This is a genomic window from Streptomyces sp. JLYT201 (assembly GCF_059448825.1).
On sequence record NZ_CM182551.1, the window covers coordinates 2620765 to 3082137 of the forward strand.

At 72.5% G+C, this 461373-nt stretch carries 358 protein-coding genes, 1 tRNA gene, 3 rRNA genes, 2 pseudogenes and 1 riboswitch (2 of these 365 cut by a window edge); of the genes and pseudogenes, 164 read left to right on the forward strand and 200 right to left on the reverse strand.

Features of this window, described 5'->3' with window-relative positions:
• The 4 genes from AC5WAM_RS10285 to AC5WAM_RS10300 form a co-directional block, all read left to right on the forward strand.
• On the forward strand, positions 1-416 hold the 3' portion of the coding sequence (locus tag AC5WAM_RS10285) for a DUF456 domain-containing protein (protein ID WP_366795164.1). The gene continues 70 nt to the left of window position 1, outside the view; the window shows 416 of its 486 coding nt (coding positions 71-486); its start codon lies beyond the left edge, outside the window; the stop codon is at positions 414-416.
• 128 nt (positions 417-544) lie between these two features.
• Positions 545-922: a PPOX class F420-dependent oxidoreductase gene (locus AC5WAM_RS10290; RefSeq protein ID WP_366795163.1), complete on the forward strand. Its 378-nt coding sequence runs from the start codon at positions 545-547 to the stop codon at positions 920-922.
• A gap of 183 nt (positions 923-1105) precedes the next feature.
• Entirely contained in the window at positions 1106-1639 is a 534-nt protein-coding gene (locus AC5WAM_RS10295; RefSeq protein ID WP_495522399.1) for a hypothetical protein, read from the forward strand.
• Positions 1640-1656: 17 nt separating this feature from the next.
• The gene (locus AC5WAM_RS10300; RefSeq protein WP_495522400.1) at positions 1657-3318 is read left to right on the forward strand and encodes a hypothetical protein; all 1662 of its coding nucleotides are present in this window, start codon (positions 1657-1659) and stop codon (positions 3316-3318) included.
• Here AC5WAM_RS10300 and AC5WAM_RS10305 read toward each other — a convergent pair.
• Both AC5WAM_RS10305 and rsgA read right to left on the reverse strand, forming a co-directional pair.
• Complete coding sequence (locus AC5WAM_RS10305; RefSeq protein WP_495522401.1) at positions 3308-4753, reverse strand: bifunctional transcriptional activator/DNA repair enzyme AdaA; 1446 nt, start codon at positions 4751-4753, stop codon at positions 3308-3310. The genes AC5WAM_RS10300 and AC5WAM_RS10305 overlap by 11 nt on opposite strands.
• Positions 4754-4944: 191 nt before the next feature.
• Positions 4945-6078 carry a ribosome small subunit-dependent GTPase A gene (gene rsgA / locus AC5WAM_RS10310; protein ID WP_495522402.1) on the reverse strand — a complete coding sequence of 378 codons (1134 nt, stop codon included), beginning with the start codon at positions 6076-6078 and terminating at the stop codon, positions 4945-4947.
• 473 nt (positions 6079-6551) lie between these two features.
• On the opposite strand from rsgA, the gene AC5WAM_RS10315 reads away from it, so the two are divergent.
• Complete coding sequence (locus AC5WAM_RS10315) at positions 6552-9440, forward strand: glycoside hydrolase family 2 TIM barrel-domain containing protein (RefSeq protein WP_495522403.1); 2889 nt, start codon at positions 6552-6554, stop codon at positions 9438-9440.
• A 131-nt stretch (positions 9441-9571) separates the two neighbouring features.
• Positions 9572-9985, forward strand: coding sequence for a VOC family protein (locus AC5WAM_RS10320; protein WP_495522404.1), 414 nt, complete (start codon positions 9572-9574; stop codon positions 9983-9985).
• Positions 9986-10037: 52 nt separating this feature from the next.
• Here AC5WAM_RS10320 and AC5WAM_RS10325 read toward each other — a convergent pair whose 3' ends face one another.
• A complete protein-coding gene (locus AC5WAM_RS10325) occupies positions 10038-10796 on the reverse strand; it encodes a helix-turn-helix domain-containing protein (protein WP_495522405.1) in 759 nt (252 codons plus the stop codon).
• Positions 10797-10806: 10 nt separating this feature from the next.
• Positions 10807-11781: an AraC family transcriptional regulator gene (locus tag AC5WAM_RS10330; RefSeq protein WP_366795155.1), complete on the reverse strand. Its 975-nt coding sequence runs from the start codon at positions 11779-11781 to the stop codon at positions 10807-10809.
• 80 nt (positions 11782-11861) lie between these two features.
• Here AC5WAM_RS10330 and AC5WAM_RS10335 point away from each other — a divergent pair, with 80 nt between their 5' ends.
• A complete protein-coding gene (locus AC5WAM_RS10335; protein ID WP_495522406.1) occupies positions 11862-12734 on the forward strand; it encodes an NmrA family NAD(P)-binding protein in 873 nt (290 codons plus the stop codon).
• A gap of 20 nt (positions 12735-12754) precedes the next feature.
• Here AC5WAM_RS10335 and AC5WAM_RS10340 read toward each other — a convergent pair whose 3' ends face one another.
• A complete protein-coding gene (locus tag AC5WAM_RS10340) occupies positions 12755-13885 on the reverse strand; it encodes a YihY/virulence factor BrkB family protein (RefSeq protein ID WP_495522407.1) in 1131 nt (376 codons plus the stop codon).
• Between the two features lie 17 nt (positions 13886-13902).
• Here AC5WAM_RS10340 and AC5WAM_RS10345 point away from each other — a divergent pair, with 17 nt between their 5' ends.
• From AC5WAM_RS10345 to AC5WAM_RS10410, 14 genes are all read left to right on the forward strand, one after another.
• Positions 13903-15537 (forward strand): acyl-CoA dehydrogenase family protein, encoded by a 1635-nt coding sequence (locus AC5WAM_RS10345; protein ID WP_495522408.1) that lies wholly within the window; start codon positions 13903-13905, stop codon positions 15535-15537.
• A 277-nt stretch (positions 15538-15814) separates the two neighbouring features.
• The gene (locus AC5WAM_RS10350) at positions 15815-17116 is read left to right on the forward strand and encodes a GAF domain-containing protein (RefSeq protein ID WP_366795150.1); all 1302 of its coding nucleotides are present in this window, start codon (positions 15815-15817) and stop codon (positions 17114-17116) included.
• Positions 17117-17236: 120 nt separating this feature from the next.
• Entirely contained in the window at positions 17237-17803 is a 567-nt protein-coding gene (locus AC5WAM_RS10355; RefSeq protein ID WP_366795149.1) for a GNAT family N-acetyltransferase, read from the forward strand.
• Between the two features lie 259 nt (positions 17804-18062).
• Entirely contained in the window at positions 18063-18146 is an 84-nt protein-coding gene (locus AC5WAM_RS10360; RefSeq protein ID WP_318783855.1) for a putative leader peptide, read from the forward strand.
• 112 nt (positions 18147-18258) lie between these two features.
• Positions 18259-19956 (forward strand): nitrite/sulfite reductase, encoded by a 1698-nt coding sequence (locus AC5WAM_RS10365; RefSeq protein ID WP_495522409.1) that lies wholly within the window; start codon positions 18259-18261, stop codon positions 19954-19956.
• A 28-nt stretch (positions 19957-19984) separates the two neighbouring features.
• Positions 19985-20164 (forward strand): hypothetical protein, encoded by a 180-nt coding sequence (locus AC5WAM_RS10370; protein ID WP_366795147.1) that lies wholly within the window; start codon positions 19985-19987, stop codon positions 20162-20164.
• Positions 20161-20880 carry a phosphoadenylyl-sulfate reductase gene (locus AC5WAM_RS10375; protein WP_366795146.1) on the forward strand — a complete coding sequence of 240 codons (720 nt, stop codon included), beginning with the start codon at positions 20161-20163 and terminating at the stop codon, positions 20878-20880. Before AC5WAM_RS10370 ends, AC5WAM_RS10375 begins: the two co-directional genes overlap by 4 nt.
• Positions 20877-21443: an adenylyl-sulfate kinase gene (gene cysC, locus AC5WAM_RS10380; protein WP_495522410.1), complete on the forward strand. Its 567-nt coding sequence runs from the start codon at positions 20877-20879 to the stop codon at positions 21441-21443. The genes AC5WAM_RS10375 and cysC overlap by 4 nt, the downstream gene beginning before the upstream one ends.
• Before the next feature lie 88 nt (positions 21444-21531).
• Positions 21532-22503 carry a sulfate adenylyltransferase subunit CysD gene (gene cysD / locus AC5WAM_RS10385; protein WP_495522411.1) on the forward strand — a complete coding sequence of 324 codons (972 nt, stop codon included), beginning with the start codon at positions 21532-21534 and terminating at the stop codon, positions 22501-22503.
• Between the two features lie 2 nt (positions 22504-22505).
• Complete coding sequence (locus tag AC5WAM_RS10390; RefSeq protein WP_495522412.1) at positions 22506-23852, forward strand: sulfate adenylyltransferase subunit 1; 1347 nt, start codon at positions 22506-22508, stop codon at positions 23850-23852.
• A 234-nt stretch (positions 23853-24086) separates the two neighbouring features.
• Positions 24087-25247: an aliphatic sulfonate ABC transporter substrate-binding protein gene (locus AC5WAM_RS10395; protein WP_366795141.1), complete on the forward strand. Its 1161-nt coding sequence runs from the start codon at positions 24087-24089 to the stop codon at positions 25245-25247.
• Positions 25248-25289: 42 nt separating this feature from the next.
• Entirely contained in the window at positions 25290-26099 is an 810-nt protein-coding gene (locus AC5WAM_RS10400; protein ID WP_495522413.1) for an ABC transporter ATP-binding protein, read from the forward strand.
• Positions 26086-26994 (forward strand): ABC transporter permease, encoded by a 909-nt coding sequence (locus AC5WAM_RS10405; RefSeq protein WP_495522414.1) that lies wholly within the window; start codon positions 26086-26088, stop codon positions 26992-26994. Before AC5WAM_RS10400 ends, AC5WAM_RS10405 begins: the two co-directional genes overlap by 14 nt.
• Before the next feature lie 5 nt (positions 26995-26999).
• Positions 27000-27803: a sirohydrochlorin chelatase gene (locus tag AC5WAM_RS10410; RefSeq protein ID WP_495522415.1), complete on the forward strand. Its 804-nt coding sequence runs from the start codon at positions 27000-27002 to the stop codon at positions 27801-27803.
• Between the two features lie 27 nt (positions 27804-27830).
• Here AC5WAM_RS10410 and AC5WAM_RS10415 read toward each other — a convergent pair whose 3' ends face one another.
• Positions 27831-28481 (reverse strand): mycothiol-dependent nitroreductase Rv2466c family protein, encoded by a 651-nt coding sequence (locus AC5WAM_RS10415; RefSeq protein WP_366795137.1) that lies wholly within the window; start codon positions 28479-28481, stop codon positions 27831-27833.
• A 260-nt stretch (positions 28482-28741) separates the two neighbouring features.
• On the opposite strand from AC5WAM_RS10415, the gene AC5WAM_RS10420 reads away from it, so the two are divergent.
• The gene (locus AC5WAM_RS10420) at positions 28742-29647 is read left to right on the forward strand and encodes a transglutaminase-like domain-containing protein (RefSeq protein WP_495522416.1); all 906 of its coding nucleotides are present in this window, start codon (positions 28742-28744) and stop codon (positions 29645-29647) included.
• A 12-nt stretch (positions 29648-29659) separates the two neighbouring features.
• Here AC5WAM_RS10420 and AC5WAM_RS10425 read toward each other — a convergent pair whose 3' ends face one another.
• The 6 genes from AC5WAM_RS10425 to AC5WAM_RS10450 form a co-directional block, all read right to left on the reverse strand.
• Entirely contained in the window at positions 29660-30046 is a 387-nt protein-coding gene (locus AC5WAM_RS10425; protein ID WP_366795135.1) for a nuclear transport factor 2 family protein, read from the reverse strand.
• Complete coding sequence (locus tag AC5WAM_RS10430; protein ID WP_495522417.1) at positions 30043-30609, reverse strand: DUF1697 domain-containing protein; 567 nt, start codon at positions 30607-30609, stop codon at positions 30043-30045. Before AC5WAM_RS10430 ends, AC5WAM_RS10425 begins: the two co-directional genes overlap by 4 nt.
• A gap of 109 nt (positions 30610-30718) precedes the next feature.
• The gene (locus AC5WAM_RS10435) at positions 30719-31927 is read right to left on the reverse strand and encodes a S8 family peptidase (RefSeq protein ID WP_495522418.1); all 1209 of its coding nucleotides are present in this window, start codon (positions 31925-31927) and stop codon (positions 30719-30721) included.
• 296 nt (positions 31928-32223) lie between these two features.
• Positions 32224-33282, reverse strand: coding sequence for a CDP-alcohol phosphatidyltransferase family protein (locus tag AC5WAM_RS10440; protein WP_495522419.1), 1059 nt, complete (start codon positions 33280-33282; stop codon positions 32224-32226).
• Between the two features lie 277 nt (positions 33283-33559).
• Positions 33560-34801, reverse strand: a complete 1242-nt coding sequence (gene mgt / locus AC5WAM_RS10445) for a macrolide-inactivating glycosyltransferase (RefSeq protein WP_495522420.1) — start codon at positions 34799-34801, stop codon at positions 33560-33562.
• A gap of 89 nt (positions 34802-34890) precedes the next feature.
• The gene (locus AC5WAM_RS10450) at positions 34891-35352 is read right to left on the reverse strand and encodes a MarR family winged helix-turn-helix transcriptional regulator (protein ID WP_366795130.1); all 462 of its coding nucleotides are present in this window, start codon (positions 35350-35352) and stop codon (positions 34891-34893) included.
• A gap of 154 nt (positions 35353-35506) precedes the next feature.
• Here AC5WAM_RS10450 and AC5WAM_RS10455 point away from each other — a divergent pair, with 154 nt between their 5' ends.
• Positions 35507-36547 (forward strand): hypothetical protein, encoded by a 1041-nt coding sequence (locus tag AC5WAM_RS10455; RefSeq protein WP_366795129.1) that lies wholly within the window; start codon positions 35507-35509, stop codon positions 36545-36547.
• Positions 36548-36619: 72 nt separating this feature from the next.
• Here AC5WAM_RS10455 and AC5WAM_RS10460 read toward each other — a convergent pair whose 3' ends face one another.
• From AC5WAM_RS10460 to AC5WAM_RS10470, 3 genes are read right to left on the reverse strand one after another with little or no spacing between them, the layout of a single operon-like run.
• Positions 36620-37909: an ABC transporter substrate-binding protein gene (locus AC5WAM_RS10460; RefSeq protein WP_495522421.1), complete on the reverse strand. Its 1290-nt coding sequence runs from the start codon at positions 37907-37909 to the stop codon at positions 36620-36622.
• Positions 37909-38748 carry a carbohydrate ABC transporter permease gene (locus tag AC5WAM_RS10465; protein ID WP_366795127.1) on the reverse strand — a complete coding sequence of 280 codons (840 nt, stop codon included), beginning with the start codon at positions 38746-38748 and terminating at the stop codon, positions 37909-37911. The genes AC5WAM_RS10460 and AC5WAM_RS10465 overlap by 1 nt, the downstream gene beginning before the upstream one ends.
• Positions 38745-39677 carry a carbohydrate ABC transporter permease gene (locus AC5WAM_RS10470; protein WP_495522422.1) on the reverse strand — a complete coding sequence of 311 codons (933 nt, stop codon included), beginning with the start codon at positions 39675-39677 and terminating at the stop codon, positions 38745-38747. Before AC5WAM_RS10470 ends, AC5WAM_RS10465 begins: the two co-directional genes overlap by 4 nt.
• Before the next feature lie 202 nt (positions 39678-39879).
• Between AC5WAM_RS10470 and AC5WAM_RS10475 the strand changes: the two genes are divergently transcribed.
• Entirely contained in the window at positions 39880-40746 is an 867-nt protein-coding gene (locus AC5WAM_RS10475; protein ID WP_495522423.1) for a phosphotransferase enzyme family protein, read from the forward strand.
• A gap of 222 nt (positions 40747-40968) precedes the next feature.
• Here the strand turns inward: AC5WAM_RS10475 and AC5WAM_RS10480 are convergent, their stop codons facing one another.
• From AC5WAM_RS10480 to AC5WAM_RS10495, 4 genes are all read right to left on the reverse strand, one after another.
• Positions 40969-41688 (reverse strand): 3'-5' exonuclease, encoded by a 720-nt coding sequence (locus AC5WAM_RS10480; RefSeq protein WP_495522424.1) that lies wholly within the window; start codon positions 41686-41688, stop codon positions 40969-40971.
• Between the two features lie 103 nt (positions 41689-41791).
• Entirely contained in the window at positions 41792-43033 is a 1242-nt protein-coding gene (locus AC5WAM_RS10485) for a DUF5919 domain-containing protein (protein ID WP_138962372.1), read from the reverse strand.
• 109 nt (positions 43034-43142) lie between these two features.
• Positions 43143-44459, reverse strand: a complete 1317-nt coding sequence (locus AC5WAM_RS10490; protein WP_366795389.1) for a copper amine oxidase — start codon at positions 44457-44459, stop codon at positions 43143-43145.
• Between the two features lie 59 nt (positions 44460-44518).
• Positions 44519-45256, reverse strand: a complete 738-nt coding sequence (locus AC5WAM_RS10495; RefSeq protein WP_366795391.1) for a Tat pathway signal sequence domain protein — start codon at positions 45254-45256, stop codon at positions 44519-44521.
• A 217-nt stretch (positions 45257-45473) separates the two neighbouring features.
• Here AC5WAM_RS10495 and glgX point away from each other — a divergent pair, with 217 nt between their 5' ends.
• Positions 45474-47582: a glycogen debranching protein GlgX gene (glgX, locus tag AC5WAM_RS10500; RefSeq protein WP_495522425.1), complete on the forward strand. Its 2109-nt coding sequence runs from the start codon at positions 45474-45476 to the stop codon at positions 47580-47582.
• On the opposite strand, the gene AC5WAM_RS10505 is transcribed toward glgX, so the two are convergent.
• The gene (locus tag AC5WAM_RS10505) at positions 47557-48870 is read right to left on the reverse strand and encodes an MFS transporter (RefSeq protein WP_495522426.1); all 1314 of its coding nucleotides are present in this window, start codon (positions 48868-48870) and stop codon (positions 47557-47559) included. The two genes, glgX and AC5WAM_RS10505, sit on opposite strands and share 26 nt — an antisense overlap.
• Positions 48871-48951: 81 nt before the next feature.
• Between AC5WAM_RS10505 and treY the strand changes: the two genes are divergently transcribed.
• Both treY and AC5WAM_RS10515 read left to right on the forward strand, forming a co-directional pair.
• Entirely contained in the window at positions 48952-51366 is a 2415-nt protein-coding gene (gene treY, locus AC5WAM_RS10510) for a malto-oligosyltrehalose synthase (RefSeq protein WP_495522427.1), read from the forward strand.
• Positions 51367-51545: 179 nt separating this feature from the next.
• Positions 51546-52796 carry a M14 family zinc carboxypeptidase gene (locus AC5WAM_RS10515; protein ID WP_495522428.1) on the forward strand — a complete coding sequence of 417 codons (1251 nt, stop codon included), beginning with the start codon at positions 51546-51548 and terminating at the stop codon, positions 52794-52796.
• A gap of 121 nt (positions 52797-52917) precedes the next feature.
• Here AC5WAM_RS10515 and AC5WAM_RS10520 read toward each other — a convergent pair whose 3' ends face one another.
• On the reverse strand, positions 52918-53478 hold the full coding sequence (locus AC5WAM_RS10520) for an FHA domain-containing protein (protein ID WP_495522429.1): 561 nt from the start codon (positions 53476-53478) through the stop codon (positions 52918-52920).
• Positions 53479-53598: 120 nt separating this feature from the next.
• Between AC5WAM_RS10520 and treZ the strand changes: the two genes are divergently transcribed.
• Both treZ and AC5WAM_RS10530 read left to right on the forward strand, forming a co-directional pair.
• On the forward strand, positions 53599-55356 hold the full coding sequence (treZ, locus tag AC5WAM_RS10525; protein WP_495522430.1) for a malto-oligosyltrehalose trehalohydrolase: 1758 nt from the start codon (positions 53599-53601) through the stop codon (positions 55354-55356).
• Between the two features lie 57 nt (positions 55357-55413).
• Positions 55414-56394, forward strand: coding sequence for an aldo/keto reductase (locus tag AC5WAM_RS10530; RefSeq protein WP_495522431.1), 981 nt, complete (start codon positions 55414-55416; stop codon positions 56392-56394).
• A 54-nt stretch (positions 56395-56448) separates the two neighbouring features.
• Here the strand turns inward: AC5WAM_RS10530 and AC5WAM_RS10535 are convergent, their stop codons facing one another.
• Complete coding sequence (locus tag AC5WAM_RS10535) at positions 56449-57576, reverse strand: M24 family metallopeptidase (RefSeq protein WP_366795398.1); 1128 nt, start codon at positions 57574-57576, stop codon at positions 56449-56451.
• Positions 57577-57860: 284 nt separating this feature from the next.
• On the opposite strand from AC5WAM_RS10535, the gene AC5WAM_RS10540 reads away from it, so the two are divergent.
• Entirely contained in the window at positions 57861-58616 is a 756-nt protein-coding gene (locus tag AC5WAM_RS10540) for a metallophosphoesterase (protein WP_366795399.1), read from the forward strand.
• A gap of 18 nt (positions 58617-58634) precedes the next feature.
• Here AC5WAM_RS10540 and AC5WAM_RS10545 read toward each other — a convergent pair whose 3' ends face one another.
• Together AC5WAM_RS10545 and AC5WAM_RS10550 are read right to left on the reverse strand one after the other, a co-directional pair.
• Complete coding sequence (locus AC5WAM_RS10545) at positions 58635-59318, reverse strand: PDZ domain-containing protein (protein ID WP_495522432.1); 684 nt, start codon at positions 59316-59318, stop codon at positions 58635-58637.
• A gap of 48 nt (positions 59319-59366) precedes the next feature.
• A complete protein-coding gene (locus tag AC5WAM_RS10550) occupies positions 59367-60251 on the reverse strand; it encodes a LysR family transcriptional regulator (protein WP_495522433.1) in 885 nt (294 codons plus the stop codon).
• Between the two features lie 183 nt (positions 60252-60434).
• Between AC5WAM_RS10550 and AC5WAM_RS10555 the strand changes: the two genes are divergently transcribed.
• Positions 60435-61241 carry a CTP synthase C-terminal region-related (seleno)protein gene (locus tag AC5WAM_RS10555; protein WP_366795402.1) on the forward strand — a complete coding sequence of 269 codons (807 nt, stop codon included), beginning with the start codon at positions 60435-60437 and terminating at the stop codon, positions 61239-61241.
• A 28-nt stretch (positions 61242-61269) separates the two neighbouring features.
• Here the strand turns inward: AC5WAM_RS10555 and phsA are convergent, their stop codons facing one another.
• Positions 61270-63069 (reverse strand): O-aminophenol oxidase PhsA, encoded by a 1800-nt coding sequence (gene phsA, locus AC5WAM_RS10560; protein WP_495523553.1) that lies wholly within the window; start codon positions 63067-63069, stop codon positions 61270-61272.
• Positions 63070-63500: 431 nt separating this feature from the next.
• On the opposite strand from phsA, the gene AC5WAM_RS10565 reads away from it, so the two are divergent.
• The 10 genes from AC5WAM_RS10565 to AC5WAM_RS10610 all read left to right on the forward strand — a co-directional run bounded on the left by AC5WAM_RS10565 (position 63501) and on the right by AC5WAM_RS10610 (position 81282).
• Entirely contained in the window at positions 63501-64016 is a 516-nt protein-coding gene (locus tag AC5WAM_RS10565) for a hypothetical protein (RefSeq protein ID WP_495522434.1), read from the forward strand.
• A 35-nt stretch (positions 64017-64051) separates the two neighbouring features.
• The gene (locus AC5WAM_RS10570) at positions 64052-66316 is read left to right on the forward strand and encodes a hypothetical protein (protein ID WP_495522435.1); all 2265 of its coding nucleotides are present in this window, start codon (positions 64052-64054) and stop codon (positions 66314-66316) included.
• Positions 66317-66325: 9 nt separating this feature from the next.
• On the forward strand, positions 66326-72073 hold the full coding sequence (locus tag AC5WAM_RS10575) for a CHAT domain-containing protein (RefSeq protein WP_495522436.1): 5748 nt from the start codon (positions 66326-66328) through the stop codon (positions 72071-72073).
• The gene (locus AC5WAM_RS10580) at positions 72070-72417 is read left to right on the forward strand and encodes a hypothetical protein (RefSeq protein ID WP_366795407.1); all 348 of its coding nucleotides are present in this window, start codon (positions 72070-72072) and stop codon (positions 72415-72417) included. The genes AC5WAM_RS10575 and AC5WAM_RS10580 overlap by 4 nt, the downstream gene beginning before the upstream one ends.
• An 87-nt stretch (positions 72418-72504) precedes the next feature.
• Positions 72505-72969 (forward strand): nucleotide exchange factor GrpE, encoded by a 465-nt coding sequence (locus AC5WAM_RS10585; RefSeq protein WP_495522437.1) that lies wholly within the window; start codon positions 72505-72507, stop codon positions 72967-72969.
• Positions 72966-75107 carry an Hsp70 family protein gene (locus AC5WAM_RS10590; protein ID WP_366795409.1) on the forward strand — a complete coding sequence of 714 codons (2142 nt, stop codon included), beginning with the start codon at positions 72966-72968 and terminating at the stop codon, positions 75105-75107. The genes AC5WAM_RS10585 and AC5WAM_RS10590 overlap by 4 nt, the downstream gene beginning before the upstream one ends.
• Positions 75104-76981 carry an Hsp70 family protein gene (locus AC5WAM_RS10595; RefSeq protein ID WP_495522438.1) on the forward strand — a complete coding sequence of 626 codons (1878 nt, stop codon included), beginning with the start codon at positions 75104-75106 and terminating at the stop codon, positions 76979-76981. The genes AC5WAM_RS10590 and AC5WAM_RS10595 overlap by 4 nt, the downstream gene beginning before the upstream one ends.
• Before the next feature lie 63 nt (positions 76982-77044).
• Positions 77045-78733: a hypothetical protein gene (locus tag AC5WAM_RS10600; protein WP_495522439.1), complete on the forward strand. Its 1689-nt coding sequence runs from the start codon at positions 77045-77047 to the stop codon at positions 78731-78733.
• Positions 78730-79218: a hypothetical protein gene (locus tag AC5WAM_RS10605; protein ID WP_495522440.1), complete on the forward strand. Its 489-nt coding sequence runs from the start codon at positions 78730-78732 to the stop codon at positions 79216-79218. Before AC5WAM_RS10600 ends, AC5WAM_RS10605 begins: the two co-directional genes overlap by 4 nt.
• A 3-nt stretch (positions 79219-79221) precedes the next feature.
• Entirely contained in the window at positions 79222-81282 is a 2061-nt protein-coding gene (locus tag AC5WAM_RS10610; RefSeq protein ID WP_495522441.1) for a hypothetical protein, read from the forward strand.
• A gap of 25 nt (positions 81283-81307) precedes the next feature.
• Here the strand turns inward: AC5WAM_RS10610 and AC5WAM_RS10615 are convergent, their stop codons facing one another.
• From AC5WAM_RS10615 to AC5WAM_RS10630, 4 genes are all read right to left on the reverse strand, one after another.
• Complete coding sequence (locus AC5WAM_RS10615) at positions 81308-82660, reverse strand: protein kinase domain-containing protein (RefSeq protein ID WP_366795414.1); 1353 nt, start codon at positions 82658-82660, stop codon at positions 81308-81310.
• An 18-nt stretch (positions 82661-82678) separates the two neighbouring features.
• Positions 82679-83587, reverse strand: a complete 909-nt coding sequence (locus tag AC5WAM_RS10620) for a protein phosphatase 2C domain-containing protein (protein WP_495522442.1) — start codon at positions 83585-83587, stop codon at positions 82679-82681.
• Positions 83584-84243: a vWA domain-containing protein gene (locus AC5WAM_RS10625; protein WP_138967199.1), complete on the reverse strand. Its 660-nt coding sequence runs from the start codon at positions 84241-84243 to the stop codon at positions 83584-83586. The genes AC5WAM_RS10620 and AC5WAM_RS10625 overlap by 4 nt, the downstream gene beginning before the upstream one ends.
• A 146-nt stretch (positions 84244-84389) precedes the next feature.
• A complete protein-coding gene (locus tag AC5WAM_RS10630; protein ID WP_366795416.1) occupies positions 84390-86768 on the reverse strand; it encodes a GTPase-associated protein 1-related protein in 2379 nt (792 codons plus the stop codon).
• A 203-nt stretch (positions 86769-86971) separates the two neighbouring features.
• Here AC5WAM_RS10630 and AC5WAM_RS10635 point away from each other — a divergent pair, with 203 nt between their 5' ends.
• Positions 86972-87811, forward strand: coding sequence for an alpha/beta fold hydrolase (locus AC5WAM_RS10635; protein WP_495522443.1), 840 nt, complete (start codon positions 86972-86974; stop codon positions 87809-87811).
• 68 nt (positions 87812-87879) lie between these two features.
• Entirely contained in the window at positions 87880-89187 is a 1308-nt protein-coding gene (locus AC5WAM_RS10640) for a cytochrome P450 (RefSeq protein ID WP_495523554.1), read from the forward strand.
• Between the two features lie 27 nt (positions 89188-89214).
• Here AC5WAM_RS10640 and msrB read toward each other — a convergent pair whose 3' ends face one another.
• The 4 genes from msrB to AC5WAM_RS10660 all read right to left on the reverse strand — a co-directional run bounded on the left by msrB (position 89215) and on the right by AC5WAM_RS10660 (position 92533).
• Positions 89215-89622: a peptide-methionine (R)-S-oxide reductase MsrB gene (msrB, locus tag AC5WAM_RS10645; RefSeq protein ID WP_366795865.1), complete on the reverse strand. Its 408-nt coding sequence runs from the start codon at positions 89620-89622 to the stop codon at positions 89215-89217.
• A gap of 35 nt (positions 89623-89657) precedes the next feature.
• On the reverse strand, positions 89658-91055 hold the full coding sequence (gene murC / locus AC5WAM_RS10650; protein ID WP_495522444.1) for a UDP-N-acetylmuramate--L-alanine ligase: 1398 nt from the start codon (positions 91053-91055) through the stop codon (positions 89658-89660).
• An 85-nt stretch (positions 91056-91140) separates the two neighbouring features.
• Positions 91141-91614, reverse strand: a complete 474-nt coding sequence (locus AC5WAM_RS10655) for an indole-3-glycerol phosphate synthase (protein WP_138962344.1) — start codon at positions 91612-91614, stop codon at positions 91141-91143.
• Positions 91615-91747: 133 nt separating this feature from the next.
• On the reverse strand, positions 91748-92533 hold the full coding sequence (locus AC5WAM_RS10660) for a pyrimidine reductase family protein (RefSeq protein WP_495522445.1): 786 nt from the start codon (positions 92531-92533) through the stop codon (positions 91748-91750).
• Between the two features lie 47 nt (positions 92534-92580).
• Between AC5WAM_RS10660 and zapE the strand changes: the two genes are divergently transcribed.
• The 3 genes from zapE (at position 92581) to AC5WAM_RS10675 (ending at position 96100) form a co-directional block, all read left to right on the forward strand.
• Positions 92581-93675, forward strand: coding sequence for a cell division protein ZapE (gene zapE, locus AC5WAM_RS10665; protein ID WP_495522446.1), 1095 nt, complete (start codon positions 92581-92583; stop codon positions 93673-93675).
• 55 nt (positions 93676-93730) lie between these two features.
• Positions 93731-95113 (forward strand): alkaline phosphatase PhoX, encoded by a 1383-nt coding sequence (locus AC5WAM_RS10670; protein ID WP_366795848.1) that lies wholly within the window; start codon positions 93731-93733, stop codon positions 95111-95113.
• 72 nt (positions 95114-95185) lie between these two features.
• Positions 95186-96100, forward strand: coding sequence for a polyphosphate kinase 2 family protein (locus tag AC5WAM_RS10675; RefSeq protein WP_495522447.1), 915 nt, complete (start codon positions 95186-95188; stop codon positions 96098-96100).
• A 13-nt stretch (positions 96101-96113) separates the two neighbouring features.
• Here the strand turns inward: AC5WAM_RS10675 and AC5WAM_RS10680 are convergent, their stop codons facing one another.
• The gene (locus AC5WAM_RS10680; protein WP_495522448.1) at positions 96114-97268 is read right to left on the reverse strand and encodes a methyltransferase; all 1155 of its coding nucleotides are present in this window, start codon (positions 97266-97268) and stop codon (positions 96114-96116) included.
• 147 nt (positions 97269-97415) lie between these two features.
• Between AC5WAM_RS10680 and AC5WAM_RS10685 the strand changes: the two genes are divergently transcribed.
• Positions 97416-98279, forward strand: coding sequence for a polysaccharide deacetylase family protein (locus AC5WAM_RS10685; protein WP_495522449.1), 864 nt, complete (start codon positions 97416-97418; stop codon positions 98277-98279).
• Positions 98280-98289: 10 nt separating this feature from the next.
• Here AC5WAM_RS10685 and AC5WAM_RS10690 read toward each other — a convergent pair whose 3' ends face one another.
• Positions 98290-98961 carry an ABC transporter gene (locus AC5WAM_RS10690; RefSeq protein ID WP_495522450.1) on the reverse strand — a complete coding sequence of 224 codons (672 nt, stop codon included), beginning with the start codon at positions 98959-98961 and terminating at the stop codon, positions 98290-98292.
• Complete coding sequence (locus AC5WAM_RS10695) at positions 98958-99848, reverse strand: ABC transporter ATP-binding protein (RefSeq protein WP_495522451.1); 891 nt, start codon at positions 99846-99848, stop codon at positions 98958-98960. Before AC5WAM_RS10695 ends, AC5WAM_RS10690 begins: the two co-directional genes overlap by 4 nt.
• A gap of 60 nt (positions 99849-99908) precedes the next feature.
• On the opposite strand from AC5WAM_RS10695, the gene AC5WAM_RS10700 reads away from it, so the two are divergent.
• Positions 99909-100628 (forward strand): peptidyl-tRNA hydrolase, encoded by a 720-nt coding sequence (locus tag AC5WAM_RS10700; protein ID WP_366795853.1) that lies wholly within the window; start codon positions 99909-99911, stop codon positions 100626-100628.
• 54 nt (positions 100629-100682) lie between these two features.
• Here the strand turns inward: AC5WAM_RS10700 and AC5WAM_RS10705 are convergent, their stop codons facing one another.
• Positions 100683-101153, reverse strand: coding sequence for a hypothetical protein (locus tag AC5WAM_RS10705; RefSeq protein WP_495522452.1), 471 nt, complete (start codon positions 101151-101153; stop codon positions 100683-100685).
• Positions 101154-101408: 255 nt separating this feature from the next.
• On the opposite strand from AC5WAM_RS10705, the gene AC5WAM_RS10710 reads away from it, so the two are divergent.
• From AC5WAM_RS10710 to AC5WAM_RS10735, 6 genes are all read left to right on the forward strand, one after another.
• Positions 101409-102173 carry a DUF4142 domain-containing protein gene (locus AC5WAM_RS10710; RefSeq protein ID WP_495523555.1) on the forward strand — a complete coding sequence of 255 codons (765 nt, stop codon included), beginning with the start codon at positions 101409-101411 and terminating at the stop codon, positions 102171-102173.
• Between the two features lie 115 nt (positions 102174-102288).
• Positions 102289-103626 carry an MbnB/TglH/ChrH family RiPP precursor modification enzyme gene (locus AC5WAM_RS10715; RefSeq protein WP_495522453.1) on the forward strand — a complete coding sequence of 446 codons (1338 nt, stop codon included), beginning with the start codon at positions 102289-102291 and terminating at the stop codon, positions 103624-103626.
• Positions 103627-103665: 39 nt separating this feature from the next.
• On the forward strand, positions 103666-104733 hold the full coding sequence (locus AC5WAM_RS10720; protein ID WP_495522454.1) for a TIGR04222 domain-containing membrane protein: 1068 nt from the start codon (positions 103666-103668) through the stop codon (positions 104731-104733).
• Between the two features lie 193 nt (positions 104734-104926).
• A complete protein-coding gene (locus tag AC5WAM_RS10725) occupies positions 104927-105823 on the forward strand; it encodes a DUF4142 domain-containing protein (RefSeq protein ID WP_495522455.1) in 897 nt (298 codons plus the stop codon).
• 105 nt (positions 105824-105928) lie between these two features.
• Positions 105929-106723, forward strand: a complete 795-nt coding sequence (locus AC5WAM_RS10730; RefSeq protein WP_495522456.1) for a TIGR04222 domain-containing membrane protein — start codon at positions 105929-105931, stop codon at positions 106721-106723.
• Between the two features lie 102 nt (positions 106724-106825).
• The gene (locus AC5WAM_RS10735; RefSeq protein WP_495522457.1) at positions 106826-108436 is read left to right on the forward strand and encodes an alpha/beta hydrolase; all 1611 of its coding nucleotides are present in this window, start codon (positions 106826-106828) and stop codon (positions 108434-108436) included.
• A 9-nt stretch (positions 108437-108445) separates the two neighbouring features.
• Here AC5WAM_RS10735 and hemQ read toward each other — a convergent pair whose 3' ends face one another.
• Both hemQ and hemG read right to left on the reverse strand, forming a co-directional pair.
• Positions 108446-109165, reverse strand: a complete 720-nt coding sequence (hemQ, locus tag AC5WAM_RS10740; RefSeq protein ID WP_495522458.1) for a hydrogen peroxide-dependent heme synthase — start codon at positions 109163-109165, stop codon at positions 108446-108448.
• 4 nt (positions 109166-109169) lie between these two features.
• Positions 109170-110660: a protoporphyrinogen oxidase gene (gene hemG, locus AC5WAM_RS10745; protein WP_495522459.1), complete on the reverse strand. Its 1491-nt coding sequence runs from the start codon at positions 110658-110660 to the stop codon at positions 109170-109172.
• A gap of 164 nt (positions 110661-110824) precedes the next feature.
• Between hemG and AC5WAM_RS10750 the strand changes: the two genes are divergently transcribed.
• The 9 genes from AC5WAM_RS10750 to AC5WAM_RS10790 all read left to right on the forward strand — a co-directional run bounded on the left by AC5WAM_RS10750 (position 110825) and on the right by AC5WAM_RS10790 (position 123008).
• Positions 110825-111817, forward strand: coding sequence for a DUF4349 domain-containing protein (locus AC5WAM_RS10750; protein ID WP_495522460.1), 993 nt, complete (start codon positions 110825-110827; stop codon positions 111815-111817).
• 96 nt (positions 111818-111913) lie between these two features.
• Positions 111914-113299 carry an FAD-dependent oxidoreductase gene (locus tag AC5WAM_RS10755; protein WP_495522461.1) on the forward strand — a complete coding sequence of 462 codons (1386 nt, stop codon included), beginning with the start codon at positions 111914-111916 and terminating at the stop codon, positions 113297-113299.
• A gap of 770 nt (positions 113300-114069) precedes the next feature.
• Positions 114070-116229, forward strand: coding sequence for a hypothetical protein (locus AC5WAM_RS10760; protein WP_495522462.1), 2160 nt, complete (start codon positions 114070-114072; stop codon positions 116227-116229).
• A 265-nt stretch (positions 116230-116494) separates the two neighbouring features.
• Positions 116495-118072 carry a GT4 family glycosyltransferase PelF gene (gene pelF / locus AC5WAM_RS10765; RefSeq protein WP_495522463.1) on the forward strand — a complete coding sequence of 526 codons (1578 nt, stop codon included), beginning with the start codon at positions 116495-116497 and terminating at the stop codon, positions 118070-118072.
• Positions 118069-119583: a hypothetical protein gene (locus AC5WAM_RS10770; RefSeq protein WP_495522464.1), complete on the forward strand. Its 1515-nt coding sequence runs from the start codon at positions 118069-118071 to the stop codon at positions 119581-119583. Before pelF ends, AC5WAM_RS10770 begins: the two co-directional genes overlap by 4 nt.
• Positions 119584-119632: 49 nt before the next feature.
• Positions 119633-120634 (forward strand): SDR family NAD(P)-dependent oxidoreductase, encoded by a 1002-nt coding sequence (locus AC5WAM_RS10775; RefSeq protein WP_495522465.1) that lies wholly within the window; start codon positions 119633-119635, stop codon positions 120632-120634.
• Between the two features lie 38 nt (positions 120635-120672).
• Positions 120673-121386: a nucleotidyltransferase family protein gene (locus tag AC5WAM_RS10780; RefSeq protein ID WP_138962324.1), complete on the forward strand. Its 714-nt coding sequence runs from the start codon at positions 120673-120675 to the stop codon at positions 121384-121386.
• A 3-nt stretch (positions 121387-121389) separates the two neighbouring features.
• Positions 121390-122319, forward strand: coding sequence for an NAD-dependent epimerase/dehydratase family protein (locus tag AC5WAM_RS10785; protein WP_366796021.1), 930 nt, complete (start codon positions 121390-121392; stop codon positions 122317-122319).
• Positions 122316-123008, forward strand: a complete 693-nt coding sequence (locus AC5WAM_RS10790) for a spherulation-specific family 4 protein (RefSeq protein ID WP_495522466.1) — start codon at positions 122316-122318, stop codon at positions 123006-123008. Before AC5WAM_RS10785 ends, AC5WAM_RS10790 begins: the two co-directional genes overlap by 4 nt.
• A 3-nt stretch (positions 123009-123011) precedes the next feature.
• Here AC5WAM_RS10790 and hemE read toward each other — a convergent pair whose 3' ends face one another.
• Entirely contained in the window at positions 123012-124079 is a 1068-nt protein-coding gene (hemE, locus tag AC5WAM_RS10795; RefSeq protein ID WP_366796023.1) for a uroporphyrinogen decarboxylase, read from the reverse strand.
• 155 nt (positions 124080-124234) lie between these two features.
• Between hemE and AC5WAM_RS10800 the strand changes: the two genes are divergently transcribed.
• The 5 genes from AC5WAM_RS10800 (at position 124235) to AC5WAM_RS10820 (ending at position 131666) form a co-directional block, all read left to right on the forward strand.
• Positions 124235-124894, forward strand: a complete 660-nt coding sequence (locus tag AC5WAM_RS10800) for a DUF3000 domain-containing protein (RefSeq protein WP_366796024.1) — start codon at positions 124235-124237, stop codon at positions 124892-124894.
• Between the two features lie 288 nt (positions 124895-125182).
• Entirely contained in the window at positions 125183-125845 is a 663-nt protein-coding gene (locus AC5WAM_RS10805) for a response regulator transcription factor (RefSeq protein ID WP_030687574.1), read from the forward strand.
• 78 nt (positions 125846-125923) lie between these two features.
• Positions 125924-127207, forward strand: coding sequence for an HRDC domain-containing protein (locus tag AC5WAM_RS10810; RefSeq protein ID WP_366796025.1), 1284 nt, complete (start codon positions 125924-125926; stop codon positions 127205-127207).
• 1118 nt (positions 127208-128325) lie between these two features.
• Positions 128326-129540, forward strand: coding sequence for a thiolase family protein (locus AC5WAM_RS10815; RefSeq protein ID WP_138962318.1), 1215 nt, complete (start codon positions 128326-128328; stop codon positions 129538-129540).
• Positions 129537-131666 (forward strand): 3-hydroxyacyl-CoA dehydrogenase NAD-binding domain-containing protein, encoded by a 2130-nt coding sequence (locus AC5WAM_RS10820; protein WP_366796026.1) that lies wholly within the window; start codon positions 129537-129539, stop codon positions 131664-131666. Before AC5WAM_RS10815 ends, AC5WAM_RS10820 begins: the two co-directional genes overlap by 4 nt.
• A gap of 61 nt (positions 131667-131727) precedes the next feature.
• Here AC5WAM_RS10820 and AC5WAM_RS10825 read toward each other — a convergent pair whose 3' ends face one another.
• Complete coding sequence (locus tag AC5WAM_RS10825) at positions 131728-132762, reverse strand: PLL family lectin (RefSeq protein ID WP_366796033.1); 1035 nt, start codon at positions 132760-132762, stop codon at positions 131728-131730.
• A gap of 117 nt (positions 132763-132879) precedes the next feature.
• Here AC5WAM_RS10825 and AC5WAM_RS10830 point away from each other — a divergent pair, with 117 nt between their 5' ends.
• On the forward strand, positions 132880-133254 hold the full coding sequence (locus tag AC5WAM_RS10830; protein ID WP_495522467.1) for an NTP pyrophosphohydrolase: 375 nt from the start codon (positions 132880-132882) through the stop codon (positions 133252-133254).
• 286 nt (positions 133255-133540) lie between these two features.
• Here AC5WAM_RS10830 and AC5WAM_RS10835 read toward each other — a convergent pair whose 3' ends face one another.
• The 5 genes from AC5WAM_RS10835 to AC5WAM_RS10855 form a co-directional block, all read right to left on the reverse strand.
• Positions 133541-134614: a C40 family peptidase gene (locus tag AC5WAM_RS10835; protein ID WP_495522468.1), complete on the reverse strand. Its 1074-nt coding sequence runs from the start codon at positions 134612-134614 to the stop codon at positions 133541-133543.
• A gap of 26 nt (positions 134615-134640) precedes the next feature.
• Complete coding sequence (locus AC5WAM_RS10840; protein WP_030682587.1) at positions 134641-135123, reverse strand: poly-gamma-glutamate biosynthesis protein PgsC/CapC; 483 nt, start codon at positions 135121-135123, stop codon at positions 134641-134643.
• Positions 135120-136973: a poly-gamma-glutamate synthase PgsB gene (gene pgsB / locus AC5WAM_RS10845; RefSeq protein ID WP_495522469.1), complete on the reverse strand. Its 1854-nt coding sequence runs from the start codon at positions 136971-136973 to the stop codon at positions 135120-135122. Before pgsB ends, AC5WAM_RS10840 begins: the two co-directional genes overlap by 4 nt.
• Positions 136974-136979: 6 nt before the next feature.
• On the reverse strand, positions 136980-139217 hold the full coding sequence (locus AC5WAM_RS10850; protein ID WP_495522470.1) for a HAMP domain-containing protein: 2238 nt from the start codon (positions 139215-139217) through the stop codon (positions 136980-136982).
• A 288-nt stretch (positions 139218-139505) separates the two neighbouring features.
• Entirely contained in the window at positions 139506-140705 is a 1200-nt protein-coding gene (locus AC5WAM_RS10855; protein WP_366796031.1) for a CapA family protein, read from the reverse strand.
• A gap of 95 nt (positions 140706-140800) precedes the next feature.
• Here AC5WAM_RS10855 and AC5WAM_RS10860 point away from each other — a divergent pair, with 95 nt between their 5' ends.
• On the forward strand, positions 140801-141787 hold the full coding sequence (locus AC5WAM_RS10860; protein WP_366796032.1) for a hypothetical protein: 987 nt from the start codon (positions 140801-140803) through the stop codon (positions 141785-141787).
• Positions 141788-141909: 122 nt separating this feature from the next.
• On the opposite strand, the gene AC5WAM_RS10865 is transcribed toward AC5WAM_RS10860, so the two are convergent.
• The 11 genes from AC5WAM_RS10865 to AC5WAM_RS10915 all read right to left on the reverse strand — a co-directional run bounded on the left by AC5WAM_RS10865 (position 141910) and on the right by AC5WAM_RS10915 (position 156446).
• Entirely contained in the window at positions 141910-143433 is a 1524-nt protein-coding gene (locus AC5WAM_RS10865) for an amino acid permease (RefSeq protein ID WP_366793750.1), read from the reverse strand.
• A 157-nt stretch (positions 143434-143590) separates the two neighbouring features.
• Positions 143591-145519, reverse strand: coding sequence for a 1-deoxy-D-xylulose-5-phosphate synthase (gene dxs, locus AC5WAM_RS10870; protein WP_495523556.1), 1929 nt, complete (start codon positions 145517-145519; stop codon positions 143591-143593).
• Between the two features lie 236 nt (positions 145520-145755).
• The gene (locus tag AC5WAM_RS10875; RefSeq protein ID WP_172386991.1) at positions 145756-147057 is read right to left on the reverse strand and encodes a sugar ABC transporter permease; all 1302 of its coding nucleotides are present in this window, start codon (positions 147055-147057) and stop codon (positions 145756-145758) included.
• A complete protein-coding gene (locus AC5WAM_RS10880) occupies positions 147054-147848 on the reverse strand; it encodes an ATP-binding cassette domain-containing protein (protein WP_144321456.1) in 795 nt (264 codons plus the stop codon). Before AC5WAM_RS10880 ends, AC5WAM_RS10875 begins: the two co-directional genes overlap by 4 nt.
• Before the next feature lie 165 nt (positions 147849-148013).
• Entirely contained in the window at positions 148014-149111 is a 1098-nt protein-coding gene (locus AC5WAM_RS10885; RefSeq protein WP_366793749.1) for a substrate-binding domain-containing protein, read from the reverse strand.
• 122 nt (positions 149112-149233) lie between these two features.
• A complete protein-coding gene (locus tag AC5WAM_RS10890; protein ID WP_495522471.1) occupies positions 149234-150433 on the reverse strand; it encodes an ROK family transcriptional regulator in 1200 nt (399 codons plus the stop codon).
• A gap of 246 nt (positions 150434-150679) precedes the next feature.
• Positions 150680-151612: a carbohydrate ABC transporter permease gene (locus tag AC5WAM_RS10895; RefSeq protein WP_366793748.1), complete on the reverse strand. Its 933-nt coding sequence runs from the start codon at positions 151610-151612 to the stop codon at positions 150680-150682.
• 15 nt (positions 151613-151627) lie between these two features.
• The gene (locus AC5WAM_RS10900; RefSeq protein WP_495522472.1) at positions 151628-152557 is read right to left on the reverse strand and encodes a carbohydrate ABC transporter permease; all 930 of its coding nucleotides are present in this window, start codon (positions 152555-152557) and stop codon (positions 151628-151630) included.
• A 34-nt stretch (positions 152558-152591) separates the two neighbouring features.
• Complete coding sequence (ngcE, locus tag AC5WAM_RS10905; RefSeq protein WP_366793746.1) at positions 152592-154034, reverse strand: N-acetylglucosamine/diacetylchitobiose ABC transporter substrate-binding protein; 1443 nt, start codon at positions 154032-154034, stop codon at positions 152592-152594.
• 427 nt (positions 154035-154461) lie between these two features.
• A complete protein-coding gene (locus tag AC5WAM_RS10910; RefSeq protein ID WP_495522473.1) occupies positions 154462-155202 on the reverse strand; it encodes a response regulator transcription factor in 741 nt (246 codons plus the stop codon).
• A 59-nt stretch (positions 155203-155261) separates the two neighbouring features.
• Positions 155262-156446: a sensor histidine kinase gene (locus tag AC5WAM_RS10915; protein ID WP_495522474.1), complete on the reverse strand. Its 1185-nt coding sequence runs from the start codon at positions 156444-156446 to the stop codon at positions 155262-155264.
• Positions 156447-156633: 187 nt separating this feature from the next.
• Here AC5WAM_RS10915 and AC5WAM_RS10920 point away from each other — a divergent pair, with 187 nt between their 5' ends.
• From AC5WAM_RS10920 to AC5WAM_RS10935, 4 genes are all read left to right on the forward strand, one after another.
• A complete protein-coding gene (locus AC5WAM_RS10920) occupies positions 156634-157059 on the forward strand; it encodes a DUF4190 domain-containing protein (RefSeq protein ID WP_495522475.1) in 426 nt (141 codons plus the stop codon).
• Between the two features lie 15 nt (positions 157060-157074).
• A complete protein-coding gene (locus AC5WAM_RS10925) occupies positions 157075-158685 on the forward strand; it encodes an alpha/beta hydrolase (protein ID WP_495522476.1) in 1611 nt (536 codons plus the stop codon).
• A gap of 54 nt (positions 158686-158739) precedes the next feature.
• A complete protein-coding gene (locus AC5WAM_RS10930; RefSeq protein ID WP_495522477.1) occupies positions 158740-159924 on the forward strand; it encodes a serine hydrolase domain-containing protein in 1185 nt (394 codons plus the stop codon).
• A 145-nt stretch (positions 159925-160069) separates the two neighbouring features.
• Entirely contained in the window at positions 160070-163927 is a 3858-nt protein-coding gene (locus tag AC5WAM_RS10935) for a GH92 family glycosyl hydrolase (RefSeq protein WP_495522478.1), read from the forward strand.
• Here the strand turns inward: AC5WAM_RS10935 and AC5WAM_RS10940 are convergent.
• Entirely contained in the window at positions 163881-164327 is a 447-nt protein-coding gene (locus AC5WAM_RS10940; protein WP_495522479.1) for an ATP-binding protein, read from the reverse strand. The two genes, AC5WAM_RS10935 and AC5WAM_RS10940, sit on opposite strands and share 47 nt — an antisense overlap.
• A gap of 154 nt (positions 164328-164481) precedes the next feature.
• Here AC5WAM_RS10940 and AC5WAM_RS10945 point away from each other — a divergent pair, with 154 nt between their 5' ends.
• From AC5WAM_RS10945 to AC5WAM_RS10960, 4 genes are read left to right on the forward strand one after another with little or no spacing between them, the layout of a single operon-like run.
• The gene (locus tag AC5WAM_RS10945; protein WP_495522480.1) at positions 164482-165264 is read left to right on the forward strand and encodes a helix-turn-helix domain-containing protein; all 783 of its coding nucleotides are present in this window, start codon (positions 164482-164484) and stop codon (positions 165262-165264) included.
• Positions 165264-165452 carry a DUF397 domain-containing protein gene (locus tag AC5WAM_RS10950; RefSeq protein WP_495522481.1) on the forward strand — a complete coding sequence of 63 codons (189 nt, stop codon included), beginning with the start codon at positions 165264-165266 and terminating at the stop codon, positions 165450-165452. The genes AC5WAM_RS10945 and AC5WAM_RS10950 overlap by 1 nt, the downstream gene beginning before the upstream one ends.
• Positions 165453-165459: 7 nt before the next feature.
• Positions 165460-166137: a DUF7019 family protein gene (locus AC5WAM_RS10955; protein ID WP_366793737.1), complete on the forward strand. Its 678-nt coding sequence runs from the start codon at positions 165460-165462 to the stop codon at positions 166135-166137.
• Positions 166138-168147, forward strand: coding sequence for a HEAT repeat domain-containing protein (locus AC5WAM_RS10960; RefSeq protein ID WP_495522482.1), 2010 nt, complete (start codon positions 166138-166140; stop codon positions 168145-168147).
• On the opposite strand, the gene AC5WAM_RS10965 is transcribed toward AC5WAM_RS10960, so the two are convergent.
• Positions 168144-168602, reverse strand: coding sequence for an Lrp/AsnC family transcriptional regulator (locus AC5WAM_RS10965; RefSeq protein ID WP_366793735.1), 459 nt, complete (start codon positions 168600-168602; stop codon positions 168144-168146). The genes AC5WAM_RS10960 and AC5WAM_RS10965 overlap by 4 nt on opposite strands.
• Positions 168603-168691: 89 nt before the next feature.
• Here AC5WAM_RS10965 and AC5WAM_RS10970 point away from each other — a divergent pair, with 89 nt between their 5' ends.
• Positions 168692-169657 carry an SMP-30/gluconolactonase/LRE family protein gene (locus tag AC5WAM_RS10970; RefSeq protein ID WP_495522483.1) on the forward strand — a complete coding sequence of 322 codons (966 nt, stop codon included), beginning with the start codon at positions 168692-168694 and terminating at the stop codon, positions 169655-169657.
• Between the two features lie 106 nt (positions 169658-169763).
• The gene (locus tag AC5WAM_RS10975; protein ID WP_495522484.1) at positions 169764-170156 is read left to right on the forward strand and encodes a VOC family protein; all 393 of its coding nucleotides are present in this window, start codon (positions 169764-169766) and stop codon (positions 170154-170156) included.
• Between the two features lie 85 nt (positions 170157-170241).
• On the opposite strand, the gene AC5WAM_RS10980 is transcribed toward AC5WAM_RS10975, so the two are convergent.
• The gene (locus AC5WAM_RS10980; RefSeq protein ID WP_495522485.1) at positions 170242-170421 is read right to left on the reverse strand and encodes a hypothetical protein; all 180 of its coding nucleotides are present in this window, start codon (positions 170419-170421) and stop codon (positions 170242-170244) included.
• Positions 170422-170674: 253 nt separating this feature from the next.
• On the opposite strand from AC5WAM_RS10980, the gene AC5WAM_RS10985 reads away from it, so the two are divergent.
• On the forward strand, positions 170675-170818 hold the full coding sequence (locus tag AC5WAM_RS10985) for a hypothetical protein (protein WP_495522486.1): 144 nt from the start codon (positions 170675-170677) through the stop codon (positions 170816-170818).
• Here AC5WAM_RS10985 and AC5WAM_RS10990 read toward each other — a convergent pair whose 3' ends face one another.
• Entirely contained in the window at positions 170819-171325 is a 507-nt protein-coding gene (locus AC5WAM_RS10990; RefSeq protein WP_495522487.1) for a MerR family transcriptional regulator, read from the reverse strand. It lies immediately after the preceding gene.
• A 55-nt stretch (positions 171326-171380) separates the two neighbouring features.
• Here AC5WAM_RS10990 and AC5WAM_RS10995 point away from each other — a divergent pair, with 55 nt between their 5' ends.
• Positions 171381-172718: a flavin-containing monooxygenase gene (locus tag AC5WAM_RS10995; protein WP_366793729.1), complete on the forward strand. Its 1338-nt coding sequence runs from the start codon at positions 171381-171383 to the stop codon at positions 172716-172718.
• A 67-nt stretch (positions 172719-172785) separates the two neighbouring features.
• Here the strand turns inward: AC5WAM_RS10995 and acnA are convergent, their stop codons facing one another.
• Positions 172786-175500 (reverse strand): aconitate hydratase AcnA, encoded by a 2715-nt coding sequence (acnA, locus tag AC5WAM_RS11000; RefSeq protein WP_495522488.1) that lies wholly within the window; start codon positions 175498-175500, stop codon positions 172786-172788.
• 491 nt (positions 175501-175991) lie between these two features.
• On the opposite strand from acnA, the gene AC5WAM_RS11005 reads away from it, so the two are divergent.
• Positions 175992-177521 (forward strand): helix-turn-helix domain-containing protein, encoded by a 1530-nt coding sequence (locus tag AC5WAM_RS11005; protein WP_138962291.1) that lies wholly within the window; start codon positions 175992-175994, stop codon positions 177519-177521.
• Between the two features lie 69 nt (positions 177522-177590).
• The gene (locus tag AC5WAM_RS11010) at positions 177591-179027 is read left to right on the forward strand and encodes a hypothetical protein (RefSeq protein WP_495522489.1); all 1437 of its coding nucleotides are present in this window, start codon (positions 177591-177593) and stop codon (positions 179025-179027) included.
• A 303-nt stretch (positions 179028-179330) separates the two neighbouring features.
• Here the strand turns inward: AC5WAM_RS11010 and AC5WAM_RS11015 are convergent, their stop codons facing one another.
• The 9 genes from AC5WAM_RS11015 to AC5WAM_RS11055 all read right to left on the reverse strand — a co-directional run bounded on the left by AC5WAM_RS11015 (position 179331) and on the right by AC5WAM_RS11055 (position 189905).
• Complete coding sequence (locus AC5WAM_RS11015) at positions 179331-179678, reverse strand: hypothetical protein (RefSeq protein WP_384791408.1); 348 nt, start codon at positions 179676-179678, stop codon at positions 179331-179333.
• Between the two features lie 26 nt (positions 179679-179704).
• Entirely contained in the window at positions 179705-180613 is a 909-nt protein-coding gene (locus AC5WAM_RS11020) for a radical SAM/SPASM domain-containing protein (RefSeq protein WP_495522490.1), read from the reverse strand.
• 419 nt (positions 180614-181032) lie between these two features.
• Positions 181033-181224 (reverse strand): hypothetical protein, encoded by a 192-nt coding sequence (locus AC5WAM_RS11025; protein ID WP_495522491.1) that lies wholly within the window; start codon positions 181222-181224, stop codon positions 181033-181035.
• A 325-nt stretch (positions 181225-181549) separates the two neighbouring features.
• The gene (locus AC5WAM_RS11030; RefSeq protein WP_495522492.1) at positions 181550-182728 is read right to left on the reverse strand and encodes a helix-turn-helix domain-containing protein; all 1179 of its coding nucleotides are present in this window, start codon (positions 182726-182728) and stop codon (positions 181550-181552) included.
• 131 nt (positions 182729-182859) lie between these two features.
• Entirely contained in the window at positions 182860-183795 is a 936-nt protein-coding gene (locus AC5WAM_RS11035; RefSeq protein ID WP_495522493.1) for a major capsid protein, read from the reverse strand.
• A gap of 1462 nt (positions 183796-185257) precedes the next feature.
• Positions 185258-185608, reverse strand: a complete 351-nt coding sequence (locus AC5WAM_RS11040) for an HNH endonuclease (RefSeq protein WP_495522494.1) — start codon at positions 185606-185608, stop codon at positions 185258-185260.
• 862 nt (positions 185609-186470) lie between these two features.
• Complete coding sequence (locus AC5WAM_RS11045; protein ID WP_495522495.1) at positions 186471-188258, reverse strand: recombinase family protein; 1788 nt, start codon at positions 188256-188258, stop codon at positions 186471-186473.
• Positions 188259-188331: 73 nt separating this feature from the next.
• Entirely contained in the window at positions 188332-188730 is a 399-nt protein-coding gene (locus AC5WAM_RS11050; RefSeq protein WP_366793726.1) for a RidA family protein, read from the reverse strand.
• Entirely contained in the window at positions 188727-189905 is a 1179-nt protein-coding gene (locus AC5WAM_RS11055; RefSeq protein WP_495522496.1) for an acyl-CoA dehydrogenase family protein, read from the reverse strand. The genes AC5WAM_RS11050 and AC5WAM_RS11055 overlap by 4 nt, the downstream gene beginning before the upstream one ends.
• A 171-nt stretch (positions 189906-190076) precedes the next feature.
• On the opposite strand from AC5WAM_RS11055, the gene AC5WAM_RS11060 reads away from it, so the two are divergent.
• Both AC5WAM_RS11060 and AC5WAM_RS11065 read left to right on the forward strand, forming a co-directional pair.
• On the forward strand, positions 190077-191786 hold the full coding sequence (locus AC5WAM_RS11060; RefSeq protein ID WP_495522497.1) for an AMP-binding protein: 1710 nt from the start codon (positions 190077-190079) through the stop codon (positions 191784-191786).
• Positions 191787-191795: 9 nt separating this feature from the next.
• On the forward strand, positions 191796-192605 hold the full coding sequence (locus AC5WAM_RS11065; RefSeq protein ID WP_366793724.1) for a PaaX family transcriptional regulator: 810 nt from the start codon (positions 191796-191798) through the stop codon (positions 192603-192605).
• On the opposite strand, the gene AC5WAM_RS11070 is transcribed toward AC5WAM_RS11065, so the two are convergent.
• Together AC5WAM_RS11070 and AC5WAM_RS11075 are read right to left on the reverse strand one after the other, a co-directional pair.
• A complete protein-coding gene (locus AC5WAM_RS11070) occupies positions 192595-194898 on the reverse strand; it encodes a bifunctional salicylyl-CoA 5-hydroxylase/oxidoreductase (protein ID WP_495523557.1) in 2304 nt (767 codons plus the stop codon). The two genes, AC5WAM_RS11065 and AC5WAM_RS11070, sit on opposite strands and share 11 nt — an antisense overlap.
• 2 nt (positions 194899-194900) lie before the next feature.
• Positions 194901-195728 (reverse strand): enoyl-CoA hydratase family protein, encoded by an 828-nt coding sequence (locus tag AC5WAM_RS11075; RefSeq protein WP_030682496.1) that lies wholly within the window; start codon positions 195726-195728, stop codon positions 194901-194903.
• A 230-nt stretch (positions 195729-195958) separates the two neighbouring features.
• Between AC5WAM_RS11075 and AC5WAM_RS11080 the strand changes: the two genes are divergently transcribed.
• The gene (locus AC5WAM_RS11080; RefSeq protein ID WP_366793722.1) at positions 195959-196378 is read left to right on the forward strand and encodes an ATP-binding protein; all 420 of its coding nucleotides are present in this window, start codon (positions 195959-195961) and stop codon (positions 196376-196378) included.
• A gap of 7 nt (positions 196379-196385) precedes the next feature.
• Here AC5WAM_RS11080 and argF read toward each other — a convergent pair whose 3' ends face one another.
• The 7 genes from argF to AC5WAM_RS11115 all read right to left on the reverse strand — a co-directional run bounded on the left by argF (position 196386) and on the right by AC5WAM_RS11115 (position 205657).
• Complete coding sequence (gene argF / locus AC5WAM_RS11085; RefSeq protein WP_366793721.1) at positions 196386-197399, reverse strand: ornithine carbamoyltransferase; 1014 nt, start codon at positions 197397-197399, stop codon at positions 196386-196388.
• Positions 197400-197519: 120 nt separating this feature from the next.
• Complete coding sequence (locus AC5WAM_RS11090) at positions 197520-198749, reverse strand: arginine deiminase (RefSeq protein ID WP_366793720.1); 1230 nt, start codon at positions 198747-198749, stop codon at positions 197520-197522.
• A gap of 169 nt (positions 198750-198918) precedes the next feature.
• Complete coding sequence (locus AC5WAM_RS11095; RefSeq protein WP_495522498.1) at positions 198919-201444, reverse strand: polynucleotide kinase-phosphatase; 2526 nt, start codon at positions 201442-201444, stop codon at positions 198919-198921.
• Positions 201441-202931, reverse strand: coding sequence for a 3' terminal RNA ribose 2'-O-methyltransferase Hen1 (locus AC5WAM_RS11100; RefSeq protein ID WP_366793718.1), 1491 nt, complete (start codon positions 202929-202931; stop codon positions 201441-201443). Before AC5WAM_RS11100 ends, AC5WAM_RS11095 begins: the two co-directional genes overlap by 4 nt.
• 226 nt (positions 202932-203157) lie before the next feature.
• Positions 203158-204081: an RNA polymerase sigma-70 factor gene (locus tag AC5WAM_RS11105; protein ID WP_366793717.1), complete on the reverse strand. Its 924-nt coding sequence runs from the start codon at positions 204079-204081 to the stop codon at positions 203158-203160.
• Between the two features lie 62 nt (positions 204082-204143).
• A complete protein-coding gene (locus AC5WAM_RS11110) occupies positions 204144-204617 on the reverse strand; it encodes a carboxymuconolactone decarboxylase family protein (protein ID WP_495522499.1) in 474 nt (157 codons plus the stop codon).
• A gap of 116 nt (positions 204618-204733) precedes the next feature.
• Entirely contained in the window at positions 204734-205657 is a 924-nt protein-coding gene (locus tag AC5WAM_RS11115; protein WP_366793715.1) for an LLM class F420-dependent oxidoreductase, read from the reverse strand.
• Between the two features lie 265 nt (positions 205658-205922).
• Here AC5WAM_RS11115 and AC5WAM_RS11120 point away from each other — a divergent pair, with 265 nt between their 5' ends.
• Positions 205923-206141 (forward strand): hypothetical protein, encoded by a 219-nt coding sequence (locus AC5WAM_RS11120; protein ID WP_138962276.1) that lies wholly within the window; start codon positions 205923-205925, stop codon positions 206139-206141.
• A 104-nt stretch (positions 206142-206245) separates the two neighbouring features.
• Here the strand turns inward: AC5WAM_RS11120 and AC5WAM_RS11125 are convergent, their stop codons facing one another.
• From AC5WAM_RS11125 to AC5WAM_RS11140, 4 genes are all read right to left on the reverse strand, one after another.
• Positions 206246-206746 carry a DUF6099 family protein gene (locus AC5WAM_RS11125; RefSeq protein ID WP_495522500.1) on the reverse strand — a complete coding sequence of 167 codons (501 nt, stop codon included), beginning with the start codon at positions 206744-206746 and terminating at the stop codon, positions 206246-206248.
• A gap of 339 nt (positions 206747-207085) precedes the next feature.
• Positions 207086-207409: a nucleotide pyrophosphohydrolase gene (locus AC5WAM_RS11130; RefSeq protein WP_366793713.1), complete on the reverse strand. Its 324-nt coding sequence runs from the start codon at positions 207407-207409 to the stop codon at positions 207086-207088.
• A 13-nt stretch (positions 207410-207422) separates the two neighbouring features.
• Positions 207423-208622, reverse strand: coding sequence for an AAA family ATPase (locus tag AC5WAM_RS11135; RefSeq protein WP_366793712.1), 1200 nt, complete (start codon positions 208620-208622; stop codon positions 207423-207425).
• A 143-nt stretch (positions 208623-208765) separates the two neighbouring features.
• Positions 208766-209146 (reverse strand): cell division protein SepF, encoded by a 381-nt coding sequence (locus tag AC5WAM_RS11140; RefSeq protein ID WP_030682464.1) that lies wholly within the window; start codon positions 209144-209146, stop codon positions 208766-208768.
• Positions 209147-209333: 187 nt separating this feature from the next.
• On the opposite strand from AC5WAM_RS11140, the gene AC5WAM_RS11145 reads away from it, so the two are divergent.
• From AC5WAM_RS11145 to AC5WAM_RS11170, 6 genes and pseudogenes are all read left to right on the forward strand, one after another.
• A complete protein-coding gene (locus tag AC5WAM_RS11145; RefSeq protein WP_138962272.1) occupies positions 209334-209555 on the forward strand; it encodes a hypothetical protein in 222 nt (73 codons plus the stop codon).
• Positions 209555-211837, forward strand: a complete 2283-nt coding sequence (locus AC5WAM_RS11150; protein ID WP_495522501.1) for a heavy metal translocating P-type ATPase — start codon at positions 209555-209557, stop codon at positions 211835-211837. Before AC5WAM_RS11145 ends, AC5WAM_RS11150 begins: the two co-directional genes overlap by 1 nt.
• The gene (locus tag AC5WAM_RS11155; protein ID WP_495522502.1) at positions 211834-212328 is read left to right on the forward strand and encodes a copper chaperone PCu(A)C; all 495 of its coding nucleotides are present in this window, start codon (positions 211834-211836) and stop codon (positions 212326-212328) included. Before AC5WAM_RS11150 ends, AC5WAM_RS11155 begins: the two co-directional genes overlap by 4 nt.
• Positions 212329-212445: 117 nt before the next feature.
• Positions 212446-213075, forward strand: a pseudogene (locus tag AC5WAM_RS11160) (ATP-binding cassette domain-containing protein); the annotation flags it as partial.
• Between the two features lie 122 nt (positions 213076-213197).
• Positions 213198-214085 carry a metal ABC transporter permease gene (locus AC5WAM_RS11165; RefSeq protein WP_495522503.1) on the forward strand — a complete coding sequence of 296 codons (888 nt, stop codon included), beginning with the start codon at positions 213198-213200 and terminating at the stop codon, positions 214083-214085.
• Positions 214022-214843: a metal ABC transporter solute-binding protein, Zn/Mn family gene (locus AC5WAM_RS11170; protein WP_366793708.1), complete on the forward strand. Its 822-nt coding sequence runs from the start codon at positions 214022-214024 to the stop codon at positions 214841-214843. The genes AC5WAM_RS11165 and AC5WAM_RS11170 overlap by 64 nt, the downstream gene beginning before the upstream one ends.
• A 53-nt stretch (positions 214844-214896) precedes the next feature.
• On the opposite strand, the gene AC5WAM_RS11175 is transcribed toward AC5WAM_RS11170, so the two are convergent.
• Positions 214897-216552 carry a class I adenylate-forming enzyme family protein gene (locus tag AC5WAM_RS11175; RefSeq protein WP_495522504.1) on the reverse strand — a complete coding sequence of 552 codons (1656 nt, stop codon included), beginning with the start codon at positions 216550-216552 and terminating at the stop codon, positions 214897-214899.
• 264 nt (positions 216553-216816) lie between these two features.
• Positions 216817-218703, reverse strand: a complete 1887-nt coding sequence (locus AC5WAM_RS11180; protein ID WP_495522505.1) for a CoA transferase — start codon at positions 218701-218703, stop codon at positions 216817-216819.
• A gap of 253 nt (positions 218704-218956) precedes the next feature.
• On the opposite strand from AC5WAM_RS11180, the gene AC5WAM_RS11185 reads away from it, so the two are divergent.
• A complete protein-coding gene (locus AC5WAM_RS11185) occupies positions 218957-220108 on the forward strand; it encodes an acyl-CoA dehydrogenase family protein (protein WP_495523558.1) in 1152 nt (383 codons plus the stop codon).
• A gap of 70 nt (positions 220109-220178) precedes the next feature.
• Here AC5WAM_RS11185 and AC5WAM_RS11190 read toward each other — a convergent pair whose 3' ends face one another.
• Both AC5WAM_RS11190 and AC5WAM_RS11195 read right to left on the reverse strand, forming a co-directional pair.
• Entirely contained in the window at positions 220179-221633 is a 1455-nt protein-coding gene (locus AC5WAM_RS11190; RefSeq protein WP_495522506.1) for a sugar ABC transporter permease, read from the reverse strand.
• A gap of 1 nt (position 221634) precedes the next feature.
• Positions 221635-222831: an MFS transporter gene (locus AC5WAM_RS11195; protein ID WP_495523559.1), complete on the reverse strand. Its 1197-nt coding sequence runs from the start codon at positions 222829-222831 to the stop codon at positions 221635-221637.
• 565 nt (positions 222832-223396) lie between these two features.
• Between AC5WAM_RS11195 and AC5WAM_RS11200 the strand changes: the two genes are divergently transcribed.
• The 5 genes from AC5WAM_RS11200 to AC5WAM_RS11220 all read left to right on the forward strand — a co-directional run bounded on the left by AC5WAM_RS11200 (position 223397) and on the right by AC5WAM_RS11220 (position 228772).
• The gene (locus AC5WAM_RS11200; RefSeq protein WP_366793702.1) at positions 223397-224266 is read left to right on the forward strand and encodes a hypothetical protein; all 870 of its coding nucleotides are present in this window, start codon (positions 223397-223399) and stop codon (positions 224264-224266) included.
• Between the two features lie 227 nt (positions 224267-224493).
• Complete coding sequence (locus AC5WAM_RS11205) at positions 224494-225114, forward strand: sigma-70 family RNA polymerase sigma factor (protein ID WP_495522507.1); 621 nt, start codon at positions 224494-224496, stop codon at positions 225112-225114.
• Between the two features lie 224 nt (positions 225115-225338).
• Positions 225339-226658 carry a glycosyltransferase 87 family protein gene (locus tag AC5WAM_RS11210; RefSeq protein WP_495522508.1) on the forward strand — a complete coding sequence of 440 codons (1320 nt, stop codon included), beginning with the start codon at positions 225339-225341 and terminating at the stop codon, positions 226656-226658.
• A 204-nt stretch (positions 226659-226862) separates the two neighbouring features.
• Positions 226863-228119 (forward strand): sensor histidine kinase, encoded by a 1257-nt coding sequence (locus AC5WAM_RS11215; protein WP_495523560.1) that lies wholly within the window; start codon positions 226863-226865, stop codon positions 228117-228119.
• Positions 228107-228772: a response regulator transcription factor gene (locus tag AC5WAM_RS11220; RefSeq protein WP_495522509.1), complete on the forward strand. Its 666-nt coding sequence runs from the start codon at positions 228107-228109 to the stop codon at positions 228770-228772. The genes AC5WAM_RS11215 and AC5WAM_RS11220 overlap by 13 nt, the downstream gene beginning before the upstream one ends.
• 47 nt (positions 228773-228819) lie before the next feature.
• Here the strand turns inward: AC5WAM_RS11220 and AC5WAM_RS11225 are convergent, their stop codons facing one another.
• Positions 228820-229578, reverse strand: coding sequence for a hypothetical protein (locus tag AC5WAM_RS11225; RefSeq protein WP_495522510.1), 759 nt, complete (start codon positions 229576-229578; stop codon positions 228820-228822).
• A gap of 813 nt (positions 229579-230391) precedes the next feature.
• Here AC5WAM_RS11225 and AC5WAM_RS11230 point away from each other — a divergent pair.
• The 3 genes from AC5WAM_RS11230 (at position 230392) to AC5WAM_RS11240 (ending at position 239298) form a co-directional block, all read left to right on the forward strand.
• Positions 230392-231444 (forward strand): ParA family protein, encoded by a 1053-nt coding sequence (locus AC5WAM_RS11230; RefSeq protein WP_495522511.1) that lies wholly within the window; start codon positions 230392-230394, stop codon positions 231442-231444.
• A gap of 358 nt (positions 231445-231802) precedes the next feature.
• The gene (locus AC5WAM_RS11235; protein WP_495522512.1) at positions 231803-237658 is read left to right on the forward strand and encodes a hypothetical protein; all 5856 of its coding nucleotides are present in this window, start codon (positions 231803-231805) and stop codon (positions 237656-237658) included.
• A 149-nt stretch (positions 237659-237807) separates the two neighbouring features.
• Positions 237808-239298 carry a hypothetical protein gene (locus AC5WAM_RS11240; RefSeq protein WP_495522513.1) on the forward strand — a complete coding sequence of 497 codons (1491 nt, stop codon included), beginning with the start codon at positions 237808-237810 and terminating at the stop codon, positions 239296-239298.
• A gap of 720 nt (positions 239299-240018) precedes the next feature.
• Here the strand turns inward: AC5WAM_RS11240 and AC5WAM_RS11245 are convergent.
• The 4 genes from AC5WAM_RS11245 to AC5WAM_RS11260 are packed head-to-tail and all read right to left on the reverse strand — an operon-like array spanning position 240019 to position 248729.
• Entirely contained in the window at positions 240019-242787 is a 2769-nt protein-coding gene (locus AC5WAM_RS11245; RefSeq protein WP_495522514.1) for a pPIWI_RE module domain-containing protein, read from the reverse strand.
• A gap of 32 nt (positions 242788-242819) precedes the next feature.
• Positions 242820-246329, reverse strand: a complete 3510-nt coding sequence (locus AC5WAM_RS11250) for a pPIWI_RE_Z domain-containing protein (protein ID WP_495522515.1) — start codon at positions 246327-246329, stop codon at positions 242820-242822.
• Positions 246322-247467, reverse strand: coding sequence for a pPIWI_RE_Y domain-containing protein (locus AC5WAM_RS11255; RefSeq protein WP_495522516.1), 1146 nt, complete (start codon positions 247465-247467; stop codon positions 246322-246324). The genes AC5WAM_RS11250 and AC5WAM_RS11255 overlap by 8 nt, the downstream gene beginning before the upstream one ends.
• Positions 247464-248729: a PD-(D/E)XK nuclease family protein gene (locus AC5WAM_RS11260; RefSeq protein WP_495523561.1), complete on the reverse strand. Its 1266-nt coding sequence runs from the start codon at positions 248727-248729 to the stop codon at positions 247464-247466. The genes AC5WAM_RS11255 and AC5WAM_RS11260 overlap by 4 nt, the downstream gene beginning before the upstream one ends.
• 336 nt (positions 248730-249065) lie before the next feature.
• Between AC5WAM_RS11260 and AC5WAM_RS11265 the strand changes: the two genes are divergently transcribed.
• A complete protein-coding gene (locus AC5WAM_RS11265) occupies positions 249066-249968 on the forward strand; it encodes a serine/threonine protein kinase (RefSeq protein ID WP_495522517.1) in 903 nt (300 codons plus the stop codon).
• Positions 249969-249998: 30 nt separating this feature from the next.
• Here AC5WAM_RS11265 and AC5WAM_RS11270 read toward each other — a convergent pair whose 3' ends face one another.
• Entirely contained in the window at positions 249999-252761 is a 2763-nt protein-coding gene (locus AC5WAM_RS11270; protein WP_495522518.1) for an AfsR/SARP family transcriptional regulator, read from the reverse strand.
• A 243-nt stretch (positions 252762-253004) separates the two neighbouring features.
• Between AC5WAM_RS11270 and AC5WAM_RS11275 the strand changes: the two genes are divergently transcribed.
• The 3 genes from AC5WAM_RS11275 (at position 253005) to AC5WAM_RS11285 (ending at position 254507) form a co-directional block, all read left to right on the forward strand.
• On the forward strand, positions 253005-253163 hold the full coding sequence (locus AC5WAM_RS11275; protein ID WP_495522519.1) for a hypothetical protein: 159 nt from the start codon (positions 253005-253007) through the stop codon (positions 253161-253163).
• Positions 253164-253467: 304 nt separating this feature from the next.
• Positions 253468-254235, forward strand: coding sequence for a hypothetical protein (locus AC5WAM_RS11280; RefSeq protein WP_495522520.1), 768 nt, complete (start codon positions 253468-253470; stop codon positions 254233-254235).
• Positions 254232-254507 (forward strand): helix-turn-helix domain-containing protein, encoded by a 276-nt coding sequence (locus tag AC5WAM_RS11285; protein WP_495522521.1) that lies wholly within the window; start codon positions 254232-254234, stop codon positions 254505-254507. The genes AC5WAM_RS11280 and AC5WAM_RS11285 overlap by 4 nt, the downstream gene beginning before the upstream one ends.
• A 1343-nt stretch (positions 254508-255850) precedes the next feature.
• On the opposite strand, the gene AC5WAM_RS11290 is transcribed toward AC5WAM_RS11285, so the two are convergent.
• From AC5WAM_RS11290 to AC5WAM_RS11310, 5 genes are all read right to left on the reverse strand, one after another.
• Positions 255851-256243 (reverse strand): type II toxin-antitoxin system death-on-curing family toxin, encoded by a 393-nt coding sequence (locus AC5WAM_RS11290; protein WP_495522522.1) that lies wholly within the window; start codon positions 256241-256243, stop codon positions 255851-255853.
• Positions 256240-256434, reverse strand: a complete 195-nt coding sequence (locus tag AC5WAM_RS11295) for a ribbon-helix-helix protein, CopG family (protein WP_471561509.1) — start codon at positions 256432-256434, stop codon at positions 256240-256242. Before AC5WAM_RS11295 ends, AC5WAM_RS11290 begins: the two co-directional genes overlap by 4 nt.
• A gap of 428 nt (positions 256435-256862) precedes the next feature.
• The gene (locus AC5WAM_RS11300; RefSeq protein ID WP_495522523.1) at positions 256863-258194 is read right to left on the reverse strand and encodes a class I SAM-dependent RNA methyltransferase; all 1332 of its coding nucleotides are present in this window, start codon (positions 258192-258194) and stop codon (positions 256863-256865) included.
• Positions 258195-258485: 291 nt separating this feature from the next.
• The gene (locus AC5WAM_RS11305) at positions 258486-260534 is read right to left on the reverse strand and encodes an APC family permease (RefSeq protein ID WP_495522524.1); all 2049 of its coding nucleotides are present in this window, start codon (positions 260532-260534) and stop codon (positions 258486-258488) included.
• 166 nt (positions 260535-260700) lie between these two features.
• Positions 260701-262968 (reverse strand): MMPL family transporter, encoded by a 2268-nt coding sequence (locus AC5WAM_RS11310; RefSeq protein WP_495522525.1) that lies wholly within the window; start codon positions 262966-262968, stop codon positions 260701-260703.
• 203 nt (positions 262969-263171) lie between these two features.
• Between AC5WAM_RS11310 and AC5WAM_RS11315 the strand changes: the two genes are divergently transcribed.
• From AC5WAM_RS11315 to AC5WAM_RS11330, 4 genes are all read left to right on the forward strand, one after another.
• Positions 263172-263507 carry an ArsR/SmtB family transcription factor gene (locus AC5WAM_RS11315; protein ID WP_495522526.1) on the forward strand — a complete coding sequence of 112 codons (336 nt, stop codon included), beginning with the start codon at positions 263172-263174 and terminating at the stop codon, positions 263505-263507.
• Complete coding sequence (locus AC5WAM_RS11320; RefSeq protein ID WP_495522527.1) at positions 263504-263743, forward strand: hypothetical protein; 240 nt, start codon at positions 263504-263506, stop codon at positions 263741-263743. The genes AC5WAM_RS11315 and AC5WAM_RS11320 overlap by 4 nt, the downstream gene beginning before the upstream one ends.
• Before the next feature lie 222 nt (positions 263744-263965).
• Positions 263966-264634 (forward strand): potassium channel family protein, encoded by a 669-nt coding sequence (locus AC5WAM_RS11325; protein WP_366793693.1) that lies wholly within the window; start codon positions 263966-263968, stop codon positions 264632-264634.
• A complete protein-coding gene (locus tag AC5WAM_RS11330; protein WP_138962254.1) occupies positions 264634-265296 on the forward strand; it encodes a potassium channel family protein in 663 nt (220 codons plus the stop codon). Before AC5WAM_RS11325 ends, AC5WAM_RS11330 begins: the two co-directional genes overlap by 1 nt.
• Before the next feature lie 108 nt (positions 265297-265404).
• On the opposite strand, the gene AC5WAM_RS11335 is transcribed toward AC5WAM_RS11330, so the two are convergent.
• The 11 genes from AC5WAM_RS11335 to AC5WAM_RS11385 form a co-directional block, all read right to left on the reverse strand.
• The gene (locus AC5WAM_RS11335) at positions 265405-266154 is read right to left on the reverse strand and encodes a DUF3159 domain-containing protein (protein WP_366793692.1); all 750 of its coding nucleotides are present in this window, start codon (positions 266152-266154) and stop codon (positions 265405-265407) included.
• A gap of 3 nt (positions 266155-266157) precedes the next feature.
• Positions 266158-266556 carry an OB-fold nucleic acid binding domain-containing protein gene (locus AC5WAM_RS11340; protein ID WP_242724775.1) on the reverse strand — a complete coding sequence of 133 codons (399 nt, stop codon included), beginning with the start codon at positions 266554-266556 and terminating at the stop codon, positions 266158-266160.
• A gap of 61 nt (positions 266557-266617) precedes the next feature.
• Positions 266618-267301: a response regulator gene (locus tag AC5WAM_RS11345; protein ID WP_138962251.1), complete on the reverse strand. Its 684-nt coding sequence runs from the start codon at positions 267299-267301 to the stop codon at positions 266618-266620.
• A gap of 74 nt (positions 267302-267375) precedes the next feature.
• Complete coding sequence (locus AC5WAM_RS11350) at positions 267376-269922, reverse strand: DUF4118 domain-containing protein (RefSeq protein ID WP_366793691.1); 2547 nt, start codon at positions 269920-269922, stop codon at positions 267376-267378.
• A 290-nt stretch (positions 269923-270212) separates the two neighbouring features.
• Positions 270213-270935: a potassium-transporting ATPase subunit C gene (locus AC5WAM_RS11355; RefSeq protein ID WP_495522528.1), complete on the reverse strand. Its 723-nt coding sequence runs from the start codon at positions 270933-270935 to the stop codon at positions 270213-270215.
• A 6-nt stretch (positions 270936-270941) separates the two neighbouring features.
• Complete coding sequence (kdpB, locus tag AC5WAM_RS11360; protein ID WP_495522529.1) at positions 270942-273086, reverse strand: potassium-transporting ATPase subunit KdpB; 2145 nt, start codon at positions 273084-273086, stop codon at positions 270942-270944.
• On the reverse strand, positions 273083-274747 hold the full coding sequence (gene kdpA, locus AC5WAM_RS11365) for a potassium-transporting ATPase subunit KdpA (RefSeq protein ID WP_138962247.1): 1665 nt from the start codon (positions 274745-274747) through the stop codon (positions 273083-273085). The genes kdpB and kdpA overlap by 4 nt, the downstream gene beginning before the upstream one ends.
• An 8-nt stretch (positions 274748-274755) precedes the next feature.
• Complete coding sequence (gene kdpF / locus AC5WAM_RS11370; RefSeq protein WP_033264828.1) at positions 274756-274845, reverse strand: K(+)-transporting ATPase subunit F; 90 nt, start codon at positions 274843-274845, stop codon at positions 274756-274758.
• A gap of 351 nt (positions 274846-275196) precedes the next feature.
• Positions 275197-275961: a DUF3710 domain-containing protein gene (locus AC5WAM_RS11375; RefSeq protein WP_366793688.1), complete on the reverse strand. Its 765-nt coding sequence runs from the start codon at positions 275959-275961 to the stop codon at positions 275197-275199.
• 1 nt (position 275962) lies between these two features.
• The gene (gene dut, locus AC5WAM_RS11380) at positions 275963-276493 is read right to left on the reverse strand and encodes a dUTP diphosphatase (RefSeq protein WP_495522530.1); all 531 of its coding nucleotides are present in this window, start codon (positions 276491-276493) and stop codon (positions 275963-275965) included.
• Positions 276490-277074, reverse strand: coding sequence for a PaaI family thioesterase (locus tag AC5WAM_RS11385; RefSeq protein ID WP_138962245.1), 585 nt, complete (start codon positions 277072-277074; stop codon positions 276490-276492). The genes dut and AC5WAM_RS11385 overlap by 4 nt, the downstream gene beginning before the upstream one ends.
• Before the next feature lie 58 nt (positions 277075-277132).
• Here AC5WAM_RS11385 and AC5WAM_RS11390 point away from each other — a divergent pair, with 58 nt between their 5' ends.
• Positions 277133-277579 carry a DUF3093 domain-containing protein gene (locus AC5WAM_RS11390; protein WP_366793687.1) on the forward strand — a complete coding sequence of 149 codons (447 nt, stop codon included), beginning with the start codon at positions 277133-277135 and terminating at the stop codon, positions 277577-277579.
• 30 nt (positions 277580-277609) lie between these two features.
• Here AC5WAM_RS11390 and AC5WAM_RS11395 read toward each other — a convergent pair whose 3' ends face one another.
• The 4 genes from AC5WAM_RS11395 to AC5WAM_RS11410 form a co-directional block, all read right to left on the reverse strand.
• Positions 277610-278608, reverse strand: coding sequence for a hypothetical protein (locus AC5WAM_RS11395; protein ID WP_366793686.1), 999 nt, complete (start codon positions 278606-278608; stop codon positions 277610-277612).
• Positions 278609-278621: 13 nt separating this feature from the next.
• Complete coding sequence (locus tag AC5WAM_RS11400) at positions 278622-278918, reverse strand: DUF4193 domain-containing protein (RefSeq protein WP_030680288.1); 297 nt, start codon at positions 278916-278918, stop codon at positions 278622-278624.
• A gap of 394 nt (positions 278919-279312) precedes the next feature.
• The gene (locus tag AC5WAM_RS11405; RefSeq protein WP_366793685.1) at positions 279313-280545 is read right to left on the reverse strand and encodes a sensor histidine kinase; all 1233 of its coding nucleotides are present in this window, start codon (positions 280543-280545) and stop codon (positions 279313-279315) included.
• 6 nt (positions 280546-280551) lie between these two features.
• Entirely contained in the window at positions 280552-281205 is a 654-nt protein-coding gene (locus AC5WAM_RS11410; protein WP_138962241.1) for a response regulator transcription factor, read from the reverse strand.
• Positions 281206-281536: 331 nt separating this feature from the next.
• Here AC5WAM_RS11410 and AC5WAM_RS11415 point away from each other — a divergent pair, with 331 nt between their 5' ends.
• Positions 281537-281710, forward strand: coding sequence for a hypothetical protein (locus tag AC5WAM_RS11415; protein ID WP_242724743.1), 174 nt, complete (start codon positions 281537-281539; stop codon positions 281708-281710).
• Between the two features lie 137 nt (positions 281711-281847).
• Here the strand turns inward: AC5WAM_RS11415 and AC5WAM_RS11420 are convergent, their stop codons facing one another.
• Together AC5WAM_RS11420 and AC5WAM_RS11425 are read right to left on the reverse strand one after the other, a co-directional pair.
• Positions 281848-282666, reverse strand: coding sequence for an inositol monophosphatase family protein (locus AC5WAM_RS11420; protein WP_495522531.1), 819 nt, complete (start codon positions 282664-282666; stop codon positions 281848-281850).
• A 9-nt stretch (positions 282667-282675) separates the two neighbouring features.
• Entirely contained in the window at positions 282676-283815 is a 1140-nt protein-coding gene (locus tag AC5WAM_RS11425) for a ferrochelatase (protein ID WP_495522532.1), read from the reverse strand.
• A gap of 325 nt (positions 283816-284140) precedes the next feature.
• Between AC5WAM_RS11425 and AC5WAM_RS11430 the strand changes: the two genes are divergently transcribed.
• Together AC5WAM_RS11430 and AC5WAM_RS11435 are read left to right on the forward strand one after the other, a co-directional pair.
• A complete protein-coding gene (locus AC5WAM_RS11430) occupies positions 284141-285403 on the forward strand; it encodes an MFS transporter (protein ID WP_495522533.1) in 1263 nt (420 codons plus the stop codon).
• Positions 285339-286682 (forward strand): D-arabinono-1,4-lactone oxidase, encoded by a 1344-nt coding sequence (locus AC5WAM_RS11435; RefSeq protein ID WP_495522534.1) that lies wholly within the window; start codon positions 285339-285341, stop codon positions 286680-286682. Before AC5WAM_RS11430 ends, AC5WAM_RS11435 begins: the two co-directional genes overlap by 65 nt.
• 27 nt (positions 286683-286709) lie before the next feature.
• Here AC5WAM_RS11435 and AC5WAM_RS11440 read toward each other — a convergent pair whose 3' ends face one another.
• A complete protein-coding gene (locus tag AC5WAM_RS11440; RefSeq protein ID WP_495522535.1) occupies positions 286710-288020 on the reverse strand; it encodes a hypothetical protein in 1311 nt (436 codons plus the stop codon).
• A 498-nt stretch (positions 288021-288518) separates the two neighbouring features.
• Here AC5WAM_RS11440 and sepH point away from each other — a divergent pair, with 498 nt between their 5' ends.
• Positions 288519-289577: a septation protein SepH gene (gene sepH / locus AC5WAM_RS11445; RefSeq protein WP_366794914.1), complete on the forward strand. Its 1059-nt coding sequence runs from the start codon at positions 288519-288521 to the stop codon at positions 289575-289577.
• 190 nt (positions 289578-289767) lie between these two features.
• On the opposite strand, the gene AC5WAM_RS11450 is transcribed toward sepH, so the two are convergent.
• Complete coding sequence (locus AC5WAM_RS11450; protein ID WP_366794913.1) at positions 289768-290598, reverse strand: sulfurtransferase; 831 nt, start codon at positions 290596-290598, stop codon at positions 289768-289770.
• Positions 290599-291050: 452 nt separating this feature from the next.
• On the opposite strand from AC5WAM_RS11450, the gene AC5WAM_RS11455 reads away from it, so the two are divergent.
• Positions 291051-291878 carry a VOC family protein gene (locus AC5WAM_RS11455; protein ID WP_495522536.1) on the forward strand — a complete coding sequence of 276 codons (828 nt, stop codon included), beginning with the start codon at positions 291051-291053 and terminating at the stop codon, positions 291876-291878.
• 91 nt (positions 291879-291969) lie between these two features.
• Here AC5WAM_RS11455 and AC5WAM_RS11460 read toward each other — a convergent pair whose 3' ends face one another.
• The 4 genes from AC5WAM_RS11460 to AC5WAM_RS11475 all read right to left on the reverse strand — a co-directional run bounded on the left by AC5WAM_RS11460 (position 291970) and on the right by AC5WAM_RS11475 (position 297539).
• Positions 291970-292647, reverse strand: a complete 678-nt coding sequence (locus AC5WAM_RS11460; RefSeq protein ID WP_138962234.1) for a thymidine kinase — start codon at positions 292645-292647, stop codon at positions 291970-291972.
• 64 nt (positions 292648-292711) lie between these two features.
• On the reverse strand, positions 292712-293911 hold the full coding sequence (locus tag AC5WAM_RS11465) for an alkaline phosphatase family protein (RefSeq protein ID WP_495522537.1): 1200 nt from the start codon (positions 293909-293911) through the stop codon (positions 292712-292714).
• Positions 293911-294516, reverse strand: coding sequence for a DUF5998 family protein (locus AC5WAM_RS11470; protein ID WP_366794910.1), 606 nt, complete (start codon positions 294514-294516; stop codon positions 293911-293913). Before AC5WAM_RS11470 ends, AC5WAM_RS11465 begins: the two co-directional genes overlap by 1 nt.
• A gap of 71 nt (positions 294517-294587) precedes the next feature.
• The gene (locus AC5WAM_RS11475; RefSeq protein ID WP_495522538.1) at positions 294588-297539 is read right to left on the reverse strand and encodes a bifunctional acetate--CoA ligase family protein/GNAT family N-acetyltransferase; all 2952 of its coding nucleotides are present in this window, start codon (positions 297537-297539) and stop codon (positions 294588-294590) included.
• Positions 297540-297717: 178 nt separating this feature from the next.
• Here AC5WAM_RS11475 and AC5WAM_RS11480 point away from each other — a divergent pair, with 178 nt between their 5' ends.
• On the forward strand, positions 297718-297999 hold the full coding sequence (locus tag AC5WAM_RS11480; RefSeq protein WP_138962230.1) for an HPr family phosphocarrier protein: 282 nt from the start codon (positions 297718-297720) through the stop codon (positions 297997-297999).
• A gap of 393 nt (positions 298000-298392) precedes the next feature.
• Here AC5WAM_RS11480 and AC5WAM_RS11485 read toward each other — a convergent pair whose 3' ends face one another.
• The 4 genes from AC5WAM_RS11485 to AC5WAM_RS11500 all read right to left on the reverse strand — a co-directional run bounded on the left by AC5WAM_RS11485 (position 298393) and on the right by AC5WAM_RS11500 (position 303422).
• Positions 298393-299064 (reverse strand): GntR family transcriptional regulator, encoded by a 672-nt coding sequence (locus tag AC5WAM_RS11485; protein WP_366794908.1) that lies wholly within the window; start codon positions 299062-299064, stop codon positions 298393-298395.
• Positions 299065-299352: 288 nt separating this feature from the next.
• Positions 299353-300186, reverse strand: coding sequence for a M23 family metallopeptidase (locus AC5WAM_RS11490; RefSeq protein WP_366794906.1), 834 nt, complete (start codon positions 300184-300186; stop codon positions 299353-299355).
• A 13-nt stretch (positions 300187-300199) separates the two neighbouring features.
• A riboswitch (cyclic di-AMP (ydaO/yuaA leader) is annotated at positions 300200-300360 on the reverse strand.
• A gap of 261 nt (positions 300361-300621) precedes the next feature.
• Positions 300622-302004, reverse strand: a complete 1383-nt coding sequence (locus AC5WAM_RS11495) for a M16 family metallopeptidase (RefSeq protein WP_366794922.1) — start codon at positions 302002-302004, stop codon at positions 300622-300624.
• A gap of 23 nt (positions 302005-302027) precedes the next feature.
• On the reverse strand, positions 302028-303422 hold the full coding sequence (locus AC5WAM_RS11500) for a M16 family metallopeptidase (protein ID WP_495522539.1): 1395 nt from the start codon (positions 303420-303422) through the stop codon (positions 302028-302030).
• Between the two features lie 478 nt (positions 303423-303900).
• On the opposite strand from AC5WAM_RS11500, the gene AC5WAM_RS11505 reads away from it, so the two are divergent.
• Positions 303901-306354, forward strand: coding sequence for a DNA gyrase/topoisomerase IV subunit A (locus tag AC5WAM_RS11505; RefSeq protein WP_366794905.1), 2454 nt, complete (start codon positions 303901-303903; stop codon positions 306352-306354).
• Between the two features lie 435 nt (positions 306355-306789).
• Here AC5WAM_RS11505 and AC5WAM_RS11510 read toward each other — a convergent pair.
• Positions 306790-307917 (reverse strand): annotated as a pseudogene (locus AC5WAM_RS11510) (CobW family GTP-binding protein); the annotation flags it as partial.
• A gap of 352 nt (positions 307918-308269) precedes the next feature.
• Between AC5WAM_RS11510 and AC5WAM_RS11515 the strand changes: the two are divergent.
• The 4 genes from AC5WAM_RS11515 (at position 308270) to AC5WAM_RS11530 (ending at position 310323) form a co-directional block, all read left to right on the forward strand.
• Positions 308270-308791: a DUF6082 family protein gene (locus AC5WAM_RS11515; RefSeq protein ID WP_495522540.1), complete on the forward strand. Its 522-nt coding sequence runs from the start codon at positions 308270-308272 to the stop codon at positions 308789-308791.
• A gap of 121 nt (positions 308792-308912) precedes the next feature.
• Complete coding sequence (locus tag AC5WAM_RS11520; protein ID WP_366794902.1) at positions 308913-309149, forward strand: hypothetical protein; 237 nt, start codon at positions 308913-308915, stop codon at positions 309147-309149.
• 145 nt (positions 309150-309294) lie between these two features.
• A complete protein-coding gene (locus AC5WAM_RS11525) occupies positions 309295-309534 on the forward strand; it encodes a hypothetical protein (RefSeq protein ID WP_366794901.1) in 240 nt (79 codons plus the stop codon).
• Between the two features lie 90 nt (positions 309535-309624).
• The gene (locus AC5WAM_RS11530) at positions 309625-310323 is read left to right on the forward strand and encodes a DUF6082 family protein (protein ID WP_495522541.1); all 699 of its coding nucleotides are present in this window, start codon (positions 309625-309627) and stop codon (positions 310321-310323) included.
• Positions 310324-310425: 102 nt separating this feature from the next.
• On the opposite strand, the gene AC5WAM_RS11535 is transcribed toward AC5WAM_RS11530, so the two are convergent.
• Entirely contained in the window at positions 310426-311601 is a 1176-nt protein-coding gene (locus tag AC5WAM_RS11535; protein WP_495522542.1) for a citrate synthase/methylcitrate synthase, read from the reverse strand.
• 120 nt (positions 311602-311721) lie between these two features.
• Here AC5WAM_RS11535 and AC5WAM_RS11540 point away from each other — a divergent pair, with 120 nt between their 5' ends.
• The 4 genes from AC5WAM_RS11540 (at position 311722) to AC5WAM_RS11555 (ending at position 316573) form a co-directional block, all read left to right on the forward strand.
• Positions 311722-312990 (forward strand): citrate synthase, encoded by a 1269-nt coding sequence (locus tag AC5WAM_RS11540; RefSeq protein WP_495522543.1) that lies wholly within the window; start codon positions 311722-311724, stop codon positions 312988-312990.
• A 33-nt stretch (positions 312991-313023) separates the two neighbouring features.
• The gene (locus AC5WAM_RS11545; protein WP_495522544.1) at positions 313024-314046 is read left to right on the forward strand and encodes a ferredoxin family protein; all 1023 of its coding nucleotides are present in this window, start codon (positions 313024-313026) and stop codon (positions 314044-314046) included.
• 149 nt (positions 314047-314195) lie between these two features.
• Entirely contained in the window at positions 314196-315899 is a 1704-nt protein-coding gene (locus tag AC5WAM_RS11550) for a sensor histidine kinase (RefSeq protein WP_495522545.1), read from the forward strand.
• Positions 315896-316573 carry a response regulator gene (locus AC5WAM_RS11555; RefSeq protein ID WP_495522546.1) on the forward strand — a complete coding sequence of 226 codons (678 nt, stop codon included), beginning with the start codon at positions 315896-315898 and terminating at the stop codon, positions 316571-316573. The genes AC5WAM_RS11550 and AC5WAM_RS11555 overlap by 4 nt, the downstream gene beginning before the upstream one ends.
• A gap of 30 nt (positions 316574-316603) precedes the next feature.
• On the opposite strand, the gene AC5WAM_RS11560 is transcribed toward AC5WAM_RS11555, so the two are convergent.
• From AC5WAM_RS11560 to AC5WAM_RS11585, 6 genes are all read right to left on the reverse strand, one after another.
• Complete coding sequence (locus AC5WAM_RS11560; protein WP_366794894.1) at positions 316604-318193, reverse strand: monocarboxylic acid transporter; 1590 nt, start codon at positions 318191-318193, stop codon at positions 316604-316606.
• Entirely contained in the window at positions 318190-318711 is a 522-nt protein-coding gene (locus tag AC5WAM_RS11565) for a DUF485 domain-containing protein (RefSeq protein ID WP_495522547.1), read from the reverse strand. Before AC5WAM_RS11565 ends, AC5WAM_RS11560 begins: the two co-directional genes overlap by 4 nt.
• Before the next feature lie 88 nt (positions 318712-318799).
• Positions 318800-319456: a response regulator transcription factor gene (locus AC5WAM_RS11570; RefSeq protein WP_366794892.1), complete on the reverse strand. Its 657-nt coding sequence runs from the start codon at positions 319454-319456 to the stop codon at positions 318800-318802.
• Positions 319457-319629: 173 nt separating this feature from the next.
• Positions 319630-320778: a sensor histidine kinase gene (locus AC5WAM_RS11575; RefSeq protein ID WP_366794890.1), complete on the reverse strand. Its 1149-nt coding sequence runs from the start codon at positions 320776-320778 to the stop codon at positions 319630-319632.
• A 32-nt stretch (positions 320779-320810) separates the two neighbouring features.
• Positions 320811-321299 (reverse strand): DUF1453 domain-containing protein, encoded by a 489-nt coding sequence (locus tag AC5WAM_RS11580; protein WP_495522548.1) that lies wholly within the window; start codon positions 321297-321299, stop codon positions 320811-320813.
• Positions 321300-321617: 318 nt separating this feature from the next.
• Complete coding sequence (locus AC5WAM_RS11585) at positions 321618-323732, reverse strand: DNA gyrase/topoisomerase IV subunit B (RefSeq protein WP_366794888.1); 2115 nt, start codon at positions 323730-323732, stop codon at positions 321618-321620.
• 453 nt (positions 323733-324185) lie between these two features.
• Between AC5WAM_RS11585 and AC5WAM_RS11590 the strand changes: the two genes are divergently transcribed.
• Positions 324186-324416 (forward strand): DUF7455 domain-containing protein, encoded by a 231-nt coding sequence (locus tag AC5WAM_RS11590; protein WP_138962214.1) that lies wholly within the window; start codon positions 324186-324188, stop codon positions 324414-324416.
• Between the two features lie 325 nt (positions 324417-324741).
• Here AC5WAM_RS11590 and AC5WAM_RS11595 read toward each other — a convergent pair whose 3' ends face one another.
• The 7 genes from AC5WAM_RS11595 to AC5WAM_RS11625 form a co-directional block, all read right to left on the reverse strand.
• Complete coding sequence (locus AC5WAM_RS11595; protein WP_366794887.1) at positions 324742-325572, reverse strand: S1 family peptidase; 831 nt, start codon at positions 325570-325572, stop codon at positions 324742-324744.
• A gap of 181 nt (positions 325573-325753) precedes the next feature.
• A complete protein-coding gene (locus tag AC5WAM_RS11600; RefSeq protein WP_172386539.1) occupies positions 325754-327301 on the reverse strand; it encodes an RNA polymerase sigma factor in 1548 nt (515 codons plus the stop codon).
• A gap of 547 nt (positions 327302-327848) precedes the next feature.
• Entirely contained in the window at positions 327849-328736 is an 888-nt protein-coding gene (locus AC5WAM_RS11605; RefSeq protein WP_138962211.1) for a FadR/GntR family transcriptional regulator, read from the reverse strand.
• 242 nt (positions 328737-328978) lie between these two features.
• Positions 328979-330970, reverse strand: coding sequence for an ABC transporter ATP-binding protein (locus tag AC5WAM_RS11610; RefSeq protein WP_495522549.1), 1992 nt, complete (start codon positions 330968-330970; stop codon positions 328979-328981).
• A 208-nt stretch (positions 330971-331178) separates the two neighbouring features.
• Positions 331179-331940 carry an NUDIX hydrolase gene (locus AC5WAM_RS11615; RefSeq protein ID WP_138962209.1) on the reverse strand — a complete coding sequence of 254 codons (762 nt, stop codon included), beginning with the start codon at positions 331938-331940 and terminating at the stop codon, positions 331179-331181.
• A 119-nt stretch (positions 331941-332059) separates the two neighbouring features.
• Entirely contained in the window at positions 332060-334012 is a 1953-nt protein-coding gene (locus tag AC5WAM_RS11620) for a glycogen debranching N-terminal domain-containing protein (RefSeq protein ID WP_495523562.1), read from the reverse strand.
• Between the two features lie 414 nt (positions 334013-334426).
• The gene (locus AC5WAM_RS11625; protein WP_495522550.1) at positions 334427-336022 is read right to left on the reverse strand and encodes a DUF4192 domain-containing protein; all 1596 of its coding nucleotides are present in this window, start codon (positions 336020-336022) and stop codon (positions 334427-334429) included.
• 133 nt (positions 336023-336155) lie between these two features.
• Between AC5WAM_RS11625 and AC5WAM_RS11630 the strand changes: the two genes are divergently transcribed.
• Both AC5WAM_RS11630 and AC5WAM_RS11635 read left to right on the forward strand, forming a co-directional pair.
• Positions 336156-338345 carry a RecQ family ATP-dependent DNA helicase gene (locus AC5WAM_RS11630; protein ID WP_495522551.1) on the forward strand — a complete coding sequence of 730 codons (2190 nt, stop codon included), beginning with the start codon at positions 336156-336158 and terminating at the stop codon, positions 338343-338345.
• Positions 338346-338564: 219 nt separating this feature from the next.
• Positions 338565-339233: a hypothetical protein gene (locus AC5WAM_RS11635; protein ID WP_495522552.1), complete on the forward strand. Its 669-nt coding sequence runs from the start codon at positions 338565-338567 to the stop codon at positions 339231-339233.
• Positions 339234-339472: 239 nt separating this feature from the next.
• Here AC5WAM_RS11635 and AC5WAM_RS11640 read toward each other — a convergent pair whose 3' ends face one another.
• The 3 genes from AC5WAM_RS11640 to AC5WAM_RS11650 all read right to left on the reverse strand — a co-directional run bounded on the left by AC5WAM_RS11640 (position 339473) and on the right by AC5WAM_RS11650 (position 341754).
• Positions 339473-340138, reverse strand: coding sequence for a hypothetical protein (locus AC5WAM_RS11640; protein ID WP_366794882.1), 666 nt, complete (start codon positions 340136-340138; stop codon positions 339473-339475).
• A 77-nt stretch (positions 340139-340215) separates the two neighbouring features.
• A complete protein-coding gene (gene rnhB / locus AC5WAM_RS11645) occupies positions 340216-340917 on the reverse strand; it encodes a ribonuclease HII (RefSeq protein WP_138962204.1) in 702 nt (233 codons plus the stop codon).
• Between the two features lie 222 nt (positions 340918-341139).
• Complete coding sequence (locus AC5WAM_RS11650; protein WP_495522553.1) at positions 341140-341754, reverse strand: TetR/AcrR family transcriptional regulator; 615 nt, start codon at positions 341752-341754, stop codon at positions 341140-341142.
• 127 nt (positions 341755-341881) lie between these two features.
• Between AC5WAM_RS11650 and AC5WAM_RS11655 the strand changes: the two genes are divergently transcribed.
• Positions 341882-343438 (forward strand): MFS transporter, encoded by a 1557-nt coding sequence (locus tag AC5WAM_RS11655; protein WP_366794880.1) that lies wholly within the window; start codon positions 341882-341884, stop codon positions 343436-343438.
• 250 nt (positions 343439-343688) lie between these two features.
• On the opposite strand, the gene AC5WAM_RS11660 is transcribed toward AC5WAM_RS11655, so the two are convergent.
• Genes AC5WAM_RS11660 through abc-f form a run of 3 tightly spaced genes read right to left on the reverse strand, consistent with a single transcriptional unit; the run spans position 343689 to position 346911 of the window.
• Positions 343689-344594, reverse strand: coding sequence for an ADP-ribosylglycohydrolase family protein (locus tag AC5WAM_RS11660; RefSeq protein WP_495522554.1), 906 nt, complete (start codon positions 344592-344594; stop codon positions 343689-343691).
• 12 nt (positions 344595-344606) lie between these two features.
• The gene (locus tag AC5WAM_RS11665) at positions 344607-345266 is read right to left on the reverse strand and encodes a histidine phosphatase family protein (RefSeq protein WP_495522555.1); all 660 of its coding nucleotides are present in this window, start codon (positions 345264-345266) and stop codon (positions 344607-344609) included.
• Between the two features lie 34 nt (positions 345267-345300).
• Positions 345301-346911 carry a ribosomal protection-like ABC-F family protein gene (abc-f, locus tag AC5WAM_RS11670; RefSeq protein ID WP_495522556.1) on the reverse strand — a complete coding sequence of 537 codons (1611 nt, stop codon included), beginning with the start codon at positions 346909-346911 and terminating at the stop codon, positions 345301-345303.
• 150 nt (positions 346912-347061) lie between these two features.
• Between abc-f and AC5WAM_RS11675 the strand changes: the two genes are divergently transcribed.
• Positions 347062-347961 carry a TetR/AcrR family transcriptional regulator gene (locus tag AC5WAM_RS11675; RefSeq protein ID WP_495522557.1) on the forward strand — a complete coding sequence of 300 codons (900 nt, stop codon included), beginning with the start codon at positions 347062-347064 and terminating at the stop codon, positions 347959-347961.
• A gap of 151 nt (positions 347962-348112) precedes the next feature.
• Here AC5WAM_RS11675 and AC5WAM_RS11680 read toward each other — a convergent pair whose 3' ends face one another.
• The gene (locus AC5WAM_RS11680) at positions 348113-348718 is read right to left on the reverse strand and encodes a YdbC family protein (RefSeq protein WP_242724601.1); all 606 of its coding nucleotides are present in this window, start codon (positions 348716-348718) and stop codon (positions 348113-348115) included.
• A gap of 33 nt (positions 348719-348751) precedes the next feature.
• Positions 348752-349573, reverse strand: a complete 822-nt coding sequence (locus AC5WAM_RS11685) for an arylamine N-acetyltransferase family protein (protein WP_495522558.1) — start codon at positions 349571-349573, stop codon at positions 348752-348754.
• A gap of 119 nt (positions 349574-349692) precedes the next feature.
• Between AC5WAM_RS11685 and AC5WAM_RS11690 the strand changes: the two genes are divergently transcribed.
• Entirely contained in the window at positions 349693-350223 is a 531-nt protein-coding gene (locus tag AC5WAM_RS11690) for a TerD family protein (RefSeq protein WP_495522559.1), read from the forward strand.
• Between the two features lie 89 nt (positions 350224-350312).
• On the opposite strand, the gene AC5WAM_RS11695 is transcribed toward AC5WAM_RS11690, so the two are convergent.
• Complete coding sequence (locus AC5WAM_RS11695; protein ID WP_366794149.1) at positions 350313-353204, reverse strand: vitamin B12-dependent ribonucleotide reductase; 2892 nt, start codon at positions 353202-353204, stop codon at positions 350313-350315.
• Positions 353205-353341: 137 nt separating this feature from the next.
• Complete coding sequence (gene nrdR, locus AC5WAM_RS11700; protein ID WP_138962194.1) at positions 353342-353896, reverse strand: transcriptional regulator NrdR; 555 nt, start codon at positions 353894-353896, stop codon at positions 353342-353344.
• A gap of 516 nt (positions 353897-354412) precedes the next feature.
• On the opposite strand from nrdR, the gene lexA reads away from it, so the two are divergent.
• Complete coding sequence (gene lexA / locus AC5WAM_RS11705; protein WP_138962193.1) at positions 354413-355198, forward strand: transcriptional repressor LexA; 786 nt, start codon at positions 354413-354415, stop codon at positions 355196-355198.
• Between the two features lie 367 nt (positions 355199-355565).
• On the opposite strand, the gene AC5WAM_RS11710 is transcribed toward lexA, so the two are convergent.
• The 5 genes from AC5WAM_RS11710 to AC5WAM_RS11730 form a co-directional block, all read right to left on the reverse strand.
• Positions 355566-357557 (reverse strand): ATP-dependent DNA helicase, encoded by a 1992-nt coding sequence (locus tag AC5WAM_RS11710; protein WP_495522560.1) that lies wholly within the window; start codon positions 357555-357557, stop codon positions 355566-355568.
• Positions 357558-357597: 40 nt separating this feature from the next.
• Positions 357598-359445, reverse strand: a complete 1848-nt coding sequence (locus tag AC5WAM_RS11715) for an IucA/IucC family protein (protein WP_495522561.1) — start codon at positions 359443-359445, stop codon at positions 357598-357600.
• A gap of 118 nt (positions 359446-359563) precedes the next feature.
• Positions 359564-360340, reverse strand: coding sequence for a GNAT family N-acetyltransferase (locus AC5WAM_RS11720; protein WP_495522562.1), 777 nt, complete (start codon positions 360338-360340; stop codon positions 359564-359566).
• A gap of 104 nt (positions 360341-360444) precedes the next feature.
• Positions 360445-362721: an IucA/IucC family protein gene (locus tag AC5WAM_RS11725; RefSeq protein ID WP_495522563.1), complete on the reverse strand. Its 2277-nt coding sequence runs from the start codon at positions 362719-362721 to the stop codon at positions 360445-360447.
• A gap of 154 nt (positions 362722-362875) precedes the next feature.
• Positions 362876-364486 (reverse strand): diaminobutyrate--2-oxoglutarate transaminase family protein, encoded by a 1611-nt coding sequence (locus tag AC5WAM_RS11730; RefSeq protein WP_495523563.1) that lies wholly within the window; start codon positions 364484-364486, stop codon positions 362876-362878.
• 402 nt (positions 364487-364888) lie between these two features.
• On the opposite strand from AC5WAM_RS11730, the gene AC5WAM_RS11735 reads away from it, so the two are divergent.
• A complete protein-coding gene (locus tag AC5WAM_RS11735) occupies positions 364889-366115 on the forward strand; it encodes a trypsin-like serine peptidase (protein WP_495522564.1) in 1227 nt (408 codons plus the stop codon).
• 402 nt (positions 366116-366517) lie between these two features.
• Positions 366518-367720, forward strand: coding sequence for a trypsin-like serine peptidase (locus tag AC5WAM_RS11740; protein ID WP_495522565.1), 1203 nt, complete (start codon positions 366518-366520; stop codon positions 367718-367720).
• 144 nt (positions 367721-367864) lie between these two features.
• Here the strand turns inward: AC5WAM_RS11740 and hflX are convergent, their stop codons facing one another.
• The 6 genes from hflX to miaA all read right to left on the reverse strand — a co-directional run bounded on the left by hflX (position 367865) and on the right by miaA (position 376604).
• Positions 367865-369355, reverse strand: coding sequence for a GTPase HflX (hflX, locus tag AC5WAM_RS11745; RefSeq protein WP_366794156.1), 1491 nt, complete (start codon positions 369353-369355; stop codon positions 367865-367867).
• 311 nt (positions 369356-369666) lie between these two features.
• Positions 369667-371217: a M1 family metallopeptidase gene (locus tag AC5WAM_RS11750; RefSeq protein WP_495522566.1), complete on the reverse strand. Its 1551-nt coding sequence runs from the start codon at positions 371215-371217 to the stop codon at positions 369667-369669.
• Between the two features lie 249 nt (positions 371218-371466).
• A complete protein-coding gene (locus AC5WAM_RS11755) occupies positions 371467-373635 on the reverse strand; it encodes a RelA/SpoT family protein (RefSeq protein ID WP_495522567.1) in 2169 nt (722 codons plus the stop codon).
• 472 nt (positions 373636-374107) lie between these two features.
• Positions 374108-375004 carry a diaminopimelate epimerase gene (dapF, locus tag AC5WAM_RS11760; protein WP_366794159.1) on the reverse strand — a complete coding sequence of 299 codons (897 nt, stop codon included), beginning with the start codon at positions 375002-375004 and terminating at the stop codon, positions 374108-374110.
• Between the two features lie 62 nt (positions 375005-375066).
• Complete coding sequence (locus AC5WAM_RS11765) at positions 375067-375558, reverse strand: hypothetical protein (protein WP_495523564.1); 492 nt, start codon at positions 375556-375558, stop codon at positions 375067-375069.
• Positions 375559-375665: 107 nt separating this feature from the next.
• A complete protein-coding gene (gene miaA, locus AC5WAM_RS11770; RefSeq protein WP_366794160.1) occupies positions 375666-376604 on the reverse strand; it encodes a tRNA (adenosine(37)-N6)-dimethylallyltransferase MiaA in 939 nt (312 codons plus the stop codon).
• Between the two features lie 181 nt (positions 376605-376785).
• Between miaA and AC5WAM_RS11775 the strand changes: the two genes are divergently transcribed.
• On the forward strand, positions 376786-377097 hold the full coding sequence (locus AC5WAM_RS11775) for a hypothetical protein (protein ID WP_366794161.1): 312 nt from the start codon (positions 376786-376788) through the stop codon (positions 377095-377097).
• A gap of 24 nt (positions 377098-377121) precedes the next feature.
• Complete coding sequence (locus AC5WAM_RS11780) at positions 377122-377397, forward strand: antitoxin (protein WP_366794162.1); 276 nt, start codon at positions 377122-377124, stop codon at positions 377395-377397.
• Between the two features lie 288 nt (positions 377398-377685).
• On the opposite strand, the gene AC5WAM_RS11785 is transcribed toward AC5WAM_RS11780, so the two are convergent.
• Together AC5WAM_RS11785 and miaB are read right to left on the reverse strand one after the other, a co-directional pair.
• Positions 377686-378411 carry a class III extradiol dioxygenase subunit B-like domain-containing protein gene (locus tag AC5WAM_RS11785; RefSeq protein ID WP_495522568.1) on the reverse strand — a complete coding sequence of 242 codons (726 nt, stop codon included), beginning with the start codon at positions 378409-378411 and terminating at the stop codon, positions 377686-377688.
• Positions 378412-378616: 205 nt separating this feature from the next.
• Positions 378617-380125, reverse strand: a complete 1509-nt coding sequence (gene miaB / locus AC5WAM_RS11790; protein WP_495523565.1) for a tRNA (N6-isopentenyl adenosine(37)-C2)-methylthiotransferase MiaB — start codon at positions 380123-380125, stop codon at positions 378617-378619.
• Between the two features lie 304 nt (positions 380126-380429).
• On the opposite strand from miaB, the gene AC5WAM_RS11795 reads away from it, so the two are divergent.
• Positions 380430-381215 carry an SAM-dependent methyltransferase gene (locus AC5WAM_RS11795; protein WP_495523566.1) on the forward strand — a complete coding sequence of 262 codons (786 nt, stop codon included), beginning with the start codon at positions 380430-380432 and terminating at the stop codon, positions 381213-381215.
• 32 nt (positions 381216-381247) lie between these two features.
• Here the strand turns inward: AC5WAM_RS11795 and AC5WAM_RS11800 are convergent, their stop codons facing one another.
• Positions 381248-382186, reverse strand: a complete 939-nt coding sequence (locus AC5WAM_RS11800) for an MBL fold metallo-hydrolase (RefSeq protein ID WP_495522569.1) — start codon at positions 382184-382186, stop codon at positions 381248-381250.
• A gap of 128 nt (positions 382187-382314) precedes the next feature.
• Between AC5WAM_RS11800 and AC5WAM_RS11805 the strand changes: the two genes are divergently transcribed.
• On the forward strand, positions 382315-382851 hold the full coding sequence (locus AC5WAM_RS11805) for a MarR family winged helix-turn-helix transcriptional regulator (RefSeq protein WP_495522570.1): 537 nt from the start codon (positions 382315-382317) through the stop codon (positions 382849-382851).
• A gap of 105 nt (positions 382852-382956) precedes the next feature.
• Positions 382957-383952, forward strand: coding sequence for a TAXI family TRAP transporter solute-binding subunit (locus tag AC5WAM_RS11810; protein WP_495522571.1), 996 nt, complete (start codon positions 382957-382959; stop codon positions 383950-383952).
• Here AC5WAM_RS11810 and AC5WAM_RS11815 read toward each other — a convergent pair.
• Together AC5WAM_RS11815 and AC5WAM_RS11820 are read right to left on the reverse strand one after the other, a co-directional pair.
• Positions 383942-385372 carry a sensor histidine kinase gene (locus tag AC5WAM_RS11815; RefSeq protein WP_495522572.1) on the reverse strand — a complete coding sequence of 477 codons (1431 nt, stop codon included), beginning with the start codon at positions 385370-385372 and terminating at the stop codon, positions 383942-383944. The genes AC5WAM_RS11810 and AC5WAM_RS11815 overlap by 11 nt on opposite strands.
• Positions 385373-385381: 9 nt before the next feature.
• Positions 385382-386074: a response regulator transcription factor gene (locus AC5WAM_RS11820; RefSeq protein ID WP_242724509.1), complete on the reverse strand. Its 693-nt coding sequence runs from the start codon at positions 386072-386074 to the stop codon at positions 385382-385384.
• A gap of 382 nt (positions 386075-386456) precedes the next feature.
• Here AC5WAM_RS11820 and AC5WAM_RS11825 point away from each other — a divergent pair, with 382 nt between their 5' ends.
• The 8 genes from AC5WAM_RS11825 to AC5WAM_RS11860 all read left to right on the forward strand — a co-directional run bounded on the left by AC5WAM_RS11825 (position 386457) and on the right by AC5WAM_RS11860 (position 393142).
• Positions 386457-387233 carry an amino acid ABC transporter ATP-binding protein gene (locus AC5WAM_RS11825; RefSeq protein ID WP_030680539.1) on the forward strand — a complete coding sequence of 259 codons (777 nt, stop codon included), beginning with the start codon at positions 386457-386459 and terminating at the stop codon, positions 387231-387233.
• Between the two features lie 96 nt (positions 387234-387329).
• Positions 387330-388169 carry a glutamate ABC transporter substrate-binding protein gene (locus AC5WAM_RS11830; RefSeq protein ID WP_495522573.1) on the forward strand — a complete coding sequence of 280 codons (840 nt, stop codon included), beginning with the start codon at positions 387330-387332 and terminating at the stop codon, positions 388167-388169.
• Between the two features lie 92 nt (positions 388170-388261).
• Positions 388262-388927: an amino acid ABC transporter permease gene (locus AC5WAM_RS11835; protein ID WP_399625600.1), complete on the forward strand. Its 666-nt coding sequence runs from the start codon at positions 388262-388264 to the stop codon at positions 388925-388927.
• Positions 388924-389862, forward strand: a complete 939-nt coding sequence (locus AC5WAM_RS11840; protein ID WP_495522574.1) for an amino acid ABC transporter permease — start codon at positions 388924-388926, stop codon at positions 389860-389862. Before AC5WAM_RS11835 ends, AC5WAM_RS11840 begins: the two co-directional genes overlap by 4 nt.
• A gap of 193 nt (positions 389863-390055) precedes the next feature.
• On the forward strand, positions 390056-391843 hold the full coding sequence (locus AC5WAM_RS11845) for an FAD-dependent monooxygenase (RefSeq protein ID WP_495522575.1): 1788 nt from the start codon (positions 390056-390058) through the stop codon (positions 391841-391843).
• 141 nt (positions 391844-391984) lie between these two features.
• Positions 391985-392071 (forward strand): putative leader peptide, encoded by an 87-nt coding sequence (locus AC5WAM_RS11850; RefSeq protein ID WP_361832679.1) that lies wholly within the window; start codon positions 391985-391987, stop codon positions 392069-392071.
• A 70-nt stretch (positions 392072-392141) separates the two neighbouring features.
• Positions 392142-392693, forward strand: coding sequence for a cupin domain-containing protein (locus tag AC5WAM_RS11855; RefSeq protein WP_495522576.1), 552 nt, complete (start codon positions 392142-392144; stop codon positions 392691-392693).
• A 14-nt stretch (positions 392694-392707) separates the two neighbouring features.
• Complete coding sequence (locus AC5WAM_RS11860) at positions 392708-393142, forward strand: rhodanese-like domain-containing protein (protein WP_495523567.1); 435 nt, start codon at positions 392708-392710, stop codon at positions 393140-393142.
• Between the two features lie 145 nt (positions 393143-393287).
• Here AC5WAM_RS11860 and AC5WAM_RS11865 read toward each other — a convergent pair whose 3' ends face one another.
• The 6 genes from AC5WAM_RS11865 to AC5WAM_RS11890 all read right to left on the reverse strand — a co-directional run bounded on the left by AC5WAM_RS11865 (position 393288) and on the right by AC5WAM_RS11890 (position 400596).
• A complete protein-coding gene (locus AC5WAM_RS11865; protein WP_495522577.1) occupies positions 393288-395834 on the reverse strand; it encodes an FtsX-like permease family protein in 2547 nt (848 codons plus the stop codon).
• Entirely contained in the window at positions 395831-396622 is a 792-nt protein-coding gene (locus AC5WAM_RS11870) for a helix-turn-helix domain-containing protein (RefSeq protein WP_495522578.1), read from the reverse strand. The genes AC5WAM_RS11865 and AC5WAM_RS11870 overlap by 4 nt, the downstream gene beginning before the upstream one ends.
• 217 nt (positions 396623-396839) lie before the next feature.
• A complete protein-coding gene (gene recX, locus AC5WAM_RS11875; RefSeq protein ID WP_172386131.1) occupies positions 396840-397562 on the reverse strand; it encodes a recombination regulator RecX in 723 nt (240 codons plus the stop codon).
• 3 nt (positions 397563-397565) lie between these two features.
• A complete protein-coding gene (gene recA, locus AC5WAM_RS11880) occupies positions 397566-398690 on the reverse strand; it encodes a recombinase RecA (RefSeq protein ID WP_138962166.1) in 1125 nt (374 codons plus the stop codon).
• Positions 398691-398996: 306 nt separating this feature from the next.
• Entirely contained in the window at positions 398997-400229 is a 1233-nt protein-coding gene (locus AC5WAM_RS11885) for an AI-2E family transporter (protein WP_366794176.1), read from the reverse strand.
• A 172-nt stretch (positions 400230-400401) separates the two neighbouring features.
• On the reverse strand, positions 400402-400596 hold the full coding sequence (locus AC5WAM_RS11890; RefSeq protein WP_138962164.1) for a DUF3046 domain-containing protein: 195 nt from the start codon (positions 400594-400596) through the stop codon (positions 400402-400404).
• A gap of 79 nt (positions 400597-400675) precedes the next feature.
• Between AC5WAM_RS11890 and AC5WAM_RS11895 the strand changes: the two genes are divergently transcribed.
• Positions 400676-401632, forward strand: coding sequence for a hypothetical protein (locus AC5WAM_RS11895; RefSeq protein ID WP_366794177.1), 957 nt, complete (start codon positions 400676-400678; stop codon positions 401630-401632).
• A 28-nt stretch (positions 401633-401660) separates the two neighbouring features.
• Here AC5WAM_RS11895 and AC5WAM_RS11900 read toward each other — a convergent pair whose 3' ends face one another.
• The 3 genes from AC5WAM_RS11900 to AC5WAM_RS11910 are packed head-to-tail and all read right to left on the reverse strand — an operon-like array spanning position 401661 to position 403641.
• Positions 401661-401969 carry an AzlD domain-containing protein gene (locus AC5WAM_RS11900; protein WP_366794178.1) on the reverse strand — a complete coding sequence of 103 codons (309 nt, stop codon included), beginning with the start codon at positions 401967-401969 and terminating at the stop codon, positions 401661-401663.
• Positions 401966-402778 (reverse strand): AzlC family ABC transporter permease, encoded by an 813-nt coding sequence (locus AC5WAM_RS11905; RefSeq protein ID WP_495522579.1) that lies wholly within the window; start codon positions 402776-402778, stop codon positions 401966-401968. The genes AC5WAM_RS11900 and AC5WAM_RS11905 overlap by 4 nt, the downstream gene beginning before the upstream one ends.
• Positions 402733-403641: a helix-turn-helix domain-containing protein gene (locus AC5WAM_RS11910; protein WP_495522580.1), complete on the reverse strand. Its 909-nt coding sequence runs from the start codon at positions 403639-403641 to the stop codon at positions 402733-402735. The genes AC5WAM_RS11905 and AC5WAM_RS11910 overlap by 46 nt, the downstream gene beginning before the upstream one ends.
• Positions 403642-403858: 217 nt before the next feature.
• On the opposite strand from AC5WAM_RS11910, the gene AC5WAM_RS11915 reads away from it, so the two are divergent.
• The 3 genes from AC5WAM_RS11915 (at position 403859) to AC5WAM_RS11925 (ending at position 410578) form a co-directional block, all read left to right on the forward strand.
• Positions 403859-408526: an ATP-dependent helicase gene (locus AC5WAM_RS11915; RefSeq protein WP_495522581.1), complete on the forward strand. Its 4668-nt coding sequence runs from the start codon at positions 403859-403861 to the stop codon at positions 408524-408526.
• Positions 408527-408939: 413 nt separating this feature from the next.
• Complete coding sequence (locus tag AC5WAM_RS11920; protein WP_495522582.1) at positions 408940-409770, forward strand: DNA-formamidopyrimidine glycosylase family protein; 831 nt, start codon at positions 408940-408942, stop codon at positions 409768-409770.
• Between the two features lie 31 nt (positions 409771-409801).
• A complete protein-coding gene (locus tag AC5WAM_RS11925) occupies positions 409802-410578 on the forward strand; it encodes an SDR family NAD(P)-dependent oxidoreductase (protein WP_495522583.1) in 777 nt (258 codons plus the stop codon).
• Positions 410579-411020: 442 nt separating this feature from the next.
• Here the strand turns inward: AC5WAM_RS11925 and AC5WAM_RS11930 are convergent, their stop codons facing one another.
• From AC5WAM_RS11930 to AC5WAM_RS11970, 9 genes are all read right to left on the reverse strand, one after another.
• Positions 411021-411491: a Dps family protein gene (locus AC5WAM_RS11930; RefSeq protein WP_366794183.1), complete on the reverse strand. Its 471-nt coding sequence runs from the start codon at positions 411489-411491 to the stop codon at positions 411021-411023.
• 242 nt (positions 411492-411733) lie between these two features.
• Positions 411734-412108 carry a helix-turn-helix domain-containing protein gene (locus tag AC5WAM_RS11935; RefSeq protein WP_030688912.1) on the reverse strand — a complete coding sequence of 125 codons (375 nt, stop codon included), beginning with the start codon at positions 412106-412108 and terminating at the stop codon, positions 411734-411736.
• Between the two features lie 109 nt (positions 412109-412217).
• Entirely contained in the window at positions 412218-412826 is a 609-nt protein-coding gene (locus tag AC5WAM_RS11940; protein ID WP_495523568.1) for a CinA family protein, read from the reverse strand.
• Positions 412827-412861: 35 nt separating this feature from the next.
• A complete protein-coding gene (gene pgsA, locus AC5WAM_RS11945; RefSeq protein WP_495522584.1) occupies positions 412862-413683 on the reverse strand; it encodes a CDP-diacylglycerol--glycerol-3-phosphate 3-phosphatidyltransferase in 822 nt (273 codons plus the stop codon).
• Positions 413680-415179, reverse strand: coding sequence for a 30S ribosomal protein S12 methylthiotransferase RimO (rimO, locus tag AC5WAM_RS11950; RefSeq protein WP_495522585.1), 1500 nt, complete (start codon positions 415177-415179; stop codon positions 413680-413682). The genes pgsA and rimO overlap by 4 nt, the downstream gene beginning before the upstream one ends.
• 94 nt (positions 415180-415273) lie before the next feature.
• Positions 415274-416170: a helix-turn-helix domain-containing protein gene (locus AC5WAM_RS11955; protein WP_495522586.1), complete on the reverse strand. Its 897-nt coding sequence runs from the start codon at positions 416168-416170 to the stop codon at positions 415274-415276.
• Positions 416171-416462: 292 nt separating this feature from the next.
• Entirely contained in the window at positions 416463-419264 is a 2802-nt protein-coding gene (locus AC5WAM_RS11960) for a DNA translocase FtsK (RefSeq protein ID WP_495522587.1), read from the reverse strand.
• A gap of 244 nt (positions 419265-419508) precedes the next feature.
• Entirely contained in the window at positions 419509-420192 is a 684-nt protein-coding gene (locus tag AC5WAM_RS11965; protein ID WP_138962150.1) for a response regulator, read from the reverse strand.
• A 301-nt stretch (positions 420193-420493) separates the two neighbouring features.
• The gene (locus AC5WAM_RS11970; protein WP_366794190.1) at positions 420494-426007 is read right to left on the reverse strand and encodes a HAMP domain-containing protein; all 5514 of its coding nucleotides are present in this window, start codon (positions 426005-426007) and stop codon (positions 420494-420496) included.
• Between the two features lie 256 nt (positions 426008-426263).
• On the opposite strand from AC5WAM_RS11970, the gene AC5WAM_RS11975 reads away from it, so the two are divergent.
• Positions 426264-428924: a SpoIIE family protein phosphatase gene (locus AC5WAM_RS11975; RefSeq protein ID WP_495522588.1), complete on the forward strand. Its 2661-nt coding sequence runs from the start codon at positions 426264-426266 to the stop codon at positions 428922-428924.
• A 92-nt stretch (positions 428925-429016) separates the two neighbouring features.
• Here AC5WAM_RS11975 and AC5WAM_RS11980 read toward each other — a convergent pair.
• From AC5WAM_RS11980 to dapA, 7 genes are all read right to left on the reverse strand, one after another.
• A tRNA-Thr gene (locus tag AC5WAM_RS11980) sits at positions 429017-429092 on the reverse strand.
• Between the two features lie 87 nt (positions 429093-429179).
• Positions 429180-429842 carry a DegT/DnrJ/EryC1/StrS family aminotransferase gene (locus AC5WAM_RS11985; protein ID WP_495523569.1) on the reverse strand — a complete coding sequence of 221 codons (663 nt, stop codon included), beginning with the start codon at positions 429840-429842 and terminating at the stop codon, positions 429180-429182.
• 115 nt (positions 429843-429957) lie between these two features.
• Positions 429958-430074, reverse strand: a 5S ribosomal RNA gene (rrf, locus tag AC5WAM_RS11990).
• Positions 430075-430162: 88 nt separating this feature from the next.
• Positions 430163-433285: ribosomal RNA gene (locus AC5WAM_RS11995) — 23S ribosomal RNA — on the reverse strand.
• 312 nt (positions 433286-433597) lie between these two features.
• Positions 433598-435123 (reverse strand): 16S ribosomal RNA (locus AC5WAM_RS12000).
• The 16S, 23S and 5S rRNA genes sit together here, the layout of an rRNA operon.
• A 635-nt stretch (positions 435124-435758) precedes the next feature.
• Complete coding sequence (locus tag AC5WAM_RS12005) at positions 435759-437444, reverse strand: ribonuclease J (protein WP_138962147.1); 1686 nt, start codon at positions 437442-437444, stop codon at positions 435759-435761.
• Between the two features lie 129 nt (positions 437445-437573).
• Positions 437574-438473, reverse strand: coding sequence for a 4-hydroxy-tetrahydrodipicolinate synthase (dapA, locus tag AC5WAM_RS12010; protein ID WP_495522589.1), 900 nt, complete (start codon positions 438471-438473; stop codon positions 437574-437576).
• Between the two features lie 427 nt (positions 438474-438900).
• Here dapA and AC5WAM_RS12015 point away from each other — a divergent pair, with 427 nt between their 5' ends.
• Complete coding sequence (locus AC5WAM_RS12015) at positions 438901-439140, forward strand: hypothetical protein (RefSeq protein WP_242724450.1); 240 nt, start codon at positions 438901-438903, stop codon at positions 439138-439140.
• Positions 439141-439284: 144 nt separating this feature from the next.
• The gene (locus tag AC5WAM_RS12020) at positions 439285-439845 is read left to right on the forward strand and encodes an SCO5741 family PH domain-containing membrane protein (RefSeq protein ID WP_366795297.1); all 561 of its coding nucleotides are present in this window, start codon (positions 439285-439287) and stop codon (positions 439843-439845) included.
• Between the two features lie 54 nt (positions 439846-439899).
• Here the strand turns inward: AC5WAM_RS12020 and AC5WAM_RS12025 are convergent, their stop codons facing one another.
• From AC5WAM_RS12025 to AC5WAM_RS12050, 6 genes are all read right to left on the reverse strand, one after another.
• Complete coding sequence (locus AC5WAM_RS12025) at positions 439900-440352, reverse strand: tetratricopeptide repeat protein (RefSeq protein WP_138962143.1); 453 nt, start codon at positions 440350-440352, stop codon at positions 439900-439902.
• Between the two features lie 14 nt (positions 440353-440366).
• Positions 440367-441119 carry a 4-hydroxy-tetrahydrodipicolinate reductase gene (gene dapB / locus AC5WAM_RS12030; protein ID WP_366795296.1) on the reverse strand — a complete coding sequence of 251 codons (753 nt, stop codon included), beginning with the start codon at positions 441117-441119 and terminating at the stop codon, positions 440367-440369.
• 60 nt (positions 441120-441179) lie between these two features.
• Positions 441180-442559, reverse strand: coding sequence for a M16 family metallopeptidase (locus AC5WAM_RS12035; RefSeq protein ID WP_366795295.1), 1380 nt, complete (start codon positions 442557-442559; stop codon positions 441180-441182).
• A complete protein-coding gene (locus AC5WAM_RS12040; protein WP_366795294.1) occupies positions 442556-444784 on the reverse strand; it encodes a polyribonucleotide nucleotidyltransferase in 2229 nt (742 codons plus the stop codon). The genes AC5WAM_RS12035 and AC5WAM_RS12040 overlap by 4 nt, the downstream gene beginning before the upstream one ends.
• Before the next feature lie 383 nt (positions 444785-445167).
• The gene (rpsO, locus tag AC5WAM_RS12045; RefSeq protein ID WP_030363216.1) at positions 445168-445455 is read right to left on the reverse strand and encodes a 30S ribosomal protein S15; all 288 of its coding nucleotides are present in this window, start codon (positions 445453-445455) and stop codon (positions 445168-445170) included.
• A 291-nt stretch (positions 445456-445746) separates the two neighbouring features.
• A complete protein-coding gene (locus AC5WAM_RS12050; RefSeq protein WP_495522590.1) occupies positions 445747-447381 on the reverse strand; it encodes an outer membrane protein assembly factor BamB family protein in 1635 nt (544 codons plus the stop codon).
• A 208-nt stretch (positions 447382-447589) separates the two neighbouring features.
• Between AC5WAM_RS12050 and AC5WAM_RS12055 the strand changes: the two genes are divergently transcribed.
• From AC5WAM_RS12055 to AC5WAM_RS12090, 8 genes are all read left to right on the forward strand, one after another.
• Positions 447590-448432 (forward strand): hypothetical protein, encoded by an 843-nt coding sequence (locus AC5WAM_RS12055; protein WP_495522591.1) that lies wholly within the window; start codon positions 447590-447592, stop codon positions 448430-448432.
• Positions 448433-448543: 111 nt separating this feature from the next.
• Positions 448544-448852, forward strand: coding sequence for a DUF397 domain-containing protein (locus tag AC5WAM_RS12060; protein ID WP_366795289.1), 309 nt, complete (start codon positions 448544-448546; stop codon positions 448850-448852).
• 371 nt (positions 448853-449223) lie between these two features.
• Positions 449224-452493: an SCO5717 family growth-regulating ATPase gene (locus AC5WAM_RS12065; protein ID WP_495522592.1), complete on the forward strand. Its 3270-nt coding sequence runs from the start codon at positions 449224-449226 to the stop codon at positions 452491-452493.
• A 419-nt stretch (positions 452494-452912) separates the two neighbouring features.
• On the forward strand, positions 452913-454772 hold the full coding sequence (locus AC5WAM_RS12070) for an ABC transporter substrate-binding protein (RefSeq protein WP_495522593.1): 1860 nt from the start codon (positions 452913-452915) through the stop codon (positions 454770-454772).
• A gap of 41 nt (positions 454773-454813) precedes the next feature.
• Entirely contained in the window at positions 454814-455908 is a 1095-nt protein-coding gene (locus AC5WAM_RS12075; protein ID WP_366795285.1) for an ABC transporter permease, read from the forward strand.
• Positions 455905-456831 carry an ABC transporter permease gene (locus AC5WAM_RS12080; protein ID WP_495522594.1) on the forward strand — a complete coding sequence of 309 codons (927 nt, stop codon included), beginning with the start codon at positions 455905-455907 and terminating at the stop codon, positions 456829-456831. The genes AC5WAM_RS12075 and AC5WAM_RS12080 overlap by 4 nt, the downstream gene beginning before the upstream one ends.
• Positions 456832-456851: 20 nt before the next feature.
• Positions 456852-457904, forward strand: coding sequence for an ABC transporter ATP-binding protein (locus AC5WAM_RS12085; RefSeq protein ID WP_495522595.1), 1053 nt, complete (start codon positions 456852-456854; stop codon positions 457902-457904).
• Positions 457905-457959: 55 nt separating this feature from the next.
• On the forward strand, positions 457960-459000 hold the full coding sequence (locus tag AC5WAM_RS12090; RefSeq protein ID WP_495522596.1) for an ABC transporter ATP-binding protein: 1041 nt from the start codon (positions 457960-457962) through the stop codon (positions 458998-459000).
• A 25-nt stretch (positions 459001-459025) separates the two neighbouring features.
• Here AC5WAM_RS12090 and AC5WAM_RS12095 read toward each other — a convergent pair whose 3' ends face one another.
• Positions 459026-459985 (reverse strand): bifunctional riboflavin kinase/FAD synthetase, encoded by a 960-nt coding sequence (locus tag AC5WAM_RS12095; protein ID WP_172382092.1) that lies wholly within the window; start codon positions 459983-459985, stop codon positions 459026-459028.
• Positions 459986-460126: 141 nt separating this feature from the next.
• On the reverse strand, positions 460127-461373 hold the end of the coding sequence (locus tag AC5WAM_RS12100; protein ID WP_495522597.1) for a trypsin-like peptidase domain-containing protein. The gene runs 2284 nt beyond the window's last position; only the last 1247 of its 3531 coding nucleotides appear in the window; its start codon lies off the right edge, out of view; the stop codon is at positions 460127-460129.

Here is a 461373-nt window from a genome sequence, read left to right on the forward strand (position 1 = left end):
GCGTGCCCGGCTCGTGGCTGGTGTGGGCCGGGGTGCTGTGGTGGGCGCTCCAGGACCCGCACGGCCTGGCCTGGGGCGTCCTGGTGGGCGCGACCCTGGTGCTCCTGCTGTCCCGGGCGGTCCGCTGGCAGCTGCCGCCCCGGCGCCTGCGCGAGTCCGGGGCGGGCCACCGCACGGCCGCGTACGCGGGGGCCGGGGCGCTGCTCGGGTTCTGCCTGCTGCCCGTGCTCGGCGCCGCGCCCGGGTTCGTGGGCGGGATGTATCTGGCGGAGCGGCTGCGGCTCGGCGGACACGGCGAGGCCGTGACGGCGGTGCGCACGGCCCTGCGGGCGGGTGGCTGGAACGTGTTCGTGGAACTGTACGCGTGTCTGCTGATCGTGGGGGCGTGGGTGGGCGCGGTGCTGGCCAGGGGATGACGGGGCGGCGCCGCCGAGCGCCGCGGGTTCCGTGCGCGGGGCCCCGGGGGCAGCCCCCGGGGCCCCGCGCCCGTGACGTGGGCCGACGCACCGGTGCGCGCACCGGATCCGCGTGCCAGCCTCACCCCATGACCGAATTCAGCGCGGCCGAGCGCGCGTACCTGAAGTCCCAGCGTCTGGGCAGGCTCGCCACCGTCGACCCGAACGGGCAGCCGCAGGCCAACCCCGTCGGCTTCTTCCCACAGGACGACGGCACGATCCTCATCGGCGGCTACGCGATGGGCACCACGAAGAAGTGGCGCAACCTCCAGGCCAATCCGAAGGTGGCGCTGGTCGTGGACGACATCGTGAGCGAACACCCGTGGCGGGTCCGCGGCGTGGACGTGCGCGGCGAGGCGGAGCTGCTCACCGGCCCGCACGAGCTGGGGCCGGGGCTGAGCGAGGAGCTGATCCGCATCCGCCCGCAGCGCATCCACAGCTGGGGCCTGGAGGAGGAGGCGGGGTGACGGCGGGCCAGGAGGCGGGCGGCGCGGAGGGGACGGGCGGCGCGGCGCGGAGGGCACAGGCGGCGCGGCGGTGGAGGCGGGCGGTGACGGCGTTGACACCGAAGGACAGGGGAGCTTAGGTATGCCTTACCTAACTAGCGAGCCCTTCGGGGCTTCGCTCGGCCCAGAAGGGTGCCCGCACCCATGCGTACGCGTACCCGTGCCCTCCTGCCCGTCGCCCCGCTCATGGCCGCCGCGCTCACCGTCGGCCTCGCGGGCTCGGCGTCCGCCGCCGACGTCATCGCGAAAAGAACCGTCACCGACGGCGGCAAGACCTACCGCCTCGCCCTGACGGGGCCGAACACCGCGGCGGCCGGGGGCGTCAACGTCACCGTGTCCGGCACCGGTTACAACACCGCGCAGGGCGTCTACGTCGGCCTGTGCGCCGTCGAGGGCGCGCCCGGCGCCAACAAGCCGACCCCCTGTCTCGGCGGCCAGGACCAGTCCGGCACCACCGGCGCCTCGCACTGGGTGTCCAACGCGGGCGGCGGCACCGTGCCCAACAGCTCCCGCTTCGGCGCGAACGGCGGCTTCTCGGTGAAGGTCCACGTGAAGGCCGACCTCGGCGGCGGCAAGGTCTGCGGCGAGACCGTGGAGTGCGCGATCGTGACCCGCGCCGACCACACCGACTCCGGCGACCGCAAGTACGACGTACACATCCCCATCACCTTCCAGTAGCCGGGGCCGCTGCCGCCATGAGACGCCACCTTTCCCTGACCGCGGCGGCGGCGACCCTCGCCGCGCTCACCGCGGGGTTCGCACCGGCCGACGACGGCGCGAACCCCCCGGCGGGCGGGCCCGGTTACCACCGCGCAGCCGACTTCACCACGGCGGGCAAACCCCTCGACATCGCGCTCCACCCCGACTCCGGCAAGCTCTACGTCGGCTCCGACGACGACACCGGCACGGCGGACGTCAACGAGACGGGCCTGTGCGTCCTGGACCGCGCCGACGGCACCGTACGCGGCCGCACCGCCGAGGCGCCCGGCGCCACGGGCGCCCTCGGCGCGGTGGCCGTGCGCCGCATCGCGGGGCCGCTGCCCGGCGACGGCGTCGTCTTCCACTACCCGCTCAAGGGCCTCGGCACGGCCAGGGGCGGCGACCCGCGGGCACGCGGCGTCTGGCTGCCCGGCGCCAAGGTGACGGACGTCGGGCCCGGCGTCGCCGCCGGTACGACGCTGGTCGCGCAGGGCACGGCCCTCACCGAGGTCGACACCGCCACCGGCGCGGTCCGGCGGACGGTGACCCTCGCGGGCGGCGGGAGGTTCGCCGTCGACGCGCGCCGCGAGGCGGTGTGGTCGGCGGACCTGGCGAACAACCGCCTCTACCGCGTCGACACCGGCTCCTTCACGGTGACCAGGACCGTCGAACTCCCCGTCACCGAGGGGGTGGAGGGCTTCACCGCCGTCGACCCTGGCACGGGCGCGGTGTGGGTGGGACGCCAGGACAAGATCATGGTGTTCGGCGCGGACGGCACCCCGCGCACCACCCTCACCGGCACCGACCTCGCCACGGACGTCGCCTTCGACGGCGGCCGCGCGTACGTCGCCCGGCAGGACGTCGGCGACCCGGACGCGCCCGACTACGACGGCCGGGGCTCCCTGACGGTCCTCGACACCCGCACCCTGAAGCCCTCGGCGAAGCCGGTGCCGCTGCAGGGCAACGTCGCCCAACTGGGCGCCGCCGCCGTCGCGGTGGCGCCGGGCGGCGCGGAGGTCTTCGTCACCAGCCCCGCCCAGGGCCGCGTCACCCGGATCGTCCCCTCGACTCCGCCGCGCGTCACGCGGTCACCGCAGGACGTCACGGCGGAGGACGGCGCCGAGGTGACGCTCACGGCCCGCGCCGAAGGCTCCCCCGCGCCGGTCGCGCGCTGGCAGCGCAGCACCGACGGCGGCCGCTCCTGGCGCGCCGCCGCGGACGCCGCCGGTCCCCCGAAGGCCTCGTACACCTTCACGGCCCGCGCGGCCCAGGACGGCCACCGCTTCCGCGCGGAGTTCACCAGCGACGCGGGCACCGCGCACACGGAGCCCGCGACCCTGACGGTCGAGGGCGCGCGACCGGGCGACGGCCCAGGTGACGAACCGAGTGACGAAGCGAGTGACGAACCGGACGGCGGCGGCCCGGACTCCGGGACCACCGGCGGATCCGGAAACGGTGCCGGGCCCGGTTCCGGAAGCGGGACGGGCGGCGGATCCGGCAGCGGCTCGGTCGGCGGCTCCGGCACCGCCTCCCCCACCGGCGGCAGCCTCGCCTCCACCGGCGTGGCGGTGACGTCGGCCGCGGCCCTGGCGGCGGCCCTCGTCGCGACGGGCTGGTACGCGCGGCGCCGCGCCGGACGGACCCGGCTCAGCCGGTGACCGACGGCTCGGTCGGTCCCGACGGCCCGGACAGCGCGGACGACCCGGACGACCCGGGCGACCCTGACGACTCCGCACGCGCCTGCGCCCGCAGGTGCCGTACCGCGTACGACCGCCAGGGCCGCCACGCGTCGTCCACCCGCTCGCCGGGCAGGGCCACGTCCGGGTCGCCGAGGGCCCGCATGCGGATGACGGCCGCCGCCGTCGCGTCCACGCCGTCCACGGCGCGCAGCCGCCGCTCGGCGTCGTCGCGGTCGGTGCCCGCGTCCAGGCGTACGACGCCCTCGGCGAGCGCGGCCGCCAGCGGCAGCCGGTCGGCCAGGGCCGCGGGCTCGGGGAAGACGTGCGTGAGGCCGCCGCAGGGGGACGGCAGCGGCGTGCCGTACTCCGTCACGAGCCGCGCGGCGGCCTCCCGGCCCACGGCCGCGCGGATCGCGAACTCCTCGGGGTCCGCGGCACCGGGCGAGCGCAGCCCGGGCCGGGCGCGCACGAGCGGCGCCAGGCGGGGGTGCGTGCCGAGGCGGTCGTCGACGGCGTACGGATCGGCGTCCAGGTCGAACAGGCCGCGCAGCCGCTGGACGGCCGTGGTCAGGTCCCGCAGGTCCGTGAGGTGCAGCCGGGCCTCCAGCCAGCCGCTCCGCCCGGCGTCGCCGCGCCTGCGCGGGTCGCGCTCCTCGACGGCCACGATGCCCGAGGCGTGCGGGAGGCGCAGCGTGCGCCGGTAGGTGCGGGTGCCGCGCTCGCCCTGTACGTCCTCCACGCCGGGCAGCGCCTCGTCGGCGAGCAGGTCGAAGGCGGCGACGGCCTGGTAGGGCCCGCGGTAGGCGAGGCGCAGCGGGATGCCCGCGGCGGGCGTGGCCCGGCCGCCGCCCCGCTTGGGCGCGGCGGCGCGCAGCGCGGTGGGCGTCAGCTCGTACACGGCGCGGATGGTGTCGTTGAACTGCCGCACGCTGGCGAAGCCCGCCGCGAACGCGATCTCCGTGACCGGCAGGTCGGTGGTCTGCAGGAGCACGCGCGCGGTGTGCGCGCGCTGCGCCCGGGCGAGCGCGACGGGGCCCGCGCCCACCTCGGCGGTGAGCTGGCGCTGCACCTGCCGGGCGCTGTACCCGAGTCGCACCGCGAGCCCGCCGACGCCCTCGCGGTCCACGACGCCGTCGCCGATCATCCGCATGGCGCGGCCCACGACGTCCGCGCGCACGTTCCACTCCGCGGACCCCGGCACGGCGTCCGGGCGGCACCGCCGGCAGGCCCGGAAGCCCTGGCTCTGCGCGGCGGCCGCCGTCGGATAGAACTTCACGTTCTGCCGCTTGGGCGTCACGGCGGGACAGCTCGGCCTGCAGTAGATCCCCGTCGTGGACACGGCGAAGAAGAACTCCCCGTCGAACCGGGCATCGCGGCTGCGGACGGCTTCGTACCTGGTGTCGAGATCGTTCACCCCTCCAGTGTGGGTGGCCCCAGGCGCCACAGCTAGCGGAAATCGGACACGGAGCCCCCGTGCCCACGGCCCGTGGGCACGCCCCGTGGGCACGGCCCCGGGTGCCGAAGCCCCGGCTGCCGGGCGACCGGACGACCTGGGCCGCTCCGAGGCACCCCCGAGGGGCACCCCGGAGCAGGCCCGGGCGGCCGCTAGCGCAACCGCCCCCGCTTGGCCTCCATCGCGGCCTTGCCCTCGGCCCCGCGCCGCCGCCACTCCCGCCGCATCTCCGCCCGGACCCGCGCGTCCGTCTTCGCGACGATCCGCTGGTTCTCGCGCAGCAGCTTCCGGTAGCTGTCGAGCCGCCGCTGGTGCAGCGAGCCGTCCTCCAGGGCGGCGAGCACCGCGCAGCCGGGCTCCGCGACGTGCGCGCAGTCCTGGAAGCGGCAGTCCTCGGCCAGCTCCTCGATCTCGGCGAAGACCTGCCCGACGCCGCTGCCCGCCTCCCACAGGCCGACGCCGCGCAGCCCCGGCGTGTCGATGAGCACGCCGCCGCCGGGCAGCGGGATGAGGTTGCGGGTGGTGGTGGTGTGCCGCCCCTTGCCGTCGACGTCGCGGACGGCCTGTACGTCCATGACGTCCGCGCCCACGAGGGCGTTGGCGAGGGTCGACTTGCCCGCGCCGGACTGCCCGAGCAGGACGGAGGTGCCGCCGGAGACGACGGCGGCGAGCACGTCGACGCCGTCCCCGTGCGCCGCGCTGACGGCGAGGACCGGCACGCCGGGCGCGGCGGTCTCCACGTCCTGCACGAGGTGGGCGAGCGATGCCGCGTCGGGGACGAGGTCGGCCTTGGTGAGCACGACGACGGGCTGCGCGCCGGACTCCCAGCCGAGCGCGAGGAACCGCTCGACGCGCCCGAGGTCAAGCTCAGCGGCCAGGGACACGGCGATGACCGCGTGGTCGACGTTGGCGGCGAGGATCTGCCCCTCGGACCGCTTGGACGAGGTGGACCGCACGAACGAGGTGCGCCGCGGCAGATAGTCGCGCACGTACCGCGGGTCGCCGCCGGGCGCGTCCACGGCCGCCCAGTCACCGGTGCAGATGACCCGCAGCGGGTCGTGCGGCGTGACGTACGTGGTGTCGGCCCGGACGACCCCCTCCTCGGTGACGACCAGGTCGCAGCTGCCCCGGTCGACCCGGATCACCCGGCCGGGCAGCAGCCCGCGCTCCGCGTACGGGGCGAAGGCGGCCTCCCAGTCCTCGTCCCAGCCGTACGCGGCCAGCGCGTGGGCACCGGCGGCCGGGAAGGAGGAGGCGGAGGAGAAGGAAGAAGAAGACGAAGACAAGGGGAGAACCCTTCACAAGGGCGGCCCCGGCCCGCGCACGACGGCGCGAAGAAAGACGCAGAGAGATCGGTCAGCCGGAGACCACGGAGGTGGATGTGATGACGAACGTCCGAACGCGGGCAGCACCCATCGCAACGACAGCCATTGGTCACACCTCCACTCACGACTCGACCGACGGCGGCGACACACGCCGCCGGGGAACGCTCAGGACTCTAGCCCCGCCCACCAAAACCACGCCACCCCTTTTCCCGCCCGCCCCGGGCCGTCCCAGGGCTCGCACGCGCACTCGTCCCCGGGCCCGCACCCGGGCTTCGCCCCCGCACCCGTCGTCGGCCCGTCCGTCACCCACCCGCCCCCACCCCGCCACCCACCCGTCACCACCCCCCGCCCCGTCCAAGCGTCCCGGCAGAAATCCAACAACGCCCGGGGCGAAATGATTGAGTGGGCCCGGTCCGGCGCGTTCTGATGGGGGGATGGAGCTCCCTTACCACGAGGACGTGTCCCCCGGTACCGGCGGTCTGCCGCCCCGTGCGTGGTACGCGGGGTCGGACGCCGCCGTGCTCTCGCTGAACGGAAGCTGGCGGTTCCGCCTCTCGCCCGGGGCCGCGGACGAGGACGAGTCGTTCGCCGCCGACGGGTTCGACGCGGCGGCCTGGGACGAGGTCGTGGTGCCCGGCCACTGGGTGCTGCAGGGCCACGGCTCGCCGATCTACACCAATCAGATGTATCCGTTTCCCGTGGACCCGCCGCGGGTGCCGACCGAGAATCCGACGGGTGACCACCTGCGCGGCTTCGACCTGCCCGAGGACTGGCCCGCGGACGGCGAGGTGACGCTGCGCTTCGACGGGGTCGACTCCTGTGCGCGGGTGTGGCTCAACGGCTCGCTCCTCGGCGACTTCAAGGGGTCGCGCCTGCCGCACGAGTTCGCGGTGGGGGCCCTGCTGCGGCCCCGCGACAACGTGCTCGCCGTGCGGGTGCACCAGTGGTCGTCGGGGTCGTACCTGGAGGACCAGGACCAGTGGTGGCTGCCGGGCGTCTTCCGGGACGTGACGCTGCTGCACCGGCCCGAGGGCGCCGTGCGCGACCACTTCACGCACGCGTCGTACGACCACCGCGACAGGACGGGCACGCTCCGCGTGGAGTCCGACGTGCCGGGGCGCGTGACCGTGCCGGAGCTCGGCGTCGACGTCGCCACCGGCGAGAGCGTGACCGTGGCCGTGGAGCCGTGGTCGGCGGAGCGGCCGCGCCTGTACGACGGGGTCCTCACCACGCCGGGCGAGCGGGTGCCGCTGCGCATCGGGTTCCGCACGGTCGCCCTCCGGGACGGGCTGATCACCGTCAACGGCCGGCCGGTGCTGTTCCGCGGCGTGAACCGGCACGAGTTCCACCCGGAGACCGGCCGCGCCGTCGACCTCGACACGATGCGCGCCGACGTCCGGCTGATGAAGCAGCACAACATCAACGCCGTCCGCACCGCCCACTACCCGCCGCACCCCGCCTTCCTCGACCTGTGCGACGAGCTCGGCCTGTGGGTCATCGACGAGTGCGACCTGGAGACGCACGGCTTCACGATGCGGCAGTGGCGCGGCAATCCCGTCGACGACGAGCGCTGGACCCCGGCGCTCCTGGACCGCGCGGCCCGCACCGTCGAGCGCGACAAGAACCACCCGTCGGTCGTCATCTGGTCGCTCGGCAACGAGTGCGGCACCGGGCGCGGCCTGACCGCCATGGCCGAGTGGATCCGCGGCCGCGACCCGGGGCGCCTGCTGCACTACGAGGGCGACCCGTCGTGCGCGGACACCGACATGTACTCGCGCATGTACGCCGACCACGCCGAGGTCGAGCGGATCGGCCGCCGTGAGGACGGCGGCCCGGGGGCGCGCCGCGAACTGCCCTTCATCCTGTGCGAGTACGCGCACGCGATGGGCAACGGCCCCGGCGGACTGAGCGACTACCAGCGCCTCTTCGAGACGTACGAGCGGCTGCAGGGCGGGTTCGTGTGGGAGTGGGCCGACCACGGCCTGAAGCACCCCGCGTTCGGCTACGCCTACGGCGGTGACTTCGGCGAGGAGCTGCACGACGGGAACTTCGTCTGCGACGGCCTGTGCTTCCCCGACCGCAGGCCCTCGCCGGGCCTCATCGAGTACAAGCGGGTGATCCAGCCGGTGCGGTTCGCGTACGACGCGGACACCGGCACGGTCCGGGTGACCAACCTGTACGACTTCGCGGACCTGGCCGAGCTGTCCTTCGAGTGGACGTACCACTGCGACCGCGCGGACGACGAGGTCCGGTCGGTCTCCGGGCCGCTGGACGTGCCGCCGGACCTCGGGCCCGGCGAGAGCGTCGAGCTGAAGCTGCCCGATCCGCCCGCCGCCGCGCGGGACGCCGAGACCTGGCTGCACCTGTCGGCCCTCGTCTGCGAGGAGACCAACTGGACGGCCCTGGACCACGCGGTGGCGTTCGCCGACTTCCCCGTCACCGCGCGCCCGCCCGTGCCGGTCGCCACCGGGGAGCGGCCCCGCCGCCGCGGCTACGACCTCACCCTCGGGCCCGGCCGCTTCGACGTCCGCACCGGCGAGCTGCGCGGCATCGGCGACGTCACGCTGACGTCCCCGCCCCGCCTGGACGTGTGGCGGGCGCCCACCGACAACGACGACGGCGCGCCGTGGCAGCCCGACACCCGCTACGGCCCGCTCTGGCGCACGCTCGGCCTGCACCGCGTGCAGCACCGGCTCGACGACCTCGACGTGACGCGGGACGCGCTGACCGTGCGCACCCGCGTGGCGCCCGCCGCCCGCGACCTCGCGCTGCGCACCGTCTACCGCTGGACCTCCGACGGCACCGCCCTGCGCCTGACGGTCTCGGTGACGCCGGAGGGCGACTGGGAGGTGCCGCTGCCCCGGCTCGGCGTACGGCTCGGGCTTCCCTCCGGGTACGGCAGCGCCCGCTGGTTCGGCGGCGACGGCGAGGCGTACCCGGACACCCGGGCGGCCTCCCGCCTCGGCTGGTGGGTCTCGTCGGTGGAGCGGATGCAGACGCCGTATCTGCGGCCGCAGGAGAACGGGGCCCGCGCGGACGTGCGCTGGGCGGAGCTGCGCACGGGCTTCGACGGGCCGGGGGTGCGGATCGTGGGCGACCCGGCGTTCTGGTTCACGGCGCGCCCGTGGTCCACCGAGGAGCTGGACGCCGCCGCGCACCGCACCGACCTCGTGCCCAGCGACACGGTGTGGGTCCATCTGGACCACGGCCAGCGCGGCATCGGCAGCCAGTCGTGCGGGCCCGGCGTGCTGCCGCAGTACGAACTGCGCCCGGCCTTCGCGGAGTTCGCCCTCACCTTCTCGGCGGCCAAACCGGTCCGGTGAGAGGCGCCCTTCCCGACGGCGTCCGCTCCCCTCAGGGTGTGTCCGCCTCCTTCGAGGTGGTGTCCGCCTCCTTGAAGGAGGTGTCCGTTTCCTTCAAGACCGGGCGCGGGCGCCCCTCCTACGCTCCCGATATGAACAGCGACAGCAGCAGCACACCCCGCGTCACGCCCCGGCTCGACCTGATCGGCATCGTCACCTCCGACATGGCGGCCTCGCTCGCCTTCTACCGCCGCCTCGGCCTCGTCTTCGCCCCCGGCTCCGAGGAGTCGCCGCACGTGGAGACCACCCTGCCGAACGGTCTGCGGGTGGCCTTCGACACGGAGGCCACCATCCGGTCGTTCCTGCCCGACTGGCGGCCCCCGGCCGGGTCCGGGCGGCTCGGGCTCGCCTTCCACTGCGGCACGGCCGAGGGCGTGGACGCGGTGCACGAAGAGCTGGTGGCCGCCGGGTACCGCTCGGAGGCCAAGCCGTTCGACGCCCCGTGGGGGCAGCGGTACGCGGTGGTGCTCGACCCGGACGGGAACGGGGTCGATCTGTTCGCGTGATCGCGGGCGGGCGCTCCCCCACCGCCCCGCTCCCCACCGCCCGACTCCCCCGCTACCCGTCGGCGCGCAGCAGCAGGCCGAGCGGCACCCCCGTCAACTCCTTGACGTCGCGCGCCAGATGGGCCTGGTCGGCGAAGCCCGCGACGGCGGCGGTCTCGGCCCGGCCGAGGCCGCCGCGGGCCAGCGCGAGCGCCCGCTGGAGGCGCAGCACGCGGGCCAGCGTCTTGGGGCCGTAGCCGAAGGCGGGCAGCGCGCGGCGGTGCAGCTGCCGGGCGCCGAGCCCCACGGCGGCGGCCGTCTCGGCGACGCCGCGGCCCGCGTTCAGCTGCGCCACCACGCGGGCGAGCAGCGGGTCGGGCGCCGGGGCGCGGCCTCGGCGCTCGTGCGCGAGGAGCTCCAGGGCGGCCGCCGGGTCGGCGGCGTCGTCCACGCGGGCGGTCAGCCGCCGGGCCTCGGCCCCGCCCCACAGGTCGGCGAGGTCCACGCGCCGGTCCCGCAGTTCGTGCGCGGGGACGCCGAGGAGCGCGGGGGCCGTGCCGGGGGCGAAGCGGACGCCCACGTACCGGCCGGGGGCCGGGGCGCCGGGGGCCGCACCGCCGGGCGCGTGGGCGCGGGTGTCGGGGCCCGCGACGAACAGCCTGCCCTCGGTCCACAGCAGGTCCATGCACCCGTCGGGCAGGACGGCGGAGCCGCCGCCCGAGGGGTCCGCGGCCTTGGTCCACACGACAGCCCCCGGCAGCACCGGGGACGGCCGCTCGGCGTACCCGGCGGCGTACCCGGAGGCGTCCTCGCCCCGCTCCCCCGCGGCCATGGTTCCCAGGCTACGCCGCGCCCGTGCGGTGCTCCTGCGGGCTGACGCCGTACACCCGCTTGAAGGCGCTGGACAGCGCGAACGCGCTGCCGTAGCCGACCTTGCGGGCGATCGCGGCGATCGTCTGCTCGCTGTCGCGCAGCAGGTCGGCGGCGAGCGCGAGCCGCCAGCCGGTCAGATACGTCATCGGGGGCTCGCCCACAAGGTCGGTGAACCGGCGGGCCAGCGCGGCCCGTGACACGCCCGCCGCCGCGGCGAGCGAGGCCACCGTCCAGGCGTGCGCGGGGTCGTCCTGGAGCAGCCGCAGGACGGGGCCGACCACCGGGTCGCCGAGCGCCCGGTACCAGGCCGGGGCCGCCGCCTCCGGGCGGGAGAACCACGCGCGCAGCGCCGCGATGAGCAGCAGGTCGAGCAGGCGGTCGAGGACCACCTCCTGGCCGGGTTCGTCCTTGCCGATCTCCTCGGCGAGGAACGGCGTGAGCGGGCAGTCCCACACCTCCGTGGGCAGCACGAGCAGCGGCGGCAGCGCGTCCAGGAGCCGCGCGGTGATCTCGCCCTGCATCTGGTACGTCCCGATCAGCATCTGGACGGGGCCGCCGCGCTGGCCCCACTCGCGCAGGCCGAAGCTCGCGTAGTGGCCGTCCGGCGCGCCGCCCAGGGGGGCGCAGGCCTGGCCGGGCCGGATCTCCGCGAAGGGCGCGGTGTCCCGCTCGCCCGCGACGCGGTAGTGGTCGGGGCCGCGCGCGATGGCCACGTCGCCGGGGCGGATCAGCTGGGGCGCGGCCGGGGCGCCGCACCGTCCCGCCCCGCCCGTCTCCCCCGCCGGGTCCTCGGGGACGATCCAGGCGTCGCCCTTGACCATGATCATGACCGAGACCGGTGCCTCGTCCGCGATGCGCACGGCCCACGGCGGCTCGAAGCACGCCCTGATCATGAAGGCCCCCCGTGCGCGCGGGCCCTCCAGCAAGCCTGCGAGTACGTCCATGGGGGCAGCGTAGACGCACGCACATGCGGGTGAGTTCCTGACGGATGGCCGCGGGGCGCGGGCCGCAGTTGACTGCGGGCATGACGACGAACTCGCAGCACACGACGGACGAACCGACCACCGCCACCGCCCTGACGGTCCTCGTGACCGGGGCCACCGGACGCACCGGAAGCCGCGTCGCGCAGGCCGCCCGCGCGGCGGGACACACCGTGCGCGCCGCGTCCCGCTCCGGAGAGGTCCGCTTCGACTGGAACGAACGCTCTACTTGGGACGACGCACTGCGCGGCGCCGACGCGGCCTATCTCGCCTATCTCCCGGACGTCGGCGCGCCCGGGGCCGCGGACGCCGTGGGCGCGCTCGCCCGGCGGGCCGCGGAGCTGGGCGTGCGCCACCTCGTCCTGCTCTCCGCGCGCGGCGAGGACCAGGCGCACGCCACGGAGCGGTCCCTCACGGAGTCGGGGGTCGCCCGCTGGACGGTCGTACGCGCCAGTTGGTTCGCGCAGAACTTCAGCGAGGGCCCGCTCGTCGACGGCCTGCGGGCCGGGGAGCTCGTCTTCCCGGCCGGGGAGGTCCTCGAACCGTTCGTCGACGTACGGGACATCGCGGACGTGGTGGTCGCGGCGCTCGCCGCCGGTCAGCGGTACGCCGGGCGGATCGTCGAGGTGAGCGGGGCGCGGCTGCTCTCCTTCCGGGACGCGGTGGCGGAGATATCCGCGGCGATCGGAAGGCCGCTCGTCTATGTTCCTGTGGGCGCGCGCGAATATGGTGCCGCGCTCACGGACTTCGGTGTTCCGGAAGAAGAAGTGGAATTTCTGATCGAGCTTTTCGAGACGAATCTGGACGGGCGCAACGCCCACGTTTCCGACGGGGTGCGGGAGGTGCTCGGGCGGGCGCCGAGGGAATTCACCGCGTTCGTGGGCGAGGCGGCGGACGCGGGGGCCTGGAAGGCGTGACCCCGCCCCCGCGGCGGCCGCTAGGACTCGGGTGGGTCGTCCCGTTTGCCGTGGTGGGCGCGGAGGCGGCCCGAGACGTCGTCCGGGGGCAGGAAGCGGGACCAGCGCTCGGGGAACTCCGCGGGCATGTCGGGGTCCTCGGGGTCCTCCTCGGCCCGCGCGGCGGCGGCCCGGGCGATGAGCTCGGCCGCCCTGGCCTCCTTGACCCGGTCCTGCGCGGCGCGCGCCGCGGCCGTCTGGAGCGACGGCCAGACCCGGTCGATCGCCGCGTTGACGGCGGCGCCGACGAGGACGGCGAAGGCGGACACGCCGATCCACAGCAGGACGGCGACGGGCGCCGCCAGGGAGCCGTAGATGGTGGGCCCCTCCACCGTGCTCGTCAGATAGATGCGCAGGAGGAAGCTGCCGAGCACCCACATGCCGAGGGCGATGAGCGCGCCCGGCATGTCCTCCACCCAGGGCGAGCGCACCGGGACGGACACGTGGTAGAGCGTGGTCAGGAAGACGACGGAGAGCAGGATCACCACGGGCCAGTACAGGATCTGCACGACCGTCGCGGAGCCCGGGACCAGCTTCACCACCGCGTCCGGGCCGGCCACCATCAGCGGCAGCGCCACCGAGCCGATGACGAGCGCCACGAGGAAGAGCCCGAAGGCCAGCAGCCGGGTCTTGACGATGCCGCGGGCGCCGTCGAGCCCGTACATGACGGTGATGGTGTCGATGAAGACGTTGACGGCGCGGGATCCCGACCACAGGGCGAAGAGAAACCCTATCGAGACGACGTCCGGGCGGCCTACCTTCATGACGTCCTCGAGGATCGGCTGGGCGATCTCGCGCACGCCCTTCTCGGACAGGATCGTGCGGGACGCCTCCAGGATGTTGTTCTCGACGCTCTCGATGGTGTGGGCGCCGGTCCACCGGTCCACGTACGCGAGCAGCCCGATGAGGCTGAGCAGCAGCGGCGGCACGGACAGCAGGGTGAAGAACGCCGCCTCCGCCGCGAGCCCCAGGACGCGGTACTCGATGCAGGAGTTGACGGTGTCCTTCAGGAGCAGCCAGGCGGTCCTGCGCTTGGAGACGTTGCGATAAAGAGCGCGGGCCCGGTTCCAGCGGCCCGGTGGGCGCCCGGGTGTTTCTTTTGCCTGGTGCACCTCCTTACCGTAGCGGCATGGCAGCCACCACCCACACAGTGACCAACCAGGCTCCGCCCCTGGTGGGATATGACGTCTTCACGTGCGACCGGGCGCTGGCCGAGGGGGTCGAACGTCATCTCGACCCGGCGCTCCTCGACGGCGCCCGCGCGGAGCTCTCGTTGCTCGGGCGCACCGCGGGATCCGCGCAGGCGCAGGAGTGGGGGACGCTCGCCAACGAGAACCCGCCCGTTCTGCACACGCACGACCGTTATGGGAACCGTGTCGACGAAGTCGCCTTTCACCCGGCGTGGCACCGCCTGCTCGGCAAGGCCGTCGCGGCGGGCCTCACCTCCGCCTGGAACAGGCCGGGCGGGCACGTGCGGCGCGCGGCCGGGTTCCTGGTGTGGACGCAGGCCGAGGCCGGGCACGGGTGCCCGGTGTCGATGACGCACGCGGCGGTCCCGGCCCTGCGCACCGACCCGGCGCTTGCCGCCGAGTGGGAGCCGCTCCTGACGTCCACCGTGTACGACGAGGGGCTGCGGCCCGCCGCGCAGAAGGCGGGCGCGCTCTTCGGCATGGGAATGACGGAGAAGCAGGGCGGAAGCGACGTCCGCGCGAATACGACGCGCGCGACGGCGCTTTCCGAGGACGGCACGTACGCACTCGTCGGACACAAGTGGTTCTGTTCCGCCCCCATGTCCGACGGATTCCTGGTGCTCGCTCAAGCGGAATCCGGCCTTACCTGTTTCCTCGTTCCCCGCGTTCTCGCCGACGGTTCACGGAACGCGTTCGCCATTCAGCGCCTGAAGAACAAACTCGGAAACCGCTCCAACGCCTCCAGCGAGGTCGAGTTCGACGGGACCTGGGCGCGGCGGGTCGGGGACGAGGGGCGCGGGGTGCGCACCATCATCGAGATGGTGGCGGCGACCCGGCTCGACTGTGTGATCGGCTCGGCGGCCCTGATGCGCCAGGCCGTGGCGCAGGCCGTGCACCACGCCACGTACCGGGAGGCGTTCGGCGGCAGGCTCCTCGACAAGCCGCTGATGCGCAACGTGCTCGCGGACCTGGCCCTGGAGTCGGAGGCGGCGACGACGCTCGCGCTGCGCCTCGCGGCCGCGTACGACGACGGGAGCGAGCGCGAGCAGGCCTTCCTGCGGCTCGCGGTGCCCGCCGCCAAGTACTGGGTGACCAAGCGGTGCACGCCCCTCGTCGCCGAGGCCCTGGAGTGCCTGGGCGGCAACGGCTACGTGGAGGACTCGGGCCTGCCGAGGCTGCTGCGCGAGTCGCCGCTGAACTCGATCTGGGAGGGCTCGGGCAACGTCCAGGCCCTGGACGTGCTGCGCGCGCTCCAGCGGGAGCCGCTGGCCCTGAACGCGTTCCTGGAGGAGGTGGGCGCGGCCCGCGGCGCCGATCACCGCCTGGACGCGGCGATCAAGAACCTGCTGACCGAGCTCGCCGACCTGGAGGGCATCGAGGGGCGGGCGCGGCGGCTCGTCGAGCGGATGGCGCTCGTGCTCCAGGGCTCGCTGCTCGTGCGGCACGCGCCGCCCGCCGTGGCGGACGCGTTCTGCGCCTCGCGGCTCGGCGGGGACTGGGGCGCGGCGTTCGGCACGCTGCCGCACAGCCTGGATCTGGGGGCGGTCGTGGAGCGGGCGGCCGTGCGCCTCTGAGGTGCCGCCGCGGGCCGCCGGGCGGCCCTGTCACGGGGGTGGTGCTGCGCCGACACGGCACCACCCCCGGTCTTCAGGTCCCCGTCGGGACGGGCGCCGCGCGAGGCGGCGTACTGCCAAGTTTTGGACACCGCACGACTGTTCGCCAGAGTTGCAGGGGGTTGCAACTCCGGCCTTCGACAACACGGCCGAGGCATGTCCTTCGGCCTGTCCCAACGGGCACGATGAGTACGTGTCCCCTCTGTGGGCCTGCTCAAAGAGCGGGAGGAAACCGGTGATGAACACGCACGCCACCTTCGACCTGGAGCGGCTCGCCGCCGCGAACGCCGCCCAGGCCACGCGGGCGATCCTGGAGATGCGGGACGCCCGGATCACGGGGCAGCGCGCCAGGTTCGGGCCCCGGCCCGTCATCGGCGCGTCGTGGGACCGGATGCTGGCGACCGGCGTAGACCCCGAGCGGGACTTCCGCTCGGGCGTCCTGAGCACGGACGAGGTGGAGCGGCGGCGGCAGGCCTCGCCCCTCAGATCCGTCCTGCCGGTGCTGCGCGAGGGGCTCCTCTCCGTCGCGGACGTGGCGCAGCACATCATGGTGATCGCGGACGCCGACGGGCGGCTGCTGTGGCGCGAGGGCAACAGGTCCGTGCTCAGGATGGCCGACGGGCACGGCTTCGACGTCGGCGCCGACTGGCGCGAGACCGTGGTCGGCACCAACGGCGTGGGCACCTCGATCGTCACCCGGCGCCCCGTCCAGGTCTTCGCCGCCGAGCACTTCGTGCGCTCGCACCACCCGTGGACGTGCACGGGCGCGCCCATCACCGACCCGCGCGACGGGCGGCTGCTCGGCGTCGTCGACATCAGCGGCCCGCTCGACACCATGCACCCGGCGACGCTCGCCCTGGTCTGCTCGGTCGCCAAGCTGGCCGAGGCGCGGCTGCGCGAGGGGCATCTGACGGCCCTGGACCGGCTGCGCTCGGTGGCGGCGCCGCTCCTCGCCCGCCTCGACGGGCGCGCGGTGGCGGTGGACCCGCACGGCTGGACCGCGGCGGTCACCGGGATGCCGCCGGTGGACCGGATCACCCTGCCCAAGTCCCTCACGGACGGCCGGGCGTGGCTGCCCTCGCTCGGCCGCTGCGCGGTGGCGCCGCTGCCCGGCGGCTGGCTCCTGCGCGTGGAGGACGACGAGGCCGCCGTGGCCGCCACCTCGGCCACGACCCGGGTGGTGGTGGACGTCAGCGGGGCGCACCGCTGGTCGGTCACCGTCACCGGAAGCGCGGGCTGCTGGACCCACGAACTGTCGCCGCGCCACGCCGAGTTGCTCTATCTGCTCGCCACGCAGCGGGCGGGGCGCAGCGCGGCGGGCCTCGCCGCCGACCTGTTCGGCGACCCCGGCCGCACGGTGACCGTGCGCGCCGAGCTGTCCCGCGTCCGGCGCTATCTGGGCGGCCTCGTGGCGCACCGCCCGTACCGCTTCCACGAGGAGGCGGAGGTCGATCTGGTGCTGCCCGAGGACGTGACGCGGCTCCTTCCGCACTCCATGGCCCCGGCGGTGATCCGGGCCCGGGCGGGCGCGGTGCCCTGAGGGCGGGGGCGTGCCCGCCGTCGCACCGCCACCGAGATGACACGAGTCATCTCCGTGCCCCGACCCCGTGCCCCGGCCCCTCGTGGCGGCCCCGGCAGGACCCGTGATTCCCTGGCCGCCATGAGCATCACTGTCACCACCTGGTCCCTGGAGCAGACCGCTCCCACCGATCTGCTGCCCGCCGCCGTGCCGGACGGCGACGTACGGATCGTGCGGGCCGAGGTGCCCTCGCCCGAGTTCAGCCGGTTCCTGTACTGCGCCGTCGGCGGCGACATCCAGTGGGTCGACCGCCTCTCGCTCAGCTACGAGCAGTGGCGGGAGCATCTGACGCGGCCGGGCGTGGAGACGTGGGTGGCGTACGAGAAGGGCACGCCGGCGGGGTACGTCGAGCTCGACCCACAGGACGACGGGGCCGTGGAGATCCTCTACTTCGGCCTCGCCCCGGCCTTCCGGGGGCGGCGCATCGGCGGTCACCTCCTGGCGTACGGCGCGGCGCGGGCCTGGGACCTGGCCGAGCGGTGGCCGGAGCGGGTGCCCACGAAGCGGGTGTGGCTGCACACGTGCAGCCTCGACGGCGAGCACGCCATGGACAACTACGTGCGGCGCGGCTTCAAGCTCTTCCGCACGGAGACGGCCGAGCAGCCGGAGCAGCCGACGCCGGGCCCGTGGCCGGGGGCGTACGCGTAGCCGCGGCCTGTTCGGCGCTTCGCGCCTCGTCCTCACACGCCGGACGGGCTGGATGGTGCCGCTTGCGGCTGCGTTTCAGCCTCTCCGGCGTGTGAGGAGCGGGGGTCCGGGGGCGGAGCCCCAGGGAATCGGGAAGGGGCGGGTCCGGGGCGTCCCACGCGGGGCTTGACAGCCCTTCACAGTCCACCATCCGAGACAACTTCGTCCATAATGCAGACGGTGGTGGACGGTCCGGAAAGACGCGTGCCACGCTTTCGCCATGTCTCGAGCTGGAATCGCCTTGGTGAGTCGACGTCACGTCGACCTCGTCCGCGTGTCCAGCGCCATGTGTCCGGCGAGCTGAGAGACCCAGCACCGCCGCTTTCCCTGTACTGACCCCCTCCCCGCGCACCACCGTGCCTTCGCGCGAGTGCGCAGGTCAGAGCCGCTCTCAGTCTGCTGTGAAGGACGTACCCATGGCCACCGACCCGGACCGACCCACGCCTGCCGCACCCCGTCGCAAGGCGGGCCGCCACCGCGGCGAGGGCCAGTGGGCCGCCGGTCACTTCACGCCGCTGAACGGCAACGAGCAGTTCAAGAAGGACGACGACGGTCTCAATGTGCGGACACGCATTGAGACGATCTACTCCAAGCGCGGTTTCCACTCGATCGACCCCAACGACCTGCGCGGCCGGATGCGCTGGTGGGGCCTCTACACCCAGCGCAAGCCCGGGATCGACGGCGGCAAGACCGCGATCCTGGAGCCCGAGGAGCTGGACGACGAGCACTTCATGCTGCGGGTGCGGATCGACGGCGGACGGCTCACCACCGAGCAGCTGCGCGTCATCGGCGAGATCTCGCAGGAGTTCGCGCGCGGTACCGCCGACATCACCGACCGGCAGAACATCCAGTACCACTGGATCCGCATCGAGGACATGCCGGAGATCTGGCGCCGCCTGGAGGGCGTGGGCCTGTCCACGACGGAGGCCTGCGGCGACACCCCGCGCGTCATCCTGGGCTCGCCCGTCGCGGGCATCGCCGAGGACGAGATCATCGACGGCACGCCCGCGATCGACGAGATCCACCGCCGCATCGTGGGCAACCCGGCCTTCTCGAACCTGCCGCGCAAGTTCAAGTCGGCGATCTCCGGCTCACCGCTGCTCGACGTGGCGCACGAGATCAACGACATCGCGTTCGTGGGCGTGCGCCACCCCGAGCGCGGGCCCGGCTTCGACCTGTGGGTCGGCGGCGGCCTGTCCACCAACCCCAAGATCGGCCAGCGGCTCGGCGCCTGGGTGCCCCTCGACGAGGTGGCGGACGTCTACGAGGGCGTCATCTCGATCTTCCGTGACTACGGCTACCGCAGGCTGCGCACCCGCGCCCGGCTCAAGTTCCTCCTCGCCGACTGGGGCGTCGAGAAGTTCCGCCGGGTCCTGGAGGACGAGTACCTGCTGCGCAAGCTCGTCGACGGGCCCGCGCCCGAGCAGCCCCTGGAGCGCTGGCGCGACCACGTGGGCGTGCACCGGCAGCGGGACGGCAACTACTACGTGGGCTTCGCCCCGCGCGTCGGCCGCGTCGACGGCACCACCCTGACGAAGATCGCCGACCTCGCCGCCGGGCACGGCTCGGGCCGCCTCCGCACCACCGCCGAGCAGAAGATGATCGTCCTCGACGTGGCCGAGGACCAGGTCGCGTCCCTGGTGGCGGGCCTGGAGTCGCTCGACCTCACGGTGCGCCCCTCCCCCTTCCGGCGCGGCACCATGGCCTGCACGGGCATCGAGTTCTGCAAGCTCGCCATCGTCGAGACGAAGGCGCGCGGCGCCTCGCTCATCGACGAACTGGAGCGCCGCGTCCCGGACTTCGACGAGCCGATCACCATCAACATCAACGGCTGCCCGAACGCCTGCGCCCGCATCCAGGTCGCCGACATCGGCCTCAAGGGCCAGCTCGTCCTGGACGAGAACGGCGACCAGGTCGAGGGCTTCCAGGTGCACCTGGGCGGCGCCCTCGGTCTGGAGGCCGGGTTCGGCCGCAAGGTGCGCGGCCTGAAGGTGACCTCCGCCGCGCTGCCGGACTACGTGGAGCGGGTGCTCAAGCGCTTCCAGGCGGAGCGCGCGGACGGCGAGCGGTTCGCCGCCTGGGCCGCGCGGGCCGACGAGGACGCCCTTTCGTGAGCGCCGCGAGCGAGACGAGGACCACACCATGAGCGAGCGGGCCGCCCCCTTCTACTGCCCCTACTGCGGCGACGAGGACCTGCGTCCAAGTGAGCAGGGCCATGGCGCATGGGAATGCGCGGCGTGCAACCGTGCCTTCCAGCTGAAGTTCCTCGGGCTGCTCGCCCGTGGGCTTCGGCGCGACGACGGCGGAGAGGCAGCGATATGACGACCATTCAGCAGGTGCCGGCCGACACCCCGGCCGACGCGTTGAAGGCGCTCGCCGAGCAGGCCGGGCGCGACCTGGAGGACGCCTCCGCCCTGGAGGTCCTCACCTGGGCGGCCGGCACCTTCGGCGCCCGCTTCTGCGTGACCTCGTCGATGGAGGACGCGGTGGTCGCCCACCTCGCCTCCCGCGCGCGCCCCGGCGTGGACGTGGTGTTCCTCGACACCGGCTACCACTTCCCGGAGACCATCGGCACCCGCGACGCCGTCGAGGCCGTGATGGACGTCAACGTCCTCACCCTGACGCCGGTCCAGACCGTGGCCGAGCAGGACGCCGAGTACGGCCCGCGGCTGCACGACCGCGACCCCGACCTGTGCTGCGCGCTGCGCAAGGTCAAGCCCCTGGAGGACGGTCTGACGCCCTATCTGGCGTGGGCCACGGGGCTGCGCCGCGACGAGTCGCCGAGCCGCGCGCACACGCCCGTCGTCGGCTGGGACGACCGGCGCCGCAAGGTGAAGGTCTCCCCCATCGCCCGCTGGACGCAGGACGACGTGGACGCCTACGTCGCCGAGCACGGCGTGCTGACCAACCCGCTGCTCATGGACGGCTACGGCTCCGTGGGCTGCGCCCCGTGCACCCGGCGCCTCCTCGACGGCGAGGACGCGCGCGCGGGCCGCTGGGCCGGGCGGGCCAAGACCGAATGCGGGCTGCACGGATGACCGCCCCCCGACCCGTCCAGGAGACCGACGTGACCGGAGCCACCGTCTGGCTCACCGGCCTGCCGAGCGCGGGCAAGACCACCATCGCCTACGAGCTGGCGCGCACCCTGCGCGAGCGGGGCCGCGCGGTGGAGGTGCTCGACGGCGACGAGATCCGCGAGTTCCTCTCGGCGGGCCTCGGCTTCAGCCGCGCGGACCGCGACACCAACGTGCAGCGCATCGGGTTCGTCGCCGAGCTGCTCGCCCGCAACGGCGTGCTCGCGCTCGTCCCCGTGATCGCCCCGTTCGCGGACAGCCGCGAGGCGGTGCGCAAGCGCCACCAGGCGGGCGGCACCGCCTACTTGGAGGTGCACGTCGCCACGCCCGTGGAGGTGTGTTCCGTCCGCGACGTGAAGGGCCTGTACGCCAAGCAGGCCGCGGGCGAGCTGTCCGGGCTCACCGGCGTCGACGACCCGTACGAGGAGCCCGAGTCGCCCGACCTCCGCGTGGAGTCCCAGGACCAGACGGTCCAGCAGTCCGCGGCGGCCGTCCTGGAGCTCCTGACGGAGCGGGGTGTCGTATGAGCGCGCCGACGACGGCCGCCCGGCCGCTGCCGACGACGCCCGCACCCGTGCGCCGCGCGGGCGCAGAAGCCGACGAGAGGGTCACCGCATGACGACCGCCGCCGCCGCGACCGAGGACGCGTCGCAGCCCGAGCGGGCCCCGGCCGCCCAGGAGGCCGAGGGGCCCTACGCGCTCAGCCACCTGGACGCCCTGGAGTCCGAGGCCGTCCACATCTTCCGTGAGGTGGCGGGCGAGTTCGAGCGGCCGGTGATCCTGTTCTCCGGCGGCAAGGACTCCATCGTCATGCTGCATCTGGCGCTGAAGGCCTTCGCCCCGGCCGCGGTGCCCTTCTCGCTGCTCCACGTGGACACCGGGCACAACTTCCCCGAGGTCATCGAGTACCGCGACCGCGTGGTCGCCGCGCACCGGCTCCGGTTGCACGTGGCGTCCGTGCAGGACTACCTCGACCGCGGCGTGCTCAAGGAGCGCCCCGACGGCACCCGCAACCCGCTCCAGACGCTGCCGCTGACGGAGAAGATCGCCGCCGAGCGCTTCGACGCGGTCTTCGGCGGCGGCCGCCGCGACGAGGAGAAGGCCCGCGCCAAGGAGCGGGTGTTCTCGCTGCGGGACGAGTTCTCGCAGTGGGACCCGCGCCGCCAGCGGCCCGAGCTGTGGCAGCTCTACAACGGCCGGCACGCCCCGGGCGAGCACGTGCGCGTCTTCCCGCTGTCCAACTGGACCGAGCTGGACGTGTGGCAGTACATCGCCCGCGAGGGGATCGAGCTGCCCGAGATCTACTTCGCCCACGAGCGCCCGGTGTTCCTGCGCGGCGGCATGTGGCTGACCGCCGGGGACTGGGGCGGCCCCAAGGACGGCGAGGCCGTGGAGACCCGCCGGGTCCGGTACCGCACCGTCGGCGACATGTCCTGCACCGGGGCCGTCGACTCCGACGCGAGCACCCTGGAGGCCGTCATCGCCGAGATCGCGGCGTCCCGGCTCACCGAGCGCGGCGCGACCCGGGCCGACGACAAGCTCTCCGAGGCCGCGATGGAAGACCGCAAGCGCGAAGGGTACTTCTAACCATGACCAGCACCGCCGCGGAACAGCCCGCCGGGCTCTTCGCCACCACCCTGCTGCGCTTCGCCACCGCGGGCTCCGTCGACGACGGCAAGTCCACGCTGGTCGGCCGCCTCCTGCACGACTCCAAGTCGGTCCTCGCCGACCAGCTGGAGGCCGTCGAGCACGCCTCGCGCAGCCGCGGCGCCGAGGGGCCCGACCTGGCGCTGCTCACCGACGGCCTGCGGGCCGAGCGCGAGCAGGGCATCACCATCGACGTGGCGTACCGCTACTTCGCGACCCCGCGCCGCCGGTTCATCCTGGCCGACACGCCGGGCCACGTGCAGTACACCCGCAACATGGTCACCGGCGCCTCCACCGCCGACCTCGCCGTGGTCCTGGTCGACGCGCGCAACGGCGTGATCGAGCAGACCCGCCGCCACGCCGCGGTGGCCGCGCTCCTGCGCGTGCCGCACGTGGTGCTCGCGGTGAACAAGATGGACCTCGTCGCGTACGCGGAGCCCGTCTTCGCGAAGATCGCCGAGGAGTTCACCGCGTACGCCACGGAGCTGGGCGTCCCGGAGGTCACCGCGATCCCGATCTCGGCGCTCGCCGGGGACAACGTGGTGGAGCCGTCCGCGGCCATGGACTGGTACGACGGCCCGACCGTCCTGGAGCACCTGGAGACCGTGCCGGTCAGCCACGACCTGACGGGCTGCCACGCGCGCCTGCCGGTGCAGTACGTGATCCGGCCGCAGACCGCCGAGCACCCCGACTACCGCGGCTACGCGGGGCAGATCGCCGCGGGCACGTTCCGCGTCGGCGACGAGGTGACGGTGCTGCCGTCGGGGCACACCACGAAGGTCGCGGGCATCGATCTGCTGGGCAGGCCGGTGGACGTGGCGTGGACGCCGCAGTCCGTGACCGTGCTCCTGGAGGACGACCTCGACATCTCACGTGGTGACATGATCGTCCCGAGTACTGATACGCCGACGCCCACCCAGGACATCGCCGCCACCGTCTGCCACGTCGCCGACGCGCCCCTGCGCGTGGGCCAGCGGGTGCTGCTCAAGCACACCACCCGCACGGTCAAGGCGATCGTGAAGCAGATCCCGTCCCGGCTCACCCTGGACGACCTGTCGCAGCACCCGAACCCGGGGCTCCTCGCCGCCAACGACATCGGCCGCGTCCTGGTGCGCACCGCCGAGCCGCTCGCACTCGACGCGTACGCCGACTCGCGCCGCACCGGCTCCTTCCTCCTGATCGACCCGGCGGACGGCACGACGCTCGCCGCCGGGATGGCGGGCGAGGCCTTCGCCAAGGCCGAGGCGCCCGCGTCGGCCACGGACGACGAAGAAGGGTGGGATTTCTGACCGTGTCCTCTCCCGATGTCTTCTCGACCTTCGCGAAGGAGGGCGGCCGCGTGGGCAGCGGCGCCCTCGGCGCGGGGTCCGGCGGCGTCACGCGATGTGTGCGATGACGTACGCGCACCGCTCGCGCGCCCTCACCCCCCGCCGTCCCTTCGCACGCAGACGAAGATCCGCCGACATCCACCCGGCCGCACCCTGAACCGTGCTTCCGCCGGGCCAACGAGAGGAACCCCTCCCGTGCCAGCCATCCGCACCTCCGGTCCCCTTTCTCCCCGCGCCCCCCGCCCGGCCCGCGCGCGCCGCTCCGGCCGTCTGGCCGCCGTCGCCGCCCTCCCCCTGCTCGCGCTCACGCTCTCCGCCTGCGGATACGGCTCGGACTCCGACAAGGACGACGACGGCAAGGCGAAGATCGCCGCCGACGCGAAGAAGATCGAGGGGCTGGCCGAGGTGAAGATCGGCTACTTCCCGAACCTCACCCACGGCACGGCGCTCGTCGGCGACCACGAGGGCCTGTTCCAGAAGGAGCTGGGCGCCACCAAGGCGTCGTACTCCCAGTTCAACGCGGGTCCCTCGGAGATCGAGGCGCTCAACTCCAAGTCCATCGACATCGGCTGGATCGGCCCGTCGCCCGCCATCAACGGCTACACCAAGTCCAACGGCGAGAACCTGCGCATCATCGGCGGTTCGGCGTCCGGCGGCGTGAAGCTCGTGGTGAACCCCAAGAAGATCAAGTCCCTGGACGACGTCAAGGGCAAGAAGATCGCCACCCCGCAGCTCGGCAACACCCAGGACGTGGCCTTCCTCAACTGGGTCAAGGAGAAGGGCTGGAAGGTCGACGCCCAGAGCGGCAAGGGCGACGTCTCCGTGGTCCGCACCGACAACAAGATCACCCCGGACGCCTACAAGTCCGGCTCCGTCGACGGCGCCTGGGTGCCGGAGCCGACCGCGTCCAAGCTGGTGGCCGAGGGCGCGAAGGTGCTGCTCGACGAGGCCGACCTGTGGCCCGACAAGAAGTTCGTGATCACGAACGTCATCGTGCGCCAGCAGTTCCTCAAGGACCACCCGAAGGTCGTCGAGGCCGTGCTGCGGGGCGCGGTGAAGGCGAACCAGTTCATCAAGGACAACCCGGCCAAGGCCAAGGCCGCCGCCAACGCCAAGCTGAAGCAGCACTCCGGCAAGGAACTGCCCGCGGAGGTCCTCGACCCGGCCTGGAAGTCGATCCAGTTCACCAACGACCCGCTGGCGGCGACGCTCGACACCGAGGCCGAGCACGCCGTGAAGGCGGGCCTCCTGGAACAGCCCGACCTCAAGGGCATCTACGACCTGGGCCCGCTCAACAAGGTCCTGAAGGCGGCGGGCGAACCCGCGGTCGACGACGCCGGCCTCGGCGTCAAGTAACCCGACATCGCCCACAGTTCAGGTTCTCAGGAGGTGACGACCATGGGCACGACGCTGGCCAAGGCACCGCGGGGCGCCGCACGGGCCTCGCACACCACGGACGCGGGCGGGGTCGCCGCGCGCATCGAGCACGTCTCGAAGTCCTTCGCCACACCGGCGGGGCAGCAGCTCGTCCTGGACGACATCACGCTGGACGTCGGCCAGGGCGAGTTCGTCACCCTCCTGGGGGCCTCGGGCTGCGGGAAGTCGACGCTGCTCAACCTCGTGGCCGGGCTCGACCGGCCGAGCGCGGGCAGCATCGGCACCGACGGCCGCCCGGCCCTGATGTTCCAGGAGCACGCCCTGTTCCCGTGGCTGACCGCGGGCAAGAACATCGAGCTGGCCCTGAAGCTGAGCGGCCTCGCCAAGGCCGAACGCCGGTCCAGGGCGGAGGAGTTGCTGGCGCTCGTCCGGCTCCAGGGCGCGTACGGCAAGCGCGTGCACGAGCTGTCCGGCGGCATGCGCCAGCGGGTCGCCCTTGCCCGCGCGCTCGCCCAGGACAGCAAGCTGCTCCTCATGGACGAGCCGTTCGCGGCGCTCGACGCCATCACCCGGGACGTGCTGCACGACGAGCTGACCCGGATCTGGCGCGAGACCGGCGTCTCGGTCCTGTTCGTCACCCACAACGTCCGCGAGGCGGTGCGGCTCGCCCAGCGCGTGGTCCTGCTGTCCTCGCGGCCGGGCCGGGTGGCGCGCGAGTGGACCGTCGGCATCGAGCAGCCGCGCCGCATCGACGACACGGCCGTGGCCGAGCTGTCCGTCGAGATCACCGAAGAACTGCGTGGGGAGATCCGCCGCCATGGGCAGCACTGACACGACGACCCCCGCGCCACCCCAGGGCGACGGGCGGGACACCCACGACCTGGCGGGCCTGGAGGCGGGCCTCGACGCCCTGGACACCGTCCAGACGCGGCGCGCCCCGCTGCGCGAGACGCTGGTGCAGAAGGTCCTGCCGCCGGTCACGGCGGTCCTGCTCGTCCTCGTGGTCTGGCAGCTCCTCGTCTGGGCGGAGGTGACCGACAGCTACAAGCTGCCCTCGCCGGACGCGGTGTGGCATGAGGTCGAGCTCGCCTGGCAGCAGGGCACCCTGCTCGACTACATCTGGACGTCCGTCTCGCGCGGCATGTTCGGCTTCCTCATGGCGCTGGTCATCGGCACGCCGCTCGGTCTGCTCGTGGCACGTGTCCGCTTCGTCCGGGCGGCCATCGGGCCCGTCCTGTCCGGGCTCCAGTCGCTGCCGTCCGTGGCGTGGGTGCCCCCGGCGGTGATCTGGCTCGGCCTCAACGACAAGATGATGTACGCGGTGATCCTGCTCGGCGCCGTGCCGTCGATCGCCAACGGCCTGGTCGCGGGCGTGGACCAGGTGCCGCCGCTGTTCCTGCGGGCGGGCCGCACGCTCGGCGCCACCGGGCTCCGCGGGACCTGGCACATCGTCATGCCCGCCGCGCTGCCCGGGTATCTGGCGGGCCTGAAGCAGGGCTGGGCGTTCTCCTGGCGGTCGCTGATGGCCGCCGAGATCATCGCGCAGTCGCCGGACCTCGGGATGGGGCTCGGCCAGCTCCTGGAGGCGGGCCGCACCAACAGCAGCATGTCGCAGGTCTTCCTCGCCATCCTGCTGATCCTGATCGTCGGCATCGCCATCGACCTGCTGATCTTCAGCCCGCTGGAGCGGTGGGTCCTGCGCAGCCGCGGCCTGTTGGTGAAGTGATCACGATGCACACCGCCGCCTCCCCCGCACTCCTGGTCATCGCCCACGGCAGCCGCGACCCACGGCACGCCGCGACGGTGCGCGCGCTGGTGCGCCGCGTGCGGGCGCTGCGCCCGGAGCTGCGGGTGGAGGTCGGCTTCCTCGACTTCGACGCCCCCGCCGTGCCGGACGTCCTCGCGGCCCTGGCCGCCGCCGGCGTGCGCGACGTCGTCGCCCAGCCGCTCCTGCTGACCCGCGCCTTCCACGCGAAGGCCGACATCCCCGCCGTGCTCCGCGCGGCCCCGGCCGGGATGCGGGTGCGGCAGGCGGGGGTGCTCGGCCCCTCGCCGCTGCTGCTCGCCGCGCTCGAACAGCGGCTGTACGAGGCGGGGCTCGACCCCGCCGACAAGGCCACGACCGGGGTGGTCCTCGCCTCGGCGGGCTCCACGGACCCGGAGGCGATCGCAGTGATCGCTGACATCGCGCGGGAGTGGCGGCGTACCGGTTGGTGCGCCGTGCGGCCTGCGTTCGCCTCCGCGGCGCTGCCCCCCACCGGGCAGGCCGTGCACCTCCTGCGGGGCGTGCCCGGGGTGCGGCGGGTGGCCGTCGCTCCCTATGTACTGGCTCCCGGGTTCCTGCCCGACCGGATCGCTCGCGGGGCCGCCGAGGCCGATGTTCTCGGCGGGGTTCTGGGGGATTCGCCGTTCGTCGCCCGGGTGCTGCTCGAACGGTTCGACGCGTGCCGTCGCTTCGCGACGGATCTCGCCCACCCGTCCGCCCGGGCGGACCACGTCGCAGCAGGGCTGCTGGACCTGCCCGCCGTCGGCTAGGGGCCTCTCCGATCGGCCGGCGGCCCCTCAGCCGAAGTCGAGCCCGCCCGTCCGCGTCCGCTTCAGTTCGAACAGGTCCGGGTGGCCCGCCAGGACGCGGAAGCTGTCGAAGAGGCGGGCCGCCTCCTCGCCGCGCGGTATCGCGCGCAGCACCGGGCCGAACCAGACCGTGCCGTCGACGTGGACCGTGGGCGTGCCGACGTAGGCGCCGGACTCCGGCTCCTTGCCCGCGTCGTGGCTGCGCCGCAGGGCCTCGTCGTACTCCGTGCGGGACGCGGCCCCGCCGAGCTCCGCCGGGAGGCCGACCTCGGCGAGGGCCTCGCGCACGACCGCGCGGAAGTCCTCGTTCCGCCGCTCGTGGATACGGGTGCCGAGGGCCGTGTACAGGTCACGCAGCACCTCCTCGCCGTGCCCCTCGGCGGCGGCCGCCACGACGCGGACGACGCCGAGCGACTTGTCGACGAGCTCCCGGTACCAGCCGGGCAGGTCGTTGCCCACGTTGTGCAGGTACAGGCTCATCACGTGGAAGCGCAGGTCCAGGTCGCGGTGGCGCTCGACCTCCAGGAGCCAGCGGGAGGTGATCCACGCGAAGGGGCAGGCCGGGTCGAAGTAGAAGTCGATGCGGGTCGCCGTGGCGGCGTCGGCGGTGGGTGTCGGGCGGGGCGCTGTGGTGGTCATGGCCGAAACACTAGCCAGGGGTGGCGCAGCGGAATGGTCCACTTTCCGTGGCTTTTCCTGGGCCAATCACGACCGGGCACAGCGGCCCGGCGGCCCGCCAAGCGCTTCGCTGGAATTGCCGCGATGGGCCGTTGATCGCCTGCGGGACCGTCGTGGCTGGTCGCGCCCGCGCGGCGGAGCCGCATATCGGCACAGCCCCGCGCCCCTTCGGGGCGCGCTCTCTGGACCTTGCCCCAAGGGCAGACCTCAGCCTGTCCGGCATGGACAGCGACTATCTGAACCACAGCCCGTACAGCACCCCCGGCCCCCACCTCGAAGCCCTGCTCGGCCCGGCCCCGCTGCCCCGCTCCCCCGAGGCCCTCGCCGCCCTGGTGCGGGGCGTCATGATGCACCGCGAGGAGCGGGAGACCTGCGGCTGGACGGTGCCCGACGAGCGGCTGCACGCGGACGCCGAGTCCCGGTACGTCACGGAGGTCCTGCGCATCCTGCGCGAGCGCGCCGACACCCCGCTCACCGAGGAGCGCGGGCCCGCGACGCGGTTCGTCGCCACCTGCCGGGACTTCGCGCTGCTGCTGTGCGCGCTGCTGCGCGAGACCGGCACCCCGGCACGGCTCAGGGGCGGCTACGGCACGTACTTCCAGGCGGGGTTCCACGACAACCACTGGGTGACGGAGTACTGGTGCGAGGGGCGCGGCTGGGTCCTCGCCGACCCGCAGGTGTACGGCGACCTGCACGCCACCCCGTTCGACCCGCTGGACGTGCCGCGCGACGCGTTCCTGGTCGCCGGGGACGCCTGGCGGGCGTGCCGGCAGGGGCGCGCGGACCCGGAGACCTTCGGCGTGTTCACCGTGCCGGAGATCAAGGGCCTCGGGCTCGTGCGCGCCGACGTGGTGGCCGACCTCGCCGCACTCGGCGGCGTGGAGCCGCTGCCGTGGGACGGCTGGGGGCTGATGGAGAAGGAGGAGGCGGAGGTCACGGCGGCGGACCTCGCGCTGCTCGACGCCGTCGCCGCCGTCACCTCGGCGGCCGGGCACGCCCCGGACCCGGGGCGGCCCGAGGCCGTGCGGCGGCTGCTCGCCGATCCGCGGCTCGCGGTGCCCGCCGAGGTCGTCTCGCACACGACCTACCTCGGCGTCCGCACCGTCACGCTGCCGCGCGCGGCGTGAGCGCCCGCCCCGTCAGCCCTGGCCGCCCGCCTCGGAGCGCGTGAACGGCGTGCCCTGGTGGAACCAGAGCAGCCAGCCGTCGCCCGTGCGCCGCCACAGCGAACTGCGGTGCGCCAGGCGGCCGTTGCTTTCGGTGTCGAAGGTCAGGTGCACCAGGTCGTCGGCGAGCTGCACGCCCCGCATGCGGGAGGTCGTGACGGGCCGGGCGCCGGGCTCGGGGCTCGCGGTGAGGACCCGGACGATCGACGCCCGGTCCCAGCGCGCGCCCGAGGCGCCGATCTCGGTGAACTCGGGGTGCAGCAGATCGCCGAACAGCTCGGGCGAGGCCCGCACCTCGGGGTCGAGCAGGCGCAGCTCGTTCTCGATGGCCGCCTCCACGGCGGGCGAGCGGTCGGTCATCGGCCGGCCCCCGGGGCCTCGGTCAGCTCCGCGAGCTTGGTGACGGTGTTCCAGTTGCGGGTGGTGGCCACGAGGCCCTTCGTGAGGGCGGGGCGCCCCAGGGCCTCGCCGAGCCGGGACCGGCCGAGTCCTTCGGGCACGTAGAGGTACAGGGCGCGCTCGCCGAGGCGGAACTCCTCCGGCAGGAAGCCCGCTTGGTCGAGCGCGGCGAAGCGGGCGGCGTCCACGGGCCCGGAGAAGTACGTGACGTGCAGCTGCTTGCCTTCGAGGTCGGCGGCGGGGAAGGGGCAGGCGTCGACCACCGCCCGCAGATACGCGTGGTCGCGCACCAGCAGGTCCACGTCGAAGCCGAACTCCTGCTCCAGGGCCGCCGCGAGCTCGGCCGCGAGGACGTCCTCGTCGCCGTGGTCCGCCGCGAACACCGCGTTCCCGCTCTGCAGGTACGTCCGTACGCCGGTGAGCCCGAGCCCTTCGAGGAGCGCGCGCAGCCGGGCCATCGGCACTTTCCTGCTGCCGCCCACGTTCACGCCGCGAAGGAGCGCCGCGTAGATCTTCGTCGCCATGCGCACACGATAAGGCGGCCGTCGCGCCCCGTGGGGGTGGGCACGACGGCCGCCGGTCCGAAGAGGGCCGCCGCCCCGCCGTGCGGCGGCGCGGCGGCCCGGACGGGACCTACTCGACGACCTTCAGGAGCTTGTTGGGCGTGCCCTCGCTCGGGTTGGAGATCTTGTCAGGCGTGGCACCGTCGGTCAGCGCCTTGGCGACGTCCGCGGGCTTGGCGTCGGGGTGCGCGGCCAGGTACAGGGCGGCGGCGCCGACGACGTGCGGGGTCGCCATGGACGTACCGGAGATCGTCTTGGTGGCGTCGTCACCGGTGTTCCAGTCGGAGGTGATGTCCGAGCCGGGGGCGTAGATGTCCACGGCGGAGCCGAAGTTGGAGAAGTCCGACTGCTGGTCGTCCTTCGTGGAGGAGGCGACGGTGATGGCCTCCTTGACGCGCGCCGGGGAGCCCTGGCTCGCGTCGCTCGACTCGTTGCCCGCGGCCACCGCGAAGGTGACGCCGGAGGCGATGGACTTGCGGACGGCCTCGTCCAGGGCCTCGTCGGCGCCGCCGCCGAGGCTCATGTTGGCGACGGAGGGGCCCTTGTGGTTCTTGGTGACCCAGTCGATGCCCGCGACGACCTGCTCGGTGGTGCCGGAGCCCCGGTCGTCCAGGACGCGCACCGCGACGATCTTCGCCTTCTTGGCGAGGCCGTGCGCCGAGCCCGCGATGGTGCCCGCGACGTGGGTGCCGTGGCCGTTGCCGTCGTCCGCGTTGTCGTCGTTGTCGACCGCGTCGAACCCGGAGACCGCGCGGCCGCCGAAGTCCTTGTGGCTGACGCGCACGCCGGTGTCGATGACGTACGCGGTCGCGCCCTCACCGGCCTGGTCCGGGTACGTGTACTTCTTGTCGCCCGCCGTGTCGGCCTGGTCGACCCGGTCCAGGCCCCACGACGGGGGGTTGTCCTGGGTGGCCTCGATGGAGAACTTCTTGTTCTGGACGACCTTGCCGACGGCCGGGTCGGCGGCCAGGCGCTTGGCCTCGGTCTCGCTCAGACCCGTGGCCGAGAAGCCGTTGACGGCCGAGGAGTAGGTGCGGCCGAGGTCGCCGCCGTACTGCTCGGCGAGGTCGGCCTTGGCGGCGTTGTCGGCCTTCTCGTCGAGCAGGACGATGTAGCTGCCGGCCACGGCGCCCTTGGCGTCGGTTCCGTACACCTTGCCCTCGGCGGGGGTCGAGGCACCGGCGAACGAGCCGGCGAAGACGGTCACGCCCACCGCGGTGGCGGCGGTGACTATCCCTGCGGTGAGCTTCATCGTGCGAGCGCGCTGGTGAACTGCCATGAAGAGGGGTCTCCTCGTGGGGTGTTGTGGGGGGATGTGGGGTTATCAAGCCTTCACTGCGACGCCCGGTTCGCTCCGAAAGAACTGAAGATCTCCGGGCGTTGGGACGAAACCCTGTCTGAATGACGCGCGCAGATCAATAGGTTCATGCGGCTGTGACTTGTTCAACAAGGTTCTGTAATAACAAATCGACCCACCCATGACACTTCGGGCACCCCGCCCCCTGTGCGCCCCCCCCTCTGCGCCCTGCCCCTCCCCCGAGCGGGCAGGACGCAGAAGTCCCTCGGCGGCGACGGCTAGGCCGCCGCGGACACCGGCTGCTCGAAGGAGTCGATCGTCCGGGTGAAGTCCCGGGTCGACAGGAGCAGCTTGTAGATGATGGCGAGTTCGAAGACGAGCAGCAGCGCGCCCGAGACGATGGTCGCCGGGATCACCGCGTCGAAGAGCGGCCCGAGGATGAAGACGCCCATCTGGAACTCGACCCCGCTCACCAGGTGCGTACGGATGCGGTGCCGCAACAGGAAGGACCGCGCCCGGAGATAGGCGGGGAACCGGTGCCGGAACTCCTGGTGGAGGTCGATGACTTGCTTGGCGGGGCGGACGGGCGCGGGCGCGTCGGCCTCGGCGGAGAGGCCCGCCCCCGCCGGTACGGCCGCCCGGCCCGCGAGCGCCTCCGGCTCCCCGGGGGCGCCCGCCCCGACGGCCTGGTCCCGCTCCACGTCCGCCTCGGGGTTCTCCCGCAGCAGGTCCTCCATGAACGCGAGCTCGGCCTGGTTCTCCGCCCGCCGCGCGGCCCGCACCCGTGCCTTGATCTGCTTGCGCATGGTGTAGCGGACCTTGAAGATCTCAAGGGAGTTGATGTACCGCAGGGTGTCGAGCCCGACCACGGCGAGGGCGAGCCAGACGTAGGTCACGTCCCCGGTGCGCTCGTACTGCCCGGCCATCAGGGCGACCCCGCACACCATCACGCGGATCCGGTCGAAGACGAAGTCGAGCCACGCCCCGAAGACCGAGCCCTGGCCGGTGAGCCGCGCGACCTTGCCGTCCATGCAGTCCAGGACGAAGCTCAGGTGGTAGATCACGGCGCCGAGGCACAGCCACGGCCAGTCACCGAAGGCGAAGCACGCCGCGGACCCGAGACCGAGCAGGAACGCGCCCCAGGTGATCTGGTTCGGCGTGATCCGGGTGCGCAGCGCGGTCTGGCGGACGAGCGGCGTGGCGACGGGGTCGACGAGCAGCACGGTCCACCAGGCGTCACGCTTCTTCTCGGTGATGCGGCGCACCTCGGCGAGGGGCGGTATCTCCCGTGGCTCCCGTCGCTCGGCCGTGGCGCGTCGCAGGGACTGTTGTGACATGGGTCAACTTCCTGGCGTTCGAATGAAGTTCACCTCACGCTAGGAAGCCGTTGCCCCAAGGAACAAGAAGTGGCTCATGCAACCTTTGCCGGGGGATAAGGGTCGAACCAGTGGGTCGGGTCCATGCATGTGCCAGGACGCGCGCGCGTTATCCGAGCGTTACCGAATGACCCAGCCGTTACCGAATGGCCTGACGGAGCGTTATGTCATGCCGTGTCAGGCCATGCCGAATCAAGCGCCGATCCCGGCCAACCAGGCCTGAAGCGCCACCAAACGGTCACGCCTCGACACCTCCCCTCTTCACGCTGTCGTCACGCCGCCCGCGCACGATCTCCTCCTCGATGAGATCGGCCGCCCGTCGCGTGCCGCCCTCCCCCGCCATCCCGGCGCGCACCTCGCTCAGCCTGCGCGCCACCTCCGGGTCGTCGACGAGCGCGAGCACCGCCTCGCGCAGCGTCCGCGCGTCGGCCTCCTCCCTCGGCACATGGCGGGCGACGCCGAGGCCCTGGAGCATGTCGGCGTTGCCGAACTGGTCGACGGCCTGCGGCACGGCGACCATCGGCGTCCCCGTCGCGAGGCCCTCCTGGCTGCCGCCCGCGCCCGCGTGCGTGATGAACGCGTCCGCCTTCCGCAGGACCGCGAGCTGCGGAACCCAGCGGCACACCTCGATGTTGGCCGGCACGTCGCCGAGTTCGCCCACGTCGACGTGCCTGCCTATCTGGAGCACCACATGCCACCCCGGCAGGTCGCCGAAGGCCTTGACGCACTCGCGGTAGAAGCCCGGCTGCTTGGTGAAGGACGAGCCGAGGGAGACCAGGAGCACCTTGTCCGCGTGCGCCGGGCGCTCCCAGTCGCCCTGCGCCGCACGGTCGCCCTGGCAGGCGCCGACGAAGGTGTGCACGCTCTCGTCGACGCGGTCGGCGTGCGGCTGGAGCGCCTTGGGGATCAGGACGAGCGAGCGGGGCGGGCGGCCGACGAAGGGGTCGGGGTGCTGGGTGACGCCGTTCTCCGCCAGCCAGTTCTCGAAGCGCTCGTAGTACGCCCGGCCGCGCTCGGTCCGCCGGGGCTCCGCCCACAGGGGCTCGGCAACCTCCTCCTCGTACCCCTCCCAGGCCACCAGGTTCGGCGAGAGCGAGACCTCGGGCACGCCCCAGCGGCGGGCGAGGACCCGGGCCGGATAGGAGGTGATGTCGTACAGGACGAGGTCCGGCTCGTCGCCCTCGTACGCCGCCGCCAGCTGCGGCAGGGCCTGGACGGCGTCGGCCAGGAACGGCTCCACGTTGTCGAGCAGGGTGTCGCCCCAGGCCTGGGGGTCGTCGTCCGCGCCGGGCAGGGTGGTGCGGTAGAGCACGGGCTCGGCGCCGGTCTCGGCGACCTTCTCCGCGAAGGCGTGCGGGATCGCGTACGTGACGCGGTGGCCGCGGGCCGCGAGCTCCCGGATCACTTCCAGGCTCGGGTTCACGTGCCCGTGGGCGGCGATGGAGAACATGGCGATGTGGGCACGCTTGCGTGGGGTCATGAGCCGACCATAAGCGAGACGATACGTCTCGTGCAATGCCTTTCGGGTGCTCTTCGCGAGCGCCCGCCCCAGACCCTCCGGACCGGGCGCTACTCGGCGAGCCCCTCGGCCCCCGCCCCCGGGCCGTCCTCCGCGCCCGCGTTGTACCGCAGCAGATACTCCGCGAACCGCTCCAGGTCCGGCCCGCTCCAGCCCGCGAGCCGCTCGCGGAAGGCGATCCGGCGGCTGTCCGTGACCTGAGCGAGCACCCCCTCCCCGCGTTCGGTCAGATGCAGCACGTGCACGCGGTGGTCGGCCGGGTCCTGGCGGCGCTCCACCAGGCCCGCCTTCTCCAGGGCCGCCACCTGCCTGCTGATGGTCGACTTGTCGAGGGTGTAGTGCGCGGCCAGGTCCGTGGCGCGACAGCCCTGCTGGTACTCGAGATGGCTCAGGAGGGTGAAGGAGACGAGCGAGAGCTCGGGGTGCATCCGCGCGGCGGTGGCGCGCGCACGCCGCGCGAACGCCGTCATCTCCCGCTGGATCGTCTCGATCGCGTCGTCCCGGTCGGCCACGGCCCCTCCGCCTCCTCGCGTCCACCTCGCCGGACCCCGGCCGCACCCGCGTCACGTGCCGCGTTTCCGCCCCGGCGCCAATGGTTGTACAGTACAACATGACGTAAGAGTTGTATATGCCAACTATCTCTGCCGACCCTCTGGAGCGATCCGCATGCAGGCGCCTGCCCGTGGCCCCCTGCGCCACGTCCTCGTCCATCTCCTGACCCCGCTGCTGATGTGTCTGGGCATGGGTCTGGCCTATATGAGCGCGTTCGTCACGCCCGAGCCGCACGACATGCCCGTCGCCGTCGTCGGCACGGACGCCCGCGCCCAGGCCTTCGCCCGGTCCGTCCAGGACAAGGCGGGCGACGCCCTCGACGTGCGGACGCTGGCCTCGCGCGCCCAGGCCGTCGACGCGCTCAGGTCCCTCGACATATCCGGCGCCTACGTCCCGGACGCCAGGACGCCCGAGCTGCTGGTGGCCTCCGCCGGATCCGACATGAGCGCGCTGGCCGCCGAGAAGGTCTTCACCCCCCTCGCCGCCGCCCAGGGCGCTCCCCTGAAGGTCACCAACGTGGCCCCGCCGGTCCCCGACGACCCCACGGGCCAGGGCCTGTTCTTCCTGCTCGTCGCGGTGAGCATCGGCTCGTACGCGTCCGTCGCCGCGCTCGGCGCCGCCGGCGGCGCCCTGCGGATGCGGGCGCGCGCGGGCCTCGCCGTCGGCGTCGCCCTCGCCGTGAGCCTGATCGGCACGGCCCTCGCCGGGCCGGTGTTCCACCTCGCGCACCACGGCCTGTGGGGCGTGTGGGCCATGTCCTGGCTCTACTCGGCGGGCATCCTGCTGATCGGCGTGGGCCTGCACACGTTCCTCAAGCGCTGGACGACGCTCGCGATGATGGTCCTCTTCGTGATGCTCAACTTCACCAGCTCCGGCGGGCTCTTCCGGCCCGAGCTGCAGAACGGCTTCTACGGCTCCCTGCACGCCTTCTGGAACGGTGCGGGCTTCGTCGAAGGCGTCCGCTCCCAGCTGTACTTCGGCGGCCACGGCCTCGGCGGACACGTGGGCACGCTGGTGGCCTGGCTCGCCGTGGGCGCGCTGCTCACGGCGGTGGCGGGGCTGGTCGAGCGCCGGCGGGCCGCGGTGACCGCCGCCCCGGCCCCCGCGACGGCCGCCGACCAGGAGGAGGAGATGGAGGAGTCGGTCGGCGTGTGAGGGCGCGGCGGGACTCCGGGGGCCGGTGGTCCTGCGGGGGGCCTGCCCGGAGGGACCGGTGGCCCCGCGGGCTCAGCGCTGATAGCGGCGCAGCACCAGGTTCCCGTCCTCGACCAGGCGTTTCCTCAGCTCGTCCAGGCCGATCGCGCCGCTGTAGTACTCCTGGAGCGCGGGCGTGGCGACCTTGTCCGACCACTCGGGGTAGCCGCGCACCGACTGCGCGGGGGCGGGGCGCAGATGCCGGGCCAGGGCCGTGCCCGTCGCCCAGTCGTTCTTCTCCGTGCGCAGGGCCGGGTCCTTGAGGGCCTCCTTGCCGGTGGGCAGCATCCAGTCGCCGCGCGCGAGCCGCACCATGTTGGCGGGGCGCAGGAAGAAGTCGATGAACGCGGCCGCCTCCTCCTTGTGCGGGCTGTCCTCGGCGACCGACAGGGTCTGCGGGCTCACGCCCTGCGCGAGCCCGTCCGCCCCCGCGGGCGCGGGCAGGACCTGCCAGTCGAAGCCCTTCGGCGCCTGCTGGACGATCTGCTGGCGGTACGAGAAGCCGAGCGGCACCATCGCGTACCTGCCGCCGAAGAAGCCGGGCAGCGTGTCCGAGCCGCCCATGCCGAGGGTGGCGCCGGACGCGCTGCCGTCCACGTTGACCTGGTCGTGGACCGTGCGCGGCACCACCGCGTCGGCGTCCTCGAAGCGGATCTCGGCCTTGCCGTCGGGGCGCCGGTGGAACAGCTTCCCGCCCGCCGAGAGCGACAGGTTGAGCGTGGCCGACACCGGCTCCTTCAGGGGCCAGGCCACGCCGTACTTTCCCTTCCCCGCGCCGAGCTCCCGCGTGACCGAGCGGAACTCCGGCCAGCTCCACGGCTTGTCGGGGGTCGGGATCCGGACCCCGGACTCCTTCAGCCACGTCGCGTTGGCGATGAGCACGCGCGGCTCCTGGAGGAACGGCACGCCGTACACCTTGCCGCCGAAGGTCGTCGTGTCCCAGCTCGCCCGGGGGACGTCGGCCCGCAGGCGGCGCGGCAGCAGCTTCCCGAGGTCGGCGAGGTAGCCGCCGTACGCGAAGTCCGCGAGGTCGTCGGAGGCGTCGTGGATGACGTCGGGGGCCTCGCCGCCCTCGAAGGAGGTGAGGAGCTGGTCGTGGACGCTCGTCCAGCTGCCCTGGACGTACTCGACCCTGACGTCGGGGTGGCGCGCGTTCCACTCCGCCACCAGTTCCTTGTTCGCCGCCACGGACTCCTGCTGCCAGGCGAGCGACTGGAAGCGCAGGGTGATCCGGCCGCCGGAGTCCTCGCCGTCGCCGGAGCACCCGGCGAGCAGCAGCACGAGCGCGGCGGCCGCGGCGGCGAGGACGCGTGCGCGCCGCATCAGCTCTTCACCGCCCCGGCGAGCATGCCGCCCGTGATCCGCTTCTGGATGAGCGCGAAGACGACGAGCGAGGGCAGCGTCGCGAGGAACGCGGCGGCGGCGAGCGGGCCGAGGTCGGCCACGCCCTCCGCGCCGATGAAGTGCGTGAGGACGACCGGCAACGTCTGTTTCTCCGGGGTCTTGAGCAGTACGAGCGCGAAGAAGAACTCGTTCCACGCCGTGATGAAGGCGAACAGGGCCGTCGCCCCGATGCCCGGCGCCAGCAGCGGCGCGGTCACCGACACGAGCGTGCGCAGGCGCCCCGCCCCGTCGACCGCCGCGGCCTCCTCCAGCTCCACCGGCACGGCCCGGACGTACCCGACGAGCATCCACAGCGCGAACGGCAGGGCCCACACCACATAGACCATGATCAGGCCCGGCAGCGAGTTGATCAGGTGCAGGTTCTTCAGGACGAGGAACAGCGGGATGATCACCAGGACGAACGGGAAGGCCTGGCTGACCACGACCCAGCCGGTCGCCGCCCGGGCGAGCAGCGTGCGGTGGCGCGCCATCACGTACGCCATCGGAGTGGCGATGACGACGGCGATCGCGGCGGCGCCGAGGGCGGCGATCAGCGAGTTGCCCGCGGCCTCCAGCAGCGGCTGCTCGTCGAAGGCCTGGCGGTAGTTGGCGAGGGTCGGGTCCTCGGGGATCCAGGTGGGGTGCAGACCGGCCAGCTCGCGGGCCGGTTTGAAGGACGTGGAGAGCAGCCAGAGGAACGGGAACACGAGGAAGACGAGGTAGGCGAGGAGCGCGAGGTACTGTCCGGCCCGCGCGGCCCCCTTCGGACGGGAGGTCATCGCTCGTCGGCTCCCCTCAGCCGGCCCACCAGATACACGGCGAGCAGCACCGAGATCACCGCGACCATGACACAGCCCATCGCCGCCGCGTAGCCGAACTGGCCGTAGCGGAACGCCTCCTCGTACGCGAACAGCATCGGGAGCCGGGTGCGTCCGCCGGGGCCGCCGTTGGTGAGCACGTAGACCAGGGCGAAGGAGTTGAAGTTCCAGATGAAGTTGAGCGCGGTGATGGAGAGCGCGATCGGCTTGAGGGCGGGCCAGGTGACGGTGGTGAAGCGGCGCCAGGCGCCCGCTCCGTCCATCGCGGCCGCCTCGTGCAGCTCGCGGGGCACGTTCTGGAGCCCGGCGAGCAGCGCCACCGTGGTCTGCGGCATGCCCGCCCAGACGCCGACGACGATGACGGCGGGCAACGCGGTGCCGAGGCCGGTCAGCCAGTCCCGTCCGTCGCCGAGGCCGAGGTCGCGCAGCGTCTCGTTGAGGATGCCCGCGTCCGGGTGGTAGACGAGCCGCCACATGATGCCGACGACGACCTCGGGCATCGCCCACGGGACGATCGCGAGCGAGCGGGCCAGCCAGCGGAAGCGCAGGTTCTGGTTGAGGAGCAGCGCGAGGCCGAGCGCGAGCAGGAACTGCGGCACCGTCACCCCGACCGCCCAGACCAGGCCGATGCGGAAGGAGTCCCAGAACAGCGTGTCGTGCCACAGGTCCTGGAAGTTGAGGAGCCCGATCCACTCGGTGGGCTCGGTGCGGCCCGACTGGGAGTCGGTGAAGGCGAGCGCGATGCCGTAGAGCAGCGGGCCGACGCTCAGCACCAGGATCGGGAGCAGCGCGGGCAGGACCAGGAACCAGGCCCCGTGGTCCACGGCCCTGCCGGGGCGAGGACCTCTGGAGCCTTTGCCGGACCGCGCCCGCGCGGTCGCCAACGTCACGGAATCGGCTCCTTCGGGCGGATGATGACGGTTTGGCCGACCCGGCGGCCTCCGTCATCGTGCTGACGCGGCCGGGCCACGTCAAGCGACCGCGCACGCCAGAAGTCGGGCTGGCCTGTACGAATGCGACACTTGCGCGGCGGCGGGCCCGGTGGCGGCGCGCCGCGGAGCACGGTGAGGCACAGGCTGCGGGAGGCAACGGATGGACGAGGCACGGGCACGGAAGGTCCTGGACGCCGCGGGGCTCACGGCGGGCTCCGACACGGGCGCCGAGCTCCTGGCCCTCGGCGAGAACGCGGTGTTCGCCGTGGGCGACCTGGTGGTCAAGGTCGGCCGGGCCGCGCCGGAACTCCTCGACCGGGCGCGGCGCGAACTCGCCGTCGGCGGGTGGCTGCGGGACGCCGGGGTGCCCGCGGTGCGGCCCGCCGAGGACGGGCCGCGGCTCGTCGAGGGACACCCCGTGACGGTCTGGCACCGGCTGCCCGCGGCCGTGCGGCCCGCCCGCCCCGGCGACCTGGCCGCGCTCCTGCGGCTCGTGCACGCCCTGCCCGCGCCGCCGTTCGAGCTGCCGCGCCGTGAGCTGCTCGGGGGTGTGGAGCGGTGGCTGCGCCTCGCCGGGGACGCGATCGACCCCGCCGACGCGGACTACCTCCGGGAGCGCCGGGACGGGTTCGCGGCGGCCGCCGCCGCGCTCGTGCCCCGGCTCGCGCCCGGGCCCGTGCACGGGGACGCGCTGCCGCGCAACGTCCTGGTGGGGCCCGAGGGGCCCGTCCTGGTGGACCTGGAGACGTTCTCCTCGGACCTGCGTGAGCACGACCTGGTCGTCATGGCGCTGTCCCGTGACCGGTACGGGCTCGGGGACGACGCGTACGACGAGTTCACCCGGGTGTACGGGTGGGACGTGCGGGAGTGGGAGGGGTGCGGGGTGCTGCGCGGGGCGCGGGAGACCGCGAGCTGTGCCTGGGTGGCCCAGCACGCGCCCGCCAACGCCGGGGCGTTGGCCGAATTCCGCCGCCGCGTGGCCTCGCTGCGCGAGGGCGACACGACGGTCCGCTGGCATCCGTTCTAACCCCTCGCGGCACGCCCCTGACCCGCCCCTTCCCGCTCCGGGGGCTGCCGCCCCCGTACCCCCCGCCTTTTCGGCGCTCCGCGCCTCGTCCTCAAACGCCGGACGGGCTGGAACTGTCGCCGGTTGCGGCAGGATTTTCAGCCCCTCCGGCGTTTGAGGAGCGGGGGTCTGGGGGCGGAGCCCCCCAGGAAGCGGGAAGGGGCGGGATGGGGGAACCCCCCGTTAGGGCACCCGCGCCGGCTCCCGCAGGGGCCACGTGCCGTCTATCTCCGCCGTGGGGTCGCCCTTGCGGCGGAGGAAGGACTGGAAGTCCGCGGCCCACTGCGCGGACCACTCCACCTGGCGCCGGTGCAGCTCCGCCGGGCCGAGGTCGGCGACCTTGGCGTGGCGGTCGGCTATCGCGCGGGCGAGCCGCGCCGCGGCGAGGGCGTCGGACGCGGCGTCGTGGGCGGACTCCAGGACCACGCCGTACTCCCGGCAGACCGCTTCGAGGTTGCGCTTGCCGCGGCGGTAGCGGTCCACCGAGCGATCGATGGTGTACGGGTCGATCACGGGCGCGGGGTCGGCCCCGCCGAGCCGGTCGCGCAGCGGCGCGAGCCCGTGCCGGCGCAGCTCGGCGGCCAGGAGGGTCAGATCGAACGCCGCGTTGTACGCGACGACCGGGACGCCCGACTGCCAGGCGGACGCGAGGACGTCGGCGATCGCGTCGGCGACCTCCGCGCCGGGCCGCCCCTCGGCGGCGGCCCGCTCGTCGGTGATGCCGTGCACGGCCACCGCGTCCGGCGGGATCGGCACGCCCGGATCGGCGAGCCACTCGCGGCGGCCCAGCTCCTGTCCGGCCCTGACCTCGACCACCGCCCCCGTGACGATCCGCGCCTCGGACGGATCCGTGCCCGTCGTCTCCAGGTCGAAGCCGATCAGCAGCTCTCGGTGCCAGCCCATGGCCGCCCCCTTCGTCGTGGTGCGTTCCCCCAGTGGCCTCCACGATCCCATGCGCCACTGACAATGAGATGGCCGGATTCCGCTACCCGTCCCGGACGCCGTCCTACGACACCGGGCGCGAGTCCGCCCAGGCCGTCTCGAACTCCTCCCGGTACGTCGCGAAGAGGCCGTGCTCGCCGAGGTCGTCCGCCTTGACCACGCGGCCGCCGCCGCGCAGCACCAGGACCGGCGCCTCCATGCCGCGGGTGCGCCGCAGATAGGACTGGACGACCGCGATGCCGTCCGAGCCGTCGCCGTCGACCAGATAGGCCGTGAAGCGCGGGGTCTCGTCGAAGACCTGGATCTCGAAGGCGCCGGGGTCGCGCAGGCGTGACCGCACGCGCCGCATGTGGAGGATGTTCGACTCGACGGCGCGGCTCAGCTCGCCCCGCTTGAGGCCCAGTTCGCGCTCCCGGCGCTTGACCGCGCTGCTCGCGGGGTTCAGGAAGAGCAGCCTCACCCGGCAGCCGGACTCGGCGAGCCGGACGAGGCGGCGGCCGGAGAAGTTCTGCACCAGCAGGTTCAGGCCTATGCCGATCGCGTCGACGCGGCGGGCGCCCCCGAAGAGGTCCTCCGCGGGGAACTGCCGCAGGAGCCGCACCCGGTCCGCGTGCACGCCCACGACGTCCGCGTACCGGTCGCCGACGAGCTGCTCCACGGCGTCGACCGGCAGGCGCCGCGCGGAGGGCGCGTCCGAGCCCGCGCCGAGGATCTCCAGGAGGCGTGCGGAGGCGCGCTCGGCCTGGGCGAGGACCGTCGGGGACAGGGCACGGTTGCGCGAGACCACGTTGCGCGTGACCTCCAGCTCGTCCAGGGCCAGCTCGACCTCGCGCCGGTCGTCGAGGTAGGGCTCGAAGCACGGCCAGTGCTGGACGACCAGCTCGCGCAGCTGCGGCAGCGTCAAGAAGCTGAGGACGTTGTCGTCGGCCGGGTCGAGGAGGTAGCCCTTGCGGCGGCTCACCTCGCGCACGGCGACGGCCCGCTGCACCCACTCCTGCCCGGCGGGGCCCGCGGCGGCGACCACCCAGTCGTCCGCGTGGACGGGTTCGTAGACGGGACGCAGAACAGCGGCCACGACCGCGCGCAGCCGCTGTTCCACCAGGTTCAGCCAGATGTAGGCCCGCCCGGCCCGCTGGGCGCGCGTGCGCACCTCGCGCCAGGCATCGGCGTCCCAGTCCAGTTCGGGTCCGATCTGGGACACCGGTTCCATCGGCCGTGCCAAGGACACCGCCGAGGACGGGACGTCCGCGGAGCTCCCCTCGTGACCCTCGTCACCAGGGGGCAGCTCGCGCCCCTCCGAGCTCACCCGTGCACCGCCTTCCGCTCCCCCGCGCTCTCCCCCGGTCAACGATCAAGGAAGAGTACTCCGGGACCGGCGCGCGGTGCAGCCGGATGGGCAGGGTCGTGCCGCAACTTCAGGTTCGCGGCCGTCCGTTCACGCCCGAGAGGTCCTGCGGAGTGAGCGGGTTCATGGCCGTGACGTCGCGCGGGGCCAGCGAGAAGCCCTGCCAGTGGACCGGCATGGGCTGCTGGTCCTCGTCGCGCGCGATGTGGTGGAAGCCGATGTTGACCCAGCTGATGGGGTGCTTCAGGGTCTCGCCGTTCGCCCACTTGTCGACGCTGGCCGGGTAGCCGTTCGGGCACCCGATGTTGTTGCTGGCGTACTGCTCGCACTTCTTGTAGTCCGTGAAGAACACGTCGTGCCGCGTGAACGGCCGGCCCGCGTGCTTCTGGCTGGCCCCGGGCACGAACTCGTAGCTGCGGGGGTGGCCGTCCTTGTTCTTGCCCGCCGTGCTGACCACGCGCCACCAGCGCATGTCCTGGCGGTCGCCCGCGAGTTCCTTGGTGATGGGCGTGCGGGTCGTCTTCGTGGTGGGGCTGCCCTGGCCGCTGGGCGGGGTGACCTTGGAGTCGTACTGCTCGACCTTGGACTTGGGCGAGCCGTCCAGACCGAAGTTGAGCCGCCAGAAGACGTTGTGCGAGTGGCTCTCGGCCTTGGCCTGGTCGCCCTTGCCGATGGGCCAGCCGCGGTCGTCGCCGCCGTCGAAGTCGTACGGCGACAGGCTGCCGGTGGCGCCCACGTTGGAGTGGATGGTGCCGTCCGACGAGAAGCGCCACTCGGTGATGTACTCGTACCAGGAGGCCTTGTTGACGGTGTAGACGAGCAGGTCCTTGCCCTGGGCGGCGTAGACCTTGCCGCTGCCGCCGGTGCTCGCGTCGTTGTTGAGACGGTAGGCGTGCCCCCGCGCGCGGGTGGTGGTGCACAGGCCCGGGACGTTCCCCCCGTCCGGGACCTTCACCGTCTTGATGGTGCCGCCGGGGCATTCGCTCGTCTTGAGCTTCTGCAGCTTCCGGCCGAAGTCGGTGCCCGTGACGTCGTCGAACTCGGCCTCGCCGTCGTCGTAGGGCACGTGGATCTGGGCGAGGCGGGCGCTGGTCAGCACCGGGATGGGCTTGGGCTCGCTCTTGGGCTGGTAGCTGATGTTGTCGAGGATGAGCCCGGAGTACGTGTTGTAGTGCCAGCACATGCGCCAGGTCGTGCCGCCGTCGAGGGTCTGCTCGATGCGGTAGTCGGCGCTGCATCCGGCCGCGGGCGCCCGCGGTGCGGCTCCGGGGGCCGCGGTGGCCGGGCCCGCGGTGGTTATCGCGGCTCCCAGGAGCGCGGACACCGCAAGGGCCGTACCGGCCGCCTTACGGGCGCGCGGGAGTCTGTTGCCGTGCGAGACGTGCATGCGAAGGAGGCTCCTTCGGTCAGGAGGGCAGAGGTGTGCGGATGCCCTTGTGCGGGCGGTCAGCGGACGCGGCCGACGTGGCGGTCGCTGAGGTCGACGATGAAGGCCCGGGTGTCGATCCACGGCCCGTTCTTGACCTTGGCCACGACCTGGATGCAGCGGTGCTTGCCGCAGTCCTGGAGGTCGGCGGGGACGCTGTCGAGGGTCTCCTTGCGGAACACGAAGCCGCTCAGGTCCAGGTCGGAGGGGCCTTCCAGCTTCTTCCCCGTGGCCTTGTCGTAGTCGTCCCGCAGGCCCTTGCCGTGCTCGTCGGCGATCAGCAGCCGCGCGGCCTCGGTCAGCTCCTCCTCGCTGGGCGGCGGCTGGACGTTCTGGGCGGTGTTGGTCGACTCGACCTTGCCGGTCTTCAGGTTCACCGTCTTGGCGACGACGGCGTCCTTCTTGTAGTCGTAGTAGACGATCTCGGCGCGGCGCGCCGCGTCGTCCCCGGTCGCCCCCGGCTCGTTCTCCGCGAGGTTCGTGGACAGGCGCTCCGGCCCCCGGTCGCCCTCCACGTCCCGGGCGCGCGAGCGCAGGCCGTTGCTGTCCAGGGCTATCTTCTGGGCCCGCGCGGTCTCGGCGTCGGTCAGCGGGTCGCTGCCCACCCCCTCGGAGCCCTCCTCGGGCGCGGCCTCCACGGTGCCGTCGGGCGCTACGGCGTCCTGGCGCGAGGAGCCCGCGGCCGTGCTGCGGTCGGACTCACCCGCCCCCGCCCGGTCGGGCAGCGCGACGGCCACCAGCGCCGCGGTGGCCGCCACGGCGAGGGCACCCCCCGCCACGACCTTCCCGAGGTGGCGTCTGACTAGATTGCGCACATCCTCCCCCAATCTCCCCTCATGGGCCCAATTCATGGGCATGTCGAGTATGTGGTCAGTCGGTTAGACGGGCTCAACTCCTCGGTGGTTGCCCCACTTTCGAGCACACTCTGGCCAAGGCGGCCCCCACGGGAGCGACGAGCATGGAAGAGTCGTGGACATGCAGGTCTGGCCTGGGCAGGCGTATCCCCTCGGCGCCGCGTACGACGGCGCCGGTACGAACTTCGCGGTCTTCTCCGAGGCCGCGGATCGAGTCGAACTGTGCTTGCTGCACGACGACGGTTCGGAGACCGCCGTGGAACTGCGCGAGTCCGACGGCTTCGTGCGGCACGCGTACCTGCCCGGCGTCATGCCGGGCCAGCGGTACGGCTTCCGTGCGCACGGCCCGTACGCGCCCGAGCGCGGGCAGCGCTGCAATTCGGCGAAGCTGCTCCTTGACCCGTACGCGCACGCGGTGAGCGGCGCGGTGGACTGGGGCGAGGAGGTGTACGGCTACCGGTTCGACGCCCAGGACGAGCGCAACGACCTGGACTCCGCGCCGCACATGATGACCTCGGTGGTGGTCAACCCGTACTTCGACTGGGGCGACGACCGTCCGCCGCGCACGCCGTACAACGAGACCGTGATCTACGAGGCCCATGTGAAGGGCCTGACGATGCTGCACCCCGAGCTGCCGGACGAGCTGCGCGGCACCTACGCGGCCCTCGCGCACCCGGCGGTCATCGAGCACCTGACGCGGCTCGGCGTGACCGCCCTGGAGCTGATGCCGGTCCACCAGTTCGTGAACGACCACCGGCTCGTCGACATGGGCCTGAACAACTACTGGGGCTACAACACGATCGGCTTCTTCGCCCCGCACAACGCGTACGCCTCCTGGGGCGACCGCGGCCAGCAGGTCCTGGAGTTCAAGTCGGCGGTCCGCGCGCTGCACGAGGCGGGCATCGAGGTCATCCTGGACGTCGTCTACAACCACACGGCGGAGGGCAACCACCTCGGCCCGACGCTGTCGTTCCGGGGCCTGGACAACGCCTCGTACTACCGCCTGACGGACGACCCGCAGTACTACATGGACACCACGGGCACCGGCAACTCACTGCTCATGCGCCATCCGCACGTACTCCAGCTGATCATGGACTCGCTGCGGTACTGGGTCACCGAGATGCACGTGGACGGCTTCCGCTTCGACCTCGCGGCGACGCTCGCCCGGCAGTTCCACGAGGTGGACCGGCTGTCCTCGTTCTTCGACCTGGTGCAGCAGGACCCGGTGGTGAGCCAGGTGAAGCTGATCGCCGAGCCCTGGGACGTCGGCGAGGGCGGCTACCAGGTGGGCAACTTCCCGCCGCTGTGGACGGAGTGGAACGGCAAGTACCGCGACACCGTGCGGGACCTGTGGCGCGGCGAGCCGCGCACCCTCGCGGAGTTCGCCTCGCGGCTCACCGGCTCCTCGGACCTGTACCAGGGCGACGGCCGCCGCCCGCTCGCCTCGATCAACTTCGTGACCTGCCACGACGGCTTCACCCTGCACGACCTGGTGGCGTACAACCAGAAGCACAACGAGGCCAACGGCGAGGACAACCAGGACGGGGAGAGCCACAACCGCTCCTGGAACTGCGGCGCCGAGGGCGAGACGGACGACCCGGACGTCCTCGCGCTGCGCGCCCGGCAGCTGCGGAACTTCCTCGCCACCCTGATGCTGTCCCAGGGCGTGCCGATGCTCAGCCACGGCGACGAGTTCGCCCGCACCCAGGGCGGCAACAACAACGCCTACTGTCAGGACAACGAGGTCGCCTGGGTGCGCTGGCCCGACGGCGAGAACACGCTCCTGGAGTTCACGCGCGCGATGACGTGGCTCAGGCGCGACCACCCGGTGTTCCGCAGGCGCCGGTTCTTCCACGGCCGTCCGGTCGAGGGCACCCACGACGAGCTGTCGGACATCTCCTGGTTCACTCCGGAGGGCGAGGAGATGACCCAGGAGGACTGGGACGCGGCCCAGGCGCGCGCCCTGACGGTGTTCCTCAACGGCAACGCGATCTCCGAGCCGGGGCCGCGCGGCGAGCGGATCACCGACGACTCGTTCCTGCTGATGTTCAACGCGTCCCCGGACCCGCTGGAGTTCGTGGTGCCGGTCAACCAGGGCCAGCAGTGGCAGGTGGTGGTCGACACGGCGCGTGCGGACGGGGTGCCGCCGGGGACGGGGGCCAAGGTGCGGGCGGGCGAGCGCGTGACGCTGACCGACCGGAGCCTCACGGTGCTCCAGCGTCCGGCGTAGCCGCCCCCGCGGCGCGGTCCACGCGCGCGGGGGCCGCGTTCTCGGCCGGAGCCGTCTCCGGGCGCGCGGCCAGGGCGATGGCGCAGGCCACCGCGGCGGCCGCGCTGCCCAGGGCGAAGGCGGCGCCGGGGCCGTGGGATTCGGCGAGCCGTCCGGCCACGGCGAGGGTGACCGCCTGGCCGCCGACGAAGGCGCTCGCCGCCCACGTCATGCCCTCGGCGAGGCGCCGCCGGGGCACGGCCCGTTCGGTCAGGGCGAAGCCGGTGACGAGGTTCGGGGCGAAGGCGGCGCCGAAGACCGTCACGACGGCGTACAGGCCCGCCAGGCTTTCCGTCCACACCAGGGGGAGCGACAGGAGCGCGGCGGCGGCCGTGGCGGCGCGCCAGCGGCCGTACAGGCCGAAGCGGTCCGGCAGCGCGGCCGTGGACAGGCCCGTGACGGCGCTCATGACGCCCATCGCGGCGTAGACGAGGCCCGCGTGGACCGGCGCGCCGAGCTCCTCGGTGAGCGCCGCGATCCCGGCCCCGCAGGCGCCGAGCAGCACCCCCAGGAAGACGAGCCCTACGCGGACGGCGTACACCGTGCGCGGGAGCGCGGAGCGTGCCGCACGCGCGCGTGGGGCGGCGGCCGGGGCCACGGCCCGCGCTGTCGGGTGCAGGGCGAAGCCGGTGCCGCAGACGGCGGCCAGGAGGGCCGCGAGGGCGAAGGCGTACGCCGGGTGGCCCGCGACGGCGGCGAGGCCGACGAGGGCGGGCCCGAGCACGAAGGACAGCTCGTCGAGCGTGGACTCCAGGGACAGCGCGGCGTTCACCAGGCCGGGCGGGGCGTCCTCGCGGCGCAGCAGCGCCACCGCGCGGGCGCGGGCCAGCGGGCCGATCCCGGGCACGCTCGCGCCCGCCAGGACCGCGAGGGCGAGGAGGACGGGGGTGGGCGGCCGCAGCAGGGCGCCGAGCGCGCAGGCGGCGACGGCGAGGGCGTTGAGCGCGGCGAAGGCGAGGACGACCGGCCGCTGCCCGCGCCGGTCGGCGAGCCGCCCGACGAACGGCCCTGCGGTCACCTGCCCGAGGGCGAGGGCGCACGCCACCGCTCCCCCGGTCGCGAGCGAGCCGCTGGTCTCGCCGACCAGGAGCACGCTGCCGAACTGGATCACGGCCACGGGCAGCCGCCCCAGGAACGAGATCACCGGCAGCGCGGCCCCCGTGACCGCCAGCACCGCCCGGTAGGAGCCGGCGGCGCGCCGGACCCGGCCGCCCCGCACGCCCCGTCCGCACCGCGCCTTCTCCGTCATCGTCGGACGCTATCGACGCTCCTTCGGACCCGCGCATGCGTCGAAGGCACAAAAGCCGCCCGGGCGGGTACGTACGTTCGCATGACGTCTCCGCGCCCCGCGCCCGATGTCCCGCAGCCGCCGACCGCCACGTACCGGCTGCAGCTGTGTCCGGAGTTCCCCTTCGCGGCGGCCGAGGCCGCGGTGCCCTATCTGGCCGCGCTCGGGGTCTCGCACCTGCATCTGTCGCCGGTCCTGGAGGCGGTGCCCGGCTCCGCGCACGGCTACGACGTCGTGGACCACGCGCGCGTGCGCGGCGAGCTGGGCGGCGAGGCGGGCCTGCGGGCGCTCGCCCGCGCGGCGCGGGCGGCCGGGCTCGGCCTGGTCGTGGACATCGTGCCGAACCACATGGCGGCCGATCCGCTGCACAACCGCGCGCTGTGGGAGGTGCTGCGCGACGGGCCCGCGTCGCCGTACGCGCGCTGGTTCGACGTGGACTGGGCGGCGGGCGGCGGGCGGCTGCTGCTGCCCGTGCTCGGCCACCGGCTCGGCGCGGACCTCGCGCAGCTGCGCGTCGACGGCGGGGTGCTGCGCTACCACGACCGGGTGTTCCCGCTGCGCGCGGGCACCGAGCGGCTGCCGCTGCCGCGGCTGCTCGACGCGCAGTGGTACCGGCTCGGCTGGTGGCGGCTCGCCCGCACGGAGCTCAACTACCGGCGCTTCTTCACCATCTCGGACCTGATCGCCGTACGGGTGGAGGACCCCGAGGTGTTCGAGGCGACGCACGCCACCCTCCTCGGGCTGCTCGGCGAGGGCGTCGTCGACGGCCTGCGCGTCGACCACCCGGACGGGCTCGTGGACCCGGGTGCGTACCTCGGGCGGCTGCACGAGGCGACGGGCGGGCGCTGGACGGTCGTCGAGAAGATCCTGGCCGACGGCGAGCGCCTGCCCGCGGCCTGGCCGGTGGCGGGCACCACCGGCTACGACGCGCTGCGGCACGTCGACGGGGTGCTCACGGACGCGGCGGGAGCGCGTGAACTGCGGGGCCGCTACCGCAGGTTCGCCGCGGCGCCCGCCGACCGGGGCGGCGACTGGCGGGCGACCGTGCGGCGCGCCGCGTACGAGGTCGTCATGCGGGAGCTGGCCGCCGAGGTGGACCGGCTGACGCGCGAGGCGGACGCGCTGTGCGCGACGGACCCCGGCCTCAGGGACCACGCCCCGTGGGCGCTGCGGACGGCACTGCGGGAGCTGCTCGTGCGCCTGGAGGTCTACCGTCCGTACGCGCGCGGGGGCGCCGACCCCGCGACGGTCCTGACGGCGGGCGCGGCCGCCGAGGCCAGGCGGGTGTTCACGGTGCCCGAGGAGGCCGAAGCGGTCGACGCGGTCAGGGACTTGGCCCTCGGCAGGCGGGGCGACGACGAGCGGTGCGCGGCGTTCCGGGCGCGGTTCGCGCAGACGGCGGCGGCCCTGCGGGCCAAGTCCGTGGAGGACACCGCGTTCTACCGGTACGTGCCGCTCCTGTCGGCGGCCGAGGTGGGCGGCGAGCCGGGGCGGCCCGCGCTCGACGTGGCGGAGTTCCACGCGTACTGCGCGCGCGTGCGGCGGGACTGGCCGTACTCCGGCACGGCCCTGACCACCCACGACACCAAGCGCAGCGCCGAGGTGCGGGCGGGCATCAGCGTGCTCACGCAGGCCCCCGAGCGGTGGGACGCGCTGCTCGCCGAAGTGACCCGGCAGACCGCGCGGGCGCCCGACCCCCAACTGGCCTGGGCGGCCTGGCAGACGGCGGTGGGCTTCGCCCCGGCCGCGCGCGGCGGGTCCGGCGACTACGGGAGGCGGCTCCAGGAGGCCCTGCTGAAGCACGTGCGGGAGGCGGGCCTGCACACGAGCTGGACGGAGCGCGACGAGGGCTACGAGGGGGCCGTGACGGCGTTCCTGGCGGCGGGTCCGTGCGGCCCCCTGCTGGACACGGTGGCCCGGTTCGCGGCCGAACTCGCCCCGCACGCACGCGTGAACGTCCTCAGCGGCGCGCTGCTGCACCTGACGATGCCGGGCGTGCCGGATGTGTACCAGGGCACGGAGCGCGCCTTCCATGCCCTGGTCGACCCCGACAACCGCCGCCCCGCGGCCTTCGACGCGGGCCTGCTGGAGGGGCTCGGCGCGCGGCGGGACTCCTGGGACCTGTCGGACGAGAAGCTGGCGGTCACCGCGGCGGCGCTGCGGCTGCGCGCGCGGCGGCCCGGCCTGTTCGGCGGCGGGAGCACGTACGAGCCGCTGACGGCGTCCGGCCCCTGTGCGGCGCACTGTCTGGCCTACTGCCGCTCCGGGGGCGTGGTGGTGGCCGTGACGCGGCTGTCGCGGCGCCTCGCGGACGCGGGCGGCTGGCGCGACACGGCTCTGTCGCTGCCCCGGGGGGCGTGGACCGATCTGCTCACTCCGGGGCGCGAGTTCGCTGGACGCACGCGCGTGGACGAGCTGCTCGCGCCGCTTCCGGTGGCTCTTTTGGAGCGCGTCTGACAGCGGGCGCCGGGGGCGCGCTCCGCCCGGAGCGGGGCATACCGGTCCGTGGATGGGACGGATGGAGCGAGCGGAGCCGTGTGTACCAGGCGTGGGCTCCGTGGAGCCCGCCTTCAGGGTGCTTGACACGCGTACCGCCGCGTGGCGTACTGCGGATTGCGTCAGCGGACCAGTCGGGGGTGAGTCAACTGGCGGCGAACCGCTATCCCAGTGTTCCCGAACTCGTCGTGTCCGCGCGGGAGCTGGCGGCTCACCGTCCTGATCTGTGCACGCTGCGCCAGGTCGGCTCCTCGCGCGCGGGCCGCCCCCTGCACCTGCTGTCCGTCGGGCACGGTCCGCGCGCGGTGCTCGTGGTGGCGGGCGCGCACGCCAACGAACCCACGGGCGGCTCGACCCTCGTCGCCCTCGCCGAGTGGACGGTGCGCGACGCCGCGCTGCGCGCCGACACGTCCTGGCACTTCCTGCTGTGCGCCGACCCGGACGGCGCGCACCTGCACCGCACCCCGGCGCCGCGCACCCTCCTGGACTACCACCGGCACTTCTTCCGCCCCGCGGGCCCGGAGCAGCCCGAGTGGTCGCCGTCCGTCCTGCCGCCGGACCGGCTGCCGCCCGAGACCCGCGCCCTGAAGGGCGTCATCGACGAACTGCGGCCCTACTTGCAGGTGTCGCTGCACTGCACCGACCTCGGCGGCAGCTGGGTGCAGCTGACCCGGGACATCCCGGGGCTCGCCGTGCCCTTCGCCGCGTCGGCGGCGCGCCTCGGCATCCCGGTGGAGACGGGGGCGTCGGACGCGGCGGGCTGGCCGGTGTCGGGGCCCGGCGTCCACGTGCTGCCCGGGCCCGGCTCTGCGGCCGCCTATCCGAGCCTGCCGGAGGACGCCCGGCACACCACGTGGCACCACGCACACCGCTACGGCGGCGTGACGGCCATCGTGGAGGTGCCGATGTGGGCGAGCGACATGGTGGACGACATGGCCGTGCACCCGGCGCCCCGGGCGGCCCTGCGCGGCTTCGCCCGGCGCCTGCGGCACGACGCGGGCCTGGTGGAGGACGTCCTCGGCGACGCGCTGCCCCGGCTCCCGGACGCGGACGGGCCGCTGCTGCGGGCGGCCCGGTGGGCGCTCGGCCTGGTGCCGGGGCTCGCCGACGACTGGGGCCGGCTGCCGCCCGCCGGGACGTCGATGGCGTACATCGGCAGCGTGGACGCCTTCGGGCGGCGCCTGCCGCTGCGGGCGGCCGCGATGCTCCTCAGGGTCCTGCGGGAGGCCGACGACCGGGCGGCGCCCCGGCTCGACCGGCTGGTGACGCGGTGGTGCGAGGCGTTCGCCGACCGGTTCGAGGCCCGCTGGGTGCCGCTGGAGCGCCAGGTCGAGCACCAGGCGCGGACGACGGTGGAGGCGGCCCGGCACGCGCGCGTACGGGACGTGTGACGGGCGTCCGGAAGGGACCGGACTCCCCGCTCGTCCGGACGGGACGGGGCTCCCTGCTCCCCGGGCCCACCCGCCCCTGGGCTCCCTGACTCCCCGGCGGAGGGGGACGGGCGCGCGGGTCTCAGGCCGCCGCGAGGCTGAACGACATGTGGCCGAAGGAGACCTGGTCCCCGGCCTGCACGACGGCGGCGCCGATCACCCGGCGGCCGTTGACGGACGTGCCGTTCGTGGAGCCGAGGTCGCGCAGGACCCACAGGCCGCCCTGGTGGATCAGCTCGGCGTGGACGCGCGAGACGGTGTCGTGGCTCAGCCGCAGGCCGTTCGCCGGGTCCCGGCCGATGCGCAGCGGATACGCGCCCGGCGCCGGGAGCAGCAGCTTGGGCAGCTTCTCCGCCTGCCAGGCCCGGCGCAGCTTCACGCCGAAGCCGGAGACGGCGCCGACGGTGGACAGCGCGAGCCGCGTCCAGCGGTTCTCCGTGCGCAGATCGGCGGTGAGCACGGCCAGTTCCTGCCGCTTGCGGGCGGCGAGCGCCAGCTCCATGCGGCGGACGAACGTGTCGTGCGAGAGGCGGCCGAGCGCCGCGCCCTCCCTGAGCACCTCGAGCGCCCGCTCCCGCTCGGCGTCGCTCACCCGTCCCGCCTGTGTGTCGTACTCGGGGGAAGCCGCGGAAGAAAGGGTCACGTCGACGATTGTCGGCCAGCTCGGCCCGGGTGTCCAGAATCGGCCGAACTCCTCCGCCGCGATCACTTCTGGCGCACCATGGAGGGACGGCGACACAGGGGCCAACGAGGGGGGCTGCCGGTGAGGTTCGAGGTGTGGGCACCGCGCGCGGAGCGGGTCGACCTGGTCCTGGAGGACGCGGGGCCGGGCGGCACGCGGGCTCTGGCGCGCGATCCGGAGCGCCCCGGGTGGTGGGCCGTGGAGGCCGCGGCCCAGGACGGCACCCGGTACGGCTTCGCGCTCGACGGCGGCCCCGCGCTGCCCGATCCCCGCTCGGCCCGGCAGCCGGACGGGCCCGACGGGCCGAGCGCCGTCGTCGACCACGCGCGGTTTGCCTGGCGCGCGCCGTGGCCGGGGCGCGGCCTGCGGGACGCGGTCCTGTACGAGCTGCACGTGGGCACGTACACGCGCGAGGGCACCCTGGACGCGGCGGCGGAGCGCCTCGGCCACCTCGTGGACCTGGGCGTCACGCACGTCGAGTTGATGCCGGTGTGCCCCTTCCCGGGGCGGCACGGGTGGGGGTACGAGGGGGTGTCGCTGTGGGCCGTGCACGAGCCGTACGGCGGGCCCGAGGCGCTGAAGCGGTTCGTCGACGCGGCCCACGCCGCGGGCCTCGGCGTGGTCCTGGACGTGGTGCACAACCACCTCGGTCCGTCGGGGAACCACCTGCCCGCCTTCGGCCCCTACTTCACGGACACCCACCACACCCCGTGGGGCGCCGCCGTGAACCTGGACGCGCCCGGCTCGGACGAGGTGCGGGCGTACCTCGTCGGCAGCGCGCTCACCTGGCTGCGGGACTACCGCGTGGACGCGCTGCGCCTGGACGCCGTGCACGCGCTGTGCGACACCCGGGCGCTGCCCTTCCTGGAGGAGCTGGCGACAGCCGTCGACGCGCTCGCCGACGAGGTCGGCAGACCGCTCGGGCTCATCGCGGAGTCGGACCTGAACGACCCGCGGCTCATCACCCCGCGCACACGCGGCGGCCTGGGCCTCGACGCCCAGTGGAGCGACGACTTCCACCACGCGCTGCACACCGCGCTGACCGGTGAGTCCCACGGCTACTACGCGGACTTCGCCGCGGCCCCGTTCGCGGCCCTGGAGAAGACGCTGACGCACGGGTACTTCCACGACGGCACGTACTCCAGCTTCCGGGGCCGGGCGCACGGGCGCCCGCTCGACCGCGAGCGCACGCCCGCGTACCGGCTGCTCGGCTACGCGCAGACGCACGACCAGGTCGGCAACCGCGCGCAGGGCGACCGGCTCTCCGCGACGCTCTCCCCCGGGCTGCTCGCGTGCGCGGCCGCGCTGACGCTCACGGCACCCTTCACGCCGATGCTGTTCATGGGCGAGGAGTGGGCGGCCTCGACGCCGTGGCAGTTCTTCACCGACCACACCGACCCCGAGCTCGCGCGGGCCGTACGGCAGGGCAGGCGGCGGGAGTTCGCCGCGCACGGGTGGGCGGAGGAGGAGATTCCCGATCCGCAGGACCCGGCGACGCGGGAGCGCTCCTGCCTCGACTGGGCCGAGCGCGAGAAGGGCCACCACGCGCGCGTGCTCGGCTGGTACCGCGAGCTGATCGCGCTGCGCCGGGAGCGGAGCGACCTCGTCGACGCCGATCTGGCCGCGGTGCGCGTCGCGCATGACGCCCAGGCGCGCTGGTTCGCCGTGCGGCGCGGGGACCTGCGGATCGTGGTGAACCTCGCGAAGAGCGCCACCGCGGTCCCGTTGGGCGTGCGCCACGCGCGGGTGCTCGCCGCGTGGGAGCCCGTCGAGGGCCCGGACGCGGACGGGACCGTGCGGCTGCCCGGCGAGTCGTGCGCGGTGCTCGCCGTGGAGTAGCCGGGGCTGGGCCGGGGCCCCGGCCCAGCCTGGTGCAACTGTGAGGAGGGCACGACCATGGAACAGCGGCGACTGGGAAGCACCGGACTCCGGGTCAGCGAACTGTGCTTCGGCGCCATGACGTTCGGCGGCGGGGCGGACGAGCGGGTCGCGCACGCGATGCTGGACGCGTTCGCGGAGGCGGGCGGCACGTTCATCGACACCGCCGACGCCTATGGCAACGGCGTGTCGGAGGAGGTGCTCGGCCGCTGGCTCAAGGGCCGCGTACGGGACGACCTGGTGATCGCCACCAAGGTGTTCCTGCCGGTGGGCGAGGCGCCGAACGCGCGCGGGCTCGGCCGCAAGCACGTTCTGGCGGCGGTGGACGCGAGCCTGCGCCGCCTCGGCACCGACCACGTGGATCTGTACCAGACGCACGTGTGGGACGCGCACACGCCGATCGAGGAGACCCTGTCCACGCTCGACGCCCTGGTGCGGGCGGGCAAGGTCCGCTACCTCGGCGCGAGCAACCACAGCCCCGGGCAGCTGCAGAAGGCCCGCGACGTGGCCCACGCGCGCGGCTGGGAGCCGTATGTGTGCCTCCAGCCGATCTACAACCTCCTTGCGCGCGAGGCCGAGTGGGAGCTCCTTCCGCTGTGCCGCGCGGAGGGTGTCGGCGTCATCCCGTACAGCCCGCTGCACGCGGGGTGGCTCTCGGGGAAGTACCGGCGCGGCATGGCGGCGGCGCCGCAGGGCGCGCGCGGCGGCGGGCAGTGGGACGAGCGGGCCACGGAGGCGACCTGGCGGGTCGTGGACGCGGTGCTCGGCGTCGCCGAGGAGACCGGGCGCACGCCCGCGCAGGTCGCGCTGCGGTGGCTGCTCCAGCGGCCGGGCGTCACCGCGCCGATCGTCGGCGCGCGGTCCGTGGAGCAGCTCACCGACAATCTCGGCGCGGTGGGGTGGACGCTCGACGCGGACCAGCTGCGGCGCCTCGACGGGGCGAGCGCCCGGCCGCTGCCGCCGCCCTACGACGTGCTCGCACACTTCGCCCAGGGCTGAGCCCGGCCGCCTCAGTCGCTGAGCCCCGCCGCCTCAGTCGCTGGTCCGGCCGCCTCAGTTCACGACGGCCATCTCGCGCGGGGTGTTGTTGAGGCGCCGGCCGCCGTCCTCGGTCACCGTGACGATGTCCTCGATGCGGACGCCGAAGCGGCCCGGCAGATAGATGCCGGGCTCCACGGAGAAGCACATGCCGGGCACGAGTGGCTGCTCCTCGCCCTCGATCATGTACGGCGGTTCGTGGGTGGTGACGCCGATGCCGTGCCCGGTGCGGTGGATGAAGTACTCGCCGTACCCGGCGTCGGTGATGACGGCGCGCGCCACGCGGTCGACCTCCTGGCAGGCGATGCCGGGGCGCACCGCGCGGCACGCGGCATCCTGGGCCTCGCGCACCACGTCGTGCACGCGCCGCTCCTCGGCGGTGGGCTCCCCGACGTGCACGGTGCGCGAGGTGTCGGAGCCGTAGCCGTGCTTCAGGCCGCCGAAGTCGAGGACGACCATGTCGCCGTGGGCGATGACGCGGTCGCCCGCCTCGTGGTGCGGGCTCGCGCCGTTCGGCCCCGAGCCGACGACGGTGAAGTCCACCTGTTCGTGCCCGAACTGCCGCAGCAGGTCGGCGAGGTCACCGGCGACGTCGGTCTCCTTGCGGCCCGCGAACGGGACCTTCTGGATCTCCTCGTACGTGGCGTCGGCGGCGGCCCCCGCGGCGGTGAGGCGCTCCAGCTCCGCCGCGTCCTTGACGGCCCGCAGCATCGGCAGGGCCTCGGTGAGCGCGACGTACGAGCTGTCGGGCAACTGCCGCTGCATGCCCAGCAGATGGAGCGCCCAGGCGTTGTCGCTCACGCCGAAGCGGCCGTCCTTGGCGAGCAGCGGCGCGGCCACCCCGTACGGGTCGACGCCGTCGGTCCAGTCGCGCAGGGTCAGCGCGGACGCGCCCGCCGCGCGCGCGGCGTCCGGGGCCTCCAGGGTGGGCACCACGAGCACGGGGTCCTGGCCGGGGGCGAGCACGAGCAGGGTGAGCCGCTCGGTGTCGGCGGGCACGCGGTAGCCCGTCAGCCACACCAGATCGGGTCCGGGCGCGACGAGGACGCCCGCGAGGCCCGCTTCGGCGGCGGCGCGCGCGGCGCGGTCCATCCGGGCGCGGTAGTCGTCGGCGGTGAACGGCGCGGGCGTGGCCGGGGTCATCGGGCCTCCTGAAGCGTCTGCGGAGCCTGCCCGCGGCGGTCCCGCGGGCAGGGATCTTCCCCAGCATCCTGCCCGCGCACCCCGCACGGCGCGAGCGGGTATCGCGGCCCGGACCGCCCCGTCCGCGGCCTGCCGCGCGCGGGGGCAGGCCACCGGTTCCCCGGTGGCTGTTCCCCGGACCCACGCCTAATGGTTGGATGCCGTGCATCCATTAGTTCGAGGCCGGGCCCGGGTGCGGACAGGGGCACTTGGACGGCGCCCGGGGCACGGGAGGGACGTACGACATGCTGGTACTCGCACAGATCAGTGACCTGCACCTGGACGGCGGCGCACGGGCGACCGAGCGCGCCGAGCGCGTCATGGAGCGGCTGCGGGCGCTGCCCCGGCCCGTGGACGCGCTGCTCGTGACCGGCGACATCGCCGACCACGGCGAGGAGGCCGAGTACAAGGAGGCGGCGCGCCTGCTGTTCACCGACGCGCCCTGGCCCGTGCTCACCTGCCCCGGCAACCACGACCGGCGCACGCCCTTCCGCACCGCCCTGCTCGGCGAGCCCCCGGCGAGCGCGTCCGAGGCGCCGGTGAACAGCGCGCACCGCGTCGGCGGCGCCGAGGTCCTCCTGCTCGACTCCAGCGTGCCGGGCCACGACCACGGGCTGCTCGACGAGACGACGTACGCCTGGCTGGAGGACCGGCTCGACGCCCTCGGCGGGAGGACGCCGGTGCTGCTCGCCTTCCACCACCACCCCGTGCCCGTGCACCATCCGCGCCTGGACACCGCGTGGCCGCTGCGCGAGCCGCACCGGCTCCGGGCGCTGGTGGAGCGCCGCCCGGAGATCGCGGGCCTGATCATCGGGCACGCGCACACGCCCGCCGCGACCACCTTCGCGGGGCGGCCGCTGGTCGTCGGGCCCGGCGTGGTCTCGACGCTGCGCCTCCCGTGGGAGGGCGAGGGCCTGGTCGACCTGGACGCCCCGGCGGGGTTCGCCCTCCACGTGCTGGACGACGAGGGGCGGTTGACGTCCCACTTCCGCGTGGTCTGAGGGCCCCGCCGCGCGCCCTCAGGTGGTGAGGCCCGGGGTGACCGTCAGGGTCTCGCGGGCGCCGGTCGGGTGACGCACCGTCAGAGAGACGTTCCTGCCCGGGCGTGCCGCGGCCACCGCGCGGACGAGGTCCGCCGCCGTGCGCACCCGGGTGCCGTCGAACGCGACGACCACGTCGCGCCGCAGCAGGCCCGCCGCGTGGCCGGGGCCCGGCACGTGCACGCCGACGAGCAGCGCGCCGCCCGCCGCCGGGGCGTCGGCCGCCTCGACGCCGAGGGCCAGGCGCGGGCCCGGGGCGCGGAGCGTCTGCGGCCGCGGGCCCGACGGCGCGGTGGCCGTGGCCGTCCTGTCGGTGGGCCGCTCGCCGGAGGCCGAGCCTCCGGAAGCCGTCCCGCCCGCGGGTTTCCCGCCCGTGGACCGCGCGCTGGGGTGCGTGTGCCCCGGCGCGCCGGGAGGTGCGCCCGCGCCTGCCTGGCGCTGCATCTCGGCGAGGCTGCTCATGCCGATGACGGTGGCGCCGACCGTGCCGAGGCCCACCCCGGTGAGCACCAGGACCGTCGCGCACAGCAGGCCGAGCAGGAGCGTGGTGAGCCGCTTGCCGCGGCGGCGCGCGGCGTGCGGGCGGGGGCCCTTGGCGGGTCTCTCACCCCCGGCGGGCTCCCGTCCGGGCATGGGCTTGGGACGCAACGCGGTCTGTTTCATGGCTCGCCTCCGGCCACAGCCCTACCCGGCGTGACCCCGCGCGACGATTCACGAACGGGTGACGTCGAGGCGTGCGGCGAAGGCGGCCGCGGCGCCGCGCAGCGCCCCGGCGTGCAGCAGTTCGGTGCGGTGCACCACGCGGGGTGCGACGAGCGGTACGGCGACGGTGCCGTCGGCGCCCCGGGCATCCGAGGCGGACGCCGCCGAGCGGGGCAGCACGGCGAGCCCGTGTCCGGCCGCCGCGAGCGCGATCAGTGTCCGTACGTCCGTGCCGTCGTAGCGCAGGGCCGGGCGGAAGCCGGTGCCGCCCGTCGCGGTGCGCAGCTGGTCCAGGGGCAGGCCCGCGCCGGGCGCGTCCAGCCAGCGGGCGTCCGCGAGATCCCCCAGGCGAAGCCCCGCGCGGCGGGTCAGCGGGTGCCCGGCGGGCAGCAGGACGCACACCGGTTCCTCGCCCGTGCCCCGGGTGGTGAGCGGAGCCACGTCGGGGATGCGCAGCGGGTCGGTCGGCGCGGCGAGCCCGTCGACGAGCCCCAGTCGGGCGGCACCGGTCGCGACGGCCTCGGGCACCGCGGCCCGGTCGACGACCCGCAGCGTGACGCCCGTCGGCGGCAGGGCGCGCAGCGTGCGGGGGGTCAGGGCGGTGGGCGCGGCGGCCAGCGTCAGGCCCTCGTCCGGGGCGCCCGCGAGGGCGAGGACCTCCGCGCGGGCGGCGTCGAGCCGCAGCAGCAGCGGCCCCGCGTGGTCGAGGAGCCGCTCGCCCGCGCGCGTGGGCGCGACGGGGCGGCGGGTCAGGAGCGGCGTGCCGAGGTCCTGCTCCAGGGCGGCGATGTGCTGCGAGACGGCGGACTGGGTGTAGCCGAGGGTGCGCGCGGCGGCGGAGAAGGAGGCGAGGCGGACGACGGTGACGTACGTGCGGAGCAGGTGCGGGTCCATGGGGAACAGGATCACCCCCGGTCATCAGTAGCACTGATGGAGGGTGCAGGATTCATCGTTGGACGTGAACGTGGGCGGGTGCGGAGGATGGCCGCCATGAACGCGAAATCCCCAGAGAGCCCTTCAGCGAACCGCGACGCGAACTCCCGCCCGAACCGCCACGTACGTTCCGACACGGACCCCATGGCTCCCGCCGGGGGCTCCCCGGCGGGCTCCGCCGCGCCTGTCGCTTCCGCCTATGCCACCGCCTCCGTCTCCGCTTCCGTGACGCCGCCCGCCCGGCTCGCCCTCGTCGGGGACCGCTCCCCGAGCGTCGCCTCGCACACCCGCGTCCCGCTGCTCCTCGACGCGCTCGCCGCCCGGGACGGGCTCGTCCTCGACGCGTACTGGATCCCCACCGAGGACGCCGTCGAGCCGGACGCCGTGCGGGGGTTCGACGCGGTGTGGATGCTGCCCGGGAGCCCGTACCGCAGTGAGGCGGGGGCGCTGGCCGCGATCCGGACCGCGCGCGAGGAGGGCATTCCCTTCCTCGGCACCTGTGGCGGCTTCCAGCACGCGCTCCTGGAGTACGCCCGTCACGCGTGCGGCCTCGCCCACGCCGCGCACGCCGAGAACGACCCCGACGCCGAGGACCCGCTCATCGCGCCGCTCGCCTGCTCGCTCGTCGGGCACGAGGGGGCCGTGACCCTCGCGCCCGGGTCGCTCGCCGAGGCCGTCCTCGGGGCGGACCGCACGGTGGAGCGCTACCACTGCTCGTACGGACCCAGCGATGTCCGGCTCCTCGATGTGCTGCGGGCGCGGGGGCTGCGGTTCTCGGGCACGGACGAGGAGGGGCAGGTGCGGGTGGCCGAGCTTCCGGGGCACCCCTTCTTCCTCGCGGCCCTGTTCCAGCCGGAGTTGAGCGGGGACGGGACGCGGGCCCATCCCATGGTGCGGGCCCTCGGGCGGGCCGCGGTGGCCCGGGCCGCGGAACGGGTCGGGGCGGCCTGACGGCGGCGCCCCGGCCCGCTCCGCCCGGTCAGTGGTCGCCGTGGCCGCCGCCATGGCCTCCGTGGTCGAACTTCAGGGCCTCCTCGGGCAGCACGACGAAGGGGCGCATCATGCCCATGTCCTCGTGCTCAAGCAGGTGGCAGTGGTACATGAAGCGGCCGTACGCCCCGTCGAACTTGCCGATGACGCGGAGCATCTGGCCGCCGGGGACCAGGAACACGTCCTTCCAGCCGCGTTCGTTGGGAGCGATCGGGACGGGTGTGGACGGGTCGTGCGTGACCGGTGTGCGCGTGCCGCCGACGGCCGGGTCGAAGCCCGAGGCGTCGTACGTGTCCCGGCCGAGGAGCTGGAAGTCGGCCAGATGGATGTGCATGGGGTGGGTCACGTTCGGCCGGACGGCGAGGTTCAGGAAGCTCCACTGCTCGTACGCGCCCTCGGCGATGGTGAAGCCCAGGCCGTCGTTGAACGTACGGGCCGTCCTGCGGTAGGTCTTCAGGGCGCCGTCGGGCCCGCGGACCTGGATGACGCCGTCGGCGGGGAACTGGATGCCCCCGGGATCCTTCACCTCCTCCATCTCCCAGATCTCCGGGTGACCGCCGCCGCCCTTGGTGGCCGGCGGGGTGAGCACGACGAGCCGGTGGCCGTGCGGCACGCCGTGGCCGATCGGGCGGAAGGAGCCGGAGAGGACCTCGGGAAGCCGGAAGGTGTCCGGCGCGCCGCCGCCCTTGCCGACGCGGAACTCCATGACGTGGGGATGGCGCACGTTCCCCGCGGGGTCGGGGAGGCCCGGCGCCGCGTTCGGCCCCTTGTTGACCAGGCGGAGGCGCTTGCCCGTGAGCGCGCGGAAGTCGACGAGGAGGTCGAAGCGCTCGGCGGGGGCGACGGTCAGCGTGGGCGAGGAGCCCGGGGTGCCCCCGAAGTCGATGGGGACCGGGCGCGGCAGCAGGCCGCCGTCGCTGCCGATCTGGTGGAGCACGCCGGGAACGGGGCGGCCGGACTCGTCGATGAGGACGAGGTCGTACACGCGCGCGTTCGACGCGTTGACCAGGCGGAAGCGGTACCAGGCCGGGGCCACGTCGGCGTAGGGCCAGATGCGGCCGTTGACCGTGGTGTACGGGCCCGAGAAGGGGAGGGTGACCGGCTTGCCCGTCTCGGCGTTCTTCGGGTCGACGATCGTGGTCTTGTGGAGGAGGCGGCCCGTCAGCCGGCCGTCCTCGTCCGTGTCGAGATTGCGGTCGGCGATGAGGAGGGGGATCTCCCGCTTGCCGGAGGGGAGTTGGAGCGCGTCCTCCTCCTCGTCGCGGACGAGGTAGGTGCCGTACAGACCCGCGAACACGTTCCACCTGGTGATGTTCATGGCGTGGTCGTGGTACCACCACTGGACGGCCTGGTGGTCGTTCGGATACTCGGAGAGCTGGGCGTCGCCGGAACCCACGGCGTTGTCCGCCCAGCCGTCGTTCCCGCCGCCCGTCTGGGCGCCGTGGACGTGGGTGACGGTCCAGGCGGGGAGCGCGGCCACGTCCTTGTTCGGCTCGACGCCCTCGCGGCCCGGGAGGGTGCTGGGCGGCTCGCCCGTGCGCTGCACCTCCACCGCGGTGACGGGGAACTCCGTCTCCTTGGGCACGCGGTTGGTCCACGCGATGCGGATGCGCTCGCCGCGCCGCACCTCGATGGTGGGGCCGGGCACGGAGCCCTCGTACCCCCACATCAGGGTGGGCGGGAGCTGCGGGTGCAGCCGCACCCAGGCCGGGCGGACCGCAATCTCCGTCTCTTCGCGGACGTCGCCCCCGGCGGGGCGCAGGACGGGCGGGACGGTCAGCGGCGCCACATACGGAACGAGCTCGCGGCCGTCCGCTTCCCCCGTGGGCGTGCCGCCGCCGTCGGTCGCGCCGGGCTCCGCGGTCGCGTCGAGGGCGGCGGTCGCGTCCGGGTCGGCGGTCGCATGCGGCTGATCGGTCGGGCCGGGCTGGTCGGGCCCGCGCCGGACGTCCAAGTCGAGGTCGATGTCGGTCAAGGTGAACACCCCCGTGTTCAGCTGCGTTTCAGCCTTCACCTCAGAAGACTCCCGGCACAGCACGAAAGTTCCATGAATCCCCCATTCCGGAAAAATCTGGCAAGAGTGCCTGTTCAGGGCCTTGCCTGAGGAATCGGGAGGGCGCGAGATCCGGTTTCGCCCGCGCGGCGGGCCGCCCGGCCTCTAGGCTGCGGGCCCGTGCCCCGTCGCACGCCCCCGCACTCCCGGCGGAAGGATGACGCCCCATGCCCGACGCGCCGCCGCTTCCCGACGCGCCCCGTACGCCCGGCACTTGCGGCGTGCCGCTGCGCGCCGAGCTGCTCCTGGACCCGGACGTCAGCGAAGCCCTCGGCGACGACCTGGTCGCCGCGCTCGCCGGGCTCGGCGTCCGCACCGCGCGGGTACGCCGCGCCGTCGGTCACCGCGGCGCGGGCGACGTGCCCTGGCTGGTCCTCGCAGCGCTGCCGTTGCAGGCGTTCCTCAGCGGGCTCGGCGCGGAGGCGGTGCGGGACGCGTACGCGGCGTTCAAGGCGGCGGTGGGCCGTCTGGCGCGCCGCGACGGAGCCGCCGCCGCGCCGCCGCGCCCCCTCGTGCTGCGGGACGACCGCAGCGGCCTGAGCGTCGTCCTGGAACCGGACCTCCCCGCCGAGGCGTATGAACGACTACTGGGGCTCGACTTGACGGCGTTCCGGGTGGGCCCCTTGCACTACGACCGACAGCAGTCCCGCTGGCGCTCCGAGTTGGACGAGGCCGCGGGCTGACCCGGCACCGGCCGCTGATCGGGGGCGCACGAGACGTGGGGGCGCGAACGGGGACGGCGTACGCGGCGGCGCGAACGGCCTGCGCCGAGGGCGAGGCCCGGTGGGCCCGCGGGGACGGGCCGGGCGCGGAGGCCTCCTTCCGGCGCGCGGCGGACCTCGCGCGCCCGGCCCGCGCCGACGACGGCTCCCCGCCCGGGGCGCCCCCGCCCAACGGCGTCCCGGACCCCGCCCCCACCGACGCTCCGCGCACCACCGACGCCCCGGACGCCAGCGCGGCTCCGCGCACCACCGACGCTCCGGACACCGCCGAGGCTCCCGGCGCCACCAGCGCTCCGGACACCACCGACCCTCCGGGCTCCGCCGATGTCACCGCCGCCCCGGACGGTTCCGACGTCCTTGCCCGCGCCCGTATCGGCCTCGGGCGCCTGCGCCTCGCCGCCGGGGACGCCGAGCAGGCCCTCGTGGAGTTCCGCCGGGCGCGGGAGGCGGATCCCGGCGGGGCCGCGGCCCCCTTCTGGACGGGGTGCGCGCTCGCGCGGCGCGGGGACCTCGCGGCGGCCGAGGCGTGCTTCACCGAGGCCCTCGACCGGCCGGACCCGCATCCGCGTGCGGCCGTGCAACGCGCCTACGTACGCGCCAAGTCGGGGCGGACGGCCGCCGCGCTCGACGATCTGCGGGCGGCGGCGCGGACCGGGCCGCTCGACGACGAGGCGCGGTGGGTCGAGGCGGCGCTCTCCGGGGGCGCCCGGCAGGCCGCGCTGCGCCTGCGGCGTGCCGCGCTGACCGCGCTCGGCGGGGACGCGCCCGACCGGGAGCGGGCCGCAGCGCTCGCGGCCGCGTCCTGGGGGCTGTGCCGCGAGCCCGGCGCGTACGTACCGCTGTACGCGGTGACGCTCGTCGCGGGCGGCCGCCGCGACGCGGCCGTGGGTCTCCTCGACGACGCCACCCGGCACGACCCGGCCGATCACCGGGTCACCCACGCGCTCGCACTCGGCCTGCTCAACTCCCCATCCCATCACGACAGTTCCACCCTCGAACGGTGCGTGGGCGCCTGGGGCGCGCTGCTGCACGACACCGCGTTCTGGGAGCGGGTCCGGCACGGTGCCGCGCGCCGGTACGGCGTCGACGCGCCGGAGTCCCTCGTACCGGATCTGCGGACCGCGCTGTGCGAGCACCTCGCGCGACGGCTCGCCGACAGAGGTGCCGAGACCGGCGCCCGGGTGCCGCCCGACCTGCTGCTCCAGCGCGAGGCCGAGGCGGCGCGGCTGCTCGACGCGGCGGTCGGGGCGGCACCGCGGCCGCCCGGAGCGGAGGCGAGTCCGCCGCCGCGACCGTCGCCCGGGGTGGCGGGCGGACCGCCTGACGTGCCCGTGCGCGGCGGGCCCCTGCGGATCGCGGCGCTCGGCGCGGTGCGGGAGTTCGGCGTGTTCGCCGCCGCCCGGCCGGACGACGCGCTCGTGCACGCCTTCTCCGAACTGGGCTTCGCCCACATGCAGTTGCGGCTCGGGCTGCCCGGCGACGCCCTCGCAGCGCTCGGGGAGCTGCGCTGCCACGCCTGCCGTGCGCGGGCCCGCGCGACGGACCCGGGCGCCGCGCCCGTGTGCGAGGCGGACTGCCCGCGCTTCGACGAGCTGAACCCGGGCTACGCGGGCCTGGCCGACCGCCACGAACGGCTCGCCCGCGACGCCAGGGACCTCGCGCTGCACGCCCGTGTCACCCTCGGCCACGACCAGCTCCGCGCCGAGCCGCCGGACTTCGGGGCGGCCACCGCCTCCTTGCGGCGCGCCCTCGTGCACGCCCGGGAGCTCGGGCGCTACCGCCCGACCCAGGCGAAGGTCGTCGGCCTCGCTCTCGCCGCCGCGAAGGACGCCCACCGCGCCGGGCTGCTCGGCCGGGCCGTCGCCACCCTGGAGGCCGCCCGCACCGTCATCGGCGCCAACGAACGGCCGCGCATCGACGGCCAGTTGGCACGCGCCCTCGCCGACCGGGGCATCGTCGAGGCGAACTGCGAGGGCGCCACGCTCGACGCGCCAGCCGCCGATCTGCGGCGCTCGGTGGACCTGAGCCCGCACGGGCGGCGGGCACAGCTCAGCCTCGGTATCGTGCTGCGCGGCCTGGCCCTCCAGCGGTGGGGGTCGGGCAGCCTGTCCGGCGCGCGCGCCGCCCTGGAGGAGGCCGTCGAGGCGCTGACGGCGGCGCTCGCCCGCTTCCCCGACGACCCCGAGATCGCCGAGGAGCGGCGCCGGGCCCACGACGAACTCGACTTCGTACGCGAGCAGTTCGACGAGAGCGGGAGGTGACCGGAGCCGGTGTACGAGTACGAGGAACTGCGCATCCGCATCCGCCCGTTCGGCCCGTCCCGCTTCCTGGTGGCCGTCAGCGGGCCGTCCTGCGCCACCGACGTCATCGCCGTCGACGGCGAGCCCGCGGCGCTCCGCGCCCGCTGGGACCGCCTCGTCGAGGCCGATCTCGGCCATGCGCCGATGGGCGAGCGGCACACGGTCGAGCAGCTGCGGGAGCTGGGGCGCGCGGTGTACGGGCTGCTGTTCGGGGACGGCGTCCAGGCGGCGCCGGGGCACCCCGGCCGCCTCCCGTACGCGACACCGGGCGGACCTCCCGGCAACGCCGGGTTCGGGCCGGAGGTCCCGGGGTTCACCGCGACCGGCTTCGGCCCACCGGCCCCGGGCCCCGGCTTCGGCCCGCCGGCCCCGGCACCCGGCTTCGGACCGCCGCCCCCGGCGCCCGGCAGCCCGGCCTACGGGCCGCCCCGCACCGCCCCGGCCGTGCCGCCCCCACCCGGCGGCTCCCGCTCCTCCCCCACCGCCGCCTGTCTGGCCTCCGCCCTCGACCTCGCCCAGCGCACCGCCCCGGGCCGCCGCCTCCGGCTCCGCTTCGACCTGCCGCCGCGCCTGCGCGAGCTGCCCCTCGAGACGCTGTGCGCCCCGGCCGACCTGCCGCACCAGTCGCTCGCCCTCAACCCCGGCTACTCCCTGGTGCGTTCCCTGCCCGGCGGCCCGCTGGGCCGGCGGCTGCCCACGCCCGCGGACGAGCCGAGCCTGATCCGGCTGCTCGTCGCCTGCGCGTCGCCGCCCGGGGCGGGCCCGGCCCTGCGCCTGGACGCGGAGGTCGCCGCGCTGCGCCAGGAGCTGCCCGAGGTGGCCGTGCGCACCACCGTCGTGGAGGCGGCCACGCGCGAACGCCTGGAGACGGCCCTCGCCGCGCACGGCGACCTGCCCACGGCCGTGCTGCTCATCGCCCACGGCCGCTACGACGAGGAGCTCGGCAAGGGCGTCGTCCAGCTGGAGACCGAGTCCGGCGGTGTCGACAGCGTTCCCGCCGATCTGCTCAGCGGCATCCTCCTGAAGGCGCCGCGGCTGCGCCTCGCCGTGCTCAACCTCTGCGCGGGGGCGGACAGTTCGGGCCCCGACGGGATGCACGCCGAGCCGTTCTCGGGGCTCGCGCAGGCGCTGGTCGCCGGGGGCCTGCCCGCCGTGGTGGCGATGCGCGGGCGCGTCAGCGACGCGTCGGCGGGCCGCTTCAGCCCCGAGCTGTTCAAGGAGCTCGCGGCCAACCGCACCGTCGACGAGGCGGTGTCCACCGCCCGCCGCCGCATCTCGCACCTGCCGCGCCACACGGCGGTCGAGTGGGCGACGCCCGCGCTGTTCCTGCACGCCGAGTGCCGGCACGGGTGGCTGTTCAAGGCGCGCGAGGTCCGCGACGACGGCGGCGCCGTGGCCGACCCGCTGCGCGAGGGCGCGGACGCGCTGCGCGCCTTCCAGAGCCCGGTCGGGCACGTGGACGCCACCACGCTGATCAGCGCCGCCCGCTTCGAGCGCGACCAGGGGCGGTGGCCGCAGGTGCAGCGCATCCTGGGCACGCCCACACGGCAGTACGAGGACGAGCAGCGGCGCCTGCGCACCGAGGCGGCGTGCGAACTGGCCTGGCCGGAACTGGAGAAGCTGTGCGACCTGCTCGCCCACGAGGGCGAAGGGGCCGCCGCGGCCGCGCAGCTCGCCGTGGTCCACGCGGCGCTGCCCCTTCCCCTGCCGGGGCCGCTGACCGCCCGCGCGGAGCGGCTGCGCCTTGCCGCCGAACTCCTCGGCCGCGCGCGGGCGGCGGAGGCCGCCGCCGACTGGGACACGGCCGTCCGCCTGTACGAGGAGGTGGCCGCCGCCGGGCTCGGCCGCACGGAGGTCCCGGAGCGCCTGGCCGCCGCGCGCACGGCCCTGCGCGCCGCCTCGCTGCGCGCCGCCGCCGAGCGGGCCCACCGCGAGGGCGACTGGGACGCCGCCGCGCACGCCTACGCCGGGGCCGCGGCCCTGTGCCCCGACGACCCGGCCACGGCCGCCCGCGCGGCGTACGTCCGCGGCCGGTCGGCGGAGTCGGCGGGGCGGTGGCGGGAGGCCGCGGCGGCGTACGCGGAGTGCGGGGGCGCCCCGGGCCCGGCCCCCGTACCGCCCGCCCCGCACACCCCGGGCCCGGCCCCCGCACCGTGCGTCCCGACCTCCCCGGCCCCATCCGTCCCGAACTCCCCGGACCCGCACGTCCCGCCACCCGGACCGGCCGCCTCACCCCCCGGCCCCGACACCTCGGGCCCGGCCGCCCCGCGGCCCGCCCCGGACACTCCAGACACCCCGGACGCCCCGGACACCCCGAGCATCGCCGACGCCGCCCTCCGCCGGTCCTACGCGTGCGGCCGCGCGGCCGCCGAGGACGGGGACTGGGCAGCCGCCGTCGCGGCCTTCGAGGAGTGCCGCTCCCCCGGGAACGGCCCCAGCGGCCCCGGCGGGTCCGGCGTCCCCAGCGGCTCCGGCGGCTCCGGCGTCCCCGGCGGCCCCGGCTCCCCGGCCGTCGCCCACCTCGACGCCGACGGCCGCTGCGCCTACGCCCGGGCGCGCCTGTGCCGCGAGCGGGCCGACTGGGACGGGGCGCTCGCCTGGCTCGGCGGCCTCGCGGACTCCTTCGCCGACGTGGCGGACCAGGTCCTGTACGCGCACGGCCGGGCCGCCGACGCCCGGGGCGCGTGGGCCGACGTCATCGACGGCTTCGGGAGGCTGCCGGACGCCTACGCGGACGGCGACGTGGGGGTGCGCCGCCGCTACGCCCGCGCCCGGGTGGCGGCCGACGTCCACCGCGACTGGGCGGCGGCCTGCGCGCTGCTCGCGGGCGTGCCGGACAGCGCGCGCGAGGGCACGGTCGCCCCGCTGCGCCGCAAGGCGGAGGGCCGCCGCGCGGAGGCGCGCCCCGACTGGGCGGCGGCCTGCGCGATCTACGGGCGCGCCTTCCAGAACGGCACCGCCGCCCCGCAGGCCCCGGCAGCCCCCGAGCCTCTGCACCTCTACCTCTACGCCCTCGCCCGCACCCACGAGGCCGCCGACCGCTGGCACGACGCGCTGCGGGTCTACCGCGTACTGCCGGACGGGTGGGCGGACGTGCCCGCGCGGCGGCGCTACGCCGGGGCGCGCGTCGGCGAGGAACGGGCCACGGGGGCGGCGCAGTGGCGGGCGGTCGCGGCGGCGTACGAGGAGATCGGCGGCGCGCTCGACGGCGCGGACTGCGCGGCGCGCTGCCGGTACGCGCGGCTGCGGGCCGCCGAGGCCGAGGGCGAGTGGAGCGCCGTCGTGGCGGCGGCCCAGGCGCTGCGGGGACGGCCCGACCCGGGCGCCGCGGCCGCCGTGGACGCCGTGGTCGCGTACGCGCGCGGCCGCATCGCGGACGCCCACCAGGAGTGGGAGAAGGCCGCGGAGGCGTTCGGCGCGTGCCCGGGGCACCGGGACGCCGACGCCCAGCTCGCCTACGCGCAGGGGCGGTTGCTGGAGCGCGACGGCCGCTGGAGCGACGCCGTGGCCGCGTACGAGCGCGCCGCGGGACGGCTCGACCGGGCCGAGGTGCGGCGCCGTCGGCTGCGGCGGCTGCTCGACCTGCTGCCCTGGGCCGACGGCCTGACCCACGCCCCGCTGACCGCCGACCCGTTCGCGCTGCGCGACCCCACGTACCCGTATCTGGCGCTGCGCGAGGCGGGCGTGCACCCCGGCGTGTCCATGGCCGCCGTCCGGGACGCGCCGTACACGCTCCTGGGGCGCGGCGGCATGTCCTGGTCCGAGCGGGTCGCCCTGGACCGGCTCCAACTACCGGGCCGCAGACTCCAGTTGGATGCCCTGCTGTACCGCTGGCACGCGCCCGACGCCGTGCGCGACGCGCTGGCCACGCTGTCGCCGGACGACGAGCACGCCGGGCCCGGGCTCGTGGACGTGCTGTGCGAGCGCTTCCCCGAGGACGCGCCGCTGCTGCTGCTCCTCGCGCGCGGCCGGGACGCGGCCGCCGCCGAGTGGGAGCGGCGCCTGGCCGCCGCCCCCGGCGACATGGCGGTGGTGCACGGCCTCGCCGTGGCCCGCCTGTGGCAGGCGCAGGAGCTGGAGCAGAGCGGCGCCTGGGAGCACGCCACGCGCACCTGGGAGCAGGCGCTCGCGTACTGGTCGACGCTGCTCAGCGACGACGCGTACTGGGACGGCTGGCGGGCCGAGCGCGCCGCCTGCTACGCGCGCGAGCTGGCCCCGGAGGACATGAACCGGCTGCGCTGGGAGCTGAGCCGCCATCTGTCCGCGCAGCTGTCCGCGTACGAGCAGCGGCACACCGAGGAGGGGCGGCCCCAGCAGGCCGAGGAGTACGGCGAGCTGGCGGCCTTCCTCGAGGCGGAGCTGGGGGGCGCGCGCGTCCTCAAGGACGTGGGCGGGCTCCCCGGGGTGCCCGGGGCACGCGGCGCGCTCGCCTGCGGGCCGCACTATCTGCGGCTGCTCGATCTGCAACTGCCGCTCGCCGCGCTCGCCGCGCAGCTGGACGCCGCCGCCAAGGACGGCAAGGACCCGGGCGAGTACGCGGCCCGCGAGCTGCGCTGGGCGTTCTCCGGCCTGGCCCGGTCGCTCGCGCTGTGCGCGGTCCACAAGTTCCCGGGGGCCCTGGACGCCCTGCCCGCCTTCCCCACGCTCACCACGCTGCCCGAGGACTGCGCGGGCCCCGCCGCCGCGGCCGACCCGCGCCGCCACATCGAGGGCTGCGGGCACTGCCGGGACTTCCTGCGCCGGGACCCCGCGTACGTCCAGCTGGCGCACCGGCACGCGCGGCTGCTCCAGGACGGCGTCGAACTGGCCGTGCGCGCCCGCCTGGAACTGTCGCGCTCGGCGCTCGCCGACGGCGAGGACGGGCTGGGCCGCGCCCTCGAACAGTGGGAGCGCCTGGTGCGGGTCGCCCGCCGCGCCGGGATGTCGGCCCGCGCGAAGAAGGCGGTCGTCCGCACCGCGCTCGGCCGGGTGGAGGCCCTCGTCAGCGAACCGTCCGGGCCCCGGGCGCGCCGCGGCGAGGGCCTCGACGAGGCCATCGCGCTCGTCGAGGCCGTGCCGCCGCTCCTGCACCCGCTGGACCGCGAGGTGCGCGACCAGCTGGACGGCAGGCTGTCCTCGCTGTACTCGATGCGCGGGGTGTGGCGCGGCTACACCCGCACCAAGCACGGCATGCGCTCGGACGTGTACGGCGCCGAGGCCGACCTGCGCCGCGCCCTCGACCTCAACCCGGCCTCCAACCACGCCCGGGACAACCTCGCCCGCGCCCTGGTCTTCACCCTCGACGAGCGCGGCGACCCGCTGCCCGTCCGCCTGCGGCACCTGCACGAGGCCCTCGGCCTGCTCGACGTCGGCCTCGGCCAGGCCCTCACGCACAACTACCGCGAGACCCTCGGCGAGGCCCTGGAGGAGCTGGACCGGCTGCTCGCCACCGACCTGGGCGTCGCGGGCATGGGCGCGCTGATCCGCAGTGACGGCGCGGAGCCGCCGCCGGACGAGGACGACCTGGCCTCCTGGGCCGCGGAGCTGACCGACCGCGCGGAGGCCGAACGGGCCCGGGGCGACGTGCGCAAGGCCCTGCACCACCTGATCCGCGCGACCCGCGCGGACGCGATGGACCCGCGGGTGCGCCGCGCGCTCCTCGACGCGGTGCGCGGCTGGCGCGCCGCCCTGACCGCGGAGCCGCCCGGAGCACCCCCCGAGGAGGGCACCCCGCCGTGATCCAGGACCCCGACGGGCCGCCGAGCCCCTACGACGCGCTCGCCGAGGCCGCGGTCACCCCGTGGACCACGCACGCCGAGCTGCGGGACGTGCCGTTCGAGCTGCTCGCCCGGCGGCTGATGACCCCGGCCGCGCAGGCCGCGCTGGACGAGCTGCGCACGGTGCCGAGGCGGCTGCTCGTCGACCTCTTCCTGTACGACGTCGACGTCGCCGCCGAACTGCCGGGCGCCGCCGCGGAGATCGACCGGCTGCTCGCCGGGGCGAGCGGCCCGGGCGCCGGGGAGCCGCTGTCCGAGGAGGCGGTCGCCCGGCTCCTGGACGAGCTGATCCGGTTCGACGCATGACGGCGGCCCGGGACGGCTCCCGCCGGACGACAGCGGCCCCGTACGCCCGCCGGACGGCGGCGGGCCAGGACGGATGAGGAGGAGACCGTGACCGAGCAGGAGTCCACCGCGGCGGCCGCGCGCGTCGCGTACGAGGGGGCGCGGGCGCTCGCCGAGCGCGACGCCGCGCACCGCGCGCACACCGAGCGGCTGCTCCTGGCGTGCGCCGACGCCCTGGACGCGTGCGACCGGCTGCTCGCCGCCGGGCAGCAGGACCCGGCGGCGTACCGGCGCACGGTGCGGCTCATCGCGGGGCAGCTGGAGGCGGCCGCGACCGGCGCGGGCCTGGAGCCGCTCGGCGCGGTCGGCGAGCGCGCGGAACCGGCCACGCACCACGTCGTGGGCGTGCGCCCGGCGCCCCCGGGAGCGGTCGACGACGAGGTCCTTGAGGTGGCGCGGCGCGGGTATCGATACCGGGGGCACGTGCTGCGCGCCGCCCGGGTCGTGGTCGCCGCGGGCGACGCCGCGGAGGAACGGACCCAGGCAGCACAGGAAGGGACAGCACAGGGATGAAGGCCATCGGGATCGACCTCGGCACGACGAACAGCGCCGTCGCCGCCCACGACCCGCACCGCGACGACATCGCGGTCCTCACCAACAGCAAGGGCGACCGGCTCACGCCGTCGGTGGTGGGCCTCGCGCGCCGCGACGGCAAGGACCAGACGCTCGTCGGCGAGGACGCCCTCAGATGGGCGGTGCGCCAGCCGCGGGAGACCGTCGTGTCCGTGAAGCGCCTGATGGGCCGGGACTTCGCGGACCGCTCGGTGGCGCAGGCCCGCGAGCGCCTCTCGTACGAGATCGTCCCTGGGCCCGACGACGACCCGCGCGCCCACGTGCTGCTCGGCGGCCGCAGCCGCACGCCCTCCGAGATCTCCAGCGTGATCCTCGACAAGCTGGTGCGGGACGCGGCCCGCACCCTCGGCGAGCAGGTGACGCACGCGGTGATCACCGTGCCCGCGTACTTCCGCGACGCGCAGCGCGCGGCGACCCGGGAGGCCGCGGAGCGCGCGGGCCTGGTGGTGAAGAAGATCATCGACGAGCCGACCGCGGCGGCCGTCGCGTTCGGCCTGCACAAGCCGGGCGGGGCGCGCAGCCGGGTGCTCGTCTACGACCTGGGCGGCGGCACGTTCGACATCTCCGTCCTGAACACCGTCAAGGACGCCGAGGGCAACAGCCAGTTCCAGGTGCTGCGCTCCGCCGGGGACATCTGGCTCGGCGGCGACGACTTCGACCTGGCGATCGTGGAGCGGATCATCGCCTGGATGCGGGACGAGCGGGGCGTCGACCCCTCCCGCGACAAGGAGTTCCTGTTCCAGGCGAAGAAGGCCGCCGAGGCCGCCAAGCGGGAGCTGAACGAGCTGAGCGAGACGTACATCGTGATCCCGGCGGCCTACCACGGCCCGGAGGGCATCGTCGACGTCGAAATGGCGCTCACCCGCGAGGAGTTCCAGCGGATGATCGCACCCCTGGTGACCCGCACCATGGACCTCGTCAAGGAGACCCTGACGGGCTACGAGCTGACGCCCGACGACATCTCGGACGTGCTCCTCGTCGGCGGCGGCACCCTGACCCGCCCGGTGTACGAGGCGGTCGAGGCGTACTTCGGCGGCGACAAGGTGCGCCGGAACATCAACCCCATGGAGTGCGTGGCCTACGGCGCGGGCGTGCTCGCCGAGACCCTCAACGGCGTGGAGTGTCCGGCGCCGCAGTGCCTGAAGGCCAACGAGTACACCGCGGAGGCGTGCGCGGACTGCGGCCAGAGCCTGGTCAACGCGCGGCCGGTGGGCTCCACGGGCCTGTTCGAGTCGACGCCCATGGCGATGGGCATCGCCGCGGTCAAGGGCGCGCGCCGCGACGTGTTCGTGCCGATCATCCCGGCGGGCTCGCCCTTCCCGCTGCCGGAGCCGCGCACGCGCACGTTCCACGCGACGGACAGCCGGCTGATCCGGGTGCCGGTGTACGAGGGCGACAGCCACGTGGCGAGCGAGAACGACGAGCAGGGCGTCGTCGAGTTCGAGCTGCCGCAGGAGATCGAGATCAACCGCCATGTGGACGTGTCGTTCAACTACTCGGCGGACCGCATCATCACGGTCCGCGTCAGCGTGCGCGGCACCGACATGGCCCTGGAGGCGACGCCGCGGCGCGACAAGCCGCGCACGCCGCCGCCCGAGACCGAGCGGGAGGTCGACAGCGCGGTGCTCCGCGAGGAGCTGGGCCTCGCCGAGCGGGAGGCCCAGCACTTCCTGAAGCGGTACGGGCCCTACATCGAGCACACCCAGGAGCTGAAGGTGCGCCGGGACATCACGCAGGCGCAGCGGGCCGTGGAGATGGGCGACAGCGGCGAGTACCAGCGCCTGACCGAGCTGCTGCTCGACGACATGTACCACCAGTGCGGGCTCGCCAGCCAGTTCCGCCAGGCCGAGCTGGCCTCGGACGGCGCGCCCCTGGAGACCGTCAAGGCGATCAGCGAGGCCGTGGAGCAGGTCAAGTCGGCCCACCGCAACGGCAACCGCATCCAGACCGCCGAGCAGGCCAAGAACCTGCGCAGCATGATCGCGGTGGCCTACTCCGAGCGCGCCGTGCCGTCGCTGCCGAGCAAGCGGGACTACGACGGCATCCTCCAAGTCCCGGACGATATGGCGGGCGGATGACGGCAGCGGGGGGTACGGGGGTGACGGCGCAGGACGCCGACGGCCGGGTCAGCCTCGGCGTGGACTTCGGCGCGACGGGGGTGCGGGCGCTCTTCGCGGTGGCCGGGCAGCCGGTGCGCCGCCTCGACCTGCCCGCCGACGAGTGGCCCTGGCTGGTGTGCGCGCCGGCCGCCGCGGGGGTCCTGCCGGTGGTGTTCCCGAGTGTGAAGTCCCTGCTCGGCAGCGGGAGTCCGGTGCCGTGGCGGGACGGCACGGAGGACGCCGACGCGGTCGCGGCGCGGATGCTGCGGGCCCTGCGCGAGCGCGTCGAGGCCCGCGCGGGAGCCGTGACGCAGACGGTGATCAGCGTGCCCGCCGCCTTCCAGTCGCGGCAGCGCCAGGCCCTGCGCGACGCGGCGGCCGCGGCCGGGCTCGCGCCGGTGCGCCTCATCAGCGACTCGCTGGCCGCCGTCATGGGGCACACCACGGACCGCGACAGCGGCACCTTCCTGGTGTACGGCATGGGCTACGACGGCTTCGAACTGGGCCTGGTGCGCGGGGTCCGCGGCCACTACCGCGCGCTCGGCTACGACGGCGCGGCCACCTCCGGCGGCCGGGCCTTCGACGAGGCCGCGCTCGCCTCCGCGGTGCGGCTGCTGCGGGCCCACCGGGGTCCCGCCTCCGTGTCCGGCGGCAGCGCGCGGCGGTGGCTCGGCCACCGGGAGCGGGCCCAGGAGGCGCGCGAGGAGCTGGGCGCCGCCGAGGGGCCTGCCGCGGAGTCCGCCGCGCTCACCCTCGACCTCGGCACCGGACCGCCGCTGCGCATGCGGATCACCCGGCCGCACCTCGACGCCTTCCTGGAGCCGCATGTGCGCCGGACCGTGCGGCGCGCCCACGACCTGCTCGGCGAGGCGGCCCTGACCCGCCCGGACGTGGACACGCTGCTGCTCGTCGGGGGCGCGACGCGGCTCGCGCAGGTGCGCTCGGGCGTGGCGGACCTGGGGCGGAGCACCGCGCACGGGCCCCGGGAGCTGCTCGCGCTCGGCGCCCTCAAGCACGCGGTGCGGCTCGCGGGCGGGGGCGCCTCCGCGTCCGGCGCGGCGTCCCTGGAGGAGGGTCCGCTCGACCCCCCGGACCCGGGGCGCGACACCCTCGCCGAGGCGCCCTCGCTCACCGCGACGCTGCTCGCCCCGGACGACGCCCCGGGCCCGGCGCGCCGCGACGTGGCGCAGGCCCGCGAACTGGCCGGCCAGGGCCGCAGGAGGGAGGCGGTGGCGCTGCTCAGGGACATCGTGGCGGAGGCGCGGGAGCTCCTCGAAGGCCTGACGGGAGCGACGGCGGCACCGGAGGCGGCGGCGGACCCGGACGGCTCCGAGCGGCCGCCCCCGCAGCCCGCCGGGCCACCGCAGGCCCCGGCCCCGCAGCCGGCCCCCGAGGAAGCCGACCCCCTCAGCCACGCCGCCCGGCGGCAGCTGGCCCGGGCCCGGGCCCTGCTCGACCTCGGCCGGTACGAGCACGCCGTGCAGGCCTCGCACCTGGCCTGGCAGGAGGCCACCGCGCACCCGGCGCGCGCCGACGTGCTCGACGCCATGATCGACGTGCACTGCGCGGCCGCCATGGCCGACGTGGCGCCCGACCACTTCCCCGACGCCGAGCGCTGGCTGCGCTGCGCGTACGGCCACGACCCGACGAACGAGCGGGTGCGGGCCCTGCTCGCCCACCGCACCTACCGGCACGCCCGGGAGCTGCACCGGCGGGGCGCACGCGATGAGGCGATTGAGGCCCTTGGCAAGTGCCTCACGTGGGACCCTGAACACCCCGATGCCGAGGCGCTGTTGGCCCGGCTGACCCGTGACGGCAGGAACCGGCGCGGCAGGGGTGACGTCCTCGACTGACGAGGGCCTCATGGGCGAGGCACTCGACGGTCACGCACCGGTCCCGAGACAGGGAGTACGCGCTTGACGCCCGCACAGCTGCTGGACAAGCAGGAGCTCATCAAGCAACTGCAGGACCTTGCGGGCCACCCGGCGCTCGGCCCGCGCGCCGCCGAACTCGACGTCCTGGCCCACGACCTGACCAACGACAAGCGCCTGGACCGCTGGTCCGAGCTGGACCTCGTGCACGCCTACGTCCGCCCGGAGAGCGTCACCGCGCGCGACAGGAGACCCTCGGCGCGGCGCGACGGGCTCCTGGAGGCCGCGCTCGGCGCCCTGGTCTTCGTCCCGCTCCTGGTGACCTGGTTCGGCCTGCGCGAGGCGGTGCACGCGTACGGGGAACTGAGCAAGGTGGACCGCAAGGAGGCCACGCGGCCGTTCCTGCAACTGTGGCAGTCGGGCTTCGGCGGTCATCTGTCGCCGCTGGGCCGGTTCGAGAACGTGGCCCTGATGGCGGTCGTCCTGATCGCCCTGCTCGTGCTCCTCTCCGTGGTGCACGCGCGCGTGCGCACCCGGGCCGAGCGCGAGGAGGACGCCCAGGAGGCGGAGCGCGAGCGGCTGCTCGCGGACCTCGCGTCCGTCCTGACCCGCCTCCAGATGCTGCTCGCCCCGCACCGCAGCGCCTCGCCGAAGCAGTTCACCTCCGAACTGACCAAGGCCGCCAAGGAGATGCGCTCGCTCGCCACCGAGGCCGACAACAACCACAAGGCGCTCGTCGCCGCCACCGGCTCCGTGACCACCGCCACGACGGCCCTCCAGCAGGCGGCGGGCCGGCTCACCGCCGAGGTGCCGAAGCTGGGCGCGGCCGCCGACCGCATCGAGACGGCGGTGCGCGAGGGCCAGCGCGCCACGGCCGAGGCGAGCAACGTGGGCGTCACCGCCACGCGGCAGCTCGGCGACCTGGTCAAGACGGTGGGCACGACCGTCGAGAGCTCGCTGCGCTCGCTCGTCACCACCCAGAAGGACCTCGTCACCAAGACGGACGCGGTGGCCCAGGCCACCGAGCAGGCGTGCGCGGCCCTGGTGACCAGCACGGGCCGCACGAACGACGCGGTGGACGGCATGCGCGACGCCACCGAGCGCTGGGACGCGGCGGCCGCGCACTGGCAGGACGCCGCGGCCCGCCTGGAGAGGGGCGTCCGGTCCCTCGCGACGACGTCCTCGCGGAACGGGTCGGAGGGACACCGCGCCGGAGCGGACCCGTACGGCGCCGCGTCCGAGGCGTACGGGGCGAGCACCGGCGCGTACGCGACCAACGCCGCGTCGTACGGGCGCAGTTCGCCGGGGTACGGCTCCGGGTCGGGCACGTACGGGACGTCGAGTCCGTATGGAACGCCCGGCCCGTACGGGGAGTCCAGCCCCTACGGGGAGCCCGGCCCGTACCGGGAGTCAGGCCCCTACGAGCCCCCGGCCCCGTCGCCCTGGCCCGGCACGAACGGCGCCCACGGCACCACGGGCGCGCACGGCGCCACCGGCACGAACGGCGCCCCGGCCGCCGCGCCGCACGCCCCCGCGCCGCCCCCGGCCGACGAGGGCCCGACGCCCCCGCCGACGCGGCGGGACCCCGCCCCCGAGCAGGACGTCCAGGACGACCCCGCCCTGAGCGGCGAGCGCCGCCACGAGGCCGCCGAGGACGACGTGCGGTCCGACCGCACCACCGCCCTGCGCCCGCCGCCGCGGCGCCCGCCCACGCCTCCCGGAGCTGACACGTGACCCCGCGCCGACGGCAGCGCGGCAGCCGGGTCGCCGGGGTCGTGCTGGCGGGCTGGCTCTTCGCCGACCTGCTCCTCGTCCTCGCCCTGGTGTCGATGGCCGACCGGCCCGACCCGCTGGCCGCGCGCCCGAAGCCGCCGGGCGGCGCGGGCGCGCACGCCAAGGAGAAGCCCGAGCCCACCGGGCCGCCGTCGGTGGCGCGCGAGCCGGAGGAGTTCGAGGTCAAGGGCACCGACAAGAAGTCGCTCGCCCGGCAGATCGGCCGCGAGACCCACCGCTGGGAGGGGCGCAGGGCCGCGCTCGTGCTGACCTTCGGCGGCGGCCCGAGCGGCACGGAGTACGCCCATCTGGTCAACTCCCAGCTGAGCAGGGGACGTCCGGCGATGTTCGGCGGCAAGACCGCCACCGACGACTTCCACGACCTGGGCGCCGAGGTGTCGACGGCCGTCGTCCGCGTGTACTTCTTCACGGCGCCCGGAGGCTGACCGGTGGCCGAGAGCTGGCGGCCCGGCGTCCGGGCCACGGGCACCGACACGCTGCCGCCGCTGCCCGCGCTCCCCGAGTTCCCCGGCATGCGCGGCTACGCCGCCCTGCGCGCCGCCCTGCGCGACCTGGGGTTCCAGCACGCCGCGGGCCTGCTGCGCGAACCCGCGCGGCGGCGCGCGGCCGACGGAGTCTTCGGCACCCTGCCGCAGGCCGAGACGGACGACGGCTTCCGCGTCCTGGACGGCCTGTGGTTCCCCGGCCGCGGCGGCCTGTGGCAGCGCGTGGACGTGCCGTACGTACGGCAGGCGCAGGACGCCTGGCGGACGTCGGCCGACCCGCGCGCCCTCACCGCGGCGGCCGTCGTGGACACCCTGGAGACCCTCGCCCGCGACGACCCGATGGGCCTGCGCCGGGTGGTCCTGTGGGAGCTGTGCTGCCTGTTGAAGGACCGCGCACCGGGGCCGGAGGGCGCCGCGACCACCGCCGACGACGTGGCCGCGCTCGGCGTGCACCGCAGCGAGGCCCGGCTGCTCGCCGCCGCCGTCGACGCGGGCTTCCCGGCCGAAGGGCCGGTGCGCCGGGCCGCCGAGGCCGTCAACGACGTCTGGCCGGGGCTGCGCCTGCGCGCCGCCGAACGCGTGGCCGACGCGCTGCCCCGCGCGCCCCGGGACCACGTCCTCGCGCGGCTGCTCGGCTCGCTGCGGGACCGCTCCGCCGCCGTGGCCCGGCTCGCCGCACGGGCCGGCGCCCTGGAGGAGCACGGCGACTGGCGCGCCGCCGCCACCGCGTGGCTCGGCGCGCTGCGGCAGGCCGAGGACGCCCCGGAGACCCGCACGGGCCTGCTGCGCGCCGCCACCGGCCTGGCCGACGCGACCGCGGTGCCCGGCCGGGCCCCCACCACGGTGGCCGTCGACGACCTCCGCGTACGCCTGACCTGGCGGCCGCCCCGGGTCAGCGCCACCGTGACGTACCAGGTACTGCGCTTCCCCGACGGCGAGCCGGAGCGGGCCACCGAACTCCCCGGCCCACCCGCGGGGTTGACCGCCGAGGACACCCGGGCTCCCCTGGGCCGGGCCCTGCGCTACGCGGTCGTGCCGCTGCGCGGCGGCCGGGTGATCGGGGTGCCGCTGGTCACCGCGCCCGTCCTGATCGCCCCGGACGTCACCGGCCTGACGGCGGTCCCCGTGCCCGAGGGCGTCCGGCTGCGCTGGCGCCCCCACCCGGCCGCGACCGCCGTCCGCGTGCGGCGCTCGGCGGACGGCGCCCCGCACACCGTCGTGCCGAGCGGGCCCGACCGCCTCCTGGACACGTCCCTGCCCGTGGGGACGTACGCGTACGAGGTGAGCTGCGGCTATCCGGGCGGCGGCCCGGACGGCGGCACCGCCTGGTCGCCGGGGGCGCGCGTCACCGTCCGGGTCGACGAGTGGCCCGCGCCGGTCACGGAGCTGACCGCCCACCGCGCCGGGGACCGGGTGCGGCTCGCCTGGAGCGCCCCGGAGCGGGGCGAGGGCGCGCTGGTGCCGTGGCCCGCGGGTCCGGTCGCGCTCGGCGCGGACGTGTCGGCGCGGTTCGCCGGACTCGGCGCCGCCCCGGCCCCGGCGCGGGAGCTGGAGGTGACGGCGCCGCCCGGGCGGCGACTGCGCCTCACCGCGGTGAGCGCGCTCGGCGGGCGCGCGGTGGCCGGACCGAGCGTCGTCGTCGAACACCCCTGCGCCATCAGCGACCTGACGGTACGTCGGCTCGGCGCGGGCCGGGCCGAGGTGTGCTTCGGCTGGCCCGAGCCCGCTGTGCTCGCGCGCGTGGCCTGGGACGACGGGGTGCGCCGCGAGGAGCGCAGCGTGGCCCGCAGCACCCATCGGGCCGCGGGCGGGAAGGTCACCCTCGCCGTGCCGGAGACGGCCTGCGCGGTGACGGTGGCGCCGCTGCCGCGTCCGGACGCCGTGGCCGTCCCGGCCGCGCCCGCCCGGGCCACCCTGCCCGCAGCGCCGCCCCCGCCCGGGCCACCCCCGCGCAGGCCGTGGTGGCACCGCTTCCTGCGGCGCGGCACGGCCACCGCTCCCTGACGGCGCGAGCGCGGGCGCGCCGCGCCTAGTCCTTGACCTCGGCCTCCGCGCCGCCGCCGAACTCCAGGAGCAGCCCCCGCTGGAGGCCGACCGTGCGGCCCGGCTCCACGTCGAGGACCGTGCCGTCCTGCTTGCGGGCCGTCCACGTGCCGCGGGTGCGGTTGGTGAGGCCGAACCGGCCGCGCTGCTGCGGATGTTCGGTGACCTCGCCGACCACGGCCCGGAAGTCGTGGCGCTCCGGGTCGCCGTCCAGGTGGTGGGCGTAGAGGCGGGCGCTCGGGTCGAGGCGGATGCCGCGCCGGGTGCGCAGCGTGGTGCCGGTGGCGGTGACCAGTTCGAGACGGGGCGGCAGCTGGAGCGGCTTGCCGCACTTCCAGCAGTCGGGCGGCGCCCCGTCGGGCTGGGTGAGGTTCTGCTTGCCGCAGCCCCGGCACTGCGTGATCGCGTCCAGGACCTGGCTGAGCGCGTCCCGCCACTGGGACTCGCGCACCCGCCGCGCCGGGCTGCGCAGCCCGTGCGTGAACGTCTGGACGAACAGGTCCCGCAGGATCCTCGGCAGGGCCGCCCAGGTGGCGATGACGGTCGGCTGCTCCCCCACCACCGGGCGGTTGCGGGTGTCCTCGGGGTCGTACACGAACACCGGGTCGGAGCCGTACAGCTTGCGCTTGGCGGACTCGCCCATGCAGTGGATGCGCAGGGCGAGGGCGCCGTTGAAGGGGTGGTCGTTCATCAGGAGCAGGAACAGGAGCACCGCGAGCGAGTGCAGGTCGGTCTGGGTGCCGGGCTGGGCGCCCTTGTCGCCGCGCACCAGCTCCGGCGCCATGAAGTCCATGGTGCCCGCGACCCCGGCGAGGGCGCCCTCCACGACCGCGTTGTCGTTGTCGCACACCAGGACGTCGCCGGTGCGCGGGTCGAAGAAGATGTTGCCCCAGTTGATGTCGCGGTAGGCGATGCCCTTGGAGTGCAGCGCGCGGTAGGCCTCCACGGTGTGCAGGGCGACCGTCACCAGGGTGCGCATCGTGGCGTCCTTGACGGACGGGTCGCGGCGGAACAGGGCGGGCAGGTCCTGGAACCGCGCCGGGCGCACGTCCATGAGGTAGCCGAAGCCGGGCTCCTTGCCGTCGGGGTCCATCACGATGGACTGCGGCCACAGGAAGCGGTCGTCGTCCCACCCCTTCTCGATGAGGCCCTCCAGGATGTGCTTCTGGCGGGCGTCGGCGAGCTGCGGGTAGTACCACTTCACGGCGCGGTCGCCGGTGGCCGTCGTGACGCGGTACACCTCGCCCTGGCCGCCGGAGCCGAAGAGCTCCGCGACCGTGACGCGCTCCCCCGACTCGGCCACCAGCTTCTTCCCGCGGGCGAGCATGCCGTTGCTCATGCCTGGGTCCCCGTTCCTTCACTCATGCGGTTCGTGTCCTCCTGTGGCGTCACTCGTGTCGCGCCGGGCGCCGAACGCCCCGACGAGGGTCGTGTCGTCGCCCGAGTACTTGGCCGCCCGCGCCAGCCAGTCCACGAGCTGGCCCTGCACCGCCGCCAGGCCCTGTTCGACGGCCCGCTCGCGCACCCCGGTGGCGAAGTCGAGGAAGCCCTGGTGGTCGGCGAAGCTCTTCGACAGGCCGTCGGTGGAGAGCAGCACGGCGGGCGGCGGCCCTCCCGTGATGGGCTGCCAGTGCGTACGGGTCTTGCGCCAGGGCTCCGGCTCGCAGAGCGAGTCGGTCTCGTCGCCCAGGTCCGGGCCGCTGGACAGCGGGGTGTGCGGCTCGCCGCCGTCGTCCACGAGGACGATGTCGCCGTCGCCCAACTGCCAGCACAGCAGCGTGTGTTCGGTGAGGACGGCGCCGAGCAGCGTGCTGCCGTACGCGGCCAGGTCCGGGGCGCCGCGGCCGCGCGCCCGCCGGTGGGCGGCGGCACGCTGGGCGGGGGCGGCGCCGCGCGCGGGCGTGTTGCTGTCGTGGAACAGCGCGCGCCGGTGCCAGCGGTGCCCGACGGCCTGCGGCAGGAGCCGGGCCTCGGCCCGCAGCTCCGGCCAGCCCGCGGCGTCCGCGCCGACCCGCACCGCCTCGTGCGCGAAGACCTCCGCGCACGCCGTGAACTCCTCCACGGCCCAGCGGGCTCCCAGGTCGCTGCGGAAGTGCGCGGCGGAGCCGTGGCCGTCGGCGACGGTGAGGACGACGGCGCGGCCGTCCGCGGTGGCCTTGGCGGCCCAGCAGTCCTGGCTGTACCTCTTGCCGACGCCCTTGACCCCGCCGGTGAGCAGCGCCCAGCGGACGTCCCCGGCGCGGTCTGTCCCCTGCTCGGCGGTCACCAGATGTCGGCTTCGCCCTCGACCTTGGTCAGCGGCGGGCCAAGGGGCGTCGCGGGCTTGGCGTCCTCGACCTTGGGCGTCGAGGCGTCCTTGACGACCGCCGTGGACATCCAGCGGATGGCGGCGGCGAGCTGGCGCGGGTTCTTGGCCTGCAGCGGCTCCAGCTCGGGGTTGGCGAGGAACTCCTTGAGCATGCTCTTGTCCGCGTCGTCGCCGATGGCCACGGCGACGCGCACGGCCCGCTTGCCCCAGGGCGTGCTGTCGATGGCGCGCAGGCCCGCCCGCCAGTCGTCGGTGGGCTGTCCGTCCGAGGCGAGCGCGAGCACCGGCGGCAGCGCGCGCTGCGGCATCGGCGGCGTCTGCAGGGCGCCCGCGGCGAGCTTGAAGGCGGCGCCCATGTCCGTGCCGCCGTACGTGTGGACGTCCTCCCAGGAGAAGTTGTTCACCGGGGTCGGCTCGCCGACGTGCCAGCTGGCGCCGCTGGCGAAGGAGATGGCGCGCACCAGCAGGGACGCGGCGGGGTTGGAGTCGGCGGCCTGCTGCATCTCCGGGATGGCCTCGCGGATGGCGAAGTTCAGCTGGCCGATCTTGCCGTTGACGCTCATGGAGCCCGAGCAGTCGAGCATCCAGATGAAGTGGACGGGGCGGCTGGCCATGGAGCCGCCCGGGAAGTTGTCGACGATCTCGGTGGTGTCACTGCTGTGGTCGGCTTGTTTCACGCTGGCCCTCTCCAGGTGGATCGGTCGGTACGTAAGGACGCCGGACGCCGGGCGCCGGTTTCGCCCCGGGGTGCCCGCGGCGGTCAGCGGGCGCGGAAGCTGTTGCGCCAGGCGGTCCACTCCCGGACGCGGTCGATGCCCTGGCGGTCGAGCATGGCGTCGGCCACGTGGGAGAGCTGCCGGTCGTCGAGGCGGACGGCGACGGGCCCGAGGACCTCGTCGAGCAGTTCGGCGGCGACGCGCTGCCAGTCGTGGCTGATGCCGCGGCGCTCGCGCGGCCGCCACAGGTAGTAGTACGCGGCGACCTCGGCGGGACGCAGCGGGAGTTCGCGCTCCAAGCGGCCCCTGCGGTCCTCGTCGAGCATGAACGCCCGGTAGGGGTCGAGGAGTTCGGGTCCGGCCGCGACCAGCTGGTCGAAGGCGGGCGGGCGGGCCAGCTGGTCGGCGTCCGCGCGGGCCAGGGCGAGGGCGACGAGCCGGAACACGCCGCGCCGCACGGTGCTGCCGAGGGGGCCCGCGTCGACGCACAGCGCCTCGAAGCGGCGCAGGCCCTGCCGCAGGGCCTTGCGGCCGTCGGCGAGGTCCTGGGCGACGACGAGGAGTTCGGCGGTGGCGCGGTCCCGGCGGGGCAGCTGCGTCTCGTGCAGCAGGTCGGCGGCGAACCCGACGAGTTCCCTGTCCACTCCGTCCGGCGCGGCGAGCAGGCCCGTCATGCGCAGGCCGTACCCGGCGGCGACGAGCAGCCGCATCGTGCAGGTGTGCGCCACCCACGCCAGTTCGGCGGGGGCGGGGCAGGAGCTGCCCCAGACCAGCCACCACATCTGCTTGAGCGTGTCCGCGTCGGTGACCCGGCGGCGCGGGAGGACCTCGGTGAGCTTCGCGAACAGCTCCATGCCGCGCAGGCCCGCGCCGCCCGCCCGCCAGCGCGATGCGGCCTCGGCAAGGCGCAGGGGCAGCGGTGCGTTCTCGTCGAGGCTGCGGCGCAGCCAGTCGCCGTACGGGGAGTCGGCGAGCTCCACGAGCAGGTCGAGGCGGCGGGTGTGCGGGGTGTCGGCGAGGCGGCGCAGGACGCGGCGGGTCAGCGGCTCGCTGCCGACGTCGTCGAGGACCCGCACGGCCGGTGCGCGCTCGGCTCCGGTGGGGTCGCGCAGCGCGCGGGCGAGCCTCTCGATGGCCTCGCCGATGCCGCGGCCGTCGTCGGCGCCGACGGCGAGGGCGATCCGCAGCGGCTCGGCCCAGGTGTCGACGGGGTCGCGCAGGGCGCGGCGCAGCGCCTTGTCGGCGTCGCCGCCGTACTCGCCGCGCAGGGCCCGCTGGGCGTCGGCGCCGAGCGGCACCTCGGCGCAGACGGCGGTGAGTTCGCCGGGCAGCTCCTCGGGGCGCGCGGCGCCGAGCCGGTGCCGGGCGAGGGCGAGCGCGAGGGGGGCCGCGGCGGCGGGGTCGTGGGCGTGCAGCTCGCGGCAGACGGCGAGCAGGCCGGCGGGGTCGGTGCCGGGGTCGGCCACGGACGCGACGAGGGTGGCGACGGCCGCCCGCAGCGCGTCGCCGTCGAGCCCGGTCAGCTCGCGCCCGGTGAGCAGCCCGGCGCGCAGCAGGCGCGGGACGAGCGGGCCCGCCGCGAAGGGGTCGCCGTCGGCGGCGCCCGCCTCGGGCAGCGGTTCCCCGGCGATCCAGAGGCGGGCCGTCCAGGTGGCCCAGGTGTCGGCGCGGGGCGGGCTGCCGGGCCCGCCGAGGCCGTCGTGGACGCGGTAGAGGTGGTCGAGGACGGTGGGGTCGCCCCGGTCGAAGTCGGCGTCGGGCCCGATGCCGACGATGTGCTGCGGGGCGCGCCCGGGGTCGGCGGCGCCGGTGGTGAACGTCAGCGACGGCACGTACGCGGCGGGCAGCGAGGCGCAGGCCAGGGCGATCCAGCGGGCGACGGCCCCGGGTCTCTCCTCGGCGACGACGAGCTGTCGTCCTGCCGGGTCGTCGAAGAGGCGCCGTACGTCGGCGAGGAAGGGGGCGACGCGGGTCTCGTGGGCGCGGGCGAAGGCGACGAGTTCGTCGTGCCCGACGGCGGCGGGCGCCGCGTCCCGCGCGGGTTCGTGCTCCGTCCGGTCCGCCCCCGCCGCCCACCAGGTGATGGGCCACTCCTCGGCGAACCGGGCGAGCGTGTCGGCTTCGGTCAGGTGGTACGCCGCCACGTCGCCCCCGGCGGCCGTGGCGCACAGCAGGCTGCCGCCGTCCGGCAGCCTGCTGTAACTGAGGCCGGTGCCGTCGCCCGAGTGGCCGCGGCCCCGGGTGTGCCCGGTGCCGATGGCCAGTTCGGCCCACTCCCGGAGCTGTCGCTGGTCCTCGCGTTCGGCCCCGTCGGCGTGCGCGGACAGAGGTGACGGGGGCGCGGACGCGGGGACAGGGATCAGTCGGACGGCTCCGGTGACCGGCTCCTCGGCGAGCCGGTAGCTGCGGCGGCGGATGGCCATGCCACATTCTGACCACGCGGGGGCGCCCCTCGCAGGCGGTCGGCCAACTTCCCGCCACCAGGGGGAAATCCGGCCGCCCGCCGGGCCCGCGGACGCCGGTCCCGCCGGGCCCCGGATGCAGGTCCCGCCGGGCCGCCGGATGCGGGTCCCGCCGGGCCGCCGCACTCTTGCGCGGCTTGGCGTTCGCGGCCATCGTGGCGGTCGTGACCTCCTTCACACTGCCTCATGACCTGGTGGGCGAAGGCCCGCACAAAGTGGTCGCCGTCCACGGCTGGCTCGCCGACCGGTCGGCGTACGCGCCGGTCCTCGCCGATCTGGACATGGGCGCCTTCGAGTACGCCGTGGTGGACCTGCGCGGCTACGGCGAGGCGCGGGACGCGCCCGGAGCGTTCACCACGGCCGAGGCCGCCGCCGACGTCGTGGCCCTCGCGGACCGCCTCGGCTGGGCGCGCTTCTCGGTGGTGGGGCACTCGATGGGCGGCGGCGTGGCGCAGCACGTCCTGGCCGACGCGCCGGACCGGGTGCGCCGGATCGTCGGGATCTCTCCGGTGCCCGCGTCGGGCGTCGCGATGCCGCCGGAGCAGCGGGAGCTGTTCGAGTCGGCCGGGCACGCGGCCGACAGCCGCCGGGCCATCATCGACTTCACCACCGGCGGCGGGCGCCCGGCCGCGTGGCTGCGCCGCATGGTGGACCGGTCCTTCGCCCGCAGCGACGCGAAGGCGTTCCGCGCCTGGCTCGACTCCTGGGCGGACAACGACTTCCAGGACCGCGTGACGGGTTCGCCGGTGCCCGCGCTCGCCGTGGTCGGCGCCCTCGACCCGGCCCTGTCGGCGGACGTCATGCGCCGGACCTGGCTGCCCGCCTTCCCCCACGCCGAACTCGTGGAGCTGCCGGGCACCGGGCACAACGCCATGGACGAGTCGCCCCTGGACCTGATCCGCGTGGTGGAGGACTTCCTCCGGGCGGACGACGGCACGGCGGAGACGGACGGCACGGCCGCGACCACGGCGGACGCGAGCGGCGCCGGGGCCGGCAGCGAGTGACCGCCGCTCCCGGGCGCCCCCGCCCCCGCGAGCCCCGCCCGGCGGCGGGCGCACCCCCGCAGGGCCCCCTGCCCGCCGGGCCCGGGCCCGGCGGCGCACCGGACGTCTTCGACCCGCGGCTGTACGCGCGAGCCGTGCCGTACGACCGCTACCGCGTGCTGCGCGACCACCACCCGGTGGCCTGGCAGGACGAGCCGTCGGTGCTCGGCTGGCCCGCGGGGCCGGGGTTCTGGGCGGTGACGCGGCACGCGGACGTGACGGCGGTGCTCAAGGACGCGGCGGTGTACTCCTCGTGTCTGGGCGCCACCCAGATCCGCGACCCGGACCCGGACGACCTGCCGTTCATCCGCCGCATGATGCTCAATCAGGATCCTTCCCCGAGCTCCCGGCCCCGCTCCGGCAGGGGGGAGTCCACCGACCACGGCAGGCTGCGCCGTCTGGTCAGCCGGGCCTTCACACCGCGCCGCGTGGCGCGCTTCGAGGCCCTGGCCAGGCGGCGGGCGCGCACGCTGCTCGCCGGGGCCGTCGCCGAGGCCCGCGCCGGGGACGGCGGCTGTGACGTGGTCGCGGCGGTCACCGACGACTACGCGGTCCTCAACCTCGCGGACCTGCTCGGCGTGCCGCCCTCCGACCGGGGCCTGCTCCTGGACTGGACGCGGCGCGTGATCGGCTACCAGGACCCGGACGAGGGGGGCGAGCCGGTCGTCGGCGCCGACGGGCGGCCGGTGAACCCGCGCTCCCCCGCGATGCTGCGCGACATGTTCGCGTACGCGGGCGAGCTCGCGGCGCACAAGCGGCGCCACCCGGGCGACGACGTGCTCACCACGCTGGCCACCACGCCCGAGGTGACCGCGCCCGAGCTGGAGATGTGCTTCTTCCTGCTGACGGTCGCGGGCAACGACACCGTGCGCGCGGCCGCGCCCGGGGGTCTGCTCGCGCTCGCCGAGCACCCGGGCGAGCAGCGCCGCCTGCGCTCGGGCGAGGCCCCGCTGGCCGGGGCGGTGGAGGAGCTGCTGCGCTGGCACCCGCCGGTGCTGAGCTTCAGGCGCACCGCCGCGCGCGACACCGAGCTGGCCGGGCGGCGGATCCGGCGCGGCGACAAGGTGGTCGTCTTCCACGCCGCCGCCCACCGCGACGAGCGCGCCTTCGCCGACCCCGACCGGCTCGACCTGACGCGGTCGCCGAACCCGCACGTGGCGTTCGGCGACGGCCCGCACGTCTGTCTGGGGGCGCACTTCGCCCGCCTGCAACTGACCGTTCTGTACGAGGAGTTGCTCGCGGCCACGACGGCCGTGGGGCTCGCCGCGCCGCCCGCCCGCCTGGTCTCGCACTTCATCAACGGCCTCAAGTCGCTGCGGCTGACCCTCACCGCCTGACGGGACGCCGTGGGCCGTCCCGGCCGGTCAGTCCTCGTCGGGCGTCAGCCGCAGCGAGATGGAGTTGATGCAGTAGCGCTGGTCCGTCGGGGTCGGGTAGCCCTCGCCCTCGAAGACGTGGCCGAGGTGGGAGCCGCAGCGGGCGCAGCGGACCTCCGTGCGGACCATCCCGTGCGAGGTGTCCGACACGAGCTCCACGGCGTCGCTGTCCTTGGGGTCGAAGAAGCTCGGCCAGCCGCAGTGGGACTCGAACTTCTCACCGGACGTGAACAGCTCCGCGCCGCAGGCCCGGCAGGAGTAGACGCCCTTGGTCTTCGTGTCCGTGTACTCGCCCCGGAAGGCGGGCTCGGTGCCCGCCTGGCGCAGGACGGCGTACTCCGCGGGAGTCAGCTCCGCACGCCACTGCTCGTCGGGCTTCTCGACGTCGTACGACATGGAACGCATCCCCTTAAGTGAAGTACGCGGTGGTCCTATCGGGCCAGGTGGTCCAGGATCCGCGGGCCGAGGTCGGTGACGTCGCCCGCTCCCATGGTGAGAACGAGGTCGCCGGGGCGCGCCATTCCCGCGATCAGCTCCGGGGCGCTCTCCTTGTCCCGGGCGGCCCGTACGTCGGCGCCCGCGGCGGTGGCGGCGTCGATGATGAGGGCGCTGGTCACGCCGGGGATCGGGTCCTCGCGCGCGGGGTAGATGTCGAGCACGACGGAGGCGTCGGCGAGCGCCAGGGCCGCGCCCATCTCGCGGCCCAGCTCCTGGGTGCGGGAGAACAGGTGCGGCTGGAAGAGGACGAGGAGGCGGGCGTCCGCCGCGGCGCCGCGCATCGCCTCCAGGTCGGCGGTCATCTCCGTCGGGTGGTGCGCGTAGCTGTCGACGACCTGGACGCCGTGCGCCTCGCCCTTGAGCTGGAGGCGGCGCTTGACGCCGGTGTAGGCGGCGAGGGCGGGGGCCAGCTCGGCGGCGGGGACGCCGAGGGCGACGCCCGCGGCGAGCGCGGCGACCGCGTTGTGCGCGTAGTGGCGGCCGGGCACGGACACGGCGAAGCGCAGCTCGGTGCCGTCGAGGAGGACGGTGACCTCGCTCTTGAGGCCCTGGGGGGTCACGTCCGTGATCCGCACGTCGGCGTCGGCGGACTCGCCGTAGGTGACGATCCGCAGGTCGGTGCCGCGCTTGGCGAGCCGCCGGGTCAGCTCGCGCGCACCCTCGTGGTCGGCGGCGACGACCAGCGTGCCACCGGGGACGATCTTGTCCGCGAAGGTCTCGAAGGACTCGTAGATCTCGTCCATGGAGGCGTAGTTGGCGTGGTGGTCCAGCTCCACGTTGAGGACGATGGCGACCTCGGGCGCGTACTTGTGGAAGCTGCGGTCGCTTTCGTCGGCCTCGGCGACGAAGATCTCGCCGGTGCCGTGGTCGGCGTTGGAGCCCGGAGCGTCGAGGTCGCCGCCGATGGCGTACGAGGGGTGCAGGCCGAGCGCGGACAGGCTCACGGCGAGCATGGACGTGGTCGTGGTCTTGCCGTGCGTGCCCGCGACGGCGAGCGGACGCAGGCCGTCCATCAGCGCGGCGAGGGCGTCCGAGCGGTGCACGACCGGGATGCCGAGCTCCGCGGCGCGGGCCAGCTCCGGGTTGTCGGCGCGGATCGCCGAGGAGACGACGACGCAGCTCGCGTCGTCCGCCAGGTGCTCCGCGGCGTGCCCGATGTGCACCGTCACGCCGAGCTCGCGCAGGGCGGCGGCGGTGGCGGAGTCCCGGGCGTCGCTGCCCGCGACCCGGGCGCCGCGCTGGGCGAGGATCTTGGCGATGCCCGACATTCCGGCGCCGCCGATGCCGATGAAGTGCGGTCGGGGCAGGGCGGAGGGGAGGCCGGGTGCCATCTTCTCTCCCGAGAGGTGTGACGGTGACATGAGCGTCTCCACCCTATCCGCCCCGCCCGGACCCCACCGGTCGCTCCCGCGCCCGCTACTTCTCGCTGTGGGAGAAGAGCTTGAGCACCGGCACCCCGACCTTGTGGCGCGCCCGGGACGCCCAGTCGCGGTGGAAGAACTCCTCCACGTAGTGGGGGTCGGTGAGCACGATGACCTCGTCCGCCCCGGCCGCGTCCACGAGCTCGCGCAGCGCGTCCAGCGGGTGGTCCTCGATGAGCTTGCCCTCGGCCGCGCTGCCCGCGGCCCGCAGGGCGGTGAGGGAGACCTGGAGGGCCTGCTCGGCGGGGCCGACGGCCGCGTCGCCCTCCGGCACGTCCCCCTCGCGCACCGCCTCGTCGAGCTCGCCGAGCGCCACGTCGTCGATCGCCCGGAGCAGGCGGTCCGCCTGGTCCCCGCGCGGCTGCAGGAGGACGTGGAAGGTGACCGGCTCCTCGCCGTGCAAGGTGGTGACGAACTCCACGTCGGCGGACGTCAGGGCCTTCTCGATCATCAATACGCTTGTGAACACGACAGGCGCCCTTCTCCTCCTTGGGCCGTGGACAAGGCCCCTGCGGAAACCATCCTGCCCCGTGCCTGGACGGGGGCTGCGCACTTTAGTGTGCCCCGCCGACGGCAAACGGAACGGTGGATTCCGCTGATTCTCAGGACCGACGGTATCGGGTGAAGAGGAACCCGGCCTCTTCCAGTACGGACGCCAGTACGAACCGCTCCGGCACCGGCGCCCCGGGCCCGCCCGCGATCCGCTGCGCCCCGCCCGCGGTGAGCATCGGGGACACCGTCAGACACAGCTCGTCGAGCACGCCCGCCGCCACGAACTGCCCGAGCAGCCGGGGCCCGCCCTCGGTGAGCAGGCGCCCGAACCCGCGTTCGGCCAGCTCCGCGACCACGCGCGCGGGCTCCGCCCCGGCCCCCTCACCGGCGAGCACGACCTCCGCCCCGGCCTTGCGCGCGGCCTCCACCCGGTCCGCGGGCGCCCCGGCGCCGGTCACCAGGAGCGTCGGCGTCAGCGGCGCGGTGAACAGCGGCAGGGTGAAGTCGAGCTCCAGGCTCGCGCTGAGCACGACGACGGCGGGCGCGGGCGTCTGCCCGGCGGCGGCGCGGCGCGCGGCGAAGGCCTCCCGCGCGCGAGCCGGCCGGTAACCCTCCTGGCGTACCGTTTCCGCACCGACCACCACGGCGTCCGCGAGGCCCCGCAGGGCGCCGAAGATCCGCATGTCGGTGGCGCCGGAGATGGGCTGGGAGCGGCCGTCGTGCTGGGCCGCGCCGTCGAGGGTGGAGACCATGTTGGCGCGCAGCCAGGGGCCCTCCCGGTCCGGATAGGCGTAGGCATCGGCCAGCTCGTCGAGGGTCCACTCGCGATCGACCACAGAGCCCGGAGTTCCGGCGGTTTCGGATGTCTGATCGGTCACAGGGAACAGGCGTCGCATGCCCGGCAGTCTTCCACGGCCCGGGCCCGGGCCTAGAGTGGATAGACGTGTCAGCCTCCACCGCCGCCTCCGGGCGGAGCCCCATACCCGAAGCGGGCCCCCTCTCCCTGTGCGCCCGCGAGCCGCACGTGCCCGCGGACCGCCTCGTCGCCGAGATGGTGCCGCCGCCGCGCTTCGACGCGGTCCGCTTCGCCACGTACATCCCGGACCCGAACCAGCCGAGCCAGACCGAGGCCGTCGGGGTCCTGAGCGCCTTCGCGGCCGGGCTCGGCGGAGCGCACGCGAGCGGCTCGGGCAAGCGCCGGTGGTTCCAGCGGGCCAAGCAGGCCGCGCCCTCCGGTCCGCGCGGGGTCTATCTGGACGGTGGCTACGGCGTCGGCAAGACCCATCTGCTCGCCTCCCTGTGGCACGCCACCCCGGCGGAGCCGTCGCTGAAGGCGTTCGGCACGTTCGTGGAGCTGACGAACCTGGTCGGGGCGCTCGGCTTCCAGCAGACGGTCAAGACCCTCAGCGGTCACCGGCTGCTGTGCATCGACGAGTTCGAGCTGGACGACCCGGGAGACACGGTCCTGGTGTCCACGCTGCTCGGCAAGCTCGTCGAGGCGGGCGTCGCGCTCGCCGCGACCTCCAACACGCTGCCGGGCAAGCTCGGCGAGGGCCGGTTCGCCGCCGCCGACTTCCTGCGCGAGATCCAGGGCCTGTCGGCGCACTTCAAGGCGCTGCGCATCGACGGCGAGGACTACCGCCACCGCGGCCTGCCCGAGGCCCCGGCACCGTACTCGGACGAGGAGGTCACCAAGGCCGCGTACGCGACCGGGGGCGCGAGCCTGGACGACTTCCCGCACCTGCTCGACCATCTGGCGCGCGTCCACCCGAGCCGCTACGGCGCCCTCACCGACGGCCTCACGGCGGTCTGCCTCACCGACGTCACGCCGGTGCCCGACCAGTCGACGGCGCTGCGCCTGGTGGTGCTCGCCGACCGGCTCTACGACCGCGAGGTGCCGGTGCTCGCCTCCGGCGTCCCCTTCGACCGGCTGTTCGGCGAGGACATGCTCAACGGCGGCTACCGAAAGAAGTACTTCCGGGCGATTTCGCGGCTGACGGCGCTGGCGCGCGACGCCAAGGGGCTCGTGAACGCCTGAGACGCGTGGTACACACAATCGGGTCATGTCCTGTCCGCCAGCAGGAGGTTGCCCCATGTCCGCAGCACGACCCAGCGCGACCAGACGTCAAGTGCTCGCTCGCACCGGTGCCTTGGGGGCGTCCATCGCCTTCAGCGGCGCCCTCTCCGAGCTGTTCGCGGGCACGGCCACCGCGGCCGCCCAGGGCCGGGCGGGCTACGGCCCGCTCGTGCCCGACCCGGCCGGACTCCTCGACCTGCCCGAGGGCTTCCGCTACCGGGTCCTGTCCCGCGAGGGCGACCCGCTGCGCTCCGGCGAGGGCAGGGTGCCGAGCAACCACGACGGCATGGCCGCCTTCCGCGGCCGGCGCGGCGGCGTCCACCTGGTGCGCAACCACGAGAACCGCGTCGGCGCGAAGATCGGCGTCCCGGTCGTCAAGGGCCTGACCTACGACCCGGCCGCCAAGGGCGGCTGTACGGCGCTCGCCCTCGACCGCGAGGGCGACGTGCTCGGCGAGCGCGTCGCCATCGCGGGCACCGCCGTCAACTGCGCGGGCGGCCCGACCCCCTGGGGCACCTGGCTGACCTGCGAGGAGACCGAGGACAAGGCCGGGACCAACGGCTACACCAAGGACCACGGCTTCATCTTCGAGGTCGACCCCGTCGACCCGCGCCGCACCGGGGCCGTCCCGCTGACGGCCATGGGCCGCTTCCAGCACGAGGCGATCGCGGTCGATCCGTGGCGCGGTGTGGTGTACGAGACGGAGGACGCCTTCCAGAAGCCGTTCGGCCTGTTCTACCGCTTCCTGCCGGACCGGCCCGAGGGCGGCAGGGGCTCGCTGCGCGCGGGCGGCCGCCTCCAGGCGATGCGCGTGCCGGGCCTGCCCGACCTGTCGGCGGTCCAGGAGACCGGCGCGTCCTTCCGCGGGGTCGAGTGGGTCGACGTACCGGACCCGCTCGCGGTCTCCACGCCCATCCGCGACCAGGACTTCGGCCCGAAGGGCATCACGCACGCCCAGAAGCTGGAGGGCTGCTACTGGGGCGGCCGCTGCGTCTACTTCGTCTCCAGCTACGCGCGCAGAACGGAGGGCTCGGCGGGTGACCACTACGGCCAGGTCTGGCGCTACGACCCGGCACGCCGTTGCCTCACCCTCGTGATCGTCTTCGGCCCGGACACGGACGTCCAGCTCCCCGGCGAGTCCCCCGACAACATCTGCCTGACCCCCAGCGGCGGCCTCATGGTCTGCGAGGACGGCAGCGGGATCCAGCACGTGTACGGCGTGACGCGCGGCGGCCGGGTGTACGCGATGGCCCGCAACGCCAAGAACATCGGCACGCCCCAGGCCCCCGAGTTCGGCGAGTTCGCGGGCGTCACCTTCTCCCCCGACCACCGCACGATGTACGTGAACTGCTACAAGCCCGGGACGACGTTCGCGGTGACGGGCCCCTGGCACGAGTAGCTCCGATCCGCACGACTAGCGCCGCCTCCTCCCCCGGCGCAGGATCGGGGGAGGAAGCGGAAGGGGTGCGTGGTGGCGAAGTCCAGGAAGCCGACGAAGCCGAAGAAACCGGCGAAGGCCGACGGGCCCGGTCGGCCGGGGGCCGCGCCCCGGCTCTCGGACCTGCTGCGGATCCCCGAGGGCGACCGGGTCGACCTCTCCTCGTACGACGCGCGGGCCACGCCTGGAGGGCCCTCGGGCAAGGCCGACGGGCTCCTGGCGACCGCCCGTCTGGGTGAACGGCTCGCGGACCTCCAGGAGCGCCTGTACGCGGCCAGCACGCAAGGCGACCGGCGCCGCCTCCTGCTGGTCCTCCAGGGGATGGACACCAGCGGCAAGGGCGGCACCGTCAAGCACGTCATCGGCCTGTTCAACCCGTCCGGCTGCCGCATCAAGGCCTTCAAGGCGCCGACGCCCGAGGAGCTGAACCACCCGTTCCTGTGGCGGATCGCCAAGGCCCTTCCGCTCCCCGGCGAGATCGGCATCTTCGACCGCTCGCACTACGAGGACGTCCTCATCGCCCGCGTCCGCGAGCTGGTGCCGCGCAGCCGCCTCGGCCGCCGCTACGGGCAGATCAACCGCTTCGAGCAGTCCCTCGCCGACGACGGCGTGACGGTCGTCAAGTGCTTCCTGCACCTCTCCTACGAGGAGCAGCGCGGCCGCCTCCTGGAGCGGCTCGACAACCCCGAGAAGCACTGGAAGTTCAACCCCGGTGACATCGCCGAGCGCGCCCTGTGGCCCGCGTACCAGGAGGCGTACGAGCTGGCCCTGGAGCGCTGCTCGACGCCGTCGGCCCCCTGGTACCTGATCCCCGCCGACCGCAAGTGGTACCGCAACTGGGCGATCAGCACGCTCCTCCTGGAGCACCTGGAGGCGCTCGACCCGCGGTACCCGAAGGCGGACTTCGACGTGGCGGAGTGCCGCGGACAGCTGCTGGCCCGGGGCTGACCGGGCGCGGGCCCTAGGCGGGGGCGAGCCGCCACAGCGAGGTGACCTCGGCGGCGCGGGCCGTGTGCAGCGGGTCGCCCGGGTCCGAGGCGCGCGGGTGCCGGGGCCTGGCGTCGTGCCGGCCGACGACGCGGAGCCCGGCCGCGGCGAAGGCGTCGAGGAGCTCCTGGCGGTCGCGCAGGCCGAGGTGTTCGGCCAGGTCGGAGATGATCAGCCAGCCCTCGCCCGCGGGCTCCAGGTGTGCGGCGAGCCCGGCGAGGAACGCCTTCAGCATGGCGCTGTCCGGGTCGTACACGCCCTGCTCCACGGCGGAGGTGGGGCGGGCGGGGAGCCAGGGCGGATTGCACACGACGAGCGCGGCGCGCTCCTGCGGGTACAGCGCGCCGCCGTCGACGACCTCGACGCGGTCGGCGAGGCCGAGCCGCTCCACGTTGTCGCGGGCGCAGGCGAGGGCGCGGGGGCTGCTGTCGGTGGCGACCACCCGGCCGACGCCGCGGCGGGCGAGGACGGCGGCCAGCACGCCGGTGCCGGTGCCGAGGTCGAAGGCGGTGCCGTCCTTGAGGAGGGCGGGCGCGGGCAGCGGGGCCGCGGCCACCAGGTCGACGTACTCGCCGCGGATCGGGGAGAACACTCCGTAGTGGGGGTGGATGCGGCCGCCGACGGCCGGGATCTCCACGCCCTTCTTGCGCCACTCGTGGGCGCCGATCACCCCGAGCAGCTCGCGCAGCGAGACGACCGTGCGCCCCTGGGGCGGTCCGTACGCCTCCGTGCAGGCCTGGCGCACGTCGGGGGCGCGGCGCAGGTCGAGCGCGTGGTCCTCCTCCAGGACGACGAGGAGCATGCCGAGCACGCGGGCGCGGTGGCCCCGGGACTGGCGGTGCCGGTGGAACGTCTCCGCGGGGGTCGACCCCTGCTTCGGGGCGAGGCGGTCCAGGCGCCGCCCCAGCGCCTTCAGGAGCTGGCGGGCGCCCTGGTAGTCGCCGCGCCACAGCAGCGCGGTGCCCTCGCAGACCAGGCGGTAGGCCTTGTCGGCCTTCATCCGGTCGTCCGCGACGGTCACCCTCTTGGGGGCGGCCGCGCCGCTCTCGGAGTGCCAGCGGGCGCCGCGGGCGGTCCCGGGCTCGGGCCCGGCGGGCTCGGTCCAGCTGATGTCGGGCGTCTCGGACATCGGTGCCTCGTCAACTCCTCGGGGTCCCCTGGGCGCCGATGGACGCCCTCAGGACGATGCCACACCGTGTCCACCAGGCCAAACGGGCCCCGCGACGCCACCTCGCACTTACCCGATTTGCCGCTTGTATGCCGATACCGTCCTCGTGTGATCACTCGTACCCGGAAGTGGACCGCCCTCCTCACCCTCGCCGCGGCCGCCCTCACGGCCTGCGGCACCGCCCCCGGCACCCCCGCCTCCGCGCCCCGGCCCGAGCGGCCCGCCGCCCCCGCCCACCGCGCGGCCCCGCCCACCCTCGCCCCGGGCCCGCAGGGCCTGACGCCGGTGTTCAGCAGGGCGCCCGGCGAGCGGGCGCGGCCCGCCGTGGCCCTCACCTTCGACGCCGACATGACCGCCGACCAGGGGCCCCGCGCCACCGGGGGCGAGCGGTTCGACAACCCCGCGCTCGTCGCGACGCTGCGCCGCCTGAAGGTCCCCGCGACGTTCTTCATGACGGGCCGCTGGGCCGAGGAGTACCCGGCGCAGGCCCGGTCCATCGGCCGGGACCCGCTCTTCGAGGTGGCCAACCACTCCTACAGCCACTACGCCTTCACGGCTGACTGCTACGGCCTGCCCACGCTGCCCCGCGGCCGCGCGCGCGCCGACGTGGAGCGCGCGTTCGCCGCCTTCCGGCGGGCGGGCGTCACCCGGACCGTGCCGTACTTCCGCTTCCCCGGCGGCTGCTACGACCGCGCGGCGCTGCGCGCCCTGGCCCCGGCCGGGGTCACGGCGGTGCAGTGGGACGTGGTGAGCGGCGACGCCTTCGCGACGGACCCGGACGCGGTGGCGCGCCAGGTCCTGCGGGAGGTGCGCCCCGGTTCGGTCGTGGTCCTGCACTGCACGCGCAGCGCGGCCCCGGCCACGGAGCGCGCGCTGCACCGCATCGTCCCCGAGCTCCGCGCGCGCGGCTTCCGCCTGGTCCGCGTGTCGGAGCAGATCGGGGCCGCCCGCGCCCGCAACCAGGGCGGCTGAGCGGCCCGGCTCACTCCCGGCGCGCACAGGCCCCGCAGGCGAGGGCCACCGCCGCCGCGGCTGTCGCGAGGGCCGCGGCGAGCGCCCCCGCCGGCAGCGGCACCGTGCCGTCGCGCGAACCGCGCGTGAGGTCGGTGAGGACCGCCTTGGCGGGCGATCCCGTGGTCACCAGGGCCAGGAGCGCGCCCAGCAGGAGCGCGGGCACCGCCCGCCCCGGCGAGCGCAGCAGCGGCCTGCTGGTGAGGGCGCCGACGGCCGTGCCGAGCAGCGCGCTGACCAGCATCGCAAGCAGCCCCGCCGCGGCGGCGGGCCCGCGCGCCACGGCCGTGTGGTGGTCGGTGCTCGCCGCGTCGCTGATGACGGCGACGGCCGCGGCGGCGGCCGCCCCGAGGACGCTCGCCGCCAGGAAGGCGGTGAGCAGCGCGGCGAGGTGCGCACGGCCGGGCCCCGCGGCGGCGGCCGTGCAACCGCGCGCGGCGGGCGGTTCGTTGGTGACGCAGATCCGCACCAGCCAGGCCGTCACGGGCAGCAGGGCCGCCGCCGCGTACGCGAGCGAGTCGAGCACGGGCTGCCCGCCCCGGACGCCGACGGCGAGGAACACCGCGTAGAGGACGACCGGCGCGAGCCAGCGCTGGGAGCGAAGGAGCAGGGCCGTCTGGTACCGCAGCAGGGCCGCCGTCATCGCCGCTCCTCCGCCGCCCGTACGCCGATGACGTGCCAGGGCGGGCTCGCCGTGAGCAAGGTGCGCAGGACCAGGTCCGACTGCGGCCGGGCGACGACCAGGCGCCGGACGTCCGGCTCCGGGCCCGCCGCGGCCGTCCCCGGGAGGCCGGGCGGCAGCGGTGCGCCGCGCGGGCCGCGGACCTCGATGACCACGGCGGGGCCCGCGGCCGCCGGGTCCGGCGCGGGCTGCGCCGCGCGGCGGCGCACGCCCGTGCCGGTCGTCTCGTACGTCTCGTCGGGCAGCCCCGCGAGCCGTCGTGGGTCGTGGTCGACGAAGACGGCGGCGCCGCCGGCGGCCGTGTGCTCGGCGACGGCGCGGTCGAGGACGTCGCGGGCGGCGGCGTCCAGACCCGTCCACGCCTCGTCGAGGACGAGCAGGCCGGGCTCCGCGAGCAGGGCCTGGGCGACGGCGACCTTCTGGCTGCTGCCCTTGGACAGTTCGGGCAGGGGGGTGTCCGCGTGGCCCGCGGCGTCGAAGCGCTCCAGCCACGCGCGGGCGCGCCGGGCCGCCTCGGTGCCGCTCAGGCCGTGCACGCGGCCCATGTGCGTGAGGTAGCCCGCCGCGGTGAACGGCAGGGCGGCCGGGAAGCGTTCGGGGACGTAGGCGGTGCGGGGGCGGCCGTGGACGCGGCCCTCGGTCGGCGCGTCGACGCGGGCGAGGAGCCGCAGGAGCGTGGACTTGCCGGTGCCGTTCGCGCCCTGGACGCGGGTCAGGGCCCCGGCGCGCACGCCGAGGCTCACGCCGCGCAGCACCCAGGGGCCGCGCAGGCCGTAGCGGCGGCCCGCGCCGTCCAGTCGTACCGCGAAGTCCGTGGACCGGCTGCCGCTGCCCCCCGTGCGTCCCATGCGCCCCATCCTCGCGCACCGGCCCCGGGCGCTGTCGGGCGTCCCTGGCAGACTGGTTCGGTGAGTGCTTACGAACCCCAGGCCGACAGTCCCTTCCGTGCCGAGCCCGGCGAGCGCGACCTGGCGCCGCAGTTCGTGCTGCCCCTGGTGGCGCGCATCGAGCGGGCGGCTCCCCCGGCGCGTACGGACGCCCTGGAGACGGCGGCGCGCGCGGTCCTGACGATCCTCAGCGACGAGCGCTCCCTCGGCGATGGCGCGTGGGCCGAGGCGATGCGGGACTGGCAGGACGCCCGGATCCGCAAGGTGGTGCGCAGGGCGCGGGGCGCGGAGTGGCGCCGCGCGGAGGCCCTGGACGGCATCACGGTCGCGGGCAAGGCGGCGGAGGTCCGCGTCTATCCGCCGGTCCCGCTGGACGGCTGGCCCAAGGACCTGGCCCGCCTCCAGGTGTCGGGCACGGACCTGGACGACCCGGAGCCGCCCCTGGACCCGGAGCCGGGCACGCCGGTGCTCTGGCTCAGCCCCGAGGTGACGATGTCGGCGGGCAAGGCCATGGCGCAGGCGGGCCACGGCGCGCAGCTCGCCTGGTGGGACCTGACGGCGGCGGACCGGGCGGCGTGGCGGGACGCCGGTTTCCCCCTGGCGGTGCGGACCGCGCCGCCGTCCCGCTGGCGGGAGTTGACCACGAGCGGCCTTCCGGTGGTGCGGGACGCGGGCTACACGGAGATCGCCCCCGGCTCCTGCACGGTGGTCGCCGACCACCCCGCGCTGCGCGGCGCCTGACCGGCACCACCCCGCTCTGGCGCAGCGCCTGACCGGCACGCGGACCCCGCCGGGCTACCCCGTGCCGTCCTCGCCCTCGTACGCCGACAGGGCCGCCTGCCGCTTCTCGACGAGGACGCGCATCATGTCGTCGTCCAGGCGGTCGTGCGCGAGGGCGATGGCCGCCTCGTCCTGCACGGCCGCCCAGGCCTTGCGGGCCCGCTTGTTGGCGACGCACCGGGTGTCGCTGCGCAGGAAGCCCGCCCCGGCGGCGAGGCCCGCCGAGAGCAGCGCGAGGAAGGCCGCGGGCACGCGCGCGTCCGCGGTGGCGAGGCCCGCCGCGCCGGAGACCCCGGCGAGCAGGGCCGCGGGGAAGCCGAGGACCACGTCGACCACGGCCCACCACAGCGCTCTGCGGTCCGCGCGCCGCACCCGCAGGGTTGCCTCGTCGCGCAGCCGCACGGCCTCGACGCGCAACGGGCAGTCGGGCCCCGCCGGGCCCCTGGCACGGAGGACGGCGCGCGGTTCGCCGGGCGTTTCGGCCATGCGTCAGATTCCAGCCGAACGGCCCGTACCCGGACGAGCGCGACCGGTTACGAAAAGACCCCGACGGCGCTTGTCGAGTTCCCACAGGCTCCGGGGCCCGCACCGGCGACACCCCTGCGCGGCGCGTGACTCCGGTCACAGCCGGGCCCGGTGGTGAACACCCCGCCCACCCCTCCCGTACCTTCCCGTACCACCAAGTGGCTTGGTCAGCAGTTCCGTTGCGGCCCGGGAGGCACCTTGCGGCGCACCATGCCCATCAGGCACATCAACGGCACGGCCCTGATCATCGCGGCCCTCGTCGTCACCGTGGGGGCGCTCGCGTTCCCCGTGTGGTCCTACGCCGACCGCTCCGGCACGGGCGAGGCGAACCTCAACGCCGGGAGCGTGTCGACGCGTTGGGGCCCGCTGTCGGCCACCGACCGGGACTTCCTCGTGCGGGTGCGGCTCGCCGGGCTGTGGGAGATACCGGCCGGACAGCAGGCCGTGGAGCGCGCGCCCACCAAGGCCGTCAAGGAGGCCGGTGACCATCTGATCGTCGGGCACACCGACCTCGACCAGCGGGTGCGCGGCGTCGCCGCACAGCTGAACGTGGAGCTGCCCAACCAGCCGAACGAGCAACAGCAGGGCTGGCTCAAGGAGTTGACCGCGGCGAGCGGCGAGACGTACCAGCGCAAGTTCGCGAACCTGCTGCGCGTCGCGCACGGCAAGGTGTTCGCCCTGATCGCCCAGGTGCGGGACGGCACCCGCAACTCGCTGGTGCGCCAGCTCGCCTCGGACGCCAACCAGACCGTCCTGGACCACATCACCATGCTGGAGGGCACCGGTCTCGTCGACTTCGACGCCATCGCGGACGGCAACGCCGCGACCGCCACCGCGAGCCCCACCGGTCCCCCGGCACCCGACGGCCCGCCCCCCGCGCCCGCCCCCGCCGGTCCGAGCGGCGACGTCTCCGGCACCTCACGGCCCTCGCCCGGCGCTCCGGGCACCGTCAACACCGGCCGGCCCGAACCTCAAATGTAGCTCTGAACCCGCTGATCAGAAGGTTCGGGCACCCCTGTCGCGGTCATGACTCCGGCGTCGAAGGAGGATGCAAAGGCGCGTCACGGAGCGAAGAACCAAGGACACGGGGGGAATCATGGTGCGGTTGGGTACGGGGATCGGCTGGCGGCCGGAGATAGCGGAGGCCGTGGAGCGCATGCCCGGCGTCGACTGGGTCGAGGTCGTGGCGGAGAACGTCTGCCCGGGGCATCTGCCCGAGTCCCTGACGCGGCTGCGCGAGCGCGGCGTCACGGTCGTGCCGCACGGCGTCTCGCTCGGGCTCGGCGGCGCCGACCGGCCCGACGAGGCGCGGCTCGCCGCGCTCGCGGAGCGCGCCGGGGCCCTGGGCGCGCCGCTCGTCACCGAGCACATCGCCTTCGTCCGGGCCGGGGGCCCGCTCACCGTCTCGCAGCGGCTCGAAGCGGGGCACCTGCTGCCGGTGCCGCGCACCCGGGACGCGCTCGCCGTGCTGTGCGAGAACGTGCGGATCGCGCAGGACGCCCTGCCCGTGCCGCTCGCCGTGGAGAACATCGCGGCCCTGATCTCCTGGCCGGGCGAGGAGATGACGGAGGGGCAGTTCCTCTACGAGCTGGTGGAGCGGACCGGCGTACGGCTGCTCATCGACGTGGCGAACCTGCACACCAACCACGTGAACCGCGGTGAGGACCCCGCCAAGGCGCTGGCCGAGCTGCCCCTGGAGGCCCTCGCGTACGTGCACGTGGCGGGCGGCTTCGAGCGGGACGGCGTCTGGCACGACAGCCACGCGCACCCGGTGCCGCAGCCGGTCCTCGACGTCCTCGCCGACCTGGCCGCGCGCACCGACCCGCCGGGCGTGCTCCTGGAGCGGGACGAGAACTTCCCCGCGCCGGGCGAGCTCGCACGCGAACTGGACGCGATCCGGGCCACGGTGACGAAGGCGGCGGGGTCCGGGAGCCCCGGTGCCGAGCCCTGCGGCACGGCCGCGGCCCCGCAGGCCCCGGCCGGAGTGCCGGACGCCGAGGCCCTCGCCAGCGCCCGCGAGCGCGTGGCCCTCGCGCAGGCGTCGCTGCTTTCCGCGCTCGTCGCGGGGACGCCCGCGCCGGAGGGCTTCGACCGGGCGCGGCTTCGCGTGCAGGGCCGGGCGCTCGCCGCCAAGCGGGCGGACGTCGTGGCGAAGGTCGCGCCCGAGCTGCCGGAGATCCTCGGGGACGCGTACCGGGGCGAGTTCCGCGCCTACGCGGCGGGGCGTCCGATGACGGCGGGCTACCGCCGCGACGCGCTGTCCTTCGCCGAGCACCTGCTGCTCGCGGGCCGCCCCGAGGACGCCGCGGCACGCGGCCGCCTCACCCACTGGTGGCTGGACCGCTCGGGGCCGCGCCCCCTGGAGGGCCGCCCGGTGACGCGCTGGCTGCGCACGGCGCGGCTCGCGCTGCGCCGGAGCCAGGCGCTCCGCTGACGCGACGCCCGCACCCACACCGCTCCCGGGGGACCAGCCATGCACCGCGCCCACCTGACGCACACCGCCCTGCCCGACACGGCCGCCGAAGCCCTCGCCGGCGGCTACTTCCTGCTCGTCGCCGCCTCGTGCGCCGCCGTCGTCGCCGGGGTCCTCCTGGCCCGGCGGCGGCCGGGGCACGGCCGCGCGAAACCGCCGCGCGGCGCCTTGGACGACGCGTACGAGGCCGCCTTCCTCGCGGGCGGGCCCGGCCGGGCCGCCGACGCCGCGCTCGCCGCCCTGCACGAGGACGGCCGCCTCCTGGTCACGCACCCCGGCCTCGCCGGTGTCGCCCCGGGCGCCGCGGTCCGGCACCCGGTGGAGGCGGCGGTGCTCGCCACGTACGCCACCGCGCCCAGCGGCGCCCTGCACTGGCTGCGCGCCGCGGTGATGCGCGCCCCGGCCGTGCAGGGGCTCGGGGACGCGCTCGCCGCCCGCGGTCTGATGGTGCCGCCGGGCCCGCTGCGGCCCTGGCGGCGCCGGATCACCGCGCATCTGGTCCTGTGCGCGGCGGGCGTGCCGCTCGGTCTCGTCCTGGCCTCGACGTCCTCGGTCGGGAGGTCCGGCTCCGCGTACTCGGACCTCCACATGGCCCTCGTGGTGCTGCTCGGCGGCGCCGTCGGGGTGCTCTGCTCCCGGGTGGCCAGGGACCGGGCGACCGCGCGGGGCCGCGTGGCGCTGCGCCTGCACCGGGCCCGCACCCGCGCGGAGGAGCGGGGTGCCGCGCACGCGGTCGCCGCGCGCGGCCTGCGCGGCGTCACGGACACCGAGCTGCGCAAACAGCTCGCGCAGGCGCGGCGGCTGCGCGTCGGCCACCCGCCGGCCGTGCCCGTCGCCGCCTCCTCCGCGCCCTCCGGGACCACCGGACTGTGGACCGGCACCCCCGTCGCCTGGTGCGCGGGCGGCACCGGCTGCGGCGGCCCCAGCTGCGGCAGTGCGCACCGCGACGGCGAGAGCGACGCCCGCGGCGGGTCCGGCTGCGGCAGCGGCGGGAGCGGCTGCGGCGGAGGCGGCTGCGGGGCGGGCTGCGGGGGCGGCTGCGGCGGTGGAGGCGGCGGAGGCGACTGACCGCCGGGCACGCCCGGCGTGCCACCGCGGGGGCACCTCCCGCGTGCCCCCGCGACCGCCCCTGCCGCATCCCACGGGCGCGCACGACCGCACCACGTGCACGCCCCCGTACGGACGTTGACGTACCTCGCGCGGTATCGCGGCCCCCGGCCTGCGGCACGCACTAGCGTGCACAGGCGCTACAGGAGGCTTCATGCGATCCCGATTCGTCCGCGGCGGCGGACTCACCCGTGGCAGCGGACTCGTCCGGGGCGGCGGACTCACCCCTGGCGGCGGACTCGTCCGGGGCGGCGGACTCACCCCTGGCGGCGGACTCGTCCGGGGCGGCGGACTCACCCGTGGCGGCGGGCTCATCAGCGGCAGCGGGCTCGTGCTCGTGGGGCTCGTCGTCACCCTGGCCGCGCTGGTCTTTCCCGTGTGGTCCTACGAGGACCGGTCCGGCACCGGTCTCGACGCCCTCAACGCGCAGACCGAGTCGACCGAGTTCGGGCCGCTGTCCGCGCTCGACCGGGACTTCGTCACCAAGGTGCGGCTCGCGGGCCTGTGGGAGCTGCCCGCCGGGCAGCAGGCCGGGGAGCGCGGCACCACCCAGGCCGTGCACACCGCGGGCGAGCACCTCGTGGAGGGGCACACCTTCCTCGACGCGCGCGTCCGCGAGGTCGCGGCGCAGCTGCGGCTCGAACTGCCCAGCCAGCCCACGGCCCAGCAGCGGCGCTGGCTGGCCGAGCTGAGCGCGGCGCGCGGCGCGGCGTACGACGAGACGTTCGCGAACGTCCTGCGGCTCGCGCACGGCAAGGTCTTCGCGCTCGTCGCCCAGGTCCGCGCGGGCACCCGCAACTCGCTGGTGCGCGCCCTCGCCGACGACGCGAACACCACGGTCCTCGACCACATCAAGGTCCTGGAGGCCACCGGGCTCGTCGACTTCGACCGGATCGCCCGCGACGGCGCGACCTCGGGCCCGCAGCCCGCGACCCGCTCCCCCGCGCCGCCGGGCCCCGTGGACGGCCCGCCGCCCTCGGCGTCACCGGTGACGCCGACGCCGAGCTTCACGCTGCCGCCCGCCGTGTCCCAGCCGAGACCCCGCCCGTGAGCCCGGTGATCCCTGTCCCTGTGAGCCCTGGGGACCCTGTGATCCGCGTCCACATCGTGGAATTCCGCTGGCGCCGTCACCGGAGGTTCACATAGAAACACCGGCATGTTCTGGGTTCCGCTGCTGCTCCTCGCCTGCGCCGTCGCCGCCCTGTCCTGCGGACGGCTGTGCCTGGCCGCCGTGCACGCCGCGGCCGCCGAGGCCAGGGCCTCCGGGTCGACGCGGCGCCTCACGCTGTACGAGGCGGCGTTCCTGTCCGGCGGTCCCGGCCGGGTGGCCGACGTGGCGCTGGTCTCGATGGCGCGCCGGCGGCGGCTGCTGCTCGCGCACACGGGCTGGGCCACGGTCGTCGACCCGGTCGGCGACGCCCGGGACGCCCCGGACGACGTGGAACGGTCGGTCCTGGGCGCGATCGGCCCCGGCGGGCAGTCCCGGATCCCCCCGGTGCGCCGGGCGACGGCCACGGCGGACGCGGTGCGGGCCCTCGCCGACCGCCTGGTCGCGGCGGGACTCGCCGTGCCGGACGGCTCCTGGTCGGGCATCGCGGGCGCGCTCCGGCAGGTGCGGGCCGCGGCGGCCGCGATCGCCGTGCTCGGGGCGTGCGCGACGCTGCTCCCCGAGCAGGGGCAGGCAGACGACCTGCCCGTCGCGGTGTGGTTCGCGCTGCCGCTGCTCCTCACCCTGAGCTGTCTGGCCATCGCCCGCTTCGAGGTGCCCGCCTCGCGCTGGGCGTCGCCCGCCGGGCAGCGGCTGCTCGGCGCGGTGCCCTCGCGCGACGACCTCACGGCGCTCGCCGTGCGCGGGGTGCGCGCCCTGAACGACCCGGGCCTGCGCGCCGCGCTCTCGCACCGGGACCCGAACCTCGACGGCTACCGGTCCACGCGCCAACAGGGTCATTGAGCCGACACCGGCGGACCGGTGCTTTACTTCACCAACCACTGAGCGAAACATCCCTTTCGTCACAATTCATGGCTTTCTTGTGCGAAAGGGCCCAGTACCGCGATGAGAGCAGCCGCAGCCGTCCTGTACGGAGCCGCAGGGTCCCTGGTCCTCTCCGCCCTCGTCGCCGCCCCCGCGCACCCCTTCCCCCGGCCCACCGGGGAGGAGCGGGGCACCGCCGTCGCCGCCGAGCGCGCCCGCGCCGCGGGCGTCCGCTTCGGGGCCTGCCCGGCGGCGGAGGGCCTGCCGCCGTCCGTGCGCTGCGGCACGGTCACGGTCCCGCTCGACTACGCGGACCCCGACGGCAAGCAGATCGAACTGACCGTCAGCCGCGCCGAGGCGACCGGCCGGGCGGGCGGCCACCGGGTGGCCCGGCAGGGCGCGCTCGTCTTCAACCCGGGCGGCCCCGGCGCGTCCGGCATGTACTTCCCGCTGGTCCGCGGCCTGCCGGAGTTCCGGCGCCTGGCGGCGGCGTACGACCTCGTCGGCTACGCCCCGCGCGGCGTCGGCCGCTCCGCGCCGCTGTCCTGCCAGGACCCGAAGGAGTTCACGAAGGCGCCCACCCACTCGCCGGTCCATCCGGGCCCCGCGGCCAAGGCCGGGCGGATCGAGCGGGCGCGGGCGTACGCGCGCGGCTGCGCCGAGCGGGCCGGTGCCGCCCTGCCGCACTACACCACGCTGAACAACGCCCGGGACCTGGACGTGCTGCGCGCCGCGCTCGGCGAGGAGAAGCTGACCTTCATGGGCGCCTCGTACGGCACGTACTTCGGCGCCGTGTACGCGACGCTGTTCCCCGGCCACGTGCGCCGCATGGTGTTCGACTCGGCGGTGAACCCGGACCCGGAACAGGTCTGGTACGCCAACAACCTCGACCAGTCCGCCGCGTTCGAGCGGCGCTGGGCCGACTTCCGGGCGTGGGTGGCCAAGCACGACAGGACGTACGGCCTGGGCGCGACGCCCGAGGCCGTGGCGCGCGCGTACGACAAGGTGCGGGCGGCGGTGACCCGCGAACCCGCTGGCGGTACGGTCGGCTCCGACCAGCTGCACTCGGCGTTCCTGCAGGCCGGGTACTACGACGACTACTGGCCGATGCGGGCCACGGCCCTGTCGCAGTACCTCAAGGGCGATCCGCGGCCGCTGATCGCGCAGGCGGGGCCCAAGCCCGCGGCGGCCGCCGAGGAGGAGAACGGCAACGCCGTGTACACCGCGGTGCTGTGCAACGACGCCTCCTGGCCCACCGACTTCGAGGTGTGGGACCGCGACAACACGGACCTGGCGCGCACCGCTCCGTTCGAGACGTGGGACAACGCCTGGATGAACCTGCCGTGCGCCTACTGGCCCGCGCCCCGCCAGCGGCCGGTGGACGTGTGGGCCCCGCCGGGCGCCCTGCCGCCGACGCTGATCCTGGCCGCCGAGCGGGACGCGGCGACGCCGTACGCGGGCGCCCGGGAGCTGCACGAGCGGCTCTTCGGCTCGGTCCTCGTGACCGAGCGCGGCGCGGGGACGCACGGCATCGCGGGCGGCCCGAACGCCTGCGTCAACGGCTATCTGGACGCGTATCTGCTCCGGGGCAGCCTCCCCGAGGGGCACGCGGAGTGCGCGCCGCACCGGGAGCCGCTGCCGCTGTCCCGGGCGCGGACGAAGGCCCCCGGGACGCGCGCGGCGTGGCGGTGAGCGGGGCGGTTACGCGAGCCCCTCGACCAGGTCCGCCACGGACTTGCGGCGGCCGGTGTAGAACGGCACTTCCTCGCGGACGTGCATCCGGGCCTCGGAGGCCCGCAGGTGACGCATGAGGTCGACGATGCGGTACAGCTCGTCGGCCTCGAAGGCCAGCAGCCACTCGTAGTCGCCGAGGGAGAACGAGGCGACGGTGTTGGCGCGCACGTCGGGGTAGCCGCGGGCCATCTTGCCGTGGTCGGCGAGCATGCGGCGACGGTCCTCGTCGGGCAGCAGGTACCAGTCGTAGGAGCGCACGAAGGGGTAGACGCTCACGTAGTTCCGCGGCGTCTCGTCGGCGAGGAACGCCGGGATGTGCGACTTGTTGAACTCGGCCGGGCGGTGCAGCGCCATGTTCGACCAGACCGGCTCCAGGGCGCGGCCGAGCTTGGTACGGCGGAAGAGGTTGTACGCGGTCTGGAGCTCGTCGCTGGTCTCCGCGTGCCACCAGATCATGATGTCGGCGTCGGCGCGGAGCCCCGACACGTCGTAGACGCCGCGGACGGTGACGTCCTGGGCGGCCAGCTTGTCGAACAGCTCCTGGACCTCGTCCGCGTACCCGAGGCGGCTCTCGGGCAGGGCGTCGCGCAGCTTGAAGACGGACCACAGGGTGTAGCGGATGACCTCGTTGAGGTCCTTGGCCTTCTTGCCGGCGTTCGGGATCTTGGCGGGGGCGTCGTCACTCATGCGGCTATTGTCCCGCGCCCCCGTGGAGGCTCTGCACCGGGTGGGCCGTCAGCTCCTCGACGCCGGAGAAGTCGCCCCTGAGCTGGTCGACGGCGGCGTACGCGCTCGCGATGCAGGCGGGGATGCCGACGCCGTCGTACGCGGCCCCGCAGACGGCCAGGCCCGGGAGGCGGCCCACGTGTGCGCGGACGCGGGCCACGCGCGCGTGGTGGCCGACGGGGTACTGGGGCAGGCCGTCCTGCCAGCGCGTGACGCGGGCGGCGACGGGCCGCGCGGTCAGGCCGACGACCGCGCGCAGATCGCCGCGGGAGACGTCGATCAGCTCGGCGTCGTCGCGCCGGAGGTCCTGCTCCTCGCCGTAGCGGCCCACCGAGGTGCGCAGGACCAGCAGGTCCGGGTTCTCCTCGGCGACCCAGCCCCACTTCTGCGAGGCGAACGTGGACGCCTTGATGGTGCGGCCTTCGACGGGCGGCACGAGGAAGCCGCTGCCCTCGGGCAGGGACACGTCGGCGCGCCGGTAGGCGAGCGTCATCAGGGCCATGGAGGCGTACTCGACGGCCCGCAGCTCGGCGGCGGCCCCCGGGGACACCGCGTCGAGGAGGCGGGCGGCGTGCGGGGCGGGGACGGCGAGGACCACGGCGTCCGCCGCGATCAGCCGGTCCGCGGCGCGCACCTGCCAGCCGTCGGGCGTCCTGCGCACCGCCTGGACGGGGGTGCCCAGGAGGATCTCGCCGCCCCGCGCGCGGACCGCGTCCGCGACGGCGAGCGGCAGGCGGCCCACGCCGCCCGCGATGCCCATGAACACCGGTCCGGTCTGCTGCCGCGCGGCGGCCAGCGCCTGGAGCTCGCGGACGCCGCCGAGCAGGGAGGCGTGGGTGCGCGCGGCCTCGTACAGCTGCGGCACGGCCATGCGCATCGACAGGCGGTAGGCGTCCCCGGCGTACACCCCGCCGAGCAGCGGCTCGACCAGGCGGTCCACGACCTCGCGGCCGACCCGGGCCGCCACGTACGCGCCGACCGCGACGTCCTCGCCGACCTCGGTGGGCGCGAGCTCCGCGTCCTGGGCGACGCGCCGCAGGCCGGCCTCGGACAGCACCCCGGCGAGCGCCGAGGGGTCGCCGGGCACGCCCATCACATGGCCCTTGGGCATGGGCACGAGGGCGCCGCGCGTCCACAGCGACGCGCTGGCCGTGGCGGGCGCCTGGAGCGCGTCGCCGAGCCCGGCCTCGCGGGCGAGCGCGACCGCCTCGGGGCGGCGGGCCAGCATCGACTCGGCGCCGAGGTCGACCCGCGCGCCCTCGATCTCGCCCGGGAGCAGCTTGCCGCCGACGCGGTCGGAGGCCTCGACGACGCTCACGCGGCACCCGGCCGCGAGCGCCCGGTGCGCGGCGGCGAGCCCGGCGATGCCGCCGCCCACCACGACGACGTGGGCCGCCCGTCCCGCACGTTCCTGACCTGCGTGTCCCTGACCTGTCGAGGTGTCCGTTGCGCGCATGCCCCCACTGTCTCAGACGGCCCTCGGGCGCCCGACGGCCGTCTCCCGCCGGGGCGAGTCCCGTTCGTGACCGCGCCGGGACCGCTTCGGGACCGTACGGGCCGAACGGCCCGGGCGCCCGGGCCGTCGTAGGGGCACAGTCACGACGAGCTCGGGGGTACGACATGCGCAGGGCCAGGACAGGCGGGGGCGTGCGGGCGCTGGCCGTCGCGCTGCTCGCGGGGACGCTCGCGCTCACGGGGTGCGGCGCGGGCGGCGACGACAGCGGGAAGGCCTCGGGCGCCGAGGCGGCCCGGGCCGAGCGGGGCGACGGCGCCGGGGAGTTCTCCAAGGGGGCGGGCGGCGCCGACCGGGCCGCCGGGGACGGCGGGGCGGCGGCGCCCGGCGCCAAGGAGGCCGGGGCGAAGAAGCGGTCCGGGCGGCTGCGGGCCGAGGGCCCGCACATCATCCGCACGGCGTCGCTGGCCGTGCGCGTACGGGACGTGTCGAAGGCCCTCGACCGGGCCCGCGCGGTCGCCGGGGAGGCGGACGGCCTGGTCGGCGACGAGACCACGGACCGCGACCGGCACGGCAGGGAGCGCTCGCGCGTGGTCCTGCGGGTGCCGCAGGAGCGGTACGCGCAGGTCCTGTCCGACCTGGCGGGCACGGGCAGGCTCCTGTCGCGCACCGCCAAGGCCGAGGACGTCACCGAGGAGGTCGTCGACGTCGAGAGCCGGGTCAGGACGCAGCGGGCGAGCGTGGCGCGGGTGCGGGAGCTGATGGACAAGGCCACGAAGATCAGCGACATCGTGTCCCTGGAGGGCGAGTTGAGCACCCGTCAGGCGGATCTGGAGGCGCTGCTCGCGCGGCAGGCCTCGCTCAAGGACCGCACGGCGCTCGCCACCGTCACGCTGACGCTCACCGAGGCCCCGACGGGGCGCGGCGGGGCCGATGACGACGACGGTCCGACCGTGGTGGACGCCCTGGCGGGCGGCTGGGGCGCGTTCGTGACGATGCTGCGCTGGGCGGCGGTCGCCCTGGGCGCGGCGCTGCCGTTCGCGGTGGGCGCGGCGCTCCTGGGCGCGGCGTGGCTGCGGTGGGGCCGGGGGCGCGCGGTGCGGCCCTCGCGCACGCCCCGGGCGCCGGAGGTCACGCCCCGGGCGCCGGACGGTTCCTGAGGCGGCCCGGCCGGGCCGGGTGGTGCCGCACGGTCAGGTCCCGGCGGCAACGCGGGCGTGCGCCGGGCACGTTGACCGGCGACGTAGCGTGGGCGCATGAGCGAAAGACTGGTGGTCATCGGCGGCGACGCGGCGGGCATGTCCGCCGCGTCCCAGGCACGCAGGCTCAAGGCGCCCGAGGAGCTGGAGATCGTCGCGTTCGAGCGCGGCTCCTTCACCTCCTTCTCCGCCTGCGGCATCCCGTACTGGGTCGGCGGCGAGGTCTCCGCACGCGACGACCTGATCGCGCGGACACCGGAGGAACACCGGGCCCGCGCGATCGATCTGCGGATGCGAACGGAGGTCGTGGAGATCGACCCGGCCCGGCGGCGGGTGCGCTCGCGCGACCTCGCCTCGGGCACCGAGGAGTGGACGGCGTACGACAAGCTCGTGATCGCCACCGGCGCGCGGCCGCTGCGCCCGCGGCTGCCCGGCATCGAGGCGCCGGGCGTGCACGGGGTGCAGACCCTGGGCGACGGCCAGGCCCTCCTCGACAGGCTCGGGGCCACGCGGGGGCGCAGGGCGGTGGTGATCGGCGCGGGCTACATCGGCGTGGAGATGGCCGAGGCGCTGCTGCACCGGGGCTACGAGGTCACGGCTCTCAACCGCGGCGAGCAGCCGATGTCGACGCTCGACCCGGACATGGGGCGCCTGGTCGGCGACGCGATGTCCGGCATGGGCATCGCGATGGTGAACGACGCCGAGGTCACGAAGATCCTCACCGGTGCGGACGGCGCGGTGCGGGCCGTGGCCACCGAGGACGCCGAGTACCCGGCGGACGTGGTGGTGCTCGGGATCGGCGTACGGCCCGAGACGGAGCTCGCGCGGGCGGCGGGGCTGCCGCTCGGGGAGCACGGCGGGCTGCTCACGGACCTGTCGATGCGGGTGCGGGGGTCCGTCGCGGACGGGGCGATCTGGGCGGGCGGCGACTGCGTGGAGGTCCTCGACCTGGTCTCCGGGCAGCAGCGGCACATCGCGCTCGGCACGCACGCGAACAAGCACGGGCAGGTCATCGGCTCGAACGTGGGCGGCGGCTACGCGACCTTCCCGGGTGTCGTCGGCACGGCCGTGAGCAAGGTCTGCGATCTGGAGATCGCGCGTACGGGCCTGCGCGAGAAGGACGCGAAGGCGGTGGGCCTGCGGTACGAGACGGTGACCATCGAGTCGACGAGCCGGGCCGGGTACTACCCGGGGGCGGCCCCCATAACGGTGAAGATGCTGGCGGAGCGCCGGACGGGGCGGCTGCTCGGGACGCAGATCGTGGGGCGCGAGGGCGCGGCCAAGCGGGTCGACGTCGCGGCGGTGGCCCTGACGGCCCGGATGACGGTCGAGCAGATGACGGCCCTGGACCTCGGTTACGCTCCGCCCTTCTCCCCCGTCTGGGACCCCGTCCTGGTGGCGGCCCGCAAGGCGGTGACGGCGGTCCGCGGGACCGGCGGCTGACGGGGCGCGCTCCGGCGGCGGGGGCCGAGCCGCCGGGGCACGTCCCGGGCGGGCGGGGCGCGCGGGTTGGGCGGGGCACGTGGGATTGGGCGGGACACGTGGGGGGCGGGCGGGGCGCGTGGGCGCGGGCGGGGTATGCGCGGGCCGGGTCCCGGCGGACGGCCGGGAGGCTCTCCGCCACGCGGGGCGGCGGGGGCGGAAGGGGCATTGGTCCGCACCAATTTCCGCCGCTCACCCGATCCGGGGAACATCTGATTCCCCCGCACATTAGGGCGCCCCCGCCACCCCCGGCCTCAGGTCCGAAGGCCCACGCCCCGCATTCCAACGGCAACGCAGGTCGAACGCGCATTCCGGCATTCCATCGAGCCCTGCGCACCCCCCGGGCGCGGCCGGTTCCCACGCGCGCCGCAGTAGTGCGACCGAGAGAGAACGCGCCCCCGCGCACGCCCCTTAGGTGTAGCGGCCAATCACTTCGGCGGCGAGGCAGACCCGACCCCGTTGAGCGGGCACGGCTCCCCGGAAACGGTTCACAAGTCAACACTCCGTCAAACCCCATCCCCCTCAGGAGCCCTCTCTCACACCACGCAGCGCTTGCCAGCTCTTTTCCGCCAGATCTCACGGAACCGGCACAACACCCCCGGCGGAGTCGCACTATGTGACGCGTCAGAGTGGCACGGACACGCACCGCGATCTGTGCGCGCGTGCCGTTGGGGGCGGGTCCTGCGGTGTCCGCACCGTCGTGATCCGACCGCGGAGGGGACCACAACCAGATGAATCGCACCGCACGAGCGGCGGCACTCGGGGCCGGCGCTCTGCTCATCGCGCTCTCGCTGCCCGCCCAGCCGGCGGCGGCAGCGGAGCAACCCCGTATCGACCTACGCGTCCTGGTGGTGACCGACGGCGGTCCCGCGACCGCCGCCATCACCGCCGAACTCGACGCCCAGGGCACGCCGTTCACCACCGTCGACCTGCGCGACAGCGGTCGGCCGGTGATCGACGCCGCCTTCCTCGCGGACACCGTGGACGGCAGGCCGCGCGCCCGGTTCCAGGCCGTCGTGCTGCCGAACGACAACCCGTTCGGCACCGGCTCGGCCGAGCTGGCCGCGCTCGCCGCCTACGAGCGGACGTACAACGTCCCGCAGGTGGACGCCTACACCTACGCCCGCCCCGAAGCGGGCCTGCAGAAACCGGAGTACAGCGGTTCGCTCGACGGCGTCCGCGCCGAGGTCACCGCGGCGGGCGAGGCGGGCCCGTTCGGCTACCTCGCCGGAGCCGTGCCCTTCGAGGACAACTCCCCCACGGTCGGGGAGAGCTACGGCCACCTGGCGAAGCCCGCGCCCGGCGCCGACTTCACCCCGTACGTGGAGGCGACGGCCCCGGGCGGGTCGAGCCGCGGCTCGCTCGTCGGGGAGTACCGGCACGACGGGCGGCGCGAGCTGGTGGTCACGTTCGTCTACAACCAGCACCAGCAGCAGTTCAGGCTGATCGCCCGGGGCGTCGTCGACTGGCTGACGCAGGGCGTGCGCGTCGGCGCGTCGCGGAACTACTTCGCCGTCCACGTGGACGACGTCTTCGGCTCCGACGACCGCTGGGACATGGAGCTCAACTGCACCCCGGGCGACATCGACTGCCCTCCGGGGCAGGGCCAGCAGGACGGCATCCGGATGACGCCCGAGGACGCCGCGTACGCGGCCGAGTGGTCCGAGCGGCGGGGACTGCCGCTGGACCTGGCCTACAACGGCGGCGGCAGCGAGCTGTACCGCGAGGAGAACGGCGGCGACGACCCGCTCGCCGACCACCTCATCGAGGACCGGAACGCCTTCCGCTGGGTCAACCACACCTACAACCACCCGTTCCTCGGGTGCGAGCAGGACACCTCCAAGGTGCCCTGGAGCTGCGCGAAGAACGCGGACGGCAGTACGAAGTACGTGTCGCGGACCGAGATAGACGACCAGGTCTCGCGCAACCGCGCCTGGGGCCAACGCGCCGAACTGCCGCTCGACAACGGCGAGTTGGTGACCGGTGAGCACTCGGGCCTGCGCGTCCTGCCGCAGCAGCCCGAGGACAACCCGAACCTGGCCCCCGCGCTCGGCGACAACGGCGTGCGCTGGCTCGGCTCGGACAACTCCCGCGAGCCCGGACAGCGCCAGGTCGGCCCGTCTCTCACGGTGCCGCGCTACCCGATGAACGTCTTCTACAACGCGGGCCACGAGGCCGAGCAGGTCGACGAGTACAACTGGATCTACACCCGCAAGTCCGACGGCGGCAGCGGGCTGTGCGAGAACTCGCCGGTCACGACCTGTCTGGACAAGCCGCTCGACCTCACGACCGGCTACGCGGACCACATCGTGCCCGTGGAGTCGGCCATCGCCCTCGGCCACGTCCTGTCGGGCAATCCGCGGCCGCACTTCATCCACCAGTCCAACCTGGCCGAGGACCGCATCGGCTACCCCGTCCTCGACCAGGTCCTCGACGCCTACGAGGAGCTGTACGCGCCGTCCGCGCCGCTGGTGAAGCTGCGCATGGCCGACATCGGGGCGGAGCTGCGCTCGCGCGCGGCCTGGGACGCGGCCCTCGGCGCCGGGCGCGTCACGGCGTACCGCATCGGTGACACGGTGACCGTGCAGGCGCCCGCGGGTGTCGCCGCGACCGCCACCATGCCCACCGGGACGCGGCAGCAACTCGTCGTCGGCACCGGCGCGTTCGGCTCGCCGTACGCCGGCAGGTCCTCGGGCTGGGTCTCCCCCGGGCTGCTCCAGGACCGGGTGACCCTGACGCTGCCGTCGGCGCCCCCGACCGGCAGGACGGGCGGCGCCGAACCCGCGGCGGTGCCCGCGGCGAGGCGCGCGCACGTGCCGCCCGGCGTGGCGACGTACGTGCCGCCGGGGACCGCGGGGCACACCCCGAAGTCCCTGCCGACCGGCCGCTGAACGACCGCGGGCCGGACCGCCGCACCGGCGTCACCGGCCCGCGCCACCGCCTCCGGCACCGCGCCGGGGACCAACGGGGGCCGCCGTTCCCGTCCGCGCGCCGACCGCGGGCGGAAACGGCGGAGCAGAACTCCCGCCGGGCCCACGGGCCCCGGCGGGCCCGCTCCACCTCACACGCACCAAGGCGACGCGGCGTGTTCCCGCCTGCCTCCGGCACACGGCCGCCCGCCACCCGCACCACGACGTCACTTGGGGAGCCCCACCCATGCCCACACCGTCCGCGACGGTGCCGATACCCGCACCCCCGCCCGGCCCGTCCGGGCGCACCCGCGTCACGCTGCTGACCGAGGGCACGTACCCGCACAGCCACGGCGGCGTCAGCGTCTGGTGCGACCAGCTGGTGCGCGGCATGCCCGACGTCGACTTCGGCGTGCTCGCGGTGACGGGCACCGGGCGCGAGCCCCTCGCCTGGGAGCTGCCGCCGCACGTGGCCGAGCCGGTCTGTCTGCCCATGTGGGGGCCCGACCCGGCCGGACGCCCCCCGCGCGGCCGGGCACGCCGGGACCTCCTCACCCACTACGAGGCCTTCCTCACCGCCCTGCTCGACCCCACCGCCGAGAGCGCCTTCGCCCCGGCCCTGTACGCCCTGGCCCCGTACGCCCGGGACGGGGCCCTCTCCCCGGCGCTGCGCGGCGACAGCGCGGTCGGCGTGCTCGCCTCGGTGTGGCGCACGCCGGGGCTCGCGGTGGCCGAGGCGCGCCCCACGCTGCACGACGCCGTCACCGCGACCCATCTGCTCGAACACGCCCTGCGTCCGCTGGCCGCCCACCCGCCGGAGCACGGCGTGGCGCACGCGGTGAGCGGCGGCATCGCGGCGCTGCCCGGCCTGATCGCCCGTCACACCCACGGCGTGCCCCTGCTGTTGACCGAGCACGGCGTGTATCTGCGCGAGCGCTACCTGGGCTATCGCACGGGCCCCTACCGCTGGCCGGTGAAGGCGGTCCTGCTCGGCTTCTTCCGGCTGCTCGCGGAGGAGTCGTACCGCCGCGCGGCCCTGATCACGCCCGGCAACCGCTACAACCGGCTCTGGGAGGAGCGCGGCGGCGCCGACCCCGCGCTGATCCGCACCGTCTACAACGGCGTGGACCCCGAGGCGTTCCCGGCCGCGGGCCCCGAACCGGACACGCCCACCCTGAGCTGGGCCGGGCGGGTGGACCCGATCAAGGACCTGGAGACCCTGATCCGCTCCTTCGCCCTGGTCAGGGAGCGGGTGCCGGACGCCAGGCTGCGCCTGTTCGGCGGCACCCCGCGCGGCGGCGAGGCCTACCGGGAGCGCTGCGAGGCCCTGGCCACCGCGCTCGGCCACGCGGACTCGGTGGTCTTCGAGGGCCGCGTGGAGTACATCAAGGACGCCTACGCCGCGGGCAACGTGGTGATGCTGTCCAGCATCAGCGAGGGCTTTCCCTTCACCCTCATCGAGGCCATGTCGTGCGGCCGCGCCACGGTCTCCACCGACGTCGGGGGCGTCCGCGAGGCCGTGGGCCCGACCGGCCTCGTGGTGCCGCCGCGCGCGCCGGAGGCCATGGCGGGCGCGGCGGTCGAGCTCCTGTCGGACCCGGGCCGCCGCGCCGCGATGGGCGCGGCGGCCCGGGTCCGCGTCATCGAGCAGTTCACGCTGCGGCAGACGGTGGAGGCGTTCCGGGAGATCTACCACGAGCTGGCCGCGGGCGCCCGGCCCGCGCTCGAAGGCCCGCGCGAGCCCGGGCTGCGCACCGGGCGGCCGACCGGCCAGGAGCCGGGCCCGACGGCGTACGACTTCGCCGGGAGCGAGGCGGCCGGATGAGCGGACCGATGGCGCTGCCGCCCCGCGAGGACGGCGTCGACGCGCTCGCCGGGCGCCGCCGCCCGTCCTGGGCGCTGCCCGACCGCACCCCCGAGTCCGGCCCCGCGCCCCGCCGCAGACGGCCCTCCTGGGCCCGGGGCGACCCCGAGCCCGCGGCGGCGCCCCGGGCCCGCCCCGCGCCCTGCCCGCACGCCCCGGGGTGCGGCGCCCGGCCCGGGGGCCACCGCCCCGGCCTGCGGGCCGCGCGCGCCGACGACCCCGTCGACGCGCTCGCGGCCGAGCTGGCCGAGGACGTCGGGGCCGCCGTGCATCCCTACGAGGTCGCCGCGGTCCTGGAGTCGCAGGGCATGACCGGCGAGCGGATCCAGGAGGAGTACGGGCACCGCGACCTGTTCTCGCTCGCCGACGCCCTCTACCGGCGGGTGCCGCGCAGCCACCCGGAGCCGCCGCTGCCGCCCGACCCCTGGCGGCCCGACCACGCCAAGTGCGCCCTGCGCGGGCTGCTGTTCGCGCTGCCCGGCGCCGCCTACCTGCTCGCCGCGGGCGCCTGGGGCGACGCGGGCCCGCACGGTCTGATCGCCGCGGCCCTCGTGTCCTGGGCCTGGTCGCAGGCGCTCAGCCACCGGGCGTACGTACGGCTCGTGACCGGGCGGCACGAGGCGGCGCGTGCCCTGCTGCGCGGCGCCCCGCCCGGCGTCGGGTGCGCGGCCCTCACCGGGCTCGCGGTGGCCGGCCCCGGCTCCGCCGCCGTCTTCGCCGCCGGGCAGTCCTGCTATCTGGCGGCGGCGGGCGTGCTCCTCGTGCTCGGCCACGAGCGTCGGCTCGCCGTGGCGCTGCTGCCCGTCGTGGCGGGCGCGGCCGTGCTGCCCTGGTGGGATCCCCCGGCGGCCCTCGGCCTGGGCCTGCCGGCGCTCACCGTGCTGCTCACCACGGGCACGGCCGGGCTCGCCCTGCGGACCGCGCTGGCCGCCGCCCCGGCGGCCGGGGCGGCGCCGCATCTGGTCCGCTCGCTGCCGTACGGCCTGTTCGGGCTGGCCGCCGGGACCCTCGCGACGGCCGCGGGCCTCAAGGACCCCTACGCCGTCATCGTGCTCACCCTCAGCATGGGCCCCGCCGAGTGGCTGCTCTACCGCTTCCGGGGGCTCGCGGTGGCCGCGCTGCGGGCCTCCACCACACCGCTCGGCTTCCGGCTGCGCGCCGCCCGCGCGCTCGGCCTGTGCGTCGCCGCGTATCTGGCGTCCCTCGCCGTGGGCATCCCGCTGACCGGCACCTCCCCGGGCCCGCTGCTCGCCCTCGGCGCGGCCCTGTGGACGGCGCTGCTGCTCCAGGCCTTCGGCGTGGCCTGGCCGTCCGCCGCGCTGTGCCTGGGCGCGGCGGCCGTGGCCACGGCGCTCCCCCGTCTGTCGGACCTGCCCGCGAGCACGGCCCAGCTCGTGGGCTGTACGACGGCGGCGCTCGCCCTGCTCGGCGCCGCCGTACGCCACTTGGGCAGCCCCACCGCCCACAGCTGAACAGCGCCTCCCGCACCGCTCGACCCACCACGACCGCCAGGAGACCCGCATGACGTCCGCACCGCTCGCCGTCGTCACCGGAGCCGAGGGCTTCATCGGCTCGCACCTCACCGAGGAGCTCGTCGCCTCGGGCCACCGCGTGCGCGCGCTGGTCCAGTACAACTCCTTCTCCTCGTACGGCTGGCTGGAGACCCTGCCCGCCGACGTGCTCGCCGAGGTCGAGGTCGTCCTGGGCGACGTGCGCGACCCCGGCTCGACCCGCGCCCTGGTCACCGGGGCCGAGGTCGTCTACCACCTGGCCGCGCTGATCGCGATCCCGTACTCGTACCGGGCGCCGCACTCCTACGTCGACACGAACGTCACCGGCACCCTCAACGTCCTGGAGGCCGTGCGGCACGCCGAGGTCCCGCGTCTGGTGCACACCTCGACCAGCGAGACGTACGGCACCGCGCGGACCGTGCCCATCACCGAGGACCACCCCATCAACACCCAGTCGCCGTACGCCGCTTCGAAGGCGGGCGGCGACCGGCTCGCCGACAGCTACTACGCGAGCTTCGCGACGCCCGTGGTGACGCTCAGGCCGTTCAACACCTACGGCCCGCGCCAGTCCATGCGGGCCGTCATCCCGACGGTGATCGGCCAGGTGGCGGCCGGGAAGCGCACCGTCACGCTCGGCGATCTGCGCCCCACCCGGGACTTCACCTTCGTCAAGGACACCGCCCGCGCCTTCCTCGCCGTCGGCACCGCGCCCGCCGACGCCGTGCTCGGCCGCACCTTCAACGCCGGGACCGGCGGCGAGATCTCCGTCGGCGACCTGGTGCGCCTCATCGGCAAGGTGATGGACACCGCCCTCGACGTGCGGGCCGACGAACAGCGCGTGCGGCCCGCCGCCTCGGAGGTGCTGCGCCTGGTCGCGGACGCCACCCGGCTGCGCGAGGCCACCGGCTGGAGCCCCGGGCACGGCCTGGAGGAGGGCCTCGCCCGGACCGTGGAGTTCTTCCTCGACCCCGCCAACCTGGCCCGCTACAAGACGGACATCTACAACATCTGACGCTCCATCACCCCGACTCACAGACAGGGAGCACCCCCATGCACGCAGTCATCCTCGCCGGAGGCAAGGGCGTCAGGCTCCGCCCGTACACCACCGCGCTGCCCAAGCCGCTGGTCCCGATCGGCGACCAGCACGCGATCCTGGAGATCGTCCTGCGCCAGCTCTCCGCGGCCGGGTTCACCAGCTGCACCATCGCCATCGGCCACCTCGGCCACATCATCCGCGCCTACGTCGGCAACGGCTCGCGCTGGAACCTGCGCATCGGCTACTCCACCGAGGAGAGCCCGCTCGGCACCATGGGCCCGCTGCTCACGATGCTCGACCGCCTCCCCGAGCACTTCCTGGTCATGAACGGCGACATACTCACCGACCTCGACTTCGCGGACGTCCTGCGCAGACACGAGGGGTCCAAGGCCCCGCTGACCATCGCGACCTACCCGCGCGAGGTGCACATCGACTTCGGCGTCCTGACCACCGAGGAGCGGCGCGTGGTCGCCTTCACCGAGAAGCCGAGCGTGGACTACCGCGTCTCCATGGGCGTCTACGGCGTCTCCCGGGAGACGCTCACCCCGTACACGCCGGGCCTGCCGCTCGGCTTCGACGAGCTGGTCCTCGACCTCCTGAAGACCGAGAACCCGCCGCACGCCTACGCGTTCGACGGCTACTGGCTGGACATCGGCCGCCCCGACGACTACGACCGCGCCAACGCCGAGTTCACCACCCACCGCTCCCTGCTGCTCAAGGGGGCATGAGCCGTGCGGATTCTCGTCCTGGGCGCGACCGGCTATCTGGGCGCGCACATCACCCAGCGGCTGCGCGCGCTGCCCGGCGCCCGGCTGCGCACCTGCGGCCGGGCCCCCGCCGCCGACCTGCGCTGCGACCTGGCCACGGCCGCCCCCGGCGACCTGGCGGAGCTGCTCGTACGGGCCGCTCCCGACGCGGTGGTGAACTGCGCGGGCGCGGTCGGCGGCACCGCCCTGACCCTCGCGGAGGTCAACTCCCGCGGCCCCGCGCTGCTGTGCGAGGCGCTGCGCGCGGCGGCGCCCGGCGCCCGTCTGGTCCACCTCGGCTCCGCCGCCGAGTACGGCCCCCAGCCGCGCGGCGCGCGCACCGCCGAGGACGGCCCGGCCCACCCGGTCGCGCCCTACGGCGCCACCAAGCTGGCGGGCACCCTGGCGGTGACGTCGTCGGGGCTCGACGCGGTGGCCCTGCGCGTGACGAACCCGGTCGGCCCCGGCGCGCCCGCGGCGGGCCTGCCGGGGCGGCTCACCGCCGAACTGCGGCGTGCCGTCGCCGAGTCGCCGCACGGCGCGGTCCGGGTCGGGGACCTGTCCGCGTTCCGGGACTTCGTGTACGTGCGCGACGTGGCGCGGGCGGTGGAACTGGCGGTGACCGCGCCGGGCCCGGTGCCGCCGCTGCTCAACATCGGCAGCGGCCGGGCCGTGCCGGTGCGCGACCTGGTGCACGGCCTGGTGCGGGCGGCGGGCTTCCGGGGCCGGATCGAGGAGTCGCTGCCCGCCGCGGGCCGCTCGGCGGCGGTGCCCTGGCAGTGCGCGGACATCGGGGCCGCGGACCGGGAGCTCGGCTGGCGCCCGCGGCACGACCTCGCCGACGCGCTGGCCGCGCTGTGGGCCGCGGACGGGGCCGTGGACGCCGGCGCGTGCGTCCCCGCGGACCGGCGATGAGTCCGCTGCTCGTCCCGCTGTACGTCCACCCGGCCGCGGCTCCCGCGGCCTGGCGGGCGCTCGTGGCGGTCGCGCCCCACCTGTACGGCGTCGTGCTCAACGCCGCCGACGGGCCGGGCGCGGCCCCCGACCCGGCGTTCGCCGCCGCCGCGCACGCGCTGCGCACGGCGGGGGTGCCGGTGCTCGGGTACGTCGACGCGGCGTACGGCGGGCGCCCGCCCCGCGAGGTCGCCGCCGATCTGGACCGGCACCTCGACTTCTACCGGGTCGACGGCTGCTTCCTGGACCGGATCGCGCCGGGCCGGGACGAGCTGCGCCACTGCCGGCGCCTGGTCCGCCGCGCGCGCGAGCGCGGGCTCGCCCCGGTGGTCCTGAACCCGGGCACGCATCCGGCGTCGGCGGGCTATGCGCGGGCCGCGGATCTGCTCGTCACCTTCGAGGGGCACTGGGCGACGTATCTGCGCTCGTTCAGCGCTCCGCCGTGGACGGCGCGGCACTCCCCCGACCGGTTCTGCCACCTGGTGTACGGGGTGCCGCCCGCCCTGTCCCGCCTCGCGGCGCGCACGGCGGCGCGGCGCGGGGCGGGGGTGCACTGCGCGGTGCCGGGGGCGGGCCCCAACCCTTGGATGGAACCGCCGGAACCGCCGGAACCGCCCGAGGTGCCGTGGGCGCCCGGCTGCTGGGTGTGAGGGTCAGCGGGCGGTGCGCGTGTGCACGTACTCCACGAGCCGGGTCAGGGCGTCCGGGTCCATGGAGGGCAGCACGCCGTGGCCCAGGTTGAAGACGTGGCCTTCGAGTCCGGCCGCCGCCGCGAGCACCTCGTCGGTCTTGGCCTCGACGGCCTCGCGCGGGGCGAAGAGCACGGCGGGGTCGAGGTTGCCCTGGAGCGCCTTGCCGGGGCCCACGCGGCGGGCCGCCTCGTCGAGCGGCACGCGCCAGTCGACGCCGACGACGTCGGCCCCGGCCTCGCCGAGCAGACCGAGCAGTTCGCCGGTGCCGACGCCGAAGTGGATGCGCGGCACGCCGTACGAGGCGACGGCGTCGAAGACCTTGCGCGACGCGGGCATGATCGAGCGGCGGTAGTCGGCGGGCGAGAGGGCGCCCACCCAGGAGTCGAAGAGCTGCACGGCGGAGGCGCCCGCCTCGATCTGCACCTTCAGGAAGGCGCTGGTGATCTCCGCGAGCCGGTCGAGCAGATCGGCCCACAGCTGCGGGTCGCCGTACATGAGCGCCTTGGTGTGCTCGTGGTTACGGCTCGGTCCGCCCTCGACGAGGTAGCTCGCGAGGGTGAACGGCGCACCGGCGAACCCGATGAGGGGCGTGGCGCCCAGTTCGCCGGTCAGCATGCCGATGGCCTCGGTCACGTACGAGACGTCGTCCGGGGTGAGGTCGCGCAGCTGCGCGAGGTCGGCGCGGGTGCGGATCGGCCGCTCCACGACGGGTCCGACGCCGGGCTTGATGTCGAGGTCGACGCCGATGGCCTTCAGCGGGACGACGATGTCGCTGAAGTAGATGGCGGCGTCGACGTTGTGGCGGCGCACCGGCTGCAGGGTGATCTCGGTGACGAGGTCGGGCCGCATGCAGGACTCCAGCATGGCCGTGCCCTCACGGACCTTGCGGTACTCGGGCAGGGAGCGCCCGGCCTGCCGCATGAACCACACGGGCGTGTGCGGCACCGCCTCGCGCCGGCACGCCTTGAGGAAGGCGGAGTCGTACGTCGCTGCGGGCTGCTGGCCGGTGGCCTGGTCGTTGACAGTCACCGGGAAAGTCTCGCACGGCCCGTCCCGGGGCGGAAAAGCCCGTCGGTGTTCGAGGCCGGACGCGGGGCGTGCGGGCGGCCCGCGGGGGCGGAACACCTCGCCGCGCAACGGCGGGGTGACTGCGCGAAGCCGCAGTTCCCCTTAATGTTCCCCGCATGGCTGCGGCTCAGGGACAACGGTCGGACGGCGCTGGCGAGATGGACGGAGCGCAGGGGGTGGTGGCGGACACGGCGCCGCCGCCCTTTCGCGCGGCGGTCGGCGCGCTGCGGGAGGCACGGCTGCGGCCGCAGATCGAGATCGATCCGACGCGGCCGCCGCAGCGGCTCGCGCCGTTCGCGTACGCGTTGGAGGCGGCGGTCGTCGAGGACGACGAGGATCTGGCGGACGGGCGGCTGGTGCTGCTGCACGACCCGGCGGGGCACGAGGCCTGGAAGGGCACCTTCCGGCTCGTGACCCTGGTGCGGGCGGAGCTGGAGCCGGAGATGGCGGCCGATCCGCTGCTTCCCGAGGTGTGCTGGTCGTGGCTGACCGGGGCGCTCCAGGCGCGCGGGCTCTCCTGCGGGGAGCCGAGCGGGACGGTCACGCGTGCGGGGTCGTACTACTTCGGCGGGCTCGCGGAGCGGCCGCCCGCCTCGCAGATCGAGATCCGCGCCTCGTGGACGCCGCGGGAGGGCGCGGGGGGCGTGCCGGACGCGGGGGCGCATCTCGCGGCGTGGTGCGATCTGCTGTGCCAGGTGGCGGGGCTGCCGCCCGCGGGGCCCGTGGACGGCTCGGTGGTCACGCTGCCGCAGCGCCGGGGCCCGCGCCTGAGCTGAGGCCGCGGGGCGGCGGCGGGGCGTCACTCACGGCGGCGGCCGGTCCGTCGCACGGGTTGGGGGCGCGTGCGCCCGCTTGACGCGCCGGGTGCGCCATACGCCCAGGTGAATCGTCGGATGATCGATCGCATGTCCGAATCGCCCCGAATTGTTACTCACCAAATCGTGATCATCCCCTAAAGCCCGGGACAGGAGGTGCCGAAGAGGTCTGTGACCTTGAAACATACGGTTCGCCCCGGCTTCATCCCCGAGCCGGCCCGTCCCGCCGCCACCCCCCCAGGAGGCCTGGTGTCCGTTCTCCTCGAGCAGCCCGCAAGCCTGGTCGCCTACCGCCCGAACAAGCCGACCGCCATGGTCGTCGTGGCCGACCCCCGTGTCCGCTCCACCGTGACCCGCCACCTGTGGGCCCTCGGGGTACGGGACGTCATCGAAGCCTCGTCCATCGCGGAGGCTCGTCCCCGCATCGGCAACCCCCGCGACATCTGCGTCGCGGACGTCCACCTTCCCGACGGCTCCGGCCTGACCCTCCTGTCCGAGACCCGCGCCGCGGGCTGGCCCAACGGGCTCGCCCTGTCCGCCGCCGACGACATCGGCGCCGTACGCAACGCCCTCGCGGGCGGCGTGAAGGGGTACGTCGTCACCGGCACCCGCACCAACGTCGGGCTCCCCACCCGACCGGGCGCCGCCCCCATCGGCTCCGCCGCCGCCCGCATGCACCGCCGCCCCCCGGGCGCCCCGAGCCACCCGGGCGGCTACCGCGAGCTGTCGGGCCGTGAGGTCGAGGTCCTGCGGCTCGTCGCCGAGGGCCAGTCGAACAAGGCGATCGGCGTCTCCATGGGCCTGTCCGCACTCACCGTCAAGAGCCACCTCGCCCGGATCGCCCGCAAGCTCGGCACCGGAGACCGGGCCGGAATGGTAGCGGTGGCCCTCCGCACCGGAATCATCCACTGACTGATTTACACCCCCTGCGCGCCCGTCGACGTAACGTTCCGTCGACGGGCGCCGTCCGTTCACAGATACCCTTGACAGGTGACCGACGCCCAAGAGACCGCAGCAGACAGCTCACTGCGAACCACCGGAGGCGCTCCTCCGGACGAAGGCGTCACAGGCGTCTCCGTCGACGGGACTCCCACACCCCTGCTCGAACCGCGCGACGGCATCCCGCCCGTCGTGGCGGACCAGGACACACTCACGCAGGTCATCGCGGCATTTGCCGCTGGTACGGGACCGGTGGCCGTGGACGCCGAGAGAGCCTCCGGCTACCGCTACGGCCAGCGCGCCTACCTCGTCCAGCTGCGCCGCGAAGGAGCGGGCACCGCGCTGATCGACCCCGTCGCCTGCCCCGACCTGTCCGGCCTCGGCGACGCCCTCGCCGACACCGAATGGGTGCTGCACGCAGCCACTCAGGACCTCCCGTGCCTACGGGAAATAGGCATGATCCCGTCGCTCATCTTCGACACGGAGCTGGCGGGCCGCCTCGCCGGATTCCCGCGCGTCGGACTCGGCGCGATGGTGGAGAGCGTCCTCGGCTACGTCCTGGAGAAGGGCCACTCCGCCGTGGACTGGTCCACCCGCCCGCTGCCCGAGCCCTGGCTGCGGTACGCCGCCCTCGACGTGGAACTCCTCGTCGACCTGCGCGACGCCCTGGAGAAGGAACTCGACCGGCAGGGCAAGCTCGACTGGGCCCGCCAGGAGTTCGACGCCATCGCCAGCGCGCCGCCCGCGCCGCCCCGCAAGGACCCCTGGCGGCGCACCTCCGGCATGCACAAGGTGCGCCGCCGCCGGCAGATGGCCGTCGTACGGGAGCTGTGGACCGCCCGCGACCGCATCGCCCAGCGCCGTGACGTCTCGCCCGGCAAGGTGCTCAGCGACGGCGCCATCGTCGAGGCCGCCCTCGCCCTGCCCGCCAACGTGCACGCCCTGACCGCGCTGACCGGCTTCGGCCACCGCATGGGCCGCCGCCAGCTCGAACAGTGGCAGGCCGCTGTGGAGCGGGCCAAGGCGCTGCCCGAGGCGGAGCTGCCGCAGCCCGGTCAGGCCGTGACCGGACCGCCGCCGCCCCGCTCCTGGGCGGACCGGGACCCCGCCGCGGCGGCGCGGCTCTCCGCCGCGCGGGCCGCCGTCTCGGAGCTCGCGGAGCGGCTGAACATGCCGCAGGAGAATCTGATCACTCCGGACACGGTGCGGCGCGTGTGCTGGGAGCCGCCCGTGCCGGTGGGGGTGGAATCCGTGTCCGCGGCCCTCGCCGCGCATGGCGCCCGCGCCTGGCAGATCGAACAGGTGGCCCCGGCCCTCACCGCGGCCCTCACCTGACCCCACCCCCGGCCAGGCGCGCCCCCGCGCCTGGCCCGGGCTGACCGCCGCCACCCCCATCACCTGGCCTCGGCCTGTCCCGCCACCGCGCCGGGCTTCGGCTGGGTCCGCCACCACCGCGCCGAGCCTCGGCTGGGCCCGTCGCTGCCGCGACGGATCTGCCCCGGCCTTGCCGCCGCGGCCCCGACGCGGAGCGCCGCGGCTGCTCGTCCGGCGGTTCCGCCGCTGCCGCGGCGGGGATCTCCCACCCGCCCGCCCGTTCCTGCCGCGGCGACCTGGCCAGGCCCCGACCTGGCGGCTTGCGGCCCGGCGTCCGGTGGTTCCGCCGCTGCCGCGGCGGGCTTCTCCCACCCGCCCGCCCGTTCCTGCCCCAGCGACCCGGGCTCGCCCCGACCTGGCGGCTTGCGGCCCGGCGTCCAGCTGCCGCGGCGCTGGCGGGGGCGGGCAGGCGGGACCAACCCTGGCGGAGGGGGTGGCGGGCGGGACTGCGCGGGTCTGACTGGCGGGGCCCGGCCCGAGGCCTGCGAGTGCGGGCTCCGCGCATGCACACCACGGTCGGGGCGTGCGGCGAGACTCCCTACGGCCTCGACAGCCGAGGCCACGGCCGAAGCCCCGGCAGACGGAGCCCCGTCCCGGGTGGAGGGGGTGGCGGGCGGGACCGCGCCGGTCTGGCGGGGCGGGGCCCGGCTCGGGGCTGGGCGGAGCCCGGCTCGGCTCGGGGGCTTGACGGGTGAGGGGTTTGCGGGGGCCCCGGGTGGGAGCGGGTGGGTGGGGCCACGCCGCAGCCTCGTCGGCCGGGGCCTGTGCGAGGGGCTTACGGATGGCTCCCCGCCCCGCCCCCGGGCGCTTCGTCAGGGGAGCCCACGCCGGTCTCGTTGGCCGGGCTCCGGCTTCGAGGGCCTGGGGGCGGGCGGGTGGGACAGGGGTGGACGTGCGGAGCACGGGGCCGTGTCGCCGGGGCGTCGGCTGCCGGGCGTGGCGGAGGGCAAGGATTCGGTCAGGTGCCGCGCATGTGACATGGGCCTCCCCCGGACCACCCTTGGCCTACTAGTTACCGGTAAGTAGCATGACCCCAGGAAGCGCGCCGCAGGCGCACCGCACCCTGGAGGAGAGCCATCGTGCCTCGTACCGTCAGGGACGTCGTCTTCGTCGACGGCGTCCGCACCCCGTTCGGCAAGGCGGGCCCGAAGGGCATCTACCACGAGACCCGGGCCGACGACATGATCGTCAAGGCGATCCGGGAGCTGCTCCGCCGCAACCCGGCCCTGGACCCCGCCAAGATCGACGAGGTCGCCGTCGCCGCCACCACGCAGATCGGTGACCAGGGGCTCACCCTCGGCCGCACGGCCGGGATCCTCGCGGGCCTTCCGCAGTCCGTGCCGGGCTACTCGATCGACCGGATGTGCGCGGGTGCGCTCACCGCCGTGACGTCGACCGCCGGGTCGATCGCCTTCGGCGCGTACGACGCCGTGATCGCCGGTGGTGTCGAGCACATGGGCCGCCACCCGATGGGCGAGGGCGTCGACCCGAACCCCCGGTTCGTGAGCGAGAAGCTGGTCGACGAGTCCGCCCTGTTCATGGGCATGACCGCCGAGAACCTGCACGACCGCTACCCCTCCATCACCAAGCTGCGCGCCGACGAGTACGCCGTGCGCTCGCAGGAGAAGGCCGCCAAGGCGTACGCCAACGGCAAGATCCAGCAGGACCTCGTGCCGATCTCGGTCCGGCGCACGACCCCCGAGACCGGTGAGACCGGCTGGGGCCTCGCCACCCAGGACGAGCCGATGCGCCCGGGCACCACCCTGGAGAACCTCGCGGGGCTGAAGACGCCGTTCCGTACGCACGGCCGCGTCACCGCCGGAAACGCCGCCGGTCTCAACGACGGTGCCACCGCCTCGATCATCGCCTCCGAGGACTTCGCCCGCGAGAACGGCCTGCCGGTCAAGATGCGGCTGGTGTCCTACGCGTTCGCCGGTGTGGAGCCCGAGGTCATGGGCTACGGCCCGATCCCGGCCACCGAGAAGGCCCTCGCCAAGGCGGGCCTCGGCATCGGTGACATCGGCCTGTTCGAGATCAACGAGGCCTTCGCCGTCCAGGTGCTCGCCTTCCTGGAGCACTACGGCATCGCCGACGACGACGCGCGCGTCAACCAGTACGGCGGCGCCATCGCCTTCGGCCACCCCCTGGCCTCCTCCGGCGTGCGCCTGATGACGCAGCTGGCACGGCAGTTCGAGGAGCAGCCGGAGGTCCGCTACGGCCTCACCACCATGTGCGTCGGCTTCGGCATGGGCGCGACGGTCATCTGGGAGAACCCCCACTGGGAGGGCAAGTGAGCACCACCACCGCCGAGCTTCTGAAGGGTGCCGCCGAGCTGTTCCCGGACGAGGTCGTGACCCAGGCGCACGTGCGCCACCTCGACCTGCCGGGCGCGGGCCGCTTCGCGCTGATCACGCTCGACAACGGCTTCGACCACACCAAGCCGACCACCTTCGGCCCGCAGTCGCTCGCGAACCTGAACGCCGCGATCGACCAGGTCGAGCAGGAGGCCGCCGAGGGCACGATCGTCGGCGCCGGCATCACCGGCAAGCCGTTCATCTTCGCCGTCGGCGCCGACCTCAAGGGCGTCGAGCTGCTGAAGCGGCACGAGGACGCGCTGGCCATCGGCAAGGGCGGCCACGACGTCTTCAAGCGCCTGTCCGCGCTCGCCGTACCGACGTTCGCGTACTACAACGGCGCCGCCATGGGCGGTGGCGTCGAGGTCGGTCTGCACTGCACCTACCGCACGGTGTCGAAGGCGCTGCCCGCCTTCTCGCTGCCCGAGGTCTTCCTCGGCCTCGTGCCGGGCTGGGGCGGCTGCACCCTGCTGCCGAACCTGATCGGTGCCGACCGCGCGGTTTCGGTCATCATCGAGAACTCGCTGAACCAGAACAAGCAGCTCAAGGGCCGGCAGGTCTTCGAGCTGGGCATCGCCGACGCGCTGTTCGAGGGCGCCGACTTCCTGGAGCAGTCGCTGCTGTGGACGGCCTCCGTCCTCAAGGGCGACGTCGAGGTGGCCCGCGCCGACGTCGACCGCGGCGAGGCCTGGGACGCGGCGGTCGCCCGCGGCCGCGCCATCGCCGACGCCAAGGTGCACGGCGCGGCCCCGGCCGCGTACCGCGCCCTGGAGATCATCGCGGCCGCGAAGGACGGCGACGCCCAGAAGGGCTTCGACGCCGAGGACACCGCGCTCGCCGACCTCATCATGGGCGGCGAACTGCGCTCCGGCATCTACGCGTTCAACCTGGTGCAGAAGCGCGGCAAGCGCCCCGCGGGCGCGCCGGACAAGAACCTGGCCCGCCCGGTCACCAAGGTGGGCGTCGTCGGCGCCGGTCTGATGGCCTCGCAGCTGGCCCTGCTCTTCCTGCGCCGTCTGGAGGTGCCGGTCGTCCTGACCGACATCGACCAGGAGCGCGTCGACAAGGGCGTCGGCTACGTCCACGCCGAGATCGACAAGCTGCTCGGCAAGGGCCGGATCAACCAGGACAAGGCCAACCGCCTCAAGGCCCTGGTGACCGGTGTCCTGGACAAGGCCGAGGGCTTCTCCGACGCCGACTTCGTCATCGAGGCCGTCTTCGAGGAGATCGGCGTCAAGCAGCAGGTGTTCGCGGAGGTCGAGGCGGTCGCCCCGGCGCACGCGATCCTCGCCACCAACACCTCCTCGCTCTCGGTGACCGAGATGGCGTCGAAGCTGAAGCACCCCGAGCGGGTCGTCGGCTTCCACTTCTTCAACCCGGTCGCGATCCTGCCGCTCCTGGAGATCGTGCGCGGCGAGCAGACCGACGACGCCTCCCTGGCCACGGCCTTCGGCGTCGCCAAGAAGCTGAAGAAGACCGCGGTCCTGGTGAAGGACGCCCCGGCGTTCGTCGTGAACCGCATCCTCACCCGCTTCATGGGCGAGATCCAGAACGTCATCGACGAGGGCACGCCGGTCGAGGTCGCCGAGAAGGCCGTCGAGCCGCTCGGTCTGCCGATGTCCCCGCTCGTGCTCCTGGAGCTGGTCGGCCCGGCCATCGGCCTGCACGTCTCGGAAACGCTGAACCGCGCCTTCCCGGACCGCTTCACGGTCTCCCCGAACCTGAAGGCGGTCGTCGAGGCGGGCAAGCGCGGCTTCTACGTCTACGACAGCGGCAAGCCGGAGCTGGACCCGGAAGTCGCGGCGCTCCTGAAGCAGGGCGACACGGTCCTCACCGAGGAGCAGGTCCGCGCCCGCGTCCTGGACGCGGTCGCCCAGGAGATCGGCCTCATGCTCGACGAGGGCGTCGTCGCCGAGGCGCAGGACATCGACCTGTGCCTGATCACCGGCGCGGGCTGGCCCTTCCACCTGGGCGGCGTCACGCCGTACCTGGACCGCGAGGGCGTCAGCGAGCGCGTGAACGGCAAGCGGTTCCTGGAGCAGGGACTCGCCAGCGTCCCCGCGTAACGCAGACACCGCAGAGGGGCCCGGTCCGCCAGTCGGCGGGCCGGGCCCCTTTCCGTGCGGTTCACCGGCCGGTGACCGGCTGCTCCCACGCCTTCAGGGCGAGGCCCGGCTCGTCCTTGCGGTAGGTCAGGCGCAGGTCGTCGGTGCCGGGCACGAAGGTCGCGGCGACCACCCGGTGCGCTGCGTCCGTGCCGAGCGCGAGGCGCGCGTCCACCGGCAGCGCGGGGCCCGACTCGGTCCACCAGGCGCCCGCCGACTCCAGCTCGGTCGGGTACGCGGCGAAGGCGACGCGGCCGCTGTCCGCGCGCTGGGCCAGCAACGTGCAGTCGTAGCCGTCGAGTTCGCAGCGCACGGCGGCGACGGGGCCCGGCCCCGCGGCGCGCAGCAGCCGCGCGGGCTCCTCGTCCCCGCGCCAGGCGCACACGTCGCCCTCCTCGTCCGTGAAGAAGAGCGTGGTGTGCTCCGCCGAGGTGGCCAGGGCCCGCAGGGTGCCCGGGCGGGCGCGGGCCTTCAGCGGCTCGTCCATGACCGGGACCTTGCCCGGACCGCTCTGGCGCCAGCGCAGGATCGCGTCCGGCGTGCTCGCGTACGCCACCACGCGTCCCGACTCGGCGGTCACGACCGCGAGTTCGCCCTGGACGCCCTGGCCCTTGAGGTCGCGCCAGGGCCCCCAGCCGCCGAGCTGCTTCTGGCCGCGCATGCTCACTCCGCCGCCCCTGTTCGGTACGAACACATGGGCGCGGCCCTCGGCGTCGACGGTGACGGCGGGGGTGCCGGTGCGCTCGCCCTTCTTGTTCGGGTGGCCGAGGGGGTTCCAGTCCAGGGCCGCGAGGTGCGGCTGGAAGTGCGTGGAGTGGACCAGGCCGGACTCGCCAGGGACGGTGGGGCGCCACGAGACCAGGTGCGCGTAGGCATCGGCGCCCTGGGCGACGGCGAGCACCGGGTGCACGCGCTGGTCGCCGCCGACGACGCGGGGGGCGGTCCAGGGGCCGCCCGGGGAGCGCTCGGTGCGGCACACGACGGTGCCGCCGTCCGGGCCGAAGGCGTACACGCAGAGCCGGCCGTCGCGTCCGCGTATGAGCCAGTCGCCGTTCACGGCCGAGGAGGTGGGGGCTGGGGGCATGCGGCTTCCGGGGCGAGGGGTGGGTGCGGTGCGACCCACTCTAATGCGCGGGGGCCCGGGGGCCGTACCCGGGCGTGCGACCCTTGCCGCATGGAGAGAGTGACCCTTGTGGTGGATGCCGCGAACGTGGTGGGGTCCGTGCCGGACGGGTGGTGGCGGGACCGGAAGGGCGCGGCGGAGCGGTTGCGGGACCGGCTCGTTCCCTGTGCCGAGGGCGGTGTGGACGGGGTGCCCGGGCCCCTGAACGTGGTCCTCGTGGTGGAGGGGCAGGCCCGGGGCGTGTCCTCGGTGCCCGGGGTGCGGGTCGACTCCGCGCCCGCGAGCGGGGACGACCGCATCGTGGAGCTGGTCGCCGAGGTGGCAGGGCCCTGCGTCGTCGTCACCGCCGACCGGGGCCTGCGCACCCGGGTCTCCGCCCACGGCGCCACCTGCGTCGGCCCCCGCACGGTCCGCCCGGCCCCCTAGCCCCACCCCACGGCCGGGCGGCACCTGGGGCTGTGCCCACCCGTCCCGCCCTGCGGGACGATTGCCCACAGCGGAGTAGCGGGGGGCGCGCGTTCCGCGCTGCGGGAGGGCCCACCCGCCCGCCCCCACCCGGCACGGGGAATCCATGGGGCACCACCCGCAAGCGCTCCGCGTCGGGGCCTGGCCCGCGAAGCTGGGGAGACACGGGTGGGCGGGTGGGGAGAGGCCGCCGCGGCAGCGGCGGGGGCGCGCACGGCGCGGTAGCGCCCCCGGTCCAGCGCCGCCGCTACAGGCGCTTCGCGCTGCGCAGGGTGGACGCGTAGTACCCGTTGCCGTCCAGGCGCGACGTGCCGCCCTTGTCCCCGATCGTGGGCCCGTTGACCTCCTCGCGGCTGGAGATGAAGATCTTGTGGCCGTCCGCGTCGTGGCCGAGGAAGATCCCCACGTGGTCGAGCCGCTGCTTCGTCCGCGCGTCGAGCTTGAAGAAGACCAGGTCACCGGGCTGGATGACGTCGATGGTCTTGGGGCGGTCGGCGGCGCCGACCCCCTTCAGCTTGATGACGTCCGTGCCGACCTTGCCGCGGGCCATGCCGTTGGCGGTGCGGGGGAGCCCGTCACCGGCGGTGTCGGAGGACATCAGGGGGTACCGCGCGCGGTAGCCGAAGACGGTGCGGACGAAGCCGGAGCAGTCCATGGACCGGGCCCGCTTGGCCTCGGGCTGGAGGGTGGTGCCGTCGCGGAAGGTGTAGGGGATGCCGAGGTAGTCGTAGAAGTCGGACTGCTCCTCGCGCAGGTCGTTGCCCTCACTGCCGTTGGGGTTCAGCGGGCCGAAGTTGGCGTCACCGCGGTAGGCGATGCCCTCGTCGTCCTTCTTGACGGGCGCCCCCTCGACGTACTGGAAGGCCATGGCGAAGATGTCGTCCTCCTCGCTGCCCGCGAACTGCTTGTACCAGTCCTTGAACCACTTCTCCTTCTCCGCGCCCTTGCGCCACACCTCGGGCATCAGCCGCACCCAGTCCTCGGTGACGACCCGGGACTTGGTGTTGGCGGGCTCGGTGAAGGTGCGGCTCGGCCCGGTGAGGGTCGCGGCGCGGGCCCCGTCGGTGAAGGTGGCGAGCACCTTGCCGCCCTCGGAGCGCAGCACGGAGCGGTCGGGGTTGCGCAGCCGCTCCCAGGACTGCTTGCCGCCCTGCGCCGAGGCGCCGTTGCTGAGACGGCCGGGGGTGTCGGTGACGGCCTGCACCTCGGGCGCCTTGTCCTGTTCGTCCTTGCGCAGTTCGACGGTCAGGAAGGCGCTGCCGGCGAGCAGGGCGAGCACGGTCGCGGCGTGGAGGGCGGGGCGCTTCTTCTTGGGCGGCATGTGTGGCTCCGGAAGTCAGGCCGAGGTCAGGCGGACGGCATGAAGCCGAGGAGAATCCCGGCGGTGAGGACGACGTAGGCCATGAGCGTCACCGAGCCCGTGGCGAGCAGGGTGGGGCCCTTGGGCTGGCGCACGAGCTGGTAGGCGATCAGGCCCGGCACGATGAAGCCGAGGGTCTGGTTGCTGTACATCAGCGGGAACTCGATCGAGAGCACGATCATCACCGTGGCCTGGAGCACCACACCGGTCAGGACGACCGCGGCGAACAGGCGCTTGCCGTACAGGATGATGAAGCGCTGCATGAGCAGCGTGCAGACGTAGGTGAGGACGGTGACGCCGACCACCATGGCGGCGCGCTGGAGGTCCTCGACGAGGGTCAGCGCGAGCCAGCCCGGGGTGATCATGCCGCCGGGCGAGAGGTTGGTCGTCAGATAGCAGACCAGGGAGAAGAGCAGCCCGAGCGCGATCCCGATCGCGGCGATCTCGGGGGTGAGGACGGAGGGGATCAACGGGGCTCTCCTGGGCTGTGCCACTGCTGCGTGTCGTCGGCGGCGGGGGAAACGGGCGGAACGCGCGGCTCGAACAGGCCGCGGGGCCGGACCTCTTCCGGCTCGGGCTGGCGGGGCGGCTGGGCCTCGTGCGACGGGTAGGACGCCTCGTGGGGAGTCGCCGTTCCCTGGGGCGCGGACGCGTAGGCGGCCTGCTGGCCGTAGGGGTCGTGGGCGGCGTACGCGTCCTGCTGGTGACCGGGGTGGCCGTGCGCCGCGTACGGCGCGTCGTACTGCTGCTGACCGGGCTGCTGACCGGGCTGCTGGTCGTACGGCTGGTGGTTCTGCTGCTGGGCGTACGCCTGCTGCTCGTGCTGCTGTTGGTACTGCTGGTCGTACTGCTGCTGGGCGTACTGCTGGTGCTGCTGATGCTGGTCGTACTGCTGCTGCTCGTGCTGGTACTGGTGGCCGTACGGCTGCTCCGCCGTGCGCTGGGCGGGCACGTGCACGGCCGCGGCGGGCGTCAGCTGGTGGTGGGCGTAGCGGTTCTCGTACGCCTCCGGGTAGTGCTGGTACGGGTCGATGTGCGGCTCGTACAGCGGGGTCGGCTGGGTCCGCTCCACGACGCCCTCGGCGGGTGCGGCTCCCTGCGCGGCGGCGGCCGCCGGGGCGGTGGCCGGGTCCTCGCTCTCGTCGGCGGGGAGTTCGGCGAGGTGCTCCAGGAGCACCTCGCCCTGGCCGTGGATGTTGCCGATGGCCACGAGCGAGGAGTCCGGGCCGAGCTGGCCGAGCAGCTGCCCCATGAACTCCTCGGGGTCGCGCCGGTCACCGCCGAGGTCGACGGCGCGCGAGCGCCACTCGGCGGGGATGGCGTCGATGGCGCTCTTGGCGGGGTGGCCGATGACGAAGACCTTCTCCGGCTGGAGGTCGGGGATGATCTCGCCCATCTGGCCGTTGCGCTCGACGCGGTCGGGGCGGCAGTTGATGACGACGTTCAGCGGGCGGTGGATCGCGCCGAGGTCGAGCAGCTGGTTGATGTTCATCAGCGTCGACTCGGGGTCGTTGGCCGCGAAGACGTTGGCGAAGCGGAGCTTCTTGCGGTCCTCGGTGACGTACCGCTCGACGGAGAGGACACCGGGGTCCGGCGGGGCGTCGTACATGCCCTGGAGGGCGACCTCGCGGCCGACGCCGAGGAGTTCGGCGACCTTGAGCGCGATCGCCACGTTCTCCTTGAAGGTGAACCAGCTGAAGCCGCGCAGCTCGTCGTCGGTGACCGTCTCGGGGTCGGCGTAGATCAGCTCGCAGTTCCGGGCGTCGGCCTCCTCCTTGAGGATGTCGAAGCGGTCCTTCTCCGCGGTGACGCAGATGCCGTTCTCCGGCATGGAGCGGGACAGGGAGCGCGCGACGTCGTCGAGGGTGGGGCCCATCTCGGCGAGGTGGTCCTCGCGGACGTTGCAGAGCACGCCGATGGTGGAGCGGATCAGCTTGGACTGGTTGATCTCCTGGAGCGCGGGCATGACCGCCATGCACTCGATGACCAGGGCGTCCGGGTTGTACGCCGCCGCGCGGCGCACGATGCCGATCTGCTCGACGACGTTGGCGATGCCGAACTTGCGGTAGACCGGCTCCTCGGTGGCGTCCGGGTGGATGAACCGGGCGGCCGTGCCGGTGGTCTTGGCGACGGTGGTCAGGTCGCCGCCGCGCAGCGCGCCCGCGCACAGGCGGGTGATGGAGCTCTTGCCGCGGATGCCGTTGACGAGCACCCGCGTCGGTATGTGCTCCAGGTTCGTGAAGTGCCGCCGCTGCTCGATCACCCCGGCGACCAGCAGGACGGCGCAGCACACCACGAGGACGGTGAAGAGGAAGTACACGGCGGTTCAGTTCCTTCCGGCGAGCGGCGCCGACACGCCGTCCCGCTTGCGCTGCGCGCCCGTGGGCAGCTGCTGCCTGATGAGCTCCAGGCTGCGGGTGACGGCACCGACCTCGTCGTGGTGGACCGGGTACAGGACGGTCTTGCGGTCCCCGTCGGCCAGCGCCTCCGCCTGGTCGGCGAGCTTGCGCAGCGGCCGTACGACGACGATGTGCAGCCAGCCGAGGCAGGCCGCGGCGGCGGTGACGCCGAGCATGCCCGCGAGGACGGTGCGGTTCTGCAGCGTGTACGCGGGGATCGGGAGCTGGGAGGCGGGCTGCCAGCTGACCACGGTCCAGCCGAGCGCCTTGGCGGCGCCGCCGCCGACGAACGGGGCCGCGGCCGCGATCTGGATGTCGCCGCCGTCGCGGTAGAGCACGCCGCTGGGCCGGGGGCTGAGGCCGACCTTCTGGCTGGTGCCCTCGACGAGCGCGTTGAGGCGCCCGCTGGGCAGGCCCTCGAACTCCAGGTAGCCGGTGTTGCCGCCGATGACCTTGCGGTCCTTGTCGACGACGCGGACCGCGCCGAGGCCGGGGCGCTTGAGCAGCGAGTTGAGGAAGTCGATGCGGAACTCGCCCACGACGGCGGCGCCGCCGCGGCCCGGCACCTCGGCGGTGCCGATGATCACCGGCTCCTTGCCGCCGTCGTCGAGCACCCGGATGGCCTCGTCGGACGGCTCCTTGCCGGAGGGGCTGCGCGGGTCCTGGCCCGCCTTCGACAGCACCTTGCCGTCCTTGTCGAGGACGTACAGGGAGCGGTAGCGGCTGTGCTGGTTCAGGGTGCCGTCGAGGACCTTGCCCATGTCGTCGGGCTCGGTGCGGGCGCCGATGAGGGAGGCCACCGAGGTGAGGTCGGCGTGGCCCTCGTTGAGGGCGCGGCGAACCCGGTCGGTGAGGGTGTCGGTGCGCTCGCGCTGGTCGTTGACGAGCTGCTGCGGCACCTGGACGTCGTCCCCGGCGCGGTTGAGCAGGAGCAGCAGCGGCGCCGACCAGACGAGCAGGAGCACGCCGCAGACCGCGAGGAGGGTGCGGGCGCCGAACGTGCGGCGGCGCGCGGGCTTCTGGTCCGCCGCGGCGGGCTCGCCGAGGAGCTGGCGGCGCAGCCGTTCGAGGGCGGCGCCGATGCGGGCGGCCTCGCCGGACTTGGGCACGGTCACCGGGCGGTTCAGGTCGCCGCGGGTGAGGCGGCGGCTCTCCAGGAAGAGCCGGATCAGCGGGCGCTGCACGGTGCGCAGGAGCAGGAAGACCGTGACGCCGCCGATGAGCAGCAGGGCGCCCGCGGCGATCAGGCCGAACGCGGAGCTGTCGGCCCGGTCCTCGTCCTCGGCGACGGGCTGCATGGCGACGACGCTGAGGCCGAGCCGGGTGGCCACGGTCTGCTCGCCCGGTTCGGGGGCGGCGAGGGTGGCGTAGCCGGCGACGGAGCGCTCGCTGAGGAAGCTGTCGCCGATGAGGTAGCCGCTGACGCCCTTGTAGCCGCCGGAGCCGGGCTCCTTGGCCGACAGGGGGTGCTGGCGCGACTTCTTCGCGGCGGCCTTGGCGAACGCGTTGAGCTGCTTGTTGGACTGCTTGACCTCCTTGCGCTGGAGGTCGGTGAGCACCTGCTCGGGCTCGGGGATGCCGTCGGTGCTCAGGACCTTGCCGTCCTGGCCGACGACGGCGATGGCGCGGAAGTTGCCGAGGCTGATGCCGGGGAAGCGCAGGCTGGTGGAGGCCACGAGCAGCTGCTGCGGCTGGCCCTTCCAGCTGAGCACCGCGAAGGCGAGCAGCCGGGTCTCGCCGTTCTCCATGCGGACCATGCGCGGCTGGAGGCCGTCGTCGTCCTTGAGCGTGGAGCGGTCGATGGCGGCCAGGGGCACGTTCTCGCCGCGGGCGGCGAGGAGCTTGCCGGACCGGATCTCGACGACGGCGGTGCCCATCCACTTCTGGTAGACGCTGCCGATCTTGTCGAGCACGGCGTCGGCGGGCACCGGGTCGCCGGCGCTGAACAGGCCCGCGGTGCGGGTCAGGTCGGTGACGGACTCGTCGATGGAGGCGCGCAGGGCGATGGCGCCGTCCTCGGCGAAGTGCTGCTGGGACTGCTTGACGGCCTTCGGTACCGCGTCCTGACCGACGCGGCCGAGGGTGAGGGCGGTGACACCCGCCAGGGCGAGGAGCAGGACCGACAGCACGGCGATCGGCGGGCGGATGCCGCCGATGAGTGACATGTCGGTCCTTCGGCGGACCTTGTGCCGCCGCTTCGTGGGCGAAGCGGCCAAGGGGGAGCTCCTCTCCTGGAGTGACACGTTCGTGACACTGAGTACGGAATCAACGCGGTGGGCACACGGCGGCGCTCGGGCGCACGCGAGTGCGATCGGAAGGTCTTGACCCGTCGAGGACGGGAATGGATGTACGGGAATGGCGAGATGTGACCTACGTCAAAGATCACCTAGTGACCGCCCTACGGGCTGCCGCGCCTCCGTGACCTGGCGTTAAACCAAGCTTCACGGAATGTTTCAGTCCGGCAGGTCTTCCAGGGCCTCCAGGCCGTCCTGGCCGGCACCGCGGTTGAGGAGCGTGCCCTGGGTGCGCTCGAAGGCGAGGCGGTAGCGCGAACGCCGCTCCTCGCTGAGCCCCTTGCCGTCACGCAGCGTGGCGGCGACGTCGAGCAGGCGGTGGTCCTTGACGGCGCCCTTGGGCAGCTCGCCGGTCTCGTCCGGGTCCGGCGGGATCTCCGTGAAGGTGGGCACGTACTTCGCGCCGACGTCCCACTTCCCGTCGCGCTTGGTGAACGTGAACCAGCCGATGGCGCCCTCCTCGGTCAGCCCGCTGGGCACGTCGTGCCGGGCGATCTGGTTGCCGAGTCCGTACGCGATCCAGGTGTCGCCGATCTTCTCCATCGGCTGGACCACGTGCGCGTGGTGGCCGATGACCAGGTTGATCCCGGTCTCCTTCGCGATGCGGCGGGCCAGCTTGATCTGCGGGGTGCTGGCGTTGGGCTGGTTCTCGCGGCCCCAGTGGATGCTCAGGATCACCACGTCGGCACCGGCGGCACGGGTGGCCTTCTCGGCCGCCGCGATCTTGTCGAAGTCGTTCTGGTTGACGATCCAGGGCTTGTCCTTGGGCACCGCGCGGCCGTTGAAGCCGAAGGCGAAGGCGATCTGCCCGACCTTGACGCCCTTGACGGTCGTGATCAGCGGCTTCTTCGCCTCGGCCGCGCTGCGCGCCGAACCGGTGTGCTTCAGACCCGCCTTGTCCAGGGCGTTCAGGGTGCGCGTGACGCCCTTGGGGCCGTGGTCGAGGGTGTGGTTGGACACACTGGAGCACTGGTCGTAGCCGACGCCCTTGACCGCCGTGGTGATCTGCGGCGGCACCAGGAAGTCCGGATAGCTCTGGAAGGGCCCCTCCGGCTTGCTCACGACCGGCTCGAAGTGACAGATCCCGAGGTCGGCCTTGCTGATGACGGGCTTGATCCCGGCGAGCATCGGGCCGAAGTCGATGCCCTTCTCCCCCTTGCCGGTCACCTTGGCGTCCTTGCGTGCCTGCTCGGTGAGTTGAGGGTGGATGAGGATGTCGCCCGCGGCCGCGACGGTGAACGAGGGGCCGCCGTCGGCGGCCTTGTCGTCATCGCCGCCGAAGGGGCCGCACGCGGTGCCCGCCAGAAGGGCGAGCGAGGCTGCGCAGGTCGTTATTAGCCTGCGGGAGGGACGTGTCATCACGAGGATATCTTTATACAACCATGACTCACCCTCCAATTCGGTCGATAACAAACGCAAAGCGGCGTCGAGTTCGTCCCCTGGTCGGGGTCGCCGTGGCGCTCGCCGCCGTGGCGAGCCTCACGCAGTGCGGCTCGCCGTCCGACGAGGAGCGGCGCCCCGCCGCGTCGGACGGGGCCCGGTCCCCGGAGCGCGAGCCCTCCTCCCCCGCGCCCTCGACACCCGGGAGCCGCCCCACCGACGCCGACGGCAGCGACGAGGAGAACCTGGAGCGCCTGGTCACCGACTACACGTCGGACTTCGCCGCCGACACCGGCTACCGGCGCCCCTCGGCCGTCGAGCGCCGCAAGGTCGCCGAGGGCGTCTCCCTGCTCGTGGACCGCAAGCGGGAGCGGGCCGAGCGCCGCCTCTCCGACGTGGACTTCACGGTGCGCACGATCACCGACGCGGCCACCGGGCGGCGGTACGCGGAGGTCACCGACCGCTCCGACCACGCCCCCGCGCCGCGCGGCTGGGGCCGGGTCTATGTGGACCTCGACTCCCCGGTGCGCTGGTCCGCGCAGGTGCCGCACCCCGTGGCCGACAAGAACACCGAGCGGCTCGGCGTCCAGCTGATGCGGCGTTCGCCGGGTGGCGTACTGATCATCGCTGGCGCACATCGCAAAGCGGGCCGCGGCAACGAGGCGGATGTGGCGCACCGGCGGAAGAGCGTATTCCACGCCATCTGCGACGAGCTGGCACGGCGTGGACTGCCCGGGATCCAGATCCACGGCATGGCGGACGACTCGGCGCCGGACCACGACGTGGTGGCCTCCACCGGCAAGGGCCGCGTGGCCGTCGCCGCGGGCCGTGACCTCGCGGACGCGCTGCGCCGCCGGGGCTACGCGGTCTGCCGCGCCTGGGCCCGCTCCTGCCCCCTGGAGGGCCGCACCAATATGCAGGGCCGCGACGCGGCCGACCAGGAGACCGAGTTCCTGCACGTGGAGTTCGCCCCGAAGCTGCGCGGCGAGCGCAAGCACCGGCGGGCCGCCGTGGCGGCCATGGCCGAGGTGACGCGGGGCTGGCGGCGGGCGGGGTCGTGAACGCCCGGTGGGGGCGGGTGGGGACCGGTCCCCACCCGCCCCCACCGGTCTGCGGGCCCCTCGGCCACCGGGCGTCGCGGCCCGGCGGCCCGGCTATCGGGCGTCGCGGCCCGGCGGCCCGGCTATCGGGCGTCGCGGCCCGGCGGCCGCAGCACCTCGCCCACGCTCGTCTCCTCGCGCTGCCCGAGGCGGCTGTGCGAGCGCCCGTAGAGGAAGTAGACGACGACGCCGAGCAGCATCCAGCCCGCGAAGCGGACCCAGGTCTCGGCGGGCAGGTTGAGCATCAGCCACAGCGAGGCGGCGACCGAGACGATCGGCAGCACGGGCACCCACGGCGTGCGGAAGGAGCGGTGCAGGTCGGGGCGGGTGCGCCGGAGGATGATCACGCTGACGGCGACGATCACGAAGGCGAAGAGGGTGCCGATGTTCACCAGCTCGGCGAGTTCGCTCAAGGGGGTGAACCCGGCCACGACCGCGATGATCACCCCGAGGAGGACGGTCGGCCGGTGCGGGGTCTTGAAGCGCGGGTGGACGCGCGAGAAGAACCGCGGGAGCAGCCCGTCGCGGCTCATCGCGAAGAACACCCGGGTCTGGCCGAGGAGCAGGATCATGCAGACCGTGGTCAGGCCGACGGCGGCGCCGAAGCTGATGAAGCCCGCGTACCAGGGGTGCCCGGTGGCCTTGAAGGCGTCGGCGAGCGGGGCGTCCACGGACAGCTGCGTGTAGTGCTGCATGCCGGTGACCACGATCGACACGGCCACGTACAGCGTCGTGCAGATGAACAGGGAGCCCAGGATGCCGCGCGGCACGTCCCGCTGCGGGTTCTTCGTCTCCTCCGCGGCGGTGGCCACGATGTCGAAGCCGATGAAGGCGAAGAAGACGACCGAGGCGGCGGTGAAGATGCCCATCACGCCGAAGTTCGACGGCGCCCAGCCGAACATCAGCTGGATCAGCGGGGAGTGGAGGCCGCCGCCCGCCTCCACGGCCTGGGACTCGGGGATGAACGGGTCGTAGTTGTCGGCCTTGACGAAGAAGGCGCCCGCGACGATCACCACGAGGACGACGATCACCTTGATGGCGACGACGAGCGAGGTGATCCGCGCGGAGAGCTTCATGCCGAGCACGAGGATCCCGGTGAGCACCAGGACCAGGGCGGCGGCCATGATGTCGAAGCCGAAGCCGTCGGCGCCGTCCCGGCCGCTGAGCGCCTCCGGCAGCGCCCAGCCCGCGTTGTCGAGCAGCGAGGCGATGTACCCGGACCAGCCGACGGCGACCACCGCCGTGCCGAGCGCGAACTCCAGGACGAGGTCCCAGCCGATGATCCAGGCGGGCAGCTCGCCCAGGGACGCGTACGAGAACGTGTACGCGGACCCGGCCACGGGGAGCGTCGAGGCGAACTCGGCGTAGCAGAGCGCGGCGAGGGCGCAGACGACGCCGGCCACGACGAAGGCCAGGGCGACGGAGGGGCCCGCGTTGTTCTTGGCGACGGTGCCGGTGAGCACGAAGATGCCCGTGCCGATGATGACGCCGACGCCGAAGACGGTCAGGTCGAGCGCGGACAGCGATTTCTTGAGCGCGTGCTCTGGCTCCTCGGTGTCGAGGATGGACTGCTCGACCTTCTTCGTCCGGAAGAGGGTGCTGCTCACTGGCGTACCTCCCACGCGAGTCGTCCTCGACATCTTCGAGAGGGGATGTACTCCCAGTGCCCCGGCGCGGTCCGATTCACGCGAAGGGACCCGCAACCTACGGCTGTCCGGGTGGTCCGCCCACCGGGCGGGGCGGCGCCCGCCCCGCCCGGTGGGGTCAGTCGCGGACCGGCTCGACGGAGTCCACGGCCGTCCGGCCGCGCTCGACGCGTCCGTCGAGCTTGGCGACGAGCCCCGTGACCTGGCGGGCGATGTCGGGCGCGGTCAGCCCGATCTCGGCCATGACCTCCTTGCGCGACGCGTGGTCCAGGAACCGCGGCGGAATGCCGAAGTCGCGCAGCGGCACGTCCACGCCCGCGTCCCGCAGCGCCTGCGAGATCGCCGAACCGACGCCTCCGGCACGGGAGTTGTCCTCGACGGTCACGACGACCCGGTGCTGCTCGGCGAGCGGCGCCATCGCCTCGTCGACCGGCTTGACCCAGCGCGGGTCGACCACGGTCGTGGAGATGCCCTGCTTGTCCAGGAGGTCCGCGATCTCCAGGCACATCGGGGCGAGCGCCCCGACGGAGACGAGGAGCACGTCGGGCCGGGGCACGTCCGGGCGGCGCAGCACGTCCATGCCGCCGACGCGGGCGACGGCCTTGACGGCCGGGCCGACGGCGCCCTTGGAGTAGCGCACGACGGTCGGGGCGTCGTCGACCTCGACGGCCTCGCGCAGCTGGAGGCGGACCTGGTCGGCGTCGCGCGGCGCGGCGATGCGCAGCGTGGGCACGCACTGGAGGATCGACATGTCCCACATGCCGTTGTGGGATGCGCCGTCCGTGCCGGTGACGCCCGCGCGGTCCAGGACGAAGGTGACGCCGCACTTGTGCAGGGCCACGTCCATCAGGAGCTGGTCGAAGGCGCGGTTGAGGAAGGTGGCGTACACCGCGAAGACGGGGTGGAGCCCGCCGGTGGCGAGCCCGGCGGCGGACACGGCCGCGTGCTGCTCGGCGATGCCGACGTCGTAGACGCGGTCGGGGAACTCCTCGGCGAACTTCTTCAGGCCGACGGGCTGGAGCATGGCGGCGGTGATCGCCACGATGTCCTCGCGCTCGTGGCCGAGTTTGACCATCTCCTCGCCGAAGACGGACGTCCAGTCCATGCCGCCGGCGGCGATGGGCAGGCCGGTGTCGGGGTGGATGGGGCCGATGCCGTGGAAGTGGTCGGCCTCGTCCTGCTCGGCGGGCTTGTAGCCGCGGCCCTTCTCGGTGATGCAGTGCACGATGACCGGGCCGTTGAAGCGCTTGGCGCGGGCCAGCGCGGACTCCAGGGCCTCGATGTCGTGGCCGTCGATGGGGCCGACGTACTTCAGGCCGAGGTCCTCGAACATGCCCTGGGGGGCGATGAAGTCCTTCAGGCCCTTCTTGGCGCCGTGCAGCGTCTCGTACAGCGGCTTGCCGACGACGGGGGTGCGCTCCAGGAGGTCCTTGCCGCGGGCGAGGAAGCGCTCGTAGCCGTCGGTGGTGCGCAGGGTCGCCAGGTGGTTGGCGAGGCCGCCGATGGTGGGGGCGTAGGAGCGCTCGTTGTCGTTGACGACGATGACCAGGGGGCGGTCCTTGGCGGCGGCGATGTTGTTCAGCGCCTCCCAGGCCATGCCGCCGGTGAGCGCGCCGTCACCGATGACGGCGACGACGTGGTCGTCCTTCTTGAGGACCTCGTTGGCCTTGGCGATGCCGTCGGCCCAGCCGAGGACGGTGGAGGCGTGACTGTTCTCGATCACGTCGTGGTCGGACTCGGCGCGCGAGGGGTAGCCGGACAGGCCTCCCTTGCCGCGCAGGCCGTCGAAGTCCTGGCGGCCGGTGAGCAGCTTGTGGACGTAGGCCTGGTGGCCGGTGTCCCACAGGACCTTGTCCCTGGGCGAGTCGAAGACGCGGTGCAGGGCGATGGTCAGCTCGACGACACCGAGGTTGGGGCCGAGGTGGCCGCCGGTCTTGGAGACTGCGTCGACGAGGAAGCCGCGGATCTCGGTGGCCAGCTGGTTCAGCTGCTCCGGGCTGAGCCGGTCCAGATCGCGCGGTCCCGTGATGCGGGTCAGCAGCGGCACCCGTGCCTCCTTGCAGTAGAGCGTGTAGCGCTGTTCGAGCATTGCCGGGCCTGTCGAGTCTAATGTTCCGCCGTTGACGACGGAGTCCGGCCCGGGAGTCCTACGTCACGCGATCGGCCGTAAATCGCCGGGAACACGAACTCCCGACTGGAACGAACGCTCTATTCAGCACACCGTTCGTGGACAGCCGTGTGCCCGGTACCGGAGGGGCCGGTACCGGGCACGGGGGCGTGTGATCAGGCGCGGCCCGCGGACTTCTGGGTGCGCCGGGAGACCGAGTCGATCACGACGGCGGCGAGCAGCACCGCACCGGTGATCATGTACTGGATCTCACTCGCCATGCCTTCCAGATTCAGACCCTGCTGGATCGACTGGATCACGAGCATGCCGAGCAGGGCGGACCAGATCTTGCCCCGGCCGCCGAAGAGGCTGGTGCCGCCGATGACGGCCGCCGCGATGACGATCATCAGGGTGTTGCCGCTGCCGAGGCTCTTGGTCGCGCCGCCGGACAGGCTCGCGATGAACAGGCCGCCGAAGGCCGCGAGCATGCCGGAGATCGCGAAGACGGTGATCCGTACGCGGTCGACGTTGATGCCCGCGCGGCGCGCGGCCTCCGCGTTGCCGCCGACCGCGAAGACCTGGCGGCCGAAGGTGGTGCGGCGGACCACGAAGTCCGCGATGACCAGCACGGCCAGGAAGAGCACCAGGGCCAGCGGCAGGCCGCGGGCACCGTCCGGCTCGTTCAGGAAGTACGCGACGACGAAGCACAGGACCGCGAGCACACCGGTGCGCAGCAGGATCTCGCTGAGCGGCCGCGAGGGCAGGCCCGCGCCCTTGCGGCGCTTGGCGTCGAGCAGCTGCGAGCCCGCGTACAGCAGGACGGCGACGAGCGCGAGGCCGTACGCGGCGGCCTTGTCGGCGAAGTAGTGGGTGGTGAGGTCCTCGACGACGGAGCCGCTCGGCGTGTTGATGCTGCCTTCCTTGCCCATCAGCCAGATCTGCAGGCCGCTCCAGCCGAGGAAGCCCGCGAGGGTGACGACGAAGGCCGGCACGCCGACCTTGGCGAAGAAGATCCCGTGGAGGACGCCGATCACCATGCCGCAGACGACGGCGCTGACCACGGAGAGCCAGTCGCCCCAGCCGTGGTTGACGCTCAGCACCGCCCACACGGCGGCGCCCACACCGGCGACGGAGCCGACGGACAGGTCGATCTCGCCGAGCAGGAGCACGAAGACGATGCCGACGGACATGATGCCGACGCCGGAGGTGAACACGGCGATGTTGGCGAGGCTGGAGGCGGACAGGAACTTGTCGTTCTGCAGCTGGAAGACCAGGGCGATGACGATGAGGCCCACGACGACGGGCAGCGAGCCGAGCTCACCGCCGCGCACCTTGCGCAGGAACTCCGTCCAGTACCCGGCGAAACCCTGCTCGCGCACGAGCAGCCGGGGGTCCACGGCCGCGGCGGGGGTCGCCGACGGCTCGGCGTCGACCGGGGCCGCGGGCTTGTCGGTGGGGGTCTTGGCGAGGTCGCTCACTTCGCGTCCTCCTTCGTGGCGGTACGCGCCCGGCGGCGGGTCACGGCGTTGTCCGTGGCGCCGGTGATGGCGGCGATGATCTCTTCGGGGGAGGTGTCGGCGACGTTGAAGACGCCGTTGTTGCGGCCGAGCCTGAGGACCGCGACGCGGTCGGCGACGGCGCGCACGTCGGCCATGTTGTGGCTGATGAGGATGACGCCGTGGCCGCGCTCGCGCAGCCGCTCCACGAGGTCGAGGACCTGCGCGGTCTGCTCGACGCCGAGGGCCGCGGTGGGCTCGTCGAGGATGACCACCTTGGGGTCGCCGACGAGGGCGCGGGCGATGGCGACGACCTGCCGCTGGCCGCCGGAGAGGGCGGCGATGGGGATGCGGACGCTCGGGATGCGGATGGACAGCGTCTCCAGGAGCTCCCGGGCGCGCTTCTCCATCCTGATCTCGTCGAGGACGGAGGCGCTCTTCAGCTCGCTGCCGAGGAACAGATTGGCGACGACGTCGAGGTTGTCGCAGAGCGCGAGGTCCTGGTAGACGGTGGCGACGCCGAGGTTCTGGGCGTCGTGGGGGCGGCCGACGCGGACCTCGCGGCCCTCCCACTCGATGGCGCCCTCGTCGATGGGGTGGACGCCCGAGATGGTCTTGACGAGCGTGGACTTTCCGGCGCCGTTGTCGCCGACGAGGGCGACCACCTCACCGGTGTGGATCTCGAGGTCTACGTCCGTGAGCGCCTGGACGGCGCCGAACCGCTTGGAGACCCCGCGCAACGCCAGCACGGGCGTAGCGGACACGTGAATCATCTCCTTCGCCGCCTGACCGGCGGGGATGGTGGACAAGGGGGTGCCGGTGCCCGCCCTCCGGCTGCGGGGCGGGAGGTGCCGGGAAAGAACCTGCGGGCACCGGACGCTGGGGAAGGTGTCTCGCGGCCGCGCGGCCGCGTCAACTCCCGGGAGGAACGGGCGGGGCTACTTGATCCCGGCCTCGTCGCAGGCGGCCTTGAACTGCTTGGTGCAGATCTCGCTCGCCTTGTAGACCTTGTCCTTGACGATCGTGCCGGCCACGTCGTCCTTGGTGATGGCCTGGGCGTCGTAGAGCTTGGCGGGGATGCCCTTGTAGTCGCCGCTCAGGGAGTTGACCTTGCGGTCGATGAGGTCGTCGATCTTCTTGCCCTTGAGCAGGCGGACGGCGATCTCGGCGGTGGTCTCGGCCTCCGGCTTGATCTGCTTGTAGATCGTGAAGTCCTGCTCGCCGCTCAGCAGTCGCTGGACGCCCGCGAGCTCGGCGTCCTGGCCGCCGACGGGGACCTCGATGCCGCGCTGCTTGAGGGCGGTGATGATGCCGCCGGCCATGCCGTCGTTGGCGGAGTAGACGCCGTCGAAGCCGTCCTTGCCGAGCTTGTCGATGGCGGTGGCCATCTTCCGGTTGGCCTCGTCGGGCGACCAGTCGGGGATGTCCTGCTCGTAGACGACCTTCTTCACGTTCTTGTCGAGCACCGAGTGGGCGCCCTTCTTGAAGAACGGGGCGTTCGGGTCGGTCGGCGAGCCGTTGATCATGACGACGTTGGAGCTCTTGGCCTTGGCCCCGAGGGCCTTGACCAGGGCGCCGCCCTGGAGGCGGCCGATCTTCTCGTTGTCGTAGCTGACGTACGCGGACAGCGGGCCCTCGGCCAGTCGGTCGTACGCGACGACCTTGACGCCCTCCTTGTCGGCGCGCTCGATCCAGCCCTTCGTGGACTTGTAGTCCACGGAGTCGAGAATGATCACCTTGACGCCCTGCGTGATGAGCGCGTCGAATTGCTTCTTCTGGGTCTCGATGTCCTGTGCGGCGTTGTTGTACTTGATCTCGCAGTCGCCGCAGAGCGACTTGATCTTCGACTCCATGATCGGACGGTCGAAGGTCTCGTAGCGGGTGGTCTTGTTCTCCGGAAGGAGCAGACCAATGGTCTTTCCGTCGCCGCCGCTTCCCTTGTCGTCGTCGCCTCCGGCCTCACCGCAGGCGGCGAGGCCGAGGGCCATGGAAAGGGTCGCGGTGCCTATGACGACGCGGCGCGTCCATGCATTCATTTGGGGGTGCCTCCCTGACGTGGCCGCGTCGTTGCGGCCGAGGTGGCTCGAAGTCAACTCGGCCGCCCGACACGCGTCAAGGAGTAAATCCTTAACGAGATGACAACGGTGCCATGCGTTATCTAAGTGAAGGCAGGTGTGGCGGTCGGAACCGACCCGTCCAAAAGCGTCGAATCCCCCATCTCGCTGAGCGCGAGGGCGAGGGCGCCGAGCACCTCCGCGCGCGAGCCGAGTGCCCCGGGGCGCACGGACAGTTGACGGGCCGCGCTGGGGATGGCGTACCGCCCGACCGACTCGCGGATCGGCCCGAGCACCAGCTCGCCGGCCTCCGCGAGGGCGCCGCCGAGGACCACCCGGCTGGGGTTCAGGAGGTTGCAGAGGTTCGCGACGCCGCTGCCGATGTGCCGCCCGACGTCGGCGATCACCCGGCGGCAGCCCGGGTCGCCCTCGCGGGCGAGGGCGACGACGCGCTCCATGGTCAGATCGGTGCCGTGGCTGGACTGGAGCAGCGGGAGCACGTAGCGCGCGGCGGTGAAGGTCTCCAGGCAGCCGCGGTTGCCGCAGCGGCAGACGGGCCCGGACTCGTCCAGGGTGATGTGCCCGATCTCGCCCGCCGTGCCGCCGGGGCCGCGGTAGATCCGCCCGCTGATCACGAGCCCGGCGCCGACGCCGCTCGCGACCTTGATGTACGCGAGGTCCTTGACGCCCTTGCCGCTGCCCCAGACCAGCTCGCCCAGGGCGCCCAGGTTGGCGTCGTTGTCCACGTGCACGGGCACGCCGAGGCGGTCCCCCAGCTCCTCGGCGGGCTTGGTGCCCGCCCAGCCCGGCAGGATCGAGGTGGAGCCGAGGGTGCCGGACTCCACGTCGATGGGTCCGGGCACGCCGACGCCGACGCCCGCGACCTTGGCCCGGTCCACGCCCGCCTGCTCGATCAGCTGGCCGACCAGGCGCTCGGCCCGGTCGAAGCCCTGGGCCGCGGAGGCGTCCACGTCCAGGGGCTCGGACTGCTCGGCGAGCACCTTGTGGGCCAGGTTGCCGAGGGCCACGCGCAGGTGGGTGTGGCCGAAGTCCACGCCGATGACCATGCCCGCGTCACCGCTGAGCGAGACGCTGCGGGCCCGGCGGCCGCCCGCCGACGTGGGCGTGACCTCGACGGTGCCGCCGTCCTTCAGCTCCCGGACGATGTTCGACACGGTCGCGGCGGACAGGCCCGTCGTCCTGGCGATCTCCGCCTGCGTGAGCGATCCCGCGAGCCGTACCGCGCGCACGACCCGCTCGAGGTTTGCTCGGTGCAGTGACGACTGCGACCCCGGAGTCTCCATCGACTCATCCACTCCCGCCTATGGCGGACGGCGCCCTCGCCGCCCGTACAAGTTGTGAACTCCAAGCTCTGCTGAAGGTGTTACCGCAGTCAAGTCCTTGAGGGAAATCCAGGGGTGCTCGGCGGACCGGTCGGGGCACGTGCGCGGGCCGGGACCGGAGGTCGAGGTCACACCTCTCCGTCCGGCCCCGGCCCGCGCACGGGGCTCCGTCTTCACTTGATGGGTTGACGCCTCGGGGCGCCGGGCTCACTTCAGCGTGGCCACGGTGAGGCCCGACTGGACCTGCCGCTGGAAGGACGCGTAGACCACGAACACCGGGATCATGGAGATCGTCATGCCCGCGTACAGGGCCGGCAGGTCGGTCTCGTAGTTCCCCTGGTTCATCAGGCTCACCAGGCCCTGGGCGAGCATCGAGCGGTCCTCGTCGCCGCCGCTCTGCTTCTGCATTAGGGTGAGCGGCAGGATGTACTGGTTCCACTGGCCGAGCACGTTGAAGATCCCGACGCTGATCAGGCCGGGCTTCGCCATCGGCACCATGATCTGGAAGAAGACCCGGGTGTGCGAGGCCCCGTCGATCACCGCGGCCTCGTGCACGGCCGTGGGCAGCGTCCGGAAGAACGAGTACAGGTAGAACACGGTGAAGGGCAGCGAGTACGCCACGTACACGAGGATCAGCCCTTGGTACGTGTTCAGCATGCCCAGGCGGTCGACCATGAAGTACAGCGGGACGAGCGCGAGGAACACCGGGAACATCGACCCGGCCACGAAGAAGTAGTACAGGAACCGGTTGCCGAAGAACTCGTAGCGGGCCAGGACGTAGGCCGCCATGGCGCCGAGCAGCATCGTGAGCGGGACCGAGAAGACCATCACGATGAGGGTGTTGAGCAGGTAGTCGCCCACGCCCTTCTCCCAGCCGCGCTGGAAGGCGTCGAAGGTCCACTCCGTGGGCCAGGTCCAGGCGCTGGACTTGATCTGCGAGTCGGTCTTGAAGTTGCCGAGCAGGATCCAGAAGAGCGGCAGGACGATCATGATCGCCCACAGGACCAGGAAGCCGTGCGAGAAGGCGTTGAGGGTCTTGCCCTCCATCCCGTCGCGGCGGCCGGGGCCGCCGCGTCCGCCGCCGCGCTGCCCGGGTACGGCGGCCTTGGTGACGGGGGGTTGCGTCGCGGGAGCCGTCATGTCGCTCGCGCCTCCCTAGTACTCGATGCGCTCGCGGCGGCTGAGCCGCAGCGTGACGATGGACACGATCAGGGTGAGCAGCAGCATCACGACGCCCATGGCGCAGGCGTAGCCGCTCTTGCTGTACGTCTGGAAGTTGCGCATCAGGTACGTCGAGATGACCTCGCTGCTGTGGTCGGGGCCGCCGCCGAAGTCCTGGGAGGTGAGCGTGGAGATCAGCAGGAACGCGTCCATGGAGAGGATCGCGAGGAACACCCAGGCCGTCTGGATGGTCTCCCAGAGCAGCGGGAGCGTCACCCGGAAGAAGGTCTGGATCCGCCCGGCGCCGTCGAGCAGCGCGGCCTCGTAGATGTCCCTCGGGATGGACTGCATGGCGGCGGAGAACAGGACCATGTAGAAGCCCGCGCCGGCCCAGATCATCACGAAGACGATGCACCACAGGACCAGGTCGGGGTCGTTCAGCCACTCCGTCGGGTGGTTCTTGTCGCCGAGCCCGACGGCCTGGAGGCTGCCGTTGATCAGGCCCGAGTCGTCGCCGCGGTACACCGCCTTGAAGAGGATGGCGAGGATCGCGACGGACAGGACCTGCGGGAAGAAGAAGACGATCCGGTAGAAGCCGGACCCCTTCACGCCCGAGACGCCGCCCGCGCCGCCCCGCCCGCCGACGTTCACCATGAAGGCGAAGAACAGCGAGAGCAGGATGGTCAGGGTCGGCACGAGGACCAGGAGCAGGGCGTTGTGCTGGAGCGCCTTCAAGAAGACGTCGTCGTTGGCCAGGTCCTTGTAATTGTCGAACCCGACGAAACTGAAGTTCTGGGAGGCGCCGCTCCAGTCGGTGAACGAGTAGCTGATGGTCTGGATGTAGGGCCAGATCACCAGCAACAGGTAGAGCCCGACGGGAAGGACGAGGAATCCCACGATGAACGGGTACTTATTCCGATGCATGACACCCTGCTCCTGGCTCGCCTGAACCCCGCGGCTACTTCCTCTTGTTCTTGTCGGTGCCCTTCGCGCGTTCCTTGTCGACCGCCTTCTGACAGCGCTCAAGCCACTTCTTCGGCGTGAGGCGCTTGGCCATCAGTTCACCGGTGGCGTTCTGGATCTCGACGTCCAGTTCGCCGTACCACTCCGAATAGCGGAAGTTGAAGCGCTCCGGGACCGGGCAGTTGTCGACGGCCGCGAGCGCGGTCTTGATGCCGGGGCGCAGCTCCACGCTCTTGTCGACGTACTCCGGGCCGAGCACGGAGAGCGAACTGGCCTTCTTGGCGAAGTCCGTCGCGCCTTCCTTCGACAGCATCCGGCGCAGGAACTCCAGGCCGCCGGGGACGTTCTTGGCCTTGGCGGGCACGATGAAGGGCTCGTCGGCGCCGACGCGCACGGCGTGCAGCTTCATCTTGGAGTCGGGCAGCAGCGGCAGCGGCAGGAACGTCATCTCGAAGTCCGCAGGCGTCTGCTTCGCCTGCTCGTTCTCCAGCCAGGAGCCGGACGGGATGAAGACCGCCTTGTACTCGTTCCACTTGGTCTGAGCCTCGGTGTGCTCCAGGGAGTTGGTGCCCGGCATCAGCAGGCCCTTCTCCACGATCTCGTAGACCGCCTCGATGGAGCGCTCGGCGGCGTCGTTGCCGACGAACGCCTTGGGGTCGAGGTTGTCGATCGCCTTCACGGCGTCCATGCCGCCGGTCTTGGCGATCAGGTCCATGATCACGATGTTCATGTAGTACGGGTACTTGCCCTGGTGGGCGAGGCCGCCGATGCCCTTGGACTTGGCGTCCTTCATGATGTCCAGGAGCTGGTCCCAGGTCTTGGGGACGTCCCAACCGTGCTTCTTGAAGAGCTTGTTGGAGTACCACAGGCCCCAGGCCGCGTAGACGTAGAACAGCGCGTGGAACTTCCCGCCGAACGTGCCCTGTTCGATGGTGCCGGGCAGCATGATGTCCCGGATCTTCTTGCTCGGGTCGTCGATGGACGGCGCGTCGAGCAGCTGGGTGAGGTCGGTCAGATGGCCGTCCTTGAACAGCGTGTCGAGCTTCATCTTCTTCGACCCGGAGTCGTCGACGACGTCCGGCGGATTGCCCTTGTTGAAGCGGGGCTGGAGCTTTCCGGTCACGTCCTGCTCGCCGCTGTGGGAGACCTCGCCGCCGTACTTCTTCTCGAAGGACGCCTCCCACGCCTTGGCGTACTCGTCGCCGTAGCCGCCCTTGAAGATGAAGACGTCCAGGTCGTTGTCCTTGGCGACGCCGAAGGGGTTGTCCTTGGTCTTCTTGACCGTCTTGGCCTTCTCGTCGTCGTCACCGCCGCCGGAGGCGCAGGCGGACAGGAAGCCCATCGTGGGGACGGTGATGAGGCCGAGGGCCGCGCTGCGCTTGATCAGATCGCGGCGGCCGACGCCGGACATACCGGGCGTTCCAGAGGTGGATCCCATGCTCAAGTCCTCGCTCTCTTCCAGGACTCAGGCGGTGAACCGGATCCTCCCCGGCACCGCGGAGTAGTGAAGCTGGGGTCGTGCGATGGTGCGGGACGTGTCCGGCGGCGCTCGAAAGGGCGAACCACGGCTTGCCGACCGGGCCGTACGGACGCGCACAGGTATAGTCCACTCGCCACTGGCCAGGCAAGATCGAATGCAGCTTTGGGCAGCCACCTTTTCCGAGTTGAGACCTCTTTATGGCGGGCATGCCGGGAAATAGTACGGACCAATTCGGAAAGTCCAATTCCCCGGTGCCGTCGGTGTCTTGACCGCGGGGCCGCCGGGGCGGCGGCGGTCCGGAGCGGCCGGAGCGGCGGTCCGGGGCGGCCGAGGCAGCGCCGGGCAGGGCGGCAGCGGCCGGGGCCGGGGCCGGGGCCGCGGGAGGTCAGCCCGGGAAGCCCGGTACCACCAGGCCGGATTCGTAGGCGATCACCACGGCGTGGGTCCTGTTCTGGGCGCCGAGCTTGGTCAGCACGTTCCCGACGTGGGTCTTCACCGTCTCCAGGCTCACCGTGAGCGACTCGGCGATCTCCGGGTTGGACAGACCGGTGGCCATGAGCCGCAGCACTTCCTCCTCGCGCCCGGTGAGCGCCGCGTTCGGCAGCGCGTCGGCGGAGTCCAGCGGGCGGGCGGCGACCATCCGGCGCAGCGCCGAGGGGAAGAGGATCGTCTCCCCGGCCGCCACCACACGCACCGCCTCCGCGATCTGCGGGACCGGACGCCGCTTGAGCACGAACCCGCTGGCCCCCGCGCTGAGCGCGGCGGTCACGTAGTCGTCGTTCTCGAAGGTGGTGATCACCACGACCTTCGGGGGGTCGGCCGCACCGGCGAGGAGGTGCCGGGTGGCCTCGATCCCGTTGCGGCGCGGCATCCGCACGTCCATCAGGACCACGTCGGGGCGCAGCCGCAGCGCCTGCTCGACCGCCTCGACGCCGTCGGCGGCCTCACCGACCACGGCGATGCCCGGCTGCGCCGCGAGCAGCACGCGCAGCCCGCTGCGCGTCACCGCGTCGTCGTCCGCGATCAGGAGGGTGACGGGAGTGCCGGCGGGGCCGGGTGCGGCGGGGGCGTCCGCCGGGCTCGGTACGGGGTCCGGCGTGACGGCGCCGACGGGGCTCACCGACACGTCCGCGGCCGCCCCTGCCCCTGCCCCTGCCCCTGCCCCTGCCCCTGCCCCTGCCCCGATCATGCCGACAACCGTACGGGCAGCCGGACCGCGAGCCGCCAGTGGTGCGGCCCGTCCGGGCCGGACTCCATCTCGCCGTGCAGCAGCCGCACGCGCTCGGCGAGTCCCGGCAGGCCGTGCCCGGAGGTCGGGAAGGCGCCCGCGCTCCGGCCGGGCCCCGTCCCGGTCCGGTTGACCACGCGCAGTTCGAGGCTGTCCGGCGCGGCCGCCACCCGGACCTGGACGGGGCCGCCCGCCCCGTGTCGCAGCGCGTTCGTCAGGCCTTCCTGGAGGATCCGGTACGCGGCCCGGGAGAGCGTGCCCTGCACCTGCCCGAGGTCGCCCGTGAGGTCCGGCTCCACCACCGCGCCCGCGTGCCGCAGCCGGTCGAAGAGCTCGGGCAGGTCGGCCAGGGTGCGGGTCGGGGCCGTCTCCGACTCCTGCTCGCGCAGCACGCCGAGCACGTAGTCGAGGTCTTCGAGGGCGGACCTGGCCGACTCCTCGATGCTGCGCAGGGCGGCCCGCGCGGCCACCGGGTCGGCGGCGAGCACCTCGCCCGCGACGGCCGCCTGGATCGTGGTCGCTGTGAGCGTGTGCCCGATCGAGTCGTGCAGCTCGTGGGCGAGGCGGTTGCGTTCGGCGAGGGCCCGCTCCCGCTCGGCCGCGAGCGCCAGCCGCTCGGCCGCCGACGGGCCGAGGAGCCCGGGCGCGAGCCGCCGCAGGGCGCTCGTCACGGCCGCGCACCCGGCCGCCGCGAGGAGCAGGCAGACGAGCGCGACCGCCCAGCTCGCCCAGCCGTCGCCCGGCCGCGCGGAGCGGCCGAACAGGCTCAGTTCGAGGTCGGCGTCGAGCCAGCCGCCCGGCAGGGTCACGCCCATGACCAGCAGCAGGCCGCTCACCAGCGCCCCCGCCCACCCGATGGCCACGTGCAGCAGCAGCCAGAGGGGGGTCCGCAGGCGGTCGACGGCGGGGGCGGGCGCGGCCGCGGGGTCCGGCAACGCCACCCTCAGCAGTCGGCGGGCGGCCGCGACGAGGCCCCGCCGCGTGGTGCGCGCAAGGCCCACCGCGCCGATCAGCGCCGCCCAGACGAGCAGGGTCAGAGCGACCTGCACGCCATAAGGAGCGGACCGCCACGCCAGCGCCGGCAGCATGGCGAAAGGCAGCAGCGGAAGGCTCGCGAAGGCGCCGAGAACGGCGAACAGCATGCCTGCGTATGTGGAGCCGCGCAGCAGCGGCCGTATTCCCCTCAACATGATTCGTCCAGTATCGCCGGAGGTCCCGCGGAAGGCCTCCCTCGATCGGGGGAGAGCCTTTTCCCGCTTTTCCGCGATGTGTTTCCGGGCCCTCGAAATCCAGGATCTTTCCCAGAACGACGGACCGGAGGACGACCCGATGAACACGCAAGAGCTGGGAATGCCACGGCGCCACCCGGCATGGCCCGCGAGGACGGGAACACACCGCGGCGCCCCCGGCCCGCAGGGCTACGGCACGCGGGCCCCGGACGGCGGGAACCGCACGGCCCGGGCCGCCCTGGTCCTCGGCGTCGTCGGCCTGAGCACCTCGGTCGTCTTCGTCGGCGGTCTGCTCGGGGTCGTCGGCCTGGCCCTGGGCCTCGGCGCCCTGCGGACGGCCCGGCGGACCGGCGTCGGCCGGGGCAGGGCCGTCGCGGGCGTGGTGACGTCGACCCTCGCGATCATGGCGTCCGTCGCGGCCGCCTTCCTCTTCGTCTGGTACGCGAACCAGACGCAGGAGTGCTACGAGCCCGACAGCTTCCGGCAGTACGCGCAGTGCGTCCACGACCAGTTCGACGGAACCTGACCGATGGGAAAGGGAATGGACATCGTGGCACGCGCCGCACGCACGGCATCTCTTCTGGCAGCCGGCATCACGGCGGCTTTCGTTCCGGCCCTGACGCCCGCGACGGCGATCGCCGCACCCGAGGCCGCCGCGAGCGGAAACCCTCTTCGTCCGTACGCACAGCAGAAGCCCCACTGGCAGCGCTGCGACGCCCGGAGCCCGGCCGCCTTGCAGTGCGCGACCCTCGAAGTGCCGCTGGACTACGGCGACCCGGGCGGCAAGAGGACGGCCATCGCGATATCCCGCCTGAAGGCGACAAGCCCGGCGGAACGGCGCGGCGTTCTGCTGCTCAACCCCGGCGGCCCCGGCGGGCCCGGTCTCCGTCTGCCGGTCGACCCGGCGATGCGGATCTCGAAGGAGGTGCGGAAACGGTACGACCTCATCGGGTTCGACCCGCGGGGCATCGGCCGGAGCTCTCCCGTCGGCTGCGGTCTGACGCGCGGCGAACAGGCACTGGAGCACCCCTACCGGGCCCGCGCCTTCGCGAAGGACGTGCGGTGGGCCCGTACGGTGGCCGCCAAGTGCCGGGCCTCGAACGGCGCGGTGCTGCGGCACCTCACCACCCGCAACACCGCTCGCGACATGGACGTCGTCCGTGCCGTGCTGGGCGAGAAGAAGATCTCCTACCTGGGGTTCTCCTACGGCACCTACCTCGGGGCCGTGTACACGCGGATGTTCCCGCGGCGGGCCGACCGCTTCGTCCTGGACAGCGCGGCCGACCCCGCGCGGTACGGGCGCGGCATGTTCCAGGCGATGGCGGAAGGGGCCGAGCCCGCCTTCACGCGCTGGAGCGGGTGGGCCGCCCGGCGGCACGCGGCCCATGGACTCGGCACCACCCCGGCCGAGGTCCGCGAGACCTTCTGGGACCTGGTCGCGCGGGCCGACCGCGCGCCCCTCACCGTCGGCGGACAGCCCCTCACCGGTGACGACATCCGCGCGCAGCGCACCCAGTTCTTCCACGTGCGGAAGGCCTCCGCATGGGTCGCCGAGCTCAAGAAGGCGGCCGGGAAGGGGAAGCGGACCGAGGCCGGGAAGCGGACCGGGAACGGGAAGCACGCCGAGCCCGGAAAGGCGGCCCCGCCGGTACGGGCCCCGCGCCCCGCCCCGCCGACACCCACCCCCGCCACCCCCGGGGCACCCGCCACGCCCGGAGCCCCCGCCGTCCCCGCCGACAACGACACAGCCGCCGCCTGGGCCGTCCTCTGCGCCGACACCCGCGCGTCGTGGCCGAGCGACCCCGAGCGGTACCGCCGCGACGCGATCCGCGACAAGGCCCGGTATCCGCTGTCGGGCGACTTCGCGTCCGGCATCAAGCCGTGCGCCTTCTGGCAGCCGGGCAGCGAGCCCGCCACGAAGGTGGGCCACACGGCCCGCGCGCTGATCGTGCAGAACGCGTGGGACCCCAGCACTCCCCTGGCCGGCGCCCAGGCCATGCACCGGGCCCTGCGCGGCTCCCGGATGGTCACCGTCGCCGAAGGAGAGGGCCACATCGTCAACGGCACCAACTCCTGCGCGGACGGCGCCGCCACGCGCTACCTGACCACGGGCAGGCTCCCCACCAGGGACCTGACCTGCCCGACCGACTAGATCCCTTCCCCTGATCCCATGTGATCACCTTTGATCCCTTTGAGGAGTTGACCCATGCGCACGCAGACATGGCAGAGGTCCCGCCCGTCCGAGCGGCAGCGACGCAGTCGCCGTTCCCTCGTCCCGTCCGTGTCCGTGGCCGCCGCCGCGGTCATGGCCCTCGGAGCCCTCGCCCCCGCGGCGACGGCCGCCACCACCGCGCCGGACCCCGTGCAGAAGGGGCTGAACGCCCTGGTGAACCCCGACAGCGTGCCCGGCGCCCTGGCGAGCGTGACGGACCGCGAAGGCCGCACCCGTACGTACACCGCGGGCGTCGGTGACGTCGCCACCGGCGCGCAGGTGCCCCGGGACGGGCAGGTGCGGATCGGCAGCAACACCAAGGCCTTCACCGCGACGGTCGTGCTCCAGCTGGTCGGCGAGAAGAAGATCCGGCTGAGCGACAAGGTCGACGACCATCTGCCCGGCGTCCTGCGCGGCGACGGCATCGACGGGCGGAAGATCACCATCCGCCACCTCCTCCAGCACCGCAGCGGCCTGCCCAGCTACGTCGACTACCTGGACGAGGACATCCACCCCTACGAGCCCCGCGACCTCCTGGCCCGCGCCCTGAAGCACAAGGCCCACTTCGAGCCCGGCCAGAAGGGGAAGTGGGAGTACAACAACACCAACTACCTCGTCCTCGGTCTCATCGTGGAGAAGATCACCCACCACTCGATCGCCCAGGAGATCGACCGGCGCGTCATCCAGCGCATCGGCCTGCGCCACACCTACTTCCCCGCCCACGGCGACGCGACCATCAAGGAACGCCACCCCCAGGGCTACTACCAGTCCGCGGCGGGCGCGCCGCTGGTCAACGCCACGGAGTGGGACCCCTCCTGGGCCTGGGCCGCGGGGCAGATGGTCTCCACGAACACCGACTTGAACCGGTTCTACACCGCGCTCCTGGACGGGCGCCTGCTGAAGGAGCCCCAGCTCAGGCAGATGCAGAAGACCGTGGACGCCACGTACCCCTTCCCCAAGGGAGCCGGGTACGGCCTCGGCCTCGTGAAGACGCCCCTGTCGTGCGGCGGCGTCTACTGGGGCCACGGCGGCAGCATGACGGGCTACGAGACCCGCGGCGGCGTCGTCCTGAAGCACGGCAAGCCGGTCCGCTCCGTCAACGTCGCCGTGACCACGCAGCCGGGCAAGGCGGTCAAGGACGGCATGGACCGCATCGTGAACAAGGCCCTCTGCCGCTGACGGACGGACCCGAGAGGCACCCCCGCCCCCAGGGGGTGCCTCTCGGTATCCGCAACACCCTTGACACCGCTCGCCACTTGCCGCCCTACTGGTCCTTGCGCAGCCGCGTGACAACGTTGTCCGGATGGGCAGGGAGGGAGTCGGGATGGGGTACGGACGTCGGGGACGCAGACCGGGCGGGGGGCTGCTGATCGGGGTCACCGCCCTGACCGTGGTCGCCGCCTCGCAGGGCGCGGCCGTGGCGGGTCCGCAGCAGGGGCCGCGCGCGGAGCGGGAGTTCAGCTCCTCGTTCGAGGCGGGGCAGCCCGCGCCGGACTGGCTGAACACCGTGGAGACCGGTCCTGACGGCAAGAAGCGCGCGGGCGGGGTGAACGGCGCCTTCACCTCCGGGATACCCGGCGGCGTCAACGACCGGGTCGTGGGCGTCCGGGCCAGCGGTGAGCACAGCGGCTCCGGCGAGGTGAAGGAGAACCTCGTCGACGGCGAGAAGACCACGAAGTGGCTCACCTTCGCCACGTCGGGCTGGGTGGAGTTCACGCTCGACTCGCCCACCAAGGTGGTGCGGTACGCGCTGACGTCCGCGAACGACCACGCGCAGCGCGACCCGAAGAGCTGGACGCTCCAGGGCTCGACGGACGGCCGGGACTGGAAGGACCTCGACAAGCGCGAGGGCGAGACGTTCGGCGAGCGGTTCCAGACCAAGACGTACGACTTCGCGAACGACACCGCGTACACGCACTTCCGGCTCGACATCTCGGCGAACAACGGCGGCGGCGAGATCCAGCTCGCGGACCTCCAGCTCTCCGTCGGCGGCTCCGACACCCCCGCGCCGCCCGAGGACATGCAGAGCGCCGTCGACCGGGGCCCTGCCGGGTCGCCGACGGCGAAGGGCCGGGCGGGCTTCACCGGCAAGCAGGCCCTCAGGTACGCGGGCACGCACACCGCCGGGGGGCGCGGGCACTCGGCCAACAAGGTCTTCGACGTGGACGTGAAGGTGGGCCGGGACACCGAGCTCGGGTACCGCGTCTTCCCGTCGATGGACGACGAGGAGTACAAGAAGGCGCCGTACGACGCCACGAACGTCTCCGTGGACCTCGCCTTCACCGACGGTACGTATCTGAGCGATCTGAGCGCCACCGACCAGCACGGCTTCCCGCTCACTCCGCGCGGGCAGGGCGACGCCAAGGTGCTCTACGTCAACCAGTGGAACGACGTGGCGTCGCGGATCGGCGAGGTGGCGGCGGGCAAGACCGTGGACCGGATCCTGCTCGCGTACGACTCCCCCAAGGGCCCGGTGAAGTTCCGCGGCTGGGTGGACGACATATCCCTGGCGGAGAAGGCTCCGCCGAAGCCGAAGGCGCACCCGTCGGACTACGCGCTGACCACGCGCGGCACCAACTCCAGCAGCGGCTTCTCGCGCGGCAACACCTTCCCCGCGACGGCCGTCCCGCACGGTTTCAACTTCTGGACGCCGATCACCAACGCGGGCAGCATCGACTGGCTGTACGACTACGCGCGGCGCAACAACGACGACAACCTCCCCACCCTCCAGGCGTTCGGCGCGAGCCACGAGCCGAGCCCGTGGATGGGTGACCGGCAGACGTTCCAGCTCATGCCGTCGGCCGCGAAGGACACCCCGGACGCGGCCCGGGACAAGCGCGCGCTGCCGTTCAGGCACGAGAACGAGACGGCGCGCCCGCACTACTACGGCGTGACCTTCGAGAACGGCCTGAAGGCCGAGATGACGCCGACCGACCACGCGGCGATGTTCAAGTTCACCTACCCCGGTGACGACGCGAGCGTGGTCTTCGACAACATCGAGAAGACGGGCACCACCACGCACAAGGTCGGCCTGACCCTCGACAAGGAGAAGGGGATCGTCACCGGCTACTCCGACGTCAAGTCGGACCTGTCGGCGGGCGCCACGCGCATGTTCGTGTACGGCACCTTCGACCGTCCGGTCACGGACGGCGGCAAGCTGACGGGCGGCGGCACCACGGACGCCACCGGCTACTTCCGCTTCAAGACCGGCGCCGACCGCGAGGTCACCCTGCGCCTGGCCACCTCCCTGATCAGCGTCGACCAGGCGAAGGCGAACCTGGACGCGGAGATCCCCGCGGGCAGGTCCTTCGCGAAGGTCAAGGACGAGGCGCAGCGGCAGTGGGACGACATCCTCGGGCGGGTCGAGGTGGAGGGCGCGAGCGAGGGGCAGCGGACGTCGCTGTACTCCAGCCTGTACCGGCTCTACCTCTACCCCAACTCCGCTTTCGAGAAGGTCGGTTCGACGTACAAGTACGCGTCGCCGTTCACCAAGCAGCCGAACCCGGACACCCCGACCCACACCGGCGCGAAGATCGTCGAGGGCAAGCCGTACGTCAACAACGGCTTCTGGGACACGTATCGCACGACGTGGCCCGCGTACTCGCTCCTGACGCCGAAGAAGGCGGGCGAACTGGTCGACGGCTTCGTGCAGCACTACAAGGACGGCGGCTGGACCTCGCGCTGGTCCTCGCCCGGCTACGCGGACCTGATGACCGGCACGTCCTCGGACGTGGCGTTCGCCGACGCGTACGTGAAGGGCGTGAAGGGCTTCGACGCGAAGGCGGCGTACGACGCGGCCGTGAAGAACGCGACGGTCGCGCCCGACAAGCCGGGCTACGGCCGCAAGGGCATGACGAACGCGCCGTTCCTCGGCTACACGCCGTCCGAGACGCACGAGGGCCTGTCGTGGGCCCTTGAGGGATACGTCAACGACTACGGCATCGCGAAGATGGGCCAGGCCCTCTACAAGAAGACGGGCGAGAAGCGCTACCAGGAGGAGGCGTCCTACTTCCTCAACCGCGCCCGTGACTACGTGCGGCTCTTCGACGCCAAGGCCGGGTTCTTCCAGGGCAAGGACAAGAAGGGCGCCTGGCGCGTCCCCTCGGAGAAGTTCGACCCGCGCGTGTGGGGCCACGACTACACGGAGACCAACGCCTGGGGCTACGCCTTCACCGCCCCGCAGGACTCGCGCGGCCTGGCCAATCTGTACGGCGGCCGGAAGGGCCTCGCGAAGAAGCTCGACACGTACTTCGTGACGCCCGAGACGGCGTCCCCGGAGTTCGTCGGCTCCTACCCTGGCGTCATCCACGAGATGACCGAGGCCCGTGACGTGCGCATGGGCATGTACGGGCACTCCAACCAGGTCGCGCACCACGCCGCGTACATGTACGACGCGGCCGGGCAGCCCTGGAAGACCCAGGAGAAGGTCCGCGAGGTCCTCTCCCGCCTCTACACCGGCAGCGAGATCGGCCAGGGCTACCACGGCGACGAGGACAACGGCGAGCAGTCCGCCTGGTACCTGTTCTCCTCGCTCGGCTTCTACCCGCTGGTCATGGGCAGCGGCGAATACGCCATCGGCTCCCCGCAGTTCAAGAAGGCGACCGTACGCCTCGACAACGGCGGCACGCTGGTCGTGAAGGCGCCCAAGAACAGCGCGCGGAACGTCTACGTGCAGGGGCTGAAGGTCAACGGCAAGAAGTGGAACTCCACCGCCCTGCCGCACGAGGAGATCGCCCGCGGCGGCGTCCTCGAATTCGACATGGGCCCCAAGCCCTCCGCGTGGGGCTCCGGCAAGGGTGCCCAGCCGGTGTCCGTCACGGACGACGACAAGGTGCCGTCGCCCCGCGAGGACGCGACCGAGGTCGAGGGCGAGCTGTTCGACAACTCCTCGTCGACGTACGCGAACGCCTCCTCCGTGGTGGTGCCGGTCGCGTCCCGCACCAAGGCGGTGCAGTACACCCTCACCTCGGCGGACGCCGCGAAGGCTCCGCGCGGGTGGGTCCTCCAGGGCTCGCCCGACGGCGAGAAGTGGACGACGGTCGACAAGCGGTCCGGCGAGTCCTTCGCCTGGGACCGGCAGACCCGTCCCTTCACCGTCAGCGAGCCGGGCTCGTACGTGAAGTACCGCCTGGTCTTCACCGGGGGCCGGGCCGCCCTCTCGGAGGTGGAGCTGCTGCGCTGACGCCTTCGGCGAACTCGGCCCACACGACCTTGCCGGGGTGACGCTCCGCGACGCCCCAGCTGTCGGCCAGGGCCGCCACCAGCAGGAGCCCGCGCCCCGACTCGTCGGCAACCCCTTCGCCGACGAGCCGGGGCGTGCCGTCGCCACTGTCGTGGACCTCGATCCGTACGGCGGTCCCGTCCCGGGTGAGGCGGAGCTTGAACCCCCGCCCTGGCGGGGCGCCGTGCACGAGGGCGTTGGTCGTCAGCTCGCTGACGCAGAGCACGATGTCGTCCACGCGGATCCGGACCGACCAGGCGGTCAGGGCCGCCCTTGCGAACGCGCGCGCGGCGGGGATCGACTGGCGCTCACGCCGGTAAAAGCGTTCCCGGAGTGGTGTGGGGGAAGTTTCGCCGTTCATGTGACGAGAGTCACGCCGTGTGGCCATCATGAGGCAGTCAGCGAGGTCGTACAAATCGGTTGTACGACCTCGCACCGGTAGATGCCCGGGAATTGGTGGGAGTTGTACCCGCATGAGCGGCTCACGACGACGGTCACGCAGGAACGCCACGGCGATGAAGATGGTGGGGGCGCTGCTTGCCGTCCACCGGGAGGCAGCCGGGTACACCCAGAGATCACTCGCGGATCACTTCTGCATCAGCGAGGACCACATCGCCTCCATTGAGCAGGGGCGACGCCCCCTGAAGATGGATCTGGCGATTCAGCTCGACGAACTCCTGCGCACAAACCGGACGTTGGAGACTGCGGTCGACAACATGCCGGAGGTCGATCTGGTGCCGAGGTGGGCCGAGGAGTACCTGGATCGCGAGAAGGAGGCGATCGCCATCTCCTCGTACGAGAATCAGGTACTGCCAGGTCTGCTGCAAACGGAAGCGTATGCACGCGCGGTCTTCCGTAGCCGGGTTCCCATTCTGGACGAGGACGAGATCGAGCAGTTCGTCGCGAAGCGCATCGAGCGCCAGGACTTGCTGCACCGCAAGGTTCCGCCCACGACCAGTTTCGTGATCTGGGAGGCGGCCCTGCACGACCACCTCGGCGGGCGGAAGGTGTATGCCGAGCAACTGCGCCGCCTGCGCGAGTACGGAGAACTCCCTGGGCTCTCCTTGCAAGTCCTGCCGTTCGCGCGCACGACGCACCCTGCCCTCGATGGACCGTTCGTCTTGCTGGAAACCCCGGACTACCAGCGCCTCGCTTACACAGAAACCCAGCGAGGCAGCCAGCTCATCTCCAACCCTGACGAGGTGGCGATCCTCACTCAGCGGTGTGCGATGCTGCGGGCACGGGCCCTCAACCCTGAAGAGACCTTGGGCCTGTTGGACCGTTTGCTAGGAGACTGATGAGCACCACATTGCAGTGGTTCAAGTCAAGCTACAGCGGAAGCGACGGCGGCAACTGCCTCGAAGTGGCAACCGAGTCCACCGCCATCCACATCCGCGACTCCAAAGACCCCCGCAGAGGTCACCTCACCATCACCCCAGCCACCTGGACCGCCTTCCTGGCCCTCCCTCAAAAGCCCCGCGCCTGAGCGGCCCGTGCGCTACTACATCTACCTCTCCACCGCCAAAGTGGACATGCTCTACGAGCAGATCCCGCCCAAGCTGGCCCGGCGGCTCGCCGTGGAGGCGACGGTCGACCTGAAGGTGCTCAGCCTGGCCGTGCAGTCGCCGCGCGGCGACACGAGTACGTACGACCGGCTCGACCTCGTGGAGGCGTACCTGGAGCGGGAGTTCGACGTCAGCTGGATGTCGGAGCCGAGCGCCTGGTTCCGGGGTGACCTGGGGCTGCGGATCGCGGGGTACGGCGACGCCGACGGCCCGACCATGATGACGGGCCGCGACGGCGACACCGTGGTCGCGCTGATCGGGTCGGCGCACCACCTGATCGGTTATCAGGCGGCGCCCGACATGCACCGGGTCGGCTATTCGGGGCTGCCGTCGATCTTCCGGCTGCTCCAGGAGATGCCACCCGGGTGGGAGCACCAGTTCGACGGGCGCTGGCGGGCCCGCATGCCGAGCCGGGGCAGTGTGACGGACGACGTGCTCCGCGTCGCCGAGTCGCTGACGGTGCCGCCCGTGTACTGCGAGTTCCTGGCGCGGCGGCTGCTGAGCGGGACCGTGACGCGGGAGGACGGGAAGGAGTTGACGGTCGTCGTCGGGACGCCGGTGTACGTGGCGATGTCGGACGGGGAGCCCGAGGGCGGGGAGGCCTGAGTGGAGGAGGCGCCGTCGATATCCGATCTGGTGGGCATGCGCATGGCGGGGGACGTCGAGGGGCTGTGCAGGACCGCGCGGTCCGGCGCCTTCGGTGTCAGCGCGTTCGCCACCCTGGCGCTGGGCGGCAGCACGGGTTCGCCGGAGGTCGTCGACACGCTTCTGGCCGGTCTGCGGCGGCGGGAGGACCCGTCCGTCGGGTCGCCGTGGCAGGCCGCGAGGGCGCTGGGGCGGCTGGGTGCGGAACGCGCCGTGCCCGAGCTGCTGAGCCTCGTCGCCGAGGGGCCGTACGGCCGCGAGCAGCTGGATCGACCGGCCGCCGACGCGCTGGTCGAGCTGGGCGGTCCGGAGGTCGTCCGCGGCCTGCTCGATCTGCTCGACCGGCTGGCGGCCGCCGGGAAGAGCACGTTCCGGGTGGTGGACGCGCTGGCCCGGCTGCGGGCGCCCGAGGCCGTGAGGCCGCTGCTCGCCACGCTCTGGAGCCGCCTGCCCGCCCAGGCGGAGAACGTGGTGCGGGCGCTCGGCGCGATCGGGGACCCGCGCGCGGGCTCCGCTCTCCTCGTCCTCGCGGACTCGCCCGCGTCGGGCGACCACCTGCGGCGGGCGGCGCTCAGGGCGCTGCACGAGCTGCCGGAGGCCGACTGGCCGCCCGCGCACACGTACCCGGCCGCCGAGACGCTCCTCTACGCCGCGCAACGCGATCCCGATCCCGAAGCGGCGCGGCTCGCGACCGCCCTGCTCTCCAGGACCGCCGACGGCAGGGAGCACCTGTGGCACGTCGTCCGCGAGGCGGCGCGCGCCCCGGACGCGCCCGAGTGCCCACCGCACGCCGTCGCCGCCGTCTGCGCCCGGGTGGCGGCCGAGCCCGGCCGCTTCGTCGCATCGGCCCCCGGCGCGTACCACGCGCTGCTCCGGCACCATCTGCGCGAGTCGGCGGCACCGACGGTGCGCCGCGCCGCAGCCGGGGCCCTGGCCGCGTTCTCGGGCCCGCTCGCGGTGGACTCCCTGCTTGCCGCGCTGGGTGACCCGCACGTCAGCGACACGGCGGCGGACCTCATCGCCGGGCTCGCCCATCCGCCGCTTCACAGGCTCCTGGGTCTGCTCACGACGGCGGGCCAACAGCGCGGTGCGGCACGGGCGTTGGGGGGCATCGGGGACGCGGAGGCCGCCCCGGCGCTGCTCGCCCTCGCGACGGACCACGCGGCCCCGACGGCGGTGCGCGCGTCCGCCGCCGACGCCCTCGGCGCCCTGCGGCACGCGCGGGCCGCCGCGCCCCTCGCGGCCCTGGCGGCGGACGAGGAGCAGCCCGGCACGCTGCGCGCCCGTACCGTCCGGGCCCTCGGCCTGATCGGCGCGCCCGAGTCCCTGCCGACGGTCCTTGCCTGCGCGCGCTCGCCGCACGAGGCGGTGCGGGCGCGGGCGGTGGCGGCGCTCGGCGGGTTCCCGGTGCCGGAGGCCGCACGGGCGCTCGGGGAGTTCGTCACGCGCGCCGCCGCGCTGGAGGACACCGGGCCCGACATCGCCCGTACCGCCGTGCTCGCCCTGGGGCGGATCGGCGCGCCCGCCCTGCCCGTCCTCGTCGCGCTCGCCGACGGCGCGGACGAGTTGGGCGACGACCTGGCCGACCGGCTCGTCGCCGCGCTCGCCGCCCGCCCCGAAGCCGAGGCGACCGCCGCCCTGCTCCGGCTCGCGGCGGCGCCGGAGCCGAAGGCCAGGTACGACGCGCCCCCCGGCGGGCCGCTCGCCCCGTCGCGCCCGGCACGCGAGACCGCGTCCCTCGCGCTGGTCGGGCGGGGCACCCCCGAGGACCTCACTCCCCTGACGGCGCTCCTCGGCCCCGACGCCTGGCATGAAGCCCAAGAGGGCGCCGTACAGGCCCTGGTGACGATCGGCACCACCGAGGCGCACGACCACGTGCTGGCGTTCTGCCGCCGGGCCACGCACTTCTACGACTGGCACGTCGACGCCCTGAACACCATCGCCGAGGCCCGCGGCGTCCGGCTCGGCTAGCCCGGCAGGCCGGCCCCCGCGTGCGGCGACACCGGCCGCTCGAAGAAGGTCTCCAGGACCACCGTGGCCTGCGTCCCGCTGACGCCGTCGATCGCGTAGATCCGGCGCAGCACGTCCTGGAGCTGCTCCGTCGTCGCCGTCCTGACCTTCACCAGGACCGAGGCGCTGCCCGCGATGACGTGGGCCTCCAGGACCTCGGGGAGCGCGGCGAAGGCATCCGCCGAGTCGCCCATCCACGACGTCGAGTCGACCATCACGTACGCGAGGACGCCGCTGCCCACCGCCGCCGGGTCGACGTCGGCCGCGGTGCGGCGGATGACGCCGCGCTCCCGCAGCTTCCGCACGCGCTCGTGCGCGGCGCCCGCGGAGAGCCCCACGGCCTCGCCCAGGGCGGCGTACGGCCGGGTGGCATCCTCCTGGAGCTGTGCCAGCAGGGCCCGGTCCACGTGATCCACGACTCTCCATTCGGCAGGTTCTTGTCTGAGCCATATCCCGTACTGCAATCTGCACACTAAACCAGATCACATTCGGAGGGGACGGACTCATGGCAGGCACGTCGAGCGAACGACCCGCGCTGTACGAGATGTTCGACGACCGGTTCCGCACGGGCCGGTGCATGAACGGCGACGACGGCCTGGAGGTCCTGTACACCGGCTGCCGCTGGGCCGAGGGACCGCTCTACGTACCCGCCTGGCGGCAGGTGGTCTGGAGCGACATCCCCAACGATCGGATGCTGCGCTGGGACGAGGAGACCGGCACCGTCAGCGTCTTCCGGCGGGGCGCCGGGTACACCAACGGCAACACCCTCGACCGCGAGGGCCGCCTCATCAGCTGCGAGCAGGGCAACCGCCGCGTGACCAGGACCGAGCACGACGGCACCGTCACCGTCCTCGCCGACCGCTGGCAGGGCAAGCGCCTCAACAGCCCGAACGACGCGGCGGTGAAGTCGGACGGCTCGATCTGGTTCTCCGACCCGGACTTCGGCATCACCAGCGACTACGAGGGCTTCCGCGCGGACAGCGAGATCGGCGCCAACAACGTGTACCGGGTCGACCCGGCGACGGGCGAAGTACGCCTGGTGGCCGACTCCTTGGAGGCACCGAACGGCCTCGTCTTCTCGGCGGACGAGAGCCGCCTCTACGTCTCCGACACCCGGGGCGGCCGCATCCGCGTCTTCGACGTGCGCGACGACGGCACGCTGTCGGACGGCGAGGTCTTCGCCGAGGCGGGGGCGCGGGCGGGCGCCCGCTTCGACAACCTGCGCTTCGACGACGGCGGCAGGCTGTGGGCGGCGGCCATGGACGACGGGGTGCACTGCTACGACCCCGACGGCACCCTGATCGGCCGCCTGAACGTGCCCGAGACCGTCGCCAACATCGCCTGGGGCGGCGCCAAGCGCAACCGCCTCTTCATCACCGCGCAGACCAGCCTGTACTCGGTGGTCATGGGCGTCACGGGCACCCACCCGACGGGGCCGGGCCACCGCCCCTGGCGCGACGCCGCGAACTGACGCTCGACAGACCGTCGCGGGCCTGCCTAAGATCCCGCCAGCATCGCGTGCCGGTCACCGACCGGGTGAGGCATGGAGGTGCGGGACATGCCCTCGGAGGCATTCCTTGTCGGTACAGCTCAACCACACGATCGTCCACGCCCGGGACAACCGGGAGTCCGCCGCCTTCTTCGCGGACCTGTTGGGACTTGAGATCACCAGCGAATGGGGCCCGTTCGTCGCGGTCGCCCTGGCGAACGGCGTCACCCTCGACTTCGCCACCATCCCCGCGGAACACCTCACCCCGCAGCACTACGCCTTCCTGGTCTCGGAGGCCGAGTTCGACGCGGCGTACGAGAAGATCACCGCCCGCGGCCTGGACCACTGGGCCGACCCCCACCAGAAGCACCCCGGGGAGATCAACCACAACGACGGCGGCAAGGGCGTCTACTTCCTCGACCCGGCGGGCCACGCCATGGAGTTGATCACCGTCCCGTACGGCGGCTGGCCGCAGCACTAGCCCGGCCGAAGGGGGTACGCGACCCGCGTACCCCCTTCGCACTACCTCCCCTTGCCCTTGTACGCGGCACCGGCCGGGCACCACTTCAGCTCGTGCGGCGGGACACCATCGCTACGGCAAGGGTCACGCTCCCGCCGAGCGCAAGGATTCCGGCCGCGAGCAGAACGTAATTGCTGCCGCGCAGACCGAGAGTGACACCGAGGACCCCGAAGGCAGTCGTCACGGCCATGAACAGCATCAGCTTGTGATGCGGCTTCGCGAGCATGATCACTCCCCTGCGTCATGGGCCCCACAGCCCGACAAGCCCTCCGGACGGCCGCACACCGCACTCGGTGCGCGCTTCCGCCGCCCGGACTGCACGAGATGACGCGATGGTCGATCCGCCGCGCCCGGCGGCCGGTGCTCACCGTGGCGGTCGGCGCGTGCGCCCTGCCCGTCCCGGTCCTGCACGGCGTCAGGGCGCTGAACCTCGGGCGGGGCGCTACCGCAGCGCCAGCACCGACCACTTCACCACCCTGGTGACACCGAGCGGCGACGGGCGCTACTCCACCGGCACCAAGGTCTCCAACACCCGCGAGACCAGCCCGACCTGCGGCGCCGGCAACGGCGACTACGTCCTCATCCCGCTCCTGTCGGCCACCAAGAGCATCCCCCTGAGCTGATCACTCCCGGTGCCGCGCGCGGTAGGCGCGCTGGCGGCAGGCCCGCGAGCAGTACCTCCGGGGCCGCCCGCGCGGCGAGCGCGGCACCGGGAACCCGCAGCCGGGGCACGGCCTTTCGTCACACGAAGGGTCCGGCGCAGCACTTTCGTCACGCGGCGGCCCGCCCGTGCGGGCGGCGGTGACAAGGTCCGGGGCCGGGACGCGCCCGCGTGGGGTGTGCGTGGCCAACTCGGCGTCCAGGACCGGACAGTCTCCCGCGATGTCGTCGTCCGTGCAGGTCAGCGCGTGGCGGAGATAGCTCCGGGCCGCCTCCAACTCCGTGATCTGCCGCTCCACCTGCACGAGCTGGGCCTCGATCGCGCCCTGCCAGGCATCGCGCGTGGCCCTGCCGGAGGTGACGACGGCGGCTTGGTCGAGGGGCATCCGCCCGACGACGCAGCACAGATAGGCGAGGCCGATGCGGCGCAGGTCAGTAGCGCCGTAGCGCCGCTTGCCGCCCTCGCGCAAGGTCTTACTTAGGTAAACCTAAGTAGCCGCGTCCTCGCGGCAGAGGGGTTCGGTCATGACAGCAGGCGAGCACATGGAGCGCGTCGAGAACGCCAAGAACGCCGAATACGCCGAGACCGTGGTCATCGGCGCCGGTCAGCAAGGGTGCGGAGTGGCCGGGGCCCTCCAGGAGCTCGGCCGCGCCGCGCTCGTCCTGGAGCGGGGGGAGATCGGCCAGGCCTGGGCCCACGAACGCTGGGACAGCCTGCTGATCGGAAGCGGGAACCGCTCGCTGCGCTTCCCCGGCCAGGAGTACGAAGGCGACGACCCCTACGGCTGCCCCTCGGGCCCCGAACTGGCCCGCGTCCTGCGCCGGTACGCGACGGAACGGGGGCTGCGGATACGCCAGCACACGCCCGTGGCGCACGTCGAGTGCCCGCCCGGCGCCGCCGACCGGGACGACGTACGGTTCCGCACCCACCTGGCCACCGGCGGCGTCGTCGAATCCCGCAACCTCGTCGCGGCCGTGGGCGGCTACGCGGCCCCCCGCACCCCCGCCCTGGCCGCCGACGTCGACCCGGCCGTCCACCAGCTCCACTCCCACGCCTACCGCAACCCCGGGGCCCTGCCCGACGGGGCCGTCCTGGTCGTCGGCGCGGGCATCAGCGGCCAGCAGATCGCGGACGAGCTGGCGGCCGCCGGGCGCCGCACGTTCCTCGCGGTCGGGCGGCACCGCGCCTGGCCGCGCCGCTACCGCGGCCGCGGCATCCAGGAGTGGCTCCGCGCGCTCCCTTCCCTGTACGAGGAGTTCGGGGCCGCGGGCGGCGACGGCGGACCCGTCCTGCCGGGCCTGCCGGTGACCGCCGTGCGGGACAAGCGCGGCGACCTGAACCTCGGCACCCTGGCCGCGAAGGGCGTCACCCTGGTCGGCTCCGTACGCGCGGCGGACGGCACCGTACTCCACCTGAAGGACAACGTCGTCGCCGTCGCGGAGGAGTCCGCCCGCTCGTTCCGGCGGGCCGTCGAGATCATCGACACCCGCATCCGCCGGCGGGGATTCGCGGCGCCCCAGGAGCGGCCCGCGCCCGAGGTCCCCCTGGCGCACGTGGCCGACTTCGGCGAGCGGCTCGACCTGGCGCGCCACGGCATCACGACCATCGTCTGGTGCACCGGCTTCGGCCCCGACTACCGCATCCTGCCCGACCACGTCCTCGACGAGCACGGCGCGCCGGTCCAGGAGAAGGGCCTCCTGGGGGCGCTCCCCGGCCTGTACTACGCCGGGCTCCCGGACGGGGACTCGATCGCCCCCGTGGGCATCGAGGCGAACGTGGAGAACGGCCGGTCCATCGCCCGCCTGATCCACGTCGACCACGTGCTGCGCACCGGAGCCCCGGCGGCGCTCATCACCGTGTGAGCACGCGAGAGGGCCGCACCCCCGGAGACATCCGGGGGTGCGGCCCTCGGCCGCGTGCCCTCGCCGCTTAACTGCGGATCAGACTGCGCAGCACGTACTGCATGATGCCGCCGTTGCGGTAGTAGTCCGCCTCGCCGGGAGTGTCGATGCGCACGACCGCGTCGAACTCGACACCGGTGTCGGTGGTGACCTTCACCGTGCTCGGGGTCGTGCCCTCGTTCAGCTCGGTGACGCCCGTGATGGAGAAGGTCTCCTCACCGGTCAGGCCGAGCGAGTCGGCCGACTGGCCCGCCGGGAACTGCAGCGGCAGGACGCCCATGCCGATGAGGTTCGAGCGGTGGATGCGCTCGTACGACTCGGTGATGACGGCCTTGACGCCGAGGAGCGCGGTGCCCTTGGCCGCCCAGTCGCGGGACGAGCCGGAGCCGTACTCCTTGCCGCCCAGGATGACCAGCGGGGTGCCGGCCGCCTGGTAGTTCTGCGAGGCGTCGTAGATGAAGGAGACCGGGGCGCCGTCCTTCGTGAAGTCGCGGGTGTAGCCGCCCTCGGTGCCCGGCGCGATCTGGTTGCGCAGGCGGATGTTGGCGAACGTGCCGCGGATCATGACCTCGTGGTTGCCGCGGCGCGAGCCGTAGCTGTTGAAGTCGCGGCGGGCGACGCCGTGCTCCGTGAGGTACTGGCCGGCCGGGGTGTCGGCCTTGATGGCACCGGCCGGGGAGATGTGGTCGGTGGTGACCGAGTCGCCCAGCTTCGCCAGGACGCGGGCGCCCTCGATGTCGGAGACCGGGGTGGTCTCCATCGTCATGCCCTCGAAGTACGGGGGCTTGCGGACGTAGGTGGACTCGGTGTCCCACTCGAAGGTGTTGCCGGTCGGGATCGGCAGGGCCTGCCACTGGGCGTCGCCCGCGAAGACGTCCTGGTAGGACTTGTTGAACATGTCCTCGCCGATGGCGTTCGCCACGACGTCGTTGACCTCGGCCTCGGTCGGCCAGATGTCCTTGAGGAAGACCGGCTTGCCCTCGGTGTCGGTGCCGAGCGCCTCCGTGGTGATGTCCACCTTCATGGAGCCCGCGAGCGCGTACGCGACGACCAGCGGCGGGGACGCCAGGTAGTTCATCTTGACGTCGGGGTTGATGCGGCCCTCGAAGTTCCGGTTGCCGGAGAGGACCGAGGTGACGGCGAGGTCGTGGTCGTTGACGGCCTTGGAGACCTCCTCCGGCAGCGGGCCGGAGTTGCCGATGCAGGTGGTGCAGCCGTAGCCGACGAGGTTGAAGCCGACCTTGTCGAGGTACGGGGTCAGGCCCGCCTTGTCGAAGTAGTCGGTGACGACCTTCGAGCCCGGGGCGAGGGTGGTCTTGACCCAGGGCTTGCGGGTCAGGCCCTTCTCGACGGCCTTCTTCGCGACGAGCGCGGCGGCGACCATCACGTACGGGTTCGACGTGTTGGTGCAGGAGGTGATCGCGGCGACGGTGACGGCGCCGTGGTCGATCTCGTAGGTCGAGCCGTCGGGGGCCGTGACCTGGACCGGGTTGCTCGGCACGCCGTTCGTGGTGGCCGGGGCGTCGGAGGCCGGGAAGGACTCCTTGCCCGCCTCGTCGGCGGTGTCGACGTAGTTGCGCACGTCCAGGGCGAACTGCTGCGCGGCGTTCGCGAGGACGATGCGGTCCTGCGGGCGCTTCGGACCCGCGATCGACGGGACGACCGTGGAGAGGTCCAGCTCCAGCTTCTCGGAGAAGTCCGGCTCGGCGGCCGGGTCCAGCCACAGGCCCTGCTCCTTGGCGTACGCCTCGACGAGCGCGACCTGCTGCTCGGAGCGGCCGGTGAGCTTGAGGTAGTTCAGGGTCTCGCCGTCGATCGGGAAGATCGCGGCGGTGGAGCCGAACTCCGGCGACATGTTGCCGATGGTGGCGCGGTTGGCCAGCGAGGTGGCGGCGACGCCCTCGCCGTAGAACTCGACGAACTTGCCGACGACGCCGTGCTTGCGCAGCATCTCGGTGATCGTGAGCACCAGGTCGGTGGCGGTCGTGCCGGGCTTGAGCTCACCGGTGAGCTTGAAGCCGACGACGCGCGGGATCAGCATGGAGACCGGCTGGCCGAGCATCGCGGCCTCGGCCTCGATGCCGCCGACGCCCCAGCCGAGGACGCCCAGGCCGTTGACCATCGTGGTGTGCGAGTCGGTGCCGACCAGGGTGTCGGGGTACGCCTGGCCGCCTCGGACCATGACCGTACGCGCGAGGTGCTCGATGTTCACCTGGTGGACGATGCCGGTGCCCGGCGGGACGACCTTGAAGTCGTCGAACGCGGTCTGGCCCCAGCGCAGGAACTGGTAGCGCTCCTTGTTGCGGCCGTACTCCAGCTCCACGTTCTGCGAGAACGCGTCGTGGGTGCCGAACTTGTCGGCGATGACGGAGTGGTCGATGACCAGCTCGGCCGGGGAGAGCGGGTTGACCTTCGCCGGGTCGCCGCCCAGGGCCTTCACGGCCTCACGCATCGTGGCGAGGTCCACGACGCAGGGAACGCCGGTGAAGTCCTGCATGATCACGCGGGCCGGCGTGAACTGGATCTCCTGGCTGGGCTGGGCCTGCGAGTCCCAGCCGCCGAGGGCACGGATGTGGTCGGCGGTGATGTTGGCGCCGTCCTCAGTGCGGAGCAGGTTCTCCAGCAGGACCTTGAGGCTGTACGGCAGGCGGGCCGAGCCCTCCACCTTGTCCAGCCGGAAGATCTCGTACGACTCGTCGCCCACCTGCAGCGTGCTGCGGGCGTCGAAGCTGTTCGCCGACACGACAGTCTCCTTCATATATGTGCGCGTTCCACCGCATCCTGCCGTCACGCCTCCTGGCCGATCCGCTAAGGTAAGGCTAAGTTAGGTAACCCTTACCGCCGGACTGGCGATGCGTACGGCTGCGGTGCGCCTCGGCAGATATCTCGATGTCGAGATAACTCTAATACATCAGCCGCGCGGACGCTGGCCCCGGGGCCTCGGGCAGGGCTGCGCGCTGCGCACTCGCCCTCGAATGCCGGACGGACCGATCGCCCCCGCACGCCCGGGCGTGTGCGCCCCCGGGCTCACCGACGGCCGGCGCTGCGCCAAGTGGCCGAGTTCCCCGCCGCGGACGTGCGACACACCCGCTGCGGGGGCACAGTGGTGGACGGCGCCCACCTGCGGCTCAACACCTGTGCGAGGGCGGACGCCTGACGGATCGGAACCGGTCATTCCCCTAATGGCCTACCCCGGCGGGTACCTCATCTCATATCTGAGATAGCCTCTGGCGCATGGCAGACGACTACCTCGTACGCATCGGCAAGCTCATTCGTGACGCCCGGCAGCACCGTGGCTGGACACAGTCGCAGCTGGCCGAGGCGCTCAACACCAGCCAGAGCGCCGTGAACCGCATCGAGCGCGGCAACCAGAACATCAGCCTTGAGATGATCGCCCGGATCGGCGAGGCGCTGGACAGTGAAATCGTCTCGCTCGGGTACTCGGGTCCGATGCATCTGCGAGTCGTCGGCGGCCGCCGTCTCTCCGGTTCCATCGACGTCAAGACCAGCAAGAACGCCTGCGTGGCCCTGCTCTGCGGCTCCCTGCTCAACAAGGGCCGCACGGTCCTGCGCCGCGTCGCCCGCATCGAAGAGGTCTACCGCCTCCTGGAGGTCCTCAACTCCATCGGCGTCCGCACCCGTTGGATCAACGACGGCGTGGACCTGGAGATCGTGCCGCCCGCCCGGCTCGACATGGACGCCATCGACGCGGACGCCGCCCGCCGCACCCGCTCGATCATCATGTTCCTCGGCCCGCTCCTGCACCGCATGGACCGCTTCCGGCTGCCGTACGCGGGCGGCTGCGACCTCGGCACCCGCACGATCGAGCCGCACATGATCGCGCTGCGCCGCTTCGGCCTGGACATCGCCGCGACCGAGGGGCTCTACCACGCGGACGTCGCCCGCGACGTCACGCCCGACCGCCCGATCGTCCTGACCGAGCGCGGCGACACGGTGACGGAGAACGCGCTGCTCGCCGCCGCCCGCTCCGCCGGAACCACGGTCATCCGCAACGCCTCCTCCAACTACATGGTCCAGGACCTGTGCTTCTTCCTGGAGGCGCTCGGCGTCAAGGTCGAGGGCATCGGCACCACGACCCTGACCGTGCACGGCGTGCCGGACATCGACGTGGACGTCGACTACTCCCCCTCCGAGGACCCGGTCGAGGCGATGAGCCTGCTCGCCGCCGCCGTGGTCACCGAGTCCGAGCTGACCATCCGCCGGGTGCCGATCGAGTTCATGGAGATCGAGCTCGCCGTCCTGGAGGAGATGGGCCTCGACCACGACCGCTCGGCGGAGTACGCGGCGGACAACGGCCGCACCCGCCTGGTGGACGTCACGGTGCGCCCCTCCAAGCTGGAGGCGCCCATCGACAAGATCCACCCCATGCCGTTCCCCGGCCTGAACATCGACAACGTCCCCTTCTTCGCGGTCATCGCAGCCTCGGCGCAGGGCAAGACCCTCATCCACGACTGGGTCTACGACAACCGCGCGATCTACCTCACGGACCTGAACCGCCTCGGCGGCCGCCTCCAGCTGCTCGACCCGCACCGGGTGCTCGTCGAGGGCCCGACCCGCTGGCGCGCCGCCGAGATGATGTGCCCGCCCGCGCTGCGCCCCGCCGTGGTCGTGCTGCTCGCGATGATGGCGGCCGAGGGTACGTCGGTCCTGCGCAACGTGTACGTGATCAACCGCGGCTACGAGGATCTGGCGGAGCGCCTGAACTCCGTCGGGGCGCAGATCGAGACGTTCCGGGACATCTAGGAGCGTCCTCTTCTCCTGGTCGCACATCTGTGTGGAATCGGCGCGGGCCGCGATGTGAGGGTGTCCCCCATGACTCCTCGCAGCGCGGCCCGCGCCGTCTCCGTACTCACCGCCCTCGCGCTGGTCGCGGGGTGCGGCGGCGGGTCCGACGGCTCCGGGTCCCGCGGCTCCCGCGACGGCGGCGGCGAGCGGTCCGGGTCCTCCCGGACGCCGGACGTCGTCCCCGCCGAGAGCCGCGCGCCCGCCCCCGGCCGGGGCTCCGGCGACCCGGACGACGTCAACGGCGACGGCCGCCCCGACCTGCTGATGCAGGTGCCCGTGGCCTGGCCCGCCGGCCACGGCGGGGTGCCGCAGATCGCCGTCGTCTTCGGCTCCCCGCGCGGGCCCGACCCGACGACCCGGACCCTCTACACCGCCGAGGACCTCGCCGTGCCCGACCCCAGCGCCGTCGGGAACACCCCGCCGTACCCCGGGACCACCGCCGACCTGGACGACGACGGCTTCGCGGACTTCGTCACCCGCACCGGCGAGGAGGCGCCCGCGGGGAACCGCGTGGTCGAGTACGTCAACTGGGGCGGGCCCACGGGGCCCCGGCGCGGCGCGGCCCCGACCCGGCTCCGCCTTCCCGCGCCGGACGCGGCGGCCGGCTTCGACGAGACGGTCCGGGGCGACTTCGACGGCGACGGCCGCCACGACCTGGCGGGCCTGCGGGCCGACGGGACGTCCGTAGTGCTGCTGTTCGGCCCGTTCACGCGCGCGGGCGCGGCCGCGCGCACCGAGCGGCGGGCCCTGCCGCAGCCGCAGTACACGTCGTACGGCAGCCTGCGCGCCGACGACATCGCCCCGTCGGGCAAGCCGCGCACCACCGGTCTGTTCGTGCACTACGGCAACGACGGCGAGCAGTCGGCGGGCCAGTACTTCGCGGCCCGGCCCGGCGGCGGCCTCGCCGCCACCAGCCGCCCGGTGCGCAAGGGCAACGGCTACGCGTTCGGCGACTTCGACGGGGACGGCACCCGCGACCTCGCCGTCGGCGACGACGGCGGCCGCAACGACGAACCGGACGCGGGGGCCGAGGCCCCCGACGTCGCCGGGAGCTACGCCGTCTACCCGGGCGACGGCGGGCCCGTCCGCACGTACCGGCCCGCCGAGCGCGTGACCGGGGCCTACACCGCCGTCGACCACGACGGCGACGGCCGGGACGCGCTGCTGCTCGACAGCCGCCGGGGTGCCGTCCTCTACGAGGGTGACCGCCGGGTCGGCCTCCTGGTGCGCAAGCCGCCCGCGCGGGTGGACGGCAAGCGGATTCCCGTGGGGAGCGGGCAGTGGCTGGTGCGCTTCGCCGCCGACCTCGACGGGGGCGGTGCGGACGAGGTGGTGCTGACCTGGCAGTCGCCGAAGCTGTACGACACGTACGGGTCGGTGCCGACGCACTGGTGGATCACGCGCGGCGCGGGGCCGAAGGACGCCGTGGCCTTCTCTTCCCGGAAGTTCGCCCCGCCGCGCTAGCGCTGCCCTCGCGGGGCGCCCCAGACCCACCCCTTCCCGCTTCCTGGGGGCTCCGCCCCCAGACCCCCGCTCCTCAAACGCCGGAGGGGCTGAAACACAGCCGCAAGCGGCACCATCCAGCCCGTCCGGCGTTTGAGGACGAGGCGCGAAGCGCCGAAAAGGCGGGGGCACGGGGGCGGCAGCCCTCGGATCGGGAAGCCCCGATGCTCGCTAGTAGGAGTTCTGAGGGTAGTGCCTGGTCAGAGCGCGCGAAAGCCCTCCCCGTGCGGCCCTCAGGTAGCGCACGGGGAGGGCCAGTGCCGGTCACTGTTGAATGTGTTCGGAGCTGTCCAAGGCACGAAGCTGAGCCAGCCGCTGTTGGTACAGGGGTCCGGCCACGTGCGCGGCTCGCGCCTCGCTCGGCGCTGACTGCTCAATGAGGTGGTGGGCCACAGCCTTGAGGTGTGCCGCCCACGCCAACACGTGTTGCTGAGCCGTCCGCCCGCACTCCTGCGGCTCGCCAGGGAGACACAGAGGAAGATCAGGGCCGACCTTGTTCGCGGCGTGCCGGATGTACCCAGCGATGGTGGCCCATTCCTCTTCGCTCCGCTGCACGGCACCGATGGGGGTTTCCGTGCCCCACTTGCTGAAGTCGTCTCCGTGGTCGTCCATTTGTGCGCTCCTGCGGTTCCGGAGGGTCAAGCGGGTGCGCCGATCGTAGCCGCCTCCACCACGGCGTCGGCCTCCCTTGGATCGCAGTGCCCCACGGAGGGGACACACGGTCCGCAGGGCCCGCACATGGGCAGGAACTGAGGCGGTGTGCACGACTGCGCACCTTCTCCGTGTACGGCGGCGATCTCGGCCGTCACCGTGGTCATCTGTTCGCCACCCCAGATTTCGGCGAGCGGCGTTTGGAGCACGTTGCCGATGGTCAGGAACCGCCCCAGCACGCACGGCCAGATGTCCCCGGAAGGACCGATGGCGCACTTCTCGTGGGCGCAGTGCCCGCACAGGTCGGCGATCGTCGGTGTGGCCCCGTTGCTGGCGCGGCCGAATGCCCGCGTACGGTCCCCGCCGACCGTTTCCACCCCCAGCGCCGCCAGGTCCCGCGCTGCCTCCTGCACGCGCTGACCTTGGTTCACGGCAACGACGCCGCCCCTCAGTGGGATACCAAGGCTGAGCGCTTTGGCCACGTTCGCGCGGGTCCGCTTGTGGGAGCCCCGGAGCCGGGTCACCTGGTCGTGCTCGGTGGCCGTGTCCGAGTAGTACGACGTGGCGAGCTTGACCCCGCACTCCTTGAACGTCTCCCACAGATGGCCCCGGATGTGGGTCAAGTTGGAGAACACCTCGACCGACAACCCTGCCCCGTGGGCGTGCGTGATCAGTTCCCGCAGGTGCGGGTACAGGGTCGGTTCGCCGCCGATGAACTGGACGTCCTCGGCGCCCATGGCTGCCAACTGGTCGATGGTGCGTGTCCAGTCCTGCATGGCCATCGTGCCGTGTGTCCCCTGGGGGGACGAGTCGGCATAGCAGTGATCGCAGAACTCGTTGCAGAGTCCCGTCACCTCTAACCAGGCGAATTTCAGCGAGTTTTGGGCAGCGCTCATCTGGAGACTCCTTGCGGATGGGATGAGAGATTGCGGCCCGCCCGGCCGACTCCGCTCACGGGAAAAGGGAAGGCGTGCGGCCGGACGGGCGTAGTGCCCCTCCTCGAATGGCGCGGGGTCTGGGCAGCGATCCGAGGAGGGGAGTCTTGAGTACGCGTACGCCCTGGTGCTGGATCAGGTGGCCCGTTGGCGCCCTGATGTGCGGCACCGTCGGCAGGGGAAGGGGCAGGCTGGGAGTTCGCGTGCCCGGCCCTGTGGAATGTGGACGACACCGGAGCGCCAATCCAGCGCGCCGCCGAACCGGTCCCACCAGCCGGGCGGAGACTCCGCGTACGGGCCTGTGGGGTCGTCGATAAGGCCCATCGACTCTGAGGGCAGTGAGGGCTGATCAGCACGCTTGTGGGGGCGTGCAAGGGCAGTCACTGCTGCACCAATTTCAGGAGCAAGGCGCGGAGTTCATCAAGGTCGCTGGCGGGACTGAACGTGTCCGTTTCCCACAGCTCCCCATCCCGCAGCGAGGCCAGCGTGACTGTGACCGTCTGGCCGTCCCACGCGAGTGCTTCCCCGATCCGGCCGTCTGAGTCCTTGACCAGGTCGCCCGGCGCGGGCACCCACGGGACTGTCACGGCAGTGACCCAACCGGGCGTGTCCAAACCCGCGCCTGCCACGTCTCGTTTTCAGTCGGCTTGCGCAGTCGGCCGGGCGGCGCCGTCCACTCAATCCCTCCGCCCGGGGGTACGAGGTGCACGTTCCCCTCGTGCAGTCTTCGGACTTCCCCGATGCGGCTGTCTGCCGTGTCCACCGCGTACGTTCCCGTGGTCGGGGTCCATTCGATATCCATGGATTTTCGCCGTCCCCTCGCGTTGTCTCTGCAACGACCATCGGACGGCAACGCCCCCCAAACAATTGGGAGTTTGGGGAGCGCCTGAGTGAAAGTCACATATCCGCAGGTAGGCGTACCGCGTCGGCCAGTTCACGGATCTCAGGGGTCAACCGCCTACGCTTGCGCACCACCTTGCCGAGGATGTCTCGCGCGAACCGCTGGTTCGGGAGCCATTCGGGAGAATTGTTCCGGATCTCGGTCAGCTTCTCGACGGCCCGCCCGTAGTTCCGTAGTTCCACCTCGGCGTTCGCCACATCCAATAGGTGACGGTTCCAGTTGTTCGACGTGGGGCGACGACCGCCCATGGGAACGAGGGCGGACAGTCTCAGCACTTCATCCGGGCGCTGCACGACCGAAGCGTTCTCGGCCCGCTTCAGAGCTACGGTGGTCGGCCCGAACGCCCGGAGGAAGTCGCCGCCGGGCGCGTGCTCCCGCCCCAGGGCTACAGCGGCAGCATGAGCCAAGCGGAGCGCGTCATCGGCGTCCCCTGGACGCTCGTCCCGCACGCTGGCGGCAGACAGCCGCAGCAGCGCCCAACCCCACGCACTCAGCTCGTCCGGCGTCGCTCTGGACATGCGGGGCTCAAGCTCGTCGGCCCATCGGGCAGCCAGCTCGCGGGCCGCTGACAGTCGGCCTTGGCGGAGGAGCAGCCAGCACTGCGTGGTGACCGTGGCGGCTCCCTCCAGCCTGTCGGCGGAGCCGTCCAGGGCCCGTGACAGGGCTACCTCTGCGGCCTCGAACTGGCGGGTCTGGACCATGAGCCACCCGGCGAGTTGCAGGAGTCGTACGCGGACGCTCCGCCCTTCCGCGCCGAGTAGTTCGGCCTCGCGAAGCAACGGCGGGAGCACGGTGGACAGTTCCGCGAACTGGTCCCCGGAGAACAGGGGCGTCATGTCGCGTACGAGGGTCTGAACGCCTGCCACGGTCGGCGGCGCGTCATCCGGGCCCAACACCGGCGGCGGACCCATGAGAACGGACCGCACGCCCGCCCAGCGCTCCACGGTGCCAGCATCCGGATCACCGGCCTCTGCCCGGTCGCCCTGTAGATAGCTCGTGGTCGTGCGCAGGGGAGCGGCCAGCTTTCGCAGCGTCTCCAGACGAGGCGTGCCGCCTCGGCCCTGCTCCAGGTTCTCGACGGTCCGGAACGACACCCCGGATGCCTTGGCCAGCTCGCGCTGCGTGAGATCAGCGCGCTTGCGGAGTTCCCTCAACCGATCCCCGACACTGCTCATAGTTCGCAGCGTACGCCGGAGATGCTACGCCAGGCAGGGGATCACTTGTGCGTCCGGCGATCAGCCTCGGAAACACGAAAGGCCCCACCCCCGCCGCCCCGAAGGGTGACGAGCGCGGGGCTCTGTGAGCGTTAGCCGTTCAGGACGCCGGTCAGGCGGGCGGCCGCCTTGCCGCCGAACAGTGCGAGCCCGCAGTAGAAGTCGATACGGGTGCGGTAGACGGGCTTGTCGTGGGACTCGCCGAGGTCGGTGACCTGGATGCCGCCGTTGGTCAGGCCGGAGACAGCGGCATCGGCTTCGGAGGAGCCGAAGCGTACGGCGTAGATGTCGCCGGTCTGCTTACCGCCCGTGCCGGTTGTCAGGGGCAGCACGTCGGTGCCGTCCAGCTTCTGTCCGGCGTCCAGGAGCGGGACGCCGTTCCAGGCAACGGTGCGCTTCCCCGCAATCTCAGAGGGGAGGAGTTCGCCGCCGCCGAGTCGGCGGAAGCCGGACACGATCTTGGCGCGGATCTCGGCGTTCATGTACAGCGCGCCGTTGGCTCCGTTGATGCCGCGTATCTGTGCGGTCAGCGCGTCCAACGCATCAAAGAAGTCATAGCCGTTGGCCACAGGCCCGACGCCCTTCGCGTCCAGGACTTGAGAGCCGAGCAGCCGCTTGCGCAAACCGTCGAACCCCTTGGGGTTCACCGCGGTGTCGCCATTGAAGAACTGGTCCGCAAAGTGGATGGCGGCGGCCTTGACCTTCATCACGGTCTGAATGGCCCGCTGGTCGTTCAGGTTCCCCCGGGTCTGCACGATGAACTTGTCCACGTCCGCGTCACCGCCGAGGATGGCCAGCGTCTCGATCCGCTGGTTCACAGCACCGGTGCTCTCCGGGTACGCCTCGTTCACTGCCCGGAACGAGACGCCGGGAAGGGAGGATTCTTCGTTGTAGCGATAGGCATTCCCCGCCACATCTATCAGCGGCAGTCGATCCAGGGTAGGAGACTCCTGAACGAAGGTCTCGATCACTCCACGCCGCAGATCATCCTGAGAGAGCTTCGCGGACTCGGCCAGAGTTAATGCCATAAGAGTTCTCCTTAGTGGTTAGCCGAAATTCGGCAATCAAGTGAGCGCCAGAATGTCTGGCGATGGGCATGGCCCACGGGAACGCTCAAATGAGCCATGCCAGTTTTTTGCCTCCCTGCCGATCCGTCTCGGCGAGGCGCGGGGGTCACCCCCTGGTCGCCGACTCAGAAACGGCGAGGACGGACACGCTCGGCAGCCCAACCACCCGGCTGATGCTTCGCGGTCTCGCGGTTGTGGCACGTCGTGCACAGCGGACGCAGACGAGAGAACGCGTCCGGATCACTGACGCCCCGAGCCACCAGCGAGCGGCGCGACTCAGGGAAGTGATCGGCCACGGTCGCGATGCGCGAGCACAGCACGCACCACGGATGCGCGTACAAGTACCGGCGCCGGATGCGCTGCCACCGTGTGTCATAGCCCCGCTCGGCTGTCGTGCCTCGCTGCTGCTGTGCCTCGCGCTCGTGCTTCGGGCAGCGTCCCCCGCTCGTCAGCTCGGGGCACCCGGGGACAGAGCAAGGGGGACGGGGTCTTCGGGGCATGGGGGATCACCTCCAAAGGGGTGGGGATCGTTTCTTCTCGCCCCATCTGGGTGAAGCGGGCTTGCGGTCCAATCGGCAGTCCTGGACGCTGCCAGGGGCAACGCGCGCACATTCCGGAAGGCATCGCATGGTCATCGTAGAAACCGCTCATGGCGACGTGAGACAGGTACTAAAGCTCGTAAAGCGCAAAATGAATCGCGAGAAGACGATTCGGAGAATGCCTAGAAGGATCGGGCGTGAAAATGAGCGCCGTACGCTCGTGAAGATAAGGGCTGCGCGGCGAGGCGTAGCAATCGGAATCGAAACCGTGCACGCCATGAAAAATGGTGAGCCGCGCCGTATCGCCAAAGTCAAGGTCGGAAATGGTGACGTGTTCTCCGCCTACATTCCAAGAGGTGTTAAGGGCGTAGAGGAGGGGTCACACGTACTAATCCGCGTTAGCCGGTCCCCTAAAGTGCCAGGGGTTCAACTACGAGTGAAGGAGTACTACGGCGTCATTAAGCGTAACTCAGATCCCTATGCCAGAGCGAACGTGCTTGCGTGGAGAAATGACATGAGTCCGGTACCGCCGATCGGTCGGGAAGTCGGGCCGACTAGGCAGCGTGCGCGTTCACACCGCATCCCTTCCGAACTCGAACAGTGGTCAGAACCGAAGAAGAAGTCGAAGTAGAAGAGCCGAACGAAGTAAGGACCTTCGAAGCAGGCAGACCAGCGAAAGATTGCCAGCCCGACCCGGACGGAAAAGGCCCCGGGTGTCCACTTCCAGGAATTGCCGGAAAAGCACAAAGGGTGAAGGGCCAGCGGCCCGAAAGCCTCGCGCGTCTTAAGCTTGTGCACGGACGGCAAAGCAGATTGACGTCCCAACCGTGTCCGTCCCGCCACCGCCCCGGTGAATGTCGATCATGTGCCGGGGCGGAGCCATGTCACGCCGCAACACGCACAGCCCCGAACTCCGTTGCCGTCTTGAGGGCATGGCACCCTCGGCACAGGACTTGCACGTTGCCCGCAGTGTCCGTCCCACCCATCGCGAGGGGCCGCACATGGTCCACGTCCACCGCATCCGCGGGGAAGTCACCCAAGCACCAGTCACACCACGCATGACCGCGCTCCTGTATCCGTCTGCGGAGCCGCGCCGCCGCATCATGCCGCTTCGCACGACGCCTACCGCGTGAACGACGTGAGCGCACCGAGGAACGCGCCTGGTACTGCGCATCGTGAACGTCGCAGCGTCCACGCCGAGTTGCCGCCTCACTGCACTCAACACACGGGGTCATGAGTCACCGCCTGGTCGTCGTTGTTGTGGAGTGCCCGCCCCCGGACTCGAACCGGGGAACTCTGCGGATTGCTTCCGGATCTCCCTTGCGGGGCCGGTACCGCGCACCTCTACCTGTTGGGTCAGCGGGCATGCGATGCCCGAGCCGGCGAGGACCGGTCCGGGACGCTGTGGGGGCCGTACGGGCTTCCAACCCCGTTCGGCACACTCGCTAGGCGAGTGGGTTACTGATGGGCGGTACGGCCCCCGCGCGCTGCCTCACGACCCCTGCGGCCACCCCTTACGGGTGCGTGGTGCACGGACAGCGCTACGACCGAGAGCGGACACTCAGACCGCCGTGTGTCCCCCTGTAGGGCGGGTGCGCGGTAATCCCGCTCTCGGTATTGATAGGGAGCGGACCTTGCCTGACCGGATTCCCCGGGGCTGGTTCCCTTCCTGGTATTGATAGGGAGCGGACCTTGCCTACCGCCCTGAGTGACCGTGCTGTGGCGCGGTCGTCCCCGAGGGCGAGCAGCGGAAAGCCCCGACGGTCCGTGAGGGACTGCCGGGGCTCTGCGCGGCTAGCTGTACTGCACCGCATACAACCGGGTGACCTAGCCGCGAGCGGCACCCTAGCGGGCGCAGGATGCTCGCCGAGGGGCAGGGGCCGACCGGTGGCGGAGTGCCGTTTGAGACGCCGTTCTCTCCTTCTATGTATTTTTTCTATGCGTTTCAAAAAAGTGGTGTAAACCGTCACTCCATCACCACCCTGCACCCCGCTGTTGGGCCGGTCGGCCCGAGGACGAGCGAGGACGGCTCGGGGCAGCCGAGAGCCCCGGCAGGCGACGGGTGCCCGCCGGGACTGGCTCGGCCCTACGGCGCCGCTATGCGGCGACCAGTTCCCGCACGGTCTCGGCAGGGGCGGGCTCGGCGAGGCGGGCGGCACTGCCCGGGGCCGGGGGCGCGTCCTTCCGCTCCTCGGCTTCCATGTCTCCCGCGGTGGCCGCAAGCTCGGCAATGGCAGGGTCCAACTCCCCGGTGATAGCGAACTCAACGCGGCGCACATCGAGCCGTCGCCATCCGCCCTTGCCACCGGGCTTGACCATCAGGCGTGCTCCCGCGGTGATGAGCATGGCGCGGCGCTCTGTGGTGTCGCCCTCGGTCCAGTCGTCGGCGTAGGTGCGTCCGGTGGGGACGACTTCGCGGCGGGGTTCGCGCTTCTCGCGGGATTCCAGCTCTGCCAGACGTGTGTCCAGGGCGTCCGCGCGGCGCTGCCACGCTGTCTGAGCGCTCTTGGACTTCTGGCGCCCCTTCTCGTTCTGGTGGTCCTCGAACTCGGCGAGGGTGGCGTCTATCTCGGGTTGCGGGTCGTAGCCGGGTATCTCGATGACGCGGTTGATCTGGATCTTGCCCGCCGCCTTCAGGAACTCGTCGCTCACGTACTCGTCCACCCACTCAGCGCGCACGGTGCAGGGGGCGGGGCAGTAGGTCCCGTACTTGTACGATGAGCACCGGTAGGTACCGCTGGACCGGTTCAGGTACATACGCTCGTCGCATCCGTTGCAGTGCATGACGCGCAGCAACAGGGCGGTGGAGTCCTTGCGCTCGGGCGCCTTCTGTTCGATCGGCTTCGGGGTGAGGAGCGCGGCGGCCTGGTCGAACTCTTCGCGGGTCAGAATCGGGCTGTCCGTGGCCATGACGGGGTTGCCCGCATCGTCGCGCACGGGCTTGCCGCGGTGCATCTTCCAGCCCATGAGCGCTTCGTTGGTCAGCATCTTCTCGATGGTCTGCGCACGCCACTGCGCGGGCTTCTTCACGGACTCGTCCGTGACCGGGGCGGGCTTCTTCTTGGCGCGCGCCTGGTAGGCCGTCCAGTGCGCCGAGGGGGACAGCACGCCGTCCGCGTTCAGCCCGCGCGCGATCGTGTGCAGCCCTCGGCCGTCCACCAGCTCGGCAATGATCCGCTCAATGATCGTGACCGCGTACGGGTCCGGAACCAGCGTCCAACCAACCCCGCCGTGCTCGGCGGGCATGGGGGCGGGCAGGTAGCCATAGGCGGGCTTGCCGCCACCCCGCCAGCGAAGCGGCATCCTCCGCATGGCTGCCTGAGCCCCGGTGACGCGGTCCTTGATGCTCTGCGACTCGACCTGAGCGGCAAAAGCCAGCATGAGCATCATCAGTTCGCTCATGGGATCCATCGGGTTGCGGAAGTCGAACACGAGCCGACCCCCGCCGATGCCCTCGGCGAACACGATCAGCTTGCGGTGCTCGCGGGCCCACTTGGCAAGCTCGTGCATGTCGCCCATGTCCCGGATGGCCCGGTCGAAGCGCCAGAACACCAGGGCATCAAACGCATCCGGGCGCTTCAGCCATCCGCCGAGCTGCGGACGGTCGAAGGGGCCGACCAGGGACGCGGACACGTCCAGGTCGACCGCTTCACGCAGGGCAGCACCCTCGCCGAAGGTGATGCCGAGGGCTGCCGCCGCTGCGTCGTCGGCCTCGCGCTGCCGCTCCGGGCTGGTGGTCTCGTCGGTGCGGACGGACAGGCGGATGCAGCGGACGCCCCGCAGGGTCTCGGTAGGCAGATCCTTTACAGGTGTGGTGGGGTTCTCCATGCTCTCTGTGGAGAGCGAACCTTGCCGCGCGTCCCTGACCTGCGTGGATACCGCCATGACCCGATCACTCCAGAAGTGTCACTCTGGAACATCGGGAAGGGGCGGGCCTGGGGCGCCCCCCGCGAGGGCATCAGGGCAGCACCGCGAAGCCGTCCAGTTCCACGAGGCACTCCTCGTCCCAGAGCCGGACCGCACCGATGACCGCCATGGCGGGATAGTCGCGGCCCGCCAACCGCTTCCAGATCGCCCCCAGTTCGCGGGCGTGCGCGCGGTAGTCGGCGACGTCCGTGGCGTAGACGGTGACGCGGGCGAGGTCCGCGGGGGTGCCGCCCGCCGCGCGCAGGGCGGCGAGGAGGTTGCCGAGGGCCTGCTCGAACTGCTCGGGCAGCGTGGCCCCGGTGACCTTGCCGTCGGCGTCCAGGGCCGTCTGCCCGGCGAGGAAGACGACGCGGCCGCCGGTCGCCACGACGGCGTGGCTGAAGCCGGTGGCCGGGGAGAGGCCGGCGGGGTTCAGACGGTCGAGGCTCACGCGGTCTCCTTCGGGGCGGGGGCGGGGGCGGACGCGTACAACTGCTTGGCGATGACGGCGCGCTGGACCTCGCTCGCGCCCTCGTAGATGCGCGGCGCCCGCACCTCGCGGTAGAGGTGTTCGAGCAGGTGCCCGTGCTGGAGGGCGCGGGCGCCGTGCAGCTGGACGGCGGTGTCGACGACGTACTGGGCGGTCTCCGTGGCGAAGAGCTTCGCCATCGCCGCGCGGCCCGCGATGCCGGGCTCCTCGCGGTCGTGCGCAGCGGCGGCCGCGTACACCAGGAGCCGCGCGGCCTCGGTGCGCGTGGCCATCTCCGCGACCTGGTGGGACACCGCCTGGAGGTCCTTCAGCTTGCCGCCGAACGCGTCCCGCCGCGCGGTGTGCGCGAGGGTCGCGTCGAGCGCGGCCTGGGCCATGCCGACCGCGAAGGCGCCGACGCTCGGGCGGAAGCGGTTGAGGGTCGTCATGGCGACGCCGAAGCCCCGGTCGGCCTCGCCCAGGAGGTCGTCCGTGCTCACGCGGACGCCGTCGAAGGCGAGGGTGCCGATGGGGTGCGGGGAGAGCATGGCGAGCGGGGCGCCGCTCAGGCCCGGACGGTCGGCGGGCACCAGGAAGGCGGTCACGCCGCGGGCGCCCGCGTCCGGTGTGGTGCGGGCGAAGACGGTGTAGAAGTCGGCCTCGGGCGCGTTGGAGATCCAGGCCTTCTCGCCGGTCAGGCGCCAGGCGCCGGCCGTGCCGGGCTCGGGCTCGGCGCGCAGCGCGAGGGCCGCGGCGTCGGAGCCCGCGCCCGGCTCGGACAGGGCGAAGGCGGCGACGGCGCGGCCCTCGCGCGCGCCCGGCAGCCAGTGCTCGCGCAGCCGCGCCGAGCCGTAGGCGTGCACGGGGTAGGCGCCCAGGCCCTGGAGGGCGTACGCGGTCTCGGCCTCCGTGCAGCCGCGGGCGAGCGACTCCCGGGTCAGGCACAGGTCGAGGGCCCCGGCGGTGAACAGCCCGTCGAGCAGGCCGAGTTCACCGAGGGCCTCGGTGAGCGGACGGTTCACGCGCCCCGGCTCGCCCTTCTCCGCGAGGGGGCGGAGCCGGGTCTCGGCCAGCTCCCGCAGCCGGTCACGCCGAGCGGTCTGCTCCGGGCCGAGCGAAAATTGCGGAAACGCCTGCGAAGGCGGCGAACCCGGCATATCCGGTGAAGGTGACACAGTCGGCACGTCGGTCATCTCGGGCCTCCCCTGGCGCGGGGCGCGGTGCCGCGCCCCGGAGTCTTATCGCGCAGTGTTGACTGCCGTCACCAACACGATACGCTCGTTGGGCGAGCCCATCACTACGCCCGACGGCAAAGGTGGCGAGGCGCCATGCGGACCACAGGGGCAACCTACGGCGACAGCGGCGCCGCGCCCACCGGACACGTCGACACCTTCGCGCGCGAGCACCTCCCCCCGCGCGACCAGTGGCCCGCGCTGGTGCGCGACCGGCCCGAGCTGCACTATCCCGACCGGCTCAACTGCGGCGCCGAGCTCCTGGACGCCTCGGCCCGGCGGTACGGCAGCGACCGGCCCGCCTTCATCGCCGGCGACGGCACCGCGTGGTCGTACGGCGAACTCCAGGACCGCGTGGACCGGATCGCGCACGTCCTGACCGCCGAGCTCGGCGTGGTGCCCGGCAACCGCGTGCTCCTGCGCGGCGCCACCTCGCCCTGGCTCGCCGCCTGCTGGCTCGCCGTGATGAAGGCGGGCGCGGTCGCGGTGACCGTCCTCGCCCAGCAGCGCGCGCAGGAGCTGGCCACGATGTGCGAGATCGCGCAGGTCTCGCACGCGCTGTGCGACGCCCGCGCGGTCGACGACCTGATCAAGGCCGGGGTGCCGGGCCTGCGCGTGACGACGTACGGCGGCGAGGGCCCCGACGACCTCCTGGCCCGCGCGGCGGCCCGCCCGCCCGAGCCGTACGCGGCGGTGGACACGGCGGCCGACGACGTGGCGCTCATCGCCTTCACGTCCGGCACGACGGGACGGCCCAAGGGCTGCATGCACTTCCACCGGGACGTGCTCGCGATCGCCGACACCTTCGCGCGCCACGTCCTGAAGGCTCGCTGGGACGACGTGTTCGCGGGCAGCCCGCCGCTCGGCTTCACCTTCGGCCTGGGCGGCCTCGTCATCTTCCCGCTGCGCGTCGGCGCGGCCTCCGTACTGCTCGAACAGGCGGGCCCGAAGCAGCTGTTGCCCGCGATCGCCGCGCACCGGGTGAGCGTGCTGTTCACCGCGCCGACGGCCTACCGGGCGATGCTCGACGCGCTCGACGCACCCGAAGGGGACGCCGCCCCCGACGTGTCGTCGCTGCGCCGGTGCGTCTCGGCGGGCGAGAACCTGCCCGCCGCGACCTGGCAGGCCTGGCACGAGCGCACGGGCCTGCGCATCATCAACGGCATCGGCGCGACGGAGCTGCTGCACATCTTCATCTCCGCCGCCGACGAGGCGATCCGCCCCGGCACCACGGGCCTGCCCGTGCCCGGGTGGCACGCGCGCGTGGTCGACGCCTCCGGCGCGCCCGTGCCGGACGGCGAGCCGGGCCTGCTCGCGGTGCGCGGCCCGGTCGGCTGCCGCTACCTCGCCGACCCCCGGCAGCACGACTACGTCCGGCACGGCTGGAACGTCACCGGCGACACCTACGTCCGCGACGCCGACGGCTACTTCCGCTATGTGGCGCGCGCGGACGACATGATCATCTCGGCCGGGTACAACATCGCGGGCCCCGAGGTCGAGGAGGCCCTGCTGCGCCACCCGGACGTGGTGGAGACCGCCGTCGTCGGCCGCCCCGACGAGCGGCGCGGGCAGATCGCCGTCGCGTACGTGGTGCTGCGCGAGGGCGCGACCCCCGACGCCGAGCGCCTGCGCGCGTTCGTCAAGGCGGAGCTGGTGCCCTACAAGTGCCCGCGCGCCGTGGAGTTCCTCGACGCCCTCCCGCGGACGGCCACGGGCAAGCTGCAACGCTTCCGCCTGCGGGAACCGGGCGCGGCGCCCGGCGCGGAAGATCCACTCGTGGAACCGGGGCCCCCGCCCGGGGCCTAGAGTGATCACGTGTCCGAGCAACACGCCCCCAGGTCCCTGATCGTCACGTTCTACGGCGCGTACGGCCGGGCGGCCCCCGGCCCCGTCGCGGTCGCCGAACTCGTCCGCCTCCTCGCGCCGGTGGGCGTGGACGCGCCGTCCGTCCGCTCCTCGGTGTCCCGCCTCAAGCGGCGCGGGCTCCTCGTGCCCGCGCGCACGTCCGGCGGAGCCGCGGGGTACGAGCTGTCCGCGGAGGCGCGGCAGCTCCTCGACGACGGCGACCGGCGCATCTACCCGGCCGCGGGCGGACACCGCGACGGCGGCTGGGTGCTCGCCGTGTTCTCCGTCCCGGAGGCGGAGCGCAACAAGCGGCACGTGCTGCGCTCGCGCCTGGCGGGCCTCGGCTTCGGCACGGCCGCGCCGGGCGTCTGGATCGCCCCCGCCCGCCTCCACGACGAGACCCGGCACACCCTGGAGCGCCTCGGCCTCACGGCGTACGTCGACCTCTTCCGGGGCGAGCACCTGGGCTTCACCCCCACCGCCGAGGCGGTGGCGCGCTGGTGGGACCTCTCCGCCATCGCCAAGGAGCACGAGGCCTTCCTCGACCGCCACGGCCCGGTCCTGCGCGCCTGGCACGCCCGCCCCGACACGCCCCCGGAACAGGCCTACCGCGACTACCTCCTGGCCCTCGACACCTGGCGCCACCTCCCCTACGTCGACCCGGGCCTGCCCCCGGAACTCCTCCCGGCGTACTGGCCGGGCACCCGCTCGGCGGAGGTCTTCCAGGGCCTGCACGACCGCCTCCACCGGGCGGGCTCGGAGTTCGTGCTCAGAGGCTGAGCCGCGGCTTCGGGGCGTCCGTGCGGCCCGTCTGGGGGCGGCGGCTGCCGGCCCGGTAGGGGTGCGGCCAGGGGGCGGCGGGGCCCTGGTAGTCCTGCTCGGCGGCCGCGTGCAGGGTCCAGTGGGGGTCGTACAGGTGCGGGCGGGCCAGGGCGCAGAGGTCGGTGCGGCCCGCGAGGAGCAGGGAGTTGACGTCGTCCCAGGACGAGATGGCCCCGACCGCGATCACGGGGACGCCGGTCTCGTTGCGGATGCGGTCCGCGTACGGCGTCTGGTACGAGCGGCCGTAGGCGGGGGCGTCGTCGGAGACCACCTGGCCCGTGGAGACGTCGATCGCGTCGGCGCCGTGGGCCGCGAAGGCGCGGGCGAGCGCCACGGCGTCGTCGGCCGTGGTGCCGCCCTCGGCCCAGTCCGTGGCGGAGACGCGGACCGTCATCGGCCGGTCGGCGGGCCACGCCTCGCGCACCGCGTCGAAGACCTCCAGGGGGAAGCGCAGCCGGGCCTCCAGGGAGCCGCCGTACGCGTCCGTGCGGCGGTTGGTGAGCGGGGACAGGAAGCCGGAGAGCAAGTAGCCGTGCGCGCAGTGGAGTTCCAGGAGGTCGAAGCCGCAGCGCGCCGCCCGCCGGGCCGCGGCGACGAACTCCTCGCGCAGCGCGGGCAATTCGTCGGCCCGCAGGGCGTGCGGGATCTGACTGCGCGAGGTGTACGGCAGCGCGGACGGGGCCACCAGGGGCCAGTTGCCCTCCTCCAGGGGCTCGTCGATGCCCTCCCACATGAGCTTGGTGGAGCCCTTGCGGCCCGCGTGGCCCAGCTGGACCCCGAAGGCGGTGCCGGGCGACTGGTCGTGCACGAAGTCCGCGATGCGCGCCCAGGCGTCGGCCTGCTCGTCGGTGTAGAGCCCGGCGCAGCCGGGGGTGATGCGGCCGCGCTCGCTCACGCACACCATCTCGGTCATGACGAGGCCCGCCCCGCCGAGGGCCCGCGCGCCCAGGTGGACCAGGTGGAAGTCGCCGGGGACGCCGTCCTGCGCGGAGTACATGTCCATCGGGGAGACGACGACGCGGTTGCGCAGGGTGAGGCCGCCGAGGGTGAAGGGGGTGAACATGGGCGGTGTGCCCTCGGGGCAGCCGAAGTCCCGCTCCACCGCCGCCGTGAACCGCTCGTCGCGCAGGCGCAGGTTGTCGTGGGTGACGCGGCGGCTGCGGGTGAGCAGGTTGAAGGCGAACTGCCTCGGCGGCTGGCCGAGGTAGAGCGGAAGCTCCTCGAACCACTGGAGGCTGGCCTGCGCGGCGCGCTGTGTGGACGCCACGACCGGGCGGCGCTCGGCCTCGTACGCCGCGAGCGCGCGCGGGACGTCCGGCTGCTCCTGGAGGCAGGCCGCGAGGGCGAGCGCGTCCTCGACGGCGAGCTTCGTCCCGGAGCCGATGGAGAAGTGCGCGGTGTGCGCCGCGTCGCCGAGCAGCACCGTGTTGCCGTGCGACCAGCGGTCGTTGACGACCGTACGGAAGGTCAGCCAGGAGGAGTTGTTCGAGCGCAGGCCGCGGCCGTGCAGGGCGTCCGCGAAGACCTTCGCGCAGCGGTCGATCGACTCGGCGGCATCGGCGTCGGCGAAGCCCGCCGCCCGCCAGACCTCCTCGCGCATCTCGACGATCACGGTGGACTCGTCCGCCGAGAACGGATAGCCGTGCAGCTGCATCACGCCGTGCTCGGTCTCGGCGATCTCGAAGCGGAACGCGTCGAAGGCGAAGTCGGCGGCCAGCCAGATGTAGCGGCAGCGGTGGCTGGTGACGGCGGTCCTGAAGACGTCCGCGTGCGCCTCGCGGGTCAGGCTGTGCACCCCGTCCGCCGCGACCACCAGGTCGTAGGCCGTCGCCAGCTCGGCCGCGGGCGGGGCCTCGGTGCGGAAGCGGAGGTCCACGCCCAGGTCGCGGCAGCGCTCGTGCAGCACGGCGAGCAGGCTCCGGCGGCCGAGCGCCGCGAAGCCGTGGCCGCCGGAGGTGTGCCGGGTGCCGCGGTGCACGATGTCGATGTCGTCCCAGCGCACGAAGCGCTCCCGCAGGGCCGCGTAGACCACGGGGTCGGCGTGCTCGATGCCGCCGAGCGTCTCGTCGGAGAGGACCACGCCGAAGCCGAAGGTGTCGTCCGGGGCGTTCCGCTCCCAGACCGTGACCTCGCGCGCCGGGTCGAGGCGCTTGAGCAGGGCGGCGGCGTACAGGCCGCCGGGGCCGCCCCCGATGACGGCGACGCGGCGCACGGCGGAGGGCGCGGAGGCCGGGGTCGGCGCGGAGGCCATGGTCACCGCCCCCGCCACTTCGGGGCGCGCTTCGCGGTGAAGGCCGCGTGGAACTCGGCGTAGTCCTCGCCGTTCATGAGGAGCGCCTGGGTGGCCGCGTCCAGCTCCACGGAGGCCGCGAGCGGCATGTCGAGCTCCGCGGTGAGCAGGGCCTTGGTCTGCGCGTACGCCAGGGCCGGGCCCTCGGCCAGGCGGCGGGCGAGGGCGGCGGCGGCCTCGTCGGCCCTGCCCTCGTCGGTCAGCTCGCTGAGCAGGCCGATCCGCTCGGCCTCGGGGGCGCGCACCGGTTCGCCGAGCATCAGCAGCCGGGTGGCGTGCCCGAGCCCGACGACGCGCGGCAGCAGATACGCGGCGCCCATGTCGCCGCCGGACAGGCCGACCCTGGTGAACAGGAACGCGAACCGCGCCGACGGATCCGCGACCCGGAAGTCCGCGGCGAGCGCGAGGACCGCGCCCGCGCCCGCGGCCACCCCGTGCACGGCGGCGACCACGGGGAAGGGGCATTCGCGCAGCGCCCGCACGACCTGGCCGGTCATGCGGTTGAAGTCGAGCAGCTGGGCGGTGTCCATGGCGAGCGTGGCGCCGATGATCTCGTCCACGTCGCCGCCCGAGCAGAAGCCGCGGCCCTCGCCCGCGAGCACGAGGGCGCGTACGGACCGCGTGCGGGACAGCTCGGCGAGCAGGTCGCGCAGATCGGCGTACGCGCCGAAGGTGAGCGCGTTGAGCTTGTCGGGACGGGCGAGCGTGACGGTGGCGACGCCCTCGTCGACGGTCAGGCGCAGATGCTCCCACTCGGGGGTGCGGGCTGCGGAGCCGGTGAAGGGACTCATGACGTGCGGCCTCCTCGGCGGAGTGCGACGGGGCTTCCCTCTTCGAAGTTATCACCGTTCCATGACTGTCGTCACGAGTACGCGATATCAGCCGTGCGGAACGGGTCGCGCCAGGGGTGTCGGTGGTCCCGGGGCGGCCCGACCAAGGACCCTGTCGCCACTCCGCTTAGGATTCGTACGGTTGAAGGCAGGACCGCACCGGACCACCTGCTCGCCGAACGGACCCGCACTTGCCCGAGCCGCACTCCCCCGCAAGCTGGCGCATCGCGCTGCCGCACACGGTGGCCGCCGTGCCGATCGCGCGCGCCCTGGTCCGCACGGCACTCATCGACATCGGCTCCACGGCGGACACCGACACGGCCGAGCTGCTCACGGCGGAGCTGGTGGCCAACGCGGTGGAGCACGCGCCGGGGCACGCGCCGATAGAGCTGCTCATCGAGCTGCTGCCGACGCAGTGCCAGGTGGAGGTCCGGGACTCCAACCCCACCCCGCCCGGGGACCTCTCCGCCCCCGGCCCCGGCTGCGAGCCGGACCCCTGGCAGGAGCACGGCCGCGGCCTGCTCCTGATCCGCACCCTCAGCACGGCCTGCGGCCACCGCCCGACGGAGTCGGGCAAGGCGGTGTGGTTCACCCTGTCGGCCAGGCCCTAGCGGCGGCTCAGGCCAGCGTCGCCACGAGTACGGCCTTGATCGTGTGGAGGCGGTTCTCCGACTCGTCGAAGACGACCGAGTGGGGGGACTCGAAGACCTCGTCGCTGACCTCCAGCCAGCTCAGCCCGTGCCGCTCGCACAGCGCCCGCCCCAGCGTCGTGTCCAGGTCGTGGAAGGCCGGAAGGCAGTGCAGGAACCGCACGTCCGCGTTGCCGGTGGCGCGCAGGACGTCCATCGTCACGGCGTACGGCGCGAGGGCCCGGATGCGCTCGTCCCAGACCTCCGCGGGCTCCCCCATGGACAGCCAGACGTCGGTGGCGACGAAGTCCGCGCCCGCGACGCCCTCGGCGACCTCCTCGGTGAGCGTGATCCGGGCGCCGCTGGCCTCGGCGAGGCCCCGCGCCCGGGCGACCACGTGCTCGGCGGGCCAGTAGGCCCGGGGCGCCACGATCCGCACGTCCATGCCGAGCAGGGCGCCGGTGACCAGGTAGGAGTTGCCCATGTTGAAGCGGGCGTCGCCGAGGTAGGCGTACGCGATCCGCTCCAGGGGCTTGGCGCAGTGCTCGGTCATCGTGAGGACGTCGGCGAGCATCTGCGTGGGGTGCCAGTCGTCGGTCAGGCCGTTGTAGACGGGCACGCCCGCGTGGGCGGCGAGCGTCTCGGCCGTCGCCTGGGCGTCGCCCCGGTACTGGATCGCGTCGAACATCCGGCCGAGGACGCGGGCGGTGTCCTTCGCGGACTCCTTCTGCCCGATGTGCGAGGCCGAGGGGTCCATGTACGTCGTGGCCGCGCCCTGGTCGGCGGCGGCCACCTCGAAGGCGCAGCGCGTGCGCGTCGAGGCCTTCTCGAAGACCAGGGCGACGTTCTTGCCGCTCAGCCGCCGCTGCTCGCGCCCCTCGCGCTTGGCGGCCTTCAGCTCCGCGGCCAGCGCGAGCAGACCTCGGAACTCCTCGGCGGTGAAGTCCACCTCCTTGAGGAAGTGGCGGCCGGTGAGGTCGAGGCTGGTCGGGCCGTTCGCCATGGGGGCGCTCCTGGGGTGCGGATACGTGATGTTGGAAGTCTATACGACTGACCACAAATGTATGCACCCCCCTTCTCGGGGCCCTCCCGGGGCGCCCCGCCGGCTCCCGGCCCGCCCCGCTCAGCCGCCGACCGGGTCGCGCTCCACCGGGCAGCTCATGCAGCGCGGCCCGCCCCGGCCCCGGCCCAGCTCGCTGCCCGGGATCTCTATCACCTCGATGCCCTGCTTGCGCAGATACGTGTTGGTCGTCGCGTTCCGCTCGTAGGCGACGACGACGCCCGGCTCGACCGCGAGGACGTTGCAGCCGTCGTCCCACTGCTCGCGCTCGGCCGCGTGCACGTCCTGCGTGGCGGTCAGGACCCGGACGCGGTCCAGGCCGAGGGCCGCCGCGATCGCCCGGTGCATGTGCTCCGGCGGATGGTCGGTGACCTTCAGCTCGCGCTCGTCGACTCCCGGCTCGATGGTGTACGAGCGCAGCATGCCGAGCCCCGCGTACTGCGTGAACGTGTCCCCGTCGACCATCGTCATGACCGTGTCCAGGTGCATGAAGGCCCGGCGCTTGGGCATGTCGAGCGCCACGATCGTGCGCGCCGAGCCGGCCGCGAACAGCTTGTGCGCGAGCATCTCGACGGCCTGCGGCTTGGTGCGCTCGCTCATGCCGATGAGCACCGCGCCGTTGCCGATCACCAGGACGTCGCCGCCCTCGATGGTGGACGGGTAGTCGGCCTGCCCCTGCGACCAGACGTGGCCGACCTGGCCGTGGAAGAGCGGGTGGTGCTGGTAGATCGCCTCGAAGTGGACGGTCTCGCGCTGCCGCGCGGGCCAGCGCATCGCGTTGATCGACACGCCGTCGTAGATCCACGCGGAGGTGTCGCGCGTGAACAGGTGGTTGGGCAGCGGGCCGAGCAGGAAGTCGTCCAGGTCCATGCAGTGGAAGCGCACGGACGTGGGCTCCGGGTGCCGTTCCAGGTACTCCCGCTTCGTCATGCCGCCGACGAGGGCCTCCGCGAGCTCGCCGGACGGCAGCGCCTCGAAGGCGGCGCGCAGGTGGTCGGTGGCGAGCGGACCGTACTCCTTCTCGTCGAAGACGCGGTCCAGGACGAGCTGCCGGGCCGCGGGCACGTTCAGCACCTCGGTGAGCAGGTCACCGAAGAGATGGACCGTCACCCCCCGGTCGCGCAGGACGTCGGCGAAGCCGTCGTGCTCCTGTCTCGCCCGCCGCACCCACAGGACGTCGTCGAAGAGCAACGCGTCCTTGTTGGTGGGGGTCAGGCGCTTCAGCTCCAGGTCCGGGCGGTGCAGGATGACGCGGCGCAGCCGCCCGGCCTCGGAGTCGACGTGGAATCCCATGCCCCCATCCTCACCTCTCGACGGCCGGGACACGCGTCGAAGGCGCCCAGAACACGTCCAGAACACGTCACAACGCGCCGCGTTGCCGGTGCCCCGCCGGATGGCCCGCCCGGTGTCCCGCCGGGCAGGACGCCCGGCGGGACAGCGGTGCCGCACCAACCGCGGCAGGTCACAGACGCGGATCCACCGGTTCCGATTCCAGCGCGAGCACCGCGAACACCGCCTCGTGGACCCGCCACAGCGGCTCACCCGCCGCGAGCCGGTCGAGGGCCTCGACGCCGAGCGCGTACTCCCGGATCGCGAGCGAGCGCTTGTGGCCGAGGACGCGGCCGCGCAGCTTCGCGAGGTTCTCCGGGCGCGTGTACTCCGGCCCGTAGATGATCCGCAGGTACTCCCGGCCCCGGCACTTGATGCCCGGCTGGACCAGACGGCCCCGGCCGTCGCGGACCAGGGCGCCGACCGGCTTGACGACCATGCCCTCGCCGCCGCGCCCGGTCATCTCCAGCCACCAGTCGACGCCCGCGCGCACCGACTCCTCGTCGCCCGTGTCCACGTACAGGCGGCGCGTGGTGCGCAGCAGGCCCGAGCCGTCGTGCTCCACCATGCGGTCGATCAGGGCCAGTTGCTCGTCGTGCGGCAGCGCGGCCAGGCTCCGGCCCTGGACGGCGAGGATCTGGAACGGCGCCAGGTGCACGCCGTCGAGCCCGTCGGTCGGCCAGCAGTAGCGGCGGTAGGCGTCGGTGAACGCGGCCGCGTCCGCCGCCCGTTCGCGCTGCGCGTCCAGCAGGTCGCCGACGTCGACACCGCGCCCGACGGCCGCCTCCAGGGCGTTCAGGGCGTCCGGGAAGGCCGCCCCGGACGCGGCGCCCACGGCGGCGTACTGGGTGCGCAGCAGGCCCGTGGCCTTCAGCGACCAGGGCAGCAGCTCGGCGTCGAGCAGCAGCCAGTCGGTGTCCAGCTCCGCCCACAGACCGGCCGCGCCCACGGCGGCCCGCAGCCGGTCGAGGACCTCCTCGGTCATCGCCGGGTCGTCGAAGAAGGGGCGCCCGGTGCGGGTGTAGAGCGAGCCCGTCGGCCCGTCCACGCCGAACCGCTCGCGCGCGGCCGCCGCGTCCTTGCAGACCAGGACCACGGCGCGGGAGCCCATGTGCTTCTCCTCGCACACCACCCGCGCGACCCCGTCCGCCGCGTACTGCGCGAACGCCTCGGCGGGGTGCTCCAAGTAGCCCTCGCGCTGCGAGGTCGCCGTGGGCGCCATCGTCGGCGGCAGATACGGCACCAGGCGCGGGTCGGCCGCGAAGCGGCTCATGACCTCCAGGGCCGCCGCGGCGTTCTCCTCGCGCACGGTCACGCGTCCGGCGTTGCGGGTCTCCACGGCCCTGCGGCCGTGCACGTCGCCGAGGTCGAGGGGGCGCCCGTCGTGTCCGCCGGGCGCGTCGGTGCGCAGCGGCCGCACCGGTTCGTACCAGACCTTCTCAGCCGGTACGTCGACCAGTTCGCGCTCGGGCCAGCGCAGGGCGGTGAGCTTGCCGCCGAAGACCGCGCCGGTGTCCAGGCAGATGGTGTTGTTCAGCCAGGTCGCCGTCGGCACGGGCGTGTGGCCGTACACGACGGCCGCCCGGCCGCGGTACTCCTCGGCCCACGGGTAGCGCACGGGCAGGCCGAACTCGTCGGTCTCGCCCGTCGTGTCGCCGTACAGCGCGTGCGAGCGGACCCGGCCCGAGGTGCGGCCGTGGTACTTCTCGGGCAGCCCGGCGTGGCAGACGACGAGCCTGCCGCCGTCCAGGACGTAGTGGCTGACGAGTCCGTCCACGAACTCCCGCACCCGGGTACGGAACTCCTCGCTCTCGCCGTCCAGCTGCGCGATCGTCTCCGCGAGGCCGTGCGTGTGCTGGACCTTGCGGCCCTTGAGGTGGCGGCCGAGCTTGTTCTCGTGATTGCCGGGCACGCACAGGGCGCTGCCCGCGGCGACCATGGACATGACGCGGCGCAGGACGCCCGGTGTGTCCGGGCCGCGGTCGACGAGGTCGCCGACGAAGACGGCCGTGCGGCCCTCGGGGTGGACGCCGTCGACGTAGCCGAGCCGGGTCAGCAGGGACTCCAGCTCGCTCGCGCAGCCGTGGACGTCGCCGACGATGTCGAACGGGCCGGTGAGGTGGGTGAGGTCGTTGAAGCGCCGCTCGGTGACGACCTCGGCCGCCTCGGCCTCCTCGGCGCCCCTGAGGACGTGCACCTTGCGGAAGCCCTCGCGCTCCAAGTGCCGCAGCGAGCGCCTGAGTTCGCGGGTGTGCCGCTGGATGACGCGGCGCGGCAGGTCGGCGCGGTCGGTCCGGGACGCGTTGCGCGCGGCGCACACCTCCTCGGGCACGTCGAGCACGATGGCGATGGGCAGCACGTCGTGCCGTCTGGCCAGCTCGACCAGCTGCTTACGGCTCTCGCTCTGCACGTTGGTGGCGTCGACGACGGTGCGGCGGCCCGCGGCGAGGCGCTTGCCCGCGATGTAGTGCAGCACGTCGAAGGCGTCGCGGCTCGCGCTCTGGTCGTTCTCGTCATCGGCGACGAGGCCGCGGCAGAAGTCCGACGAGATCACCTCGGTCGGCTTGAAGTGCCGCCGCGCGAACGTCGACTTGCCGGAGCCCGACGCGCCGATGAGCACAACGAGGGAGAGGTCGGTGACGGAGAGGGTCCTGGTCATGCCGCCGTCACCTCCTGGGTGCGGTCGCCGCTGTGGCCCGCGGGCCGATCGCCCCGGGTGAACACCGCCATCTGCGTGGGCGGCCCCACCTCGGGGTCGTCCGGCCCGACGGGCGTGAACGCGACCTCGTAGCCGTGCTGCCCGGCGACGGACTCCGCCCACTGCCGGAACTCGGCGCGGGTCCACTCGAAGCGGTGGTCGCCGTGGCGGACGTGGCCCGCCGGAAGGGATTCCCAGCGCACGTTGTACTCCACGTTCGGCGTGGTCACCAGGACGGTGCGGGGGCGGGCCGAGCCGAACACCGCGTACTCCAGGGCGGGCAGCCGCTCCAGGTCGACGTGCTCGACGACCTCGCTGAGCACGGCCGCGTCGTACCCCTTCAGGCGCTTGTCCGTGTACGCCAGGGAGCCCTGGAACAGCTCCACGCGCTCGGCCCGGCGCTCGCCCATGCGCTCCAGCTTCAGCCGCCGCGCCGCCACGGTGAGCGCGCGCATCGACACGTCGACGCCCACGACCTTGGTGAACCGCACGTCCTTGAGCAGGGCCTGCACCAGCTGGCCCTGCCCGCAGCCGAGGTCGAGCACCCGGGCCGCGCCCGCGTCCTCGAGGGCCGCGAGGATCGCCTCGCGGCGCCGCACGGCGAGGGGCACCGGCTGCTCCTCGGTGTCGACGTCCTCGTTCACGGCGTTGTCGATCTCCGTGACGTCGCGGTCGTCCGCGTCGGCGAGCCGCACCAGCTCCAGGCGCTCCATCGCCTCGCGCGTGAGCGACCAGCGACGGGACAGATAGCGGCTGGTGATCAGCTTCTGCTCCGGGTGCTCCGCGAGCCAGCCCTCACCGGCGCGCAGGAGCTTGTCGACCTCGTCGGCCGAGACCCAGTAGTGCTTGGCGTCGTCGAGCACCGGAAGCAGCACGTACAGGTGGCGCAGCGCCTCGCTCAGCCTGAGCGTGCCGTCCGGCGCGTCCAGGACGAGGCGCACGTACCGCGAGTCGCCCCACTGCGGGAAGCGCTCGTCCAGCGGCACCGGCTCGGCGCGCACCGTCCAGCCCAGCGGCTCGAACAGGGCGCGCACCAGGCCGGGCCCGCCGCGCGCGGGCAGCGCGGGCACCTCCACGCGCAGCGGAAGGGGCTGCCCCGGGCGCTCGGGCAGGGCCTTGCACACGCCGCGCAGGGCGCTGGAGAACACCGTGCTGAGCGCCACGGCGAGCAGCGAAGAGGCGGCGTACGGACGGTCGTTCACATACTGCCCGAGGGCCGCGTCCGGCGCGCCGCCGCGGCCCTTGCCCCGCCGCACGAGCGCCAGTGGATCCACTTCGAGCAGCAGCGCCGCCGTGCAGCGCTCGTCGCTCGCCTCGGGGTAGAAGACGTGCGCGCGCCCGTAGGACGTGGAGAACGCCTGTGCCTTGCCGGGATGCTTGTGCAGCAGGAACCCGAGGTCGGTCGCGGGGCGTTCGGGGCTGCCGGTCGTGCTGATCGTCAGGAACACGGTGGGTCTGCCTTGGTATCGGCTCGGATCGGACGGGCGCGCGTGGGCGATCACGGCTGGGTCCTTCCCCGGCCCTCGTGTCCGTGCGTGTGCGCCGTCCGCGGTCAGCTCGCCGGTACGGCGCCCTCCCCCGGCGCGTCCGCCCAAACGTACCTCGAACAGCGCGAACGCACGCGGGCATTTCGGTGCGGCCGCTCCCGGTCCGGGGCCCACGGGCCCGGCGGGGTCAGCCGCGTCCGCTGCGGACCCGCTTGACCTCGCGGTCGACGGCCCAGGCGTCGGCGACCGGGCCGATGTGGCCGAGCTTGTCGGGGTTGACGACCGAGCGGATGGTCTGGATCCGCCCGTCGAGCACGTCGAGGGACAGGGTGTGCAGGACCTTGCCGTCGCGGTCGCGGACGACGGCGCCGGGCTGGCCGTTGATCTCGTGCGGCTCGCACGTCACGTCGATCCTGATCAGCCAGGGGAAGACCGTGCCGAGCAGCCGGGCCACGTTCTCCGCGCCCACGACGGCCCTGGCGAGCTGCGGGGCCTTCCCGCCGCCGTCCCCGACGAGCTGGACGTCGGCGGCGAGCAGGTTCTGCAGGCCGCCCACGTCGCCGTCCTTCAGCGCGTCGAAGAACCGCGACGCGAGCACCTGCCGCTCCGCGCGGTCCGCCTCGAACCGCGGCCGTCCGGCCTCCATGTGCTTGCGGGCCCGCACGAGCAGTTGCCGGCACGCGGCCTCCGAGCGGCCCACCGCGGAGGCGACCTCGTCGTACCCGAAGCCGAAGACCTCCCGCAACAGGAAGACCGCCCGCTCCAGCGGGCTGAGCCGCTCCAGGAGCAGCAGCGCCGCCATCGACACCGAGTCGGCCAGCTCCACCGCCCGCGCCGGGTCCTGATACGGGTCGCTGAGCAGCGGCTCGGGGAACCACGGGCCCACGTACTCCTCGCGCCGCACCCGCGCGGAGCGCAGCACGTCGATGGCGATCCGGGTCACCGTGGTGGACAGGAACGCCTTGGCCGAATCGGGCCGGGTCGGCGAGGCGTCGAAGCGCAGCCACGCCTCCTGCACCGCGTCCTCCGCCTCGCTCACGCTGCCCAGGATCCGGTAGGCGATCGAGAACAGCAGCGACCGCAGCTCCTCGAACTCCTCGACCTTGCTCACGCCGACTTCCCTCCCCCGGCCCGGGGCCCGCCGTCGGGCCCCGGGCATGGTGCTGTTGGTGCTCAGTGGAACTGCCCGGGCACGTAGTCGCCCGCGGGCTGCTGGGCGATGATATTCAGCCGGTTGGCCATGTTCATGAAGGAGACGTGCAGGGCGAGGACGGTGAGCTGCTCCTCGTCGTAGTGCTCGGCGGCGCGCGCCCACACCGCGTCGTCGATCCCGCCGGCCCCGTCCGCGACCCGGGTCGCCTCCTCGGCGAACTCCAGGGCGGCGCGCTCCGCCTCGGTGAAGACCGTGGCCTCCCGCCACGCCGCGACCAGGTGCAGGCGCACCGCGCTCTCACCGGCCGCGGCGGCCTCCTTGGTGTGCATGTCGAGGCAGACGGCGCAGCCGTTGATCTGGCTGACGCGCAGCGCCACCAGCTCCTGCGTCGCGGCGGGCAGCGGCGACTCCTTGATCGTCCTGCCCGCCGACATCACGTGCTTGAGCGCCTTCCCGGCGGTCGGGCTGCTGAAGTAGTCCAGTCGCGCGTCCATGGTGTGCTCCTCGGTGGTGGTCCGTGCCTACACCCCTGGAGACGAGGTGGCCCGGACCCCTGTGACATGGACGGATGTGACGTGGGTCTCCCGGCCGCCGGGCGCGGCGGCCGGGGCTACGACAGCTGCGACTGGACCTGCGAGGAGATCAGCTCCAGGTGGTCGAGGTCGGCCAGGTCCAGGCACTGGAGGTAGATCCGGCTCGCGCCGATCTCCGCGTACCGGCCGATCTTGTCGACGACCTCGGCCGGGGAGCCCGCGAGGCCGTTGGCCTTCAGCTCGTCGACCTCGCGGCCGATGACGGCGGCCCGACGGGCGACCTCCGCGTCGTCCTTGCCGACGCAGGCCACCAGGGCGCTGGAGTACACCAGGTCGCCGCCCTTGCGCCCGGCCTGCTCGGCGGCCTCGCGCACGCGCGCGAACTGGCGCTCGCTGTCCTGCACGGAGGCGAAGGGGATGTTGAACTCGTCGGCGTGGCGCGCGGCCAGGCGCGGGGTGCGCACGGCGCCGTGGCCGCCGATGAGGACCGGCACCCTGCGCTGCGCGGGCTTGGGCAGCGCGGGCGAGTCGGTCAGCTGGTAGTACGTGCCGTCGTACGAGAACGTCCGGCCCACGGGCGTGTCCCACAGGCCCGTCACGATCGCCAGCTGCTCCTCGAGGCGGGCGAACTTCTCCTTGGGGAAGGGGATGCCGTACGCCTTGTGCTCCTCCTCGAACCAGCCCGCGCCCAGGCCCAGTTCGACCCGGCCGCCCGACATCTGGTCGACCTGCGCGACCTGGACGGCGAGCACGCCGGGCAGCCGGAAGGTGCCGGCGGTCATCAGCGTGCCGAGCCGGATCCGCCGCGTCTCGCGGGCGAGCCCGGCGAGCGTGATCCAGGCGTCCGTGGGCCCGGGCAGGCCGTCGCCCGAGCCCATCTTCAGATAGTGGTCGGATCGGAAGAAGGCGTCGAAGCCGAGGTCCTCGGCGGCCTTGGCGACGGTGAGGAGGGTGTCGTAGGTGGCCCCCTGCTGGGGCTCCGTGAAGATGCGCAGATCCATGTCTCCATCCTGCACGCTCGAACGCCCGTCAACCTCGTCTGTCCCGCCGGTCCCCACCGGCACCGGTCGGGTGAAAGTCCGTCAACCCGGCGGCCGGGGCGGGTCCGTGCCAGTGACTACCCCGAGCCGGAGATCGTTGGCTCGGGCGGAGCCGGGCCGCCCGGCACCCGCGCCGGCGGCCACCGTCGGCGCGTCCGCCGCATGAACTGCCTCGTCGGGCCGGGACGCTTCCGCCCCGCGCGGGGCGCGGGCCGAGGAGGCCGTGATGTCCCAGGAAGCCGTGCCCGAGCAGGCGCGCGACCACGTCGTGCCAGAGCAGCAACGCGCCCTGCCCCCGGCCGGGCCGCAGGGCGCGCCCAAGGGCCTGCTGCAACAGATGGAAGAGTTGATGGCAGCGCTCAACGCGGATCTGACGCAACTGGACGCCGACCTTCAGCAGTCCACCCGGCCGCCCACGCCGGAGGGTGACCAGCACCGCGCCTGACCCCGCGGACCCAGCCCGCGCCCCCTGTGGGCGCTTCCCCCGAAGACCGGCGGCCCGTACATCCAGCGCTCTGTGTGCGGGCCGTCCGGCCGGACCGGGGGGCGTCAGCCCTCCAGGACCGTGCCGGTGCACTTCTCGCAGTCGCTCTCGTCCGACAGGGTCCGCTCGCGGGCCGCCAGTCTGCGGAGCATCTCCACCACGCGGTCCCTGGACTCGTCGGCCGCGTCGATCGACTCCATGCACTGCCAGTAAAGACCCTCGTCCTCGGCGCCCATCGCCACCGAGACGAGGGCGATCCCGGCCTCGGCGAGCAGGGCGCCGAGGCCGAGCAGCGTGTCGTGGGCGTCCCCTATCCCGGTCAGGCCCGCCGCCCGTATCTCCTCCGCCTGGGAGCGGGGCGGGTCCAGGAGGCCGCAGCCCCGGCTGCTCAGCTCGCTCAGGCCGAGCGCCTCGCCCCGTAACTCCGGCGGGCCCGCGACGGCGAGGCGATGCCCTATCGCCTGGGCCAGAGCCTGGGACTGCCACACCTCCGCCACGATGGCCGCGGGCTCCTGACTCCGCGCCAAGGCGCATCTCGTCGCCTCGATGAGCCTCATCGCATCCATGCGCCGTCCCCATTCATCCCGCGCCCACTCGCGGCACGTACACCAGAACTCCCTTGTTCACTACCCACAGTGAGCGCCTTCCGTTCGAAAAGCCAGAGGAAGCCTGAAATCTGTGGACAAAAATCTGAGTGTGGACAAGGCATCCACTCCGGAGAGTGACGAAGAGGTGTCTTTGGCCCTCTTTCCGCCTGTCCAACAGGTGGTGACAGCGGCGGACTTACGGGGTTGCTGGGCCCAGCGGATCGCCTGACGCCGGGCGCCCGCGGCCGTCGGGGCGTGCGCGGGGCGCCTCGCGAGGCGTGCGCCGCAGGGGGCCCGGGGCGTGCGCCGGGCGGCGCTTCAGGGCGCCGGGAACCGCTCCTCGTTCCGCTCGATCTTCGCCGCGAGCGCCTCGAGCGGGTCGACGCCGAGCACCGCGCAGAACTGGAGGAGGTAGGCGAGGACGTCCGCGACCTCGTCCGTGACGCGGTGGGCGGAGTCGGCGTCCTCCATGACGCGGGCCGACTCCTCCGGAGTCAGCCACTGGAAGATCTCCACGAGCTCGGAGGCCTCGACGCTGAGCGCGGCGGCCAGGTTCTTGGGCGTGTGGTACTGCTCCCAGCGCCGCGCGGCGGCGAACTCGGCCAGCCTGCGCTGCAGTCCCTCGATGTCTTGATCGGTCACGGACCCCAGTCAACTACATGCCGTGACATCGCGTCCGACCGAGGTTCACCACCGTGACGCCGTCGGCCGCCGCGGCCCAGGTGGCGTCCGCGACGGCCCCGATCAGGCGGATGTGCCCGCGCCCGCACGCACGGGCCGCGAGGTCCGCGAGGGCCCGCTTCTGCCGCTGGTCCAGGCAGCGGTCGAAGCCGTCGGCGAGGACGGTCAGGCTCTGGTACGCCTCCGGGACCTCCGCGACCGGGTCGACCTCGAGGACCCGGGGGCCGGTCAGCAGCACGAGCGCGAGCGCCAGATAGCGCAGTTCGCCGTCGCCGAGCCGCCCCACGCACGTCCGCACCCCGTCACCGCGGTCGAGCACGGCGCGCAGGGCGCCGTCGCCCGCCTGCTCGGACAGGACGTCGGCGACCGGACCCGCGCACCCGGCGCGCAGCGCGGCGACGAGCTGGGCGTGCCGGTTGCCGCACTCGGCGCGGGTGCGCCACAGGACTTCGGCGAGGTTGTCGCAGCCCCCGAGCAGCCGCCCCGCGCCCGCGAGCCCGTCCGCCCCCACCGCCACCGGCTCGCGCATCCGAGCGGGGCGCGGGTCGCAGGCGAACACCGACCGCAGTGCGACGACGACCTGCTCGGCGGCGGCGAGCACGAGCCGCTGCCCGTCGGTCTTGCCCGCGACGCGCAGCGGCAGCAGGGCCGTGCCGAGCCGGTCGTCGGGCAGCGGCGCGCGGGTGACCGGTGCGGCGCCGGCCGTGTGCCAGGAGGCCTGCACGGCGCGGCGGCCGGGGTCGCGCAGGGCGGTCTCCAGGAGGGTGAGCCCGTCGCGGGTCAGGCGCTCGCCCGCGATGCGCAGCTCCGGCTCGGCCTGCACGGCGACGTCGAGGCGGACGGGGCCCGCGGGGCCGTCGACGGTGCAGCCGATGCGGAAGCCGCGGCGGGCCTGGCCGTCGGCGCGGGCCCGCTCGGGCACGCAGCGGGCGGGCTGCGGGAACACGTCGGCGAGTTCGGCGCCCGCGCCGAGCAGCGCGAGCGCCTCGTACGCGCGCAGTGCACTGGTCTTGCCGCTGCCGCTCGGCCCCGAGAAGAGCGTGAGCGGGCCGAGCGGGAACGCGGCGGCCCGGTGCCCGGCGAAGGCGGAGAGCCGCAGTTCGGTGACGCGCGGCTTGTCCCGGGCCAGGGCCGCTGGATCCTGCGCGAACGTCCGGCGGGAGTGCACAGTCATGCACGGAAGCTAGGCCGAAGTGGATCAGGCGAACCGTTTTGCCCGGCCGACCTTCGCCCGATCGGGCGATCACCACCCAACGGGCCGTGTGAGCTGGGCGGTTGGGCTACGGAGCAGGCGCGCGGGACCCGCCGGGGGCCCGGTCAGACGGTGGCCGCCTCCACCAGGCCCTGCACCTCGGTGTCGGGCGGCGAGAGCAGGAAGACGTTCTTCTCCACCCGGTGCATGCCGCAGCCGAGGCCGAAGACGACGCCGCTGCTGAAGTCGAGGACCCGCTTGGCGGTCTCGGTCTCGGCGCCGCTGAGGTCGAGGAGGACGGGGATCTGCGCCATCAGGTTCTCGGCGACCTCGCGGGCGTCGGAGAAGACGTTGACGCGGGTGACGACGAAGCGCCGCCGGGTCTCGGTCTCGGCGTCGGGCAGCGAGCGGTGCCCCGGCCACGACGGCCATTCGTTGCGGCCGCGCAGCGGCACGACCTGCGCGAGCCCCTCCCACTGTTCGTCGGTGGCTTCGTTGCTGGTCACAGAGCAACCCCGTCCTGGCTCGTCCTCAACGTCTGTACCAGGCAATTCTTACGCCACTTCACCCGGTTGGCCCAATTGCGACACGAGGAGGACACCGCGGCGGGAACTTCTGCGCCCTCGCGCCCGACCACCTGCCCGGCGCCGGGTGTCCCCTGCCCGCGCCACCGTCTCAGCCTCGGGAGCGCCGATGCCCAGTCCGTCCAGACCGTCCGGGTCACCCCCGCCGCGCGCCTGGCGGCCGCCGCCCGCCCTGCTCGGGTTCCTCGCGCTGCTCGCCGTCGTCTTCGTCGTCGCCTACCAAGTGGGCGACTCCGTGGGACCGGTGGCGCCGGGCATGCGGTCCTCGACGTCCGACGGGGACGGCGGCTCCGGAGGCGGCCACGGCGGCGGGCACGGAGGGCACGGCTGATGGACACCGCCACCGGTACGGTCCCCGCGCCCGGGGTGACGACCACCGACCTGGTCGTCGGCGGCATGACCTGCGCCGCGTGCGTGAACCGCGTCGAGAAGCGGCTCGGCAGGCTCGACGGGGTCAGCGCGAGCGTCAACCTCGCCACCGGGCGGGCCCAGGTGACGCACCCGGCGGACATCGGCGCGCAGGAGCTGATCGCGGTCGTCGTACGGGCGGGCTACACGGCGGAGGTGCCCGCGCCGCCCGCGCCCGAGCGGGCGGCGGGCGGGGCCGCCGAGGACGACGGCGCGCGGGCCGAGCGCACCAGGCTGCTCGTCACCGCGCTGCTCTCGCTGCCGGTGCTTGCCCTGTCGATGGTGCCCGCCTGGCAGTTCCGCAACTGGCAGTGGCTGTGCTTCGTCCTCGCGGCACCGGTGGCGGTGTGGGGCGCCTGGCCCTTCCACCGGCGGGCGCTGCGGGGCCTCAGGCACGGGGCGGCCACCATGGACACCCTGGTGTCGCTCGGCGTCGCCGCGTCCTTCTCCTGGTCGGCGTACGCGCTGTTCCTCGGCGGGGCGGGCGAGCCGGGCATGCGGATGCCCTTCGCGTTCCTGCCGTCCGCCGGGGACGGGGCCGCGCACCTGTATCTGGAGGCGGCGGTCGGGGTGCCGCTCTCGGTGCTCGCCGGGCGGCTGTTGGAGGCACGGGCCCGCCACGGCACGGGCGCGGCGGTGCGCTCGCTGGCCGAACTCGCCGCCAAGGACGTGGCGGTGCGCGGCCCGGACGGCACCGAGCGGCGCGTACCCGTCGGGCTGCTGCGAGTGGGCCAGGAGTTCACCGTACGGCCCGGCGAGCGCGTCGCCACCGACGGGGTGGTGGTGTCGGGCGCGTCCGCGCTCGACGTGTCGCTCGTCACCGGCGAGAGCGAACCGGTGGAGGCCGCCCCCGGGCAGGCCGTCGTCGGCGGCGCGGTCAACGCGGGCGGCCTGCTCGTCGTCCGGGCCACCGCGGTCGGCGCGGACACCCAACTGGCGCGGATCACCAAGATGGTGACGGAGGCCCAGACCGGCAAGGCCCGCGCCCAGCGCCTCGCGGACGCCGCGGCGGGCGTGTTCGTGCCCGTGGTCCTCACCCTCGCGGTCACCGTGCTCGGCTTCTGGCTGGGCGCGGGGGCCGACCCGCAGGCCGCCGTGACCGCGGCCGTGGCGGCGCTCGTCGTCGCCTGCCCCTGCGCGCTCGGCCTCGCCACGCCCACCGCGCTGCTCGCCGCCACCGGGCGCGGCGCCCAGCTCGGCGTCCTGGTCAGCGGGCCGCGGGCCCTGGAGACGCTGCGGCGCGTCGACACCGTCGTCCTGGACAAGACCGGCACGCTCACCACCGGGAACATGACCGTCGCGCGCGTCACCGCCGTGCCCGGCGGCCTCGGCGAGGCCGCGGTGGTGCGGCTCGCCGGGGCCGTGGAGCAGGGCTCGGAGCATCCGCTGGGCCGCGCCCTGGTGGCGTACGCCCACCAGCGCCTGGAAGACGTGGCGTTGCCGCCGGTCGAGGGGTTCCTGGCGACGCCCGGCACCGGGGTCGGCGGTGTGGTGGAGGGCCGCCGCGTGGAGGTGCGCGTGCCCGACGACGCGCTGCCGGACGTGCTCGCCGCCGCGCTCGCCGAGGCGGAGGAGGCTGCCCGCACCGCCGTCCTCGTCCGCGTGGACGGCGTCGACGAGGCGGTCGTCGCCGTCGGCGACGTGCTGCGGCCCGGCAGCTACCGCGCCGTGGACCGGCTGCGGCGCCTCGGCGTCGAGCCGGTGCTCGCCACCGGCGACCGGGCGGCGACCGCGCGCGCCGTGGCCGCCGAACTCGGCATCGCCGAGGTGCACGCGCGCTGTACGCCCGAGGAGAAGGCCGAACTCGTCGGGCGGCTGCGCGCGGAGGGCCGCCGCGTCGCGGTGCTCGGCGACGGCGTGAACGACGCCGCCGCGCTCGCCCGCGCCGACCTGGGCATCGCCATGGGCTGCGGCACCGACGCGGCGATCGGCGCGGCCGACGTGACGCTCGCGGGCGGCGACATCGGCGCGGCCGCCGTGGCCGTCCGGCTCGCCCGGCGCACCCTGGCCACGATCCGCGCCAACCTCGTCTGGGCGTTCGGCTACAACGCGCTCGCCGTGCCGCTGGCCGCGGTGGGCCGCCTCGGCCCGATGACGGCGGCCGTCGCCATGTCCGCGAGCTCCCTGCTCGTGGTCGCCAACAGCCTGCGCCTGCGGACGTGGGAGCCGGTGCCGCGCGCGGCACGGGAGAGGAACCGCCGATGAACTCCCTGTACGCACGGCTGCGCCCCGGCCTGCTCGCCGCGCTCGCACCGGTCCTCGCCGCCGCGCTGACCCTGGGCGGGCTCACGGCCTGGGTCGCGGCCGGTGCCGCGGGCGGGCCCGCGCGGATCTCGGTGACGGACGGGCGGGTGTTCCTGACCTACGGCAGCGTCGCGGAGACCGCCGCGTTCTTCCGGATCACCAACTCCGGCGACTCCGACGACGTACTGGAGTCCGTGCGCTCGCCCGCCGCCGTCGACGTGATGCTCAGCCGGACCGTGGAGCGGCCGGGCCGCAACGTCGAGTCGATGCGGATGGTGGAGTCGGCGACCGTGCCCGCGGGCAGGCGGATCACCATGAAGCCCGACGGGCTCGACATCATGCTCCGCCCGAAGCGGGCCCTGCGGCTCGGCGCCGAGGTGCCGTTCGTCCTGACGTTCCGGCACAGCGGCGAGGTGCGGGTGACGGCCCTGGTGGTGCGGCCCGGCAGCTGAAGGCCGCTCGCACGGCGCGACCGGACCGGGACGTACGGGAACTGTGCGCGCCGCCCGTCCGACTACTGCCGCACACGGCGTGAGCCGAGGCGGCGGAAGGAAGGCGCGTGAGGGCCGATGGGCGGGCTTGAGGTACAGCTGCGCGACGTGACCTGCGGGCACGGGCGCGTGGTCGCCGTGGACGGCGTGGACCTGGAGGTCGCGGCGGGCGAGCGCGTGGCCCTGACCGGGACGAACGGCTCCGGCAAGTCCACGCTCCTGCGGGCCGTGCTGGGGCTGCACCGGCAGACCCGCGGCACGGTCCTCGTCGGCGGGCGCGGCACCCGCTCGGCCGCCGACCGGGCCTGGCGGCGGCGCGCCTGCGCGTGGGTGCCGCAGAAGCCCGCGACGGGCCGCTTCCCGCTGCTCGCGGGCGAGTTGCTGGACTCCAGCGGCGCCCCCGGCCCGGCGGCGGCCGCGGCGGACGGCCTCGGCGTCGGCGGGCTGCGCCGCAAGCCGCTGCACACCCTGTCCGGCGGCCAGCTCCAGCGGACCTATCTGGCGCGCGCGGTGGGCTGCGTCGCCGCCGGTGCCGGGGTGCTGCTCGCGGACGAGCCCACCGCCGCCCTGGACTTCGCGGGCCAGGAGGAGGCCGCCGGGCTGCTCACCTCGCTGCCCGTCACGCTCCTGGTCGTCACGCACGACCGGACGCTCGCCGCGGCGTGCGACCGCGTCCTGGACATGGCGGCGGGCCGCCTGCGCGAGGTGCCGCCTGCTGACCTAAGGCCGCGCGAGGTGCCGCCCTCCGGCCCGGGGCCGCGCGTGGTGCCGCCCACCGGCCCGGGCCCCCGCGAGGTGCCGCCCGCCGACCTCGGGAGGGGGGCGGCCGGATGACCCTCGCCACCGCCGACCTCGGCCTCCTGCTCCAGCTCGTGCCGGTGCGGCGCGCCGGGTTCGCGCTGCTGCTCGCCGCCGTCGGCCTGCCCGTCGTCGGCGTCGTGATCGTCGGCCTCGACATCATGCCGGTGCGGTTCGCGATGATGCACGTCGCGCTGCTCGGCATCGCCGTGGGGCTGCTCACCGGGCTCGACCCGATGCTGTGCGCCCTGGTGGCCTGCGCGCTCGCGGGCGCGGGCGTGGCCCCCCTGGCCCGCACCCCGGACGGCCTGTCGGGCGCGATGGGCCTGCTGATGAGCATGGCCATCGCGGCCGCGCTGCTCGTCCTCTCGGTGGCCGGGGTCAACGCCTCCGGCGCGTTCGCACTCCTTTGGGGGTCGATCCTGTCGGTCACCACCGCCGACCTCGTCGTCGTCGCGGTGCTCGCCGTCGCCGTACCGGCGCTGTTCCTGTGGCGGCGGCGCGACCTCGCGCTGCTGCTGTACGACCGTGAGCTGGCGCAGTGCTCCGGGGTGCCCGTCGGCGGGCTCACCGTGGTGCTGCTCGTCCTGGTCGCCGTCGCGGTGGGCGGGGCGATCAAGCTGACCGGCGCGCTGCTCGTCGACGCGCTCACGCTGCTTCCCGCGCTCGCCGCGCGCCGCCTCGGCAACCGGCTCGCCACGATCGCGCTGTGGGCCGTGGCCATCGGCGTCGTCGTGAACACCACGGGCTTCCTGCTCGCCCTGTGGCTGGACTGGCCTCCCGGGCCCGTCCTCGTCCTGCTGGCGGGGGCCGTCGTCCTCGCCGTCCACCTCATCCCCGAACGGAGCATCACCTCATGGCGCGCACCGGCGTCCGCATCCCCCAGCACCTCTCCCGCACGGCCGGGGCCGTGGCACTGAGCGCCGCCCTCGCCCTCACCGCCACCGCCTGCGCCGACGAGAACCAGCCGAAGAAGACCGACGCGGGCGAGGGCGGCGGGCCCGTGGTCGTCGCCACCACCACCTGGGAGGGCGCGTTCGCCAAGGCCGCCGGGGCCAAGGACGTCACCGTCCTGGTGCCGCCGTCCACGCACCACGCGCCGGACTACGACCCCAAGCCCTCCGACCTCGCGGCCGTCGCCAAGGCCGACTTCGTGCTGTACGCGCCCTTCGAGCCGTACGCCGACAAGATCAAGGAGGCGGCGGGCTCGAAGGCCGAGCTCGTCCAGGTCGACCTCGACAACGACGCGGGCAAGGCCGCCGGCGAGGTGACCCGGCTCGGCGGCCTCTTCGGCACCGAGGTGTCCGCGAAGAAGTGGAAGGCCTCCTTCGAGCGCACGTACGCGAAGCTGTCCGCGGACCTCAAGTCGGCCTGGCCGGGCGGTAAGCCGCCCACCGCGGTCAGCCAGGTCTTCACCACCTGGTCCGCGCGGATGGCGGGCGTCCGCACCGTCGGCACGTACGGCCCCGAGCCCGTGAAGGCCTCCCAGGTCGCCGAGCTGGCCGCGAAGAAGCCCGCGCTGGTGCTCGACAACGCGCACATGTCGACCGGCACGGTCCTGCCCGGCTCCGGCGCCGAACAGCTGAAGATCGTCAACTACCCCGGGGACGACCTGGACCTGCTGCCGGTGTACCGGAACGCGGCGGCCCAGCTGAAGAAGGCGCTGCGGGCGGAGTAGCGCGCGCGACGGAAGGGGCCCCGCCGGTCCGGACCGGCGGGGCCCCTCGCGCGTCAGGAACCGGCGGCCGCCCGCTCCCGCAGGGCCGTGCGGTCCGGCTTGCCCGCCGGGGTCAGCGGCACCTCCGGCACGAGCAGCAGCCGTTCGGGGTGCTTGGCCCGGTCCAGGCCCCGCCCCGTCAGGTGCTCGCCGAGCGCGTCGAGGGTCAGGGGCGCCCCGTCCCGGCCGCCGGAGACGGGCACCACGCAGGCCGCGAGCCGCTCCCCCATGACCGGGTCGGGGACGCCGACGCACACCACGTCCCGGATCAGCGGGTGGGCGCTCAGCTCGCGCTCCACCTCGGCCGGGCTGATGTTGGCGCCGCCGCGGATCACCACGTCCTTGAGGCGCCCGACGACGTGCAGCACGCCGCCGCCGTCGATCAGGCCGAGGTCGCCGGTGCGGACCCAGCCGTCGGGGGTGCGGTAGCGGGCGTCGAGCTCGGGGGCGCCGACGTAGCACAGCGGGGTCATCGGGCCGCGCGCCACGATCTCGCCGACGGCGCCGTCCGGCACGGGCTCGTGGGTGGCGGGGTCGGCGACGCGGATGTCGGCGACGCGGGGGTCGGGCCGCCCCGCCACGACGCCGTGCTCAGGGGCGGAGCCCTCCTCGTGTCCTTCGAGCCCCGTATGGCAGTTGACGCCGTCAGCGGAGCCGTAGAGGTTCACGACGGGGCAGCCGAAGGCCTCCCGCGCGGCGGCCGCCGTGGTGGCGTCCAGCGGGGAGCCGCCGAGCACGAGCGCGGTGGGCGGCGGCAGCGTCCCGCCGTCGGCCGCGAGCCGGTCCAGGATCATCCGGGCCATGGTCGGTACGCCGAGGACGTGCGTGGGCTCGTGCTCCCGGATCGCGGCGATCGCGGCCTCGGGCGTGAAGTGGTCGAGCAGGACGAGCGTGCCGCCGTGCCGGGCGAGGGCGACGGCCGTGCCGTTGGAGCCGAACGCCGAGGCCAGCGGCACCAGGAACAGACAGCGCGGCGGTCTCGCCCCGGCGGGCATGAGCGAGGCGAAGAAGTTGCCGCGGCCGCCCGCCAGGGCGTTGTGCGAGTAGGCGACCATCTTCGGCTCGGCCTCGGACCCGGAGGAGACCAGGATGCGGGCGGGGCCGTCCGGGTCGGGCCGCGCGGCCACGAAGTCCTTCGGGTCGGCACGCAGCAACTCCCGCAGGGTGAGCGCCCCTTCGGGCCGCGGGCCCCGGCCCGCCGCGACGACGTGGCGCAGCGCGGGCAGGGCGGCCCGCGCCCCGGCGAGCGCCCGCGCCGGGTGCGCGCCCCGGTGCTCCGCCGCCGCGACCACCGCGACGGCCTCCGCGCGGCGCAGCAGGCTCGTGGCCTCCGCCGCGCCCCGGCCGACGGGGAAGGGCAGCGCGACCGCGCCCAGGGCGGCGAGGGCGAGGTCGGTGACGACCGCGTCGCGCCCGTTGGGCAGCTGGACGCCGACGACGTCGCCCGGTCCTATGCCGAGCCCGCTGAGCCCGACGGCCAGACATCGGACCTTGCGGTCCAGGGCGGTGTAACAGAGCGTGCCCTTGCCGTCGACGACGGCCGCGCGATGCAGATCACTGACCTGCCGCGCCCGGAACAGGCTGTACAGGTCGAGGTCGGGACAGACCCCCTCCACCGCCCAGCTCCTGCGGAGGGCGACGGGGAGGAGGTCGTGGAGGGTGGGGGGCATGGGGGCTCCTTGAGCTGGATGAGGGGTGAGGGCGGGGCCTTCGCGGGGCGCCCCGGGCCCGCCCCTTCCCGCTTCCTGGGGGCTCCGCCCCCAGACCCCCGCTCCTCAAACGCCGGAGAGGCTGAAACACAGCCGCAAGCGGCACCGTCCAGCCCGTCCGGCGTTTGAGGACGAGGCGCGAAGCGCCGAAAAAGCGGGGGCACGGGGGCGCAGCCCCCGGATCGGGAAGGGGCGGGCCTGGGGCGCCCCGCGAGGGACCGGCCGCTAGCCGAAGCTCCACGGGTCGGGCACCACCGGCGCGCCATGCCCGTCACGGCCGAGGGCCCCCGCCGACGCCCCCGGCTCGGAAGCGACCACGACGGCCCCCAGCCCATGCGAGGAGAGCAGCCGCACGGCGTCGACGGAGGCCAGACCGCCGAGGTCGTACGCGGCGACAGCCCCCGCACACCCGTCCCCGGGAGCCACCCACCCGTCCGCGGTCCGCAGGGGCCGCCGGAACCCGGCGGGGCGGCGCGCGCCCCGCGCGAGGGCGGGCCCGACCAGCAGGTCGGCGGCCCCGAGCAGCGAGGAGTCGACCCGCACGCCCCGCCCCCCGGACCGCTCCCGCAGCAGCAGCCCCGCGAGCACGGCCTCCGCCCCGAGCAGCCCGCCGAGGACGTCGAGGAGCGTCATCAGGGAGGGCGCGGGCGGCTCGTCGGCGGGCCGCACCGCCTCGCCGACGGCGGTACGCGCCTGGACCATGAAGTCCGTGCCCATGGGCGCGCCGTCGATCCGGCCCGCCCAGCCGCTCGTGTACGCGTACACGAGACCGGGGTTGACCCGCGCGAGGTCGTCCGCGTCCAGGGCGAGCTGCGCGGCCTTGCCGGGCGCCCAGTTGTGCAGGAAGACGTCCGCGTCGGCGACGAGGTCGCGCAGCCTACGGCGTCCGGAGGGGGACTTGATGTCGGCCTCCACGGCGTCCTTGCCGCGGTTGAGGGCGAGCCAGCGGGCGGAGACGCCGCCGCACGCGGGCGGCATGCCGCGCAGCGGGTCGCCGCCCGGCGGCTCGATCCGTACGACGTCGGCCCCGAGCAGCCGCAGCAGGTGCGCGGCCAGCGGGGCCTGGATGCGGCGCCCGGCCTCCAGGACGGTGATCCCGGCCAGGGGCCGGTCGGCGGTGGGGACCTGACGGTGGTTCACGTGGTTGCCGGGGCCGTAGGGCGTGAGCGTCCACGGCGGCGCGTGGTCGTGTTCGGCGGCGCGCTCGGCGAGCGTGCGCAGCGCGCACACCTCGGCTCCGGACGCGGCGGCGGCCGCCTGGATCCGGCTCCAGACGGCGCCGCGCACGGTGGTGTGCAGGGCCTCGGGGAAGGGCGCGCAGGCGGTGGCGTACCGGAACTGGAAGGGGCGCCAGCCCGCGCGCAGCGCGTCGGCGGGCGCGCCGAGGGCCCGCCAGAACGCGGCCCAGGCGCCGGGGTCGAGGGTCTCCAGCTCGAAGACCACGCCGTCGGCGGAGGTGAACGGCGGCCCGCCCGGCGCGAGCGGCGCCGCCTCGCCCTCGTCGGCCCCGGCCGCGGCGACGTACTGCGAGACGGCGAGCAGGCCCGCGCGCACCGCGCTCGTCCGCACCCGACCCGCCGACCCGCCGCGGGCCTCCGCGAGGAGCCCGGCGAGCAGGCCCTGGACGGCGAGGACGCCCGCGGCGGTCGCGGTGTAGTCGACGCCGAGGCCGCGCGGGGAGCCGTCGCGGCGCCCGTGCACGGACATGACACCGGTGACGGCCTGGGCGGTGGCCTCGTCGTGAACGGCGCCGAGGACGGCACCGGAACCCACAGAGCACCCGGAGCCCCCGGAACCGACGCGGGCGACGTCGGCGGCGGGGGCGGCATCCACATGGACCGCGCCCGCGTGCGCGGCCACGGCGTCGCGGGACGCGCCCACCGGGTCCGTCCACAGCACCTCCGCCTCCAGCGGCCCGAAGCCCGCGCCGCCGAGCACCGCCCGGCCGCTGTCGCCCCCGCCGTCCGACCGGAACGTCCGCGCGCCGAGCAGCCGCAGGTGCGCCGCGACGACGTCGGTCAGCTCGGGCGGCCCGCCGATGTCGCAGCGCAACGCGTCGAGGGGCCGTGCCCCGGCCCGTGCGGTGAGGTCTTGTGACGCTGCCTGGGTCATGTCCGTCGTGTCTCCTCTTCCGGTGCGGCGGCCGCCGCACCGGGGCCGCCGCGAAGGCGGGAACTCGGGGGCGTCGGCGCCCGACCAGTTCCATGGAGAGTCAGTCGGGCGCCCGGGCCCGCGGGTTCCCGGCGAGGGAAAGGAAACGGTGACGTCGGTGGCGGAGTTGACGGAGTCGGGGGAGTCGCAGGAGACGCGGAAGGCCCGTGAAGCCCGGGAAACCCGGCAGTCGCGGGAAACGCGGGAGTCGGACGTGCGGGGCGGGGCGGCCGCAGGGCTCGGCGAGCGCGTCGGGACGTTCGTACGGGAGCACGTCATGCCCCGTGAAGACGTTCTGGACGCGGGCGGGCCCGAGGCCGACGCGGCGCTGCGCGCGCTGCGGGACCGGGCCCGGGACGCGGGCCTCTGGGCCCTGCCGCTGCCCGCCGAACTGGGCGGCCAGGGGCTCGACTTGAGCGCGTACGCGCGACACGCGGAGGTGGAGGGCGCCAGCGACCACGGGCCCGCCGCGCTCGGCTCCGCGCCGCTGCTCGACGTACGGATGCTGCTGCGGCACGGCAGCGACCGCGTCCGTGCCGCGTATCTCCCCGGCCTTGTCGCGGGCGAGCTGCGCGCCTGCTACGCGATGACCGAACCGGAGCGCCCCGGCACCGACCCGTTCCTGACCGCGACCACGGCGGTGCGGCGGGCCGACGGGGACTGGGTGGTCAACGGCCGCAAGTGGTTCACGTCCGGCGCGGCGGGCGCGGACCTGGTGACCGTGCTCGCCCGCACCGACGGCGCACCGCGGGACCGGCACGGCCTGTCGCTGTTCGTCGTGCCGACGCGCTCGCCCGGCTTCCGCGTCGTGCGCGAGCTGCCCGTGCTCGGCGCGAGCGGCCAGTGGGAGATCGCCCTCGACGACGTCCGCGTGCCCGGCGACCACCTCGTCGGGGAGCGCGGCGCGGGCCTCGCCGTCGCCGCCGAACGGCTCCAGCTCGGCCGGACGCTGCGCAGCCTGCGCTGGCTCGGGCAGGCCCAGCGGGCCTTCGACCTGCTGGCCCGGCGCGCCGCAACCCGCGGCGGCGCCCGCGGCCCGCTGCACACCCACCAACTCGTGCAGCAGCACGTCTTCGAGTCCCTGCTCGCGCTGCGCACGACGCGGCCGCTGGTCCACGAGGCGGTCGCGCGGCTCGCCGCGGGCGAGGACGCGCACGTCGAGGTGGGCCTCGCGAAGGTCGCCGCGGCCCGCGCCCTGCACCAGGTCGTGGACGCGGCGATCCAGGTCCACGGCGCCGCCGGGCTCGGCCCCGACACCCCGCTGCCCGCGCTCCTCCGCACGGCCCGCGCCGCGCGGATCCTCGACGGCCCGGACGAGCTGCACGTCACGTCGGTGGCGCGCCGCGTCCTGGACGCCCACGCGTGACTCCGTCCTCCTGCGTCCCTACGCCTATGCGTCTGCACATCGCCTGTACGTCTATACGTCGCCTGTACGTCTATACGTCGCCGGGGCGGACGAGGCCGGTGAGGACGGCGAGGCCGAGGGCCAGGAAGTAGTCGCCCCAGATCAGTTCGTGCTGCTCGGCGGTGCCGGTGGCGGCGTCGTAGCAGCCGTCGAGCAGCATCCCGTCCGTCAGGTGGGCGGTCACCAGGCGGTGCAGGACGGCGGTCGCGCGCCGGGTGAGCCGCCCGGCGTCGGCGCCGGGCAGCGCGGCGAGCTTGAGCAGCGCGACGGCGGTGATCGCGGCGGCGGAGGTGTCCAGCGGACCGGCGGGTTCGGCGGTGTCGGCGGGCGGCACCAGGGGGTCCCCCGGTGCCGGGGACGCGCCGAGCCACGCCGCCGCCCGGCGCAGCCTTTCCGGACGCCACACCCCGGGGTCCGCCCCGGCTGCGTGCGCGAGACCGTCCGCGACCGCGAGCAGCAGCCAGGCCCGGCCCCGGCTCCAGCCGGGCGCCGGTTCGGCGAGCGGGCACCAGCCGCTGCCCGGCACGTACCGCCAGGCCATGGCTCCGGCCCGGCACAGGTCCAGGTGCCGGTGCAGATGCGCGGCGGCGGCCTCCGCACCGCGCGGCCCCGCCGCGGCGAGCAGCGGCACGAGCCCGGGCACGGCATCGGCCCGGGCCACGAGCCTCGGCCCGCCGAAGGCCGCACCCCAGGGGACGAGGCCCAGGCCGGGGTCGAGGGCGTCGAGGCAGACCCGGGCGGCTTCGGCGCGCAGGGCGTTGGCGTCGACAGGGGCTCCGTCGGCAGGGGTGGGCCCCGGCGAGGCGGAGGTCCGGTCGGACCCGGGGGCATGGCCCGGCACGGAGGGGCACTCGGCCCGCGGGGCGGCTCGGCCCCCAGGGGTGGTGGGGTTCGGCTCGGGGGCGGGGCGTGGACCGGCGGGGCGGTCGGGCGGGGCGGCGTCCTCCGCACGTGGGGCGGCGGAACGGTCCGACGCGGCGGCGCGGCCCGACGCGGCAGCGCGACCCGACACGGCAGCGCGGCGTGACTCGGCGGCGCGCTCCCCGGCGGCAGCGGCGGTGCGCCCCGGCGCGAAGGCGGCGCCCGGCCCCGCGGCGCCGTCCACCCGCGCGGCAGCGGCGGTGCCGTCCTGCGGGGCGAGGCCCGGTGCGGCGGTGGTCGCCGTGGGAAGGGCAGGCCCCGCCAAGGCCGTGCCGTACCAGAGGATCAGGCCGCGTGTCGCCGTGTCCGCGTGCAGCCAGTGGGCGAGCCGGGCCGTGCACTCCGCCGCGGCGCGGTGGTCCTGCGCCGTGCCCGTGGCGCGGGCGCGCAGCCACAGCAGGCCCGCCCAGAAGCCGCCGGTCCAGGCACCGCGCCGGGTCGTCGTCCACGTACCGGTTCCGGGATCGGCGAACAGCGGGAAGCGGGCGCCGACTTCGGCCCGGGTCAGGGCGGTCCGGTCGAGCACGGCACACAGCGCGGGCCCGGCCCAGGCAGGTCCGGACACGTCAGGCCTCCCCCGCCCGGCGCCGCGCGCCCCGCTCCCGTACCGCCCACGTCAGGCCCAACGCGCACGCCCCCGCGAACTCCGCCGCGACCAGGGCCCAGCCCCAGCCGTAGCGGCCCGCGTCCGCGAGGACGCCGAAGAGGGGCGGGCCCAGGGCGAAGCCCGCGAAGAAGCCCGCGGAGACGAGGGCCGAGTCCTGGCCCGCGCGGCCGGGCGCGGCGCGCTGCATGACCAGGACCATGGAGACCGCGTTGGCCGACACCGCGAACACCCCGACGGCGACCGCCGCGAGCCACACCAGCGGGCCCAGTGCCGCCGCGGCCACGAGCAGCAGCGCCGCGCCGACCGCCCCCGCCGCGAGCCACCCCGGCAGCCACGGCGCCCGGCCGGGAGTCGCCGCCCGCGACCAGGCCACGCGCCCGCCGATCCCGGCCACGCCGAGCACCGCCACCAGCGCGGCGGCGGCCGCCGGCGGCAGGTCGAGGCGGTCCGCCCCGTACAGCGCGAGGTAGGTGTTGACCGACGCGATGCCGCAGCCGAGCAGCAGCGAGAAGCCCGCGAGCCAGGCGATGGCGCCGCGCGGCAGCAGCGAAGCGGCTCCGGCGGGCCGCTGGGGCCCGCCTGCCGCAGCCCCCGCAGGCGCGGCCCCCGCAGACCGCCGGGGCCCGCCCCCCGCGGGCGCGGGCGCGGCCGGGGGCAGCGCGCGCAGCGCCCACGCCGCCGTCAGGACCGCCGCGCCCGCCGCCGTCCACACCGCCGCGCGCCAGCCCAGCCACCCGGCGAGCCCCGCCAGGGGCAGGCCCGCCGCGAACGCCCCGAGTTGGACGCCCGACTGCTTCATGCCGGTCACCGCGCCGCGCCGGGCGGGCTCCACGGACGCCAGGATCGCCTTGTTCGTGGCCGGGTTGGCCAGGGCCTGCGGCAGGCCGCCGAGCGCGACCGCCGCGAGCAGGAAGCCCGCGCCGGGCGCCGCGCCGATCAGCGCGAGGGCCACCGCCGAGAGCAGGAGCAGGGCGGCCAGCGCGCGGCGCGGCCCCACCCGGTCGACGACGCGGCCGCCGACGGGCGACAGGACGGCGGCGGTGCCGAAGCCGATCGTCGTGGTCAGGCCGAGCGTCGTCGGCGAGACGTCGAGGTCGTCCACCAGGCGCGGCCCGAGCGCGCCGAGCAGGAAGAGCTGGAGCATCGAGAAGGCCATGGCGCAGGTGAGCAGCGCGGTCGACGCGCCCCGCGCCCGCGTGCCACCGCCCGTGACCGCGCCCGAACTGGCGCCCGTGACCGCGCCGGTGGCGGACGTACGGGAGGGAGCGGGCGAGGGCGTACGAGAAGACGTGGAGGACCGCGCGCCAGACGACATCGACGACCACGCGGCGGACGAGGCCGACGACCGCGGGCCGGACGACGCGTCCGCGGCCTCGGCGCACGCTCCGACAGGCCTGCCCGGAGACACGTCGGCGTGCGCTCCCGTCGGCGCCCCGGCATCCGCCCCCGTCGGCGCCCCGGCAGGCGCGGCCGAAGACGACGCCCCGGCGGGTGCGGCCGAAGACGCACCCGGCGCGGCAGCCGAGCTCTCCGCGCCCGCATCCCCGTGCTCTCTCGCCACGTGCCCGCTCCCCCGCTCGACAGTCGGCCGGTCAGGAGTCGGCCGCGCCGCCGCCCCAGTTCCCGGCAGCCCAAGTGACCTGCGCCACACACGGGCCCCGCGCAGAACATTCCGGACCCGCCCGCTGGCCGCGCCGGGCGGATGCAAAGATGAGGCCGCCATGTCTGGGGGCCGAAGCTGTCGCGCGATACGGGCCGCGGTGTTCGCGGCCGCCTGTGTGCTGCTCGCGGCCACCGGCCACGCCCTCATGTCGGCGTCCCCGCTGCCGTGGTGGGCGCTGCCGGGCGCGGGCGCCGCGACGTTCGCCGGCGCCTGGCTCCTGGCCGGGCGCGAGCGCGGCGTCCTCATGGTGACCACCGCGTCCGTCGTGGCGCAGGCCGCGCTGCACTCGTGGTTCTCGCTCGCGCAGGCCGCGGCCCAGTCCTCGGCGACCGGCGGGGCGTCCCTCGCCCAGCAGTGGGCCCGCCATCTGCTCTGCGGGGCGGACGGCATGGGGACCATGTCGGAGGCGGACGCGCTCCGCGCCGTGACCGACGCGGGACTCGCCGACCGGCTGCACGAGGCCGCCGGGCACACCCGGCACTCCATGGGCATGCAGGAGACGGCCGTCCCCGCGCCCGGCGCGCACGACATGACCCACATGACCTCCGCGGGAGGCCACGGCGGCGGCGCCCTGTCCGACGGGACGTCCGACGCGCTGCCGGGCGGCATGTCCGACGCGATGTCCGGCATGCACGCCGGGCACGACATGGGCGGCATGTCACCGCTCGGCATGCTCGCCGCGCACCTGATCGCCGCCCTGCTGTGCGGCCTGTGGCTCGCGTACGGCGAACGCGCCGCGTTCCGCATCGGCCGGGCCGTCGCGGGCTGGCTGGTCGCGCCGCTGCGGCTCGCCTTCCGGCTGCCGCCGCCCGCGCACCGGCCGCGCCTGCGCCCGCGCCGCGACCACCGCGCGCGGCGGCTGCGGCGGCTGCTCCTCGTCCACGCCATCACCTCACGGGGCCCGCCCCTCGGGATCGCTGTCAGCTGACAGCCGGTACCCCGGCCCGCCACGACGGCGGCCCCGGCCCGGCGCCGCCCGGCGCCGCGCCGCCCCTCGTCGTGCGCGCACCGGGCATCGGCCCGCACCGCCCCACCCGGCGGCACCGGGCCGTACGACACCCCTCACCGGCCGCGCGCCGTCGCGGCCGGATCCCGAAACTCCGCACTCCGGACGCTGCACCTCCGGTTTCCGGACACCCGTAAGGACCTCAGGCGATGACTGCTGCCCTGGCGACCCCACCTGCCCGAAAAATCCAGAAAGGCCAGCCCTGTCGACCGACGGGCCGCCGCACCGACGCCGCCGACGAACCCGTCACGCGGCTCGCCCTCGCCGCGCGCGACGGCGACCCGGACGCCGTCGACCGTTTCGTACGCGCCCTGCACCGCGACGTACTGCGCTACGTGGCGCACCTGAGCGCCGACCCGCAGGCCGCCGACGACCTCGCGCAGGACACGTTCCTGCGGGCGCTCGGCAGCCTGCACCGGTTCGAGGGCCGTTCGTCGGCGCGGACCTGGCTGCTCTCCATCGCGCGGCGCACCGTCGTGGACAGCCTGCGGCACGCGGCCGCCCGGCCCCGCCTCTCCGACCGCGACGACTGGCAGACCGCCGCCGAACAGGCCCAGCCGCGCGGCCTGCCCGGCTTCGACGACGGCATCGCGCTCGCCGAACTCCTCGCGGGCATACCCGCCGAGCGACGCGAGGCGTTCGTCCTCACACAGCTCCTCCAGCAGCCGTACGCGGAGGCCGCCGCGGCCATCGGCTGCCCCGTCGGCACGGTCCGCTCCCGGGTGGCCCGGGCCCGCGCCAATCTGATCGAGGCCCTGGACGCGGCCTGATCCGGCCCGGCTGAAGGGGGGTGGCGCCGCGGGGCGTCACCCCCCTCCGCACGTCTTCAGTCGACGCGGTGGGCATGGTGAACGCGGTGGACACGGCGGACACAGCGGGTATGGCGGGCATGGCGGACGCGGCGGACATGGCGGACGCGGCAGATGTGACGGGCATGGCGGACGCGGCGGACACGGTCGGGAAAACCCGACCACAAAGAGTCGATCTGCCTGTCATGACCGCACCCGCACCGCGCGGCTGCAATGGGCAGGTGCTGATCGACAGGACGACGACTCCGACCCCCCCGCCGCGAGCCAAGAGGCCACGTACGCGTACGCGGCCGAGCGCCCTGCCCCGCCGAGCCGTCTGGGTCGCGGGCTGGCTGGCCGCCGCCGCGTGGGCCCTGGCGTTCCCCCTCCTCTCCACGCTGGCGACGCACCGCGCGTGGGGATTCTCCGCGGCGGCCGGATACGCCGGTGCCGCGCTCGCCGCGTGGTGGCTGCCCCGGCCCCGGGCCCGCGCCCTCGCGCTGGGGTCCGCGGGCGCGGGCGCCGTCGTCGTACCGCTGGCGTTGTTCCTGCTGACCGGGCACGGACAGAGCGAGGTCGGGGTGATCGAGCGCTCGGGCGTCCTCCTCGTCCACCAGGCGAGCCCGTATCTGACGGACCCCCGGACCGTCGGCGAGTACACCCCCTACCTGCCCGGGATGGCGCTGTTCGGGCTGCCCCGGGCCCTGTGCGGCGACGCCACGCTGCCGCTGCGGGTCCTCGGGGACGCGCGGCTGTGGTGCGCGGGGGTGTTCCTGGTGTGCCTGCGAGCGGGGGTGGCGTGCCTGCGGACGGGCCCGCGACACCCGGCGTCGCCGGACACGTACCGCACCGGCCTGACTGCTCTCCTCGCCTCGCCCGTCGTCGCCCTGCCGCTGTGCGTGAGCGGCGTGGACCTGCCGCTCGCGGGCCTGTGCTGCCTCGGGCTCGTGCTCGCCGCGCGCGACCGGCCGGGGGCGGCGGGCCTCGCCCTCGCCGCCGCGTGCGCGCTCAAGTGGACGGCGTGGCCCGCGGTGGCGGTCGCCGCGGCGCTGCTCGGCAACGTGACGGGAACCCGGGCGGCGCTGCGCTGCGCGGGCACGGCGATCGCCGGGGCGCTGGCCGTCACCCTGCCGAGCGCGCTGCTCGCGCCCGGCCCCCTGGTCCGCCAGGTCCTCGCCTTCCCCGCCGGACGCGGCGACGTCCCCACCCCCGCGGTGAGCCCCCTGCCCGGCCGTCTGCTCGCCGACCTCGGCCCGCTCGGCTGGTACGCGGCCGTGGCCCTGCTCCTGTGCGGCGGAGCCGCGGTCGCGGCGACGCTCGTCCTGCGCCCGCCCGCCACCGTCGTGGCCGCGGCCGACCGCCTCGCGGCGGGCCTGTGCACGGCGTTCCTGCTGGCACCGGCGGGCCGGTTCGGCTACTTGGCGCTGCCGGTGCTCCTTGTGGTGTGGCCACGGCTCGCGGTGGGCGGCAGGCGCGGGCACGCGCCGCGCGTGAGGGGGGTGGGGGTAGGGAAAACCCACCCCTGAGCACACCGGAAGGCCCACTCCCCGGGCCGCGTGACGCCCCACTAGGCTTTTCACGATCACGAGGCGTGATCGCGGAAGGCGACATTCGGCGGGAGGGCACCGATGCCGGGGCACCCGCAGGACGACCGGGCAGCGGAGGAGTCCGCACCGACACCCGCAGCCGCAGCCTCACTCGCACCGGCACCGGTCACCGTATGGACGGTGATGCGCCACCGACCGCCCCACCGCTTCCTCCTCTCCTCCTGGCCGCTGCGGTGCTGGGCGTACGTGTGCGGGGGCGTGCCGCTGGGGCTCGCGGTGCTGGTCGTCATGGTGGCGCTCGTAGCCGGAGGGCTGCTGACGTCCGCCGTGGGGATCGGCCTGGCCCTCCTGACGGCGGCCGCGCTGTCCGGCGTCCCCCTGGGACGCCTCGAGCGCCGCCGCCTCGGGCTGGTCGAACCGACGCCGCTGCGCGACCCGCACCGCCCCCTCAAGGGCGCCGGGCTCCGCGCGCGCCTGCGGACGCGGTGCGGGGAGCGGGCGACGTGGCGGGAGCTCGGCTACGTATGGCTGTTGGCCCTGGTCTTCTCGACCGCGGGCCTCGGCGTGGCCCTGCTGCTGCTCTTCGCGCTCGTACTGGTCACGTGCCCGGTCATCGTCTGGGCGCTGGCACCGGACACGGTGATGATCATCCCGGGGCAGGCGGTCCCGCACCCGCTGGCGGGCCTGCCGTTCACCGCCGCGGGACTCCTGTTCCTGGCCCTGACCGCGTACGCGGCGGGGCTCCTCGCGGGCGTCCAGGTACGCACGGCGCACTTCCTCCTGGCCCCTCGCGAGGAACCACTCACCCGGCACGTCGTCGAACTCACCCGCTCCCGGGCACGCCTGGTGGACGCCTTCGAAGCGGAGCGCCGCCGCATCGAACGGGACCTGCACGACGGCGCGCAACAGCAGCTCGTCGCCCTCACCATGACGCTCGGCCTCGCCGAGATGGAGCTGGGCGACGCCAACCCGGAGGCGGCCGCCCTCCTCGCGCGCGGCAGGGGCGAGGCGCGCCGCGCCCTGGACCAACTGCGTGACCTGGTACGGGGCATCCACCCGCAGGTGCTCACGGACCACGGCCTGGCCGCGGCGGTCACCGAGGTCGCGCTGCGGCACCCGATCCCCGTGCGCGTCGACATCGACCTGCCGCACCGCCTGCCCGAGGCCGTGGAGACGACGGCGTACTTCACCGTCACGGAAGCCCTCACGAACGCGGCGAAGCACAGCGGAGCCACGGAAGTACAGGTGCGGGGCGGCCTGCGCAAGGAACGCCTCACGCTGACGATCACCGACGACGGCCGCGGCGGCGCGGACCCCGCCGGCGGCACGGGCCTGACGGGCCTGGCCGACCGCCTGGCGATCCTGCGCGGACGCCTCACGGTGTCCAGCCCCGCCGGCGGACCGACCCGACTGACAGTGGAGGTACCGTGCTCCGCGTAGTCCTCGCCGAGGACGCCGTACTGCTGCGCGCCGGACTCGTGGAACTGCTCACGCGCGGCGGCCACGAGGTGGTCGCGGCGGTGGGCGACGCCCCGTCCCTGACCCGCGCGGTCGAGACCGAGCGCCCGGACGTCGTCATCACCGACGTCCGCATGCCCCCCGACTTCCGCGACGAGGGCCTCAAAGCGGCCCTCGACCTCCGCGCCCGCCACGGACGACTCCCCGTCCTGGTCCTCTCCCAGTACGTCGCCACGGCCTACGCCACCCAGCTCCTGACCGGCGACGGCGCGGGCCTGACGGGCCTCGGCTACCTGCTCAAGGACCGGGTGGGCGAGGTGGCGGACTTCCTCACCACCCTGCGCCGGGTCGCCGCGGGCGAAACGGTCATCGACCCCGAGGTCGTCCGCGTCCTCCTCTCCCGCCGCACCGAACCCCTGACCCGCCTCACCCCCCGCGAACGAGAAGTCCTCTCCCTGATGGCCCAGGGCCTCAACAACCACACCATCGCCACCCGCCTCACGGTCACCGAGGCCTCGGTCGTCAAACACTCCAGCAACATCTTCACGAAGCTGGACTTGGACCCGACGGAGGGCAACCGGCGGGTGTTGGCGGTACTGGCGCATCTGCGGACTCACGCCGGGCCAGGGGCTTGAACACGCGCCGCTGAGCTTTCGGGCCCCACCCCACCCAAGAGGGACCCTTATCGTGGGGAGAGCGGCAGCCCGCGGGTGTAGTGCCCGCCCTGGTACGTCCAGACGGGCAGTCCCAGCCGGTCGGCGGCCTTCATGACGGCGATCGGTGCCTCGATCCTCAAGCCCGTCTTGCCGAAAGCCCGCTCGGCAAGCCGATGCCCGAAGTCGTAGGCGTCGAACTTGATCCCGTCGACCTCGACGAAGTAGCGGGCCTTGTTGGCCGTCAGTGGTCGAGGGCACGGATCATCCCGGTAACGCCGGGCAACGGCCTGGAAGTCGGCGAGAGTGGGCGTGAAACCCTTCTCTCCGGTTCCCACCATGCCCTGAGAATCCCGGTTGAGCGTCACCGACAGGAGCCGGACGGCGGTGGCGGCCTCGCCGGTCGGCGCCTCCTCTGGCTCCGTGTCGAACCGGTACGTGCCAGGAACCTGGAAGCGCCGCTCGCCGCTCCCGATTGACTCGAACCGCAGCCCGTACGTGACGCCACCGCTCAGCCGGCCGTCCTTGGTACGCGCGTTCAGCCCGCACGCCTCGAAGAACTCGTGCTCGTTGAAGTTCGGGTCGTTGTAAGCCAAGACCTGGGCCACTACCCAAGCCGCATTCATGGTGACCATCTCGGTCTGCTTCTGGTCCAGCTGCATGGACGTCGCTTGGCGCCCGTCCATCTGCCGGTTGTGTCCGGCCTTGTCCGCCCGATACGGGGCGTCCGACCAGTCGTGCTGCTTGATCTCCGCCGCGAACTGCGTGGCGATACGGCTCAACGCCATCCCACACTCCCTACGAGTTGCGGTGGACTCACGCCCCCCTACGGGGCGTCCACCGGGTGCGGTCATCTTACCCAGTGGTGCGCCCTCACGTGAGACGCCGACACCGTTTCCAGAACCACAGCCTGCACTGGCCCTGGTTACAGGACAGCCGGGTTGAACCGGACCTGATCAAGACGGGCACGCCCCGACCGGCCGTCTCGATGACAGGCTCCGCCTGGTCCGTGTCCGCCGCCACGGCGGACGAGAGGCCGCGCATGGTGAGGGCTGGCCGAGTCCGGAATCCGCACGGGCAGTCGGCCGACTGCCGAGGGTGAGATCACGACAGAACCGCCAGAGCACGGCACAGGCGCACCTACAGCGCCCCTGCCCTCCGGCGCTCACGCTTCATCCCTCGCCCTCAACCACCTCGCCGCCCGGGCCAACGCAATGGGCACCCTCACTTCGCAGGCAGGCGCCAACGCTTGGAACCCGCCCCTGGTACGAAATCACCGTCCTTGGCTGCCTGGAAGACAACGCGCCAGTCACCCCCGGATTCGCAACAGCCCGAGGGTGCAGCAGCATTGGCTCCCGCATGCCATCAGCTCGCACGCAGCCGAGACGGCAGAGCTGAGCACAGATCCGGACGGAACGGCACGCACGCGTCTCGACCGTCTCGCATATGATTCCGGCCGCGGTTATGCCAATGCTCAGCCCAGTGACCAGTTTCGGCAGCAGTATCGCCCGGATTCGCACAGCATGGGAGCGCATCAGGAGCCTGCCCGCGGAGCACCGCGTCGACGACTCACCCCGGTCCACCACGCAGAGGAGCACGAAGTGATCTCGATCGCCCTGTTCAACAACAAGGGAGGCGTGGGAAAGACCACTCTCGCGTACCACTTGGCGCACATGCTCCAGCGCGAGGGCTCCCGTGTGCTCGCTGTGGACCTCGACCCGCAGTCCAACCTCACCGCCGCGATCCTGGACGAGCAGGAGCTGGAGGTGCTCTGGGGCAACGACTCCGAGCTGTTCGCGCAGAACGGCCACCCCGTACAACGCAAGCTCTTCACGCGAGCGCAAGACCAGCGCACCCTCGCTGACGCGGTGCGTCCCATTCTCGAAGGCACCGGAGACATAGACCCCATCTCTCCGGTGACCGTGACCGACGGTCTCTGGCTGCTTCCCGGCAACCTGGAACTCAGTGGCTTCGAGGACCGGCTGTCCAGCGCCTGGCTGTCGGGATACGGCGGCGATCCCGCGGCCATCCGCACAACCACCGCGTTCCATCGCATCATCGACTCGGCCGCCCGCACGGTCAGTGCGGACATCGTCCTCATCGATGTCGGCCCGAACCTCGGCGCCATCAACCGAGCCGCGCTGCTGGCCGCGGACGCCGTGCTCACCCCATTGGCAGCGGACCTCTTCTCCCTCAAGGGCCTCCTCAACCTCGGCCCCACCCTTCGGGAATGGCGCAAGACATGGCAGGAACTGGTGCGGCCCAAGATCTCCTTGAAGATCCCCGCCCCCAGTGCCGCCATGGCCCCGCTGGGCTACGTGATCATGCAGCCGGAGATGCGGCTGGACCGTCCTGTCCGCGCCTACCAGCGGTGGCTCACTCGCATTCCCTGGGTCTACGGGACAGCGGTCCTCGGAAAGGACGACTGGCCCGAGGGCGACCACTCCTACGAGATCACCACCCTGCGCAACTACCGCAGTCTGATGCCGCTCGCCCACGACGCCCGCAAGCCGATGTTCGATCTCCGCGCGTCCGAGGGCGCGCTGGGCGGCACCCAGAAGTACGTCCAGACCTGCCAGCAGGAGTTCTCCGCGCTGGCACAGGAGGTCGTCCGCCGAGCGGATGCTCTCCGTCACCAGCGCCTGACAACCTGATCAAGCATCCCTACCTGTGCTTCCCCGGAGCCTCGCTCCCGAGCTCCGCACCGTTGGACTGCCTGTCAGCCAACGGGACACCTTCAACGGTTCGGCACACGTGGCCTGCGAAGGGCCTGGCGACTTCAGAAGTACACGTTCTGTGCTGACGAGCGCTCGTTTGCCGACGTTCTCTGGTAAGACTGCTGCCCATCACACTCACCGGGACGAGGGCTGACTGGAGTGGCCCGTGGGGGGCCATAGGGCTGTCGGCCTGCTGGCCATGGGCTGGGGACCGGGGACGCAGAGGGGCTGGGCGATGCATTCCGTTTCTGAGTTTCGGCAGTGGCTGCTGGGGAGACCGCAGTTGGTGTTACGGATGATGCGCCACGTCGAGAAGAACCATAGTCCGGCACTTCTGAACTACCCCGGTGCACCCGCTCCCGCCGCTCGTCGACGGCCGTCGGGCGCGCGGCTCTGGAGCAGCCGGGCTCCGGAGGAAACCTTGCACGTCCTGGGCTATTGCGGCCTGCGCGTCGGCTGCTCCCAGCTCGTGGAGCTGGGCCAGGGGGAATTCCTCAAGGATCCGGACCTGGATCAGCTCGTCCGGATGCTCGAGATGCTGCCGCCCGAACTCGCTCAACTGGTTTCGTACGGACTGACGTTCGCGAAGCACTTGCCGACTCACCGGTTCACGGAGAGCCACGGCGAGGAAATCCGGAGGGCGGTGGCCGTCAAGGGTGAACCCGCAGCGGCCGACATCTGGGAGCGCACCTCGTGCACCCCGGCAATGCAGGGTGCTGAGACCGAGGGCAGAGCAGCGGCCCACGAGGACGGCGGCTCAACGGCGAAGGCTCAGGCGCCAATTGCGCCGACCTCCGGTGACCTGTCGCTGCGCACCACCGGGCTTCGCGAAGGAGCCTCTGACCTCGTGAACCGGCTGGAGGCGTTAGCCGCTGCGATCAAGGACGGGCGGCAGCCTGCCGAACACGAGGCCTTACTGAGCGCCGTGACCTCCTGGGTGCGGGAACGGCAGACCCTCGCCGAGGCTTTCGCGGAGGCGATACCCGCGGCGGCCGACGCCTCGGAACCCTCCGAGCCCTGGGGGCCGGACGTCGGCTGGGTCGAGGCCACGACGCTGACCGAGCGGCTTCGCGAGGAAGAACGAGAACGGGAGCAGATCGCCGAGGAGATCGCCGAGGTCGTGCAGGCGCGCGACGAGGCGGTGGGCCTGCTCGAGCAGGCCGTGAGTGATCTGATGCGGCAGACCCTCGTCGAGCAGGTAGAACAGTTCGAGCGGAAGCTCCGCGAGCTCCGCGGTGGACCGGTGGCCGACACGAAGGCGCCCGAGGCGGTGAGCGACTCCGCGACGAGCACCGGTACGGACCATGCCCCTCTGGACGAAGGGAGTGACGAGACCGACTCCGGCCCGGCTCACCAGGACGAAATCGTCGGCCTGGCAAGCGAAACCACCCCGCGCGGCGCTGACGACGGGGTCCATGGACAAAGCGGTACGCCTGCGCCTCAGCACGGGGGGATCTGGGGCTCGCTCAGCAGTGGGCACACCCCGGAACCGGTCCCGGCAGGGGCGACGGCGGTCGTCCTCCCCGGCCCTGGGGCCGAAGCCGTCGGCCAATCCGAGGCGGCGGCCCAGGACACCGACGCCGCCCAAGTCCGCTGGGAGGCCGTCTCCCCCAGCTGCGGCGAACACCATGACGACACGGCCGGGGGCAGTGGGAGCCCGCGTGAGGCCGCTGAGCCCCGCCTCCCTGCGCCGTCCCACCCCGCACCCGGCCCCAACGCAGCACTTCCCGCCTCGGCGGATGGCTGGGCCGGAGCCGAAGCCACCGTGGAAGCCCTGGTCACCGATGGCCGACTCGCCGAAGCGTACTGGCTGAGCTGTGCGCTCGGTGTGTCGGAACACCGCACGCTCGCCCTTGCCTTCGCTGACGCCGCGTTCCACGATTCACCCGCCTCAGCCTCCGACCTGCAGGTGGAGGCCGAGGAATACCTGGACACTGTCACGCGGCGCCACCCCCTGGAGGACGACCGCGACGCCCAGTTCATGATCCTGACGGCAGCCGTCCGTAGCGGTATCTCTGCCCGCTGGGCGAGCAGCGCCCTCACCGGCGACCATGCGTCGGTCCCCGGTCTTCCGGACCCCTGGGCAAGGGCTCTCGACGGCTTGATGCTCGCTGTCCGCAAGGGCGTGGAGATCACTCCGGGCGGTCTGCGCGCGGGCGTCGCCGCCGCAGAGGTCAACCGGTTCGAGAAGATCGCCGACCAGGCCCGTCAGCTCGCGGTCGACCTACCTAAGCGAAAGATCCGTTACCAGCGGGCCACGGTCGTCCTACAGACACTGGCCGGACCCGAAGGAGTACTCGGCACGACTCTGCACGCCATTGAGGAGTGGGCGAGCAAGGGGGGCGAGTCCGGCGCAGAGAAGCTGTCCGGGCTGATGGAGGAGCACTTCCGACGCATCGATGCCGCAGACCGACTGATCGACGACACCGACCGGGTCAAGCGCACCACCAAGCAGGCGAAGAACGACATCCACTCCGGCGCCCGGCTTCAGCTCCGCACGCACATCAAGAGTGTTCAGGACCTACTGAAGGCGGCCCTGCGCGCCGCCGAAGCGCCGACGGCTTCGGGCAGCGGCGCCCTCGGTCCCGAGCTGCTGGCAGCGCTCGAGGCCGCCAGGGGGACGGGGCGCCCCCTGGGTGTAGGCGGCGCGCTGTTCGACCTGCTGGTGCGGTGGCTCGATCGCTCCTACACGCCTGAATCCAGAGACGAGGACATCCGGTTCCCGCCACCGGCGGACGCGCTGCTGATGCTGCCGGGCCTGTCCTGGCGCTCGGAGAACGACAGGTGCTTGCCCGACGTCGCCGCCCCGGAGGCCTCCTCCGTGCTGGCGGACGTGCTGGGCCCGCACGACCCGGTTCGCGCCCTCGACTGGCTCTGCACCCACGGTGACCTGCACCTCGCCGAACGTCTGCTGAACCGGATCTCCCAAAGAGAGGTGCCCGGCGTCGAGCTCACGGCAGTCCAGCTCGCCGAGCAGCGGCAGGCGCTCTCCGACGCGGCCGGCCAGTGGAAGGACCGGTTCGTCAAAGAGCACCGCAGCGCCCAACTGGCGCTGGCCCGCGTCCGTGCGCAGAACCTCGTGACTCACGAGGTGGAGCGCGAGTTCACCGGCCGTCTGCTGGACTTGGAGAGCGAGGGGCACGGCGGAGGAGGCTTCGGAGAGCGCCTGCGCGCCGTCGAGCAGGTCGCCGAGGACCTGCGACTGTTGGAGCAGGAGAGCAGCGACGACCTGCGCCGCCAGCTCGGGCAGGTGCGGCTGACGGAGCAGGACGCGAGCCGGATCCTCGATCTCCTGGACCGCGGTGAGACGGTGGCGGCGGAGGAACTCCTGACGTTCGCCCGTCGGGGGCAGCCCTTGCCGGAGCCGGCCGAGCCGGCTGGAGAAGTCCTCTCCCGCTTCCTGGCGGGTGTGGCCCACCCGGACGCGCCCAGGCCCGACTCGTCCGGCGGCAGTGCCCGTTGGTGGGCGGATCACTACTCTTCGGGCGAGGCACTGGTGCAGAATGCCGTCTCCGGTCTCGGCGCCTGGGACCGGCTGGGGCAGTTGAGGGACGCCCGGAAGGTCGGCAAGGCGGTGGTCAGCGTGCTGCGGCTGCTCGGTCTGAACGCCACCCAGCCCAATGTGGAAGAGGCCAGGTGGGGCGTCACCCGGCTGAGCGTGCGAGCGGACATCACGGAGAGCACGCCCGGTTACGTCGCCGCCCTCGGTTCGTACGCCAGTCGCATGTACAAAGTCGTGGTCATCACCGACGAGTTGCGGGGTGAGGGCCCGCTGCGTCATTTGCCGGCATCGGCGATCGAAGCCAACATCATTCTGTACACGCAGCCGCTGGGCGTCGAAGGCCGTCGCAGCCTCGCACAGGAGTCCCGAGGCCGGAGCCACCAAGCGCTGGTCGTCGATCCGGCCGTGGTCGGCTGGATCGCCGCGCACGCGCCACGCTCCTTCCGCGCCGTCCAGCGAGTCACCCTGCCGTGGACGGGCTACACCCCGTACACCCCGCATGTCGCGGGTCTGGTGCCGCCGGAGGTGTTCAAGGGACGCACCGACGAGATGCGCGCCGTCCTCGACCCGCAGGGGCCGATCTTCCTCTTCGGGGGGCGCCAGCTCGGCAAGTCGTCCCTGCTCAGGCAGGCCGTGGAGGTGTTCCAGAAGGACGACCAAGAGAACCGGGTCGCCGTGTACGTAGACCTGATGAAGGCTGATATCGGGCACGCGGAGCCACCGGAGGGTATCTGGCGGATGCTGCTGGCCGAGTTGAAGAGGCGCGGCGTGATCAGTGAGAGCGTCGCCGACCGCGCACCGGGCAACGTGATCGCGAATGAGGTCCAGCAGTGGATCGAGGAGCGGCCCGAGCGCCGTCTGCTGCTGCTCGCCGACGAAGCCGACGCCTTTCTCACGGCGGACGCGCAGGCCGTCTACACCGGCGGCGGCCAGTCGACGTTCCCCACAGTGAAACGGCTGCAGCGGCTGATGGAGGACACCGGGCGCAACTTCAAGGTGGTGTTCGCCGGTCTCCACCAGGTCCAGCGCTTCAACCGGCTGATCAACGTGGTCACCGCGCACGGCGGCCGCGACGTGCCCGTCGGCCCGCTGAACCCGCAGGACGCGGTGGAGCTGGTGGAGGAGCCCATGGCGGCGGTGGGCCTCACCTTTGAGACTCGCGACCTCGTCTGGCACATCCTCGGCCTGACCAACTACCAGGCCAATCTGCTGCAGATCTTCTGCGACCGCCTGGTCGCCTACATGCAGCAGCGCTGCATGCCCGCCGACGGCCGGCACGCTCCCATCACCTGGGAGGACGTCCAGCAAGTGGCCGGCATGGACGAGGTCCGCGGGCTGATCGCAGAGCGCCTTCGCTACACCATCAACCTGGAGGACCGCTACCGCGTCCTCGCCCTGCTCATTGCCCTGCGCAGCTTGGAACAGGGCCACGGGCACGGGTATCGTCCCGCCGAACTCCTCGAGCGTGCCCACGAGCGCTGGCCGGACGGCTTTCCACTCAACTCCGAGCGGCAGCTGACCATCTACCTTGAGGAGATGGTCAACCTGGGTCTGTTGATCCGGCTTCCCGGGGATGAGCGTGTCTACGCCATGCGGAGCCCCAACGTGGTGAACATGCTCGGCACCCAGGCCGAGTTGGAGAACGAGCTGCGCGACACCCAGTTCGACCTTCCCTACGACTACAACCCGAGTGTCGCCCGCCGCTCCCTCGGTACGGACCGGCGGACGCGGGTGCAGCGGATGAGCCCGCTGACCGACGGGCAGTTGAGCGACATCCTCACCCACCCGACCCGCACCACGCTGGTGCCCTGCACCCCGGCGCTCAGCGCCGACCTGGTAGAACGCGGCATCCAGCTCCACATCGACGGCCACGGCCTGACCGTCGTACGCGTCGGTCCGGACGATGACCTGACCGAGTTCATCACGGCCAACTCCCGCCGCAAGAGCGGCTCCCGGCTACTTTTCGTCGACCTCAGAGGTCAGGACACGGCCCGGCTGCAGGAGGCCACAGACCGGCTCCTCGACCACACCCGGATCACCCAGCCTCGCTCCGACAGTTCGTCGTCCGTGCCCCGCCGTTACGCCGTCGTCCTGTGCGACCCGGACCCTGCCAAGGGCGTGGTGTCGGCCGCCGGGCTGGTGCGCCCCGAGCGGTGGACGGTGGACAGCGTGCGTGCCTGGTCCGAGTCGCCCTTCGGCTCCCCGCGTGAGCGGCGCGGCCTGATCGAGGTGACCGGCGGCTGGCCGATGCTGGTGGAACTGGCCATGCACAAGGTCCGCTCCGGCATGCGCCAGCAGGAGGTCTTCGACGAGCTGCGCGCAGAAATGGCCGTACCGGAGCGTGCCAAGGCCCACTTGGAACTGGCGGGCCTGAGCTCCGGCGACGTCAGCAGACTCGCCGCCTGGGCGCAGTTCTACACCGAGGAGGAGCACCGCGCCGGTGTTGCCGTCGCCGGCGCGGGCGACCTTCAGGCCGCCTTCCACGAGGCGCATCTGTACGACGAGAGCGACACCGAGGCCGCGCTGCCCGCCGCGGAGCGACTGCTGGCCCACCTCGACCTCCTCGGCGTCCTCGACGTCACCGACAAGGGCGAGACCCTGGACCCAGTCACCTTCCGGTCCATCAAGGCGATCGGCGGCGATCTGTGACGACCGGTCGGTGGGGTGGAATCGAGCCGGGCAGGGCGCACGGTCTGCCGGGGGCACAAGCGCAGGAGAGCGGGGCCACGGTCTGCGCTCCGCCGGCTTCCGAGCGCGACCTGGTGCGTCTTCCCGGCCCGCGCCGCCACCTGGACCGTGTGGAAAGGGACCTGCGATCCGGCCGCAGCTGCGTCTGGTACTTCCCGGACTCGATGGTCGACTCCGGCCGGGCGGAACTGTTCCTGAGGGAGCTGTACAACCGGTTCGAGGAACCCATACCGGTGCCGGGCACGATCACATTGCTCGCCGACCGCCCTGGCGGGCGCGGAAGCGCCCTGGCCGTCCCACTCCAGCGCACCCCCGCGCCCAGCCCGGAAACCGCGCCCGCCGGGGCGAGCAACCACGTCATGGCCTGGCGCGATGACGACGGCTTTGATGCCGAAGACCCCTACGGAGCGATACTGGGTTCCCTGGTCGCCACCCCAGCCAGCCCGCTGTCGCCCTCCAGCCGCCGGGGCGCGGCCCCAGGTGTCGCAGCGCTCACCTCGGTGCCGCTCGGCGAGCGCTTGGCCAAGGAACTCGGCGTCACCGGCGACCCGTTGAGCGAGCTGATCAGGCGGGCGGACCGGCTCCGGCACGGCGTTCCCCGCGAGGACGCTCCGGAGGACGACGCCCTACCCAGCGCGCCGCCGCTGATCGTGGTGCGCGGATGGGACGAGGACTCACCCGAAGAGACGGGCCGGCTGCTCCGCACCGCCCATGCCACTTTCCGAGACGAAGTCCACGATGCGGGCCACCGCCCCCGCTTCCTCATCGCCGCCCGCCTGCGCGACCTGCCCAGCAGTGCCTTCGGCGTCGGCCCTCGCCACGACCACGTCATCCTGCACTGGTGGTGGCGCGTGTGGACCCGCCTCGACAGTGAGGTCCTGCTCGCCTGGCGGCCCCGTCCGAACGCGGGAGCCGCCGAAGCACTGCTCCACCGGGTGACCGACGCCGTCGTCGCCGAGGTCTGCGGCCCCGACATCGACAGCGCACTCGCCCTGCGGGAAGCCTGGAAGGGCGGCGACCTGGACTCCCTGCGCCGTGCCCTGGCCGACGTCCTCCCCGGCAAGGCGGCAGCAGTGGACCGGACCTGGCCCCGCCGCATGTCCACCGCCCACGCCTCCGCCCCCTCCGCAGAACTACGCGAGGCCTGGTCGACCGGCGCCGTCGACAGCTGGGACGGCCACGTCCGTCCAATCCTCGGTCACCACCTCCTTGACCCCGATGCCACGGAGCTGCGCACCCTCGTCTGCCATGCCCAGAACCGTGTCCTGCTGCCCTTGCTGAACGACGCTCGCATCGCCTTCATCGATCTGGTGCCCGGCCTCTTGCGCCGGGAGGTCAGCCTCGACCATTTCCGCGAGCAGGCTCGCTCCCAGTACCAGGTCAAGAAGCAGCTCCCCGCCGTCCCGCTAGTCGAGCTGGAGGTGGCTGACCTCCACCGCGCCTCCCGTCTCCTCACCCTCACCTCCGAACAGCAGCGCCGCCTGGGCGTCCTCCGCGACGCCCGCAACCTCCTCTCCCATCTCCAGCCACTGGCCCATCGACAGCTCATGGACGTGGCTCAGGCGCTCATCAGGGACTGGGGGACGGACGACGTGGAGTGAGAGAGCCCCGGGTGATCCCGTGGCAGGCGCCCCGAAGACCTTCTCAACGCGGACATCGTCACCGTGATCTGTGACGAGACCGGAGCACTCTGCTTGCTGCGCCGCCGCAAGCCGAGCCGCTACGCCCAAGAGCCGCCGTCCGCCATCACCCGATCAGCCCCCCGTCGCCCAACTCCTGCGCGTACGCAGGCTGCACAAGTCATCAGGCTCACCACGGCGGAAACTCGGCGCCATGCTGGCAGCGGCTGCCGAAGCCTGGGCCGAGCACGAACGGCATGCCGCCTTCCACGCGGTCAGGGCCCGACCCGCCCCACGGGGTGTCCCATCAGGCCGAGGGCCAAACGAACGTCACGGGCTTCATTCCAGCGTCGAGGTAACGCCCACACTGCATATGATGCGCACGGATGGAACCGAAGGTCAGGATCCCTCAGAGGCAGGATCCAGAACCGCCACGCACTCCACATGATGCGTCATCGGAAGCATGTCACCGGGTGAACTCAGAGAAAACCGTCGGTCAGGTCCGTCCCGCGTCTCCGTCTTGGGGCCACCAGGTGCGAAGAGCGTCAAACGAGCGTCACGGCGGACGCCCAGTGATCCCAGCAAGGAGTGCACCAGACGCCGTCCCCGTGGTCAGGTTCAGGGTTCGGCGCTCACACGAGGGAAACATTGATCCTCATCAGCGTCGATCGTTTGGGACGCCCCATTCAGGCGGCACCTCGCTCAGGAAGCGGATGACGTACTCCCCGCTGACTTCGTTCCAGCCACCGGAAGCACGTACTCACCGGCCAGACGTGCCCAGTGCAGCGGGAGAGGCCGGGCGAGCGGCGGGTAGTCGTCGTGGTAACGCAGCTGGTGCGTGAGCGTGGCCCACTCCGCCGGCCGGTCGGGCGGGTCACCCGCACGCCCCGAGTCCGTCAGCGCCTTCTCCGACAGACAGCCGAGCACGGTGATCTCCAGTTGCCCGGGGTTCCACGCGGTCTTCCCGGGCGCTGTCCGGCCCTGTGCCGTGGGCACCAGCTTCATGAGTCCCTTTGGCAGTTTCGCCACCGTGTGCGGCTTCGAGGCCGTACTCGCGAAGACACGGCCCTCCGTATCCGCCGTCCCCCACACACCCTCGGCGAAGCCGACCCCGTCCTCGGTGTCGTGGGCGTACCACTCCGCCACTTCACCACGGGCGTTGGCGTCCCGTACGAGCAGCACCCGCAGGTCGCGGCCGTAGAGCGTGTGCCGCTGGGCGGGTTCGGCCCCGAAGCCGAGCGTGTCGCGGTCCAGTGCACCGTTGCGCAGGCCGGGCCAGCACTGGCGCAGATTACCGGCGTCCGCCAGCAGCAGCGTCGGGCGGTCGCGGAGCTGGAAGAGCAGTGCCCGGATCTGCCGCTCGGTCTCCCGCTGCCTGTCCTGCTCCACGCCGGGGCGGGCAGCGGGCCGGGGTCCTCCCGGGGCTGCCGAGTCATCGACGAGGTTCCCCGTGCCGGTCTCCTTCCCGCCGCTCGCCGCCGGTTCCTGTGCCTGGGAGAGCAGCAGCAACAGTTTCGGATACGGCACCCATTCGGCTCGTTCCGCGTCCCACCCCTCGATGACGCCCGGTCCGTCCCCGGGGCGCACCCGCACCGCCACCAGCCGGTGGACGGGGCATCGCGTGGGCCCCTTCCTGGTGTGGCGTACGAGCCAGAGCGCCGCGTACTGAAGGTCGCCCGGAATGCCGGTTCCCACCCGATGGGCGGGCGGGCTGATCGCGCCAAGCTGCCGGAAGGCGTCCAGCCAGGTCCACCTGGCCCGGTGTTCCAGAGCGCTGTCGGTGTCGTCGGGCGAGTTCACGAACTGGGTCAGCCGTCCCTGCCGTGCCCAGGCGATGCGCAGCGCGTGTTTGGGGTCGGAGTCCGGGACGGCGGCGAAGCGCTCCTTGCCGGCGATCTCCGTGATCACGACTCCGGCCCCGCCGAGGAGCGGGTCCGCCCGGTCCGCCACGAGCCCGCAGCGCCCTTCGATGGCCTCGGCCAGCCGGACGGACCTGATGCGCCCGCGGGTTCGGGTGGTCGGTAGGGCGTCGGTCAAGGGTCCCGCGGGCCGGGCCCGGACGCGGATGTTGACCCCCTCGCACTGCCACTGCCAGGTCTCCCCGTCGGCCGACGGCACTTGCTGCCCGGCGGGAAGACCAATGAGCTTGGGCAGCTCGGCGAGCAGCGCCGCACGGGTTTCCGAGGACTGCCAGAAGACGTCGATCTCCAGGGGGCGGCCGTTCAGTGCGCGTGTCAGCGCCGCCCGCCGTTGCAGAGCCAGCTGGGCGTCGCGGACGCCCGGGACGCGTCCGGCGCCGGAACGGGGCAGCAGGGAGGGTGTGTTGCTCCGGGAGACGCGCGTGAGGTCGGGGACCCGGGTCAGCAGGGGGCGCAGCCCTTCCTCGACCCAAGCGTCCAGGTCCGCCCGCTCCCGTGGCATCAGCCCGGGTCCGACCTCGTGCGGGCCGATCGACGGGTGGTAGACGATGCCGGCGGCCACGTCCCCGGAACCGTTGATCCAGCGTTCGGGGTCGGAGAAGAGCGCTTCGGGCCGGGGATAGTTGCGCACGATGTCCAGCTCGGGCACGAGCGGTGCGGGGCTGTGCCGGCGCCAGGCCAGTTCCTTCGACCGCCGGTCGTAGCCCAGTGTGTTCACCATCAGCCGGTGGCCCCGGTCCGGCCCTCCCGGCCATGGCAGTGGAGCGTCGAGCAGGACGGTCGTACCGCCGAGCTGGTGGGGGCGTACGTCCAGTCGGGTGGCCCACCGGCGTACCTGGGTGGACACGTGGACGCGAAACCGCGGGGCGAACGGCACGGTGTGGACGGTGATGGTGAGACAGGCCGAGTAATACCAGGTCTGCCGACGGCGCTCGTATCGCTGAGGCGGCCAGGAGACGAGTCGCGCGCCGTCACCCGAGCTCTCGACGCGGAAGTGGAGTGTGGTGCCGCCCGTGCGGAACGTCCGGGCGGCCAGCCGGAAGGCGATCCACTCGGGCAGCAGGCTGTAGAGCCGCGCGGCGGGTTCGGCGGTTCCGCCCGCCGAGAGCACGCTCTCGGCGAGGTCGACCGGTTCCGTCTCCCAGTGGGGCAGTCGTACCGTCTCGGCCGGGTCACCGGAGCGGAGCCTCTCTTCGAGATCGGCGCCCTCCGAGTCGTCGTCCTCCCGGTGCATGCCCGCCGCCCAAGCTGCAACCACCGGGGCCAGCACGTCCGGCGGGACGGCTTCCCGCGCGTAGAGCCACGGCAGACGGCCGTCCGTCCCGGCGTTGCGGCCGGTCGCGATGACTCCTGGCGCCATCGCCTGGAGCAGGGAGTTGAGCCTGCGCACGGGGAGCCGGTGGGGGTAGATGGAGTTCTTGCCCGCCTCGGCATGCATCCCGGTGAGCTCGGCGTGCAGGTCCTCGCCGAGCCGCAGCACTTTCATCTCCTCCCGCCAGGGTCCGTGGAGCGGGTCGGGTTCGTAGGCCGCGACGCGAATGTGGTGGTACACGGAGTTACCTCCTGGGACAGGGGTTCGGTGCTTTACGGGTGGGCGGGTACGGCGGCGAGCAGGCGGGTGAGCATGCTGCGCAGTGGCGCGTACAGGGCGCGGACGATGAACTGCTCCTCCGCGGTCGTCGTGCCGCCGTCGAAATACGGGTCCAGGACGGCGAGGACGCTGTGCAGCAGACTGGATTCAGGGGTGTCGGGTCGCGCCGGTACGGCGGCGCGGTTGGGGGAGAAGGCTGCGTCGACGAAGACCACCCGGGCCGGTACGCCACCGCGTACCAGTCGCCCGATCACCTGCCACAACAGGACCAGCATGTCCCAGGTGACCTGCTCCCGTACGTCGTCGTCGAGACGGCTCCACGCCATCGAACGGGCGAGTACCTGATACCAGTACGAACGGGCGAGGCGGCGGAACTCCTCCGCTCCTTCCTCGACGGTGGGTTTTCCCTGCACCAGGGTGGCGAAGTCACCACCGGTGAGGGCGCGGACGACCCAGTCGTTGACGGCGTTGACGGCCAGGTGGAGGTCCTCTGGGTGCGGATGAGGTCGTGCCAGGAAGTAGACCGTGCCGATGGCCGCCTCGTCGCCCTCGTTGAGGATGTTGTGGCCGCGTTCCAGTGCGAGCAGGGGCGCCACCAGGATGTCCGCCTTGAGGTCCTTCAGGTGCTCGACGTCGCCCCGGCGCAGTGATCGGGCGTGGTAGGCGGACGACGCCTCGTCCTCCGCGGTGATCTCCTCGTCGTCCGACACTAGGCACAGCACCTTGTTGCGCCAGCGGACGTTGAGGTTGTGCAGTGTGTCGGCCACCACACGTGCCTCGGCATAGCTGCCGACCAGCAGAAGGATCTGGTCGCGTCCTGGAGGAAGGGAGAGCAACTCCTGCTGGAGCGGACCACCTTCAGTGACCTCGTACTCGTCTCCGCCCTCACCTAGATGGCACGCGATGCGGCGCAGCTTCTCCGGGCGGTCGTCCGGGTGGGTTCCCGACATGCGCAGTTTCTCGTCGCCGTCGTCGATGAACTCGAAGCGCATGGAGCTCTCGTTGGCGATGCGTTCGGTCACCTCGACCGGCGGTTCGATGACCACACCGACCGGGATGGAGACGTGGTAGCGGCTGGACGCGCCCGCCCAGCTGCTGCCCGACATGAGTAGCAAGTGGGCACCGGGCCTGCCGTCGACGGAGGTGAGATCGGGGATGGCGCGCAGCAGCTCACGTCCGACACCGCTGCACCGGAAGAAGGTCAGTTCGCCGCTGCGGACTCCGCCCTTGTCCTCACCCGGGACCCGGAACTGGAAGCCGAGCACATTGCCCATCGGGGCCTCGGGCACCATCGGGCCGTAGTCGATCGGTCGGCGGTACATCGTGTTGAAGCCCAGGCTGAGGGCGGCCTCGACGCGGGGCCACATGGCGTTGATCATGGCGAGCCGTGGTTCCAGGGCGCTGAGCAACAGTGTGAACTCGAAGCGCTCCGCGAGTTGCTTCCGCCATTCCTCGGGAGTCTGGGGCGGAGGCTTGGGCTTCCTGCGGCGTCCGCGCTTCTTCTCCTGTTCCTCCTCCTCGCGCCGCCACTTGTCGTACGCCTCTTGGTACTTCCGCTGACGGGCAGCCATGTACTTCGGGTCGATGGCGAAGACCTCGTCCATGACCTCGGTGAGGCGGCGCCGGGTGTTCTCCGGGTTGCCGGTGTGGAGCAGTTCGTTGAGGAGGGCGGTCAGGCGGCTGAAGTCCTCCTTCGTCCTGCGGTGACGGTCACCGAAGGGGTTGTCCCGGAACGCGTCGAGCAGTTTCCCGAGAGCCTCGCGGGGGGCGTGATGAGGGTGGTCCCGACCGCTGTCGTCGGGGAGTTCGTAGCGTTCGTCGAGCAGCCCCAGCTGGAGCGTCCAGGCGCTGAAGTAGCCCGTCCGCACCCACTTGCGCAGCTCGTACCCGGCGACGAGCATCGCGTACAGCCGGTCGGTGGCCGCGCCTGCGGTGTTGAGGGCGGCGGCGAAGGTCTCGACCTCCCGTTCGGAGAGCTGGGTGCGTCCGCCGGCCGCGAGTTCCCGGATCTTGTGCCGGCTCAGCTGGTCGATGAGGCCCTTGTCTTCGTCACTGGCGAGGACCACGGCGGGTGCGAAAGTCCGGTCGAGCTGCATCTGGACACGGTCGGCCTCGTCGATGATCACGAGGTCACTACGGCGGCAGGCGAGTTCGAGGAAGCGGATGCGTTCGCCGTTCTGAGGGCGGGGCGGCGAGGCGTCGATAAGCCCGGCCGGGGTGGCCACCCAGATCGAGGCGTCGACCAGCGTGCGGGCTCCGTGGTGACGGGGGCAGGCGGACCAGTACGGGCAGCTCGTCGCCCTCTTCTGCCACTCGGAGTGCCGTCCGTCGCTCGGGTCACGGCGCAGGGCCGACGGGGGTCGGAGCCGGGAGCAGGGTGCCTCGCCGTAGGCGAGTGGTTCGGTCGTCGATGTGGCGCCCTGCCGTCTGACGTTGAGCAGGCAGGACGTGCCGAGGTAGGCGAAGGCGGGGTCGTCGTGGGCGAGCAGTCGGTGCTCGCCCCGGCCCGCCAGCCGGCGGTGCAGCCGCTGGGCGTGCCGCTCACGGCCGGAAGAGCCGAGCACGGGTGCGGCGGCGCCGTCGGTGTAGAGGTCGTAGAGCTGGACGAGCTTCAGCACCTCCGCGACATCGGTGACGACGACGGTGGTGCGCTTGCCCAGGTTGGCGAGATGGACGGCGATGATGTCGCGCAGTGTGCTCTTGCCGGCGCCGACGATGCCGAGCAGGTGCTGGATGCCGTCCACCGTGAAGGCGAAGTCCTCGTCCTTCCTGGCCTTGTGGAAGGTTCCGTTCTCCTTGGTGGACAGGTCGAACGACCGTAACCGCTCCAGCCACCGTGGTGCCCGGCCCTTGCCGGAGCGAGCGTGTTGGGCGTCCATCTCCGCTGCCGTGCGCTCCAGGTCCTCCCTGGTGAAGATCAAGGGCTCGCCGCCGCCGGCCGGTTCCAGGTCCATGTCGTGGGCGACGAGGGGGGTGCGGGGGACCGGCTGCAGGTCGACGACGGCCATAGTGCGACTGACGGGGAAGGCGTGCGGGCCCTTACCCGCGACCGGCAGCCGCTTGCCCGCCAGCGGCGGTGCGGCACGCAGCAGTTGTTCGTAGACGGAGAAGCGGTCGCCGGCGACGGAGAGGTCGCGGCGGGCAGCGGGTGTATCGGCGTCCGGTACGTCGTAGGCGCGCACCCTGGGGTCGAACCTCTGGTAGGTGTCCAGCGCATCGAGCCAGGTACGGCTCCGGCGCAGCGTCCACAGCGAGTACCGGGCGATACGCAGGGTCTTCGCCGCGTCGGATGGCAGCGGTGCCCGGTGCGCCTCGGCGAATCCGTACCCGCTGAACAGCACCCAGGCGCTGCCCGCGGGACTGCCCGGCATCATCTTCTGCTGGAGGTACAGGCCGAGTTCGACCTGGCAGAGGGCTTCCAGCGCGGGCTGGGGCACGGAGGACCCCAGAAATGCTTTGAGCACGTTGAACACGTCGGTCAAGGGCGGGGTGAGGCTACGCATCGTCCTTCTCCTCTCGCCGGGCCTGTCCCAGGTCGGGCACGAGGTCCATGGGGGTGGTGAGCACCAGCCGGTCCCGCAGGAGCGCGGGAAGGGCGTCGGTGAAGGCCTGCCGGTAGCCGTCCCGTCCGGCGAGCGCGTCGGGGACCACGACGAGGGTGCGGTCCGCGAGGAGTGTGTTGTCGGTGAGATGGGCTGCGAGGAGCGTCGGCTGCAGGCGGTCGTACACCTGGATGTCCACGCTGCGGGGGCCGGTGTCCCAGAGCCGGTAGGCGGGCAGAAGACCGGGCAGGGTCTCGTACCCGACTTCGGCGCGCTCCAGTGTCTCCCGTGCGGCTTCGTCGGTGCGGTGCGGCAGTACGAGGTACCACCGCAGCGAGCGCTGCAGGATCCACGCCTGGTCCGGCTCACGGATGAGCCGCGGAGGGGCGTCGCGCGGACAGTCCTCCCCCTCACACCAGACTTCCGCGCCGGTGCCGGACGGTCCGGGTACGGGCACGGCACCGTCCCGGGGCAGCGCGGGGAGCCTGCACGAGGGGCAGTACAGGAAGTCTCCGTCGACGAGCAGGAACTCGGGCAACGGACCGTAGAGGTTCTTGATCCGGCTCCAGACCGCCCTGTTCCAACCCGGCGCAAAGCGGTCCTGCTGGTGGACGACCGGGTGACGCGCCAGGAACGCCCGGCACTGCCGGTAGCGCTCTTCCGTTCCACTCCGCGCGTGCAGGTCCCCGAGGAGGGCGCGGGCGTGTGCCGCCACGCCTCCACCCGGTCCGTGCGAGGCCACCTCGAGACACGACCGGGTCGGCATCCGGCCGACCCGGTGCACCAGCGTGGTGCCCGGCGAGACCAGGGAGGAGGGGACCGCGAAGAGTGGGTCGTCGGACGGCCTGGTCCGGCACCACTCCCACAGCTCCGGAAGACTCCTCGGCGGCGACTCCCCCGCTTCGAGGCAGCGCATCACCGTGTGATCCAGCGCCCGCTGGGCGAGGCCGGGATAGGGCAGGGTGAAGGAGCGGAGCCCTTGGACCTCGGAGAGAGCCGCCACCATGCGGGCGAGTTCGCCGAAGAGGTCGCTGCCCACGCCCTCGGGCGCTTCGCCGGCGTCCGGCCGATCGGCCCGGTCGGCCGACCCCGCCCTCATGCCGCGGTCTCGCTGACGGACGACGCCGTGCACCAGCGGACCACTTCGCACCGCTCGCAGGAGCGTCCGGGCTGGGCCGCGTACTGGTCGTCCCCGTGCCAGTCGGCCACCATCGCCCGCAGTACCTTCTCGGCGGTGACCCGATTGGCCGGGGCGAAGGGATCGATGATCTCCAGGTCGGCGCCGCCGGGGCGCAACACCTCCAACTCGACCCGCGCGCGGAACGGATCACCGCCCAGGTCACCGCGGGCGATCAGCACGACGGCCAGGGCCAATTGCGGATAACGCTCCAGCAGGGGGCGGTCGGACCGCCGATCGGTGACGGAGGTCTTGGTCTCGCGCCACACCCATGACCCGGCATCCCGGTAGAGCAGGTCGGGTGCGGCCATGACCACCACGTCGGCGGCTGTGTCGTGCCGCACCACCCGGGGCTCGGTCCGCACATCCGTACCGTCCCCGACGTACCGCAGCGGACAGACCGCGGCGTGCCGCCGCAACAGCAGGGCGCCGAGTGCGCGTTCGTGTGCGGGCAGGTCGAATCCCTCCGGTACCCACTCCTCGGGGACCTCGACCGTGCAGGGCCGAGGCGATCCGTGGGCGTGCCGTTCGGCGAGGTAGGCGTGCAGCGCCCGGCCGCGCTCGGCCGTCACCTCGCGTTCGACGGAGTCCGCCGTGGGCAGGTGCAGCCGACGCATATGGTCACGCGCCGGGCAGGCTCGGTAGGCCCGCCCGTTGGTGACCGACCAGGTGCGGCGGGGCCGGTCGTGCGCCTCGATGCCCAGCAGTCCGGGCGCTGTGCGCAGGGCCGGGCACACCGACAGGTAGGGGCATCCTCCACAGGCGGACCCCGGGCGGTATTCCCGTCCGTCCAGTACGTCGGCCAAGGCGGCGGGGCCGTGTTCGCGGTACCGGGCGCGCGCCTCTTCCCGGCTTCCCGCGAAGAGTTCCCGCGTACCTCCGTCGAAGAGCGCGAACTCCACGATCCGTACGTGCTCTGGCGATGGTCCGGGGGCGCCCTCGGCCAGCACCAGGGCGACGGCCGCGGTGAAGCCGTCGGGCGGCAAGCCCCGCAGGCGGTGCACGGGCAGACGAAGCTCGCGGTAGGCACCGTCCGGGGAAACCAGGCAGCGGCCCCACACGGTGAGGCGGTACTCCTGGGCGTCGCGCGGGTCGGGACCGGACGGCCGGTAGCGGTACGTCCACGGCTCGGGCACCTCGTGCAGGGGACGTTCCGGGTCGAGGGGGAAGGCCGACTCGTACATCTGCACGCCGTGCTCCGACCAGGTCCGCAGACCGTCGTGCAGGGGCCCGGTACGTGTCCGAGGCGGGCTGCCGGCAGGCCCCGAACGGATGTCGCAGGCAGCCATGAAGGGGCCCAGAGCGAAGTGCTCCAGCCTCTCACGGCGGCGCGGTACGGGGTCGGTGGTGTGGTAGCCGCGGGTCTTGAGAGCGTCAGCGGCGGGGCATCGGAACTCTCCCCCCTTGAACATTCCGGCGGATACCGTGATGACGTCGGACGTGCGGGTTACCCCGTCGGGGGGCAGCCATGGCTGTGACATTTCATGCTCCATTTCCGTACGGACGAAAGGTGGATGACCATGCGGGAGATCGAGGAGGTCGGCGATGTGGAGAGGCGCTACGAAGTGCTGGACATGGTCGGCGATGGCGGCCAAGGCGACCTTTTCCTCGGGCGTGACCGCAACAGCGGGCAGAAGGTGGCGCTGAAGCTTCAGAAGGCCCGGGACCTCGGACCCGAGAGCGATTTCCACTGGGCCGGCGATGAACTCCTCAAAGAGGGATCACGCATGATGATGCTGACGGGAATCCGGGCAATTCCCGAAGTCATCGCAACGGGGACACACCGGCGACGCCGGTGCCTGGTCATGGAATTTGTCGAAGGGCACCAACTGCAGAAGGTCCTGTCGGCGGCCCTGCCCGTTAAGGATCCTGGGACCGTTGCGGCGACCATCGGCCAACTGTGCGAAATTCTGGCAGAAGTCCACGACCGGAATCTGGTGCACTGCGATCTCAAGCCCGAGAACGTCATCGTGCAGCCGGACGGCCGTCTCCGGCTCATTGACATGGGCCACGCGGTCGTGGCGGATCAGGAGACGAAATGGGCACGAGGCACGCGCGGCTGGGCCTCCCCCGAGCAGTCCGACGCGTGCCCGTCAGGTCTGACGCGGCAAGCGGACATCTTCGCACTCGGCTGCATCCTGCTGGAGATGACCGTGATGCGCCTGCCCTACGGCGGACAGGACGAGCGGGCGGAAGAGGGCACCCCGGTGCTGCCGGCCGACCGGCTCGCCAAACTACCCCCGGAGTTCGCCTCCCTGACGCTGTGGATGGTCCGGTGGAAGGCGGCGGAGCGCCCCGCGGATGTCCGTGAAGTGTTCGATCGGCTCCGCCGCTACCTACCCCAGCTCGGCTCGCAACGGCCATCGAAGCCCCTGCGCCCGGACCCGACCGAGTACTACCGCACGCATCCGCCCCGGCTTTGACGGTGAGCCGACGGCCGCCGATCAGGCGGGTCACCTCAGCCCTTCCAGCCGCTCCCGGACCTCCCGCCCCCCCTCACCGTCCATCAGCTCACGCAGCACGATGACTCTCTCCAGCTCCCGCACCGCCGCGTCGGTGTCGCCGGCGGACACCAGGACATCAGCGAAGAGCATGCGTACCTTGTCCTCGTTGGGCCAGTTCTCCTGTTCGCAGTAGATGTCGGAGGCCTGCCGGTACAGGGTGATGGCCTCGTCCCGCTCGGAACGGGCCAGGTGCACCTTGGCCAGGGTGAACAGCACATCGGCCAGGCCGCTGCGCTCCGCCGTGCGCTCCACCACGCCCAGAGCGTCGGCGCACCGACGGAGCGCCCGCTCGTGCTCGCCCCGGTCGAGGTGGATCGCGCCGAGGACGTTCAGAACAGCCGCTTCCCCGACCCGGTCGGACACCTCCCGACACAACTCCAGTGCACGGCGGAGCACTTCCTCCGCTCCCGTCAGGTCGTCCTGCTTGCGCAGGGTGAGCCCGAGCCGGTGCAGCGTACGGGCCAGACTCCGCCGGCCTGCCGCGCTGTGGTCCTCCTCGCTGAGCCGGACAGCCCTGCGCAGGGCGCCCACCGCCAAGTCGTACTCACCGAGCCGCCAGTGGGTCCCTGCCAGCGACCGGTGGACCATGGCGCGATCGACCGGACCGGCGACGGTTTCCGCCGCCTCGGCGGCGTACCGGAGGTTCTGCCGCGCATCATCGAGCAGGCGGCGGCGCCACTGGTAGATGACCAGGGTCATCGGAAGCAGCCATACGTACCGGTCGATACGCCGATTGATCGCCAAGTGAATGCCTCGCTGGACGGTGGCGTACTCCTCGTCCAGGAACGCCATCGCCTCCGTGAGGTCCGCGGGGTCGGTGACCCTGACCGCTCCGGGCTCGCCGGTGGGCAGGGTGCGTTCGCGATCGAGCACCCGATCGCAGGCGCGGACATTGTGCATCTGGTGTTCCAGCACCTGTCGTACGGTCGCCCGCTCGATCTCCGCGTTCTCTCCGTCCGGCACCGGCCACACGTGCCGAAGGGCGAAGGCCCGCACGAGGTCGTGCAGCCCGTAGCGGTCGCCGTGACGTTCCACCAGGTTCGCCGCCACAAGGTTCACCAGGGCCCGGTCGGTACGCGTCCCTTCGTCCACTGCCCGTCTCAGATCCATCACCGCCTCCCAGGAAGCGCTGGGCCCGGGGTGGACGGCGAGCTGCCACAGCAGCAGCCGGGCTTCCTCATTCAGCACGCGCACGGAGCAGTTGAGCGCGGCGCGGACCGACAGTTCGTGCTCGGGCAGGTCCAGGGTGTCCAGCTTCGCCCGCTCCAGCTCCTTCTCCATCTCCCGCACCAGCGCAGGGAGGGTGTGCAGCGGACGCGCACCGACCTCCAAGAGCCGGGCCACCACCACGAGGGCCAACGGCAGCCGACCGCAGAGGTGGACCAGCTTGCTGAAGGGCACGGCGTGCTTGGCCCGGTCCTCGGCCGACACTTTCTCCTGGAGTACCTCCAGGGCGTCCGCCTCGTGCAGCGGCTCCATCTTGCGGAACAGCACCTTTCTCTCGGACTGCAGCCGCAAGAGGTCATTACGACTGGTGACGATCACGGCGCAGGTACCGTCTCCGGGAAGGAGCGGCAGCACCTGCTGGGCTCTGAGTGCGTCGTCGAGGACGATGAGCACCGACCTGTGGGCCAGCGCCGACCGCAGCGCGTTGCTCTTGCTCTCCGTTCCGGTCACCGTGGTGTAGGGCGGTAGCGCGGCCAGAAAACCGTCCAGGATCTCGTCCGGTTCGGCGGGCCGCACGTCTCCGTCGGCGAATCCGTTCAGTTCGCCGCGCAGCACCCCGTCGGGAAACCGCTCCCGCAGCCGACCGGCGAGGTTCTCGGCCACCGTGGTCTTTCCGACGCCCGCCATGCCGCTGATCAGGACCAGCGCCAGATTGCCGGCGTCCTGTTCCTCGCACACGGCCTCGAAGAGGTCACCGATCAGCTCGTCCTGCCCGATCGGCTTGCGCCTGCCGCCGGGCAACTGGTCGGGAACGGGGGGCAGGAGAGCCCCGCCCGGCCGGCGGCCCTCTCCCCGGACCTGGTCGATGGCGCTCTGTACATCGACGTCCCCTTTTCTTCCGTTGCGCTTCTCCCACTTCTCGATGAGCCGCTCACGTCGGGACTCCGGCAGGTCTGCGTGGGCGAGCAGGTAGAACCGGAAGATCTGGGGCAGTTCCGGCGTGCGCTCGAACCACTTCTCCGTCTCCTCGCGCAGCCATTTGACCTCCCTGGACTTGTAGGCTGCGTCCAGCCGCGCGTACACGGCGGCCATCAATTCGGCCCGTAGCCCCTCCCGACGCAAGTTGAAGCCGGTCTCGGACAGTCCGTGCAGCGGTTCGTCCTCGCCGTCCCACTCCTCCAAGGCGGCGCCGAGCAGCTCGAACCGCGCTTTGCAGGTCAGCCCCTCAGCCTGCTTCACCTTTTCGCGAAAGCGGAGCAGGTCGACGTCCCCCACCGGCACGCGGAGCGTGCAGTAACCCGACTTGCCGCTATGGGGCACGGACTCCTGGCCCAGCCGCTTCCGCAGGTCGGCGACGACGCGGTTAACCAGATCGCCGACGTCCTCGACGCCCTCCCAGAGGACTTCGGCTATGTCCTTCCTCTTACATCGGCAGTCTGGCGAGGTCACCAGGAGCGCGAACAGGGCCGCCACCTTCGACCCTTCGACCACCCTCCTGCCGCCACCCCCTTCGGCTCGCACCGGGCCCAGCACGTACCCCTCCATCGCCTCCCCCTCACCGCGCCACAGTCAGTGATCCGGCCCCTCGTCGGCGCTCCTTCATCTGTGCGCCGCGCCGTGCCGCTTCACACGCGCTTGCTTCTTCACGCCCCCGGGGACTCAGTTATCCCTCAGTTTTCGCTCTGCGGCCCCGCTTCACCCCCGGGCACGATGGCACCAGCCGCTCGCAGAAGCACGAAATGGCGGCTTAGTCATCCATCGACTCATCAGAGAGGAACCGCGAACCCGATGAACAGCCGTCAGCGCAACCGCCGGGCAGCCCGTCTGCGCCAGTCCCCTGACTGGCCGCCGAGCCGCCGTCGGCGGGCGGCCGTCCAGACCGAGGACACCACCCCGGCGACCCCGCCCGCCGAGGCGCCGGACACCTCGTCCTCCGAGACCGCCTGAACGCAACAGTTCGTGGGTGCCCGTTCTGTACGGGCACCCACCAGCCTCGCGAACTTCGTCACCGGCGAGCTCGCGGCCTGGCTGCCGCGCTTGTTACACGCTCGTGGTCAAAGGCGGCGTTACCTGGTCGAGAAGACCACTGCCGCATGCTCACGCATCAAAGTGAGGCTGGTGGGACTCATCTCCGCTTGACACGGATGTGAGGCGGTATGTCCCCACCACAGGACCCACCTAGCCCAGCATCTCGGTATCTCCAGCACCTCCGGACTCAGGTTTCCACAGTCTGAAGAGAGGACATTTCCTGATGTATCCACCACACAGCAGTGCGTTCGCCTCGGTGAGGCGGCACTTCGACGATCCCCGGACCAATGACGCGGTCTTCGTACTCGTCCCCACGGACGCCGACGAGGCTGATCCGGTCCGGCTGACCGCTGCCGAGACGCACGAGGCCTTGTACGGCCCCGGCTCCGACCCGCAGTTCGCCACCGCGGTCTGGAAGGAGGCCATCCGCGCCGCGCAGAGCGACCTGACTCCAGACAGCACGGGCAAACTTCTGGCGATCTGGCTGGCCCTGCCCCGGTTGACCGGGACGGTCCACCGGGTCTGCACGCGCCTGCGGGCCGACCGATCGGACGTGGAGGCCGAGATGGTCCTGGCTCTCCTGGAGAAGCTGGCGGATCGGGACGGCGCGAGCTGTCTCACCGACTCCTCCCTACTGCACGCGGCGCGCGCCAGGGCGTGGCATCTCGCCCGGGAAGGGTTGCGGGAGCTTCCCTCCACCCAGATCGAACGCATCACCAAGGAGCACGCTCTCACTGCGTCCGGCGAGGAGGCGGACGCTCCGGCGGCGGAGAGCCTGGACGTACGGGTCGACCGTCCGGACGGCCCGGACGGTCTGTGCGCACCGCTGCGCTTCCGGGTGCGCCCGGAGCATCTGCGCCGACAGGGAATCTTCATCGACACCGACGACGGCTCGCAGGGCCGTTCGGCGGGTCACAGCCCCGGGAAGAGGCGACGGCTCGGGCGCCGCGCGATCACCCGGCCGGTCCGCCCTGCGGGGAGGCGAGGGTGAAGGACCCGGCAGAGGGCCGCCTCAGTTTCACGGAGATGTTCGACCTGCCCGTCGCAGTGGACCTGCGCACGGCGGCCCGAGCACTCGGAATCGGCTCGACGACCGCGTACCGGCTGATCCGCGAGCACGAGTTCCCCTGCCTTGTCGTCCGCGTCGGACGTAGGTACAGGATTCCGACCAACGAGCTGATGCGCGCTCTGGGGATCGAGGACCGCCCGCTGTACAGCGTGGACCCGGAAGAGGAGACGAACGATCCGAACGTCGGCTTCTGACGGTAACCAACGTGCTGCTCCGTGGCATCGGCCACGGAGCAGCACGGCCCTGCTTCCTACGACGGGCCGTTCGCCGCCGACGTGCGCCGCACGGTTCTCCACGGCTGCTCGGCAATCGGAGGGCGAAGGGATGCCCTCCTTCGCCGAGTGGTTCGGGGGCCGACAGCCCGTGCGCCGGCCAGTTCGTGAACCCGCCGACGCTCACCGACCCGAGCTACGGCGAGCACGCCTGTCAGCCCTGAACCTGCCGGTGAGCCGTCGACACACGCTTCGGCGCCGGCCTCATGATCGCCGCGCCCGGCCGGGGCACGGATCTGGATGGCCCGGCGGCCCAGCCCTACGCACCGCTCGCCACGACCGCCATCGAGGGGATGACTCCGAAGGTCCTCGTCGTCGTGGGCGCGAAAGACTGGCACCCGCCCAGTCTTCTCCGACCGGCAGGACTGGGGAAGCGACGCCTACGCGGCGTCTCCCGCACCGAAGACCAGGTTGGACAACTTCGACGACCCGGAACACGGGCTGGGCGGCACCCCGGCCTTCGACGCTGCCGAGGCCACCGACGAGAACCCTGACCGCGTCACCGCCGCACGAGCCCTCGCCCGGGCGCACCTGCGCGCCCGAGTTGTGCCCGCAGGAACCGGACAGGTACTGGGCCACCGCGGTCCGCGCATCAGCTCCCACTGCTCCCGGTCCCGCTTCGTGAAGCCGTCGGGCGTGACGTCGTGCCCTGGCACCTTCAGTTCCAGGAAGCCGGTGATGCGCCCCGACGTCTCCACCGCATAGTCCGGACGCCCCGGACCTCGGGCAAGGGATGCTCGGGATGAAGGCGAGGACTCAGCTTCCAGCGCGCCCCGAATGTCTCCATCAGCTTCGCCACCGGCAGGCTGACGGACGCCTCCGTGTCGCTGACCCGCAGACGCTCCTTGCACTCGGATCCAAAGTCCGCCACGAGAGCCCGTATCCATTTCTCCGGCACCTAGTCCCCCTCCAAGCTGTGGACGTGGACGGTGGATACCGCAGACACAGCTTGTTGGAACAAAGAGGACCGGCTCAGTGCGCACGGAGGAGGCGCGATGGGCACGGACAGCGCGTTCCGTGACCGCTGGGAAAGCAGGGGCGGGTGTTAGTTGGGAAGAAGCCGCCGTAGCCAATGTGGGCCTTGCCTGCCGCCCAAGCGGGAAGGCGCGTGGGACGCCATTCTCGCGCCGAGCGGACCCGCTGCCCCATCTCGCGAAAGCATACGAATCCACCCGCTGAACGAACGGATCAGTCCCCCGGCGGACTGACAGAAGCCAGCACCGCTCCCAGAACCTCATTCCGTCCCGTACCCACGACGTCGAACGTCAGGAAACGGGGAACCAGGCCGACAGGCGCTTGGCAATAGCCGGTACATCGATGTTGTCTTGCGCGACTTCCTCGACGAACGGGCCAGCCACGGAGACGGGTGGCGGGGTGGTACTGGCGCTGACGCCGTTGAACCGCAGGAAGACACGCATGGCAAGCCAGGCGGTGCGCTTGTTGCCGTCGATCAGCGCGTGATTGCGAGCGACGGAGTGCAGCAGCGCCGCAGCCTTCTCGTGCAGCGTGGGATACAGCTCGGCCCCGAACACAGTCGTCCGGGGCCGTTCGATCGCCGACACCAAAAGGCCCATGTCACGCACGCTGTGCTCGGTACCGTTGACCGTGCGAGCGATGGCCAGGATCTCGTCGATATGGATGTAGCGCACTTGGGTCACTTCAGGTAGTCCAAGATCTCCGCATCGCTGTCCATCAGCTCGGCCAGGACGTCATCAACCTTGAGCTCGGCCCGGTGCTGGGCGTCACGGATGGCCTCGATGGCAAGTTCCTGCTTGCTGCGACCCTCCCGACGAGCCCGCTCGGTGAGCATCGCGTCAAGGTCTTCGGGGAGTCGGAGTGTCATCGCCATACAGGTATGATACCGGACTGGTATCTTGGCGGCGAGGTGATACCAGCCGCTCAAGACCTCGGACCACGACGCTGTCCTTCGTGGCCCAGTCGGGCCGCGGTCTCGGTTCCGAGGTGCGTGCGACGAGGTAGCAGCACACGCGCCGCCGCTGGCGAGGTGCAGCCCCCCCCCCCCGAACCGGGGTCCTTGCCCCGTGCCGATGGCCCCGGTCTGCGGCCCAGGGCCGGAGAGGTCCGAGGTTGAGGCTTCCGATATTCGAGCGTCATCCGAGCGTCAAAAATTCTGCATTGCGCATCGCCACGTCGCTGCGAGACCCACGCCAGCCCTTGAACCTGCAGCTCAGAGCGTCCTGCACAAGCAAACCTCAGTCGACGCATTCCGCGAGCGAAAACAGGTCGAGCTGACCACCTGAAATGGAAAACGGCAGGTCAGCGGCGCCTCTCCGTCGGCTCCAGCACCGCCACGCACTCCACATGATGCGTCATCGGAAACAGATCGAACGCCCGAAGCATCCGCACCCGGTACCCGCTCTCGCGGAAGTACCCCAAGTCCCGGGCCAGCGCGGCCGGATCGCAGGCCACGTAGGCGATGCGGCGGGCGCCCAGGCCCGCCAGGTGGCGGACCGTGGCCTTGCCGGCGCCCGCGCGGGGCGGGTCGAGGACGATGACGTCGACCTCGGTGATGCCCGTGCGCGGGAGGATCGACTCGACCTTGCCCTGTTCGATGCGGACGCGGTCGAACGCGGCGAGGTTGTGGCGGGCGTCCTCGACGGCGCGCTTGGAGGACTCGATGCCGAGGACGGCACCCTCGTCGCCGACGCGGTCGGCGATGGCGCCCGCGAAGAGGCCCACGCCGCAGTACAGGTCGAGGGCCGTCTCGCCCTTGCGCGGGAGGAGGCCCTGCATGACCGCCGTCACCAGCGTGTCCGCTGCCTTGGGGTGGACCTGCCAGAAGCCGCCGCTGCCGACGCGGTACGTGCGGCCGTCCGCGCGCTCGCGGACGAAGGGGCGGCCGTGGACGCGGTGGACCCCGCCGTCCTTCTCTCCGACCCGCATGACCGAGACCGGCTGGTCGAGCTCGACGATGGGCAGGCGGGCCCCGGGCCGCGGGGTGAGGATGACCTGGCGGTCCTGGGAGCCCGTCGCCGCGATGGCCTCGACCGACTCCATGCCCGCCCAGCCGCGCTGCTCGATGCCGAGCTCGCTGATGCCCGCCGCCGCGATCATGCAGTGGTCGACCGGCTCGACCTCGTGCGAGCGGTGGCGGCGCAGGCCCGCCCGGCCGGACTCGGCGTCCACCGCGTACTGGACGCGGGTGCGCCACTGCGGGACCTCGCCCGCCGGGAGCTTGTCGCCCTCCGCGGGCACCACCGTGCCGTCCCAGCCCGCCTCCTCGGGCGTCAGGCCCGCGAGCCGCTTCAGCTGCTCGGCGATGACCTCGCCCTTCAGGCGGCGCTGCGCGCCCGGCTTGGCGTGCTGCCAGTCGCAGCCGCCGCAACGGCCGGGGCCGGAGTAGGGGCAGGGGGCCGTCACGCGGTCCTTGGACGGTTCGAGGACCGTCACCGCGTCCGCGCGCAGGAAGCGGGAGGACTCGTCGCCCTCCGTGACGCGCGCGAGGACCTTCTCGCCGGGCAGGGTGTGGCGCACGAAGAGGACGCGGCCCTCGGCCGTGCGGGCGATGCAGTGGCCGCCGTGGGCGACGGGGCCGACCTCGACCTCGTACTCCTGCCCCACCAGTGAATTCTTCGGTTCTGCCTGCATGGCGGGGTGACTCCACAACGTCAAAGGATGAGCGGCCGGACAACAGCCCACCAGTCTACGTGGGTGTCGTCCGGCCGCTCACTCCGGCACACGGAAGGCGTACGCAGGGCCGGTGCGCAAGGCATGCGCAAAGCCGGTGCGCAACGCCGGTGCACAAGACACGCGCAAGGCCGAAGGCCGTACGCAAGGCACGCGCCGAACGCGTACCCGGGCCGGGCGGGCCCCAGGCCCGAAGAGGCCCCCGGGCTCCCAGGCCCCGGCCCTGGCCCCGCCCCAGGCCCAGGCCCCCGCTCAGCCCTTGCCGCTCTTCTCCTTCGCCCGCTTCTCCACCGGCCCCCGCCGCACCGACCCCGGCGCGTTCCACTCCTGGCGCCTGCGGGCCCGCTTCTTCGCGGCCTCGGAGGACTCCAGCTGGTAGGGGACGGAGGTGACCATCACGCCGGGGGTGAAGAGCAGCCGGCCCTTGAGGCGCAGGGCGCTCTGGTTGTGGAGGAGGTGTTCGTACCAGTGGCCCACCACGTACTCGGGGATGATCACGCTCACCGCGTCGCGCGGGCTCTCGCGGCGCAGCGACTTCACGTACTCGATGACCGGGCGGGTGATCTCGCGGTACGGCGAGTCGAGGACCTTCAGGGGCACGGAGATGCCGCGCCGTTCCCACTCGGCGCGCAGGGCCTTGATCTCCGCCGCGTCGACGTTGACGCTGAGCGCCTCCAGGGTGTCCGTGCGCATCAGCTTGGCGTACGCGAGGGCGCGCAGCGTCGGCTTGTGGATCTTGGAGACGAGGACGATGGAGTGCACCCGCGAGGGGCGGACGCTGTCGTCGGTCGGGCCCTCGGGGGCCGCGATCTCCTCGGCGACCCGGTCGTAGTGGCGGCGGATCGCGGACATGGTCGCGTAGAAGATGACCATGCCGAGGAGTGCGACCCAGGCGCCGTGCGTGAACTTGGTGACGAGGACGACGATCAGGACCAGGCCCGTGAAGAAGGCGCCGAAGGTGTTGATCGCGCGGGAGCGGACCATGTGGCGGCGCTTGCCCGGGTCCTGCTCGGTGGACAGATGGCGGTTCCAGTGCCGGACCATGCCGATCTGGCTGAGCGTGAAGGAGACGAAGACGCCGACGATGTAGAGCTGGATCAGGCGGGTGGAGTCCGCGCCGTAGACCCAGACGAGCAGGGCCGCGGCGCCCGCGAGGAGCACGATGCCGTTGGAGAACGCGAGGCGGTCGCCGCGGGTGTGCAGCTGGCGCGGCAGATAGCGGTCCTGCGCGAGGATCGAGCCGAGCAGCGGGAAGCCGTTGTACGCGGTGTTCGCGGCGAGGAAGAGCACGAGGGCGGTGGCCGCGGCGAGGACGACGAACAGGAAGCTGCCGTTGCCGAAGACCGCCTCGGCGACCTGCGAGATCACCGGGTTCTGGACGTAGTCGCCGCCGACCGGGACGCCGTTCTCCAGGAGGTCCTTGGCGGGCTTCTCGGCCATGTGGACGTTGGTCGCCATGGCCAGGCCGATGATGCCGCAGAACATGGTGACGGCGAGGGCGCCCATGAGCGCGAGCGTGGTCGCGGCGTTCTTCGACTTGGGCTTGCGGAAGGCGGGCACGCCGTTGCTGATCGCCTCGACGCCGGTGAGCGCGGCACAGCCCGAGGAGAAGGCGCGCAGGAGCAGGAAGACGAGAGCGAAGCCCGCGATGCCCTGGTGCTCGGCCTTGATCTCGAAGTCCGCGGTCGGGGCCTTCATGGTGTCGTCGAGGACGAAGCCGCGGAAGGCGCCCCAGGCGATCATGAGGAAGACGCCGACGACGAAGACGTACGTCGGAATCGCGAAGAGCTTGCCGGACTCCTTCACGCCGCGCAGGTTCATCAGCGTGAGCAGCACGATGACGGCGACCGCGCAGAGCACCTTGTGCTCGACGACGAAGGGGACCGCGGAGCCCAGGTTCTCGATGCCGGAGGAGATGGACACGGCGACGGTCAGCACGTAGTCGACGAGCAGGGCGCTCGCGACGGTGAGGCCGGCCTTGGGGCCGAGGTTGGTGTTGGCGACCTCGTAGTCGCCGCCGCCGCTCGGGTACGCGTGCACGTTCTGCCGGTACGACGCCACGACGGTGAACATCAGCACGACGACCGCGACGGCGATCCAGGGGCTGTAGTGGTACGCCGACGCGCCCGCGATCGACAGGACGAGCAGCACCTCGCCGGGCGCGTACGCGACGGAGGAGAGCGGGTCGGATGCGAACACGGGGAGGGCGATGCGCTTCGGCAGGAGCGTTTCTCCCAGCCGGTCGCTGCGCAGTGCGCGCCCGATGAGGATCCGTTTGGGCACGTCGGTCAGTTTGGACACGCAGAGGATCGTAAGCGCTCCGTCAGCGTGTCGCCCACCCAGTACCCCGGACTTGTCAAGACCTCCTGGGGAAAAGGTTAAAGAGATGTTCAAGGGACAGGGTGGGTGGCCCGTCCGGTCCCGCGGGACCGGACGGGCCACCCACCGCTGGCCGGGGTGCGCCCGCTCACCGCCCGGTCGTCGTCCCGGCCCCGGTGACCAGCGGCTCCGCGCCCGGGCCCGGTTGCGGAACGGCACCGCGGGCCAGTCGCTCCTCGGCGCGCCGCACCGCCTTCGAGGGCCACCACGTGGCGCGGCCGAGCAGCAGGAGCGCCGCCGGCAGGATCATGACGCGGATCACGAAGGCGTCGACCAGGACCGCCACCGCGAGCACGAAGCCCATCTGCTTCATCTCCAGGATGTGCAGCATCACGAAGCTGGCGAAGACGGTGACCATGACGATCGCCGCGCTGGTGACGACCTTCGCCGAGGACGCGATGCCGTCGATGACGGCCTTGCGGGTGGGCACGCCGTTCAGCGCCGCCTCCCGGATCCGGCTGACCACGAACACCTGGTAGTCCATCGAGAGCCCGAAGAGGATCACGAAGAGGAACAGCGGCACGCGCGCGGAGATGCCGTGCAGCGACTCGAACGACAGCGGGCCCTCGGCCCACTCGCCCTGGAAGACGAGGACGAGCAGCCCGAGCGCGGACGCGGCCGACAGCAGGTTGAGCACGATGCCGAGCAGGCCGAGCACGACGGACCGGAAGGCGTACACGGTCATGGCGAACGTCAGCAGGAGCAGCGCGCCGAGGACCAGCGGCAGCTTCTCGTTCTGGTGGGCCACGTAGTCGACGCCGCGGGGCACGTCGCCGCTGACGGCGGTCTCGACGCCGCTGAGCCTGCCGACGGTGGCGGGCAGGTAGTCGTCGCGCAGGTGGTCCAGGGTCCGCGCGGCCTCGTCCGAGTACGTGGCGTGCCGGGCGCCGAGGTCCAGGGTGCTGATGCGGCCGTCCTCGGACGTCCTGATCCGCGGCGTGTCGTGGCGGGCGAAGAGCGGGTCGGCGGCGGCCTCGCGGTCCAGGGCGCGCAGGGCGCGCACGACGTCGTCCGACCGCTCGGGCGCGGAGCGGGCCACGACCTGGAAGCGCAGGCGCTCGTCGGGGAAGGAGGCGAGCAGCCGGTCGTACCCCCGCATCGCCGGGATCTCACGCGAGAAGCTGTCCCGGGCGGGGTCCTTCAGCTTCAGGTCGAGGGCGGGCAGCGCGAGGCCGACCAGGGCCAGGACCGCGAGCCCCAGGGTGAGCGCGGGGCGCTTGCGGGCGGGCGCGAGCAGGGCGTTCCAGAACCGGCCCGGCGTCCGCTCCTCGTGGAGCCGCACCCGCTTGCCCCGGGCCCGGCGCCGGGCCGCCCGGCGCTCGGCCCGCTGCCCCAACTTGACCAGCATCGCGGGCAGCACGGAGACCGAGCTGGCCACGGCGACGGCCACGACCAGGACGGTGCTGGTGGCGAGCGAGTCGAAGATGACGTCGTCGGCCAGGAACAGGGCGGCCGTGGAGACGATGACGGCGAGCCCGGAGACCACGATCGCGCGCCCCGCCGTGGCGGCGGCGGCCTCGACGAGCGCCTCGGAGGAGAGCCTGCCGCCCGCGCGGGCCCGCTCCTCGCGCTCGCGCTTGAGGTAGAAGAGCGTGTAGTCGACGCCGACGGCCATGCCGATGAGCAGGATCATGCTCAGCCCGACGCCGGTGTCGGGCAGCAGGTGCGAGGTCAGCATCGCCAGGCCCATGGTCGCCGCGATCGAGGTGACGGCGAGCAGCAGCGGGACGCCGACCATCAGCAGCGAGCCGAACACCAGGGCCAGCGTGATCAGCGTGATGGGCAGCGTGATCGCCTCGGAGAAGGCGAGGTCCTCGTCCCGCTGGTCGTCGACGCCCTTGCTCACGGACGCGGCGCCGGTCTCCTCGACCACCACGCCCGGATGGGCCTTCTTGATCTTCTCGGTCAGTTCCTGGAGCGGGACGACGATCTCGCGTGCCTTCTGCTCCGGGCCGTTGAGCGTCACGGGTACGCGGATGACCTCGCCGTTCGCGGAGCGGACGGGCGCGCCCACCTCGTCGACCTCGGGCAGCCGCCGCATCCGCCGGGTGATGTCCCGCACGGCGGCGTCGGCCTTGGCCTCGTCGAGCTTCCCGGCCCTGCCGCTGATCAGGATCTGTTCCAGCGACTTGATCTGCAGGTCGCCCTGGGAGGCCATGGCCTCGGCGCGCCCGGCCTCGCCGACCCGGTAGTCCTCCGAGGCCGCGCTGTTCATCCCGGCCGCGCTGCCCGCGCCGAGGCACAGCGCCACGAAGACGAACCAGCCGACGATCGCCCGCCACGGGTGCAGCGCGCTCCACCGCGCCACCCGCACGGTCACCGACCGCCGCTCCCCGCCCGACCCTCGTATCCCCATGTCTCCGACCCCCACTGCATAGCCGTGCTTCATGTGTAAGAACTGACTGACACGTGATGTGTAAGCGCAGACTGACAGGTGAAGGATGAGTGCGTCAACTGTCAGATCCAGCGGGAAACTCCGGGTCGGCGGAGGGTTTGACAGTGCTTCACGGCGTGCGTAAGCCTTGGCTGACAGGTATCGGGACGGCACAGAGGCGGGCCATGAACAGCGAGGAGCTGCTTGCCTTCCTCTCGGCGGTGGGCCACGCGCAGCGGATCCGGATCATCAAGGAGCTCGCCGGGGGCCCCATGTACGTGAGCGAGCTGGCGCGGCGCCTGGGCGTCTCCCGGCCCCTGCTCTACATGCACCTGGAGCGCCTGGAGAAGGCGGACCTCGTGCTCGGCAGGCTGGAGCTCTCCGACGACGGCAAGGCCCTCAAGTACTTCGAACTCGCGCCGTTTGACGTGCGGTTGAACGTGGATACGATTCTTGCCGCGGCCCGGCAGGACGGGGCGAGCGAGGCCGGACAGCACTCACCCGAGGAGACGCCCCCATGAGCGACGCGATCATCCCGATCGCCTTCTTCCTGATACTCGCCGGAGCGATCGTCGCCGTCGCGCACTTCCAGACGCAGCGCGGCCGCGAGCGCGACCGCGAGTACGCGACGGCGATGGAGGCCTACCGCCAGGCCCTGGACACCGCCCGGTCCGAGGCCGACGCCGTGCGCAACCAGCTCACCGAGCTGAACGTACGGGTCAGGTCCATGGAGAGCATGCTGCGCTCCGTCGACTAGCGGCCCGCGGCGAGGGCGCGCGCACTCCGGCTCCGGCCCGCGCGCGAAAGCCGTTACCGTGGACTCTGCAAACGCACCCGGACACACCGGGCCGGTCGAGAGCGCCCCGCACCGCGAGCCGCTGGGCGGGATGCGCCGCCGCCGCGCAGGCGCGCCGAAAGAGAGTCATGAGTAGGGCATTTACGCAGGTCAAGTGGGCCGTGAGGAGCGCGGGGTAGCGACGTGCACATCGTCATCATGGGCTGTGGGAGAGTCGGTTCCGCTCTCGCGCAGACCCTGGAACAGCAGGGGCACACGGTCGCCGTGGTCGACCAGGACCCCACCGCCTTCCGCCGTCTGGGCTCCGGCTTCGGCGGCCGTCGCGTGACCGGGGTCGGCTTCGACCAGGACACCCTGCGCGAGGCCGGCATCGAGGACGCGGGTGCCTTCGCCGCCGTCTCCAGCGGCGACAACTCGAACATCATCGCCGCCCGGGTGGCCCGCGAGATGTTCGGCATCGAGAACGTCGCCGCCCGCATCTACGACCCCCGCCGCGCCGAGGTCTACCAGCGCCTGGGCATCCCCACGGTCGCCACGGTCCGCTGGACCGCCGACCAGATGCTGCGGCGGCTGCTGCCCTCCGGCGCCGAGCCGCTGTGGCGCGACCCCACCGGCGGCGTCCAGCTCGCCGAGGTGCACGCCTCCGTCTCCTGGATCGGCCACAAGATCAGCCGCCTGCAGGAGGAGACCGGCGTGCGCGTCGCCTTCCTCACCCGGCTCGGCGAGGCGGTCCTGCCGACCTCGCAGACGGTCCTGCAGGAGGGTGACCTGGTGCACGTGATGATGCGCACCGACGAGGTCGAGAAGGTCGAGGCGGCATTCGCCGAGGGCCCCGAGGAAGGCGGTCACTGATGAGGGTCGCCATTGCCGGAGCGGGCGCGGTGGGCCGTTCCATCGCCGGTGAGCTCCTGGAGAACGGGCACGAGGTGCTGCTCGTCGACAAGGCGCCGACGGCCATCTCCGTCGAGCGCGTCCCGCAGGCCGAGTGGCTGCTCGCCGACGCCTGCGAGATCACCTCCCTGGACGAGGCGGCGCTCCAGCGCTGCAACGTGGTCATCGCCGCGACGGGCGACGACAAGGTGAACCTGGTCGTCTCGCTCCTCGCCAAGACCGAGTACGGCGTCCCGCGCGTCGTCGCCCGCGTCAACAACCCCAAGAACGAGTGGCTCTTCAACGAGTCCTGGGGCGTCGACGTGGCGGTGTCCACGCCGCGCCTGATGTCCGCGCTCGTCGAGGAGGCGGTGAGCGTCGGCGACCTGGTGCGCCTGCTGCGCTTCAGCCACGGCGACGCGAACCTGGTCGAGCTGACGCTGCCGCCGGAGTCCGCCTTCGCGGGCACCCGGGTCGGCGACGTCCAGTGGCCCGAGGACACCTCGCTCGTCACCATCATCCGGGGCACGCGCGTCCTCACGCCGACCCCCGACGACTCGCTCGAAGCGGGTGACGAGCTGCTCTTCGTGGCCGCGCAGGCGCGCGAGGAGCAGCTGGAGGACCTGCTGTCGGCGCGCAACTAGAGCCGTAGGGCTTTGTACGCAGGTGGGGGGTGCCCGGAAGGTTCGGGCACCCCCCACCTGCGTTTTCCCCGCCCACCCGCCCCTTCAGGGGCGGGTGGGCGGGGAGAGTCAGGCCTGGCGCTGCTGCTGCTCGGCGGCCGCCTTGCGCTCGGCCTCGGCCCGCTCCTCGGCTTCCATCTCCGCAAAGACATCAATGGGCGGCGGGGCCTTCGCCAGGAAGATCCAGGTGAAGTACACCGCGAGGACCATCGGCGGCAGCTTCAGGGCGATCAGGACCCAGCCGAGCTTCTCGGTGTCCGACCACCAGTACAGCGGGAAGAGGACCGCGTACTTGGCGAGGAAGATCAGGCCCCAGGCCAGGGACGCCTTGGTGTACGCCTTCTTGCGGCCCGGGTTGCGGGTGCGCCAGGAGAGGTTCTCCCGGAAGACCGGCCCGAGCAGCAGGCCGAGCAGCGGGAAGCCCACGAGCGCCGACAGGAAGAAGGCGGCGCCGAGCCCGGTGCCGTAGATCATCCCGGGCAGATAGAAGTCCTTGGCGTTGCCCGTGAACATGGCGAAGGCGACGCCGAACGCGACGCCGAAGACGCCGCTGAACGCGTGCTTGACCGTGTCCCGACGGATCAGCCGGACCACGACCAGGAGCAGCGCGACGCCGAGCGCGGCGATCGCCGAGCTGTGCAGGTCCTTGTTGATCGTGTAGATCAGCACGAACAGCAGGCCCGGGACCATCGTCTCGACCGTGCCGCGGATGCCGCCGAAGGCGTCGAAGAGCGCGGCCTGCGTCAGAGCCCTGGTGTCCGTGTCCTGGGGGCTCGCGCCCGCCAGGCCCTGGTCGGTCGGCTTGTCGACTGACGTCACCGGCTACTCCCGTCCGAGCGGTCTGAGTTCGTACTTGGGGTTGAAGAGCACTCTGCGGCCGCGGTCTATGGATATCCGCCCCGAGGCGATCAGGCGGCGGCCCGGCTCGATGCCGACGATGGAACGTCTGCCGAGCCACACCACGTCCACCGCGGCGGAGCCGTCGAACAGCTCCGCCTCCAGGGCGGGCACACCGGCTCGTGGCCGCAGGGTGACCGTGCGCAACGTACCAGTAACCGTGACGATCTGGCGGTCGTGGCAGTCGCCGATGCGGGTGCAGCCGGCCGTCTCGGCGTCCTCGCGCAGTTCCTGGGAGTCCAAGTCCTGCTGGGAGGACGACAGCCGGTCGAGCATGCGCCGGAAGCGGCCGGCGGGCTTGTCGGATCCAGGAACAGCACTCATACCCCGAGCCTACCGGTGCTCCCCGACACCCCCGCAACGCCGGGGCGCGGGCCCCGGCAGGTCACCGCTCGAAGCGGTAGCCCATCCCCGGCTCCGTGATGAAGTGCCGGGGGTGCGCCGGGTCCGTCTCCAGCTTGCGCCGCAGCTGGGCCATGTAGACCCGCAGGTAGTTCGTCTCCGTGCCGTACGAGGGCCCCCAGACCTCCTGGAGGAGCTGTTTCTGGCTGACGAGACGGCCCGCGTTGCGTACGAGGACCTCCAGGAGGTGCCACTCGGTGGGGGTCAGGCGCACGTCGCGCCCGCCCCGGTTGACCTTCTTCGCGGCCAGGTCGACCGTGAAGTCCTCGGTCTCGATCGTGACGTCGTCCTCGCCCGCCCCGGTGGGCTCCGCCCGCCGCACGGCGGCCCGCAGCCGGGCCAGGAGCTCGTCCATGCCGAAGGGCTTGGTGACGTAGTCGTCGGCGCCCGCGTCCAGGGCCTCGACCTTCTCGTCGGAGCTGTGCCGGGCGGAGAGCACCAGGATCGGCACCCGCGTCCAGCCGCGCAGCCCCTTGATCACCTCCACCCCGTCCATGTCGGGCAGACCGAGGTCGAGCACGATCACGTCGGGGTGGCGGGCGGCGGCGAGCTGGAGGGCGGTCGCGCCGTCCGGTGCCGCGTCCACGTCGTACTTGCGCGCCTTCAGGTTGATCACGAGGGCGCGTACGATCTGCGGCTCGTCGTCGACCACGAGCACCCGGGTCATTCCTACCTGCCTTTCGGGCTTGTCAGCGCCGCTCGTGCGGCTGGTTGTGCCCCGTGCGCGGCCGGCGGTGGCGGTCACGAGGTCATCTGGGCGGAGAGGTCGGGCACGACCGGCGGCCGGCCGCCCGCCACCTTCAGCGTCAGCACCATCGTGAGGCCGCCACCGGGGGTGTCCTCGGCGTTGAGGGTCCCCTCCATGGATTCCACGAAGCCGCGGGCGACGGCGAGGCCGAGGCCCACGCCACTGCCGCGTGGAGCGTCACCGTAGCGCTGGAACGGCTCGAAGATGCGGTCCTTGGCGTCATCGGGGACGCCGGGGCCGCGGTCCACGACGCGCAGCTGCACCTGGTCCCCCAGGGCGCTCGCCGACACCAGGACCGGCGCGTCCTCGGGCGCGTACTTGACGGCGTTCTCGACGACGTTGGCGACGGCGCGCTCCAGGAGGCCCTTGTCGACGGCGACCATCGGCAGGTCCTCGGGGACGTCGAGGTCCACGCTGCCGTCGGGCACGCCGCCGAGCGCCATCGGCACCACCTCGTCGAGGTCGATCTCGCGGATCAGGGGGGCGACGGTGCCGGTCTGGAGGCGCGACATGTCCAGGAGGTTGCCGACCAGGTGGTCGAGCCGGTCGGCGCCCGCCTCGATGCCTTCGAGCAGCTCGGCCTGGTCCTCATCGGACCACTCCACGTCCTCGGAGCGCAGGCTGGACACCGACGCCTTGATCCCGGCGAGGGGGGTGCGCAGATCGTGGCTGACGGCGGCGAGCAGGGCGGTGCGGATGCGGTTGCCCTCGGCGAGGGTGCGCGCCTGGTCGGCCTGGGACTGCAGGCGCTGCCGGTCGAGGACCACCGCGGCCTGCGCGGCGAACGCGGCGAGCACGCGGCGGTCCTCCGCGGGCAGCACCCGGCCCGACAGGGCGAGCGCCATGTGGTCGCCCACGGGCACGTCCACGTCGGCGTCCTCGGGACGGCCCACGTGCGCGCCGGTGCCGACGCTGCCCGCGCAGGTCCAGGGCGCCGTGTCGTTCTCGCGCTCCAGGAGGGCCACGGCCTCCATCGCGAAGGTCTCCCGCATGGTCTCCAGGAGCGCCGCGAGGCTGTTCTCGCCGCGCAGCACACTGCCCGCGAGGTGGGAGAGGATCTCCGACTCGGCGCGCAGGCGCGCGGCCTGGTGGGTGCGGCGGGCCGCGAGGTCGACCACGGAGGCCACGGACACCGCGACGGACACGAAGACGCAGATCGCCACGATGTTCTTGGCGTCGGAGATCGTCCACTGGTGCAGCGGCGGCGCGAAGAAGTAGTTGAGCAGCAGGGAGCCGAAGGCCGCGGAGGCGAGGGCCGGGAGCATGCCGCCGAGCAGGGCCGCCGCGACCGTGAGGGTCAGGAACAGCAGCATGTCGTTGGCGAGGCCGAGGTCGACGTCGATGTGCGTCAGGAGCAGGGTGAGCAGCGCGGGCCCCACGACGCCGGCGAGCCAGCCCCAGATGAGGCGGGAGCGGCCGAGCCGGGCGCCGCGCGCCACGGGAAGGCCGCGCCCCTTGGCGACCTCGCTGTGCGTGACGATGTGGACGTCCAGGTCAGGCCCGGAGTCGCGGGCCACGGTGGCGCCGACGCCGGGCCCGAACACGTACTGCCAGGCCTTGCGGCGCGAGGAGCCGAGGACGATCTGGGTGGCGTTGATGCCCCGGGCGAAGTCGAGCAGTGCGGCGGGGATGTCGTCGCCGATGACGTGGTGGAACGTTCCTCCCAGGTCTTCGACCAGGGTGCGCTGGACGGCGAGCTCCTTGGGCGAGGCCGCGGTCAGACCGTCGCTGCGGGCGATGTAGACCGCGAGGATCTCGCTGCCGGAGCCCTTGGCGGCCATGCGGGAGGCGCGCCGGATGAGCGTGCGGCCCTCGGGGCCTCCGGTGAGGCCGACGACGATGCGCTCGCGGGCCTGCCAGGTCGAGCGGATGTTGTGCTCGCCCCGGTACTGCTGGAGGTACTCGTCGACCCGGTCGGCCACCCACAACAGCGCCAGCTCCCGCAGCGCCGTCAGATTGCCCGGCCGGAAGTAGTTCGACAGGGCCGCGTCGACCTTGTCCGCCTTGTAGATGTTGCCGTGCGCCATCCGCCGCCGCAGCGCCTGCGGCGACATGTCCACCAGCTCGATCTGGTCCGCGCGCCGCACCACCTCGTCCGGCACCGTCTCGCGCTGCCGCACCCCCGTGATCGACTCCACCACGTCACCCAGCGACTCCAGATGCTGGATGTTGACCGTCGATATGACGTCGATGCCCCCTTCGAGGAGCTCCTCGACGTCCTGCCAGCGCTTGGCGTTGCGCGAGCCCGGCACGTTCGTGTGGGCCAACTCGTCCACGAGCGCCACGGCCGGGGCCCGGCGCAGCACGGCGTCCACGTCCATCTCGGTGAAGGCCGCGCCCCGGTACTCCAGCTCCTTGCGCCGTACGACCTCCAGGCCGTGCAGCATCACTTCCGTGCGCGGCCGCCCGTGGTGCTCGACGAACGCCACCACGCAGTCCGTGCCGCGCTCGACACGGCGGTGGGCCTCGGACAGCATCGCGTACGTCTTGCCGACACCCGGTGCCGCACCGAGGTAGATCCGAAGCTTGCCGCGTGCCATGGCCCCATTGTCTTCCTGAAACTGCTGTGTACGCAGCGTCGACCTTACGGCCAACAATCGCGGTAAAACGGACGAGGCGGGCGTTCCTGAGGGTCCTTGACGCAACCCTGATGCGCCGGGCGCTCCGCCGGGTGTGCCGCGCTGGACCGTCGGCCGCCCGCGGCTTCGTCGTGGCTGGTCGCGCCCCGCGGCGGAGCCGCACAGAGACACACCCCCGCGCCCCTCCGGGGCGCTTCCGCGCAGGCCTGTGGGCCCCCGGACACTCCGGGGGCCCACAGGACGGGGTGGCGTCAGCCCTTGGCCGCGGCCAGGTGCTTCAGGGCGATGTTGAGCTTCAGGACGTTCACCCGGGGCTCCCCCATGAAGCCGAGGACACGGCCGTCCGTGTGGTCGTCGACCAGCTTCTCGACGGCCTTGACGTCCAGGTGGTTCCGCTCGGCGACCCGGTGCGCCTGGAGGTCGGCGTACGCCGGTGAGATGTGCGGGTCCAGGCCCGAGGCGGAGGACGTGACGGCGTCCGCGGGGACGTCCGAGGGGCTGACCTTGAAGTCGGCCGTCGAGTTGTCCTTGACGACGGCGTCCTTGGCGGCCTTCACCTGGGCGCAGAGCCCGTCCGCGGCCTTGGGGTCGCAGACCTGCTTGCCGTCCTTGTCCTTGACGGACCCGGAGTCGCCCGAGAGGTTGGTCGCCCCGGACAGGAGCAGCTTGTACTGGGTGTTCACGCTGTTGCTGCCGAGGCCGTTGGAGGGCCGGGGCTGGAACCACTTCAGGTCCGGCTCCGGCGTCTCCTGGCCCTTCTTCAGGGGCAGGTCGTAGCGCTGGCCGATGAGCTCGGAGCCGACGACCTTCCCGCCGTCCTTGATCTCGGAGCCGTTGGCCTTGTTGTTGAAGACGGCCTGGGCGACGCCGGTGACGACGAGCGGGTAGATCACGCCGCAGACCACGGTAAGGACGAGCACGGCCCGCAGGCCCGCGCCCAGCAACCGGGCGGTGTTTCCGACGGAGTTATTCATGCCAAGTCACCCAATGCCGGGGATGAGGGAGAGGAGCAGGTCGATGACCTTGATGCCGATGAACGGCGCGACCAGACCGCCGAGACCGTAGATCCCGAGGTTGCGCCGCAGCATCCGGTCGGCGCTCATCGGCCGGTACTGCACGCCCTTCAGGGCCAGCGGCACCAGGGCCACGATGATCAGCGCGTTGAAGATGACGGCCGACAGGATCGCGGACTTGGGGCTGGACAGATCCATGATGTTGAGCTTGTCCAGGCCCGGGTAGACCACCGCGAACATCGCCGGGATGATCGCGAAGTACTTCGCCACGTCGTTGGCGATCGAGAAGGTCGTCAGGGCGCCGCGCGTGATGAGCAGCTGCTTGCCGATCTCCACGATCTCGATGAGCTTGGTCGGGTTGGAGTCCAGGTCCACCATGTTCCCGGCCTCCTTGGCGGCCGAGGTGCCGGTGTTCATGGCCACGCCGACGTCGGCCTGCGCGAGCGCGGGCGCGTCGTTCGTGCCGTCACCCGTCATCGCCACGAGCTTGCCGCCGGCCTGCTCGCGCTTGATGAGCGCCATCTTGTCCTCGGGCGTGGCCTCCGCGAGGAAGTCGTCCACGCCCGCCTCGTCGGCGATCGCCTTGGCCGTCAGCGGGTTGTCACCCGTGATCATGACGGTCTTGATGCCCATGCGGCGCAGCTCGTCGAACCGCTCCCGCATGCCCTCCTTGACGACGTCCTTGAGGTGGATGACGCCGAGCACGCGGGCGCCGTCGGTGTCCTCGATCGCCACGAGCAGCGGGGTGCCGCCCGCCTGCGAGATCGTGTCGGTGAGCTCCTGGGCCTCGTCGGAGACGGTGCCGCCGCGCTCGCGGACCCAGGCGACGACCGAGCCGGTCGCGCCCTTGCGGACCTTGCGCCCGTCCACGTCCACGCCCGACATCCGGGTCTGGGCGGTGAAGGCGATCCACTCGGCGTCCACCAGCTCGCCCTGGTGGCGCTCGCGCAGCCCGTACTTCTCCTTGGCGAGGACGACGATGGAGCGGCCCTCGGGCGTCTCGTCGGCCAGCGAGGAGAGCTGCGCGGCGTCGGCGACCTCGGCCTCGGTGGTGCCCCGCACCGGCACGAACTCGGCGGCCTGGCGGTTGCCGAGCGTGATGGTGCCGGTCTTGTCGAGCAGCAGCGTGGAGACGTCACCGGCGGCCTCGACGGCGCGCCCGGACATGGCGAGGACGTTGCGCTGGACCAGGCGGTCCATGCCCGCGATGCCGATCGCGGAGAGCAGGGCGCCGATGGTCGTCGGGATGAGGCAGACCAGGAGCGCGCAGAGCACGATCATGGACTGCTCGGCACCGGCGTACACGGCGAACGGCTGGAGCGTGACGACCGCGAGCAGGAAGACGATGGTCAGCGAGGCGAGCAGGATGTTCAGCGCGATCTCGTTGGGCGTCTTCTGCCGGGCCGCGCCCTCGACCAGGTTGATCATCCGGTCGATGAAGGTCTCGCCGGGCTTGGTCGTGATCTTGATGACGACGCGGTCGGAGAGGACCTTCGTACCGCCGGTGACCGCGGACCGGTCGCCGCCGGACTCGCGGATGACGGGCGCCGACTCACCGGTGATCGCCGACTCGTCGACGCTCGCCACACCCTCGACGACGTCGCCGTCGCCGGGGATGATGTCGCCCGCCTCGCAGACGACCAGGTCCCCGACCTTCAAGTCGGTGCCGGGCACCTGCTCCTCGCTCCTGCCGTCGACGGACAGGCGCCGGGCGACCGTGTCGGTCTTGGCCTTGCGCAGCGTGTCGGCCTGGGCCTTGCCGCGGCCCTCGGCGACCGCCTCCGCCAGATTGGCGAAGACCGTGGTCAGCCACAGCCACGCGGCGATCGTCCAGCCGAACCAGTCGCCCGGGTCCTTGAAGGCGAGCACGGTGGTCAGCACCGAGCCGATCAGGACCACGAACATCACGGGCGACTTGACCATCACCCGCGGATCGAGCTTCCGCAGGGCGTCCGGGAAGGACTTCAGGAGCTGGGCCGGGTCGAAGAGACCGCCGCCGACCTTGCCGTCGTCCGGCTTGTGGCCGGTCGGCACGTCCTGGTGCGGCGCGCGCGTGGGAGTAGCGGTGGTCATGGAGCTGCGCTCCTCTTGCTTCCTGGTGTGGGTGGTCATGACGCGAGACCCTCGGCGAGCGGCCCGAGCGCGAGCGCCGGGAAGTACGTCAGACCGGTGATGATCATGATGGTGCCGACGAGCAGGCCCGTGAACAGCGGTTTCTCGGTGCGCAGAGTGCCCGCCGTCTTCGGGATCGGCCGCTGCTCGGCGAGGGATCCGGCGAGCGCGAGCACGAACACCATCGGCAGGAACCGGCCGAGGAGCATCGCGAGGCCGATCGTGGTGTTGAACCACTGCGTGTCCGCGTTCAGGCCCGCGAAGGCCGAACCGTTGTTGTTGGCGCCGGAGGTGAAGGCGTACAGGATCTCCGAGAAGCCGTGCGCGCCGCTGTTGGTCATCGAGTTCTTCGGCGTGTCCATCGCCATCGAGGCGCCGGTGAAGCCGAGGACGAGCGCGGGCGTGACGAGGATGTAGCAGGCCGCGAGCTTGATCTCGCGGGTACCGAGCTTCTTGCCCAGGTACTCGGGGGTGCGGCCGACCATCAGACCGGCGAGGAAGACCGCGATGATCGCCATGACGAGCATGCCGTAGAGGCCGGACCCGACGCCGCCGGGTGCGATCTCGCCGAGCTGCATGCCCAGCATCGTGATCCCGCCGCCGAAGCCGGTGTACGAGGAGTGGAAGGAGTTCACCGCGCCGGTGGAGGTGAGCGTGGTGGCCACCGCGAAGATCGACGAGCCGCCGACGCCGAACCGCGTCTCCTTGCCCTCCATCGCCCCGCCCGCGAGATCGAACGCCGGTCCGCCGTGGTGGAACTCGGTCCACATCATCAGCGCGGTGAAGCCGAGCCAGATCGTCGCCATCGTGGCGAGGATCGCGTAGCCCTGCCGGAGCGAGCCGACCATCCGGCCGAAGGTCCGGGTCAGGGCGAACGGGATCACCAGGATCAGGAAGATCTCGAAGAGGTTCGAGATCGGGTTCGGGTTCTCGAAGGGGTGGGAGGAGTTGGCGTTGAAGTAGCCGCCGCCGTTGGTGCCCAGCTCCTTGATGACCTCCTGGGAGGCGACCGCGCCGCCGTTCCACTGCTGCTCGCCGCCCAGGAACTGGCCGACGCCGTGGATGCCGGAGAAGTTCTGGATCGCGCCGCAGGCGACCAGGACGAGCGCGCCGATCACGGAGATCGGGATCAGGATGCGGACGACGCCGCGCACCAGGTCGGCCCAGAAGTTGCCGAGCTCACCGGTGCGCGAGCGGGAGAAGCCGCGCACCAGGGCCACGGCGACGGCGATGCCGACGGCCGCGGAGACGAAGTTCTGCACCGCGAGACCGGCGGTCTGCACGACGTGGCCCATGGCCTGCTCGCCGTAGTACGACTGCCAGTTGGTGTTGGCGACGAAGGACGCGGCGGTGTTGAACGCCTGGTCCGGGTCGATCGCCTTGAAGCCGAGCGAGCCGGGGAGCGAGCCCTGGATCCGCTGGAGCAGGTACAGGAAGAGCAGGCTCGCCAGGGAGAAGGAGAGCACGCCGCGCAGATAGGCGGGCCAGCGCATCTGGGTGCCGGGGTGGGCACCGATGCCCTTGTAGATCCACTTCTCGACGCGCAGATGCTTGTCGGAGGAGTAGACGCCGGCCATGTAGTCGCCGAGCGGACGGTACGCGAGGGCCAGCGCGGCCACGAGCGCGAGGAGCTGGAGCACGCCAGCGAGAACGGGACTCATGTCGGGGCTCAGAACCTCTCCGGGAACACGAGGGCGAGGACGAGATAACCGAGCAGGGCGACGGCCACGACGAGGCCGACGATGTTTTCGGCGGTCACAGCTTCGCCACCCCCTTGGCGACGAGAGCCACCAGCGCGAAGACCGCGATCGTGGTGACGACGAAGGCCACGTCGGCCATCGTGTGCTCCTAGATGAGATTCGGAATTGCTGACATCCCGAGGAAACCGCCTCAATGGCGGATTTCGATCGCCGTTGACGTCTCCCTAGCGGCCATTGGCGCGGCGTTGACGAATCTCTTACGGCGCCACGTTCAACCAGTTCACACGCATATACGACAAGGGGCCGCACTCCCGAATCGGGAGTGCGGCCCCTTGGCTCGCACTGCTTTACGTCAACTTCACGTCAGCTCTCGTGCCGGTGACGACGGCCTTTTCCGGCCCGCGTCGCCGTCAGCGCACCTCGGTGATCTCCGGCCCCCGGGCCAGCTGGCCCATGCCGCCCGAGAAGCGGGAGGCCTCCTGGTCCTCCTGCTGAACGCCTTCCGCGACCATCTGCGCGTCGTCGGGCAGCTTGAGGACGATCGGGTCCCGCGGGGCCATCGGGCCCTCGCCGCGGACGACGACCGTGTCCCGGAAGATCTGCTCCAGCAGACCCGCGGCCTGCGGCTGCACCGCACCCTGCCCGGAGATCACTCCGCGCAGGAACCAGCGCGGGCCGTCCACGCCGACGAACCTGACGACCTGGAAGCCGCCCGTGCCGTCCGGCAGCTGCACCGGCACCTGCGCCCGCAGCTCCCAGCCGAGCGGCCCCTCGACCTCGTCGATGACACCGCCCTGCTGGGTGATGCCGGAGGCGATCTCCTCGCGGACCTCGCCCCAGATGCCCTCCCGCTTGGGAGCGGCGAAGGCCTGCAGCTGGACGGCGCTGTCCTGGAGCACGACGGTGGCCGCGACGATCGCGTCACCCGCGACCTCCACGCGCAGCTCCATGCCCTCGACCCCCGGCACGAACAGACCGCCGAGGTCCACCCGGCCCTCGCCGGGGTCGCGGACCTCGGAGGAGTCCCAGGGACCGTCCGGGCGCGGCTCCGGCTCCAGCCGCACGCGCTGGGGCGCGGCGTCCTCGGACTCCGCGTCCTTGGTGCCGTCGACGACCTGCTCGGCCTCGCCCGCCGCGTCCTCGGCGGCACCGCTCTTCTTGCGACGTCCGAACACGTCACTGTCCTTCCCGGTCGGATACGGCCGATGCGTATCGATTCCCACCCGTTTGTTCGCCCGGGCTGACGCCCACGGCGGCGTGACCGCCGGTCGACCCGAAGCCCCCCTCGGCCCGCGCCGAGCCGGGAAGCTCCGCCACCTCCTGGAAGCGCACCTTCTCGACCTGCTGGACGACCAGTTGGGCGATCCGGTCGAAGCGCTCGAACCGCACGCTGTCGCGCGGGTCGAGATTCACCACGATCACCTTGATCTCCCCACGGTACCCGGCATCAATCGTCCCTGGGGCATTCACCATGGCGACACCGCAGCGGGCGGCGAGACCGGACCGGGGGTGCACGAAGGCCGCGTACCCCTCGGGCAGGGCGATGGAAACCCCCGTCGGCAGCACCGCCCGCTCTCCGGGCGCGAGTTCGCAGGCCTCGGTCGTCCGCAGATCGGCGCCGGCGTCGCCGGGCATCGCGTACGTCGGCAGCGGTACGTCGGGGTCGACGCGCCTGATCAGCACGTCCAGGGGGGCACGGTCGGTCACGGGTTCACCTCGAAGGCGCGGGCGCGCCGGATCTGGTCCGGGTCGTTCATGGCCGCCCGGATCTCCTGCGGACGGCCGTTGTCGATGAAGTGGTCCACCTTCACCTCGATGAAGAGGGCGTCGGCGCGGACGGCGAGCGGGCCCTCGGGTCCGCCTATGCGTCCCCGCGCCCGCGAGTAGATCTTCCGTCCGGCGACGGCGACGACCTCGGCCTCCAGGTGCAGCACCGTGCCGACCGGCACCGGCCGCACGAAGTCCGTCTCCAGGCGTCCGGTCACGGCGATCACCCGCAGCAGCCAGTTCAGGGAGCCGAGGGTCTCGTCGAGCGCGGTGGCGAGCACGCCGCCGTGGGCGAGACCGGGCGCACCCTGGTGCGCCTCGCGCACGGTGAACTCGGCGGTGACGGTGACGCCCTCGCCGGCGCGCGCCGCGAGGTGCAGCCCGTGGGCCTGGCCCTCGCCGCAGCCGAAGCACTGCGCGTAGTGCGCGCCGATCAGCTCCCCGGGCGCGGGCGCGTCGGGGTGCCGCACGGGGGGTATGGCGTCGGCCGGAGGCCGCAGGGCCGCAGTTGTACCACTCACAGGCGCAGACCTTACCTCCGCGTCAGCGGAGGTCGCGCACCATGCCAAGCTTGGCTTCATGCAGCCTTACGAAGAACGCCTGACCGCGCCCCGTTCGTGGTGGCTCGTCTCGGTGCTCGTCGGCATCGCGACGGGTCTGATCGCGCTCCCGTTCGGCACCCTGCCGTTCCTGGGCGGCCTGGTCGCGGGCACGGCGCTCGCGGCGGTGCTCACCAGCTCGTACGGCTCGGTGCGCATCCGGGTCGTGGCGGGCTTCCTGGTCGCGGGCGACGCCAAGATCCCGCTGACGGCGCTCGGTTCCGCCCAGGCCCTGGACGCGGCCGAGGCGCGCGCCTGGCGGACCCACAAGGCGGACCCGCGCGCGTTCATGGTCCTGCGCAGCTACATCCCGACGGCCCTGCGCGTCGAGATCACGGACCCCGAGGACCCGACCCCGTACGTGTACGTGTCGACGCGGAACCCGCAGGCGCTGGCGAAGGCCCTGGGGACGGTCACGGCGTCGTAGCCCCGCCGCACGCGTCCCGCGGCGCCGGGCTCAGGACTCCAGTTCCTTGGGGCCGGTGAGCGGCGGCAGCTCCCCCAGGGCGTCCCAGGGCACCTGGGTGCGCCGCAGGTCGGCGCGGACGCGCTCGGCGAGCTTCTTGGTGTCGCGGCGGTTCATGAACGCCCCGACCGCGGCTCCCACCATGAACGGCATCAGGTTCGGCAGGTTCCGCACCGTGCGCTTCATGATCTGCTGGCGCAGCTCACGCTTCAGCTGGCCGCCGAGCGCGGCGTTCACCGACGCGGGCTTGGCCACGTCGATCCCGCGCTCCTCGGTCCACGACCGCAGGTACTCGCTGCTGCGCTGCTTGAGGTTGCCGGGCGGGCGCCGTCCGTACACCTCGTGCAGCTCGGCGATGAGCTTCAGCTCGATCGCGGCCACGCCGGTGATCTCGGCGGCGAGCTCCGCGGGCATGGCCGGCGGCACCGGCAGCATGGCGGCGGCGCCGACGCCGGCGCCCACCGTGGAGGTGGCGTTCGCCGCGCCCGCGATGAGTTTGTCCGCGAGCTGATCGGGGCCGAGGCCCGGGAACTGCTTGCGGAGGGTGGCCAGGTCCCGGACGGGGACCCGGGGGGCGTTCTCGATGATCCGGTCGGCCAGATAGCCGATGCCGGCCTTGGCTCCGCGGCCACTGCGGAGCGCCCCGTTCTTCAAGCCGTTCGCGACGGCGGCGAAACGCTTGCCCTTGGTCGCAGGGCCCTCGTCTCCCGCCGTCGTCGCGGTGTCCACGGCTTCGACGGCCTGGTGCGGCGACGAAACCGCCGCCTCGTGCACGAGCGCGGGAACCGCCTCGTACGCCGTCTCAGCGCCGTTCTGCGCCCTGCCCGGGCCCTGGTGGCCGACGGGGTCGGCCGGGGCCGCTCCCGGCGCGTCGGCGGGCCTGAGCGAGGCCTCAGGGCCCCGCTCGGCGTCCGTCTCGCCGGTGGGCGCGGCTGCGTCCGCTTCGTGGTCGCCGAAGCGGTTCTTCCCGGGCGGGGTCGAGCCTGTCACGGCCGACCCTGCCTCAGTCGCAGTCGCGGCAGATCGGCTGACCGTTCTTCTCCCGGGCCAGCTGGCTGCGGTGGTGCACCAGGAAGCAGCTCATGCAGGTGAATTCGTCCTGCTGCTTGGGGAGCACGCGCACGGCGAGCTCCTCGTTGGACAGGTCCGCTCCGGGCAGCTCGAGGCCTTCGGCGGCCTCGAACTCGTCGACGTCGACGGCCGAGGAGGACTTGTCGTTCCTCCGGGCCTTCAGCTCTTCAAGGCTGTCCGAGTCGACGTCGTCGTCGGTCTTGCGTGGGGTGTCGTAGTCCGTTGCCATGTCGCTCTCCCCCTCTGGGTGTCTGCGGTGTCTCAGCGCACGTAACGCGTGAGAGGCCGGACTTGTGCCCGACCTGAGGCGGAGATTTTGCCTCACATCAAGGTCTGTTACTCAATCGACACCCAACCGCACCCCTGAAGAGGTGATCGGTTTGGATGGCGATCGGGACCGTACACGGTCCGAATGTCGCACTTCACGGGCGCCACCCCGTGTACTTCCCGTGATCAAGACCCTCGAAAACCCGGATTTTCCCGGCTTTCCGACGACTTTCGCGGTCACGGAGAGTGGATGGCCAGAAATTCGCTCCTGTGATCGATCACACACGAAATTGGCAGGATCAGATCCTGAAAATTCCGCTCAAAGCGAACATCCGGCATGGTCACGCGGCAGCATCTCAGATCGGCAGGGTGACGCGCATCACGAGCCCACCCCCCTCACGAGGCTCCGCGATGATACGGCCCCCGTGGGCGCGCGCCACCGACCGGGCGATGGACAGGCCGAGACCCACCCCCTTGTCGCTGCCGGTGCGCTCCGTGCGGAGCCTGCGGAACGGCTCGAAGAGGTTGTCGATCTCGTACGCGGGCACCACGGGTCCGGTGTTCGTCACCACGAGCACGGCCTGGCCGTGCTGGGCCTCCGTGGTGACCTCGACCCAGCCCGCCTCCTTCACGTTGTACCGGACGGCGTTCTGGACGAGGTTCAGGGCGATGCGCTCAAGCAGGACGCCGTTGCCCTGCACGATGGCCAGGCCGCGCTCGCCGCGGATCTCGACGCCCTTGTCCTCGGCCTCGGCGCGCGCCTGGTCGACGGCGCGGTTGGCGACCTCGGCGAGGTCCACGGGCTTGCGCTCGACGATCTGGTTGTCGCTGCGGGCGAGCAGCAGCAGGCCCTCGACGAGCTGCTCGCTGCGCTCGTTGGTCGCGAGGAGGGTCTTGCCGAGCTGCTGGAGCTCGGGCGGCGCGCCCGGATCGGAGAGCTGCACCTCGAGGAGCGTGCGGTTGATCGCGAGCGGGGTGCGCAGCTCGTGCGAGGCGTTGCCGACGAAGCGCTGCTGGGCCGTGAAGGCGCGCTCCAGGCGGTCCAGCATCTCGTCGAAGGTGTCGGAGAGCTCCTTCAACTCGTCGTCGGGGCCGTCCAGTTCGATGCGGCGCTTGAGGTCCGTGCCCGCCACGCGGCGCGCGGTACGGGTGATGCGGCCGAGCGGCGACAGGACGCGGCCCGCCATCGCGTACCCGAAGGCGAAGGCGATCACGGCGAGGCCGAGCAGGGCGAGCAGCGAGCGGCTCAGGAGGTTGTCCAGGGCGTGCTGGCGCTGTTCGTTCACGCACGCGTTCATCGCCGCGTTGAACTCCTCCGGGGAGGCGCGGCTCGGCAGGTCGCAGACCTTGCTCTCCACCCGGCCCGAGACGATCTTGAAGGGCAGCTCACTGCCCACGTTCAGCGCCTGTGCGGCGAGCAGGTAGATGATCGAGAGCAGCAGGATGCCCGCGATCAGGAACATGCCGCCGTACAGGAGCGTGAGCCTTATGCGGATGGTGGGACGCAGCCACGGGAAGGGCGGTTCGACCTTCCTGGGGTCCCATGTCGGCTTGGGGGGCGCCGCTGGCGGCGCCGGTGTCGCGGCCACCGGAGATCAGATCCGGTAGCCCGAGCCGGGCACCGTGACGATGACGGCGGGCTCGCCGAGCTTGCGGCGCAGGGTCATGACCGTGACGCGGACGACGTTCGTGAACGGGTCCGTGTTCTCGTCCCAGGCCTTCTCCAGGAGCTGCTCGGCGGAGACCACGGCGCCCTCGCTGCGCATCAGGACCTCCAGGACGGCGAACTCCTTCGGCGCGAGCTGGATCTCGCGGCCCTCGCGGAACACCTCGCGGCGGTTCGGGTCGAGCTTGATGCCGGCGCGCTCCAGGACGGGCGGCAGCGGCACGCTGGTGCGCCGGCCCAGGGCGCGCACGCGGGCCGTCAGCTCGCTGAACGCGAACGGCTTGGGCAGGTAGTCGTCGGCACCGATCTCCAGGCCCTCGACGCGGTCGCTGACGTCGCCGGAGGCGGTGAGCATCAGGACGCGCGTCGGCATGCCGAGCTCGACGATCTTGCGGCAGACGTCGTCGCCGTGCACGACCGGGAGGTCGCGGTCCAGGACGACCACGTCGTAGTCGTTCACGCCGATGCGCTCCAGGGCGGCCGCTCCGTCGTACACGACGTCGACGGCCATGGCCTCCCGGCGCAGTCCGGTGGCCACCGCATCGGCGAGCAGCTGCTCGTCCTCGACGACGAGTACGCGCACGTCGCTGTCCTTCCTCTGTGCCCGGCCCCGGTTCTCCCGTGGGCGAGGGCAGGTCTGATCTGGGGGTGAGACCTCCATCCTGCCCCTTTCGGCCATAAACCGGCTGTAAGACGTCCGGTGCCCCTGGGAACACGGGAATTTCTCGGACTTCCGGCCGTGTTTGAGGTTTCCGTGAGGAAGGCCGGGGGGAGGACGGCCTTACACCCCGCGATCACGCTTCGTATGTGATGTGCCACGGCGCGCTCCACGCAGCGTCATCGGACGTGATCGCCGCTTCTCGGGCACACCCCCGTGCCACCGACCCACACGACCCAGCCGAGGGGGCGCAACCATGGACGCATTCACCGCAGGTCTCCTGCAGCGCATAAAGACCACGGAATCCGACCTCGCGCAGGCCCGCGAGACGGGCGACGACTTCCTGGCCGAGGTCGAGCTGGCCGAGCTGGAAGACCTCCACCGCCTGGCCGCCGAGCACGGCGTGGAGGTCGCCGTCTCGTCCTCCTGACCGGCCGGCACGTCCCGCGTCCGGGCCCCGGCACCCCGCGTCCACGGGGTGCCGGGGCCCGGATGTGTGTCCGGGAGCCGAGCGGGCCCCGGGGCCCGTCCGACGGGTCGAGGCCGCGCCGACCCGTCGGGCGGGCCCTAGTCGTGCCAGGCGCCCCGCTCGTCCAGGAACGTCTGCAGGGGCTCGAAGAGGCCGGGCGGGCCCGCCACCGTCAGCTCGCCGGACAGGGGCTCGCCGGGACGGCCGCCGGTGAGCGCGCCCGCCTCGCGGGCGACGAGGTCTCCGGCGGCGAAGTCCCAGGGGTTCAGGCCGCGTTCGTAGTACGCGTCCAGGCGGCCCGCCGCCACGTCGCACAGGTCGATCGCCGCCGAGCCGCAGCGGCGGATGTCCCGCACGAGCGGCAGCAGTTCCCGGGCGACCTCGGCCTGGTGGGCGCGGCGCTGGGCGACGTACCCGAAGCCGGTGCCGATCAGGGCCTGCTCGAACGGGGGCGCGGGGCGGGTGCGCGCCCTTCTGTCGTTGACGTACGCGCCCTGGCCGAGCACCGCGCGGAACGTCTCGCCGCGCACGGGCGCGTGCACGACGCCGACGAGGGTCTCGCCGCCCGCGCGCGCGGCGATGGACACCGCCCAGTCCGGCCGTCCGTACAGGTAGTTCACGGTGCCGTCGATGGGGTCGATCACCCACTGGACGCCGCTGCTGCCCTCGGAGCTCGCGCCCTCCTCGCCGAGCACGCCGTCATCGGGCCTGCGCTCGGCGAGGAAGTCCGTGATGAGCTTCTCGGAGGCGATGTCCATCTCGGTGACGACGTCGACGGCGCTGCTCTTCGTGGCGGCCACCCCCAGGTCGTCCGGGCGGCCGTCGCGCAGCAGCTGACCGGCGCGGTGCGCGGTCTCCAGGGCGACGGCGAGGAGCTCGGCCTTCAGGCCGTCCTGAGCGGTGGAGTGGTCGGTCACGAGGGCTCCTCAGGCGAACGGGCTGTCGGCGCCCGCGGCGGCGGGCTTCGGGGTGCGCGCCGGGCAGCAGCCCACCGGGCACAGGTCGTGACTGGCGCCGAGCGCGCCCAGGGCGCAGGGCGTCACCGCGCGGCCGCTCTCGGCCGCCGCGCGCTCCAGGACCAGCTCGCGCACCGCGGCGGCGAACCGCGGGTCGGCGCCCACGGTGGCCGAGCGCCGCACCGGCAGGGCGAGCTCGGCGGCCTTCGCCGTGGCCTCGGTGTCGAGGTCGTACAGGACCTCCATGTGGTCCGACACGAAGCCGATCGGGACCATCACCACGGCGGGCGCCCCGGCGCCGTGCCGCTCCTCCAGGTGGTCGCAGATGTCGGGCTCCAGCCACGGGATGTGCGGGGCTCCGGAGCGCGACTGGTAGACCAGCTCCCAGGGGCGGTCGACGCCGGTCTCGGCGCGCACGGCGTCCGCGATGACGCGGGCGACGTCCAGGTGCTGGCGCACGTACGCCCCGCCGTCGCCGTGGTCGGCCACGGGGCCGGAGGTGTCGGCCGCGGCCGTCGGGATGGAGTGCGTGGTGAACGCCAGGTGCGCGCCGTCCCGCACCTCTTCGGGGAGGTCGGCCAGGGACTTCAGGACGCCGTCGACCATGGGGCGCACGAAGCCCGGGTGGTTGAAGTAGTGCCGCAGCTTGTCCACGCGCGGGGGCTCCAGGCCCTCATCCCGGAGCGTGGCCAGGGCGTCCGCCAGGTTCTCGCGGTACTGCCTGCACCCCGAGTACGAGGCGTACGCGCTGGTGGTGAGGGTGAGCACGCGGCGGCGGCCGTCACGTGCGAGGTCCCGCAGGGTGTCCGTCAGATACGGCGCCCAGTTGCGGTTGCCCCAGTACACCGGCAGGTCGAGGCCGTGGTCCGCGAAGTCCTTGCGCAGGGCGTCGAGCAGGGCGCGGTTCTGGTCGTTGATGGGGCTGACCCCGCCGAAGAGGAAGTAGTGCTGCCCCACCTCCTTCAGACGCTCCTTGGGGATGCCGCGGCCCCGCGTCACGTTCTCCAGGAACGGAACGACGTCGTCCGGGCCCTCGGGCCCGCCGAACGAGAGCAGCAGCAAGGCGTCGTACGGAGTGGGATCCAGTGGGGAATCCAGCGCATCGGACATGTCCTTGATCCTGCCACTCGGCACTGACAGCCGGAAAACGGCGGTACTCCTCACCGGGGGCGGCGCCGCTCCGTCGCGCCGGGGACGACGCCGCCTCGTCGGCGCTCGCACGGCCCTCTCCCGCATGTGCGCGGGCGCCTTCCCGGTGCTTCTCCGGTGCTGCCCCCGCGCTGCCCCCGTGATTCCCCCGTGCTTCCTGCGGGACGGAAATTAACGGTGTGCCGAACGGCTCCGCGGCCGTAAGCTGTATCAGCCATCTTCACGCCTTACCGGAGCCGCGCGACCCCTCCCGGGTCGGCCGCCCCTGCGCCCCCGCGGAGTCCACGTGCCGAGCCCCTACCGCGCCATCTTCGCCGCCCCCGGCAGCAAGGGCTTCTCCGCCGCCGGTCTCATCGGGCGGATGCCGCTGTCGATGATGGGCATCGGCGTCGTGACGATGGTCTCCCAGATGACCGGGCGGTACGGCCTCGCGGGCGCCCTGTCGGCGACCGTCGCGCTGTCCGCCGCCGTGATGGGCCCCCAGATATCCCGGCTCGTGGACCGGCACGGCCAGCGCCGGGTGCTGCGGCCCGCGACCCTGGTGACGCTCATCGCCGTCGCGGGCCTGCTGCTGGCCGCGCGGTTCGAGCTGCCGGACTGGACGCTGTTCCTCTTCGCCGCGGTCGCGGGCTGCGTGCCGAGCCTCGGCTCGATGGTCCGGGCGCGCTGGGCGGCCCTGTACCGCGGCACCCCGCAGCTGCACACGGCGTACTCCTTCGAGTCCGTCGTCGACGAGATCTGCTTCATCTTCGGGCCGATCATCTCGATCGGCCTGTCCACGGTGTGGTTCCCCGAGTCGGGGCCGCTGCTCGCGGCCGTGTTCCTCGCCGTGGGCGTCTTCTGGCTGACCGCGCAGCGCGCCACCGAGCCGGTACCGCACCCGCGCGAACACCACACCCGGGGCTCGGCGTTGCGCTCCCCCGGCCTGCAGGTCCTGGTCGCCGCGTTCGTCGCCACGGGCACGATCTTCGGCGCGGTGGACGTGGTCACGGTGGCCTTCGCCGAGGAGGAGGGCCGCAAGAGCGCCGCGAGCCTGGTCCTCGCCGTGTACGCGCTCGGCTCGTGCCTCGCGGGCGTCGGCTTCGGCCTCGTGCACTTCACCGGGTCGCCCGCGCGCAGGTGGCTGGTGGGTCTCTGCGCGATGGCCGTGAGTATGATCCCGCTGCAACTGGTCGGGAACCTGCCGTTCCTGGCCGCGGCGCTCTTCCTCGCGGGCCTGTCCATCGCACCGACGATGATCACGACCATGGCCCTCGTCGAACAGCACGTACCACGCGCGAAGCTGACCGAGGGCATGACCTGGGTCAGCACCGGTCTCGCCGTCGGGATCGCGCTCGGCTCCTCCGTGGCCGGCTGGGTGATCGACGCCGCGGGGCCGAGCGCCGGGTACGGCGTGCCGGGCGTGGCCGGGGCGCTCGCGGCGGCGGTCGGATTCCTGGGGTATCGCCGGCTGAAGCGGCCGGATCCGCGAGGGGGAGGGACCCATGAACAGGGCAACGGGCAGGGGCGCGGCAGCGATCAGCGGGAGGAGTCGAGCGGCCTGGCGTAACTGGGCGGGCACCGTCAGCGCGCACCCCGCGCGCGAGGCGACGCCCGCCTCGGTCGACGAGCTCGTCGCGGCGGTCCGCGGGGCCAGGGCCGAAGGCCTGACGGTGAAGGCCGTGGGCACCGGCCACTCCTTCACGGCCGCCGCCGCGACCGACGGCCTCCTGATACGCCCCGACCTGCTCACGGGCATCCGCGCGATCGACCACGCCGCGGGCACCGTCACCGTCGAGGCGGGCACCCCGCTCAAGCGCCTGAACGCCGCGCTCGCCCGTGAGGGCCTGTCGCTGACGAACATGGGCGACATCATGGAGCAGACGGTCTCCGGGGCCGTCAGCACCGGGACGCACGGCACGGGCCGCGACTCCGCGTCGATAGCCGCCCAGATCACGGCGCTCGAACTGGTCACCGCGGACGGCCAGGTCCTCACCTGCTCCCGGGACGAGCACCCCGACGTCTTCGCCGCCGCGCGCGTGGGCCTCGGCGCGCTGGGCGTCATCAGCGCGATCACGTTCTCCGTAGAACCCCTCTTCTTCCTCCAGGCACGCGAGGAACCGATGTCGTTCGACCGGGTCACCGGGTCGTTCGACGAACTCGCCACGGAGAACGAGCACTTCGAGTTCTACTGGTTCCCCCACACCGACAACTGCACCACCAAGCGGAACAACCGCAGCCTGGGCCCCGCGGACCCGCCCGGCGCGATCAGCGCCTTCGTAGAGGACGAACTGCTCTCCAACGGCCTCTTCCAGGTCGTCAATTCGCTCGGCCGTGCCGTGCCCGCGACCATCCCCGCCATCGCCAGGATCTCCAGCAAGGTCCTGTCGGCCCGCACCTACACGGACATCCCGTACAAGGTCTTCACCAGCCCCCGGCGCGTGCGCTTCGTGGAGATGGAGTACGCCGTCCCGCGCGAGGCGCTGGTGGACGCGCTGCGGGAGCTGAAGACGATGATCGAGCGCTCCCCGCTGCGCGTCAGCTTCCCCGTGGAGGTCCGCACGGCCCCCGCCGACGACATCACGCTCTCCACGGCGTCCGGCCGCGACAGCGCCTACATCGCCGTGCACCTCTACAAGGGCACGCCCTTCCGTACGTACTTCAGCGCCGCGGAGCAGATCTTCGTCGCCCACGAGGGGCGGCCCCACTGGGGCAAGCTCCACACCCGCGACGCCGCGTACCTCGCCAAGGCCTACCCGCGCTTCGGCGAGTTCACGGCGCTGCGCGACCGCCTCGACCCGGACCGGCTCTTCGCCAACGCCTATCTGCGGCGGGTCCTCGGCGACTGAGCCCCCGGGCCGAAGCGGTCACCGGGCTCACTGCTCGGGGGGCTGCTGCTCCTGGACGCCGTTCCCGCCGCCGCGTGCCGGGGTGGGCGTCGGGGTCGGCGTCGGGGTGGGGGTCGGCGTGGGCGTGGGGGTGGGCGTCGGGTCGACCTTGGAGCCGCCGTCGCCGGAGTCACCGCCGTCGTCCTTGCCGCCGTCGTCGGGCTTGCCGCCCTGGTCCTTGCCGGTGTCGGTCCCGGTGTCCGAGCCGGTGCCGTCGTCCGGCGAGGGCTTGCCGCTGGGGTCCTTGGAGGTGTCGTCGCCCTGCTCCGAACCGTCGTCCTTGCCGGTGGTGCCCTGGTCGGACGGCTGGTCCGAGTCGTCGCCCGGCTGCTGATCGTCCGACGTGGAGGAGGAGTTCTTGCCCTTCACGAAGTCGGCGATGGAGGTGCTCTTGTCGTCACCGCTGAAGCTCTGGCCGCTCACCAGCTCGTACGTGGTGATGCCGGTGAGCGCCACGCCGAAGACGACGGCGGCGGCGACCAGGGGACGCTTCCAGCTCGTCACGCGCGCGCGGTGCGTGGTGCCCTCGGTGAACTCGTCCGAAGGGAAGGGCGGTTGCGGCGGCTGCGGCGCTCCGGGCACGGCGGGGCCCGTGGCGCGCAGCACCTGGGTCTTCTGGTCGCGCGGCAGCAACTGCGTCGCGTCCACGGATCCGAGGAGCTGCGTCTGCTCGGCGTCGGCGGGGACGGCGGGCAGGGCGGTGGTGGGATCGCCCGCCCCGACCGCGGGCAGCGCGGCTGTCGGGTCGGCGGCACCGGCGATCGGCAGCACGGCCGTCGGGTCGGCTCCCGCCACCGGCAGCACGGCCGTGGGGTCGGCGTCCGGGGCGCGGTGGTCCGCCGACTGCCTGCCCCAGGTGGTGGTCACCGGGCCGGAGCCGGTCGCGTAACCAGCTGCGTAGCCGGTGGCATGACCGGGGATGTGGCCGGGGGCCTGACCGGACGGGGGCGCGGCGGGCGCGGCCCTGAAGACCTCGGGCACCGGCGTGGCCGCCGTCACCGGCACCTGCTGCGCCTTGGGCTTGGCCTGCACCGCGACGTCGCGGATCTGTTCGCCGGTGCGCTTGAAGAAGTGCTGGAAGACCGTGCCGCCGCAGGTGGCGATGCCACTCACCACGCCGGCGCCGAGGATCGTTCCGTACACGCCGAAGCTGGACGCGAGCTTCGCGGCGAGCACCGCGGCCACGGCGCTGCCCGCCACCTGCGGCACGCTCAGATCGAGCCGCTTCTTCGGCGCGTCCTCCGACGTGCCTTCCGACGTGTCCTCCGACGTCCTGCCGGTATCCGGCTTTCCACGCATCTCCGACCCTTGTCGCCTTTCTCGCCTTGCGGGCTTCACTGCTGATTCGCGTACGAGCCACGCGAGTCACATGAGAAAGGGACGTACGTGCGAAGAAAATAGTTCCGCTTCTGGCGTTTACGTGAAGAGCGCCACCTGTGCGCGGGGTGTTCGCGCCCTTTGGCGCCATCAACTCCCTTCACCCGGGAGAAGTTCGGCGGCGTGCCGGTCCACCCGGGTGGCCCGAATGGAGTAGTGTTGCGAGCCCTGGGTCCGGTCTCCCACCAGGGTGCCCGGAGCCAGCCAGGACCGCCGGGAGGGGGCTCGCTGCACAGGGTGACCAAGTTGGTCACTTAGCGTTGCGAATAGGTAACCGTGCCATAACGGCGATCCCGGGCCCTCGCCCGACACGCCGGGCAACTCGGCAAGGTTGTGGCAGGCTGCACCCGGGCAGGCCACACTCGACTAGCGGAAGCAGCGACGCACGTGACGTCGGCAGGCACCACCCGGGAGGTCCCCATGCCCGAACTGCGTGTCGTGGCCGTCAGCAACGACGGCACACGGCTGGTGCTGAAGGCTGCGGACAGCACGGAGTACACGCTTCCCATCGACGAACGGCTCCGCGCCGCCGTGCGCGGCGACCGCCCGAGACTCGGCCAGATCGAGATCGAGGTGGAGAGCCACCTCCGGCCCCGCGACATCCAGGCCCGTATACGCGCTGGCGCCAGCGCGGAAGAAGTCGCCTCGCTCGCCGGCATCCCCGTCGACCGCGTCCGCCGCTTCGAGGGCCCCGTCCTCGCCGAGCGCGCCTTCATGGCCGAGCGCGCCCGGAAGACCCCCGTGCGCCGCCCCGGCGAGAACACCGGACCGCAGCTCGGCGAGGCCGTCCAGGAGCGGCTGCTGCTGCGCGGCGCCGACAAGGAGTCCGTCCAGTGGGACTCCTGGCGCCGCGACGACGGCACCTGGGAGGTGCTGCTCGTCTACCGCGTCGCCACCGAGCCGCACTCCGCGAGCTGGACGTACGACCCGCCGCGCCGCCTCGTCCAGGCCGTCGACGACGAGGCCCGCGCCCTCATCGGCGAGACCGACGACATCGCCGCGCCCGAGCCGAGCTTTCCGTTCGTGCCGCGCATCGCCCGGCTGCCCCGGGACCGGCCGCTGGAGCGCGCCCTCGACCGCCCCGGCACCCCGGCGCCGGAGCCCGACGAGCCGGGTCCGAGCGGCGCCGTCGCCGAGCAGGAGCGGGACTCGTTGACCAGCCTCCTGGAGGCCGTGCCGAGCTTCCGGGGCGACATGGTCGTCCCGGAGCGCCCCACCACCGCACCCTCCGAACTGCCGTCCGCACAGGACGAGCCGGAGCAGGAGCCCGAGGCCGAGGAGCCCCCGGCGACCGCGGCGTCGGCCGGTGCGGCGTACGCGGACGTGCTGATGCCGCGTGCCGTCGCCAGCCACCGCGAGCGCCTGGTCGGCTCCACGGACCGCCAGGCCGAGGCGGACGGCGTCCGGCCCGGCCGCCGCGCCGCCGTGCCGAGCTGGGACGAGATCGTGTTCGGCACCCGCCGCAAGAAGCAGGAGTAGCCGCGCGGAGGTGGAGGAACCATCCTCCGCACACCCCGCGGACACGTCGAAGGGCCCGTACGCAAGATCCGTACGGGCCCTTCACACGACACCCATGTGTCACAGAGCGTGACGGTCGGTCGCCTACGGAGCGTGACGGTCATGCCGTCGCACCCGGCTCCGCGAGCGCCGACGACATCTCCTCGGCCCCCTACTGCGGATCCGGCCCCTTCGCCACCGGACGAGCCGCGTCCGAGGACCACTCCGACCAGGAACCGACGTACAAAGCCGCCGGAATGCCCGCCACCGCGAGGGCGAGGACCTCATGGGCACCCGAGACGCCCGAACCGCAGTACACCCCGACCTCCGGGGCGTCGGCGGCGCCCAGGGCGGTGAAGCGGGCCGTCAGCTCCCCCGCCGGACGGAATCGGCCATCCCCGGAGACGTTCTCCGTCGTGGGGGCCGAGACCGCGCCCGGGATGTGCCCGCCCACGCGGTCGATCGGCTCGACGTCGCCCCGGTAGCGCTCCGCGGCCCGGGCGTCCAGGAGCAGACCCGAGCGGGCCAGGGCGGCAGCGCCGTCCGCGTCGAGGCGGGCGACCGAGTCGGGCACCGGCGTGAACGCGCCCTCCGCGGGCGGTCGTACGTCGCCGGACTCCAGCTCGCCGCGCCACGCCGCGAGCCCGCCGTCGAGGACCCGCACCGACGGGTGACCCGCCCAGCGCAGCAGCCACCAGGCGCGCGCCGCCGCCCAGCCCTGCCCGCCGTCGTACACGACCACGTCCCGGTCCCCCGAGACGCCCGCCGCCCGCATCGCCGCGCCGAAGCGCCCGGCGTCCGGCAGCGGGTGGCGGCCCTCCGCCCCGGCCGGACCTGCCAGTTCCGCGTCCAGGTCGACGAAGACCGCCGACGGGATGTGCGCCTCCTCGTAGGCGGGCCGCTGGTGCGGGCCGCCGAGCTGCCAGCGGACGTCGAGCAGCACTGGCGGATTCCCGCCCGCCAGGTCGCTCGCGAGTTCGGATGCGGAGATGATGGCTTTCATAAGCCCCAACCTTGCCCACGGGGTGGCCGCCGCGTCCAGGTCCGGCTAGCCTGCTCGGCCGGACCCGCCCGAACACGTGGCGTACGGGACCGGGCACGCCCCGTACCGAAGACGGACACGGCTCGGCAATCGCACGTTTACGGATGGGAAACGGCAGACCGGGCATCCTCCGCCAGGAAACAGGAAAAGGCGGCGCGGCCGGGGGGCGCCGGGCGGCGGGTGGTGCAAGCATCTGCACGGACGGGCATGCGCGCGGCCAGGGTACGCGCGTTCGAAAGGCGAGTCGAAGCGGAGTGGCGGCGGCTGACCGACGGCGGGTGGCGGACGGCAGCGGGCGGACGAGCGACGTCATGGAACAGCAGATGACGGATCGCGAATCCGGCCCCCTGACGTCCGCGACCGGCGCCGTCCGTGAGCTGCCGCCGCCACGAGGGCCCGAGGAGAGAGTGACGATGACCGAGGCACGGTGGCCGGACAGCCGACGCGAACGGAGCGCGCGGCCCGCACCCGGCACGCCCTGCTGGGTGAGCCTGATGGCGCACGACCTGGCCGCGACCAAGGAGTTCTACGCGCGGCTCTTCGGCTGGACGTACCGGCCCGGGCCGCAGCAGCTGGGCCCCTACGTACGCGCCTTCCTGGAGGACCGCGAGGTGGCCGGGATCGGCGAGCTGCCGGCCGACCGGCGCCTGCCGATCGCCTGGACCCCGTATCTGGCGTCGGACGACGCCGACGAGACGGCGGAGATGGCCCGGCACTGCGGCGGCACGGTCGGCGTCGGCCCGCTGGACGCGGCCGAGGCCGGGCGCATGGCGATCGCGTCGGACCCGGCGGGCGCGGTGTTCGGCATCTGGCAGCCCGCGGAGCACCTGGGCACCGCGGTGGCGGGGGTGCCCGGCGCACCCGCCTGGAACGAGCTGGTGACCCGGGAGACGGCGGAGGTCGCCAAGTTCTACCGGACGCTGTTCGGCTACACCGAGGAGGCGTCCGGCGCACCCGACGCGGACTTCCTGACCCTCTTTCTGGAGGGCCGAGCGGTGGCGTCGGTGCACGGCGTCGGCAGCGCGCTGCCGCGCGACCGGGGCGCGTACTGGATGACGTACTTCGAGGCCGCGGACGTGGACGCGACGGTGGAGCGGGCGGTCGAACTCGGCGGCCGTCTCGTGCGTCCCGCGCGCGAGGGCACGCACGGGCGGATCGCGACGGTCGCCGACCCGGAGGGCGCGGTGTTCACGCTCGTGCACACCGAGCGGTCCTGCCAGGAGCCGTCGGAGACGCGCTGACGGCGGCGCTCCGGGGCCTCAGGGGGCTCGGTGACTCCAGGAGGGCTCTGAGGTTCCAGCGACCCCAGCGGCTCCAGGGACCCTGGGAGCGCTAGGAGCGCTCCAGGGTGCCGACGGCGCTGTCGCTGTCGAGCGGCAGGACGTCGGGCGACAGGGCGCCCGCGTGGGCGGACGCGGCGGTCATGCGACGGCGGTGGTGACGGCGGCACACGACCTCGTAGCCCACCTCGTCGGCGGCCTGGTTGACGTCTCCGACGACGACCTGGGCGCCCTCGACGACCATGTGGCCGCCGACGGTACGGGCGTTGTGGGTGGCACGGGCGCCGCACCAGCACAGGGCCTCCACCTGGAGGACCTCTATGCGGTCGGCGAGCTCGACGAGCCGCTGCGAGCCGGGGAAGAGCCGGGTGCGGAAGTCGGTGGTGATGCCGAAGGCGAAGACGTCGAGGCCGAGGTCGTCGACCACGCGCGCGAGCTGGTCGACCTGCTCCGGGGTGAGGAACTGCGCCTCGTCGACGATGACGTAGTCGGCGCGGCCGCCCTGGGAGAGGCGGTCCACGAGGTGGGCGTAGAAGTCGAGGCCGTCGGCCACTTCGAGGGCCTGGGTGACGAGGCCGAGGCGGGAGGAGAGCTTGCCCGCACCCGCGCGGTCGTTGCGCGCGAAGATCAACCCCTCGAGGCCGCGGGCCGAGCGGTTGTGCTCGATCTGCAGCGCGAGGGTGCTCTTCCCGCAGTCCATCGTTCCGGAGAAGAACACCAGCTCAGGCATGGGGAGTTGAGGGCCTTTCATCGTGTGGGGGCGTGCGGGGGCGCCCGTGGAGGGCGCACGAGGGCTAGGAGCGTACTTCGAGCAGCGGTACGAGCTGTTCGGCGGGGGTCATGGAGCCGTGGTTGCCGACCATCGCGGACTCGTGGGGCTCCGTGCGGGAGGCGATGATCAGGGCGTCGTCGTGAGCGGCGGCCACCACGTCGCCGATGCGGCCGTGGACGCGCTCGTCGACGCGCGGGCCGAACCACCCCGCGGCTATGGCCTCCTCCCGCCCGGCCACCCAGAAGCGGTCCCCGAGGACCTCCCGCCAGACGGTGAGGACGTCGGCCTCGGCGCCGGGGACGGCATAGACGTGGCGGGCGCGGCCCTCGCCCCCGAGCAGGGCGACGCCCGCGCGCAGCTCCCAGTCCTCGTCGAAGTCGATCCGGGATTCGTCGTCGAAGGGGATGTCGACCATGCCGTGGTCGGCCGTGACGTACAGGGCACTGCGCGGCGGCAGCTGCTCGGCCAGGCGCTGGACGAGGCGGTCGACGTACATGAGCTGGCCGCGCCAGGCGTCGGAGTCCAGGCCGAAGCGGTGGCCCTTGCCGTCGACCTCCGCGTAGTACGTGTAGACCAGGGAACGGTCACCGGCGGCGAGCTGCTCGGCGGCGAGGTCCATGCGGTCCTCGCCGGAGAGGCGGCCGCGGAAGGTGCCGCCGCTCAGGGCGACCTTGGTGAGCGGGGTGTGCTCGAAGGTCGGCGAGGAGACCTGGGCGGTGTGGACGCCCGCCTCGTGGGCGCGCCGGAAGACCGTGGGATGGGGCTGCCAGGCGTGCGGGTCGGTCCAGGGCTTCCAGCGGAGCTGGTTCATCAGCTCGCCGGTGTCGGGGTTGCGGGCGGTGTACCCGGGCAGGCCGTGGACGCCCGGAGGCAGGCCGGTGCCGACGGAGGCGAGGGAGGTGGCCGTGGTGGCGGGGAAGCCCGCGGTGATGGGGCGCCCGGTGCCGCCGCGCGAGGAGCCGAGGAGCGAGGTCAGGAACGGCGCTTCGGCGGGGTGGGCGCGCAGCTGCTCCCAGCCGAGGCCGTCGATCAGGAAGACGCAGTTGCGGTCGGCGGGGGTCAGCTCGGCGATGGCGGGCGCGAAGCCGTCGACCTCCTGGTGCGCGACGAGGGTGGGCAGCAGGTCGGCGAGCGACCCGGTGCCGTACTCGGGCAGCGGTGCGGTGGCGAGCTCCAGGGGCTGTACGTCGTCCCAGCCGCCGGTCCAGTCGGCTGTGACCATCAGCGGGTGGTGCCCGTGCCGCCGGCGGTGGCCGCCGTGGCCTCGGAGAGGGCCTGGGCGAAGGCGAGGGTCTGGCGGACCGTGTCGGGTCCGTCGCCGGCCTCGCTGACGCGCAGGCTGAGGTCGTCGGCTGTGGAGCTGCCCGTGTAGCCGTGGTCGGCCTCGCAGTTGGGGTCGCCGCAGGCGGCCGGTTCGAGGTCGATGCGGGAGACGGCGCCCCAGCCGATGGTGAGGACGACCTCACGGGGCAGGGAGCCGGGGACGTACTTCTCGGGATTGGCGACGACGCGGCTGACGACGACCGACGAGATCCGGCCGATCTTCACGGACTCGGTGGAGGTCGTGGCGTACGGGGTCGGCGAGGTGCTGTCGGCCGCCTGCTCGTCGGTGTGGCTGACGATGAAGCGGGTGTCGGTGAGGACGAGCACCGTCACGTGACGGCGTACTTCGTTGGCGTCGAACGTGGTCTCCTGGTGGACCAGGTACGACCCGATGGTCTCGCCGCCGACCGCGGCCTCCACCGCCTCGGCCACGAGGGCCGGGTAGTAGCCGCTGCGCTCGATCGCCGCGCGCAGCCCCTGGGTCGTGGTACCGGTCTTTGCCATGACGCCCATCCTACGGCCCGGCGCCCGCCCGACGGTGCCCGGTGGCCGCCTCGGCGGGCGGCGCGGGCTCGTCAGTAGGCGGGCAGGGTGCGCGGTCCGAGGTCGTCGCGGGCCGGGGGCGGGGCGAGGCGGACGGTGCCGCTGAGGACGGACAGGCCGTCCTGGGCGACGACCACCGGTTCCAGTGAGACGGTGACCACTTCGGGATGGTCGTCGACCAGGCGCGAGACCCGCTGGAGGAGCTCCTCCAGGGCGGGGGTGTCCACGGGGGCCGCACCGCGCCAGCCGAAGAGGAGCGGCGCGGTCCGGATCGATCCCACGAGGGTGCGCGCATCGCGGTCGGTGACGGGAATCAGCCGGTGGGCGGTGTCCCCGAGGAGTTCGGACGCCGCGCCCGCGAGGCCGAAGGACAGCACCGCCCCCGCGGCGGGGTCGTGCCCCGCGCGCACCACGGTGTCGACGCCCCGCGCGACCATGGCCTGGACGACGGGCCGCAGCTCGGCGGGGCGGCCGAGGGCGTGGGTGAGCTCGCGGTAGGCGCGGCGCAGCTGCTCCTCGTCGGCGAGGTCGAGGCGTACGCCGCCGAGGTCGGGGCGGTGGCGCAGGTGCGGGGCCGTGGTCTTGAGGGCGACGGGGTAGCCGAGCCTCAGGGCGGCGTCGGCGGCCGCGTCGGCGTCGGGTGCGGGCAGGACGGCGTGGACGGCGATGCCGTAGCGGCCGAGCAGGTCGCGGGCGTCGTCGGGGTCGAGGGTCAGGCCGTGCGGGTCGCCGCCCTTGGCGAGGAGGTCCGCGATGAGGCCGGCGGCGCCCTGTTCGTCGATGTCGTCGTACTCGGGCACCTTGCCGGGGTCGGCGATGTCGTGCCGCCACTGGGCGTAGGTGACGGCTTCGGCTAGGGCGCGCACGGCCCGCTCGGCCGCGGGGTAGGCGGGGATGCGGGCGTGCGGCGGCGGGGCGTCGGCCGTGGGCGGGGCGGCGGGCGGCCGGTCGGCGGGGCGGGCGGCGGCCGACCCGGGCTTGGTGCTCGCGGCGGCGGAGAGGGCCTCGGCGAGCTCGCCGAGCTCCACGTGGACGACGGCGACGGGCTTGGTGGGGCACGCCGCCGCGGCGGCCCGCAGGGCGGTGGCCAGGGTCTCCCCCTGGCCCTCGCGGCTCGACTCGCCGAGCGAGGGGATGACGGTGACGACGGCCGCGTCGCAGGTGTCGGCGGCGAGCGCGGCGCCGAGCGCGGCGCGGAAGTCCTCGGGCGTCGCGGCCGTGGTCAGATCGCGCGGGGGCAGCGGGCGCAGGCCTTCGGCGACGCACGCGTCGTAGGTGAGCAGGCCGAGGGACTCGGAGTTGCCGAGGATGGCGACGCGGGGCCCCGCGGGCAGCGGCTGGCCCGCGAGCAGGAGCCCGGCGTCGACGAGCTCGGTGACGGTGTCGACGCGGATGACCCCGGCCTGGCGGAGCAGCGCGGAGACGGTGGCGTGCGGGAGCCGGGTCGCGGCCCCGGCGTGGCCGGTGGGGGCGATGCCGCTGTGCCGGGCGCCCTGGACGACGACGAGGGGTTTCGCGGCGGCGGCGCGGCGGGCGAGGCGGGTGAACTTGCGGGGGTTGCCGATGGATTCCAGGTACATGAGCGCGACGTCGGTGTCGGGGTCGTCGTACCAGTACTGGAGGACGTCGTTGCCGGAGACGTCGGCGCGGTTGCCCGCGCTGACGAAGGACGACAGGCCCGCGCCGCGGCGGTGCAGCCGGGACAGCAGGGCGATGCCGATGGCACCGGACTGGGTGAACAGGCCGATGCGGCCGGCGGCGGCCAGTTCGGGGGCCAGCGAGGCGTTCAGGCGTACGGCGGAAGCGGTGTTGATGACGCCGAAGGCGTTGGGGCCGATGAGGCGCATGCCGTAGGAGCGGGCCTGACGGACGAGTTCGCGCTGGCGTTCGAGCCCTTCGGGGCCGCTCTCGGCGTATCCGGCGGAGAGGACGACGAGGCCCTGGACGCCGTGTTCGCCGCACTCGGCGACCGCTTCCGGCACGTGCTCGGCGGGGACGGTGACGACGGCGAGGTCGACGGGCCCGGCGATGTCGCGCACGGAGCGGTGCGCGGGGACCCCCTCGACGCCCTCGGTGGTGGCCCGGTCCGCGAAGGCGCGGTTGACGGCGTGGACGCGGCCGGTGAAGCCCGCGCGCAGCAGGTTGCGCAGGACGCCGCGGCCGACGCTGTCCTCGGCGCGGCCGACGCCGATGACCGCGACGGAGCCGGGCGCGAGCAGCCGCTGCACGGAGCGGGCCTCGGCGCGCTGTTCGCGGGCGTGCTGGACGGCGACGGAGCGGTCGGTGGGCTCCAGGTCGAGTTCGAGGCGCACGACGCCGTCCTCGAAGCTGCGCTGCTGCTGGTATCCGGCGTCCGTGAAGACCTTCACCATCTTGGTGTTGGCGGGCAGGACTTCGGCGGCGAAGCGGCGGATGCCGCGTTCGCGGGCGACGGCGGCGATGTGTTCGAGCAGCGCGGAGGCGACGCCGCGGCCCTGGTGGGCGTCCTGGACGAGGAAGGCGACCTCGGCCTCGTCGGCGGGCGCCGCTGCGGGGCGGCCCTGGGCGTCGATGCGGTCGTAGCGGACGGTGGCGATGAACTCGCCGCCGATGGTGGCCGCGAGCCCGACGCGGTCCACGTGGTCGTGGTGCGTGAAGCGGTGCACGTCCTTGGCGGACAGGCGGGGGTAGGGCGCGAAGAAGCGGTAGTACTTCGACTCGTCCGAGACCTGCTCGAAGAAACTGACCAGACGGTCGGCGTCGGCGGCCGTGATGGGCCGGATGCGGGCGGTGCCGCCGTCGCGCAGCACCACGTCGGCCTCCCAGTGGGAGGGGTAGGGGTGCTGGTCCGCGCCCGTTGCCGGGGCGGAGGCGGCGTCGGCCGCGGGGGCCTGCGGGGCGGCGGGCACGGGCGCGAGCGGGGCAGCGGGCGCCGTGCCGTACGCCGGAGCGTGCGCGGCGCTGTCCGACGAGGTGTGTGCTGAGCCGTCCGCCGGGGTCTGCATGGGGCCAGGGTACGGGTCGCGCGGGCGCCGGGCCCGGGGCAATGTAGGAGGGGTCGAAGGCGCTCGGGTGGCGGGACGCGGCCCGTGGGGCAGCGCTCCGCCGGTCCTGCGGGAGCACTCGGGTCGGCATGAGACACTGGTCTAGACAAGTGTGAGACACCTGGAAGGGCAGCAACACATGGCTGAGCGCCGCGTCAACGTCGGCTGGGCCGAGGGCCTCCACGCCCGGCCCGCCTCCATCTTCGTCCGTGCGGCCACGGCCTCGGGCGTCCCCGTGACGATCGCCAAGGCCGACGGCAACCCCGTCAACGCGGCCTCGATGCTCGCGGTGCTCGGCCTGGGCGCGCAGGGCGGCGAGGAGATCGTGCTCGCTTCGGACGCCGAGGGTGCGGACGCCGCCCTGGACCGGCTGGCGAAGCTCGTCTCCGAGGGCCTCGAGGAGCTCCCGGAGACCGTCTGACACGGTCGGACACAGCGTGCCGGAGCCGCGTGAGCCACTGGGTGGCCACGCGGCTCCGTCGTGTTTTCGGGGCGCCCCCGAGGCGCGCCCGTGCGGAGTCCCGCCCGGCGAACGCCTTGGGTGAATTCACGAGCCGGTGGCGCACCACCGGTGGCACAAAGGCGGCACCCCCGGCCGGTAAATCCGGCGGGGAATTCCCACGCGCGCCTGCCGGGCTTTCACAACGCGGCGTATGAGGGCGCATACGCGCACTTCGGGTGCGTGCACTCCGCATATGAGCCCCGCATACGAGTCCCATGGCCGAGTCCCGCGTACAGGATACGGACCCCGTGTACGAGGCTCCTGTTAATCCTGTGTACGAGGTTCTCGTTAGTCCTGTGTACGGGGTGCCTGTTAATTCCGTACGCCTACTTTGTTGACGGCGCGTTGCGAACCCCTCACGCGCCCGGCGCGCGGTCGGTACGCGGACGCCGTGCGCTCGGCGTGCAGGAGCGTGAGCGCGCGGGCCCGGTCGGCGTCCTGGCGGGCGACCGCGTCGACGACCGCGGCGTGACCGGCCCACAGGTCCGTGGCCGCGGCCTGCGCGTCCGCCACGTACATCCAGGCGACCTTGTGGCGCAGTTGGGTGAGCAGGGCGATGAGGCCGGGGCTGCCGGAGGCCTGGGTGAGCGTCTCGTGGAACCAGCCGTCGAGCGCGCGCAGGTCCTCGCCGCCGCGCCGGGCCCGCTCCTGGCCGAGCCGCACGAGGCCGCGCAGGACCTTCAGATGGGCTTCGGTGCGGCGCTGGGCCGCGCGGGCGGCCGCCAGCGGCTCCAGGAGCGTACGGACCTCCAGGAGGTCGGCGGCGTCCTGCTCGGTCGGCTCGGCGACGCAGGCGCCCGCGTGCCTGCGGGTGACGACGAAGCCCTCGGCCTCCAGGGTGCGCAGGGCCTCGCGCACGGGGACGCGCGAGACGCCGTAGCGGCGGGCGAGGAGTTCTTCGGTGAGCCGCGTGCCGCGTTCGTAGACACCGGAGACGATGTCGTCCCGGATGGCCGTGCAGACCGAGTGCGCGGGAATGCGCATGACGGACCTCCGCTTTAATGCCCGCGAAACGCGTCGCGCGACGCGTTGAAGACGCCGGTGCGACGACTCCATGGACGCTGCCAGGACGGACTCTATTGCAGATGGCCGCATTTTCCGATGGGGCACCGGAATCCATGGATATCTTTTGGCCAAAGGTGTGCGCGGCGGCACGCTTACCGGTCGTGGACGCTTAGGGCCCGAGCCGTGCCCCGATGCCGAAAGCCCCGGCTCGGTGAGCCGGGGCTTTCGGGACGTGCGCGGGCGCGGGGCGCTCGCGCCGTCGATGCGTCAGACGGCCACGCCGTGGGAGCGCAGGTAGGCGATCGGATCGATGTCCGAGCCGTACTCGGCGCCGGTGCGGGCCTCGAAGTGCAGGTGCGGCCCGGAGGAGTTGCCGGTGGAGCCGGAGAGGCCGATCTGCTGACCGGGGGTGACGGCCTGGCCGACGGTGACGCTGAGGGACGACATGTGGCCGTACTGGGTGTACGTGCCGTCGTTCATCTTGATCACGACGTTGTTGCCGTAGGCGCCGCCCCAGCCCGCCTCGACGACGGTGCCCGCGCCGACCGCCTGCACCGAGGTGCCGGACGCGGCGTGGAAGTCGATGCCGGTGTGGCTGCCGGAGGACCACATGCCGCCGCCGGCCTTGTAGGAGGTGGAGACGTAGGAGCCGGCGACCGGGGCCACGTAGGCGTTCAGGCGCTTGCGCTCGGCGTCACGGGCGGCGCGCTCGCGGGCCCGCTCCTTGGCCTCCTTCGCCGCCTTGGCCTCGGCCTCCTTCTCGGCCTTCTCCTTCGCGGCGGCCTCGGCCTTGCGCTTCTGCTCGGCGGCCTTCTGCCGCGCCGCCTCTTCCGCCTTCTTCTGGGCGGCGGCGTCGTTGGCGGCCTGCTTCTGGGCGGCGGCCTGGGCGTCGATCTCGTCGGCCAGCGTGTCGTTGATGGCGATGGCCTGCGTGAGGCCGGTGCTCGCGTGGTCCGCGGAGCCGTCGGCGGCGAGGGCCGGAGCGGCCAGGCCCGAGATGACACCGGTGGTGGTGAGGGCGGCGACGCCCGCGGCGCTGGCGGTGGTGCGCGTGATGCGGCTCGGACGGCGGTGCTTGCCGGTCGGGCGGATGAGCGCCATGAAGCGGCTGGTCCTTTCCTTCCTTCTCGCCTACCGGGTTAGCTGACGGGTTCGGAGCAGGAAGGTCTCCTACGGACTCCTCGCCTCGCGGCAAGGGGACCGATTCACCCCAGGGACGTGTGGGTCCCCGGCTCCCCTGGCTCGCGCCGTACGGGGACTCGGCGATGACTGTGCGGTGCCGCGGGCGCGGCGTACTGCGTGACGTACAGCCGCACTGACGCTAAACGTCTCATCTTTCAATCGACAAACGGATCCCGCCTTTTGTAGCGCACGCCACACGGCAGACACCCAACCTCCATGTCAATTCGGACATATGGCGGCATGCCGGGACCCCGGAGGCTTCCTGCGCCTCCGGGGTCCCTTGGGTTACGCGGCGTTCATTCCGGTTTGCCCCTTGCGGCCCGGTGGGGCCGCTTCACGGCGTGTGTGCCGCAATCAGCCGGTGACAACCGTCACTTCGCCGATGCCGAGGGCCCTGACGGGCTCCTCGATCTGTGCGGCGTCACCGACGAGCACCGTCACCAGACGGTCACTCGGGAACGCGCTCACGACGGCCGCGGTGGCCTCCACCGTGCCCGTCCCGGCCAACTGCCGGTACAGGGTCGCCTGGAAGTCGTCCGGCAGTTCCTGCTCCACCTGGTCGGCGAGCGTCGCGGCGACGGCGGCGGCCGTCTCGTACTTCAGCGGGGCCACGCCCACCAGGTTCTGCACGGCGACGTCGCGCTCGGCGTCCGTGAGGCCCTCGGCGGCGAGGGTGCGCAGGACCTTCCACAGGTCGTCGAGCGCCGGGCCCGTGTTCGGCGTGTCCACGGAGCCGCTGATGGCCAGCATGGCGACGCCCGGGGCGCCCTCCGGGGACCGCGGGGCCGCGGAGCGCAGCACCTGGCTGAAGGCGCGCACGCCGTACGTGTACCCCTTCTCCTCGCGCAGGACGCGGTCCAGGCGCGAGGTGAGGGTGCCGCCCAGGCAGTACGTCCCGAGGACCTGCGCCGGCCAGACGATGTCGTGCCGGTCCGCGCCCACGCGGCCGATGAGGAGCTGCGTCTGGACGGCGCCGGGGCGGTCCACGATGACGACGCGGCCGGTGTCGTCGGCGGTCACCTGGGACATCACGTGCGGCTCCGCCGACCCGCCCGTCCAGGCGCCGAGGGTGTCGGCGAGGACGGCGTCGAGGTCCGTGCCCGTGAGGTCGCCGACCACGACGGCGGTGGCCGTGGCGGGGCGCACGTGCTTCTCGTAGAAGGCGCGTACGGCCGCGGAGTCGATGGCGGTGACCGTCTCCTCGGTGCCCTGGCGCGGGCGCGACATGCGCGAGGTGGCCGGGAAGAGCTGCTTGGCCAGCTCCTTGGCGGCGCGGCGCGCGGGGTTGGCGGTCTCGTGCGGGATCTCGTCCAGGCGGTTGCGGACGAGGCGCTCGATCTCGCCGTCCTCGAAGGCGGGCGCGCGCAGCGCGTCGGCCAGCAGGCCCAGGCCCTTCGCCAGGCGGGAGACGGGCACTTCGAGGGAGAGCCGGACGCCGGGGTGGTCGGCGTGCGCGTCCAGCGTGGCGCCGCAGCGGTCCAGCTCGGCGGCGAACTCCTCGGCGGAGTGCTTGTCGGTGCCTTCGGAGAACGCCCGCGCCATGATCGTGGACACGCCGTCCAGGCCCTGCGGCTCGGCGTCCAGGGGCGCGTCGAGGTGGACCTCGACGGCGACGAGCTGCTGGCCGGGGCGGTGGCAGCGCAGCACCGTCAGGCCATTGGCCAGGGCGCCGCGCTCGGGGGCCGGGAAGGCCCAGGGCTTGGCCGTGCCCGCCTGGGGCTGCGGGTGGAACTGCATCTTCACAGACGTCTCAGCCTCGCTCACTTCGCCGCCTCCTCTTCCTGCTGGGTCTCGGCGGCTTCCTGCTGGGTCTCGGCGGCCGTGCCGTCCGCGCCGTCGGCGTCCTCCGCGGCGGCCACCGGCTCGTACACCAGGACCGCGCGGTTGTCGGGGCGCAGGCGCGCCTTGGCGACCTCCTGGACCTCGGCCGCGGTGATGTCGAGGACGCGCTGGACCGCGGTGAGGGCGAGCTGCGGGTCACCGAAGAGCACGGCGAACCGGCACAGCTCGTCCGCGCGGCCCGCGACCGTGCCGAGACGGTCGAGCCACTCGCGCTCCAACTGGGCCTGGGCCCGTTCCATTTCCTCCGGGGTCGGGCCCTCCTCGGCGAACCGGGCGAGCTCCTCGTCGACGGCGGCCTCGATGACGGGGACCTCCACGTCGCCCGAGGTCTTCACGTCGAGCCAGCCGAGCGAGGGCGCCCCGGCGAGCCGCAGCAGGCCGAACCCGGCGGTCACCGCGGTGCGGTCGCGGCGCACCAGGCGGTTGTAGAGCCGGGAGGACTCGCCGCTGCCGAGCACCGTCAGGGCCAGGTCGGCCGCGTCGCACGCGCGCGTGCCGTCCTGGGGCAGGCGGTAGGCGGCCATCAGGGCGCGGGCCGGGACGTCCTCCTCGACGACCTCGCGCAGCTCCTCGCCGATGCGCTCGGGCAGCGAGCCGTCGCGCGGCGGCTGCTTGCCGTCGTGCCCGGGGATGGACCCGAAGTACTTCTCGACCCAGGCGAGCGTCTGCTCCGGGTCGATGTCGCCGACCACGGACAGGACCGCGTTGTTCGGCGCGTAGTACGTGCGGAAGAAGTTCCGGGCGTCCTCGAGGGTGGCCGCGTCCAGGTCGGCCATGGAGCCGATCGGGGTGTGGTGGTAGGGGTGGCCCTCCGGGTACGACAGGGCGGTGAGCTTCTCGAAGGCCGTGCCGTAGGGGACGTTGTCGTAGCGCTGGCGGCGTTCGTTCTTCACCACGTCGCGCTGGTTCTCCATGGACTCCTCGTCGAGTGCCGCCAGGAGGGAGCCCATCCGGTCCGCCTCCAGCCACAGGGCGAGCTCCAGCTGGTGCGCGGGCATGGTCTCGAAGTAGTTGGTGCGCTCGAAGCTGGTGGTGCCGTTCAACGAGCCGCCGGCGCCCTGCACCAGTTCGAAGTGACCGTTGCCGTGCACCTGCTGCGAGCCCTGGAACATCAGGTGCTCGAAGAGGTGAGCCAGACCGGTGCGCCCCTTGACTTCGTGGCGCGAGCCCACGTCGTACCAGAGGCACACCGCGGCGACCGGGGTCAGGTGGTCCTCGGAGAGCACCACGCGCAGGCCGTTGGCAAGGCGGTGCTCGGTCGCTGCCAGACCGCCGGAGCCTGCCGCGGCTGTGGCCGTGTGACCCATGGGCATGTACGTCCCTTCGATCGCTGAATCCTCAATAGCTTTTGCCGGTCCTGCCACTGTATGCAAGCCCGCAGACCCCTGGCGAAGTTCCCGTTCCGCGCTCCGGGTCGTCGGTGTTCGCCGTGGGCGTGATCGCGGCGGGGCGTGCGTGGGCGTGTGCGGTGCGCCGGGGCCCGCGGCGGGTCCCGGCGCCGCGCGGCTCCGCCCCCGGCTCCGCACCGGTACCGACCCCGGTTCCGCACCGGTCCTGACTCCGGTTCCGCACCGGTCCTGCCCCCGGCCCCGCCCTGGCTCCGCCTGCGGTTCCGCCCCGGTTCGCGGCGTGGAACGGGGGTGCCGCGCGGCCGGGGCGTGCCCGCGCCACGCCGCTGACCGCCTGGTCGCCGCGCGGGTGGGCCCGGGTCGTGGTCGGGGTTGTCAGTGGGACGGTCCACAATGGTCGGCGTCAGATCCCGCACTTGTTGGTGAAGGAGCCGCAGCAGCGATGGCCCGCCGCAGCACGAAGACCCCACCGCCCGACGACTCGTTCGAGGAGAAGATCCTCGACATCGACGTCGTCGACGAGATGCAGGGCTCCTTCCTCGAGTACGCCTACTCGGTCATCTACTCCCGCGCCCTGCCCGACGCCCGCGACGGCATGAAGCCGGTGCAGCGCCGCATCGTCTATCAGATGAACGAGATGGGCCTGCGCCCGGAGCGCGGCTATGTGAAGTGTGCCCGCGTCGTCGGCGAGGTCATGGGCAAGCTGCACCCGCACGGCGACGCGTCCATCTACGACGCGCTGGTCCGCATGGCGCAGCCGTTCTCCATGCGCCTGCCCATGGTCGACGGCCACGGGAACTTCGGCTCCCTGGGGAACGACGACCCGCCCGCCGCGATGCGGTACACGGAATGCCGCATGGCGGACGCCACGTCCCTCATGACGGAGTCGATCGAAGAGGACACGGTCGACTTCACGCCGAACTACGACGGCCAGGAGAAGGAGCCGGTAGCCCTCCCGGCGGCGTATCCGAACCTCTTGGTGAACGGCTCGTCCGGCATCGCCGTAGGCATGGCGACGAACATGCCGCCGCACAATCTGAGCGAGGTCATCGCGGCCGCCCGGCACCTCATCAAGTACCCGGGCGCCGACCTCGAGACGCTCATGAAGCACATCCCGGGCCCCGACCTGCCCACCGGCGGCCGGATCGTCGGCCTGTCCGGCATCCGGGACGCGTACGAGACGGGGCGCGGCACCTTCAAGATGCGCGCGACGGTCGCCGTGGAGGCCGTGACCGCGCGCCGCAAGGGCCTGGTCGTCACGGAGCTGCCGTTCAGCGTCGGCCCGGAGAAGGTCATCTCCAAGATCAAGGACCTGGTGGGGTCCAAGAAGCTCCAGGGCATCGCTGACGTCAAGGACCTCACCGACCGCGCCCACGGCCTGCGCCTGGTCATCGAGATCAAGAACGGCTTCGTCCCGGAGGCCGTCCTGGAGCAGCTGTACAAGCTGACGCCGATGGAGGAGTCCTTCGGCATCAACAACGTGGCGCTGGTGGACGGCCAGCCCCTCACGCTCGGCCTCAAGGAGCTCCTCGAGGTCTATCTCGACCACCGCTTCGACGTGGTGCGCCGCCGCAGCGAGTTCCGCCGCGGCAAGAAGCGCGACCGGCTGCACCTGGTGGAGGGCCTGCTCATCGCCCTCCTGGACATCGACGAGGTCATCCGCCTCATCCGCTCCAGCGACAACAGCGCGCAGGCCAAGGAGCGCCTGATGGAGCGCTTCTCCCTGAGCGAGGTCCAGACGCAGTACATCCTGGACACCCCGCTGCGCCGCCTCACCAAGTACGACCGCATCGAGCTGGAGTCCGAGCGCGACAAGCTGAACGCGGAGATCGACGAGCTGACCCGCATCCTGGAGTCGGACGCGGAGCTGCGCAAGCTGGTCTCCGCCGAACTGGCCGCCGTGTCGAAGAAGTTCGGCACCGAGCGGCGCACGGTGCTCCTGGAGTCCGCGGGCGCCCCGGCCCCCACGGTGTCCCTCCAGGTCGCGGACGACCCGTGCCGGGTCCTGCTGTCCTCGACGGGCCTGCTGGCCCGCACGGCCAACGGCGAGCCCTTCTCGGAGAGCGACGGCAAGCGCGTCAAACACGACGTGATCGTCTCGGCGGTCCCGGCGACCGCGCGCGGCGAGGTGGGCGCGGTGACGTCCGAGGGGCGCCTGTTGAGGCTCTCCGTGGTCGATCTGCCGCAGCTCCCGGACACGGCGTCCGCGCCCAACCTCTCGGGAGGCGCCCCGGTCGCCGAGCTCCTCTCCCTGGAGGCGGACGAGAAGCTGATCTGCCTGATGACGCTCGACGAGTCCTCCCCGGGCCTGGCGCTCGGTACGGAACAGGGCGTGGTCAAGCGCGTGGTGCCCGACTATCCGGCGAACAAGGACGAGCTGGAGGTCATCACCCTCAAGGACGGTGACCGCATCGTCGGCGCGATCGAGCTGCGCACGGGTGAGGAGGACCTGGTCTTCATCACGGACGACGCCCAGTTGCTGCGCTATCCGGCGGGGCAGGTGCGCCCGCAGGGACGCCCGGCGGGCGGCATGGCGGGCATCAAGCTCGCACAGGGCGCGAAGGTCATCTCCTTCACGGCGGTCGATCCGGCGGCGGACGCCGTGGTGTTCACGGTCGCGGGCTCGCGCGGCACGCTCGACGACTCGGTGCAGACGACGGCGAAGCTGACGCCGTTCGACCAGTATCCGCGCAAGGGCCGCGCGACGGGCGGTGTGCGCTGCCAGCGCCTGCTGAAGGGCGAGGACTGCCTGAGCTTCGCCTGGGCGGGCCCGACGCCGCCGCGCGCGGCACAGCGCACGGGCATCCCGACGGAGCTGCCGGAGCCCGACCCGCGCCGGGACGGCTCCGGCGTCTCCCTGGCCAAGCCGGTGGCTGCGGTGGCGGGGCCGGTGTAGTCAGCGGGCGGTGGCGGGGCCGGTCCCGGAGCCGGGGGCGGTCCCGGAGCCGGGGGCGGTTCCAGAGCCGGGGGCGGCTACGGAACCGGGGCCGCCGTGGCCGTCGGTGTCGGGGCCGCCGTGGCCGTCGGTATCGAGGTCGGCGAAGTCGTCGAAGCCATCGCCGTCAGAGCCGAAGTCGAGGTCCGAGTAGGGGTCGGGACCGGCATCCAGCTCGACGTCGCCGTCCCCGTCCCCGTCATCACCCACGTCACCGTCGACATCGACGCCGCCATCGACATCGACACCGGCGGTGGCATCGGAAGCGGGGTCGGGCCCCGGCCCGGCCCCGGCTTCGGGCCCGCTCCCGCCCTCGGCCTCGGGCGTCTCCTCCGCCCCCGGCTCCTGGACGTACCGCAGGACGCCCCACATGCCGAACTCGTCCGCGTGCGGGGCGTCCTCGTCGTTCTCCCGGCACAGCGTCAGCCGGGTGTGCAGCTCCGGTACGTCGATGCCGGAGCCGATGAGGACGAGCTGCGTGAGGCGCTTCTCGCCGGGCTCCCACGGCTCGGGGTAGAAGCGCAGGAACCGCCCCACGGAGTGCACCGCGTACCGGTTGCGCGCGTCGGCGGCACCGAAGTCGACGTACCCCTTGATGCGGTAGAGCCCCTCGGGCCTGCTGTCGAGGAAGGCCATGAGGCGGCGGGGGTTCATGGGCGCTTCGGAGGTGAAGGCGAGGCTCTCGTAGGCGCTGTGCAGATGGGCGTGGCCGCAGCCGCCGTGCGGGGCGGTGTGGCCGGGGGCGCCGTGGGGGGTGGCGTGGCCCGGGTCGCTGTCCGGGGTGGCATCCCCGGGGGCGCCGCAGTGGCACTCCTCGCCCGTCTCCGGGCCGCCGTCGGCCTGCCGGTGGCCGCCGTCCGCGTACGGGTCCTCGCCGTGGTCGTGCAGGTCGTCGAAGGAGAGCTGCCCGACGCGCTCCCCCACCGGCTTGCGGTCCAGGAGGAGCTCCACGTCCACGCGCCCGTACATGGCGGCGACGACGGCGGCCCGGTCGGTGTGCCGACGCACCTCGTCGAGGACGCGGTCGCGCTCCCCCGCCGGTACCCGGTCGGCCTTGTTGACCACGACGAGGTCGGCGATCTTCAGATGTCGGTCGACCTCGGGGTGCCGCTGTCTGGTGGCGTCGAACTCGGCGGCGTCCACGACCTGCACGAGACCGCCGTACACGATGTGCGGGTTCTCGCTGGCGAGCACCATGCGCACGAGTTCCTGCGGCTCCGCGAGTCCGCTCGCCTCGATGACGATGACGTCGATGCGGGACGAGGGCCGGGCGAGCCGCTCCAGATACACATCGAGTTCGCTGGCGTCCACGGCGCAGCACAGACACCCGTTGCCGAGGGACACGGTGGAGTCGCCGAGCTGGCCCGCGACGGCCATGGCGTCGATCTCGATGGAACCGAAGTCGTTGACGATCGCGCCGATGCGACTGCCTCCGCTGCGGTGCAGCAGATGGTTCAACAGGGTCGTCTTGCCCGATCCCAGGAATCCCGTGAGGACGATGACTGGAATCTGCTGCTCACGCACGTGTGGCCCCTCGCATCAACACACATCAAGGTCGATCAATTCGCTCAAGACGCGTACACCTCGCAGGCGACGAGCACGTACGGCATTTGAACACCACTCCAGGATATGTGCGCGTAGACGTGCCGGTAGGCGAACGATTCCGTGCGACGCCGACGGGGCACACATTGGGCACGGCGCAGGGATGTCAGAAACCGGATTCCTGCCGTGCTTCCGTGCGCCTCCTCTCCGCCTCCCGGCCGATCAGAGCCGCTCGGCACCCTGGGAGGCGGCAAGCGCCGCCCATCGCTCGCCGGTCAGCCCTGCCGCCCCGCGCCCGAAGACCGGCGGACGGTCGCCTGACTCGGGGGTTGACATGGCCACACAGAAATACTGGATACGAGGGATCGGGCCGGCCGCGATGGCGGGCCTCGCGATCACGACCGGAGCGCTGAGCCTCGCGGCCGCGCGGCTCCGCAGGCACATGGCCCTGACCGAGCAGCACCGTCTGCACTTCGCCCTGCTCTGCAAGGCCATGGAGGACGAGACGCTGGCCGCCGTCCTGGACACGTACGACAGCGAGGTACCGGCGGACAGGCACCGCCAGTTCTTGTTCGCCAACGCCCTCTACACCAACGCGCTCCACGCGTACCGGACCGGGGCCATGAGCCTGGGGGAGCTCTACGGACACCTTCGGGTGATATGCCAGAACCCGATCTTCCGCGAGTACTGGGAAATCACCCGCCACCACCGCGCCAGCCTGCGCCGTTCGTCCGAGGAAGCGGAGGTGGGCCGTCTCATGGACGACTTGGCGCAGGACCTCCTGGAGGCCGACACCGACGAATGGTGGGTAGTGGGGCATCCACCCGGGGGGCAGCGGGAGCGCAACCACCCTTGAGCCGGATGAAGTTGGGCGCACAAAGGCTCCCATAGGCAGACATTCGGGGCTAATGTGTCCTCGCACTCATCCCGGATGGGCCCTCGTGCTCATCCCCGATCACTCAAGGACCAGGATTCCCTTGTACATCCTGCGCCGCATCGGCGCCTCTCCCCGCGAGCGGGGCAGCGCCTCCGGTCAGACGTGCCCCGACATCTTCGAGCTCAGCAACGGTGATTTCGCCGTCATCGGAACCGAGATGACCGCGGTTCTCGACGGCGGGCTTCCCGCCGACGCGGCACGCGCCGACTACGAAGGCATCGTCGTCATCAGCCGAGAGACCCTCATCCGGGCCAAGGCCGACATCCCCGACGCCTGATCGGCACCAGGAGCAGGATGCGACGCCCGACTCCGGCGCCCCGCCTCCGAGCCGCCTTCCCGTGAGTGATCCCTCACCGTCGGCGCCTCTTTCTCTCCGTTCGCCCTGTGCTCTCCTCACCCCCTGCCCCACCGGGAGTTCTGCTGTGCTCAAAATCCTCCGCCGAATAGGCGCTGCTCCGCGTGAGCGGGGCAGCCTCTCCGGCGCCAACTGCCCGGACATCTTCGAACTGTCCAGCGGCGATTTCCTCGTGATCGGAACCGAGATGACAGCGGTTCTCGACAGCGGACTTCCCGCCGACGCGGCACGCGCCGACCACGAACGCATCGTCGTCATCAGCCGAGAGACCCTCATCCGGGCCAAGGCCGACATCCCCGACGCATAGCCTGTCGGCGGATGCAGCATCCTGCGGCGCCCGCACCCCGGGCGCCGTTTTCTGCACCCGCCCCTGGGAAGACTCGCCGGGGGGTGACTGATGCCAAGGCGACCAGCGTGGCGTTCGGCGCGGACCGCCTTCCTGTGGAGCGCCGCCGTCACCGTCGGCATCGCGCTGGTGGGCCTGGCGTCCATCGTCGTCAGCGGTCTGTTGATACGGGGCGTGGAGACCGCCAACGGCGACAGCCGGACGGCGGAGAAGCGAAGCCAGATCGGGGACTACTTCGGCGGCGTGAGCGCCGTCTTCTCCGGCCTCGCTCTCCTTCTGCTCATCGCCACCCTGCTCCTGCAACAGCGCGAGCTGCGCATGCAGCGCCAGGAGCTCGCACACCAGCGGGAGGAACTGTCGGCGTCACGAGCGGAGTTGCGCCGCAGCGCCGAAGCCGACATGCGGTCCCTCCATGTGCAACTGACCGAGATGGTCATGAACAACCCCGACCTGGCCGAGGTCTGGGACGACCTTCCCCGGGAGTCGGCCACAGAGCTGCGTCAGAACCTGTTCTCCAACCTGACGTTCAATCACTACGTCCTGGCGCTGAGCTGGGGCACCTTCTCCGAGGAAGACCTCGTCGTCTACGCGTCGAGCCTGCTGTCCAGCCCCGCCTTCCTCCGTTACTGGAACGCCACCCGCGCGCACAAGAGCCGGCTGCCCGCCGACAGCGCGGAGGGCCGCATGTTCCGGGTATTCGAGCGCGCCCTGGCCGACCAGCGCGCCGGGACGCCCCCGCCCACCGCGTGAACGAGGGCGCGCCATCGGCCCGGCTCGGACCCCGGCCGCGACTCGGCAGCCCGCCGCACGGCTGGGCGCCACGCGGCCGGGGGTCATGGAGCCGGGCACCGGTCAGACGAGCGGCGGCACCGCCACCGGCGGCTCCTCCCCCACATACCGGGCCGCGGGCCGGATGATTTTCGAGTCCTGCGCCTGCTCCAGGATGTTGGCGCTCCAGCCCACCACACGCGCGGACGCGAAGGTCGGCGTGAACATCTCGCGCGGCAGCCCGCACAGCTCCATGACCACGCCCGCGTAGAACTCCACGTTCGTGTGGAGTTCGCGCCCCGGCTTGAGCTCCGCGAGGATGGCCTCGACCTGCCGTTCGACCTCCACCGCGAACTCCACGAGCTCGCCGCCGAACTGCTGCGCGATGCCGCGGAGCATGCGGGAGCGCGGATCCTCCGTGCGGTAGACGGGGTGCCCGAAGCCCATGATGCGCTCGCCCGCGAGCACGCGTTCCCGGATCCAGGAGTCGATGCGCTCGGGCGTGCCGATCGCGTCGAGCGTGTCCAGGGCACGACTGGGTGCACCGCCGTGCAGCGGACCGGACAGCGCGCCGACGGCTCCGACGAGACAGGCCGCCACGTCCGCACCCGTGGACGTGATGACGCGAGCCGTGAACGTTGACGCGTTGAAGCCGTGGTCAATGGTCGAGATCAAGTATTGCTCGACCGCCCGGGCCCGGGCGGCGTCCGGCTCCGAACCGGTCATCATGTAGAGGTAGTTGGCGGCGTACGACAGGTCGTCGCGCGGCTCCACGGGGTCGAGCCCCTGGCCGAGGCGGTACAGCGCGGTGAGCAGGGTCGGCACCACGGCGGAAGCGGCGAGCGCGTCGGCGCGGCGCCGGTCGTCTTCGATGTCGTACACGGGCCGGAAGCCCTTCGCAGCGCCGAAGAGGGAGAGCGCGGTCCGCAGCCCGGAGAGCGGACCGGAGAGCGCGCTGGCGCGGGCGATGGCGGGCAGGGCGGCGCGCACCTCGTCCGGCAGGTGCCGCAGGGCCGCGGTCTGCTCGGCGAAGGCCGCCCGGCGCGCGGCGTCGGGCAGCGTGCCGTGGAACATCAGGTGCCAGACGTCCTCGAAGCTGCGGGTCTGCGCGAGCTCCACGGCGGAGTACTGGCGGTAGTGGTAGAAGCCCTCGTATCCCCTGACGTCCCCGAGCTGGGTCTCGGTGACGACGACGCCCGCGAGGCCGCGGGGGACCTCGATGGGCGCGGTAGGGGTGGCGGCGGAGCCATTGATCGGCATGGTGTTCCTCGACTTCCTCCCTGGACTTGACTTGACTGTCCATGCTTGACTCAATCCCTGTCAATATTGATTGAATCAATGTACGAGTACAGCTATCCGGACGCAGATACGGTGACGCCCATGACGGATCAAGAAGCGGGTGCGGTCGCACACGAAGGTCGGCGGATCAGCACCAAGGAGGCCGCGGAGCTGCTCGGTGTGAAACCCGAGACCGTGTACGCGTACGTGAGCCGGGGCCAGCTCAACAGCCGCCGCGGCCCCGGAGGGCGCGGCAGCACCTTCGACCCCAAGGAGGTGCGGGCCCTCGCGCACAGAAACCGCCGCGAGCCCGCCGCCGCGACCGCGGCCAACGAACTCTCCGTCCGCACCCGCATCACGCTGATCGACAAGGACCGCTACTACTTCCGCGGCGTCGACGCGGCCGAGCTGGCCCTGCACCATTCCTACGAAGAGGTCGCCGAGTGGCTGTGGACCGGCGTCCTGCGCCCGGGCGTCCACTTCACGGCACCGCCCGAGCCCACCGGTGCCGCGCGGCTCGCCGTGCGCGCCCTGCCCGCGCACTGCGCCCCCACGGACCGTCTGCGCGTGGCGGCCATCTCCGCGGCGGCCGCCGACCCGCTCCGCTTCGACCTCTCCGAGGAGGCGGTCGTCGGCACGGCCCGCACGTTGATCCCCACCATGGTCGCCGCGCTCCCGCCCGTCCTGGCCACGCACCGCGACGGCGGCCCGCTCGCCGGGCGGCTGTGGGGACGGCTGAGCGGCCGCACACCCGACGAGGCCTCGCTCCACGCCCTGGACACCGCCCTCGCGCTGCTCGTCGACCACGACCTCGCCGCGTCCACGCTGGCGGTCCGGGTGGCCGCGTCCGCCCGCGCCCATCCGTACGCGGCGGTGTCGGCGGGCCTCGGCGTCCTTGAGGGGCCCCTGCACGGCGCGGCGAGCGGACTCGCCCACCGCATGCTCCTGGAGGTGCTCGACCGGGGCACCGCGGCGCCGGTCGTCGCGGACGAACTGCGCGCGGGCCGCCGTGTCCCCGGCCTCGGCCATCGCCTGTACGCGGGCGAGGACCCGCGCGCCCAGGCCCTGTTCGGCCTGCTCGAAGTGATGCCCAAGGCCGGGCCCGCCCTCGCGGCGGCGCGCGACGTGGTGGCCACCACCGCCCGCCACACCGACCTGCACGCCAACATCGACCTCGCGCTCGCCGTCCTCACCGTGTCGTCCGGCATGCCCGCGGAGGCGGGCGAGACGGTCTTCGCGGTGGCCCGCACGGCCGGCTGGATCGCGCACGCCTTGGAGGAGTACGAGGAGCGGCCGATGCGCATGCGTCCTGTCGGCCAGTACGTGGGACAGCGCCCGCCACAGCCGCTGCCCACCAAGCAGGACGCGTGAGTCCGGCCACGTCCTCAGGTTAGGCTCACCTCCGTGAGTACCTGCGCAACCGCATCGCGGGACCTGAGCGAACCCCTCACGGGCACCGCGGCCACCGCCAAGACGTGGCTGCTCCTGGAACAGCCCGGCCCCTGGGGTGCCAAAGCGCTCACATCAAGCCACTTGGACCCGGAGGTCGGCCGTGCGCTGGAGAGGGCGGCCGAGTCCACGGGCGTCCGGGTCGCCCTCATCCGGCGCCCCGGACGGCACGCCGACTGTCACACACCCGCGCGGCACCGGGTGTTCGTCGCGCACACCACCCCGGGAGCCACCTGGCTGCGCGCCCAAGTGATCGACGACCCGCGGCAGTTGCTCGACCTGGACTTCGCGGCACTCGGCGCGGGCGACCACGGTGGCTTCGGCCGCCCGCACACCGGCGACCCGCTCGCGCTCGTGTGCACGAACGGCAAGCGGGACCGCTGCTGCGCCCTGCTCGGCCGCCCGCTCGCCGCCGAACTCGCCGCCTCCGGCGAGGAAGGCGTCTGGGAAGTCACTCATCTAGGTGGTCACCGCTTCTCCCCCACCCTGCTGGTCCTCCCGTACGGATACGCGTACGGCCGGACGGCGGCGTACGCCGTCAAGAGCGTCCTGCAAGCCGTGCGCGAGGGACGCGTCGTCACCGAGGGCTGCCGGGGCAACTCCGCCTGGGAGCGCCCCGGGCAGGCCGCCGAGCTCGCGGTGCGCACGGCCGTGGGCGAGGACCGCGCGGGCGTCCTGAGCGTCGTACGGACGACAGGTGACGCCCCGCGCTGGGAGATCACCGTGGCCCACGCCGACAGGCGGCACTGGCTGGTCACCGTCGCCCAGGGCGCCTCGCTGCCGCCGCGCCCGGAGAGCTGCGGCGCGGCCCTCGGGTCACCGGCGCGGATGGACGTCATGGCGGTCCGCGAGCTCACGGGGCCCCGGTCGACCGGAGCTGAGGGCGGCCGCGACAGCGAGAGCACGGACGGGAGCGGGGTCGATCGCGGGGGCGCGGGCCGGGACGGGGGCGCATCCGCGCTCGGAGCGCTCGCCTAGGCGCACAAGGGGCGCGCGGCAGCGCACAAGCAGTCCGGCGGGCTCCAGGGGCGCTCGTCGTCAGCCTCCGGGGAAGCCACGCGAGGGCTGACGAGATCCACGCCACACTCCCTTAAGAGAAGACCGCCCGCCGCCGTACCGTTCGTCACATGAGCCCGACTCCTCCTGCCCGACGACTGCGCCTCGGCCTGCCGCGGCGCGTCTTCTCGCAGGTCCTGCTGATGCAGCTGGCGATAGCCGCCGGGGTCACGGTGCTCGCCACCGGTCTGTTCCTCGCGCCGCTCGGCGAGCAGCTCGACGACCAGGCCATGCGCCGCGCGCTCGCCATCGCGCAGACGACGGCGGCACAGCCTCAGATCGTCCGCGACCTCACCTCGACGCGCCCGGCGGCCGACGGGCCCGTCCAGGCGGCGGCCGAACGCATCCGTGAGGCCAGCGGCGCCGAGTACGTCGTGATCATGAACAAGCTGGGGGTGCGCTGGTCGCACACCGACCCCGGCGAGATCGGCAAGGTCGTCTCGACCGACCCCAGCGACGCGCTCGCCGGCCGTGACGTCATGCAGATCGACAACGGCACGCTGGGGCGCTCCGCGCGCGGGAAGGTACCCCTGCGGGTGGCGGGCGGCGAGATCGTCGGCGCCGTCTCCGTAGGCATCGAGTACGACAGCGTCCGCGACCGTCTGATCCATACGATCCCGAGCCTCTTCGCGTACGCGGGCGGCGCGCTCGCCGCGGGCGCGCTCGCCGCCTACCTGATCTCCCGGCGCGTGCAGCGCCAGACCAGGGACCTCGCCTTCTCCGACATCTCGGCGCTGCTCGCGGAGCGCGAGGCGATGCTGCACGGCATCCGCGAGGGCGTCGTCGCCCTCGACCGCGGCGGACGCGTCCGGCTGCTCAACGACGAGGCACAGCGGCTCCTCGGGCTGGGCACGGAGGTGATCGGCCGGCCCTTGGACGAGGCGCTCGGACCGGGCCGTACGACGGACGTCCTCGCGGGGCGCGTCACGGGCACCGACCTGTTGACCGTACGCGGCCAGCGCGTCCTGGTCGCCAACCGCATGCCCACGGACGACGGGGGTGCCGTCGCGACCCTGCGCGACCGCACCGAGCTGGAGCAGCTCGGCCGGGAACTCGACTCCACACACGGCCTCATCGACGCCCTGCGCGCCCAGGACCACGAGCACGCCAACCGCATGCACACACTGCTCGGCCTGCTGGAGCTGGAGATGTACGAGGAGGCCGCGGAGTTCGTCGGCGAGGTGGCGGGCGCCCACCGGGTGACGGCCGAGCAGATCACCGAGAAGGTCCACGATCCGCTCCTCTCGGCCCTGCTCGTCGGCAAGGCGACCGTGGCCACGGAGCGCGGCGTGGCACTCGCTGTCTCCGAAGACACCGCGTTGCCCGACCGGCTCGTCGACCCCGGCGGCCTCGTGACCATCGTCGGGAACCTCGTGGACAACGCGTTGGACGCGGCGACGGGCACACGGCACGCACGCGTGGAGGTCGTTTTGCGTACTGAGGGTCTACAGGGACGCACCGTTGTCCTCCAGGTGCGCGATACCGGCCCCGGGGTACCGCAGGATCACCGCGAAGCGGTGTTCACGGAGGGCTGGACGACGAAGGAGCCTCCCGCGCACGGGCAACGGGGCATCGGACTCGCCCTGGTCCGCAGGCTCGCCGAACGCCAGGGCGGCAGCGTGCAGGTCGGCGCGGCAGCGGACGGGGGCGCGGAGTTCACCGTGGTCCTCCCCGAAGGGCTGGCGGAGCCGCAACCCCTGGACAGGGACCTGAGCTCCGCCGCCACGGAACCCCGGTCGGTCACCCCACCGGTCGCCACGGAGGAGGCGCGATGATCGAGGTACTGGTCGTGGACGACGACGTCCGGGTCGCGAACGTCAACGCCGCCTACGTGGAGAAGGTGCCCGGCTTCCGCGTCGCAGGCCGGGCCCACAACGCGGCCGAGGCGCTGCGCCTGGTCGAACAGGTCCCCGTCGACCTGGTGCTCCTCGACCACTATCTGCCGGACGAGACGGGCCTCTCCGTCGTGCGCACCCTGCGCGAACGCGGCCACCAGACCGACGTGATCATGGTGACGGCGGCCCGCGACATCACCACCGTCCAGGCCGCGATGCGCCACGGCGCGCTCCAGTACCTGGTGAAGCCGTTCTCGTACGCGGGGCTCCGTACGAAACTCGACGCGTACGCCACGCTGCGTCGCACTCTGGACGGCGGCGGCGAGGCGGAACAGGCCGAGGTCGACCGGATCTTCGGCGCGCTCTCGGCGACCGCGGCACCCGAACTGCCCAAGGGGCACTCCCCCACGACCGCGGAGCTGGTCCGCAGGGCCCTGATGGCCGCCGAGGGGCCGCTCTCCGCGCAGGAGCTGGGAGAACGCACCCGGCTCAGCCGCCAGACCGCACAGCGCTACCTCAAGCTCCTGGAGCGCACCGGCCGGGTGCGACTGAGCCTGAAGTACGGCGACACGGGGCGTCCCGAACACCGCTACGAGTGGGCGTCCAGCCGCTGACCCGCGCCGCGCCCCGTGGGGCAGCCCCGGCTACACGGCGCCCGCCCCGGTCAGCGAACGCACCTCCGTCTCCGCGTGCTTGGCCTCGTCCGCTCCTTCCGCCGACGTGACCGTCCCGAGCCAACCCGCGACGAAACCCAGCGGGATCGAGACGAGCCCCGGGTTGTCCAGCGGGAAGTACTGGAAGTCCACTCCCGGGAACAGCGAGTCCGGGCTCCCGGACACCACCGGCGACAGCACCACGAGCGCCAGCGCGGGCAGCAGCCCGCCGTACACCGACCACACGGCGCCCCGCGTGGTGAACTCCCGCCAGAACAGCGAGTACAGCAGCACCGGCAGATTCGCGGACGCGGCGACCGCGAAGGCCAGCCCCACCAGGAACGCGACATTGAGATCCCGGGCGAGCAGGCCGAGCCCGATCGCGACCACCCCGATCCCGGCCGCGGCGGCGCGCGCCACCGCCACCTCGCTGCGCTGCTTGGTCCGCCGCCGCAGGGACGCGTACAGGTCATGGGCCACGGACGCCGAGGAAGCGAGCGTGATCCCCGCGACCACGGCGAGGATCGTCGCGAACGCCACGGCGGCGACCACCGCGAAGAGAACCGTTCCTCCCGTGGAATCCGCACCCCCGCCCAGATCGAGCGCCAGCAGCGGCACCGCCGTGTTGCCCGCCGCGTTCGACCCGCGGACCGCGTCGGAGCCGACGATCGCCGCCGCCCCGAACCCGAGCACGATCGTCATCAGGTAGAAGCTGCCGATCAGGCCGATGGACCAGACGACGGAACGGCGGGCGGCTCGCGCGGTCGGCACGGTGTAGAAGCGGGAGAGGATGTGCGGAAGCCCCGCGGTGCCGAGCACGAGGGCGAGCCCCAGGCTGATGAAGTCCAACCGCGCCGTCCAGTCCCCGCCGTACTTCAGCCCGGGCGCCAGGAACGCACTCCCGTGCCCACTGCGATCGGCCGCCGTACGCAACAACTGGTCGAAGTCGCCGTGGAAACGCATCAGGACCAGCACGGTCAGCGCGATCGCACCGCCCATCAGCAGCACCGCCTTGACGATCTGGATCCACGTGGTGGCCCGCATCCCGCCCAGCGACACATAGATGACCATGAGCGCGCCGACCCCGATCACCGCCCACGTCCGGGCGGCATCACCCGTCTCCCCGAGCAACAGCGCCACCAACGAGCCCGCTCCCACCATCTGCGCCACCAGATAGAGCACGGACACCGTCACCGAGGACGTGCCCGCGGCGATGCGCACCGGCCGCTCCCGCATCCGCGCCGCGACGACGTCGGCGAGCGTGAACCTGCCGCAGTTGCGCACCAGCTCCGCCACCAGGAACAGCACGACCAGCCATGCGACCAGAAAGCCCACCGAATAGAGCAGCCCGTCATAGCCGTACAGGGCGATCAGCCCGGAGATACCGAGGAATGACGCAGCCGACATATAGTCCCCCGCGATGGCAAAACCATTCTCCATGGGCGAGAACAGCCGCCCGCCCGCATAGAACTCCTCCGCCGAACCCTGCCTGTTACGGCTCACATACGTCGTGATCGCCAGCGTGATCGCCACGAACACGCCGAACAGCACGAGCGCCAGCGTCTGATGCTGGCCGCTCACCGCTCGGCCCCCTGCCTCAGCTCCCGCTCTCTGTTCTGCTCGAACACGGCCCAGCGCAGATCGAGCGCCGCCCGGTCCCGCCGCAGCCGAGCATGCCGGGCATACGCCCAGGTCAGCAGGAACGTCGTCAGGAACTGTCCGAGCCCAGCCAGCATCGCCACGTTCACCGCTCCGGCGACCGGCCGTCCCATCAGCCCCGGCGCCGTCGTCGCCGCTACGACATACGCCACGTACCAGGTGAAGAAGACGGCCACCCCCGGGACGACGAACCGCCGGTAGCGGCGGCGCACTTCCTGGAACGCCGCGCTCGCCTGCACCTCCAGATAGATGTCGGCCGCGCTCCCGTGCCGCTGCGGCGCGGTGGCTCGATCCGTGGGCGTCGGTGTGCCCGTGCCGTCCACCTCGCCCCAGCCCGCCGCGAACTCGTCGTACCACGGATCCTTCAGGTCACCGGGCCGGTCCCGCCCGGCATCGCAGCCGTCGTCCTTGTCCACCGAACTCTCCTTGTCCGCAGCCATGTTCGGCCGCGAGCCCAAGGATGGGCAGAAGGGGAAGATCCGTCCCTCCTCTCTCCCCGCTCTTCACCCCATCAGGTGACGGCGATCCTCACCTGCGGGTACTCCCCGGCAGCTGCGCGAGACCGTGCCGATAGGCGTAACGCACTGCCTGCGCGCGGTCCTTGAGGCCCGCCTTGGCGAAGAGATTGTTGATGTGGGTCTTCACTGTGGCCGTGGAGACGTGCAACGCCCGCGCGATCTCCTGGTTCGTCAGCCCCTCCGCGATCAGAGCGACTACCTCCGTCTCCCGCAGCGTCAGGCCGTCCGGCGGCTCCACCGGCTGCGCGGGCCGCTCCGGCTCCGAAAGCCGCTCCAGGAGCCGTCTTTGGATCTGGGGCGAAAGACCGGCCTGGCCCGAGAGCACGTCCTCGATGGCCCGCACGATCTCGTCCCCACCCGCATCTTTGGTGAGATACCCCCGCGCCCCGGCCTTGAGCGCAGGGAACAGCGACTCGTCGTCGGCGTACGTGGTGAGCACCACCACCTGCGTGCCCGGGTACTCGGCGCGGATCCTGCGGGTGGCCTCCGCCCCGTCACAGCGCGGCATCCGCAGATCCATCAGCACCACGTCCGGCGCGAGCTCGCCCACGAGCCGCACCGCCTCCTCGCCATCACCCCCGGCCCCCACGACCTCGACCCCCGGCAACAGCCCCAGGAGCATCACGATGCCCTCACGCACCACGGTCTGGTCATCGACGACGACCACGCGCGCGGGCGCCTTGCCCTGTCTCGCTCCTCCCTGGCCCACCGACTTCACCGCCCCGACCACGGCACCAACGCCCACTTCAGAAGCACCACTTGTCCGTGCCCCGGCACCCAGCTCGGCACCAGCACCAGCACCAGCCACGGAAGCACCGTCACGGCGCCCGTCGTCCCCTGTCATCCCGGCACCCTCAGCCTCACGGCGAAGCCCTCGTCCTCCGGCCCCGTCTCCAGCGAGCCGCCGAGCAACTCGGCGCGCTCGCGCATTCCCAGCAGACCGTACCCGGCTCCCGATGCCGCGAATTCCCCCGGCGATCCCCCCGAATCGGTCACGTCCAGTGCGACTTCCCCCTCTCCGTATGCGAAGCACACAGTCACCTTGGCCCCCGGCGCGTGCTTCCGTACGTTCGTCATCGCCTCTTGTGCCACCCTTCGCACCGCCTGCGAAGCCTCCGCGGGGAGGGCCCGTCGCTCCCCGGAGACCGCGACCGACGCACCGTCCGTCCGGGCGAGCTCCCGCAGGAAGTCCTCGACGGGAGTCATCTCGCCGCGCAGCGCCGACAGCGCCTGCCGCGTCTCGGCGAGCCCCTCGGCAGCCATCGCGCGCGCCGCCACGACCCGCCCCAGAACCTGCTCCCGGTCCGCGTCACGCTCGATCAACAACCGGGCCGCCTCCAGGTGGACCAGCTGGGCGGAGAGGCTGTGCGCCAGCACGTCGTGGATCTCCCGGGCGATACGGGCACGCTCTCCCAGAGCCGCCGACTCCGCCTCTGCGGCCCGCGCTGCCCGCTCCTGCGCAAGCAACCGCTGCGCGTTGCCCCGCGCCTCCGCGTCCAGGCGCAGGACGTACCCGGCGAGACCGAGCCCCACGGTGACGGCCGCCGTCGTGGGCCAAGGATCCTCGTTCACCACGGCGAACGCCCCGAGTGACGTCAGCGCCCCGATCACCCCCACGGCAAGGGGCAGCCGCTCCAGCGCGAACATCGCGCAGGCGCACCACAGGACGGCCGCGGGTGTGTCGAACCCGGCCCCCTGCGCCGCCACCCCCGCCATCAGCAGCACGCCCCACGACATCAGGGCCGGCCCTATGCGCCGCTCCAGCGTGACGTGGATGAACCACGCCGCCGCCCCCGCGCAGAGAATGATCACGAACAACGCCAGTGCGAGACCCCAGCCGGGCATCTCCCGCCGCGCGAAGGTGCTCCACAGCAGCATGCTGATGAACACCGCACGCACGGCCCAAGTGAGCAACCGGCGGGGCCGTGTCAGCTCCTCTTGAGTGAGCGCTTCCCGCGCGGGCCAGCGCGTCCAGATGTCACGCGTCACGCCCGCTCCTTCCTCTTGGTGCGGCCACGCTGTCACCGTACGGCGCCGGTCAGTGCCGGGCCCGAGCGGAGGGTGTGGGCACGCAGCTCCAGAAGGCCGGCGCGCACCAGCAGGGACGCCGCCAGGGCGAGGAGCAGCGCGCCTGTGCCCTGGTGGATGCCGATGAGCAGGCCTATGCCCATGAGCCCGAGCCGCGAGGCGATGCCGACGACCCACACCACAGCCGTGGCCTTGGTGCCGCGGCTCCACACGGATCCGTCCTGCTCGGCCCAGACATGGCTGGTGCGGGCCCAGGCGACGCCCATCAGGAGGCCTATGAACACCTCACCGCTGAGCAGCACGATCGACTCCGCCCGGTGGCCCGGGTCGATGAGGCCCGATTCCCCCAGGCCGCAGTAGGCGAGCACGGCGGGCACCAGCCACCAGCGCCGGGCGTCGGTCAGCCTCTGCGGCTTCATCTGGCGTATGACGACGAACGCTATGACTGCGGGGATCAGCAGCACTTGGGCGAACCCTGACATCACGGCCTCCGAGGACGTGCGCGAACGATGAAGTACGACGTCATCGAAGTTACGGACTCGTCCCGGCCGGGAGATCGGAGCAGGGGTGGATCACGGGTGGATTAGCTGCCTCCACCCGAGGGTGGAGGCACCCGACGTGGCGGGCCGGCGGACGGGCGACGAGCCAGCCGACAACCCGCCTGCGAGTCGGCCAGCAGATCCCCGGCAAGCCGCCTGACGAACTCTGCCTGCCTGAGGCCCAGCCCGCCCCACACCCAACGCGCCCCGCACCCGGCTACCGGCGGCTACCGGCGGCTACCGGCGGCTACCGGCTCATGCCTACGCGTCGATCCGCGAGCGGTCCAGCGTCGCCGCGGAGCTCGTGATGAACTCCTTGCGAGGGGCGACCTCATTGCCCATGAGCAGGTCGAAGACGTGCTCGGCCGATTCGAGGTCGGTGATGTTGATGCGGCGGAGCGTGCGGTGGCGCGGGTCCATCGTGGTCTCTGCCAGCTGATCGGCGTCCATCTCACCGAGGCCCTTGTAGCGCTGGATGGAGTCCTTGTACCGCACGCCCTTGCGCTCGAACTCGAGCAGGGTCTCCCGCAGCTCGCGGTCCGAGTACGTGTAGACGTACTTGTCCTGGCCCTTCTTGGGCTGGGTCAGCTCGATGCGGTGCAGCGGCGGGACGGCGGCGAAGACGCGGCCCGCCTCCACCATCGGCCGCATGTAGCGCTGGAAGAGAGTCAGGAGCAGGCAGCGGATGTGCGCGCCGTCGACGTCGGCGTCCACCAGCAGAATGATCTTGCCGTAGCGGGCGGCGTCGATGTCGAAGGTCCGGCCGGACCCCGCTCCTATGACCTGGATGATCGCGCCGCACTCGGCGTTCTTGAGCATGTCCGAAACGGACGACTTCTGGACGTTGAGGATCTTGCCGCGGATCGGCAGCAGGGCCTGGAACTCGGAGTTCCGGGCCAGCTTGGCCGTGCCGAGCGCGGAGTCGCCCTCGACGATGAAGAGCTCACTGCGGTCGACGTCGTCGCTACGGCAGTCGGCGAGCTTCGCCGGGAGCGAGGAGGACTCGAGCGCGGTCTTCCGGCGCTGGGCGTCCTTGTGCTGCCGGGCGGCGATGCGCGTCCGGGCGGCGGCGACGACCTTCTCCATGACGGCGCGGGCCTGCGCCTTGGCATCCCGCTTGGTGGAGGTCAGGAACGCCTTGAGCTCCTTGGCAATGACGTTGGCGACGATGCGGTTGGCCGCCGACGTGCCGAGGACCTCCTTGGTCTGGCCTTCGAACTGCGGCTCCGCCAGGCGGACGGTCACGACGGCCGTCAGCCCCTCCAAGGCGTCGTCCTTGACGACGTCGTCCTCGGCGACGCGCAGCAGCTTCTGGGTGCGCAGCACCTCGTTCACCGTCTTGGTGAGCGACCGCTCGAAGCCGGTGACGTGGGTGCCGCCCTTGGGTGTGGCGATGATGTTGACGAAGGACCGGATCGTCGTGTCGTACCCGGTGCCCCAGCGCAGGGCGACGTCCACACCCAGCTCACGGGTGACCTCCGTCGGCGTCATCTGGCCGTGGTCGTCGAGGACCGGGACGGTCTCCTTGAAGGTGCCCTGACCGGAGAAGCGCAGGACGTCGCAGACCGCCTTGTCCTGGGCCAGGTATTCACAGAATTCGCTGATGCCACCGTCGAAGCGGAAGGATTCCTCACCCTTCGTACCTCCCTCACCGAGGCCGTACTCGTCGCGGACCACGATGGTGAGACCCGGCACCAGGAAGGCGGTCTGGCGCGCGCGCTGGTGCAGGTTCTCCAGGCTGAGCTTGGCGTCCTTCAGGAAGATCTGGCGGTCGGCCCAGTACCGCACGCGGGTCCCGGTGCGGGCCTTGGGGACCTTCTTGACCTTGGTGAGACGCGCTGCGGAGTCGAAGGCCGCGTCGGGGCCGGACTTCGCGAACGCACCGGGAACACCGCGTCGGAAGCTGATGGCGTGGGTGTGCCCGGCGCGATCCACCTCGACGTCCAGACGGGCCGACAGGGCGTTCACCACGGAAGCGCCCACGCCGTGCAGACCGCCGGAGGCCGCGTACGAGCCGCCGCCGAACTTGCCGCCCGCGTGCAGCTTGGTCATGACGACCTCGACTCCGGAGAGCCCGGTCTTCGGCTCGACATCCACAGGGATGCCTCGGCCGTTGTCCCGGACCTCCACGGAGGCGTCGTCGTGCAGGATGACCTCGATGTGGTCACAGAACCCGCCCAGGGCCTCGTCGACGGAGTTGTCGATGATCTCCCAGAGGCAGTGCATCAGGCCGCGGCTGTCCGTCGAGCCGATGTACATGCCCGGGCGCTTGCGGACGGCCTCGAGCCCTTCCAGGACGAGCAGGTGCCGCGCGGTGTAGTTGGAACCGTCCCGGTCGGCTCCTGTCAGCAACGCTGTGGACGTCTCGGCGGTCACGCGGTTCGCTCCTCGCTGAATTTCAAGGGAGGCCCTTGGGGGTAAGGGCTCGGCTTCTGCTGCCGGTGAGAGGGTACCGAGGCCTGGTAGAGCCGTTGTCACGCCACCCTCAAGTCAACCCGCACCAGGTCCAGACTAGTCCAGAAGCGTACGCATGTTCGATCCCTCGATGGAGTGAAGCGCACGTCACGTTCCCTTCCAGGCATGAACCATTTAGGCTCCGGGCACGTCCTCATGAACAACCGGCAAGCCAGCCGGCGAAGGACCTGACCTGACAGACAGCGCGAAACCGTACGACACGTAAGACACGCAATACGGCTCATTCGCCGCCAACCGGCAGCAGACAGCCTCCTCGAAAGAAAAAATCGAGGAAAAGCCACGAGCGGGAACGTTTTCGGGCTGGTTGGATGTTGACCCTGGTACGACAGCTCGTCGAGCTAGAGAAGAGGCGACGTGACTACTGTTCTGACCCCCGCGAGCCCCCTGACGGCCGCTGACCGCTGCGACCGCTGCGGCGCCCAGGCATATCTGCGCGTCGTCCTGCTGAGTGGCGGTGAACTGCTCTTCTGCGCCCACCACGGTCGCAAGTTCGAGCCGGAACTCAAGAAGATCGCCGCCGAGATACAGGACGAGACGGAGCGCCTGACGGCCGTGCCGGCCAGCGTGACCGAAGAGGAACGCTGACGCCTCGCACCCACGACGAGCGAGCGCCGGACCACCAGACCGGCACGGGCGGCTCCCCCTGCAATCCAGGGGAAGCCGCCCGCTCTCGTTCCCGGCCCCCTACCGGACGATCCGCCCTCCGTGCCACCAGGCGACCAGCAAGCGCCTCCCGGGGGCCCAGGCGAGGCTTCCAGGCGCCACACGGCGCCCCTGTTGCAGGCCTCCAGGGCTCGTAACGCGATCCCGGACCACCTGGCCTTCAAGGCGTCTCCCCAGCCCTTCAGCGGCCCAGCGGACATCCATGGGAGGCCAGGGGCCCTGCTGAGCCCCCAGCCCACCGCAGTTCCTACACGTACCGCTGCACCACCCGAGCAACGTCCGAGACGCGCGTATAGACCCCGGGGCTGTCCGCCCGACCGCAGCCGCTTCCCCACGACACGAGGCCGATGAGCCGCCCGTGGGCGACCAGCGGCCCGCCACTGTCTCCCTGGCAGGCGTCCCGGCCTCCCTGCGGTTCGCCCGCGCACAGCATCGAAGAGCGCGTGTACGTCCCGTCGACGCTGCCCCGGTAGGCCTGCTCGCACACCGAGTCCGCCAGCACCGTCACGCGCGCGGAACGCAGCGTGCGCGCGTAGTGACCCATCCCTGTCGTATCGCCCCAGCCGTACACGGCGGCGCCCGTCCCCGGCTCGTACGCGGTGTCCCCGGCGCGCGCCATGGGGATCACCTGGGTCTTCGGGAGCGGCTTGGACAAGGTGAGGACCGCGACGTCACCGGCGTTCGTGTACGGGTCGTACTCGGGATTCACCCATACGTCGCCCACCGGAATCTCGCTGCCCGCCTGGGTGTCCAGGTCCTCGCGGTCGGCGATGACCCTCAGGTCCTTGATCTCCCGGACGGGCACGCCGAGCACCTCCTCGCCCATGCAGTGGGCCGCGGTCAGGACCGTCGACGGAGCGATCACGACGCCGCCGCAGAACTGGCCCGAGCGCGTACCCCCGAACTGGTCACGGCTGGCGAGCGCCACCGCCCACGGGCTGTCCGCCACCCGCGCGGGCGCACCTCCGACGACCACGCTGTCGGCCGCCACAGGCGGCGGGGAAGCCAGTGGCAGGGCGGCCACCGCGGCCCCCAGGGTCAGCGTTCCCACCAGCGCTCGGGCGAAGGGACGACGCATGCGATCTCCTCACTCTGGGTTGCCATCGCGTACCCAGAGTCAACTACCGTCGCGCGCGCCGCACACTCTGCCACGCGGATAGACGAAAGACCCGGAGCCCTTCCCTTGGGGGAAGGACTCCGGGTCTTCCGGTGGTCCTGCGACTCGGCCCGGTGACGCGACGAGGCCGAAGGGCCGGGACCTAGTCCAGGTAGTCGCGCAGGACCTGCGAGCGCGACGGGTGGCGCAGCTTCGACATCGTCTTCGACTCGATCTGGCGGATGCGCTCACGCGTCACCCCGTAGACCTTGCCGATCTCGTCGAGGGTCTTCGGCTGACCGTCGGTGAGACCGAAGCGCATCGAGACGACGCCCGCCTCGCGCTCGGACAGGGTGTCGAGGACGGAGTGCAGCTGCTCCTGGAGGAGCGTGAAGCTGACGGCGTCGGCCGGGACGACGGCCTCGGAGTCCTCGATGAGGTCACCGAACTCGCTGTCGCCGTCCTCGCCCAGCGGGGTGTGCAGGGAGATGGGCTCGCGGCCGTACTTCTGGACCTCGATGACCTTCTCCGGGGTCATGTCGAGTTCCTTGGCCAGCTCCTCCGGGGTGGGCTCGCGGCCCAGGTCCTGGAGCATCTGGCGCTGCACGCGCGCGAGCTTGTTGATGACCTCGACCATGTGCACCGGGATACGGATGGTGCGGGCCTGGTCGGCCATGGCGCGGGTGATCGCCTGACGGATCCACCAGGTGGCGTACGTGGAGAACTTGTAGCCCTTGGTGTAGTCGAACTTCTCGACCGCGCGGATCAGACCGAGGTTGCCCTCCTGGATGAGGTCCAGGAAGAGCATGCCGCGACCCGTGTAGCGCTTGGCCAGGGAGACCACCAGACGGAGGTTGGCCTCCAGGAGGTGGTTCTTGGCGCGGCGGCCGTCCTCGGCGATGATCTCCAGCTCGCGCTTGAGCTTCGGCGCGAGCTTGTCGGCGTTGGCGAGCTTGTCCTCGGCGAACAGGCCGGCCTCGATGCGCTTGGCGAGCTCGACCTCCTGCTCGGCGTTGAGCAGGGGGACCTTGCCGATCTGCTTCAGGTAGTCCTTGACCGGGTCGGCGGTGGCGCCGGCCGCGGCGACCTGCTGCGCGGGCGCGTCGTCCTCGTCCTCGTCGGACAGGACGAAGCCCTGGGCGCCCTCTTCCGCGGGCTCGCCCTCGCCGGGCTTGCCGACGGCGGGCGTCTCCTCGGTGGCCTCCTCGTCGAGGAACTCACCGGCGTCCTTCTTGGAGGCGGTCTTCTTGGCCGTCGTCTTCTTGGCGGCGGTCTTCTTCGTGACGGTCTTCTTGGCCGTCGTCTTCTTGGCAGCGGCCTTCTTGGCGGTGCCGTCCTCGTCCACGCCTTCGGCGGCCGACTTCGCGGAAGCGGCCGTGGCGGTGGTCTGCTTCACGGTGGTGGTCTTGGCCGCGACCGTCCTGGTCGCGGTGCGCTTGGCCGGACTCTTCGCTGCGACGCTCTTGCGGGGGCGCTTCGGCTCCGCGGCACTGACCATCAGCGTCACACCCTCTTCCTCGAGGATCTGGTTGAGGCTGCGCAGAACGTTCTTCCACTGAGTGGCCGGGATCTGGTCAGCTTCGAAGGCACGACGCACGTCGTCGCCGGCGATCTGCCCATCAGCCTTTCCCCGCTCGATGAGCGCCATCACAGAGACGGATTCGGCAATCTCCGGCGGGAGCGTACGGGATGTGCTGGCCGACACGAACAACCTCTCGGAACGTTGGAAAACGGCTTCCGGCCCCGTCCACCATGGATCGGAGCCGACGACCGACGGCTGGGGATTGTGCCGACGGCGCGGGCGGGACCGTGGAGCTGCACAGCGCCGTGAACGACGTCTGTATTCCCTCCTCGGCTGTCACCTCTTAGGTCATCGCGCTGTCTCTGGGAGCGTTACGCCCAATCTACGTGGCCCGAGTCACACCCCGTATGCATCTAAAAACGTCCAGATCTGGTCAGAGTCGACGAGCATCCGGTGAAGAGTGGTCGCACCTTCAACCATTAGCCCTTGACTGCGGCCGCTTCTTCGGGGCTGCCGACACGTTTCCTCATGCCGGGCTCGCACGCCCCCAGGCCCGGTGAGCGCTCGCCTGCGGCTCCGCGCCTGCCGTTCCGAGACTGCTGCGCCCGTGTCGCCGGGCCCCCGGCCCCTGGCAGGGCCCCGGGAGTCCGGCGACACGGGAGCGGTCAGCGGAAGGGAAGGCAGCGAAACGATGCTGCGCGGCGCGCACGGCTGCGGTGCCGACGCGTGCGCGCGGTCAGTGCTCGCGAGGAGCGGGCACGACCCGCTCCACCTCCGGGTGGACGGTCAGGAGCTGCCGCGTGGCTGCCTCGGCGGCGGCTCCGTCACCCGACGCGAGGGCGTCGACGATCCGGCCGTGGTGGGCCAGCGAAGCCTCGGTGGGGCGGTCACAGCCGGTGACGGGGCCGCCGGAGACCTGGAGGGCGGCCGAGACGATGCCGGACAGGTGCTCCAGCATGCGGTTGCCCGCGACCTGGATGAGCAGCGAGTGGAACTCGGCGTCGGCGCGGGCGAAGGTGATCGAGTCGCCCTGGCCGAGTGCGTGCCGCATGATCTCGACCATGTCGGCGAGGCGCTGCTGGACCTCTTCCCGGCCGTGCCCGGCGGCGAGCCGGGCCGCGAGCGGCTCGATCGTCCAGCGGAGCTCGCTGAGCTCGCGGCGCTGGTCGTCGCGCTGGGGGCCGAACGCCCGCCACTCGATGATGTCCGGGTCGAGCAGGTTCCAGTCGCTGACCGGGCGCACGCGCGTGCCGACGTTGGGGCGGGCGCTGACGAGGCCCTTGGCCTCCAGTACGCGCAGGGATTCGCGGACGACGGTGCGGGAGACCTCGAACCGCTGGCCGATCTCCTCCGGGACGAGGGGCCGGTCGGCGCCCAGGTCCCCGGAGACGATCATCTGGCCCAGCTGCTGGACCAGTTGGCCGTGCAGTCCGCGGCCGCGGCTTCCGGCCGCTCGTCGGCCCACGCGGGCCAGGTCCTGGTCGGCGCTGTCCCAGGCGGGCGCGACCACGCGGTCGGCGCCGTGGGCCTCGGCGTAGGGGTAGCGGTCGAGTTCGCCCGGGCCGGCGAGGCCGGTGTCTGCGGAGCGGGCGGTGGTCATCATGGTGTGCGCAAGGGTACTCACGGATTCAGTTGTCGGCCTGGCCCCCAAGTCCCTTGAGGTCTTTGGTGAAAAGCACACGAAAGGGTGATCGCTTACCTCGCTGCAATTGACGCCTTATCGGAAAGAAGTGGCTGTCCTGCGAAGACTTGCGCACAACGCGGGTCCGAAAGGCGCCAGAGGCCCGCCCTCAGGCCGCTCAGGACGCCGACATGCCATCGGCGGTCACTGCCGGTCACCCGTGCCCGCCGGAGGCGACGAAGACGTCAGCGCGCCCGCTTGCGCCCCGCTGTCAGCAGGTACGCGCCTAGCAGCGCGACGAGCGACAACATCAGCGCGCTGCCCACAGGTTGAGCCACCACCCTCAGTCCCCCGGCGACGTACCGCTCGGCGCCGAACGGCCACTCCATCAGCGTGAGCTGTCGCAGTCGCCCCGGAAATCCAGCGGCCGATCGAACGGACGGCCCTTCCAGCGCCTTCTGTACGAGCGGTACGACGACGATCGGCACCGCGAGCACCGCGGCGAGTCCAGCGGTGGTGGACCGGAAGACTCCGGCGGCCAGCACTCCGGCCCAAGCACATCCGATCGCCAAGGAAATCCAACTGACGCTCGCCGAAAGCCAGTCGGAGGGAACTTCTGTGAGATCTCCTCCGTATACCAGGTGGAGCAGCAAGGCATCGCACCCCACGGTGAGCCCGGCGAGCAGCAGCGCGGTGGTGGCGGCGACGGCGAGCTTCGCGACGAGGAGGCCCAGGCGCCGGGGCACGGTACCGCGGTCCGCGGCGAGGGCGGGGTGGCGGAACTCCTCGCCGAAGGCGAGTGCGCCCAGCAGCCCGGCTCCCAGGGCCGCGGGCGGCAGCGGAAGTTCGCTGGGCCAAGCAGCGAGCAGGTGCAGCTGCGGCGTGCGTCCGGTCCGGGCCACGAACAGACACAGGAGCGCGGACAAGGCGATCGCCACGGCCACCGTGAGATATCCGGTGCCGACACCGGTGGCGCGGCGCAGCTCGTAGCGCAGCGGACGCAGCGGGTTCGGGGCCGCACGGAGGGAAATAGGAGGGGGCAAGAGGGAGGGCGGGGACTGCGGTGCGCTCGAAGCGCGCGGTGCACCCGAAGCGCAAGGCTCACTCGAAGGGGCGCCATCAGCGTCCGGCGCCGGAGAAGTGCCGCCGGTGGCGGGCAAGCGCTCGACCACCGTGTCGTACGTAGGTGTGGGAGCGGCTCCCTTGAGCGACTCTCGAGGCTCACCTGAGTCTGAGGCGCATGCTGCGGAGCCCATGGGCCCCTGCCGCACTGCGGGGCCGCTCTGCGCGCCCGGCCCGGCTTCGAGCGCCGCGCTACGCACGTGCTCCACCGGCGCCCGCTCCCGCGCATCGGCTGCCGCGTGGCCCGCGTCCCCGACTTCGTCGGCGAGTTGATGCACAAGGATGCCGTGGCGGAACGCGGCCTCCCCCACCTCCCCACACGTACTTCCGTAAACCGACAGACGACTGCCGTCCTCCTGCACCACCTCGACGGACCGCCGCTGCGAGCGGGCCTCCTTGGCGATCAAGGCAGCGAGACGCGCGGCATGCGGGCTGCGCACGGCGACCCGGGGCCTGAGCCGTGTGCGGGCGAACTCCGTCGCGTCCTGATCCGCGACGAGCCGCCCCGCGTCCAGGGTGACGACCCGGTCGGCGGTCCGAGCGGCTTCTTTGGCGTCGTCCGTGGTGAACAGGACCGTGCCACCCCGGGCGGCATGTGCCCGCAGGATGCCGTGCAGCCAGTCGCCCTCACGGGCCGAAAGGCCGCCGGTGGGCTCGTCCAGCACGAGAGTGTGCGGGTCCGCGAGGAGCGCACAGGCCAACCCGAGACGGCGGTCCATCCCTCGGGAGAGCGTGCCGAGGCGCTGCTCGCGCAGGCTGACGAGCCCGACTCCTTCGAGCACGGCATCGGCGCGTGTCACAGGCGCGCCCACCGCGGCGCAGAGCATGCGCAGGTGGCCTCTCACCGTACGCGCCGGGTGCCCGGGGACATCACCGAGCAGGACGCCCACCTCGCGCGAAGGGTGCGCGATGCGGTGCAGTTGCCGCCCTCTGAAGTAGGTGACGCCGCGCCCCTGTTGGAGTTCGAGCATCAATCGGAGGGTCGTTGTCTTGCCCCCGCCCGAGGCTCCCAGGAGCGCGGTGACACGGCCCGTGTGCGCTTGGAAGGAGACGTCGTCGACAGCGGGCGGGAGGTCCTTGCGGGGGTTGCTGGTCAGTCCGATGGCCTGGATCATCGCTTCTCTCGCAGGATGTGCGACCGCTCGCGGGCGGGGCGGGTCCGCCGGATCGGGGACGGACAAGCCCCGTGGGTACCGCAGCAAGATAACGCGACATTTCCGGCTTTTCGCTCAGGGCTTGGACTGCGGGTGTCAATTCCCAGCCCTCATGCGGGCGGCGACGCACCCAAGCCGGACAGCGAGCATCCGTCGAGCCCGGGCGGGATCAGACGTCGGGCCTCAGCATCGGGGGGTTGAGGAGCGTCGCACCTCCCGCACGGAAGAGCTGGGCCGGGCGGCCGCCCTGGCGAGTCGTCGTCCCCCCTGTGGGCACGAGGAATCCCGGCGTGCCCGTCACCTTGCGGTGGAAGTTGCGCGGGTCGAGGGCGACACCCCATACCGCTTCGTACACGCGCCGCAGTTCGCCGACCGTGAATTCCGGCGGGCAGAACGCCGTGGCCAGCGAAGAGTATTCGATCTTCGAACGGGCGCGCTCCACTCCGTCCGAGAGGATCTGCGCATGGTCGAACGCCAGCGGCGCGGCCTGCTCCCCCTCCCTGCCGTACCCGCCCTGGTGGAGCAGGGCCTCGACCGGGGCCCAGCGCGCGCTGTGCGCGTCACCGCCGGGACGGGGCGCCGGCAGGTCCGGCGCGAGGGCGAGGTGAGCGACGCTGACCACGCGCATCCGCGGGTCGCGCTTGGGGTCGCCGTACGTGGCCAGCTGCTCGAGGTGCGCACCGTTGGCCTGAACCGGACTGTCCGGGTCGTGGGCACAGAGTCCCGTCTCCTCCACCAGCTCGCGCGCCGCGGCCCCCGAGAGGTCCTCGTCCGCCCGTACGAAACCCCCGGGCAGCGCCCAACGCCCCTGGAACGGCGGCTCACCACGGCGCACGGCCAGGGCGCACAGGGCATGGCGGCGCACGGTCAGCACGACCAGATCGACGGTGACAGCGAAGGGCGGGAAAGCCGACGGGTCGTAGGGCGACATGCCGCGATCATAGTCGTCTGCCTGACGATAAACACCTCCTACGCCATCTGCTTCCGGCCCCGCTCCCTGAGCCCCTCCCGTCCGGCCCGTCGCACCCGTGACACTCCGGCTCAGCAACATCACACCCCCAACTGCAGCCCGTCGGCTGCCTCCTCCACCATGGCGAGGCCGAGCCTGCTGACGCGCACGGAGAAGGGGGCGCCCGACACGCGCAGCGCCGTCAGGCCCAGCTCGCCCAAGGGCGCGCTGCGGACCGGCCGGAGCGTCACCGTGCCCGCCGGGGCGTCCGGGCGGATCCCGGCCAGCACGGTCAGGAGCTGCACTCCGGCCGCGGCACTGACGGCTGCGGGACGGCAGGCCGCGGGGTGTGGCAGCGGTGCGCTGCCAGCCACCCGCTGCTCGCCGCCGTACATCTCCGGCAGCCGGAACCCGAAGGCGGCAGCGGCGTCCAGCGCTCCGCGCAGCAGTGCACCGGCTTCCTTCTCGTAGCCCGCCGCCGCCAGGCCCGTGACGGCCGTGGCCGTCTCGTGGACCCGGACCGCTCCGCCACGGTGTCCGAAGGGGTTGTATGCCGCTTCCTTCGTGCCCAGGCTGCGCAGGCCCCAGCCCGAGTCCATGGCAGGACCGCCAAGGAGCCTCGCGACCTGCTCGGTCTGCACCTTGTTGAGCAGGCCGGGGGCGACCTCGCCGGATCCGAGGAGGCCCGTGTCCAGGAGATGGGCCGCGCCGCCGGTGAGATGCGGCAAGGGCCGCCCGTCGGGCTCGAGTGCCACGGCAGGCCTGCCGCCCGTCCGGTCCTCCACCCAGAACGCCCTCTGGAACCGGACCCGCAACCGCTCCGCCCACTGCCGCAGCTCCGCGCCTCCCGAGCCCTTGAGCGCGTCGAGGAGGTCGGCCCCCAGCAGCGCCGCCCGGTGCGCGTGCGCTTGGATCTCGCAGCGCACCGGCCCGGAGGGCAGGGAGTCCGGGTGGGCGTCCCGCACGAATTCCCCGGCTGCGGTGCCTTCGAGGAGCCACCGCAGACAGCGCTCCGCGGGAACCAGCAGTTCTGCGACGTCGGCCTCCGGCATCCCCCAGCGCCACGCCTCGGCGAGGAGGGTGGGAAACAGGAGGGTGGCCTCTACTCCCGTGCACCCGGGTGGCAGGTGAGGGCCTGTGTCCCGCATCGGCCCCGGGATCATGCCCGCGCAGGGACCGGGGCGGGTGAGCTGGTCGCGGGCGAGCGCACGCAGGGTGCTCTCCGCGAGCCGGGTGCCGAGGGGCAGCACCATCCGCGCGGCCGTGAGGGCCTCGGCGGGCGCAAGACCGCACCGCCAGGGCGCTCCGGCGGCCACGTACAGGTCCGCGGGGTGGGCCGGGTCGCGCAGCAGCAGGGCCCTGAGGTCCGCCACCGAGGTGTCCAGCAGGCGCTGGACCGCGGGGTCGTCCCCGGTCGCTTGGGCCGAGGACAGGGGGCTGGTCACCCCGTGCCCCACCGGTCTCAGGGGCCCCGCGCCGTGCGGCCGTACCCGCAGCTCCACGCTCTGGCTGCCGCCCGGTGGCAGGTGCACCTCCCAGCGCAGCAGCCCCGCGGAGGCCAGCGCGTCCTTGGGCGCAGGGACGGCCGTCACCACGCAGTGGCCGTCCCCGGAGGACCAGCGCATGCCCGAGTCGTGGACGCTGGCGGGCAGTTCCGGACCGGCGCGGCCGGACGCGACCGCGCCGAGCTCCGCCAGGTCCGTGCCCAGCGACACCTCGACCGGCAGCCTCAGGGGGCGGCTGGCCGAGCTGTGCAGCGTGATCCGCTCGGTGCCGTCGGCATGTCGGGTCCGCTCCACGACGACGTCCGGGTCCGGCCCTCCGTCCGCCGAGGGGAGGAGGGCCGCCACGAAGCGGGCGCTGTCCGCCGAGAGCATCCGCGCCTGTACGGCGATCGGCTCGCGCCCGGCCACGCGTACCTGGCAGCGGGACAGCATGCGACGGCCCGCGCGATAGAACCCTTCCAATCCCCGGCCGTTCAGCTGCCCCTGGTCCGTGGAGACGGCGAGCGCGGGAAGGGCGACGCAGACCAGCGCGTCGTGCACGGGCGGCAGCGCGACGGAGCGACGCGGCCCCGGGCCGGGCGCATGGCCGTTGGGTGGGCGCCGGGGGGCCGACGCGGGTGCCCGGAAGGTGTGCGGCTCCGGGCCGCCGCTTCTCTCGGGCCGGGGGGAGACGGGAGACGAGGCGGGAACGGACATGGGGCAGCCACTTCTGCGTTCTCTGCGCTACGGAGACTCGGTCACGGAACAGCGTCACGACGAGGACGCGGGTACCGCCACTCAGGTGAACGGCACGGGGCCGCCCCAAGTCACGCATGTGTTCCAGGAAGCCGCCCATCCGGCGGTGCGTTCGTCTGACGGCCTGCGCCGCACGAGCCAGCAGCGAATGCTTCGACCGGGGCCAGGAGACTGCTTGTGGCCGGGGCCCAGCCGCCGATTTCGCCGGGGGCCCAGCCGCCGATGCGGTCACCGGTCGTGCCTTGGCCCACGGCGGATGGTGTCCCGCCGGTTCCGCGGTCCCGTGCCCGTGCCGCCGGCGGGTCGGGACCCCGGGCCGGAGGTGCGCGGCGGGCGCCGACGTCCACGGGACGCCGTCCTGACGCCGACATCGGCCCCTGCGTGATCAAGAGGGTCGGTGCTGTCCGGATGGTCCGGCGAGCTCCTGGGCGGCGTGGCTTCCGGCGCTCCGGGGGCCTTCGGGTCCTCGGCCCCTTCAGTGTCCTCGGGCTCCTCAGTGCCTACGTCGGCCTTCTCGGCGCTCACGCCGCCCTGGGCGACGTCGGCCTCCCGACGCTCGTGCTCCAGCACCTCGGCGCGCTCGGGTCCGCTGGTCTCGGCGCTCCTTCCTCCGCTGGCGTTCGCGACTGCTCGGGCGTGCTGCCAGGCGGCGGATCGAACGGGGTTCCGGCCTTGTGCCGTCGTGTCCCGCTGAGCGCGCTCGCCGCGCAGAATGCGGCGGATCGGCTCCGGGTCGTCGCCCGCGCTGCACGCCGGGTGCAGGAGGAGGGCGAAGGCGTAGTGCGGATCGGCGATCAGCGCCATGGTGAGCGCTTCCTGCCCTTCGGCGAGGTCGCCGAGGGACCAGGCGACCCAGCCTGCGAGGGTCAGGGGTGCGGCGGCGTGTTCTCGGTACTCCCGCACGCAGCGCCGGGCCAGGGCGCGCCAGAGCCTGAGGGCCAAAGCTCCTTCGTCCCCTTCCATCCACTCGGCGGCGCGGTCGCGGGTCGTGCGGTCCTGAAGCCCGAGGATCAGCGCGGCGGCCTCCTCGTGGCCGATCAGCTCGTCGTCGTAGACGTCGGCTTCGAGGGTGTCGGCGATGGGAGGGGCGGCGGCCAGGCGTGCCATGGCGCGCCGGGCGAGAGCGAGGGTCTCGGCGGCGACTTCGGCGTGACCGCCGTCGCCGAGGATCCTGGGCACGAGTGCACACGCCGTGTCATGCAGCACGCGCGCCTGGTCGCTGGCCGCGGCGGTCCGCCAGGGAGCGAGCCGGGCCCTGATCCGCCCCTGCGCGGGACCGACCTGGAAGCCCGCGTACACGGTGGCGGCAGCCAGCACCGACGTCCCCGCCGGGAGCAAGGGGGTGCCTTCGGAGGGACAGCAGCGCTGGTCAGGGCAGCAGTACGTCCAGAAGCGGCCGTCGGAGACGCACACGACTTCGAGGACGGGAACGTCGAGGTCGCCGCACTCCGTACGGAGTGCCTGAGCCAGCGGCCTGAGGCGCTCCATGACCTGCTGACCGGAAGCGTCCCCCGCGAACGCTTCCGGCTCCTGGCAGAGGAAGGCGACGACTCCGTCCGGCCGGGCCTCGCGCCGCTCGCATCCGCTCACGAGGCATTGGGCCAGTTGCTCGGCGACGGACGGCCAGTCGTCCGGGCGCTCCGGGATGCCGAGGCGTACCCGGCCGCCGAATCGGCCTCGCGGGCCGTGCAGGGCGATGAGGACCACGCTGTTCTCGGGCCGGAAGCCGAGCAAGTACGGCAAGGCGTCGGCCAGTTCGGCGGGCGTGCGGAGGGTGACGACGGTCTCGTCGATCGGATCTGCTGATTCGCTGCGATGGGTCATGTGCCGACTCTGCACCGGAATCAATGCCTCCGGTTGTGGCTGTGGATAACCCTGAGCAGGGCCACGCCAAGAGTTATCCACAGTCTGGCGGTCGCGTTCGCCGGATGTCCGACCCATCAGGTTGCATGGAGCCATGAGCAACGAAGACCTGCGCACGGCGGCCGACGCCGTCCTCGCCCGCCTCGTCGGCGGCCCCTCCCCCGCGCCCGACGGGACGCGACCGCCGGACGGCCCGCGTCTGCGCGAGGACCAGTGGAGAGCCATCGAGGCACTGGTCGCGGAGAAGCGCCGCGCGCTCGTCGTGCAGCGCACCGGCTGGGGCAAGTCGGCGGTGTACTTCGTCGCGACCGCGCTGCTGCGGGAGCGCGGCAGCGGTCCGACCGTGATCGTCTCTCCGCTGCTCGCGCTGATGCGGAACCAGGTCGAGTCGGCGGCACGGGCCGGAATCCGCGCCCGCACGATCAACTCGTCGAACACCGAGGAGTGGGACACCATCCAGGCCGAGGTCGCGGCGGGCGACGTCGACGTGCTGCTCGTGAGCCCGGAGCGGCTCAACAACCCGGAGTTCCGCGACCAGGTCCTGCCCAAGCTCGCCGCCGCGACCGGCCTGCTGGTGGTCGACGAGGCCCACTGCATCTCCGACTGGGGCCACGACTTCCGGCCCGACTACCGTCGGCTGCGGACCATGCTGGCCGACCTCCCGCCCGGTGTCCCGGTCCTGGCCACGACAGCGACGGCCAACGCGCGCGTGACCGCGGACGTCGCCGACCAGCTCGGCACCGGCGGCGGATCGGACGCCCTCGTCCTGAGGGGGCCGCTCGACCGGGAGAGCCTGAGCCTCGGCGTGCTCCAACTGCCGAACGCCGCGCACCGTCTGGCCTGGCTCGCCGACCACCTGGGCGACCTGCCGGGCTCCGGAATCATCTACACCCTCACGGTCGCCGCCGCCGAGGAGGTCACCGCCTACCTCCGCCAGCGCGGCCACATCGTCACCTCGTACACCGGTAAGACGGAGAACGCGGACCGGCAGCAGGCGGAGGAGGACCTGCTCGCCAACCGCGTGAAGGCCCTGGTCGCCACCTCCGCGCTCGGGATGGGATTCGACAAGCCCGACCTGGGCTTCGTCATCCACCTCGGCTCGCCCTCCTCGCCGATCGCCTACTACCAGCAGGTGGGCCGCGCCGGGCGCGGCGTCGACCACGCGGAGGTGCTGCTCCTGCCCGGTCAGGAGGACACGGCGATCTGGAACTACTTCGCCTCCCTGGCCTTCCCGCCCGAGGAGCAGGTGCGTCGCACCCTGGAGGTCCTCACTCAGGCGGACCGGCCCCTGTCGCTGCCCGCCCTGGAGCCGCTGGTCGAGCTGCGCAGGTCACGTCTGGAGACGATGCTCAAGGTCCTCGACGTCGACGGTGCGGTGCGCCGGGTGCAAGGTGGCTGGATCGCCACGGGCGCTCCCTGGACGTACGACACCGAGCGCTACGCCTGGGTCGCCAAACAGCGTCAGGCCGAGCAGCAGGCCATGCGCGAGTACGCCACGACCACGTCCTGCCGCATGGAGTTCCTGCGCCGCCAGCTGGACGACGAGGAGGCCGCACCATGCGGCCGCTGCGACAACTGCGCCGGGGGCCGCTTCGACGAGGCCGTCTCGTCCACGGCTCTGGACTCGGCGCGCGGTGAGCTCGCCCGGCCCGGCGTGGAGGTCGAGCCCCGCAAGATGTGGCCCACCGGACTGGCCGCCGTGGGCATGACCCTCAAGGGCCGCATCCCCGCTGGCGAACAGGCCGCCTCGGGCCGGGCCCTGGGACGCCTGTCGGACATCGGCTGGGGCAACCGCCTTCGTCCGATGCTCGCGCCCCAGGCGCCGGACACCCCGGTGCCCGATGACGTCACCAAGGCCGTGGTGGACGTACTGGCCGACTGGGCCAAGGGCCCGGGCGGCTGGGCGTCGGGCGGTCCCGACGCCGGGCCCCGGCCGGTGGGCGTGGTGACGATGCCCTCCCGCTCGAAGCCCCAGCTGATCCAGTCGCTCGGGGCACGGATCGCGGAGATCGGCCGCCTTCCCCTGCTCGGTGGGCTGGAGTACGCCGCCGAGGCCGCGGACGTTCGGGTGCCGAGGAGCAACAGCGCCCAGCGACTGCGCGCCCTGGACGGCGCCTTGATCGTGCCGCCCGCGCTGGCCGCGGCACTCCAGGAGGCGGACGGCCCCGTGCTCCTCGTCGACGACGCGACGGAGACCGGCTGGACGCTCGCGGTCTCCGCGCGCATGCTCCGACGGGCAGGGGCGAAGGGGGTGTTGCCGCTGGTCCTGGCCGTGCAGGGGTGACGCCCGCATTACCGTGCGGTGTCCTGGGCAGGGATATGCAAGACGTATCAGCGGATACTGGTCAGGCGGCTTCAATTGCTCGTTGCCGCAAGCCAGTGCGACGGGAAGAATTGGTACCGCTCCCGCGCGGCTCCCCGTGGTCCGGTAGGGCTGTGTCGCGGTGCGCTCCCCCCAGTCCGACCCCGCCCTCCTTGGGGGCGCGTAGCCGAAGGGAGGACCGTGACCTTCGGATTCGCTCCGTCCGCTGCGGCGTCGGCATCGGATTCCCTGGCCGCTGCCGCGACGACCGACGCCGGTCGACAACCGACCCGGATGCTCGAGCCCTCAGAGTGGTCGGCCGCCGAGATTCCCCTGCTGCGGAGCCCGCGCGAGGTCGTGAGCGGACTGCACGCCCGGCACCGGCCCACCCCGGCCACCGCGATCGTGGCCGTGCTCGATCCGGAGGAGCGGGTCAGAGCCTCCGCGTCGTTCACCCGACGGGCGAGCGCGGTGGACGGATGGGTGTTCCGTAACGCGCTGCTCGCCCAGTTGCGCCGGGTCATCCCCCACGACCTGCGCCGCCGCACCCCGGTGCGCACCGCCGTACTGCTCTACTGCCGCGACGGGGACGGGCGTTGGACGCAGGAGGACGGCGCGTGGATGTGGGGGTTGCGGGACGCCTGCACACTGCACGGCCTGCGGTGCGGGGCGTACATCACGCTGACCCGAGAGGGGTGGCAGGTCCTCGGCGAAGGCCGCGGGGGCCGTAGGCCGAGCGCCGGTTCGCCGCCCGAGGACCTCACCGGTACGGCCCACGCCCCGGGTGCTGGAACCGCGGCGGGCGATCCGCGTCAGCTGCGGACCGGGGGCGCGGCGTCCGAGATGGTACGGCGCGTGGCGGCGCGATAGACCTCAGCGGCGCGTGGTGAGGCTCAGGCGGCGCGTGGCGGCGCGGTATGGCCTGGGCGACGCGGCGAAGTCATGGGCAGTCGACCACACCGTGTCCGCCTCACATACCGCGTGGCGCGGCCCCTGAGGCCCCATGCGCACCGCCGCAGGGCAGGGGTGAGCGCAGTGCGGCACCCCTACGGCTGTGGCTCCCCCGGGCCGCGGCGCACGCACCGCGGCTCGCCCGCCGGGCGGGAGCGTCAGACGCTCGCGCCCAGCATGGCGTTGATGCGCTGCGGGTCACCGCAGACGATCAGCAGGGCGCCGGCCCGGCCGAGCGCCATCGGCAGGGCCGCGACCTCGGTTTCCTCGCTGCCGCCGTTCAGTGCGACGACGACCGCGGGGCGGGCCGTGGCGCGGGACAGGGCGGCGGCGTCGGCGTAGAAGACGTCGTCACCTGCCTCGTGCTGGGCCCAGTAGGCGTCCTCGCCGAAGGACAGCTCGTGCGCGGCCCACGGGTGAAGCTCGCCGGTGGTGACCACCAGGACCTCACCCGGAGCACGACCCGAGTCGAGCAGCAGGTCGACGGCTTCCTCGGCGGCGTCGAGGGCGCCGTCGGCGGAGGCCGGGATCAACTGGATCTGCGGAGTCGCGGCGCTGTCGGCCGAGGCTTCCGGGGCAACCGGAGCGGCGGGCCCCGGCTTCACGGCCGGGGCCTGCGGCCCTGGCTTGACGGCCGGCTCACGCGTCGCGCGCTGCGCGGGCGGCATCGGCCGCGCGGGGCCGGGACGGCCAGGGCGCGACGGAGCCGCGGGACGCGGACCGGGTACGGGGCGGGGGGTCGGCGCGGTGCGGCTGTTGGCCGAAGCGGCGCGGGGACCCTGGGCACTCTCGTGAATCTGAGGCTCCTCGGGAATGAGAGGCATGCGTTGTTGTCTATCAAACGCCGATGCGACACGCGTCGGCGGGTGGCACATGAGTGCGACTGGAACCGCGGAAAACATCAGAACTCAAAGCCGAGCTGGCCCTTGATTTCCGGAACGTTTCCCTCCGCCCAGCTGCGGGCTTTCTTGAGGTGCCGCCACTGGGGCAGCGCATCAAGATACGCCCACGAAAGCCGGTGGTACGGGGTGGGCCCCCGTTCCGCCAGCGCGGCCTTGTGCACCGGCGACGGATAGCCGGCGTTGGCCGCAAAACCGAAGTCTGCATGTTCGATGCCCAGTTCGGCCATCATTTTGTCGCGCTGAACCTTCGCGATCACCGATGCCGCCGCGACGGCCACACAGGACTGGTCGCCCTTGATGACCGTACGGACCCGCCACGGATCTCCGAGGTAGTCGTGCTTCCCGTCGAGGATGACCGCGTCCGGCCGCACCGGCAGTGCTTCGAGGGCGCGGACCGCGGCGAGCCGCAGCGCTGCCGTCATGCCCAGATCATCGATCTCCTCCGGCGAGGAATGGCCCAGCGCGTGCGCCGTGACCCACCCGGTCAGCTCCTGGGCGAGCTCAGCCCGCCGCTTGGGGTTGATCAACTTGGAGTCGGTGAGCCCCGCGGGTGGCCTGCGCAGGCCCGTGACCGCCGCACAGACGGTGACCGGGCCCGCCCACGCTCCGCGTCCGACCTCGTCGACACCGGCGACGATCTTCGCTCCGGTGGTGGCGCGCAAGGAGCGCTCGACGGTATGGGTGGGTGCTTCGTACGGCATGGCGCCTGACAGCGTACGCCGCCTGTGACCACTCGCGACACCCCGGTTCGCCTCACCCCGGCCGGTTCGCGCCAGGGCTCCCGCCGGTGCCGTACGGCCGCCCCCTTCCGGGCGGCCGCATTCCGCTTCGCTCGCGGCTTGCGGACGGGCGTCGGCATGCCCGGTCACGACTTGCCTGCGCCCCCCGAGAGCCCCAGGGCGCACGAGAGGTCCCGGGAAGATCTACGGGCGGATCAGCGGGACCATGACCTGGTCGATGAGGTCCGTGAATTCCTCATCGGGCCATTCGCTCCCGCACACCTTGGACTGGTACATCATCATGGCCGGAATCACATCGCAGACATACTTGTCCGTCGCTCCGGAACGGACCTCTCCGCGCTCGATTCCCCGCCGCATGACCTGTCGGATGAGTTCCACACTCGGCTCGATCACACCCTCGACGATCACCTCGTGGAAGCGTTCGGCGGTTGCCGTGTCACATTCGTGAAGGACGGCGAGCAGGGCGTAACCGGGGCGGGAGGTCATGGCCGCGCGCATCTGGCGGCACAGCTGCAGCAGGTCCTCCCGGACGCTGCCGCAGTCCGGCACCTCGTCGAGCTTGGGCAGTCCGGCTTGCAGCGCGTGGATGACGAGGTCCTCCTTGGACGGCCAGCGACGGTAGACCGCGGCTTTGCCCGTCTGGGCGCCCGCGGCCACACCTTCCATCGTGAGGCCGTTCCAGCCGACCGTGCTGAGCTGCTCCAGCGCGGAATCGAGAATCGCGCGCTCCAGCACGGGCCCCCGGCGGCGCGAGGAGACCACCTGAGCGGAAGCGGCCTTCCAACGCGAAGTAGGCATCTACATCTCTCCGTTGAGGACTCGAGGTAGCCCCCAGTGAACGGTTGCGTTCACTCTTCGGGGTTCACTACCGTGGGACGCGGCAGTGAACGGATGCGTTCACTAACGCACTTGCGGGGGTCTCATAGTGACAACCTCTCAGTTAACGCAAGATCAAAAGCCCGGTGCCGCCCGCCGCGATGGGCATCCCGGCGTGGCTCTCACCATCATCGCCGCCTGCCAACTCATGGTGGTCCTGGACGCGACGATTGTGAACATCGCGCTCCCGCACATCCAGGACGCGCTGGAGTTCTCGACGACGGACCTCACCTGGGTCGTCAGTGCGTACACCCTCACCTTCGGCGGCCTGTTGCTGCTCGGCGGCCGTGCCGGTGACATCCTCGGCCGCCGCCGGGTCTTCATGTTCGGCATCCTGCTGTTCACGTTCGCCTCGCTGCTCGGCGGATTCGCCCAGGAGCCGTGGCAACTCCTTGCGGCGCGCGCCCTGCAGGGCGTCGGTGGCGCGATCGCGTCACCCACCTCGCTCGCACTGATCACGACGACGTTCCCCGAGGGTCCGGCGCGCAACCGCGCGTTCGGCGTCTTCGCGGCCGTGTCCGCGGGCGGCGGCGCCATCGGTCTGCTGGCGGGCGGCATGCTCACCGAGTGGCTCGACTGGCGCTGGGTGCTGTTCGTGAACGTCCCCATCGGCGTACTGATCGCCTTCCTGACCCCCCTCTACATCAGCGAGTCCGAGCGGCACCCGGGCCGCTTCGACTTCGTGGGCGCCCTGACCTCGACCGCGGGCATGGCCTCCCTGGTCTACGGCTTCATCAGGGCGTCCGAGGACGGCTGGCGCGACGGTCTCACACTCGGGTCGTTCGGGGCCGCGGTCGTCCTGCTCCTTGCGTTCGTCCTCATCGAGAGCCGCGCCAAGGAGCCGATCACTCCGCTCCGGATGTTCGCCGACCGCAACCGCTCGGGCACGTACGTGATCATGCTGAGCCTGGCGGCGGCCATGTTCGGCATGTTCTTCTTCATCGTGCTCTTCGTCCAGAACGTCCTGGACTACACGCCCATCCAGGCAGGTCTGGCCTTCCTGCCCGTCACGGCCGCGATCGTGGTCGGCGCGGGCCTCTCGCAGCGGTTGCTGCCGGTGCTCGGGCCCAAGCCCTTCATGGTGACCGGCTCGTCGATCGTCGCTCTGGGGCTCGGCTGGCAGACGTTCATCACTCCGGACAGCTCGTACCTCAGCGGGGTGCTCGGTCCGATGCTGTTGTTCGGCTTCGGCATGGGCCTGAACTTCGTGACGCTGACACTGACGGCGGTCTCCGGAGTCGCCGTGCACGAGGCGGGCGCCGCGTCGGGCCTGCTCAACGCGACCCAGCAGGTGGGTGGTTCGCTCGGTCTCTCCATCCTGACCACGGTCTTCGGTACGGCAAGCCGGGACGAGGCCAAGGAGCAGATCCCGGACTTCATGGCGAAGGCCTCGCCGGAGCAGAAGGCCGCCTTCGCCAAGAGCCACGAGCTCCCCGCGCCATGGGGCCACGAGGTGCTGTCCAAAGGCATCTCCACGGCCTTCCTCCCGGCCGTGGCCATGGCCGTGCTCGCCCTGGTGACCGCCTTGCTGGTCATCCGGGTGCGCAAGAGCGACCTGGACGCGCTCGCGGGTACGGCGAGCGCCGCGGGTCCCTCCGGGGGCTGATGCCAGCCGTGAGTGCCGGGCCCTAGGCAAGGGCGCGGCAGGCCGGGTCTGACGCCCGGCGGGCCGCCTGGCACCCACGGGAAACAACGGCTCCGCCAGTGAAGCCACGCAACCCGACGGGCCGGCCCAAGGCCGCTTCCAGGCCTGACGGCTCCCGCCACGGACCCTTCCAGCTCTGAGGACCGGCCCGCACCGGCCCCGAGGCCCCCAGTACGTCAGCCGACCTCGGTCCTCCGCACGCCCCAGCGGGTCAGCGCCCGTCCGTGGGCACCCACTCGGGCAACGCCTCTGTCCGCTCCAGCCACGACGCCGGTGGCTTCCCGCCCGCGGCCGCCACGACTCCTCCGACGATGGCACAGGTGGTGTCCATGTCACCGCCCACAGCCACCGTGGCCCAGAACGCCCGCTCGTAGTCGTCCAGCGCGCGGGCCGCCGACCACAGCGCGAAGGGCACCGTGTCGTGGGCCGTCGTACGGCGGCCGCAGCCGAGGACGGCGGCGACCGTCCCGGGGTCGTCGTAGTCGAGCATGTCCCGGGCCCGGCGAAGGCCCGCGCCCACGGCGCTGCGGGGCACCAGGGCGATGACACCGTCGAGAAGTGCCCTGGAGGTCGGCGGCCCTTCCGGGTCGGCCGCCAGCGCGGCCGCGGCGGCGACCGCCATGGCTCCGACGACGGCCTCCCGGTGCTGGTGGGTCGTATAGGCCGAGATTTCCGCCTGGTGCGTGGCCTGCTCCGGGTCGGTGGCGTACCAGGCGCCGAGCGGCGCGATCCGCATGGACGCGCCGTTGCCCCAGGAGCCCTGCCCCTTGAACAGGGCGGAGGCCAGCTCGCGCCAGTCCCCACCGCCCCGGACCTGGTCGAGGAGGCGGTTGACGGCCGGGCCGTACCCCCGGTCCACGTGGTGGTGCTCGGCGAAGGAGCGGGCCAGGGCGTCCTGGTCGATGCGGCCGTGCGCGGCGAGGACGGCCAGCACGGAGCACGCCATCTCGGTGTCGTCGGTCCACAGCCAGGGACCGTCCGGCAGCTCGCGCCGCTTGAGCAGGGGATAGTGCGCGGGCGTGAAGAACTGTGAGCCCAGCGCGTCTCCCACGGCCAGGCCGCGCAGGCTCGCCAGGGCGCGGTCCAGGCGCTGGTCAGGAGAGGGGTCAGCGGTCATCGCTTTGTCACTCTATCCGGTGATGCCGTAGGGCTCCGGCTCACGCCAGCGCGCAAATGGTCGGTCGAGTCTGTACTTGCCGTCCTCACCGAGCAGCAGCGTCCGTGTCTCGCCGTTGCCCGGGTTGGACAGCGATTCGAAGTCGGCCACCGTCCAGTGGAACCAGCGCATGCAGAACAGGCGCATGGTCAGGCCGTGCGTCACGAGCAGGACGTTCGGCGGATGATCGGGGGCCTCGAAGCTGCGGAAGAGGCTCTCCAGGAAGGATCCGACCCGGTCGTACACATCGGCGCCCGACTCGCCCTGGGCGAAGCGGTAGAAGAAGTGTCCGTAGGCGTCGCGGTAGGCCTTCTGCAGCTTGACGTCGTCCCGGTCCTGCCAGTTTCCCCAGTCCTGCTCCCTCAGCCGGGGCTCCTCCCGCACGCGCACCTGCTCGGGCGCGAGGTGGAAGGCCCGGAAGGTCTCGTGGGTGCGGCGGTACGGCGAGAGGTAGACGCTGACGCGCTCCTGACCGAAGAGCTCCCGCAGCCCCTTCCCGGTCTCCTCCGCCTGGCGCCACCCCGTCTCGGTCAGTGCGAGGGCGTGGTCGGGCTCGCGCTCGTACACGGTGTCGTCGGCGTTTCCTGCCGACTCGCCGTGCCGGACGAGGACGATGCGTCGCGGTCGAGCCATGGGTCGACCCTAGATCGGCCGCTCCGGGCATGGGTCAGCCGGGTAGCCGACCGGACTCCATCCGGAGTATTCGGCCCGTGAAGCGGCTCCGGAGGAAGCGGTCGTGCGAGACGACCACGAGGGCGCCGGTCCATTGGTCGAGGGCCTGCTCCAGCTCTTCGACCAGGGTGAGCGCCAGATGGTTGGCCGGTTCGTCGAGCAACAGCAGATCGGCGGGGCGGGCGAGCAGCCGAGCGAGAGCGAGCCGGCGGCGCTGCCCGGCAGAGAGCGACCCCACGGGGACGTGGAGGTCGCGGGGCCGGAACAGGCCGTAGGAGAGCAGCAGTTCGGCCTGCTCCTCCTCGGTGAGCGGCAGGCCCCTGCCGAAGGTTTCGAGTACCCGCTCGGCGGGGTGGCGCACCGGGATCTCCTGGGCGAGGTAGCCGATGCGGCCGCGGCGGACGACCGTGCCCTCGTCCGGGTCGAGTGCGCCCGCCATGGTGCGGAGGAGCGTGGACTTCCCGGCGCCGTTTCCCCCGTGGACAAGCAGGCGCTCGCCTGCGGAGACCGTGAGCTCCGGCACGTGGAGACGGTCTCCGACCCGCACGTCCCGGAGCGTCACCAGGGGCCCTTCGGCCGCTCCGGCCGTGGGCCGCGCGGCGAACCGCAACGGCTCCGGCGGCTTGGGCACAGGGTGTTCGCGCAGACGACGCAGCCGCTCCTGGGCGTTGCGGACGCGGCCCGCCACGGAGGCCTGCACCCGGCCTCCGGCCCGGTCGTACGCCATTTTGTTGTTGTCCTTCATGGCGCGGCCTCCGGCCACGGCGTGTGCCGTGGTCGCCGTGAACTCCTCAAGCCGATGTGCTTCCTGGCACCACTCGGCGTAGGCCTGCTCCCAGCGCTGCCGGGCGGCTTCGCGCTCGGCGAGCAGTCCCCGATAGCCGTCCCCGTAGCGCACGACCGTGCGGCGGGCGTCGTCCACTTCGAGGATCGCGGTGGCGACGCGCTCCAGGAACGTGCGGTCGTGCGAGACCGCGACGACCGTGCCCCGGTGTGCGGTCAGGGCGGTCTCCAGCCAGTCCAGCGCGCTTTCGTCGAGGTGATTGGTGGGCTCGTCCAGGAACATCACCTCGGGGGCCGCCGCGATCAGGCAGGCCAGGCCGAGTCTCGCCTGCTCGCCGCCGGACAGGCTGCCCAGTCGGCGGTCGCGGTCGATGTGCGCGAGCCCGAGTCCGTGCATGGCTTTGTCGACGCGCGCGTCGGCCTCATAGCCACCGCGCAGTTCGAAGGCGGTGAGCAGGTCGCCGTACTCCTCCAGCGCCGCGCCGGATGCGGCTTCGAGGTCAGCTTCGAGGTCGCGCAGACGCCGCTCCATGGAGCGCAGGTCGGCCAGGGCGGTGTCGATCGCGTCGCCGACGCCGCACTGGGCGGGCAGTTGGGGTGTCTGCGCCAGGAGCCCGGCGCCTCCTTCGGCGACGGTCACCGCCTCGCCGTCGTCGGGCTGCGCGCTCCCTGCGAGGAGGTGCAGGAGCGTGGACTTACCCGCGCCGTTCTCCCCGACGACCCCCACACGCTCCCCCGGACGCACGGTGAAGGACACGTCGTCGAACAGCAGTCGGTCGCCCCTGGACTTGGTCACGCCGCGCACTGAGATCTGAGTAGGCATGGACACCCCCGCTTCCGTACAGCCCGCATTCACCTGCCGACAAGCAAACGCAACACTTGTCGCATTACGATGAGTGTGACACGACGGACTCGCTAACGCAACAGAAGTAGTAATTGGATGTGCGCGTGTGAGGCTTGCAGAGGGAGAGCGATGACAGACGGAGCCGTTCCTGCTGGTAAGAGCCGCAAGGACAGCGGCACGACCACGTCCGGGCAGTCCGGCGAGGCCGAGCAACCCGGCACGGCCGAGCAGGCGAAGAGCGGCGCCGCTCGAGCGCCACGCAGAGGACAGCCCACGGGCGGGGGCCCGACGAGCGAGGGCCCGGCAAGCGCGGGCCCGGCGGGCGACGCCACCCCCCGCCCCGTCCCCGGCACCAGCCGCCCCGGCGGACGCACCGCCCGCACCCGCGCGGCCGTGCGCGACGCGGTGCTGAGCGGCCTGAGCGACCACGGCTACCCGGGCCTCACCATCGAGTACGTGGCCGAGCACTCCGGCGTCCACAAGACGACGCTCTACCGCCGCTGGGGAGGCCTGGAGGGGCTGGTGGCCGACGCCCTGGACATGGCGGGCGAGGACACCTGGACACCCCCCGACACCGGCACCCTGGAGGGGGATCTGCGGGCGCTCGCCCACGAGGTGGTGGACGCGTTCGCCGACCCGGCCAACGCCGCCGCGCCGACCGCGTTCATCGCCGCCGCCTTCCAGTCCCCGCGCGCGGCCGACGCCCTGCGCGCGTTCTACGCCGAACGGTTCACGCGCTGCGAGGCCGTGGTCGCGCGCGCGGTGGCGCGTGGCGAGACGGCGGCGGGCACCGACGCGGCGGCGCTCGTCCGGGCCGTGTCGGCGCCGCTCATGCTGCGGTTGTTCATCACCAGGGAGCCCATCGACGCCGCGCTCGCCGATCAGTCGGCGGCCGCCGCGGTGGCCGCCACGCGCGCGGGGGCGTTCGACCGGCCCAGTACCGCCAACCAGTCCAGTACCGCCGACCAGCCCAGTACCGCCAACCAGCCAAGTACCTTCGACCGGCCCGGTACCGCGGAGAGCCGCTGACGCGTGGCCGCTCCCGCGCGCGGGAGGGTTCGCACGCCTCGGACAGCACCTGCCCTCAGGCGCAGGGAGGCTCCGAGGCGCCTGCCCTGAGGACCAGAGAAGTGCCCTCAGGTCCGGAGAAGCCCCGAATCCCCGCTCCCGGCCAGCCGCGTCACACCGTCCAGGACGGCTCCAGCTCCACGACATCGCCTGCGAGCGCCGCGACATCGGCCTCCGTCTGCGCGCGCAGCGAGAGCCGTTCCACGCGCTCCGCGCGGTACTTGCCGTGCTCGGCGGCCGACTGCCACATCGAAAGGACCAGGAATTCGTGCCCCGGGGCCTCGCCGAAGAGCCCCCGGACCATCCCCGGCGAGCCGGCCATCGCCGGGTTCCAGACCTTCTCCTGCATCAGCGCGAAGTGTTCGACGCGCTCCTCATGGACGCGACAGTGCGCCACGCGCACCACGTCGGTGTCCGTGAAGCGCGGCTCGAAGCCCGTCTTCACGTCGAAACGGTGGTCGAACAGTTTGACCTGGATGTCTCTGTAGGTGCCCACCTGCGCCGCCGCGAGCCGGTCGTGCGAGCGCGCCATGAAGGAGTCGTAGAAGGCCCGGCTCTCCCAGAACGCGAAGACGTGCGCCACGTTCGGCCGACCACGACTCCATCCCCCGCCCTGTCCCCGGAAACCCGGCTCCCCCAGAAGCCCCGCCCACTTTCGCTGCGCCCGCTCGAATCCCCGGCGGTCCACGACGGTGCAGCGAATCCACTTGACCAGCACCGCGCCATCGTACGGTGCGGCGCGTGGCGCGGGTCACGCTCCCGGGTAGTGCCCCCGAATCAGGACGGCGAGCTCCTCCTCAGTGAGCTCGATACCGAACTCGCGCACGAGGACGTCCCTCAACTCGCCCCCGGTCACGGCTCGTTTCTCCAGTTCGCCGTCGGGGGCGGTGACGACCAGCTCCGTACCGGCCAGCCGAAGGCGCATCTCAGGGGTGGCCTTTTGCAGGATGGGACGGCGGACGAAGGGGGACTTGGGGTGGGTGGAGATGAAGTGGTTCATGACGGCGTAGTCGACGGGAAGACACGGCGTCGACGTGTATGCGTAGAGGTCGAACCAGCCGTCGGGGTGCTCGGTCCGCAGCACCATCACGCCGTCCGGCTCGCTCTTCAGACTGAACCGCCACTCTCCTTGGCGCTCGTCCACCCCGTCGCGCAGCAAGAGGGGCTCGAGCAGCCCTTCGCCACCGAAACCGACGTCACAGTGCCACTGTTCGCCGTCCGCCTCGACCTTCAGCAGCATGTGTGTCACCGGGCGCACGGACGGCGCTCCCGCCCTCACCCGGGCGCCGAGTCCGGTCACGGAGAAGCCGATGCGCTCCAGCGCCGCGGCGAACAGGAGGTTCTGTTCGTAGCAGTAGCCGCCGCGCAGACGGCGCACCATCTTGTCCTGGAGGGCGGGCACATCCAGCAGGACGGGACGGCCGAGCATGATCTCAAGGTTTTCGAAAGGGATGGCGGTCACATGCGCGCGGTGCAGCGCGCGCAGCGTCGCCAGATCGGGCTTCGCCTCCCCTTCGTAGGCGATCCTGGCCAGATAGGCCTCGACATCCAGTTCCTTCTCGTTCCATGTCACGCGACAATGATCACCGCGGGGGCGCTCGGCGCAAAGCCACGGGTCATGACGCCGATGTCAGTGGGAAGCCTTAGCGTGTCCGTAGCACTGGCAACCGGCAGACGGTGAGGGGGAGTTCGGTGAGCAACATCAGGAAAGGGCTCAAGAAGGTCGAGGTCGGCCTGAGATGGGACCCGAGCCCTCTCGGCACGTCGCCCCACGACCTGGACATCGTCGCCGCGACGTACACCTCCGAGGACCCCTACGGCAGCCCCGACTACCTCGTGCACTTCGACAGCCGCTCCCCGGACGGCACGATCACGCTCAGCAGGGACAGCAGGACCGGCCAGGGCTTCGGCTACGACGAGGTCATGGTCCTGGAGCTGGAGCGGCTCGCCGAGAGGTACGTGCGCGTGGTGGTCGGCGTGGCCATCCAGCAGCCCCCGGAGGGCAGGGTCTTCAGCGACATAGTGAATGCCGCAGTACGAATCCGCGAGGGATACACGGACCTCACGGAGCACGACTTCACCGAAGTGGCCGGCAGCACGGCCTGCGTGGTCGCCGAGTTCGCCCGGGACCAGCCGGGCGGGCCCTGGACCTTCCGCGAGCTGCTCCACGGCTTCGACACCGACCTGACGTCCTTCACGTCCGCCATGGGCGGCGTCCGCTGAGAATCCGCCATGGGCGGCGTCCGCCGGGAAAGCGATGAGGGGCGGCGGGCCCGAAGGCCCGCCGCCCCTCATCTCACGGCGTCAAGCGGTCAGCTGCAGCCGCTGGTGGAACCGCAGCCCTCGCAGATGTAGCACGAGCCGGCGCGCTGCATCTTCGTACCGCAGGAGAAGCACAGCGGCGCGTCCGCCTGGATGCCCAGCTGCATCTCGACGAGCTCGGCGCTGGTGTGCGCCTGCTGCGGAGCGGGCACCTCGGCCTTCGCCACCGGGGCGGCGACGGCCTTCAGGGTCTCCGTCTGGCGCGGAGCGGACTGGGCCAGGCCCTCCACGTCGACGTCCTCGTCGGCCGGCTCGTACGAACCGGTCTCCAGGTGACGCTGACGCTCCTCGGCGGAGTGGATGCCGAGCGCGGAGCGGGTCTCGAAGGGCAGGAAGTCCAGCGCCAGGCGGCGGAAGATGTAGTCGACGATCGACTGCGCCATCCGCACGTCCGGGTCGTCGGTCATGCCGGCCGGCTCGAAGCGCATGTTCGTGAACTTGGAGACGTAGGTCTCCAGGGGCACGCCGTACTGCAGACCGACGGAGACGGCGATGGAGAAGGCGTCCATCATGCCCGCGAGGGTGGAGCCCTGCTTGGACATCTTCAGGAAGACCTCACCGAGACCGTCGTCCGGGTAGGAGTTCGCCGTCATGTAGCCCTCGGCGCCGCCCACCGTGAAGGAGGTGGTGATGCCGGGACGGCCCTTGGGCAGACGCTTGCGGACCGGACGGTACTCGACGACCTTCTCGACGGCCTCGCGGATCGTCGCCTCGGTCTTCTCCGTGACCTCGGCCTTCTCCTCTTCCTTCTTCTTGGCGGAGAGGGGCTGGCCGACCTTGCAGTTGTCGCGGTAGATCGCGAGCGCCTTGACGCCCATCTTCCAGGCCTCGAAGTAGACCTCTTCGACGTCCTCGACGGTCGCCGTCTCCGGCAGGTTGACCGTCTTGGAGAGCGCGCCGGAGATCCACGGCTGGATGGCCGCCATCATGCGGACGTGGCCCATCGCGGAGATGGAGCGCTCGCCCATGGCGCAGTCGAAGACCTCGTAGTGCTCGGTCTTCAGGCCCGGGGCGTCGATCACATTGCCGTGCTCGGCGATGTGGGCGACGACCGCCTCGATCTGCTCCTCCTGGTAGCCCAGGCGGCGCAGGGCCTGCGGCACGGTGCCGTTGACGATCTGCATCGAGCCGCCGCCGACGAGCTTCTTGAACTTGACCAGGGCCAGGTCGGGCTCGAGGCCGGTGGTGTCGCAGGACATCGCGAGACCGATGGTGCCGGTGGGGGCGATGACCGAGGCCTGGGAGTTACGGAAACCGTTCTTCTCACCGAGGCGCTGGACGTCCTGCCAGGCCTCCGTGGCGGCGGCCCAGATCGGGGTGTCCAGGTCGTCCATGCGGACGGCCGTGGCGTTGGCGTCGGCGTGCTGCTTCATGACGCGCTGGTGCGGCTCGGCGTTGCGGGCGTAGCCGTCGTACGGGCCGACGACCGCGGCGAGCTCGGCGGAGCGCTTGTACGAGGTGCCGGTCATCAGCGACGTGATGGCACCGGCGAGGGCGCGGCCGCCGTCGGAGTCGTACGCGTGGCCGGTGGCCATCAGCAGGGCGCCGAGGTTGGCGTAGCCGATGCCGAGCTGGCGGAAGGCGCGGGTGTTCTCGCCGATCTTCTGGGTCGGGAAGTCGGCGAAGCAGATGGAGATGTCCATCGCCGTGATGACCAGCTCGACGACCTTGGCGAAGCGCTCGGACTCGAAGGACTGGTTGCCCTTGCCGTCGTCCTTGAGGAACTTCATCAGGTTCAGCGAGGCGAGGTTGCAGGACGTGTTGTCCAGGTGCATGTACTCGCTGCACGGGTTCGAGCCGTTGATGCGGCCGGACTCCGGGCAGGTGTGCCAGGCGTTGATCGTGTCGTCGTACTGGATGCCCGGGTCGGCGCAGGCCCAGGCGGCCTCGGCCATCTTGCGGAAGAGCGACTTGGCGTCGACCTCCTCGATGACGTCGCCGGTCATCCGGGCGCGCAGGCCGAACTTGCCGCCGGACTCCACGGCCTTCATGAACTCGTCGTTCACGCGGACCGAGTTGTTGGCGTTCTGGTACTGGACGGACGTGATGTCGTCGCCGCCGAGGTCCATGTCGAAGCCCGCGTCGCGCAGCGCGCGGATCTTCTCTTCTTCCTTGACCTTGGTCTCGATGAAGCCCTCGATGTCGGGGTGGTCGACGTCGAGGATGACCATCTTGGCCGCGCGGCGGGTGGCGCCGCCCGACTTGATCGTTCCTGCGGAGGCGTCGGCGCCGCGCATGAAGGAGACCGGACCCGAGGCGTTGCCCCCGGAGGACAGCAGTTCCTTGGAGGAACGGATGCGGGAGAGGTTCAGGCCGGCCCCGGAGCCGCCCTTGAAGATCATGCCCTCTTCCTTGTACCACTCGAGAATCGACTCCATGGAGTCGTCGACCGAGAGGATGAAGCAGGCGGAGACCTGCTGCGGCTGGGGCGTGCCGACGTTGAACCACACCGGCGAGTTGAAGCTGAAGATCTGGTGCAGGAGGGCGTACGCCAGCTCGTGCTCGAAGATCTCGGCGTCCGCGGGGGAGGCGAAGTACTTGTGGTCCTCGCCGGCCTTCCGGTACGTCTTCACGATGCGGTCGATGAGCTGCTTGAGGCTGACCTCGCGCTGCGGGGTGCCGACCGCGCCCCGGAAGTACTTGCTCGTGACGATGTTGACCGCGTTCACCGACCAGAAGTCGGGGAACTCGACGCCGCGCTGCTCGAAGTTGACCGAACCGTCGCGCCAGTTGGTCATGACGACGTCACGACGCTCCCAGGCCACCTCGTCGTAAGGGTGCACGCCGGGGGTCGTGTGGATGCGCTCGATGCGCAGGCCCTTGCCGCCCTTGGCTCCCTTGGCGCGGGAACCTCGTGCGGGGCCGCTCGTCGTCTCGGTCATGCCGCCTCCCTGTATCAGGCTAAAACGCCCTGAAGTGCCGCGTTCTTCCCGCAGCACGGTGTGTGTCTTGATGTCGCGAGTGCCCGCGCGGGCACCACGTGACAGGTCTGGTTGCCGCCGAACCATCGGCAGGACGGTCAGTCGGCGGCAGTGGCAGGCTGCGGGACTTCTGCAGTCCCTCCGGGCCCGCGGCCGGTCGCGGCACGCTCCGCGCCGGAGCCGTCCGGCGCGCGGTCACCCCGCTCCTCGCACCGGTCCCTCAGCTCCACGATCGCGGCCTCGAAGTCCTCGAGCGAATCGAACGCCCGGTACACGGACGCGAAGCGCAGATAGGCGACGAGGTCGAGCTCCTGCAGCGGGCCGAGTATGGCGAGGCCCACGTCGTGGGTGGTCAGTTCGGCGCTTCCCGTGGCCCGCACCGCTTCCTCGACCCGCTGGCCCAGCTGAGCCAGCGCGTCCTCCGTCACCGGCCGCCCCTGGCACGCCTTGCGGACGCCATTGATGACCTTGGTACGGCTGAAGGGTTCGGTCACGCCGCTGCGCTTGACCACCATCAGTGAGCACGTCTCGACCGTCGTGAAACGGCGCGAGCAGTCCGGGCACTGACGACGCCTGCGGATCGACGTGCCGTCATCCGTGGTGCGGCTGTCGACTACGCGGCTGTCGGGGTGCCTGCAGAAGGGGCAGTGCATGGAACTCCCAACCCTCCTTCATGGCACGACTCACAAGCCTCTGTGGACCCTTGAGGCCCTCGAAGCAGCCCCAAGCATAGGCGATGCCGGAGGTCCCGATGGACCGGGGACCACAACTTCTGGGCTGCGGTCGCAATCCAACCACTAGATCTGGGGTTTGCCGGAAATTTCGACGCCGTCGCGTGTCGCGCCGATCACCCCCGCGCGCCACGCCGTCCACCCCTTGCGCGCCCTGGGTCCGACCGCACCAACGCCACCCGAGAGGGGTCGGTGCGGGGTTGACGAGGCCCCGGATGGCACTATGAGAGCCTCACTCGACAGGGTTACGACCCCGGCGGTGAAGCGTACCGTAATGAGCCGAAATGCCTTTCGGTCCGCGCGATAGCCATACACCCGGACACATGATCACGGCAGGTAATCTGCGATTTTTCACTCGAACGTGTGTTTGGCGCAACCTTTCGAAAGCAACTACCGTTGGCTAACTAGGGAGAACATCTCGTAGAGGGGCCGACCGACGTGACCACCACCGCAGACAGCGCCACTATCACTGCCCAGGACCGCTCCCGGAGCCGATTCGAGCCGGTGCATGCCATGAATGACGCAGCCACGAACCAGGAGGGGCCCAAGCCCACTCGCTCCCTGCCGGGCCGACCTCCAGGAATCCGCGCCGACAGCTCCGGGCTCACGGATCGCCAGCGCAGGGTGATCGAGGTCATCAGGGACTCGGTGCAGCGGCGTGGTTACCCGCCGTCGATGCGGGAGATCGGGCAGGCGGTCGGCCTCTCCAGCACTTCTTCGGTGGCGCACCAGCTGATGGCCCTGGAGCGCAAGGGATTCCTGCGCCGCGACCCGCACCGCCCGCGGGCGTACGAGGTGCGCGGCTCGGACCAGCCCAGCACCCAGGCCACCGACACGACGGGCAAGCCCGCCGCCTCGTACGTCCCCCTCGTCGGCCGTATCGCCGCGGGTGGTCCGATCCTCGCCGAGGAGTCCGTCGAGGACGTGTTCCCCCTCCCCCGGCAGCTCGTCGGCGACGGTGAGCTCTTCGTCCTGAAGGTCGTCGGCGACTCCATGATCGAGGCCGCGATCTGCGACGGCGACTGGGTGACGGTCCGCCGCCAGCCCGTCGCGGAGAACGGCGACATCGTCGCCGCCATGCTCGACGGCGAAGCCACCGTGAAGCGCTTCAAGCGCGAGGACGGACACGTCTGGCTGCTGCCCCACAACGCTGCGTACCAGCCGATCCCCGGCGACGAGGCGACGATCCTCGGCAAGGTGGTGGCGGTCCTGCGCCGGGTGTGAGCCCCGTGCCCCCGACCGGGCCCCGGAATCCACTGCGCCGGTTCCGGGGCCCTGCTCTGTGCCCTGACGCTTCGGGGCTGGGCCCCCTGGCCGCCCTGGCGCTTCGGAGCTGGCCGCCCTGGCCCTTCGGAGGGATAGAGCGCGCCTAGGTGCCGTCCGGGGAAACCTGGCCCTTCGGAGGGGCACCAGGGAGGGCAGGACCCTCGGGAGAGCGCCCGCGGGCATCCGAGCAGCCCGGGGGCCGGTCTCCGTGACGCGCGGGCTCCGAACAGCTTCGTGCCCCCGCCCGCGCGGTGACACCGCCACCCGATGGCACGGCCCCCCACTTACACGGTGGCACCGCGCCCGCCGGACGCGCCCCTCCCCGTCACTCGCTCTTCTCCCCGGCCGCAGCGCCCTTCTCCTTGGCCGCCGCGTCGATCGCCGCGAGTGAGCGGCGGGCCTGATTTCGGTCCGTGGTGTACCAGAAGTCGGGCAGCGACGCCCGCAGATAGCTGCCGTACCGGGCCGTGGCGAGGCGCGGGTCCAGGATCGCGACCACACCGCGGTCCCCCGACGCCCGTACGAGACGGCCGGCGCCCTGGGCCATCAGCAGAGCGGCATGCGTCGCCGCGACCGCCATGAAGCCATTGCCGCCCGCCTCGTCCACGGCCTTCTGGCGGGCGCTCATCAGCGGGTCGTCCGGGCGCGGGAACGGGATCTTGTCCATGACCACCAGCTGACAGCTCGTGCCCGGCACGTCGACGCCCTGCCACAGCGAGAGCGTGCCGAAGAGGCAGGTCTGCTCGTCGGCCGCGAAGTTCTTGATCAACTCGCCCAGGGTCTCCTCCCCCTGGAGCAGGATCGGCATGTCGAGGCGCCCGCGCAGCTCCTCGGCCGCCGACTGCGCCGCGCGCATCGAGGAGAACAGGCCGAGCGTGCGCCCGCCCGCGGCCTCGATCAGCTCGGCGAGCTCATCCAGCATGTCCTCGCGCGTGCCGTCGCGTCCCGGACGGGCCAGGTGCTGGGCGACGTACAGGATGCCCTGCTTGCGGTACTCGAAGGGCGAGCCGACGTCCACGCCCTTCCACACCGGGGTGTCCTCGGCGCGCGTGCCCTCGGGGGCCAGGCCCAGGGACGCCCCCACCCCGTTGAAATCGCCGCCGAGCTTGAGCGTGGCGGACGTGAGGATCACCGAGCGGTCGGTGAAGAGCTTCTCCCGGAGGAGGCCCGACACCGACATGGGCGCCACGCGCAGGGAGGCGCCGAAGCGGTCGTGGCGCTCGTACCAGACGACGTCGTACTCGGAGCCGGTCGTGATGCGCTCGGCCACGTCGTGGATGGTCTCCACGGAGGCCAGGGCCTGCTTGCGGACGGCGTCCTCGTCCTGGACCGACTTGTCGCGGGTGGTGCCGAGCGCGGTGATGACCGCGCGGGCGGCGTCCCGCAGGGCCATCAGCGCGTAGGCGAGGTCCTCCGGGACCTCCTCCAGGCGGCCGGGCAGCGCCAGCTCCATCAGCCGCTCGAAGCCCTCCGCGGCCGTCTGGAGCTGGTCCGCGACCTTCTCGTCGACCAGCTTCGCCGCGCGGCGCACCGCGCGGTTGACCTGCCCCGGAGTGAGCTCGCCCGTGGCGACGCCGGTCACCCGGGAGACCAGCTCGTGGGCCTCGTCCACGATCAGCACCTCGTGCTGCGGGAGGACCGGGGCGCCCTCGATCGCGTCGATGGCGAGGAGGGCGTGGTTGGTGACCACGACCTCGGCGAGCTTGGCGCGCTCGCGGGCCGCCTCGGCGAAGCACTCCTGGCCGTACGCGCAGCGGGAGGCGCCCAGGCACTCCCGGGAGGAGACGGACACCTGGGCCCAGGCCCGGTCGGAGACCCCGGGGGTGAGGTCGTCGCGGTCACCGCTCTCGGTCTCGTCCGCCCAGTCCCGCAGGCGCAGCAGGTCCCGGCCGAGCTTGCTGCTGGGGGCCGCCGCCTCGAACTGGTCGAAGAGTCCCTCTTCCTCCTCCTGGGGCACGCCTTCGTGGAGGCGGTGCAGGCACAGATAGTTCGACCGGCCCTTGAGCATGGCGAACTGGGGGCGGCGGCGCAGCAGCGGGTGCAGGGCGTCCACCGTCCGCGGCAGGTCCCGCTCCACGAGCTGGCGCTGGAGCGCCAGGGTGGCCGTCGCGACGACGACCCGCTCCCCGTGGGCCAGCGCGGGCACCAGATAGCCGAGGGACTTGCCGGTGCCGGTGCCGGCCTGGACCAGCACGTGGGAACCGTCGTCGATCGCCTCGGCGACGGTCTCGGCCATGGTCACCTGGCCAGGGCGCTCCGTGCCTCCGACAGCGGCGACGGCGGCGTGCAGGAGCTCGGGGAGTGAGGGCTTCGTCATAGCCCGACCACCCTACGGTGCCCCACTGACAACGCCGTCCTCAAGGCTGATGGAGCGGGTTCGGCACGGTCCCGTGAACGGCGGCGTGCGGGCGCTCGGAGCGGTCGCGGTAGCCGTCGAGGTGGAGCCGGTTGCGGTTCAGGCACAGCCGGTCGATACGGGGAGTGAGCAGGTCGAACATCTCGTAGCGCTCCTTGAGCTCGGGAGCGCGGGCCTGGTGGCGCAGGATCTCGGCGCGGACGAGGGCCCAGAAGTCGGATTCGGTGACGCCCAGTTGTTCCTCGCACAGCGGCGCCAGATAGCGGAAAACGCCCACGAAGAGCCCGGCGTGAATGAACTGGGTCAGGAAGGCGGGGGGCTCGGTGAGCAGGATGTCGCGCACGGCGGGCGGCATGGAGTCGTGCTCCGGCACCCGCTTGGCGCTCACGTTCACGTCGTCTACGAAGTCCTTGACCGCGAGCCGTACGGGAACGTCACTGTCGTCGAAAACGACGATGGTGTTCTCGCCGTGGGGCGAGAACACCGTGCCGTACCGGTAGAGGAACTGCAGCAGGGGCGGCAGGAGCGCCCTGAACAGATGGTTCAGCCAGACGGTCGGCGTCAGGCCGGAGCGCTCGACGAGCTCGGCGACGAGGGCACGCCCCTGCGGGTCGGTGTGCAGCAGACAGGCGAGGGTGCGGGCGCGCTCCCCCGGCGCGAGGTAGCGCGTGAGGGGCTCGCGCCAGATGGCGCCCAGCAGCTCCTTGTATTGATAGGGAACTTCCGGCAACGAGTCGTATACGGGGTGCTCGACGGCTACGGAGGCGACCTCTCCGAGGAGGATGACGCGGCACTCGTCGCGCAGGAACGTGTCGGCATCACGCAAGGCGTGCACCCAGGAGGTGACGGCCGGGGCGGCGAGGGTGCGCTCCGTGGGCAGGCCGCGCCAGACGAGGGTGTTGAGGACCGACAGCGGCAGCTTGATGGTGTGCCGGTCGGGGCGCGTGGTGTTCAGGAATGTACGGATGGACTGTTGGGGCAGGCGCAGGTCCCCGTCGGTCGGCAGGGGGACGACCTTCCCGGAGGCGACGGACGGCGCGAAGAGGGGCAGCACGATGTCGTCCCACTGCCACGGGTGCACCGGCAGATAGAGGTACTCCTCCGGATCGAGTCCACGCGCGCGGAGCAGGGCGGCGTAGGACTCCCGTGTGCCGGGGGCGAGTTCGCGGGCGTAGAGCTTGTCGGAGGTGGCCAGGCCGGTCACACCGCGGTAGCGGGCGAGGCTGGTGTGGACCGCGATCCAGGGGATCGTCGTGCTGGTGCAGGCCTCGGGTGCCCAGTGCTGTGCGTCGGTCGCGGAGAAACCGATGCGGCCCTTGTTGAGGACGAGCCAGGGGTGGCCGGTCTGGTGCCCTTCGAGTTCCGCGTATCCGAGGTCGGCCAGCTGGGCCGCGCTCAGCGCCCCGTGGTCGAGGCGGGTGTCGGCGCTGAGGGTGACGGTCAGTTCGCGGATGAGGTGGCCGAGGGTGGCGCCGTCCAGGCCGAGGGTGCGGCGCGCTGCGGTCAGGAACCGCAGCGGGTCGGTCAGCGCCTCGGGCCGGTCGGCGCCTTCGGCGAGGGCCAGGCTGGCCGGGTCCACGCGCCAGCTGCCGTACGCCCCGCGCCGGGCGCGGAAGGTGAGGAAGGGGCGGGGCTGCTCGCCCGTGGGCGGTTCGTCGAGGTGGAGGCGGTATGCGCCCGAGTCCTCGTCCACGGGGACGGGCTCGATGATCTCCTCGTACGCGAACTCGCTGATGATCTTGGCGAGCAGGCGTCGGCCCGCCTGCTCCCAGCGGTCGTGTGTCAGCTCGGGCGGGTCGTAGAGCGCGGCGGGTTCCTGGGGTTTGTGTGGTCCTGAGGGATTCGGCACGGGGACTCCTCTGGGAGGGAACCGGATCGGGTCGGGCGGTGCAGGCGAGGTGAGCAGGTCGTGCTGAGCGGGTCAGAGCAGATCGTGCTGACGGGTCAGAGCAGATCGTGCTGACGGGTCAGAGCAGGTCGCGCAGGGCCCGGTCGCGGATCATGAGCGCCGCCCGCTTGTCGGGGAGGTCGATCTCGTCGGCGAAGCGGAAGCCCGCGCCGAGGAAGGCGGAGATGGAGGGGGTGTTGCGCAGGTCAGGTTCAGCCACGACACGTGCGCAGGAGGGGCGGTGGTCGAGTACGAGATCGGCGACGGCCCTGAGCAAGGTGGTGCCGAGCCCTCGGCCGCGGTCGGCGGCACCGCCGATCAGGAGGTGGATTCCGGTGTCGTGGGGGCGGGCCGGGTAGTGGCGTGCCAGCGGATCGAGATCGGCACGGTAGATCTCCCAATAGCTCATGGGGGTGCCTGCGAGGACGCCGAGGCACGGGACGCTGCGTCCGTCTCCGTCGCACTGGGCCCGTAGATGGGCGTCAGTTGCGGAGGGGGGTCCGGCGAGCTCCCAGAACGCGGCGACCGCTGGGTCGTTCATCCACCGGCTGATGAGCGTCAGGTCGTGTTCGGGGCGCACGGGGACGAGGTGGAAGGCGCCGGCGTCGGTGGCCGCCGGGCCCCAGGCCGCGATGTGGTCGAGGAGGTCCTCCGGTGTCGGGGTGCCCGCCCCGCCTGCCGTCGGGTGCGCGGCGCCGCGGGGGTCCGCTGCCGCGCGGGCCGGTCGCCCGCCGCTGTGGGGAGTCGGCGCGCCGAGTCCGTCGGGCTGCCGCAGGTCGAGGGTCTCTTCGAAGTCCGTCGCGCCCGCGGTGGCGGGCTCGGTTCCGGCGTCGGTGCTCGTGTCGGTGGGAGGCACGACGTCGCTCCTCTCGGCAGGGGGCGGGTTCAGTGGGGCCGGGTGCGGTCCTCAGGGGTGGGTCATGGCGGGCACGGGGCCGGGCGGCAGGCGAGGCGGAGGGTTCACATGTGGAGGGGGTTGGTGATGGTGACGTAGACGGATTGGGTGTCGACGGGCCCGACCAGCTCGTCGAGGCCGTGCAGCCGGGTCAGCAGGTTGGCCTTGCAGCGCAGCGTGGGTGAGTCGAGCAGCCGGGCGGGCAGGGGCGTGCGCAGTCGGCCGGGTCCTGAGGCCACGTCGGTGAGGAAGCGGCGGAAGGCGGCCAGCAACAGCCTTTCGTCGGCAAGGCGTTGGGACCCGAGGGCCCCGATCAGGCCGAGGACGTTGTTGATGCCGAGGTAGTAGGCGAAGCGTTCGTCGGTCACTTCGTCGGAGACGAAGGTGTCGCTGTGCTGCCCGATGCCGGGAAGCCGCTGCTCCAGCTCGGCGCGGCGGGACTCGCGGAAGTAGTAGCCCTGGTTGTCCCGGTAGCGCCCGCCCTTGGGCCAGCCGTCGGGGTCGAGCAGCAGCACCGTGTTCTGCTGGTGGGCTTCCAGGGCGACTCCTGCCTCGCTGTCCAGCCACAGCACGGGGCGGACGACGCTTTCGAGGTACCGCAGGAACCACTCGGCGGCGACGGCTCCGCGCGGTCGGCCGGTGCGCCCGGCGAGACGGGTGATGATCTCGGCGAGCCGGGAGCGCATCGGCGGCCGGTCCTGGTCTCCGCCCTGGCCCGTCGGCCGGGCCGAGACGAGGCCCGCGATGCAGGTGGCGTCGTCGGTGGGGCCGAAGGGGTTGTGCCGGATCATGACGTCGAGCCCGGCGACGGGGGTGCCGTCGGCCCCGGTGACGGCGAGCCAGGCGGGGTCGCGGATCACGTCGAAGCCGGGGTGGGCGGCCTGCCACTGTTCGCCGAGGCCGCTGCGCAGCAGGCGGTGGACCTCGACGCCGCGGTGGAGCTCCTTGTGGAGGTTCTCGCGACGGGAGTTGGTGATGCGCAGGCCCAGCGACAGCTTCAGCATGGCGGGGGCGCCGGAGCGGTAGAGGGTGCGTACGGAGGAGGTGGGCGACCAGGGCGTGCCGTGCGGGCCGCAGTCCTTGAGGAGCCCGGCGGCCAGGAGGTCGGCGGCTTCGGGGCGGTGCTTGAGTTCCCGCATCTGCCACGGATGTACGGGGAGCAGGGCGTGGCCGTCCGGCGGGGTCAGACCGGGCCCGGCCAGGCGGGTGGTGAGCTGCTCGGCCGGGACGGTGCGGCCTCTCTCGGTCCAGGCCGAGGCCGTGGCCAGGACGGAGTGATCGACCGCCAGCCAGTGCAGGGGGAAGGAGCCGCGCAGCTCAGGTGAGTAGAGCCGGGATTCGGTGCGGGAAAGACCCTCGCGGCTCTTCGGGGTCGGATGCAGGGGGTGACCCAGAAGGAGGGACTGTTCGGCGGCGAGGAAGAGATCAGGGGTGTCGTCCAGGTGGTCCCTGCGGTCGGCGAGGAAGTCGGCGGTACGGCGGACGGAGTCGGCGACGCGGGCGACGAGGTCGGCGCCGTCAGCGGAGTCCTGGGGCGCGGGCGTGGAGGCCCTCGGCGCGTCGGGGATCGCGGGTCCGCCCGCGGCTGAGGCCGGTCCGGAGGGCGCTCGGGCCGGGCCTGGTCCGGTCGCGTCCGGGGCCGGAAGGCCTGTCGGGGGCTGCCGGGTGGGCATGCGAGGGCTGGGCGGCTGGGCCGTGACGTCCGGGGTCGGTGCGGCGGCTGTGGCGCCCGGGGCCGACGCAGCGGCCGTGGCGTCCGGGGTCGGCGAGGCGGCTGTTGCGCCCGGGGTCGGCGAGGCGGCCTCGGATGCCTTGGCCTCCGGCAAGGGGACGGCCCGCTCAGCACGGTCGGCACGAGAGACACGAGAGGCACCGGAGGTCTCGGGTCCGGGCGCGCCGCCTGCCTCCGCGGAAGCGTTCTCGCGGCTCAGCAGAGCGGCGACCGTGACCGCGTCGACCGGCGGCGCGGAGTCGGGGCCGTCCTCCAGATAGGGGAGGCCGAAGCGGTGCCAGCCGGTCGGGGACCAGTAGTCGACGGGGACCAGCAGGGCGGTGGCGCTGGCGCGGAGGGGGATGCGGAGGGAGCCGTGGTCGGGCGCGGGGATGGCGTTCTCCCGCACCCAGCAGCGCAGCAGGTTCTCGACGGCGGCGGCCTGGGCGGCGATCTGCGGGTCGGGGTGGTCGAGGAGGTCGGCCGTGCTGTGCGACAGGCGCTTCGCCTCGTGGCTCCTGCCCTTCTGCTGGGGGACTGTGCCGGACTCCGCAGCCAGCGGGGATTGCGTGCCGCAGGCGCCTGAGGGATGCGGTTGGGGACGGCCGTCGGGTGCGGGGGTGGCGTTCAAGGGGCTTCCTTGCGTGGTGTCGGGCTCCGTGTGGCGACGGGCAGGGGCTGGGCTGGGACGAGGGGTCGGACACGGGGTGCTGTCGGCTGCCACGGAGCAGTCCGGTTCCGTCGTGGTCGACGGAGAAGGGAGGCGGTGGACAGGGGGACGGTGGCTACCTGTGCTGGGCGCGTGTCGCCGTGGCGAGCGCATCGGCGAGGCGATCGAGGACGGCGGTCGCCTGTTCGTCGGTGATGGTGAGGGGAGGCAGGAGGCGTACGACGCTGGAGTGGCGGCCGCCGAGTTCGACGATGAGGCCGCGGCGCAGGCACTCGCGCTGCACGGCGGCGGCGAGTTCGGGGGCCGGTGGGTGAGGGCGGGATTCCGGAAGGTCGTGCGCGGTGTCGCTCGGGCGCTGATGGGGATCGGCGGCTTCCCGCGACGCGGCCGAGTCGTACCGAGGGGGATGAGGGTGGGCACCTGCGGGACCGGGGCCCTCAGGGCGGGCATCCCCTTGGCGGGCGGCGGGGATGGTGCGTGCGGAGCCGGGGTGGGGGCCGTGCGCGGCGGATTCGGGGGCGGCTCCGGTGCGCCCGTCCGCTGCCGCGGGAGCCGGGTCGTCGTATCGGGACGTGCTCCTGGCCCGGTCGGCATCACCGTCGTTCAGGGCGGGTTGACGACCGCTCGGGTCGACCAGTTCCAGGCCGAGCATGAGCCCGCGGCCGCGCACGTCGCCGACGCAGGAGTGCTCATGGGCCAGGGAGCGCAACCCCGCGAGCATGCGGGTGCCGAGGTCGGCGGCGCGCTCGGCGAGGCGGTTCTCGCGGACGTGGGCCAGGGTCGCCGCGCCCGCGGCCATGGCGAGCTGGTTGCCCCGGAAGGTGCCCGCGTGGGCGCCGGGCGGCCAGACGTCGAGGTCGTCGCGGTAGACGACGACGGCGAGGGGCAGGCTGCCGCCGATGGCTTTGGAGAGGACGAGGACGTCGGGGGTGATGCCGCTGTGCTCGACGGCCCAGAAGGCGCCGGTCCTCCCGACGCCGGTCTGCACTTCGTCCGCGATGAGCGGAATGCCCCGTGCCGCCGTGATGTCGCGCATCCGGCGCATCCAGGCGTCGGGGGCGGGGAGCACACCGCCCTCCCCCTGGACGGGTTCGACGATCATCCCTGCCGGGGCGGGGACGCCGGACTTGGCGTCGTCCAGGACGCTCTCGGTCCAGCGGGCCGCGAGTTCGGCGCCGCGGGGGCCGCCGATGCCGAAGGGGCAGCGGTAGTCCTGCGGATAGGGCAGGCGCGCCACTCGTACGTCCCGCGCGCCGCCGGATGCTTCGAGCGCCCCCGCCGTCATGCCGTGATATGCGCCGGTGAAGGCGAGGAGCCCTTCGCGTCCGGTGGCGGCGCGCACCAGTTTCAGCGCCGCCTCCACCGCGTCCGTGCCCGCGGGACCGCAGAACTGGACGCGGGCGCGCTCGGCGAAGCCGCGCGGGAGGGTGCGGAACAGCTCGGTGGTGAAGGCGTCCTTGACCGGTGTGGCCAGGTCGAGGACGTGCAGGGGCGCGCCGGAGTCGAGCACCGCGCGGATGGCTTCGAGGACGACGGGGTGGTTGTGCCCGAGGGCGAGGGTGCCCGCGCCGGAGAGGCAGTCCAGATAGCGCTGCCCGTCGGCGCCCTCGATCGTCATCCCTCTCGCCCGGACGGGCACGATCGGCAGGGCGCGCGCGTAGGTGCGCGCGGCGGACTCGCGCGCCGATTGACGGCGCAGGATCCCTTCGTGCGCCGCGGACACCATCGCGGGGACAGGCTCGGTCACGGCCACGGCTTTCGTCCTCCCGCTGGGACTGGGCAGGTGCCCGTCGCATCCGGCCGGGTGCGGCGGGCGAGTTGACGCGGAGGATGAACGCGTGTGGCGTGTCCCCCGTACGTACCAACGACGGTGAGTGCGGGGGATCACGGGTCGACCGAAGATCCTTGCCGTGACGGAACCGTTGCTGTTCCGTCGGCCGTCCCCAACGGCACCGGCATAGTGTGGGGTGCCGTTCATCAGCACCAAGGCGTTCAGAACCCCTGAGCACCACGGTGTTCAGTGATGACCGGCGCTGCTGCGACAGGCGTACGGAACCCGTACGACATGGCGTACGACGCCATGATGTCCGGCGTTGAGAACAATTCGAAGCCCAGGGGGATTTTCACCATGCGACCCATACGTCCGCTCTTCACCGCTCGTCGTGAGGGGAGCGCGCGCGGCAAGACCTCCCCCGTGGCAGCCGCCGTCGTGCTCGGCGCGGCGCTCGTCCTGACGGCGACGGCCTGCGGTCCCGGCGACGACAAGGACGACTCGTCCGCGTCCCAGCCGGGCGGCAACGGCGACGGCGACGGCAAGATCCGGCTTCCCGGCGATCTCAAGGACCGGCTCAAGGAGCACGGCATCGACGTCGACAAGTGGAAGGACGGCGCCTGGCGGAACTGGGACAAGGACGACTGGCTGCGCGAGGCGGGCGACTTCGTCAACCCGATCATCGAGGGCCTGTGGGACCCGGACCGCATGCGCGACGCCGACAAGAACCCGGACCGGGGCGTCGACGACAACGACATCTCCGGTGACCAGGGCGTGACGGACCCGACCCCGAAGCCGGTCGAGGCGGCGTCCGTGAAGGCGCCGTACCACGACCAGGTCCCCGCGGCCGGGAAGCTGTTCTTCGACGGGCCCGAGGGTTCGATGGTCTGCTCGGCCACGGTCGTCAAGGACCCGAAGAACCCCGGCAAGTCGAACATGGTGTGGACCGCGGGCCACTGCGTCCACGCGGGCGCCAAGGGCGGCTGGTACCGGAACATCGCCTTCGTCCCCTCGTACAACGACGCGGGCAAGGCCACCGCGGACCTCCAGGGCGCGCCGAAGGAGGAAGTCGCTCCGTACGGCGTGTGGTGGGGCGACTGGGCGCAGACCTCGGACCAGTGGATCGAGCAGGGCGGCCCGACCGGCGGCAAGGGCGCTCCGTACGACTTCGCGGTCATCCATGTGACGCCGGAGAAGGGCAGCGAGGGCAAGTCCCTGGAGGAGGCGGTCGGCAGCGCGCTGCCGGTGGACTTCAACGCTCCGGCCGTGCCGGACATCAAGGACATGACGGCGACGGGCTATCCGGCGGCGCCGCCGTTCGACGGCCAGAAGCAGTTCCAGTGCGCGGACAAGCCGGGCCGGCTTTCGATCAGCGAGCCCGACCCGACGATGTACCGCATCGGCTGCACCATGACCGGCGGTTCGTCCGGCGGCGGCTGGGTCGCCGCGGGCAAGGACGGCAAGCCCGCCCTCGTGTCGAACACCTCGATCGGCCCGGTGACGGCCGGCTGGCTGGCCGGTCCGCGCCTGGGTGACGAGGCCAAGGGCATCTACGACGCGGTCAGCAAGAAGTTCGCGGGCTAGCGGCTCGCCGGTGCGCGCACGGCACGCGGTGGGTTCGCTCGTGAGGGCGAACCCACCGGCCAGGTGCGACGGCGCCGCTCCGGCTCCACGCGGGCACGGCCCGCACGCCGTACGAGCCCCGGTCCCCGCCGGGCCGCACGGAACCCGCACAGCGCACCCCGTGGGCCCCACGCCGCGCACCCCATGGGTCCACCCGGCGCACCCCATAGATCCGCTTTGTACGCGTACGCATCCGTACGTATGCGTACGCCGACGGGGGCGGCGAAACCTTCACGGGCTCGCCGCCGTTCGTCCCCAATCGCACAGGCATAGTGGGAGGCCACGTCGGCCCGGGCGGCGGATGCCGCGCCCACGCCTGACACGCACATGGCAAACACACGTTCCCACGGGGGTTACAGCTCCATGCGTTCCATTCGTGCGCCCTTCGCGCGCGGCCGCGGTCGCCGTACCGCGCTCGCCGTCACCGGGCTCGCCGCGGCCCTGGCGCTCACCGCCACGGCCTGCGGGCCGGGCGACGACAAGGCCGACTCCGGTACCTCGCAGGGTGCCGACAAGGGGTCCGACTCGGGCGGCGGCGGGCTGCCCGCCGACCTCACCGACCGGCTCAAGGAGCACGGCATCGATCCGGACAAGTGGAAGGACGGCGCCTGGAAGGACTGGAGCAAGGACGACTGGCTGCGCGAGGCCAAGGACTTCGTCAACCCGGTCATAGAGGACCTCTGGAAGCCCGAGCGCATGCGCAAGGCCAAGGACCCGAACAAGACGATCGCGGCGAAGGACGCGGCCGCCGACCAGGGCGCGACCGACCCGGAGCCCGAGCCGGTCGAGGCCGAGCCCGAGAAGACGCCGTACCACGAGCACGCCGCGCCCGTCGGCAAGATCTTCTTCGACTCCCCCGAGGGCTCGATGGTCTGCTCGGGCACGGTCGTGAAGGACCCGCGCAACCCGGGCAGGTCCAACCTCGTGTGGACCGCGGGCCACTGCGTGCACGCGGGCTCGAAGGGCGGCTGGTACCGCAACATCACCTTCGTGCCCGCCTACAACGACCTGGGCAAGTCCGAGGCCGAGCTGAGCAACGCCGCCCCGCAGGAGGTCTCCCCGTACGGCCAGTGGTGGGCGGACTGGGTGTCGACCTCCGGTGAGTGGATCGACCAGGGCGCCGCGTCGGGCGGCGCCGGTGCGCCGTACGACTACGCCGTGCTGCACGTGAAGCCGCAGCAGGGCAGCAAGTCCCTGGAGGAGACGGTCGGCAACGGCCTGGATGTCGACTTCTCGACCCCGTCCGCGCAGAGCGTGGGCTCGATGGGCGCCTGGGGCTACCCGGCCGCGCCGCCGTTCAACGGCCTGACCATGCACAAGTGCATCGGCAAGCCGGGGCGTCTGTCGCTGGACCCGGCGCAGCCGACGATGTACCGCATCGGCTGCACGATGACCGGTGGTTCGTCGGGCGGCGGCTGGTTCCGCCGGGCGAGCGACGGCGAGACCAAGCTCGTGTCCAACACCTCGATCGGCCCGGCGGAGAACACCTGGCTGGCCGGCCCGCAGCTGGGCCCCGGTGCCAAGCAGATCTTCGACATGATGAGCGAGAAGTACGGGGCGCAGTAGGCCCTGGCCGATCGCTGCCGGGCCCTGCCCTTTCACGCCAGGGCCCGGAGGCTTCACGACAGGCCTGGAGCCGCCCGGCATGGCCGAGGCCCCGCCCCTCGGAAGGGGGCGGGGCCTCCGCCGTGTGCGTGCGCGACGCGGGCGTCAGTGCGCCGCAGGGACGAACGGCGCCAGCTCCGCCGCGAGCTCCTCGTGCACCCGGGCCTTGAGCAGCGTGCCGTCGGCGGTGTGCTCCTCGGAGAGCACCTCTCCGTCGGCGTGCGTGCGGGCGACGAGCTTGCCGTGGGTGTACGGCACGAGGGCCTCGATCTCGACCTCGGGCCGCGGCAGCTCGGCGTCGATGAGCCCGAGCAGCTCCTCGATGCCCGCGCCCGTGCGCGCGGAGACCGCGATCGCGTGCCGCTGCGTGCGCAGCAGCCGCTGGATGGTCAGCGGATCGGCGGCGTCCGCCTTGTTGATCACCACGATCTCGGGGACGTCCACCGCGCCGACCTCGCGGATCACCTCGCGCACGGCGGCGAGCTGCTCCTCGGGGGCGGGGTGCGAGCCGTCGACCACGTGCAGGATCAGGTCGGACTCGCCGACCTCCTCCATCGTGGAGCGGAACGCCTCCACCAGGTGGTGCGGCAGGTGCCGGACGAATCCGACGGTGTCCGCCAGGGTGTACAGGCGGCCGCTCGGCGTCTCGGCCCTGCGGACGGTGGGGTCGAGGGTGGCGAACAGCGCGTTCTCCACCAGGACGCCCGCGCCCGTGAGGCGGTTGAGCAGCGAGGACTTGCCCGCGTTCGTATAACCGGCGATGGCGACCGAGGGGACCTTGTTGCGCTTGCGCTCCTGGCGCTTGATCTCGCGGCCCGTCTTCATCTCCGCGATCTCCCGGCGCATCTTCGCCATCTTCTCGCGGATCCGTCGCCGGTCCGTCTCGATCTTAGTCTCACCGGGGCCACGGGTGGCGAGGCCGCCGCCCTTGCCGCCGCCCATCTGCCGGGACAGCGACTGACCCCAGCCGCGGAGCCTCGGCAGCATGTACTGCATCTGGGCCAGGGCGACCTGGGCCTTGCCCTCTCGGGACTTGGCGTGCTGGGCGAAGATGTCGAGGATCAGGGCGGTCCTGTCGATCACCTTGACCTTGACGACGTCCTCGAGGTGGATCAGCTGGCCGGGGCTCAGCTCACCGTCGCACACGACCGTGTCCGCGCCGGTCTCGAGCACGATGTCCCGCAGCTCCAGGGCCTTGCCGGAGCCGATGTACGTGGCCGGGTCCGGCTTGTCGCGGCGCTGCACGACGCCGTCGAGCACGAGGGCGCCCGCCGTCTCCGCGAGGGCCGCCAGCTCGGCGAGGGAGTTCTCCGCGTCCTGAACCGTCCCGGAGGTCCAGACGCCGACGAGGACGACGCGCTCCAGGCGGAGCTGTCGGTACTCGACTTCGGTGACGTCCTCGAGCTCGGTGGAGAGGCCCGCGACGCGGCGCAGGGCCGCCCGCTCGGCACGGTCGAACTGCTCGCCGTCCCGCGCTCCGTCGATCTCGTGGCTCCAGGCGACGTCCTCTTCCATCAGGGCATCGGCCCGAAGACCTTCGGGGTAGTTCTGCACGAAGCTCTGTGCGTCCTGGGAAAAGGAAGAAGAGGAGGTCATTGGGTCCTTTACGTCGATGGGAATCCGATGCGGGACGCCTTGGGGACGTCTTCCGTCCCCTGCCGCACCCCAGGTGCGGCAGCGCCTCGCCAGCGACGGCGCCACCCGTCACATCCGACAACGCACACGACCGCCCCGGGATTCCCCGGACCGGACGGAATCGCCCCTGAGATCTCCCCGAGGGGATGTCCCGGACGGGCCGCGCCGTCGACCTGAAGATGGTTGCACGGGACGGCCCGTCTCGTCACCTGGGTTATTGCCAGGTCCGTCACCTGGCGAAACGCCGTTCCGCCAGGTGAGCGGAACCGTGATCAGCGGTGGGCGTGCCCGGCGGCACCCGGGCCGCCGCCCGCCCGGCCCGTCTGCTTCTTGCCCGGGGCCTCCGACCTCCAGTCCGGGTGGCCCGGCATCGGCGGCGTCTTGGTGCCGTACAGCCAGGCGGCGAAGAACTCGCGCAGGTCCCGGCCCGAGACGTGGGAGGCCAGGCGCGTGAAGTCGGCCGTGGTCGCGGTGCCGTCGCGGTGGGCGCGCACCCACGCGCGCTCCACGCTCTCGAAGGCGGGCCGTCCGATCTCCTGTCGCAGCGCGTAGAGCACCAGCGCGCTGCCGTCGTACACGACGGGCCGGAAGAGGCTGATCTTCTCCCCGGGCTTGGGCGCCTTGGGGGCGGCGGGCGGGCCGCCCGCGGCACGCCACTGGTCCGAGTACCGGTAGGCCTCGCGCATGCGCGTGCGCAGCTTGTGCCCGGACTTCTCCTCGCCGTAGAGGGCCTCGTACCAGGTGGCGTGTCCTTCGTTGAGCCACAGGTCGGACCAGGTGCGCGGGCTGACGCTGTCGCCGAACCACTGGTGCGCCAGCTCGTGGACCATGATCGTGTCCACGTACCACTCCGGGAACTCGGGCCGCGTGAACAGCTGCTTCTCGAAGAGCGAGAGCGTCTGCGTCTCCAGTGCGAAGCCGGTCTGGGCGTCGGCGACCAGCAAGCCGTAGTTCTCGAAGGGGTAGCGGCCGACCTTGCCCTCCATCCACGCGACCTGGCCGGGCGTCTTCTTGAGCCACCGCTCCAGCTTCTTGTGGCCCTTGGTCGGCACGACGTCCCGTACGGGGAGGCCGCGCGGGCCGGTGCGGTGCAGCACCGTGGAGCGACCGATGGAGACCTGCGCCAGCTCGGTGGCCATGGGGTGTTCGGTGCGGTACGCCCACGTGGTGGTGGCCCCGGCGCGCGTCGTGGCCAGCGGCACGCCGTTGGCGACGGCCGTGAGCGCCTTGGGGGCGCTGACCCGGAAGGTGAAGCGGGCCTTGTCGGCCGGGTGGTCGTTGCAGGGGAAGACGCGGTGTGCGGCGTCGGCCTGGTTGGCCATGGCCAGGCCGTCGGCGGTGCGCACCCAGCCGCCCTCCTCCTTGCCGCCGACCGGGTGGCTGGTGTGGCGGACGGTGACCTGCATGCGCTGACCGCGCTCCACGCGCGCGTGGGGGGTGACGACGAGGTCTTCACCGCTGGTGTCGAAGGTGGCGGGCGCGCCGTTGACGTCGACGGAACGCACCTCGCCCTGCGAGAAGTCGAGGTTGATCCGCTCCAGCGGGGCGGTCGCGCGGGCGTCGATCTTCGTGACCGTGTCGAGCGGCTTGGCGTTGTCCCCGCCGTACGTGAAGGCGATGTCGTACTCCAGGACGTCGTATCCCGGGTTGCCGAGGTGCGGGAAGAGCCGGTCGCCGATGCCGAGCGGGGCGGCGGGCTGCGGGACGCTCGCGGCGAGCAGGGCGGCGGAGGCGGCGGTCGCGAGGAGGGCGATGGCGACGCGCACGGTCTTGGGCCGCGCGGCCGTGGTCCTCGTGGCCCGGGGGCGTGGGGTGAGCAGCATGAACTACCGCTATCAGCGCCTGCCTTCCGTGCCGTGATGACGCGCGCCGGGCCACTCGAACGTGTCGGGGCGGGGGTGGCCGGATGCCTCAGCGGCACGGCCGGGTGAGCGGATCGGAGCCTGCTGGGGCGCGGCAGCACCGGTGGGGGCGCGGCGGGACCGGTGGGCGCCCCTCACTGCTCCAAGGCGTCGCCGCGGCTCTTCCGGGACGTCGCGGCGGTCCTCCTCAGGACGTCACCACGATCCTTCTCAGGACGTCGCCGCGGCCCGGTGCTGCGCCCTGCTCACGTCGTACACCCCGGGGACGTTCCGCATCGCGCGCATCAGGTCGGGCAGGTGGGCGGCGTCCGGGAGCTGGAGGGTGTACGTGTGGCGGACGCGCTGCTGGCTGGGCGGCTCCACGGTCGCCGAGACGATGGCGGCGCCTTCCAGGGCGATGGCTTCGGTGAGGTCGGCGAGGAGGTGCGGCCTGCCGAACGACTCGGCGATGAGCGTGACCCGGCACTCGGCGCTGTCCCCCCAGCGCACGCCCACCTCCGGGCGCCCCACGCCCTTCATGCGCGCCACCGCCGGACAGCTGACGCGGTGGACGGTGACGACGCCGCCGCGTACCGCGAATCCCGTGATCTCGTCGGGCGGTACGGGCGTACAGCAGCCCGCGAGGCGCACGGTGGCGCCCTCCCGGTCGACCACGACGTTCGCGGCGGCCGGGCGCAGGGCCGCCGCCACCGGTGGCCGTGGGGCCGCCGCGGGGACGGTCGCGGGCGGCGGGGGCGCCAGCGCGGGCTGGCCCGCGGCCGGGGTCGGGTGGGAGGCGAGCCAGCGCCGGATGGCGATCCGTGCGGCGGGGGTGCGGGCGTGGTCGAGCCATTCGCGCGAGGGCCCCGACGTGGGGTCCTGGCCCATGAGGAGCTGCACCGAGTCGCCGTCCCGCAGGACCGTGCTGAGCGTCGCGAGGCGGCCGTTCACGCGCGCCCCGATGCAGGCGTGGGCGTCCTCGCCGTACTGGGCGTAGGCGGCGTCGACGCAGCTGGCGCCCGCGGGCAGCCCGAGCGTGCCGCCGTCGGGGCGGAAGACGGCGATCTCGCGGTCCTGGGCGAGGTCCTCGCGCAGCGTGGACCAGAACGTGTCGGAGTCGGGCGCGGCCTGCTGCCATTCGAGGAGGCGCGAGAGCCAGCCGGGCCGGGTGGGGTCGGCGCGCTCGCCGTCGGCGGGCTGCTCCTCCACGGGGGGCGCGTACGGGCTGCGCAGGGCGACGACGCCCGCCTCGGCGACGCGGTGCATCTTGTGGGTGCGGATGAGGACTTCGGCGACCTCGCCGTCCGGGCGCGCGACGGCCGTGTGCAACGACTGGTAGAGGTTGAACTTCGGTACGGCGATGAAGTCCTTGAACTCCGCGACGACCGGGGTGAAGCAGGTGTGCAGCTCGCCGAGCACCCCGTAGCAGTCGGCGTCCTCACCGACGAGGACGAGAAGGCGCCCGAAGTCGGCGGGGCGCAAGCCGCCGCGTTTGCGGTGCACGCGGTGCACGGAGACGAAGTGGCGCGGCCTGATGAGCACTTCGGCCGCGATCCCGGCCTCGCGCAGCACGCCGCGCACCTCTTCGGCGATGTCCGCGAGGGGGTCGGGGCCGTCGGCGTTCTTCGCCGCGATGAGGCCTTCGACCGCGGCGTACTCCTCGGGGTGGAGGATCGCGAAGACGAGGTCCTCCAGCTCGGTCTTGAGGGCCTGTACGCCGAGCCGCTCGGCGAGCGGGATGAGCACGTCGCGGGTGACCTTGGCGATGCGCGCCTGCTTCTCGGGGCGCATCACGCCGAGGGTGCGCATGTTGTGCAGGCGGTCGGCGAGTTTGATCGACATCACGCGGACGTCGTTGCCGGTGGCGACGAGCATCTTGCGGAAGGTCTCGGGCTCGGCGGCCGCTCCGTAGTCGACCTTTTCCAGTTTGGTGACGCCGTCGACCAGATAGCACACGTCCTCGCCGAACTCGGCGCGCACCTGATCGAGCGTCACATCTGTGTCCTCGACCGTGTCGTGGAGCAGGGACGCGGTCAGGGTGGTCGTCTCGGCGCCCAGTTGGGCGAGGATCAGGGTGACGGCGAGCGGGTGGGTGATGTACGGCTCGCCGCTCTTGCGCGTCTGGCCGCGGTGCGAGGACTCCGCGAGGACGTAGGCGCGGCGCAGCGGCTCCAGGTCGGCGTCCGGGTGGTGGCTGCGGTGGGCCTCGGCGACGTGGCTGATCGCGTCCGGGACGCGGCCGCGCGCGGCGGTGCCGAGGAGCGCGGCCCGGCCGAGTCTGCGCAGGTCGAGCCGGGGGCGGGCGCGGCGCCGCTGGCCCGTGGATCCCGCTGTCGCCGGGATCGGGCCCGAGGGCGTCGCGGGGCCGGGCGTCGCGGGATTCGTGGCCTCCGCACTCATGGGCACCTCCGGCAGCTCCGACCGGCGGTGAACGAACGGCAGCCTGCTCCGTCCGGGCCGGTGCTTGATGCTACCGAGCCCATCACGCGGTGCTGACCCGCTCTCGCCGAGCGTGAAACGGATCACCCATTCGAGCGACAGTTCTGTGGAGTGCTGTTTCGAGTGATGATTCGACTGGGACGAGTACTGATTCGACACGGAGGAGCGCCATCGTGACGGGGCAGGCCCCCGTTTCGACTGTTTCACCCGCCGTACGGGCGCCCGGCGGCACCCGGGGCCGTTGCGCGGGGTGGGTGCGGCCACGTGGCGCAGAGGCGGCGCCCTGACGCTCCGGCCGCGGGCCGGAAGGCCGGGCGCTCGGCTCCCTCACCGCCCTCGGGCAGGCGGCACCAGGGCCCCGGGGAGAGCCCCGTCGCCCCGCGCGCGGCAGGCCCGGCGCTCCCCCGGGGCGGTCAACGGCCCGCCCCTCGCGTCACCCTCGGCTCGTGACCGCGGCCAGCCACTCCGGGGCGATCTCGCCTTCGGCGACGATCACGGCGGGGCCCGTCATCTCGATCTCGCCGTCGGGCCGCTCGGTGATCACCAGGGTGCCGCCGAGCACGTCGACGGTGTACGTCACCGGGGCGCCGGTCGCCGCGGGGTCCAGGCCGTCCCTGCGGGCGGCGGCGACGGCGACGGCGCACGCGCCCGTGCCGCACGAGCGGGTCTCGCCGACGCCGCGCTCGTGCACGCGCATGGCGACGTGGCGGGGGGCGCGGTCGACCACGAACTCCACGTTCACCCCGTCCGGGTACGCGGTGGCCGGGGCGAAGGGCGGCGGCTCGTAGAGGTTGCCCGCGTGCGCCAGGTCGGCGACGAAGGCGACGGCGTGGGGGTTGCCCATGTTCACGTTGCGCGCGGGCCAGTGGCGGTCGGCCACGGACACCGTGACGTCGCCTTCGGGGAGCACGGCCTTGCCCATGGCGACGGTGACGTCCCCGTCCGGGCCGCCGGGGGTCGCGGGCTTGGCGATGTGCACGCGCTTCACGCCGCCGCGGGTGGCCACGGCCAGGTCGCCCTCGGTGACGAGTCCCGCGCGCTGGAGGTAGCGCGCGAACACGCGCACGCCGTTGCCGCACATCTCGACGATCGAGCCGTCCGCGTTGCGGTAGTCCATGAACCATTCGGCCTCGTCGGCCAGATGCCGCGCGTCCGGGTGCGCGGCGGAGCGCACGACGTGCAACAGGCCGTCGCCGCCGATGCCCGCGCGCCGGTCGCACAGGGCCGCCACGGCGGCCGGGGACAGCTCGATGGTGTTGTCGGCGTCGGGGACGATCACGAAGTCGTTCTCGGTCCCGTGCCCCTTGAGGAAGGCGATCGGCGTGCTCATTCCTCGATCGTACGGGGTGGGTACGACACCGCCGGAGGAGCGGCCCCGCGCGGGCTTCCGGCTCAGCGGAGCCGGGCCACCCGCCACACCGCGAGGACGGCGGCGGTGGCGACGACCAGGGTGTACGCGCCGACCACCCGCCAGTCCGGGCGCCGCCCCGAGCCGCGCTCCGGCAGGCCCGGCCAGGTGTAGCCGACGCGGCGGGCGGCCATCATGCCCCAGCCCGCCGCGCAGCAGCTGATGAGCAGCCCGAGCATCGCGACCACGGCACCGCCGTCGCCGAACTCGAAGGCCAGCGGGAAGGCGAACATCAGGGAGCCGACGGCGGCGAGGATCACGATCGGCGCGAGCTGCCAGATGCGCAGCCGACGCTGGGGGCGCAGTTCGACCTCGACCTCGGGCTCCGCGGCGAGCTCCGCCTCGGAGGGGCCGTCGTCGGTCACGCCGCTCACGGTCACGTCCTGGCTGTCCGGGCCGTCCGGGCTGAGCCGCGCTCCGTCCGGAGCGGTGTGCCGCTCGCCGTCATGTGCGGTGTCACGAGGGCCGGCCTCCATCGCCACGCGCCCTCCCACTTCGGACTCCACTGGTCGATCGATGGTCGATGATGGCACGGCGTCAGGTGCCGCGATGACCGGCGGAGCGTCCCGATGCCATCACGTGATCAGGCTGTGACCGCTCGTTCGACCAACGCCGCTGCTCGCCCGGGGAGTTCCCCGCGGTCGACGGCGGCTCCGCTGAGCCAGTGCACCCGGGGATCACGGCGGAACCACGAGTCCTGACGGCGCGCGAAACGCTTGGTAGCGCGTACGGTTTCGGCGCGCGCCTCTTCCTCGGTGCACTCCCCCGCGAGCGCCGCGAGGATCTGCTGATAGCCGAGCGCGCGGGACGCCGTGCGCCCCTCCCTGAGTCCCTGCGCCTCCAGCGCGCGCACCTCGTCGACGAGCCCCTCCTCCCACATGCGGTCCACGCGTACGGTGATGCGTTCGTCCAGCTCGGGGCGGCCCACGTCGACGCCGATCTGCACGGTGTCGTACACGGACTCGTGACTGGGCAGGTTGGCGGTGAAGGGCTTCCCCGTGATCTCGATGACCTCCAGGGCGCGGACGATACGGCGGCCGTTGCCGGGCAGGATCGCTCGGGCCGCTCCGGGGTCGGCGGCGGCGAGCCGGGCGTGCAGCGCGCCGGGGCCGTGCAGCTCCAGCTCGTCCTCCAGGCGGGCGCGCACGACGGGATCGGTGCCGGGGAAGTCCAGCTGGTCCACGGCCCCCCTGACGTACAGGCCCGAGCCGCCGACGAGGATCGGCCAGCGGCCCTCGGCGAGCAGCCGGTCGATCTCGGCGCGCGCCAGCTTCTGGTACTCGGCGACGCTCGCGGCCTCGGTGACGTCCCAGATGTCCAGGAGGTGATGCGGGACGCCGGCGCGCTCGGCCTGCGTCAGCTTGGCGGTACCGATGTCCATCCCTCGGTACAGCTGCATCGAGTCGGCGTTGACGACTTCGCCGCCGAGGCGCTGCGCCAGGAAGACTCCCAGATCGGACTTTCCGGCCGCGGTGGGCCCGACGACGGCGATGACCCGCGGGGCGGGGGCTGCACTACTCACCGCCCCAGTCTCGCAAATCACGCCGCGACTGCCCGAACGAGCTACGTGACGGCACGGCTGCGGGTTCGTTGCCTGTTGCGAGGTCCCGGCCGCCGGTTTCGAGGCCGGTAACCCGGGCGACGCAATCGGACGCACCGGGTGACGCGGGATTTCGCCCACACGAGTAACGTATGGAGTAGTTATGGGTGTTTTTTCACGTTTCCGCCGCAAGAAGTCCGAGGCATCGACTGAGGAGGCTGCGGCGGCGACGCTCACGGCGGAGCCGGAGGGCGCCGCTGAGTCTTCCGATGCCACGGAGACCGCCGAGGCCGAGGCGGCCGCCGCGGACGATGCCACGGGCGAGGCGAAGGCCGAGGCCGAGGACGGCAAGGACGATACGGGCGACAAGGCGGAGGCCGCCGAGGCGGCCGCCGCGGAGAACGTGGAGATCCCCAAGCAGCAGTCCGCCCAGGAAGCGGCCGACAACGAGGCCGGTGAGGGCGCCCGCAAGTGACTCCCGGTGAGGCAAGGTGAACCGATGGGCTTCCTGCAGAATCTGAAAGCCAAGCTCGCCCCCGCGAAGGACAAGGTCTCCGGCCTCGCGCAGCAGCACGGGGACAAGATCGACCAGGGCCTGGACAAGGCCGCGAAGGTGGTCGACAGCAGGACCAAGGGCAAGTACAGCGACAAGATCCAGACGGGGACGGGCAAGGCGAAGGACGCCCTGGATCGCCTCGCCGGGAGCCACGACGGCAAGGGCACGGGGGACGGCACCACTCCCCCGTCGTCGCCGTCACCCCCGTCGGCCTCCTGAACACACCGACGGACGGCCGTGAAGCGCGCTCAGCTTCACGGCCGTCGGCGTGTGCGGAGGGGCGCCTTCGAGGTGTCCGCCGGGGCCGTCACGGGCTCACCGAAGCCGTCAGGTGCCCGCCAGAGCCAGGTGGGCCCGCCGAAGCCGTCGGCGGGCCACCGGGGCCGCTCAGGCCCGCTAGGGCTCTTGGCGACCCCTCGAAGGCCGCTCACGGCCCACCAGGGCGCTGGCGGCCCATGGGCGCCGCGCCCTCAGCGCGGCTCGTGGACAGGCCGCCGCCAGGCCCGCCTAGGACCAGGCCGCCACCAGATAGCCCACCCCGTAGGGCGCGTCGTCGAAGAGCAGGGCTCCGCGCAGGCCCGCGCCCTCGGCGGCGCCCGCGAGCACCTGCCAGGGGGCGCGGCCGGCGGCCTTCAGCTCGTACGCCAGCTCGGCGTCCAGGGACTTGAGCGCCGCCACGTCCGCTGCGCCCAGGGCCTCGGCGACGCGTACGTCGAAGCCCTCCGCCCGGTCGTCGAGATAGCCGGGTGCCTTCAGCGTGCGGCAGGCGCTGGCGTCGCCCATGACCAGCAGTGCCACCCGGTCGGCGCGGGCGGCGATTCCTTCCCCGCTCCGGATGCACCGCTCGGGCTCGAGCGGTTCCCCCACGCCGAGGCCCTCCACGGGCGCGGCCGACCACTTCGTGCGGCCGAGCAGCCACGCGCCGACGGCCAGGGAGGTCGGGAGTTCCCGCTCCGGCTCCGGGGCGCCCTGCTCGGGGGACGCTTCGCCCAGCGTGACGTCGAGGTCGACACCGAAGCCGCGGAACGATCCGCGGGCGCCTTGCGCATGAGGGCCACGGCCGCTCCGGTCGGCGGGGCCGACGACCACCAGGAGGTCCGGCCGGGAGGCGGCGAGGACGGCGATCGCGTCCGAGCAGGCCGCACGCGCGGCGTCCAGCTCGGGCGCGGCGCCCGCGGCGACCTCGGGCACGAGCAGCGGCGGGCAGGGGCAGACGGCAGCGGCGACAAGCATGATCCGCAGCGTAACGCTCACCACGGACAGCGGGGAGGGCGACCGCCGGGGCGCGGCCGACACAGTGCCCGTCGACGAGTGTCACTGTCGACAGGGCACGCGGTCCCGGTAACGCGGTCCCGACAAGGAGACGGGACAGGCGGTGGCGGCGGGGCGGGAGGCGGAACGCGCCAGGTGCCCGCGCGGGGCACCCGGCCGCGAACGGTCAGTCGAGGCTGCAGCCGCCGCCCGTGGCCACCGGCAGGGGCTCCGGGACGCCGACCTTGGGGAGGCCGAGCAGGACACCGGCCGGCTTCGCGGCCTCGGCGGTGTTGCGCTTCTCCCAGGCGTCGCCCGCGCGCGTGCGGCGCACGTCGAGCACGGGGCCCTCGGCGAGCAGGTGGTGCGGCGCCGCGTACGTCACCTCGACGGTCACCACGTCGCCGGGGCGCACCTCGGTGTCCGGCTTGGTGAAGTGGACCAGGCGGTTGTCGGGGGCGCGGCCGGACAGGCGGTGCGTGGCGCCGTCCTTGCGGCCCTCGCCCTCGGCGACCATGAGGTCCAGGGTGCGGCCGACCTGCTTCTTGTTCTCCTCCCAGGAGATCTCCTCCTGGAGGGCCACCAGGCGCTCGTAGCGCGCCTGCACGACCTCCTTGGGGATCTGGCCGTCCATCTCGGCGGCGGGGGTGCCGGGCCGCTTGGAGTACTGGAAGGTGAAGGCCTGGGCGAAGCGGGCCTCGCGGACCACGTGCAGGGTCTGCTCGAAGTCCTCCTCGGTCTCCCCGGGGAAGCCCACGATGATGTCCGTGGTGATGGCCGCGTGCGGGATGGCGGCGCGGACCTTCTCGATGATGCCCAGGTAGCGCTCCTGCCGGTAGGAGCGGCGCATGGCCTTCAGGACGGGGTCCGAGCCGGACTGCAGCGGCATGTGCAGCTGGGGCATCACGTTCGGCGTCTCGGCCATCGCGGCGATCACGTCGTCCGTGAAGTCGCGCGGGTGCGGCGAGGTGAAGCGGACCCGCTCCAGGCCCTCGATCGCGCCGCAGGCGCGCAGGAGCTTGCTGAAGGCCTCGCGGTCGCCGATGTCGGAGCCGTACGCGTTGACGTTCTGACCGAGGAGGGTGATCTCGGAGACGCCCTCGGCGACGAGGGCCTCGATCTCGGCGAGGATGTCGCCGGTCCTGCGGTCCTTCTCCTTGCCGCGCAGGGCGGGCACGATGCAGAACGTGCAGGTGTTGTTGCAGCCGACGGAGATCGACACCCAGGCCGCGTACGCGCTCTCGCGGCGCGTGGGCAGCGTCGAGGGGAACGCCTCCAGGGACTCGGCGATCTCGATCTGCGCCTCTTCCTGGACGCGGGCGCGCTCCAGGAGGACCGGCAGCTTGCCGATGTTGTGCGTCCCGAAGACGACGTCGACCCAGGGGGCCTTCTTGACGATGGTGTCCCGGTCCTTCTGCGCCAGGCAGCCGCCGACGGCGATCTGCATGCCGGGGCGCGAGGCCTTCCTCGGGGCGAGGCGGCCGAGGTTGCCGTACAGGCGGTTGTCGGCGTTCTCACGCACCGCGCACGTGTTGAAGACCACCACGTCGGCGTCGCCGTCGGAGCCCTCGGGGGCGCGCACGTATCCCGCGCCCTCCAGGAGCCCGGAGAGGCGCTCGGAGTCGTGGACGTTCATCTGGCACCCGTAGGTGCGCACCTCGTAGGTCTTCAATCCGTCCACTGCTCCACCAGCCACGTCGTCACCGCTCACCCGTCCAGGGTAAAGGCTTGGATCAGTACACCGTGCGGAGCGGCCCGGCGGCCCGGGCCCGGCGGGGACAGCCCCTCGGGGCGGCGCCCTCGCGGCCGGGCCGGGCGCCCCCTTGCGGCGGTCCGGTCCTGGGCACCCAACTCGCCCCGCTAGATTGCGTGTTGGCAACCGCACCGGCCCACCCCTCGCGCCAGGAGGCGATCACGTGACCGGGAACCCTTCCCCTGAGGTTCCGCCAAGCGCCCCGGAACCGTCCCCCAAGGAGGCCGCCGACGCCGTACGGAGCCGGATCAACACCGCGCAGCCGCACACGGCGCGGATCTGGAACTACTGGCTCGGCGGCAAGGACAACTACGCGGTCGACCGGGAGGCGGGCGACCGCATCCGCGAGCTGCACCCCGGGATCGGTGACTACGCGCGCGCGGACCGGCTGTTCCTGGGCCGCGCGGTGCGCCACCTGGTGACCGACCTCGGGGTGCGCCAGTTCCTCGACGTCGGCACCGGCCTGCCGACGGCAGACAACACGCACGAGGTGGCCCAGCGGATCGCCCCGGAGTCACGCATCGTCTACGTAGACAACGATCCGTTGGTCCTCACGCACGCGCGTGCCCTGCTGACCAGCTCCCCTGAGGGGCGCACCGACTACTTGGACGCCGACATGAGGGACGTCGAGAGCGTCCTGAAGCACGCGGCGCGGACTCTGGACTTCAGTGAGCCGGTCGCACTGATGCTCCTGGGGGTCGTGATTTTCATCGACGACGACGAGGAGGCCTACGGTCTCGTACACCGCCTCATGGACGCCCTGCCCGCCGGGAGCCATCTGGTCCTTTCGCACACGATCACCAGCCCGGCGATGCCGGACGTGGACGCGGCGGTGGCCTTCTGGAACGAGCACGGCACTCCGAAGCTGACGCAGCGCACGCCCGACCGGGTCGCGCGGTTCTTCGAGGGCCTCGACCTGCTGGAGCCCGGCGTGGTCTCGTGCTCGCGCTGGCGCCCGGATGGAACCGGCGGCGATCCGGCGGCGCTGCCGGACGAGGTGGCCATGTACGCGGGCGTGGCCCGCAAGGGCTGAGCCGCACGCGCAACGGGCCCCTGCGCGGCCCGTCAGGGCAGCGGGGCCCAGACCGTGCGCCCCCGGGAGTCCCGTTCCGCCCTGCCGAAGACCACGTCGGCGAAGTGGACGCCGAAGCCCAGCGTGCCGGACTCGGTCAGCTCGCCCACGAGCCAGTGGCGGTACTCGGCCGCGACGCCGGGGTCGTGGTCGACGGCCGCCGACCACTCCGGGTGGGTGACCTGCACCGGCGAGTGCAGGGCGTCGCCGAAGGCCAGGAGCCGCTGCCCGCCCGAGGTGATCTCGAAGGTCACGTGCCCCACCGTGTGGCCCGGCCGCACGAGGGCGCGTACGCCGGGGAAGACCTCCTCGCCGTCCGTGAGCGTGCGCACCTTGGGCGCGAGGACGGCCAGGACCTCCTCGGTCGCGCCGTGGCTCGCGGCGAGGTGGCGCTGGTCCCACTCGGGCTTCGCGACGAGGTAGGCGGCCCGCGTGAAGGCGGGCTCGGCGCTGCCCGGGGCCGGGTTCCAGGCCCACCCGAGGTGGTCGCCGTGCAGATGCGTGAAGGCGACCGCCTCGATCGTGCCGGGGGCGCGGCCCAGCTCGTCGAGGCTGTCGAGGAGCCGGCCGCTGCGCAGGGCGCCTATCAGGGGGTTGTCCGGGGCGTCCGGGAAGGTCCGCGGGCCGAATCCGGCGTCGATCAGCAGGGCGCGGTCGCCGTGCTCGACGAGCAGCCCGCCGACGCTCGCCACGAGGTGCCCGCGCTCGTCCAGGTGGTCCGCGTACGTCACCCAGTCGCTGTCGGTCGCGGCGGGCAGCCAGCCGCGGGGCTTGAGGCCCACGGCACCGTCCGCCACATAGCTGACGCGCAGTTCGCCGAGGGAGAACGTACGGGTGCGGGCGGGCCTGCGGAGCCGCTCGGCGGCGTCTTCCGCACGCGACGGTGCGGCGGCGTCGACGGGCGCGTCAGCGGTGTTCTCGGGCGTGGGCATGGGGCCTCCAGGGCAGTCGGTTGGACCGTCGGCGCGGCCGTCACACCGCCGCACCGAGGAAAACGTTAGAGCTAGAACCATTCGAGTTGCAACCATTTGAGTTGCATGGACTGAGTAGGCTGGGAGCCATGGCGAACACGCACGGGAACGCTCGGGACGGCGACCAGGCGGGCCGTACGGCGGTCACGAGCGCGGAGGCGGCCCCGGAGGGCCGTACGACGGTCGCGAGCGCGGAGACGGCCCCGGAGACGACCGAGGACCTCCCGGCGGCCGACTGGCGCGTCTGCGGCCTCGTGAACGCCCTCGCCCGGCGGATCGAGACGCACGTGCGCGAGCACGCCACCGCTCTCGGCCTGACCGCGCCGCAGGCCGTCGCGCTGCGCGAGCTGACCGGGCCCCTGACCCTGCGCGAGCTGGCACAGCGGATGAGCTGCGAGCCGTCCAACGCCACGTTCGTCTCCGACCGCCTGGAGGAGCAGGGGCTCGTCGAGCGCCGCCCCCACCCCAGCGACCGCCGCGCCAAGCAGCTCGTCCTCACCCCCCGAGGCACCGGCCTGCGCGAGCGCCTGATGGCGTCGCTCTCCAAGGAGTCCCCGCTCAGCGCCCTGTCGGACCGGGAGCAGGACACGCTCCGCGAGCTGCTGACCCGGGCCGTGGTGCGCTAGAACGCCCCGCCCGAAGAGAAACCGCCCCGTCCGAAGAGAACGGCCCGCCCCTGGGCCCGCTCGGGCCCTGGTCACCACGGCGAGGGAAATGGCAGGATCGCGCCCATGTTCGCGGCCCTGCCCCACCTCACCCGACGGCGCGCCCTCCAGGGCTCGGCCGCGGGTCTCGTGGTGTTCGGGCTGCTCCTGTGGTGGCTGCTCCCGATGGGAGACGAGTCACCCAAGGGGCGGATGAGCTTCAGCACCGGCGTCAAGGGCGCCGTCTACGAGACGTACGGGAACCTGCTGCGGAGCGCCGCCGCCAAGGACATGCCGGACGTCACCATCGACCTCCTGAACAGCCAGGGGTCGCAGCAGAACGTGCAGCGGGTGGCCACCGGGAAGGCCGACTTCACCATCGCGGCGGCCGACGCCGTGGAGAAGTACCGGCTGGACGGCGGCCCCGGAGCGGACCGGCTGCGGGGCTGCGCCCGCCTGTACGACGACTACGTGCACATCGTCGTGCGCCGCTCGTCGGACATCGCGTCGGCGCGGGACCTGCGCGGGAAGAAGGTCGCCGTCGGGCAGCCGCGCTCGGGGGTGCACCTGATCGCCGACCGCGTCCTCCAGGCCGCCGGGCTCGACCTGAGGAAGGACCTCACAGCGCTGCCCGCCGGCATAGACACCGCGCCCGAGCTGCTGCGGCGCGGCAAGATCGACGCCTTCTTCTGGTCCGGCGGACTGCCCACGACGTCCGTGCAGAAGCTCTCCGAGCGCCTGAGCATCCGCCTCGTACCGCTGGGCGACCTCGTCGACGCCCTGCACCGGCAGGGCCGCGAGTCGCGCTACTACCGTGCCGCCGTCATGCCCGCCGACGCCTACCCGGAGGCCCAGCAGAACGCGTCCGTGCGCACCCTGGCCGTGGCCAACCTCCTGGTGACCACCGACCGCGCCGACCCGAAGCTCACGGAGGGGCTGACCCGTACGGTCATCGACAGCCGCGACCGCATCGGCGCGCGCGTGCACGCCGCGCAACTGGTCGACCTGCGGACGGCCCTGTACACGCACCCCTTGGCGCTGCACGAGGGCGCGCGGCGCTACTACCGCTCGGTCAAGCCTTAGCCATCGGCGGGCCCGCGGGAGCCTGCCGGGGCACGCCGACCGTCGCCTTCAGGCCGTGCGGCTCGTGGCGGGCGTACACCAGGGAGCCGCCGCCCGCGGCGAGCAGCGCACGGGAGATGGACAGGCCGAGGCCGGAGCCCTTGACGTTCTGGTGGCGGTTGCTGCGCCAGAAACGGTCGCCGATGCGGGCCAGTTCGTCGTCGGTGAGGCCCGGGCCGCCGTCGGTGACGACGACCGTCGTCACCGCGTCGGCCGAGGCGACCCGCACCTCGACCCGCTCCCCCGCCGGCGTGAACTTCAGGGCGTTGTCGATCACCGCGTCCAGGGCGCTGGACAGCGCGATCGGGTCCGCCCAGCCGGTGGTCGCCGGGCAGTGCCCCTCCAGGCGGACGCCCCGCTCCTCGGCGAGCGGACGCCAGGACGCCACGCGCTCGGCCGCCAGCTCGCCGATGTCGGTGAGCTGGAGGTCCGCCGCGGCGTGCTCGGCGAGCGCCAGGTCCAGGAGGTCGTCGAGGACCTGGGCGAGACGCTTGCCCTCGGTGCGGACCGAGGCGATCTCCTCATTGCCCTCGGGCAGCTCCAGGGCGAGCAGCTCGATGCGCAGGAGGAGCGCGGACAGAGGGTTGCGCAGTTGGTGGGAGGCGTCGGCGACGAAGGCGCGCTGCTGCTCCAGGACGTCCTCGACGTGGTCGGCCATCTCGTTGAACGAACGGGCCAGGCGCCGGAGTTCCGGCGGCCCGCCGGCCGCCGCGACCCTGGAGGCGAGGCGCCCGGTCGCGATGTCGTGCGTGGTCGCGTCCAGGACGCCCACCGGGCGCAGGATCCAGCCGGTGAGGCGCAGCGCGGCGCCGACCGCGAGGAGCATCGCCGCCGACTCGCCCGCGACGATCAGCAGCCAGCCGTGCAGGGTCTTCGCGCGCATGCGCCCGGTGGGCGAGTCGGTGACGACGACGGCGACCACGTCCCCGTCGCGGATCACCGGTGACGCCACGACGATGCGCCCGCCTTCCTGCCAGGGCCACACCTGAGGCGGGTCGTGGCTCCCCCGGGAGCGCAGCGCCTCTTCGAAGGCGTTGCTCACGGGGTGGCCCGCGCCGGGCAGGAACCACGCGGCCGGGGCGTGCGCCATGGGGTACCTGTCGCGGAAGAAGACGCCCGCCTTGATGCCGTAGACCTCGTTGTAGTAGTCGAGTTCCTTCTGGAGGGTCTCGCGCCGCTCGTCCTTGTCGCGCATGCGCGAACCGGCGGGCCGTTTCGTGACGAACTGCGCGAGCGAGGCGAAGCGCGCCGTGTCGTCGATGCGGTCGACGACGACCTTCTGCTGCTGGGCCGACGCCACGCTCACGGCGAGCGGGAAGCCCAGGGCCAGCAGGACGCCCGCCATCAGGACGATGAGCAGCGGCAGGAGACGGGCGCGCACCTGGGCCCGCTACGACGCCGGGGCGACGAGCCGGTACCCGACTCCGCGCACGGTCTCGATCAGGGCGGGCATGTGCAGCTTGGCCCGCAGGGACGCGACGTGCACCTCCAGCGTGCGGCCCGTGCCCTCCCAACTGGTGCGCCACACCTCGCTGATGATCTGCTCCCGGCGGAAGACCACGCCGGGCCGCTGGGCGAGCAGCGCGAGCAAGTCGAACTCCTTGCGGGTCAGTTGCACCTTGGCACCGTCCACGCTGACCTGACGGGTGGGAAGTTCGATGCGTACGTTGCCGAGTCGCAGCTCCGTCTCGGCGGGGGCCGCGGCGGCCTCGGCGGCGGACGGGCGGCGGGTGACGGCGTGGATGCGCGCGATGAGCTCCCCGGTGTCGTACGGCTTCACCACGTAGTCATCGGCTCCGAGATTCAGGCCGTGGATGCGGGAGCGCACGTCGGCGCGGGCCGTCACCATGATGACCGGGGTCTGCGTGCGCTTGCGGATCTTCCCGCAGACCTCGTAGCCGTCCTGGTCGGGCAGGCCGAGGTCGAGGAGCACCACCCCGAAGGGTGCCGCGTCGCCCGGCAGCAGGGCCTGGAGGGCCTCCTCGCCGTTGCGCGCGTGGGTGACGGCGAAGCCGTGCCGGGCCAGGACCGCGGACAAGGCGGCGGCCACGTGGTCGTCGTCCTCGACGAGCAGCAGTCTCATGCGGCCCTCCTCCAGCCCATAGGCTCCCCTGTAGTTCATCGGTCGTACCGTCAGTTCATTGATCGTTCCGCTCCCGCTCGCGTGCGGGGTACGCCCTTTGCCGTAGGCGTCTCGTACGCGCGCGTGCGCGCGGATCCAGCGGTGTGCCGGACGCTTCCTCGCGCCCCAAGGCATCCACGCCGATGGATAAGGACCGCGTCAAGGCCCTTCGGGTCACGGACACGTTCCGTTATGCACCCGGTACGCGCGCGGGGCGCCCTCTTCACGCGGAGTGTCCGGTTGCGGCCGGATCGTTATGCTCAATTTCCCCTCAGATGTAATGACGCTGGTCGCACCGGGTTACTACTGTCCTCCCAACCCGAGGAGGATGGAGCAACAAGCCGTGACCGAAGTATCGGTGACCAAGGACGCCATACCCGCGGCGGACGACCTTGTCGTGCTGAAGAACGTCAACAAGCACTTCGGCGCACTGCACGTCCTCCAGGACATCGACCTGACCATCGCCCGCGGTGAAGTCGTCGTCGTGATCGGGCCCTCCGGGTCCGGCAAGTCGACGCTGTGCCGCACGATCAACCGCCTGGAGACCATCGACTCCGGCGCGATCACGATCGACGGCAAACCGCTGCCCCAGGAGGGCAAGGAGCTCGCCAGGCTCCGCGCCGACGTGGGCATGGTCTTCCAGTCCTTCAACCTCTTCGCGCACAAGACCGTGCTCGAGAACGTGATGCTGGGCCAGGTCAAGGTGCGCAGGACGGCCAAGGCGGAGGCGGAGGAGAAGGCACGCGGTCTGCTCGACCGCGTGGGCGTCGGCACCCAGGCCGACAAGTACCCGGCGCAGCTCTCCGGCGGCCAGCAGCAGCGTGTGGCGATCGCCCGGGCGCTCGCCATGGGGCCCAAGGTCATGCTCTTCGACGAGCCCACGTCGGCGCTCGACCCCGAGATGATCAACGAGGTCCTCGAGGTGATGCAGCAGCTCGCCCGGGACGGCATGACCATGGTCGTCGTCACCCACGAGATGGGCTTCGCCCGCTCGGCCGCCAACCGGGTCGTCTTCATGGCGGACGGCCGGATCGTCGAAGAGGCCACGCCGGACCAGTTCTTCAGCAACCCGCGCAGCGACCGTGCCAAGGACTTCCTGTCGAAGATCCTGCACCACTGACGCGCCGCACGCGCTCCCGCGCGCGGGACGCCTCATCGGACGCATGACGCTCGGCAGCGTCTCCCCCAACCTCCGCCGAAACGAAGGATGTTCACCATGAAGGTTCGCAAGGTCACCGCGGCAGCCTCCGTTCTGCTCGCGCTCTCCCTCACGGCCACCGCGTGTGGCGGTGACGACGACAAGGACGACAAGGGCTCCGGCGGGGGCGGCAAGATCACCATCGGCATCAAGTTCGACCAGCCCGGCCTCGGCCAGAAGACGCCGGACGGCAAGTACGAGGGCTTCGACGTCGATGTCGCCACCTACGTGGCGAAGAAGCTCGGCCACAAGGCCGACGACATCGAGTGGAAGGAAGCCAAGAGCGCCGACCGCGAGACGATGCTCCAGCGCGGTGACGTCGACTTCATCGCGGCGACCTACTCGATCACCCCGGAGCGCGAGGAGAAGGTCGACTTCGCGGGCCCGTACCTGCTCGCCCACCAGGACGTCCTGGTCCGCGCCGACGACAAGTCGATCAAGTCGCCGAAGGACCTGAACAGCAAGAAGCTGTGCTCGGTGACCGGTTCGACCTCGGCGCAGAACGTCAAGGAGAAGCTGGCGCCCAAGGCCCAGCTCCAGAACTACGGCGCGTACTCCCAGTGCCTGACCGGCCTGCAGAGCAAGGCGATCGACGCGCTCACCACCGACGACTCGATCCTCGCCGGTTACGCCGCGCAGAAGAACTTCCAGGGCAAGTTCAAGCTCGGCGGCTTCAAGATGACCAACGAGAACTACGGGATCGGCGTCAAGAAGGGCTCCGACCTCAAGAAGAAGATCAACGACGCGCTGACCGAGATGGTCAAGGACGGGTCGTGGGAGAAGGCCGTGAAGGCCAACTTCGGCCCGGCCAGCTACAAGAACGAGCCCGCCCCGAAGATCGGCGACATCGTCAAGTAAGCAGGATGTGAGGGGCGTGCCGCTCACCATGGCGGCGCGCCCCTTCGCCCTCTACGCGGAAGCTGTCCCTCTACGCGGAAGCGCGGGAGAACGTGTTCGACTTTCTTGAAGGCTATGACCTGTGGGGGGCCTTCTGGGAGACGGTGAAGCTCACCGGACTCTCAGCGGTCGGCTCCCTGATATGGGGAACCGTGCTGGCGGGCATGCGCGTCAGCCCCGTCCCCCTGATGCGCGGCTTCGGAGCCGTCTACGTCAACGTCGTGCGGAACATTCCGCTGACCATCATCATCGTGTTCACGTCGCTCGGCCTGAACCAGACGCTGCTCATCGATCTGGGTGCGTCGACCATCGACGCGACCAACTTCCGCCTGGCCGTGCTCGGTCTGACCGCCTACACCGCCGCCTTCGTCTGCGAGGCACTGCGCTCGGGCATCAACACCGTGCCGCTGGGCCAGGCCGAGGCCGCCCGCGCGATCGGCCTGAGCTTCACGCAGGTCCTCACCCTGGTCGTGCTCCCGCAGGCCTTCCGCTCGGTGGTGGCTCCGCTCGCCAACGTCCTCATCGCGCTCACGAAGAACACCACCGTGGCCGCCGCGATCGGTGTCGCCGAGGCGGCCCTGCTGATGAAGGGCATGATCGAGAACGAGGCCCAGACGATCGCGATCGCCGCCGTCTTCGCGTTCGGCTTCATCTGCCTCACGCTGCCGACCGGCCTGATCCTCGGCTGGGTCAGCAAGAAGGTGGCGGTCAAGCGATGAACTCCGTCCTCTACGACGTCCCGGGTCCCCGCGCCAAGCAGCGCAACATCGTCTATTCGGTGGTCTTCGTGATCGCCCTCGGCCTGCTGCTCTGGTGGGTCTACAACGCCCTGTCCGACAAGGGTCAGCTCGACTGGGAGAAGTGGAAGCCCTTCTTCACGGACAGCAGGTCCTGGACGACGTACATCTGGCCCGGCCTGGAGAACACGCTCAAGGCGGCCGCGTACTCCATGGTCATCGCGCTGCCCCTGGGCGCCGTTCTCGGCATCGCACGCCTCTCGGACCACCTGTGGGTGCGCATCGTGGCCGGCACGATCGTGGAGTTCTTCCGCGCGATCCCGGTCCTCATCCTGATGCTGTTCGCCAACGCGGCCTTCGCCGAGTACAGCGACGTCACCTCCGACGACCGGCCCATGTACGCGGTCGTGACCGGGCTCGTCCTGTACAACGCCTCCGTGCTCGCGGAGATCGTGCGGGCGGGCATCCTCGCCCTGCCCAAGGGCCAGACCGAGGCGGCCAAGGCCATCGGCCTCCGCAAAGGCCAGACCATGCGGTCCGTGCTCCTTCCGCAGTCGGTCACGGCGATGCTGCCCGCGATCGTCAGCCAGCTCGTGGTCATCGTGAAGGACACCGCGCTCGGCGGCGCGATGCTGACCTTCCCCGAGCTCCTGTCGACCGTCAGCACGATGAGCGGCTACTACGGTGCCAACGTCATCGCCAGCTTCACGATCGTCGCGGTGATCTACATCGTGTTGAACTTCATCCTCACGTCCTTCGCCTCCTGGCTGGAGCGCAGGCTGCGGCGCGGGAAGAAGTCCACCGGCGCGATGGTGCCTCCGGCGGCCGTGGCGGGAACGTTCGCGACGGGCGACGGCGGTGGCGCCCTGGGAGCCATCGGTGGCGGCACGGGCGACACCGGTGGCAGCACCACCTGAGCCGACCGCCCCGGCGCTCACCCGATGATCTGCAAGAACGAAGGCAGTGGCGATCACGCCACTGCCTTCGTCGCTTGACGCAGGAACCAGCAGTGGGTTGCATACGTTCTGTGATCGTGCACCGGGTTTCAACTGCCATTTCCTGTACGTACGTCCAGCGCTCGCGGGCAGTCCTGGCAGGAGGCCGTGCGCCGTGGACCCGGTGATCGTCGTCGGCGCGGGCCCCGTGGGGCTCACGCTCGCCCTGGCTCTCGCCCGTCACTCGGTTCCCACCGTGGTCCTGGACGAGGGGCCCGGCAAGGACGAGCAGCGCCCCGCGCGGACCGCCGTCCTGCGGGAGGACACGGCGGCACTCGTCGAGCGCCTCTGCGGGGTGTCCTTCGGGGGCCCCGACACGGGGGCGCGCTGGGGCGGCTGGCGGTCGATGCGGCGCAAGCAGGTGATGCGGCAGCTCACGTTCAGTGACGAGATGCCCTCGCCGTTGCATGTGCCGCAGCACGTGCTGACCGGTGCGCTGCGGGACGCCATCGTCGACGAGCGGCTCGTGAAGGTCGCGGTGGAGAGCAAGCTGGACACCCTGGAGCAGGACGCCTCGGGGCTCACGGCCCACACCCGCGGGCCCAAGGACACCTGGTGGCGCGGCAGCTATCTCGTCGGCTGCGACGGCCCTCGGTCGACGGTCCGCAAGCTGCTCGACATCCGCTTCCCGGGGCGCACCGCGGTCGAGCGACACGCCGTCGCCGCCCTGCGGACGGAACTTCCCTGGCCCGGCGAAGCGTTGCTGCACCGCAACCCGCCGTGGCCCGGCGGGGGCCCCGAGGTGACGGCGCGTCCGCTGCCGGGCGGCGTCTGGCGGATCGACTGGCTGTTGCCGCCGCGCGGCGACCTGGTGACGCCCGACGCCCTCGTCTCCCGCGTCCGGGAGACCCTCTCCGGCTGGTGCGGCGCCACCCCGCCGTACGACCTGCTCGACACCGGTGTCCACACGGTCCACCACCGGCTCGCCCGCCGCTGGCGCTCCGGGCGCTGCTTCCTGGCCGGGGACGCAGCCCACCTCCTCGGCGCAGTCGGCACGCAGGGCCTGGACGAAGGCCTCCGGGACGCCGACAACCTCGCCTGGAAGCTGGCGCTCGCCTGGCACCACGGCGCGAGCGACGCACTCCTCGACAGCTACCAGACCGAGCGGCGCGCCGCCGTGGCCGCGCGGCTGCGCGCCGCCGACCAGTCGCTGCCCGTGCTCCGCGGCGGCGGTGGGCTGCGTTCGTACGTGCCGGGGGCCGCACGCGGTCAGGACGCACTGCTCACGGATGGCCATGTGGGGCGCGGCCAGCTGGGTGCGCCGGGGGCGTACGCCGACTCGCCCCTGTCCCCCGGAAGTTCGGACTCCACCGTCCTCGTGGCCACGGAGCCGGGCGCCCCGGTCGTCGACGTCGCCGTGACGGCTCCCGACGGTTCCGTCGTACGGCTGCGGGACCGTTTCGGCCTCAGCCAGCTCCTCGTGGTGCTCGTGGCGCCCGGAACCGTCGTGTGGGACCGGCGGCACTGGATGAAGGCCGGGATCATGCCCCGTCTCGCCGCCGCGGTGACCGCGCTGCCGGCCCCCGCCGAGCTCCTCGTCGCGGAGAGCTATCCGGGCGCCGCGGCGCACACGGTCCTGCTCGTACGCCCGGACGGCCGTCTGGTCACCGCGCTGAACGGCGTACGCCCCGCGGAGCTCTACGCGGCCGCCGAGGCGGCCCTGGGCAAGGCGGTGCGGGAGGCGCCGGAGAAGGGGCGGGCGAAGGGCGCGCCGAGGAAGGACGGCGGCCCGAAGGACGCCGAGGCCGCCCCCGGGAAGCCGGGCGGCGAGCCTGGCGACGCCGCCCGAGCAGCCGACCGGACAGCCCACGAGACGCCCGGTTCCGACGCGAAGGGTGGCCGAGCAGCCGGGGGGACACCCTCCACCGGGCCATCGAGCGAGCCAAAGAAGCCCTCCCCGTAGACCCCCGATCCAGGCCTCCCGGCCAGGTCAAGCGGCTGTCCCAGGTCCCCGTAGACAGCTGCTGTTGAACCAGAAACGACCGTCCGACCGCATGCTGAGAGCGAGTTGACCACTTCGCACGGTCATGGTCTACTCCGGACCATGACCGACACCGCTGTCCGCTTGTGGCGGAGGGTCCACATGGACCTCGTCCGCTATGCGGGCTGCGTGTGTCAGCCGTCCTGCTGAATTCGCCATCACCACCCTTCTCGCGCGCCCGTCGTCGGCGCGCCGTTCCGCGAACTCCCAGGACGGTTCCATGTCAGCGTCTGTCTCCAGCCCTGCGCCTCTGCCCTCCCCCGCCGGTTCCCGGGTGGCCCCGCCCACCTCGGCCGACCTCCTCCACTTCGTGCGCCGCACCGCCGCGGACGCCGACCTCGTCGCCTCGCTCCCCCTCGACCCCGAAGGCCGCACCTGGGTGCGCCTCGACGGGCCCGGCGGCAGCGAGGCCTGGCTGATCGGATGGCCGCCCGGCACCGGTACCGGCTGGCACGACCACGCCGAGTCGGTCGGCGCCTTCACCACCGCCTCGGGCGCCCTCAAGGAGAACTCCCTCGCCGCCCGGATGCCCACCGACGGCTGGAAGACCCTGGAGCTCACGGAGGGCATCGACCGCGAGCGGCAGCTGCCCGCCGGGCAGGGACGGGCGTTCGGCCGCAACCACGTGCACGAGGTGCTCAACGAGTCCGCTACCGAACACGCCGTCTCCGTGCACGCGTACTATCCGCCACTTCCACGGATCCGCCGCTACAGCCGCACCGGTGACGTGCTACGCCTTGAGCACGTCGAGCGTCCGGAGGACTGGCAGTGAGTGCGGGCCTTGAGTTGAACGGAACCCCGGGAGTACCGACGGCCTCGGCGATCGCCGACGAGCCGCTCGCACCCGTGGGCATAGACGAGTTCCTCGAACGCGTACGGCGCGACCTCGACCGGGTCACGCCCCGGCAGGCGCACGAGATCGACCGGTCCGGTGGCCTCCTCGTCGACATCCGGTACGCGGCCCTGCGCGAGCGCGACGGCCTGATCCCGGGAGCGCTGATCGTCGAACGCAACGAACTGGAGTGGCGCCTCGACCCCCAGGGCAGCCACCGCGCCCCCCAGGCCGTCAGCCACGACCTGGAGATCGTCATCGTCTGCAACGAGGGTTACGCGTCGAGCCTCGCGGCCCACTCCCTGCGCCAGCTCGGGCTGCGGCACGCGACCGACCTCGTCGGTGGCTTCCAGGCCTGGAAGGCGGCCGGGTTCCCCGTCACCGAGTGACTGCCCGCTTCCTTCCGCGTACGAGTCCCTGGGACGCGTAGGGGTCCCAGGGGGACGCGTACGGGTTCCCGGGCACGCGTGGGCGCCCCGTACCGCGCTCCCGTAGGAGCGTGAGTAAGGGGCGCCCGCCATTGCGTGCCGCCCCTTACTCCTTGGCCGACGCGACCGTGACCGGCAGCGGCCTCAGAGCGGCACGGCCGGGCAGCGCCGTCGCCATCAGGGCGAGCAGCCCCGCCACGGCGACCACGGCGACGTACAGCAGCGGCAGGACCACCGGGGCGGCGGAACCGGTCATGCCGACGCTGAACGCGGTCAGGACGGCGAGGGCGATCCCGCTGCCCAGGGCGGTCGCGATGAGCAGGACCGACAGTGCCTCGGTGCGCAGCATCCCCCGGACCTGGCGGCCCGTGGCACCCGCGAGGCGCAGCAGCGCGAACTCCCGGACCCGCTCCGACACCGACATCGCGAGCGTGTTGACGACGGCGATCGCGGTGAAGGCCAGCACGAGCCCCATGGCGAGGAGGTTCACGTCGGCGCTCGACTGGCCGCGCTCGGCCTGGAGGCGGTCGACGGCGTCCGGGGAATCCACCCGCACGTTCGGGAACTCCCGGAGGGTCGCCGCGAGTTGATCCTTCGTACGGTCGCTCCTGACGAGGACCGTGGCGGCGAGCGGGTTGTCGACGTGGCGGGCGACCAGGTCGTGCGCCAGAGTCAGATCACCGAAGCCGAGCCCGCGCGCGTAGACGGCGCCGACCTTCAGGGTGGTCGGTGTGCCGTCGCCGAGGGTGAGCTTGAGGTTGCTGCCCGGCTTCAGGCCGAGCCGGTCGGCGGCGAGTTCGCTGACGGCGACGTCACCCGCGCCGAAGGACGCCAGCGAGCCCGCAGTGACGTCCGGGTCCCAGGTGCGGGTGAGGCCCGCCGGAGTCACGCCCTGCGCCGGGTACTTGTCGAGCCCGACGCGCACGGTGGTGCGGACCACCTCGGTGACGGCCTCGACGCCTTCGGCCGCCCGCAGCCGCCGCGCGGCCGCCGCCGGTACGCCGGGGCCCTGCGCGGCGAGCGACCAGTCCGCTCGGACACCGTCGCCCGTCTCGGCACGGGCGGCCGCCGTGAGGGTGGGCTGCGTGAAGAGGACCGTGCACGTCATGCCGATGAGCAGCACCAGCGGGGTGACGGCGGCGGCCATGCGGGCGGCGTTCCCCCGGAGGTTGGCGTGCGCGAGCCGCCCGACCGGGCCGGTGAGCCGCAGCACCCGGCCGAGCACGGCGGCCGACGCCCTGACGACGAGCGGGCCGAGCAGCGCGACGGCCGAGGCGAGCACCACAACGGCCAGGAACGTGACGGGAGTCGACGCGGGCTCGGTCCGCAGCACGCTGAGGACGAGCACGAGGACCACGCCACCCGCGAGGAGGAGCAGACCGGCGGCGATACGCACCCAGGAGAGTCGGGTACGCTCCACGCTCGCCTCGGCCAGAGCCTCGCCCGGGCGGATGCGGGCGATGCGGCGGGCGGAGACGCGCGCGGCCGCCCAGGCGCCGAACAGCGTCGCGGCGACGGCCACGAGCGGCGGGAAGAAGCTGACGACCCGGTCGAGCGTCGCCGGAACCACTCCCTCGTCGATGAACTTCCCGTACAGCAGCCCTCCGAGCGGGATGCCCGCCAGCGAGCCGAGCACTCCGGCGGCCGCCCCGACGAGGAGCGCCTCACGGCCGAGGAGCTTGCGGAGCTGCTTCGGGCTGGCGGCGATGGCCCGCAGCAGGGCCAGTTCGCGGTAACGCTGCTGGATGGACAGGGCGAAGGTGCCGACGACCACGAGCACGGCGACGAGCAGCGACGTCCCGCCCATCGCGCCGCCCATGCTGACGAGCTTCACCCGCGCGCCCGCCGCGTCGAGGAACTCGACGGAGCCACGGCCGTCACCGCTGCTGACCTGCGCGGTCGTACCGTCCAGTGCCTTCTTGACCGCCGCCTTGAGCGTCTGCGCGGACGTGCCGTCGGCCGGCAGGACGCCGAGGGCGGTGACCCGGCCGGGGTGGGCGGCGAACCGCTCGGCCTCGCGGTCGGAGAAGAAGAGGGAGGTCTGGTGCGCCAGGGCCGTTCCGCCGCCGTCCGGGGCGGCGATGCCCGAGACGCGGTAGGTGCGCGGGGCCCGCGTCGACTGGACGGTGAGTCGGTCACCGGGCTTGAGGCGGGCGCGCTCGGCGAGGCCGCGGTCGACGACCAGGTCGGCCGCGGCGCGTGGGGCGCGTCCGTCGACGATCCGGAAGGGCGCGAGGGAGGCCGACGACCAGGCGTGCCCGTACGCGGGACGGTCCGGGTCGCTGGCCTCGCGCGTCAACGGCTGCGCCAGGAAGGTCAGTTCGGGTACGACCGCGCCGACGCCCGGCACGCCCTCGAGTCGCTCGGTGACCTCGCGCGGCAGCCAGGCCCGTTCGGCGATCGGCTTCGCCTTGTGCTTGACCTTCGTCTTGCCCTTCTTGTGCTTGACGGTGGTCTGGTGCACGTTCTGATCGGCGGAGACGAGCACGGGGGCGGCGGCGTAGCGCTCGGGGCTGATGGTGCCGCGCAGGCCCGTCTCCAGGAGCGTGCCGCAGGCCGTGATGAGCGCGGCGGCGCACGTCAACGCGACGAAGGCTCCCAGGAACCCGCCCTTCCGGTCGCGGATCGTCTGTAGTGCGTAGCGCAGCATCATGAGGTCTCGGTCTCTCTTCTGTTGTCGTCGGGGGCGCCCGGGGAAGCGGCCGCCCCGGCGTCCGTCGGTGCGGCTGCCGGTCCGGCCGCCGGCGCGGGGAAGGCCAGGAGGCGGGTGAGGACGGTGCGGGCCTCGGGCGGGGTGTCGGCGTCGGAGCGCTTGTAGCGGTTGAGGAGGGCGATGTACTCCTCGAAGAAGTCGCGCAGCTCGGTCACCGTCAGCCGCATCGTGCCGCGCGAGTACGGGAAGGCGTCGGCCCACTCGTCGGCCTCGGCGCCGCCGCTCTCGCGCTGGAGCTGCTCGAAGAGCTCCAGGTCGGCGGCGTACGCCAGGTGGTTCAGCTCGTCCATGACGAGCCGCGTCTCGGCGTTCTGCCGGCTGCGCGGCGGGAAGCGCCGGTCCCCGGGCACCGCACGCCACCAGCGCTCGCGCCCGTGTCCGGTGCCGTCCGTCTCTTCGACGAAGCCGTAGCGGGCGAGCTCGCGCAGGTGGTAGCTCGTCGCCCCGGTGTTGAGGCCCAGGGCCCGGGCCAGGGTCGCGGACGTGGCGGGCCCGTGCACGGTGAGGTGCTGGAGCATCTGCTGCCGCCTGGGCTGCGCCAGCGCCTTGAGGACCTTCAGGTCACTCAGCTCTTCGGGAGCGGGCACGGCACCGTCGGCCCGGGCGCGACCGGTCTCGTCGGCCCCGGCGCGGCCGGACCCGACGGCGGGACCGGACTCCGCGACCGGGCCGGCTTTCGCGGCCCCGCTGGGGGCGCGCCCCTCTCTTCTGCCCTGGTGGTGAACCATGCGTACACAGTCGCCTGTGCACAGGTTCCTGTGCATGGTGGCGACCAGGCGTCTTGCATGGGGGGTTAACCCCCCTACAGGCTTCGGGGCTCACCCGGAAGCCTCGGGCCGGGGCCGCACCCGGAGGCCCGTCGGACCTCACCCCCGGAGGTCCTCCCGGGGCCACGGCCCCGGTGGATCAGGTGGGTCCGGTCGATCCGATGGATCCGGCGATCGCTCAGAGGCCCTCGTACCCGAGGTCCTCCGTGTCCTCCCCCTCTTGCTCCAGCGCCTCGCGGACCACGCGCAGCGCCATGCCCTCCGGGTATCCCTTGCGGGCGAGCATGCCCGCGAGGCGGCGCAGCCGCTTATCGCGGTCGAGGCCGCGGGTGGAGCGCAGCTTGCGGGCCACGAGCTCGCGGGCGGTGGCCTCCTCCTGCTCCGCGTCGAGCTGGCCGACGGCCTCGTCGATCAGGGTCGCGTCGACGCCCTTGGTCCGCAGCTCGCGGGCCAGGGCCCGGCGGGCGAGGCCCCGGCCGTGGTGCCGGGACTCCACCCAGGCGTCCGCGAAGGCCTCGTCGTTGATCAGGCCGACCTCTTCGAAGCGGGACAGCACCTCGTCCGCCACGTCGTCGGGGATGTCCCGCTTCCGCAGGGCGTCGGCCAGTTGCTTGCGGGTGCGGGGCGTCCCCGTGAGCAGGCGCAAGCAGATGCCCCGCGCCCGCTCAGCGGGATCCCCCGAGGGCGGTTCCCCGTTCTCGGCCCTCGACGAGGACGGGGAACCGCTGTCCTGATGGCTGCCGAAGCCGCCGCGCCGCCTGCGGCGACGGCCGCCCCGGCCCTCCTGGTCGCCGCTCCACGGGCCGTCGGCGTCCGCACCCGCCCCCTCCGGTCCGCCGCCGCTCCAGTGGCCGCCTCCCGGGGGGTCCGTGTGCTCCGCCCAGTCGGTACGTCGCGTCACGGCCTAGCTCTTGGCCGCCGCGGTCTTGGACTTCGTGGCCTTCGCCGCCGGAGCGGGCACCGTCTTGGCGGCGTCGGCCGCCGGTGCCTCGCCCGCCGGGTCCGCGGCGGGCTCGCTCTCGGTGCTCTCCGGCCGGACGCCGACGCCCAGCTTCAGCTTGATCTTCTTCTCGATCTCGTTGGCGAGGTCGGGGTTGTCCTTCAGGAAGTTGCGGGCGTTCTCCTTGCCCTGGCCGAGCTGGTCGCCCTCGTACGTGTACCAGGCACCGGCCTTGCGGACGAAGCCGTGCTCCACGCCCATGTCGATCAGGCCGCCCTCGCGGGAGATGCCCTGGCCGTAGAGGATGTCGAACTCGGCCTGCTTGAAGGGGGGCGCGACCTTGTTCTTGACGACCTTGACGCGGGTGCGGTTGCCGACCGCGTCCGTGCCGTCCTTCAGGGTCTCGATGCGGCGGATGTCCATGCGCACCGAGGCGTAGAACTTCAGCGCCCGGCCACCGGTCGTGGTCTCCGGGGAGCCGAACATCACGCCGATCTTCTCGCGCAGCTGGTTGATGAAGATCGCGGTGGTCTTCGACTGGTTGAGCGCGCTGGTGATCTTCCGCAGGGCCTGGCTCATCAGACGGGCCTGCAGACCCACGTGCGAGTCGCCCATCTCGCCCTCGATCTCGGCACGGGGCACAAGGGCCGCCACCGAGTCGATGACGATCAGGTCGAGCGCGCCGGAGCGGACCAGCATGTCGACGATCTCGAGGGCCTGCTCGCCGTTGTCCGGCTGGGACAGGATGAGGTTGTCGATGTCGACGCCGAGCTTCTTCGCGTACTCCGGGTCGAGGGCGTGCTCCGCGTCCACGAAGGCGACGGCGCCGCCGGCCCTCTGCGCGTTGGCCACGGCGTGCAGCGTGAGGGTCGTCTTACCGGAGGACTCCGGGCCGTAGATCTCCACCACACGGCCGCGCGGGATGCCGCCGACGCCGAGCGCGACGTCGAGCGCGGTCGAGCCGGTCGGGATGACCTCGATGGGCTCCTGGGACCGCTCGCCCATGCGCATGACCGCGCCCTTGCCGAATTGCCGTTCAATCTGTGCGAGCGCGGCGTCGAGCGCCTTCTCGCGGTCGGTTCCTGCCATGGGTTCCACCCGGTTTGCTTGAGTCGATCGCTTCACGTCAAAGACGCTAACGCCTGCCACTGACAATGCGCCCCGACGCCCGTCCGGCCTGTGGATAACTCAGGCCCCTCGGCCCGCCGAAACCCACCGGCGCGCCCGGGAATCCCCCCGCGAACCCCCGGTACGACGCCGCCGGAGCCCCCATAAGAATGGATGTTCGATTTTGCTGTCAAGCGCACCACGCCAGGCGCGCCCGCCGGGTCGACCCATGAGCGGAACCCGCGCTTCAGCCGTCGGAGTCCGGCGGAACGCGGCTCCGCGGAGCCCTCAGCCCTCGCGCCCCGGAGGCGTCAGCGCGCGCCGCAGCCGGTCGAGCAGGGGCGTGCCGCCGCGGCGGCGGTGTCCGTGCACCCGCGGGTCGTCCATGACGTCGTACCGCTTCACGTATGCCCCGAGGAACGCCTGCAGCGTCGCCACCGCCGGGATGGCGATCAGGGCGCCGACCGCGCCGAGCAGCGCCGTGCCCGCGATGACAGACCCGAAGGCGACCGCCGGGTGGATGTCCACGCTCTTGGCGGTGAGCTTGGGCTGCAGGACGTAGTTCTCGAACTGCTGGTAGATGACCACGAAGCCCAGCACCCACACCGCGTACCAGGGGTCGACGGTGAAGGCGATCAGCATCGGCAGGGCGCCCGCCAGGTACGTGCCGATCGTCGGGATGAACTGCGACACCAGGCCCACCCACACCGCGAGGGCGGGGGCGTAGGGCACTTCGAGGATCTGCAGCAGGATGTAGTGCGCGATCCCGGAGATCAGTGCCATCAGGCCGCGCGAGTAGAGGTAGCCGCCGGTCTTGTTGACCGCGATCTCCCAGGCGCGCAGCACCTCGGCCTGCTTGGCAGGCGGGAGCACGGAGCACAGCGCGCGCCGCAGCCGGGGCCCGTCGGCGGCGAAGTAGAACGAGAACAGCAGGATCGTCAGGAGCTGGAAGAGGCCCCCGAGCACCTGCGCGGAGACGTCCAGGACCCCGCTGGCGCTGTTCTGCACGTACTTCCGCAGCCAGTCGGAGTGGACCAGGCTGTCCTGGACCTCGACGCGGGACAGGTCCGTGTCGAAGGTCTGGTTGATCCAGCGGATGACCTTGTCCAGGTAGTCCGGGAAGTCCTCGACCATGTCGACGATCTGGCCCGCGAGCATCGAGCCCATCATCGTGATGAAGCCCGCGGTGGCGATGATCACGCCGAGGAAGACGATGCCCGTGGCCAGGCCCCGGCGCAGCCCGCGCGCCGCCATCCAGCTCACGGCGGGCTCGACGGCGAGCGCCAGGAAGAACGCGATCAGGATGTTGATCAGCAGTCCGGTCAGCTGGTGGAAGGCCCAGCTGCCGAGCTGGAAACAGGCGACCAGGGCGAGCGCGAGCACCATGGCACGCGGCAGCCAGCGCGGCATGCCCGCGCCACGCCCCTGCTCGGCCCCGGCGGGGGGCTGGGCGGGCGGCGTGGTGCCGGGCGGCGTCATGGCCTCGGAAGTGATCTGCGCGGTGTCGTCTGTGGGTGCCACCGTGCCAGTCTCGCCCACGGGGACGGCGATCGGCCGTCGCCCCCGCCTGTTCGCGGCGCTCCTCACATCCCGCACGCGCCGCCGCGGACTCCACGCGCCCGCGCGGGACTCCGTGTGCTCGCCCCGGGGACACCTCTCGGCCCCGGGAGGGACATCCCGTCGCCTCCGTGGATCAGCGTTTTTCGGCCGGTACGTCGACGGCCTTGCACACCGCCCGCCAGACCTCCTTCGCCTCCCAGCCCGCGTCCAGTGCTTCGTGCACCGTCCGCCCACCCAGCTCGGACATCACGTGGTCGCGCGCGAAGGAGTCCGCGTACCCCGCGCCGAAGTGGGCTGCCATTCGCTGCCAGAAGACCGTCAACCGCATGCGTCCAGTATCGCGCCCCTGAGAGTGCAGCCGAGCCCGGAGGGCTTGTCGGCGGCGCATTCCGCCCTACCGTCGGAACATGGCCGAAAACGGAGCGTCCCCGCACGCCGCGTCCTCCCCGCTCGCGCGCGCCGAACAGTTCGTCTGGCTCACCGCGCGCGTCCTCGAACAGCGACGCTTCGCGTACCACTTCCTGGATGGCACGGACGGCACGGACAGCGGCGACGGCGCCGACACGGTGGAAACGGCCCTAGCCGCGTACGGCAACGCGGACGGCGGGTACGGCCACGCGCTCGAACCCGATCTGCGCGGGCCCGTCAGCCAGCCGCTGCACACCGGTCACGCGCTGCGGATCCTGGACTCCATCGGCCGCTGCGGCGGGCTGCGGGTGGAGCGCGTGTGCCGCTATCTGACCTCGGTGTCGACGGCCGACGGTGCCCTGCCGGCGATCCATCCGAGCCAGCGCGGCTACCCCCTGGCGCCGTTCGTGCCCGTAGTGGACGACCCGCCGAGCGAGCTGCTCGCCACCGGGCCCGTGGTGGGTCTGTTGCACCGCAACGAGGTCTGGCACGCCTGGCTGTTCCGGGCCACCGACTTCTGCTGGCAGGCCGTGGAGTCCCTGGAGAAGTCGCATCCCTACGAGGTCCAGGCGGCGGTCGCCTTCCTGGACGGCGCGCCGGACCGCCCGCGCGCGGAGGCGGCGGCCGACCGGCTCGGCCGTCTGGTGCGCGAGCAGCGCCTCGTGGCCCTGGAGCCGGAGCGGGCCGCCGCGTATCCGGTGCCCGAGGGGTACGCACCGGGCGAGCACCACTTCGCCCACGACTTCGCGAAGTCCCCGGACTCGCTCGCCCGCGCCTGGTTCACGGACGAGGAGATGGCGCGCTCCCTGGACTTCCTTGTGAACGATCAGCAAGAAGACGGCGGTTGGCCGATCCGGTGGCGGCAGTGGGCTCCGGGCACCGCTCTGGAGTGGCGGCCGATCGTGACGATCGAGGCCCTGCGCACGCTCGCCGCGCACGGGCGGCCGATCGGCTGAGCCGGTCCCCGGGGTGGCGGCCCTGCCGTCACCCCGTGAGTGCCCGCACGCCCGCCGTGACGGCGACGGCGGCGGCGATGACGATCAGGAACGGCGCGCGCAGCAGCAGCGCCACGACGGCAGCGGCGAGCCCCGCGGCCTTGGCGTCGAGCACCAGGGTCCGGCCGTCGGCGAAGGCCTGCTGGGCGGTGAGGGCGGCGAGCAGCGCGACCGGCAGCAGGGCGGCCATGCGCTTCACGAGAGGCCGCTCCAGGGCTCCGGCGGGCACCAGGAGCCCCGCGAGCTTGACCGCGTAGCAGCTGACGGCGGTCACAGCGATGGCGATCCAGATGGTCAACGGTCGCCCCTTCGGGTCGCGCGCTGTGCGCGAAGGCCCTCTCCGTAGAGGACGATCGGCACGGCCAGCGCGGCCACCAGGACCGGTACGCCCGCGGGCAGCACGGGCAGCAGTCCGAGTCCCAGGAGGACCGCGACGGCGGCGACCGTGCGCTCCCGGGCGGCCCGGACCATCGGTGCGAGGAGCGCGAGGAAGACCGCGGGGCCCGCGGCGTCGAGGCCCCAGGCGTCGGTGTCCCCGATCGCCTCGGCACCGACCGCGCCCGCGAGAGTGGTCAGGTTCCACAGCGCGTAGAGGCTGAGCCCCGTCACCGTGAAGCCGATGCGGGCGCCCCGCCGTCCGCGCTGCGCCAGGGACACGGCCGCGGTCTCGTCGATCACCCAGTGGGCCGCGAACGGTCGCACCGCGCGCGGGAGGGCCAGCAACTGGGAGAGCCGCAGCCCGTAGAACGCGTTGCGCACGCCCAGGAAGAAGGCGCCCGCCGCCGCGGTGAACGGGTTCCCGCCCCCGGCGAGCGCGCCCACCAGCGCGAACTGTGAGGCCCCCGTGAACACCAGGAGGCTCAGCGCACAGGTCTGCAGCACGGTGAGGCCGCTGCCCGCCGAAGTCACGCCGAAAGCGAATCCGGAGAGGCCGACGGCGATGCCGACGCCGAGAGCGTCACGTACGACGGCGGAGTCCGGACGGTCCGAGACGGCCTCCGCGTCGGCTGCGGGGGCTGCCGCCCCTTCCGGGAAGGCGTCGAGCGGGTCGACGCGGCTGGTTATGTCCGCACTGCTGATGTCTGCGGGTGATGTTCGTTCTGCCACGCCGAGGACGCTACGAGGAGCCCGCCCGCACGGTCTTGTACGTTCTTGCGCTCCCGCTGGTACGCGCCCGGGGGTACGCCCACGATGCGGGTGAAGTGGCGGTTGAGGTGCGGCTGGTCGGTGAAGCCGACGGCCACGGCCGCGTCGGCGGGCGTCGTACCGGTGTCCAGGAGGTGGCGGGCGCGGCGCACGCGCGCGTCGGTGAGCCAGGCGTGCGGAGGCATGCCGTACGCGTCGCGGAAGGCCCGCAGCAGGGCGAAGGACCCGACGCCGAGGTCGGCGGCCAGCCGGTCCAGACTCGGCGGGTCGGCGAGGCGTTCTTCGAGGACGGCACGCGCGCGTGCGGCGACGCGGTGGCCCGCCGACCGCACGGTCCGCTCGGGCAGGGCGCCGCCGTTGAGCCGCAGCATCCGGGTCACGGTGATCCGCAGGAACGTGTCGGCGGCCAGGGCGTTGCCCTCCTCGGCGGCGCGCAGCACCTGGTGGACGAGGGCCACCGCGTACGCGTCCTCGAACACGGGCTGGACGAAGCCGGGCGTGCCGCGGATGGCCGTCGTCTCGGCGGCGATGGCCGCGACCAGCTCCGGCGCCGGGTACACCGCTCCGTACCGCCAGCCCTCGGGCCCTCCGCCCCGCCCGGTGTGCGAGGTGTCGGGGTTGATCAGGGCGAGCATCCCGGGGCCCGCGTGCCGGTCGGCGCCGGTGTGGTGGAAGACGTCGACACCTTCGGTGACCGCGGCCAGCACGAAGTGCTCGTGAGTGTGCCGCACGAAGGTCTTGCGGACGTAGCGGGCCCGCAGCAGGTCGACGCCGGGCAGCTCGGCGTAGGTCCAGTGCCGCGCCCGCTCAGCCGAACCTGTCATGCCGCCATTCTGCGCCAGTGGCGCAAACCATTTCCCGGCCCGCGGCGCCTGCCCTTGCCCGCCGCGCGCCCTGCCCTTTCCGGCCAGCGGCACCGGTTCGGCGGCCGGACCGCGGCGCACCGGGCACAGCCGGACGACCAACGCCGTCCGCGCCGCGGAGGGAATGTCGTTCATGCAGGTCAAAGCCATTGTCAGTGGCGGGGTGCACGATGGGTCCATGGCTCGGTCCGCGCACAGCGCCCCCGGCGCCCCCGGCGCCCTCGACGGATTCTCCCCCGCGACCCGCGGCTGGTTCGCGGGGGCCTTCTCCGCGCCCACGTCCGCCCAGGCGGGAGCCTGGCGGGCGATCGCGGAGGGCTCGGACGTGCTCGTGGTCGCCCCGACCGGCTCCGGCAAGACCCTGGCCGCGTTCCTCGCCGCGCTGGACCAGCTCGCCTCGTCCCCGCCCCCCGCGGACCCGAAGAAGCGCTGCCGGGTGCTGTACGTCTCGCCGCTCAAGGCCCTCGCGGTCGACGTGGAGCGCAATCTGCGCAGCCCGCTCACCGGCATCCGGCAGGAGTCCGTGCGCCTGGGCCTGCCGGAGCCCGAGGTGCGGGTGGGCATCCGCTCCGGTGACACCCCGCCGGCCGAGCGCCGCGCCCTGGCCACCCGGCCGCCGGACATCCTGATCACGACCCCGGAGTCGCTGTTCCTGATGCTCACGTCCGCCACGCGCGACGCGCTGACGGGCATCGAGACGGTGATCCTGGACGAGGTGCACGCGGTCGCGGGCACCAAGCGCGGCGCGCATCTCGCGCTGACCCTGGAGCGGCTCGACGCGCTCCTGAAGCGCCCCGCCCGCCGGATCGGCCTGTCCGCCACGGTCCGCCCGGTGGACGAGGTGGCGCGCTATCTGTCGCCGCAGCGCAGGGTGGAGGTCGTCCAGCCCGAGTCGGGCAAGGAGTTCGACCTGTCGGTCGTCGTCCCGGTCGAGGACCTGGGCGAGCTGGGCGGCTCCCCGGCTGCGGACTCCGACCAGCAAGCGGAGCGCCCGTCCATCTGGCCGCACGTCGAGGAGCGCATCACCGACCTCGTCCAGGCCCACCGCTCGACGATCGTCTTCGCCAACTCCCGCCGCCTGGCCGAGCGCCTGTGCAACCGCCTCAACGAAATCGCGTACGAGCGGGCCACGGGCGAGCCCCTCCCCGAGGGCCACTCTCCGGCGGAGCTGATGGCGGAGTCGGGCGCCGCCAGGGGCGCGCCCCCCGTCCTCGCCCGCGCCCACCACGGCTCGGTCTCCAAGGAACAGCGCGCCCAGGTCGAGGAGGACCTGAAGGCGGGCCGCCTTCCCGCCGTGGTCGCCACCTCCAGCCTGGAGCTGGGCATCGACATGGGTGCCGTCGACCTGGTGGTGCAGGTCGAGTCGCCGCCGTCCGTCGCCTCCGGGCTCCAGCGCGTGGGCCGCGCGGGGCACCAGGTGGGCGCGGTCTCCACCGGAGTCGTCTTCCCGAAGTACCGGGGCGACCTGGTCCAGGCCGCCGTCGTCACGGAGCGGATGCGCCAGGGCGCCATCGAGTCCCTGCGCGTCCCGGCGAACCCGCTGGACGTCCTGGCCCAGCAGCTGGTCGCGATGGTGGCCCTGGACGCGTGGCAGGCGGACGACCTCCTGGCCCTGGTCCGCCGTGCCGCGCCGTTCAGCGCGCTGCCCGAGTCGGCGTTCCTCTCGGTCCTGGACATGCTCGCCGGGCGGTATCCCTCCGACGCGTTCGCGGAGCTGCGCCCGCGCGTGGTGTGGGACCGGGTCGCGGGGACGGTCACCGGCCGCCCCGGGGCACAGCGCCTCGCGGTGACCTCCGGGGGCACGATTCCCGACCGGGGCCTCTTCGGGGTCTTCCTCGCGGGCGCCGACCCGAAGAAGGGCGGCGGCCGCGTAGGGGAGCTCGACGAGGAGATGGTCTACGAATCGCGCGTGGGCGACGTCTTCACGCTGGGCACCAGCTCCTGGCGCATCGAGGACATCACGCGCGACCGCGTCCTGGTGTCCCCCGCGCCCGGCGTCCCCGGCCGGCTGCCGTTCTGGAAGGGCGACCAGCTGGGCCGCCCGCTCGAGCTGGGGCGCGCCCTGGGCGCGTTCCTGCGCGAGATCGGCTCGCTGCCGCAGGACGACGCGCGCGAGCGCCTCCGGGCGGCGGGCCTCGACACCTGGGCCGCGGACAACGTCCTGGCGTACCTCACCGAGCAGCGCGAGGCCTGCGGGCACATCCCGGACGACCGCACGATCGTGGTCGAGCGGTTCCGCGACGAGCTGGGCGACTGGCGGGTCGTCGTGCACTCGCCGTTCGGCGCGCAGGTGCACGCGCCCTGGGCCCTCGCGCTCGGCGCCCGCCTCACCGAGCGGTACGGCATGGACGCCCAGGTGATGCACGCCGACGACGGCATCGTGCTGCGCCTGCCGGACGCCGACCTGATGGGCCTCGACCTGCTCGACCAGGAGCCGGTGGACGTCACGGTGGACTCGGCGTTCGACCCCGAGCAGGCCCCGGTCGGCGCGGCGGACGTCACCTTCGACAAGGGCGAGGTCAGCCAGGTCGTCACCGATCAGGTGGGGGGCTCGGCGCTGTTCGCGGCGCGCTTCCGCGAGTGCGCCGCCCGCGCGCTGCTGCTGCCGCGCCGCAATCCCGGCAAGCGCACCCCGCTGTGGCAGCAGCGGCAGCGCGCCGCCCAGCTCCTGGAGGTCACCAGCGAGTTCGGCTCCTTCCCGATCATCCTGGAGGCGGTCAGGGAGTGCCTCCAGGACGTCTTCGACGTCCCGGGCCTCACGGAGCTGATGGGCGACATCGAGTCCCGCCGCGTCCGGCTCGTGGAGGTCACCACCCCGGAGCCGTCCCCGTTCGCCCGCTCCCTGCTGTTCGGGTACGTCGCCCAGTTCCTGTACGAGGGCGACTCGCCCCTCGCCGAGCGCCGCGCGGCCGCCCTGTCCCTCGACTCCCGTCTCCTCGCCGAGCTGCTGGGCCAGGCCGAGCTGCGCGAACTGCTCGACGCGGAGGTGCTCACCGAGCTGGAGCGCGAGCTCCAGTGGCGCACGGAGGACCGCCGCGTCAAGGACGCCGAGGGCGTCGCCGACCTGCTGCGCCTGCTCGGCCCGCTCACGGACGCCGAACTGGCCGAGCGGGGTGCGGAGCCCGCCTGGGCGGAGGACCTCGCGGCGGCCCGCCGCGCCATCCGGGTCCGGATCGCCGGGGCCGACCACTGGGCGGCCATCGAGGACGCGGGCCGTCTGCGCGACGCCCTGGGCACCGCCTTGCCGGTCGGAGTCCCCGAGGCCTTCACAGAGCCCGTGAAGGACCCCCTCGGCGACCTCCTCGGGCGCTATGCCCGCACCCACGGCCCGTTCACCTCCGCCGGGGCGGCCGCCCGCTTCGGCCTCGGTGCCGCCGTCACGGAGGGCGCGCTGCACCGCCTCGGGGCGAGCGGCCGCGTCGTCCAGGGCGAGTTCCATCCGGCGGGCATCGGCCAGGAGTGGTGCGACGCGACGGTGCTGCGCCGTCTGCGCCGCCGCTCCCTCGCCGCGCTCCGCCAGGAGCTGGAGCCGGTGCCCCCGGCCGCGCTCGCCCAGTTCCTGCCGCAGTGGCAGCACCTGAGCGGCCATGGCCTGCGGGGCGTCGACGGCCTGGTCCGCGCGATCGAGCAGCTCCAGGGCGCGTCCGTGCCCGCTTCGGCCCTGGAGAAGCTCGTCCTGCCCTCCCGAGTGGCGGGCTACGCCCCGGCGCTGCTCGACGAGCTCACCGCCGCCGGAGAGGTGCTGTGGGCCGGAGCGGGGTCCCTTCCGGGCAAGGACGGCTGGGTCTCGCTCTATCTGGCCGACGCCGCTCCCCTCCTCCTGCCGCCCGCGCACCCCCTGGAGCTCACCGCGCTCCACCAGTCCGTCCTGGACGCGCTCTCCGGGGGTTACGGCCTGTTCTTCCGGCAGATCAGCGACCAGGTCCGCGCCACCACGCACCCGGACGCCACCGACCCCCAGCTGGCCGACGCGGTGTGGGACCTGGCCTGGTCGGGCCGGCTCACGAACGACACGCTCGCCCCCCTGCGCTCCCTCCTGGGCTCGGGGCGCACGGCGGGGTCCACGGCCCACCGTGCGAAGCGCGCCGTCCCGCGCGGGCGCTACGGCAGCCTGACCGCCGCCGCCCGCCCCGTCTCCCGCACCGGCCCGCCGACCGTCGCGGGCCGCTGGTCGCTGCTGCCCGCCCGCGAGCCCGACCCGACCCTGCGCGCCCACGCCCTGGCCCGCACGCTGCTCGACCGGCACGGCGTGGTGACCCGGGGCGCGGTCGCCGCCGAGGGCGTCGAGGGCGGCTTCTCCGCGACGTACCGGATCCTGTCGGCCTTCGAGGACAACGGCCAGGCCCGTCGCGGGTACGTGGTGGAGGGGCTCGGCGCGGCCCAGTTCGCCATGGACGGCGCCGTGGACCGGCTGCGCGCCACGGCCACCGCGCGGGAGCGCGCGGGCTCCGGGCACACCACCGACCCCCAGGCGGTCGTCCTGGCGGCCGCCGACCCGGCGAACGCGTACGGGGCCGCCCTGCCCTGGCCCGACCCCCCGGCCGAAGCCGGTCACAAGCCGGGCCGCAAGGCGGGCTCCCTGGTCGTCCTGGTCGACGGCGAGCTGACGCTGTACGTGGAGCGCGGCGGCAAGACCGTCCTGGCCTGGGCGTCGTCCGAGGCCGACCCGGACCCCAGGCTCCTCGCGGCCGCGACCGCGCTGGCCTCGGCCGCCAAGGCGGGCGCGCTCGGCACGGTCACCGTGGAGCGCATCAACGGCGCCCCCGCGCTGACCTCCCCCTTGGCCCCCCTCCTGGAGCACACCGGCTTCCACGCCACCCCGAGAGGCCTCCGCGTGCGCGCCTGACCCCGGCGCACACCGGGGCGGCGGCCCCGGCCCGCACCTGGGGCGACCTCGCAGCCGGGACCTGAGGCGGCCTTGAGGCCCGGGCCTGGGCCCAGGCCCGGGCCCGGGCCCGGGCCCGGGCCCAGGGCAGCCTTGCGGCCCGGACCTGAGGCGACCTCGCAGCCCGGGACTGGGGCGGCCCTGCGGCCCGAGCCCGGGGCAGCCTCGCGGCCCGGACCTGAGGCGACCTCGCAGCCCGGGACTGGGGCGCCCCGCCAGCCCGTGCCCGGGACGACCCGTCAGCCCAAGGCCCACGGCAGCCCTCCGATCCGGCCCGCGGCGGCCGACGCCGTCCAGGGCGGCGCGGCCCATGGCGGCCTACCAGCCGGGCGCCACGCCACCCCCACCCCACCACGAAGTGACACCCTGTCCCCATGCCCGAAGGAGACACAGTCCACCAGACGGCCCGCCGCCTCCACCGGGCCCTGGCCGGTCACGTCCTCACGCGCTCCGACCTCCGCGTCCCCAAGCTGGCCACGGCCGACCTGACCGGCCGCGCCGTCCTGGACGTCACCCCTCGCGGCAAGCACCTGCTCACCCGCGTGGAGGGCGGCCTCACCCTCCACTCGCACCTGCGCATGGACGGCTCCTGGAAGGTCTACGCCCCGGACGAACGCTGGCGCGGCGGGCCCGCCCACCAGATCCGGGCCGTCCTCGCGACCGCCGACCACACGGCCGTCGGCTACCGCCTGCCCGTCCTCGAACTGCTCCGCACCGTCGACGAACAGCGCGCCGTCGGCCACCTGGGCCCCGACCTCCTCGGCCCCGACTGGGACCCCGACCAGGCCCTGCGCAACCTCCTCACGGCCCCCGAGCGCGCCCTCGGCGAGGCCCTGCTCGACCAGCGCAACCTCGCGGGCATCGGCAACATCTACAAGAGCGAGCTGTGCTTCCTGCTCGGCGTCACCCCCTGGCTGCCGATCGGCGAACTCCCCGCCGACACGGCGAACCGGCTGCCCGCCCTCGCCAAGAAGCTCCTGGAAGCCAACCGCGACCGCCCCGACCGCACGACCACGGGCGTCCCCCGCCCCGGCCGACGGCTGTACGTGTACGGCCGGGCACCGCGCCCCTGTCTGCGCTGCGGCACCCCCGTACGGACGGCGGACCAGGGCGACGGCTCCCGCCAGCGCCCGACGTACTGGTGCCCGACCTGCCAACGAGGACCGACGCCCCGGGCCGGAAACCGCCCCGCCCGCAGCAATTGACGGGCCGGCAGCTCTCTCCTACGGTCCCGTCATGCCCCTCACGGCGTACGACCTCACCGGCCGCACCGCGTTCGTCACCGGCGCGGCGAGCGGCATCGGCCGTGCCAGTGCCGTCCTGCTCGCGCGGGCGGGAGCCGCGGTGCACTGCGCCGACCGGGACGCGCCGGGCCTGCACGAGACGGCCGCCCTCATCAAGGAGACCGGCGGCACCGCCCACCCGCACCTCCTGGACGTCAGCGACCGGTCGCAGGTGGAGCAGGCCGTGGCGGACGCGGCCGCGGCGACGGGCCGCGTCGACGTCCTGGCCGCCATCGCCGGGATCATGCACAGCAGTCCGGTCCTGGAGACCCGCGAGGAGGACCTCGACCGGGTCCTGGGCGTGAACTTCAAGGGAGTCCTGTACGCCTGCCGGGCGGCGGCCCGCGTGATGATCGAGGCGGGCTCGGGCGGCAGCATCGTCACGATGGCGTCGGGCGCCGTGGACACCGGAGGCCCCGGCCTGCTCTGCTACGGCGCTTCGAAGGCCGCGGTGGTGCAGCTGACGAAGACGCTGGCCAGCGAGGTCGGACCGCACGGCATCCGCGTCAACGCCGTGGCACCGGGCTGGATCCGTACGCCGATGACCGACCGCCACGACGCCGCGGCGCGGGTCCACACCGAGGGCCTCATGGCCCGGAGGTCGCCGCTGGGCCGCGTCGGCGAGCCGGAGGACGTCGCCCATGCCGTGCTGTACCTGGCCTCGGACGCGGCGGCGTTCACGACCGGCCAGATCCTCCGCCCCAACGGCGGCGTGGCGATGCCTTGGTAGCGGAGCCGCGCCCCGAGCGGCCGCGCCCCCACGCCCGGGCAGTCGCGCGCCCCCGCGCCCCGGCCCGCTCCGTCCCCGCCACCGCGCGCCCCCGCGCCCCGGTACCGCGCCGGCGCGGCCCCGCCACCCCCAGCGCCCGCTCCTTGGGCACGCAGTGCACGGGCAGCAGGCTCAGCCCCCAGCCCCCGGCGGCGATCGTGCCCTCCAGGGCCCCCGCGTCGGGCGTCACCGCGAGCCGCAGCACCGCCCACCACCACAGCGCGGCGAGACCGAGAGCCGAAGTCCACCGCAGGACGCGCCCCGCCACGGCTGTCACCTCCCGCCAGACGACGCTAGACCCGGCCCGTCCCCCGGCGGCAGGGCGCACCGGGCGCACCGAAGGTGCGCGAGCGCCGTCGCCCGGCCCGTCCGCACGGGCGGGCGCCCCGCCGGTGCGGAGCCGCTATCCGTTCTCGGCCTGGAACATCCAGTGGTGCTTCTCCAGGTCGGCCGTGATGCCGATGAAGATGTCCTGGCTCACCGGGTCGGCGTCGCCGGTGGCGTTCACCCGCTCGCGCATCCGCGTGATCACCGCGCCGAGGGCCGCCACGAGCGTGCCCACCGCGTCCGTGTCCTTGACCCAGCCCTCGGGGACGGCGCCGATGCCGCTGCTGCCCGCCACGGTGGCCGCGCGGCCGTCGGGCGAGACGCCGAGCGTCGAGGCCCGCTCCGCGACCGTGTCGGAGTGCAGCCGTGCGGTGTCGACGACCTCGTCGAGCTGGAGGTGGACGGAGCGGAAGCGCGGCCCCACCACGTTCCAGTGGATCTGCTTGGCGATCAGGGACAGGTCGACGAGGTCGACGAGTGCGCCCTGCAGGGCCTCGGACACCGTCTTCAGATCGGCGTCGGGCAGCGGACTCTTGACGACGTACATCGGTCACCTCCGGCTACACGGGGTCATCCAGGCGTGTTCGACCACGCGGTTACCCGCATCCGGGCCGAACACCCATCAACCATCGCGCACCGGCACTACTACGGCCACTTCGGAAAGCAGGCCTTCGGGTGCCCCCCGCCCCGGGCACCGGCGCTCAGGGCGCCGCGTACCGTCGCAAGGACAGCGAAGGCCCCGGCCGGAGCACCCGGCCGGGGCCTTCACCACGTCTGGTCACCCGCAGGTCACGCGGCGACGACGTCGACCGCTTCCGCGGGTGCCTTGATCGTGACCCGTTCCGGTGGCACGCCGGTCACCGAGACGGAATTGAGCATCGGGCGGACCGGTGCCCGCACCGGTTCCGTGGCCGCTGCCGACTCGGCCAGCTCGGCGAGCGAGAGCTCGTCGCTCACTTCTCGCATGAGCTCGGACATCCGTACGTCAAGCGCGTCGCAGATCGCGGAAAGCAGCTCGGAGGAAGCCTCCTTCTGCCCCCGCTCCACCTCGGAGAGATAGCCGAGTGAGACTCGGGCGGACGAGGAGACTTCGCGCAGAGTACGGCCCTGGCGCTGGCGCTGCCGACGCAGCACGTCACCCAGCAGGCGACGGAGCAGAATCATCGGTGGCTCCCTCCTCGGACCGCGTAGCCGCATCCTTCACGCCCCACCGTACCGCCTCGCGCGGCGGCCGTGCGGGGAGCGATGTCGTGTTCACTCAGGGCTGCAAACATCAAGTCCCCCCGTTCTGTTCCGTATCCTGTGCGCGCTCGTTCCCGGCGCGTTCGCCGGAGAGCTGCTCTAGGAGCAGGCATAGCACGCCGCGGACGCTCTCCATACGGATTTCCGTACGGTTTCCGTTCAACCGCAGAGTCGCTACTTTCCCCTCAGAGCGAAGCGGGGAACCAGCGTCCGCAACGCCGGGAACGACCTCGGCAGAACCGGCCGCACCTTCCGCACCTGCGGAAACCGCCACGTGAACCGTCCCCACCGGCTGCCCGTCCTGCGCTTCGGGCCCGGCGACGCCCGTCGTCGCGATCCCCCAGTCCGTCCCGAGGAGCCGCCGCACCCCGGCCGCCATCTGGAGGGCGACCTCGGCGTCCACGGCCCCGCGGGCGGCGAGCAGGTCGCCGTCGACCCCGAGGACCTCCCGCTTGAGCTCCGTCGCGTACGCGGTCACGGACCCCCGGAAGACCCGTGAGGCCCCCGGCACGGCCGTCACCTCGGCGGCCACGAGGCCCCCGGTCAGCGACTCGGCGACACCCAGGGTCTCACCCCGCTCGCCGAGCAGCCGCAGCACCTCGGCCGCGGCCCCTGCGGCGGCCCCCGTCTCGGCAGCCACCACGGCCGCCGCCTTCCCAGCGGGCCCCGGGGACCTCACTTGGCCGCCCCCGGCTCCCCTGCCTCGGAGGTCTCGGCGACATCAGAGCCGTCGGAGCCCTGAGGGGCTGCAGCGACGCCCTGAGGGGCCGCAGTGGCCTCGGAGACCTCGTAAGCCTCAGCTGCCACAACAGCCTCAGACGTCCCAGCAGCCTCAGGTGTCACAGCAGCCTCAGCCATGCCCCGCCGCCGCAGCACCACGGCCTGTTTCACATAGTCGAGCCCGGTGACCACGGTCAGCACGACGGCGACCGCCATCACCCAGAACCGCAGCGTGGCCAGCGGCCCCGTCAGCGCCAGGACGTACATCCCGACGGCCGTGCCCTGGGCGAGCGTCTTCATCTTGCCGCCGCGGCTGGCCGGAATGACGCCGTAGCGGATCACCCAGAACCGCAGCAGCGTGATCCCCAGCTCGCGCCCGAGGATCACGAGGGTCACCCACCACGGCAGGTCCCCGAGCCAGGACAGACAGATCAGGGCCGCGCCCATGATCGCCTTGTCCGCGATGGGGTCGGCGATCTTGCCGAAGTCCGTGACCAGGTTGTACGTACGCGCCAGATGCCCGTCGAACAGGTCCGTGATCATGGCGATGGCGAAGGCGGCCCAGGCGACGGAGCGCCACGCCGGGTCGTACCCGCCGTTGGCGAGCAGCAGCATCACGAATCCGGGCACGAGCAGCAGCCGGATCATGGTCAGCAGGTTCGCGACGTTCCACAGACTGGCCTGGTCCATCGCGGCGGCGCCGAGCTTCCCGCCGCGCACCGGCTTCGCGCCGGGCGCGCCGGAGCCGCCCGCCGCGGATGCCGGGACCTGGGTCATCTGCCCGTCCCTTCACCGGCTCCATGGGGTCGGTCGGAAGCCTCCAGGACCTCGCACTGCTCAGCCAACAGATCCACGCCCTCCGTGCCGACGACCTTTGCCACGACCATACGGCCGATCTCCAGGCCGTCCCCAGGGGCGGAGTCCACGAAACGGATCTGTCCGTCGGTCTCGGGCGCCTGGTGCGCGGCCCGGCCGATGGCGCCCTCCTCGTCGTCGACGGCCTCGATGAGGACCTCGACGCGCTCGCCGACGCGCTCCTCCGCGCGCTGGGACGTCAGCTCCTCGGCGAGCCGCGCCACGCGCGCGAGCCGCTCGTCGACGACGTCCTGGTCGAGCTTGTGCTCGTAGGTCGCCGCCTCGGTGCCCTCCTCGTCGGAGTAGCCGAAGACGCCGATGGCGTCCAGGCGGGCGCCGGTGAGGAAGCGCTCGAGCTCCGCCACGTCGGCCTCGGTCTCGCCGGGGAAGCCCACGATGAAGTTGGAGCGCACACCGGCCTGCGGCGCCTTGCTCCGGATCGTGTCGAGCAGCTCCAGGAAGCGGTCGGTGTCGCCGAAGCGCCGCATGGCCCGCAGGACGCCGGGCGCGGAGTGCTGGAAGGACAGGTCGAAGTACGGCACGACCTTCTCCGTCGACGTCAGGACGTCGATCAGGCCGGGGCGCATCTCGGCGGGCTGGAGGTAGCTCACCCGCACCCGCTCGATGCCGTCGACGGCCGCGAGCTCGGGCAGCAGCGTCTCCAGGAGCCGGATGTCGCCGAGGTCCTTGCCGTACGAGGTGTTGTTCTCGGAGACCAGCATGATCTCCTTCACGCCCTGCTCGGCGAGCCAGCGCGTCTCGCCGAGCACGTCCGAGGGACGGCGCGAGATGAACGAGCCGCGGAAGGACGGGATGGCGCAGAACGAGCATCTGCGGTCGCACCCGGAGGCCAGCTTCACGGAGGCCACGGGGCTCGTGCCGAGGCGGCGGCGCAGCGGGGCGCGGGGCCCGGACGCGGGCGCGACGCCGTCCGGCAGGTCGACCGGGGCGTGACCGGGCAGGGCGACCTCCGTGCCGGCCTCCTGACGCTCGGCCGGGCTGATCGGCAGGAGCTTGCGGCGGTCACGCGGAGTGTGCGCCTCGACACTGCCGCCGCCCAGGATGACCTGGAGGCGGTTGGAGATGTCGGCGTAGTCGTCGAAGCCGAGGACGCCGTCGGCTTCGGGCAGCGCGTCGGCCAGCTCCTTGCCGTAGCGCTCGGCCATGCAGCCGACGGCCACGACGGCCTGGGTGCGGCCGTGGCCCTTCAGGTCATTGGCTTCGAGCAGGGCGTCGACGGAGTCCTTCTTGGCGGCTTCGACGAAGCCACAGGTGTTGACGACGGCGACATCCGCTTCCTCGGCGTCCTCCACGAGGGCCCAGCCGTCCGCCTCCAAGCGGCCTGCGAGCTCCTCCGAGTCCACCTCGTTACGGGCGCAGCCGAGCGTGACAAGGGCGACAGTGCGGCGTTCGGGCATGGTCTCAAGACTACTTCGTCCATGCGTCGGCGCCCGCCGCCAGGGTTCCTGGGCTCGCGACGGGCGCTGGGCAAGGGTCCTCGGACGCCGCTGGTCAGCCGACCTCCGGGTCGCCCTTCGTGTAGGTGAGGCGCTCCACCTGGCCCGGCTCGAACTCGTTCTCGACCTGCTTGCCGTTCACGAAGAGGCTGATCGCACCGGCGTCGCCGAGCACGAGCTGGATCCTCTGCTTGTCCTGGAAGGTCTTGGACTCGCCCTGCTTGAGCAGGCCGTCGAAGAGCAGCCGGCCGTTGTGGTCCTTGGCCGAGATCCAGCTGCGCCCGTCGGAGGCGTCGACCTTGACGGTCACCTTGTCCCGGGGCACACCGGCGATGGCGCTGTCCGAGGGGTCCGGCTTGGGGTCGGCGGGCTTGGAGGGGCTCGGCTTCTCGGCGGGCTTGCTGCTGGTGGGCGTGGAGCCCTCGGCGACCTGCTGCGACGAGCCGTCGTCGTCCCCGCCGCTGAACGCGGTGTACGCGACGAAGCCGATCACGGCGACGATCGCGGCGACCATGGCCGCCGTCCAGTTCGGCCGGCGCGGCTCGGAGCGGATCCGCTCGGCCTCGAACAGCGGCGCGGCCGGGGTCGGCGCCGGGGGCCGTCCGCCGCGCCCCTCGTCGTACTGGGCGAGCAGCGGGGCGGGGTCGATGCGGACGGCGCGGGCGAGCGTACGGATGTGCCCGCGCGCGTAGACGTCGCCGCCGCAGCGGGAGAAGTCGTCCTGTTCGATCGCGTGCACGATCGGGATGCGCACCCGGGTGGTCGTACTGACCTCGTCGACGGTCAGGCCCGCGTCGATGCGCGCCTGCCGGAGCACGCGGCCGATCGAGGGACGGTCCTCCGCGGGACGCTCCTGGGCAGGGCCTTCCGCGGGTCCGTCCGCGACGGCGCGGTCGTCTGCGGGGCGGTCGTCTGAAGGGCGGTCGTCTTCGGGGGAGTTGCCGATGGACACGGGTGCGCCTTTCGAGCGTGTAGCCACCTGCCGGACATTCAGTCTAGGGGGGCTGAGAAAGGGTGGGGCAACCGGGCGGACGGACTTTGTACGCCATCAGAATGGCCGGACATCCTGACGGGGGGACACGGTCTTGCGCTTCCCTCAACTTGACGTACGCCGAGGGGAAACGGTTGCCTGCGTTCCCGTACGGGTGAGCTCGGCCCCCGTACGGGCCAGACGGTCCGCGCACGCGGCGCTCCCGGCCGTCGTACGAGGTCAGACCCTGCGCTTGTGCGGTGTTTCCGGACCTTTAGGAAGCCTCCCCGCGGAGTACGGCGAGCACTCCATCCAGCTCATCAGGTTTCACGAGAACATCACGAGCCTTCGACCCCTCGCTCGGACCCACGATGTTGCGCGACTCCATGAGGTCCATGAGGCGGCCGGCCTTGGCGAAGCCGACGCGCAGTTTGCGCTGGAGCATCGACGTGGACCCGAACTGGGTGGAGACGACCAGCTCCGCCGCCTGGCACAGCAGGTCGAGGTCGTCGCCGATGTCCTCGTCGATCTCCTTCTTCTGCTTGGTGCCCACCGTGACGTCGTCGCGGAAGACCGGCGCCATCTGGTCCTTGCAGTGCCGTACGACCGCCGCGACCTCGTCCTCGGTCACGAAGGCGCCCTGCATGCGGACCGGCTTGTTCGCCCCCATCGGCAGGAAGAGCCCGTCGCCCTTGCCGATGAGCTTCTCCGCGCCGGGCTGGTCGAGGATGACGCGGCTGTCGGCGAGCGAGGAGGTGGCGAAGGCGAGCCGGGAGGGCACGTTCGCCTTGATCAGACCGGTCACGACGTCCACGGAGGGCCGCTGGGTGGCGAGCACCAGGTGGATGCCGGCCGCGCGCGCGAGCTGGGTGATGCGCACGATCGAGTCCTCGACGTCCCGCGGCGCGACCATCATCAGGTCGGCGAGCTCGTCGACGATCACCAGCAGGTACGGGTACGGCTTGAGCTCGCGCTCGCTGCCCTCGGGCGTCTTGAGCTTGCCGTCGCGCACGGCCTGGTTGAAGTCGTCGATGTGGCGGTAGCCGAACGCCGCGAGGTCGTCGTAGCGCAGGTCCATCTCGCGCACGACCCACTGGAGCGCCTCGGCGGCCCGCTTGGGGTTGGTGATGATCGGCGTGATCAGGTGCGGAATGCCCTCGTACGCGGTGAGCTCGACGCGCTTGGGGTCGACGAGGACCATCCGGACGTCCTCGGGCGTCGCTCTTATCATGATCGAAGTGATCAGGCAGTTGATGCAGGACGACTTGCCGGAACCGGTGGCTCCGGCCACCAGGATGTGCGGCATCTTCGCCATGTTGGCCATGACGTAGCCGCCCTCGACGTCCTTGCCGAGCGCGACGAGCATGGGGTGGTCGTCCTCGGCCGCGTCCGCCAGGCGCAGCACGTCGCCGACGTTGACCATCTCGCGGTCGGTGTTCGGGATCTCGATGCCGACCGCGGACTTGCCGGGGATCGGCGAGATGATCCGGACGTCCGGCGATGCGACGGCGTACGCGATGTTCTTGGCGAGCGCCGTGATCTTCTCGACCTTCACGGCGGGGCCGAGCTCGATCTCGTAGCGCGTGACCGTCGGGCCGCGCGTGAAGCCCGTGACGACGGCGTCGACCTTGAACTCCGTGAAGACGTTCGACAGCGAGTCCACGACCGCGTCGTTGGCGGCGCTGCGGGACTTGCCGGGGCCGCCGCGCTCCAGGAGGTCGAGCGACGGCAGCGCGTACGTGATGTCCCCGGAGAGCTGGAGCTGCTCCGCGCGCGGGGGCAGGTCGCGCGGCTCCTCCGGCGCGGCCTTGGTCAGGTCGGGGACGCCGGCGCGCGCGGGCTCCTCGGCCCCGGACTTGCGGCCCGGCACGACGCCCGCACCGCGCGCGGGAGGCACGGGCCCGGACGGATCCTGCGGCACGGGCCCGGACGGGTGCTGCGGGGCGCGCTCCACGGAGACGCCCTGCGTGAGGTCCGCGACCAGCGGCGACGGCGGCATGCCGTGCATCACGGCGCCGTCGAGCGCGGCGGCCGCGGCGGCGGCCACGTCCACCGCGTCCATGGGGCGGTCCGCGGCGGGCTGTACGGAGGCCCGGCGGGGCCTGCGGCGCTTGGAGAGGGCCTCTTCCTCGGCCTGGTCCGGGGAGGGCTCCTGGAGGCCGTCAGCGGGCCGCCTGCGGCCCCGGGAGCGGGGGCGCGCGGGCAGCGCCTCACGCCACTGGTCGTCGTACCGCTCGTCGTCCTCGGTGTACTCGGCGTACTCCGTGTACTCCTCCGACGTGGCGGGCTCCTCGATGACGCCGAGGCGCACGCCGAGCGCACGCAGGCGCTGCGGGATGGCGTTGACCGGGGTCGCGGTGACGACGAGCAGGCCGAAGATCGTCAGCAGGACCAGCATCGGCACGGCGAGGACCTCGCCCATGGCCTTGGTCAGGGGTGTCGACGCGCCCCAGCCGACGAGGCCGCCCGCGTCCCTTATGGCCTGCATGCCGTCCCCGCGCGCGGGCGAGCCGCAGGCGATGTGCACCTGTCCGAGCACGCCGAGGACCAGCGCGGACAGGCCGATGACGATGCGGCCGTTGGCGTCGACCTTCTCGGGGTGGCGGATGAGGCGCATGGCCATGCCCGCGACCAGCAGGGGCACGAGCAGGTCGAGCCGTCCGAAGGCGCCGGTCACCAGTATCTCGACGAGGTCGCCGACGGGGCCGCGCAGATTGGACCAGGTGCCCGCCGCGACGATCAGGGCGATGCCGAGGAGGAGCAGCGCGAGGCCGTCCTTGCGGTGGGCGGGGTCCAGTCCTCTGGCGCCGCGGCCCACGCCGCGGAACATCGCGCCCACGGCGTGCGCGATGCCGAGCCAGATGGCGCGAACCAGGCGGTAGAGGCCGTTGGTGGGGCCGGGCGTCGGCTTCGGGGCGGGCTTCTTGGGCGCCGCGGCCTTCTTGGCGGGCGCCTTCTTCGCCGCGGCCTTCTTGGCGGGCGGCTTCTTGGCGGCGGCCTTCTTCGCCGGAGCCTTGGTCGGCGCGGCCGCCTTCTTCGCGGGCGTCTTCTTGGCTGCGGACTGACGTGAGGCCATGGGTGTGAGATTACCGGGGGAGGCGACGGTGGACACGTGTGCCTACTGCTTCACCCGTTTGTGTCGCCCTGGCGCGGGCGGCGAACTGACGAGGCTTCACAGGAGGGCTGACGGTGGCTCACGGCAGCTGCCGTGAGCCACCGACGCATCGTACGGAACCATTGCTTCCGCCGCCTGTGCGGCAGCGCCCGGCACCGTGGTGCGACCACGCCGGGCACCGCGCGGGCGGCCGTCCGGGCCGTCGTCAGTTCTGTGAGGGCACCGACGGCGCGCCGCTGCCGGTGCCGGGCTCCAGGGCGTCAAGAGCCCTGCGCAAACCGGTGAGTTTGCGTTCGAGATGGGCTGCCGTGGCGACGGCCGCCGCGTCGGCGGAGTCGTCGTCGAGCTGTTTGGACAGGGCCTCGGCCTGCTCCTCGACGGCGGCGAGCCGCGCGGACAGTTCCGCCAGGAGATTGGCGGGCTCCTTGGCGTCCTCGGCCGCCGCCTTGCCGCCGCCCTCCAACTGGAGGCGCAGCAGGGCCGCCTGCTCGCGCAGTTGGCAGTTCTTCATGTACAGCTCGACGAACACCGAGACCTTCGCGCGCAGGACCCACGGGTCGAAGGGCTTGGAGATGTAGTCCACGGCGCCGGCCGCGTACCCCCGGAACGTGTGGTGCGGGCCGTGGTTGATCGCCGTGAGGAAGATGATCGGGATGTCCCGGGTCCGCTCCCGCCGCTTGATGTGCGCCGCGGTCTCGAAGCCGTCCATGCCAGGCATCTGGACGTCCAGGAGAATGACCGCGAAGTCGTCCGTCAGCAGCGCTTTGAGCGCTTCCTCCCCGGACGATGCCCGCACCAGCGTCTGATCGAGCGCAGAGAGGATGGCCTCCAGCGCCAGCAGATTCTCCGGCCGGTCATCGACCAGGAGGATCTTGGCCTTCTGCACCATGGCCCGCCCTCCTCGCCCCGGCGGTACACCGGGCGCCGCCCCAGAGGACGACTTTCTTGCGTCGTCCGTCCTTGTGCCGGTCATGGTAGCCGCACCCCGCCCGTCGCCACACCCTGTCACCGCGATGTCACTGTGCACGTAGCAGAAACGCAGCGGCGGACCAGAAGGTTCCCCGAATACCGCGGTTCTACACGGCTTCGGCCACACTCTGTCAGCAACTCCGCGTAGCGGTGCGGCTCCTCCGGGCGCCTCAGCGACGGTCCGCGGGAGCGGCCGTGGGCGGGGCGGCGGCCACGCTCCGTCACTCCGTCCGCATCCACTGCTCCATCACTGACAACAGGTGATCGGGATCGACCGGCTTCGTCACGTAGTCGGAGGCTCCGGAGTCGATGGCCTTCTCCCGGTCGCCCTTCATCGCCTTGGCGGTGAGCGCGATGATCGGCAGCCCGGCGAACTGAGGCATCCTGCGGATCGCCGTCGTCGTCGCGTAGCCGTCCATCTCCGGCATCATGATGTCCATCAGAACGACCGTCACGTCGTCGTGCTGCTCCAGGACCTCGATGCCCTCGCGGCCGTTCTCGGCGTACAGCACCGACAGGCCGTGCTGCTCCAGGACACTGGTGAGCGCGAACACGTTGCGGATGTCGTCGTCGACGATGAGGACCTTCTCGCCGTCGAACTGGAACCCCGCGCGCGTGGCTGTCGCGTCCTGCGCGGCACCCTCCTGCCACTGCTCCTGCGCTGCCCCGCCGGCCCTCGGACCGGGCTGCGGAACCCCGTCGGCGGGCTCCGCGGGCAGCGCGGCCCGGCGGCGGCGCCGGAACAGGGCGGCGGGCCCGGCGTGCCGCTCCCCGGCCTCCGAGCGCGCCGTACCGGGAGCCGCGGTGTCGCCGGCCGCGTTCCCCGCGGCCTCGGTCAGGCTCTCCAGGGCGGGCAGCGCGGGCGCGGCGGGCGACGCGAGCTGGGCGTACCCCTGCGGCGGCAGTTCGCTCGGGTGCAGGGGCAAATACAGCGTGAAGGTGGAGCCCCGGCCCGGTTCGCTGGCCGCGTGGATCTCACCGCCGAGCAGCCGGGCGATCTCCCGGCTGATGGACAGGCCCAGACCTGTGCCGCCGTACTTGCGGCTGGTCGTCCCGTCCGCCTGCTTGAACGCTTCGAAGATCACCCGCATCTTGCTGGCCGCGATGCCGATGCCGGTGTCCGCCACGGAGAAGGCGATCAGATCGGCGTCCGGGTCGCGCAGCGAACCGGCCTCCAGGAGCTGCTCCCGGATCGCGTTCGGCACGTCGTTGCTGGCGAGCCGGATGACGAGCTCCACCGCACCGGTGTCGGTGAACTTGACCGCGTTGGCCAGCAGATTGCGCAGTACCTGAAGGAGACGTTGTTCGTCCGTGTGCAGCGTCGCGGGCAGCTCCGGCGATACGCGTACGGAGAAGTCGAGCCCCTTCTCGGCGGTCAGTGGACGGAAAGTGGCCTCTACGTAGTCCACGAGTTGGACGAGCGCGATGCGCGTCGGGCTGACGTCCATCTTGCCCGCCTCGACCTTCGACAGGTCCAGGATGTCGTTGATCAGCTGGAGCAGGTCCGAGCCCGCCCCGTGGATCGTTTCGGCGAACTCCACCTGCTTGGGGGTGAGGTTCGCGTCGGCGTTGTCCGCGAGCAGCTTGGCGAGGATCAGCAGCGAGTTGAGCGGCGTCCGCAGCTCGTGCGACATGTTCGCCAGGAACTCGGACTTGTAGCGCATCGACACCGCGAGCTGCTCGGCACGCTCCTCGAGGACCTGCCGGGCCTCCTCGATCTCGGTGTTCTTCACCTCGATGTCGCGGTTCTGCTGGGCGAGCAGCGCGGCCTTCTCCTCCAGCTCGGCGTTGGAGTCCTGGAGCGCCTTCTGCCGGTTCTCCAACTCCTCGGAGCGGTCGCGCAGTTGCTCGGTCAGCTCCTGCGACTGCTTGAGCAGCATCTCCGTCTTCGTATTGACGCTGATGGTGTTGACGCTCGTCGCGATCATCTCGGCGATCTGGCTCAGGAAGTCCTTCTGGATCTGCGTGAACGGCTGGAACGACGCCAGCTCGATCACCCCGAGCACCTTGCCCTCGAAGAGCACCGGCAACACGATGACCTGCGCCGGGGGCGCCTCGCCGAGTCCGGAGGCGATGCGCAGATAGCCCGAGGGCGCGTTCTCCACGAGGATCGTGCGGCGCTCCTTGGCGGCCGTGCCGATCAGCGTCTCACCGGGCCGGAACGACGTGGGCATCGACCCCATCGAGTAGCCGTAGCTGCCCAGCATCCGCAGTTCGTACGCGTCCTCGTCGCGCCCCGGGTCGTTCGCGTCGTCGGTGGCCATCGCGAGGAAGAACGCGCCGTGCTGCGCCGAGACCACCGGCGTCAGCTCGCTCATGATCAGCGAGGCGACGTCCTCCAGGTCGCGGCGGCCCTGCATCAGACCGGAGATGCGGGCCAGGTTGCCCTTGAGCCAGTCCTGCTCCTTGTTGGCGAGCGTGGTGTCGCGGAGGTTCGCGATCATCGTGTTGATGTTGTCCTGGAGGACCTGGATCTCCCCCGCCGCGTCCACGTCGATCTTCAGATTGAGATCGCCGCGGGTCACCGCGGTGGCCACGGCCGCGATCGCGCGCACCTGCCGGGTGAGGTTCCCGGCCATCTCGTTCACGGACTCCGTGAGGTCGCGCCAGGTGCCGTCGATGTCCCGTACCCGCGCCTGGCCGCCCAGCTGGCCCTCGGTGCCCACCTCGCGGGCGACGCGGGTGACCTCCTCGGCGAAGGACGACAGCTGGTCGACCATCGTGTTGATGGTCGTCTTGAGCTCCAGGATCTCACCGCGCGCGTCGATGTCGATCTTCTTGGTGAGGTCGCCCTTGGCGATGGCCGTCGTGACCATCGCGATGTTGCGGACCTGACCGGTCAGGTTGGACGCCATGCCGTTGACGGACTCGGTGAGGTCCTTCCACGTGCCCGAGACGCCCGGGACGCGGGCCTGGCCGCCGAGGATGCCGTCCGTGCCCACCTCGCGGGCCACCTTGGTGACCTGGTCGGCAAACGAACTCAGCGTCTTCACCATGGTGTTGAAGGTGTCGGCGAGCTGCGCGACCTCGCCGCGCGCCTCGATCGTCACGGTCTTCGTCAGATCGCCGTTGGCGACGGCCGCGGCGACCTGGGAGATGTTGCGCACCTGCATGGTCAGGTTGTTGGCCATCAGGTTGACGTTGTCGCTGAGGTCCTTCCAGATGCCCGTGACGCCCGGGACCCGGGACTGGCCGCCCAGCTTGCCCTCGGTGCCCACCTCACGGGCCACCCGCGTGACCTGCTCGGCGAACGACGACAGCTGGTCGACCATCGTGTTCACGGTCGTGACGAGTTCGAGGATCTCGCCCTTGGCGTCGACAGTGATCTTCTTGGACAGATCGCCGCGGGCGACGGCGGTCGTGACCTCCGCGATGTTGCGGACCTGGAGCGTCAGGTTGTTCGCCATGCCGTTCACGGACTGCGTCAGGTCCTTCCACGTACCCGACACGCCCTGCACCTCGGCCTGACCGCCCAGGATGCCGTCCGTACCCACCTCGCGGGCGACGCGCGTCACCTGCTCCGCGAAGGCGGAGAGCTGGTCCACCATCGTGTTGAGGGTGTTCTTCAGCTCCAGGATCTCGCCGCGCGCGTCCACGTCGATCTTCTGCGACAGGTCGCCGCGCGCCACCGCCGTGGCGACCTGCGCGATGTTGCGGACCTGCGCGGTGAGGTTGCCCGCCATGCCGTTCACGGAGTCCGTGAGGTCGCGCCACACGCCCGCGACGCCGGGGACCTGCGCCTGGCCGCCGAGCCTGCCCTCCGTGCCCACTTCCCGGGCGACGCGCGTCACCTGGTCGGCGAAGGCGGAGAGCTGGTCGACCATGGTGTTGATGGTGTTCTTGAGCTCCAGGATCTCGCCGCGCGCGTCCACGTCGATCTTCTGGGAGAGGTCGCCGCGCGCCACCGCCGTCGTCACCTGCGCGATCTGGCGGACCTGGGAGGTCAGATTGCCCGCCATGAAGTTGACGGAGTCCGTCAGCTCCTTCCAGGTGCCGCTCACGCCGTCCACGCGCGCCTGACCGCCCAGCCGGCCCTCGGTGCCCACGTCCCGGGCCATCCGCGTGACCTGGTCGGCCATCGAGGACAGCTGGTCCACCATCGTGTTCACGGTGTTCTTCAGCTGGAGCATCTCGCCGGAGACGTCCACGGTGACCTTCTGCGACAGGTCGCCGTTGGCCACCGCCGTCGTCACCTGCGCGATGTTGCGGACCTGGCCCGTGAGGTTGCGGAAGGCGGTGTTCACCGAGTCGGTGAGGTCCTTCCAGGTGCCCGCGGCGCCCGGCACCTGTGCCTGGCCGCCGAGCTGGCCCTCGGCGCCGACCTCGCGCGCCACCCGGGTCACCTCGTCACCGAAGGACGACAGCTGGTCCACCATCGTGTTCACGGTGTTCTTGAGTTCGAGCATCTCGCCCGCGACGTCGACCGTGACCTTCTGCGACAGGTCGCCGTTCGCCACCGCCGTCGTCACCGTGGCGATGTCACGGACCTGCGTCGTCAGGTTCCGGAAGACCGTGTTGACGGAGTCCGTCAGGTCCTTCCAGGTGCCGGCCGCGCCCGGCACGTTGGCCTGGCCGCCGAGCTGGCCCTCCGCGCCGACCTCGTTGGCCACGCGCGTGACCTCGTCGGCGAACGTCCGCAGCGTCTCGGTCATCTGGTTGATGGTCCCGGCGAGCTGCGCCACCTCGCCGCGCGCGCTCACCCGTACCTTCTGCGACAGATCGCCGTTGGCGACCGCCGTCGTGACCTGGGCGATGCCGCGCACCTGCGCCGTCAGGTTCCCGGCCATCAGATTGACCGAATCCGTGAGGTCCTTCCACACGCCCGCGACGCCCGGCACCTGCGCCTGCCCGCCGAGCTCGCCCTCCGTACCGACCTCGCGCGCGACGCGCGTGACCTCCGAGGAGAACGAGGACAGCTGGTCCACCATCGTGTTGACGGTGTTCTTCAGCTCCAGCATCTCACCGGCCACGTGCACCGTGACCTTCCGGGACAGGTCGCCCTTCGCCACGGCGGTCGTCACCAGCGCGATGTCCCGCACCTGCGCCGTCAGGCGGTACGCCATCGTGTTGACCGAGTCCGTGAGGTCCTTCCACGAACCGGACATGCCGCGCACCCGGGCCTGCCCGCCCAGCTTGCCCTCCGTGCCCACCTCGCTGGCCACGCGCGTGACCTCGTCGGTGAACGTGGACAGCTGGTCCACCAGGTTGTTGACCGTGCGCCCGACCTTCAGGAACTCGCCGCGCAGCGGATGGCCGTTGCCGTCCGCCACGTGCGCGCGCAGCTCCATGCGCTGCTCCAGATCGCCGTCGGCGACCGCGGAGAGCACCCGGCCGACCTCGGAGACCGGTCGTACGAGATCGTCGACCAGGTCGTTCGCCGCGTCGATCGCGGCCGCCCAGGAACCCTCCATCGCCCCGGCCTGGAGCCGCTCTGTGAGCTTGCCCTCACGCCCCACCGTGCGCCGCACCCGCGACAGCTCTCCGGTGAGGTGCAGATTACGGTCCGCGACCTCATTGAAAACGGCGGCGATCTCCGACATCGCGTCGTCGCCCGTGACCGTGAGCCGTTTGCGGAAATTCCCGTCCCGCATGGCCACAAGCGCGGTCAGCAGCCTGTTCAGGGCCGCCGCCTCCACCGTGACCGTCGTCCCGTTCCGCGGCTTGCGCTGACCGTTCAGGGACCGTCCGTCTTTCGCGCGCGTCTTACTGCCCCGCGTCGCAGCGCCAGACTCCACTGTGTCCCTCCCGCAAGGGTCGACCGTACTGCTCGTCTCAAGCCTGCCCAGTGTTTCACCACGGCCGAACCAGGCCATAACAGTTCGGCAGCTTCGCACACCGTCCGCACACCCTCCGGGCGGAAACACTGGCGACCGGCATCAGCATGGACGGCGAAGGTAAGTAACCTGGCATCCGGCTGTCCAACCACCCCGGTCCTGCCCGGCCAGGGCGGTGGCACACATATTCAGCGGGCATCGGAGGGGCGGCCGCACCATGGGACTGCAGATTCCCGGGGGACAACGGACGAGGAGCTCTGTGATCACCGCGCGCGCGGCTGCGACTTTCGAACCCGTCGGGCGTTCCGTCGCGACGGCCCGCTCGTTCGTCAGGGACACCCTTCAGGGGTGGGGGTTTTCGGACATCGTCGACGACGCGGTCGTCCTGACCAGCGAGCTGGTCACGAACGCCGTCGTGCACGCGGGCACCGCCGCCGACGTCCAGTGCCTGCGTACCGACGACACCGTCCGCATCGAGGTCTCCGACCGCTATCCCGAGCGCGAGATCCCCCTCCAGAACTCCCCCGCGACCATGGGCAGCCCCGACCGCGAGGGCGGCCGCGGCCTCCAGCTCTGCGCCGCGCTCGCCACCCGCTGGGGCGTCGACTACACCCCCACGCACAAGCAGGTCTGGTTCCAACTCGACCTGCCCGACCGCCCCGTGGGCACCCGCGCCGCCGGTCCGACGCTGCCGCCCGACCTGCTCCCGATCACCGACGGCCGGGTCCGCGTCGCCGTCGTCCAGATCGACCGCGCGGGCGCCATCTCCGGCTGGAACGAGGACGCGGAGGAACTCTTCGGGTACGTCGCCGAGCAGGTCACGGGCAAGCCCCTCACCGACTTCGCCGCCTGGCCGCACACCCCGGGCACCAGCACCGGCATCGCCGACGCCCTCCAGCTCTCGCGCTGGGAGGGCAGCTACGGCATCCGCGACGCCGGCGGCCGCGTCATCCCCGTCTACGCCTCCCACCTGCGCGTCCGCGACACGGACGGCGAGCCCTCCACGGTCTGTCTGCTGGTCCGCGACGACGAGCGCGCCGTCCTGCAGACCCCGCTGCGCGGCCCGTCGCCGGAGTCCGGCGCCCTCAGCGAGCCGCACGCCGCCGACCCCTTCGAGGTCTTCATCGGCACCCCCACGCCCGAGGACCTGGACGGCCTGCTCCAGCGCACCGTCGAGCGCGCCCGCGACATGCTCGACGGCGACGCGGCCTTCCTGCTCCTGGCCACGGACGACGAGACGGAACTGGAAGTACGCGCCTCCACCGGCCTGCCCTCCGCCCGCCAGCGCTTCGCCCGCGTCCCCGTGGAGGCGGGCACCGGGCGCTACGGCTCCGCCCGCATGCCCGCCGTCCACGAGGACCTCACGGTCGTCCCGGACGCGGTGCCCCTCCTGAAGAGCACGGGCATGCGCTCGGTCGTCACGGTCCCCCTGAAGGTCGAGGGCCGCCTCACGGGCTCCCTCGGCGTCGCCGCCGAGGCGCCGAACCGGTACTCGAACGAGGAGGCCCTGCGCCTGCAGTTCGCCGCCGACCGCATCGCCCTCGGCATCGAGTCGGCCCGGCTCGGCGATCTGCAGCGGCTGCGCCGCGGCTCGCTCTCCTTCCTCGTCGAGGCCTCCGACCTGCTCGCGGGCACGCTCGACCGGGACCAGACCCTCGCCCTCATGGCACAGATGACGGTCCCCACGCTCGCCACCTGGTGCGCCGTCTACACCATCGCCGACCAGGCCTCGGAGCCGTACCTCTCGTACGTCCTGCACGAGGACGAGGAGCGCATCGACGGCTTGAAAGCGCTCCTCAAGAAGGTCGACCCGCCGGAACCGGTGCCCACTCCGGGCGCCCGCATCTGGAAGGCCCCGTCCGAGGCCGCCCACCAGTCCGCGCTGCGCAACTCCATGCGCAATCTCGGCCTCGGCGAGCCCGTGTCGGCCGTGGGCGGCATCGGCACCTCGCTGTCCACGGCGTCCGCGGTGGGCGGCGAGACGGTCGTCCTGCCCCTGGTCGCCCGCAACCGCGTCATCGGCATGCTCACGCTCGGCAAGCCCGCCGACGAGCACTTCCGCCAGGAGATCCTGGAGCTCGCCGAGGACCTGTCCCGCCGGGCCGCCCTCGCCCTGGACAACGCCCGGCTGTACTCGGAGCGCACGGCCATCAGCCAGTCCCTCCAGCGCAGCCTGCTCCCGCCCGGCCTGCCCCAGGTCCCCGGCGTGGAGGTCGACGTCATCTACCGCGCGGCGGGCGAGGGCAACGAGGTCGGCGGCGACTTCTACGACCTGTTCCCCATCCGCGACGGCGCCTACGGCTTCGCCATCGGCGACGTGTGCGGCACCGGCCCCGAGGCGGCCGCCGTGACGGGCCTGGCCCGGCACGCGCTGCGCCTCCTCGCCCGCGAGGGCTTCGGCGGCCCCGCGGTCCTGGAGCGGTTGAACGCGGCGATCCTCGACGAGGGCGCCCGCAGCCGCTTCCTCACTCTCCTGTACGGCGAGTTGCGGCCCCAGGAGGACGGCTCCGCGGTCCTGAAGATCGTCTGTGCGGGCCATCCGCTGCCGCTGCGTCTGCGCCAGGACGGCACGGTCGAGCCGTACGCGGAGCCGCAGCCGCTGCTCGGCGTCATGGAGGACCTCGACCTGTACGAGCAGACGATGACGCTCGACCCGGGCGACGTCCTGCTCTGCGTCACCGACGGCGTCACCGAGCGCCGCGAGGGCACCCGCATGCTGGGCGACGACGGCCTCGCGGACGTCCTCACGACCTGTACGGGGCTCACGGCGGGCGCGGTGGCGGCGCGCATCATGCGCGCGGTGGAGCGCTTCGCGACGGACGCGCCGTCGGATGACATGGCGATCCTGGCGATGCGCGTCCCGGAACTCCACAGCTGAACTCCCGGGCCCGTCGCCGCGCGTGCAAGGCCACGGGGAGGGGCCCGGGAAGCGAAGAAGGCCACCGCCTGCGAGGCGGTGGCCTTTTCGAATGGAGCCCCCAAGCGGAATCGAACCGCTGACCTTCTCCTTACCATGGAGACGCTCTACCGACTGAGCTATAGGGGCCAGTTGCGCTTTTCGCGGTTTTCCGCGCGGCAACGAAATAAATCATACCCGAACATCCGGTGGTCTCGAACCACCCTGCTTCAGTGGCTAGAACGCCGGCTGGAGCAATCCTCCGAGCGCGTTGCACGCCGATACGATCCGCTGGAGGTCGCGTCGGGACAGCCAGGCGTCGACGGGCAGCGCCAGCGTCTCGTCCGCGGCCCGCTCCGTCTCCGGCAGCTCCACGTCCCGCCAGAACTGCGGCGTCCGGTGCAGCGGCGTCTTCACGGGCACCCGGCAGTCGACTCCCTTGGCCCGCAGGACCCGCGCGAAGGCGTCCCGGTCCGGCCGCCCGTTGCCGGGTACGCGGACGACGTACTGCTGGTAGCTGTGGCTCTCGCCGCCGGCGGGGGCGTGCACGCCCTTCAGCCGGGCGGTGAGGTACGCAGCGTGCGTCCGCCGCCGTGCGACGTCGTCGTACGTCGCGCCCTGTTCACCTTCTTCGAGCACCAGCATCCCGTGCCGCTGCCCGAGCGCGTGCATCCGCGGCATGTCGGCCTGGCCCCCGAAGCGCCGTACGACGACGACAGCCGCTGTGCGCTCGGTGCGGACGGCGTCGACCGCGTCGACGTCAAGGCAGTACGTGACCGGGTCGATGTCGGCGAACACCGGCATGGCTCCCGCGGAGATCACGGCTTCGGCGACCGAGGAACTCCCGTACGCGGGTACGACGACCTCGTCGCCGCTGCCTACGCCTGCCGCTCTGAGCAACGCTTCTGTCCCCATGTGACGGATGCTGATCGCGCAACGTGAACGGCAAGTAACGCAAAACAAAAAAGAGCTGGTCCCTGAACCGAAGTTCAGGGACCAGCTCTTATCAAAGTTTGTTCGGCGGCGTCCTACTCTCCCACAGGGTCCCCCCTGCAGTACCATCGGCGCTGTAAGGCTTAGCTTCCGGGTTCGGAATGTAACCGGGCGTTTCCCTCACGCTATGACCACCGAAACACTATGAAACTGTGAACTACCGCACCACACCCTACGGTGTGGGGTTGTTCGTGGTTTCAGAACCAACACAGTGAACGCGAGCAACTGAGGACAAGCCCTCGGCCTATTAGTACCAGTCAACTCCACCCGTTACCAGGCTTCCATATCTGGCCTATCAACCCAGTCGTCTACTGGGAGCCTTACCCCATCAAGTGGGTGGGAATACTCATCTCGAAGCAGGCTTCCCGCTTAGATGCTTTCAGCGGTTATCCCTCCCGAACGTAGCCAACCAGCCATGCCCTTGGCAGAACAACTGGCACACCAGAGGTTCGTCCGTCCCGGTCCTCTCGTACTAGGGACAGCCCTTCTCAATATTCCTACGCGCACAGCGGATAGGGACCGAACTGTCTCACGACGTTCTAAACCCAGCTCGCGTACCGCTTTAATGGGCGAACAGCCCAACCCTTGGGACCGACTCCAGCCCCAGGATGCGACGAGCCGACATCGAGGTGCCAAACCATCCCGTCGATATGGACTCTTGGGGAAGATCAGCCTGTTATCCCCGGGGTACCTTTTATCCGTTGAGCGACGGCGCTTCCACAAGCCACCGCCGGATCACTAGTCCCGACTTTCGTCCCTGCTCGACCCGTCAGTCTCACAGTCAAGCTCCCTTGTGCACTTACACTCAACACCTGATTACCAACCAGGCTGAGGGAACCTTTGGGCGCCTCCGTTACCCTTTGGGAGGCAACCGCCCCAGTTAAACTACCCATCAGACACTGTCCCTGATCCGGATCACGGACCCAGGTTAGACATCCAGCACGACCAGAGTGGTATTTCAACGGCGACTCCCCCGATACTGGCGTACCGGGTTCACAGTCTCCCACCTATCCTACACAAGCCGAACCGAACACCAATATCAAACTGTAGTAAAGGTCCCGGGGTCTTTCCGTCCTGCTGCGCGAAACGAGCATCTTTACTCGTAGTGCAATTTCACCGGGCCTATGGTTGAGACAGTCGAGAAGTCGTTACGCCATTCGTGCAGGTCGGAACTTACCCGACAAGGAATTTCGCTACCTTAGGATGGTTATAGTTACCACCGCCGTTTACTGGCGCTTAAGTTCTCAGCTTCGCCACCCCGAAGAGTGACTAACCGGTCCCCTTAACGTTCCAGCACCGGGCAGGCGTCAGTCCGTATACATCGCCTTACGGCTTCGCACGGACCTGTGTTTTTAGTAAACAGTCGCTTCTCGCTGGTCTCTGCGGCCACCCCCAGCTCAGGATGTAAAATCCGTCACCGGGTGTGGCCCCCCTTCTCCCGAAGTTACGGGGGCATTTTGCCGAGTTCCTTAACCATAGTTCACCCGAACGCCTCGGTATTCTCTACCTGACCACCTGAGTCGGTTTAGGGTACGGGCCGCCATGAAACTCGCTAGAGGCTTTTCTCGACAGCATAGGATCATCCACTTCACCACAATCGGCTCGGCATCAGGTCTCAGACTCAATGTCAGGCGGATTTGCCTACCTGACGTCCTACACCCTTACCCCGGGACAACCACCGCCCGGGCTGGACTACCTTCCTGCGTCACCCCATCGCTTACCTACTACCACCTTGGACCGGCGGCTCCACCACTCCCCTTTGCCCGAAGGCTCCAGGGCGGCTTCACGGCCTTAGCATTAATGGGCTCGATATTGGGCGTTTCAAAGCGGGTACCGGAATATCAACCGGTTATCCATCGACTACGCCTGTCGGCCTCGCCTTAGGTCCCGACTTACCCTGGGCAGATCAGCTTGACCCAGGAACCCTTAGTCAATCGGCGCACACGTTTCTCACGTATGTATCGCTACTCATGCCTGCATTCTCACTCGTGAACCGTCCACCACTGCCTTCCGGCGCAGCTTCACCCGGCACACGACGCTCCCCTACCCATCCCAGCGGGCGTTGGCCCTCATGCTGGAATGACACGACTTCGGCGGTACGCTTGAGCCCCGCTACATTGTCGGCGCGGAATCACTAGACCAGTGAGCTATTACGCACTCTTTCAAGGGTGGCTGCTTCTAAGCCAACCTCCTGGTTGTCTCTGCGACTCCACATCCTTTCCCACTTAGCGTACGCTTAGGGGCCTTAGTCGATGCTCTGGGCTGTTTCCCTCTCGACCATGGAGCTTATCCCCCACAGTCTCACTGCCGCGCTCTCACTTACCGGCATTCGGAGTTTGGCTAAGGTCAGTAACCCGGTAGGGCCCATCGCCTATCCAGTGCTCTACCTCCGGCAAGAAACACACGACGCTGCACCTAAATGCATTTCGGGGAGAACCAGCTATCACGGAGTTTGATTGGCCTTTCACCCCTAACCACAGGTCATCCCCCAGGTTTTCAACCCTGGTGGGTTCGGCCCTCCACGAAGTCTTACCTCCGCTTCAGCCTGCCCATGGCTAGATCACTCCGCTTCGGGTCTTGGGCGCGCTACTCAATCGCCCTATTCGGACTCGCTTTCGCTACGGCTTCCCCACACGGGTTAACCTCGCAACACACCGCAAACTCGCAGGCTCATTCTTCAAAAGGCACGCAGTCACGAGACACCAAGCAAGCTTGATGTCCGACGCTCCCACGGCTTGTAGGCACACGGTTTCAGGTACTATTTCACTCCGCTCCCGCGGTACTTTTCACCATTCCCTCACGGTACTATCCGCTATCGGTCACCAGGGAATATTTAGGCTTAACGGGTGGTCCCGCCAGATTCACACGGGATTTCTCGGGCCCCGTGCTACTTGGGTGTCTCTCAAACGAGCCGCTGACGTTTCGACTACGGGGGTCTTACCCTCTACGCCGGACCTTTCGCATGTCCTTCGCCTACATCAACGGTTTCTGACTCGTCTCACAGCCGGCAGACTGTGAAAGAGAGATCCCACAACCCCCCAAGCGCAACCCCTGCCGGGTCTCACACGCTTGAGGTTTGGCCTCATCCAGTTTCGCTCGCCACTACTCCCGGAATCACGGTTGTTTTCTCTTCCTGCGGGTACTGAGATGTTTCACTTCCCCGCGTTCCCTCCACACCGCCTATATATTCAGCGGTGGGTGACAGCCCATGACGACTGCCGGGTTTCCCCATTCGGAAACCCCCGGATCAAAGCCTGGTTGACGACTCCCCGGGGACTATCGTGGCCTCCCACGTCCTTCATCGGTTCCTGGTGCCAAGGCATCCACCGTGCGCCCTTAAAAACTTGGCCACAGATGCTCGCGTTCACTGTGCAGTTCTCAAACAACGACCAACCACCCGTCACAACCCGCCGAAGCAGATCTTTACCGGGGTCGGCATTGAGGTTCGGAAAGCAAGTTCCGTACCCTCAGATACCCAACAGCGTGCCCGACACCCTCGCCCCTCCTCGTTCCGTTCCACGCCGAAGCAGTACTGGGAAGAGAAGCAGGTCAAGTGTGCCGAGTAGTCAACGTTCCACCCATGAGCAACCAGCATCAGACATTCGCTGATGTACTGGCCTCTGGACTGTCAGCCAGGCTGGCAGCCAAGAAGTGCTCCTTAGAAAGGAGGTGATCCAGCCGCACCTTCCGGTACGGCTACCTTGTTACGACTTCGTCCCAATCGCCAGTCCCACCTTCGACAGCTCCCTCCCACAAGGGGTTGGGCCACCGGCTTCGGGTGTTACCGACTTTCGTGACGTGACGGGCGGTGTGTACAAGGCCCGGGAACGTATTCACCGCAGCAATGCTGATCTGCGATTACTAGCGACTCCGACTTCATGGGGTCGAGTTGCAGACCCCAATCCGAACTGAGACCGGCTTTTTGAGATTCGCTCCACCTCGCGGTATCGCAGCTCATTGTACCGGCCATTGTAGCACGTGTGCAGCCCAAGACATAAGGGGCATGATGACTTGACGTCGTCCCCACCTTCCTCCGAGTTGACCCCGGCGGTCTCCCGTGAGTCCCCAGCACCACAAGGGCCTGCTGGCAACACGGGACAAGGGTTGCGCTCGTTGCGGGACTTAACCCAACATCTCACGACACGAGCTGACGACAGCCATGCACCACCTGTACACCGACCACAAGGGGGCGACCATCTCTGGCCGTTTCCGGTGTATGTCAAGCCTTGGTAAGGTTCTTCGCGTTGCGTCGAATTAAGCCACATGCTCCGCCGCTTGTGCGGGCCCCCGTCAATTCCTTTGAGTTTTAGCCTTGCGGCCGTACTCCCCAGGCGGGGCACTTAATGCGTTAGCTGCGGCACGGACGACGTGGAATGTCGCCCACACCTAGTGCCCACCGTTTACGGCGTGGACTACCAGGGTATCTAATCCTGTTCGCTCCCCACGCTTTCGCTCCTCAGCGTCAGTATCGGCCCAGAGATCCGCCTTCGCCACCGGTGTTCCTCCTGATATCTGCGCATTTCACCGCTACACCAGGAATTCCGATCTCCCCTACCGAACTCTAGCCTGCCCGTATCGACTGCAGACCCGGGGTTAAGCCCCGGGCTTTCACAACCGACGTGACAAGCCGCCTACGAGCTCTTTACGCCCAATAATTCCGGACAACGCTCGCGCCCTACGTATTACCGCGGCTGCTGGCACGTAGTTAGCCGGCGCTTCTTCTGCAGGTACCGTCACTTTCGCTTCTTCCCTGCTGAAAGAGGTTTACAACCCGAAGGCCGTCATCCCTCACGCGGCGTCGCTGCATCAGGCTTTCGCCCATTGTGCAATATTCCCCACTGCTGCCTCCCGTAGGAGTCTGGGCCGTGTCTCAGTCCCAGTGTGGCCGGTCGCCCTCTCAGGCCGGCTACCCGTCGTCGCCTTGGTGAGCCGTTACCTCACCAACTAGCTGATAGGCCGCGGGCTCATCCTGCACCGCCGGAGCTTTCCACACGAAGATCATGCGATCCCGTGTCATATCCGGTATTAGACCCCGTTTCCAGGGCTTGTCCCAGAGTGCAGGGCAGATTGCCCACGTGTTACTCACCCGTTCGCCACTAATCCACCCCGAAGGGCTTCATCGTTCGACTTGCATGTGTTAAGCACGCCGCCAGCGTTCGTCCTGAGCCAGGATCAAACTCTCCGTGAATGTGTACCCGTAATCGGGTGCAACACCACGAGAGCGGAACAACCAGGAGGAATAATCCCGGTCGTTCACAGCGTCCTCGCTGTGCGCCTCCCACACATCGGCGGGAGGACTTTTTCAAAGGAACCTCGCCGCCGGAACTGATGTCCGGCAGACGGGGTATCAACATATCTGGCGTTGACTTTTGGCACGCTGTTGAGTTCTCAAGGAACGGACGCTTCCTTTGTACTCACCCTCTCGGGCTTTCCTCCGGGCGCTTCCCTTCGGTATTTCGTGTTTCCAACCCTACCAGATCCGTTTTCCGTTCCGTTCCCGGTGCGGATTTCATTTCCGGTGGCCGTTGGAGGGCCTTTGCCTTTCGGCGTTTCCGACTCTATCAGATCTTTCCGGCTTCCCGGTCCGTTCCGATTTTCATCGGCGCCTTTCAGGTTTTCGCTTTCGCGTTTCCCTTTCCGGCGGGCCCGACTTTATCAGAGATTCTGAGTCGGGATTTCCGTTCCCTTCGGGGTGACCCCGACACGTTGCCGTGTGCGGCGGGTTCCCCTCTGGCGGAGCCGTAAACATACGGGAGCGGGGCGCCTCGATGCAAATCGAGGCGCCCCGCTCCGGAGCTCGCGTCGTCAGGACGGCCGAGGGGGTCAGACCTCGACGACGACGGGCAGGATCATCGGGCGGCGGCGGTAGTTGTCCGACACCCACTTGCCCAGCGTGCGGCGGATGAGCTGCTGCAGCTGGTGCGGTTCGACGACGCCGTCCTGGGCCGACTTCTCCAGGACCTCCTGGATCCGCGGGACGACCTCACCGAAGACCGCGTCCTCGATGCCCGAGCCGCGGGCCTGGATGTGCGGGCCACCGGTGATCTTGCCGGTCGTGGAGTCGACGACGACGAAGACCGAGATGATGCCTTCCTCGCCGAGGATCCGGCGGTCCTTGAGCGCCGGCTCGGTGACGTCGCCGACCGAGAGGCCGTCCACGTACACATAGCCCGCCTGGACCTTGCCGACGATCTTGGCCTTGCCCTCGACGAGGTCGACGACGACGCCGTCCTCGGCGATGACGATCCGGTCGTGCGGGACACCGGTGAGGGCGCCGAGCTCGGCGTTGGCGCGCAGGTGGCGCCATTCGCCGTGGACCGGCATCAGGTTCTTCGGCTTGCAGATGTTGTAGAAGTACAGGAGCTCGCCCGCCGACGCGTGGCCGGAGACGTGCACCTTGGCGTTGCCCTTGTGGACGACGTTCGCACCCCAGCGGGTGAGGCCGTTGATCACGCGGTAGACCGCGTTCTCGTTGCCCGGGATGAGCGACGACGCCAGGATCACCGTGTCGCCCGAGACGATGCGGATCTGGTGGTCCCGGTTGGCCATGCGGGACAGGGCAGCCATCGGCTCGCCCTGCGAACCCGTGCAGACCAGGACGACCTCGTGGTCCGGCAGGTCGTCGAGCGTCTTGACGTCCACGACCAGGCCCGGCGGCACCCGCAGATAGCCGAGGTCACGGGCGATGCCCATGTTCCGGACCATCGAGCGGCCGACGAAGGCGACCCGGCGACCGTACTCGTGCGCCGCGTCCAGAATCTGCTGGATGCGGTGGACGTGGCTGGCGAAGCTCGCCACGATGATGCGCTTGCGGGCACCGGCGAAGACCTGCCGCAGGACGTTCGAGATCTCCCGCTCGGGCGGGACGAAGCCCGGGACCTCGGCGTTCGTGGAGTCGGAGAGGAGGAGGTCGATGCCCTCCTCGCTCAGCCGCGCGAAGGCGTGCAGGTCGGTCAGGCGCCGGTCCAGCGGGAGCTGGTCCATCTTGAAGTCGCCCGTGTGCACGACCATGCCCGCGGGGGTGCGGATCGCGACCGCGAGGGCGTCCGGGATGGAGTGGTTGACCGCGACGAACTCGCAGTCGAAGGGGCCGAGGCGCTCCCGGTCGCCCTCGGCGACCTCGAGCGTGTACGGGCGGATGCGGTGCTCCTGGAGCTTCGCCTCGATCAGGGCGAGGGTCAGCTTGGAGCCGATCAGCGGGATGTCCGGCTTCTCGCGCAGGAGGAAGGGGACGCCGCCGATGTGGTCCTCGTGGCCATGCGTGAGGACGATGCCCTCGATGTCGTCGAGGCGGTCACGGATGGACGTGAAGTCCGGCAGGATCAGGTCGATTCCGGGCTGCTCCTCCTCGGGGAAGAGCACTCCGCAGTCGACGATCAGCAGACGCCCGTCGTACTCGAAGACCGTCATGTTCCGGCCGATCTCGCCGAGGCCGCCGAGCGGGGTGACCCGCAGACCGCCCTTGGGGAGCTTCGGCGGAGCGCCGAGTTCAGGATGCGGATGACTCAAAAGACTCTCCTCACCACGCGCGCCACGTACCTCCGGGGCACGTGGCGCGCGTGACGTTCGTGCAGTAGCAGTTGTGGGTGCAGGCACCTGGCCTGCGGTGTGTTGCGTATTGAGTTGTGAAGTCTGTGTTTAGAGCTGTACCCCGCCGGCCGCAAGATCGATCTTGAGCTGGGCCGTCTCCTCCGGCGAGAGTTCCACGAGCGGCAGCCGCAGCGGTCCCGCGGGGCGTCCCTGCAGGGCGAGCGCCGCCTTGCTGGTGATCACTCCCTGGGTACGGAACATGCCCGTGAAGACCGGAAGCAGCTTCTGGTGGATCTCCGTGGCCTTCTGCACCTCGCCGTTGAGGTACGCCTCAAGGAGGGCGCGCAGCTCGGGCGTGACCACGTGGCCGACCACGGAGACGAAGCCGCACGCGCCGACCGAGAGGAGCGGCAGGTTGAGCATGTCGTCACCGGAGTACCAGGCGAGACCGGAGCGGGCGATCGCCCAGCTGGCTCGGCCGAGGTCGCCCTTGGCGTCCTTGTTGGCGACGATACGCGGGTGCTCGGCGAGGCGCACGATCGTCTCGGTGTTGATCGGTACGCCGCTGCGTCCCGGGATGTCGTACAGCATCACCGGCAGGTCGGTGGCGTCGGCGATCGCGGTGAAGTGCCGGTAGAGGCCTTCCTGCGGGGGCTTGTTGTAGTACGGGGTGACCGTGAGGAGGCCGTGGGCGCCGGCGGCCTGGGCGGCGCGGGCCAGCTCGATGCTGTGGCGGGTGTCGTTGGTGCCGACGCCGGCGACGACGTGGGCGCGGTCGCCCACGGCTTCGAGGACGGCCCGTACGAGCTCGTTTTTCTCCGCGTCGCTGGTGGTCGGGGACTCGCCGGTGGTGCCGTTGACGATCAGGCCGTCGTTGCCTGCGTCCACCAGGTGGGCGGCGAGCTGCTGCGCGCCGTCGAGGTCGAGTGCGCCGTCCGCCCTGAAGGGCGTGACCATGGCGGTGAGGACCCGCCCGAAGGGGGTCTGCGGAGTCGAGGTCGGAGCCATGGGTAACACGCTACTCGCTGCTCAGCGCGGGGTCGCCCCTCGGGGGATGTGCTGGGTCTGACACTCAGGGAGCCCGGCACTGCCTGCTCGGGGGTTCAAGCAGTGCCGGGTCCGTTTGATCAGGCTAGATGAACTTCTAGAAATGCCGCAATACGGACACTTCCGTCGGCCCGTCCGCACATCTGTGCCGTACCGGGCCGGATGTGCCCCGGCCCGGCAGCCGGGGCGGCCGCGGCCGGGGCCGTCGAACTCGGCGTGCGCCGCGGGACGGTGACCGCCCCGGGGCGCAGTTCGGGCAATCGGCCGTGCGGTGATCCCTCATGACAATCTTCGGCGAATTTGCCGAAACTGGGCACCTTTTGGTCGATTCGAGCGTCTGTGTAGGTGACAGAGTTCCGTTCGAGACTCGTGAGGAGAAGCGCGCCCCATGTTCCGTCGGCGAGAGCCCGTCCCGTTCGCCTTCATCGCCGAAGCCGACAAGTTCCGCAGCAATGTCACTCCCCCACCCCGTGAGCGCGCCACGGCCGGTCAGCTCGTGGGCCGTACGCTCATCGGGCTCACCGTGGTCGCCGGTCTCGTGGGCTCCGTGCTCTTCGGCATGCCCGCGATGTCCGCCGACCAGTCGCCCGCCAAGACCCAGCAGTCCGAGGCCTCCGACGGCCGCTGACGGCCGCGTACGACACGGACGGGCGCCGAGGCACCCCCTTGGCCCCGTCGGGTACCCCCTTGGGCCCCCAACGCTGGTAGCAGGGGACACGGCTCGATAGCCTCACCGGGCACAACCCGTGCGTGGAGTGAGTGAGGACCAGCCGTGCCCCTGCCTTTCCTGACCGCGGACCGCGCTTTCGACGACGCGGGCAAGGACGCCGCGCTCCCGTTCGACGACCGCGACCACTGGCGGCGGCCCTACCGCCCGGGCCCCTGGCGCGTGGCCGCCGCCGCGGTCCTGCTGCTCCTCGCCTCGTTCGTCCTCGTGGCCGCCGTGATCATCGCCTTCGCGGGCGCCCTGCCGGGCGCGGGCATCTGCGTGGGCGTGGCCGCCCTCGTCATCTGCGCCGCCGTCCGGCTGCTGCGCGTGGGCACCTGGGTCAGCGCGCACGGCCTGCGCCACGTGACCTTCTTCCGCACCCGGACCGTGCCGTGGGCGCGGATCGCCGCCGTGCGCACCATTCAGCAGCCCGTGCGGTGGCTCGGCCTGCCCCGCACGGTGCAGGGGCAGGCCCTGACGCTCGTCCGCCTCGACCGGCCCGCGGGCGAGCGGGCCACGCTGCTCACCGACCGCGGGGCGGACTTCCTCGCGCGCCGTACCGCCTTCGACCGGGCCGCCGACACCATCGAGGTGTGGGCGGACGAATACGGCCGTACGGCCTAGCCCCGGCCGTACGGCACCCGGGGCCTCCGCCCGTACGACACCCGGGCGCGGGCCTCAGACGCTCAGCGGCCTGCCCTCGTGCAGGGCGATGGCCCGCTGCATGGCCTTGCGCGCGCGAGGGGTGTCCCGGGCGTCGTGGTAGGCGATGGCGAGGCGGAACCAGCAGCGCCAGTCGTCCGGGGTGTCCTCCGTCTCGGCCTTGCGCCGGGCGAAGACCTCGTCGGCCGAGTCGCGGTCGATGCGCCCGCTGGGGGTGCGCCTCAACTCGTCGACGGGCAGGCCGCCTTCGGCCTCGAGCTCGGCCGCGAGCCGGTTGGCACGCTGGACGAAGCGCGTGTTCTGCCACAGGAACCACACGCCGATGACCGGCAGGACGAGCACCGCGACCCCGAAGGTCACGGTGAGCACGGTGCCGTGCTGGATGAGCAGCACGCCACGGCTGCCGACCAGGACGAAGTAGACGACCAGGACGGCGGCCGTGACGGCGTAGGTGATCTTTGCGCGCATGGCTTCGGCTCGGCTCAGTCCAGATCCAGGAAGTGTTCCAGGCCGAAGGTGAGGCCCGGAGTCTCCACCACCCGGCGGGCACCCAGGAGGATGCCCGGCATGAAGCTGCTGTGGTGCAGCGAGTCGTGGCGGATCGTGAGGGTCTCGCCCTCGCCGCCGAGCAGGACCTCCTGGTGGGCGAGGAGGCCGTTCAGCCGCACCGCGTGCACGCGGACGCCGTCGACGTCCGCGCCGCGGGCGCCCTCGAGGGCGGTCTCCGTGGCGTCCGGCTGCGGGGCGCTGCCCGCCGCCCGGCGGGCCTCGGCGATGAGCTGGGCGGTGCGCGTGGCGGTCCCGCTGGGGGCGTCGGCCTTGTGCGGGTGGTGCAGCTCGACGACCTCGACGGAGTCGAAGTACGGTGCCGCGAGCTGCGCGAACTTCATGGTGAGGACCGCGCCGATGGAGAAGTTCGGCGCGATCAGGACGCCAGTGCCCGGGGCGGCGTCCAGCCAGGTGCGCAGCTGCGCGAGGCGCTCGTCGGTCCAGCCCGTCGTACCGACGACGGCGTGGATGCCGTGCCGGACGCAGAAGTCGAGGTTGCCCATCACGGAACCGGGTGTGGTCAGCTCGACCGCGACCTGGGCGCCGGCCTCGACCAGCGTCTCCAGCTTGTCGCCGCGGCCGAGGGCCGCCACCAGTTCCATGTCGTCGGCCGCCTCGACGGCCCGTACGGCCTCGGAGCCGATCCGGCCCTTGGCGCCGATGACCGCCACGCGCAGCTTGCTCATCTGCCTGTTTCCTTAACCGAGTTATGAGTCGGACGGGACCTGGGTCCGGGAGTCCCGGGCCTAGGCCACCGCTTCGTGCAGGCGGGCGGCCTGCTTGTCCTTCAGCGGGCCTATCGCGGAGAGCGAAGGGCGCTGCCCCAGGATGTCCCGGGCCACCTCGCGCACCTCGTCCGGGGTGACCTCCGCGATCCTGGCGAGCATGTCGTCGACCGACATCTGCTCGCCCCAGCACAGCTCGCTCTTGCCGATGCGGTTCATGATCGCGCCGGTGTCCTCGAGGCCGAGGACCGTGGAGCCCGCCAGCTGGCCTATCGCGCGCCTGATCTCGTCGTCCGTCAGACCGTGCTCGGCGACGTGGTCGAGCTCGTCCCGGCAGATCTTGAGGACGTCGTGGACCTGGCTGGGGCGGCAGCCCGCGTACACGCCGAACAGTCCGGCGTCGGCGAACGCCGAGGTGTACGAGTACACGCTGTAGGCCAGGCCCCGCTTCTCGCGGACCTCCTGGAACAGGCGCGAGGACATGCCGCCGCCGAGCGCGGTGTTCAGCACGCCCATGGCCCAGCGGCGCTCGTCGGTGCGGGCCAGGCCCGGCATGCCGAGGATGACGTGGGCCTGCTCGGTCTTGCGGTCGATGACCTCGACCTGGCCCGAGGTGCGGACGCGGCGCACGCCCGCGCGCGGGGCGATGGGCGTGGCGTCGGTGCGCGTGAGGGCGCCCGCCTTGTCGAACGCGGCGCGGACCTGGCGGACGACCTTCTGGTGGTCCACGTTGCCCGCGGCGGCGACGACCAGGTGGGTGGGGTCGTAGTGCCGCTTGTAGAAGCGGCGGATGCGGTCCGCGGTGAGGGCGTTGATCGTGTCGACCGTGCCGAGGACCGGGCGCCCCAGGGGCGTGTCGCCGAGCATCGTGTGCGCGAACAGGTCGTGCACGCAGTCGCCCGGGTCGTCCTCCGTCATCGCGATCTCTTCGAGGATGACGCCGCGCTCGGCGTCGACGTCCTCCTGGCGGATCTGCGAGCCGGTGAGCATGTCGCAGACCACGTCGATGGCCAGCGGCAGGTCGGTGTCGAGCACGCGCGCGTAGTAGCACGTGTACTCCTTGGCCGTGAAGGCGTTCATCTCGCCGCCGACGGCGTCGATCGCGGAGGAGATGTCCAGGGCGCTGCGCTTCCTGGTGCCCTTGAAGAGGAGGTGCTCCAGGTAGTGCGTCGCGCCGTTCAGGGACGGCGTCTCGTCGCGGGAGCCCACGTGGGCCCAGATGCCGAAGGTGGCCGAGCGGACCGACGGCAGGGTCTCGGTGACGACGCGCAGCCCTCCGGGGAGGGTGGTCTTACGGACCGTGCCGATGCCGTTGCTGCCCTTGATCAAGGTTTGGGTACGGGCGACGGCCCGCGCCTCCGAAGAGGTGCGGGCCGTCGCCTTGGAGCTACGGGACGTCACTTGGCGGCGTCGTCCTTCGCGTCCTCGGCCTTGTCGGCGTCGTCCTCGCCCTCGATCACGGGGATCAGGGAGAGCTTGCCGCGGGAGTCGATCTCGGCGATCTCGACCTGGACCTTCTGGCCCACGCCGAGGACGTCCTCGACGTTCTCCACGCGCTTGCCGCCGGCGAGCTTGCGGATCTGCGAGATGTGCAGCAGACCGTCCTTGCCCGGGAGCAGCGACACGAACGCGCCGAAGGTCGTCGTCTTCACGACGGTGCCCAGGTAGCGCTCGCCGACCTCCGGCATGGTCGGGTTGGCGATGCCGTTGATCGTGGCGCGGGCGGCCTCGGCGGCCGGGCCGTCGGCGGCACCGATGTAGATGGTGCCGTCGTCCTCGATCGTGATGTCGGCGCCGGTGTCCTCCTGGATCTGGTTGATCATCTTGCCCTTCGGGCCGATGACCTCACCGATCTTGTCCACCGGGATCTTGACGGTGATGATCCGCGGCGCGTTCGGGGACATCTCGTCCGGAACGTCGATCGCTTCCATCATCACGTCGAGGATGTGCAGACGGGCGTCGCGGGCCTGCTTCAGGGCCGCGGCCAGGACGGAGGCCGGGATGCCGTCCAGCTTGGTGTCGAGCTGGAGGGCGGTCACGAACTCCTTGGTGCCGGCGACCTTGAAGTCCATGTCGCCGAAGGCGTCCTCCGCACCGAGGATGTCGGTGAGGGTGACGTAGTGCGTCTCGCCGTCGATCTCCTGGGAGATCAGGCCCATGGCGATGCCGGCGACGGGGGCCTTCAGGGGCACACCGGCGTTCAGCAGCGACATGGTGGAGGCGCAGACGGAGCCCATGGACGTCGAGCCGTTGGACCCGAGGGCCTCGGAGACCTGACGGATCGCGTAGGGGAACTCCTCGCGCGTCGGGAGCACCGGGGTGAGGGCGCGCTCGGCGAGGGCGCCGTGGCCGATCTCGCGGCGCTTGGGGGAGCCGACGCGGCCGGTCTCGCCGGTGGAGTACGGCGGGAAGTTGTAGTTGTGCATGTAGCGCTTGCGCGTCACCGGGGAGAGGGTGTCGAGCTGCTGCTCCATCCGGAGCATGTTCAGCGTCGTCACGCCCAGGATCTGGGTCTCGCCGCGCTCGAACAGGGCGGAGCCGTGCACGCGCGGGATAGCCTCGACCTCGGCGGCCAGAGTGCGGATGTCGGTGACACCGCGGCCGTCGATGCGCTTCTTCTCCTTGATGACGCGCTCACGGACCAGGGACTTGGTCAGCGAGCGGTACGCGGCGGAGATCTCCTTCTCGCGGCCCTCGAACTCCGGGAGCAGCTTCTCGCCGGCCAGCGCCTTGACGCGGTCCAGCTCGGTCTCGCGCTCCTGCTTGCCCGCGATGGTCAGCGCCTGGGCGAGCTCGGGCTTGACGGCGGCGGTGAGGGCCTCGAGCACGTCGTCCTCGTAGTCGAGGAAGATCGGGAACTCGCCGGTGGGCTTGGCGGCCTTGGCGGCGAGGTCCGACTGGGCCTTGCAGAGGACCTTGATGAAGGGCTTGGCGGCCTCGAGACCGGCGGCCACGACCTCCTCGGTCGGCGCCTCGGCGCCGCCCTTGACGAGCTCGATGGTCTTCTCGGTGGCCTCGGCCTCGACCATCATGATCGCGACGTCGCCGTCCTCCAGGACGCGACCGGCGACGACCATGTCGAAGACGGCGTCCTCGAGCTCGGTGTGCGTCGGGAAGGCGACCCACTGGCCCTTGATGAGCGCCACGCGCGTGCCGCCGATCGGGCCCGAGAAGGGCAGGCCGGCCAGCTGGGTGGAGCAGGAGGCGGCGTTGATCGCGACCACGTCGTACAGGTGGTCGGGGTTGAGCGCCATGATCGTCTCGACGACCTGGATCTCGTTGCGCAGGCCCTTCTTGAAGGACGGGCGCAGCGGGCGGTCGATGAGGCGGCAGGTGAGGATGGCGTCCTCGGAGGGACGGCCCTCACGGCGGAAGAAGGAACCGGGGATCTTCCCGGCCGCGTACATCCGCTCCTCGACGTCCACCGTCAGGGGGAAGAAGTCGAGCTGGTCCTTGGGCTTCTTGGACGCGGTGGTGGCCGAGAGGACCATCGTGTCGTCGTCCAGGTAGGCGACGGCGGAGCCGGCGGCCTGACGGGCCAGGCGGCCCGTCTCGAAGCGGATGGTGCGGGTGCCGAAGGTGCCGTTGTCGATGACGGCTTCGGCGTAGTGGGTCTCGTTCTCCACTAGCGGTTTCTCCGTTACGTATCGTCTTTTCACCCCTGGGCCCGTGTGGCCCGGGGTCCGCCCCTGCCCGTGTGGCGTGGGAGCGGTGCGGAGAAGCGCGCCGTGGGTGCGGGCCGGTCTTCGATCGAAGCCCCCGGGGACTCGTACTCGCGTATCCCGGAGACCACTACCGAGGACCGGCGGCGGCTGGGTGCGCCTCTCCTTATGTGGTTGTGCCCGTGGTCGTGCGTGAGGCCCGCGCGGGCGCGCCGGGCCCCGCTTGCACGTCCGGGGCTGTGTCGGACGTCACCAGACTACAAAGCGTCGGTGACACCGCGCACGTACAGCAAAGGGAGCGGCCCCCTTCGAGTGCTTCGAGTGGGAACCGCTCCCTTCACGGCGTCTTACTTGGCGCCCGCCGCACCGCGGCGGATGCCCAGGCGGTCAACCAGGGCACGGAAGCGCTGGATGTCCTTCTTGGCCAGGTACTGAAGCAGGCGGCGACGCTGGCCGACCAGGATCAGCAGACCACGACGGGAGTGGTGGTCGTGCTTGTGCGTCTTCAGGTGCTCGGTCAGGTCCGAGATGCGGCGCGAGAGCAGCGCGACCTGGACCTCGGGGGAGCCGGTGTCGCCCTCCTTCTGGCCGAACTCGGTCATGATCTGCTTCTTCGTGGCGGCGTCGAGCGACACGCGAACTCCTTGTGATGTCCTTGTTCGCCTCCGAGCGCCCCTGGTCTTCTTCTCAGGGGTGCTTCCGGTACTCGGGAGGCAGGGGGTCCACCCGGGAGAGGTGGGGTCCGCCTTGCGGCGGGATGCCGCGTCGCGCGGTCCACCGGCCGGGGGCCTGGGGATGTGCGCAGACAAGCGAGCGTTACACAGCGTACCAGCCTGGGCGTGTCGGCTCTCCGTCACCGGCGCGGGAGCGGTCCGGGGCCGGTCCCGTGACGCATTGCCGAGGGTCGCACGCCGGGTGTCCGCCGGTCACGCCCCCTCGACGCCCAGGGCGCCGTAGGCCGCGCCCTCACCGTCCTCACCCCGCTCGGCGCGCAGCTCCTTGGGAGCGATGAAGACCCGGCCGCCCTCGACGAGCACGTCGGTCTCCCCCGGCTTCACGGGTCCGGCCGCCTCCGGGACGCTGAACAGCAGGAACGGGGTCTCCCTGCCCGATTCCGGGTCCAGGCTCACGACGGCGTCGGGGGCGACTCCGTCGGCGCTCCCCCGGAAGGCGAGGAGCTTGCCGCCGCTGAGCTCCAGCGGGTACATCGCACCGCGGCCCCGCGAGTCGAACCTGCGGACGACCTTGCCCGTCGCCAGATCGAACGAGACGATCCGGTTCACCTCGGGGTCCTTGGGCTTGGTCGCGAGGAACAGGCGGTCGCGCTCCGCCACGATGGCGTCGCAGGTCTCCACGGTCCCGAAGCGGGCCGTGAAGCAGTCGTCGATGTAGCGGCCCTCCGGCATGTCGACCGTGGACCGGTAGGCGCCCAGGTCGTCGAGGGCGAGCAGCTTGTCCACGCCGGGGCCCCTGACCGCGACGGCCACCACGGCGGGCTCGGACGACACGAGGTGCACGCGCTGCACGCCGCTGGCGACGTCGTACGTCCACTGCGGCTTGCCCGTCCGCGGGTCGAGGCGCTGGACGCGGTACGTACGGTCGGCGTCGGCGCCGCACCGGCGCAGGGCGAGCAGGACGTTCCCGCCGGCCAGGCCCGCGTTCTCGCACGCCGAGGGGCGCGTGTCCCGCCAGAGGGGCTTCCCGGCCTTCATGTCGTACGCGACGGAGCCCCGGCTCCAGGCGACGGTGACCGTCCCGCGGGTCAGGGTCACGTTCGTGCTCGTCGGGGAGGCGTCCTTGGCGTCGGGGAGCGCGACCTGCCAGAGCTTCTTGCCGGTGTCGAGGTCGACGAGGGCGAGCTGGGTGCACGGCGCCGGGGCGGGCGTGTCGGCGCGGTCCTTCTTGCCCTTGCCCTTCTCCTTGCCCTTGCCCCTCTTCTTGTCGTCGCCCTTCCTCTTGTCGCCCTTCTTGCTCCCCTTCTTGTCGTCCTTCTTGTCGCTCTTCTTGTCGGCCTTCTTCTTGTTCTTGCCGTCGCTCTTCTTGTCGTCGTCCTCGGCGGGCTTCGTGGGCTCCTGGAAGAGGACGGCCGTGCGGCCGTCCGCGGTGACGTGCCGGGTGGTGCCGCAGACCGGTCCGCCCAGGTCGGTCGACCACACCTCCTTGGACGTCCCGACCTCGAAGCCCTTGAGGGTGCCGCCCACGCCGCGTACGAGGGTCTTGTCCGTCGCCCAGGTGCCGGGGGCGCGCACGGAGGCGTCCCGGCCGAACCGCTTCTCGAACCCCTTCTCCCGGTAGTCGACGGCCAGGTGGCCCACGGGGGAGCTCGGGGCCGTCTCGACGGTGTCCCGGATGGCGTCCGGCGCCTGCCGGACGGCCTTCGCGCCCTGGTTCCCCGCCTCGCCGTCGTCGGCCGCGGCCCAGACCATCCAGCCGCCCGCGCACAGCACGAGGGCCAGGAGCCCGGCCAGGCCCGCGAGCAGGCGGGTGCGGCGCTGTTTGCGCGCGTTGTCCACGGCCAGGACGGACTGGGTGAACTGGGAACGGGGTGGGCCTTGGCTCACGCTGGGGCGCCTTTCTCCGGGTCGACCAAGAGGCGGGATGACACTGGGGCGCCGCACGTCAACTGGTCAGCGCCGAAGGCAGAGTACGGAAGGGCCGCGCGGCTCCGTACGCCGGTGTCCTCCTGCCGACCGCCCGCCGGTGGGGCGGTGGCCGCGGATACCGCCGGACTGGCGGGTTCCAGCACGGGCGTTGGGTACGTTGCCCACCATGTCCATACCGCCGCAGCAGCCCGGCCCGCAGCAGCCGAATCCGTACCAGCAGAACCCCTACCTCCAGCAGCCGCAGGGCCCGGTGCCCCCGAGCCCCTACGCGCAGCCCCCGGCCCCGGCGGGGCAGCCGCCCGCCTTCCCGCCCCAGGGGCCGCCCCCCGCGGCGAAGAGACCCGTGCCCCCTTGGGCGTGGGGCCTCGGCGGCGCGCTGGTCGCGTCGGCGGTCTGGGCGGGGGTGCTGTTCGCGGGCGGCACGCTCGGGGGCGGTGACGACGAGGCCGACCTCGCCGGGTACCGCGTCCAGAAGAACCTCTGCGACGCCGTCACCATCGACGCCTTCAAGGAGCGCTACGAGACGCGGCTCGGCAGCGATCCGAACAGCCACTACGCGTCCCGGCAGCAGGGCCTCGACATCAACAACTGCAACTGGAGCCTCAAGGACAAGGACGCGAGCGCGAGCGACTACAGCAGCGTCTTCGTGAACAGCACCGCGCAGTGGCACAAGAAGAGCGAGCCCAAGGGGGAGTTCGCCTCCCTCTACAAGGGGTTCGAGGACCGGTCGCAAGGCGCGTACGCGTACGAGACGAAGTCCGTCGACGGCTTCGGCGACGAGGCCTTCCTGGTCGTGGAGAAGCGGTCCTCGACGGGCAGCAAGACGGGGCCCAAGGAGTTCGGCGGCATGACGCTGGGCGTGCGGGACGGCTGGTTCACCTTCGAGCTCCAGTGGAGTTGGTACGGGAGCAGTACGAGCGGCAGCTCCAAGGCGCCCTCCGAGCAGGAGGTCGAGAAGATGATCAAGTCCGACGCCCGGGACGCCCTGGCCGCGCTCAAGAAGCCGTGACCCCGCAGGCGGCCGCGCGGCCGTGACCGGTCGTATGCGCCCCGTGGGCACCGGCCGCCAAGTAGGGTGTGCGCACAGCGCGTTCGTACGTCGGGAAGGGGCCGTTCCGCCATGGCCGAGGCACAGGACGAGGAAGTCAGGGCACGCAAGGAGCGCGAGAAGGACGAGCTCTACGCTCTCGACATCTCCGGGGTGGAATGGCAGAGCGCCCCCGGCACCGAGGCGCACGAGGAGCGGGTGGAGATCGCCCATCTGCCGGACGGCGCGGTGGCGATGCGGTCGTCCCTCGCCCCCGAGACCGTGCTGCGGTACACCAAGGCCGAGTGGAACGCCTTCGTACTGGGCGCGCGGGACGGGGAGTTCGACCTGGAGCCCGCCCCGCACAACGGCGGCATGCCCGCGGCCGAGCCGTCGGAGTGAGATGCACCCGGCCGGGCGGCCGGGTGCGCGGGGAGCCTGGAGAGGGCGGAAGCGGTGCGTGCCGCTTCCGCCCTCTCGCCTTGTCCGCAGGGGCTTTTCATGGCGTTTGGCGGTGTGCGACCGGTTTGCTCGTGATGGTGGGGAGTCGTTGACCGTCCTTGAGTGGGACGTGGCGTGAAGGACGTCGTTCCGGGGGCGGACTGGCCTGCCGTGCCCGTGCTGTTGGTGATTAGGCTGGGACGGGGCGCGACGTCAGAACCCGCGAGCGTGGCACACGCGTCCGTCCCACGGGGAGAGCCAGGCGGATCGGACGACAGGAACGGTCGCCCCCCACCACGGCATGAGCGTGCTCGAGCACACCAGGAGGCATTGTGAACAGCGATCGGGACAAGATCCGCGGCGGCTGGGACACACCCGTCGACGATCAGTCCGACGCGGAGTCCGCTGCCGAGACGACGGGCGAGTTCACCATCGACTACGCCCCGCCCGCCTGGTACACGCAGAACGCCTCCGGCAGCAGCCAGGACACGTCGGCCGCGCCGCCGGTGTCCACGCCTCCTCCGCCCGTGTCCACGCCGTTCTCGGGGGGCGGGGAGCAGCCCTCCGGGGGTGAGGCCGCGGGGGTGTCCGGCGCCGACGCTGGTTCCGTCTCCGGTCCTGGTCCTGGTCCTGGTACTGCTCCTGCTTCTGTTACTAGGGCTGGTGCTGGTGAATCCGGTCGCGCTCCCGCCCCTGCTCCCGTGACGGCCGTGCCCAAGCTTCCCGTCGGCAGCGGTTTCCAGCGGGACTGGACCGTGCCGCCGCCTCCCACGACCCCGCCCGTCTCCGGCGGGGCCTCGGACCGGGGCGGGGCTGTCGCCGGTGCCGGGGCCGAGGGCGGCGACCTGGAGAGCGGGGCGACCATGCGGTTCTCCGCTGCCGCGCTGAAGCGGGAAATGGCCGAGCAGGGGGCCGCCCGGGCCGAGGACCAGGCCGCCGGTGAGGCAGAAGGCGCCGGAGAGGCCGAGGCGGAGGGCGGTGCCGAAGGCGCGGCTGAGGGCGGGGAGCCTTCGACTGCGGAGGGTGTGGTCGCGGAGGGCGTGGCTCCGGAGGGTGTGGTCGCGGAGGACGTGGCCCCGGAGGGTGTGGTCGCGGAGGACGTGGCCCCGGAGGGTGTGGTGCTGTCCGGCGACGCGGCCTCAGGGGAGGCGGCCTCCAATGCGGCGGCTTCCGGCGAGGTGGCCTCAGAGGAAGCGGCCTCCAATGCGGTGGCCTCCGACGAGGTGGCCTCCAATGCGGTGGCTTCAGATGAGGTGGCCTCCGGCGACCCGGGCTCCGGCAACTCGGGCTCCAGGGAGGTGGCGTCCAAGGAGGTGGCTTCCGGCGACTCGGGCTCCCGGCAGGTGGCCTCCGGGAACCCGGGCTCCAGGCAGGTGGCCTCCGCCGGCGCGGCGTCCGATGCCGCGGCTTCGCAGGGCTCGGCTTCCGCTGGCGCGGCGTCCGACGCCGCCGCTTCCCAGGGCACGGCCCCCACCGGCACGACTCCCGACGCCACCGCTTCCCAAGGCACGGCCCCCACCAGCACAGCTCCCCACGCCGCCACCCCCCAAGGCGCGGCCTCCGATGGCTCCCTGAGCGGGGCGGCTCAGGCTGGGGCTGCCGGTGCGGCCGAGGGCCGGGAGAGCGCAGCCCCCGCGACCCTCGCCGCCCCCGCGGCCCCCGCGACCCCCGCGGACGCGTCCACCTCCGCCCCGCCGCCCACCGGGGCTCCCCTCGACGTCCCGCCCCCCTTCGGCGCGGTAGCCGACACCCCGGCGCCCTCCGGCCTGCCTGCCGACGTGCCGCCCACCGGCCCGCCCGTCGACCTGCCGCCGCCCACCGGGGCCCCGATCGTCGCTCCGCCTCCCCCGGGGACGCCCGCCGCCCCGGCCGAAGCCGTCGCTCCCCCGGCGGCGGCACCGGAGGCCGCGCCCGGCGACATGCCCGACGCCGCGCCGCCCGCGTGGAGTCCGCCGCCCGCGCCGCAGGGCGGGCTGCCGCCGCTGCCGCCCGCGTTCCAGCCCGCCGCACCGGCGGCCGCGCCCCAGTGGCCCGCGCAGCACCAGGTCGCACCCGCTGCCGAAGCGCAGCCCCCCGCCGCGCCGCAGGCCCAGGCCCAGCCACCCGTCGAGCCCCAGGCCCCCGCGCCCGTACCGCAGGCCTGGAACGCCCCCGCAGGGCCGGTCGCGCCGCAGGGCGGGTACGGCTTCCCCGCCTCCGCCGCGCCCGAGGCCGCCGCCGCGCCGCAGCAGGGTTACGCCCATCCGGCCAACCCGCCCGCCCCGCAGGGAAGTTACGGCTTCCCCCAGGCCACTCCCCCGGCCCCCGTGCCCCAGCAGGCCCAGCCGCCGCAGGCCGCCCCGCAGCCGCTCCCGCCCGCGCAGCCCCTGCCGCCCGTCCAGGCCGCGCAGGCGCAGCAGCCCCAGCCGCAGGCCCCCGTCGACCCGCGCACCGGAACCGCCTGGCCGCAGCCCGTGCGGCACGATCAGCGCGAGCGCACCAACCCGGGGGCGCCGCTCGGGTACACCGCGGCCGTGGAGCTGTCCTCCGACCGGCTGCTCAACAACAAGAAGCAGAAGACCAAGAGCAGCCGTCCCGTCGGCGGCTCCCGGTTCCGGCTCGGCGGCAAGAAGGAGGAGGCCGAGCGGCAGCGGAAGCTGGAGCTGATCCGCACCCCGGTGCTCTCCTGCTACCGCATCGCCGTCATCAGCCTCAAGGGCGGCGTCGGCAAGACGACCACGACGACCGCGCTCGGCTCCACCCTCGCCAGCGAGCGGCAGGACAAGATCCTCGCCATCGACGCCAACCCGGACGCCGGCACGCTCGGGCGGCGCGTGCGGCGCGAGACCGGGGCGACCATCCGCGACCTCGTCCAGGCCATCCCGTACCTCAACTCGTACATGGACATCCGGCGCTTCACCTCGCAGGCGTCGTCCGGCCTGGAGATCATCGCCAACGACGTCGACCCCGCCGTGTCCACGACCTTCAACGACGAGGACTACCGGCGCGCCATCGATGTCCTCGGCAAGCAGTACCCGATCATCCTGACGGACTCGGGCACGGGGCTCCTCTACAGCGCGATGCGCGGGGTGCTCGACCTCGCCGACCAGCTGATCATCATCTCCACGCCGTCCGTGGACGGGGCGTCCAGCGCCTCCACGACGCTGGACTGGCTCTCCGCGCACGGGTACGCGGATCTGGTGCAGCGGTCCATCACGGTCATCTCCGGGGTGCGCGAGACCGGCAAGATGATCAAGGTGGAGGACATCGTGTCGCACTTCGAGACGCGCTGCCGGGGGGTGGTCGTGGTGCCCTTCGACGAGCACCTCGCCGCCGGGGCCGAGGTCGATCTCGACATGATGCGGCCGAAGGTGCGGGAGGCGTACTTCACGCTGGCCGCGATGGTGGGTGAGGACTTCACCCGGGCGCAGCAGGCACAGGGGCTGTGGACCTCGGACGGGAATCCGCCGCCGCGGGTGGCTCCGCCGCTGCCGGGGCAGCAGGGGCTGCCGGGACAGCAGGGGTATCCCGTGCCGGGGGTGCAGCCGTACGGGGGTGCCCCCGGGGGCTACCCCCAGCAGCCCCCACAGGGGCCTGGGCAGGTGGCTCCACCTCAGCAGTAGCTCTCGTTCCGCCCTTCGGGCCCGTGCCGTCATTCGGTGCGGGCCCGGCCCATTTGGGCGCATGCCCAGTGGAACGGTGGCGCGGCATCGAGGGCTGCGCCCACCCGTTCCGCCCCCTGGGCGGACCAGCTGCCCACAGGGGGACCCCTGGTGGGCCGACTGGCCCGCAGAGGCACTGACCTGGGCGTCACCCTCTGGCCTGGAGGGCTTCAGTGGTCTTGACCAATGCGGATGAAATCCCGGTCAACTCGTTATTTCCGCAGGCCACATGGGGTTCACCGGCCGTTGACGCGTGCAGACTGGCGCTGGTAGACACACAGCATCCAGCGGGCCCCTCCTTGATCGACCCCATGTACACCAGCCGTACTCAGTCGTAACCAGCCATCCCTGCGCGAGCGATGACGCGAGGTCACCGACCCATGGACACACGAGATCAGCACGGCAGAACCAGCACGAGCCGCTCCCGGCTCCTCGTCGCGGGCGGCGCCCTCGCCGCCCTCGGCCTCACGGCCGGGCTCGCGACGCCGCTCAACCCGGCTCCGCAGCAGGCCCAGGCCAAGGGCGACGGCAAGAAGACGCTCACCGTCGCGGTCGCGCAGAGCGTGGACTCGCTCAGCCCGTTCCTGGCCCAGCGGCTGCTCAGCACCAGCATCCACCGGCTGACGTACGAGTACCTCACGAACTACGACCCGAAGGACAACCACACCGTCCCGGGGTTCGCCACCGCGTGGAAGCCGTCGGCGGACAAGCTCACGTGGACGTACACCATCCGGTCCGACTCGAAGTGGTCGGACGGGAAGAAGGCGACCGCCGAGGACGCCGCCTGGACGTTCAACAAGATCATGTCGAAGGAGGGCACGGCCACCGCCAACTCCAACTTCGTCACCAACTTCAAGAAGGTGACGGCGCCCTCCCCCACCCGGCTCGTCATCGAGCTGAAGAAGCCGCAGTCGACGATGGCGGCGCTCGACGTGCCCATCGTGCCCAAGCACGTCTGGGAGAAGGTCGACGACCTCTCCAAGTTCAACAACGACAAGGACTTCCCCGTCGTCGGGAACGGCCCCTTCGTCCTCTCCGACTTCAAGGTCGACCGATATGTGCGGCTGAAGGCCAACAAGGACTTCTGGCGCGGGGCGCCGAAATTCGACGAGCTGGTCTTCAAGACGTACAAGGACCAGGACGCGGCCGTCGCCGCGCTCAAGAAGGGCGAGGTGTCCTTCGTCGCCGGGCAGCCCGCGCTCACGCCCGCGCAGGCGAACGGCCTCAAGGGCGAGTCCGACATCAAGGTGAACAACGGCCCCGGGCGGCGCTTCTTCGCCATCGCCACCAACCCGGGGGCGCGGACCCGGGACGGCAAGAAGTTCGGCAACGGCCATCCGGCGCTGCTCGACAAGCGGGTGCGGCAGGCCCTCTTCCTGTCCGTCGACCGCAAGACGATCGTGGACAAGGTCTTCCAGGGCAACGCCGTCGAAGGCGCCGGATACATTCCGCCGCGCTTCTCCGCGTACGCCTGGCAGCCGTCCCCGGACCAGAAGCTCGCCTACGACCCGAAGCGGGCCGCGTCCCTCCTCGACAAGGCCGGGTACAAGAAGAACGGCGACGGCAAGCGCGTCGGCAAGGACGGCAAGCCCCTCGACTTCCGCATCCTCTGCCACGCCACCGACCCCAACGACAAGGCCGTCGGGAAGTACCTCAAGGAGTGGTGGGGCGACCTCGGCATCGGGCTGAAGGTGAACTGTCTCGACGACGTCTCCGTTCCCTGGTACGCCGGGGAGTACGACCTCGCCTTCGACGGCTGGTCGGTGAATCCGGACCCGGACTTCGTCCTCGGCATCCACACCTGCGCCGCGCTCCCCGAGAAGGCGAAGGAGAGCGCCGCCACCGACAACTTCATCTGCGACAAGAAGTTCGACGACCTGTACGAGAAGCAGCTCGCCGAGTACGACCCGGCCAAGCGTGCGGCGATCGTCCGGCAGATGCAGTCCTGGCTGTACGACTCGGGCTACATGAACGTGATGGCGTACCCGAACGCCGTCGAGGCCTACCGCACCGACCAGATCAAGTCCATCACCACCATGCCGGAGGCCGCGGGCAACATTTACGGCCAGGACGGCTATTGGAGTTGGTGGTCGGCGACCCCGGCGAGTGGGGACGGCAATTCCGGTGGGGGCGGCTCCACCGGTGTCATCATCGGTATCGCCGTCGCCGCGGCGGTGGTCGTGGGCGGCGGAGCCCTGATCGCCCTGCGCCGCCGCTCGACCGCAGAGGACCGCGAGTAACGGATGACGAAGAACCCCGCGACCCAGACCGCGAGCGCCGCATGACCGCGGCGGACAACAGTGCGGCGGCGCTCCTCGCCGCCGAGGCGCAGGACGCGGCGTCCGGCGGCCCGGCCACCCCGGCCGGCCGCCGCAGCCGCGGCCCCCGGGCCCGCAACACCACCGCCTATCTGACGTACGTCGCGGGCAAGCTCGGCGGCGCGCTCGTCTCGATGTTCGCCGTGCTCGTCACGAGCTTCTTCCTCTTCCGGCTCATCCCGGGCGACCCGGTGAAGCAGATGACCGGCGGGCGCCGCGTGTCGAGCGAGCAACTGGCAGCGATGCGGGCCGAGTTCGGCCTCGACGACCCGGTGTGGAAGCAGTTCACCGACTACTGCGGCAACGTCCTCACCGGGGACTTCGGCACGTCGTACCAGTTCCACGCCCCGGTCATGGACAAGATCACCGAGGCGCTCGGGCCGACGCTGTGGCTCACCGGGACGGCGTACGTCCTCTACACGCTCCTCGGCATCTGGCTCGGCACGCGCGCGGCGTGGCGCAACGGCCGCCTCGGGGACCGGTTCCACACCGGGCTCGCCCTGACGCTGTACTCGGTGCCGTCGTTCTGGCTCGGCCTGCTGCTCATCATCACATTCTCGGTGGGCGCGGGACCGCTGCCCGGCCTCTTCCCGACCGGCGGCATGGAGAGCGGCGACGAGACCGGCGTGGCGTACGTGGTGGACGTGGCGCACCACATGATCCTGCCGGTGCTCACGCTCGTCGCCGTCGGATATGCGCAGACGCTGCTCGTCATGCGCTCCTCGCTGCTCGACGAGATGGGCAGCGACTATCTGACGACCGCCCGCGCCAAGGGGCTCAGGGACGACCTGGTGCGCCGCCGCCACGCCGTGCCGAACGCGCTGCTGCCGACGGTCACGCTGATGTTCGTGAACCTGGGCACGGTGGTGGCGGGCGCGATCCTCGTCGAGACCGTCTTCTCCTGGCCGGGCCTCGGCAGCCTGTTCTACCAGGCGCTGAGCGTGCCCGACCTGCCCCTGGTGCAGGGCCTGTTCTTCGTCTTCGCCACCGCGGTGATCCTCATGAACACGGTCGCCGACGTGATCTATCCGCTGCTCGACCCGAGGGTGGGACGATGACGACCGAGACGAGCGCCGCGCCGGGACCGGCGCCCCGCCCCCGCGCCCTCGCCTGGGCGCGCCGACGGCACTCCGCGGCCCGCTTCTGGCGGGAGTACCGCACGCACCGGGCGGGGCTCTTCGGCCTCGCCGTGCTCGTCCTGATCTCGCTCGCCGCGATCTTCGCGCCGCTGCTCGTCGGCTCGGACGCGGACAGCGTCACCCGGGCGCCGGGCGACGCCATGGAGTCCCCCAACGGCGAGTTCCCGCTCGGCACCGACCAGTTCGGGCGCGACCTGCTCGCGCTCCTGGTGTACGGGGCGCGGATCTCCCTCACCATCGGGCTGCTCGCCGCGTTCCTCTCCGTGGCCATCGGCACGGTCGTGGGCATCACGGCGGGGCACTACCGCGGCTGGTACGGGACGGTCCTGATGCGCGTCACCGACTGGTTCCTCGTGATGCCCACGCTGGTGCTCGCGATCGCCCTGGCCGTCGTGATGTCCGGCTCCCTGAGCACGATCATCCTGGCCATCGGCGTCACGACCTGGCCCACGACGGCGCGTCTGGTGCGCGCGCAGACGCTGGCGGTCGAGTCCCGCCCCTACATCGAGCGGGCCCGCGCCCTCGGCGGCGGGCACACCCACATCATGCTCCGCCACGTGCTGCCGAACGTCATGCCGCTGGTGCTCGCGCAGACGACCCTCGTCATCTCGGGCGCCATCCTCACCGAGGCCACGCTCGCCTTCCTCGGCCTCGGCGACCCGACCGCGGTCTCCTGGGGCGGGCTGCTCCAGGACGCCCGCGAGGCGGGTGCCGTCAGCGCGGGCGACTGGTGGTACCTGGCGCCGCCCGGCATCGCGATCGCCGTGGTCGCGCTCGCGTTCACGCTGTGCGGGCGGGCCGTGGAGTCCGTGCTCAACCCCAGGCTGGGGGTGTCCCGTTGACCGCCGAACCAGAGGCATCCGTGACCACCGCACACACCGCGACCGACCCCCCGGCCGCGGCCGGGCAGGACGCCGGGCAGCCCCTGCTCGACGTCAGGAACCTCGAAGTGACGTACGCGTCCGGGGCCGCCGCCGTGCGCGGGGTCGACCTGACCGTGGGCGCCGGGCAGAAGCTGGGCGTCGCGGGCGAGTCCGGCTGCGGCAAGTCCACGCTCGCCCTGGCCCTGCTGCGGCTCCTCCCCGCGGGGACGCGGGTGACCGGGCAGGTGCTCCTCGACGGCGAGGACGTGCTCACCATGAAGTGGGGCCGGGTGCGCGCGGTCCGCTGGGCGGGCGCCTCCGTGGTCTTCCAGGGCGCCATGCACTCGCTGAACGCGGTGCACCGCATCGGCGACCAGATCGCCGAGCCGATCCTGCTGCACAAGAAGGCGACACCGGCGGGCGCCAGGAAGAAGGCCCGGGAGCTGCTGGAACACGTGGGCCTTCCGGGCGCACGCGCGGACGCCTATCCGCACGAGCTGTCCGGCGGCCAGCGCCAGCGCGTGATGATCGCCATGGCGCTCGCCTGCGATCCGCGTCTGATCATCGCGGACGAGCCGACGACCGCTCTCGACGTGATGATCCAGGCCCAGATCCTGCGCCTGATCGAACAGCTCGTGGCCGAGCAGGACCTCGGCCTGATCATGATCAGCCACGATCTGGCGGTGCTCGCCGACACCTGCGACCGGCTCGCGGTGATGTACGCGGGCCGCGTCGTCGAGGAGGGCCCGGCCCGGGAGGTGTACGAGCGGGCGCAGCACCCCTACGGCAAGGCCCTCTCGGCGGCCTTCCCGCGCGTCGGGGACCCCGGCTCGCGGTTCGCGCCGCGCGGCCTGCCCGGAGACCCGCCGGACCCCTCGGCGCTCCCGCAGGGCTGTACGTTCCATCCGCGCTGCCCGGTGGCCCTCGACTCCTGCGCCGAGCAGGACCAGGCCCTGCGCGCCGCGGGCCCCGCCCACCGGGCGGCCTGTGTGCACGTCGGCTCCCAGGTCCCCGCCCAGCAGGCCCCGGCGGCCGTGGACGGGGCGCCGTGACCGGGCCGCGCACCCCGATCCGCCCGCCCTGGCCCCCGGCCGCGAGGAGACGCGCATGACCACCCACTCCCCCGCCACGCCACCCGTGCCGTCGGCGGCAGCGACGCCGCTGCTCGCGGCCGACGACCTGCACATCACGTTTCCCGGGCGGCACGGCGCGGATCCGGCACGGGCCGTGGACGGCGTGGACCTCCACATCCGGCCGGGTGAGATCGTCGCGCTCGTCGGCGAGTCCGGCTGCGGCAAGACGACCCTCGCGCGCTCGCTGCTCGGCCTGGTGCCGCCCACGTCGGGCCGGGTCACGTTCGGCGGCAAGCCGCTGGGCCACCGCTCCCGCGCCCTGAAGGCGTACCGCAAGCGCGTCCAGCTGGTGCTCCAGGACCCGAGCGGGTCGCTCAACCCGCGGCACACGGTGTACGAGGCGGTCGCCGAGGGCCTGCGCATCCACCGGTACGCGGGGGACGAGCGGGCGGCCGTCGCCGAGGCACTGTCACGGGCGGGGCTGCGCCCGCCGGAGCGGTTCTTCCTGCGTTATCCGCACGAGCTGTCCGGCGGCCAGCGCCAGCGCGTCGTCATCGCGGGCGCGCTGGTGCTCAAGCCCGAACTCATCGTCGCGGACGAGCCGGTGGCCTCCCTCGACGCGTCCGTGCGCGGCGAGATCCTCGCCCTGCTGCTGCGGCTGCGGGACGAGCTCGGCCTCTCCGCGCTCGTCGTGACCCACGACCTGGGCCTGGCGTGGAACATCGCCGACCGGGTGGCGGTGATGTACCTGGGCCGCATCGTCGAGACGGGGGCCGTCGAAGAGGTCCTGACGGCCCCTCAGCACCCGTACACCAAGGCCCTGTTGTCGGTCCTGCCGGAGGCGGAGGGCGAGCCCGTGGTCCTCACCGGCGAGCCCCCGGACCCGTCGCGCGTGCCGTCGGGCTGCCGCTTCCACGTCCGCTGCCAGGTCCTCGCCAGCGGCGAGGCGGAGCGGGCGGGGGTGGCCCGGGACTGCCGTACGAAGGACCTGCCGGTCCTGTCGGGCGGGGGCGACCCCCAAGTGGCCTGTCACTGGGCGACGGCGAGCGACCCCGACAGCCCGTCCGGCGTTTGAGGACGAGCCCGAAGGGCGAGGAACCTCAGCCCCGGTCGGCCTCGTAGCCCTCGACGAGCGCCCGGGCCTGCTTGACGTCGTCACCGATGGCGACCAGCAGCGCGTCGATGGACTCGAACTTGGCCTGCCCGCGCACGAAGGCCAGGAAGTCCACGGCCACGTGCAGCCCGTACAGGTCGAGGCCCACGCGGTCGATGGCGTAGGCCTCGACCGTGCGCTCCGTGCCGTCGAACTGCGGGTTCGTACCGACGGAGATGGCCGCGGGCATGGCCTCGCCCTGGGCGTGCAGCCAGCCCGCGTACACGCCGTCGGCGGGGATGGCGGTGTGCGGCAGCGTCTCCACGTTGGCCGTGGGGAAGCCGAGCTCGCGGCCGCGCTGGGCGCCGCGCACGACCACGCCCTCCACGCGGTGCGGGCGGCCGAGGATCTCGTGGGCGCCGGCGAGGTCGCCCTCGGCGATGAGGCGCCGGGTGAGCGTCGAGGAGAACGGCTCGCCGCCGCCCGCCGCGCCGCTCACGTACAGGTCGACGACCTCGACCTCGTAGTCGTACGTCTCGCCGAGCTCGGCGAGGACCTCCACGTTGCCCGCGGCGCGGTGCCCGAAGCGGAAGTTGGGGCCTTCGACGACGGCCTTGGCGTGCAGCTTGTCGACGAGGACCTTCACCACGAAGTCGGCGGGCGACAGCTTCGAGAACTCGGTCGTGAACGGCAGGATGAGCACGGCGTCCACACCGAGGTCGGCCATCAGCTCGGCGCGCCGGTGGTGGGGGGCGAGCAGCGGCGGGTGGCTGCCGGGGCGCACGACCTCGCTGGGGTGCGGGTCGAAGGTGACGACCACGGCGGGCACGCCGAGCTCGCGCGCGCGGGCCACCGCGCGGCCGATGATGAGCTGGTGACCGCGGTGCACGCCGTCGTAGGAACCAATGGTGACGACGCTGCGCCCCCAGTCCTGGGGAATGTCCTCCAAGCCACGCCAGCGCTGCACTGTCTTCGCTCCTCGCCGAACCCGTGTACGTCCCGTACGTGTGTACGTTCCCTTGCCTATTGCGCAGGTCTAAGAGTGCCATGCCGACACCTTGTCGCTCGCATCGGCCGGGGTGGTGGTGCTCACGCCGACTTGGGGAGCTCACGCCGACACCGGGACGGCGTCCGCGAACCCCTCGACGGTGCGGCGGGCGCTCGGGCCGATGAGCGCCGCCCAGTCCTGCGGGGCGTCCGCCATCCAGCGGGCGAGGCGCCCGGCGAACCCCGGCGCGCGCCGCGTCAGGTCCACCAGGACGCGGTCGAAGCGGATCGCGCCCTCCGGCGTGCGGCCGAGCAGCAGGCCCGCGCGCTGCACCAGGTGCCGGTCCCGCTCGGCGTCGCCGCCGCGCTCGGCGACCGCGCACAGCACGGCCTCGACGACGTCCGGGTCCCGCTCCTGGGCGAGCAGCAGGTCGAGCAGCTCGGCGCGCAGCGGCCGCGAGGCCTGGCCGCCGGGCGCCGCGAGGACCGGCGCGAGGGCGCGGCGCACCTGGGCGGCGCCGCCGCGCAGCAGCGCGCTGACCGTCGGGAACAGCACGGCCCGCACGCCGGGGCCCCGGTCGAGGAGCAGGTCGACGTAGGTGGCCACGGCCCCCGCGGACTCCGGGCACTGCTCCGCGTGGTCGCGGACCAGGGCGGCGACGCGGCGCGCCTGGGCGGGCGAGGTCACTCCCGCGAGGTCCCGCAGCAGGTCTCCGGCCGCCGTGCCGGGGCCGTGGAGGCGGGCCCGGAAGGCGGCGAGCACCGGATCGGGGTCGGTGGTCAGGGCCGCCGCCAGGGCGCTCCCGGGCAGCCACGGGTCGCCCGCCGCGAACGCCTTCAGGGCGGTGGGCAGATGCCGGGCGCGGGTCTGCGGGTCCCGGACGAGCAGGGCGAGCGCCGCGCCGTGCAGGGAGGCGTCCCCGGGGCGGGCGAGCAGGGCGTAGGCCGCGTACCGCAGCAGGGTGCGGTCGGCGTCGCCGGTGGCGTGCCGGGCGGTGCGCAGGCCCCAGACCACGGCGGCCACACGGCGCGCCGCCCGGTCGTCGCGCGCCCAGCGGTCGACGGCGCGGCACACCGCGGACGGCTCGTCCTCGGCGAGCGCGCCGAGGAGTTCGTCGGCGCGGGTGTGCGCGCAGTCGGCCAGGGCTTCGGTGAGGTCGTCGATGGCGCGGTGCCGGTGGGTGTGCAGCAGGGCCTGCGCGGCGGAGGCGACGGTGGCGTCGGGGGTGGCCCGCAGGGGGCTCTCGTCGGTGAACCAGCGCGTCAGATGGCGCTGGACGGCACCGGGGTCGGCGGCGAGGTGCTCGGCCACGGCGTCGAGGACGCGGCCCGCCGTGCCGGGCGGGCCGTCGTGGGGCACGACGGCCC

Bases quoted from the DNA above. Each gene is read 5' to 3' on its own strand.
- AC5WAM_RS10290 (WP_366795163.1), top strand. From the start codon at position 545: ATGACCGAATTCAGCGCGGCCGAGCGCGCGTACCTGAAGTCCCAGCGT.
- AC5WAM_RS10295 (WP_495522399.1), top strand. From the start codon at position 1,106: ATGCGTACGCGTACCCGTGCCCTCCTGCCCGTCGCCCCGCTCATGGCC.
- AC5WAM_RS10300 (WP_495522400.1), top strand. From the start codon at position 1,657: ATGAGACGCCACCTTTCCCTGACCGCGGCGGCGGCGACCCTCGCCGCG.
- AC5WAM_RS10315 (WP_495522403.1), top strand. From the start codon at position 6,552: ATGGAGCTCCCTTACCACGAGGACGTGTCCCCCGGTACCGGCGGTCTG.
- AC5WAM_RS10320 (WP_495522404.1), top strand. From the start codon at position 9,572: ATGAACAGCGACAGCAGCAGCACACCCCGCGTCACGCCCCGGCTCGAC.
- AC5WAM_RS10325 (WP_495522405.1), bottom strand. From the start codon at position 10,796: ATGGCCGCGGGGGAGCGGGGCGAGGACGCCTCCGGGTACGCCGCCGGG.
- AC5WAM_RS10330 (WP_366795155.1), bottom strand. From the start codon at position 11,781: ATGGACGTACTCGCAGGCTTGCTGGAGGGCCCGCGCGCACGGGGGGCC.
- AC5WAM_RS10335 (WP_495522406.1), top strand. From the start codon at position 11,862: ATGACGACGAACTCGCAGCACACGACGGACGAACCGACCACCGCCACC.
- AC5WAM_RS10345 (WP_495522408.1), top strand. From the start codon at position 13,903: ATGGCAGCCACCACCCACACAGTGACCAACCAGGCTCCGCCCCTGGTG.
- AC5WAM_RS10350 (WP_366795150.1), top strand. From the start codon at position 15,815: ATGAACACGCACGCCACCTTCGACCTGGAGCGGCTCGCCGCCGCGAAC.
- AC5WAM_RS10355 (WP_366795149.1), top strand. From the start codon at position 17,237: ATGAGCATCACTGTCACCACCTGGTCCCTGGAGCAGACCGCTCCCACC.
- AC5WAM_RS10360 (WP_318783855.1), top strand. From the start codon at position 18,063: ATGTCTCGAGCTGGAATCGCCTTGGTGAGTCGACGTCACGTCGACCTC.
- AC5WAM_RS10365 (WP_495522409.1), top strand. From the start codon at position 18,259: ATGGCCACCGACCCGGACCGACCCACGCCTGCCGCACCCCGTCGCAAG.
- AC5WAM_RS10370 (WP_366795147.1), top strand. From the start codon at position 19,985: ATGAGCGAGCGGGCCGCCCCCTTCTACTGCCCCTACTGCGGCGACGAG.
- AC5WAM_RS10375 (WP_366795146.1), top strand. From the start codon at position 20,161: ATGACGACCATTCAGCAGGTGCCGGCCGACACCCCGGCCGACGCGTTG.
- cysC (WP_495522410.1), top strand. From the start codon at position 20,877: ATGACCGCCCCCCGACCCGTCCAGGAGACCGACGTGACCGGAGCCACC.
- cysD (WP_495522411.1), top strand. From the start codon at position 21,532: ATGACGACCGCCGCCGCCGCGACCGAGGACGCGTCGCAGCCCGAGCGG.
- AC5WAM_RS10390 (WP_495522412.1), top strand. From the start codon at position 22,506: ATGACCAGCACCGCCGCGGAACAGCCCGCCGGGCTCTTCGCCACCACC.
- AC5WAM_RS10400 (WP_495522413.1), top strand. From the start codon at position 25,290: ATGGGCACGACGCTGGCCAAGGCACCGCGGGGCGCCGCACGGGCCTCG.
- AC5WAM_RS10405 (WP_495522414.1), top strand. From the start codon at position 26,086: ATGGGCAGCACTGACACGACGACCCCCGCGCCACCCCAGGGCGACGGG.
- AC5WAM_RS10410 (WP_495522415.1), top strand. From the start codon at position 27,000: ATGCACACCGCCGCCTCCCCCGCACTCCTGGTCATCGCCCACGGCAGC.
- AC5WAM_RS10415 (WP_366795137.1), bottom strand. From the start codon at position 28,481: ATGACCACCACAGCGCCCCGCCCGACACCCACCGCCGACGCCGCCACG.
- AC5WAM_RS10420 (WP_495522416.1), top strand. From the start codon at position 28,742: ATGGACAGCGACTATCTGAACCACAGCCCGTACAGCACCCCCGGCCCC.
- AC5WAM_RS10425 (WP_366795135.1), bottom strand. From the start codon at position 30,046: ATGACCGACCGCTCGCCCGCCGTGGAGGCGGCCATCGAGAACGAGCTG.
- AC5WAM_RS10430 (WP_495522417.1), bottom strand. From the start codon at position 30,609: ATGGCGACGAAGATCTACGCGGCGCTCCTTCGCGGCGTGAACGTGGGC.
- AC5WAM_RS10435 (WP_495522418.1), bottom strand. From the start codon at position 31,927: ATGGCAGTTCACCAGCGCGCTCGCACGATGAAGCTCACCGCAGGGATA.
- AC5WAM_RS10440 (WP_495522419.1), bottom strand. From the start codon at position 33,282: ATGTCACAACAGTCCCTGCGACGCGCCACGGCCGAGCGACGGGAGCCA.
- mgt (WP_495522420.1), bottom strand. From the start codon at position 34,801: ATGACCCCACGCAAGCGTGCCCACATCGCCATGTTCTCCATCGCCGCC.
- AC5WAM_RS10455 (WP_366795129.1), top strand. From the start codon at position 35,507: ATGCAGGCGCCTGCCCGTGGCCCCCTGCGCCACGTCCTCGTCCATCTC.
- AC5WAM_RS10460 (WP_495522421.1), bottom strand. From the start codon at position 37,909: ATGCGGCGCGCACGCGTCCTCGCCGCCGCGGCCGCCGCGCTCGTGCTG.
- AC5WAM_RS10465 (WP_366795127.1), bottom strand. From the start codon at position 38,748: ATGACCTCCCGTCCGAAGGGGGCCGCGCGGGCCGGACAGTACCTCGCG.
- AC5WAM_RS10475 (WP_495522423.1), top strand. From the start codon at position 39,880: ATGGACGAGGCACGGGCACGGAAGGTCCTGGACGCCGCGGGGCTCACG.
- AC5WAM_RS10480 (WP_495522424.1), bottom strand. From the start codon at position 41,688: ATGGGCTGGCACCGAGAGCTGCTGATCGGCTTCGACCTGGAGACGACG.
- AC5WAM_RS10490 (WP_366795389.1), bottom strand. From the start codon at position 44,459: ATGCACGTCTCGCACGGCAACAGACTCCCGCGCGCCCGTAAGGCGGCC.
- glgX (WP_495522425.1), top strand. From the start codon at position 45,474: ATGCAGGTCTGGCCTGGGCAGGCGTATCCCCTCGGCGCCGCGTACGAC.
- AC5WAM_RS10505 (WP_495522426.1), bottom strand. From the start codon at position 48,870: ATGACGGAGAAGGCGCGGTGCGGACGGGGCGTGCGGGGCGGCCGGGTC.
- treY (WP_495522427.1), top strand. From the start codon at position 48,952: ATGACGTCTCCGCGCCCCGCGCCCGATGTCCCGCAGCCGCCGACCGCC.
- AC5WAM_RS10530 (WP_495522431.1), top strand. From the start codon at position 55,414: ATGGAACAGCGGCGACTGGGAAGCACCGGACTCCGGGTCAGCGAACTG.
- AC5WAM_RS10535 (WP_366795398.1), bottom strand. From the start codon at position 57,576: ATGACCCCGGCCACGCCCGCGCCGTTCACCGCCGACGACTACCGCGCC.
- AC5WAM_RS10540 (WP_366795399.1), top strand. From the start codon at position 57,861: ATGCTGGTACTCGCACAGATCAGTGACCTGCACCTGGACGGCGGCGCA.
- AC5WAM_RS10545 (WP_495522432.1), bottom strand. From the start codon at position 59,318: ATGAAACAGACCGCGTTGCGTCCCAAGCCCATGCCCGGACGGGAGCCC.
- AC5WAM_RS10550 (WP_495522433.1), bottom strand. From the start codon at position 60,251: ATGGACCCGCACCTGCTCCGCACGTACGTCACCGTCGTCCGCCTCGCC.
- AC5WAM_RS10555 (WP_366795402.1), top strand. From the start codon at position 60,435: ATGGCTCCCGCCGGGGGCTCCCCGGCGGGCTCCGCCGCGCCTGTCGCT.
- AC5WAM_RS10565 (WP_495522434.1), top strand. From the start codon at position 63,501: ATGCCCGACGCGCCGCCGCTTCCCGACGCGCCCCGTACGCCCGGCACT.
- AC5WAM_RS10590 (WP_366795409.1), top strand. From the start codon at position 72,966: ATGAAGGCCATCGGGATCGACCTCGGCACGACGAACAGCGCCGTCGCC.
- AC5WAM_RS10595 (WP_495522438.1), top strand. From the start codon at position 75,104: ATGACGGCAGCGGGGGGTACGGGGGTGACGGCGCAGGACGCCGACGGC.
- AC5WAM_RS10615 (WP_366795414.1), bottom strand. From the start codon at position 82,660: ATGAGCAACGGCATGCTCGCCCGCGGGAAGAAGCTGGTGGCCGAGTCG.
- AC5WAM_RS10625 (WP_138967199.1), bottom strand. From the start codon at position 84,243: ATGGCCAGCCGCCCCGTCCACTTCATCTGGATGCTCGACTGCTCGGGC.
- AC5WAM_RS10630 (WP_366795416.1), bottom strand. From the start codon at position 86,768: ATGGCCATCCGCCGCCGCAGCTACCGGCTCGCCGAGGAGCCGGTCACC.
- msrB (WP_366795865.1), bottom strand. From the start codon at position 89,622: ATGTCGTACGACGTCGAGAAGCCCGACGAGCAGTGGCGTGCGGAGCTG.
- murC (WP_495522444.1), bottom strand. From the start codon at position 91,055: ATGGCACCCGGCCTCCCCTCCGCCCTGCCCCGACCGCACTTCATCGGC.
- AC5WAM_RS10660 (WP_495522445.1), bottom strand. From the start codon at position 92,533: ATGCGACGCCTGTTCCCTGTGACCGATCAGACATCCGAAACCGCCGGA.
- AC5WAM_RS10670 (WP_366795848.1), top strand. From the start codon at position 93,731: ATGTCCGCAGCACGACCCAGCGCGACCAGACGTCAAGTGCTCGCTCGC.
- AC5WAM_RS10680 (WP_495522448.1), bottom strand. From the start codon at position 97,268: ATGTCCGAGACGCCCGACATCAGCTGGACCGAGCCCGCCGGGCCCGAG.
- AC5WAM_RS10690 (WP_495522450.1), bottom strand. From the start codon at position 98,961: ATGACGGCGGCCCTGCTGCGGTACCAGACGGCCCTGCTCCTTCGCTCC.
- AC5WAM_RS10695 (WP_495522451.1), bottom strand. From the start codon at position 99,848: ATGGGACGCACGGGGGGCAGCGGCAGCCGGTCCACGGACTTCGCGGTA.
- AC5WAM_RS10705 (WP_495522452.1), bottom strand. From the start codon at position 101,153: ATGGCCGAAACGCCCGGCGAACCGCGCGCCGTCCTCCGTGCCAGGGGC.
- AC5WAM_RS10715 (WP_495522453.1), top strand. From the start codon at position 102,289: ATGGTGCGGTTGGGTACGGGGATCGGCTGGCGGCCGGAGATAGCGGAG.
- AC5WAM_RS10720 (WP_495522454.1), top strand. From the start codon at position 103,666: ATGCACCGCGCCCACCTGACGCACACCGCCCTGCCCGACACGGCCGCC.
- AC5WAM_RS10725 (WP_495522455.1), top strand. From the start codon at position 104,927: ATGCGATCCCGATTCGTCCGCGGCGGCGGACTCACCCGTGGCAGCGGA.
- AC5WAM_RS10730 (WP_495522456.1), top strand. From the start codon at position 105,929: ATGTTCTGGGTTCCGCTGCTGCTCCTCGCCTGCGCCGTCGCCGCCCTG.
- AC5WAM_RS10735 (WP_495522457.1), top strand. From the start codon at position 106,826: ATGAGAGCAGCCGCAGCCGTCCTGTACGGAGCCGCAGGGTCCCTGGTC.
- hemQ (WP_495522458.1), bottom strand. From the start codon at position 109,165: ATGAGTGACGACGCCCCCGCCAAGATCCCGAACGCCGGCAAGAAGGCC.
- hemG (WP_495522459.1), bottom strand. From the start codon at position 110,660: ATGCGCGCAACGGACACCTCGACAGGTCAGGGACACGCAGGTCAGGAA.
- AC5WAM_RS10750 (WP_495522460.1), top strand. From the start codon at position 110,825: ATGCGCAGGGCCAGGACAGGCGGGGGCGTGCGGGCGCTGGCCGTCGCG.
- AC5WAM_RS10755 (WP_495522461.1), top strand. From the start codon at position 111,914: ATGAGCGAAAGACTGGTGGTCATCGGCGGCGACGCGGCGGGCATGTCC.
- AC5WAM_RS10760 (WP_495522462.1), top strand. From the start codon at position 114,070: ATGAATCGCACCGCACGAGCGGCGGCACTCGGGGCCGGCGCTCTGCTC.
- pelF (WP_495522463.1), top strand. From the start codon at position 116,495: ATGCCCACACCGTCCGCGACGGTGCCGATACCCGCACCCCCGCCCGGC.
- AC5WAM_RS10770 (WP_495522464.1), top strand. From the start codon at position 118,069: ATGAGCGGACCGATGGCGCTGCCGCCCCGCGAGGACGGCGTCGACGCG.
- AC5WAM_RS10775 (WP_495522465.1), top strand. From the start codon at position 119,633: ATGACGTCCGCACCGCTCGCCGTCGTCACCGGAGCCGAGGGCTTCATC.
- AC5WAM_RS10780 (WP_138962324.1), top strand. From the start codon at position 120,673: ATGCACGCAGTCATCCTCGCCGGAGGCAAGGGCGTCAGGCTCCGCCCG.
- AC5WAM_RS10790 (WP_495522466.1), top strand. From the start codon at position 122,316: ATGAGTCCGCTGCTCGTCCCGCTGTACGTCCACCCGGCCGCGGCTCCC.
- AC5WAM_RS10800 (WP_366796024.1), top strand. From the start codon at position 124,235: ATGGCTGCGGCTCAGGGACAACGGTCGGACGGCGCTGGCGAGATGGAC.
- AC5WAM_RS10830 (WP_495522467.1), top strand. From the start codon at position 132,880: ATGGAGAGAGTGACCCTTGTGGTGGATGCCGCGAACGTGGTGGGGTCC.
- AC5WAM_RS10835 (WP_495522468.1), bottom strand. From the start codon at position 134,614: ATGCCGCCCAAGAAGAAGCGCCCCGCCCTCCACGCCGCGACCGTGCTC.
- AC5WAM_RS10850 (WP_495522470.1), bottom strand. From the start codon at position 139,217: ATGTCACTCATCGGCGGCATCCGCCCGCCGATCGCCGTGCTGTCGGTC.
- AC5WAM_RS10855 (WP_366796031.1), bottom strand. From the start codon at position 140,705: ATGACACGTCCCTCCCGCAGGCTAATAACGACCTGCGCAGCCTCGCTC.
- AC5WAM_RS10880 (WP_144321456.1), bottom strand. From the start codon at position 147,848: ATGATTCACGTGTCCGCTACGCCCGTGCTGGCGTTGCGCGGGGTCTCC.
- AC5WAM_RS10885 (WP_366793749.1), bottom strand. From the start codon at position 149,111: ATGAATGCATGGACGCGCCGCGTCGTCATAGGCACCGCGACCCTTTCC.
- AC5WAM_RS10890 (WP_495522471.1), bottom strand. From the start codon at position 150,433: ATGGAGACTCCGGGGTCGCAGTCGTCACTGCACCGAGCAAACCTCGAG.
- AC5WAM_RS10895 (WP_366793748.1), bottom strand. From the start codon at position 151,612: ATGACGGCTCCCGCGACGCAACCCCCCGTCACCAAGGCCGCCGTACCC.
- AC5WAM_RS10900 (WP_495522472.1), bottom strand. From the start codon at position 152,557: ATGCATCGGAATAAGTACCCGTTCATCGTGGGATTCCTCGTCCTTCCC.
- ngcE (WP_366793746.1), bottom strand. From the start codon at position 154,034: ATGGGATCCACCTCTGGAACGCCCGGTATGTCCGGCGTCGGCCGCCGC.
- AC5WAM_RS10915 (WP_495522474.1), bottom strand. From the start codon at position 156,446: ATGCTGTTCGCCGTTCTCGGCGCCTTCGCGAGCCTTCCGCTGCTGCCT.
- AC5WAM_RS10920 (WP_495522475.1), top strand. From the start codon at position 156,634: ATGAACACGCAAGAGCTGGGAATGCCACGGCGCCACCCGGCATGGCCC.
- AC5WAM_RS10925 (WP_495522476.1), top strand. From the start codon at position 157,075: ATGGACATCGTGGCACGCGCCGCACGCACGGCATCTCTTCTGGCAGCC.
- AC5WAM_RS10930 (WP_495522477.1), top strand. From the start codon at position 158,740: ATGCGCACGCAGACATGGCAGAGGTCCCGCCCGTCCGAGCGGCAGCGA.
- AC5WAM_RS10935 (WP_495522478.1), top strand. From the start codon at position 160,070: ATGGGGTACGGACGTCGGGGACGCAGACCGGGCGGGGGGCTGCTGATC.
- AC5WAM_RS10940 (WP_495522479.1), bottom strand. From the start codon at position 164,327: ATGAACGGCGAAACTTCCCCCACACCACTCCGGGAACGCTTTTACCGG.
- AC5WAM_RS10945 (WP_495522480.1), top strand. From the start codon at position 164,482: ATGAAGATGGTGGGGGCGCTGCTTGCCGTCCACCGGGAGGCAGCCGGG.
- AC5WAM_RS10950 (WP_495522481.1), top strand. From the start codon at position 165,264: ATGAGCACCACATTGCAGTGGTTCAAGTCAAGCTACAGCGGAAGCGAC.
- AC5WAM_RS10970 (WP_495522483.1), top strand. From the start codon at position 168,692: ATGGCAGGCACGTCGAGCGAACGACCCGCGCTGTACGAGATGTTCGAC.
- AC5WAM_RS10980 (WP_495522485.1), bottom strand. From the start codon at position 170,421: ATGCTCGCGAAGCCGCATCACAAGCTGATGCTGTTCATGGCCGTGACG.
- AC5WAM_RS10995 (WP_366793729.1), top strand. From the start codon at position 171,381: ATGACAGCAGGCGAGCACATGGAGCGCGTCGAGAACGCCAAGAACGCC.
- AC5WAM_RS11005 (WP_138962291.1), top strand. From the start codon at position 175,992: ATGGCAGACGACTACCTCGTACGCATCGGCAAGCTCATTCGTGACGCC.
- AC5WAM_RS11010 (WP_495522489.1), top strand. From the start codon at position 177,591: ATGACTCCTCGCAGCGCGGCCCGCGCCGTCTCCGTACTCACCGCCCTC.
- AC5WAM_RS11015 (WP_384791408.1), bottom strand. From the start codon at position 179,678: ATGGACGACCACGGAGACGACTTCAGCAAGTGGGGCACGGAAACCCCC.
- AC5WAM_RS11020 (WP_495522490.1), bottom strand. From the start codon at position 180,613: ATGAGCGCTGCCCAAAACTCGCTGAAATTCGCCTGGTTAGAGGTGACG.
- AC5WAM_RS11030 (WP_495522492.1), bottom strand. From the start codon at position 182,728: ATGAGCAGTGTCGGGGATCGGTTGAGGGAACTCCGCAAGCGCGCTGAT.
- AC5WAM_RS11035 (WP_495522493.1), bottom strand. From the start codon at position 183,795: ATGGCATTAACTCTGGCCGAGTCCGCGAAGCTCTCTCAGGATGATCTG.
- AC5WAM_RS11040 (WP_495522494.1), bottom strand. From the start codon at position 185,608: ATGACCCCGTGTGTTGAGTGCAGTGAGGCGGCAACTCGGCGTGGACGC.
- AC5WAM_RS11045 (WP_495522495.1), bottom strand. From the start codon at position 188,258: ATGGCGGTATCCACGCAGGTCAGGGACGCGCGGCAAGGTTCGCTCTCC.
- AC5WAM_RS11055 (WP_495522496.1), bottom strand. From the start codon at position 189,905: ATGCCGGGTTCGCCGCCTTCGCAGGCGTTTCCGCAATTTTCGCTCGGC.
- AC5WAM_RS11060 (WP_495522497.1), top strand. From the start codon at position 190,077: ATGCGGACCACAGGGGCAACCTACGGCGACAGCGGCGCCGCGCCCACC.
- AC5WAM_RS11070 (WP_495523557.1), bottom strand. From the start codon at position 194,898: ATGGCCTCCGCGCCGACCCCGGCCTCCGCGCCCTCCGCCGTGCGCCGC.
- AC5WAM_RS11075 (WP_030682496.1), bottom strand. From the start codon at position 195,728: ATGAGTCCCTTCACCGGCTCCGCAGCCCGCACCCCCGAGTGGGAGCAT.
- argF (WP_366793721.1), bottom strand. From the start codon at position 197,399: ATGGCGAACGGCCCGACCAGCCTCGACCTCACCGGCCGCCACTTCCTC.
- AC5WAM_RS11090 (WP_366793720.1), bottom strand. From the start codon at position 198,749: ATGGGATTCCACGTCGACTCCGAGGCCGGGCGGCTGCGCCGCGTCATC.
- AC5WAM_RS11095 (WP_495522498.1), bottom strand. From the start codon at position 201,444: ATGACCAGGACCCTCTCCGTCACCGACCTCTCCCTCGTTGTGCTCATC.
- AC5WAM_RS11110 (WP_495522499.1), bottom strand. From the start codon at position 204,617: ATGGACGCGCGACTGGACTACTTCAGCAGCCCGACCGCCGGGAAGGCG.
- AC5WAM_RS11115 (WP_366793715.1), bottom strand. From the start codon at position 205,657: ATGGATCTGCGCATCTTCACGGAGCCCCAGCAGGGGGCCACCTACGAC.
- AC5WAM_RS11120 (WP_138962276.1), top strand. From the start codon at position 205,923: ATGTCCCAGGAAGCCGTGCCCGAGCAGGCGCGCGACCACGTCGTGCCA.
- AC5WAM_RS11125 (WP_495522500.1), bottom strand. From the start codon at position 206,746: ATGGATGCGATGAGGCTCATCGAGGCGACGAGATGCGCCTTGGCGCGG.
- AC5WAM_RS11135 (WP_366793712.1), bottom strand. From the start codon at position 208,622: ATGACTGTGCACTCCCGCCGGACGTTCGCGCAGGATCCAGCGGCCCTG.
- AC5WAM_RS11145 (WP_138962272.1), top strand. From the start codon at position 209,334: ATGCCCAGTCCGTCCAGACCGTCCGGGTCACCCCCGCCGCGCGCCTGG.
- AC5WAM_RS11150 (WP_495522501.1), top strand. From the start codon at position 209,555: ATGGACACCGCCACCGGTACGGTCCCCGCGCCCGGGGTGACGACCACC.
- AC5WAM_RS11155 (WP_495522502.1), top strand. From the start codon at position 211,834: ATGAACTCCCTGTACGCACGGCTGCGCCCCGGCCTGCTCGCCGCGCTC.
- AC5WAM_RS11165 (WP_495522503.1), top strand. From the start codon at position 213,198: ATGACCCTCGCCACCGCCGACCTCGGCCTCCTGCTCCAGCTCGTGCCG.
- AC5WAM_RS11170 (WP_366793708.1), top strand. From the start codon at position 214,022: ATGGCGCGCACCGGCGTCCGCATCCCCCAGCACCTCTCCCGCACGGCC.
- AC5WAM_RS11175 (WP_495522504.1), bottom strand. From the start codon at position 216,552: ATGCCCCCCACCCTCCACGACCTCCTCCCCGTCGCCCTCCGCAGGAGC.
- AC5WAM_RS11180 (WP_495522505.1), bottom strand. From the start codon at position 218,703: ATGACCCAGGCAGCGTCACAAGACCTCACCGCACGGGCCGGGGCACGG.
- AC5WAM_RS11195 (WP_495523559.1), bottom strand. From the start codon at position 222,831: ATGGCCTTCTCGATGCTCCAGCTCTTCCTGCTCGGCGCGCTCGGGCCG.
- AC5WAM_RS11200 (WP_366793702.1), top strand. From the start codon at position 223,397: ATGTCTGGGGGCCGAAGCTGTCGCGCGATACGGGCCGCGGTGTTCGCG.
- AC5WAM_RS11205 (WP_495522507.1), top strand. From the start codon at position 224,494: ATGACTGCTGCCCTGGCGACCCCACCTGCCCGAAAAATCCAGAAAGGC.
- AC5WAM_RS11210 (WP_495522508.1), top strand. From the start codon at position 225,339: ATGACCGCACCCGCACCGCGCGGCTGCAATGGGCAGGTGCTGATCGAC.
- AC5WAM_RS11215 (WP_495523560.1), top strand. From the start codon at position 226,863: ATGCGCCACCGACCGCCCCACCGCTTCCTCCTCTCCTCCTGGCCGCTG.
- AC5WAM_RS11225 (WP_495522510.1), bottom strand. From the start codon at position 229,578: ATGGCGTTGAGCCGTATCGCCACGCAGTTCGCGGCGGAGATCAAGCAG.
- AC5WAM_RS11235 (WP_495522512.1), top strand. From the start codon at position 231,803: ATGATGCGCCACGTCGAGAAGAACCATAGTCCGGCACTTCTGAACTAC.
- AC5WAM_RS11250 (WP_495522515.1), bottom strand. From the start codon at position 246,329: ATGCGTAGCCTCACCCCGCCCTTGACCGACGTGTTCAACGTGCTCAAA.
- AC5WAM_RS11255 (WP_495522516.1), bottom strand. From the start codon at position 247,467: ATGAGGGCGGGGTCGGCCGACCGGGCCGATCGGCCGGACGCCGGCGAA.
- AC5WAM_RS11260 (WP_495523561.1), bottom strand. From the start codon at position 248,729: ATGTACGAGTCGGCCTTCCCCCTCGACCCGGAACGTCCCCTGCACGAG.
- AC5WAM_RS11265 (WP_495522517.1), top strand. From the start codon at position 249,066: ATGCGGGAGATCGAGGAGGTCGGCGATGTGGAGAGGCGCTACGAAGTG.
- AC5WAM_RS11270 (WP_495522518.1), bottom strand. From the start codon at position 252,761: ATGGAGGGGTACGTGCTGGGCCCGGTGCGAGCCGAAGGGGGTGGCGGC.
- AC5WAM_RS11275 (WP_495522519.1), top strand. From the start codon at position 253,005: ATGAACAGCCGTCAGCGCAACCGCCGGGCAGCCCGTCTGCGCCAGTCC.
- AC5WAM_RS11280 (WP_495522520.1), top strand. From the start codon at position 253,468: ATGTATCCACCACACAGCAGTGCGTTCGCCTCGGTGAGGCGGCACTTC.
- AC5WAM_RS11295 (WP_471561509.1), bottom strand. From the start codon at position 256,434: ATGGCGATGACACTCCGACTCCCCGAAGACCTTGACGCGATGCTCACC.
- AC5WAM_RS11300 (WP_495522523.1), bottom strand. From the start codon at position 258,194: ATGCAGGCAGAACCGAAGAATTCACTGGTGGGGCAGGAGTACGAGGTC.
- AC5WAM_RS11310 (WP_495522525.1), bottom strand. From the start codon at position 262,968: ATGGGGATACGAGGGTCGGGCGGGGAGCGGCGGTCGGTGACCGTGCGG.
- AC5WAM_RS11315 (WP_495522526.1), top strand. From the start codon at position 263,172: ATGAACAGCGAGGAGCTGCTTGCCTTCCTCTCGGCGGTGGGCCACGCG.
- AC5WAM_RS11320 (WP_495522527.1), top strand. From the start codon at position 263,504: ATGAGCGACGCGATCATCCCGATCGCCTTCTTCCTGATACTCGCCGGA.
- AC5WAM_RS11330 (WP_138962254.1), top strand. From the start codon at position 264,634: ATGAGGGTCGCCATTGCCGGAGCGGGCGCGGTGGGCCGTTCCATCGCC.
- AC5WAM_RS11340 (WP_242724775.1), bottom strand. From the start codon at position 266,556: ATGAGTGCTGTTCCTGGATCCGACAAGCCCGCCGGCCGCTTCCGGCGC.
- AC5WAM_RS11345 (WP_138962251.1), bottom strand. From the start codon at position 267,301: ATGACCCGGGTGCTCGTGGTCGACGACGAGCCGCAGATCGTACGCGCC.
- AC5WAM_RS11350 (WP_366793691.1), bottom strand. From the start codon at position 269,922: ATGGCACGCGGCAAGCTTCGGATCTACCTCGGTGCGGCACCGGGTGTC.
- AC5WAM_RS11355 (WP_495522528.1), bottom strand. From the start codon at position 270,935: ATGAATAACTCCGTCGGAAACACCGCCCGGTTGCTGGGCGCGGGCCTG.
- kdpB (WP_495522529.1), bottom strand. From the start codon at position 273,086: ATGACCACCCACACCAGGAAGCAAGAGGAGCGCAGCTCCATGACCACC.
- kdpA (WP_138962247.1), bottom strand. From the start codon at position 274,747: ATGAGTCCCGTTCTCGCTGGCGTGCTCCAGCTCCTCGCGCTCGTGGCC.
- AC5WAM_RS11390 (WP_366793687.1), top strand. From the start codon at position 277,133: ATGCAGCCTTACGAAGAACGCCTGACCGCGCCCCGTTCGTGGTGGCTC.
- AC5WAM_RS11400 (WP_030680288.1), bottom strand. From the start codon at position 278,918: ATGGCAACGGACTACGACACCCCACGCAAGACCGACGACGACGTCGAC.
- AC5WAM_RS11415 (WP_242724743.1), top strand. From the start codon at position 281,537: ATGGACGCATTCACCGCAGGTCTCCTGCAGCGCATAAAGACCACGGAA.
- AC5WAM_RS11425 (WP_495522532.1), bottom strand. From the start codon at position 283,815: ATGTCCGATGCGCTGGATTCCCCACTGGATCCCACTCCGTACGACGCC.
- AC5WAM_RS11435 (WP_495522534.1), top strand. From the start codon at position 285,339: ATGAACAGGGCAACGGGCAGGGGCGCGGCAGCGATCAGCGGGAGGAGT.
- AC5WAM_RS11440 (WP_495522535.1), bottom strand. From the start codon at position 288,020: ATGCGTGGAAAGCCGGATACCGGCAGGACGTCGGAGGACACGTCGGAA.
- sepH (WP_366794914.1), top strand. From the start codon at position 288,519: ATGCCCGAACTGCGTGTCGTGGCCGTCAGCAACGACGGCACACGGCTG.
- AC5WAM_RS11450 (WP_366794913.1), bottom strand. From the start codon at position 290,598: ATGAAAGCCATCATCTCCGCATCCGAACTCGCGAGCGACCTGGCGGGC.
- AC5WAM_RS11455 (WP_495522536.1), top strand. From the start codon at position 291,051: ATGACCGAGGCACGGTGGCCGGACAGCCGACGCGAACGGAGCGCGCGG.
- AC5WAM_RS11460 (WP_138962234.1), bottom strand. From the start codon at position 292,647: ATGCCTGAGCTGGTGTTCTTCTCCGGAACGATGGACTGCGGGAAGAGC.
- AC5WAM_RS11465 (WP_495522537.1), bottom strand. From the start codon at position 293,911: ATGGTCACAGCCGACTGGACCGGCGGCTGGGACGACGTACAGCCCCTG.
- AC5WAM_RS11470 (WP_366794910.1), bottom strand. From the start codon at position 294,516: ATGGCAAAGACCGGTACCACGACCCAGGGGCTGCGCGCGGCGATCGAG.
- AC5WAM_RS11475 (WP_495522538.1), bottom strand. From the start codon at position 297,539: ATGCAGACCCCGGCGGACGGCTCAGCACACACCTCGTCGGACAGCGCC.
- AC5WAM_RS11480 (WP_138962230.1), top strand. From the start codon at position 297,718: ATGGCTGAGCGCCGCGTCAACGTCGGCTGGGCCGAGGGCCTCCACGCC.
- AC5WAM_RS11485 (WP_366794908.1), bottom strand. From the start codon at position 299,064: ATGCGCATTCCCGCGCACTCGGTCTGCACGGCCATCCGGGACGACATC.
- AC5WAM_RS11490 (WP_366794906.1), bottom strand. From the start codon at position 300,186: ATGGCGCTCATCCGCCCGACCGGCAAGCACCGCCGTCCGAGCCGCATC.
- AC5WAM_RS11495 (WP_366794922.1), bottom strand. From the start codon at position 302,004: ATGCAGTTCCACCCGCAGCCCCAGGCGGGCACGGCCAAGCCCTGGGCC.
- AC5WAM_RS11500 (WP_495522539.1), bottom strand. From the start codon at position 303,422: ATGCCCATGGGTCACACGGCCACAGCCGCGGCAGGCTCCGGCGGTCTG.
- AC5WAM_RS11505 (WP_366794905.1), top strand. From the start codon at position 303,901: ATGGCCCGCCGCAGCACGAAGACCCCACCGCCCGACGACTCGTTCGAG.
- AC5WAM_RS11515 (WP_495522540.1), top strand. From the start codon at position 308,270: ATGGCCACACAGAAATACTGGATACGAGGGATCGGGCCGGCCGCGATG.
- AC5WAM_RS11530 (WP_495522541.1), top strand. From the start codon at position 309,625: ATGCCAAGGCGACCAGCGTGGCGTTCGGCGCGGACCGCCTTCCTGTGG.
- AC5WAM_RS11535 (WP_495522542.1), bottom strand. From the start codon at position 311,601: ATGCCGATCAATGGCTCCGCCGCCACCCCTACCGCGCCCATCGAGGTC.
- AC5WAM_RS11540 (WP_495522543.1), top strand. From the start codon at position 311,722: ATGACGGATCAAGAAGCGGGTGCGGTCGCACACGAAGGTCGGCGGATC.
- AC5WAM_RS11550 (WP_495522545.1), top strand. From the start codon at position 314,196: ATGAGCCCGACTCCTCCTGCCCGACGACTGCGCCTCGGCCTGCCGCGG.
- AC5WAM_RS11555 (WP_495522546.1), top strand. From the start codon at position 315,896: ATGATCGAGGTACTGGTCGTGGACGACGACGTCCGGGTCGCGAACGTC.
- AC5WAM_RS11565 (WP_495522547.1), bottom strand. From the start codon at position 318,711: ATGGCTGCGGACAAGGAGAGTTCGGTGGACAAGGACGACGGCTGCGAT.
- AC5WAM_RS11580 (WP_495522548.1), bottom strand. From the start codon at position 321,299: ATGTCAGGGTTCGCCCAAGTGCTGCTGATCCCCGCAGTCATAGCGTTC.
- AC5WAM_RS11595 (WP_366794887.1), bottom strand. From the start codon at position 325,572: ATGCGTCGTCCCTTCGCCCGAGCGCTGGTGGGAACGCTGACCCTGGGG.
- AC5WAM_RS11610 (WP_495522549.1), bottom strand. From the start codon at position 330,970: ATGATCCAGGCCATCGGACTGACCAGCAACCCCCGCAAGGACCTCCCG.
- AC5WAM_RS11615 (WP_138962209.1), bottom strand. From the start codon at position 331,940: ATGTCGCCCTACGACCCGTCGGCTTTCCCGCCCTTCGCTGTCACCGTC.
- AC5WAM_RS11625 (WP_495522550.1), bottom strand. From the start codon at position 336,022: ATGACCCATCGCAGCGAATCAGCAGATCCGATCGACGAGACCGTCGTC.
- AC5WAM_RS11630 (WP_495522551.1), top strand. From the start codon at position 336,156: ATGAGCAACGAAGACCTGCGCACGGCGGCCGACGCCGTCCTCGCCCGC.
- AC5WAM_RS11640 (WP_366794882.1), bottom strand. From the start codon at position 340,138: ATGCCTCTCATTCCCGAGGAGCCTCAGATTCACGAGAGTGCCCAGGGT.
- rnhB (WP_138962204.1), bottom strand. From the start codon at position 340,917: ATGCCGTACGAAGCACCCACCCATACCGTCGAGCGCTCCTTGCGCGCC.
- AC5WAM_RS11650 (WP_495522553.1), bottom strand. From the start codon at position 341,754: ATGCCTACTTCGCGTTGGAAGGCCGCTTCCGCTCAGGTGGTCTCCTCG.
- AC5WAM_RS11660 (WP_495522554.1), bottom strand. From the start codon at position 344,594: ATGACCGCTGACCCCTCTCCTGACCAGCGCCTGGACCGCGCCCTGGCG.
- AC5WAM_RS11665 (WP_495522555.1), bottom strand. From the start codon at position 345,266: ATGGCTCGACCGCGACGCATCGTCCTCGTCCGGCACGGCGAGTCGGCA.
- abc-f (WP_495522556.1), bottom strand. From the start codon at position 346,911: ATGCCTACTCAGATCTCAGTGCGCGGCGTGACCAAGTCCAGGGGCGAC.
- AC5WAM_RS11675 (WP_495522557.1), top strand. From the start codon at position 347,062: ATGACAGACGGAGCCGTTCCTGCTGGTAAGAGCCGCAAGGACAGCGGC.
- AC5WAM_RS11695 (WP_366794149.1), bottom strand. From the start codon at position 353,204: ATGACCGAGACGACGAGCGGCCCCGCACGAGGTTCCCGCGCCAAGGGA.
- nrdR (WP_138962194.1), bottom strand. From the start codon at position 353,896: ATGCACTGCCCCTTCTGCAGGCACCCCGACAGCCGCGTAGTCGACAGC.
- AC5WAM_RS11710 (WP_495522560.1), bottom strand. From the start codon at position 357,557: ATGACGAAGCCCTCACTCCCCGAGCTCCTGCACGCCGCCGTCGCCGCT.
- AC5WAM_RS11730 (WP_495523563.1), bottom strand. From the start codon at position 364,486: ATGGTGTCCGCGGCGCACGAAGGGATCCTGCGCCGTCAATCGGCGCGC.
- AC5WAM_RS11735 (WP_495522564.1), top strand. From the start codon at position 364,889: ATGCGACCCATACGTCCGCTCTTCACCGCTCGTCGTGAGGGGAGCGCG.
- AC5WAM_RS11740 (WP_495522565.1), top strand. From the start codon at position 366,518: ATGCGTTCCATTCGTGCGCCCTTCGCGCGCGGCCGCGGTCGCCGTACC.
- hflX (WP_366794156.1), bottom strand. From the start codon at position 369,355: ATGACCTCCTCTTCTTCCTTTTCCCAGGACGCACAGAGCTTCGTGCAG.
- AC5WAM_RS11750 (WP_495522566.1), bottom strand. From the start codon at position 371,217: ATGCTGCTCACCCCACGCCCCCGGGCCACGAGGACCACGGCCGCGCGG.
- AC5WAM_RS11755 (WP_495522567.1), bottom strand. From the start codon at position 373,635: ATGAGTGCGGAGGCCACGAATCCCGCGACGCCCGGCCCCGCGACGCCC.
- dapF (WP_366794159.1), bottom strand. From the start codon at position 375,004: ATGAGCACGCCGATCGCCTTCCTCAAGGGGCACGGGACCGAGAACGAC.
- AC5WAM_RS11765 (WP_495523564.1), bottom strand. From the start codon at position 375,558: ATGGAGGCCGGCCCTCGTGACACCGCACATGACGGCGAGCGGCACACC.
- AC5WAM_RS11775 (WP_366794161.1), top strand. From the start codon at position 376,786: ATGGGTGTTTTTTCACGTTTCCGCCGCAAGAAGTCCGAGGCATCGACT.
- AC5WAM_RS11780 (WP_366794162.1), top strand. From the start codon at position 377,122: ATGGGCTTCCTGCAGAATCTGAAAGCCAAGCTCGCCCCCGCGAAGGAC.
- AC5WAM_RS11785 (WP_495522568.1), bottom strand. From the start codon at position 378,411: ATGCTTGTCGCCGCTGCCGTCTGCCCCTGCCCGCCGCTGCTCGTGCCC.
- AC5WAM_RS11800 (WP_495522569.1), bottom strand. From the start codon at position 382,186: ATGCCCACGCCCGAGAACACCGCTGACGCGCCCGTCGACGCCGCCGCA.
- AC5WAM_RS11805 (WP_495522570.1), top strand. From the start codon at position 382,315: ATGGCGAACACGCACGGGAACGCTCGGGACGGCGACCAGGCGGGCCGT.
- AC5WAM_RS11810 (WP_495522571.1), top strand. From the start codon at position 382,957: ATGTTCGCGGCCCTGCCCCACCTCACCCGACGGCGCGCCCTCCAGGGC.
- AC5WAM_RS11820 (WP_242724509.1), bottom strand. From the start codon at position 386,074: ATGAGACTGCTGCTCGTCGAGGACGACGACCACGTGGCCGCCGCCTTG.
- AC5WAM_RS11830 (WP_495522573.1), top strand. From the start codon at position 387,330: ATGAAGGTTCGCAAGGTCACCGCGGCAGCCTCCGTTCTGCTCGCGCTC.
- AC5WAM_RS11840 (WP_495522574.1), top strand. From the start codon at position 388,924: ATGAACTCCGTCCTCTACGACGTCCCGGGTCCCCGCGCCAAGCAGCGC.
- AC5WAM_RS11850 (WP_361832679.1), top strand. From the start codon at position 391,985: ATGACCGACACCGCTGTCCGCTTGTGGCGGAGGGTCCACATGGACCTC.
- AC5WAM_RS11855 (WP_495522576.1), top strand. From the start codon at position 392,142: ATGTCAGCGTCTGTCTCCAGCCCTGCGCCTCTGCCCTCCCCCGCCGGT.
- AC5WAM_RS11865 (WP_495522577.1), bottom strand. From the start codon at position 395,834: ATGATGCTGCGCTACGCACTACAGACGATCCGCGACCGGAAGGGCGGG.
- AC5WAM_RS11870 (WP_495522578.1), bottom strand. From the start codon at position 396,622: ATGGTTCACCACCAGGGCAGAAGAGAGGGGCGCGCCCCCAGCGGGGCC.
- recA (WP_138962166.1), bottom strand. From the start codon at position 398,690: ATGGCAGGAACCGACCGCGAGAAGGCGCTCGACGCCGCGCTCGCACAG.
- AC5WAM_RS11890 (WP_138962164.1), bottom strand. From the start codon at position 400,596: ATGCGGTTGACGGTCTTCTGGCAGCGAATGGCAGCCCACTTCGGCGCG.
- AC5WAM_RS11895 (WP_366794177.1), top strand. From the start codon at position 400,676: ATGGCCGAAAACGGAGCGTCCCCGCACGCCGCGTCCTCCCCGCTCGCG.
- AC5WAM_RS11910 (WP_495522580.1), bottom strand. From the start codon at position 403,641: ATGACAGGTTCGGCTGAGCGGGCGCGGCACTGGACCTACGCCGAGCTG.
- AC5WAM_RS11915 (WP_495522581.1), top strand. From the start codon at position 403,859: ATGGCTCGGTCCGCGCACAGCGCCCCCGGCGCCCCCGGCGCCCTCGAC.
- AC5WAM_RS11920 (WP_495522582.1), top strand. From the start codon at position 408,940: ATGCCCGAAGGAGACACAGTCCACCAGACGGCCCGCCGCCTCCACCGG.
- AC5WAM_RS11925 (WP_495522583.1), top strand. From the start codon at position 409,802: ATGCCCCTCACGGCGTACGACCTCACCGGCCGCACCGCGTTCGTCACC.
- AC5WAM_RS11930 (WP_366794183.1), bottom strand. From the start codon at position 411,491: ATGTACGTCGTCAAGAGTCCGCTGCCCGACGCCGATCTGAAGACGGTG.
- AC5WAM_RS11935 (WP_030688912.1), bottom strand. From the start codon at position 412,108: ATGATTCTGCTCCGTCGCCTGCTGGGTGACGTGCTGCGTCGGCAGCGC.
- pgsA (WP_495522584.1), bottom strand. From the start codon at position 413,683: ATGACCCAGGTCCCGGCATCCGCGGCGGGCGGCTCCGGCGCGCCCGGC.
- rimO (WP_495522585.1), bottom strand. From the start codon at position 415,179: ATGCCCGAACGCCGCACTGTCGCCCTTGTCACGCTCGGCTGCGCCCGT.
- AC5WAM_RS11960 (WP_495522587.1), bottom strand. From the start codon at position 419,264: ATGGCCTCACGTCAGTCCGCAGCCAAGAAGACGCCCGCGAAGAAGGCG.
- AC5WAM_RS11965 (WP_138962150.1), bottom strand. From the start codon at position 420,192: ATGGTGCAGAAGGCCAAGATCCTCCTGGTCGATGACCGGCCGGAGAAT.
- AC5WAM_RS11975 (WP_495522588.1), top strand. From the start codon at position 426,264: ATGGGACTGCAGATTCCCGGGGGACAACGGACGAGGAGCTCTGTGATC.
- dapA (WP_495522589.1), bottom strand. From the start codon at position 438,473: ATGGCTCCGACCTCGACTCCGCAGACCCCCTTCGGGCGGGTCCTCACC.
- AC5WAM_RS12015 (WP_242724450.1), top strand. From the start codon at position 438,901: ATGTTCCGTCGGCGAGAGCCCGTCCCGTTCGCCTTCATCGCCGAAGCC.
- AC5WAM_RS12025 (WP_138962143.1), bottom strand. From the start codon at position 440,352: ATGCGCGCAAAGATCACCTACGCCGTCACGGCCGCCGTCCTGGTCGTC.
- dapB (WP_366795296.1), bottom strand. From the start codon at position 441,119: ATGAGCAAGCTGCGCGTGGCGGTCATCGGCGCCAAGGGCCGGATCGGC.
- AC5WAM_RS12055 (WP_495522591.1), top strand. From the start codon at position 447,590: ATGTCCATACCGCCGCAGCAGCCCGGCCCGCAGCAGCCGAATCCGTAC.
- AC5WAM_RS12060 (WP_366795289.1), top strand. From the start codon at position 448,544: ATGGCCGAGGCACAGGACGAGGAAGTCAGGGCACGCAAGGAGCGCGAG.
- AC5WAM_RS12070 (WP_495522593.1), top strand. From the start codon at position 452,913: ATGGACACACGAGATCAGCACGGCAGAACCAGCACGAGCCGCTCCCGG.
- AC5WAM_RS12075 (WP_366795285.1), top strand. From the start codon at position 454,814: ATGACCGCGGCGGACAACAGTGCGGCGGCGCTCCTCGCCGCCGAGGCG.
- AC5WAM_RS12080 (WP_495522594.1), top strand. From the start codon at position 455,905: ATGACGACCGAGACGAGCGCCGCGCCGGGACCGGCGCCCCGCCCCCGC.
- AC5WAM_RS12090 (WP_495522596.1), top strand. From the start codon at position 457,960: ATGACCACCCACTCCCCCGCCACGCCACCCGTGCCGTCGGCGGCAGCG.